This window comes from Paraburkholderia hayleyella, from assembly GCF_009455685.1.
GTDB classification, from domain to species: Bacteria; Pseudomonadota; Gammaproteobacteria; order Burkholderiales; family Burkholderiaceae; genus Paraburkholderia; species Paraburkholderia hayleyella.
This window is the reverse complement of sequence record NZ_QPES01000001.1, coordinates 57,672-519,044: the sequence shown is the minus strand read 5'-3', so window position 1 is coordinate 519,044 and position 461,373 is coordinate 57,672. Positions and strand designations below refer to the sequence as shown.

Below are 461,373 nucleotides of genomic sequence, written 5' to 3'. Positions count from 1 at the left end.
AAAGGAGCGAACGGTGTACCTTCTACTGCACGGCGGGCCAGTGTGTTCTTTAGCACGCGCAGGTACACCTGTTGCTCACGCGCTTTCGCGCGCAGCTTGGTCAGATCGCCAACCGCAATCCCACGATACTCAGCCAGCACGACGGTCTGAGCTTTCGCAACTTGCGCGGAAACCTCAGCGACGACGGCCTGCTTGCTTTCTTTGTTCAGTGGCACGGTTAACCTCCAGATTCGATAACACTCAGCATCCGCCTCATGTATCGCGTTCAACAACGGCGTCCGACCAGTCAGAAGTATTTCAACCGCTTCGCCCCAACATGACTGCAAGAGCACAACGGAATCACACTACAAAACCTTTTCGGGTTCGCCATCTGCGTTGGCTTTATATTAAGGAGCGCCATGATAAGTACATAAAGCCCCGCCAACGGTCTTTGACAACCGGCCGCAAGAAAACTTCACCCTGCGACCGCCCAAAGCTCTTACGTTTGCCCCGATTTTCATCGAGGCACTTATTTTTATGCAGCGATTGTCGTGTGATCAACACGCACACCAACACCCATCGTGCTCGAAAGCGCAACTTTGCGCAGGTAAACACCTTTGCTGGTTGCTGGTTTTGCTTTTTGCAGTGCGTCGATGAGTGCATTCAAATTACTGCGCAAGGCTGCTGCTTCGAACGATGCACGACCGATCGTCGCGTGAATAATACCGGCCTTGTCGACACGGAACTGAACCTGACCGGCCTTTGCATTCTTCACGGCAGTCGCCACATCGGGCGTTACAGTGCCAACCTTTGGATTCGGCATCAACCCGCGCGGGCCAAGGATTTGGCCAAGCGTGCCGACAATTCGCATTGTGTCCGGCGAGGCGATCACGATGTCAAAATCCAGTTTGCCAGCCTTAACCTGCTCAGCCAAATCTTCCATACCGACGACTTCAGCGCCTGCGGCACGCGCCTGCTCCGCCTTTTCGCCTTGAGCAAAAACTGCCACGCGGACGGACTTTCCTGTACCGGCAGGCAACACGACTGAACCGCGGACAACCTGATCCGATTTTTTCGCATCAATACCGAGTTGCACTGATACGTCGACGGATTCATTAAATTTCGCATTTGCGCACTCTTTAACGAGCGACAACGCGTCATCAACTGCGTACAATTTTTGACGATCAATCTTGCCTGCTAGCGCTTGCAGACGTTTTGAAAGCTTGGCCATTTATACGCCCTCCACGGTGATGCCCATCGAGCGGGCGCTGCCAGCGATAGTCCGAACTGCGGCATCCATATCAGCGGCAGTAAGATCGGGCATCTTTGTTTTTGCGATTTCTTCAGCCTGGGCACGGGTGATCTTGCCGACCTTATCGGTATGCGGCTTGCTCGAACCCTTATCAATCTTGGCGGCTTTCTTGATGAGAACTGTAGCCGGCGGCGTCTTCAGAACAAATGTGAAGCTTTTATCTGCGAACGCTGTAATGACTACAGGAATTGGCAAGCCCGGTTCCATCCCTTGAGTCTGCGCGTTAAACGCCTTGCAGAACTCCATGATGTTCAAACCACGCTGACCAAGCGCCGGACCAACCGGCGGGGATGGGTTGGCTTTACCTGCAGGGATCTGCAGTTTGATAAAGCCGATGATTTTCTTTGCCATGTTGACAACCTCTTAAGGACGATAGCGTCCGGTGAGTAATAACGCGCCTACATTCGGGATACTCCCAAGTAACGACGCTCCTCAACGATCATTACGCGGACCGTAAACGCGAAAAACGAAACGCGCTTATAGCGCGCTTCGCAAAACTAAGGCTAGATTTTTTCAACCTGCCCAAATTCCAACTCAACGGGTGTTGCTCTACCAAAAATAGTCACGGAAACTCGCACACGTGATTTTTCGTAATTCACTTCCTCGACGCTTCCATTGAAATCTGTGAAAGGACCGTCTTTGACACGAACCATCTCGCCAACTTCGAAAAGCGTCTTAGGGCGAGGTTTTTCAACGCCCTCTTGCATCTGCGACATTATTTTTTCGACTTCCCTCGGGGAAATCGGGCTTGGGCGATTGCGCGCACCACCGACAAACCCTGTAACCTTTGCTGTATTTTTGACGAGATGCCAAGTTTCATCGGTCATCTCCATCTCAACCAGTACATAACCTGGGAAAAAGCGGCGTTCCGTTACGGACTTATGGCCACCCTTGACTTCTACGACCTCTTCCGTCGGAACAAGAATCTGACCGAACTGATCCTGCATGCCAGCTCTATCTATGCGCTCTTGCAATGCGCGCTGCACACTTTTTTCCATGCCCGAATAGGCATGAACAACATACCAACGCTTTCCACCTGGAGATGCCGGCGTATCACTCATGTCACTTCCAACCCAGAATCACTGAGAAAATCGCCCACTCGATAGATTTATCGCCAATCCAGAGAAACACCGCCATGACAAAAACGAACCCGAATACCGCAAGAGTAGTTTGCATCGCCTCTTTACGAGTCGGCCAAACGACCTTCCGAACTTCCTTGTACGAATCCTTGCCAAAAGCAATGAAATCTTTACCGGGCGCAGAGAGAAGACCAACAGCTACTCCCGCAACAACACCTACAGCCAGAGCTGTGCCGCGGACATACCATTCTTGACCACCAAGCCAAAAAAAGCCCACGAACCCGGCCAGCACCAACAATACTGCAGCGATAAGCATTAACTTATCGCCAAAAGTATTTACAGTTTCGACGGAAGGATTCGCCATAACACCTTAACGAGCGCCACGCATGACGCGAGAATTGGCAGGGGCAGAGGGAATCGAACCCCCAACCTTCGGTTTTGGAGACCGACGCTCTGCCAGTTGAGCTATGCCCCTAAACTATTGTGGGGCCGACGATATCGCCAGCCCCTTAAATACACAACTACCAAGCAGTGCTGGCTTACTCGATGATTTTAGCGACGACACCTGCGCCGACGGTACGACCGCCTTCACGGATAGCGAAACGCAGACCTTCTTCCATGGCGATTGGCGCGATCAGCTTCACCGTGATCGACACGTTATCACCCGGCATCACCATTTCCTTGTCTTTCGGCAACTCGATCGAACCCGTCACATCCGTTGTACGGAAGTAGAACTGCGGGCGATAGTTGTTAAAGAACGGCGTATGGCGACCGCCTTCATCCTTGCTCAGCACATACACTTCTGCCGTGAAGTGCGTATGCGGCGTGATCGAACCCGGCTTGGCCAGAACCTGGCCACGCTCCACGTCTTCACGCTTCGTGCCACGCAGCAGGATACCCACGTTGTCGCCTGCCTGACCCTGGTCAAGCAGCTTGCGGAACATTTCCACACCCGTGCACGTCGTCTTGACCGTCGGCTTGATACCGATAATTTCGATTTCTTCGCCAACCTTCACCACACCGCGCTCGATACGCCCCGTTACCACTGTGCCGCGACCCGAGATCGAGAACACGTCTTCCACTGGCATCAGGAACGCCCCATCAACTGCGCGCTCTGGTGTCGGAATATAGGTATCCAGTGCATCAGCCAGGCTCAGGATCGCCACCTCACCCAGCTCGCCCTTGTCGCCTTCCAGCGCCAGCTTGGCCGAACCCTTGACGATTGGCGTATCGTCGCCCGGAAAGTCGTACTTGGACAGGAGCTCGCGCACTTCCATCTCGACCAGTTCCAGCAGCTCGGCGTCGTCCACCATGTCGCACTTGTTCAGGAACACGATGATGTACGGCACACCAACCTGGCGCGCCAGCAGGATGTGCTCACGCGTTTGCGGCATGGGGCCGTCTGCTGCCGAACACACCAGGATCGCGCCATCCATCTGCGCCGCACCCGTGATCATGTTCTTCACATAGTCAGCGTGCCCCGGGCAGTCAACGTGCGCGTAGTGACGGTTGGCCGTTTCGTATTCAACGTGCGCCGTGTTGATCGTAATGCCACGCGCCTTTTCTTCCGGCGCCGCATCGATCTGGTCATACGCTTTTGCTTCGCCGCCAAATTTCGCGGTCAGCACTGTCGTGATGGCCGCCGTCAGCGTCGTCTTGCCGTGGTCAACGTGACCGATCGTGCCGACGTTCACGTGCGGCTTGGTCCGTTCGAATTTACCTTTAGCCATTCTCGACTCCTAAGAGGATTTTTCCGTACGTTGCGTCGGGCGCAAATAATCACAGAAGAGTGTGGTGCCCATGGGCAGGATCGAACTGCCGACCTCTCCCTTACCAAGGGAGTGCTCTACCACTGAGCCACATGGGCGCTACATCGTTTTACTGGAGCGGGTGAAGGGAATCGAACCCTCGTCATAAGCTTGGAAGGCTTCTGCTCTACCATTGAGCTACACCCGCAAGGATCTACCGATTCCCGACAACTGCTTCACTTGCATTCTGGTGGAGGAGGTTGGATTCGAACCAACGTAGGCGTAAGCCAACAGATTTACAGTCTGCCCCCTTTAGCCACTCGGGCACCCCTCCGCAGAGAACTTCAAATTATGAAGAAACCAACGCTATACGTCAAGCCCCTAACACTTACCTTCACTCTTAAACATCAAATTATTTACAAATAAATCAACATTGTCCACCAAGCACAACGCCCCAGACACTATTGGTATCTGGGGCGTTGAGCAGAAAGGGGAGCCTGACGATTACCTACTTTCACACGGGAATCCGCACTATCATCGGCGTGGAGTCGTTTCACGGTCCTGTTCGGGATGGGAAGGGGTGGTACCGACACGCTATGGTCATCAGGCAAAAGGGGGAGCCGCAGCTGCATGCGCAGGAGCGGCAAACCGGGAAGAAGCAGTAAAAAATGGGGGTGTGAGCGTATGGCACACAGCAAATGACCCACGCATGTCAAACTCCGGTACAGGAGAAGACACACTGGTTATAGGATCAAGCCTTACGGGCAATTAGTATCAGTTAGCTTAACGCATTACTGCGCTTCCACACCTGACCTATCGACGTCCTGGTCTCGAACGACCCTTCAAGGGGCTTGAAGCCCCGGGGATATCTCATCTCAGGGCGAGTTTCCCGCTTAGATGCTTTCAGCGGTTATCTCTTCCGAACATAGCTACCCGGCGATGCCACTGGCGTGACAACCGGTACACCAGAGGTTCGTCCACTCCGGTCCTCTCGTACTAGGAGCAGGTCCCTTCAAATATCCAGCGCCCACGGCAGATAGGGACCAAACTGTCTCACGACGTTTTAAACCCAGCTCACGTACCTCTTTAAATGGCGAACAGCCATACCCTTGGGACCGGCTACAGCCCCAGGATGAGATGAGCCGACATCGAGGTGCCAAACACCGCCGTCGATATGAACTCTTGGGCGGTATCAGCCTGTTATCCCCAGAGTACCTTTTATCCGTTGAGCGATGGCCCTTCCATACAGAACCACCGGATCACTATGACCTGCTTTCGCACCTGCTCGACTTGTCGGTCTCGCAGTTAAGCACGCTTATGCCATTGCACTATCAGCACGATTTCCGACCGTACCTAGCGTACCTTCGTACTCCTCCGTTACACTTTGGGAGGAGACCGCCCCAGTCAAACTGCCTACCATGCACTGTTCCCGACCCGGATAACGGGCCAGGGTTAGAACCTCAAACAAGCCAGGGTGGTATTTCAAGGATGGCTCCACGCGAACTGGCGTCCACGCTTCAAAGCCTCCCACCTATCCTACACAGACCGGTTCAAAATCCAATGCAAAGCTACAGTAAAGGTTCATGGGGTCTTTCCGTCTAGCCGCGGGGAGATTGCATCATCACAAACACTTCAACTTCGCTGAGTCTCGGGAGGAGACAGTGTGGCCATCGTTACGCCATTCGTGCAGGTCGGAACTTACCCGACAAGGAATTTCGCTACCTTAGGACCGTTATAGTTACGGCCGCCGTTTACCGGGACTTCAGTCAGGAGCTTGCACCCCATCATTTAATCTTCCGGCACCGGGCAGGCGTCACACTCTATACGTCCACTTTCGTGTTTGCAGAGTGCTGTGTTTTTATTAAACAGTCGCAGCCACCAGTTTATTGCAACCCCTTCACCCTTCTGGCGCAGGCCAGTCAGGCTACCGGGGCGTACCTTATCCCGAAGTTACGGTACCAATTTGCCGAGTTCCTTCTCCCGAGTTCTCTCAAGCGCCTTAGAATACTCATCTCGCCCACCTGTGTCGGTTTGCGGTACGGTCACCATGAAACTGAAGCTTAGAAGCTTTTCCTGGAACCCCTTCCAGTTGCTTCGTCACCGGAGTGACTCGCCTCGCACCCTTGAATCCTGCGCCCGGATTTGCCAAAGCGCCTTCTCCAATGCAAGGACCGGGACTTCCAACACCCGGACAACCTTCCGCGATCCGTCCCTCCATCGCATTTCATGCTGGTGCAGGAATATTAACCTGCTTCCCATCAGCTACGCATTTCTGCCTCGCCTTAGGGGCCGACTCACCCTACGCCGATGAACGTTGCGTAGGAAACCTTGGGCTTACGGCGAGGGGGCTTTTCACCCCCTTTATCGCTACTCATGTCAGCATTCGCACTTCCGATACCTCCAGCGCACTTTACAGTGCACCTTCGCAGGCTTACGGAACGCTCTCCTACCATGCACATTACTGTGCATCCGCAGCTTCGGTATATTGCTTAGCCCCGTTACATCTTCCGCGCAGGACGACTCGATCAGTGAGCTATTACGCTTTCTTTAAAGGATGGCTGCTTCTAAGCCAACCTCCTGACTGTTTTTGCCTTCCCACTTCGTTTCCCACTTAGCAATATTTGGGGACCTTAGCTGGCGGTCTGGGTTGTTTCCCTCTTGACACCGGACGTTAGCACCCGATGTCTGTCTCCCGTGATTGCACTCTTCGGTATTCGGAGTTTGCTATGGCGAAGTAATCCGCAATGGACCCTTCAACCATGACAGTGCTCTACCCCGAAGGTGATACACGAGGCACTACCTAAATAGTTTTCGGAGAGAACCAGCTATTTCCAGGTTTGTTTAGCCTTTCACCCCTATCCACAGCTCATCCCCTAACTTTTCAACGTTAGTGGGTTCGGACCTCCAGTACGTGTTACCGCACCTTCATCCTGGCCATGGATAGATCACCTGGTTTCGGGTCTACACCCAGCGACTGGACGCCCTGTTCGGACTCGCTTTCGCTACGCCTGCCCTAATCGGTTAAGCTTGCCACTGAATGTAAGTCGCTGACCCATTATACAAAAGGTACGCAGTCACCCCTTGCAGGGCTCCTACTGTTTGTATGCATGCGGTTTCAGGATCTGTTTCACTCCCCTCCCGGGGTTCTTTTCGCCTTTCCCTCACGGTACTGGTTCACTATCGGTCGATCACGAGTATTTAGCCTTGGAGGATGGTCCCCCCATCTTCAGACAGGATTTCACGTGTCCCGCCCTACTTTCTGTACACTCAGTTCCACACGTCCGTTTTCGCCTACAGGGCTATCACCTGCTAGGGCCGCACTTTCCAGAGCGTTCGGCTAACGGTCATGCTAAAGAGTACTGGCTGCTCCCATTTCGCTCGCCACTACTTTGGGAATCTCGGTTGATTTCTTTTCCTGCGGTTACTTAGATGTTTCAGTTCACCGCGTTCGCTTCGCGCAGCCTATGTATTCAGCTGCGGATGACCCATTCGGGCCGGGTTTCCCCATTCGGACATCTCCGGATCTCAGCTCGTTTGCCAGCTCCCCGGAGCTTTTCGCAGGCTACCGCGTCCTTCATCGCCTGTGATCGCCAAGGCATCCACCACATGCACTTGTTCGCTTGACCCTATAACGAGTGTGTCTCGCACCCCCGCTACAGGTTGAGTTTTTGCGTTGTGCCGTATTCCAGGCCCATCTCTCGATGAACTTTTCATACTTTTGATACAATCACAACCCTGACCAGTCTATTCACGCCCATCTCGAGGCGCTTTTAACCGGTCTCTTTACTACTTCTTCCTGATTTTTAAAGAACGGGACAGCCGGCACTTTCATGCCGCCATGACTGGCGCAAACACCAATGCACAAACCCCGGAGACTTCCCGCTTGCGCGGTGCTCCAGATCCTGTGCAATGATGACTGGCGGGTGACTGGTGGAGGATGACGGGATCGAACCGACGACCCCCTGCTTGCAAAGCAGGTGCTCTCCCAGCTGAGCTAATCCCCCTGTACCCTGTATACCCTGTACAACCCCGGGGATTCCTGCACCCGCCACCACCGCAGACAAAGTTGGTGGGTCTGGATGGACTCGAACCATCGACCCCCGCCTTATCAAGACGGTGCTCTAACCAGCTGAGCTACAGACCCCTGAGTCTGTCCTGATTACAGCCGATAAGCGTGGGCACTTCATCTTGGCACGCAAGCTCCTGAAAGGAGGTGATCCAGCCGCACCTTCCGATACGGCTACCTTGTTACGACTTCACCCCAGTCATGAATCCTACCGTGGTGACCGTCCTCCTTGCGGTTAGACTAGCCACTTCTGGTAAAACCCACTCCCATGGTGTGACGGGCGGTGTGTACAAGACCCGGGAACGTATTCACCGCGGCATGCTGATCCGCGATTACTAGCGATTCCAGCTTCACGCAGTCGAGTTGCAGACTGCGATCCGGACTACGACCGGTTTTCTGGGATTGGCTCCCCCTTGCGGGTTGGCTGCCCTCTGTTCCGACCATTGTATGACGTGTGAAGCCCTACCCATAAGGGCCATGAGGACTTGACGTCATCCCCACCTTCCTCCGGTTTGTCACCGGCAGTCTCCCTGGAGTGCTCTTGCGTAGCAACTAGGGACAAGGGTTGCGCTCGTTGCGGGACTTAACCCAACATCTCACGACACGAGCTGACGACAGCCATGCAGCACCTGTGTTACGGCTCCCTTTCGGGCACTTCCACCTCTCGGCAGAATTCCGTACATGTCAAGGGTAGGTAAGGTTTTTCGCGTTGCATCGAATTAATCCACATCATCCACCGCTTGTGCGGGTCCCCGTCAATTCCTTTGAGTTTTAATCTTGCGACCGTACTCCCCAGGCGGTCAACTTCACGCGTTAGCTACGTTACTAAGGAAATAAATCCCCAACAACTAGTTGACATCGTTTAGGGCGTGGACTACCAGGGTATCTAATCCTGTTTGCTCCCCACGCTTTCGTGCATGAGCGTCAGTATTGGCCCAGGGGGCTGCCTTCGCCATCGGTATTCCTCCACATCTCTACGCATTTCACTGCTACACGTGGAATTCTACCCCCCTCTGCCATACTCTAGCCTGCCAGTCACAAATGCAGTTCCCAGGTTGAGCCCGGGGATTTCACATCTGTCTTAGCGAACCGCCTGCGCACGCTTTACGCCCAGTAATTCCGATTAACGCTTGCACCCTACGTATTACCGCGGCTGCTGGCACGTAGTTAGCCGGTGCTTATTCTTCCGGTACCGTCATCCCCCACCGTATTAGGGCAAAGGTTTTCTTTCCGGACAAAAGTGCTTTACAACCCGAAGGCCTTCTTCACACACGCGGCATTGCTGGATCAGGCTTGCGCCCATTGTCCAAAATTCCCCACTGCTGCCTCCCGTAGGAGTCTGGGCCGTGTCTCAGTCCCAGTGTGGCTGGTCGTCCTCTCAGACCAGCTACAGATCGTCGCCTTGGTAGGCCTTTACCCCACCAACTAGCTAATCTGCCATCGGCCGCCCCTGCAGCGCGAGGTCCGAAGATCCCCCGCTTTCCTCCTCAGAGCGCATGCGGTATTAATCCGGCTTTCGCCGGGCTATCCCCCACTCCAGGACACGTTCCGATGTATTACTCACCCGTTCGCCACTCGCCACCAGGATTGCTCCCGTGCTGCCGTTCGACTTGCATGTGTAAGGCATGCCGCCAGCGTTCAATCTGAGCCAGGATCAAACTCTTCAGTTCAAACCTGTTACTGTTTTCGGCCTCTTTCGAGGCCGGTCGCTCACTCAACGTATTGACAGGTATCTTGATTCAATACCTGACTTTACTGTGTGAGACTTGATTCTTTCGCTTTATCGGGACTCCCGCCCATCCTTACGGACTGGCAGAAACCCCTCGCGCCTCCATCAAGTACCCACACTTATCGGCTGTTAATTTTTAAAGATCATCTGCGAAACCCGCTGCCGCCACACCCGCACAGCACCTGCCAGTTCCACCGTGCCGCCCTGCAGCACAGAAACGAGATTATGGAGAATCCTTTTCGTTTCGTCAAGCAGTTTTTTGTTTTTGCTTAAAAACTGTTTGACAACGAACGCTGGTTTTTGCAGCGCCCCGCTAGAAAACGCGGGATTCGAATATTAGGGTAATACCAGATGAATAGCAAGTATGCGATTCAAATATTTTATCCGCCCACGTTATGAGCGATGGGCGCGGCAATTTCTTTCAAGTCGATCGCTTGCGCCATGGCTTCGTAGCCTGCATCGCCCGGGTGGATATGATCACCGCTATCGTAGGCACGACGTAATCGGCCCGGCTCGGCCGCATCGCGCAGCGCCAGATCAAAATCAATCACGCCATCAAATTCACGGCTGCTCCTGATCCACTGATTTACTGCAGTCCGGATACCTTCACGTGCTGGCGGCAAGGATGCCGGCGTCAGAGTCGCACCGATCAGACGAATGCCATGCCGCCGCGCAGTAGCAATAATTCTGCGATATCCCTCAATCAGACTGGCCGCCGTCACTCTCGTATGAGGAAAATCACAGTCCAAACCTGTATGGGGCGGCATGTCAGCAAAGTTGATATCGTTAATACCGATCAAAAGAATGACTGTCTTAACCGCTGGCCGCCCAAGTACGTCGGGGCCAAATCGGCGTTCCAGAGCATCGCCGTAGCACGGGGAGTCGCTAAGCAAACGGTTGCCGCTAATTCCCAGATTCACCACACCAATAGACCGATTGCCATCGCGCGCAAGACGGCGAGCCAAGGCATCAGGCCAGCGCCGATTCTGGTTCAGGCTCGAACGCATTCCATCAGTAATTGAATCGCCGATTGCAACGAAGCTTGTCGATGAGGCGGGTGCCGCCACCGATAACCCAGAGATCCATGCGTACTGGGTAAAGCGCGTTGCAAACGGCGCAGCCGCGGCATGCGAAACGTAATTACCCGGCAACGAAACGTAATTGATCTGACTGGAAACCCGGTGCCACGCACTTAAGCGCTGCTCGCTACCCATGTATGAGCTGATGGCATATGGCGCTCCACTGTCGATCTCGATCGATATCGGGTCACTATCCAACGCCCGTCCCGGCGGTACAACGACCGACGTCTGGCCAGCAAACGTCACGTGCGCTTCTTTTGCCTGCTGCACGGCAGCACCGCCTTGCGAAGGAGCAATGCTCAATGCCTGAATCACAAGAGGTGTAGTGGCGTAAGCATTGCTTATATGAAGCCGCGCCGATTTACCAGAAAGCATCGGATAAATAATTTGTCGCATAGTTCGCCCAGCCACCTTCGGAGCCCGATACAACGACGGCAGATCGGCGCGCTGCGGAATCGGCTGAAGTGCGGTCCCCCACGCGCTAACCCAGTGAACAGGCGCATCAGCCGCCAACGCCAGCGGCGAAACGCTCAATGCCTCCAAGAACACAAAGCCGCAAACCACGGCCAAGAAACGGATTGTCATAAATGCCAAACGAAATAATGGAATAGGCGGCATTGTGCATGATCGGCATCACGACATAGCCCTATCGCCCGGTTAACAAGCCCGTCCGCTCAGCTGATCACCTGTATAAACCCGATCAAAATTTTCCATATACCGACCGGACGGTTGAAATATACTTGTTATTTGTCATTGCCCCCCCTCTTATTCAGATACAAACCGCCGCCATCACCATCGCCATGTATACGCAATCTCTCGATATTCCCGGGCACACCGCTCCCGTAGATACGGCAAGCTATTCATCGGAACAAGCGCACTTTGACGCAGTGATGGCGGCAGATGGCAAGATCGAGCCACAAGACTGGATGCCCGATGCCTATCGCCAAACGCTTGTGCGTCAGATCTCGCAACATGCCCATTCGGAAATCGTCGGCATGCTGCCGGAAGGACACTGGATCACGCGCGCGCCCAGCCTGAAACGCAAAGTCATCCTGCTTGCCAAGGTTCAGGATGAGGGCGGACATGGCTTGTATCTCTATAGCGCAGCGGAGACGCTCGGCGTCTCCCGTGACCAGCTTATCGCTTCACTCCATGCTGGCCAGGCGAAATATTCCAGCATTTTCAATTACCCCACTCCGACCTGGGCCGACATCGGCGTGATTGGCTGGCTCGTCGATGGCGCGGCCATCATGAACCAGATTCCGTTATGCCGTTGCACTTACGGACCCTACGCCCGCGCGATGATTCGTATCTGCAAGGAAGAATCGTTTCACCAGCGCCAGGGTTTCGACGCGCTGCACACGATGATGCAAGGCACCCCGGCCCAGCGCGAACTCGTTCAGCACGCCGTAAACCGTTGGTGGTGGCCCGTACTGATGATGTTTGGTCCAAGCGATCAAGATTCGATCCACAGCAGCCAGTCGTCCCAATGGGGCATCAAGCGCATTTCCAATGACGACCTAAGGCAGAAATTCGTCGATGCCATCGTCGATCAGGCAAAAGTTCTAGGCGTCACCCTGCCTGACCCAGATCTCAAATGGAATGAGGCACGGAATCATCACGATTACGGCGCTATCAACTGGGAAGTGTTCTGGCGCGTCGTCAATGGTGACGGCCCGTGTAACCGGGAGCGTCTCGCCGCGCGAGTGAAAGCACACGACGCGGGCGCATGGGTTCGGGACGCCGCGCTCGCACATGCGGAAAAAATGCGCCAGCGCAAGGAGCATGCCGTGCTGAGCCAGCATCCAATCAATTGAGGAGGGCAACCATGAGCAAGGAATGGCCAATTTGGGAGGTCTTCGTGCGCAGCAAGCAAGGGCTCGACCATAAACATTGCGGCAGCCTGCACGCGGCGGATGCCACGATGGCTTTACGGATGGCGCGAGACATCTATACCCGTCGCCAGGAAGGCACGAGCCTGTGGGTCGTGCCTTCCTCCGCGATCACCGCCTCCGCCCCAGACGACAAAGCCGAACTGTTCGACCCCTCAGGCGACAAGATTTACCGTCATCCGACCTTCTATACGCTGCCTGACGAAATCAACCACATGTAAGCGCGTCATGACTATCACGCCGCAATACCTCGCTTACATCCTGCGTCTTGCTGACACCGCACTGATCCTCGGACAGCGTAATGCCGAGTGGTGCGGCCATGGTCCCATCCTCGAAGAAGACATCGCGCTGACCAACATCAGTCTCGATCTGATTGGCCAAGCTCGCTTGCTGTATTCCCATGCCGCCGCACTGGAAAAGGCATTAACCGGCCTTGAGCGAACCGAAGATGACTACGCGTACTTCCGCACCGAGCGCGAATTTGCCAACTACACGATTGTCGAGCTGCCGCATCACGGTCCGCTCCCCGCAAACGTTCACACCGAAAATGATTACGCTGTCACGATCGTGCGTAATTTTCTTTATTCAACATTAATGGCACACGTCTGGACGGCGCTTACCGCGTCGGCCGATGAGCAGCTCGCTGCGATCGCTGCCAAGTCGATCAAGGAAACCCGCTATCACGTCCATCATGCGCGCGAATGGCTGATCCGCTTTGGTGACGGCACAGAAGAATCACACCATCGCGCTCAAGCTGCGCTCAATTATCTGATGCCTTACACACGCGAATTCTTCAGTCCCGACACCGTCGAATCTACAATTGCCGCAGCAGGAATCGGCCCGCAAACCGCCACGCTCGAAGCCGCCTGGCAGCGTGACCTAAATGTTGCACTAGCAGAGGGACAGCTCCTCTTGCCGGAGAACGTACAACGTGTCACGCGCGGAAAGCATGGCGAACATTCGGAGCATATGAGGTTTGTGCTCGCAGAAATGCAAAGCGTCACACGGCAGCATCCAGGTGCGTACTGGTAGCCCGGCAAAGGAATTCCGATGACCATACCCGCCTCAACATACCGCCCCACCCCACCGTCAGCCAGCACAGCAACAACGACACTCGCAGATCGGGTGTGCGCGCACGTCTGGGCAGTGCTCGAGACGGTTCCAGACCCAGAAATACCCGTGGTTTCGCTACGTGAACTGGGAATCTTGCGCGACGTCCGGCGCGCCGCCGATGGTGCACTCGAAATCGTCATTACCCCCACCTACTCAGGCTGCCCGGCAATAGCGCAAATCGCCGAAGATATTGGCACTGCGCTGAACGCGGCTGATCTTCCGCCCTACCGGATCGTCACGGCACTCGCGCCCGCCTGGACCACTGACTGGATCACCCCCGAAGCACGCGCAAAGCTGCATGCCTACGGCATTGCACCGCCTGCTTGCAACGCAACAGACCCTACACAGCCTGAACACGTCCTGCACTTTGCTCCACGGACACAACCCATTGCGCCAGCGTGTCCACGCTGTGGCGCCATGCACACAGAACGCCTCACCCAGTTCGGCTCGACGGCCTGCAAGGCCTTGTATCGCTGCCTGGCTTGCCGCGAACCCTTCGACTATTTCAAACCCTACTGATATGGCCCGCCCGCACTTTAATCCGCTGCGTATTCGTGACATCCGGATTGAAACAACCGATGCGGTTTCAATCGCTTTCGACGTTCCGCCAGCGTTACGCGCGCAATATCACTTCACTCAAGGCCAATTCGTCACACTAAAAACCCAAATCGGCGGCGAAGAAATACGCCGCTCCTATTCCATCTGCGTAGGCGTCACAGATTACGAGCGTGATGGCGAATTACGCATCGGCATCAAACGCATGCGGGGTGGGCGGTTTTCAAACTTTGCTTTCGACACGCTGAAGCCCGGCTACACGCTCGACGTCATGACGCCGGATGGTCGATTTTTCACTCATCTGAATGCCATGCAGCGCAAGCAGTATGTGGCTTTTGCGGGTGGCTCCGGCATCACACCCGTGCTCTCCATCATCAAAACCACGCTGGAAGTCGAACCACGCAGCACGTTTACGCTGGTCTATGGCAACCGCAGTGTCGATGTCATCATGTTCGCTGAAGCGCTTGAGGACTTGAAAAATCGCTTCATGAGCCGCTTCGTGCTGTATCACGTGTTGTCGGACGAAGCTCAAGATGTCGCGCTATTTAACGGTGTACTCGACCAGCGCAAATGCGCTGACTTTCTCACGACACTCATCGCGCCTGACACCATCGATGAAGCCTTTGTCTGCGGGCCCGCTCCCATGATGGATGCAGCCGAAGCTGCCTTAAAAGCGGCCGGCGTGCCAGCCAACAAGATTCACATCGAACGTTTCGGCTCGCCGTTACCGCAAGCAGGCGCACCGTCCCTCGAAATTGATGACGCAATGCCCGCCGCCCAACTGGAAATTATCCTCGACGGCAAAAAGCGCAAGCTACGCTTGCCTTATAAGGGCTTAAGCGTGCTAGACGCAGGCTTGCACGCGGGCCTCGCGCTGCCGTATGCCTGCAAAGGTGGCGTGTGCTGCACCTGCCGCGCGCGCGTACTCGAAGGCGAAGTCAGAATGGACAAAAACTACACGCTCGAAGAACACGAGATTCACGCTGGATTTGTACTGACATGCCAGTGCCATCCCCTTAGCGAACGAATCGTCGTCAGCTACGACGAGCGCTAAACGGCAAGCTTATCTAGCGCACCGTCACCACGGTGCGCGATTATTCGCATTTACGTGCGCGGTTACCCAAGCGCTTACACTAGAGGGTGCTCGCGCCCAAGTTTAACCTTGGGCGCGAGCACCCATTCTGTTTTTTACTGATTTGTCCATGAACAGTCGATGACCCCGATCCATATCACCCACGGCGACACGGCCGCTGACAGTCTGCGTCGCGCATTGCAACTGGCGAACCGCGATGGAAAAATCGAAGTCATGCGTGACGATCTCGCCGTAGGCCCGCTCCGCGGCATTGACGACACCTCGGAGGCCAGAAGCGAATTCTGGCTACAAGTCATAGGCGATACAGCACATGATCTGGATCAGACCTTAAACGAGCAGGCTGCCATGCTGGAGCAGCTTGCCAGCAGCAGCGCCCCGATCGTGATGTGGCATGGACAAAGCACAGGCGATCAACTGGCGCTGTGCCGCCTCTGCTATCACTTGCGCAACAGCCCCCAACGACTGAACGAAGTCCGGCTATCCGCCAGCCATCTTGCATTCGATACGCACCGGGCCGACCAGGCAACGGCCATTGGCATGTTTGAACCCGAGATTTTAAGCACCCATATCGCTGATGCCGCGCCCATTTCGATACTGCGCATTAGCCGTCTTGCGCTTGAGTGGCAGGAAGTCAAACAGGCCAACGGCGAGACACGGCGCTGGCGCAACAATACGTTCACAAGCGGCAGCTTCGCTGAACTGGATACTTTTATTCTTGAGCGCACCGCCGAAACCTGGCAACGCGCCACCCCGATCGTGGCGGCACTCATGGCCGCCGACATGGGCTTTCTGGTCAGCGATCGCCTCGCATTCTGGCGTCTTCATGGCCTGGCCGCTCATGGCCGGATTCAATTACGGGGCGATCCCTATGACGCACAAACGCTGGAACTTTGCCTCGCTCCACAGCATCACGCCGCCCCACTCTCATCCTGTCTAAATTAACGCATCACATGGCCCGCACCCGAGCACCCGATCACGAAACCCAGCGCGACCAGATTCTCGAACTGGCCGCCGAAAAATTTGCCCTAACCAGCTACGCAAGTACCTCGATGATCAACCTGGCGACGGCGAGCGGCACTTCGAAAGCCCGCCTCTATCACTATTACGAGAGTAAAGAGGCCATTCTGTTTGACCTGCTAGACCGCTATACCAAACGCCTGATGCTGATCATCGCGGAGGTGGAGGGCGCCAGCCAGCGGCGCAAGCTCACCGAACGCGAGACCTTCGCCGAACTCATCCGGGCCTTTCTCTCCGAATACGAAACATCGCATAGCCGACACATTGCGCTACTCAATGACGTCAAGTATCTGGCACCGCCCCAACGCGAAATCATTCTCGAACGCCAGCGCGACGTCGTCGCAGCCTTTACCCGCCAACTCACACGCGCCTATCCCGAACGTGCCACCGGCGATAACCAGACAGCACTTACGATGATGGTCTTTGGCATGATCAACTGGACCTTCACCTGGCTCAAACCTGGCGGCCACATGGGTTACCGCGAATTCGCCGAACAGGTAATCGGCATGGTGGACCATGGATTGCAGCCCCTCTCCTGAATTCGCCCCTGATTTTGCGGCGCAACATGCATAAGCGACCTTAGTGGCCTCAAGGCCACATGCCCAAACCACAAAAAATTCTATTTTTTACTATAAAATCAAACAGATAAAAATAATTCCAAAAATTTGTAGAAACCGAATTCCAATTTAAATTGGGGTTTTCCCTAATTCTGGATAAGGGATCCGTTAGAATTGATCTTGCGGCGCATCATTGCGTCCAATTTCAGGAGAACCCCCATGAACTTGCCGACAACCCGAGTCGATGCGCCTACCGCGCAAGCTGAGCACCTGTTGCAGGCGGCGGGCTATTCGGCAGCACTCGTGCGGGAACTCACCTCAGGCGACCGCGATCGTCTTTTGAGTCACTTTCTGGCACTCGATGAGGACGACCGTTTGCTGCGTTTTGGCCAAATCGTGCCGGACCATGTGATAGAAAACTATGTGCGAATGATTGATTTCGCGCGCGATACGGTTTTCGGCGTTTTCGACAGCCAGTTGCAACTGGTCGGCGTCGGTCATCTAGCCTATGCTCCCGCCGAAGGTGACAAACGCACCGCCGAATTCGGTGTATCCGTGCTCGAAAGTGCGCGTGGCCAAGGCATCGGCTCGAAGCTGTTTGAACGCGCGGCAATCCGCAGCCGCAACACACACGTCAGCACACTGTACGTGCACTGTCTGTCACGCAACACGACGATGATGCATATCGCCCGCAAAGCTGGCATGAAAATCGAATACGCGCATGGCGAAGCCGATGCCTACCTCACCCTGCCGCCGGCTGACCAGTCGAGCATTCTGGCCGAAATGCTGCAGGAGCAAGCCGCCGTATTCGACTACGCGATGAAACGCCAGGCACGTCAGGCATCAAAGCTGATCGAATCGTTCATGCCACCCGGCATCGCCGCCTGACCCCTCTACTACCGGTATCCCTATGTACGCCCGAATCATTAACGAATCGGTAGCGCCGTGGTTTCCTTGATTGTTTCGAGTGAAAAGCTCGTCTTGACGTCGATGACCGAGGGGTGGTGCAGCAACTGATCCTGCACAAAACGTGAAAAATGCGCCATGTCCTCCACCCGGACGCGCAACAGATAATCCATTTCTCCCGTCATCGCGTGACAGGCCACCACTTCCGGCCAAGCCTGAACTGAAGCACGAAAAAATTCAGCATGCGTTGTTCGCACCCGTAGCGCCGCGCTGCTCTCCAGAGGCACGCCGCGCTTTTCCAGCCGCACATTCACGTAAGCGAGCAAATCAAGACCAAGCCGCTGTGCGTCGAGCAATGCGACATAGCCGCAAATCACCCCGCTCTCTTCAAGCCGCCGAATCCGCCGCAAACACGGGCTCGGAGAGAGATTGACGCGCTCGGCAATCTCCTGATTCGACAAGCGTCCGTTCTCCTGGAGGATTGCAAGAATTCTGCGGTCGATTGCATCCATGTCAATACCAGTCATTTTTCACCGCCATGAACAAATAACACGCTATAAACTAGCTCAGTTTTGCAATATCACGATTTATTTCGCAAGTTTTTGCTTCAACACGCCATTTACACTGAGCACTTGCATCATTGAACTGAATAACACCCTATAACGGAGACAAGCCATGCAAGTACCCACTTGGGATAATCCCATCGGCACCGACGGCTTTGAATTTATCGAATACACGGCCCCAGACCCTAAAGCGCTGGGCAAGTTATTCGAACAGATGGGCTTTAGCGCAATTGCCCGCCATCGGCACAAGGATGTGGTGCTGTATCGCCAGGGCGAAATCAATTTCATCGTGAACGCCGAACCCGATTCATTTGCGCAACGCTTTGCCCGCTTGCATGGCCCATCTATTTGCGCCATTGCGTTTCGCGTTCAGGATGCCGCTCAGGCCTATCAACATGCACTCGAACACGGCGCCTGGGGCTTCGACAATAAAACCGGCCCGATGGAACTCAACATTCCGGCGATCAAAGGGGTGGGAGATTCGCTGATTTATTTCGTCGATCGCTGGCGCGGTAAAAACGACGCAGCGCCCAACAGCATTGGCAACATCGGCATCTACGACGTCGATTTCGAACCCATTGCCGGCACCGATCCCAACCCAGTTGGCCATGGTCTCACCTACATTGACCATTTAACGCATAACGTACACCGTGGCCGGATGCAGGAATGGGCCGAATTTTATGAGCGCCTCTTCAATTTCCGGGAAGTGCGCTACTTCGATATCGAAGGCAAGGTAACGGGGGTGAAATCGAAAGCCATGACCTCGCCATGCGGCAAAATTCGCATCCCGATCAACGAGGAAGGCTCCGACACACCAGGCCAGATTCAGGAATATCTCGATGCTTACCATGGCGAAGGTATTCAGCACATCGCACTGGGCAGCGACGATATTTACCGAACCGTCGATGGATTACGTTCAGCGGATATCGCACTGCTTGACACGATCGACACTTACTATGAACTGGTCGATCAACGTGTGCCGAACCACGGCGAGCCGCTCGACGCGCTGCGTCAGCGCAAGATTCTGATCGACGGCAAGCGGGAGGATCTGTTGCTGCAAATTTTCACGGAGAACCAGATCGGTCCGATCTTCTTCGAGATTATTCAGCGCAAAGGTAATCAGGGATTTGGCGAAGGTAATTTCAAGGCGCTCTTTGAATCAATCGAACTAGACCAAATACGCCGGGGAGTGGTGCAAGACAAAACTTGAACACCATGTGGCCGGCACCATAAAAAATGGCGAGGATTTAAAAATCCTCGCCATTTTTGCCATGTCTTGAAAGAACCGGACAGAAGCCATCAGCCGCCAGCTCAATAGAAGCTTAACTCAACACAGTGCCAATGCAGCGCGCCATGAAGTCATGAAGTCATGACTTCATGAATACACAACGGTGTTGCTTGCCCGACGGCCACGGCGCGAACGCGCAGACGAGTGCGTCAAAGCGGCTTGCAACGAACATGTAACGGCATTAGCCAGCGCGCCCGCGCTGCTTGCATGAGTTCGTGCGTTCATTGCAAAGAACGCTGCGGACACCATGAGGAACTGCTGGATATTACTAGTACGCATATTTAACCCCTTGTATAGCTACCTGCTGCTGAGAAGTGTCACATAGCAATGAGTCATTCGCGTGACATTGCACAGGAGGGTGTTAGACAGACCTCTCAAGCACGGTTCCATTTAATTGCCACGAGGGTGTTACAAAACGTACTGACTACCCATCTGGCATACGTTCAGGATACGGTACCGATTGCGGCTCGATTGCACGTCATCTCACGCTGCATTGCAGCAAGATGGAGCGTCCACGGCGGGTTAATCCCAGTGCTACCATCAGCGAAAAGACGTCACGATGACGCGCACGGCCAACGCGTTCACAAGACGCCGCAACCGAAAGTTTTGGTGATCCCAAACTGGATGGAGGAGTACACATAATGAATGCCCCGCTAGACGCTGGCCAGCGGGCCTCACTCGAGGCCGCGCTATCTTCCGTCACCCTTGACGACAAATACACCGTTGAGCGCGGTCGCGCCTATATGAGCGGCATCCAGGCTCTTGTGCGCCTGCCCATGCTGCAACAGGAACGCGACCATGCGGCCGGGCTCAATACTGCCGGTTTCATCTCGGGCTATCGCGGCTCGCCGCTAGGCGGCCTCGATCTCTCGCTGTGGAAAGCCAAGGCCCATCTTGCAGCCCATCGGATCGTGTTCCAGCCAGGGATCAACGAAGATCTGGCGGCCACCGCAGTCTGGGGCTCGCAACAGGTGAACCTGTATCCCGGCGCACGCTATGACGGCGTCTTCTCGATGTGGTACGGCAAAGGCCCTGGCATAGACCGCTCAGGCGACGTATTCAAGCACGGCAATTCGGCTGGATCGTCGGCACATGGCGGCGTGCTGGTCCTCGCCGGTGACGACCACGCCGCGAAATCATCGACACTAGCGCATCAATCCGAACACGTGCTCAAGGCATGCGGGTTACCCGTGCTGTTTCCGTCGAACGTTCAGGAATATCTCGACTTCGGCCTGCACGGCTGGGCAATGAGCCGTTATTCGGGCCTTTGGGTCGCCATGAAGTGCGTGACCGATGTGGTTGAATCGTCCGCTTCAGTCGATATTGATCCGCATCGCCTGCGCATTGTTTTACCAACTGATTTTGCGTTACCCGAAGCAGGTCTGAATATTCGCTGGCCCGATCCGCCGCTCGTCCAGGAAGCACGCCTGCTCGATTACAAGTGGTATGCCGCGCTCGCCTATGTGCGGGCAAACAAGCTCGACCGGATAGAGATCGACTCAGCACAAGCCCGCTTCGGCATCATGACCGCGGGCAAAGCCTATCTTGACGTGCGCCAGGCGCTCACCGACCTCGGCCTGGATGACGCGACCTGCTCACGGATCGGTATCCGGTTATACAAAGTGGGCTGCGTCTGGCCGCTCGAAGCCCAGGGCGCACAAACCTTTGCCCGAGGGCTCGAAGAAATTCTGGTGATTGAAGAAAAGCGTCAGATACTCGAATACGCGATCAAGGAAGAACTCTATAACTGGCCGGATACGCAACGGCCCCGCATCTACGGCAAGTTCGACGAAAAAGACGGCTCAGGCGGCGAATGGTCTGTGCCAATGGGCAACTGGCTTTTGCCGGCTCACTACGAACTATCGCCAGCCATCATTGCTCGCGCGATCGCCATACGGCTCGACAAATTCGATTTACCTGCCGACATACGTGCAAGAATTGCCAGCCGTATCGCTATCATTGACGCGAAAGAACAAGCGCTGGCATTGCCGCACAGTGCCGCAGAACGTAAACCGTGGTTTTGCTCCGGCTGTCCGCATAACACCTCGACCAACGTCCCCGAAGGTTCGCGCGCGATGGCAGGCATCGGCTGCCATTACATGACGCTATGGATGGACCGGCAAACCAGTACCTTCAGCCAGATGGGCGGTGAAGGTGTCGCGTGGATCGGCCAGGCGCCGTTCACGGAAGACAAACATGTTTTCGCTAACCTCGGTGACGGCACGTATTTCCATTCCGGCTTGCTCGCCATTCGTGCCGCAATCGCCTCAAAAACGAATATCACCTACAAGATTCTCTATAACGACGCTGTCGCAATGACCGGTGGCCAGCCCGTGGATGGCGTGCTGACCGTGCCACAGATCTCACATCAACTCGCGGCTGAAGGCGCCGCGTGTATTGTGATCGTCACCGACGAACCCCAGAAGTATCACGGCACCACCCAGCTCCCGCCAGACGTGAGCATCCACCACCGTGACGAGCTCGATGCCATTCAGCGCAAACTGCGCGAAATCCCAGGCACCACGATCCTGATCTACGACCAAACCTGCGCCACCGAAAAGCGCCGCCGCCGCAAACGCGGCACGTACTCCGATCCCGCCAAACGCGTCGTTATCAACGAAGCCGTCTGCGAAGGCTGTGGCGATTGTTCCGTGCAATCAAACTGTCTGTCCGTCGAGCCGCTCGACACCGAGTACGGGACCAAACGGCAGATCAACCAGTCGAGCTGCAACAAAGACTTCTCTTGCCTGAAAGGCTTTTGCCCGAGCTTTGTTGCCGTTGAAGGCGGCCAGTTACGCAAGCCCAAACCCATCGCCGACATCGCCTATGACACGCTGCCCGCCCTGCCCGAGCCCAGTCTGCCTGCGATTGAACGCCCGTATGGCGTGCTGGTGACAGGTGTCGGTGGCACAGGTGTCGTGACCATCGGCGCACTGCTCGGGATGGCCGCGCACCTTGAACACAAGGGCGTCACGGTGCTCGATGTCACCGGCCTCGCACAAAAAGGCGGCGCGGTGATGAGTCACGTGCAGATTGCGAACCAGCCCAACGACATCCATGCGACGCGTATTGCAATGGGCGAAGCCAGTTTGGTCATCGGCTGCGATGCCATCGTGAGCGCAAGCGACGACTGCCTGTCGCGGATGCAAGTGGGTCAAACACGTGTCGTGTTGAATAGCGCATCCACCCCTACCTCTGAGTTCATCAAAAACCCGAACTGGCGCTTTCCAGGCGCAAACGCAGAAGCCGACGTGAAACGAGCCGCAGGCGAAGCCAACGTCGCCAGCGTCGACGCACGTTATTTCGCGCTCACACTGTTGGGTGATGCGATCTACACGAACCCCTTCGTGCTGGGCTACGCCTGGCAAAAAGGCTGGATTCCGCTAGCTTATGAATCGTTGCTGCGTGCGATCGAACTCAATGGCGTGCAAGTAGAGAAAAATCGCAGCGCCTTCGAATGGGGCCGTCGCACCGCACACGATCCAGATGCGGTTCAACGCGCCACGATAGCGGCGGCGGGCCATGCGGACGATAGCAACAGCGTTCATGTCATGAGCGCCACCGTTATCACACTGCACACGCCCAAAACGCTCGACACATTGATCGCCAAACGCGTCACTGCGCTGACGGCATACCAAAACGCCGCCTACGCGCAGCGCTACAGCATGCTAGTCGAGCACGTGCGCGCAGCAGAACGCAGGCTCACACCCGAGGCTAGCGTCATGCACGAACCGTTGGCTGAAGCGGTGTCGCGCAACCTGTACAAGCTGATGGCATACAAAGACGAGTACGAAGTCGCGCGGCTGCATGCCGACCCCGCCTTCATCGCAAAAATCAAAGCGCAGTTCGAAGGTGACTGGAAGCTGAAGTTTTATCTCGCCCCACCGCTGCTAGCGAAAAAAGATGCGCATGGGCATCTGGTGAAAAAACAATACGGGCCATGGATACTAAGCGTGTTCCGCGTGCTGGCAAAACTGAAATGTCTACGCGGCGGCCCGCTGGATATCTTCGGTAAAACAGCGGAGCGCCGCATCGAACGCGCCTTGATTGACGAATATGAAGCCCTCGTGCGAGAACTGACGCACGACCTGCGTGCTGAGCGCCTGGCGCTCGCGGTCGAGCTCGCCAGCCTGCCAGAGGAGATTCGCGGCTACGGCCACGTGAAGGACCACAATCTGCACGCGGTGCGGATCAAATGGCAAGCGCTACTGCAACGCTGGAGAACACCAGAAGGCGGGACACGCCACGCAGCCTAGGGCCAGTCCACACTGGTCCCAGCTCAATGCCATGGCACAGCAATAAAAAACGCCACGGAATCAGTTCAATTGAACTGACATCCCGTGGCGTTTTGCCTTGAACCCCGAAACGGCCAGGATCACCCCGCGCGAACGTTCGCCGCAGCCACCGCTGTCATATTGATGATGCGTCGCGCCGTCGCGGCGGGCGTCAGGATATGCACCGGCTTTTCTACGCCGAGCAGAAAGGGCCCGACCGTCACACCATCGCCGCCAATCATTTTCAGCAGGTTGTACGTTATGTTGGCCGCTTCGACATTCGGCATGATCAGCAAGTTGGCTTCGCCCGTCAGTGCCGACCCCGGGAACGCGGCCTTGCGCACCACTTCGGAAAGCGCCGCATCGCCATGCATTTCACCATCAACTTCCAGACCTGGCGCACGTTGCACAATCAGCTTGCGCGCTGCCGCCATTCGTTGCGACGATGCAGAAGGCGCACTGCCAAAGTTCGAATTTGAAAGCAATGCCACCTTTGGCGTGATGCCAAACTTCTCGATTTCACGCGCGGCAAGAATGGTCATGTCAGCTAGTTGCTCGGCGTCTGGCTGCTCATTCACGTAAGTATCGCAAATGAACAGGTTGCGTCCCGGCAGCATCAGCAGGTTCATGGCCGCCAGGCTCTGCGCGTTATCAGCCTTGCCCAGCACTTGCTCGATAAACTTCAGATGGCTGTGATACGTGTCGATCATGCCGCAAATCATGCCATCCGCATCGCCCAGGCGCACCAGGATCGCGCCAATCAGCGTATTGAACTTGCGCATCGCAGCTTTTGCCACCTCAGGCGTCACACCTTCGCGCGCACCAATCTCGTGATATTCCTGCCAGCACTTCTGATAACGCGGGTCATCTTCAGGATTGACGATTTCGAAATCTTCACCGCAACGCAGTTTCGAACCCATCTTCTTCAGACGCATTTCGACAACAGCTGGCCGGCCAATAATGATCGGCCGGGCGATTTTTTCCAGCAGCACGAACTGCGCGGCACGCAGCACGCGCTCATCCTCACCTTCAGCAAACACGATGCGCGCCGCCTGTGCCTTCGCCGCGGCAAACACCGGACGCATCACCATGCCCGAGCGATAAACGGTTGTACCCAGTTCTTCGCGGTAGGCATCCATGTCCAGAATTGGGCGCGTGGCCACGCCTGAATCCATCGCCGCCTGCGCCACTGCCGGTGCAATCTTGATGATGAGCCGTGGGTCGAACGGCTTCGGAATCAGATAATCCGGTCCGAACTCAAGCGAGTGGCCTTCATAGGCTTTTGCGACTTCATCGCCCTGGTCGGTTTCTTCAGCAAGCTCGGCGATGGCGCGAACGCAGGCTAGCTTCATTTCCTCGGTGATCGTCGTGGCGCCGACATCCAGCGCGCCGCGGAAGATAAACGGAAAACACAGCACGTTATTGACCTGATTCGGATAGTCCGATCGACCTGTGGCGATGATGCAGTCTGGACGCACTTTTTTCGCCTCTTCGGGGCGAATTTCCGGTTCGGGATTGGCCAGCGCGAGAATCAGCGGCTGCGTGCCCATTTCCTTGACCATCTCGGGCTTCAGCACGCCAGCGCTGGAACAGCCGAGAAACACATCGGCCCCCTGGATTGCATCTGCAAGCGTGCGGGCAGAGGTATTGGCGGCATAGCGCTCTTTCGACGGATCGAGATTGCCACGGCCTTCGTAAATCACGCCTTTTGAATCAGCGACCAGAACATTCTTCTTTGACAGACCGAGATTGACCAGCAAGTCGAGGCATGCAATCGCGGCAGCGCCTGCGCCGGAGCACACCAGTTTGACTTCATCGAGCTTTTTTCCGACGACTTTCAGGCCGTTGAGAATCGCGGCTGAAGCAATGATGGCCGTACCGTGCTGGTCATCGTGGAACACCGGAATCTTCATCCGCTCACGGAGTTTTTTCTCGATGTAAAAGCACTCGGGCGCCTTGATGTCTTCGAGATTGATACCGCCCAGCGTGGGCTCGAGCATCGCAATGGCTTCGACCAGCTTGTCCGGATCGGACTCAGCCAGCTCGATATCAAATACGTCAATGCCGGCGAACTTCTTAAACAGGCAACCCTTGCCTTCCATCACCGGCTTGGCGGCCAGCGGCCCGATATTGCCCAGCCCAAGCACTGCCGTACCATTTGTAATCACACCCACCAGGTTACCGCGCGAAGTGTACTTTTGCGCGTCAAGCGGATTGGCATAAATCGCCTCGCACGCCGCGGCAACACCCGGTGAATACGCAAGCGAAAGATCCAGCTGGTTCGACAGCGGTTTGGTTGGCGTGACGGAAATCTTGCCGGGTTTCGGATTCTGGTGATAGGCGAGAGCGCTTTGCTTCAGTTGTTCGTCCATTTTTTAGCCTGCGAGACGTAAGTAAATAAAGCCCGGCTCAAGGCTGGATGCGTTGCTTGCGGGATCGAAAGGGTAATCGACTGCGGCGGCTTCACGCATGCGCGGGTTGAGCGCGGCGGCGAGCCTGGGCGGCAAACATGACAGCACAGAGCTTTTTGCGGGGCGGCCAGTGTACACCCCATGGGGGACCTTTCGGGAGATCAGAATAACAAGTAGCACAGTCTCGATATAACCCCAGAGGTCTCTGGGCAGCCTCGTCGGCGCATGTCGAATCGGGTAAACTGCCGGGCTTGGCGGGCCTGGCTTTGGCTGGCTTGGCCGCGCTGGACCATGTTCTTCGACATACGGCTAGCGGGGCAAGCTCAACACCGGCCCAACACCGGGCTGCACGCCTTTTTCCGCTTTCATCCAAGGATTGCCCCATGACAGGCTTCGATCGCCAGACGATCTCCGACACCACGGCAAAAATGCTGCTTGAAGTACAAGCCGTGCATTTCAATGCGGACAAACCGTATATTTTCACCTCGGGCTGGGCTAGCCCTGTCTATATTGATTGCCGCAAGCTGATTTCGTACCCACGGGTGCGGCGTGGCCTGATGGAAATGGCCGAAACCACGATTTTGCGTGATGTCGGCTACGAACAAATTGATGCGGTCGCCGGTGGCGAAACGGCAGGTATTCCTTTCGCGGCATGGCTTTCCGACCGCCTGATGGTGCCCATGCAATACGTGCGCAAAAAACCCAAAGGGTTTGGCCGGAACGCACAAATCGAAGGGCTGCTGACAGAGGGGCAACGCGTCCTGCTGGTTGAAGACCTGACCACCGACAGTCGTAGCAAGATCAATTTCATCAATGCGTTACGTACAGCCGGAGCAACGGTCAACCACTGCTTCGTGCTATTTCACTACAACATCTTTAAAGAAAGCGTATCCGTGCTGAAAGACATCGATGTCGACCTGCACGCACTGGCAACGTGGTGGGATGTGCTGCGCGTCGCAAAGGCCTCGGGATATTTCGAAACCAGGACGCTCGATGAAGTAGAGAAGTTCCTGCACGCCCCCGCTGAATGGTCCGCCGCACACGGCGGCGCATCAGCACCCAAATAAACGGTTCAGGAACTGGCAAAAAGCCACCGCGAGCCACCGCATCATATAAGGCGGTGGCTTTTTTACGCCTTCATGAGGCTTGTGCTGGCACGGGCACTATTCACTTTCGCTAGACGAAGACAAATTAGCCAAGCCATTGCTTTGAGCGTACTGAAACAACTCTGAATCACGATCCAGCCCCAGCTTGCGCATGGCGGTATTTTTTTGCGTGCTGATGGTCTTGATACTCCGATTGAGCTGCTCAGATATCTCTTTAATCGTCATGCCGGAGACAAACAGCCGAACGACCTCAAGTTCGCGCTTCGACAGAATGACTTCGTCATTCTTGCCACCGGCATTCATGCGCAAAGCATCAAGCGCGGCTTTGACTGACGGACTCATATATTCAAGGCTGCGGCAGACATGCTGTACCGCCAATCCAATATGACTCAAATCGTCTGCTTTATTTACGACCGAAATCACACCCAGTTCGCTTAAGCGTTTAAGCAGCGCTGCATTTTCCAGCATGGTCAGCACCACGATGGGCAACAAGGGGAAATTTCGACGCAAATAACCGATTAGCGGCAAACCATCGCCGAATTGTCCGCCTGGCATCGCTAAATCGGTAACCAGCACGTCACACGGTACTGTCTGCAATATCTTGACCAGCTCGGTGGACTGACGCGCGCGCGCAACTACCTCGATTCCTGGGAATTTAAGCAATGCATGTTCGGCACCAAATAAAATCACCGGATGATCATCAGCTACTACGACCCTGACTGGATCTGGCATTGCGCTCCCTTCAACCGATAACCGATAACCGACGCCCTAATATTTCAGTCATGCAGCTATTCTAAGTTTTAAATGTGTTGATATTCCTGCAACTCAATCCATGCATGCTACTTTTTCGACTCTAGCCGAATTTCTCTTCAATCCAGGCTCTTAGCGCATGCAATGAATTTCTGTGTGCAAGCGCAATGTTAGACTCAATTCATTTTTCAGATAGCTTTTTGCGACAATTAGCATCAAACGACGGATTGTTCCACGTCCCTGAAAAGGAGAATTGGTACATGTTCATGCGCCTGTGCAGCCCAAGCACTCCGCCTGCTTCGCTCCGCTTTTATCTGCCATTTTCACGCCGCGCAATTGTTGTTTTCGCGCTCATTGGTTCGTTTGGTCCACAAGCATTAGCTGCCTCATTTACCGTCACGAGCAGCAGTCTGCAGATCGATCACGCAACAACATTCACGCCTGTTTCCAGCCAGATAACCTGCGCGGGCGGCAACCGCTCACCCCAGTTGTCATGGCGCAATGCGCCTGCAGGCACACGCAGTTTTGCAATTACCGTCTTCGATCCCGATGCGCCGGGCAGGGGCGTCTGGCACTGGGCGGTCGCTGAAATTCCCGCCACAGTTAGCCAACTGCCCGAAAATGCCAGCGCCTCTGGCCATCTACAACGACTGGGAGCAATGGAAGCTCGCAATGATTTTGGCACCGAGGGCTATAACGGCCTATGCCCACCACGAGGCCAGACACATCGGTACATCATCACTGTCTACGCCCTCGGCACAACTGGCCTGCATCTCGCACCAGGCAGACCCGCGCTGATGTTCGACCATGAACTGGGCCTTGCAACACTCGGCTCAGCCAGTCTCATCGTGCGTTATGGCCGCTAACCGGCCGCTAACCGTAAGACACATTCTCCGTAACGCCATCGGGTGGAGCGACATTTTACGATAATGTGCCAATTCAGGCGCTACTGCCCTATTCATTGCTCCTCGAGTCCAACGAGGTTTTAGAATGACGCCTCTGCATCCTGGAATGCCCTTTGCATTCCAGCCAAGCCAGTGAGATCAAAATGAGCACGAAAGTTTTTGTCGACGGACAGGAAGGCACTACCGGTCTGAAGATTTTTGAATATCTGTCATCCCGCACCGACGTCGAAATCTTGCGTATTGATGAAGCCAGGCGCAAAGACCTCGATGAACGGCGGCGCCTGATCAACACGTCCGATGTCACGTTTCTATGTCTGCCGGATACCGCCTCGCGTGAATCAGCCATGCTAGTCGAAAATTCGCGGACGATCCTGATCGATGCCAGTACAGCGTTTCGCACTAGCGCTGACTGGGCCTACGGCCTGCCCGAACTGGCCCCCAGCCAACGCGAACACATCCGCCATGCCAAGCGCATTGCCGTGCCCGGTTGCCATGCATCGGCCTTCGTGCTGGCCATGCGGCCGCTCGTCGAAGCGGCTGCGATTGATCCCGCATTCGCGGCGCACAGCTATTCGATCACGGGCTACAGCGGCGGCGGAAAAAAGATGATCGCCGACTACGAAGCCGGAGGTAATGCGCGGCTTGACAGTCCTCGCCCTTATGCTCTCGGCCTGACCCATAAACATTTGCCCGAAATGGCGGCACATACGGGCCTCACGCATCCACCGCTATTCACACCTATCGTCGGCAATTTTTACCAGGGACTTGCGGTCACCACATACTTTTCGCCCAGCCAGATGGCCCGGCCGATGACGCCGCAAGCCGTTCAGGCGCTGTTCGAGCATTACTACGCCAGGGAAGCATTTGTTCGTGTCGCACCATTCAACGCCGAGGCAAACCTCGATGATGGATTTTTCGACGTTCAGGCCAATAACGGCACTAATCGGGTCGACCTGTTTGTCTTCGGCAATGAAGAGCGCTTCGTCACGGTTGCCCGGCTCGACAACCTCGGTAAAGGTGCGTCGGGCGCGGCCATTCAATGCATGAACCTCAGCATCGGGGCCGCCGAAGACAGCGGTTTAGTGCACTAGCGCAGCAATACGCGCAGGATAAAAAAAGCCCGCCATGGTGGCGGGCTGAATCCATATCAGAGAAGACATGGAGGAGACAAGCCAGACTATAGCAAAGAATTTTGTGCGATGCAACATATCAAAATTGTCAGGCCTATTAATGCTGCATCAGCGCAATCATCGCGCCGAATCCTGCAAATATCCCACCCATCAACCGGCTGAATCATTTTTGCCATGCACCGGTTCTTCGCGCCGTATCGCCGTATTAATGCGTGTCCTACAACTGACATAAACCAGATATCAACTGGCCTCGATGACCGCGAGCGTTGTCACCAACACGCCAGAAATAAGCCGCTCATTATGAGTCGCAGTTAAAAACGCGACGCATCATTCCCGCTACGCTACTCAAACGCCCTCACGCGATGCGTACAATGCGTGTCTAACTTTCAACAGAGATATTTCTATGGCGATGAAAAAAACCGACCTTGAAAAAAACAAGGCACTCAAGCTAACGCACACGATGAAACAGGACAGCGCCGAACGCTACGGCAAAGCCGCCCTGCTCGCCAAACCCGATCGCCGCGAACAACGTCGGCTCGACCAGGCGCAAGGGCTAGTACCGTTCGCCTGCAAACTCAACGTCGATCTGGTCGAACAACTGAAAACACGCGCGGCCGTCCATCCGGATGGCATGACCGGTTTGCTGAGCGAAGTGCTGCATCGTGGGCTCGCAGCTAGCGAAACCGCTTAAGCCTCATAGTTCATTTTTAATTTTTATCTTCGCGCTACGTGCACCATGTAAAACGCCCGGCACTTCGCCGGGCGTTTTAATGGCCGGACAATCCTGATGCAATACGCTACTACTGCGGTGCACCTTTATCGTTTGTCCCCGCAGCCGAGGCCGCTTCTGACACGCTTGCGCGTTTGCCATGTGTTTTTAGATGCTTGTAATGATGTGCCGGTTTTGCAGCACTAGCAGCAGCCGGTGCCACGGTGCCTGAAGCTTGGGCAAAAACCTGAACCGATCCAAGCGCGAGCACGGCAGTAATAAGCGGAACGATGCTTTTCTTCATGTGTTGTTCTCCAGCTAGACGACATTTGTTAACGTGAATAAAACCGCGGCAACGGCAAGATCCGCTCACACCCAGCACTTTGCGGGCTTACCGCTGCGGCAGTATTGCCCAGCGTTTCGAGTTTGTCATCTGATGTAAAACGGGTTGTATTTTTCCAGAAACAACGTTCTTTCAACGCACTTTCTGCAACCAGCAATTAGCGCACAGAAACGTCTCCCGCCCATTTCCTGGCCATCACGTTGGCACACGCCAGATCATTAACTGGCGCGTGCTTCCGGCTGGGAAAATACGCGCTTACAACGCGTTGTCTTCCTCAATTGTCTTGCGCCCGTTGAACGGCTGCACCGGACGGTGATTATCCGAAAACTCCTTGCGAAATGCCTGAATCTGTTTAGCCGACATTTCGATCGGTTCTTCCAGCACCAGCCAATGAACGTTCTCGGTGCAAGGCGGTGTAGTCAGCGAGCCGGTATAAATCAGCCCCTTATGATCGGGCGGCAACAACTCGGCCGGATTAATCTGCACCGCAACGCCGCCCGCACCTTTAGCTGGCAACCGGTCGAAGAGCGAAGCCAGCGCCTTGTTTTCCTTGCCTTCACGGATGAATACGCCAATCACGGCAATCTTGCCATCCTGGCTTTTATTCACCAGATGAAGCTCCATCGGAAACCGCTTGCCATCTAGTTCATGCTCACTCGGTGTGTGAAAGTGAAACTGTGCAAGCGTATAACGTTCGCCTTTAATCTCGATGTGGTTATCGCCACCCGGCAGATCCACTTCAATCGTATGGCCGTTATTCACCATTTTTGCTTCACTGTCGCGGTATTCGAGCTTGAGATCAGTCGCCTTGACCCGTTTTGCCTTATCGCTTTTGAGAGAAACCGGAGACTGCTGCGAGCCGCCCTGACATAACTTGTTTTGCTCACCCAACTGCGACCATTCCTGTGGCCCAGTATTACCGCCATATGACCAATCACCATGTTCAAGCGCAAAAGCCCCTGCTCCAAAACTCATACCCAGAGCAGCCACAATTGCCACACGCGTGAACTTTTTCATCGTAAACATCCTCATCTTAAAATTGAAATTCCCTGTTTTTAAGCCCGGAATGTAAGGGCATTCATCCAAAGGTCATTCCAAAAAAGTTGAGGCGTCCACAATGTCGACACTAAACATTCGGCCAGATGCGCAAGACGATGACGCCCATCATCCCGGACAGGCAAAAGACAAATGTCGTGCTGCACAACCTTTGAACCACTTCGCCGAATGCCTCATGTCAAACGGCATGTCATTCGACATCTTCTTGATGGGTTTGATGATGTGATGGTCACGCTAGCGTCGTCATTCACCAAAACCTAATAGCCAAACCATCAGCAGTGCCAGCTATAACAATAGCGAGCAGATTGCGCCTCAGCATTTTTAAATCCATGGACAAGCTGCTGAAGGAGAAGAGCTACGCGATAAGCAACGACGTCAACTCCTTGAACAGTCAATAATTGCCTGCATAAATTTCATCCGTTTTTTTATCTGCCTCAGCACACCGAATCAGCACAAGAAAGATCGCCCGCTTCTAATTATGCAAATGACATAAAATCCGCCACTGCAACACATTAATCACAAAATTTGAAGAAATGACGAGATTTTTTTCCTGACTGCATAAATTATTTGCTCCTCACTTTCACTATAACGAACGCTGGCAGAAAAATTTCTACGCACCTCTTGGTTTCTGCAGATCTGTCTGCTAGCATGCGGCAACGCTCTGTAACAATTTTCTAATTCATTAAAATTCAAGGCGGCATCCGCGAAGAATTGATGATCATTCACCTTCCTGTCCCGCCAGATACTTCCATGCCCGCGGCATTAAGCCAAAGCTTCTTTTCCCGATTTTTATCAACCCGGCTTTCACGGCCCGACACCGACATAACAGATAGCGCCGTGGTTAACTCTTCTTTAATTTTTGTGCCTCTGCTTTTCTCCTTTCTGGATAAAATTTTTTCACGCCATGCTTCACATGGCTCGCGCGTTTTCTTTGCCTTTATTCACGACAAAAATTTACCCATTCGTAAGTCAGCAATGCATCTTCGTTCAGCTTTTTAACGCTTTTTTGAGTGCGTCATTTAGCGCAGCGGGTCTTGTTCTGACTAGCGCCCCATTGCAGTAACACAAAGTTGTTTATGCAGCACCTGTTCCACGCAAATTGGGCGATGCAACGCCTGGCGCAGCTCGTTCGCCAGGCCATTTATTCACTGTTGAAATTCAATCTCATCAAGGAGCAAAACATGGCAACTCAAGGCAATCTCATTCATCGACGTCTCACCGCAGTTGCGGCAGCATTCGCGCTCACGATGCTTGGCGCGACACCCGCATTCGCGCAAGGCGCTGCAGCGTCTGGCGCCGCAGCAGCTAGCGCCCCTGCAGCTAACGCAGTCGGCCAGCAAGCCGGCGTGGGCGAGGAAACCACGGCACACCTTGAAGCAACGGTTGTGGGTATCGATGCAATATCGAACAGCGTGACCGTGCGCGGACAACGCGGCAATCTGGTAATCATCCAGATCGCTCCAGAAGTCGGTAACGTTGGCAAGTTGCATATCGGTGACACCGTCAATATCGGATATCGCAATGCCTTGCTGATGCGCGCAGACAAGGTCAAGTCAAATGGCATCCGCGAACGGATCGACACGATGGTCACCACGCCGGCCTCAGACGGCATGACGGCCTCCGCACATAACGTGCAGATTCTGGCAACGATCCAGAAACTGGATCACAAACGTCGTCTGCTGACCCTACGCGGCGCGACGCGCACAGAGACATTCCATGTTCCTAACAATATTTCGCTCAAAGGTTTGAAGGTGGGCGATAGCGTTCAGGCAGAATTCGTCTCCGCCACGGCGATTCAGGTGATGCGTAACGGCGAGCCGGTGAAATAAGCTGTGTCGACCACGTAAAACTTAACGTGCCGCGCTGGCTAGCAGGCCAGACGCGGCACGCTTAATGACATCTTCATCGCTTAAAGCACAGCCTTTTGCGGCACAACGGCAGCATCACTCAAGTAACCAGCCCTCCCCGCTCTTAATGAGCACACCGTGCGCCCATCTGACACTATTCACGGCTGACCGATTGCGCTTCGTTTCGTGCGCGCTCGGACTGTCGCTGCAATGCAATGCGCATCTAGATTCTTCAGCCCGATCATCAGGCCCGTCACGCTACGCGCGGCGCTGGATAACCTGACGAATCGCCGCTATTGGGAATTCCAGTATGCGGATTACATCGCGCCTGGCGAACCGAAAACGCTTTCGTTGAATACACGAATGGAATTTTAAAGAGATTGAACCGCACCCCCAAATATGAGAATGATTATCATTTACAATGATGAGGTCATTCTTCATTCGGAGGTATCTATGCAGCAGTCTGACTTTAAGGTTCACGATATCAGCGCGTTTCCCAAGGTACGGTGTGAAGCCAGCCGGATTTATCCAGGCTATGGGCCTCAATGGCGTGATGAACTGGAAGCGCTTATAGCGCGGGATGAGCCGTTTTATCTGGTTTTCAGCGCTGGCGAATTCGATGAAACGCAGGAAGACATACGTCTGCGCACAATTTGGCTGAAAGAAAACAAGGACCGGTTCGCACGGGTGTGCAAAAGCATCGTGAACATTGAGCCCGATGACGCGAAGCGCGAAAAGCTCGCCAAACTTTCTGCCGGTGCGGAGAAGGCTTTTGGTATTCCAGGATTCGTCGTGCGTAGTGAGATCGAAGCTGCGGAGGCTGGGGTGAAATCGCTTTAGGTTGTGGGGCTGTGGGTGGTGGACTCGCCACTCATTGGCTTCACTGGAAGTTGATCGCGCCAGTGAGGTTGGGGTATTCCCCCCATTTCTAGCGGTCGTGAGAGGTAGAGGCTAAGCCGCTATGGCCGATCGTTGTTTCGGGGTTATGCCACCAAGTGCCATGTTCAGGCGCTCGTGATTGTAAGACCACAGCCCTATCGTGGCGTAGTCCTGGACTTCCGTGATGGTTTCGAACAGGTAGTGCGCTAGCCAATCGTATCGAACCGTCCTGCTGTACCGCTCGATGCAGGCGTTCTGCTGAGGCTTTCCAAGCTGAATGAATTGCAGCTTGATTCCTCGCTTTTGCGCCCAGTCGCTGACGTATTCGGGGCCGTTGTCGCAACGAATCGCCGTTGGACAGCCTCGCCACTCAATGATCTGATCCAAGGCGCGGATCACCCGGGGCGACGGCATCGAGAAGTCCACGTCGATGCACAATCCTTCGTTATTGAACTCGTCGATCACGTTGAACAGTCGGATACTACGGCCATCAGCCAGTTGATCGTGCATGAAATCCATCGACCCGCTTTCGTTCAAGGCTGACGGGACTGCCAATGGCTCAGGCTGCTCGCGCACCAACCGCTTGCGTGGCTTGATGCGCAGGTTCAGTCCCCCCCGGTATAGGCGATACACACGCTTATGGTTCCAGCCGAAGCCTTTGACGTTACGCAGATACAGAAAGCACAGGCCGAAGTCCCAATTGCGCTGCTTGTGCGTGAGCTTGACCAGCCAATCAGCGATGACGTCGTTCTGCGACGAATGCTTGGGCTCGATACCGATAGCAGGTCTCGCTCACGCCGAACACCGCACAAGCGGTCTTGATCGGCACGGCGAACTCTCTGACTGCACGCATGGCCATCTCACGTCGATGAGATGCCTCACCACTTTTTTTCGATGGCGTCCTTCAGGATGTCAGCCTTCAAGCGCTCCTCAGCATACATCTTCTTGAGCCTGGCGTTCTCGGCTTCGAGCTCCTTCATGCGCGTCATCAACGCCGCATCCATGCCACCGTACTTGGCGCGCCATTTGTAGAAGCTTGCGCTGCTCATGCCGTATTCCCGGCATAGCTCCGGCACCGGTGTGCCGGCTTCGGCCTGCTTCAAAATGGCGATGATCTGGCTATCTGTAAATCGGGAGGTCTTCATGCAGAATTTCCTAAACTTCCGTTACTGGAAAATTCTACTTCCCGCAACGCTTACTTTTCGGGGTGAATACCCGCCATTGTAGTGGTCAACTGATTCCGGACACCTGGTTAAGTTTTTCTTCCGCGACCGCCGGTGCAACACCGGCATTGAACTGATGCGGTCGAATCCAGTTGTATCGCTGCATCAAATAGAAGCTGATGTCTCGCTGGGCATCCGAGGATGTCGAGTAACCGGTGCTGGGTACCCATTCTGTTTTCAGGCTGCGAAACAACCGCTCCGTAGGCGCGTTATCCCCACAATTTCCGCGCCGACTCATGCTTTGTTGAATCCTGTAGCGCCATAGCCGCTGACGGAACTTCCTGCTGGCGTATTGCCCACCCTGATCGGAGTGAAAGAGCAAATTCGATGGGCGTCCGCGCTGCTCAAAGGCCATATCCAGCGCTTGCACAACCAAGTCGGCATCAGGGCGCACCGAAAATGCCCAGCCGACAATACGGCGCGTGAACAGGTCCAATACGACCGCCAAATAGTGCCACTGGCCCTGCGCCCACACATAGGTGATGTCGCCACACCAAACCTGGTTTTGCCCCGCGACATCGAACTGCCTGTTCAACACATTCGGAATATCAACACGCTCGATCGTAGCCCGGTTATAGGCATGGCCACCGGGCTGCTTGCAAATCAGTCCGAGCTCATCCATGAGCCGGCAGACCTTAAAGCGGCCAATCGTGGAACCGCGCTCGCGCATCATTTCCATAATGCTGCGGCTACCGGCGGAACTGCGGCTCTCGATGAACAGCTCGTGCACGCGACTACGCAAAGCCATACGCTGCGAATCAACACGCTCGCGCCGCTGCCGATACGCGTAATAGCAAGAACGCGGCACGTCGAACAGAGCACACAGCAAGGCGACGGATTCATTGCCGCCGATCTGATCGATTATTTCGTACGTTCGATCCCTTCCGACATGAGCAGCGCAGTAGCTTTTTTTAAAATGCTCTTCTCCCGCTCGAGTCGCTCGACCCGCGCCTCAAGCTCTTGAATCCGTTGTTGCTCCAGTGTCATCGCCGGGCTCTGTGGCGTGACGCCACGCCGCTCGTCATGCAGTTGCTGGACCCAGCGACGCAGGACCGATTCCGCGATGCCCACGGAACGACTCGCATCCGCGTGATTGTAGTTCTGGTCAAGAACCAGGGACGCAGCACTGCGCTTGAAATCAGGAGAAAACGATCGACGTTGCTTGCTCATCAGACACCTCGTTATGGCGAGCATTCTCGCCTAAATTGGTGTCCGGCTTCATTAGGCCACTACACCATCGCGCTCACCGTGGTCGACCTGGTCTCGCTTGACCCACTCGTGCAGTGTCTGCGGTATGCAGCCGATCATCGGCGCAATCAATTCGATCACCGCCCACATCGACGGATGTTCGCTACGCTGCTCACGCACCAGACGCACTGCACGCTCCCGGACTTCCGGGGAAAACCTGGTTACCTTCTTGTTCATGGCTCCATTCTCTCAAGAGTTGGAGCCTCCACAAAATCCGGGGCGGTTCAACTCGGCAAGTCCGTCTGCAAACGCGTGAATGCGCTTCCGGTCTCGTTCGACTATGTCAGGAATAGCAGCCATTACCCCCTGCGAGAACCATGCTGCCTCTTGCGTTCCTGCCTCTACGCAATCCTGCAGCCGCGGAACTATCTGGTCGCAACCTGTAACGCTCATAGCAGCGGCGCAAATTTTTGAAAATTTCGCGACAAACCGAATAGCCTCAGCCTCATGTGCTGTCTCCATCCTATCGCCATGCTCTAGCTCCACCGTCAATTTGAAGCTGCTCCACGCCTTTTTTAGCAACGACGGCTCTAGCACGTATGCAAAGTAAAACAAAACAGCAGCGCGATTCTGCTCCACCGGCGCCTGTGCCCTTCCGAATTTTAGTTTCTCCAACCAAGATGACCATACCGCCGCAATAAGGTTGGAAGATACGCTCTCGCGTTCTAAAAGAAGCTGGATGACCGACTGAATGTGGTTTGACATTTCCCCGAAATCTCGTTCTGGCCACCATACCGCTCTCGCTAACGTAGCAAACGTTTCTGTTCTTTCGAGAGCATCAGCCACTTTACCCAAGGAACCAAAACGAAGAGGTTCTCTGAGAATTGGTTCGAGAAACACATTGTTCGGCACTCTCACGGAGACATGCCATTTGCACAAAAGCGCATACATCCCGCTTACCTGTCGGAGGTCAAAGAAACCTCTTTCAAGCGCCCAACGCAACACATCTAGTGTACAAAAAGATTTCGTGGGTGCAGGCGACTCCTCAGCCATTGCGCGAACAACGAAATCGTCCGAGTAAAGCGCAAACCCAGCCTCGATTAGCGACTCACACTCAAAAACAAGGTGCTTTGGCTGCACCCTCCTAGGATTGACATCCAGCTCCACATGGGGTTGCTCGATTCTTTCCAGGTTACTTTGGATGAAAGCCAGCAGCCGCTTCGCGACCTCCCCGCCTCGAGGCGAGGCAAAGTGATTGCTAGACAGTTGCGAAAGGTAGGTGACCGTCCTACGGCTTATCGCGACCTTTGGCCATAGCTGAAAAATCGCATCCAGCATATCCAAATCCAGCAGCACCATCAGTGCGCTCAAATCGATTGCCGGGACCTTCCCTAGCTCATCGAACGCTAGCTCGATGGTTCCACCCAACATCATTCCCAGATGGAATTGCCTTAGCTCCCGGCCTGAGACTTTGCCGAGTTCCCATAATGAGAGCGGGTCCGGAACGTAATGTAATGCGTATCCAGGTCGCATGACGTAGGGAACAAGGATTTTTCCGTCCTTGAGTTGCCTCTCCAAGCGCAAGTATTCACGAGCCTTAGCCCGCCAGTCTCCCAGCACAGGCGCCAAGCTCGTCATTAGCGAGTCTGGTGAATCGCCATTCTCCGGCTGGATAAGCTTGAAATTCCTCGACTCCGGGAATCGCGACGAATATGCATTCGTTCGCGTCAGAAAATCTTGAAGCGAACCACCGGAGAACTCAATTCCACGGACAAACAACAAACTTGAGGCCAACGACAGGTACAGAGCCTCCTCCTCTTCGTCCTCTTGAGAGACACTGAGGGAAAATTCGTCGAGGAGCGCCCTCACCTCGTCTGGAGGAGCACTCGTCTCGGCCTTGATGAGGATGAGTAACCGCAGACACTCAATGCGCTCATCATGACCTTTAACATTCGCCAATAAGCGCTCCAGAACATCTATGGCTTTATCGAAATACGATAAACGGAAGCAAAGACCAAGATACGCGTGGAGCAACTCAAGAGTCACATCTTCAGACGACAACCCTTGTTCGTATTCAGAGAAAGCGGCAGCAACGCTCCCAGCGTTATCCAGCGCGATGGCCTTAATGGCGGTCAACTGGGGAGTCGCTCCAAATCTGGCTATAGCGAGATTTACTTCGGCCTGGGCTGCGTCCCAACGCTTCAGTGTAAAGTACGCTTGGATGATTTTACGCGTGTCGCCGAAGGTAATTTGTTGGCTTTCACGGAGGAAGGCGACCACTTCCAGAATAATCTCTGCTGTACTGCCGTCGTAGGAGCTCAGCACACCCAAGACATTACGCGCAATAAACCTCGAACCTCGATGCCGCTCCCAGACGTTGACGAGCACCGCCCCCCATTGAGCAGCGTCCTGCCCCTTTCGCCTGGAATCGATAGCTACGCGAAAGAAATCCACGTAATCAGCCCAATTGCTCCGTTCGCCAAGCGCCAAAAGGAACTTTTGACACTCAAGTGGCCTACCACACTGAGAGGCTGCCGATGCAGCCATACCAATGGCAACCGGTGCAACATTAGTCTCGACCTTAAGGCTTTCTAAGTTCGCGTCTGCGAACTCCCAGCAATCTTGGTTTTTCCCCGCTTGGTGATATAGCATCACCCGTCGGCCAATTACCGACGGTGACAATGGCAGACGGAGGTTTGGCACCAGAGCTTCTTTGAATCGCCCCAAGGAAACACACAGCGCCTCGAAAGCCTTCTGCATCCCTTCGCACCAGGGCAACGCTTGGGCCGCTTCGTCGAATAGGGAGTACAGTTCCCCCGCTCGATTCAGCATCATCGCAGTGCTGCCAGCCACGTCGGTCAGAAATTCCACACTCTGCGGCCAGCCTAGCTCGCGAAAAATACCGAGCGCGGCGCAGGCGTCCATCCAAACGGAATGCAGTAATGCAACGTCGACCCCAGCCGGCCCTGAAAGCGGCAACTCTCCGTCATCGGGAATCGGACCAATTGCCGCATACCACTGGCTTCGGGCCCTGGTTGTGAGAATCGCTGCACGGTCGCGCGGATTTAGATTTTCTTGCAACAACGCATCGGCACATACCGAATTAGCGTGTGAGAATTCCCTCCGAAACAAGAACCAGATCGCCCGCATAAGTGCACGCTCAATCGAGGGCAACTCTGAAAGTTGAGCGTCGACTCCGGATTCGTCATTTAACGAAATAAGAATTCTTGCCGCCAGTACTTTTGCCTCAATCGCAGTTCGACCGCTTAGTTGGGATAGCCAGGTCCGACATGCTTCCTCTTTGCGTTCATTTTCTTGCACAAACCTCATCTCAATAGCGGCAACCAAGTATACGTCCCGAGTTTGGACTAACCGTGCCGCCTCATCAAACTTGATTAATGCCTCGCGTCCTTTACCCTTCCGGTTCAACAATTTTCCCGCCAGATACGCATACTCCGCCCGCTCTGGGTCGCTCATCGCCTGAGCGTCAATCCGGTGATGTATTTCGCCAGCCCTGTCCCAATTACCGTTGCGCAGCGCCTCCGCTACATCAAGCAATGCGCTTACTGCGGTACCACTGGGAGGCGCCGGCCAAATTTCCGTCCGGTCAAGAAGAGCAGGGATAACTTCCGGACGTTCAGACAGTGCTGCGCCAAGCGCCTGCATCGCAACATCCGGAGAGTCGATGTCGGTTACCTCGACAACCAGAGAACTGAGGTCAACAGCCTGCCTGAAAAACCGGTTCCTAGCCTCTAGATGGGTCGAAATGTCTAACTGGTGAGTTAGCCGATTCGCTCTCGGCAAGTGCAGTGCATGTGTCGCCGGTAATTTCCTTCCAAGAGGTGTCCGGAAGAAATCCTTTGGCAAAGCCTCATTAATCCAGACATAGTAAGTTTCGCCAGCGAATGGTCTAGGCAAATCGTCTGGCACGACACAAACAACAAGAAGCGTCGGCTCCGACGTGTTCGCATACATGCGTAGTGCTGACGTAGCGAGGCGAAACGAAAGTGCTTCCTGGCTGTTCACCCAATGGGGTTTCGTCGTGCCTTTAAGTTGGACGCGAAACGTGTGCTTTACTTGAGTGCCAACCTTCATCTGGACTTGGTAGTCGAACCCAAAATCCGAATCCCCTGCTAACTCGGTCTCAATCCAGTCGGATGGCTTCGCGTTTGTAAAGATACCTTTTGCATACCTGCCAATTTCCTGTGATTGTCCCTCTTCAGGGTAATAGACATCGTTGCTATCGGCATCCGGCCCCATCGCATTCGTCTCTGTATTGGTTTTGGTTTAAAAGGTCGAACAGTTTTCGCTGAGGCCAGCCATCCCAGCAATGCCGAATGCCCGGCAGCCATGGCCAATAGTAAGTGACCGGTGAAACATTGAGTTTTGCAGAAGAACCCGCTCGACAATTCCCCTTTGCGGCACCACAGCCTGAAGCACTACCAATCTCACTTTTCCTCAAGCTGCTTATGCAGTTTTAAAATATCTATGAAGGTCAGCATCGGATGCCGGTTTTCGATAGTCCTGAGCGAGTATTCTACATACGGTGGTGGGCATAACTGCATCCAAGCGTCAAAACCTCAGTTGCCCTGGTCGGGCAATGCTGTGGTCTGAATGATACGTGGCCTGAGTAATCTTTCAAAATAGCAGCCTAGCCGGGGACGCTCACAGCTCGAGGCTGAGTGCGGCAGACGCCACGATGTCAAGCTCGACGTCAACGCTGCAGCGTGGTCTGGCGTTACCTCGCATCGTCTCTCCCATCTGCACGGTTACTTGGAGTTCCAAGTATTCCTATTGCCGCGTCGCTTTCGTTGTAACACGCTTGGCGCCCGCACCATCATTGGTGACACACTTCAAACGGGGAACAAGATGATCGAACCGATTACGGCAGGGCTTGTGGCGGGATTCGTGAGTGAAAAGGTTCGCGACAAGGTTGTAGACCTTGGCGTGGAGGCGCTTCAGAAATTCGGCATATCCCGTTGGAGCGCACATCGAGCGGAGCGCTTTCTCACTCAGTTGATGGAAGAGCTACGGAAGCAACAAGATATAAAGCACGATTCGGCAACGCTCGATGAGTTGCTTGGGAAAGTTGCAACGGGTGATAAAGAAACCTCCCTGCTTTTCGATGCATATCGAAGAGTAGCCCTTTGCGCAAGCAAAGACATCGGCCCAATGGTTATTGCCGTGCGTACCGCGAGCCTCCTGGCCAAGCACGCTGAAGCAAGCGACGACGATGAGCAGATTTTCATGGCCGCGGAATCGTTGAACGACCGCGATTTCATTGAGTTCATACGTTGGATTGATGGCAGAGTCGAGGAAGTGAGAACGCCAAAACACAAGAACCTTCAACCCCCAGTGGTGCCCGGACTAGACTTCATTACGCGCGTTACGGCTAGAGCAACGCGCGGCACATTCGACAACGATGGTGTGCCTATCAATCTGTTCACCGACGTTGGTGCGTTCGCACCCAAGCTTCAAACCTTGGGCATACTCGTATCATTCACTCGGCCCACGCCTGTACCGAGTACCCCACAGCGCGTAGAACACTTCGTCGGCGCAACGAGCGTCGCAAAGCCGCTGTATGCCGTCACAAAACGGGTATCTTCGATTAGGCCGTCAGAATCCTGAATGAGCGCTTTGAAATTGAAGCAGGCCCAGCTAATGAGTTGCAGCGCTCCTAGTAAAGCGACTGCCGCGCCGAACCAGGGTGTGGTGGTCTAATTTCCTCGGACAGGTCGATAGGGGGACAATTCTGAATCGACGAGGAAAAACAATAGATGACAAGAAGGCGCCGACAATTTGACGCCAGCTTCAACTAGAAGTGGTACGGATGGTACGAGACTAGGGGTTATCGGTCAGCGAAGTCAGCCGTTCGATAGACCTTGTTGAGACAGCCGTGCGGCGCTGGATGGCGCAGTACGATGCGGAACGTGCTGGCGGCCCCGGCGAGGGCAAGCCGCTGACAGTTGAACAGCAGCGCATCCGGCAACTTGAAGCTGAGAACCGGCAATTGCGAGAAGACAACGTGTTGCTAAAAAAAGCGTCGGCCTTCTTTGCTCGGGAACTGAAGTGACTTACCGCGTGGTAACGCACTTGCAACAGGAGGCCGTATCGGTCAGCCACGCCTACCGCGTTTTGCAGGTAAGCCGCTCTGGATACTATGCGCACCGGCGAGCGAAGCCGAGTGCAAAGAGTGTGCATGAACGGACCCACGTCAAGGCAGCATTCATCGCTAGCGGCGCGAGCTATGGCAGCCGGCGTGTGATGCATGCAGTGCGGGAGAAAGGGTTACGTCTTGGCCGTTACCGTGTGCGTACGCTGATGCGTGAAGCTGGCCTGCGCACAAGCTGGAAGCGCAAGTTCGTCTCGACGACCGACAGCAGGCATACGCTACCTGTGGCACGCAAATGTGCTCGAGCTGCAGTTTGACGTGGACGAGCCTAATCGTGTGTGGGTTTCGGACATCACGTATATCCGCACGGCGCAGGGCTGGCTGTATCTGGCGGTCGTGATGGACCTGTTCTCACGCAAGGTAGTCGGCTGGTCTATGACTCCCACCATGCCGGCCGGGCTGGTCATGTCGGCACTGGCCATGGCGCTGCAGCAGCATCGGCCAGCGCGGGGGGTGGTCCTGCATTCGGACAGGGGCGCCCAGGGCGGATTCAACCGGTCGTCGCAACACCAGATTGTTAAGCAGATTTTAGATACTCGTCCAGAGCTTCTGCCGGCGTCTTCCAGTCAAGTGTTTTCCGAGGCCTTGTGTTCAGTGTATGAGCAACGGCTTGGATCTCTCGTGCGCTCCACCGAGAGAGGTCTGTTTCCTTTGGAAAGTATTGTCGCAATAGGCCGTTCGTATTTTCGTTCGTGCCGCGTTGCCATGGACTGTGCGGATCCGCGAAGAATACCTGTACGCCAGACTCGATAGTGAAACGGGCATGATCGGACAGCTCCTTGCCACGATCCCAAGCCAATGATCGCCACAACAGGGCTGGCATGTCTGTCACTGTCTTCTTGAGTACGTTGGCCATCGTGACGGCTCCGTAGCCAGCCAGCGCAGGACCATTTTTCGTCCGGGGAGTCAATCCATAGCCTTTCTCCCGGGGCAGGTGTACGAGCATGGTGAAACGCGTTGATCTCTCCACCAGCGTGCCAATAGCGGATCGATTTAGGCCAATGAGTAGGTCTCCCTCCCAATGCCCGGGCACAGCGCGATCTTCCGCCTCTGCGGGGCGGCTGGAGATCATGACATCCTCGCTGACGTGCGCCCATGCTTTAGCTCGTGCCCTAGCCCGTGGCGCGCGTAGTGCTCGCTCGCTGCGCAGACAACCCACTAGCTCGCGCTTGAGCGCGCCACGCCCTTGAATGTAAAGCGCTTGATAAATGGCTTCGTGAGAAATGCGCATGGATTCATCGTCGGGGAAATCGATTCGGAGGCGGTTGGCGATCTGTTCAGGGGACCAACCATTGACCCACTTCCGGTCTCCTCGATGTGGTTTATTCCGCCCCTTGAACGGTGCCTGCTGGGGTCCAACAATCTCATGGCCGTCAACGTCACACACCTTGCCTTCCAGGCGTTCCTGCACATAGCGATGCAGTCGCGGGTTGGTCACCAGCTTCGCTGGTTTTGCTCGCTTGGCAAAGTGCTCTGCCTTCCATTGTGCGACCGAAGCCCGATACTCTAGGCGACCACCACGGGTCGCGGCATTACGCGTAAGCTCGCGCGAAATGGTTGATGGACTGCGTCCGATGCGGCGAGCAATTTCACGCACCCCTATGTCCAAAAGCGACGCTCAATCTCATGCCGAAGCGACGGCGCACCTGGCGAGTGCATCGCTCGTCGTCCGGTTATCTGATACACCCATTCTGCAATTCGTCCCACACAACACCTCCAAGATTAAAGGTGTTGCGACGACCGGTTGAATCCGCCCTGGCTGCCCCTGTCCGAATGCAGAACCAGTCCCGGCGCTGGCCGACGCTGCTGCAGCGCCATGGTCAGTGCCGACATGACCAGCCCGGCCGGCATGGTCGGCGCCATCGACCAGCCGACCACCTTGCGTGAGTACAGGTCCAACACGACCGCGAGATACAACCAGCCCTGTGCCGTGCGGATATACGTGATGTCTGAAACCCACGCGCGATTGGATCCGGCCACGTCAAACTGCCGGTCGAGCACGTTCTCTGCCACAGGTAGCGTATGCCTGCTGTCGGTCGTCGAGATGAACTTGCGCTTCCAGCTCGTGCGCAGGCCCGCTTCGCGCATCAGCGTACGTACCCGATAACGACCAATACGTAGCCCTTGCTCCCGTAGCGCATGCATCACACGCCGGCTGCCATAGCTCGCGCCGCTGGCTGCGAATGCTGCCTTGACGTGGGTCTGTTCCTGCAGGCTCCTTGTGCTCGGCTTTGCGCGCCGGTGTGCATAGTAGCCAGAGCGGCTCACCTGCAAAACGCGGCACGCGTCACTGACCGATACGGCCTCCTGTTGCAAATGAGTTACCACGCGGTAAATCACTTCAGTTCCCGGGCAAAGAAGGCCGACGCTTTTTTTAGCAGCGCGTTGTCCTCTCGCAATTGCCGGTTCTCAGCTTCAAGTTGCCGGATGCGCCGCTGTTCCGCCGTTAGCGGCTTGCCCTCGCCGGGGCCGCCAGCACGTTCCGCATCGTACTGGGCTACCCAGCGCCGCACGGCTGTCTCAACAAGGTCCATCGACCGGCAGACTTCGCCAATCGATAAGCCCTGGTCTCGAACCATCCGTACCACTTCCAGCTTGAAGCTGGCATCAAATTGTCGGCGCCTTCTTGTCATCTATCGTTTTTCCTCGTCGATTCCGGATTGTCTTCCTATCGACCTGTCCGAGGAAATTAGACCACTACATGCCATAGCATCGAGTGATTTCACATAGACATACCGAGCACAGTTTCCTGCATCGTAAGGTTGCGTTTCAATGAACTCGATTATTTCCGTGATCAACTTTAACTTTTTATCGCGTTGGTTCATGTCAGCACCTACACGGACATTTAATTGCTCTGCCGCCTAGTGTAGCCAGCCCTTGATCAAGGTCCGCTTTGCTCGGCGGATAGTGTGGCAAATCCAGAATCTCGCCATCAGTCATCTTGGGATGGACACGATTCACTGCTCCGGAATGATCATACGTCTCTTCCCAAACTAAAGAATGTAACCGGCCTCGTTCATGCCGATCATCCAGAAATGTTCTTTTCCTGATCGATTTTGTTCTCGCGCAGCAGGATGCGCTGCATGATGCCATAGACATCCTTCGTGTCTTCGATGTACCGCTTGTCGTCTTTACCGAGCCTGATTTCCATGAGTGGTGCAACCATAAGTTAAAACAAGCGGCTATCCCTCCTGCATCGCCCCTGAACGGCGGCAAGCCCGGATGCCGGCAGGACAGGAAGCGAAAAGAACCCGCGCATCAAGACAAAGCCTACCATCCGAACCACCGGCGAACCAGCTATGACGGCTTATCCTGCTGGCTAGCAATGACAGGGCAAGTCATTGCGACGGGAGGTGCCCATCGAGTTCCAGTCGGGTTATGCCGATAGGGACGACCATATCGCACTCAAGGGCAGTTGGACCCAGGGCGGACGCGAGCGAACCGTGCTGGTTACTACGGCAGCGCCACTACGCGTGCTGGATCTGACACACCCGCTGGCTGGTGCAGGACCGCACCACGGCACATAAGGCCACGGCGCGATGAAGGAGAGCAGTACCTCCGAATAAACGTACAAAGGGCTGGCCAGCAGCCCTTCGTTCCAGTCAGTTCAAATCGGCTTCACTTTCTCTTGATTGTTCACGATCACATCGGCGTGATTTTCGTACGAGAAGTTCGCTATCGAATCCTGAAGGTGAACATGTTCAACTTCATTGACGTCCATCTCGTAAGCAGCATTAATCAAAAATACACCAAGAGCCCGGATAACTTCCGCTTTCGCAAGAATCGAGATCTCGTCTAGCTTTAGCGATTTATCACTACCCTCAAGTGTTCCCCAAATCCTCAAGTCACCAAGTTCCGTCATAAATCGAATCCTTTGTCGCGCAAATAGTCCTTCTCTGTTCGCGTAAGACCAGAAACATCGCCGCGTGATCCATGACTTTGAGTGCCGTCTTTGTTGACAACGACCTCTTGTTTTCTGGATCTGCATTGGCAATGCGCATGAACTTGCTGGTTCGTGTTTGGCACGTGTGGCGGGTCAATTCTGATCCGACCATTGCCAACAGTGGTCCACTGTCCAGATCGAGCTAACCCCAGTGGATCGATCCAGCCAACCGGGCTCGGCGCATACGCATACAGGTTCACCCCACCGGCATACCCAATGGGATCCTTGCCAACAAACCTCCCCACCTCCGGATCGTAATACCGGTAGCGGTTGTAATGCAGCCCGGTTTCATGGTCATGGTACTGCCCCTGGAACCTGATCGGTGTGCGCAGTTCAGCACGTCCCTCTGACGCCTTGCGTATCGCCTCCTTCGCCACACCCCACGCGCGGTATTCCGCCGCCCACGCAATCTCGCTCCGTTCATCGGTCAGCTCCTGCGGCGTACCCAGGTGATCGCACTGGTACCACGCCAGGCTGTCAACGGACGGCGCCGGTGGCGGCGGGCTCCACAGCGGGTCCTCGTCCTGCCGGTAGTAGTCGCCGTACACCGGTTCATCGAGCAGCGCGATCGCCTCCTCACGCACCGCCTGCGCCACCGGCACAAAGCGGCCCGGCTCGTACACGTAGTGCGTGGTGCGCGCGCCCAGGCCATCTTCGTCAGCAATCCGGCTCTCCCACGCCAGCGTGTCGCCATCCCAGCCGTACAGCGTGAGGCCGCACTGCAGTTCGCGGTTGCGCTTCACGCGCTCGCTGCGGTTCCAGTGCGGCCCCGCCTCGCGGCGCGCCTGGTAGTGCGCCTGGCTGTGCTTCGAGAGTCTGCGGCCCAGCGCATCGTAGGTGTAGCTGACTTCGAGACGCCCGTCCCCGGCGTGCGTGAGCCGGTCGAACAGGTCCCAGGTGTAGCGGCAGGCCTCGCCGTTGCGCCAGCGCTGGGTCAGGTTGCCCCGCGCGTCGTACTGGTAGTGCGTGCCCGCGTACTGTTTTTGTCTTGCTCTTTTCTAATGCCAGCTTCTCCCGGGTGATCTTCTTCTCTTCCGCCCGGACCTGCTCAAGGATCTGATAGGTCGGCACATACTTGAGGCTCTTTTTCAGTTCATCCATCAGCCCCTCCTGTCTGAAACCCAGGTACGCCACGGGCGTGATAATCAGATGATCAAGCAGCTCAATATTCAAAATATGGCCCACCTGAATCAGGCGATCCGTCACATCCAGATCCGCCTCGGAAGGGTCCAGCCTGCCCGAAGGATGATTGTGAACCACAATCACCCGGGACGCGGTCTTCATCACCGCGATCCGGTAAACATTCATCGGCTCGACGTTCACCGCGCAGAACGTGCCCAGCGCGACCAGTTCAATATAGAGAATGTAACCGGCCCCATTCATGCCGATCATCCAAATCCGATATGGTTATCGGCGCATCCATGTGTTGTTACGCCGCGAAGGCTAGCAGGTCAGCCGCAATCGCGTCTATCGGCTCTATGCCGACGAGCAACTGCAGTTGCGTAGCAAGTTGCCCCGGCGGGGCAAGATGGTGGTCTCGCGCCGTGAGCGCTGCGTGCCCACGCGTCCGAATGAAGTGTGGAGCCTGGGGTTTGTGGCCGATCAACTGGCCAACGGTACACGTTTGCGCGTGCTGACCATTGTCGACGTTTTTACGCGAGAAGCCCTGGCCACAGAGGTCGGATAGCGCTTACGCGCCGAAGACGGCCAGACGAGAGATCGAGACTTGGTGCCAAGACTACAATGAAACTCGGCCTCACATGGCTCTGAACAATTTAACACCGGGCGAATTCGCCCGGAAATACAGCCTCCAACAGCAAGTCGGAGGCTCCTGACAGCTCGATCACTAACATTGATCGCTGTTCAAGAAACCCAAGCGGATCAAAAAAACACCCCAAAGATTGGATCGGCGTCCAACTTTCGGGGTGCCGTTCATAATCGCGGCCCCTTTTATAACTAGACTCGACTTGCGAAGTTCTTCAACACGTCTGCTATCTCCAGTGCCTCCGACTCAGACAATTCGACTGGATCACCTTCTTTTGTCACTGCTTTGATATGAATGGATGACTCTTGCTCGATCCATATCCGAAGCGCTCCATCGCTTGATTCAAAGTAATCTTTCTCTTTTCCGGCGTGCATTGCTATTCACCTGTAGTTGGGAAATGAGGATTGCCATCGTCTGGCGAAACAACCTTTACCTTCCCCGTTGAGTCATATGCATGCACATGGTCAACAGCGGCTTTGGGATCGTTGTAGGGCAATCCTGTTGTCTGATCTATATGACCACGGTCCAGTCGGAGACGTTCTTTCCCTGTACACGGACATTTCCATTTTATCGGCGCACCAGAAGCATCTTGCTTCGCCACGACGAGTCCCCTTTGATTCGCGAGATCTCGAATCTCAGTGCGCGTTTTGTCCGTTATATCCGCCGCGCTGATTGTCGCCGGAGTTGTCACGCTTAAACCAAGCGGATCGATCCAGCCAACCGGATTCGGCGCATATGCATACATATTGAGCCCACCGGCATACCCAATAGGATCCTTGCCAACAAACCTCCCCACCTCCGGATCGTAATACCGGTAGCGGTTGTAATGCAGCCCGGTCTCATGGTCATGGTACTGCCCCTGGAACCTGATCGGTGTGCGCAGTTCAGCACGTCCCTCTGACGCTTTCCGTATCGCCTCCTTCGCCACACCCCACGCGCGGTATTCCGCCGCCCACGCAATCTCGCCCTTTTCATCGGTCAGCTCCTGCGGCGTACCCAGGTGATCGCACTGGTACCACGCCAGGCTGTCGATGGGCGGTGCCGGGGGCGGCGGCAGCCACAGCGGGTCTTCGTCCTGCCGGTAGTAGTCGCCGTACACCGGTTCATCGAGCAGCGCAATCGCCTCCTCACGCACCGCCTGCGCCACCGGCACAAAGCGGCCCGGCTCGTACACGTAGTGCGTGGTGCGCGCGCCCAGACTATCTTCGTCAGCAATCCGGCTCTCCCACGCCAGCGTGTCGCCATCCCAGCCGTACAGCGTGAAGCCGCACTGCAGTTCGCGGTTGCGCTTCACCCGCTCACTGCGGTTCCAGTGCGGCCCCGCCTCGCGGCGCGCCTGGTAGTGCGCCTGGCTGTGCTTCGAGAGTCTGCGGCCCAGCGCATCGTAGGTGTAGCTGACTTCGAGACGCCCGTCCCCGGCGTGCGTGAGCCGGTCGAACAGGTCCCAGGTGTAGCGGCAGGCCTCGCCGTTGCGCCAGCGCTGGGTCAGGTTGCCTCGCGCGTCGTACTGGTAGTGCGTGCCCGCGTACTGTTTGAGCAGGTTGTCCAGCGCCTTCGGCCGTGGCAGGTGCTCGCGGTCGGTCTCGCGTTGCGCTTGCGGGTCGACCAGGTTGCTGGCTGGATCGAAGGCGAAGGTCTCGTGGCCCAGCCGGCTCTGCGCTTCCAGCAGGCGGCCCACCGGGTCGTAGCGGTACGCCAGCTGGCCGCGGCGCGTGTCGTTGATGTCCGTGAGCTGGCCGCTGGCGTCGTAGCGGTAGCGGCGCACCAGCAGCCGGTCGCCGCCTGGCGTCTGTCCGGGCGGGCCCTGTTTGCCTGGTTGCGCCTCGCGCGCCAGCACCTGCCCGCTCAGGCGCCCCAGCGCATCCCACTGCTGCGTCTGCAGCAGGCGGTTGCCCTGCAGGCGCGCGACCTCGCGGTGCAGGTCGTCGCGCTCATAGCTGGCCAGTTCGTGCCCGTCCAGCTGCAGCGCCAGCAGGTGGCCGCTGCCATAGGTCAGCCAGCTCACCCGGTGCCCGTCCGGACGCAGCGTGGCGATGCGCTGGTTCAGCACGTCGTACTCGTGCTGCCACACCGCCACCAGCGGCCTGCCCAGCTGGCGGTAGTGCTGGTGCTCGCGCACCAGGTTGCCAGCCGCGTCATGGAACCATTGCAGCCGGCTGCCGGCGTTGCTGGCCAGTGCCAGATGACCGTTGCCATCGTAGGCGAAGCGCTCGACCTGCCAGTCCTGTTCCTGCGGCGGGGTGTCGCCAGTTCGCAGCGCGGCGCGGCGCTCAGTCAGCCGTCCCATCGGGTCAAAGGCAAAGGCGGTGATGCGCTGGCCTTCGATGGCGCGCGCCAGCGTGCCCGTGGCGTCCCCGTATTCGTAGCGCGTGGTGGCACCATCGAAGAATATGGTGCGCCTCAAACCCGCGCCACGCTTGGCTGAGCGACCGTTTCGCACGCGGTTTGGTACGTGCATCATGTCTGTGCTACTTCAAGGGGGTGGTGCGTTTTGGACCAACACGAGTTTTCTACTGCAAACGGGACCGACGACGCCGCGACGGCCAACGTCGCAATTCAGCAATTGTCGGCGTCGACCTCGGCCGACACGAACGACGAACATCGCGTCATGGCCGATACCTGACTGCAACACGCGATCGTCGGAATTCAGCTAATGCACCTCAACGACGACGCGCGCCGCGAGGCGGCAAGGGGGCTTTTCTAGCCGCCCCCATCCTGACGGCCGCCGATGCGTTTCTCCCCGAGCGGGGGAGAAACGCGGAAGTGCACGTTGCCGACTTCCGGAGTTCAGCGTCTAGAAGCAACAAGGGCCGCTTACGCGGCCCCTGCTGCTTCACTGCTCCCTTCGGATGCGCTCATCAATCAGGCGCAAACTCACTGTGAAGGTCGACGGCGGTATCTTCATTAAGCTCCGTTTTAGCTCCGTCGTAACCTACAGCAGTAATAATGAACCGATCAACATTTTCGTCCACGACCCTTGACCCGTCGATTACAGCAAAGAGACCAAACAAGGCAACGCGCACCGATTCCGTGATCACCGCGTCTAGGAGACGTTGTTCATCGCTCGGCAATTGAGCACGCCACTCCGAAACCTTGATCAGCAGATCACGGGGTCGCCTCCCCGGAGGGGCAGTAAAAGTTCTCACAAGATCATTTGCCGCCTGCTCCTGCACATGCGTCCGGATCGCAGCAACGAATTGCTCTGCGTTCATGACTGAAGCCCCTTTCACGTGAATACTATTTCTCAAAAGCCTTTGGGTACATTCCCTTGTTGAGCGCGATGAGTCGTCGCAAGCACTCGTTAGAAGCACCCGTGTGCTGTCTCAGGTCTCTGATGTCGCTAGCTAACAAATCTCTCGCCGTTCCCGTATAGACGCCCTTACGCGTCGGAATTTGTTCATGTTCACTGGCGGGAACAGCTATGGCCGGACCAGTCTTGGGATCGTATCCAGCAACAACCTGTGCGGCCGGATGCTTTTGCATAGCGTGGTGAATGTCCAGATTGTCACCAGAAGCGGAACGCCTCTTGAGCTCGTCGTACTGGCCAACGTCGTATTTTGAGCACGGATCGCACGGGCAACGAGCGAGCCCTAACGGGTCGATCCAGCCTACCGGGTTAGGCGCGTACTGATAGACTTTTTCCCCAGACGCAAACGCCTATCCCGACGGCCGCAATCCCTTCTCCAGAAAGGCGCTCAGCCTTCCGCCTTCCTCACATCAGTAATTTTTCCCTAGACACGATTTCCCGATGACGCGATACCGCGACACGAGCGCAATCCCGAACTTTTTGTAATTTGTGCATCTTTCTATCCCAATTTCGAAGCCACTCTTACGACTCGATCAGATACGCTCGCATCGTGCGCCCAAACAGCCCATTCAGTACTATCAAATCCATCGAGCACCATCTCATATCCGCGAAAATCCTTCCTTTCCACCCGGTCGCGGGAAACCGGATTTTCAAGCCTGCCCGCAACGATTTGACAATCGATAGTCTGATCCAACGCACGAGCAAAGTCGTTCAACTCAGCCCAAGTCATGGCGATACCATTTTCTGAAGAACGTACCTCTTCTTCAAAAGAGACCATGGTTTGGCCACCTGGGGCACAACCGATCCCGTAAAAATCAAGCACATACCAAGTCCATTGACTACCGGGAACGACTGTCAGTAGTTCTTCGAGCGAGATCTTGGAGCCGTCTGACCGATTCATTGGAAACGAGCGCATTTGCATCATGGCATCTCCATCGGGACTGCGGGCCCGTGCTGTCGTGTTCCTCCCGTCGGATTGGGAAGCCAATTGTGCTGATGGGGGCACGGATGGTTTTGGGGGCGGCCGTGATCAGTGAAATCTATATCGCGTGTGGGAACAAGATTTTCGTTTGCATCGTAACCCCATTCTCGTGCCTGGTTGTACGCACCTCGACGTCCGTCCTTCCTACCCAATTGCGTGTGCGGTGCGTCAACGTCCGGCACCGGATTGCCGTGATTGTCGCGAGGTAGCGACCTGTCGGCCCAGAAAGTGCCAGGGCAAGGACATTTGCATGTCAGCCCAAGCGGGTCGATCCACTGCACCGGATTAGGCGCGTATTGATAGGCGTTCAGCCCGCCTTGCAGCCCGATCGGGTCTTTACTGATGAACCGCCCGGTGCTGGGATCGTAATACCTGTGCCGGTTATAATGCAGCCCGGTTTCATGGTCATGGTACTGCCCCTGGAACCTGATCGGTGTGCGCAGTTCAGCACGTCCCTCTGACGCTTTCCGTATCGCCTCCTTCGCCACACCCCACGCGCGATATTCCGCCGCCCACGCAATCTCGCTCCGTTCATCGGTCAGCTCCTGCGGCGTACCCAGGTGATCGCACTGGTACCACGCCAGGCTGTCGATGGGCGGTGCCGGGGGCGGCGGCAGCCACAGCGGGTCTTCGTCCTGCCGGTAGTAGTCGCTGTACACCGGTTCATCGAGCAGCGCGATCGCCTCCTCACGCACCGCCTGCGCCACCGGCACAAAGCGGCCCGGCTCGTACACGTAGTGCGTGGTGCGCGCGCCCAGGCCATCTTCGTCAGCAATCCGGCTCTCCCACGCCAGCGTGTCGCCATCCCAGCCGTACAGCGTGAAGCCGCACTGCAGTTCGCGGTTGCGCTTCACGCGCTCGCTGCGGTTCCAGTGCGGCCCCGCCTCGCGGCGCGCCTGGTAGTGCGCCTGGCTGTGCTTCGAGAGTCTGCGGCCCAGCGCATCGTAGGTGTAGCTGACTTCGAGGCGGGCGTCCCCGGCGTGCGTGAGCCGGTCGAACAGGTCCCAGGTGTAGCGGCTTGCCTCGCCGTTGCGCCAGCGCTGGGTCAGGTTGCCTCGCGCGTCGTACTGGTAGTGCGTGCCCGCGTACTGTTTGAGCAGGTTGTCCAGCGCCTTCGGCCGTGGCAGGTGCTCGCGGTCGGCCTCACGCTGCGCTTGCGGGTCGACCAGGTTGCTGGCCGGATCGAAGGCGAAGGTCTCGTGGCCCAGCCGGCTCTGCGCTTCCAGCAGGCGGCCCACCGGGTCGTAGCGGTACGCCAGCTGGCCGCGGCGCGTGTCGTTGATGTCCGTGAGCTGGCCGCTGGCGTCGTAGCGGTAGCGGCGCACCAGCAGCCGCTCGCCGCCTGGCGTCTGTCCGGGCGGGCCCTGTTTGCCTGGTTGCGCCTCGCGCGCCAGCACCTGCCCGCTCAGGCGCCCCAGCGCATCCCACTGCTGCGTCTGCAGCAGGCGGTTGCCCTGCAGGCGCGCGACCTCGCGGTGCAGGTCGTCGCGCTCATAGCTGGCCAGTTCGTGCCCGTCCAGCTGCAGCGCCAGCAGGTGGCCGCTGCCATAGGTCAGCCAGCTCACCCGGTGCCCGTCCGGACGCAGCGTGGCGATGCGCTGGTTCAGCACGTCGTACTCGTGCTGCCACACCGCCACCAGCGGCCTGCCCAGCTGGCGGTAGTGCTGGTGCTCGCGCACCAGGTTGCCGGCCGCGTCATGGAACCATTGCAGCCGGCTGCCGGCGTTGCTGGCCAGTGCCAGATGACCGTTGCCATCGTAGGCGAAGCGCTCGACCTGCCAGTCCTGTTCCTGCGGCGCGGTGTCGCCAGTTCGCAGCGCGGCACGGCGCTCAGTCAGCCGTCCCATCGGGTCAAAGGCAAAGGCGGTGATGCGCTGGCCTTCGATGGCACGCGCCAGCGTGCCCGTGGCGTCCCCGTATTCGTAGCGCGTGGTGGCACCATCGAAGCCCGTTTCGGCCAGCAGGCGGCCCACCGGATCGTAGGTGAATTCTGCATCGCGCCCGTTCTCGTTGCGCAGCGCCGTGAGCTGGCCCAGCCTGTCCCACTGGTAGCGCAGGCTCTGGCCAGCCGGGTCCACGCGTTTCGACAGCAGCCCGGCCCCGGTGTAGTGCCACCCGGTGCGCCGCTTTAGCGCATCCACGTGGGCCAGCAGCCGGCCTTCGGCATCGCGCTCGAAGTGCTCTGCGCTGCCGTCCGGATACAGGATGGCCACCAGCTGGCCCGATTCGTGGCGGTAGCGGGTGGCCTGGCCTGCGGCATCGGTGAACTGCATCAGCTGGCCACGGGCGTCGTAGACCCATTCGCTGGCCTTGCCGGAGCAGTCCACGTAGCGTGTGAGCTGGCCGCTGGCGTTGTACGCCAGCTGCTTTTGCCGGCCGCTGGCGTCGGTGATGGCGATCGGCATCCCCATCAGGTTGTACGTGTAGCCGGTCCGGTTGCCCAGCGGATCGACGGTTCCGGTCAGGCGGCCGCGGGTGTCGTAGTCGCGCTGCCAGAGCCCGCCTTCGGCGTCGCTGATCCTGATGAGCTGGTCCGCCATATCCCAGGCATAGTGAACACGTGTCCCGTCCGCGCGGATGTGCTCCAGCAGGTTGCTGTTTTCATCGTAGGCGTAGCGGTCTTCGCTGCCATCGGTGTGGATATGGTGGATGATGTTTTTCGCCTCGTCCCGGAAGAACCATTCCTGACGCCTGTCGGAATGAATGATGCGATACGTGTAGCCCAGGTGGTCGTAGTAGTGCCAGGTTTGCTGGCCGTGGGCATCGGTGACGCAGGTCAGCCGGATGTTCCCGTCCCACTCCAGACGGGTATCGAAGCTGCCGTCATCGGCCCACTCATGCACGGCGCGGGCGTCGGGACCCTGGCCCTGCCATTCGAGGTTCATGCCGCGCCCGGTGCGGTCGGTGTAGCGGGTGACCAGGTGCTGCTGGTACTGGTAGGTCCAGATGGCAGCGTTTTCATCCTGGGCCAGCGTGAGGTCACCCGCTTCGTCGTAGCGGTACAGGCTCAGGCGGCGCTGCGGGGCGTCCTCGCCCATCAGCCACAGGCCCGTGATGCGGCCATGGGTGTCAATGTCGGTGCCCAGGTGCAGGTGCGCCTGGCTGGGATCGTCCTGATAGGTGATCAGGTCAGAAAGCACAACACGCTCACCGGTACGGTGTTCGTAGCCCAGCAGCAGGCCGGCTCCCCCGCGCAGCCCGATACGCACCAGCAGGAAACGCCCGCCGTGACGTTCGTAGGTTTCGCGGCGCTCATGGCCACGGCAGAGAACCAGGCTGTGCTCGCTCACGCGCACCAGGGTGAGACCTTCAATACGGTCATCATGCAGCTCACCGACCCTGGGCAGCGGATAGTCGAAGCTGCGCCCATCGGCGGCATGAAAACGGATGCCATCGCCGTGCAGGTCGAAGCGCGTCGTGAATGGGGTAATCCAGCGCGCGCCGAATTCGGCCTCATCGTAGGCCTCCAGACTGGAGCGGTAGGTGCGCGTCCACTCGATGGGAAACGGACCCGGCAGGATAAAGTCGGTATGCGGGAGTATCTCGCTGCCCATGGCAAAGCTGATGCTGTTGCAGGTGGCCGGGCAGACTCCGCTTCTCTGCGGATTGGGGTCGTGCTTCGCCTTGCCTTCAGCGGAGCGTGGTTCAACAGGTTGTCCTGGGCGGCTGTTGTGGCTGGCGCTGGTCGTGTCGTGCCTGACGTTGGCGCCATGCTTGTGGCCAGCGCTGCTGCGAGCGGCAAGGGCAACAGACAGGCCCTGGATAATCCAGCCGATGCTCTGTTCCATGTTGGCATCGCTCAGGTTCCGGATCTGCTGTCCGAGTTTCGGAGAAAATCTGCGCAGATCTGCCGTGTGAGACAGTACCAGTTTGCCTATATTTTCTGGAATGAACCCGGCAGCCTTGTTGGCGCCTTTTTTGGCAACCCCCGCGTAAAAACTGGTGGCCGCTCCGTAGATATTGGAGAAGACGCCGCCCGGGTCGCGCCAGAGTTTGCCGGTGGCCTCGAAGACCTGCTTGTCAGCTTCCCTGAAATCGCCCGATGCGTCGAGCTGGCCCAGGACGAGGTTGTCGATGCCATCGGCCAGGTCGATGATGAGCCTTTCACCAAACTTCGCAGCCTCTTCAATGAACCCGGGCAGTTCTGCCTGGGCCTGGCTGACGAAATCTTCCAGTTCGCCCTTGATGGTGGCGTTGAGGTTGCTGGCCAGCAGCGTAATGAGCGCCTCGCCAATGAGCTGCCTGCCATTCTGGCGCAGCTCCTGGCGCACCAGCTGCAATGTGGGGCGCAGGCTGACGCGGGCCGCTGCTGTCCCTGGCAACGGCACCACGCCAATGAGGTTGATGCCAAGGCTTACCCAGTCGAACATGTGAGGAGCATCAGCCTTCCTCAGCGTAACGATGTCTTCGAACACGTCCGCCAGTGCCAGGATATTGCCCAGGACCGGCATGGCCCCCGCGACATTCCGGATCCGCTCCAGGGTGATCACGCCATCGCTGATCTCCATCAGCCATTTGTCAAATGCACTGACACTCAGCGCGACATCTGCGGGTTGAATCAGGTTCACCGGAACCACAGCAATCTGGCGTCCGTAGGACAAGTCTGCAGTCACGCTATCCATGAAGCTCCCCTTGAACAGGAAAAGACCCGCCTCCCATGGGCTGGGCGTAGTTATTGGAGAGCGCTCCTGAGCCATGACGCCGGGATTTGCCGTGGCATAGTGCTTCCACGGAAACCACTAACTGGATGGACGGGTCGGTGCATGTGAGTGTCACGATGCATCGGGCTTTTGCTGGCGCTGACCTGTGCTTCACAAAACTCTCTCCCTCTCTTGATTTTGAACCGCCCCGGGCCTCGTGGAGGCTGGCTGGTTTAAGTTAATGCGGGTTCAGCGGCAGCTGTTTCAAGTTGCCGATAGTAGTTTGCCCCAGCTTCGGCGGACGGGATATAGCCGAGGGGTTCCATCAATCGATAATGATTGAACCAGGCCACCCACTCCAGCGTTGCCAGTTCAACGGATTCCCGCGTTTTCCAGGTGCGGCGATGAATCAGTTCGGCCTTGTACAAGCCATTGATCGTCTCAGCCAGGGCGTTGTCGTAGCTGTCGCCCCGGCTGCCGACCGACCGCTCGATGCACGCTTCGACCAGCCGTTCGCTGTAGCGAATGCTGACGTATTGGGCGGATTCAACCGGTCGTTGCAACACCTTTAATCTTGGAGGTGTTGTGTGGGACGAATTGCAGAATGGGTGTATCAGATAACCGGACGACGAGCGATGCACTCGCCAGGTGCGCCGTCGCTTCGGCATGAGATTGAGCGTCGCTTTTGGAAACAGATCGCTACCGGCATCACAAGCGAGAAAGCGGCAGAGGTCGTTGGCGTATCTCAGGCGGTCGGATCACGCTGGTTCCGCTATCGTGGCGGTATGCCACTTTTCATGTCGAAGCCTATATCGGGTAGATACTTGTCGTTCGCCGAGCGTGAAGAGATCGGGTTACTCTCGGCCCAAAACATAGGGGTGCGTGAAATTGCTCGCCGCATCGGACGCAGTCCATCAACCATTTCGCGCGAGCTTACGCGTAATGCCGCGACCCGTGGTGGTCGCCTAGAGTATCGGGCTTCGGTCGCACAATGGAAGGCAGAGCACTTTGCCAAGCGAGCAAAACCAGCGAAGCTGGTGACCAACCCGCGACTGCATCGCTATGTGCAGGAACGCTTGGAAGGCAAGGTGTGTGACGTTGACGGCCATGAGATTGTTGGACCCCAGCAGGCACCGTTCAAGGGGCGGAATAAACCACATCGAGGAGACCGGAAGTGGGTCAATGGTTGGTCCCCTGAACAGATCGCCAACCGCCTCCGAATCGATTTCCCCGACGATGAATCCATGCGCATTTCTCACGAAGCCATTTATCAAGCGCTTTACATTCAAGGGCGTGGCGCGCTCAAGCGCGAGCTAGTGGGTTGTCTGCGCAGCGGGCGAGCACTACGCGCGCCACGGGCTAGGGCACGAGCTAAAGCATGGGCGCACGTCAGCGAGGATGTCATGATCTCCAGCCGCCCCGCAGAGGCGGAAGATCGCGCTGTGCCCGGGCATTGGGAGGGAGACCTACTCATTGGCCTAAATCGATCCGCTATTGGCACGCTGGTGGAGAGATCAACACGTTTCACCATGCTCGTACACCTGCCCCGGGAGAAAGGCTATGGATTGACTCCCCGGACGAAAAATGGTCCTGCGCTGGCTGGCTACGGAGCCGTCACGATGGCCAACGCACTCAAGAAGACAGTGACAGACATGCCAGCCCTGTTGTGGCGATCATTGACTTGGGATCGTGGCAAGGAGCTGTCCGATCATGCCCGTTTCACTATCGAGTCTGGCGTACAGGTATTCTTCGCGGATCCGCACAGTCCATGGCAACGCGGCACGAACGAAAATACGAACGGCCTATTGCGACAATACTTTCCAAAGGAAACAGACCTCTCTCGGTGGAGCGCACGAGAGATCCAAGCCGTTGCTCATACACTGAACACAAGGCCTCGGAAAACACTTGACTGGAAGACGCCGGCAGAAGCTCTGGACGAATATCTAAAATCTGCTTAACAATCTGGTGTTGCGACGACCGGTTGAATCCGCCCAGTATGCGAGTGACGAGGACCAGGCAGTGCTGAAGCAGCATCACGTGGTTTGCAGCATGAGTCGCAAGGGAAATTGCTGAGACAATTCAGTGATGGAGAGGTTCTTCCTGAGCCTGAAAATGAAGCGCGTGTGGCAGCGTCAGTACGCCAACCACGACGAGGCACGGCGTGACATCAGCCAGTACATCGTCGGCTTCTACAATGCCGTACACCTACATTCGACCTTGGGCTATCTGTCGCCGGCTGCCTACGAGGCGAAACCGACAGCGAAAGAACCTGTCTGCCTGCCCGAAATAACTTGACCACTACAGCCCCCCTACTCCACCGTCACCGACTTCGCCAGATTCCGCGGCTTATCCACATCCGTTCCTCTGGCACAAGCCGTGTGATAAGCCAGCAACTGCAACGGCACCACATGCAGTATCGGCGACAGCTTGCCATAATGTTCAGGCATCCGGATCACATGCAGCCCTTCGTCATTGACAATGCGCGTGTCCGAATCCGCAAACACATAAAGCTGGCCACCACGCGCCCGCACTTCCTGAATATTCGATTTCAGCTTCTCCAGCAACATATCGTTCGGCGCAATCGTCACTACCGGCATCGCTTCAGTCACCAGCGCCAGAGGCCCGTGCTTTAGCTCTCCCGCTGGATACGCCTCGGCATGGATATACGAAATCTCCTTGAGCTTGAGTGCGCCTTCCAGCGCAATCGGATAATGCAACCCGCGCCCCAGAAACAACGCATGCTCCTTACGCGAGAACTCCTCCGCCCAGGCAATGATCTGCGGCTCCAGCGCCAGCACGCTGTTCAACGCGGCAGGCAAATGCCGTAGCTGCCGAATCTCATCGGCTTCCTGTTCCGCACTCACGTGTCCGCGCAACTTGCCTAGCGTCATCGCCAGCACAAACAGCGCGACAAGCTGCGTTGTAAACGCCTTGGTCGAAGCCACGCCAATCTCCAGCCCCGCATGCGTCAAGAACGCCAGCTCGGTTTGCCGCACCATCGCGCTGGTACCAACGTTGCACACGGCTAGCGTATGCGGGTGCCCGAGCATCTGCGCATGTTTGAGCGCGGCAAGCGTATCGGCGGTTTCACCCGATTGAGAAATCACTACGACCAACGCCTTGGGGTTCGGCACGGATTCACGGTAGCGATATTCGCTGGCGATCTCGACTTGGGTCGGAATCTTGGCGATTGATTCAAGCCAGTACTTCGCGGTAAGCCCCGCGTAATAGCTCGTGCCGCACGCGAGAATCAATACACTGTCGATGCGGGCAAACACCTCAGCGGCACCCGCGCCAAATAGTGAGGCGTCGTAGCGATCAGCGGGGGGAATGGTGTCGGTGATGGCGCGCGGTTGCTCGAAAATTTCCTTCTGCATGAAGTGCCGGTAGGGCCCGAGTTCGACAGCGCCGCCATACGCGGCCACCTGCCGCACTTCACGCGGAATCTCATTGCCATCGCGGTCAGCAATGCGCACGTGTTCCAGCGTCAGCTCGCACACGTCACCTTCTTCAAGGAAGATAAAGCGCTCGGTACTGCCTGCGAGAGCCAGCGCGTCAGATGCCAGAAAATTTTCATGCGTGCCGAGACCCACCACAAGCGGCGAGCCTTGCCGCGCGCCGACAACCGTATGCGGTTGATCCTTATGCAGCACCGCGATGGCATACGCACCGTGCAATTGCTGCACAGCCTCGCGCACGGTGGCAAACAGGTCGCCACGATACAGGCTGTGAATCAGGTGTGCGATGACTTCGGTGTCGGTCTGCGAGACAAACGCATAGCCTTTGGCACGCAGCATCTCGCGCAACGCTTCGTAATTCTCGATGATGCCGTTGTGCACCAGCGCGAGCGCATCGCGGGAAAAAATCGGATGGGCGTTGTCCGTCACGGGTGCACCGTGTGTGGCCCAGCGAGTATGGGCGATGCCGCTCACGCCGCTTAACTGGGTCTCGCGCACCTGCTGTTCCAGATCGGCCACGCGCGCGACGCTGCGCGCGCGCTGTGGTTTGCCGTCAACCAGAACGGCCACACCGCATGAATCGTAGCCCCGGTATTCAAGACGTTTGAGCCCTTCCACCAGAATGGGAACGATATTCCGTTGCGCAACCGCGCCGACAATGCCGCACATAAATTCGTGATCCTTCGTGAGGAAAATATCGACGCATGCCGGACGCACGCGCCGCGCCTTTCAGCGTTTCGGTTTGTGTTTCACCGGACGCACGTAGCCAGTCTTGGTGATCTGGGTTTTGCCGTTCAGCACCAGGGCGTGATCTTCGACGTCCTTCCAGACGGTGGTGCCCGCGGCAATGGTCACGTTGCGCCCCACATGCACGGGCGCAACCAGTTGCGTGTCCGAGCCGACGAATACATCGTCGTCAATCACCGTGCGGTGTTTGTTCGCACCATCGTAATTGCAGGTGATCGTGCCCGCGCCAATATTGACCCGAGCGCCAATGTCGGCGTCACCGATATACGTCAGGTGATTGGCTTTGGTGCCATGGCCCAGCACGGCGTTTTTCACTTCGACAAAATTGCCGACATGGGTTTCGTCCTTGAGGGTCGCGCCGGGGCGCAGCCGGGCATACGGCCCAAGCACGGCGTTGGTGCCGATCTGCGCGCCATCAATGTGCGTAAAGGCATCCACCCGCGTACCGACGCCAATCACGGCATCCCGGATCACGCAGTTGGGGCCAATCGTCACGTCATCGCCAAGCGTGACGTCGCCTTCAAAAACGCAATTCACATCAATCGAAACATCCGCGCCACAACGTAACGAACCTCGCACGTCGAAGCGCGCGGGATCGGCAAGCGTCACGCCTGCAGCCAGCAGTGCCTCCGCGGCGCGGCGCTGATAAATCCGTTCGAGCTCCGCCAGTTGCTGCTTGCTGTTGACACCCAGCGTTTCCCACACGTCATCGGGTTGGGCGCTCACCACGTCGAAACCGGCGGCTGTCGCGCGCTCGACGACATCGGTCAGATAAAACTCGCCTTGGGCATTATCGTTTTTCAGTGAAGCGAGCCACATCGCCAACTGCGCGGTAGGGGCCACGACAATGCCCGTATTGATCTCCGCAATCCGGCGCTGCTCCGCGCTTGCGTCTTTTTCTTCGACAATGCACACGACGCTGCCCGTTTGATCGCGCACGATGCGGCCGTAGCCGGCGGGATCGTCAAGGGTCACGGTGAGTACGCCGTAGCAGCCTTCGGCGGCGCTATCGGTCAGACGTTTGAGGGTGCTGGCGCGCGTGAGGGGGACATCGCCATACAGCACGAGGGTGGGCTGCGCGTGATCGAGCAGCGGGAGTGCCTGCTGCACCGCGTGTCCGGTACCGAGCTGCTCCGCCTGAATGGCGAACTGCACGTCGGGGGCGGCAACCGCGTCCCGCACCGCTTGCGCGCCATGGCCAATCACCACGACGAGACACGACGGATTGAGCGTGCGAGCGGTATCGAGAACGTGGGCAAGAAGTGGCCGGCCAGCCAGAGGATGAAGCACCTTGGGCAGCGCCGAGCGCATACGTTTGCCGGTGCCTGCCGCCAAAATTACGATGTTCATGGCTGTGGCATAAAGCCTAGTTTGGAGCCGTCGATTCTAGCATGCGCGAGGCATGACGCGTGCTGCAAAGCCCTGAAAACAAGGGGTTTTGCAACACGCGCGGCGCTTACAGATCATCGAATGAAACGATGGAAACCGGTTGTGTGCCTGCCGCCATCCCGGCATTGGAGGCGGAGCTGGAACAGGGGTCTTCATCGAAAGCGATATCGCCATCGGGATCGGGCCGACCGGTGGCCTGCAATGCGGCAAACGGAAACAGCGTGGAGTCCATCAGATGCGAAGGCACGACTTTCGATAATGCGTTGAACATGTTCTCGATACGGCCTGGAAAACGCTTTTCCCAATCACGGACAAGCGCTTTCATTTCGGCGCGCTTGAGGTTGGGCTGACTGCCGCACAGGTTGCACGGGATGATGGGGAATTCGCGCAGCTCAGCGTAGCGCTCAAGGTCGGTTTCTTTCACGTAGGCCAGCGGCCGGATCACGATGTTCTTGCCATCGTCCGATTGCAGCTTGGGAGGCATGCCCTTGAGTTTGCCCCCGTAAAAGAGGTTGAGCAGCAACGTTTGCAAGATGTCGTCGCGGTGATGACCGAGCGCGATTTTGGTCGCGCCCAGTTCGCCCGCGACACGATACAGAATGCCGCGACGCAACCGCGAACACAGCGAGCAGGTGGTCTTGCCTTCGGGCACGAGCCGCTTGACTATGCTGTATGTGTCCTGATTCTCGATATGAAATGGGATCTCAAGCTGGGTCAGGTACTCAGGCAGGATGTGCTCAGGAAAACCGGGCTGCTTCTGGTCCAGATTGACGGCGACGATCTCGAAGTGAATCGGCGCACGCTCGCGCAGACGCAGCAGGATGTCGAGCATCGCATAACTGTCCTTGCCGCCCGACAGGCACACCATCACCTTGTCGCCTTCGCTAATCATGTTGTAGTCGCCAATCGCCTGGCCGACCTGACGCGTCAGGCGCTTGAACAGTTTGTTGTTCTCGTAGGCCGCTTTCTGCTCGCGGCGCGTCAGGGCGACTTTGCGCCCGGGGGAGGCATCCAGCGCCTGGGCGTCAGCGCTTTCGATATCGGGCTGAACAGGAAATGCAAAGGCAGGTGTTAACGTCGTCATGACTCAGTCCTCCTTGACACGAAACACTTCGACGCCAACCGCATCGCAATCGGGGTACACATCGGGCTTTTCGGTCGACACCCGGACCGCGCGCACTTGCGGATGCGCCAGCAGGGTCCTGACCAGGTCATCGCACAGCGTCTCCTGCAAATGGATGTGGCCTTGTCCGACACGGCGCGCGATGGTCGAACGCATAAAGTCGTAATCGACGACTTCGCTCAGGTGATCGCCGAGCGGTGTAGATAACGCCAGCGGCACAAACAGTTCGACATTGATGACCACCCGCTGCTCGCCGCGTTTTTCGAAATCGTGCACGCCAATATTGATGTGCACTTCGTAATTGCGCAGAAACAGCCGACGGCAATCAGCAAGCTGGGGATACGGCAAAGCAGCAAACATGAGGGTTCCAGTCGAAAAAAAACGGGCCAGCAAAAAAACGCGAAAAAAATAAAAACAGCGGTGCCTGGGGACAACGAGGGCCATCAGCCATCAGCCATCAGCCATCAGCCATCAGCCACCGGTCAAAAACATCACATCACGTTCCAGCGGCACGAGATGTTGGCCACCATCCACCACCAGGGTCGTGCCCGTCACGCCACCCGCGCCGGCCAGGTAGAGCGCCGCGGCCACCAGATCCTCTGCGCGCGAAGCCCGTCCCAGCGGCGTGACGCGGTGCGCGGCAGCAAAAGCGGCCTCCGTTTGCGCACCGGACGGCAACGTCAGGCCAGGAGCCAGGCCCACCACGCGCACCTTCGGCGCCAGCGCCTGCGCCAGTGCAACCGTTGCGGTTTGAAGCGCGGCTTTGGTCAGCGTGTATGACAAATAATCCGGATTCAGATTGAACAGCTTCTGGTCCAGCACATTGAGCACCACGCTGCGCTGGGTTTCGTCATCAATGGCCGCATCCGGCGTTGCATCGAACAACGCACGGGCCAGTACCAGCGGCGCGCCCAGATTGATCGCCATCATCTGCAGCAGGGGGGTATAGCGGATGTCGCGCGCGTTATCTTCGGTAAAACGCGAGGCGTTATTAATGAGGCACACCGGCCGCCCGAGCGCTGCGATGCAAGCAGGCACCAGTTGCGCAACTTCAGTTTCAAGCGCCAGATCGGCCTGCAACGTCACGGCCCGACGGCCCAACGCGACAATCTGCGCCACGAGCGTCTCGGCTTCGGCCCGCGAGCGGCCACAATGCACCGCGACATCCCAGCCCGCTTCGGCAAAACCCAGCGCCAGCGCGCGGCCAATACGCCGCGCCGCGCCGGTAATCAGCACAATACGCGCGGCGGCGCCCGTCGCAGAATGTGGGCCAGCGCTTGTGGCACGTGGAGGAGAGGCGGAAGAATGGCTCATTTACAATGCGCGGATGAATCCGAAAGAACACCAACCGGGTAGTTTACCCGCTCCTGCTCCGGAGGCGCTTGCGCAATCCGGGGCACTGTCGCAGCACATCCGCACGCTGATCGAAAAAGCGGGAGGCTGGCTGCGTTTCGATCGCTATATGGAACAGGCGTTGTACGCGCCCGGCCTGGGTTATTACAGCGGCGGATCGATCAAGTTCGGCCGTCGCAGCGAAGACGGCAGTGACTTCATCACGGCCCCCGAACTCTCACCGCTATTCGCCACCACGCTCGCGCAACCGGTCGCCCAGGCACTGGCACAAAGCCACACACGTAACCTGCTGGAGTTCGGCGCAGGCACCGGGCAACTGGCTGCGGGGCTGCTCAACGCACTCGCCGCCCATGCTGGTGAGGATCAGGCGAATCTTCCGTTCGACAGTTATTCGATTGTCGATTTGTCAGGTGAGCTGCGCGAGCGTCAACGCGCCACGATCGAAGCGCAAGCACCTGCGCTCGCCTCTCGTGTGCGCTGGCTCGACACGCTGCCGGAACGCTTCGAGGGCGTGGTGCTCGGCAATGAAGTACTCGATGCCATGCCGGTGCGACTCTTCGCGCAAACCGATGGCATCTGGCATGAGCGCGGTGTGACACTGGCTGACGATGGCACGCTGACGTTCTCCGACCGCGCGCTGGACGCATCCCGCACTCCGGATGCACCAGATGCGCCTCCCGGTCACGACAACGCAGCCCTGCTCGCGGAGATCGAAACCGACGGCACCTACCTCACCGAAACACACGATGCCGCACGGGCTTTCACGCATACCGTCTGCACCATGCTCACGCGAGGTGCGGCGTTTTTCTTCGATTACGGTTTTCCGCGCCATGAGTACTACCATCCGCAACGGGCGCAAGGCACGCTGATGTGCCATTACCGCCACCGGGCGCATGGCGATCCATTTGTTTACCCTGGCTTGCAGGACATCACCGCGCACATCGACTTCACGGGTATCGCGCTCGCAGGCACCGAGGCAGGGGCCGATCTGCTCGGCTATACCTCGCAAGCGCGTTTTTTGCTGAATGCGGGTATCACCGAGGCGCTCGCCACGATCGACCCCAACGATACGCGCCGCTATCTGCCCGCAGCCAATGCCCTGCAAAAGCTGCTGTCAGAAGCGGAGATGGGCGAGCTATTCAAAGTGATCGCATTTTCACGCGGCATCGACGGCATGGTCGACGCATTCGCCCGTGGCGATCGTTCCCACACCCTGTGATGAACCTCATGAGCCCCATGAGCCCCATGAACCTGATCGAGCCAATGCCATGCTCCGCTGGCTACTGACGACCTTTATCGCTGTCGCCATCCTCTCGAGCTGCTGGCCCTGGCTGCGGCGGCTGGGGATCGGCCGGATGCCGGGCGATGTCACGCTACGGCTGTTCGGACGCGACTATCCGTTTCCGTTTATGTCGACGCTTGTCATGTCGATGCTGCTTTCGTTCATCGCACGGCTGCTTTAACGCACGAGAAAGTGCCTGAGATCAATCCTGGGCGGCATCGTCCAGTGCCCGCGCGACGGCCTCGACCCGCGCCCGATGCACAGCCTCACGAATCAGCCCGGGTTGTGCCGCGCACGTTTGCGCCACCGCCCCGGCATCGACGGCACGCGCCGCGACCAGCGCCACCCGCAAACGCTCAGCCTGCGGATAGGTACCGCTCTCGAACCCCAACCGTCCTCGCGCGTCCGCCTCGCAAGCCTGCAAGGCTTCGGCAAAGCGCGCGGGCTTGCGCAACGCATCGCAACGCTCGAACAGCCGCACCAGCCCCGCCGCGCCGGTATCCGCCACGCGATGAATATTGCCGTGCTCACGTGCCACCAGCAGCGCCAGATCGCGGCACTCGTTCGGCACGCGCAAACGCTCGCACAAAGGCTTAAGCAAATCCACGCTGCGTCCTTCATGGCCCAGATGGCGCGGCAATATATCGGCAGGCGTCGTTGCCTTGCCTAGATCGTGAGTCAGCGCGGCAAAGCGCACGGGCAAGGCATAGCCCCGCGCCGCCGCATGATCGACCACCATCATCACGTGCACGCCGGTATCGACCTCGGGGTGAAAATCGGCGCGCTGCGGCACGCCAAAAAGCGCATCAACTTCAGGCAAGACCCGCGCCAACGCCCCGCACTCGCGCAACACCGCGAACATCCGCGAAGGCTTGGGCTCCATCAGCCCCCGCGCGATTTCCTGCCACACGCGCTCGGCCACGAGTGCATCGACTTCGCCTGCAGCCGTCATGCGCTGCATCAGCGCCATTGTTTCTGGCGCCACGCTGAAATCAGCAAAGCGTGCTGCAAAACGCGCGACACGCAAAATGCGCACCGGATCTTCGATAAATGCATCGCCGACATGGCGAAACACGCGCGCCGCCACATCCGCCTGACCGTTGAAAGGATCAATAACCGGGCCTGTCAGCACGCCATCGGGACGGACTTCGCGGGCCATCGCGTTGATGGTCAGATCACGCCGCGCCAGGTCCTGCTCGAGCGTCACATCCGGGGCATAGAAAAACTGGAAGCCGTGATAACCCGCTGCGGTCTTGCGCTCCGTGCGAGCCAGCGCGTATTCGGCGTGCGTCTGGGGATGCAGGAACACCGGGAAATCCTTGCCGACAGGCCGATACCCTTGCGCGGCCATCTGCTCGGGCGTCGCCCCCACCACCACGTAATCGAAATCTTTCACGGGCACGCCCAGCAATTCGTCTCGAATCGCGCCCCCCACCGCGTAAATATTCATACGCCGATAGCATCGCTGGAAAGGCGATGCTGTTCGTTTTGCGCCTCGCGGATCCATGTCGCAACGGCAGGTAGCGCGGTGACGCGTGCAGCGTAACTTGCCGCGACAGGAGATAGCGCAGGCTGCCAGGTATTGAAGCGCATCACCACGGGGGCATACATCGCGTCGGCAATGCAGAACTCACCATATAGGAACGGTCCGCCGTGGGCTTCGAGGCAAGTGCTCCAGAGGGTTTCGATGCGCGCGATATCCGCCAGCACGCCAGGCGTCACGCCCTGCCCCGGAAACGACCCGCGAATATCCATCCACATGTTCGCGCGCAGGTCCGTAAAACCCGAATGCATTTCGGCGCTAATGCTGCGCGCCTGGCTGCGCCGCAACGCATCACGCGGCCATAGCGCATGTTGTGGAAAATGCTCTGCGAGCGTCTCTGCAATCGCCAGTGAATCCCACACCCGCAATCCGCCCTCGCCGATCAGGCATGGCACCTTGCCAGACGGCGAATACGTGAGAATCTCCGCGGTCGAATCCGCTTCGTGCAATTCAATCGGGATTTCAGTGAAGGGAATGTCGAAATGCTTGAGCAGCAGCCATGCGCGCATCGACCATGACGAATAGTTTTTGTCACCGATCACTAGTTTCATGGCGAACCTCAGCAAGGAAAGGTTTGATGCCGCAGCCAAGCCAGGCCAGGCACAACGACAAACGCCACGGCCATGCCCCCGGACAGGGCATGGCCGTGGCGGCGGTAGAAACGTTACGGCGTGATGTAACCCAGACGCGCCTTCAGCGACTGCGGGCGTCCTTCGAACAGAACCCCGTAGTACACGGTGTTCGACAACACATTTTTGACGTAATCACGTGTTTCCTGGAACGGGATGGCTTCAGCGAAAATCGCACCCTCAACCGGACCGGGCAAGGTTTTGCGCCAGTTGCGCGGCCGTCCGGGGCCGGCGTTATAGCCGGCTGTCGCCAGCACGGCGGAACCGTCGAACTGGTTATAAACCATCGCCAGATAATTAGTGCCCAACAGGATATTGGTGTTGAGATCGTTCATCTGTGCCCGGGACACCGGCCCCAAACCGATCTTTTTGGCCACCAGTTGCGCCGTGCCAGGCATCAGTTGCATCAGGCCACTGGCACCGACTTCAGAGCGCGCATTCAGAATGAAGCGCGACTCCTGGCGAATCAAGCCATAAGCCCATTCGACATCAAGACCGTTGGACTGCGAATCGCGCTCGACGATATCGCGGAACGGCGACAGATAGCGCAGCGAGAAATCGTGTTCGGTTCTGGTTTTGTCCGCGGTATTGACTGCACGGTCTAAAAGCTGGATACGGCGGGCGTACTCGGCAGCGGCAATGAGTTCGCGGTCGCTCATGCCGCGCAGCGGCCAGTTCCATTCGCGGTTGCCTTCCAGGCGCAAATTGAGTTGATAAAACCGCTGCGACAGCGCAAACCCCGGTGTCATACCCGCTTGCTGGACTTCCGCATCGGTCACCGTGGTTTTAGGTGGAATGGTGATTTTCTGGCCGAGTTCTTCGGCTGCCAGTTGGCCGTAGAAGTTGTAGCCCGGCGCAATCTGGGCGAACTCCTGATTGGCTTGCGCACTGTCGCCGCCTTGTTTGAGCGCACGCGCATGCCAGTAAATCCATGCGGGCTGACTGCGCAGCGCCGCGGGCATCTGCTCAATCGACCAGCGCACCATCGCCCAGTCACCCGCCACCAGGGCCATCCGTGTCCGCCATTCGTAAGCAACGCTGGAAAGCGCGCCATTGGCCGACAGGCGATACCAGTCCACCGCCCCGGGCATCTGCTTGAGCGCCGCCTGATAAGCAATCGTGCCCCAGCCGGCGGCTTTTTCGGCTGCGCTCAGCGACGGTGCCAGTGGCGCAAACGTGGTAGCAGCCAACACCGGATCGTTGCGCGCCATGCGCGTGGTCGCTAACAGCGCCAACTGATGCGACTGGGTGTCGCTGCCAACCCCACGCGTCAGCGCCAGCGGTGGCGTGCCAAGCGCCTGGTTAAGCGCTGCCGGGTCCGGGCTCTGGCTGCCTAGCGCATCCACCAGCTTACGGCCCGTGGTGGTTTGGTTTTGCTCATAAGCGAGACGAACCTGCTGCCAGACATCGTCACTGGAAAACTGCCGTGCAGCCGCCAGCGCCGTTACCAGATCGACGCAGCCCTCACCGTACTTGCGCGGCTCGACCAGCAACGCGCGTGCGGCATCGGCGACGTTCTCGCCACGTGCGGCACGCGCTTCGAGCGCATAACATTTCACCTGGGTGTCATCGTCCAGCACAAAGCGGGCATACTGCGATTCGAAATTGCGCCAGTCATGCCGTGCGCCCAGTACCAGCAGATAATCGTTGCGCATACGGTCGGCGATCGCCTGGCCGTCGTACTTCTTCAGGAATGCGAGAATCAGGTCATCCGGCACATCTGTGCGCGCGCGCCCTTGCGTATCAAACAACTGCGGTTTGATCTGAAAATACTCAAGGTATGACGGAGCGGGATAATCGGCAATCGTGGCCGCCAGTTGGGCCGCCCGCGCGGGATCGTTTTTACGCGAGGCTTCGCGTAACTGGATGAAAGTCTGGTCATCGCTGGAGGGAACGAACAGCGGCGCCGGCTGTGCCACGGCCATGGGAATGCAGAGCCCGGCAAATACTGCCGCAGCTAGCGCCAGACCAGCCGCGCGATATACTCGGACAAGGCGTTTGGACATCTTTGTTTCTGGAGCACGAAGTGGCACAAAGCATAGCATGCAACCCCCTGGCCGAAGCGAAAAAGGCCTTGCGTCAAGCCCTGCTAAAAACCCGTCGGCAGATCGCATCGGACCCCGCGCGCAATGCTGCGCTGGGCCGTCATGTACTCGATGCTCTCAAGCGTCATGCGCCTGCCTGCGTGAGCGCTTACTGGCCGCTTGCCGGTGAGTTCAACATGCGTGGCGCACTAGCTATCTGGCTCGCCCATGGCGGGGGCCGGCAAATCGGCCTGCCGGTCATCGTGGCCCACGATGCGCCGCTCGAATTTCATCGCTGGAGCCCCGACATGACCATGCGGCCGGGCTTCCGCGACATCCCCGAACCCACGTCGGACGAGGTCGTGATTCCCGAGCTGCTCTTCGTGCCCTGCATCGGGTTTGATGACGCGGGCTACCGGCTCGGCTACGGTGGGGGTTTTTACGATCGCACCCTGGCCGCCTGGCCTCACGCAACCCGGCCCATGACGATAGGCATCGCTTACGAAGTCGGACACGTAGCCCAGTTGCCCCGACAACCGCACGACGTGCCGCTCGACGCAATCATCACCGAAACCGGCTGGCACACCCCGTCGGCCGCTCACCAGCAAGAAGCTGCCGATGGCCTGGGCGGCTTGAACCACAGCGCGGGTAAGCCGACGAAAGTTAAAGATTAAAAACCGCTAAATGACGCTGTATGACGTCGACGCTGCAAAACCCCAGACATGCGAAACGCCGCCGGAATTAGAGCAGTGGCTTTCGTGATCTGGGGCGGGTTTTATCTTTAGCCATCGGGTTCATGATTAAACTCAATGCAATAAACGACAAGCCGAGCAGCATCTCGTCACTCATCCTCCATTACGTGGTGGATGGCCACATATTTTGTGTCAGCCGGATATATTTCATGATGTCGGAATTTTTTACGTGATCGCTGATTGAATCAACCACGACGACGAAAACAACCAGCGCGGATAATTGCGCAAACTTGACCGTTTCGGCATTAAATTCGCTTTTCTTTACACCACACTTATATTGAGTTATCGCCCTTTCAAATAAACGCTTTTCTTTTATGGTGGAACAATTACAAGACGAAAATTGGTTACATGCCCTTCTGAAATTGGACCACATCGATGTATCGCACTTCAGAAATAACAACACTTCCCCGTCCCCGGAAATTAACCGGGAGTATTTGATCGGCGGCTCCACCGGGAGACGGAATGAATACTTCCGATTGATATCCATAATGATATTTTTTTGCCGAGTCTCCGCCTCAATGTGAAGCCTGGCGTAATTTAATGCCGAGCACCGCAAGCACTCATCGGCTAGCAGGTAATCAGAAGAACCAGAAGAATCAGATTCTGCCTGCGGGTTGACGTGCAGGGCATGCTCGACAAGAAGCATTTTTATCCGCGCCACGTTTTCAGCACCACCCAGAGCTGCCGTGATGACTCTGGAATTTTCACGCGCCTCCATGATTAATTCCGGTGCATTTTTTTCGAAATCCTTTTTAACTGAACCCGATTTCAGATGTTCGTCATACACCCTGGTTGAAATAGTTTCAGGAAATTCAAATTTACTGATTATTTCCTGCAACCTCATCAGGCTAGAGCGGGCTGGATCGACATTGCTTCCACTTTTCGCCGCAGTCAATGACGGCGCCTGGTTAATATTATTTTTCTTTAGAATAGAAGAAGCATCCTCCACTATCTCCCCGCCCTCGGGAAAAGTGGTCCCATGAAACATCTGCGGATATTTGATCGAATTGTCTACTACTGAATCACTGGAAATCTCGACACTTTTAGAGAAAGTCGCTGGCGGTTTATTTTCAGGCCACACCTCCATTTTTATCTGCGCCGGGCGTTTATTAACAAGGCCACTGAATAAATAATTTTTCATGGTTTCAAAGCAGGCAAATGATTAATGTGATACGCCCGCGACTTTAACCTGTCGACTAGCGCGCTTATCCGTCCGAGCCTCATCCGGGATGACTACATAAGCGGCTCTAAAGCGAGGCGGCAGCCCGCGCCGCCGAATCGTACAGTCCGGACGCGTGCCGCAGTATGTGCGCCGCAACCCCGATCTGCTCATTGGAAAGACCGCTTTCGCGCAACACGGCGATCAGGCAGCTTTCACGCACTTCACGATACTCGAGGCACAAAGCCTGTCCTGCATCCGTCGTCGAAAAAAACACTTCCTTGCCGATTTTTTCGCTTTTTACATACCCGCCTGTCACTAACTTCTTGAGCGCATAAGTAACGATGTGCGTGTCTTCGATGTTGAGCACGAAGCAGATGTCCGCCAACCGTTTGCGGCGCTCCCGATGCCCCACATGATGCAGCACGGAAATCTCGATCGGCGTCATGTCCTTACCGCCCGCAGCCAGCATGCAGCGCATCATCCAGCGGTTAAAAGCATTGCCCGCCATGATGAGGCCGTATTCCAGTTCGGACAGCTCTTCACTCGTATCCGAAACAAGATGTTCCGAAGCAACAAACCGGGTTAACGAACGCGTCATGCGACAGTTCTCCAGATCAGATTGACAGATGCCAGGCAGTGTACGACGCGCTCGACTCACTTTATTTCAGGAATCTTCCGGCAACAAACCACGAATGCTCCGCGGCACACCCTTAAATCGGCCGGAATACCGCATTCTCCGAACGGCCCTGGTGCATCGTACATACCTGGACGCTGCATCTTGCCGACCCGCTTGCCGCTTTTTCTGCCTTGACCTCCTCGTTCATTATGATCCAGCCACATATTTACCTCCTCGGAGATTCCGCACTGGTCTGCGACATACCCACACCCGCGACGCTTGAGCGTCAGCGGCAAATCTGGACCATGGCCCAGGCTGCCTATACCTGGCCGCATGTCCTCGACGTGGTACCGGGAATGAATAACCTGACGCTGATCTTCGATCCGCTGCAAGCCGACAGTGCCATGCTCGCCACTCAATTGCACACCGCCTGGCATGCCGCCGGCAAAGCGCCCAAGGCCGTGTCGGGGCGTGAAATCGAAGTTCCCGTGCACTACGGTGGCCCATTCGGCCCCGATCTGGAGGATATCGCCGAACACACCGGGCTCAGCGCCAGCGAAGTCATCGCGCGCCATACCCAGGTGGAATACACCGTCTTTTTCGTCGGTTTTCAGCCGGGCTTCGCTTATCTGGGCGGGCTGGATCCCATCCTGCACGCCCCCTTGCGCACCCAACCCCGGACCATGATCGCAGCGGGTTCGGTCGGTATCGGCGGGAAACAAACAGGCATCTATCCAGCGACCGCTTCTAGTCGCTGGCAGTTGATCGGTCACACTCCCCTCACGCTGTTCAACTCCTCCCTTACCCCCGCCGCGCGGCTCCAGTTTGGCGACCGTGTGCGCTTTACCTGCGCCGGAGCCACCCCATGATCGATGTGAAACGCGCAGGCATTCTGACTACGATCCAAGACCAGGGACGGCACGGCAAGCGTCATCAGGGCATAGCTCCTGGCGGCGCACTCGATATGCTGGCGCTTGAGGTGGGCAATCGTCTCGTCGGCAACCCGCCCACAGCAGCCGGGCTGGAAATCGTCATCGGCCCCGTTGTGCTGCGTTTTTTGCGCGCCACGCGCATTGCGTTAAGCGGTGCGGAGTTCGGCGCGACGCTCGATGGCCAGCCCGTGTTCACCTGGTGGAGCCAACCAGTGCGGGCAGGACAGGAACTGGTGTTGCCCGCAGCCCGCGACGGTGCGCGCTGCTATCTGTGCGTGGCGGGCGGAATCGACGTGTTGCCGGTGCTCGGCTCACGCAGCACCGATCTGACAGCGGGTTTTGGCGGTTTGGGCGGCCGGGCGCTACGTGATGGCGACCGGCTACCGGTCGGCGTGTCCACGTTGCAAGCGAGCGGTGGCGCCTTAAGCCCGGATGCCCCTGCCTTCGGCATCAAGGCCCCGGCCTGGTGCAGCTTCGCGCGTCAGCGAGAAACGTTGCGCCCGATCTGGTCAGCCGTGGCGGGCAGCACCTCAGCGCTGGAGATTCGCATACTGGCCTGTCCGGAATACCGCCACTTCGCGCGTGAAGCAAGGCAGGCATTGGGCACCACCGAATGGTGCGTGAACATCCATAGCAACCGCATGGGCTACCGCCTCGAAGGCAACGCGCTCCAGTATGACGCTCCGCGCGACCTTCTCGCGCACGCGGTGTTGCCCGGCACGATCCAGGTGCCACCGAATGGCCAACCCATCATCCTGATGAGCGATGCGCAAACCATGGGGGAATATCCAAAGATTGGCGTGGTGATTCGCGCGGACATCTGGAAGCTCGCCCAGGTGCGGCTCAACCAGACAATCCGCTTCGTCCTCACGACCTCCGGCGATGCGCTGGACGCATTACGCGACATGCAGCGTTATTTACGCCAGATCGACGCGACAATCGCCCATCAGACACAGCGCACCATGCCGTGCAAGGCGCGCGTGACATCCGATGCGCCTCAGTACCCTCGCCACACCCGCATGACAGGGCACTGAATCAAGCCTCCAGACTATCGGCCCATCACTTCGGATCAATCTGATCGAAGACGCAGGCCTGACGGCTTATCATCGGCAAATCGCCTTCTTTTTTGGCTCAAGCCACGTTTTGCGCCAACAGCACGGCGCGGTTCAGCCCCTCCTCATGCCATCCAACCATCCCACCTCTGGCATTGCGCCCGATACCTCCGCGCCCACACTGTTGACAGCAGCGCTCGAAGCCCACCGCAATGGCCAGCTCACCCAGGCGGAAACGCTTTATCAGCAGACTCTCGCCCAGGCACCGCAACAGGCTGACGCACTGCATTACTACGGCGTGCTGCAATATCAGCGCGGGGCGTATCAGGCTGCCGCCGCGCTGCTCGACCAGGCACTCGCCATTAATCCGCACGCCGCCGAATGCATCAACAACCGTGGCTTGATCGCAGCCGCGCTCGGCGACCCAAAGGCCGCTTTACAGGCTTATCAAACCGCAGCGATGCTGCGCCCCGACTACACCGACGCCTGGTTCAACCTGGCCCAGGCGCTCAGCCGCCTCAAACGCTTCGATGAAGCCCGCGCCTGCTACGACACGCTCCTGACGCTTGAACCCGGTTCCGCCGATGCCTGTTTCAGTTACGGCAACCTGCTGAACGCCGCAGGCGATGCAAGCGGTGCGATTGAGCGTTTCCGCCAGGCCCTCGCGCTGCAGCCCGATTTCACCCGGGCGCATGTCAATCTCGGCTCCGCGCTGGGCAACGGCGGCGCCTACCAGGAAGCCGAGCATCACTATCGTCAAGCCGTCGCGCTCGATCCCGCGCCCGCCCATCTGGTATGCCTGGGCGCGGCGCTCGGCATGCAAGGCCGTCACGACGAAGAAGAAGCGTTCTATCAGCAGGCGCTTGCGCTCGATCCCGAACAGGCCGACGCCCGGCAAAATCTCGCGTGGCTTTACCTGAAACGCGGCGACTACCTTCGTGGCTGGGCCGAGTACGCCAAACGCTGGCGGCCCGCCGATTACAGCGCCATCACAGCCGATGGCATCGCCAAATGGCAAGGCGAGCCGCTCGCGGGACGTCGTCTGTTAATCGTTGGGGAACAAGGTTTCGGCGATCATTTTCAGTTTTTGCGCTTCGCGCGCCAGCTTGAAGAACATGGCGCTCATGTCGAAGCCTGCGTCCGCGAGCCCCTGCTCGAGATCATCCAGCGCACGCCTGGCCTCAAGCGCGCCTGGAGCGGCCCGCCGCGCGGCCACTACGATTTCTGGGTGTCGATGATGGACCTGCCGTTCTATCTCGGCACCGAACTATCGAGCATTCCGGCTGACATCCCCTACCTGTTCACCGATCCGGAAAAAATCGCCGCCTGGCAGCCTCGGGTTGAAGCGGCCGCGCGGCACAAACGCGCCAGGGTTGGGCTGGCATGGCAGGGCAGCCCAGCCGGATTGCCCAGCCGGATGATGCCGTTCGCCACGCTCGCGCCGCTATGCGAAGACACCGATATCGCCTGGTTCTCGCTGCAAAAAGGTCCGGCCCGTCACCAAACCGATACCGTTCCCGCGTCTCTGCGCCCCATCGATTTCACCGACGATCTGCATAATTTCGCGGATACCGCCGCGTTAATCATGAATCTGGATCTGGTGCTGACCATCGATACCGGTATTGCGCATCTGGCCGGTGCGCTGGGCAAGCCCGTATGGATCATGCTGCCGGTCGGGGCAGACTGGCGCTGGCTCGACCAGCGCGAGGATTCGCCGTGGTATCCCACGGCGCGGCTCTTCCGTCAGCTCGCGCACGACGACTGGCCCGCCGTGATCGCGCGCGTGCGCGAAGCGTTACGTACAACCTTCCCTTAACGATCCCTTGAAGGTACTCAATCGCGCATCCTGTGTGGCCGCGTGACCGTGACCGCGCCCGCTCGCGTGGCCCATCCGGCCCATCCGGTTTTGTGCAACGCTCCTGGCACTCGCCTGGCACGGACATAGTGCTCACAACCTTGTCGCGTAACTTTCACGCCGCCTGCACCACGAAGCCATGCTGCCGCAGCACTTGCAGCACACCTTTGGGGCCACCCAGATGCAGCGCGCCAAGCGCCACGAAAACCGGTTTGTTCGGGCCAGCCAGCAGCAGCATCCGCGTCACAAAACGGCGATTACGCTCAAATACAATCTTGTTCTCGACGCCAGCGGCCAGTTTCCGGTTACGCGCCAGTTGCTCCAACTTCGCGGTATTCCAGGCCGCGATCGCGTCCGCATCTCCGACACGCCACAAGCGATGCAGCATCTTCACGCCGGCCACATTTTCGGCGGGCGTAAGCACCAGGTCTTGCGCCAGCATTTCGCGCTGTTGTGCCAACGTCAGCCCGGTAAAGGCGCGCATTTGCTCGGCCAGCGTTTCCAGCCCAATGATCTTGCCGTGCAGGCGCAGATAAACGTTTTGCAATTGCGCTTCAGTGCCGTACTCGGTTTGCAGGCCCGCACTCATCGAATCGTAAGTCTCGACCACCAGCGAGGCGAGCCACGGACGCATCCGGCGAATCGCTGCAAGCGCCGCCGGATTGTCGCGCAAACGCGCGGCCAGCTTGCGCCAGAGCGGCTCGGAAAGCAGTTCAGGCAAGCAGTCGCGCGGGCAGATACCGTACTTCGACACATCATCCTGGGACAACAGCAGATCGTCCGGCGACAGCTCTAGCGCCAGCGTGCCCGACGCCGCCAACGCGCCCAGAATGGGGCGGCGAAAAAGCTGTCGCGGGATGTAATCGGAAGGATTGGCGGCATGCAGCGTGCCGAGTATGTAGAGGGTGGTGGTGCCGCGTGTGGCGACGTAGAACGGCATGTGCGCGGGCTGCACGCGCACGGGGCCGCTGGCGCTGGTGCCCGGCGATGCAGGGGGCGGAGAATGAAACCCTGGCAGCGCGGCAGGCGGTGACGGCGGCGGTGGCGGACCTGCCAGGCCTGCGCGCCCCGTCACCGCCAGTACGCAGAACACGCTGGCCAGTATCAATAAGCGCCTGCGCCACGCAAGCACGATACGACGCGATAGCCTCGACGCCAGCCGTGCACCACGCCGCATGCCACTGGCCAGCAAGCCGCCCAAAGACAGGCGGCACGCAAGCAACCGCGCCGCCCGTGCTTCAGGCATCCCCGTCCTCCATCACCTCCTCGGCGCGATGGCACGACACCTGGCGGCCATCGACCTCGCGCAGCCGGGGTTCTTCGCTACGGCAGCGCTCGATCACATACGGACAGCGCTGGTGAAACGTGCATCCCGACGGCGGATTGAGCGGTGACGGCAACTCGCCTTGCAAACGAATCTGTATGCGCCGGTCCGCTTCGAAGATCGACGGCGTCGCCGACATCAGCGCGCGCGTATACGGATGACGAGGCCGGGCAAAGATCGTCTTGCGCTCGCCTAACTCCACCACGCTGCCGAAGTACATCACCATCACCTCATCGGCGATGTGTTCGACCACCGACAGATTGTGCGAGATAAACACGTAGCTGGTTTTGAACTGCTCTTGCAAATCCATGAACAGGTTCAGAATTTGTGCCTGAATCGATACATCGAGTGCGGACACGGGCTCGTCGGCGACGACGATATGCGGCTCGAGAATCATCGCCCGCGCAATCGCCACGCGTTGTCGCTGCCCACCCGAGAACATATGTGGATAGCGTTTTGCATGCTCAGGCCGCAGCCCCACCGTGCGCATGATCTGCGCGATGCGTTCGCTGCGCTCGCTAGCGCTGGCACCCGTGTTGATCGCCAGCGGTTCGGCCAGCGTTTGTTCGACCGTCTTGCGTGGGTTCAGCGAAGCAAAGGGATTCTGAAACACCATCTGCACGCGGCGGCGCAGCGCGGCAATGCGCTTCGGGTCCGCCCCCGCGACATCCGCACCATCAATCAGCAAGCGCCCGGCTGTCGGCGCTTCGATCATCGTCAGTTGACGCGCCAGCGTGGACTTGCCGCAGCCCGATTCGCCCACCACCGCGAGCGTCTTGCCACGCTCAAGCGAAAACGACACGCCATTGAGTGCCTTTACCGTGCCATGCCCGAACATGCCGCGCCGCACCGTGTAATGCTTGACCAGTTGTTCAGCGATCAACACGGGCGCTTCACCTGTCATCGCTTCGTGCGGAAGGTCAAGAACTGCGCTCATTGTGTGCCTCCGTGAACATGGGCCTCGCCGGGCAAATTAAGCGGCCTGATGCAACGCGCGAACGCCGCTTCATCCTGGCCCGCCGCCGATAGCGGTACCGGTACCGGTACCGCGGCCAATGCGGGCCGCGCCTTCAGGCAATCGTCCACGACGTACTTGCAGCGCGGCGCGAAGAGGCAGCCAGGCGGCCGGTCATCGCGCCCTGGCACCATCCCAGGCAAGGCCGCCAGCCGCCGTGCGCCCGTGTTGTGCTCGGGAATCGCCGCCAGCAATGCTTGCGTGTACGGATGATGCGGCGTGGCGAAAATCGCAGGCACGCGGTTCGTTTCGATGACTTCCCCGGCGTACATCACCGCGACGCGTTGCGCGACTTCCGAGACCACCGCCAGATCGTGCGAAATCAGCACCAGCGCCATGCCGCGCTCCTTTTGTAACGTCACCAGCAGCGCCATGATCTGCGCCTGGATCGTCACGTCGAGCGCCGTCGTCGGCTCATCCGCAATCAGCAGCTTCGGATTGCAGGCCACCGCCATGGCGATCATCACGCGCTGGTTCATGCCGCCCGACATCTGGTGCGGAAACGAATCGATCCGGTGCTTCGCATCGGGAATGCCAACCTGATCGAGCAGCTCCAGCGTGCGCCGGTGCAGCGCATCGCCGCGCAAGCCTTCATGCAGCTTCAATACTTCCTTGATCTGGTAGCCCACGGTGTAGCTCGGGTTCAGGCTGGTCAGCGCGTCCTGAAACACCATGGCGATATCTTTGCCGATGATCTTGCGCCGCGCCTTGGCCGAGGCTTTCAGCAAATTCTGGCCATTGAACGTGACTTCGTCGGCGCTCACCTTGCCCGGTGCATCGATCAGGCCCATCAGCGCCATCATCGTCACGCTTTTGCCTGAGCCTGATTCGCCGACCACGCCGACCACTTCGCCTGGCGCAACCTCAAGATTGATCCGGTCAACCGCGGGCAAACCGTCGAAACTTACCGCCAGATTGCGAATGGTCAATAACTGGCTGCCAGCCCCCTCGGGGGACAGCGAACGCCGCAAATGAGATGCGTTTGGGGAGGGTGCCATGTCAGGCCATCCGTTTCAGTTTGGGATCGAGCGCATCGCGCAAGCCGTCACCCAGCAGGTTGATCGCCAGCACCGAGATCAGGATGGACAAGCCGGGCATGGTCACGATCCACCAGGCGCTGTCGATGTAATCGCGTGCCGAGGCCAGCATCGCCCCCCATTCCGCAGCCGGTGGCTGCACGCCCAGGCCAAGAAAACCCAGCGCTGCCGCATCGAGAATCGCCGAAGAAAACCCCAGCGTGGCCTGCACGATCAATGGCGCGGTGCAGTTGGGCAATACCTGCGAGAACATCAGCCGCAACGTGCCTGCGCCCGCCACGCGCGATGCCATCACATACTCCTTTTGCAACTCGCCAAGCGCGGAGGCTCGCGTGAGCCGCACATAGCCTGGCAGCGCCACGATCGCAATGGCGAACATCGTATTGAGCAAACCCGGGCCGATGATCGCCACCACCGCGACCGCCAGCAGCAGCGACGGCAACGCCAACAGCACATCCATCACGCGCATGATCGGCGTGTCCGCCCACTTTTCGAAGAAGGCCGCGATGAGGCCCAGCACGATGCCCGGCAACAGCGCCAGCACCACCGAAACGAAACCAATCCAGAACGATAGCCGCGCGCCATACATCAGGCGCGAAAGAATATCGCGCCCGGCTTCGTCGGTGCCAAGGATGAATTGCCAGTTGCCCCCGTCCAGCCAGGCCGGCGGAATCTTGACGAAATCGCGGTATTGCTCGATGGGGCTATGCGGTGCAATGAGCGGCGCGCTCAGCGCGACGGCGACCAGCAGCAGCACGATCACGCCCGCCCCCACAGCGCCGCGGTTGCGCGAGAAATTGTTCCAGAACTCGCGGATGGCGAGCCCCCGGCCACTAACGGGCATGGATGTAGAAAGATTCACGGGTTACCTCGTATGCCGAATGCGCGGGTTCAGCACGCCATACAGCAAATCAACGACCAGGTTCACGACGATCACCAGCGTGGCGATCATCAGAATGCCGCCTTGTACCACGGGGTAATCACGGCGGCCAATCGCGTCGATCAGCCATTTGCCGATTCCGGGCCAGGAAAAGAGCGTCTCGGTCAGCACCGCGCCCGCGAGCAAGGTGCCGACTTGCAGCCCGATCACTGTCACCACAGGAATCAGCGCATTCCGTAACGCGTGCACCACCACCACACGAGCAGGTGACAGGCCCTTGGCCCGCGCCGTGCGAATGTAATCCTCGCGCAGGACTTCCAGCATGGCCGAACGGGTCATGCGCGCCACCACCGCCAGCGGAATCGTGCCCAGCACGATCGCGGGCAGGATCAGGTGGCTTAGCGCCGAGCGGAACGCGCCTTCTTCATGCGACATCAACGCGTCGATCAGCATGAAGCCCGTGGTGTGTGGAATATCGTATTCAACCGCGATGCGGCCTGATACCGGAGTCCAGCCCAGCTTCGCGGAGAACACCATGATGAGGATCAGCCCCCACCAGAAAATCGGCATCGAATATCCGGTGAGAGCCGTGCCCATCACGCTGTGATCGACCACCGTGCCACGTCGCAAGGCAGCGAACACCCCGGCCGGCACGCCGATCAGGAGCGCGAACAGCAGCGCGCACAGGGAGAGTTCAACGGTCGCGGGAAAGCGCGCGAGAAATTCGTCCATGACGGAGGTATTCGTGATGATCGACACGCCAAGGTTGCCTTGCAGCGCGTGGCCGACGTAATGCAGGTATTGCATGGGCAGCGGCTCGTCGAGCCCGAGGCGGTGCATCGCTTCGGCATGCATCGCCGGATCGACGCCGCGCTCGCCCATCATCACTTCGATGGGATCGCCCGGAATCAGGTGAATCAGTGCAAAGGCCAATATCGTGATGCCGATGAAGGTCGGGATCACCATGCCAATGCGGCGCAAAACGAAGCGGAACATCGTTCGCTCCCATGTCTCAAGAAGAAAAACGCAACCGGCGACTAGAGCTTGTGACCCTAGTCGCCGGGCTACTTCGCTTTATTTTTCAATGCAGCGAAATCAGGCTACAGCCCTTCATGCGCGCACTTTATTGCAGCCCAACGCCATCAAAACGCGCGTAGCCGAGCGGCTCAATGCGCATGTCGATGACTTTCTTGCTGACCGGCTGATACACGGTCGAGTGCGCAATCGGCGAGAACGGCAGTTGCTGCGCGAAGATCTGCTGCGCATCGACGTAGAACTTCGTGCGTTGCGCCTGATCGACGGTTTCCCGGCCCTTTTGCACCAGTGCATCGAACGGCTTGTAACACCACTTCGAGAAGTTGTTGCCGTTCATCGCATCGCAGCTCAGCAACGTACCCAGCCAGTTGTCCGGGTCGCCGTTATCGCCCGTCCAGCCAATCAGCATGGTGTCATCTTCGCCGGCATGAGCGCGTTTGATGTATTCGCCCCATTCGTAGGTAACGATCTTCGCGCGCACGCCGATTTTGGCCCAGTCCGCCTGAACCATTTCCGCCATCAAGCGCGCGTTCGGGTTATAGGCGCGTTGCACCGGCATCGCCCACAGCGAAATATCGAAACCATTCGGAAAGCCCGCCTTCGCCAGCAGCGCCTTGGCTTTCACCGGATCGTAGGCCGCGCTTTTCAGGTTTTTGTCGTAGGACCATTGTGTCGGCGGCATGGGGTTGGTCGCGGGCTGGCCCGCACCCTGATAGACCGAATCGATAATGGCTTTTTTGTTGATCGCCATATCCAGCGCCTGACGCACTTCGAGTTTGTCCACGGGCTTGTGCGCCACGTTGTACGACAGGTAACCGAGATTGAAACCCGGTTGCGACGGCATGGCGATGTTGGGCTCCGCCTTGAGTGGCGCGATGTCGGCAGGACGCGGATAGCTCATCACCTGGCATTCGTCGCGCTTGAGTTTTTGCACGCGCACGCCGGCATCCGGCGTAATCGAGAAAATCAGCTTCGACAGCTTGACTTCACCTCGCTTCCAATAATCGGGATTGCCATCGAAGCGGATCGTCGCGTCCTTGGTATAGCTGCGGAAAATAAACGGACCGGTGCCAATGGGCTTCTGGTTGATATCCGCGGCCTTGCCCGCTTTCATCAACTGGCTGGCATATTCAGCCGAAAGAATCGACGCGTATTCCATCGCCAGATTCTGGATGAAGGGGGCGTTGACTTCCTTGAGCGTGAACTTGATGGTGTACGGATCGACCTTCTCAACCTTGGTGATCAGCTTGTCGAGGCCCATGTCAGTGAAGTACGGAAACTGCGTGGGATACGCGCGGCGAAAGGCGTTGTTGCTGTCCAGCATGCGTTCGAACGAGAACACGACATCGTCCGCATTGAATTCCCGTGACGGTTTGAAGTACGTCGTCGTATGAAATTTCACGCCGTGGCGCAAATGGAAGGTATAGGTTTTGCCATCTGCGGAAATGTCCCATTTCTCAGCGAGGCCAGGTTCGACCTTCGTGCCGCCTCGCTCGAACTCAACCAGACGGTTATAGACGGTGAACGTATTGGCGGTGAAATCCGTGCCCGTGGTGTATTGCGCCGGATCGAAACCTGCCGGGCTACCCTCGGAACAGTAGACTAGCGTCTTGTTGGGAATCTGCGCCTGAGCCAGGCTGGCCGCAAACAGCGATGCGGCTGTTGCAGCGCCTAAAGCCGTGATCCTCATGGCGCGCAACCGGTTATTTTGTTTCATGTGTCCTCCTCCAGGTTCGGACTGGCTAACGCCAGCGTAGCGCGATATTACTTGAGCCAAAACGGCAACAACAAGCAGACGAAATTCGCTGCGGCTCTAACATGGGCAGCTATGAAAATAGGCAGGGAAGTGGCTTGGACCATCGTCTGAAATGCGCGACAGGAACACGTCGTGCGTCGTGCTCAAGGTATGCCACCCCAGGCTACGCCCAAGGCAGCATGACGCCACAACCTTTCGCCCCGGCTCAAGCCGTGGCCGCGCCCAGACGCTCGCAAATGGCGCGCGTTGCCGCAGCGCCATTCAGCGTGTAGAAATGCAAGCCCGGCACGCCCGCATCGATCAGGCGCTGGCACAAACCGGTCACGACATCGAGACCAAACGCGCGAATCGCATCGCGGTCATCGCCAAAGCCCTCTAGCCGCCGCGCCACCCAGCGTGGCACTTCCGCGCCGCACATTTCGGAAAAGCGCATGAGTTGCGAAAAATTGGTGATCGGCATAATGCCCGGCACGATCGGCACGTCGACGCCCAGCTTGCGGGCATCGTCGACAAAACGGAAATACGCGTCGGCATTAAAGAAGTACTGGGTAATCACGGAATTCGCGCCCGCTTTGACCTTGCGGGCAAAGTTCGCCATATCATCGCTGGGCGAACGCGCTTGCGGGTGGTATTCCGGATAGCCCGCGACTTCAATCCAGAACCAGTCGCCGAACTCCGTCCGGATAAAACTCACCAGCTCGGAGGCGTAACGCAGCTCACCGACCTCACCCATGCCCGAAGGCAGGTCACCGCGCAGCGCGACGATATGGCGAATGCCCTGCGTGCGGTACTCGTTAAGAATGGCGCGCAAGCTGTCTTTCGAAGAACCGATGCATGACAGGTGCGGTGCCGCCAGCAAGCCCTCGCGGGCCATTTCGACCACGGTGTCGAGCGTGCCTTGCTGGGTCGAGCCCCCTGCGCCAAACGTGACCGAAACAAACTTGGGGTTCAGACGCGCGAGTTGAGCGCGTGTCACGCGCAGCTTCTCGATGCCTTCTTGCGTTTTCGGCGGGAAAAATTCGAATGAAAGTTCGATCGGATTCATGAGTCAGTGGGCACGGTAGGCACAGTGTGCAAAAGAAAAACCGCCGGCGTCAGTTGATGCCGCGATTGCCGAGAATCAGCGCGGACAGCATCCACGAAACAATGCTGTACAGGATCGAACCGAAAAACGCGGACCAGAACCCTGAGACTTCGAAACCCTTGAGCAATGACGCACACAGCCAGAAACACAGCGCATTCACTACCAGAATGAAAAACCCAAGCGTGAGCACGGTCACCGGCAGCGTCAGGATAAGCAGCAGCGGACGCAAAAACGAATTGATCAGCCCCAGCACGATAGCGACGATCAACGCGGTCCCAAAGTTGCGGATGTGGATCGACGGCACGATGTATGTAATCGCCAGCAACGCCAGCGCATTGATCAGCCAGGTCAGCAAATAAGGCATATAAGGCATGCAAGCCTCCGATGAAAATAGACGTTTGGCACCAGGCGAACGCAGTCGAATAAAACCGCAGACCCAACCCCGCGCGACACCCGGGCCAGACAGTACAAACCAGACAGTACAAACCAGAACAGGCGCGCGCGGGTCTTACTTCATGACGTCATCGAAGGTTTAATAACGATAGTGGTTCGGCTTGAACGGACCATTGCGATCCACGCCGATATAGCCCGCCTGTTCTTCCGACAACACGGTCAGATTAGCGCCGATGCGTGCCAGATGCAGGCGCGCCACTTTCTCGTCCAGTTGCTTGGGCAGCACGTACACCTTGTTTTCGTACTGTTCGCCGCGCGTGAACAGCTCGATTTGCGCGAGCGTCTGGTTGGTGAACGAATTCGACATCACGAACGACGGGTGGCCCGTCGCGCAACCCAGGTTCACCAGGCGGCCCTCGGCCAGCAAGATCACGCGTTTGCCGTCCGGGAAAATAATGTGATCGACTTGCGGCTTGATGTTTTCCCACTGGTACTGGCGTGTCGAGGCGATATCAATTTCGGAATCGAAGTGACCGATATTGCAAACAATCGCGTTATGGCGCATCGCCTTCATGTGATCGTGGCCGATCACATGAAAGTTACCCGTTGCCGTCACAAAGATATCGGCCTTGTCGGCCGCATATTCCATCGTTACGACACGATAGCCTTCCATCGCGGCCTGCAAGGCGCAAATCGGATCGATCTCGGTCACCCACACCGTAGCGCCCAGGCCACGCAGCGATTGCGCGCACCCCTTGCCCACATCGCCATAGCCTGCCACCACGGCGATCTTGCCTGCGATCATCACGTCGGTGGCGCGCTTGATGCCATCCACCAGTGATTCGCGGCAGCCATACAGGTTGTCGAACTTCGATTTGGTTACGGAGTCGTTCACGTTGAAAGCCGGGAATGGCAGACGACCTTCTTTTTCCATCTGGTACAGACGGTGCACGCCCGTGGTGGTTTCTTCGGTAACGCCCTTGATGTGTGCCAGACGCGTCGAGTACCACACCGGATCTGCATCCAGATGGCTGGCGATCGATTTGTATAGCGCAACTTCTTCTTCGTTGGTGGGCTTGGCCAGCACGGAGCGATCTTTTTCCGCTTTCGCGCCGAGGATCAGCAGCAACGTGGCATCGCCGCCGTCGTCGAGGATCATGTTGGCGAATTCGCCATTCGGCCATTCGAAAATACGGTGCGAAAACTCCCAGTATTCGTCGAGCGATTCGCCCTTGAAGGCAAAAACCGGCGTGCCGCTTTGCGCGATGGCGGCGGCTGCGTGATCCTGAGTCGAGAAGATATTGCATGAAGCCCAGCGCACATCAGCGCCCAGCGCCGTGAGCGTTTCGATCAACACACCCGTCTGGATCGTCATGTGCAACGAACCCGCCACGCGCGCGCCCTTGAGCGGCTGCTGCGACTTGTATTCGTCACGCACCTGCATGAGGCCCGGCATTTCCGTTTCAGCAATATTGAGTTCTTTACGACCCCAGGCAGCCAACCCCATGTCGGCGACGACGAAATCTTGTGAACCTTGGGAAGATTGAGCTACGGCGTTCATCACGCCCTCCTTTGTAAACTAGGAATTTGACGTGAGCGCCGTTCGACAGGTAAAGCCAACGATGCATTCCGCATGCACACCAGCCCTTCCGATTGAATGCCTCCGAGCCTGGCGGGATGCCCCGTCGCAACGCTCCTCGGAGAAAAGAAGCGCGATTGTAGCAAATCAGGGGTGAAAACCGGGCCAGGCATTCAGCCCAGTATCAAACCTTTAAAAAAAACAGGCCGCCCGGTCAAAATACCGGACAGCCTGCCAGAACCATCGCAAAAAATGACTTCGTTTAGCGCATCGAGTCGTTCGCTTTTTTATTCATCCATTTATTTTCTGCTTATTTTTCTGCTTATTTCTGCTTATTCGCCCGCCTAAAACTCCGAGCGCATAAACTCCGCATAAATCAATCAATAGCTTCTTTGATTAATTTCACTGACTACCCGTAAATTCGATGCGCCGGTTAGCGAAACGGCCACCTTCCGTATCATTGCTCGCCACGGGATGGATCTGGCCGTAACCCACCGCATGCAGCGACCCGGCAGGCACGCCCTCACTCACGAGGAACGCCCGCACCGAAGCCGCACGCATTTGCGACAAACGCAGATTGTCCGCTGGCGTGCCCACGTTATCCGAATAGCCCGCCACGTTGAGCGTCACCCGCTTGCCGCTCGCCGCACAACGCTTGAGCGCCTGAGCAGACGCTTTAAGGTTAGCCACCGCGGATGCCGGAACGTGCGTGCTGCCAGACGAAAAATCAATCACCTGGATATTCAGCGTTTTGGCAAAACTAGCTGCATCGCATGGCCCATTTTCGGCCAGCAACGCCTTGACCTTGGCCTGAAATTGCCCAGAGGCATGCGCCACGGCTTGCTCAGCGCTAAATATAGTGATGTTATAGCGCCCACCCAGCTTCTCGCGCAGTCGCCCAACCCAGTTATCGCTGGCGCGTGTTGCGCTGCCACTCAGTTCTATCTGGTTACCCGCCAGCCACAGTTCCGCGCCGGGTTGCGTCATCAATGGCAAAAAGGCATCGAGATGAGCAAGCCAGTCCGATGACTCGATCGAGGGATTAACGTCGAAATCGCCTGAAAAATGCTGACCGAATTTTTTCGTCAGTTTTTTGGCTAGCGCAGCACGCTCGTCTTCGCTGCCCAGACGCGCAGTCAGCGAAGGCACGCCAGCAGCATCGACACTAAACACCAGCATCGAACGCTGCATCGGCACATTCGCGGCACCAGGCTGCGAAGCGCCAACCGCCCGGGCCGCATTGGCGGCAGGCGTAGCGCTAGCTGTACGGGTGGCATTGGCGCCAGACGTAGCGCTATCCGCACGAGCGGCATTGGCGCCAGACGTAGCGCTATCCGCACGGGCGGCATTGGCAGCGGGCGCAGCGCTATCCGCACGAGCGGCATTGGCAGCGGGCGTAGCGCTATCCGCACGAGCGGCATTGGCGCCAGACGTAGCGCTATCCGCACGAGCGGCATTGGCGCCAGACGTAGCGCTATCCGCACGGGTGGCATTGGCGCCAGACGTAGCGCCATCCGCACGGGCAGCATTGACGCCAGACGTAGCGCCAGGCGTAGCGCCGGCAACTTTCCCAGGGGCGAATGAGTCAGGCTGGGACCAGTTCATGGCAGCACCCGCCTCCGCGCCTCGGGAATTCCACGATGCAACTGCGGCGCCAGACTGCGAAGCGTCGGCAGCACGAGCAACGCTCCCAGTAGAGGTACCGCTGGTAGCGTTCCCGGTCCCGGCGGGGGCGACTGGAATAGCATGAAACGAAGTCATGGTGCTGTTCTGCCGCTCATCCTGAGACTTACGCACATAGAAAACCGCTGCTACGACGATGATGATGATTAACAGCCCCCACAACGCGGCTCGTGAAGACTCTTCCTTACCCGTCGCCCCATTAGTCGAAGCCGTCGATGATGCTCTTGCCGTACCCGCTTTCGGACCCACAACCGATACTTTATCCACGCCAGCCTTACCTGACGCACCCGGCTTACCTGACACGCCAGACGAAGTCTGCGCAAGGCTGGCGGCGGTAGCATTCAACTGCATGACGACGCTGCCATTCAAGCTCGCCACAGCGCCCAGTCCCAACGACACACACAAATCATCATTCATCTGCCTGCTGACATCGGGTGCCTGCTGCGCCAGCAGCATAGGCAACGCATCGCTCCCCGCATGAGCCTCAAGCAGAGAATGCTTCAGCACGCCCAGCACCATCGCGCCGAAAATGCCGACTAGCGCATACGTCGCCTGCGATGTCGCGCCGGTCTGCCTGGCGATGACTTCGCTCAGAGGGTCTACACGCATGGCTATCGCCTGCTCGATCAACTGTCTGCCAGCCAACGCCAACTGGTTCAGTCCCGCCGTATGCGCAATCAGTTGAGGCAGTTGCTCGCCGATTCGCGCATTGACTTGCGGCTCCAGCAAAAGCGCATACAGTGAGCGCGCACCTTCCGGCATCGCGCTCCGCTTCATCAACGCGGCGACCAGCGCGGGCAACGTGGCCATCATCACGGCATGAGTCGCCTGGGGGGGCTGCCCCAGCCCCTTGGCCAATAGCCGAACCACATCATCGGTCACCGCCGATCGAACCTGTTGAATCACGTAAACATTCATTAACCACTTTCCCCGAATAACGCGAGCCGCCCCTTGGCTTGCTCATTTTTGCGGCACGATTATAAGGTCGGAAAAATCTCAAAAATTTAATCTGACGAACGGTGGAGAAAATACTGAGCCAACCCTGGGAAAATTCCCAAACCCATAAAAACAACTCATATCAGTCTCATTATTTAAATCAGCTTTTTTTAATTCAATTCTCAATTTTTATTGAATTTTTCTTACAGCCGGTTTTCTGCTCAGGCCTTTATCCGCAAGGCTGAGCCCGCCCTCTACATGAAATGGGTGTCGCAAGCGGCAACGCGCACCTATGATGCAAAGGCCTTGCGCGCATCGCCTGGATCAGCGTTGTTTTAACGCACTGCGTTCATGCCAGCGACGACAGTCACGTACTCGGAGACAGCAAATGGAAACATTAAAACCCGGCCACACGCGCTCTACGCATGAAATCACCAATCAGGTGCCGCCGCTCGTTGATTACAACCTGTTCGCCAGCGATCCCGCGCTGAGTGCCGCGCTCGAGCGCAACGGCGCGGCCTGGCATCGGGCGGCGCTGCTACGCGACGGCGCCGCGCTGAGCAGCGCGCAAGTGCAGGCGCTCGCCGATCTGGCGAACCGCCATAGCCCCGAGCTTTTCACGCACAGCCCTCGGGGCGAACGAATCGACGCGCTGGAGTTCCACCCCGCCTGGCACACGCTGCTCACGTTGCTGCGGCGCCAGGACCTGCATGCGCTACCGTTTTCGCAGCCCCAGCCTGGCGCGATGAGCGCGCGTTGCGCAGGCTATTTTCTGCATGCGCAGCTCGAATCAGGCTCGCTTTGTCCGCTCACGATGACCTTCGCCAGCATCCCCGTCTTACAGCGCGAACCCGCGCTCTTCGACACGCTACGCGACAAGCTCTACAGCAGGGAACACGATGCGCGCGATCTGCCCTTGACGCACAAGCGCAGCGCGATGATCGGCATGGGCATGACCGAGAAACAGGGTGGCTCGGACGTGCGCAGCAACCAGACTCAGGCGTTTCCGACGCACGGCGGCGGGCGCGGGGCGCATTACCGGCTGGTGGGGCATAAATGGTTTTTCTCCGCGCCACAGTGCGATGCCCATCTGGTGCTAGCGCGCACCAGCGAACACGCAGGCTTGTCGTGCTTTTTCGTGCCACGTTTTGCACCCGACGGCAGCAAGAACGCGGTGCAGGTGCAACGCCTGAAAAACAAGCTCGGCAACCGCTCAAACGCCAGCAGCGAAGTCGAATTCGATCAGGCCTTCGGCATCCTGATTGGCGATGAGGGGCGCGGCATACCGACCATCATCGAAATGGCCAGCTACACGCGGCTCGACTGCGTGATTGGCAGCGCGGCACTCATGCGAGCGGCGCTGGTGCAGGCGATTCATCATGCGCGGCACCGCAGCGCCTTCGGCCGGCGCCTCATCGAACAGCCGTTGATGCGCAATGTGCTAGCCGATCTCGCGCTCGAAACCGAAGCGGCCACGGTGCTTTTCATGCGTCTGGCACGTGCTTTCGAAGAAACCGCCCACGCCGCGGAAGAACGCGGGTGGCAACGCATCGTCACCCCGGCGGCGAAATTCTGGGTGTGCAAACGTGCGCTCGAATTCACCGGAGAAGCGATGGAAGTCTGGGGGGGCAATGGCTATGTCGAAGACGGGCCCATGGCCCGGCTGTATCGGGAAGCACCGGTCAATTCGATCTGGGAAGGCTCGGGCAATGTGATGTGTCTCGATGTGCTGCGCGCCATCGAGCGCGAGCCGGATGCCGCGCATGCGCTGCTCGCGGCGTGGCAAGCCGTAGCGCACAACGAGCCCGCCTTGCAGGCAGCGCTGACACGGCTCACGGCCGCATTGGCAACCGATGCCGCCATGCGGGAAGCCTCGGCACGCCGGATCGCGCAGCAAATCGTCCTGCTGGCGCAGGCGACACTGCTGGTGCAATACGCGCCACCTGCGGTAGCCGACGCTTTCATCGCCACGCGGCTCGCCGATAACTGCGGCGACAACGGACGAATCTATGGCACGCTGCCTGCAACCTTCGATCACGCTGCGCTCATCGAACGGGCCTTCGCGGTCTGAGCGCGGAATTGACTCAACCTCGTGACTCAACCTCGTGACCCAACTTCGTGACCCAGCCTCGTGACCCAACTTCGGCTCAATATCAGCCCAGGCCAGACGGAAACCTGTCGCCCCACACCGGATGCTTTCATGCCCCCTGAAGCCGCAGCCTCACCTGAAGCATCCGCGCCCCTGGCTCCGGCCGCCACGGCTCATGCGCTGTTGCTGCGCCAGCGCGCGGCCTGGCAAGCTGCGCCCTATCCGTCCTGGGCGGATCGTGCCGCGCATCTGAAGGCCTTGCGCGAGATGCTGCTGAACCACCGCGTCGCACTAGCCGCAGCGATCCACGACGATTTCGGCAATCGCGCACAAGAAGAAACCCTTCTGGCCGAATTCTTGTTGCTCAAGGAAGAGATTGACAACGTGCTGCGCTGCGGCAAGCGCTGGATGAAGCCGCAACGGCGTCGCGCCAGCAAGTGGCTGCGGCCGGCGCGCGCGCAGGTCGTGCCTCAGCCGCTAGGCGTGATCGGCATCATCGCGCCGTGGAATTACCCGGTGCTGCTGGCCGCCAGTCCACTCATCAGCGCCCTCGCGGCGGGCAATCGCGCACTGCTCAAGATGTCGGAACTGACACCGCGTACTTCGACGTTATTCGCCGAGCTCATCGCGCAAACCTTCGCGCCCGAACAGGTCGCGGTCGTCAATGGCGATGCCGCCTTCGCCGCCGCCTTCAGCGCACTGCCTTTCGATCATTTGCTGTTCACCGGCTCCACGCACGTGGGCCGCGAAGTGATGCGCGCCGCCGCTGCGCATCTGACGCCCGTCACGCTGGAGTTAGGCGGCAAATCGCCCGTGCTTATCGGGCCCGGCGCGCGTTTCAGTTACGCGGTGGACAGCCTGCTCGCGGGCAAGACGCTCAATGCGGGACAAACCTGCGTGGCACCCGATTACGTGCTGTTGCCACGCGGCACCGAGCAGGCCTTCATCGAGCGGGCCCGCGCCCGCTTCGCGCAGATGTATCCCGCTTTCGCGCGCAATCCGGATTACACCTCGATCATCACGTCCCGGCATTTCGCCCGGCTGCAGCAACTCGCCGACGAGGCCCTCGCTGCTGGCGCACAGCTCCATCCGCTCGATCCGGCCGCCGCTGATCCGCTCACACGACGCTTTACGCCCTGCGTGGTGACGCAAGCGCCTGCGACAACCGCCTTGATGCAAGAAGAGATTTTTGGCCCGCTGTTGCCGCTCGTGCCTTATGACACGCTCGCGCAAGCCATCGCCTGGATCAATGCCAGGCCCCGCCCGTTAGCGCTGTATCTCTATGACGACGATCCGGCCACGATCGAGCGCGTCACGCGCGAAACCGTGGCTGGCGGCATGGCCATCAACGAAACGTTGATGCATCTGGCGTGCGAAAACCTGCCCTACGGGGGCGTGGGAGCCAGCGGAATGGGGGCGTATCACGGTTATGAAGGCTTCGTTACGTTTTCGCGGATGAAGCCGGTGCTGACGCAGGCGCGTTTCAATGGCCGCTGGCTGATCGCACCGCCTTATGGCAAGCGGATGAAAGCGCTGCTGCGTTTCATGTTGCGTTTTTAGGAGGCGAAGTTCTTTCCGCGTCAAGCGGATTAGCCGCATGGACCGGAACATCGGCCGGCGGCATGCTCCCCGCCTCAGGCATGCCGCTTTCCAGCCGGTGCAGCCACGCCAGCAACTCGGCCACCGCCTGATACAACTGGGGCGGAATCTGCGCATCCAGATCCACCTGCATCAGCAGCGAGACCATCTCGGGTGCTTCGTGAACATAGAGACCCGCTTCGCGGGCGCGCTGCACGATCATCTCCGCGACCATGCCATAGCCCTTCGCCACCACGCGCGGCGAGCTATCGCCACCCGCCGCATCGTAGGCCAGCGCCGCCGCGCCTTTGCGCCGGGCGCGTCTCATCGCACGTCCCAATCGACATCGTCAGCCTTGCCCGCCGCCTGCTGTGATGCGGGCTGTGCGGTGTGTCCTGAAGCCCGCGTGGCAGCCGTCGCGGCGGCCCGGGCATAGGCACTGGCGGCCTGAGCCGGATCGGTAGCCCCCGGTTCGGGCGTTTCATTCGTTTCAGATTCATGGAATGGCTGCCACAGGCTGGCTTCGTCCGCGACCGCGCGAATCGAGAGGCCGTGAAGCTGAATGCCCGCTGCGGCCAGACGCTGGCCAAAAGCTTCGCCCTGTTGTACCAGGCGCTCCGCGCCATCCGCATTGGCCTGCAAGCGCACCACCAGTTGCGCACCGGTCAAGGCAAGTTCCGCGTCCACCGTTCCCAGCACGGGGAGCGACAGCGTGACTCGGGTGCGCCACACACGCGCTTCATCCTGAGCCGGGGCCGCAGCAGACGAGTCTCGATGCCCCCGGCCGCGCCGTTCGGAATCGTCGCGCTCAATGGTCCAGTCGAATTTCGCGCCGGGCCAGGCTTCGCCGCTCCAGCGAAACTGCTCGCTCGCCAGCAGATCGAGCTGCTGGCGCACAAGCGAAGCGGTCGCGGGATGAATCACGGGAAGCAAGCCGGATTGGGCTGCCTGGGAACTTGAGGCGTCGCCCGCGTTAGCCAGCGACATCGCCGAAGTATCCGGCTCGCCGCCATAAAGACGTCGCACGGGGGTCGCTGGCGCGCTCAGGCTGGACAAACGCTCAGCCATCGCCTGGCTTGCTGCGGCCAGGCGTGCAGCGAGCGGTGTAACCGTAGTGCCCGTGCTCGTGCTCGTGCTCGTGCTCGTGTTCGTGCTCGTGTTCGTGCCTGCATTGGGTGCGCTTGCGGATGTGGCCATGCGAGCGCCCTCGGTCCAGCGCGAACTGGCGCGAAAAGAGGTGGATTCGGCAGAGGCATCGGCGAAAACATCAGCCAGCGCCGCGGACAGCGGCGACGGCGGCAACCCGCGTGGCGAGCTCACCAGGCGGTTTTGCGGCTCGTCCAGCAGCGCCTGCAATGAGCGCTGCCCGACCAGCCATTGCGCCAGATGCGCTTCATAAAACAGGCCGCATTGCGCCACGGTCTGCCGCAATGCGGCCGTCAACGCGACGGCGGCGGGGTTGGCGGGATTGGCAGAGTTAGTGGCAGGCGTATGCCCGGCGCTCGCAGCCGAAGTCAAAACCTGTTGTGCCCAGTTCGGGGCCAACATAGTGGCCCCAGGCGGGTACGGCCAGACGGGTGTCTGGCCCAGCACCGCCGGCGTGGCCGTACCACCTGAGCGCACAATCGCATCCAGCGTCCGCGCCATGGCAGACAGTGCGGTCTGCGCCGAAACCGCAGGCGGGCTGGCGGCATTCGTCCCCGCTCCGGAAGCAAACGCCTGTGTGGCTGCCGCTCCCGTATTCGACGCTGCGGTATGACCCGGCGCGACAGACAGCAAGCTGTCGACTCGATGCACCAGCAAGGCAGCTAAATCTGTGTCGAGCGGGTTCATGCGATGTTCTTCCTCACCCAGCGTGAGCCGAGCCCTCCGGCGCCAGCACCGGACCCGGCATCCGCCCGGCCCATCTAATGCGCGCCATAAAACGCTTTGAGCGCCAGCACAGGACGTCCGGAAAGCAGGACGGATAGCCGCGCCATATCAGGGTTGGCGAGATCACGAATCGCCGCGTCATCGGCGAGGATCTGACGAATCAGACAATATTTACGTGCCCGTCCCGCGTCATCAAGCGTGACGCCGACCTCTGTGCCGTCCAGCCGCTCGATCAGCGCGCGAAACTCATCCTGCAACAGCTCCAGATCCGCCCAGCGTGAACGGCGCGCCGCACTCAGCATCCGGCCAGACACCGCCGCAATCGCCTCGTAGCGCGCGAAATAGTCTGGGTCGGGTGTCATTTGACGGGTTCCGCCGTTACTGCTGCTGTTCCCGCACCTTGTGCCGCTTGCTGCGCCGCCATGCGCGCCACTTCAGGTCCGATGCCGATCCAGGCTGTTTCGAGTGTGGCAAGCAAAGCATCCACTTCGAGCAGCAGCGCTTCGCTTTGCTCAAGGCTGGCTTCGAGCAGACGCCGGGTCATATAGCTGTAGAGCGCATCGAGCCGCGCCGCGATAGCACCGCCCGCCTCAAGGTTGAGCGCTTGGTGCAAACCCAGCTCGATGATCCGGATGGCCTTGCTGATAGCCTCGCCGCGCTGCGCAATCTGGCCTTGCTGCAAATGCATCCGGGCAAGAGCGATGGACTGGCGTGCGCCCTGATACAGCATCACGATCAGGCGATGCGGGCTCGCGCCCATGACTCCAGTCTCGACGCCAATCTTGGCATAAGCATTGACTCCGGCGTTGCCTGGCGAAAACATCGGTACTCCTCCTGTGTGATGCAGCTAATGCGGCTGAATACGGCGCTCATAACTGGGCGCACGAGCGCCGCGTGACGCGAGCGGCTGCAACGTGAGTGCTACCCGGGTTATCGGATGAAGCAGACAAAGCTTTAGGATAAGAAGTCATTTTTACTGCATGCCACATGCGCTGCGGGACAGCTTCAATCCGCGCGTTTTTCTTTTATTCATTGCGGAAAACCACGGCTTCACCCGATGAGCGCGAACGCTAGCGCTACGCCGTCATGACAACGGCGCCCAGCAAGGGATGAGCAGCGGAATGCCACAAGAGAACACCACCGTGATGACCCCAATGCGATAACACAGGTGATATCGCGGATCACACCGCAGGTCATGAAACACGCCAACATGCCAACATGCAAATACACGAACGCTCAAACGTTCATTTGCATGATTTCGTTATAAGCGGAGACCAGTTTGTTACGCACCTGTAAGCCAAACTGAAAGCCGATACCCGCTTTTTGCATATCCACCATGACGTCATTGAGCGAGACATTCGGCGAACCCACTTCAAACGCCTTCGCTTCGCTCATCGCGTGTTTTTGGTCGCCGCTGATCTTGTCGAGCGACGCTTTCAGCAGCGAGGCAAACCCGCCGGACTGCGTTGCATCTGACGCTGTGCCCGCCCCTCCTGCCGCCTGCGCCGCCATCGCGCGAATCTGCTGCAAGCCAGACGACAGGCCATCAATCGGTACGCTCATGATCTCTCCAGTCAACGGCCGGCAAAGCTGCCAGCCGCAGAAAGCATAGCAATGCCGCTCCAGTCAAAGCCCCGAAAGTAGAGGGAAAACCGGCTTCTGTTCGACAGATCGGGGACGAGCGCGCTGCGGATAATCGCCAGCGTGGAAGTCTCTGTCCGCGCGAGCGCCGTACCGCTGTACTTGTCGCCTGTCATCAACACCACCCGCCCAACCAGGGTGAGCGGCACACGCCAGGCTTCCACCGCCGCACTCAAGGTATTCCGGAGAAACCCGCAGCATGGATTCATCAGCTAACCCGCTTGTCACCCCCGACGCCCGCATGGGCCTCGCCAATCCGTCCGCCAGCGGCGTGGCGGACTTGGGTGGGGCGTCTGGCGGAGGCTTCGCAGGCGGTTTTTCGCAACGGCTGTCATCGCTCACGCCGATGCGCGGCAATCCACGCACGCCGCTCATCATCGCCGCCGCGTTTTGCATCGCGGTTATCGTCGCGCTCGTGCTGTGGTCGCGCACGCCCAACTACAAGGTGCTGTACAGCAACGTCTCGGATGCCGATGGCGGAGCCATCGTCGCTGCGCTGCAACAGGCCAACCTGCCCTACAAGTTCAGCGATGCCGGCAGCGCCATCCTCGTGCCCGCCGATCAAGTGCATGAGATGCGTCTGCGCCTCGCCGCCCAGGGGTTGCCGAAAAACGGTTCGGTGGGCTTTGAGCTGATGGATAACCAGAAATTCGGTATCAGCCAGTTCGCCGAGCAAGTCAATTACCAGCGCGCCCTCGAAGGCGAGCTGCAACGCACCATCGAATCCATCTCCACCGTGCGTTCGGCGCGAGTCCATCTGGCGATCCCCAAGCCGTCCGTGTTCGTGCGCGAGCGCGAAGCGCCATCGGCTTCGGTGATGGTCAACCTGTATCCGGGGCGCACGCTCGACGAGGGCCAGGTGGTCGCGGTCACGCATATGGTGGCGGCGGCCGTGGCCAATCTGCCGGTGCGCAACGTCACGATCGTCGATCAGGACGGCAACCTGCTCACGCAAGCGGGCAACGCCAGCGGGCTTGACGCCAGCCAGCTGAAATACGTGCAGCAAATCGAGCGCAACACGCAGCAGCGCATCGACGCGATCCTCGCGCCGCTGTTCGGTGCAGGCAATGCGCGCTCGCAAGTCAGCGCCGACATCGATTTCTCCCGCATCGAACAAACCGCCGAAACCTATGCGCCAAATGGCAACCCGCAGCAAGCATCGGTGCGCAGCCTGCAAACCAGCGGCTCCACCGAACAGGCACGCGCCGGGGCCTCAGGCGTACCCGGCGCGCTGTCGAACCAGCCGCCGCAACCTGCGTCAGCGCCCATCGACGCCGCTACCGGCCCGAACGCGGCCTCGGCAGCGGCCATGATTCCCGTGAGCGAACGCAAGGACGCCACGACCAATTACGAACTCGATAAAACCGTGCGCCATATCGAACAGCCAATGGGTGGGATCAAGCGCCTGTCCGCTGCGGTGGTGGTGAACTATCAGCGCCACGTCGATGCAAAAGGCCATGCGACGCTGCAGCCCCTGTCGGCTGACAAGCTGGCACAAATCCAGCAACTGGTGAAAGACGCGATGGGCTACGACGCCAAACGGGGCGATTCGGTCAACGTGGTGAACAGTGCCTTCACCGCCGACACCGATAGCGGCATCGAGCTGCCGTGGTGGCGTCAGCCGGACATGCTCGGGCTGGCACGCCAGGTGGCCACCTACGCCGGGATCGGAGCCGTCGCCCTGTTTCTGTATTTCGTCGTGCTCAAGCCCGTGCTGCGCCGGACCTTTCCGCCTGGCGCGGCGCCCGCGGCCAACCCGGCGCTGGCCCAGGACGATACGTTGCAACTCGATGGCCTGCCGCCCAAACCGCCCGCGCTGGCGACGGCGGGCAACGAGGTGGACGACGGCATCAATAACTCGTTGCTGTCATTCGAAAGCGAGAAGCACAAGTTCGAGCGGAACCTGGAATACGCGCGCACCATCGCTCGCCAGGATCCGAAAATCGTAGCCACTGTCGTCAAAAACTGGGTGTCAGATGAACGCTGAAGGCGTGATGAAGAGCGCGCTCCTGCTGATTTCGCTCGGCGAGGAAGAGGCGGCCCAGGTTTTCCGGTTTCTCGCGCCGCGCGAAGTGCAAAAGATCGGCGTAGCGATGGCCGCGCTGAAAAACGTCACGCGCGAGCAGGTGGACGAGGTCTTGCACGAGTTCGTCAAGGAAGCGGAGCAGCACACTGCGCTGTCGCTCGATTCGAGCGACTACATCCGCACCGTGCTGACCAAGGCGCTAGGCGAGGACAAGGCAGGGGCGGTGATCGACCGCATCCTGCAAGGCAGCGACACCAGCGGCATCGAAGGGCTGAAGTGGATGGATTCGGCGGCAGTGGCCGAACTCATCAAGAATGAGCATCCGCAGATCATCGCCACGATCCTCGTGCACCTGGACCGCGATCAGGCATCGGAAATCGCCGCCTGTCTCGCCGAGCGTCTACGCAACGATGTGCTGCTGCGCATCGCCACGCTCGACGGGATTCAGCCCGCCGCACTGCGCGAACTCGATGACGTGCTGACGGGCTTGCTCTCGGGCAGCGATAACCTCAAGCGCAGCCCGATGGGCGGTATCCGCACGGCAGCGGAAATTCTCAACTTCATGCCCGGCAATCACGAAGAAAGCGTGCTGGAAAACGTGCGGCAGTACGACGCCGAACTGGCGCAAAAAATCATCGACCAGATGTTCGTCTTCGAGAACCTGCTGGATATCGAAGATCGCGGCATCCAGTTGCTGCTGAAAGAAATCGATTCGGAAGCGCTGATCGTCGCCCTCAAGGGTGCCCCGAGCGCATTGCGGCAGAAGTTTCTGTCCAACATGTCGCAACGCGCCGCCGAGCTGCTTACGGAAGATCTCGATACACGTGGCCCGGTACGGGTCTCGGATGTCGAAACCCAGCAGCGGCGCATTGTGCAGATTGCCCGGGATCTGGCCGAAAGCGGCCAGATCGTGATCGGCGGCAAGGCGGAAGACGCTTATGTCTGAGCGCGCGCCCAACGGTGAAGCCAGCCTCTCGGCGTATCAGCGCTGGGAAATGGCGTCGTTCGATCCCGCGCCACCGCCAGCGGTTGATCCGCGCGTGTTCGAAGCCGAGTTGCAACGGCAGCGCGACGAAGCGCATGCGCAAGGGCTGGCAGCGGGCCACGTCGCAGGCCAGGCACTGGGATATCAGGCAGGTTACGAACAGGGCGTGGCGCAAGGTTTTGCAGAAGGCCAGGCGCGCGCGCACGCGGAAGCGGCGCAACTGGCGACGCTGGCGCAGAACTTCAGCACCGCGCTTCTGACGTTGCAAGACGAGGTGGCCCGCACGCTGTGCGCGCTTTCGCTGGAGATCGCGCAGCAGGTGGTGCGTCAGCATGTGCAGCATGACCCCACGGCGCTGCTGGCGGCGGCGCGCGAAGTGCTGGCGGTGGAGCCTGCGCTCAGCGGCTCACCGTATCTGGCGGTGAATCCGGCTGAGCTGCCCGTGATCGAAGCGTATTTGCACGACGAGCTGCAAACACGCGGCTGGAGCGTGCGCACCGACGCCGCCATCGAGCGCGGCGGCTGCCGTGCCGGAGCGGCCAGCGGCGAAGTGGACGCAACGCTCGGCACGCGCTGGGAGCGCGTGACGGCGGCACTGGGAAAGGCGAGCCCATGGTGACGCTCGAGGACATTCAGAGCAGCGATATGACGCCCCTCGAGCGGGAGCTGGCGCTGGCTTCATTCGGCTTGCCTGAGGCCGAGATCAACACATTGAGCGCATCACCGGCAGCAATATCATCCTCGCCTGCGTCCAACTTTAACTTCGGCTCACCTGAGGCGAACGTTCCGCGCACAGACAATCCACACACCGAGGCATGGCTGGCCGATCTGCAAACATGGCGCACGCGCAGCGCACTAGCCCGCCCACTCCGTCCTTGCGGACGTCTGACACGCGCCGCAGGCCTCGTCCTCGAAGCCATCGGCTTGCGTCTCGCGGTCGGCTCGGAGGTCATGATCGAGCTGCCTCCTGGCAGCCTGCATGCCAGCGCTGAAGCGGAAGTCGTCGGCTTTGCCGGTGAACGTCTGTTCCTGATGCCTACAACCGAGGTCGCGGGCCTGCTGCCTGGCGCGCGAGTCTGGCCGCTCGAAAACGCGCCCATCGCCAACCTGCATGCCGGAGCCAAGCGCCTGCCGGTTGGCTGGGGGCTGCTAGGCCGGGTGCTGGATGCCTCCGGGCGGCCTCTCGACGGCCTCGGGCCACTCGCCACGCAACTCGATGCACCGCTTAGCGCGGCGTCGATGAACCCCCTGCACCGCGAGCCGATTCAGCACGTGCTGGATGTCGGCGTGCGCGCGATCAATGCGCTGCTCACGGTCGGACGTGGTCAACGCATGGGGCTGTTCGCGGGCTCCGGGGTCGGCAAATCGGTGCTGCTTGGCACGATGGCGCGCTACACCAGCGCTGAAGTTATCGTGATTGGCCTGATTGGCGAGCGTGGCCGCGAGGTGAAGGAATTCATCGAACAGATTCTCGGCGAGGAAGGACTCGCGCGCTCCGTCGTGGTAGCCGCGCCAGCTGATGTATCGCCCTTGCTGCGGATGCAAGGCGCGGCCTATGCCACCTCGCTCGCCGAATACTTCCGCGATCAGGGCAAGCACGTATTGTTGCTGATGGATTCGCTCACGCGTTACGCGATGGCGCAACGCGAGATCGCGCTCGCCGTGGGCGAGCCGCCCGCCACCAAGGGTTATCCGCCGTCGGTATTCGCGCGCCTGCCTGCGCTCGTCGAACGCACCGGTAACGGCTGTGCCGGGAGCGGCTCAATCACCGCGTTTTATACCGTGCTCACCGAAGGCGACGATCAGCAGGATCCGATTGCCGACGCAGCACGCGCGATTCTCGATGGCCATATCGTGCTGTCACGCGCCCTGGCTGAAGCTGGGCACTATCCGGCCATCGACATCGAAGCCTCCATCAGCCGCGCCATGACCGCGCTGATCGACGACGCTCACCTGGAAAAAACACGCCTGTTCAAACAAATGCTCTCGCGCTATCAGCGCAACCGTGACCTGATCAACGTGGGCGCTTACGCCAGTGGGCGCGATGCGTTACTGGATCGTGCCATCGCGCTCTACCCCCGGATCGAAGCATTTTTGCAGCAGGGTTTTCGTGAGAGCGCCGGGTTTGCTGCAAGCCTGGCCTCACTCGATGCGCTCTTCGCAACAGGAGGCTGACGATGGCCCCGCACAGTCCCATCAAGATGCTCATCGGCCTGGCCCAGGACGATGTCGACAACGCGGCGCAAAAACTCGGCCACGCACAACGCGAGCGCAGCGAGGCGCAAACGCAGCTCGATGCGCTGGTGCAATACCGCGACGAATATCACGCGCGCTTCACGGCGAGCGCGCAAGCGGGCATGCCTGCGGGCCAGATACGCAATTTTCAGGCATTCATCGACACACTCGATCAGGCCATCAGCCTGCAACGCTCGCAGTTAGCCGCCGCCTGCCAGCGCGTCACGCTGACACAACCGAAATGGCAGCACTGCAAGCAAAAATTGGGCTCCTATGAAGTGCTAGAGGCGCGTGGCGAAGCGGTACTTGCCATGCGCGAAACCCGCCGCGAACAACGCGATGCCGACGAATACGCCGCTCGCATCTTTCGTACCCGAACCGATGAGCGCTAAAGCTAAGGCTAGCGCTTGTATTTTCTTGCTGTTTCGATGACAGGACTCGTGATGTCACCTCTTTCACTTTTACATGGGCTCATGGATTCGACGAAATCGTCGGGCTCATCGGGAAAATCAGCCGATAGCAGCGCGACCTCGTTCGCCCAGACGCTGCAGCAAAACATCGATGCGCAATCGGGTGGCGTGCATGCCATCACGCCCGTCGACAACACGTCATCCGGCGCCAGCCGAACGGCTAGCGACAAAGGCAACGCCGCGGCGAAAAAAGCCGCTGCCGAGGCGAACGCGACCGCACAATCCGGCGCAGAGTCGGCGTCCGATAAACCCGTGACGCAGGGTTCGGACAACTCGGGCAAAGCAGACAAGGCAAACGCAGCGAACGGTTCCGGCGCGGCTGCGAACGCCAGTGAAAACACCGAAGCAACCGCTGCGGCAAAAGCCCAGGCCCAGGCCCGGGCAAACGCCGAAGCGCTCGCGCTCAGCGCCGACGACATTGCCCGCGCCCTGGCCGAGGCCGCAGCAGCCGTCACTGGCGATGGCACGGTGAAAGACGCCGATGCGGCAAGCAAGAACGGCACGGCATCATCGGCTGCGGTTTCCGCGGACCCGTGGCAAGCCGCACTGGCCGCGCTCGCCGCGAGCCAGCCTCCCGTTCCAGTCGCTACGCTGGTCCCACCGTCTGTTGCAAACGCAGCGGGCGCCATGACGAACGGCAGCGCCACCGATGCCACCTCGAACCTCAGCCAGAGCCTGGTGCCCGGCGGAATCACGCCAGGCGCTAGCAAAGCGCTGTCAGGCGCACGTTCCGCCACCGACGCACGGCACAACAGCACGGCGGCCCTCGCAAGCACGGACACGCTCACCCCAGCGGCGGCACCCACCCCGCATCACGATGAAGCCAGCCTGCTGCAACCCTCCGCGGCCACGGATGCGAATGCCATCGAAACCCTGGTGGCCACGCCATCAGGCGCAACCCATGCCTCCACGGCTGCTGCCGCATCTCCTGCCGCCGCAAGCGCCAGCAACACGACGATCGCGCCTCGAGTCGGCGCCCAAGGCTGGGACGAGGCCCTCAGCCAGAAAGTCGTGTTCCTCTCGAATACACGTCAGCAAAGCGCCGAGCTGACCTTGAACCCGCGTGATCTGGGCCCATTGCAAGTGACGCTTCAGGTCAGCGGCAATCACGCGCACGCGCTCTTCGTTTCGCAGCATCCGCAAGTGCGCGAAGCCATTGAAGCCGCCTTGCCGCGCCTGCGCGAAGCCATGGAAGCCGGTGGCTTAGGGCTGGGTAGCGCCAGCGTCAGCGATGGCTTCGCCCGACAAAACGGCCAGCAAGCCCATGAAGGCCAGAGCGGACAAGGCGGCGGTCGTCACGCCCGCGACACCGGATCGGAGGCGTTTGGCGAGCCCATTAACAGCGCTGTCACGACAGTGACGCGCCGCACTGCGGGACTCGTCGATACCTTTGCCTGAACCTGCGGGCAGGTTTTTCCGCGGCTGCCCGGTGTCAGTGCGCCTTGCCCGTGCCTTGCCCGTGCCTTGTCCAATAATGGGCGAACATTCGCGCAATACGTGCCAGACGAGCCGCTCAAGCAGCGAGATAGCCGCAAATCTGCCTTCTTTTCCACCCATCGCGCAGGTGCTGTTGCGCCAATAATTCACCCTATCCGCATTCCGACAAGCACGTCTCCATGGCCACCACCTCAGCAGACCAGTCCGCCGCTCCCGCGCCACCCAGGCGTCGCGCCCGGCTCTTTCTCGTGCTGCTGCTGATCGTCGTGCTGCTCGGCGCAGCAGGCGGCGGCGCGTGGTACTTCATGAACCTGCAACAAGCGGCCCCCGAAACCGCCGCCAAGGCACCGCCTCCCGTGCCGGTGTTCTTCCCGCTTGAGCCGATGACGGTCAACCTGCAATCCGACGATGGTCAACCGCACTATCTGCGCATTGGCCTGACGCTCAAGCTACGCGATGCACATACCCAAACCCAGCTCGCCGAGCGGATGCCTGAAATCCGCAGCCGCATCCTGCTTGCATTGTCGAACCAGCATCCCGATGGGCTCGCGCCGCTGGATGGCAAACGCGCGCTCGCCAAGGAGCTGGCCGCGTTAATCGCACAGCCCACCGAAGCCAGCGGCAAACCCGCCAACGTCGACGAAGTGCTATTCACCGAATTCGTCGTGCAATAACACGCACACCCAGTAACGGCAGCGCCGCAGCACGAACCATCAACCCCGCAAGGGATGCAAGGAGCCGGAGTGGGCCACGAAGAATTCATGTCCCAGGAAGAGGTCGATGCCCTGCTCAAAGGGGTGATCGGCGACAGCGAGACGCATCACACCGAGGCTGCTGAAAAGCCCGGCGTGCGCCCGTATAACCTGGCGACACAAGAGCGTATCGTGCGTGGGCGGATGCCGGGCCTTGAGATCATCAACGATCGCTTCGCCCGGCTCTTTCGCCTGGGCATCTTCAACTTCATGCGCCGCACCGCGGAGATTTCCGTAGGTGTGGTGAAGGTGCAAAAGTACAGTGAGTTCACCCGCAACCTGCCGATTCCAACCAATCTGAACCTGGTTCACGTCAAGCCATTGCGCGGCACATCGCTCTTCGTGTTCGATCCGGATCTCGTGTTTTTCGTGGTCGATAACCTGTTCGGCGGCGATGGACGGTTTCATACCCGCGTCGAAGGACGGGACTTCACGCTGACCGAGCAGCGCATCATCAGCAAGCTGCTGAATCTCGTGTTCGAGCATTACACCGCAGCCTGGAAAAGCGTGCGGCCGCTACAGTTCGAATTCATGCGCTCGGAGATGCATACGCAGTTCGCCAACGTCGCCACGCCCAATGAGATCGTGATCGTCACGCAGTTTTCGATCGAGTTCGGTTCAACCGGTGGCACGTTGCATATCTGCATGCCGTATTCGATGATCGAACCGATCCGCGATGTGCTGGCGTCGCCGCTTCAGGGCGAATCCGCCGATGTCGACCGGCGCTGGGTGCGGGTGCTGTCGCAGCAGGTGCAGACCGCCGAAGTCGAGCTCACCGCCGATCTGGCGCAAATCCCCGTGACGTTCGACCAGATTCTGAACATGCAAGTGGGCGATGTGCTGCCCGTCAACATTGCCGAACACATCGTGGCGAAAGTCGATGGCGTGCCCGTCATGGAATGCGGTTACGGCATTTTCAATGGCCAATACGCGTTGCGGGTCCAAAAGATGATTAGCGCAGCCGACACAATGAAGGAAGGTGGATATGAGTGAGATCAATACTGAACCAGGCATCGCCTTCCCACCACCCGAATTTCAGGCCGAAACCGAAACCGGCATGGCAGCGGCCACCCTGTCGGGCACGACGGCCGCTGAAACCGCGAGCGCCCCAGGCGCCGCCACCGACGACTGGGCCAGCGCGCTCGCCGAGCAAAACAATGGCGTCGAGGTCAACCCGTCCGCCGCAGGCGTGTTTCAGCCGCTATCGAAAGTAGCGAGTGCGTCCACGCGCAACGATATCGACATGATCCTGGACATCCCGGTCCAGATGACAGTCGAACTCGGGCGCACAAAGATCGCCATCCGCAACCTGTTGCAACTTGCGCAAGGCTCGGTGGTTGAGCTCGATGGGCTCGCGGGTGAGCCCATGGATGTGCTGGTCAACGGCTGTCTGATCGCGCAGGGCGAAGTGGTGGTCGTCAATGACAAATTCGGCATTCGCTTGACCGATATCATCACACCTTCCGAACGCATCCGAAAACTCAACCGATGACACTGCTCCCGACCTGTCTGCGCCGTCCCCTCCACCTTGCGCATCACGTCGTGCAAGGCTGGTTCCTGACGTTGCCCTTCGCCAGCGCAGCGTTAATCACGCTCGCGCCCGCCCATGCACGCGCCGCCGACATGGAGGCGATCAACCATCCGGCGCAAGTCGCTTCCGCCGTGGGTGCGGGCGCGGCGGTGCCCGGCGTGGGGCTGGGCTCGATCCTGCAGACCATCACCGCGCTCATCATCATGATCGGCGTGCTGTTCGGCGCCGCATGGCTGGCGCGGCGGCTGGGTTACAAACCGGTGCCGCGCGGCCGGGTGCTGAAAACGATTGCGCAAACCACACTCGGCGGCAAGGAGCGCGCGGTCGTGCTCGAGATCGGCGAGACGTGGCTCGTGCTGGGTGTTGCCCCCGGCAACGTGCGCCTGCTGCACACCATGCCCGCCGATCAGCCGGTAGCCGAGCCGCTGCCGGCAAGCGGCGCCAACGATCCTCTCAGCCGCGCCTATGGGCAACGCTTTCGTGATGCGCTCAAAGGCGAGATCGGCAAGCGCTTTCATTCGCGTTCCGGCGGAGACCAGTAAATGCAGCGGGCCCGCCGTTTTCTTGCGCTGTCGCGCCTGCTGCCAGTGCTTAGCCTTGCGGGCCTGGTGCTAGTCCTGGTGCTGGTCCTTGGCCTGACCCTGCCCGCGCTGGCCCATGCGCAGGCCGGTGGTTTGCCGGCCTTCAATGCCAGCCCGGGCCCGAATGGCAGCACCACCTATTCGCTGAGCGTGCAGACGATGCTGCTGCTCACGATGCTGTCGTTTCTGCCCGCGATGGTGCTCATGATGACCAGCTTCACGCGCATCATCATCGTGCTCTCACTGCTGCGTCAGGCGCTGGGCACGGCCACCACACCGCCCAACCAGGTACTCGTCGGACTCACGATGTTTTTGACGTTCTTCGTCATGTCGCCGGTGCTCAACAAGGCCTACACCGAAGGCTACAAACCGTTTTCCGAAGGCGCCTTGCCGATGGAGCAGGCGTTCGCGCGTGGCATCGCGCCCTTCAAGAGCTTCATGCTGCGGCAAACCCGCGAGACCGATCTGGCGCTGTTCGCGGGCATCGCGCATGCCGAGCCGATGCAAGGCCCCGAAGACGTACCGCTCTCGCTGCTGGTTCCGGCGTTTATCACGAGCGAGCTGAAAACCGGCTTCCAGATCGGTTTTACGATCTTCATTCCGTTTCTGATTATCGACATGGTGGTGGCCAGCGTCCTGATGTCGATGGGGATGATGATGGTGTCGCCCTCCACCATCGCCTTGCCGTTCAAGCTCATGCTGTTCGTGCTGGTAGATGGCTGGCAATTGCTCATCGGCTCGCTGGCGCAAAGCTTTGTCTGACGGCACATCCGCACGATGACACCCGAATCCGTCATGACCCTGGCCCACGAGGCGATGTATGTCGCCTTGTTGCTAGCCGCGCCGCTTTTGCTGGTCGCGCTGGTGGTCGGGCTCGTGGTGAGCCTCTTTCAGGCCGCAACGCAAATCAACGAAACCACGCTCTCGTTTATCCCGAAGCTACTGGCGCTCGCCGTCACCATGGTGCTGGCCGGGCCGTGGATGCTCTCGACCATGCTCGACTACATGCGCCATATGTTCACGAGCGTGCCCGGGTTCGCGCATTAAAGCGATGTTTTCGGTCACCTATGCCCAGCTCAATGCCTGGCTCAGCGCGTTTCTCTGGCCTTTCGTGCGCTTGCTGGCACTCGTCGCCACCGCACCGCTGCTTGGACACCGTTCCATCCCCGCACGCGTCAAGCTCGGGCTTGCGGCATTCGCCACGTTGATCGTCGCGCCCACGCTGGGGCCCATGCCCGACGTAACGGTTTTCTCCACGGCGGGGGTCTGGATTCTCGTCAACCAGGTCTTGCTGGGCGCAGCACTCGGTTTTGCCATGCACATCGTATTCGCGGCCATCGAAGCGGCTGGCGAAATCATCGGGTTGGGCATGGGTCTGGGCTTCGCCACGTTTTTCGATACCCAGGCGAATGGCTCAAGCGCGGTGCTCTCGCGCTATTTGCACACCATTGGGCTGCTCACGTTTTTAACGCTCGATGGACATTTGCAGCTCATTAGTGCGCTCATTGCTTCGTTTCAATCGGTGCCGGTATCCGCCAACCTGTTGGGCACGGCGGGTTGGCGCACGCTAGCCGCCGCAGGTGGGACGATTTTTTCAACGGGCTTGTTGCTGGCATTACCGGTGGTCACCGCATTGCTCATCGCCAACCTGGCGCTCGGCATTCTCAATCGTGCCGCGCCGCAAATCGGCATCTTTCAGATTGGCTTTCCTTTGACGATGCTCGTTGGGCTCCTGCTCATCCAGCTGATGACGCCCAATATGATTCCGTTTTTCGCCCGCATGTTTGAAAGCGGCATTGAGCATATGGGACGCATCGCGGCTAGCTTCAGCTGAAAAATCCGCACGCTGGACAGTATTTGAAATGAGCGCGTGAGCGCTTTTCTGTCGCAGGCGTGACGCACACGCCGTCCAACCAGGTTTAAACAGGCGAATGCCCTGGAAAGATCAGGAAAGATCAGAAAAGGCCAGGGCACCCTGCGCGAATTAATTTCCCATGTAATTGAACAGCGACATGCCCTGAATTTTCATAAAGCCTTGCTGCGCGGCCTGCAACGCGTATTGCGCCAGCGAGTATTGGCTGATCGTCGCCGTCAGGTTGGTGGTCGTGAGATCTGCGAGGCTGCTTTTAGTCTGCAAGACGCTGGCTTGCGTCACCGTCTGAAGCGCCTGCACTTCCTGCTCTCGGCCCCCCACCGAGGCCTGGACGGTCACCACGTTATTCATCGTGTTCTTCAGCTTGCCCATCGCGCTGCTTAACGCATTGGTCAGGTTCGCCACGGCTGCCGCACTGCCCGTCGGGGTTTGCAGCGCGGACACGATGTCATCGATATTGGCGAAGACATCCGTACCGGCCTGGGTGGCAGGCGTCACGGTAAAGCTGTCGCCCGCGGCAGGTGTGCCACTGATCGTCACGCTCTGGCCGCCCAGCGTGATGCCGGCGCTCGAGGTATAAGGCTGCGCTGCGCTAACAACACCCGTGCTTTGATCGGTCACCGTGTAAGTGATAGCGGGTGCGGTGCCCGCGAACGTAATCAGATAGGCATGCGCATTGGCGGGATCTCCCGCGTTGTTAGTGCTCACGCCGCCAATCGCACCATTGCCGGTATTGGCGGGATTGCCCGCCGGAATCGACGTGGTGCCCACCGCCGCGACGCCGCTAAACACTGTGACACCGTTATCGCTCGACGCGATCTGGCGGGTGTCAGATACCTGAATATCGCGCGAGCCCGTGTCGCCGGTATAAATCACCGCGCCGCTGGCATCGACGGAAAACGGCTGGGCCGTGGTTTTGAACCCCGCGAACAGGAAGTTGCCTTGAGGGTCCGTGGCATTGGCCAGCGTCATCAACTGGTTGCGCAGCCCCTGCAGCTCGGTTGCGATCGCACTGCGGTTGCCATCGTTGAGCGAACCATCTCCCGCCCGCACCAGTAGCGTGTTGATGTTTTGCAGCACGCTGCTGACTTCGCCGAGCGTGGTGTCTTCGCTTTGCAGCGAGGCGAGAACCGTGTCCTGGTTGCGCGAATACTGCGCCAGCGCCGCCCCCTGCATGCTGAGCTGTACCGCCTGCGCTGCCCCAAGCGGGTTATCCGAGGGCGTACTCAGGCTCACCCCCGTCGCAATCTGCTGATACAGCTGCCCTAAAACGCTTTGCTGCTCGCTCATCGAGTTCACGTTGAGCGAGAAAAATTCACTGGTCGACATACGCATGATTCAACGCCTCACTGAAAGATGCCGAGCAACGTCTGAAACAACGTGGAGGTGGTCTGAATCACCTTGCTGTTGGCCTGGTAAAGCTGCTGGTATTTCAACAGGTTCCCCGCTTCCTCATTCACGTTCACGCCCGATACCGATTGCTGGGCGCTGGTGATTTGCGTCACGAGCGAAGCCTGGGCCTTGCTGGTGCCTTGAATCAGGTTGGTCTGGTTGCCGATCCCATTGACGTAATTGGCATAGGCGCCCGTCAAGGTCGAGGTGCCACCGTTGAGCACAGTGGCATTGACCAGGTTCGACATGGCCTGGGCATTACGACCGTCGTTGCCGCCGCCCGTGTTCGCGCCAATCGAGAACGTATCGCCATTCGCCGGGCGCCCGCTCAACGTGAAGCTCACGCCATTCATCGAGCCTGCGGGTGCAGGAGTCGTCGCGCTATTGATCGTCAGTGCCGCGCCCGTGGCTGGGTTATAGGGCACAGGGGTGCTGCCGGTGGCGTCGATCGTGATGGTCGTAGGCGGGGTGCCCGCAATCGTCACCACCGAATTCGGCGGAAAACCGGTCATCTGCCCGGTCGCCGAATCGTAGGTCAGCTTGACCGGCGCCGAGGGGAGCGCATAACCCGCCGTCACACTGCCCGCCGTGATCGTGCCGCTGCCGCTATTGGTTGCGCCCGCGCTGGCGAGTACCGGCGAAGCCGCGGCAATGGCCGAGCCGTTCGTGGTGGCCAACCCAAAACCATTGAGTGCGCCGCGTGTCGGGGCAATGGTGAACGAATCTCCTGCGGCCATCGTGCCGCTCACGTTGAACTGCATCCCGCCGATGGGGTTGGTCAAATCGCTCGCGGTACCGATCACCTTGCCGCTGGCCTTGTCCGTGAGCGTGTATAACGCGCCGTCGTAAGACAACGTGTAATCGCTCGTCGGCGGCTGGGAAGGGTTGCTCAGGCTCGCGGCCAGCGTTGCCCCGCCGGTGTTTTTCTGGCTGGCATACACCAGCGGCTCGCCCACCGTGAACAACGCTCCACCCGGATTGCCCGACAAATCGATGCCCAATGCGTTTTGCGCATTGACCTGGGCCGCAAAACTCACGGCGATGGCACCCAGTTGCGCCTGCGCGGGATCGAGCGTTTCACGGCGAAACGCCAACAGCCCGCCAAGCGTGCCCCCCGTGACAAGCTTGTCGGGCAGCGTCTGCGGTGCGGGAGCGGGGTTGGCGCCTGCGAGGCCAAGATAGGTGACGGACAACTCGGTCGGATCAGACTCCGAGGTCGCCACCCCCAGGTTGAAGCTTTTTTCGTTGGCAACGAGCGTTTGCCCGTTGCTCATGAAAATGTTGTAGCTCGTGCCGCTTTGCACGACTTGCACACCCGTGAGCTGGCTCAGCTTCGACACCGCCAGATCGCGCTGGTCAAGCAGCTGGTTCGGCGGCTGGCCACCGGTGCTGCCAGCTGCGATCTGTTCGTTGAGTTTGGCGATTTGCGCGCTGTAGCTGTTGATCTGCGTGATCGTGTCACTCAACTGCGTGTTGACGGTCTGGCGTAACTGGCCGTATTGCTGACCCGCCGCATTGATCTGGTTGGCGAGTGTTTGTGCGTTGCTAATCGCCGTCTGACGCGCGGCCTGGCTGCCCGCATCGTTGGCCACGCCTTGCAGGCCCGTGAAATAACCCGTGATCGCGCTCGAGATCCCTGCGGTCGGACTGCCGACCAGATTATTCAGTTGAGCGATCAGCGCGTAGTAGGTCGACGATGCCCCACTATTCGTTTGCGCGAGGTTCAACTGATCGGTCAAATACTGGCTGTACTGGCGCTGCACCGTCGTGACCGAAACGCCCTGCGGCATATAACCCGAACCGCTATACAAGCCTGCCGTTTCCTGAAAGATCGGACGCTCCACCGAGTAACCCGGCGTTGCCGCATTGCTGATGTTCTGGCCGGTCGTCGTCAGGCCCCACTGGGCTGCGTTAAGACCACTAAGGGCAATATTGAACAGGTCGCCTGGCATGCTTCATCCTGATGGGCCGCCGCTCAAATCGGCCGCCATGTTGCGGGAACAGACGTGATATCGGCAGGCTGCCCAGAAAGTTAAGGGGTTGATAGACCGTTTTGTCCATCTGAAGCGAAAAAACCCGCGCAAAAAAACAGCGTCCATGCCTGCTTCGGCATGGACGCTGTCTTCGGCTCTGCAGTGATGGATTGCAGCTTCAGTTCAGCCGTTCACTGCTCACCATTCACCCACGCGGGGAACGGCAACAGACTCACCATTGATACGATGCACCGCCGCCAACCGACGAGCCCGACGCACTGAGGCCCGCGCCCACTTTCACCTTGATATTGGGGTTGACGCGCGCCGAGATCCCCAGCGCTCCGGCCTGGTAACCGCGGTAATTCGCGGTGCTCACGCCAACCGCGATGGTGCGTCCCAGATCGACATCGGGAATCATCGTCAGCGCGGTGGCCGCTGCCACGCCCGCGTAAGCGTGGCGCGCGACGCCCGCGAGCCCTTGCTGGTACTGCCGCAGATTGACAGCATCCGTAGGTTGCTGGGCATCGCCAACGTGCACGATGCGGCGTTCGTTACCCGCCGCGCCCACGGACACCGTATTGGCCTGATCCGCCACCGAACCATTGCCCAGCGCGACCGATCCGGCTTCTGTCGCCACAGCGGGCCTCTTGCCGATGGCGGCATCCACGGGCCCTTCCGCAATAGATGCGGAACCCGTGGTCATCGTGTTCTGCACCACACCCGTCAAGGTATCCACGCGTTGGTTCGTCCTGAAGAGTTGTCCGCCGGTCACCGCATCGGTGCTGTTAGCCGACAGTTCGCCGTCATCCAGATGTGTCAGCTTGACCTTCGAGCCGCCCGCATTGCCGAATGTGACCTTGTCATGCGCCGCTGAATCGTATTGCACGGCATTGAGGGCGCGCCCCCCGCCCGTGTTGACGGTTGTCTGCAACGTGGTGATGTCGCTGCTATTTTTGCTCACGCGTCCGTCGAGCTGGCTGAGCGCGTCACCCACGTTATTGAGCGTCGTACCGCCCAGCGTGAATACCGGCTTGCTGAACGTGCCATCGGGATTGACCGCCGCGCCACCGCCCATCATCGCAGCCATGCTGCTGGCATTGGCATACAGTTGCGCACCGTTGATCGCCTCATCGCTAGCCGCACTGACGCCGCCTGCGCGAACCCCGGCCAGCACGCGGCTTCCCGCCGTGCCCGCGAAATTGATACGCGTGCCATCCGCCGTCGCACCCACAGTGATATCGCGGCTCACCGGGTTTTGCGCCACGATCCCGAGACCCGCACCGTTGATCTGCGTTGCCAGCGAAGACACGCTGTTATCAAGCGCACCGAGCGCCCCGTCGACCGAGGTTTGCTGGCCACCCTGCACGGTGTAAGTCGGCGAGTGGAACGCGCCATTGGCATCGAAACCTGCCCCACCGCCCAACGAGGCCGCCACACCCTTGAGCTGACCGACGTTGGCCGCAGACGTATCCGCCTTGCCCGCCATCACGCCGGTTAGCTCACGCACGCCCGCGATACCGGAAAAATCCACCGCCTCGCCGTCCAGCGCGCCCGCCACGAAGAAGTTTCGGCTCACCGAATCTTGCTGAATCAGGCCATCCTTGCCCCTGCGGAGTTTGTCCACAGTCGAGTTGAGACGGCCAACGTCCTGGTTGGTGCTGAAGAGTTGCGCCCCATTGACCGCATCACTGCTGTCCGCCGCCAACTTGCCCGCCCCGAGATTGGTGATCACGGCGCCCGTCGCGCCACCGCCCAGCGTCAGCTTGTCGTGAGCGGAAGAGTCGTACACCACGGCATCCGGCTGGCTCGCTCCTGCCGCCGCGTTCAGCGCGGCGCCTATGTTGTTATACGTGCTACCCGCCACCGTATAGGCAGGCGCCTTGACGCTACCGCTCGCATCCAGCGCGGCCCCGCCGCCGAGCGCTGAAACCACGCCTTTGAACTGGTCAACGTTCACGGCATCATGGGCCTGCGTGCCCGCCGCCATGTTGATGATTTGCCGCTGTACGGTGGCGTTGCCAACGGAAACTACGCTCTCCCGGTCAGCCAGCGAATTCGTCCCGAGCGCAATTGCGTTTGCAGCTGACGTCAGAGCTTTCGTCCCTAACGCCAGTGAGTTGACGCCGTTCGCGGTAGACCCGGTGCCGATGGCCAGCGAGTTCGCGCCAACCGCATTGGCCAGCTTGCCGATCGCTACAGCGCCAACTGAGCCCAGACCCGTTGTCGCCATCATCCCGATTGCCGTTCCATCCTTATCGACCACGGTCGCATCTCGCCCAAGAGCGGTTCCGTTGTCCATGTTCACCGCAGCGCCAATCCCGACGGCCATGGAATACGAGCCTTTCACTGTAGATCTGGGCCCGATTGTCATCGAATTCGTGACGCCGGTTGTGATGTTGGTGGCCCCGCCATCAACATTCGTGCTCAACATCATGAAATCCGACAACGGTGGAGGCGATGCGGCCAGCATATGCGCGACAGGTGCACTTGCCGCCGGGCGCGAGAAGCCGGCCGTCGCCGCATCGGCCAGGGCTTTCGTGCTGTTCGCCACGGCAGGCGAATTGGTCACGGCGCTCTTCAGATTGCCTGTCACCGTGCTGGGCGCGGGGTTTTGAGCTGCGTGTTGAGCCGTGCGTTGAGCCGTGCGTTGAGCCGCATGTTGAACCGTATTGCCGGCTTCCGTCGGGTGATAGCCCGGCACATCGCTTTCGTTGCGGGTCTCGGTATAGCCGCCGGAGGAATCGTCGCTTACATCGCTCGCCCATGCATCGTTGGAAGCAACCCCAGCCATACCGGATGCAAGCGCTATGGACGTGGCAAGCGCCACGCGTTTTTTCCGGCTGTGACGATCGGCGTCTTTGTTTTTGTCTTTGCCAGGACTGCCCTCTGAACCCGCCTTGGCCAGTTCCGACGCGACAGCCCATGTCTGTGTTGCAGCGCTCCAGATCGTCCGGTAAATCCTGTTCACGTTATCGTCTCCAGAAAAAGTGAGAAGTGGTTCAAACCCATCCATCCCACTATCTCTGGCAGACCTCACCCGGCCCAATAGGACTTCTCCTAAGAACCCATGAAAAGATAAAATTAGCTTATTTCTTTAACCTCAAGCCGAAAGAGATCAGGCATTTCCAGGAAATTTCACGACACTATCCCTGAGACTTTACCTAAGAATTCAACTTAATAAATTCATCAGGAAAAGTTCTTAAAAAAAGTAATTAAATAACACCTGGCTGACACAGAAATATATATGTCGCATTTTTTACAGACATCATTCCTGCTTTATGGCATCAGGTCCACCATAGGCAATGACATCAATCCATTCCAAAATCCTCAAGCCCTGATAATTTAATCAAAATGAATAATAACGCTGGCGACCCGAGCACCTGGAAATATCGTTTTTCTTAATGAATTAATGGCATTATTTTCTGGCCAAAAATATAAAATTCTCACATCCGGAAACAGGCCTAAAACACATCTCTCTGGCTTCTGTACAAGATGCCTCGACACGGGGCGAGCCAACCCGATTGAAAGATAAATTTAGCCCAAACCCCTCAGTGCTCCGCCGTCAAAAAAGCGGCCCGGAGATGAACAACCCGCCCCAAACTCGTGCGGGTTTCACCCCAGCTTTTGCATGATCGAAATCAGTTTTCTGGCGTACTGCGGATCCGTGGCGTAACCCGCCCGCTGCATGCCATGCGCAAAACCATGTACGTCCTGGCCCGCGTCCAGCACCTGGGCGTAGCGCGGATTGTTCTTGAGCAAACTGGCGTAATCCGTCATGGCTTCGGCATATGAGCCATACGCACGGAATTTCTCCACCGTGCGGCGCGGCTGGCCGTTCACATATTCGGTCGTCGTCGTAGCGACAGTCGGCCCACTCCAGCCCTTACCTGCTTTAATGCCGAAAACGTTGTGGCTCGTCGAGCCATCGGTGCGCATGATTTCGCGCTTGCCCCAGCCTGATTCGAGCGCTGCCTGGCCGACGATAAAACGTGCGGGAATGCCCGTCGCGGCACTCGCGCTTTGTGCCGCACCCGCCAGCTTGTCCACGAAAGCCGTGACATGCGGTGCGGTATCGCCGCCAAGCGTGGCGCCAACGGCAGGGGTGAGCGCGCTATTGGCCGAATAACCTTTGCCCTGGACCATGCCCGATGCGCCCAATGCATTCGTTGCTGCCGCATTGCCATATGCCTTGGCGAGAGCATTCATCGCCGCGACGTTGCCTGCGTTGGTATCGCCCATCGCCCCATCGGCTCCAGCCGTGCCCATCGCACCGCCTGCATTGCGCATCAACTGTTTGAGCATCGCATCGGCCACGCCGACGCCTTTGGCCGACATCTGCTGCGCGAGCTGCTGATCCAGCATCGAGGTGTAGGCCGCGCTATCGCGCGAATCGAACGGGCCCTCCGATGGCGTTGCATCACGCATGCTCTTGAGCATCATCTGCACAAACACCGCATCGAACTGCTTCGCGGCAGCCTTGATTCCCGCTTGCGGTGACGCAACGGCTTGCGCGCGCATTTTGGCGAAACCTTGCACATCGAGTGCAAAACGCTGGCTTAGATCATTGGCAATTTGATTCGGATCGCTGCTCATCGCGTGCCTTCGTTAGATGATTTCGAGGTCGGCGCGCAAAGCGCCTGCGGCTTTCATCGCCTGCAAGATCGACATCAGGTCGGCAGGCGTCGCCCCCAATGCGTTCAGCGCCTTCACGACCTCAGCCAGATTGGCACCAGCTGTTACATACCTCAGCGCGCCGTTGTCCTGCTTCATCTGAATCTGCGATTGCTGCGCCACGACTGTTTGTCCGTTCGAGAATGCGCCGGGCTGGCTCACCACCGGTTGCGTATTGATCACCACCGAGAGATTGCCGTGTGCAACCGCACAGTTTTGTAGCGTCACCATCTGGTTCATCACGATCGAACCCGTGCGCGCATTCAGGATCACCTTGGCTGAGGCTTGGGCCGGCTTCACATCGAGGTTCTGCAGTTGCGCCATGAACGCCACCTGCTGCGCCGCATCGGCCGGGGCACGCAGCTGGATCGTGCGGCCATCGAGCGCATTCGCCGTGCCCTCGCCAAACGTGCGATTCACCGCACCCACAATGCGCTGTGTCGTGTCGTAATCCATCTCGTTGAGTTCGAGCTGCATCGTGCCGGCTTGCGTGACCATCGTGGGCACCGCGCGCTCGACAATCGCGCCGCCCGTAATACGTCCGGCGGCCAGTTGATTCACCTGCACCTTGCTGCCGTTGGCGCTCGCGCCCGCGCCGCCAACGGCCAGATTGCCCTGCGCCAGCGCATACACCTGGCCGTCGGCGCCCTTGAGCGGCGTCAGCAGCAGCGTGCCACCGCGCAGGCTCTTGGCATTGCCCAGCGACGAAGCCGTGACGTCAATAGCTTCGCCAGGGCGTGCGAACGGTGGCAGCTTCGCGGTAACCATCACCGCCGCGACGTTCTTCAGTTGCATGTTCGACATCGAACCGCCGCTCCCATTGGCACTGGCGTTATTAATCGAGATGCCGAGGTTCGCCAGCATGTTGGCGAGCGTTTGCGTCGTAAAGGGCGTTTGCATCGTCTGGTCACCCGTGCCGTCGAGACCGACGACCAGGCCATAACCGATCAGCGGGTTATCGCGCACGCCCTGAATCGACACGAGATCTTTCAGCCGCTCAGCCTGTGCACCGGTTAGCGGCGCGAACACCAGCGCCGCCGCGAGTGCGGCTTTAAAAAGCGGCGAGCGCAAACGCGCCCGCATCGGGCTTGGGATCACCATGGCGACACATTCAGAAAGAAACGCTGCAACCAGCCCATGTTCTGGCTCTCGTCGATGTAACCCTTGGCGGAATATTCGATCTTCGCGTCAGCAACCTGGGTCGAATACACCGAGTTGACCCCGGAGATGGTGTTCGGATTGACCACTCCGGAAAAACGCACGAATTCATTACCCTGATTAATCAGCATCTGCTTTTCACCGCTCACGACGAGGTTGCCATTCGGCAAGACATTCGTGACGGTGACGGTAATCGTGCCGTTAAATGTATTGGAGGCATTCGCGCCACCGTTCGCCTGGAACTTGTTCGCGCCGGTGGCATCGAGGTTGGCCCGGCTAAAAAAACCGGGCAGGAAACCCGCTGTCGGCACGGCCAGATTGGTGCTGCCCTGACGATTGGTATTGGCTCCCGACGATTTGGTCGCGTTGACGTTTTCCGCAATGACGATGGTCAGGATGTCGCCAATGTTGCGCGGGCGCTGGTCTTCGAACAACGGCCGCCCAGCGTAGCCCGGGTTGTAAATCGAGCCAGGCGTCTGGGCTTGTGGCGGAATGGGTGGCGCAGCGGTCATCGGCTGCTGGATGATCGGCTCTTTCGGCACGAGACCACAGCCGCCAAGCAGGCCCGCCAGCAGCACGGAAAGCGCCAGCCGCTGGACGAAATACGGCCTGATGCGCGCTGCCGTGGAATGAAAGTACGACATAAACCCTACCTGTGTGCTGATGCTTTTGCGTCTTTTGCGCTCGCAGCGGCGGTCCTTCGGGCTCGTACGCTGCTTGTGTTGGGGCATGCCCAAGCCCACCGCTCAAGCCTGCATCTGGGTCAGCGTTTGCAGCATCTGGCCTGATGTCGTCACCGCCTTGCTGTTGATCTCATACGCGCGCTGAGTCTGGATCATGTCCACCAGCGCCTGCACCACATTCACATTCGAGGCTTCGACATAGCCCTGATTCAGCGAACCCGCGCCATTCAAACCCGGCTGCGACACATTGGGAGGGCCCGAGGCGGTGGTTTCGACGAACAGGTTTTCACCCCGGGCTTCAAGACCCGCCGGATTGATAAACGTCGCCACCTGGAGCGAGCCAATCTGCACGCTATTGCTCGATCCCGCCTGCGTGACCGACACCACGCCATCGCTGCCAATCGTCAGCGACGTTGAATTTTGCGGCAGCGTAATCGCGGGCAGCACCTGGTAGCCGCTGGACGTGACCAGTTGTCCTTGCGCGTTCGTCTGAAACGAACCATCGCGCGTATAGGCATTGGTTCCATCGGGCATCAACACCTGAAAAAAACCCTGACCGTTGATCGCCACATCTTTTGAATTGCCGGTTTGCTGCAGGTTGCCCTGGGTATACAGCCGCTCCGTGGCCACTTGCTGCACCCCGGTGCCAACCTGAATACCGGAAGGCAAATCGGTTTGCTGGGTCGAATTCGCCCCCGGCTGGCGCGTGGTTTGATACAGCAAATCTTCGAACACCGCGCGTGATGCCTTGAAGCCATTCGTGCTGACGTTGGCCAGGTTGTTCGAGATCACGTCCATCTGCGCTTGCTGCGCATTCATCCCGGTGGCGGCGATATAGAGTGAGCGGTTCATGGTTTTCCTTGTCCTTCAGTCAGGCATCCAGAGGGTTCTGGCGGCATCCGCGGTTTAGTTGACGCTCAGCAGCCGGTTAGCCGCCTGGTCGTTCTGAGTGGCCGATTCAAGCAATTTGGTGTGCATCTGGAACTGGCGGGCATTGGCAATCATCGCAACCATGGCTGCCACCGAATTCACATTGCTGCCCTCAAGCGATTTCGGTACAAGCACAACGGCGGGGTCCGCTTCAGCGGGGTTGCCATCAGCAAGACGAAAGAGCCCATCGTCGCCGCGTTTGAGCTGTGCCGGCTCTGGATTCACCAGCTTGAGCTGATCGACGATGGCGATAGCCGTTGGCGGGTCGCCTGGCACAAGCGCAGACAACGTGCCATCACTGCCGATCGTCACTTGCGCACCTTGCGGCACGGCCAGTGGTCCACCCACGCCCAGCACCTGAAAGTTTGCCGCGGTCACCAGTTGGCCGTTTTGATCGACATGCAAGTTGCCTGCCCGGGTGTAGGCTTCGTTACCATTGGCATCCAGCACCGAGAGCCAGCCTCGCCCCTGTACCGCGACATCCAGCAGGTTGCCGGTCTGCTCGATTGGGCCGGAGGTGAAATCGGCGCCAGGCGTCGAGGCCAGCACAAAGGTACGGGTCGTGTCCGCTGCCGCGTCAGGTGAGCTGCCATCGCCAAAGCCCATCGGCACCGCACGAAATGCCGCGAGATGCGCGCGAAACCCGGTGGTCGACACATTCGCCAGGTTGTTCGCCACTACAGCTTGCTGCTCCAGCGCCTCGGAAGCCCCAGTCAGCGCGGTGTAGATCATCCGGTCCATGATGTCGCCGCTTACAGGTTGATCAGCGTGTTATCGACAGCCTGCTGCGTCTTGATTGTCTGCGCGTTCGCCTGGTAATTGCGTTGCGCCGTGATCAGATCGACGAGCTGGTTAGTCAGGACGACATTCGAGTTTTCCAGCGCGCCGCCCTGCAAGACCCCATGATTGGTGCTGCCCGGCGCGGAGATTTGCGGCACCCCCGACGCCGAGCTTTCGGCATACTGGTTGCCGCCGAGGTTCACGAGGCCGTTCTGGTTGTTGAAGTTAGCCAGCACGACCTGGCCTAACGCCGTCGTGCGGCCATTCGAATATTTGCCCATCACCACGCCATCGTCGCCGATGGCAAACCCGGTGAGCTGACCCGAGGCAAAGCCGTCCTGATCCTGGTTATTGGTTCCGTTCTTGCCACCAAATTGCGTGGTGCCTGTGATGTTCAGCTTCAGATCTTGCGGCGTCACCGAGCCATCGCTGTTTGGCACGGAAAAATCAAACGTCAACGCGTCCTTTGTCGGATTCCCGGAACTATCCGCCGTGCTGACAAGCCTGCCGGAAGTATCGAACTTGGCGCTACCGATCTTCGCCGTCGTGCCGCTTGCCGCACCCGCATAGACATCCCATGCGCCCGTCGCGGTCTTCACGAAGTACATGTTGACTTGCTGCGAGCCACCGAGCGTGTCATACACCTGCACCGTCGTCGGATAGTTGTAGCTCGTCGGATCAGTCGGGCTGAAAGTGGTGGTAGCGGGCAGATCGTCTTGCGCATTCAGGTTATAGACACCGGTAATCGTGCCTGTGGCGACAGGCGCGATATTCGCCGTGGGAATGTTCAGTGGCACCGTTTGCGCGGTGTTGATGACCCCGGCCGCATTCGCTGCATAGCCCATCAGTTGCAAACCCGAGCTATTGACGATGTAGCCGCTCTTGTCGAGCTTGAACGACCCATCGCGGCTATACGTCAACCCGCCGCTGCCTGACATCTGGAAAAAGCCATTGCCGTTGATCGCTACGTCCAGCGCCTGGTTGGTCGTGTTGATCGTGCCCTGTGTGAACTGCTGGTCGACCGACGCTAGCCGTGTGCCGAGACCGATCTGGGTATTCACGGTCGTCGCCACCGAATTGGCATAGACGTCGGCGAATTTCGCATCCCCTTGTTTAAAACCTGTGGTGTTGGCGTTAGCGATGTTATTGCCAATCACATCGAGATCGTTTGACGCACCGGCCAAACCACTCAAACCTTGCTGATAACCCATGATGATCTCCGTGTCAGGATCGTCGTCGCCGACGTTGATGCATGAATGCGTGACTGCATGACTGCATGACTGCATGACTGCATGACTGCCTAAAAAGCCCGGCGCTTAAAGAATCGCGGCGACGCCATTCAACCCGATCGTGCTGCCGTTCGACAGCACCAGCCCCGCAGTGCCATCGGCCTGCCGCACGACACCCAGCACCTGGGCTGCGGTCAGCGTGGTCGGCACGCCCGTCTTGCCACCAATCGTCGCGCTCGAGGTAATGGTGTAGTTGCCATCCGGCAGCGGATTGCCCGCATCATCGATCGGCGTCCAGGCCACGGGAACCGTACCGGCTTTCAGGTTGCCGAGATCGAGTGTCTTGACGATCTGGCCCGCTGAATTCCTGATTTCAATCTTGACGCTGGTTGCGTCACTGGCCAGTTGCACGCCAACAGGCGTGGCCTTGCCATCTGCCACGGCCATGGCGTTGCCCGGTGTCAACACAACGCTTTGCTTCAGCGCCGCCGCCTGGGTTTGCTGCCCCGCCGTGAGCTGCGTCGACAGCGAAGCCAGCGAAGCATTCAACTGGCCGATGCCGGTGACGGTGTTGATCTGAGCAATCTGCGAGGTCATCTGCGAGCTGTCCATCGGATTCGTCGGATCCTGATTTTTCATCTGCGCCATCAGCAGTTGCAAGAAAGTGTCTTGCAGATCAGCCGGCGAATTGCCCGCCAGCGTGTTGCTGCCCGCACGGGTACCGGTGCTTTTGTTCGTACCATTCATCGTGTCCAGCAACTGCTCCGACACGGCCGCGCCGTTGCCGCCGATGGTGGTTTGGGTTGTCAATTCAGTCTCCTCAAGGGCTGCGGGGCGGATGCAAGGCGTGGAAAAACAGGAAAAAGCCGGGACTCGGGAAGGCGGCGCTCAGGCACTCACTCAAGCGCCGGAAGTGCCGATCGTGAGGGTCTTCGCCATGAGCTGCTTAGCGGTGTTCAGCGTTTCGACGTTGGCCTGGTACGAGCGCGAGGCAGAGATCATGTTCACCATCTCCTGCACCGGATTAACGTTGGGTTGCGTCACATAGCCCTCGGCATTGGCTGCCGGATTGCCGGGCTCGTAGGAAGTCTTCATGGGTGACGGATCGTCGATCACGCGGCTGACACGCACACCACCGACCTGCTGTCCCGACTCGGTGTAGCCTCCGCCCGCAGGTTGCACCGCGAACACCACCTGCTTGGCCTTATAGGGTTTGCCGTCGGGGCCGGTGACGCTCTCGGCATTCGCCAGATTCGATGCCACCACGTTGAGCCGCTGCGATTGCGCCGTCAGTGCTGAACCTGCGACCTCGAAAATACTCGTCATCGTTGCCATGATTACCCGCTCCTTGTCCTGTGTTCACACCGTGCGCGCCCGACCGTGTGCGTCGCGCTATTAAGTGCCCGAGGTGATCGCCGCGAGCATCGTCTTGATCTGTTGCGAAACCACCGTCATGCCCGATTGATAGTGCAGCGCGTTATCGGCGAACTGCACGCGCTCGATATCGAGATCAACCGTGTTGCCGTCGAGCGCGGGTTGCACCGGCGTGCGATACAGCAACTTGCCGTAGTCGTCGCTGGCGCTGGCGGCAGCCCGCCCGTTCCCAGGCAAATGCCCCGGCGAAGTCGTCGCCAATACCACGCTCACCCCTGCCGCAGCCGCCTGGCCCGGCGCGCTCATCCCGCTCACGCTACTGTCTGCCGCTCCGGCGCGCTTGAGCGCGCCTGCCAGCGAAGCAGCGAAATCGACATCGCGCGCCTGGTAACCCGGCGTATCGGCATTAGCAATATTCGACGAGAGCAACGCCTGGCGATGTGCCCGAACGCCGAGCGCTTCACGGCCAAAGGCAAATTCAGCATCGAGTTTGTCCAGCATCAGCATCTCCATTCAGTCCAGTTGCAGGCGTGGCTTATGGCTCGCCCAGGCGCCACTCGAAACAGCAGCGCGCGAGGCTGGAAAAGCCTTTTCGCATGTACAGCATCTTATGAGCCGCGCTCGCCGTGCAATCGGATGAATAGCCGGGAAAGCGCGCCTCTATTCGACGTTTGCCCGCCCCCCTGGCCCTCTAGAATGCGATGCGTCCTCTTGCGTTCGATGGAGATCAACAATGGCCGCCCTGTCTGCTTTCGCTGCCGCGTGCCGCACGTCTTGCCAGACCGCGGCGCGTACGTTCGGCCGCATGGCACCTGGGCTTGGCATGGTGCTGTTGACGACCGCGTTAGTGGCACCGTTGAGTGTCCGCGCGCAAACGACAGAAGGCGCTGACGCGCCCATCGTGATTCCAGGTCCGGCTGAACGCGATCCCGCCGCACTCGCCCGGCTGGCCACGCGCATGACAGCAGCGACAGAAACAGAGGCACACGAGACGCGTGCCACCTCATCGAATAGCACCCCGCCCGTTCAGTTAACTCATCCCGAGCCGGCCCCCGAACGCTTTACTCAGGCCATGCAGGCCAGCGATGCCATCGTGATTCCAGGCCGAGGCGAGACGGCGGCAAACGGCTACGTCAATGTCAACGCCGTGACTTCTGTGGTGGTGAATTCAACCAATGACACGGCTGGCGTCAACGCACCGCCAAGCGCAAACACCCCTCCGGGCCTCGTCCGGCCCGGCGCGAGCACCTTGCAAAAAACCGCGAGCGCCCCGGCTGGCCATGCCCGTGCCTCATCCCCTTCGACCTCGCAAAACGCGCCCGTCGCCCAGTCCCTGCCACGCCCACCGCTTCGCACCGCGGCCGCGCCCATGCCCAGCAGCACGCCCGCAGGCCAGCAAGACAGCGAAGCCCTGCGCCAGATCGCACTCGCCTTTCTCCAGCAGCAAATCACGGGGCTCCCCGGCAAAGTCGAAATCAGCATCGCCAAAATCTTCCCGCGCGGCCTCGCCGCCTGCCCCGCGCCCGAGCCCTTCCTGCCCAACGGGGCCCGCGTCTGGGGCCGCACCACAGTGGGTATGCGCTGCGTCGGCGAGCGTCCGTGGACGCTCTATCTGCAAGCCCGTATCTCGATTCACGCCAGCTATTACCTGGCCGCCCGCGCCATCGCACCCGGCGAGTTGCTCAGCGCCACCGATCTCGTGGCGCGAGAAGGCGATCTCACCTTGCTGCCGCAAGCCGTCATCACCGAGCCCTCGCAAGCGATCGGTTCGGTCGCGCTGATGCGCATCGCCGCCGGGCTACCGCTGCGGCGGGACATGCTGAAGAGCGCCCTGGCGGTCTCCATCGGGCAATCGGTGCGGGTGGTCGCGCAAGGCACGGGCTTTGCGATCTCGGCGGAAGGCAATGCGCTGAACAATGCCACTCCAGGCCAACCTGTACGCGTAAAAACCGCGGCAGGGCAGATCATTACGGGCATCGTCAAAGACGGCTCGACAGTGGAGATCCGTCTGTGATGTTTTGGGCTAAAGTTTCGTTTCGTGACTGTCGTTATAAGAGTCATACCGTTCGGAAAGCCCATCGTGACTATCGATCCCACCTCCCACACACCCGCCCCAGCCAGTTCGGCGCTCACGCGCTCGCCCAGCAGCGAGACCGCGTCTGGCACGGCATCCCGCCAGACGGCACCGGCCGCCAGCCTGGGCACAGCCCGCGGCGACGCGCGCGTACAGCTGTCGGGACTCGCGGAAGAACTACTCAGCCTGGCGGCGTCAGGCGAAGCCGATATCGACATGGCTCAGGTCGAATCGGTCAAGCAATCGCTCAAGGACGGCACGTTCACGGCCGATGCCGGCAAGATCGCAGACGGCATGCTGGGCATGACCCGCGCGCTGCCGCAAGAGCCGCCCGGCAACACCTAGGCGCCATGGCGTGCGCTCACGCGCGCCGGGCCACAATCTGTTTCTGGAACCCACGGGCTCGCGTGTCATACGCGGGCCCGTGTTTTTTTGCGAGCGAACTGCGATGAAAGACGCCCTGCTAGCCACCGTTACCGATGAACATGCCGCCGTCCTGGCCTTTGCTGTCTTGCTCGCTCAGGAAGAGCACGCGCTCACGGCGCTATCGCCCGCCGAATCACTGCCGCCGCTCGTTGAACAAAAAACGGCCTTGATTGGCCAGCTCGCCCGGCTGGAACAAACCCGGGACGCGCAACTCTCCGCACTGGGTTTTGCGGCGGGACGTGAGGGCCTGGAACAGGCGGCCCGCGCCGATGCCAGGCTGGGTGCACTCTGGCCGCGAATGAAAGAAGCCATCGAACAGGCCCGCGGATTAAACCTTGTCAATGGCGCGCTGATCGCCACTCGCATGGACTACAACGCCCGCGCGCTAGCCGCGCTGCAAGTGGTCCGGCCCGAGCCCACGACGCTTTACGGCCCCGACGGCCGCATCCCGGCGAAATGACATCGCACTGACATCGCACGCCGAGCGAGCGTAAACCCGATTGATTGCCGCAAAACGGAACCTTTTCACGCGATTTGTTACAGCAGTCACGGAGCATGAGCACAACGCCTCACGCGCAGTGATCACTACATAGCCGCCCATGCCACTCAGCGCGTCAGCGGACAGATCAGGTGAAGAGAAATGAAAAGACGAAATTTTTTGGCGTGGGCGGGGTTATCAACGCTGGCGGCATGCGGCGGTGAAGTCGATACGCCCTCGACGAATGGCAATAGCGGCAACGGCAACAACGGTGGCAATAATGGCGGCAATAACGGTGGCAATAATGGCAATGGAGGCAATCCTCCGATAGTCACTTTTCCGGCCGTGAATTTCCTGACCACCGACACCAGCAAGATCGATTACCGTCCCGCCATCAATGCGACGGGTGAGGTTGTGATTTTCGAGCGCTCCGAGGCTAGCGGCGGGCCGACCCAGCTATACCAGCTCAACCACCTCGATGCAGCGGCTACGCCCGTGCGCTTTTTACTCGATGCCCACGCCCCGGATATGCAGCAAACGCGTCCGGCATGGTGCTGGCGCACCAACGAAGTAGCCTTCAGCGGCATGAAAAACGGCGATGCGATTCACGTCTGGATTGTCGATGCCAATGGCGTCACGACGCGTCAGCTCAACGGCACGGAAGGCTACGACTACCCACAATGGAGTCTCGATGGCAGTTTGCTGGTCGCGGAAAATAGCGGGCCCGCTGCCACGCACAAGCCCTGCAACACCGTTTTCGATCGCACCGGCGCGACAGCCGCGCTTGATATCAGCGGCACGAGTGCGAGCACAGGGGCTCCACTGTATGGCGGCATGCCGGCCATCGGGCCCAATGATTTGCCGCAAATTGTTTTTGCCGGACAGCCCATCGTGGATAACTGGTCAAGTCCCGGCAATCCGTCGAGCCATTACAACCAGGACGCAAACTACATTTTCATCAACAAGTATGAAAATGGCACTTACGTGAGCTCGCCACTCGAAACCGCAGCCTCGCTCAGCGCGTACTCTTCGGCGCACGAAGGCCGGGCTCCGGCCTGGTCGCCCGATGGCCGCACGATCGTTTTCGAATCGGGCCGAGGCGGCAAGGGCTATGCGCTCTATCTCTACAACATCGAAAAAGGCACCGTCACCCAGGTGACGGACCCCGCTCTCGGCGAAGCGCAACACGCGAAGTTTTTCCCGGATGGCAAACGGCTGATCTTCTGCATGGCACATCCGAATCACGCGCAAACCACCGGCATTGCCTGGGTAGATATCTCGATGCTGCTGTAAAACACCGTGCTGTCCCGAGCGGCTGCGCTCAGGCAGGCACTCAGGCAGCCACGCTCAAGCAGCCGCACTCACCCAGGCCACCTCGCGCAGCCGGGCGCGCAAACGCGCAACCGCCTGACTATGCAACTGGCACACGCGCGATTCGCTCACTTCCATCACCGCGCCAATTTCCCGCAGGTTCATACCGCGTTCGTAATAGAGCGACATCAGGAGCTTCTCGCGCTCCGGCAAGCGCTCGATCGCTTCCACCAGCGCCTCGCGCAAGCTCTCGTCGAGCAATGCCGAAAGCGGATCGGCCCGGTCCACGCAATGACGGTCCAAAAACGGCTCATCTTCAGCGGAGCGGTCGAAGTCCTCGTAATAGATCAACTGGCTGCCATGCAATTCCTGCAAAAGCGTCTGGTATTCATCCAGCGGCATCTTCAGGTGATCGGCGATTTCACTTTCGCTCGCGGCACGTCCCGCATGCTGTTCGACCTTTTGCACCGCCCGTTCGACTTCGCGCGAAGTGCGCCGCAAGCTGCGTGGCAGCCAATCGCTACTGCGCAACTCGTCGAGCATCGCGCCACGAATCCGCTGGCTGGCGTAAGTTTCGAACTGCGCGCCCTGGTCTTCCTTGTAACGGGTCGCCGCATCAAGCAACCCGATCATCCCCGCCTGAATCAGATCGTCCAGATCAACACTCGCCGGCATGCGCGCGACCAGTTGCAAGCCCAGCCGACGCACAAGGGGTGCGTACTGAGTTAGAACATCAGCCTGGGAAATTTTTCCCTGAGCGTTGTACATCGTGCTCCCCTTCCCCTGGTTCGTATGCCGCGCGGCCTCAGGCGTGCCGCGCGAGCGGTTGCCCAGCGTGCCGTGGCGGGCTCACGGCAATCTCTGCGTGATGCCTATGAGGCAAAAGTGACGTCTCGCGTTGCGGCCAGTGCATCAAGATGGCCGCCAGCTGACGCAGCGCAGCGGCGGCCAGCGTCGACGGAAACGCCTCCACAAGACAACGCGATAACGCCAGAGCCCGTGCGATCTGCGTATCGTTCATGATGTGGCCGGCATCTCCCAGCGCGATGCCGAGATAGCGGCCCGCCACAGCCGCGAGATTACGGAAAGCGGTTTGCGCGTTGCTTGCGCGCTGCACGTGATTGGCCAGCACCCGGAACTGGGCGAGCCCATGCACGTAGTGCAAACGCTTCAGGCAAGCATAGGTTTCGGTGATCTCAGCGGCTGTTACGCGTGTGACAAGCATCACGTCATGCGCTTGCAATGCCAGCCCGGACAGCGAGCCGTGCGCGTCGAGCCGGGCGTCAATCAGCACGATATCGGCCGCCCCATTCAGCAAGGCGTCGTAACGTGGCGCCATGGCTGCCGCAGATGCATCGGGCTCACCCGTCATGCCCCTCATGCCCGTCATGCAATGAGGCGCCGCCAGCACCGCAAAGCCCAGCGCATGGCGTGCCGCAGCCTGCTCCAAGGCGGCTTCGCCATTCAGCACGGCATTCGCCTGGCCCACACCGCGCAAGCCTCCAAGCATCGCGCTCACCGATAACCCGCCCACGCTCTCATCAAGCACCAGCACATCCTTGCCCTGGAGCGCGAGCGCCGCCGCCAGATTGACGACAACCGTCGTGCTCCCTGCACCCGCTGTTGCACTGACCACCGCGAGAACGCGCGAGCGGCTATGGGCCAGCATCCGGCGCAATCCTTCAGCCTGGTCCGCGACGTATTTATCCAAAGCGAACCTCGCGCAAATCGGCTCCTGCGCGCGCGGCAGGCTCGGAGAGCAACCCGGGAAAATCATCGTCCTCAGGAACGAACGGCGAGTGCGCACGCGGCACACAAAATGCACTTTTCAGCAAAAAGGAGCACGTTGCGACATACAGGTTTTCCGGTACTTTTTGTCCAGTCGAGACGTAATGCACCGGCAAGCGATAGCGAATCACGGTATCAAGCGCGCTGCCCAGATGCGTAGCTTCGTCGAGCTTCGTCAGAATGCAGCCTGCGAGCGGTTCGGTATCGTCCGTGCTCTGGTATGCCTGAACCACTTCATTGAGCGTGTCGCCATGGCTCGTCGCATTGAGCAAAAGCAAACGCTGCACGCGTCGTCCAGCGTTGCACAGCATGGCAATCTGCTCCGCAACCAGGCGGTCGCGCTGGCTCATGCCAATCGTGTCGATCAGCACGATGTGCTTGTTGCGCAACTCAGAGAGCGCGAGCTGTAAATCGGCGGTGTCTTTCACTGCATGGACGGCGACGCCCAGAATGCGTCCGTAGATGCGCAGCTGTTCGTGTCCGCCGATGCGGTAACTGTCCGTCGTCAGCAGCGCGACCTTGCTCGCGCCAAAACGCATCACGCAACGCGCGGCGAGTTTGGCCGTGGTGGTGGTCTTGCCCGCCCCCGTCGGCCCCATCAAGGCGAATACGCCGCCTTGTTCGAGAAGCGCGTCTTCGTTCGCCATCACCGGCAAATTGGTTTCAAGAACCGAATGCACCCAAGCCATCGCGGCGTCCAGGTGATCGACCTCGGGTAGCTTATCCACCAGCTTGCGCACCAGTTGTGCGGAAAACCCCGTGGCAAAAAGCTGCCGTGTCAGCGCAGCATGCATCGGGCTGCGGCGCTGACGCTCCGCCCATTGCAGACCAGCAAAATGCGTTTCCATCATCTCGCGCATCGACGCCAGCTCATGCATCACGGTGTCGTTCACCACTTGCTCCATGCGCGTCTTGATGGCTTCGCTCACCGCGGCAACTGACGGGCTGGCAGCAGAGGCATGCGCCGGGATACGGGGTTCAGAGCCGCCCGAGTCATCAGGCGTGGCGCGTTGGGCGGCACGCTGGGCCGCGCGCTGCGCAGCCTCACGGGCCCATCCGGGTGTCTCGCTTGCCGCAACCGACGATGCCACGCTGATGCGTTCGCCCGGTGCGCCCAAGCCTTTGCGGACGGCATCGGCCGGCGTGATCGACGAGGCGTGTTTGCCCACCACATGCGCAGGCTGCTCCGCAGGAGACGCTTGTGCGTAATCGCTCAACCAGGGGTTCGCTTCGGCCATCGTGCGAGCGCTCTGACCTGGCAGCGCAGCACGCGCTTGCGGCAGAGCATCGGCTGATGCTTCGCTGGCCAGTTCGGCACTCGCGCCAAACACCGAGGCGAACACATCGGGCATCCCGCTGGCATAAGGATTGGGGCGTGCGGCAGGCGCTGCGGCGGCGGTCTGCATAACAGGGGCTGGAGAGAACTGGGACGCCACCGCTGCCCCTGGTGGCGTGAGTGTCGCCAGATCACCCGCTGCCATTGCGGCGATCTCCACCGAGCCATCGTCACGCGTCCGGTTCGACAGCACGACGGCATCTGCGCCCAGTGCTTCGCGCACAAGCCGTAGAGCGTCACGGCTCGTCGCCCCGACAAATTTACGAATGTTCAAACTGGCCTCCCGATGCGGTTGAGCGGGCCGGCAAGATACCGCTTCCCATGAACCCGATTATTTCGCGGCATGCCTTTGGGCGATTGCCGGATCAGGATGGGGAAACGCGGGCAATTCGGGCAATTCAGCGCGTGTGCTCAGCCGCCGATCAAGGTCGAAATCTTGATCGAGCGCGTATCGGGCACCTCGGCATACGAGAGCACTTTCAGTTGCGGCAAACTACGCCGCAAGAAACGCGCGAGCATCGGGCGCAATGCATGCTGCACCAGCAATACCGGTGGCAAGCCCATGCCCTGCTGATACATCAATGCTTTTTGCGCTTCGTTCAGCAAGCTATGCGCAAGACCGGGTTCGAGGCCGGGGTGCGGCCCCGTCGATAGCGCTTGCGACAACACACGCTCCAGGTTCGAATCGAGCCCGATCACCTGCATCTCGCCGTTACCGGGAAACCATTGCTGTGTAATCGCTCGCCCCAGCGCCAGCCGGACAGCAGCGGTGAGTTCATGGGCATCGTTGAGTTTGGGTGCGTGTTCGGCCAGTGCTTCGAGAATCGAACGCATATCGCGGATCGGCACCCCTTCTTCGAGCAGGTTTTGCAGCACTTTTTGCAAGGTCGTCAGCGATAGCGCCTTCGGCACCAGTTCTTCCACCAGTGACGGGCTGTCTTTGGCCACCCGGTCTAGCAGCGACTGGACCTCGTGACGGCCGAGCAACTCCGAGGCATGCGTGACCACCAGATGATTCAGATGCGTGGCCACCACGGTGCTGGCATCGACCACGGTGTAGCCATACACCTGAGCCTCTTCGCGCCGCGAGATATCAATCCAGACCGCGGGCAGACCAAACGCTGGATCGGTCGTCATCGCCCCGGGCAGCGCCGCGCTGACCTGCCCGGGATTAATCGCCAGCCACTGCCCCGGAAACGCTTCGCCCGAACCTATCTCCACGCCTTTGAGCGCGATGCGGTAACCGTTGGGACGCAGCTCGAGATTGTCGCGGATATGAATCACGGGTGGCAGAAAACCGATCTCTTGCGCGAACTTCTTGCGAATGCCCTTGATCCGTTTCAGCAACTCGCCATCGGATTGTGCGTCCACCAGCTGGATCAAGCCGTAGCCTACTTCCAGCCCCAGCGGATCGATCATCGTCACGTCATCCCAGCTCGCTTCGTTGCGCTCTGCCGAATCGAGCACCGCAGGCGGAATCTCCGCGAGCGTGGGTTCGATGGCGCGCTGCGCGGCCTTGCGTTGCATCACCCGGCCTAGCTGGATCGCGCCGCCACCCAGCAGCAAAAACGCAAAATGCGGCATGCCCGGAATCAGGCCCATCAGCACCAGAATGCAGCCGGTAATCATCAGCACACGCGGATTGGTGAAAAGCTGGCCGGTGAGTTGCGTGCCGATATCTTCGTTGGTGGCCACGCGCGAGACGATCACCCCGGCCGCAGTCGAGATCACCAGCGATGGAATCTGCGCCACCAGCCCATCGCCGATCGTCAGCAGCGTGTAATTGCGGCCCGCTGCGGCGAAATCCATGTCGTGCTGCACCATGCCGACAATCAGCCCGCCGATGATATTGATCAGCATGATGAGCAGGCCCGCGATCGCATCGCCACGCACGAACTTGCTTGCACCATCCATCGAGCCGTAGAACTCGGCTTCCTGCGCCACTTCCAGACGCCGCTTGCGTGCCTGGTCTTCGTTGATCAGACCCGCGTTGAGATCCGCGTCGATGGCCATCTGCTTGCCGGGCATCGCGTCGAGCGTGAAGCGCGCGGACACTTCGGCGATCCGTCCGGCGCCCTTGGTAATGACCATGAAGTTGATCAGCATCAGGATCACAAACACCACGATCCCCACGGCGAAGTTGCCGCCCACCAGAAAGTGACCAAACGCCTCGATTACCTGACCCGCGGCGTCGGGCCCGGTATGGCCCTCAAGCAGCACGACACGCGTCGAGGCAACGTTGAGCGACAGGCGCAGCAAGGTCGAAAACAGCAACACACTGGGAAACGCGGCGAAATCGAGCGGCTTCATCGTGTACATGCTGACCAGCAGCACCATCACGGAAAGCGCGATGTTGAAGGTGAACAGCAAGTCCAGCAGAAATGGCGGCAACGGCAGGATCATCATGCCGAGGATCATGCAGATCAGCACCGGCCCCGCGAGGGCGCGCAAGCTGGCCCCACCTAACGCGTCGGGACGACGGGCGAAAAAGCCTGCACGCACGTTCATGCCGCTGAACTCCGGTTAGCGGATGCGGCTGCCTCGGTGGCGAGCGCCTCTTCCTCTTCCGTGCGCGCGTCTTCTTCTGTCACTCCGCCCTGATCCAGCTCGGCGGGAACGTCCAGATGCGTGGGAGCGCGTGGTGCGTCACCCCCTTCGGTATCGAAGCGGCGCAACTGATACACCCAGGCAAGCACCTCGGCCACCGCCCCATAGAGCGGGCCAGGAATCTCATGGCCAATGTCCACGTTGTGATAGAGCGCACGCGCGAGGGGGGGTGCTTCGAGCAACGGCACCTGATGTTCGACAGCGAGTTCGCGGATGCGCGCCGCGACCAGGTTCACGCCCTTGGCCACGACCTTCGGTGCGCGCATCTCGCCATCGGTGTACTGCAGCGCCACCGCGAAATGCGTCGGATTGGTCACCACCACATCGGCCTGCGGCACATGCGTCATCATCCGGCGCCGCGCCATCGCTCGCTGCTGCGCCCGGATACGGCCTTTCACATGCGGGTCGCCTTCGTTTTCGCGGTGCTCGCGTTTGACTTCTTCTTTTGTCATGCGCAGTTTCTTGCTGTGCTGCCAAAGCTGATACGGCACATCCAGCGCCGCGACGAAGAACATGCCCGCAACCGTCAACGCGCAGCACACAGCAATCAAATGGCCGGCATTCGCCAGTGCCATATCGACCGGCTGAGTCACCAGGCCGAGCAGGTCTTCCTTGCGCTGCCAGAGCGCCCAACTGCCAATACCGCCCACCACCAGCGTCTTGGCCAGCGACATACCCAGTTGCACGGGCCCGTTGATCGAAAACATGCGGCCCAGCCCCGCGATGGGATTGAGGCGGCTGAATTTCGGCTCGAGCGATTTGGCGGAAATCAGCCATCCGCCCAGCGCAATCGGAGCGAAAAGCGCCGCCGCGCCCGTCAAGGCGAGGACCGGCAACAACGCCAGCAACCCTTCGCGGCTGATCAGCGCGGCATCCGAGAGCATCCGGTGAGTATCAAATACAGTCGCGTGATTGAAGCTGAATGCCTGGCGCAGCATCAGTTGAAAATGCTCGCCGATAGGTACCGCCAGCGCCCACATGCCCAAAAAGCCCGCCGAGAGCAGCGCGAACGACGTCAGTTCGCGCGAGCGCACGACTTGGCCTTCCTCCCGGGCTTTCTCAAGACGCCGGGGGTGGCTGATTCGGTTTTTTCGAGGTCGCTGTCCTCTGCCACCAGGCTCTCCAGGCGCGCTCGGGAACCCGTTTAAAGGTTCCAGAAACACGATCGCGGCATGCCGCCAGTTTGAATAGCAGCGATTATTGCCGCGCCGTAGCGCCAGCCATTGACGGATCAGGACAGGAAAAAGGGGGTATTTCGGCGGATCACGCCGGGTTGAAGCGGCGGGGGAAGAGAATGGGGAAGAAGCAGAAGATGAGGATGATCCACGCCTGCGATCACAGGCGCGGATCATTCCGGCTATTTCAGCCGGTCATGCAGACATTAAAAATTAAAACGCGACATAGGGCCCTTTGCCATCCGGAGTGTCGCTCTGGTCCATACCGAAATAAACATGACGTCCGAAGAAAAACGGCAAGCCCAGAGCAAACCAATCCAGCTTGTCAGCACCCGACGGGCCCGCCAGGTTATTAAATGCGACGTTTGCCCCTTGTTTGAACAAGGTCGAAGCGCTGGCAACGTTAAAGCTCACATTGCCTGTCGTACCGTTCTGCCCCACAAGGGTGACGCTTCGGGTTTGTGGCTTCGCCGGGCAATAAAAATCAGCCTCCTTTCCGCTGCACTTCGTCAACGAATCGTCGGTAAAGAAATTGACATACGCACCACTATCAAAAAACGCGTTAACCTGCTTGCCGTTGAACAAGCTACCCGGCAAATTACCCACCCCATTGGTATAAAGCTGGGTTGTGGCATTCAACGCGTTATTCGGCTGAGTATTGATTCCGAACACTAATGTTCCAGTCACCGATGCCGCACCCCGGTTCGGAACCGGCGGCAACTGAAGAATCATGCCATTATTGTTCACCGCGAAATGCCGCACCGGATTGCTCAGTTGCTGCGCCAAGGGCACCGCTGCCTGGGCGCACTCGGCACCCTCATCGCAAGCGTAATACTCGCTGTCCGACTCGCTGAGACATTTTTCGCCGCAATCGTTGTACCTCGTACCCATACCCAGAATACCGTTCGCGCCCAGATCCTTGGCCGTTTTCACTGCTGGGCCATTCGCACAACCATTTTCCGGCACGCTGGACTCCGGCAAATCTCCCACCACCTGAATCGGAATGCCCGAGGCGGTCTCACCACCGATTTTCACGTCGACCGTGCGCACCGTACCCCACATGTAACCCGATGCAAAGTTCGCACATTGTGCTAACGGCCCTGCCTCCGATGTAGCGTGCGGCAGCGCAGCGCTCAACGATGAGTTCAGCGCTGACGACATAACCCGCAAACCGTCAGAGCCCGTGTCTAGAAGGATGTTGTCGATCGTTTGGCAATCGCTCGTTGAGCCTGACGCACAGACCGTCACGCTGACCATTGGCACGTTGATATTTTTGGCCGATCCCGCATTGACGGTGATCGGTACCGTATTCGACGCAGTTGCGGCGACAGGTTGCATCGTCGGCCCGGCGGGCAATGAATTAATGCCATCTTGGCTATCGCCAAGGCCTGTGCTCTCGCTACTGCCGCAAGCGGCGAGTGACAGCAGCGCCACACAGGAAAGCACCGATGCGAACTGTTTAAAATGTGTTGTGAATAACATGGCAGGTTTCCTTTACATCACTGAATAGCAGCACTACTAAAACCAGCAGGCAGCGCCTGGGGTACCCAGGCCTGCCCCGAAAAAGCACCCATATGGCCACCGGAGTGCACCACCAGCCCCTTCAGATCGACAAGCGCCGGCCCAAGCCCGCCGCCACGCTGTGCGCGCATGGCCTCGACCTCCGCGACATACTGCGGAAAATACTGGCCCAGCAAGCTACGCAAATCAGGCATCCTCGGCCCGCTCCAGCTCAGGCCAAACACCGTGCCCGAGGCGCTGATGTATTCGCGCACCACGGTGCCTGTCGCCAGCGTGGTCTCGCGCACGGTAAATGACGCGGCCGCCTGGGGTGCAGACGTCCCAGCGGCATGGGCGGCAACCGACGCCACGCGCTTCGCCGGGGACGGCAAATTAACACTGGTCGCACCAGCAGACAGTGCCATCGGACTACCGCCAAGCTCCGCCCAGACGGGCTGAATGAGCAAGAGCGCACTTGACACACCCAGCATCGCCCGTACGGCGATGCGACCGGAATAACTGAACATAACAAACCTCTTTCATTCGACTATGGCTCGGGCCGTCCCAATAAGGCAGCCTCAAACCGGATGATTCAAGCCAATGCAGCGCATCCCACCTTGCACGGATTCCGCCACATACAGGACATCTTATTTTTAAGATAATGAGCAATTCAGGAAAATAAGATCGCTCATACACTTACGCTTGGGACGCGCAGTATGCCTGATTATTTATCCGATCTGCTCCGGACACAGCATGCGCATCCGGACACCTCATTTGTGACGTTGGACATGATCGTTGCAGCCATGGTACGGCTCAGCACAAGCTGTAACCGGCGCAGAAAAATAGAGGGGATTTCGGCGGATAACGCCGGATGAAGATGGGGAAGATTGATGCTGATCCGCGCCTGTGACACCAGACGCGGATCATGACGGCTATTTCAGCCGCTCATGCAAACATCAAAAGTTAAAACGCGATATAGGGCCCTTTGCCATCCGGAGTGTCGCTCTGGTCCATACCGAAATAAACATGACGTCCGAAGAAAAACGGCAAGCCCATGACCAGCACATTTGGCCGGTCCTCCGAACCTGTAAAATTATTGAACACGGCGTTCGCCTCGTTTTTGACCAGATCGGAAACGCTGGCAATGTTAAAACTCGCATCGCTTTTCGCACCATTTAGCCCCACAAATGTGGCATTTCGGGTTTGCGCCTGCGCCGGACAATAAAAATTAGCGTACTTCCCGCTGCATTTTGACAACGATGCATCGGTAATATAATTCGCATTTGCACCGCTATCAAGATACGCGGTAACCTGCTTGCCGTTGAATATGCTGTTAGGCAGCTTGCCAGCATCGTTCGTATAAAGCGGCGTCGCTCCAGCCAGCATGTTATTGGGCTGGGTGTTGATTCCGAACACCAGCGTCCCCGTCACCGATGGCGCGCCCCGGTTCGGAACCGGTGGCAACTGAATAATCAGGCCGTTATTGTTCACCGCGAAATGCCGCACCGGATTGCTCAGTTGCTGCGCCAAAGGCATCGCTACCGCTACGCAATCAGCGCCCTTCTCACAAGCGTAATACAGACTGTCCGACTCGCTAAGACAGCTTTCGCCGCAATCCGAGTACGCCACGCCAACGCCCAATATACCGTTCGCACCGATATCTGCAACCGTGGTCACTGGAGACCCATTCGCGCAACCCACCGCTGGCACGCTGGACTCCGGCAAATCTCCCACCACCTGAATCGGAATGCCCGAGGCTGTCTCACCACCGATTTTCACGTCGACCGTACGCACCGTACCCCACATGTAACCCGATGAAAAATTCGCACATTCCGCTATCGGCCCTGCCTCCGATGTAGCGTGCGGCAACGCGGCGCTCAACGATGAATTCAGTGTCGACGACAGAACCCGCAAACCGTAGGAGCCACTGTCGAGGAGAATGTTGTCGATCGTTTGGCAATCGCTCGTTGAGCCTGGCGCACAGACCGTCACGCTAACCGTTGGCACGTTCATATTTTGGGCTGGGCCCGCATTGACGGTGATCGGTACCGTATTCGACGCAGTTGCGGCGACAGGTTGCATAGCCGGCCCGGCGGGCAATGAATTAATGCCATCTTGGCTATCGCCAAGGCCTGTGTTCTCGCTACTGCCGCAAGCGGCGAGCGACAGCAGCGCCACACAGGAAAGCACCGATGCGAACTGTTTAAAATGTGTTGTGAATAACATGGCAGGTTTCCTTTACATCACTGAATAGCAGCACTACTAAAACCAGCAGGCAGCGCCTGGGGTACCCAGGCCTGCCCCGAGAAAGCACCCATATGGCCACCGGAGTGCACCACCAGCCCCTTCAGATCGACAAGCGCCGGCCCAAGCCCGCCGCCACGCTGTGCGCGCATGGCCTCGACCTCCGCGACATACTGCGGAAAATACTGGCCCAGCAAGCTACGCAAATCAGGCATCCGCGGCCCACTCCAGCTCAGGCCAAACACCGTGTCCGAGGCGCCGATGTATTCGCGCACCACGGTGCCTGTCGCCAGCGTGGTCTCGCGCACGGTAAATGACGCGGCCGCCTGGGGTGCAGACGTCCCAGCGGCATGGGCGGCAACCGACGCCACGCGCTTCGCCGGGGACGGCAAATTAACACTGGTCGCACCAGCAGACAGTGCCATCGGACTACCGCCAAGCTCCGCCCAGACGGGCTGAATGAGCAAGAGCGCACTTGACACACCCAGCATCGCCCGTACGGCGATGCGACCGGAATAACTGAACATAACAAACCTCTTTCATTCGACTATGGCTCGGGCCGTCCCAATAAGGCAGCCTCAAACCGGATGATTCAAGCCAATGCAGCGCATCCCACCTTGCACGGATTCCGCCACACACAGGACATCTTATTTTTAAGATAAGAAGCGATTCAGGAAAATAAGATCGTTCATACACTTATGCTTGGGACTCGCAGTATGCCTGATTATTTATCCGATCTGTTCCGGACACAGCATGCGCATCCGGACACCTCATTTGTGACGTTGGGCATGATCGCTGCAGCCATGGTACGGCTCAGCACAAGCTGTAACCGGCGCAGAAGAAAGAGAGGGGATTTCGGCGGATAACGCCAGATTGAAGATGGGGAAGATTGATGCTGATCCGCGCCTGTGACACCAGACGCGGATCATGACGGCTATTTCAGCCGCTCATGCAAACATCAAAAGTTAAAACGCGATATACGGAGCATTACCGCCCGGAAGGTCGCTGCGGTCCATACCGTAATAGACATAACGCCCAAAGAAAAACGGCAAGCCCACCATCATCGCATTCGGCAAGGCCGCCTTGCCCGCCAGGTTATTAAAGACAACGTTCGAGCTGTTTTCAAACAAGACGGAAGCATTGGCAATGTTAAAGCTCACGTTGCTTTGCGTGCCGTTCTTCCCGACAAATGTAGCGTTTCGGGTTTGCGCCATCGAGGGACAATAAAACCCTGCGTACGGTTGTTGGCACAGCTGCAACGAAGCGTCTTCAAAGAAAAAACCATTCGAGCCGCTATCAACAAACACGGAAATCTGCTTGCCGTTGAACCGGCTGCCCGTCAAATTGCCAAACGGGTCGGTATATAACCGCGTTACTCCATTCAGCATGTTATTCGGCTGGGTGTTAATCCCGAACACTAACGTTCCAGCCACCGATGGCACACCCCGGTTCGGAACCGGCGGTAACTGAACGATCACACCGTTATTGTTCACCGCGAAACGCAACACTGGATTGGCTACTTGCTGCGCCAGTGGTACTCCTACAGGCGCGCAACTGCTTTCCGTCGAACAGGCGTAATACGAGCTGGCCAATACATTGAAACAACTTGGGCCGCAATCGTAGGGTGCCACACCCACGCCCAGAATGCCGTTTGCGCCAACTCCTTGAACCGTGCTAAACGAAGGACCATTCACGCAGCCATTCGCTGGCACGCTGGATTCCGGTAAATCGCCCGTTATCTGAACGGGAATACCCGAGGCGCTTTCGCCGCCGACTTTCACGTCAGCCGTGCGCACCGACCCCCAAGCGTAGCCCGTCGCAAAGGTCGCGCATTCCGCTAACGGCCCCATTGATGACGTTACACGTGGCAACGCGGCACTCAGCGATGGTGTCAACACCGACGACACAATCCGTAAACCGTAAGAGCCTGTATCGAGGACAACATTGTCGATTTTCTGACAATTGTTCGAGCCTGGCGCGCAGACTGTCACGCTGACTGTTGGAATATTGGTATTGTTGTTCACCCCCCCGTTAACGGTAATCGGCACCGTATTCGATGCAGTCGCAGCGATAGGCTGCATCGTCGGCCCGGCTGGCAACGAATCAATGCCATTGCCGCCACCGCTGCTGTTGTTGCTGTTACCGTCGCTGCCGCCGCAAGCGGCGAGTGACAACAGCGCCGCACAGGAGAGCACCGACGCGAGTTGTTTGAAATGTGTTGTGAATAGCATGGCAGATCTCCCCGGCGTCACTGGATAGCGGAACCGCTGAAGCCAGCAGGCAGCGCCTGTGGCAACCAGGCTCGCCCGGAGAAAGCGCCCATATGGCCACCGGAGTACACCACCAGACCCTTCAGATCAACAAGCGCTGGGCCGAGCCCGCCGCCGCGCTGCGCACGCACGGCCTCGACACCCGCGACATACTGCGGAAAGTACTGCCCCAGCAAGCTGCCAAGATCAGGCATGCGCGGCCCATTCCAGCTCAGGCCGAACACCTTGCCCGATGCGCTGAGGTATTCACGCACCACGGTACCTGTCGCCAGCGTGGTCTCGCGCACGGTAAATAACCCGGCTGCTTGTGGCGCAGACGCACCCGCGGTTTTTGCGGCAGCCGAAGCCGGACGCATCACCGAAGACGGCAAATTGTTGCTGATCGCACCAGCAGGCAGTGTCATAGGATTGCCGCCCAGCTCAGCCCAAGCGGGCTGGGCCAGCAACAACGTACAGGACATACTTAGCAGCGCTATCGCAGCGATGCGTCCGGAATAACTCGGCATGATCTAGCTCCCTCCAGTTAACTGTAATTTGCGCTGCCCCCCATTGGGCAGCGCAAATATGGATTAAGCCAGCGCAGCGCGTTTTACCTTGCACGGACAATTCCTGTACGCAGGGCATCTAATCTTTCAAATTAGGGCCATTTCGCGCAAATCTGATTCGCTTAACTGACGCTGGGGTCCGTAGTATGCCTGAGGATTACCCTGATCTTGCCAGCCATGCCATATACGTCCGATCAGCCCCGTTTAAATCACGTTCGTTTAAAAACCCAGGCTCGCCAGCAAATCATCGACTTGCTCCTGGTCTTGCACCACATCCATACGCCCTTCCGGATTAATCTGCGGGCCATTAAGCAACGCATCCCCCACCGTGCCGCCGCCCTCTGCGGCAAGCGCGGCCGCATTCGCGGCAAACTGCTCACGCCGGGCGGGCGCGATGTTTTCCACCAGCACACCAAGCAATTGCTGCTCGATGAGCGATACCACCTCCACGATCTTCTTGATCACTTGCCCCGTCAGATCCTGAAAGTCTTGCGCCAGCATGATCTCCAGCAGTTGCGTGTTGGTCGCGGCGGTCGCGTCCGGCAAGCTGCGCAGGAACGCCCGCGAATCATTGAGCAAGGCCCCAGCCTGCGCGGCATCGAGTGGCGCGCTATACCACTGCGTCCAGCGCGCATCGAGCGCACGGGCTTGCTCTTGTAACTGGTTTTGAATGGGCTGGGCGATCTCAATCGCATTCAGCACGCGCTCGGCGGCCTGCTCCGTCATCGACGCGACGTAGCGCAACCGGTCGCGTGCATCAGGCACGGCTTCGGCGGCTCGCTCAACGTGCTTGTCGAGCCCGAGCTCACGCATCGAGTCGCGCAGCGTACGCGTGAGTTGCCCGATACGGGCGAGCACCCGGTCGGTGGAGTTGCCGCTGTCGTTAGCGTGCTCGCTATCGTCGTGGCCAAGCTCAGCACAAGCCGCATTGAGAGCGGTATCGGGCATGGATGAAACAATCGGCTGCTCCACGTCAGCTCCCGGCTTTGGCCATTTTTTCGACAATCTTGTTCAGCTTTTCATCGAGTGTCGCTGCGGTAAAAGGCTTCACTACATAGCCATTGGCGCCAGCCTGAGCGGCTGCGATGATGTTTTCTTTTTTCGCTTCGGCGGTCACCATCAGCACGGGCAAGTGCATGAGTTTCGCATCTGCGCGAATAGCCTGAAGCATCGCCAGGCCATCGAGGTTTGGCATGTTCCAGTCTGAAATCACGAAGTCAAAGTCACCACTGCGCAAACGTGTCAGCGCCGCATGGCCATCTTCCGCTTCGTCGACATTGCTATAGCCTAGTTCCTTGAGCAGATTACGCACAATCCGGCGCATCGTCGGAAAGTCATCCACCACCAGAATCTTCATGCTCTTGTCCATCGTTTCTGTCCTCCCCTCATTCATTCCGTTGTTTTTGCCTGCACCGCGCCGAGCCTCACACCCGGTGCAACCGCTCGCCCAGCGCAGCGAGGCTTGCCAGCACGCGGCGGCTCATCTCGGGCAATGATGCAATCTCATCGGCTGCACCCAGCGAGATCGCTTCACGCGGCATGCCGAATACCACACAACTCGCTTCGTCCTGCGCCAGCGTATAAGCCCCTGCCTGGCGCATTTCCAGCAGGCCCGCCGCGCCATCGCGGCCCATCCCCGTGAGGATCACGCCCACGGCATTTTTCCCCGCATGTTGCGCCGCCGAGCGAAACAGCACGTCGACCGATGGACGATGACGGTTCACCGGCGCCGCATCCGACAAATGCGCAATGTAGTTGGCACCGCTACGCGCCAGCAGTAAATGCGCATGCCCCGGTGCGATATAGGCATGTCCGGGCAATACCCGCTCGCCATGCTCCGCTTCCTTCACCGTGATGCGACACAAGCCATTGAGGCGCGCCGCAAACGATTTAGTGAAGCCTGGCGGCATGTGCTGGGCAATCAGCACGGCGGGGGCATCGGGTGGTAGCGGCACCAGCACCTCCCGAATCGCCTCGGTGCCCCCTGTCGAGGCACCGACGATCACCAGCTTTTCTGTGCTCACCAGCGGATTGTTCAAGAGCGGCGCATGCGACTCAGCTCCAGCGTGCGGACGACGCGCAGCGTTGCCCGCGGCTGCGGCTATGGCGGCCTCACGCATCAGCGTTGACGCAGGGGTATGCCGTAACCGCGCACGCGAGGCCGCGCGAATCTTGTCGGCAAGCATATCGGCGTACTCCAGCATGCCATCACGAATGCCTGCTCGCGGCTTGGTGACGAAATCGACTGCCCCCAGTTCGAGCGCTCGCAGTGTAATTTCCGAACCCCGCTCAGTCAGCGACGACACCATTACCACCGGCATCGGCCGCAGGCGCATCAGTTTTTCCAGAAAATCGAGCCCGTCCATCCGGGGCATTTCGACATCGAGCGTCAAGACATCCGGCGCGTGCTGCTTGATCAGTTCGCGTGCGACAAGAGGATCCGGCGCGACGGCCACCACGGCCATGTCGGGCTGGGCGTTGATAATTTCAGTCATCAGGCTGCGAATCAGCGCTGAATCGTCGACACATAGCACTTTGATCTTCTGCACGGCACTCAAGCCTCCTCTGTATTTTTCGCGTGATGGGCAAGCGCAGACGCCGCTGAAGACGCCGCCTGCGTACTGCTTGCATTGCTTGCATTGCTTGCACTGCCTGCATCGCCTGCATTGCCCCAAAGCCCCTGACGCGGACGCACCACAGCGCTACCTGCGAGCGGTTCAGCAGTAAACAATTCAACCCGTTCGTGCGAATGCCCCAGCCGCTGTGCCCGCGCTTGTGCATCGGGACGAGCCAGTGCCTGTTCGCGTTCCGCCACACCGGCTTGCTGATTCAGCCGCAGTTTTTTCACCATCACCTGGCCGGTACGCGGCATAAACACGACTTTTCGGGGATGCGTGCCTTGCAAATCTTCTGCCAGAATCGGAATGTTTTCCAATGCCAGGTAACGCCGCACGAAATGCGAATTACGATCGCCGATGTTAAGTGTGGTCATGTTGCGCAGCACCGCGGCACCGCCAAACACCTTGGCCTCGAAACGCTCACGCCGCCCACCGGCCTTGATGAGTTCGTTAATGAGCATTTCCATCGCATACGCGCCGTAACGCATCGCTTCGGACGCGGCCTGGCCCACCTCCGTGCCATCGTCGGGCAGCATGAAATGGTTCATGCCGCCAATGCCTGCGGCGCGGTCCTGGATGCAAGCCGCCACGCACGATCCCAGCACGGTGACCAACACCATGTCCTCGCTGGTCGTATAGAACTCGTTAGGCAGCAGCTTCACACCAGGGCGCTGAAACTGGTTGTCGTAATAGAGATTGCTGGCAATGGGCAAGGCGCTGCTCATCCGCGCCCCCTGATGTCAACGCTAGCCGTATGTCTGGCAGCCTGTGCGCCCGTGTGGCGTGGTGCATGTTGCGCCGTATCCTGGGCACGCTCATAAACCGTCTGGCCGCGCAAACGAAACGCCTGCGTCACATAAGTGAAATTTTCCGAATGTCCCGCAAACAACAAACCACCTGGCTTGAGCAAAGGCTCGAAACGCTTGAGCACCTGGGCTTGTGTCGGTTTATCGAAATAGATCATCACGTTGCGGCAAAAAATTGCGTCGAATGCCTGGCGCAACGCGTAATCTGCATCCGTTAAATTCAGACGCTCAAAATGCACCATCGCGCGCACTTCCGGACGCACTTTCACCATGCCAGCCTGAGCGCCCGTGCCTTTGAAAAAGAACCGCTTGAGACGATCTTGCGACAAGTGCCGCACCTGATCGAAGGCATACACCCCAGCATCGGCTTTGGCTAGCACCTGGGTATCGACATCGGTCGCCAGCACGCGCGCCTCGCTTGCCGCCTGTTCACCCAGCGCTTCGATCAAGGTCATCGCTATCGAATACGGTTCTTCGCCCGTTGAAGCCGCCGAGCACCATACCGCAACCGGTTTCGACCGCGCGCTGACGAAACTCGCCAGAAGCGGAAAGTGATGGGCTTCACGGAAAAATGCCGTGAGGTTGGTGGTCAGCGCATTGGTGAAAGCCTCCCACTCGGCACAACCCACATCGGCTTCGAGCAAGTCGAGATACTGGCGAAAACTGTCGAGCCCATGCGCGCGCAAACGCCGGGCAAGACGGCTATAGGCCAGATCGCGCTTATGCTCGGACAGCGAGATACCCGCACTGCGATGGATCAGCGTACGGATGCGGGTGAAATCTGCCGCGGTGAATTCGAAGTCACGCTCCAGATCGCCCGGGCGACCAGGAGGGTGCTGCATGCGCGCGGCCATTCTCGTTTCCTTTGGGTCCACCGTGATACGTCCAGATACCCCCAGAGACAGGCCGCACCCCACCGTCCTGCCTCCGGCGCACACCGTTATTCAACAGAGAGCTCTTCGATCAAAGCCATTTCGCGGCTGGTCATTAGTTTCTCGATGTCCATCAGGATCAGCATGCGTCCTTCAACCGTGCCGAGCCCAGTGAGATATTCGATCGCCAGCGTTGCACCGAACTCGGGTGCAGGCATGATCTGCTCCGCACTCAACGTCAGCACGTCGGACACCCCATCGACAACCATGCCCACCACCCGATGCGCAACGTTGAGAATGATCACGACGGTTTGATGGTCGTATTCCACCCGGCCCAGATGAAACTTGATCCGCATATCGACGATCGGCACGATGATGCCGCGCAGGTTAATCACGCCCTTGATGAACTCCGGCGCGTTGGCGATCCGGGTCACGTTGTCGTAGCCGCGAATCTCCTGCACCTTCAGAATGTCGATACCGTATTCTTCGGCGCCCAGCGTGAATACCAGAAACTCCTGGCCTGCCGCTTCTGCTTGTTGCGCGGCATGCCGGCCTGTCTTGCCGTTTGAATGAATGGATTGCACTGCTGCCACGTTAGCCCCCGGCCGGTTGCGTGAAAGAAAAAAAGTTTGCCGTGTTCATGCCGTGCTCAGCGCCACGCTTACCGCACTGGCGGCCGTGTTAAATGTCGCACTATGCAAGGCACGCGTTTCGCGGTTCAGCCCAGCGACATCGACAATCAACGCCACGCTGCCATCACCGAGAATCGTCGCAGCGGACACGCCATGCACCTTGCGATAGTTCGTTTCAAGGTTTTTCACCACGACCTGCTGCTGCCCAACGAGTTCATCGACCAGCATGGCAAAGCGCCGCCCTTCCGCCTGAAGAATGGTGACAATGCCCTGAGTCGGTTCCGTCCGCGCGCCTTCCACCGCAAACACCTCATGCAACGGCACGAGCGGCAGATATTCGCCACGCACACGCACAACGCGCTGGCCATTGGCGACGGTGTAAATATCCTGTGCTTGCGGCTGCAACGACTCCATCACGAAGTTCAGCGGCAAGATGAAAATCTCCTGGCCAACCTTGACCGACATGCCATCGAGAATCGCCAGCGTCAGCGGCAGCACGATACGTGTCGTCGTGCCATGGCCTGAACGCGAAGCGATTTCGACATGCCCGCCCATCGCCTGGATATTGCGTTTGACCACATCCATGCCCACGCCACGCCCCGAGATATCGGTGACCTGCTCGGCAGTCGAAAACCCTGGCATGAAGATCAAACCCCAAACGTCGTCATCGCTCATCGTTTCGCTGAAGGTCATGCCCTGCTTGCGTGCCTTCGCCAGAATCCGTTCCCGGTTCAGGCCCGCACCATCGTCGCTGACTTCGATCACAATGTTGCCGCCGTGATGGGCCGCCGACAGCACAAGTTGTCCGGTCGAATCCTTGCCCGCCGCGAGCCGTGCCGAGACGGTTTCGATCCCATGATCCAGGCTGTTGCGCACAAGGTGGGTAAGCGGATCAATGATGCGTTCGATCAGGCTCTTGTCGAGCTCGGTTGCCTGACCAAACGTCACGAGTTCGACATCCTTGCCCAGCTTGGCGGCCAGATCCCTCACAAGACGCGGAAAGCGGCTGAAAACATAGTCCATCGGCATCATGCGAACCGACATCACCGCTTCTTGCAAATCGCGCGCATTACGTTCGAGTTGTGCCATGCCGTTAAAGAGCCGGTCGTGAAGCGTCGGGTCGAGTGCGCTGGCGGTCTGCGCCAGCATCGCCTGGGTGATCACCAGTTCGCCCACGAGATTGATCAGTTGATCGACCTTCTCCACACCTACGCGAATCGAGCTGCCTTCGGTGCCTGTATTCGTCGCTGGCCGGGCTTTGCGAGTGGCTTCGGCAGCGCCTGGCGTGGCAACAGCCTGCGCCACGCTAGCGCTAGCGGGTGCCACAGGTGCGACTGAAACGGGCACGGGTGCTTCAGCCGCAGCCGCAGCGGGAGCGGGAGCGGGAGCGGGAGCGGGCGTTGAAGCTGGAGCAGCCGGACTAACCGTTTGCGGCGGCTCACCATGGTCGATCACGATCTGCGCTTCGTCGATCACGAAACAGCACACCGCCACGATGTCGTCGGGAGCCACATCGGTTTCGAGCCAGAGCGTGAGATCGGCACCGGTACTCACCTGGCCTGCAACGCGGCCAAGATTGCCTAGCTCAGCGAGCAGAAGTGCCTGGTCGCTGAGCGCGACATCGCGCAGCGTGATTTTCAGATGAGCATTGCTGGAAGCACTGAGCAAAAGTGCCTTGCCCGGCCCTGACACCTCACCCTGCACAACTTCTAGCGCTTGCGTCAGGACATGTCCGGGCGGCCAGATGACCTCGTAGGCCGCCGCAATGGAAAGCGCAGTATCGCCGGTATGGCTCGCGCTAGCAGTGGCTTCGGCAGCTTCGGCCTCTTCTGTATTCAGTTGCTCTAGCCGTGCACAAATCGTCTGCGCGGCGATGGCGTCCGGCTCATTGCCATTGCGGTAATCGGCAAGCTGCGCGGACAGCACATCCTTCGTTTCCAGGAAGGTATCAATCATGTCGCGCCGTAATACGAGTTCATGATTTCGGGCACGATCCAGCAACGATTCAAGAATATGCGTGGTTTCAGTCAGCGCCGTAAAACCAAACGTCGCCGCACCGCCCTTGATGGAATGCGCCGCGCGAAAGATCGCGCCGAGGTCTTCTGCATCGGGCTCTTCAAGGTTCAGATCAAGCAAACACTGCTCCATCTGCGCGAGCAGTTCGTCGGCTTCATCGAAAAACGTTTGATAGAACTGGGTGATGTCGAGTGTCATGCCTGAAACGCCGCGAAAAATGCCAGGGGATTCGGCGCACGGCGTGCAATCGTCATGCCGCGCGACGTGTAAAACGCTCTCATGCCACCCCCGCAGGCACCAGGGCCGCCACCAGCTCGGCTAGCATGCCAGGGTCGAGCGGCTTTTCGATCCAGCCCGTCGCCCCAGCCTCCCGTGCGGCAGATTTGAATGGCGCGCTGGATTCAGTCGTCAGCACAAGAATGGGGGTCGTCTGATAATTCGGTATGCCACGCAATGTGACAATCAGGTCGAGACCACTTTTCCCTGGCATATGCTGATCCGTCAGGATCAGATCGAACGACTCCGTCAGCGCATGATCCAATCCGCTTTGACCATCCGTCGCCAGCGTCACCTGATACCCCGCTCCCGTTAGCGTCGCGGCCAAAATTTCTCGCATGGAGGCCGAATCGTCGATGGCCAGAATGTGCCTGATCATGAAAACCTCGTTGCACCTTGCCAAGGGTTATCTGTTGCGCCCGCTCCACCCCAGCGGTATCGCGCAGCATGGCCATGTTCGTGGAGTCATTGCACGGTGACAGGACGCGCTTTGGGTACCGCGCCGCTGGGCTGGGCAATCTTTTGCAAGAGCGGCCTGGCAGAGCCGGCCGCATCATCAGAAAGCGTGGTCGTCGTGGTGTCATCGCGCAACATCGCTTCTTCCGATTTACGGTTCAGCACAATGATGCTGATGCGCCGGTTTTCCGGGTCGAGCGGATTCGCCTTGTTCAGGTTCTGCGTTGAAGCCAGCCCCAACACTCGCAACACCTTGCTGTCATCCATGCCACCACTAATCAGGTCGCGCCGCGATGCATTCGCGCGATCGGCAGAGAGCTCCCAGTTACTGTATCCACGCTCGCCACCAGCGTATTGCACGGCATCAGTGTGGCCTTGCACGACGATGCGGTTGGGTACTTCATTGAGTGTTTCTCCGATGGCCTGCAGGATGTCGCGCATATAAGGCTGCACAACGGCCTGCGCTGTGGCGAACATCGGGCGCTTTTGCGAATCGACGATCTCGATGCGCAGCCCCATCAAGGTCGAATCAATGCGGATCTGCTGCTTGAACTGACGCAGCACCGGGTTAGCTTCGATAGCGGCCATCAGCTTGATCTGCAAGTCGTGCAGCCGGGCCTGCTCGCGCCGGTCCTGCAAGTTTTGCATCTGTTTGGCGGAGAACACATCATCCGGTGTCACGCTGTGCTCAGCCAGCCGCATCGTGCCATCGGTGTTGCGCGTGACGCCCTGGCGGTCAGTCGAAATATCACGGCCCCCGCCTTTCACCACGCTCGATTCTTCCGCACTGCGCTCCCCGCCCCACAACGACACCTTGAGCGGCTGGTTGAAATATTCGGCGATGCCCTTGAGTTGCACCGTCGTAGCCGAGCTCAGCAACCACATCAGAAGAAAGAACGCCATCATGGCGGTCATGAAGTCGGCATAGGCAAGCTTCCATGCCCCGCCGTGATGACCTTTTTTCGCGGGTGCGGAACGCTTCACGATGATGGTGCTGGCTTTGTCCCGGGTGCTCATCGTGCCAAGCTCCTCGCGCTTACTTGAAAGCAGGTCATTTCGCTTTTACCCGGCGCACATGCTCTTCGAGTTCGATAAACGACGGACGCTCGCTCGAAAACAGCACCTTGCGGCCAAACTCGACGGCAATTGCGGGCGCATAACCATTCAGGCTGGCAAGAATCGTCACCTTGATGCACTGGAACATCTTGGTCGATTCGGTCACGCGCTGTTCCGCGACACTCGCCAGCGGCCCAATCAGGCCATACGACAGCAAGATGCCAAGGAACGTACCCACCAGCGCCTGGGCAATCATCTCGCCCAGCACGGCAGGCGGCTTGTCGGCCGACGCCATCGTATGCACCACCCCCATCACGGCCGCGACAATCCCGAACGCAGGCATCGCATCTCCGACCTTCGCCAGTGCATGCGCGGGGGCTTCGCCTTCGGCATGATGGGTTTCGATTTCTTCATCCATCAGGCTTTCGATTTCGAACGCGTTCATGTTGCCGCCGACCATCAGGCGCAGATAGTCGGTCAGAAATTCGATGATGTGTTTATCCGCGAGGATCTTTGGGTATTGCGTGAAAATCGGGCTGTTCGCCGGATCGTCGATGTCGGCTTCGAGCGTCAGCGTGCCTTCTTTGCGCGCCTTCGTCAGCAGGACATACAGGAGCGCCATCAACTCCATGTAGACCTCTTTGTCGTACTTCGTGGCTTTGAACAGTGTCGGAATGACTTTCAACGTCGCCTTGATCGTGCGCATGCCATTGCCGAGAATAAATGCGCCCACCCCCGCACCGACAATCATCAGCACTTCCACTGGCTGGATCAGTGCGCCCAGGTGGCCGCCCGCCAGCGCATAACCGCCGAAGACGGACAACAGCGTGACGAGTGTTCCCACGAAGATCAGCACGGTACAGCCCTCTCAATGAAGCGACGTATTCGGTCGTTAATTGGTTTACGGCATCCGGTCTGAAAACTTTGATGCTAAATAAGAAGACTGCGTGCAAATGTCCGGCACGGCTCGATGGTGAGCGCGAATACAGGCCCCGCGAGAAATGAACAGAATGCGTCGGGCGGAATTCAGATGGGTTTAGTCAGCCAGGCCATCGCGCTGGCTGGCGAGCGTCAGCGAGGTATCAACCTGCCCTCTGGCGGCAAGCGACGACAAAATGACATGGTCATCGAAGCGGAAGCGGCACAGCACCTGGTTCGATGCCGCCAGCTTGGCCACTTGTGCGAGAGACAGATCCAGCAATACTTCAGCTAGCGGCTGGGCGAGGCCCATGCGCGTCATGGCCGCAGGCTTATCTTCGCGTAGCAGGCGTTGAGCGAGCAGGAGATAAGACAGGTTCATTTCCCTAATCTCATCCAGCATTTCGTTGGTGGCGCTCACAGTTTCCTCGAATCGGGCTGGCACATCGAATTGCCGTGGCGGCATGAAAGGATGATCCATGCGACGTCATGCCGAACACAGCAGCCGGTTTAGAGGCTTATCGTTATTGTCCCGAAAGAAAAAGTCAGCGAGTAGCGGACAGAAGCCCCATCTCACCGCAGAAAAACTATTCTTTTGATGTAGGTGTTTTTCTTACATGCAATTCGATCAGGTGACGCGAATGGCTTTGTATTGCACGCGGGAACACCGGCAAGCATTCGAATGTCAATATCTATACATCCCTGATTCAAACCGCTTACACACCGATATCGTGCGATAGTGAAAGCGGAAGCGCAGAAGCATCAGCTTCCGGAGAACCCTCAAACCGCATAATTAAGCTGACGTTGAAAGAGCAGGCTGCGAAAATGCATACCGCAGAAGCAAATGGATTCAACACCGGTAGCAATATCAAAAAAAAGCCGCCCTTATAGGCGGCTTCTTCATTGATAACCCGATTGCTGATATGCACAGCCGACGAAAAACCAACTCAATATATACCGGGCTTTAGTAAAAAGTCGAACTATGCCTTATCTATCAGAAAGCGCTCCCGATTCTTACCGCTAATCCATTTCGGTGGTTTACCGCGGCCGCTCCAAGTATTGCCGCTCTTGGGATCGAGGTACTTTGGTGGAAGCGGTTCCTTTCTGGGCGGGCGTCCACGCCGTGCGGCACCAGCAAAACCCAGATTTTGAGCAGTCAAACCGTATTCGTCTATCTTGCTGCGAATTTCCTCAATTACTTTATCGATTTCAGCTTGTCTGACCTGATCTGCCTGCGCTTGCAATTTGGCAATCTGCGCCTTCAATTCTGCATATTGTGCCATTTAAGAACCCCCTTTTTCTTGATAAACCGTGTGCAGATTAGCTGCAACAAATAAAAATCGCAATAAAAATAATATGAGACTCGCCTTGATTTCCGCATTCCACCATTAAACTCAACCATTCTCAAAAATGCGGAATGGGATAAAACCCAACATTTTGCAAAAATTTGCATAAATTAATCTATGATTGACAATTCTTGACACCCTATATCATCGTTTAGCCTAGCATTTCGCCCTCGAAAACAGTCGCTGCCCTGCCTATTCCGGTGGTAGCCATTCCGTCATTTCACTTCCAAGGACGACAATCACAATGCAATTATCAAAACGTCTCGCCGCCGAAATGTTCGGCACCTTCTGGCTCGTGCTCGGAGGCTGCGGCAGCGCAGTCCTTGCGGCCAGTTTCGCAGGCCCAGTGCATGGTTTGGGCATTGGTTTCGTCGGTGTTGCACTGGCTTTCGGCCTCACCGTGCTGACCATGGCATTTGCCATCGGCCATATTTCCGGCTGCCATCTGAACCCAGCAGTGAGCCTCGGGCTCACCGTTGCGGGCCGCTTTCCCGCGCGCGATCTCGTGCCGTACATCGTGGCTCAGATCGTAGGCGCGATCATCGGCGCGTTTGTGCTGTCATTGATCGCTTCAGGCAAACCCGGCTTTGACCTCGTCGCCAGCGGCTTCGCTACCAACGGTTATGGCGACCACTCGCCAGGCCACTATTCCCTGGCGGCTGCGTTTATCTGCGAAGTCGTCATGACCGCATTTTTTCTTTTTGTCATTCTCGGCGCGACCGACAAGCGTGCGGCAGCAGGCTTCGCTCCAATTGCAATTGGTCTGTGCCTGACGCTGATTCACCTGATTTCAATTCCAGTGACTAACACGTCGGTCAATCCAGCACGCTCGACAGGCCCAGCGTTATTCGTAGGCGGTGAGGCAATTGGCCAGTTATGGCTGTTCTGGCTCGCACCGTTCATCGGTGCAGCGATTGCTGGCATCGTGTATCCACTCGTCGCAGGAAACCGCAACGAGAGCTAAGGCTCATTGCTAGCCAAAATAAAAACCGGGCGCAGATCAGTTGATAAGGCGCCCGGTTTTTATTGCATGCACGGCACGCTGCGGTTACGTAACCGCTCAGGCGTTGGGCTTACGTCAGGTCATCCGTAAGCGCAAAGAGCTTGCGCAGATGATGGGCAACGCCAGCTTCGAAGTTATTGCCAATGCGTGGCACGCCGGGCAAACGCGCGATCAGGTCGGGGTTGGCATTGTTCATCATGAACGGATGGCCTGCGGTTTCGAGCAAGTCGATATCGTTCATGTTGTCGCCGAATGCCACGCAACGCGCCGTGCTAATACCCAACCGCTCCAGGACGAATTGCAGAGCTCGGCCTTTCGAAACATTCGAGGTCATCACTTCAAGACAGTCAGGCAACGAATACGTGACATACAACGCATCACCGAAGCTGCACGCCAGATTATGGGCGAGCTGTGCGAGATCAGCTGGCTCGCCGATATACAGGACCTTGGCAATGCCACGGCCATTGTGCTGCTGTAAATCCAGCACTTCGTAGCCAAAGCCAGAATCCTGATGCAGCAGTAGTAGCTCCGGCGCGTCACGGTCGATCAACCAGGCGTCATCGGCAAAAAGATTGACGATCACCCGGCCGTGTGCGCCTGTCAGTCGAGGCTGGACCAGTTGCCGCACCACGTCGGGTGGGAGATTGTCGGCATAGACCATCTTGTCGTCGGGGTCATGCACCCGTGCGCCATTTGACGTCACCAGATAAGGACGGATACCCAGCACATCACGGATTCCGGCCACATCGCGGTGATGCCGCCCTGTTGCAATGATGAAATGCAGGCCTTGCGCCTCAAGCCGCCGGACAGTGGCGATAGTAAACGGATCGACTTGGTGATCGCCATTGAGCAAAGTGCCGTCGAGATCGGTAGCGATGACTTTGTACATGATGGAGCCGCGAAACGGCATCGAAGGAAAAACGAAAAGAGGCGTCAAAAAAACGCCGAAGACCGCATTTTATCGTTGCTGACTGCGCGGCTGATTCTCTGTCCTGGCTAGGCGCACAGCTTCATGCTGCGCCAGTTGCAAGGCGCCCCGCACTGAATCGCCCAGCGGCTCGCGCAAGCGTTCCCGGTATGGAGACGGCACAAATTCATGCAATGCGGTAGCGAGCCCGCCGCACAGCGCGACCGGTAACGCTGGTTGCTCCAATGCGGAATCAAGTGCGGCAATCATCCTGGCAATTTCGACACCCGCTTCGTGCAGCAGCCAACCGGCATGCGGATGGCTCCGGTGAGCGATCACGGTTGGAGCAAGGCGGGCATAAGCCGTTTGGCTCGCACTGCACAGCCAGACAATGAGGCTATCGCGGTCATGTGCGCCGGTCTGTGCTAACAAGGCACGAGCAAATGCGTCGTTCGGCACCCTGCCATCAAGTGCCTGCTGAGCATGGGCAATAGCCCGCAAACCCAGCCACGCCCCGCTAGCCTCATCACCCGATGGAAAGCCGTAGCCGCCCACGATACGGCACATGCCGACCTGACCTGCCGCCGCGATGCTACCTGTGCCGAGCGCGACGATCACGCCTGGCGCCCCGCCGTGTGCTCCCAGCAAGGTTGTATAGGCATCGCTTTCGACGACAAGCCCCGCAAGATTCGGTGCATGCTGGCGAAATTGCGCCAGCCACTCCGGATTGTTTGCCCCAGCAAGCCCGCATCCAAGTACGCAGCGAGGCCATTCGGGCATGCCTCCGACGGCCGCGAACGCTTCGGTACAGCCGGCCTTGATGGCCTGCCACGCCGGCTCAATACCCAGACCGAGGCCCGAAGGACCGCTTTCAGCCTGGCTCAGACAGCGCCCTTGCGAATCGGCAAGCACTACACGCGTGCCCGAGCCGCCGCCATCAACGCCAAGGAAAAGGAAATCGGTATTCATCAATACAGGGAAAGCTCAGGATGGGGGCCAGCATGGCAGGTCCGGCGAATGATCGTAACTGGCCATTTGACCCAGGCCATTTGGTCAGGTGGCGCGGCGAGGCCGTTCCGCTATGCTGCGTTAACTTGTTCACACAACCCGACAGGAGCCTCAAGTGACACACCGTTGCAGCTGGGCGACAAGCGAAGCACTCGCACATTATCACGACACCGAATGGGGAAAGGCCTCATACGACGATCAACATCTGTTTGAAATGCTCACACTGGAAGGTGCGCAAGCCGGTTTGTCATGGTCAACGATTCTCAACAAGCGCAGCGGATACCGGCAAGCATTTGCCAACTTCGATATCAATACAGTCGCTCATTTCACTCCACAGCAAATTGACGCGCTGGTGCTGGATGCCCGCATCATCCGGCATCGAGGCAAAATTGAATCCGTCGTAACCAATGCACGAGCAGTACAACAGATTCAAATGAAGCACGGCTCGCTAGCTCATTTCGTCTGGACATTCGTCGAACAAAAGCCCGTAGTCAACCATTGGGCTTCTTACCAGCAGGCTCCCGCCTCGACAGAAATATCGGATGCGCTGAGCAAGGCATTCAAAACATATGGCTGCAAGTTTGTTGGCTCAACCATCTGCTATGCGTTTATGCAAGCCATCGGCATGGTGAACGACCATCAAACAGATTGCGAATTTCGCACGATAAAAGAGAAATAAAAATCATAAACATGTGCCAGGACGCTTATTCGTTTATCTTTTTTACAACACATTTTCAGGATATTCGGGGAAATCCTGAGCAGATTCCATCAATCATGCCGAATCCTTTGCCAGCAAGCTTTATAGCCAGATTTGGCATTACCTGAAGTCAATAAAACCGAGTGTCATGGCCAATCTACAATCCGGCCCCACTTATGTTTACGTATTTCATGGCTATAACAAATACAGATATAGCAGCAACTCAATGAAATATTTTCAGGACGCGTTTTTATTTTAAAAATGGATGCCTTTTATTTCGGTTTTATCCTGGTTTCATTGACGGGAATTCGTTCGATACTGTCGCTCATGCTCCAGCACAATCAGCAGCTGCGGCACAACATGTCAAAGAGAAAACCATGAAGAACCTGAATTTTCTATCGCATCAGGCGATATTCGACCACGCTGTCATGCATTTATTAGGTCAAGGACGTGCAGCCCTTCTTCCTCGTGGTGGCGGCGCTTATCGCGGATATTGCGGCGGCTGCCCGGTTGGCAGCTTTATCAAGCCCCGCGATTACATGACCGCTATGGAAGGCATTCCCGTGCGATTTTTAGGAAAAACCCCGGCTGATATGCCGGTCTATATGGATGTTGGTGTTGCCGCGCTAAAAAAAGCACTTTTACGGGCCCGCATCAATATTTACGACACGGCTACCATTGAACTACTCAGTTGTCTGCAGAACGTTCACGATGTTTTTGGCACGTGGGAATGGCATGAACGCCTCCAGTCAATTGCAAACCAGTTTGGTCTTTGTGCAGGAAGCATTCAAAACGCAGCATAAAAGATACGGGGTGGCTGAAAGCCTTGTCCGATCGATAACTCGATAAATAAACGATAGAAACACAAACAGCGGTGTGAACTTTATAAAGCTCACACCGCTGTTTGTGGTGCAAAAAAAACGTGCTTAGCCTAGTGCAGTTTTTTCGGCAGCATTTGGCTACGCAAGCGCTTGTGCAGGCGCTTCACTGCAGCGGCCTTCTTGCGCTTACGAGCCGTAGTCGGCTTTTCATACGACTGGCGCTCACGCAATTCAGCGATCAGGCCATTTTTTTCAATAGCGCGACGAAAGCGGCGGATCGCCACTTCGAACGGCTCGTTTTCCTTCAGAAGAATCGTGGTCATGTAATTCCTACAAATCGCTTGGTTCGGTTAATTGCGTGGCGGCAGTCCACTCACGCGCCGGCCCTCCGGTCATTTCAACCAGCAACACCAAGGATGAAACAAGAGGCAAAGCGGCTACGGAGTCCGGAAAAGAGAGGTGGAGGTTCACCGCGAAACGCAAGCGGCGCATTGCGCGCCGCTTAACGTCTGGTTGCCGCTCAACACCAGAAAGCATGATGAAACAGGCAAAGATCTCAATTCACTCCCGATGATATCAGAAAGGCGAGCCGCCAATCAAACATTTTATCGGCAACCCAGCGTTCGTCCTGCACTACGCGGTTGAATTCCCATCCCGGCAAACCCATACCCAGCACGCTACGCGCTGTGTTTAATCCGCTCACCATCCAGGCATCGAATCGGCATCTGGGCACCGCGTTTAGTTCGCCGCTCGCCTGATTCAATTCATTTGTCGCTGATTTTTGCAAGTGTCCCTAAAGTTTTCTTCGACTACCGCCGACAACCAGGAAAGGCAGGTAGCGCCACCCTTCCAACAGCGCGACGCCGAATTCGAACCAGCCGACACCCATGGCATGGCGATTTCCAAGTGAGGAAAAAATGCTAAATATCAACACCAACATCCTGTCCGAAACGACACAGAACAATCTGTCGGGTTCGAAAAACGCACTGTCACAGGCAATTAACCGCCTGTCGTCGGGCAAGCGTGTCACTTCTGCCGCCGATGACGCTGCGGGTCTGGCCATTGCCACATCGCAGACTGCATCGATTAACGCGCTCAACCAAGGTGTGGCCAACGCGAACAACGGCATTTCGATGGTGCAAACCACCAACGGCGCGCTGCAATCGGTGGTCGACAACTTGCAACGTATTCGCCAACTGGCCGTGGAAGCCGGTGACGGCTCGCTGGATTCGAATGCACGGGCTAACCTGCAAAGCGAAGTCAGCACACGTCTGGCTGAAATTACACGTGTCGCGGGACAAACGACCTTCAACGGTCAGCAAGTTCTGAATGGTATTGGCACACTCGGCTTCCAGATCGGCGCGTTTGCCAACCAGCAAATCACGGCAGACTTCGGTACCCAAAAATGGGATGCGACCAGCCTTTCCATCAACACGCTGTCCGTCAGCGATGCCGCATCTGCACAAAGCGCGATGAGCTCGATTGACGCGGTGCTGATCAAGGTGAACACGCTGCAAGCCCAACTGGGTGCAACGCAAAATACCTTCTCGGCGGCCATTGCCACGACCCAGGCGCAATCGACCAACATGTCTGCCGCCCGCTCGCAGATCATGGATGCCGACTTCGCCACGGAAACCGCTAACCTGAGCAAGGCGCAAGTGCTGCAACAAGCGGGTATCTCGGTGCTCGCCCAGGCGAACTCAAACCCGCAACAAGTGTTGAAGCTCCTGCAATAAGCCAGTCTGATTTGTCAGTCTCACGGACGGCGGCCATCTGGCCGCCGTGTTGCCAAAGCCGCCAGAAACAATCAACCCTCTCACGACGGCTTTGGCAACACGAATTCAACGCGCACATGCCGTGCCTGAAGGAGCTTCCAGAATGACGACAACCACGCCTTCTGCTGCCGATATCAGCAGCCTGCTTGCGCAGGCTGCGCAGTCGATTATCAGTGGCTCAACCAAATCGACGCTGGACGTCGACACGCTGGTTGCTTCGCTAGTCACGGCCCGAACAGCGGGGCAAAGCTCAATCATCTCGACCAAGCTGGCGAAAGACACGGCCACGCTATCCGCGATCGGCACATTAAAGTCAGCGCTGCTGGCACTGCAAACCGCAGTGGCCGGGCTATCAGATGGATCAACGCTCTCAAAGCTCAGTGCCACAGCAAGCGGCACCGGAATCACCGCCTCCACCACGAGTGGCGCGACGGCGGGCAATTACGCGATCGCTGTCACCTCGGTTGCTAGCGCCAACAAAATTTCTTCGCAGGCATTTGACAGCAGCACGCCTCTCGGCAGCGGTACGCTCACTGTCGCGCTCGGCGGCTCCGGCGGCAAATCGATGCAAGTCGAGGTCACCGCTCAAAGCACGCTCGCCAGCATCGCCGCTTCGATCAATGCCAGCGCGGACAATCCAGGGGTGACGGCATCCGTTGTCACCGCAGCCGACGGCCAGCATCTGGTCGTGACCTCGAATGCCACGGGCGCGGCGAACACGGTATCGCTCACAACCAGCGGCACGCTCAATGCAAATCTCGACTCGTCGACGTTTAGTACAGTCACCGCCGCCGGGGATGCGGTGTTAACAATTGATGGCAACCTGGTCAGAAGTGCCAGCAATTCGATTTCGGGTGTGTTGAGCGGCGTCACCATCAACCTCGATGCAACAGCCGCTACATCGCCCAACAATGTGCAAACGCTAACCCTCACGAACGATTCCGCTGCGGCGACTACCGCCATATCCGGTTTCGTCACGGCCTACAGCGCCTACGTGACGGCAGCAAAAGGGCTCTCGTCTTACACGCAGCAAGAGGGAAGTACTCAAAAGGTCGCTGGAACCCTGCTCGGCGATTCGATGCTCCAGGGGCTCAATGGAAGCCTGGCTAGCGCAATCAGCAACGGAGTGAGCGTTGGGGGGAAAACATACAGCCTCACGTCGATCGGCATTAACTTGCAAAGCGATGGCACGCTCAAACTCGATAATGACGCACTGAAAACCGCGCTGAGTTCAAACAGCGATGCCATCTCGGCGCTCTTTAACTCGACCAATGGCATTGGGAAAACGCTCAGTGCAGTCGTCACGCCGTATGTGACGCAAAACGGGATTCTCGACACCCGGACCCAAGCGTTAACCGCCGATCAGAAAGACCTTGCCGCACAGGCGCAAGACCTCACAGCCTTGCAGGCCACGCTGACGGATTCGTACAACAAGCAGTTCACTGCGCTCAATACCCTCATGGCCACGATGCAGAACAACCTGAGCTATCTGACGCAACTGTTTGGCGGCGCCAATTCCGCTGGCACACTCGCCACCAACAAGTAATCGCATTTGGCGGCGATCACCGGAAACAAGCTCATGATCCCTGACTCACTCGCACAGGCATTCGCACTCACTGAAGCGATCCAGACGGCGACAGCCGAAAATAACTGGGTCTGCGCAGCGGCTTTGGTCGAAGCACGCTCACCCTTGCTGATGTCATTGCAGCCAGCGCAAACGCCTGAAGCGCTGGAAATCATTCGTGCCATCCAGCGCATCGACGGCATGATCGCGCTACATGCACAAGAAGAAAAAGAAGCGATGATGGCGCGCCAGAACAGCGCGATGCAGAAGATCGAATCAGTGAGTCTGTACCAGACGACAGGCATGCTTTAAACGCGGGATGTACTCACCGGTCTGCTCACCGCGTGTCCGCATCCGCGTCCGCGTCCGCCACATATTGCTGCCACATGCCATGCAACGCGTCTTCCAGATTCCGGGCGAAGCGCGGCGCATCGCATAACGGGGACTGGACAAGCTGAGCGCGTAGCGTAGCGCGCATTGCCGTCAGACGTGACTGTCCATTCGGGCTCGTCAATGCAAGGGCTCGGGCGATGTAATCATCGTGATTCACAGCAATCCAGTCAGCGAGCCCGGCTGTATGCAACATGCTCTCGCAAATATGAGTTAAAAACCGGTCGCCTTTCATTGCCAGCACCGGCACACCCATCCATAACCCTTCTGCTGTTGTCGTGCCGCCTGGGTAAGGAAACGGACTCAATGCAACGTCGATCCGGTGATACGCCGCCAGATACTCCACGCGCGGCGATCCCCCTTCAAGAATCAGGCGCGCAGCCTCTACGCCATATTCCGCGAAGCGTGCGACAGTCCGGCGGCAAGCTTCTGCCGCCTCCAGTTGCTGCGCCTTGATAAACAAACGTGAAGATGGCGAAGCGAGCAAAATACGCGACCAGACACGAACCACCTCATCCGTAATCTTGGCCAGCTTGCCAAAAAAACCGAAGGTCACGTAACCGTTTTCACGCAGGGGCGATGATCCGACCGGAAGGTCCTCACGCGGTGGCGTAAAGCACAGGTAACTGTCAGGCAAACGCCAAGGCTTTTCGCTGAAATGCCCTTCCTCATCAGGTGGCAATACGTGTGGATCGCCCAGAATGTAATCCATCGTCTGAATGCCGGTCGTACCGAAGAATCCCAGCCAGCTCACCTGTACAGGTGCCGGCCGCCAGGCAAACAGCGGTAGACGGTTATGCACGATATGTCCCGACAGATCGACCAGGATATCGATGCGATCATCGTAAATACGGTGTGCGGCCTGCTCATCTGGCATACCCACGAGGCTATGCCAGGCTGCGAAATACGGCTTCAGACGCGTCGTGACATCGTCTTCGGCAACGATCGTGGTGTAAGCAACCAGCGTCACACGGTTCGCATCGAGATGCGCCAGCACGCTTTCGAGAAAAATCCCTGTTGGGTGCTGTCGCAAATCACCCGATACCAAGCCGATACGGAGCACATGTTCTGGCTGTTGCGCCTCATGCGCAGGGCGGACATGCGGCAAAGGCCGGGCGCGTGCCGCCATCCGCTCGCCAAAGCGACGCGCGTCGGCGAGCCGGTCCTCAGGCCGTGCGCCGACATGGCATGCCATGTCGAAAATCAGGCGGCTATGCGCGAGCTCCAGTTCATCATTCAGTGAGAGTGCGTAACGATAATGCGTGAGCGCGCCATCAACGTCGCCTATCGTGCTCAGGATATCGCCATGATTCAAATGAAACTGTGCGGCGTTGCTGTTGAGGGCGAGCGCTGTGCGGCTGCTCACTAAAGCTTCTTCAGCACGACGCTGCCTTAGCCGGACAATGGCTAACTGATGATGAGCCTCTGCAAGAGTGGCATCGAGTTCACACGCGTTCTGGTAGCACAGTACAGCGGCATCCAGCTTACCCCAGCCTTGATAAGCATCGCCAAGCTGGCTATAACCAGCAGCCGATAACGGCTGCAGCTCGATCATCCGCGACAACGCAGCAACAGCCAGTTCAAACTTTCCGCTCGCAATGAGCGCCAACCCGAGGCTGTTATGCATCGCAGCACTCGCCGGATTGAGCGCGGCCGCACAACGATAGTGCTCGATCGCCCCATCGGGCTGCCCCAGTTGCACCAGCACATTGCCCAGATTGTGATGCGCATCGGCATAGCCCGGCAGGCAGGCCAGCGCCCGGCGATACGCCTGCGCCGAAGCCTCCAGCTCGCCCAGATCCTTCAGCGCATTGCCCAGGTTGTTGTGTGCCTGCGCGTAATCCGGACGCAACGCCAGCGCCTGTGCGCAACTCTCCATCGCCTCACGCGGCTGCCGTGCCTCCCGCAGCGCATTGCCCAGGTTGTTATGCGCCTCCGGATAATCCGCCTGCAACGCCACCGCCTGGCGATAACTCCCTATCGCCTGCCCCAGTTCGCCGTGCTCGCGCAGCGCATTGCCCAGGTTGTTGTAGTAAATCGCACTGGCATGCCCTGCAATCGAGCGGCGCATCAGCGCAATGCCTTCTGCCGCTTCGCCTTTCTGGCATGTCAGCAGCCCCAGGAAATGCAGGGCATCCGGGTCCGACGGATTCATCTCAAGCAACTGCCAATAGAGCGCCTGCGCCACCTCCAGTTGCCCCGCCTGGTGCGCCGCCAGGGCCTGCTGCAACAGGGGCAGCGGTTCATGCATCGCGCTCATGACGCCAGCGCTGTTGACCGCGCGACATACTGCGACCACATGCCATGGAAGGCCTCTTCCAGATTCCGCGCAAAGCGTGGCGCATCGCACAGCGCCGAGCTCAGCACCTGCTCACGCAACCCCGCACGCAATGACACCAGCGCATCACGCTCCGCCCCGCTCGCCGCCCTTGTCGCCTTCACCACATATTCATCGTGATTCGCCGCAATCCATGAACCCTGCCCCGCTGCCTGCAGCACGCTCTCGCAGATGTGCGTGACAAAACGTTCTCCCTTTAACGCCAGTACCGGCACACCCATCCACAACCCCTCCGCTGTCGTCGTGCCCCCAGGATACGGAAACGGGCTCAGCATGATGTCCGCCCGCTGGTAAGCCGCCAGATATTCGTCGCGTGGCGAACCCGCTTCCAGCAGCAGCCTTGAGACACCGATGCCATGCACGGCAAACCGTTCTTCCGTCTTGCGCCGGGCGTGTTCCGTCGACAGTTCGAAGGCCTTCAGCAGCAGCTTGCTCTCCGGTACCGCATGCAGCACCCGCGACCATACACCGATCACCTCGTCCGTCACTTTCGACAGCTTGCCAAAACAGCCGAACGTTACGTAGCCATTGCCCTGTGCAGGCAATGCCCCCACTTCGATCGCGCTATCCGGTGCCGTAAAGCACAGGTAACTGTCCGGCAAGCGCCACGGCTTCTCGACAAAATGACTCGCTTCATCTTCCGGCAAGACATGTGCATCGCCCAGGATGTAATCCATGGCGTCCAGCCCTGTCGAAGCGAAAAACCCAAGCCAGCTCACTTGTACCGGAGCAGGCCGCCAGGCAAAAACTCCCAGTCGGTTACTCGATGTATGTCCGGAAAGATCAACCAGGATATCCATGCGATCTTCACGAATTTTCTGCGCGGCCGCCTCATCGGCCAGCCCCACTAACGAATGCCATGCAGAAAACCTCGGTTTCAGGCGCACGGTTAATGCATCTTCATTGGTGACCGTGACATAAGCATGGAGCGTTGCCCGCGCTGGATTGATATGAGCGAGAACGCTCTCAAGAAAAATACCCACTGGATGGCGCCGCAAATCACCCGAGACAAAGCCGATACGCAACGGCCGGCATTCAGTGTGTGCTTGTATGTGCGCCATTGGCCTGGCACGCCGTGCGACCCGCTCACCGAAATAGCGGGCATCGGCCAGATAGGCTTGCGACGTCAGCGAACCCTCACTAGCGAGGCAAAAGAGCAATGAGGTATGCATGAGATCCACGTCAGGATCACGCTCAATCGCATGGCGATAGCTACGAATCGCGCCCTGAATGTCACCCAGCTTACGCAAAATATCGCCCAGATTTGCGTGAACCAGCGCCACACCATCCTTGCGAATCAAGGCGATCCTGGCGTGATCGAGCGCTTCCTGAAGCCGTCCGCTTTTCAGCATGACAATGGCCAGGTTGTGATGAACATCTGCGTTATCCGGTTCAAGCCCTGCGGCTTCACGGTAGCTTTGAATCGCGGAATCGTAATCAGACATCCCGACGTATGCATTGCCGAGCGTGTTATAGGCCTGAACCAGCGATGGCTGCAGTGCCAATGCTTTCTGGCAGGCTTCGATCGCTTCACCAAATTTTTCCTGATTCCGCAAAATATTCGCCAGATTGCTGTGGGCTTCAGCAAAATCCGCGGCAAGTGCAATCGCCTGTTCGAACTGGACGGCAGCCGCATCGACCTGACCGGTTTCATGCAAAGCGGTACCCAGACTGTTACGGCAATTGGCATCCTTGGGGTCGAGCTCGATAGCACGCTGCAACGTTTCGATTGCGGCGGAAAACTTTCCGCTCGCAATGAGCGCCAACCCGAGACTGTTATGCATCGCGGCACTCGCCGGATTGAGCGCGGCCGCACAACGATAGTGCTCGATCGCCCCATCGGGCTGCCCCAGTTGCACCAGCACATTGCCCAGATTGTGATGCGCATCGGCATAGCCCGGCAGGCAGGCCAGCGCCCGGCGATACGCCTGCGCCGAAGCCTCCAGCTCGCCCAGATCCTTCAGCGCATTGCCCAGGTTGTTGTGCGCCTGCGCGTAATCCGGACGCAACGCCAGCGCCTGTGCGCAACTCTCCATCGCCTCACGCGGCTGCCGTGCCTCCCGCAGCGCATTGCCCAGGTTGTTATGCGCCTCCGGATAATTCGCCTGCAACGCCACCGCCTGGCGATAACTCCCTATCGCCTGCCCCAGTTCGCCGTGCTCGCGCAGCGCATTGCCCAGGTTGTTGTAGTAAATCGCACTGGCATGCCCTGCAATCGAGCGGCGCATCAGCGCAATGCCTTCTGCCGCTTCGCCTTTCTGGCATGTCAGCAGCCCCAGGAAATGCAGGGCATCCGGGTCCGACGGATTCATCTCAAGCAACTGCCAATAGAGCGCCTGCGCCACCTCCAGTTGCCCCGCCTGGTGCGCCGCCAGGGCCTGCTGCAACAGGGGCAGCGGTTCATGCATCGCGCTCATGACGCCAGCGCTGTTGACCGCGCGACATACTGCGACCACATGCCATGGAAGGCCTCTTCCAGATTCCGCGCAAAGCGTGGCGCATCGCACAGCGCCGAGCTCAGCACCTGCTCACGCAACCCCGCACGCAATGACACCAGCGCATCACGCTCCGCCCCGCTCGCCGCCCTTGTCGCCTTCACCACATATTCATCGTGATTCGCCGCAATCCATGAACCCTGCCCCGCTGCCTGCAGCACGCTCTCGCAGATGTGCGTGACAAAACGTTCTCCCTTTAACGCCAGTACCGGCACACCCATCCACAACCCCTCCGCTGTCGTCGTGCCCCCAGGATACGGAAACGGGCTCAGCATGATGTCCGCCCGCTGGTAAGCCGCCAGATATTCGTCGCGTGGCGAACCCGCTTCCAGCAGCAGCCTTGAGGCACCGACGCCATGCACGGCAAACCGTTCTTCCGTCTTGCGCCGGGCGTGTTCCGTCGACAGTTCGAAGGCCTTCAGCAGCAGCTTGCTCTCCGGTACCGCATGCAGCACCCGCGACCACACACCGATCACCTCGTCCGTCACTTTCGACAGCTTGCCAAAACAGCCGAACGTTACGTAGCCATTGCCCTGTGCAGGCAATGCCCCCACTTCGATCGCACTATCCGGTGCCGTAAAACACAGGTAACTGTCCGGCAAGCGCCACGGCTTCTCGACAAAATGACTCGCTTCATCTTCCGGCAAGACATGTGCATCGCCCAGGATGTAATCCATGGTGTCTAGCCCCGTGCTGGCGAAATAACCCGGCCAGCTCACCTGTACTGGGGCCGGCCGCCAGGCAAACAACGCCAGACGGTTATAGATCGTGTGCCCTGCCGCATCAATCAACAGATCAATTTGATCTTCCTGAATCCGATTTGCAGCAGCTTCATCGCTCATGCCTGCAAGGCAATGCCAACCGCTAAAACGAGCCTTGATGCGCTGGGTCAATGCATCCTCAAACGCACGCGTCGGATACGCCACCAGTTCGACCCGAGCCGGATCAATGTGAGCCAGGACGCTCTCGATGAAATAGCCCACTGGGTGCCGCTTCAAGTCGCCCGAGACCACGCCAACCCGTAACGGCCGCCCGGCTCGAGACGAGATGTCGACCTTCCATGTCGTGGCAGGTGTCGCCTGCTGCATGACTTGAGCCGCGAAACGACGTGCCTCGTCCAGATAGTGTTCCGGTGCAACGCTCCCCTGATAGTTCAGGGCGAAGAGCAAGTTACTGCGCGGCTCAAGAAAGTCTGGTCGTAACGCAATCGCCGTGCGATAAGCCTCGATGGCTGCATCAAGCTCATCCAGCTCCATCAACGCATTCGCCAGGTTGTTGTTGGCCTGTGCGTGATCCGGCCTAAGCTTGAGCGCGGTACAAAACGATTCAACCGCTGCCTCGTGCTGCTTGAGCGCACGTTGCGCGTTACCGAGGTTGTTATATGCGTCCGCGTAATCTGCCTGGAGGGCGATAGCCTGAATAAAACATTCCGCAGCAGCAGCCGGCCGGTTATGCGCCTGCATAACATTGCCCAGGTTGAAGTAATAGAACGCCTGGGGATTGCGCTCGATAGCCGCCATGATGAGTTCGGAAGCCGTCTCGTATTGCCCGAACTGGTGCGCAATCAACCCCAGCAAATGCAACGCGTCAGCGTGCTGAGGCTGGATTTCCAGCACCTGCCGGTACAGCGTTTCCGCTTCATCGAGGCGATCCGCCTGATGCAATGCCAGCGCATTCTGGAGCCACGTATCTACCGAAGCTTCGGCAACGGCGTTAACCGCAACATCGCCGTCATGTGACGGCGAAATATTCTGGGCGAAATCAGTCATGGAGTGGTGAGCTATACAAGATGATTGACTAGCGTCGCTCTGGATTAACGACTCGTTACGGGCTAGTTTGAGCGAACGGAATATCGTTTCCGTTCGCTCAAGGGTTTTTTACAACCTTATTCTGCTAGCGCGCGTACGTGCCCGATACGGAGATCAGGGAAGGAAAAGAGGCGTAATTCGGGGATTTCGAGGAAAGGGGGCAGTTCAGTCTGGCCACTTTTTCTTTCCTGTCATGTGCTGCAGCCGTCACGCAAAGACGAGGCATACCGGCTTCGGCACTTGCGCCACCTGCGTCGGCTGGTCGAGCAGGCCACTCACAGGATCAATACGCAGGCGCAGGATGTTGTCGCCCTTCTGGCTGAGCGCGTACAGATGCCCGCCGTCGGGTGCCATGGTCAATGCGCGTGGGAAACTCAAACCCTCATTCCAGTATTGCAACGGCGCTAACGCACCGCTCGTCGCATGGGTGAGGTATACCACCACGCTATCGGCCAGCGGATGCTCCGACTCCAGTTTGCGATTGGAGGCATACAGGTAGCGCCCTGAAGGGTGGATCACAAGCGCGGCTGCGTTCTTCTGTCCAGTGAACTCTTTCGGCACGGTCGACACCCGGTAGCGTTGCTCCAGAATCCTGCCGCCTATGGCGTCGTAACCATAGCAAGCCACCGATGCGCCGAGTTCATTCACCACATACAACAAGTGCCCGGACGGATGCAGCACCAGATGGCGTGGGCCGCTGCCAGGCGGAGTGGCGATGCGCGCCTGCACTTCGAGCTTGCCATCGGCTAGCTCAAACACGGTGAGGCGATTACTGCCAAGATCGGCCGCCAGTACTCGCGTCCCGGTGGGATCGAACAGCACCATATGCGGATGCGGCAATTCCTGTTGCGCCTTGTCGGGGGCGCAACTGATTTCCTTCCTGATGCCCGACACCTTGCCGAGCGTGCCATCCACATCGACAGGCAACACGTTATAGGCGCCGCCGCCATACAGTGCCACCACCAGATACCGTCCATCGGGGGATACGGCGAGATGTGCCGGCCCAGTTCCCGACAGCGACAACGGCTGCCGGTTGAGCAAAGTCAGGTGGCCATCGTTCGGATCAATGGCATAGGCTTCGGCCGAGCCGGTGGGCAATCCCTCGTAACGGTCGATCTCGTTGATCGCATACAGGAAACGCTGGCTCGGATGCAGCGCGAGAAACGACGGGTTCTCGCTGGCCACGGCTTGCACTTGCGTCCAGGTATCGTTCTTGAGCGCAAACACGTAAATGCCTTGTGAGGTGATGCTTCCAGGAACATTGTTGGTATAGGTGCCGACGTAAGCAAAACGCGGCGATGCGACAGGCAGAGCACGGCCAGCCGCATCCGGGCTGGTTCGCGCCGCAGTTTGCGCATTCGCAGGTAACCATGCCGTCAATGCACCTGCGGTGATTCCACCACCGATCCATTGCAGCACGGTCCGTCGTTTATGACAGGTATGAGGCGTCATGATATTTCCTTTGTCTGTGAGATCAAGGACGTACCGACATCGCATGGTGGAAGATATTGTTCGGGTCGTAGCGGCGCTTCACGTTTTGCAGGAAGTCGTAGAGCCCTTGATCGCCGTAATACAGTTGCGGCCAGAACGAATACGCCAGCATGTCGCAGTCCGGATAGCCGATGTAGCAGCCTTCGTAGCGCTCGCCAGGGTAGGGCGTGCCGGCATAACGTTCAGGCACGCCGGGGGTGCCGTAGACGTCACTATAGAAATCGTTGATCCAGCGCAGGTAATCGGCATCGTGTTTCGCATCAAGCCAGTAGGTCTGGTATTGCAACTTCATGACCGAGGCGCGCTGCGCCACCGCAGTGTCATTCAGTCGTTCGGGCCGGTTGGTGGCACCACCGTAGGAATCGACCTGTAGCAACGACTGGCTCAAATCGATGCCCGGTATCGTGCGCGTGAGGTGCGTATAGATGCGCTCCGCTTCGCGCGCGGTGAAATTACATTTCATGTGGGACGATTTGTACTTGCCACGCAGGTTAGTCCCCGAGCTATTGAGGTACTGGGTAGCGGTGAGCCAGTCGTAACGCATCACCGTGTGCGGCTTCGAACAGAGCAACTGGCCCGCACAGCAGTGCGGCGCAGGGCCAACGCCCGGCACGGAGCCTTTCAGCGGCACCGGCCCACAGACGTGAAAGCGGTCGAGAAAATCGTTCAGCACGCTCAGGTCGCGGCACGTACCGTCAGGGTTGCCGAATTGCGTGGTCATCACGATCTGCCCCGCCGAACGGTGGGTGAGATTGAGCAGCGAAAACATGCCCCAGGTGTCCCGTACCTGATCGTACTTTTCCCAGTAATCGCCGTAGATGGAGAGAAGCCTGGCGAATTTATCGGGTGTCATGCTGGCCCAATCGAATGCCACTGTGGCGAGCGCGACTTCGCTCGGCGCCGGCGGCAGGTTGTTGAACACATAGCTGGTGATCACGCCGAAGTTGCCGCCGCCCGCGCCGCGGCAAGCGCGAAACAGGTCGGGGTCATGGTTGGCATCGACGGTGCGCGGTACGACCTTGCCGCAATTGTCGACCGTCAGGATATCCACGGCCGACAGCCAGTCGACCGTCAACCCTTGCAAGCGCGCCAGCAAACCATACCCCCCGCGCACACATGTCCGCCCGCGCCGACCGAATAGCAGGAGCCACCGGGCAACGTGACGTTACTCCGCTTATAAAGTTCGAGGCACCCGTTCCAGTTCTGCGTGCCCGCCCCGATGCGATATCGCTTGCCGTCGTCGGTCTTGCCCGCCTGATTCAGCAAGCCCAAGTCGAGGATGACACCATCGGGATTATTGGAAACGAAATCCTCGTAGCAATGCCCACCACTACGCACGGTGGGGCGCAGACCTGCATCGACGATACGCTGCAACACTGCTGCTGCATCGTCGGGGTTTTCGGCAAGCTCGATGAGTACCGGAGTATCCGACTCGGTAGCCGGCCATCTCAGGTTAAAACCTTTTTTCAAGGTGTTGTAACGAGCATCCTGTCGTGTCACGCTGATCGTCATCTGCGCCCCCTATCAGGTAATCAGGTAGAGCGGTCCAAGACCATAGACCGCGAAACCTGATTACATCTTTTTTAAGAGGTGTAATGAAGTCACGGACTACCGCAACGAATAAAACCAGCGGTAAATCAGGAGAGCGCGTTTTGCACGTGAATCCCCGATCAATATGCAGCGCTCCCTACCCAAGCCATCGACTCGATCGTCTGCGACAGCTTGCTGTGTCAGGAATCGAATTTATATGGCGAAAAGCATTACACCGACACGGCAACGATGTTCAAAATTCGACGCCATGCCGACCATCATGAAAAATATCGTAGACCAGTGACCGTAGCCATCTATGACCTTCGTCACGATGGAACTGGGCGTGCCAGAGCTGAACAATATCAATCGGCATTATTTCAAATGGCAACGCGCATGAGCGAACATCTGTCCGGCCAGCGAGCGTTCTGGCGAGCCGGCCAGGTATGCAGGCGATCATATTTCCCGAAGCAACAATGCGATCAAGGCCAACCAGATGAGCGACGCGCATCGCCACGTTTCTTGTTTGGCCTTGAGCGGCAAAGATCGCCTCTAACGCGGCTTCAAACAAAACGTGGCTGCCCGCAGTTGGCGTGTAAATGAGATGGTCGGCAACAAAAAATTGCGCAGGCGTCAATGTCTCGCTTATGCCGGAATTAGCATTCCCCAGCAGGGCAACGTAATGTTCTTCAAACAAGCGTTGCTGGTGAAAATCGCCTTCCAGTCCGCTAAACATTCCAATCGCCAGATCAATCTGCCCACGCTTCATCATTTGCTGCGCCTCGTCGAGCGGCGGATCAATCGTGACGATCTTGACACCTGGAGCCACGCTACGGATTTTTGCCGCGACAGGCGGAAGGAATATCGCCTGTCCGAGGTCGCTGACATAAAGATAGAAAGTCCTCACGGCCGACGCAGGATCGAATGGCCGATGCGCCTGCATGGCAAGGCGAAATGAGCTAAGGCCCTCTGCCACCAAGGTTGCAATCTCGTTAGCCCTTGCCGTTGGCAACATACCTTCCCGGGTGCTGACGAACAGTTCATCCTCGAACAGCGTGCGCAAACGCTTCAAGGCGTTGCTAACGGACGGCTGCGTGAGATGCAACTCGGTAGCTGCACGCGTAGTGCTCTGACTCCGATAAAGCGCATCGAAGATCAGCAGGAGGTTCAGGTCGGTATTCCGCAACGATGAACCGGATTCCAGGTTTTTCATGGTTTGTCAGACAGAGGCCGCGAAGACGGGTTATTGGCAACGTGAATACGTCTATTCAGGACAGGAATTTAACGGCAAGCGGCGGTGCATCTATGCTAGATCCTGGGTGTCGCAGCGTACTCCTCAATGGGGTTATAGACTCCTAATAAATGCTGCGCAGCAGTATAGGCTCGTCCCAAGCGACAAGCCTTTTTTCTTTAACCTAACAATTACATGGATTTATCATGCAAGGCAAAATCGCATTAGAAGAACATTTCGCTATCCCCGACACGATCGGCGACTCTCAGGAATATTTTGGCGCAGATATCTGGCCTGAGCGGCGCAAACAGTTACTGGACATCCATGAGGAACGCCTGCGGCGCATGGATGCCTGTGGCATCGGCTACACCATTTTGTCGCTGAACGCACCCGCCGTGCAGGGTATTACCGATACCGCCAAAGCCATCGACGTCGCGCGACGAGCCAATGATTTTCTGGCCGAACAAGTCGCACGGCGTCCTGACCGTTTTGGGGCATTCGCCGCGCTGCCCATGCAGGATCCGGATGCCGCTACCCAGGAACTGAAACGCACCGTGACGGAGCTGGGTTTTGTTGGTGCTCTTGTCAATGGCTTTTCCAATGTGGGAAGCGAGACAAACGCGACCTACTACGACCTGCCGCAGTACACGCCGTTCTGGGCTGAAGCTTCCCGGCTGGATGTTCCGTTCTACCTGCATCCTCGAAATCCGCTCGTCAGCCAGCAGCTCATCTACGAAGGACATCCGTGGTTAATGGGACCGGCATGGGCCTTCTCACCTGAAACGGGCGTTCATGCATTGCGGTTGATCGGTAGCGGCCTGTTCGACCGCTTCCCCAATCTGAACGTGATCCTCGGCCACCTTGGAGAACTGATTCAAAGCAACATCTGGAGAACCTCGCACTGGGCCTCTGCTAACGGCAAAAACCCGCTGGGCGTCAAAGCGAAGCGGCCTTTTATCGACTATTTCCGCGAGAATTTTTACGTCACCACCAGCGGCAACTTCCGGACGATCACGATGCGCAACGCCATTGATGAAATAGGAAGTGACCGCGTGCTTTTCTCCGCTGATTACCCGTTCGAAGTGATGGAGGAAGCCAGTACGTGGTTCGATGCTGCCGAAATCGGTGAAAACGACCGGCAAAAGATCGGACGTGACAACGCCCGGCGTCTGTTCAAGCTGGCTTGATTGACGTAATCGCATTGCAACGGCCGGTTTGAACGCCGGCCCGACGCAGGAGTTGTGAAGGGGGAGTCAGATCATGACTCCCCTTATTTATTACGCGTGATCTGCTATCGAGGTCCTTGAGCTGGCACGCTTCCGATACTGACCCTACCCCAGAAAACAGTACCGCTGAAAAATAGAAAATCCGGCACGATTTTGACAGTTTGAAACGGAATACATGCCATGAAGACGAGCAAGCTCACGGAAGCACAGATCGCCTTTGCCTTGAAGCAAGCGGAGCTGGGTACGAAGGTCGAAGAGGTGTGCCGTAAGCTGGGAATCAGCGAGGCTGAGCTTCTACAACTGGAGGAAGAAGTACGGTGGCGTAGGGCCGTCCGAGCTTCGCAGAATGCGCCAGTTGGAAGAAGAGAACATGAAGCTCAAGCGCTTGGTTGCCGATCTGAGTCTGGACAAGGCCATGCTGCAGGATGGTCTGTCAAAAAAGCTCTGAAGCCTTCTCGCAAACGGACATTGATCGACGAGTTGCGTGATCGGTATCGGGCAAGCCTGACCAAAGTGTGCGCGCTATTTTGCATGTCGAGGTCACTTTACGGATACCAATCGGTGACTCGGGACTCGCCGGCATTGCTTGCGCGCATCAAGGAGATTGCCGCGACTCGCGTGCATTACGGCTATCGCCGTGTGCATGTGATGTTGCAGACCACAAACGGGTCTATCGACTCTATCAAGCCGAGAGCTTATCGCTGCGGCATAAGCGGCCAAAGCGAAACAAATCAGCGCGGTTGCGCCAACCCAAGAGCATCGTTACGACCATCAATGAGATATGGCGCATGGACTTCGTCTCCGACGCATTGTTTGACGGTAGACACTTACGTGTTCTGACAGTGGTCGACAACTACACGCGGGAGAGCTTGGCCATCGATGTCGGGCAGAGCTTGAAGGGGGAGGACGTGCCCCGGGTATTAGTACGAAGCTCCGTTAGAGTCCGAGGTTAATAATTCCTTCGCTTCGTGCGCCTTTGCGAACTGCATCGGCGCCAGGTAGCCGAGCGAGCTGTGAGGCCGCTCGGTGTTGTACTCGATACGCCAATCTTCAATCAAACGCCTGGCGTAGCTCATGGAGACGAACCAGTGCTCGTTCAGGCATTCGTCCCGGAATCGCCCGTTGAAGCTCTCGATGCAGGCGTTTTCCACCGGCTTGCCGGGCCGGATGAAGGACAGCGTAACGCCCACTTCGTAAGCCCATGCATCCAGCACCTTACCGGCGAACTCCGGACCGTTGTCCACCGTGATGGACTGGGGCAAGCCGCGCATCTCGCGTAACCGTTCAAGCACCTGCTTAACCCGTTGGCATCGGCAGCGGTTTGCGCTCGACAGCGGCAATGCGCTTGCAACGCCGCTTGCGCACGCTCAGCCCAGCCTTGCTATACAGCCGCCAGATGCGTTTATGGTTTGCCAGCCAGCCCTCGCGCTGCAACAGCACATGAATGGCCGATAACCGTAGCGACGCTTTTGCGCCGCGATGGCCATCATCCGGCTAGTCAGCGCCTCGTCTTCGACCCGGCGGCGCGACTCATACTGAAACAGCGAGCGAGAAATCCCTACCAGCCCGCAGGCTCGGGTGACACCCATGGCGCGTTCGGTCATCAATATCTGGACCGCTTTGACGAAAGTCTGCCGATCCTCTTGGAGCAGGCCAAAGTGCTCCAGCCGGACGCAATGAGTTGGTTTCAGGTCGGCGTGGCATACGCGCATCTTGGGCAGGCGGAACAGGCGATCGACGCCTTCCATCGGGCGGTCACCCTAGATCCCGAATATGCTGCGGCAATGTTCGAGCTCGGCGGAGTGCACTGGAACAGCGGCGACCATGCAAAAGCGAAGCAGACTTGGTCAGTGGCCTGTGAACGCTTTCCTGACCACGAGCTCGTCTCACAAGTGAAAGCACTTTTGCAGTGAGCAAACTCTATCGCTCGCGAACAGCGACGTTTTTGAAAACGGGATTCGCAACAGGATCTGGCGTTATGTAACGGAACACCGTGCCCCGGCGTGCGGACCAGTGTCAAAGCATCTGCATAGCGGTCGCTACATCGGATCGGCGTCGGGAACGCTCCTCCCGGCAAGCGCGGGAGCAATACTAGCCTCAGCACACAGGCTCATCCGGCACTGACGCCGACACACCACCATTTGTCAGGTTCAGAGACTCGCTGCCAACGGCCGTTTGGCTCCAGAAAGCGGTCATCTCTACATCCCACAGTCGTCATGTATTCACTACGCCACACCGCCATCAGTGAGATGATTGCGAATGGCATCGACAGCTTCGAGGTTGCCAAAATGGCTGGTACACCGACTGAAATGATCGACAAGCATTACGGGCACCTGCGACACGACCGCATGCGAGCCAAACTTGATGCTATTGCCATCCTGTCCTGACAACTGATACTCGACCGGAAAGTTCAACTCACGCGAAGGCTGAAGCTTGTTGCGTAAGTCGGCTCAAGGCAATGCCAAGCGCCCGGTCATCAAACAACCGATCCTTACGTTTGGCGGCATCCCCGCCAACCTTCCAGTTGCGCAAGCCTGCACGCAACGCTGGCACAGTCGGCTCGACGCCTTCATTTACGAGCAGCCAATCGACCGTGGCAAGCAGCTCCATCCCGAAAGGCGACTCGAACCCGTCGATCAACTCGGCCGTCGCTTCCAATGCGCGGCTATATTCCCTAGCTTCGGTCTTGATATACGCTTGCACCACATCTTTACGCGTATCGTCGAACCAGATCACGTCCAGCGGATCGGCATCGCTAATACGCTTGTCGGCATGCAGATAACTACCGTCCAGATTGTTCAGCAAGTGATCCAGTCGATTAGCATACGGGCCGTACTTGTGAGCCACGAATTGCAGGTTCAAGGGATTGTGGTCGGGATTGAAACGCTTGATCGCTCGTTCAAGAAACCATGCCAGCTTCTGGATTTCCAACAAGCTGCACTCCATTCCCAGCACCCAGTAGCGGCGCACCAGCTCGGCGATCAGTGCACGCGCAGGCGTCAACTTTTCCACGCCAGCGCGCTTCGCGACATTTTGGTATTGACTGGTCGGCTCGAATACTAGAATTTCGGCATCGACATCATGCAACGCCAGTTCGATCTGCGCCCGTACCTCGCCCCAATCCAGTCCACCATTACCGGCACCAAGCGGCGGTATAGCAATGGACTTCACCCGATTCTCGATGAGGAAGCGACGCAGATCTTGCAGCCCTTCTGCAATCCACTCGAGACGAGAAGGCGCACGCCAATGCTGCTTAGTCGGAAAATTGACGACCCAGCGCAGACCATCCAGCTCGTTCGCTTCTGTCACAAACATCCGGCCAGTACGGACCTCTCCCGCCTTGCAGGCAAGCGCATAACGCCGAAAGTTTTCGGCGAAACGCTCCTTGAACATCAGCGCGATCCCCTTGCCCATCACGCCAACGGTATTTACCGTGTTGACCAGCGCCTCGGCACGGGCCTCCAATAGGTTGCCTTGCGTATAAGTAATCATCAGAAGTACCAGTTTTGCCGAACATGTACCGGCAACTCCAAACGCCGCGCCAATAGGTCATTTTCGATACGCTGCCTGACCTCGTTCGTGTAGCACACCACACCACGCAGGCCGGACACCGGCAAATGCCGATGAATCAACGCCTCGGCCTGATAGCGTTCGAACTTGGCCGGGTCGTCAGGATCGCGGCGAAAGTCGCGCGCCTGAAGAGTCGGCCAGTCGATCTTGTCCAAGTCGGACAGGCCAGAGTAATAATTTGCCCATTCATAATACGCATGGCTATCCGTAAACAAATAAGCTAGCCCATGCGCAACAACGTGCCGCAAACTAGAAACCAAAATGACGATCTCTTCATTGGCGCGCTTCCGAATGCCGCCCCAGCCCGTGTTGATGTTACGCAGCATAGGCGAAAATGGCGTGAAGTAAAACGGAACGTAATCGCCAAGGAAGCCACCGGGCGGCAACAGAACCGGATGCGTCGCACGCTTGTCGATCAATTCCGGATTTCCTATGCTGACCCAGCCCGGTGCCTTCCGCGCACCGTTACCGCAGTGCAAGCCATTGTCGAGAATCCACGGCAGATTGTCGCGATGCACGATCCGCCAGATCAAGGCCTTTTCAGGGTTCAAAGCGGAATAGTGATGTGCCAATTCGTGGCATCCTGTTTGCTAATCAGTCCAGTCGGCAGCGGTCCGCATAGCGCCAACCGGGCATAAAGACAATTTTAGCATTTGGGCTTCGAGCTATCGGAGTCTCGCCTTCCGCCTTGCGAATCACACTGAACAAACCCCACCTTCAACCAGCGAGGGCCATAATGTAGTGGCCTAATGAAGCCGGACACCAATTTAGGCGAGAATGCTCGCCATAACGAGGTGTCTGATGAGCAAGCAACGTCGATCGTTTTCTCCTGATTTCAAGCGCAGTGCTGCGTCCCTGGTTCTTGACCAGAACTACAATCACGCGGATGCGAGTCGTTCCGTGGGCATCGCGGAATCGGTCCTGCGTCGCTGGGTCCAGCAACTGCATGACGAGCGGCGTGGCGTCACGCCACAGAGCCCGGCGATGACACTGGAGCAACAACGGATTCAAGAGCTTGAGGCGCGGGTCGAGCGACTCGAGCGGGAGAAGAGCATTTTAAAAAAAGCTACTGCGCTGCTCATGTCGGAAGGGATCGAACGTACGAAATAATCGATCAGATCGGTGGCAATGAATCCGTCGCCTTGCTGTGTGCTCTGTTCGACGTGCCGCGTTCTTGCTATTACGCGTATCGGCAGCGGCGCGAGCGTGTTGATTCGCAGCGTATGGCTTTGCGTAGTCGCGTGCACGAGCTGTTCATCGAGAGCCGCAGTTCCGCCGGTAGCCGCAGCATTATGGAAATGATGCGCGAGCGCGGTTCCACGATTGGCCGCTTTAAGGTCTGTCGGCTCATGGATGAGCTCGGACTGATTTGCAAGCAGCCCGGTGGCCATGCCTATAACCGGGCTACGATCGAGCGTGTTGATATTCCGAATGTGTTGAACAGGCAGTTCGATGTCGCGGGGCAAAACCAGGTTTGGTGTGGCGACATCACCTATGTGTGGGCGCAGGGCCAGTGGCACTATTTGGCGGTCGTATTGGACCTGTTCACGCGCCGTATTGTCGGCTGGGCATTTTCGGCGCGCCCTGATGCCGACTTGGTTGTGCAAGCGCTGGATATGGCCTTTGAGCAGCGCGGACGCCCATCGAATTTGCTCTTTCACTCCGATCAGGGTGGGCAATACGCCAGCAGGAAGTTCCGTCAGCGGCTATGGCGCTACAGGATTCAACAAAGCATGAGTCGGCGCGGAAATTGTGGGGATAACGCGCCTACGGAGCGGTTGTTTCGCAGCCTGAAAACAGAATGGGTACCCAGCACCGGTTACTCGACATCCTCGGATGCCCAGCGAGACATCAGCTTCTATTTGATGCAGCGATACAACTGGATTCGACCGCATCAGTTCAATGCCGGTGTTGCACCGGCGGTCGCGGAAGAAAAACTTAACCAGGTGTCCGGAATCAGTTGACCACTACACTTTCAGGGAGTCCGCCGAGTCGGGACACGCAGGCAGGGAACAAAAGCTGGGGACGCAGGCGGGACACTGAGGGGACATCCGGGACGTGAATCCGGCCTTTTCAGGGACAGTAAGTGCAGTTGCAAGCCTTACTGATTGGTGCGCCCGGCTGGGATCGAACCAGCAACCCCTGCCTTCGGAGGGCAGTACTCTATCCATTGAGCTACGGGCGCATTGACACGAAAGCGCTACAACCAGTACAGGAAGCAGAAAAAAAGAAACAGCGCTTTGAGAGAGCGCAAGAATACCCGGTTTCAGCGAGCCCGTCCACCACCCCAGCCCAGCCCACATCCTCCATCCGCACCGCCCTGGCGAACAGCCAGGCAACGCCCATCAAGATCCGGGTAAACGCCTTCTGAATAACCTTGCGCAGTACTCGCCGTGCTCGAAACTCGCGTCTATAATCGTCCCGACAGTCGGTTACAAAGCCGTGCCACCCGCGGCAAAAACCCCGAAAAACCCGCAAGCCGCACAAGTCATTGCTGTCGCGCTGTACCGCTCACCACAATACTCACGGGAGACGAGACAAGCATGAGCGAAGCTCCACACGAATTACCGATCAAAACCCCCGCGCAACTCGTCGCGGCCATCATCGCGGGCTTTGCGGTTCCTATCATCATCATTGTGCTGCTCGCGTACTACGTCGATAACTCGACACGCATCAGCGCTGGCACCGATGGCCTATCGAACACTGCAGTAACCCAGCGCATCGCACCTCTAGCCCGGGTCGAACTCCGGGATGCCAACGCACCGCGCGTCTATAAAACCGGTGAGCAGGTTTATCACGCGGTCTGTGCAACCTGTCACGCGGCAGGCACGGCGGGTGCGCCGAAATTCACCAGCGCAACTGACTGGGGCCCTCGCCTCACCCCAGGCTTCGATACGTTGTGGCATGCCGTCCTTGCAGGCAAGGGCGCAATGCCCGCTCGCGGTGGAACAAACCCCGACGACTACAGCGATTACGAAATCGGTTTGGCAGTGGCATATATGGCCAATAACGCAGGGGCGAAATTCGCAGACCCTCCCGTGCCTCCTGTAACCGCACAAGGCGCGCCCGATGCAGCCTCCACGGCTGCGGCAACTGCGGATGCAAGTGCATCGAGTGCCCAAGCGGCGGCCATGGCAGCGATCGCCAATGTTGCCCAGGCACCTGCGCCCGTTGCAGCGGCAACATCCAGCGCCGATGCCGCACAAGCAGGCAAGGCGTTGTATCAGCAAGTCTGCCAGGTGTGTCATGCCGCTGGCGTGCTGAATGCGCCGAAGTTTGGCGACAAGGCTGCATGGGCGCCGCGTCTGAAGGATCCCATGGATACGCTCTATAACTATGCGCTCCACGGCAAAGGCGCGATGCCGCCGAAGGGAGGCTCCAGCGCTTCCGATGCGGATGTCAAAGCAGCCGTCGATTACATGGTCAACGCAGCAAAGTAATATCTGACGCATCATTCTGATCGCCCGCTGCCATACATGTGTCATGTTCCATGTGTTGCAGCGGGTTTTTTGCGCGCATTCACCCGCGCTCACGGATCACGAATCAGTGTGTCGCGTGTTAATCGGCCGAGACTTGCTGCGAGACTTAAGCGCGCCACGTGCCAGTCTGCTTGCGCGGCAATCCGCTGCTGGCGGGCCTCGGTCAGCACGTCCTGTGCGCGCAGCAACGCTGTGATGCCCTCCACGCCTGCGCGATAACGCGCCTGAGCCGCGGTGAACGCTTGCCCGGCATGCTGCAACAAGGTATCAGCTTGCTGCAGCGTCTGGACACCGGCCTCCACCGCGCTATAGCTTTTCCAGACGTTCAATACGATCTGCTGTTCTGTTCCGGCCAACTCCGCTTTCTGCAAACGAACTTGCGCTTCTGCTTCGCGGATCCGGTAAGCCGAACTCCAGCCTTCAAAAAACGGAATATGAATCCGAAGGCCTATATAGCGGCTATGCGATGCGTTCCGCAAGCTACCGCTTTCACCTGCGCCAGCCATCGGATGATGGCTGTGGGTCAGCCCGCCCTGCAACCGAACGCTGGGCAGTGCCTGGGCTCGCACGCTGACAAGCGAAGCCTGAACCGCATCCAGTTCAGCACTCGCCGCCAGCAATTTTGGATGGTGTGTCCGAGCCGCTTCCAGCAGCGTACCAATGGCTTCCCGTTGCGATGACGACGACGACGGGGGCTGCGGCGCACCAGACATGCTCCTGAGTTGCAATGGTGTATCAGGGTCAACGCCGATGTCGATAGCCAGCGTGCCAAGCGCTTCTTCATGTGCCGTCTCGGCCTTGATTCGTCCAAGCCGCACCTGGCTTAACGATGTCCGCGCCTGAAGCGCATCCGCAATCGATGCCACGCCAGCGGCAAGACGCGCTTCAGCGGCAGCCAGGCTCTGCAGGGCATTCGTCTCGGCCTGACGCGCCGCACTCACTTGAGCCTGTGCGGTCAGCGCGGCGAAGTAATCACGCGCAGTGGCATACATCACATCGAGCGTGGCCGCATCCAGCGACTGATTCGCCGCGCTCAGCAAAGCCTTCGCTTTTTTCACTTCAGCCGAGCGCGCTCCGAAATCGAAAAGCACCCATTCCAGTGTCAACTCAGCGGCGCGGCTGATGCCGCTATACGAAGAATGCGGTTCCCATTTGCTCTCGGACGAGGTGCTGGTTTGACTCTTCGAGCCACTTAGAACAGCGGAGAGCGTTGGCAATCTCGCAGCCGTTGCCTGGCCGAGCCGGGCGGCTTGTATCTGAGCCTGGGCCCACGCGCGATGAGTTTGCGGGTGATGGCATAACGCCCGGTCCACGGCAGCATCAAGTGTCATCTCGCCGTCTGGTCTATCGAAGCGGCAAGGTGTGATGCCGTTTGCGTCTGGCTTCAGGGCGAAGAGCGGTGGCGCACTCAGCTCGCGGGAAGTGCCCAACGGATCAAACGTTTCCAGGGATGACCACGCATGTGCGGTGAGCGGCATCCATGACACAAGGCTCAACAGCCAAACCAGCAGCACGCGCTGGTGCCGTTTAGCGTTCATGCAAACTCTCGTCAACATGCGTGAGCAATGGGCTCATGAAGTATTCGATCAGGCGCCGCTTGCCGGTTTTGATTTCGACGCTCACCGCCATGCCCGGTGTTAGCGCAACTTCCTGTCCATCAATTTGCATCATCGATTGCGGTAGCTTCAGGCGTACTGCGTAAATCAGGCCGCGCTTTTCGTCCTCGATCGCATCGTGCGACACGCTAACCACTTTTGCCGCAAGCGTGCCGTAACGTGTATACAAAAACGTTTCGATCTTTGCGGCAGCGGTCTGCCCGACGCGGACAAAACCGATATCGCGGTTCTCCAGAAAGGCTTCGATTTCCGCGGGCTGCTCACGCGGCACCACCACCATGAGCGGTTGTGCCGCTGTCACCACCCCGCCTACGGTATGCACGGCAAGCTGTTGCACCGCGCCATCGACCGGGGCCTTCAGCGTCATGAAGCGATCGTGTGCATCCGCCTTGATGAACTCCTGGCGCAGTTCGGCCGCCTTTTGTGTTGCCATGTTGAGGTTATCGAGCATCGCCCGGCGCGTCGTCGCCGTCAGTTCGTCGCGCTGACGCCGGGCGCTTTCGATCGCTGCCCGGATTTCTCCCGTGCGGCTCTTTTGTGCGGCCAGCTCACCCTCCTGCTCTATTCGCGCCTGCTGCTTCTCCAGATACTCGTGACGAGACACATAGTTGTTGGCGGCTAACTGGTTCAAATCGCCCTCACGCGTTCGGGCGATCTTCAGCGTCTGTTGTAACCGGTAGATCATTGCGCCGACTGTCTGAAGCTCAGCGCGGTTACGGGCAATCTCCGCATCCAGACGCGCAAGCTTTGAACGAAACTCACCCAGCTCACCTTCAAGAAAGCGCTGCTCCTGCTCGATGCGTGCCGTATCAGGTACGAGATCAGCTGGAACATGATCGCCAACGCCCGGACCATCCAGCTGCGGTGTCACGCCTGTTTCAATGCCCATGAGTACCGCACGGGCACGAGTGGCAGCAAGCCAGCTTTCGGCCCAGTCATCACGCAAGCGCTTGCGTTCAGCGGCGGAAACGGTCGAATCCAGTTCGAGCAACACAGTCCCAGCCTTGACGAGTTGCCCATCACTGACGTGGATAGCCGTGACCTTTGCGGTTTCGATCGACTGAATGATTTTGGCGTGGCCATCTGGAACGATCTTGCCATCGGCCGTAGCCACGATGTCTATCTTGCCGAATATCGCCCAGAGCAAGGCGACGACCAGCAAAGCCAGCAAGACCGCTGCCGCCACCCGTGGCAGAGGCGATACGGGGGTACGCTGCAGCGCTAGCGCGGCGGGCAGAAACTCGGCTTCATCGGGTTTCCAGAGAACAGGATGCTTGTCACGCGAGCGCCATGCCTCCCGCAACACGTCCCGATACCGCCGGCACATAGCGCGCACGGCATCGAACCAAAGCAGCAGGCGCATCGTTCAGCCTCCTGTCTGCAAACTGCATAGCCGCGCATATGTGCCGCCCGCTGCGAGAAGCCGCTCGTGCGGCCCCTCTTCGATCAGCCTGCCACGCTCCATCACGATGATGCGATCAGCGTGCCGCACCGCCGACAAGCGATGCGCAATCACCAGTACCGTGCGGCCCTGGGTGATCAAGTGCATGTTGTCTTGAACCATGCGCTCGGATTCGTAATCGAGCGCGCTTGTCGCCTCATCAAAAATCAGAATGCGGGGATGACTCATCAAGGCACGCGCAATAGCAATCCGCTGCCGCTGCCCACCCGACAGCGTCGAGCCATGCTCGCCCACCAGCGTGTCGTACCCCTGCTGCAACTCCGCGATGAACTCATGCGCTCCTGCCTGCTTCGCGGCCTTGATCACGTCAGCGAGCGGTGCGCCCGGATCGGTCAATGCAATGTTGTCGCGGATGCTGCGATTGAACAGCACGTTTTCCTGCTGCACTACGCCAATCTGACGCCGTAGCGAAGCGGCATCAACGAGCGCGAGATCGTGGCCATCAACCATCACGCGCCCACGCTCTGGCACATACAAACGTTGTACGAGCCGCGCTAGCGTGCTTTTACCTGATCCGGACGGGCCCACAATGCCAAGCACTTCGCCCGCGCGCACGGAAAGACTGAGCCCACTCAGAACGTAAGGCCCTTCGGGCCGGTAACGGAACACGACGTCGTCAAGTTCGATGTGCCCCGTCACGGGCGGCAAAGCGATCTTGGCATCTTGCGTTTCTGTTGGCGCATTCAGAATGTCTCCGAGACGCGCGACTGAAATGCCGGTTTGCTGAAAATCGGTCCATAGTTGCGCGAGCCGCATGATCGGCCCCGACACCTGGCCCGACAACATGTTGAATGCGATCAGTTGTCCCACGGTGAGCTTGTTGTCGATCACCAGGCGCGCCCCGACCCACATCAGCGCAACCGTGACGAACTTGCTAATCAGGTTGACCCCACCATTAGCCCAGATCGCCACCGTTGCCGTGCGAAACGTCGCACGGATATAAGCCGCAAGCTGGTTCTCCCAACTGCGGATCCAATGCGGCTCGGCAGCCATGGACTTGACTGTATCGATACCGCTGATGGTTTCCACGAGGAACGCCTGGTTTTCCGCACCCCGGGCGAACTTTTCATCCAGCCGCCGACGCAACACGGGCGTGCAAACAAGCGAGAGCAGGACGTAACACGGCAACGAGACAATCACGATCAACGTCAGCCAACCGCTGTAATACAGCATCACACTGAGAAACACGAACGAAAACAGAAGGTCCATCAACAGCGTAATCGCGTTGCCGGTAAGGAACGCGCGAATGTTCTCCAGTTCACGCACCCGCGCGACCGAATCGCCCACACGCCGTGCCTGAAAGTACGCCACCGGCAACATCAGCAGATGGCGAAACAGTTGCGATCCGAGTTCGACGTCGATACGGCTTGTAGTGTGAGAGAACACATAAGTACGCAACGCGTTCAGCACGACATCGAACAGCATCACGAGACAAAGCCCGACCGCGATCACATCGAGCGTGGTTAGCCCTCGGTGCACCAGCACCTTGTCCATCACGACCTGAAAGAACAAAGGGGTGACGAGCGCGAGAACCTGGATAAAAAACGAAACGACCAGAACTTCAGTCAGAAGCCGTCGATACTTCATCAGCGCGGGAATGAACCAGCTGAAATCGAACTTCGCTAACGTCTTGCGCATCGACGCATGTGAAGCGAAGAGAATCAGGTTTCCTTGGCAGCGTTGCCAGAAGGTGTCGAAGGACAGGGCAATGAGTTCAGCTTTGCCGGAATGATGAATCATCACCGTCTCAGCCTCTTTCTCCAGACGCACGATGATGAAGAATGTGCCGTTTTCGTCGTCGACCGCAATCGCGGGTAGCGCGATACGATCCAGGCGAGTCATGCGCGTTTTGACGGTGCGAGCGTTCAGGCCAAGCGAACGGGCGGCAAGCAAAAGACTGGTTCGATCAAGAGGCGTGTCGTCAGTTTTGAATTCATGCTCAATCTGGCCGGGATCCACCGCGATGCCGTGAAAGCGCGCTATAGCGACCAGACAGGCAAGACCTGTATCTTCGCTGTGATGATCCTGGGCCTCTGCGTGCGGTGATTGCTGTGATTCGGCGGCTGAATGAATCGTGGGAAAAATGGTCTCTCGCGGGTTGCCGTTCGAGCGGCTCCCCGATGATATTTCGTTATGCATTTTTTGTTGTTAACCTAACTACGTGCTGCGTGATGGCTTGCGGCCGTACCCGGACAGGCACGAAGTGTGTCGTGCTTGTCCGGTATGGCGAGGTTGCGAATTGCTGGGCGGTATTTCAACAATCCGTTGCAATCAGCGGCGGTGCGAAGGAAGCGGATTCGCGCCGCGGCTCCCATGTGGTGATGGCCGGAGATTTGCCATAGGCCGCCAGCAGGCCCTGGTACATCATCTCGGCCTGGCGGTCGATCTCTAACGTGGCTGCGGATAGGGATTGCAGGGGTTGCAACGCGGACTGTTGCAGCGGCGTGCGTGCTTCGGCCTGGAGCGGTTTCCAGTTCTGCGAGGGCAGCGCGCCAAACTCTTCTTCACCTGCGCGCTTGAGCCCTGCCGCGTAGGCCTTGTCCAGCCAGTAACCCACCGGGTCAGACAGATGCCGGTTCTCGCCGGGCATGCTCATCAGGCTCTGCGCGCGCGGAGCCCGGCTGGCGCGTTGCGCGATGGTCTCCTTGTCCCAGACGGTGCCGTCGGCGAATCTCAGCGCCTCGACGCCCTTGACGTATTCGCTGCCGGATTTTGCCAGCTGGTCGACGAGTTTTAGCTCGTTGTGCGCACCTTTGAGGGTGATGAGCACATTCTCGCTGTTGTATTCCTCGCGGCTCAGGATGACGTCTTCGGGACGAATGTCGTCATCGAATTTCACCACGTCGATGTAGCGCTTGCTGAAGTCGTAGCCTTCGATGATCCTGTTGTGGCCCGAGTGTTTGCCGAAGCGGTAGGTGTCGCTGCCGTCGCCGCCGTAGAGCGTGTCGTTGCCTGTGCCGCCATCCATGAGATCGTCACCGTTGAAGCCCTGAATGAGGTCGTCGCCTGGCGTGCCTTTGAGCGTCATGAGCGCGACGTCCTCCTTGCTCCATGTCGTGCCGTTGGCGAACTTGAACTGCTCGATGGCGGCGAAGAATTTCTGTTCGTGTTGCCGGAACTGGTCGCGGATACGCAGCACGCTGTCCGAACCCCTGATCGTGATGAGCAGGTCGTCGCTACGGCCATCGCGTCTGACGGTTATGTCTTCGGGTTTGATATCTGCGTCGAAACGCACGACGTCTGTGTATTTGTCCTGGAAGTCACTGCTCTCCGCGATGGTGTCGTTGCCGGAGCGTCTGCCGAAGAGATAGGTGTCATTGCCATCGCCGCCGTAAAGCGTGTCGTTGCCTGCGCCGCCATCCATGAGGTCGTCGCCGTTGAAGCCCTGGATGAGGTCGTCACCTGGCGTGCCTTTGAGCGTCATGAGCGCGACGTCCTCCTTGCTCCATGTCGTGCCGTTGGCAAATTTGAACTGCTCGATGGCGGCGAAGAATTTCTGTTCGTGTTGCCGGAGCTGGTCCCGGATACGCAGCACGCTGTCCGAGCCCCTGATGGTGATGAGCAGATCATCACTACGACCATCGCGTCTGACGGCTATGTCTTCAGGTTTGATATCCGCATCGAAACGCACAACGTCTGTGTATTGGCCCTGGAAGTCGCTGCTCTCCGCGATGGTGTCATTGCCGGAGTGTTTGCCGAAGCGGTAGGTGTCGTTGCCATCACCACCGTAGAGTGTGTCGTTGCCTGCACCGCCATCCATGAGGTCGTCGCCGTTGAAGCCCTGAATGATGTCGTCGCCTGGCGTGCCTTTGAGCGTCATGAGCGCGACCTCTTCCTTGCTCCATGTCGTGCCGTTGGCGAACTTGAACTGCTCGATGGCGGCGAAGAACTTCTGTTCGTGTTGCCGGAGCTGGTCCCGGATACGCAGCACGCTGTCCGAACCCCTGATCGTGATGAGCAGGTCGTCGCTACGGCCATCGCGTTTGACGGTTACGTCTTCGGGTTTGATATCCGCATCGAAACGCACGACGTCTGTGTATTGGCCCTGGAAGTCGCTGCTCTCCGCGATGGTGTCGTTGCCGGAGTGTTTACCGAAGAGATAGATGTCGTTGCCGTCACCACCGTAGAGTGTGTCGTTGCCTGCACCGCCATCCATGAGGTCGTCGCCGTTGAAGCCCTGGATGATGTCGTCGCCTGGCGTGCCTTTGAGCGTCATGAGCGCGACATCTTCCTTGCTCCATGTCGTGCCGTTGGCGAACTTGAACTGCTCGATGGCGGCGAAGAACTTCTGTTCGTGTTGCCGGAGCTGGTCGCGGATACGGAGCACGTTTTCCGAGCCCCTGATCGTGATGAGCAGGTCGTCGCTGCGGCCATCGCGTTTGACGGTTATGTCTTCGGGTTTGATATCCGCATCGAAACGCACGACGTCTGTGTATTTGTCCTGGAAGTCACTGCTCTCCGCGATGGTGTCGTTGCCAGAGCGTCTGCCGAAGAGATAGGTGTCGTTGCCGTCGCCACCGTAGAGTGTGTCATTGCCTGCACCGCCATCCATGAGGTCGTCGCCGTTGAAGCCCTGGATGATGTCGTCGCCTGGCGTGCCTTTGAGGGTCATGAGCGCGACGTCCTCCTTGCTCCATGTCGTGCCGTTGGCGAACTTGAACTGCTCGATGGCGGCGAAGAATTTCTGTTCGTGTTGCCGGAGCTGGTCGCGGATACGCAGCACGTTTTCCGAACCCATGATCGTGATGAGCAGGTCGTCGCTACGGCCATCGCGTTTGACGGTTACGTCTTCGGGCTTGATATCCGCATCGAAACGCACGACGTCTGTGTATTTGTCCTGGAAGTCACTGCTCTCCGCGATGGTGTCGTTGCCGGAGTATTTGCCGAAGCAGTAGGTGTCGTTGCCGTCGCCACCGTAGAGCGTGTCGTTGCCTGCGCCGCCATCCATGAGGTCGTCGCCGTTGAAGCCCTGAATGATGTCGTCGCCTGGGGTGCCTTTGAGCGTCATGAGCGCGACGTCCTCCTTGCTCCATGTCGTGCCGTTGGCAAACTTGAACTGCTCGATGGCGGCGAAGAATTTCTGTTCGTGTTGCCGGAGCTGGTCCCGGATACGCAGCACGCTATCCGAGTCCCTGATGGTGATGAGCAGGTCATCACTACGGCCATCACGTCTGACGCTCACGTCTTCTGGTCTGACATCCGCATCGAAGCGCACCACGTCGGTGTAATCGCCGTAGACGTCGTACTCTTCGCTAACCGTATCGTTGCCCGAGTGCCGGCCGAACCAGTACGTGTCACTTCCATCGCCGCCGCGCAGCGTATCGTTGCCGCGGCCGCCTCTCAGGACATCATCGCCCGCGCCACCCAGGAGTTCGCTGGCTTCGTCCCGCGCCAGCAGAATGTCCGCACCGCGCCCCCCTTCCAGCCTGCCACTGCCGTAGAACACATCCATCGCCGTCAGCGCCTCACGCAGTGCCCCCGACTCATGCGTCATGACGTAGTCACGCAGCACCGAAGTCATGTCGAACCCCGCCGTGTGCCAGCCCGCGCCGTATTGCCGCGTGAGCTCCGTCATGAGCCGTGTCACCTCGACAGCACCGATCCGGCTTTCCGCGTTCTTTAGCAGCGTCACCATCGCGCTGAAATCCGCGCTGATCTTGCCGCTGGTGTCCAGCGTGTAGCGGATCGCGTCCAGACAGGGCTTCCATGTCGTTTGCGAGGCGGCGGCGTTGTAGACCGAATGCGTCAGCGTCTCCCAGGCCCGGGTGATATACCCGAAGCGGGTGCTGGTGAGTATCAGCACCTCGTTCTGGTTCGCCTCCAGCATCGTGCCGCTCAACTTCTCCAGCACCGCCAGCCGGCCCAGCCACTGCGCGCCGATGTCGCAGCCGGAGAGCGTGCGCCGGCCTTGTGTGACCCGTGCCTGTGTCGTCTCCATGCCCGAGGTGGCAACCCATGCATTGAGCAGGGGCTCGATGAGCGCGAGGAGCTGGGTGGGTGTGGTGGCGGCAGCGAGCTGCGCGAGAAGCGTGCGAAGCGCCGCGCCTTCCTTCGTGTCCATGCTGGCGGCCTGCCGCAGGTCGCGCACGTTGCCTACGCCCTGGATATTGGGCAGCGCCTGTACGTCCTCGCGTAGTGGAATGGGGGTGTCGAATTTCTGGTGCGCCTTGTCCTGGCCGAACCAGACTTCGAGCATTTCGTGTTCGGTTTTGATGCCATTCACAACGTGTACGAAGCTGCCTGTGCCGCGCACGATGTTGCCGTTTTCCAGCGTACGGACCGTGCTGTCCCGGCTTAAACGGATTTCGACGATGCCGAGTTGGGTGAGGGTGAGCAGTTCGCCGTCCTGGGTTGCGCCGTCGCGGTTGCCATCGCGCCAGATACGCAGGGAGGACCAGACCGAATCGTTGTGGTCGATGATGCCGTCTTTGTTGAAATCGAACTCGCGCAGCGCTTCAAAGCCGTTCGCGGCGAGCGTGCCATTGGCGAGTTGCGTGAAATTGCTGAAGAGTTCGGCGCCGGTGTCGATCAGGCCATTGTGGTTGCGGTCGAGGACGAGCAGGCCGTCGCCGGTGCTGATCCAGCCGGTGTGGGTGCGGCTGCCTTCGCCAGCGAAATCGAAGTGGGCTTCGGAGTGGTCCACGCCGGTGGTGTGGACGCCGTCGCCGTCCAGATCGAGGATTAGGGGGTCGATCATGCCGAGGCCGGGGGCGAGTGGTTTGAGGAAGTCGGTGATGTCCTGATAAAGCGGTGTGACTGCGAATGCTTTCCAGAGTGCCTGGCCCAGGTCGGTGCCGTATTTACCGCCCAAATAAGCGCCTGCCGCACCGCCCAAGCCAACTGCAAGTATTAAGAATGCACCGCCAAACGGAATACCAGCATAGATGGCAAGCGAGGCTCCAATTGTTACACCGATAGTCGCCCCAAGCTCCGCTCCCTGAATCGAACCAGCGATCCCTCCAATTACTCCGGCAACCTCGCTCCAGTCACGCGTACTCCGCCCCCTGTCCATAGCAAAGCTGAGCGTCATGATGTCCACCAGCTTGCTTGCCCGGCCTAACGTTGTACCCGCGGCAGCGGCCTGCGCCAGCGAAATCACTGACCGGCCGTACCTCGCATATCCGGCTTCACCACCACGGCTTAGTCTGGCCGCACTTTCCAGCATCGTGTTTGCTGTTGATTTAAGAAGCGCTTTTACCGCTGTCGACTGGACGCGAGTTGCCATTGCGTCAATCCGCTGCCCGTATTTCCCGGTTGTATCTGCCAGCTTTCGGCCTACCACCGCATAGTCAACATCAAGAACGGCCTCACCTTTGGCTAGCCGCTTCAGAACTTCGCCCGCACCACCGCTACCTGCGGTCCATATATCACCTATATTGTCATTCCGAATAAACTCGATCGCCGCTCTAATATCGTCATCGGAAATAAAAATCGGTGGGACAGGAAAAACAGGTGACTTATTAGATTCTCCCATCAAAATCTGCTCATCAGTCAACGCAGGCATAAAACCTTCCTTAAATAATACTCACTAGAGATAAAAAACCCACACGATGCCATGAACCAGAGAAAAAACATTCCTCCCGATGTAAATGCCAAGATTAGCCTTGAATGCAGCATTGCCGCAAAAATACCTGATTTTGGATCGCCCAAAGTATTTGCATCAAACGCCATTGCCAAAATCATAAAAAACATGATAAAACTAGCTTGCCGCATGTATCCGGTTATATTGCAACTCCTTTTTCTTATTTCACGGTTAACCGTACTAATAAGATAAAAAAATAGCCCTCCACTCCATGCAAGCCAAAAAGATAAGCCATAGCTCACTAGCAATGGAAATGGAAATGACGATCTCTCGGAAAAATCTTTGACTACAGGCAAAACAAGCCCAATTTCGGCAAGACTTTGGGCCAGACTGTTCTCGGGAATCTGATCGGGAAATAGTAAAGCCGGAGGAACAATTAAAAACACTCCAAACCAAACCATTCGCCGGAATGTTTGGGAATAGAACTCAACAGTCTTTTTATTTAACTCTTTTATAATGAAATTCATACTCTCAGTCTTTCATCCTGTCTCTATATTTTTGCTCAGTCCAAAAACAATACTGCCTAGTCAAATAGAAGTGTTTTTACATCCATCCATAAATTTTTCCGACATGATAAATACCTGCCAAGTTCGCAAATCAAGTCAAGCCATGTGCACAAAAACCTCAGATCTCAGCCCATATCTGGCATGAAAATTAAAACTCCATATTCACTCACGGGAAAACATTTAAACAAAGCCATCTCATAACTTTTGCCGATTCTATATCAGAAAATTATTTCAACCATGGAAACAATTAAAATTTGACAAATATTTACAAAATCCATTTATAAAATGGACTATATGAAATGCACTATCTATTGAATCAGTCATTTCATATCATGTTGCATTTGATTAACGGATTTCGACGATGCCGAGCTGCGTGAGGGTAAGCAGTTCGCCGTCCTGGGTTGCGCCGTCGCGGTTGCCATCGCGCCAGATACGCAGGGAGGACCAGACCGAATCGTTGTGGTCGATGATGCCGTCTTTGTTGAAATCGAACTCGCGCAGCGCTTCAAAGCCGTTCGCGGCGAGCGTGCCATTGGCGAGTTGCGTGAAATTGCTGAAGAGTTCGGCACCGGTGTCGATCAGGCCGTTGTGGTTGCGGTCGAGGACGAGCAAGCCGTCGCCGGTGCTGATCCAGCCGGTGTGGGTGCGGCTGCCTTCGCCGGCGAAATCGAAGTGGGCGTCGGAGTGGTCCACGCCGGTGGTGTGGACGCCGTCGCCGTCGAGATCGAGGATTAGGGAGGGCGATCATGTCGAGGCCGGGGGCGAGGTCTTTGAAAAATGCTTCAATGTCCGGCAGGGGATTTTGCCAAAGCAGAGCATTGCCGATTGTGGTGCCTGATAGTTGGCCTGCTTTACCACCAGCAAATCCGGCACCGGCGACCACAAGTCCGACAAGCACGGCAACACCATTTAATCCGAGTATTGGCAGAAGGACTCTCGCCATAGCAGAGGCAAACATGCTAGCGCGGCTTCCAGAGAACGCACCTCCCAAGACTGAGCCTATCGCCCCTGCAACTGGAACCCAGTTCCCAGTACGTTGCGCCTGGACAACCGCTCCCCCCAATGCGACTCCATCAACCAATGCTCCAACGCCCACAAAACCCTTTTCATACTGTGCGGCACGCGCTGCCGTAGCAATATTTTCCTCATATCTCGCGTAAGCTTGCGCGCACTCCTGCCTTAACAGTTCCATGTCGCCGGACACCGCCTTACTTGCTTCTTTAAAAAATATTCGCTCGTTCGCTGTTCCTCCCCCTCCCCCAAAATCATCAAATGATAAGCAAGATTCTTTGTTTGATCGGCCATGGTTCGGCCTAATATTTCATACTCTTTGGTTGATGCAGTTTTATTTTTTGCAAGCCATTAAAATTTTAGTCACTTTCTAATTTCTGAATTAAAAAAATAAAACTTGAGCATTAAAATCAGAAACATCCATGAAGCCAATTGAGCGCCAAAATAGCCTGGAGCACCTATAGAGATGCCGATTCTTCCAGATGAAAGAACTCCCAACAATCCTAACGTTGGAGGCGGAGAGGATATCGTCCATGCCCCAACAATAATCATGAGCAAGATAATTATCATCGATATTCTTTTTTTTGCCCCGCCATCGTGCAAAAAATCAACTAAAAAAGGCTCCGGATAATAACAAAAACACATCATTATTCCAGCAAATAAGCCTAGAACTGTGGCGCCCCCATAGCTAACAGCGACAACACAGGGGTAATGCCCATGCACCCCCAAGGCTCGTGCAATTGGAATATATCTGGCAATATTGCAAATACGGGACGCCACTCCACCATCCGTGTAATTTACAGCGGGGAAAAATAACCCTAACATAAATAATAAAAATGCCACCGAATATATTGAAATCCGCATAAACTTCACACTGAAAAATGGTCTTATTACGTAATTCAACTCGTATTTTTGCATAATTTAAATCCGCAATGTTTTTACGACTCCGGAGGTATTCGCAATTATAAAACTCCGCACATTAACCAAAACAATCCACAAAAAAATCTTGGCCCGCATTTAGCAAAAATTCAAGTTTTACATTTCAAAATCAAGCTAACAAAGCAGCAAGCCAAATGACTCAATTGGCACGTCTGCTCCAGGCGCATGCCGAACTGGAGGATTAATCCATATTTCGTCCCCTTTGTATTGCACTGGGAAGAATTTGTACTCAGCCGGAATTACGACTTGAATACCGTTGATACTACCTATTCCCGGCTGGGCAGTATGACTATCTATTTTATCTTTGCATCCGGCAAATATAAAAACTGTTGCCAAACCAATTGCCATTAAAAAATTCTTTATCTCAGAATAATTTTTATTGCCTATTTTTATCAAGGCTATATCTCCCTATAAATGTATTTTTTGCTGTAAATATATTTCATGGAAGAATTTACATGATTGCCATCTTTTTGCATGTCCGAAAATGTGGAAATGTATTTATGAATTTTCCGATAATCTTATTCAAGTTGCATAACAAAATTGAAAATATTTCGGCGAGTTGCCATTGCGTCAATCCGCTACCCGTATTTCCCGGTTGTATCTGCCAGCTTTCGGCCTACCGCCGCATAGTTAACATCAAGAGCGGCGGCCTCACCTTTGGCTAGCCGCGTCAGAACCTCGCCCGCACCACCACTACCTGCGGTCCATATATCACCTATGTTGTCATTCCGAATAAACTCGATCGCCGCTCTAATATCGTCATCGGAAATAAAAATCGGCGGAGCAGGAAAAACAGGCGACTTATTAGATTCCCCCATCAAAATATGCTCATCAGTCAACGCGGGCATAAAATCTTCCTTAAATAATACTCACTAGAGACAAAAAATCCATATGACGTCATAAATCCGAGAAAAAACATTCCTCCCGATGTAAATGCCAAGATTAGCCTTGAGCGCAGCATCATCGCAAAAATACCTGTCTTTGGATTGCCCAAAGTACTTGCATCAAATGCCATCTCCAAAAGTATAAAAAACATAATAAAGCTAGATCTTCGCATATGGCCGGTTATATTGAGATTCCTTGTCCTTATTTCGTGATTAACCGTGCTGATTAAATACAGAAATAACCCTCCACCCCATGCAAGCCAAAAAGATAAGCCATAGCTCACCAGCAATGGAAATGGAAATGATGACCTCTCTGAAAAATCTTTAACTACTGGCAAAAACAGCCCAATTTTTGCCAGATTCTGGGCCAGACTATTCTCGGGAATCTGATCTGGTAATAGCAAAGCTGGAGGAACAATTAAAAATACTGCAAGACAGGCCATTCGCCGGAATGTTTGGGCATAGAACTCAACAGTCTTTTTATTTAACTCTTTTATAATGAAATTCATACTCTCAGTCTTTCATCCTGTTTCTATATTTTTATCCAGTCCAAATACAACGCCGCCCGGCCAAATAGAAGTATTTTTACACCTATTTATAAATTTCTCCGACATTATAAATGCCTGCCAAGCACGTAAATCAAGTCAAACCATGCGCAAAAAAATCCCAGATCTCAGCCTACATCTAATAGGCTGATTTATTAGATTCTCCCATCAAAATCTGCTCATCAGTCAACGCGGGCATAAAACTTTCCTTAAATAATACTCACTAGAAACAAAAAATCCATATGACGTCATAAACCCGAGAAAAAACATTCCTCCAGATGTGAATGCCAAGATTAGCCTTGAGCGCAGCATCATCGCAAAAATACCTGATTTTGGATCATTTATGAGGCCATCCCAAAATGCCATTCCCAAAAGCATAAAAAACATAATAAAGCTAGATCTTCGCATATGGCCAGTTATATTGAGATTTCTTGTTCTTATTTCGTGATTAACCGTGCTGATTAAATACAGAAATAACCCTCCACCCCATGCAAGCCAAAAAGATAAGCCATAGCTCACCAGCAATGGAAATGGAAATGATGACCTCTCTGAAAAATCTTTAACTACTGGCAAAAAAAGCCCAATTTTTGCCAGATTCTGGGCCAGACTATTCTCGGGAATCTGATCTGGCAATAGCAAAGCTGGAGGAACAATTACAAATACTCCAAACCAGACCATTCGCCAGAAAGTTTGAGTGTAGAACTCAACAGTCTTTTTATTTAGCTCTTTTATAATGGAATTCATACTCTCAGTCTTTCATCCTGTCTCTATATTTTTGCCCAGTCCAAAAACAATACTGCCTAGTCAAATAGAAGTGTTTTTACATTCATCCATAAATTTTTCCGACATGATAAATACCTGCCAAGTTCGTAAATCAAGTCAAGCCATGTGCACAAAAATCTCAGATCTCAGCCCATATCTGGCAGGAAAATTAAAACTCCATATTCACTCACGGGAAAACATCTAAACAAAACCATCTCATAACTTTTGCCGAGTCTATATCAGCAAATTATTTCAATCATAGAAACAATTAAAATTTTACAAATCTTTACAAAATCAATTTATAAAATGGACCATATGAAATGCACTATCTATTGAATCAGTCATTTCATATCATGCTGTATTTGATTAACGGATTTCGACGATGCCGAGTTACGTGAGGGTAAGCAGTTCACCATCCTGAGTTGCGCCATCGCACCAGATACACAGGGAAAACCAGACCGAATCGTTGTGATCGATGACACCGTCTTTATTGGGGTAATCGAACTCGCGCAGCGCTTCAAAGCCGTTTGCGGCGAGAGCGTGCCATTGGCGAGTTGCGTGAAATTGCTGAAGAGTGCAGCGCTGGTGTCGATTAAGCCATTGCTGTTGCAACCGAGGGCGAAAAAACCACCGTGATTTTCCAAAGCAGGGCATTGACGGTTGCTATACCCATTAATACACCGGCCGTGCCACCGAAGAAAACTACAGCACCGCCTAAAAAAATGGCGCGTGCATCAGCCACTATTTCAACTCAAGGTTTCTGCAACAAAGCCTTCAAACTGGCCAGCCGGTCTTTCGGCGACATCGGCGCTTCTTCAGCCGTTGGAGGCGGGGCCTCGTCCAGCCCCATCTCTGGAATAAACCGCGACGGCTCGCACACCACCGTCTCACGCGCCCGCTTGCGTTTCTTGCACCAGTTCACGTGCAAACTGCGTTGCGCCCGTGTAATAGCGACATACATCAGCCGCCGTTCTTCTTCGATGCGGGCGTCATCAACGGGCTCGTCATCCGCACCGCCGCGATGCGGCATGATCCCTTCTTCGATACCGACCAGAAACACATGCGGATACTCCAGTCCTTTCGAAGCATGAACCGTCGAAAGGCGTACCGCGTCGGGATCTTCGTCCTTGCCTTCCAGCATCGACATCAATGCCACGGTCTGAATCAGGCCGAGCAGGTTCTTGCCGGTATCGGCGAGGCCATCGGCATTGTCGTATCCGGTAGCTTCGGTGCTGTCGCTATCGCTGTTTTCATCGGATGGCCCGGCTTCGGGTTTGGTCCCCTTGCGTTTGAGCCACTCCAGAAACTCCAGCACGTTTTGCCATTTCGATTGCGCCTGACGTTCATCGAATGCGTCGTACAGATACGCTTCGTAGTGAATCGCGTCCATCAGGTCATTCAGCACCGTGGTGGCGGGGTCTTTGTCGGCGCGATCGGTCAGGCGCTGCATGAAGTCGCAAAACACGCGAAGGGGTTCCACCTGGCGCGCAGAGAGCCGCGCTTCGATGCCGCCCATGTACACCGCTTCAAATAGCGAGACCTTGGCCTGCCCCGCAAATGAACCGAGTGCTTCCAGCGTGGTATTGCCGATCCCGCGCCGGGGCGTGGTGATGGCACGGATGAAGGCAGGGTCGTCGTCTGCGTTGGCGATCAGCCGCAAGTACGCGCAGATGTCTTTGATCTCCGCGCGGTCGAAAAACGATTGCCCGCCGGACAGCACATAGGGAATACGTTCGCGCCGCAGAACCTGTTCGAAGATGCGTGCCTGAAAATTGCCGCGATACAGGATCGCGTAATCACGAAACTGCGCGCGGCGCTCGAACTTGTGCGCGGACAGACGGAAAACAACGGATTCGGCTTCATGTTCTTCGTCGTTGCAGGGCGTGACGGTGATGCTGTCGCCCATGCCGTGTTCGGACCAGAGTTTCTTTTCGAATAACTTGGGGTTGTGCGCAATCACGTTATTCGCGGCACTCAGGATGCGCACGGTTGAGCGGTAGTTCTGTTCGAGTTTGACGACGTGCAGTTTGGGAAAATCCTTGCCGAGTTGCGCGAGGTTTTCGAGTGTTGCGCCGCGCCAGCCGTAGATGGCCTGGTCATCGTCGCCGACGGCGGTGAAGGCGGCACGGGGGCCTGCCAGCAGTTTCAGCAGTTCGTACTGGCAGGTATTGGTGTCCTGGTACTCATCGATTAGCAGGTAGCGCAGCCGGTTTTGCCAGCGTTCGCGCACGGTTTCGTTTTGCGCAAAGAGCTCGGCGGGAAGCCGGATCAGGTCATCAAAATCGACGGCTTGGTAGGCATGCAGCGTTGCTACGTAGTTGCGGTAGACAATCGCGGCCTGGTGTTCGTCCTCGTTGGCGGCGAGTCGCATGGCCTCGTCGGGCAGTACGAGCCCGTTTTTCCATAGCGAAATAATCGATTGAATCTTGCGGATCAGGCCTTTATCAGTGGTGCCGATTTGCTCCTGAATCATGCCGAAGCAGTCATCGGAATCCATGATCGAAAACTGGGGCTTGAGGCCGAGATGCTCTGCTTCCTGACGCAAGATCTGCACGCCAAGCGAGTGGAAGGTGCAAACCGTCAGCTGGTTTACAGGCACTTTGCGGCCTTCCTTGCCCGGCGTGGTGAGCGTTTTACCTTCGAGCAGTTTGCCGATGCGTTCGCGCATTTCCGCGGCGGCCTTGTTGGTGAAGGTCACGGCGGCGATATGGCGCGGCTCGAAACCGCGTGCCTCAATCAGGTGCGCAATCTTCTGTGTAATCACGCGGGTCTTGCCGCTGCCTGCGCCTGCTAGCACCAGGCAGGGACCATCGAGATAACGCACCGCTTCGTTTTGAGCGGCATTCAGGCCTGCGGACATCGTCTTGAGCGGAAAGGAGTGGAGATTGAGTGGGGATGCATGGCCCGCTTGCGGGGCCAGATACGAGGCACAAATGCGGCTTCCCATAGCTTGGGCAGCGGGCGATGTTAACACGGATGCGGTTACGTTTTGGCCTGTGCCGCAAGTTCGGAAGCGAGCTTCATGACACGCGCCATGACACAATGGCGCGCTTGTGCGGCGAGGCTGACAGGGCATGGGTGGCTCGCTACAGCGACATAAAACCACGCGCTCAAACTAATAGCGCATTCGAACTAGCGCACTCAAACAGAAAGGGAGGCGAAACATGCCGACACGGCTCAAGGTGGGGTTGCTGGGTTACGGTTTCGCGGGTGCGACTTTTCACGCACCGGTGCTGGAGCATAGTGGCCGCACCACGCTCGCGGCCATTGCCACGGGGCAGCCTGAGCGGGCTCTTGCGCGTTATCCGCACGCGCAAACCGTGCCGGATCTGGATGCCCTGCTGGCACTAGACGGAATCGAATGCGTGGTGATCGCCACGCCGAACGACACGCACTTCGCACTGGCGCAGCGTGTTCTTGCGGCGGGCAAGCATGTCGTGGTCGACAAGCCGGTCACGCTCACCGCGGCTGAGGCGCTCACGCTCGCCACCCTGGCTCAGCGGCGTGGCCTGCTGTTCGCGCCGTTCCATAACCGGCGCTGGGATGGCGACTTCATCGCGCTGCAAGCGTTACTGGCCACTGGTGCACTAGGGCGCCTCACGCATTTCGAAGCGCATTTCGATCGTTTCCGCCCGGTTATCCGTGCGCGCTGGCGTGAGGAAGCGGCGCGGGGCGGTGGCCTGCTCTTCGATCTGGGGCCGCATTTAATCGACCAGGCGCTGGTGCTATTTGGCGTGCCGCAAACGGTTTGTGCCTCGGTCAAGACACAGCGCGATCACGCCCAGGCACCGGATTATCTGCATCTGCAACTGGGTTATCCAGGCTTCGAAGTGCTGCTGCACGCCAGCGCGCTCACAGCGCTCATGGCGCCGCGTTTTACGTTGCACGGCACGCGGGGCAGCTATGTCAAATATGGTCTCGATACCCAGGAAGAGCAGTTGAAGGCGGGGCTGCATCCGGGCTCGGCAAGTTTTGGCGCAGGCAATCTGGCGGGACGATTGCGCGTACTCGAGGGCGATGAGGAAGTTGAACGCGAGTGGCCAAGCCAGCCGGGCGCTTATGCCGAGTTTTATCGTGCGCTGGCGGCAACGCTGCAAGATGGCGTGCCATTTCCGGTTAGCGCGCGCGATGCGGTCGATGTGATGACGCTCATCGAGCTGGCGCAACGTAGCGAAAACGAGGGGCGACGCCTGCCATTCGAGCGGCTTGAATGGACTGAAATGGACTGAATAAAAGCCTGCGGCAAGCTGTCTGCAAGACCACAGCCAGATCGTGCCTCATCGCGTGAAAGCACCATTTGACAAGCCTTTTGGGCTCGCGTACATTCGCCGCACGCGTCGGGAGAGCGTGCTGGCTGCAAGCATTTTTGCGTGCCACACCGCCGAAGGGGCACACCCAAAAACTCTCAGGCAAAAGGACCGGCCGCGTCGAGAAATCCCACTGATCGCCAGTTCTTCTGGCACGCGCTCATCCGCTCGCATCAGGTCCGGTTTTTCGCACTCTGGAGAGCGGCAGTAGCCACACGGTTGTTCCGGCAGGCTGCCCACCGAAGGGGCGCGCGTTTTACCGCATCGCGGTCGGCGCAATCTCTCAGGTATCGAGGACAGAGGGGCTCATGCAACGCCTCGCTTGCCCGGCCCCAAGTGCCGCGCAACGGCGCGAGCATGGCGCCTTGCTTGCCCCTTTCCCTGTTGCTGCGTGACGCCCGAGGCCCCGATGACCGAACTCAAACACACTCCCCTGCATGCCACGCATCGCGCGCTTAACGCGCGCATGGTCGATTTCGGCGGCTGGGACATGCCTGTCAATTACGGCTCGCAGATCGACGAACATCGCGCAGTGCGCACCGATGCAGGCATGTTCGATGTCTCGCACATGTGTGTGGTCGATTTCACTGGCACACGGGTGCGCGCTTTCTTCGAATATGCACTGGCCAATAACGTCGCCAAACTGCAAACGCCTGGGCGAGCGCTTTATTCGTGCATGCTCAACACGAATGGCGGCGTCATCGACGATCTGATCGTCTATTACTTCGACGAAAACCACTTCCGCGCGGTCGTCAATGCGGGCACGGCCGAAAAAGATCTGGCCTGGTTCAATCATCTGAATACCACCCACGGCTTCAATCTGACCATCACCGCGCGGCACGACCTGGCCATCATCGCGGTGCAAGGGCCTCATGCCCGCGACAAGGTCTGGCAAGCCATCCCCGACACGCGCGCGGCATCCGAAGTCCTCAAACCTTTTAACGCGGTACGCGTTCCCACGGCGTCGTTCGACGAACTGACACTCGCGCGCACGGGCTACACCGGCGAAGACGGCTTCGAGATCATCGTTGCCGCAACCAGGGCAGCTGCGCTGTGGCAGGCGCTGCAAGCACAGGGCGTCCGTCCGGCGGGTCTCGGCGCGCGCGACACGCTTCGCCTCGAAGCCGGGATGAATCTCTACGGCCAGGACATGGATGACAACGTGTCGCCGCTCGATGCCGGTCTCGCATGGACCGTCGATCTCACCTCGCCGCGCGACTTTATCGGCCGCCCCCGGCTGGAAGCCGATGGTGCCCGCGCGGCTTTTGTCGGCCTGATTCTGCAAAAAGAAAACGGCAAGGCGGCGGGGATACTGCGAGCGCATCAAAAAGTGCTGACGCCGCACGGCGAAGGCGAAATTACCAGCGGCACGTTCTCGCCCACGATGCAGGAATCTATCGCCTTTGCCCGCGTGCCTTTGCAGGTTCAGCCTGGCGACATGATCCAGGTGCAAATCCGCGATAAGGCCTTGCCTGCGCGCGTGGTTAAACTGCCGTTCGTGCGCCATGGCAAAGTACTCGCCGCCTGATTCAAACCTGGCGGGCTACGGCCAGCGCATCACATTACACACTCATCGAATAACCTTGCACAGGAGCAACACATGAGCATCCCGGCCAACCTGAAATACACCGAATCGCACGAATGGATTCGCACCGAAGCCGACGGCACGCTGACCATCGGCATTACCGATCACGCACAGGAAGCGCTGGGCGACATTGTCTTTTTTGAAGTCCAGGCGCTGGGCAAAACAGTTCAGGCGGGCGATACCGTCGCGGTCATCGAATCGGTCAAAGCCGCATCCGATATTTATGCGCCGGTCTCGGGCGAAATTTTCGAGGCCAATTCCGCCGTGGCGGATACGCCGGACAGCGTGAACAACACGCCCTACGAAAGCTGGCTATTCAAGATCAAGCCCGCCGCCGATGCCTCGCTTGAGCGCCTGATCGACGCCGAAGCCTATACCCGGGCCATCGGCGCGTAAGCCTGCATTGCTTTTTATTCAGCCGGCCTGTTTCAACTGTCTCTCGTCTCAACCATCAGGTGCGGCCAAGCCCCACGTTATGTGCGTCAGGTCTGCCGGACGTGCCGCACCGCCAGGAACACATCATGAAGCTCGAACACCCGGATCACCTGATGAATCACACGCCTGTCTCACTGGCCGCGCTCGAAGTGCACGACGCCTTCGCGGAGCGCCACATTGGCCCAGACGCAGCCGATCAGCAAGCGATGCTCGACACGCTGGGGTTTGCCTCGCGCGCCGCACTGATCGATGCGGTGATTCCGTCAAGCATTCGCCGCCATGAGGCACTGCCGCTCGGGCCGTTCACCCAGCCGAAGAGCGAAGCCGAAGCGCTCGCGGCCTTGCGCGAACTCGCGGGGCAAAACCAGGTGTTCCGTTCCTACATCGGCCAAGGCTATTACAACGCGCACACACCGGCCGTGATCTTGCGCAACGTGCTTGAAAACCCGGCCTGGTACACGGCCTACACGCCCTATCAGCCGGAAATTTCACAAGGCCGTCTCGAGGCCCTGCTGAACTTTCAGCAGATGGTTATCGACCTCACCGGTTTGTCGATTGCCAATGCCTCGCTACTCGACGAAGCCACCGCTGCCGCTGAAGCGATGACGCTGTTGCAGCGGGTCGGTCAGTCTCCATCAAATGTGTTCTACGTCGCTGACGACGTGCTGCCGCAAACCCTCGAAGTGCTGCAAACCCGTGCCCGCCCGGTCGGCATCGAGATCCAGACCGGCCCCGCCGAAGCGGCAGCCAGCGCCAATGCCTTCGGCGTGCTGTTGCAGTATCCCGGCGTCCTTGGCGATGTGCGCGATTACCGTGCGCTCTCTGACGCGATCCACGCGGCAGGCGGCCATGTGGTCGTCGCGGCCGACCTGCTTGCGCTCACGCTGCTCGCGCCGCCTGGCGAATGGGGTGCGGATGTGGCCATCGGCAACACCCAGCGCTTTGGCGTACCGGTGGGCTTCGGTGGCCCGCATGCAGCCTATATGGCGGTACGCGATGCCTTCAAGCGCCAGATGCCAGGCCGCCTCGTTGGCGTAACGCTCGATGCGCAAGGCAACCCGGCGCTGCGTCTCGCGCTGCAAACCCGCGAACAACACATTCGCCGCGAAAAAGCCACCTCGAACGTCTGCACCGCGCAAGCGCTGCTGGCGATCATGGCCAGCATGTACGCGGTCTATCACGGTCCGGCTGGCCTCAAAACCATCGCTCAGCGCGTCAACCGCCTCACCACGCTGCTCGCTGCCGGGGCCGTGCAGATGGGCTACACGCTCGTCAACGACACCTTCTTCGATACGCTGACGTTCGACACCGGCTCGCGCACCGAAGCGCTGCATACAGCGGCGCTCGCGCAGCGCATCAACTTGCGCCGCATCAGCAACACGCGGACAGGTTTGTCGCTGGACGAAACCACCACGCGCCACGATCTCGCCACATTACTGGCGGTGTTCGCCCAGGCGGCGGGCGTGGCGGAAGCGCCCTCCGTCGATGCGCTCGACGCCCAGTTCATCGCAACACCGGCAAACCGCAGCGTGCCTGCCGCGCTTGAGCGCCGCAGCGCGTATCTGACGCATCCGGTCTTCAATCGCCACCATTCGGAAACTGAAATGCTGCGCTATCTGCGCAGCCTCTCCGACAAAGATCTGGCGCTCGATCGTTCGATGATCCCGCTTGGCTCATGCACGATGAAGCTCAATGCGACAGCTGAAATGTTGCCGGTCACCTGGCCCGAGTTCGGCCAGATTCACCCATTTGCCCCGGCTGACCAGACACTCGGCTACCGCACGATGATCGACCAGCTCGAGCAGATGCTGGTTGCGGCCACGGGCTACGCCGCTGTTTCGTTACAGCCGAATGCGGGCTCGCAAGGCGAATATGCGGGTTTGCTCATCATTCACGCCTACCATGCAGCGCGCGGCGAAGGTCATCGTAACGTTTGCCTGATTCCGGCTTCGGCCCATGGCACTAACCCTGCGTCAGCGCAGATGGCCGGGATGCAGGTCGTCGTCGTGGCCTGCGATGCAAACGGCAATGTCGATCTTGCTGACCTGAAAACCAAAGCCGCGCAGCATGCCAGCAAGCTGGCGGCAATCATGATTACCTACCCCTCGACGCACGGCGTGTTCGAACAGAATGTGCGTGAGATTTGCGAGGTCGTGCATGCGTATGGCGGCCAGGTGTACGTCGATGGCGCGAACATGAACGCGATGGTGGGCCTCACCGCACCCGGACAATTCGGCGGCGATGTTTCGCATCTGAACCTGCACAAGACGTTTTGTATTCCGCACGGCGGTGGCGGCCCAGGCGTCGGCCCGGTGGCAGTCGGCGCGCACCTTGCGCAGTTTTTGCCCAACCAGGCCTCAAGCGGTTACGAGCGTGACCCGCACGGCATCGGCGCGGTATCAGCGGCGCCGTATGGATCGGCGTCGATCCTGCCGATCTCGTGGATGTATATCGCCATGATGGGCGCGAAAAACCTCACCGCCGCCACCGAGATCGCCATTCTCAACGCCAACTACGTCGCGCAAAAACTCGCGCCGCACTATCCGGTGCTGTACTCGGGGCCGGGTGGCCTGGTCGCGCATGAGTGCATTCTCGATTTGCGTCCGATCAAGGAAAGCAGTGGCATCAGCGTCGATGACGTCGCCAAGCGCCTGATGGATTACGGTTTTCACGCGCCGACGATGAGCTTTCCGGTGCCCGGCACATTGATGGTCGAGCCCACCGAATCCGAAGCGAAAGAAGAACTCGACCGTTTCATCGAAGCGATGATCGCTATCCGCGAAGAAATCCGCGCCATCGAAGCAGGCTTGGCCGATCGTGAAGACAACCCGCTCAAGCACGCGCCGCATACCGCTGCCGTGGTCACAGCCGATGTCTGGACACATGCGTACCGGCGCGAAACAGCCGCCTGGCCGCTGCCTGCGCTGGTCGCCAGAAAATACTGGCCCCCTGTCGGACGCGCGGACAACGTCTATGGCGACCGCAATCTCTTTTGCGCCTGCGTGCCGATAGCCGATTACACCTGACCCCGGCCGATCGTTGCGTCCGCCCGTTCCTCTTCACCGCAATGCCGGCGGCATTACGCTTCATGTGAACCTCGCGCCGCGGCTTCGGCGGCGCGAGATTCAGCATGCCAGCCGCGCAAACGGCTAACATCTGACACCCAATCAGCCCAACCGGGAAACAGCGCAAGGCGCGAAAGGTGCGAATGATGCGAAGCCGAATACCTCAACCCAACCGTCAACTGTGCCTGCCGCTGGCATGCGGACTCGCTGCGGTGGCATTGCTATGGCCCGCCGCACCTGTGGTGGCCGCCATGAATTTCTGCGCCGCACCCGCGTTGCAAACCAGCGAACGCACCAACGCCGATCCGGGAGTGAAAACGCTCATCAACAATGTGCAGGAGCACCTGAATGACGCGCCACGCGCCGTCGCCCGGCTCCATACGGAAGGCCTGCTGCCACATGAAGGCTTGTACGACCAGAGCGTTGAGGCGCAAAAAGATCTGGATTTGCTGCGCAATGCGGCCCTGGCCTGGCGCGCCACCAGCGACGAGCGCTACCTGAAGTTTGTCGATCGCTTGCTGTATGCATGGGTCACTACTTACCAACCTTCGTTCAATCCCATCGACGAAACCCATTTCGATAGCTTGATCCTCGCCTACGACATGACCGCGAGCGCGCTGCCGGTGAAAACCCGCAATGCGGCGATGGCGTTTCTCAACAAGTTCGCCAGTGGCTATATCACCCAGATCGACGCGCAACCGCGTCCGCTCCGCGGCACCTATCGCAACAACTGGCAGAGCCATCGCATCAAGCTGGTCTCGATGGCCGCGTTCACGCTTGATAACCGCAAGATGATCAATGCCGCGCAACGCCTCTTCGCCGAACACATCGGTGACAACATCGCGCCCGATGGCTCGACCATCGATTTCAACGAACGCGATGCGTTGCGCTATGTGACTTACGATCTTCAGCCGCTCGTCACCGCGGCGCTTGCCGCCCGCCGCCATAACCGCGTCTGGCTGCCATTGCGCACGCCAAGCGGCGCATCACTGGCGGGTGCGCTGAACTGGCTCACGCCTTACGCCATCGGCATGAAAACTCACGACGAATTCATCCACTCCACGACACCGCTGGACATGCAACGCCGCGAGGCGGGCTTGCCGGGTTACGTGGGGCCGTGGGATCCGAAGAATGCAACCGAACTGTTTCATCTGGCTGCGCGGCTAGATGGGCGCTACACGCCCATCGCACTGCACCTGGCAGCGACAGCGCCGGCATGGCTCGCCGTCTGTCTGCCGTTTGTCGCGCGTTAATCTTTTTTGTTTATTGGCAGGAACCGTTATGGCAGTCAGTGTGTTCGACCTTTTCAAAATCGGCATTGGTCCGTCGAGTTCGCATACGGTGGGCCCGATGCGCGCAGCGCTAATGTTTGCTCAGGGGCTTGAACGCGATGGGCTGCTGGCCGCTACCGTCAGCGTGAAAGTGGGCTTGTACGGCTCGCTGGGGGCGACCGGCAAAGGACATGGCACCGATCGCGGCATCATGCTCGGCTTGCTCGGTGAAGCGCCCGACACGGTTGATCCAGACACGATCAACGAACGCCTCGCTGTCATTCAAAGCAGCCGTTCGCTGGCCTTGCTCGGCACGCACGTCGTGCCCTTCTCGGTGAAAGAACACATCGCGTTCTATCGCCAGGCGCTGGCGGAACACCCCAACAGCATGAAACTGCATGCGTTCGATGCACGAGGCGAAACACTGCGTGTCACAACCTATCTGTCGGTCGGTGGCGGCTTCGTGGTCACGGCGGGCGCACCCAACACCAAAGTGCTCGATGCGCCCAACCAGTTGCCCTATCCGTTTTTCAGCGGTGACGAGTTGCTGGCGCTGTGTCATTCGACGAATAAAAGCATCGCGCAACTCATGTGGGAAAACGAGCGGGTCTGGCATACCGAAGAGCAAACCCGCGCCGGGCTGCTGCAGATCTGGGACGTGATGCAGTCATGCGTGGCGCGCGGCTGCGGCATCGGCAACCCAGATGCCGATGGCACGTTGCCAGGTCCGTTTCAGGTCAAACGCCGCGCGCCGCAGCTATATCGCGCGCTGCTCGGCAACCCGGAAGGCGCGTTGCGCGATCCGCTGTCGATGATCGACTGGATCAACCTGTATGCCATCGCCGTCAATGAAGAAAATGCAGCGGGCGGACGGGTTGTCACAGCGCCCACCAATGGCGCGGCGGGCATTATTCCAGCGGTATTGCATTACTACACGCGCTTCATGCCCGGTTCGACACCGCAAGGCGTCATCGACTTTCTGCTAACGGCGGCAGCGATCGGTATCCTGTACAAACTCAACGCGTCGATTTCCGGCGCGGAGGTTGGCTGCCAGGGCGAGGTCGGCGTGGCATGTTCGATGGCTGCGGGAGGGCTGGCTGCCGTAATGGGCGGCACCCCGAAACAAGTCGAGAATGCCGCCGAGATTGGCATGGAACACAACCTGGGGCTAACCTGCGATCCCGTCGGCGGCATGGTGCAGATTCCGTGCATCGAACGCAATGCGATGGCCTCGGTCAAGGCGGTCAACGCCGCGCGGATGGCGCTGCGCGGCGACGGCAGCCATTACGTCTCGCTCGATTCCGTCATCAAGACGATGCGGCAAACAGGCGCGGACATGAAAACCAAATACAAGGAAACCTCACGCGGCGGGCTCGCGGTGAATATCGTCGAATGTTGATAGCGAGCGACGCGGCGCTTGCTTGACACGTCATTGCCATGGCACAGGATGCGCTTTCCGCGTGCGCCATCCGGCGCAACCTCATAGCGCGAACCGCATGCCGTGACACGGCTGAGCCGCCAGCGTAAGCTGTCGCCACCCCGGTGGCCTGACAGGCTGGCGCATACGCTGCATGGGCCCACGGCCTCACCCAGCGCCCCCAAGCCAGCGCCAACCCCCATCACGGAGACCCTTTCGCCATGCCGCAAGCCCATGCTTCCACGTCCGCTCCCGCATCCGCCCCTGCCAGCACAACGGGAGCGCGTCTGCTAGTCGATGCGCTGCTGATGCATGGGGTCGAACGCGTGTTTTGTGTGCCCGGCGAAAGCTTTCTCGCGGTGCTCGATTCGCTGCATGACGAGACCCAGCGCATTCAGACGATCGTCTGCCGTCACGAAGCCGCTGCGGCAAACATGGCCGAAGCCACAGGCAAGCTAACCGGCCGTCCAGGCGTCGCCTTCGTCACACGCGGGCCAGGCGCCACCCATGCGTCGATTGGCGTGCATACGGCGTTTCAGGATTCCACCCCGATGATTTTGCTCATCGGCCAGTGCGCGCGGGAACATCTGGACCGGGAGGCTTTCCAGGAGATCGACTACCGCCGCATGTTTGGGCAGATGGCGAAATGGGTCGCGCAGATCGACGATCCGCGCCGTGTGCCGGAGTATCTCAGCCATGCGTTTCATGCAGCGACTTCGGGGCGGCCTGGGCCGGTCGTGCTATCGCTGCCGGAAGACATGCTGAGCGATCCGTGCCCCGCAGTGCCCAGCGCGCCGCCCTGGCAGCGCGTGGCGGCGGCACCAGGACGCGCCCAGATCGAACGGCTGCAACACCTGCTAGAACATGCACAACGGCCCATGGTGATCGCAGGCGGCAGCGGCTGGACCCCAGCCGCGTGCGCTGATCTGCAACGCTTCGTCGAAACCTGGCAGTTGCCGCTTGGGCTCGCGTTCCGCTTCCAGGACACGTTCGATAACGAGCATCCCTGTTACGCGGGTGATGTCGGCCTCGGCATCAATCCCGCGCTCGCACAGCGGATTCACGGCGCCGACCTGTTAATCGCGCTCGGCCCACGTCTGGGCGAAGCCACTACGGGGGGCTACACACTACTCGAAATTCCGGTGACCCGGCAGACGCTAGTTCATGTACATCAAGGCGCGGAGGAACTGGGGCGAGTCTACGCGGCCGATCTGCCGATCGTGTCGGGCATGCCTGAGATGGCAGAGCAACTTGCCGCCATGCGGCCTGCCGCACCGCCACTTTGGGCCGGCAGCGCCGCAGCGGCACACGAGGCCTATCTTGAGTGGCGCACACCACGGCCCATTCCGGGCGAGGTGCAGCTCGGCGAGATCATCCAGCAATTACGGGCGCAACTGCCAGCCGATGCCATCGTGACCAACGGCGCGGGCAATTACGCGAGCTGGCTGCACCGGCATTTTTCTTATCGTCATTTCCGCTCACAACTGGCGCCCACCAGCGGGGCCATGGGTTACGGCGTACCAGCCGCGCTCGCTGCCAAAGCGCAGTATCCGCAACGGATGGTCGTGGCACTAGCGGGGGACGGCTGCTTCATGATGGCCAGCCAGGAGCTGGCTACCGCCATGCAATACAAGCTGCAAGTGGTGTTTATCGTCGTCAATAACAGCCACTTTGGAACGATCCGGATGCATCAGGAACGGCACTATCCAGGACGCGTGCATGGCACCGGGCTAACCAACCCGGACTTTGCGGCATTTGCACGCGCATTCGGCGCTCACGGCGAAGTTGTCGAGCGCACGGCTGATTTTCTTCCAGCCTTTGAGCGGGCCGTGGCGGCCCAACGCGCGGCATTGATTGAAATTCGTCTGCCCCAGGAAGCCAGCACACCGGGAGCAACGCTTGAACAGATACGGGAACAGGGCCGCACAATGCGTAACGCGGAAAAACGTTAAGCCGGGAGAAATCACATGAATAGTCCACCCGGCATGATTCACGATAAAGGGATCATGCCGGGCATGTTTAAACAAAATTAAATAATCCTATGCGGCCAATGCAAGCAAACGCTGCCGTTCATGACTGCCATACTGGTAAGCGCAAATCGCAGTTGCGATTAAGCCAATGCCTGCTACTCCCCCGAACATTGAAATAACAGTAAGCACATTGGCAGCCCGGCCTGTCAAATCCCCGTCTTTTTGATTCAGCACCGTTATGATTCCGACACTGGCGGTAAACAAGATCGCACCCGAGATACCTGCTGCCCTGATACGGTTTACCGTATCAGGTGTAACCAGACTCACAGCTCTTCTCACTCCGGCAACAACTATTTGTCCAATTTGCAAAATATTCTGTTGCACGGTGTTCCACTGGCGCTGGGTATTAACTGCATTAATTTCAAGCACAAATCACCTCCATCAATTAAACATCGCCCCATACCCGGCGATTATCTCAACCGTCTTCGCCTGACGAACTCATCGAGATAAAACCTTCGCCTATAGACTCCTTTAAATTCCGCCTTCTGGGCACAGCAATGTCATTGCCATCACTCCCGGTTGCAACATCATTCACCTGAATAACCAATTGCCTATCATTCTGTGACTGATTTAATGTCTGCTCTTCAGGCTGCGGCAAATCAGGCTGATTAATATTATGTTTTCGCATCAAGCCATATAAAGCCAGACAGCCCCCCGATATAATCCAGCATGCTCCATCAAATCCCAGCTTATCCGTCACCTGAGATGCGATGCTATTTGTGTCATAACGATTTGAAGTCCGCCTCTCCAACGATGCCAAAAGCATGACGCTACCCAGCACAGCGATGCTCAGCCCCCCTCTTAACATCCATTTCGCGGCTTTAAGATCACCTGCGGGAGCCTGTGAAACCCTCGATGCCTGGCCGTTCGCAGGCCGATCCGGGACAGATTGCATTGAATGATTGCCACCGGCCCCAGAAATATTTAATTTGCCCATGCTGTTTCTCTCAGAAATTTATTCTCCGGCATCTTTTCATGTGCCAGTCCAAAAACCACCACAACCGTCGTGGGCCTCGAATCAGATAAAAGACCACACGACGCGACTAAATCCTATATCAAGACCCCATGAAATTATATTTACCCATATTTTCGCCATCCAGCTTCCATGAGCCTTTGTGTTTCGCCACTCTCCACATCTTTTATCTCTTTTGCTTCTTTTACTTCTTTTATCTCCTTTAATTCCTTTAGTTTTTCACCCTCATTTTTATCTGGATCGACATAAAGATGATGACCCGCGTAACTCATCATCATAAATCCAGCAAAAAAAACCACCGCGGAAATCTCTGACAACGGGGTATAGCTAACTGAATCAGTCAAACATGCGTCACTCGCACTACCTGAACTACCTGAACTACCTGAACTATCTGAATTCTCTCTGCTACCCGCTCTACATGCCAGACTAGCTGGACTAAATACTAAATAACCCGCTATGCCAAAACAAAATACACCCAGGCCAACTGCAAATATCTGCTTGTAATTTTTAGCCCTAGGCGCATCCGGATTGCTGCTCTTTATATTTCCAGAAATACCCTGTTTATCATTAACCTCTGACCCATTCCAGCAATTCTTCCACGCCTGCCAGGTAAAATTACCGCTTAAACCACAACCATTATTGGGCACTATACAATCCCTCGACAAAAACAAAAAATCAAAAACTCATGCCAGCATAATTTTTCCAGCATGCACCTGTCTCCTGGACAAACACCATGCTTCCTCCTGTTTTTACCGCTATTATTTATTAGATAAAACCTGAATCTTATTCATTAATCGAAAGCAATGGTCGCTCTTCCCGTGAATCCTTCCGACCCAGTGTGCTGCCCTGGTACACCCGGAAGAAGAGCACTATCTGACGTTTTTATTTTTGTTCGCTGATACCGGGCTATTACTGTCAGACTGAATTTCCATACTCATATAACGACTACCAGTACCATTAACCGCATTCATAAACCACGCCCTCTCATCATTATTTTAAAATAACCGGATTATTAAACTTAAAGCCCATCAATCTGAATACCGGATACGCAGCATACCGCTCTATAATTTATTCAATCTGACTGAATTAAAATATGCGCTTAATGCTCTAGGTAACATCGAGCCAAAAATCGTTCCATCCGGGAAAAGCAGCGAGGCGAACAGCGGAAATCTCGATACGTTAGCCACAAGGCCGTAAACACAAAAACCCTGTGAGTAGCACGAGGCCACTCACAGGGTTTTCAGTCAGAATCAGACATTAACTGCACAGCAGAAACAAAACGCTATGGCCTTAGCAGGCCGCTACACCCGCGATTTACTTGCCGCCTACGCTTTGCAATGTCGTCCACTTGCCATCCACAACCTTGTATAACGTAATGCCGCCGTGCTTCAAATCGCCCTTGGCGTCATACGACAGATGCGTCGAGGTCACCGAAGGCATATCCGTCTTCGCAAGGAAAGGCAGGTACTTCGCCGGATCAGTCGAATTCGCTTTCTTCATCGCGTCGAACAGCGCCATGGCACCGTCATACGAATAGGGCGAGTACGTCTGTACATCTTCGTTGAAACGCTTCTTGTACTTCGCCACGTAAGCCTTGCCGCCAGGCATCTCGTCGAGCGGCAAGCCCGCCAACGAGGCCACCGTGCCATTTGCCGCATCACCGGCGATCTTCAGGAAGGTCGGCGTCTTGACCATTTCACCGCCCATCAACGGCGCCTTCACGCCCAGTGTCTTCATCTGACGTACCATCGGCGCCGCTTGTGAATCAGCACCGCCGTAATAAATCAGGTCGGGGTTGGTGGCCTTGAGCTTGGTCAAAATTGCCTTGAAATCGACCGCTTTATCGTTCGTGAACTCTCGATCAACGATCGTGCCGCCCGCGGCCTTCGCCGCTTTCTCGAACTGGTCGGCCAGACCCTGGCCGTATGCCGTGCGGTCATCGACAATCGCTATCCGCTTCATACCGAGGTTTTTCACCGCGAAGGTGCCGGCAACCGAGCCTTGCTGCGTATCTGACGTCATCATGCGGAACGTCGTTTTAAAGCCCTGTTGCGTATATTCGGGCGCAGTCGCCATCGCCAGTTGCGGAATGCCCGCGTTGGCGTAAATACGCGAAGCCGGGATGGTCGTGCCAGAGTTGAAATGCCCAAGCATGCCCTTGATGCCGTCATCCACCAGCTTTTGCGCCACGGTCGTACCGGTGCGTGGGTCAGCCTGATCGTCCGCGGAATTCAGCACGAAGCGCACTGTCTTTCCGCCAATCACCGGCTTGGTGGCGTTCATGTCTTCGACAGCCAGCGTAATGCCGTTCTGAAAATCCTTGCCGTAGTGAGCCTGGGCACCTGTCAGCGGGCCAGCCACGCCAATCTTCACATCCTCCACCTGCTGCGCGTAAGCCGCGCCAGCCAGCGACAGCGTGGCCGCCAGCGTAGCGCCTGCGAGCTTTTTCATTGCGTGCTGCATGGTTTCTCTCCTTGATGCCAGTTAGATGGAGCGACTTCGGCGCTACCGTATCGCTTCCGTTGTTTTGAATGGACCGCTAAGGCAAGCTCAACCGATCGTCATCAAATTTGCATTACCCCCTGCTGCTGCCGTGTTCACGCTCACCGAACGCTCGGTCAACAAGCGTTCGAGCGCGTAATCTTCGGTTCCTTCTTCCAACGCCCGTGCAGCGATCCCCTGCACCGACACAATCGGCCCCGCGCGTTGCGCGACTTCCCGTGCCAGCGCCAGCAGCTCATCGCTGTCACCTTCGAACAGCACCGCATCGAATTCGGCATTGGTATTGATATCGGTACCGCTCTTCGTCGCCTTGCACACGCTCACATGGTGCTTGAGCGAAGCGGGCAAGGCCGCCACCAATTGCTCACCCGGCCCCCCCTCAAACAGCACGCGATTGCCCGTGGCAAGGGCGGCAGCCAGTTGCAGCCGCGCGCCCGTTGCGGTTGCGGGCACACATAAAATCGTGCCGCGTGCGCCAAGGGTATACGTGTTGCGTTCGCCTGTCGGGCCCGGCAACACCGCCGTTGCCCCGGCCAGACCCAATTCACGCCAGGTTTCACAACGCGCGGCGAGCGCCGGTTGATGTTCGGCGTTCAGCCAGTCGCGCAGCGCGATAAGTGCGGAAGACGGATTGTCGCTGTTTTCACCCGCGGCTGGTACGTCGCTAACCAGCATTTGCGTCAGTGAGGCGGGCAGACCCGCCGGACGTTTGGCCAGCAGGCGTTGCAGATACAGCGCGCCGCCCGCTTTCGGTCCGGTGCCTGACAAGCCCTCGCCGCCAAACGGTTGCACCCCGACCACCGCGCCGATCACGTTGCGGTTCACGTAGATGTTGCCCACGTGCGAACGGGCCACGACATGAGCGATGGTTTCGTCGATCCGCGTGTGAATGCCGAGCGTCAGTCCATAACCGGTTGCGCGAATCTGTTCGAGCAGCGTATCCAGTGCATGACGGCGATAACGCACCACATGCAGGACGGGACCAAAAACTTCGCGTTTGAGTTCATCAATGCTATCGAGCTCGATCAACGTTGGCGGCACAAAGGTGCCATGCGCGCAACGCGATGGCAGAGGCAACTGGGTCACTTTGTGACCTTTTTCGCGCATCGCGGCGATATGCGCATCAATACTGCGCTTGGCCTCGACGTCGATGACTGGCCCCACATCGACCGAAAGCCGGTCGGGGTTGCCAAGCGCCAGTTCGTTCATCGCGCCACGCAGCATTTCCAGCGTGCGCTCGGCCACATCGTCTTGCAGGCAGAGCACTCGCAATGCCGAACAACGTTGCCCCGCTGAATCAAATGACGATTGCAGCACGTCTGCCACAACCTGCTCGGCCAACGCCGATGAATCGACGATCATCGCGTTTTGCCCACCGGTTTCAGCGATCAGCGGGATCGGCTTGCCGTCCGCATCCAGCCGCATCGACAGGGTTTTGTTGATCAGCCGCGCGACTTCGGTCGAGCCCGTGAACATCACCGCGCGCGTGCGGGGATCGGCCACCAGCGCGGCACCCACCGTTTCGCCGTCACCGGGCAGCAGTTGCACCGCGCCGGGCGGTACGCCCGCTTCGCGCAGAATGCGGACCGCTTGCGCGGCGATCAGCGGCGTTTGCTCGGCGGGCTTGGCGAGCACCGTGTTACCGGCTGCCAGCGCCGCCGCGACCTGCCCCATGAAAATCGCCAGCGGGAAATTCCACGGGCTGATACACACCACAGGGCCCAGCGGACGATGGGTATCGTTCGAAAACTCCAGACGAATCTGCATCGCGTAGTAACGCAGGAAATCGACCGCTTCACGAATCTCGCCCACCGCGTTAGGCAGCGATTTGCCCGCTTCGCGCACGATCAGACCGATGAGGGGATGCATCTGCGCTTCGAGCAGATCGGCCGCTCGTGCAAGACAGTCGGCTCGCGCCTCGACGGGAGTCGCCTGCCAGATCGGCGCAGCGGCTAGCGCATGCGCTAGCGCGGCATTTACCTGCTCGGCTGTGGCGTCGGTCACGCTACCCACCAGATCGCGCTGATCCGCGGGGTTGCGCACGTCGCGTGCGCCGCCGTTGGCCAGCTCGTCGCTGCCATCGAGCATCGGTGCGGCGCGCCACGGATAATTCGCGGCCCCCAGCAAGGCTGATGAGAGCGAAGCCAGCCGATGTTCATTCGACAGATCGAGCCCCATCGAGTTAAGACGTGCGTCGCCGTAGAGGTGACGCGGCAACGGAATCTTCGCGTGAGGAGCGCCGAGCGGCACGATTTTCGACGCTTCATTCACCGGGTCGGCAATCAGATCGCTAATGGCCACGGCCGGGTCTGCGATGCGGTTGACGAACGACGTGTTCGCACCGTTTTCCAGCAGACGGCGCACGAGATATGCCAGCAGCGTTTCGTGCGTGCCGACCGGTGCATACACGCGGCATGGACGGTTGAGCTTGTCGCGGCCCGTGACCTCTTCGTAAAGCGGTTCGCCCATGCCGTGCAGGCACTGGAATTCGTATTGGCCAGGATAGTAGTTTTGCCCCGCGAGATGATAGATCGCCGCGAGCGTGTGGGCGTTATGCGTGGCGAACTGGGGATAGACGGCGTCCGGCGCCCCGAGCAGCTTTCTGGCGCAGGCCAGATACGACACATCGGTGTAAATCTTGCGCGTATAGACCGGATAACCTTCGAGGCCATCCACTTGCGCACGTTTAATTTCAGTGTCCCAGTAAGCGCCCTTCACGAGCCGCACCATGATCCGGTGACGGCTGCGACGTGCGAGGTCGAGCAGATAATCGATCACGAACGGACAACGTTTCTGATACGCCTGGACCACAAAACCGATGCCGTTCCAGCCTTCCAGCTCTGCGTCGAAACACAAGGCCTCCAGCAGATCGAGCGAAATTTCAAGCCGGTCCGCCTCTTCGGCATCGATGTTCAAACCAATGTCGTAGCGGCGCGCGAGAATGGCCAGCGCACGCACACGCGGCAACAACTCGTTCATCGTGCGTTCATGTTGCGCGCGTGAATAACGGGCATGCAGCGCCGACAGCTTGATCGAAATACCCGGGCCTTCATAGATGCCGCGTCCGCCCGCTGCCTTGCCAATCGCATGGATCGCCTGCTCGTAAGACGTGTAATAACGCTGCGCATCGGCTTCGGTCGTCGCGGCCTCGCCGAGCATGTCATACGAATAGCGGAATCCTCGCGCTTCATATTTGCGGCTGTTAGCGAGCGCTTCGGAAATGTTTTCGCCCGTGACGAACTGCTCGCCCATCAAACGCATCGCCATATCGACGCCCTTGCGGATCAACGGCTCGCCGCCTTTGCCAATCATCCGTGTCAGCGCCGACGACAGTCCAGCTTCGCTATTGGTCGTCACCAGCTTGCCGGTAATCATCAAGCCCCAGGTGGCGGCGTTGACAAACAGCGAGGGCGCCTGGCCCACGTGTGACTTCCAGTCGCCCTTGCTGATCTTGTCGCGGATCAGCGCATCGCGCGTGGCGCGATCAGGGATGCGCAGCAAGGCTTCGGCCAGGCACATCAACGCAACGCCTTCCTGGCTGGACAGTGAAAACGCCTGAATCAAGCCATCCACGCCGCCGCCCGTGCGCTTGCCGCGCAATGTTTCGACCAGCGCGCCCGCCATTTTTTGCACATCGTTTGCAATACCGGCAGGCAGACGCGCCTGACCCAACAGAAAAGGCACGCATTCGGGCTCTGGCCGGCGATACGCGGCCGTGATCGCGGCGCGCAACACAGATTGCGGCTGCACGTTTTGCGCGAATTCAAGGAAGGGATGGGGAGCGCTGTCTTCGTCGGCTTCGACCGTTGCGCTGTCGGCCAGATCCGCCATGCCCGCGTGACTCGACAGCTCAACGGGAAGCTGGCCGTGCTCGATTTTTTCAAGGTAGGCAAAAATCGCCTGTTTGATGAGCCAATGCGGAGTGCGCTCAATGCGGGTCGCGGCGTCTTTCAGCCGGGTACGCAGCAGATCGTCTACTTTGACGCCAAGAGTGGTGCTCGCCATATTTCCTTCTACCTTTTGTTCGCGCCAGCCAGGCCGCATCAGTCAGTAACTAAATTCTGGCGGATCGTACCTTTCTCAAAAAAAAGGTGCAACCAGCCAAAATAGCGGGTTGCACCATATTGGGCGCAATCAGGAGCAAGCGGGAGCACCAAGGTCCGCCCTGCGGGCGGTAGCGGGTTATGCCAGGTGTTTTCCCTGGCCGCTTGCCGAACCGGCTTGTTCGTTAAAGGATGTTATGAGCCGTGCATGTTGCCAAACGTTGCGTTATTTTTTTTGCAACCTTTTACGGCCAGATTCGATTGCATCCTGCAGCTCTTTATTAAATCTCGGTCCTTTTTTAGTCAGAAATCCGTTAAGACTGGCGATAATGGCAGGCGTAGCGGGTTTATTTTTGTCGAAATTCTGCGCATCCGGATCCGCACCATGTTTAAGCAAATAAATGGCGATATCCTGATTAGGGAAATTTCCATTTAATACTTTGAACAAGGCTGTTTCCCCATATATATCCCTGGCATTAACATCCGCACCCACCTCAACCAGAATTTTAACATTTTCAAAAATTCCCTGCTCCGCCGCGAGCAGCAAGGCTGTTCTTCCTTGCTCCCTATCTTTAATCTCAAGACTTCCAAGTTTAAAATCATACCAGAGTAAATCATTTAAAATATCAGTTGCTATGGTTAGCGGACTACTCGAAACCCGATGTAGCGCAGTAAATCCAAGTTCATCTGTCATATCAATATGAACCAGCGCACCCAACTCCGCAATCAGGCCCCTGACATCAGATATATTTTCCATCAGATGCGCCGGAGATTTCATCAAATCTCTTATTTTGTCATCGACTGCAAGAATAGCTTTGATACTTGAGATAAAACCATCTCTAAATTTTTCAGCTTTTTTAATATCAATTTGAACACCCTCGTCAATCGACATCTTTTCTATTAAAACAGCTTTCGCCTGGGGATCCTGTTCACGCGCCCCACATTCGGTTAAGCCTTGAGTGTCTTTATTCGCAAGCAGAAAATTTTTCCATTCTTCTTCAGCTATTTTCTGGTTTTTTTCAATTTCTTTCGAGTTTTCTTCAGCATCTTTTTGCCTGGCCACGGTTGCCTGTCGCTCAAATTCAGAATCTACTTTTTTCTTTTTTATTTCCGCTTTTTCTTTTATCGCATTAATTTTCATGGCGCAGAAATCGGATGCATATTGTTCACAATATTCTATATCGCGGCTGCTCATATTCAATAGGAACCTGCCATCCTTCAAACTGAACATTCCGTTCCCCGCAGACTTCATATAATACGGCCAGATTGTTTCCACTAATGCCTGGTCATTTTTTTCCAGCAAACCAGCCCATAAACAGAAGCGGTGCATTAATACGCTCACACGCGTCACGTCAATCCTGTCGCAGCCACTTACAAAATAACTGCCATAATCTTTTTGACCAAATTTATCAATTTCGGCCTGGCAATAGTTCTCAAAAGGATTAACTACCCGTGGCGCCGTCAAATATTGACGACGCTGTGTTAATTTTTGCGAATGTGAAAGCTCACGCCTGGCAGGAGACCGGTTAAAAATAATATCGATAAAACTACGACCGCCTGGACTATCTTCTTTTTTCTCCACTCCAGTATTGGATCCTCTATTAATCTCGAGATTTTTTTCGATGGGTACAGCGTCACTTTTACTTAAAACAGTATTCCCGGGGCAACTCCCATTTTTCACATTAATATTTAAAAAATTGAGGTCATGCCCATCATTATAATTCTCATCGGAATTCTTTCTTCTGGTTCTTGCAGGGCCTGGGGAAGCATGTGATGGAGTCGAACTTATGGAACTAACTTCATCACTACTTTCATTAAAGCTAATATCTTCATCACTAAAATCATCCCGCTCCAACAATGGCTGATTTATATTCTGACTGGCTCTCTGAATTTCATCCGGCTCGCCGCATGAACCAATAATCGGAACGCTATCCATCTGATTTCCAGGGTTCCGCGGAATTATTTCCCCGGCATTAGATTTACTATCTTTAATGTCAAGTTTAAATATACCTTTTGGCTCAATCTGCTCAACGTCTGTAGAATGATTATCGTTGTAATTCGTATTCTTGGTTCCTGAAACGCCAGTATTCTTATACATTGAGTCCCCCGGATAAAGAAATATCAGTAAAGTCGACTATAAAAAAATCACCTAGAATAACTGCCCGTTCACTTGAGTAACGCACCAGGCGGTTTCGTTCCATCTTTTCCTGAGATTGTCAGATATCCAGAGGATCCACCTCAAGATTCCAGCGCAGCACGCCTTTTTGCTGGCGCAGCGCAGGCTGCCATGCCCGCAGCGTGGCTTGCAATGCGGCCCTTGAGGCGCTCTCGATCAATAACTGCGCCCGATGCACATGCATGACCTTGACGATGGTCAATGGCACCGCGTCGTACACGGTGATTCGCTCAGCCGAGGGCAGTGCCTGCAACGCTGCCGCTGCGTGCTGCAAAAATGCCAGCGCGGCCTCCAGGGTGCGCCCTTCCGCACGCAGTAGCGCCTGATAGACGAACGGTGGCAAATGCGCATCGCGGCGTTCGGCCAGCGTTGCATTGGCAAAGCCTATGTAGTCATGGCGTGCTAGCGCTTGATACAGCGCATGACGCGGATAACGGGTTTGCACCAGCACTTCGCCCGGCAGCCCCGAACGTCCGGCCCGGCCACTCACCTGCATGAGTTGCGCAAACAAACGTTCGCTTGCGCGGAAATCATGTGAAAACAACGCGGTATCGGCATTCAGCACCCCCACCAGCGACACGCGCTGGAAATCGTGCCCCTTCGCAATCATTTGCGTGCCCACCAGGATATCGACCTCACCGGCATGGACATCCGCAAAAAGCGCCTGTGCGCTGCCTTTGCGACGCGTGCTATCGGCGTCGATACGTAGCACCCGCGCGCCGGGCACGGCGCTCGCCAATGCCTCTTCGATACGCTGGGTGCCGCGTCCGAGCGGCGCGATATCAACGTTCCCGCATTCAGGACAGGCAGGTGGAATACGTGCCTCCCAGCCGCAGTGGTGGCAGCGCAGCGCACGCTCAGGCTTGTGCAGCACCACATAAGCGCTGCAGCGGGGACAGCCCGCCACCCAGCCGCACGCGTCACATGCCAGTTGCGGGGCATAACCACGCCGGTTGAGAAAAACAAGGCTTTGCTCGCCGCGTTTGAGACAAGAGTTCAGCGCGGCAACCAGCGGTCCGGATAACCCCTCCACCGATCCGCGTCCCCGCCGACGCTCCTCCTCCAGATCGACCAGTTTCACGCTGGGCAACACCGCATCGGCCACGGCCCGGCGCGTCAGCGCGAGACGCTTGTAACGGCCTTGATCCGCCAGCCACCAGCTTTCCAGCGAAGGCGTGGCCGAGCCCAGCACCACCGGGATGCCCCGTTGCTTGGCGCGCCACACCGCCAGATCGCGCGCGGAATAACGCAGACCTTCTTGCTGTTTATAAGCCGGATCGTGCTCTTCATCGACCACGATCAGCGCCAGCGCAGGCAGCGATGCCAGTACAGCGAGGCGCGTGCCGAGGACGATACGGGCCTGGCCGAGATGGGCTGCCAGCCAGTTACGGGCGCGCTCGCCTTCGGCCAGGCCGCTATGAAGCGTGACGATCGCCTGAGCTTCGAATGCAGCAAAACGGGCACGAAACGCCGCTTCGAATTGCGGTGTGAGATTAATTTCAGGGACAAGAACCAGCGCCTGAGCGGCGGGTTGTGCGTCAAGCAAGGCGGCTAGCGCCCGAAGATAAACTTCGGTTTTGCCACTGCCCGTCACGCCATGCAGCAAGAAAGGGGCGAAATCGTGTGCCGAGCGGATTGCGTCGACGGCATCTTGCTGTTCAGCGGTGAGCGTGGGCAGCGCCGGCGCAACCGAAGCCGAAGCCGAAGCTAAAGCGCGACCGGCAATGGACGTGGCACACAGATCGACGGCTTCAAGCGCAACCCAGCCTCGGGCCTGCCATTCCATAAGAACCGCGCTCGCCTTCGGATGCAGGGTGCGCGCCTGCGCCACTGGCAGCAACGTGGTTTGAGCCAGCGCCTCGGCCAGACGACGCAGGGCATGCGCACGCGGCGGCAAGGCGGCAGGCAAGGCCGCGGCCCCGGCATCCAGCAAACGATAGCCTTCAGCGGGCGCCAGCAAGCGCTCCCAACGCGAGGCATCGCGCAACGCCTGAGGCAAGGCGGGCAAGGCAACCTCGCCGCGTCCGCGCTGATAATAATCCGCCGCAAACGCAACCAGCCCGAGCCATGCCTCCGATAAAGCGGGGCACGCATGACATAAACGTTCGACAGTCCGCAGCCGGTCTGGCGCAACGTCACTGTGAGTGGCCACTTCGACAATCAGCCCGACCACCTGGCGCTTGCCAAACGGAACTTCCACCAGCATGCCGGGCGCGGGAGCCAGTTCCACCCCGCAACGGTAATCGAAGAGGGTCGGCAGAGGATGATCCAGCGCGACACGAACGAAAACGAAACTCACGCCCGGATCTGCGCGGGTAAAAAGGGGAGGGAAAGTGCGGCTAATTGATGCAGCATCGGGATGCGCTGGTCACTAAAGTTAAAGTAAAACATGACTTTCGCCGCTAAATTTTGGATTCAGCGGAACAATCCTGCCGAGCCGCGCCGCCTGTGGATAACTTTGTTGAAAACTTTGCCCAAACTGCCCGCAAACCACGTAGTAGCGCCGTTCATGCGGAATAAGACCAAGCTCGGGCTCAAGCCCGAATGCCTTACCAGTCAAGGCATGAACCGGATATCGGCAAATTTTGCAAGTACGGATTAGCAGACGATGGCACTACTGCGATGCGGTAATCAAAATGTGCATAAGTCAAGTCTTGACAAGCGCCGAAGCACCCTCTGGCGAGGCTTATCCCGAATTAATGCGTTTGAAAGCACGATTTTTGCATGGAAGATTTGCCGCATGGCAACAACATGCTATGCCGCCGTCCCGGTCGCCGAAGTGGCCGCGGCGGCCCGTATCGTCCGGCTATGGCGATGCACTTCATCTACCAGCTCAGCGACATGCTCGGGCGGCGTAAATTGTGAAATACCGTGTCCCAGGTTAAAAACGTGGCCCGGATGGTTGCCATAACTGTCGAGTACCGCACGGGCTTCCATGCGAATCACAGCAGGCGGCGCGAAGAGCACCGATGGGTCGATATTGCCCTGAAGCGCCACGCGTCCAGCCACGCGCTCGCGGGCTTGCGCCAGGTTGACGGTCCAGTCGAGCCCCACGGCATCCACCCCGGTGGCAGCGATCGCCTCCAGCCATAGCCCGCCGCCTTTGGTAAAGGTAATGACCGGAATACGCTCGCCGAGATGCTCACGCTTAAGCTGACGCACCACTTGCTCGATGTAATGCAGCGAGAAGCGTTGATAAACCCCATCCGCGAGCGCGCCGCCCCAGGTATCGAAAATCATGACAGCCTGCGCACCTGCTTCGATCTGGGCATTCAGATAAGCCGCAACGGCTTGGGCATTAATTTCGAGAATGCGCTGCATCAGATCAGGACGGGCATACAGCATCGACTTGACGGTGCGAAAATCGTCCGAGCCCGCGCCCTCGACCATATAACACGCGAGTGTCCACGGGCTGCCCGAAAAACCGATCAACGGGACACGTTGGCGCCCCTGTGCATCCGTGAGCGCACGGCGGATCTCGCTCACGGCATCGGTAACATAACGCAGCGTTGCGTCGATATCAGGTACCGCCAGGCGTGCGACGTCGTCTTCGGTGCGCACCGGGCGGGCGAAGCGAGGCCCTTCGCCCGGCGCGAAATCAAGCCCAAGCCCCATCGCATCGGGAATCGTCAGAATGTCGGAAAAAAGAATCGCGGCATCCAGCGGAAAACGCTCAAGCGGCTGTAACGTGACTTCCGTCGCGTAGCCAGGATTTTTCGCCAGATTGAGGAAGCTGCCTGCACGGCTGCGCGTAGCGTTGTACTCCGGCAGATACCGGCCCGCCTGGCGCATCAGCCAGATCGGGGTGTAATCGGTTGGCTGGCGCATCAGTGCGCGCAAAAACGTATCGTTGAGAAGGTTATGGGCCACGTTGTAAGCACAAAAAGACAAAGCCGCATTTTACCGGACACATCCCCCAGCACTGTTCAAAACCCATCACTCGCTCAGGAGACACGATGAAAATATTCGCCCCGCTAATGGCTTTTGCCCTACTGATGCCAAGCGCCGGAAGCTACGCTGAGGCGGTGCCAGACCAAACGGTGCCGGCTTCAGGCTCGCCATCCCGGCTCGACGAGGTGATGGCGCGGGGCATCTTGCGTGCCTGTACCACCGGCGATTACAAGCCCTACTCGTATTACCGGCCAGATGGGCAGTTCGAAGGCATTGATATCGACCTGACCGAAGCATTCGCTCAATCGCTGGGTGTGAAAGCGGTCTTCGTCAAAACTTCATGGCCAAACCTGATGCGCGACTTCAATGCGCAATGCGATATCGGTGTGGGGGGAATCTCGACGACGCTAGAGCGCCAACGGCATGCGTTCTTCACCCAGCCCTATGTCATTGATGGCAAAACGCCGATCGTGCGCTGCAGTGAAATTAACCGTTATCAAACCCTTGCACAGATCGACCGGCCCGCTACACGGGTGATCGTCAATCCGGGGGGCACCAATGAGCGCTTCGCCCGGCAGCATCTGTCTCATGCCGCGCTCACGCTTTATCCGGACAACGTGACGATATTTAGCCAAATCCTGGCGGGCAAGGCGGACGTGATGGTGACCGATGCCGCCGAAACCCGTTTGCAACAAAAGCTCAATCCTGGCCTATGTGCAGTACATCCCGATGAGCCGTTTCAGTATGGTGAGAAAGCCTGGCTTATTCCGCGCGGGGATACCGTGTGGCAGCAATATGCCGATCAATGGCTACATCTGGCACGCGCCACAGGTGAATATCAAACGATCTCCGATAAATGGCTTAAATGATGCGGACGAAAACATGTGCAAAACAGGCCCGGGCAAACATTATTTGGGGCTTCGAAAAGAGGCTTTAGCTAGCTTGATGGCCCGTGGAGGGAAATCCCGAAACGCCTTTATTCACGGGCGTTACAACCTGAAACACTTTGTTACTCTGAGCGTCCGGCAATTCCACCACAATGCGTCTCTACGGTTTCAACACAGATGTGATTGAACGTTTGAGGCTAGACGAATCAGTCCATCCGGCACTCCGATATTTTGTATTCGGTATAACGCTGGCCGCCCTGCTACAAGGGACATCTTTGCTGGAGTCGTTGCTGGTTTTTGCAACGTGCTCTATCGCTGGTCTCCTCGCGCTAACCCCGTAGCGTGTGGTTTAAGCGGGCAACTAGCCCGCTTTTTTTCGTCCGCGTTTTTATCGTCCTGTCATCGATAACACCGTGACCGTGCCGTCTGATTAGACTGACTATCCCTCGTTATTTAGCATTTGCAGCGTTTGTATCATCTGCTCGCGCATCACAAACTTCTGCGCTTTTCCGGTTACGGTCATCGGCAGCTCATCGACAAAGCGAATGTGCTTCGGCACCTTGTAGTGCGCAATCTGATCGCGGCAAAACGCCCTGATTTCCTCGGCACTGGCCTGTTCGCCAGGGCGCAGCACAATCCACGCACACACCTCCTCGCCATACCGTGCATCTGGCACGCCAAACACTTGCACGCTCTGAATCTTCGGATGGCGAAACAGATACTCTTCGATCTCACGCGGATAAATATTTTCCCCGCCACGAATCAGCATGTCTTTCAGACGGCCCACGATATTGCAATAGCCTGCGGCGTCGATTGTCGCCAGATCTCCTGTATGCATCCAGCCATCAACAATGCTTTCGCGGGTTTTAGCCGCATCGCCCCAATAGCCTTGCATCACCGAATAGCCCTTCGTACATAACTCGCCCGTCACACCCACCGGAACGATCTGGCCAAGTTCATCAACGATCTTCACTTCAAGATGCGGCTGGATGCGTCCGACCGTTGTCGTTCGTTTGTCGAGCGGATCGGTCGTCGAACTCTGAAACGAGACTGGACTGGTTTCAGTCATGCCATACGCGATCGTAATTTCGGCCAGATGCATATTCGCTACAACACGCTTCATGGTTTCGATAGGACAGGGCGAGCCTGCCATGATGCCCGTCCGCAGCCGCGACAGATCGTAGGTGTCAAATTCAGGGTGATCCAGCTCCGCGATGAACATGGTCGGCACGCCGTGCAGTGCTGTACATTGCTCCTCCGATACGGCTGCGAGCGTAGCGGCAGGATCAAACGCCTCGCCAGGAAACACCATGTTCGCACCCACAGAGACGCAAGCCAGAACGGCCAGCACCATCCCGAAACAGTGATAAAGCGGCACGGGGATACAAAGCGCGTCCTGTTCGGTCAGGCGCATCGCCTGCGCAATGTAACGCGCGTTGTTGACGATATTCCGATGCGTCAGCGTGGCGCCTTTCGGGTTACCCGTGGTGCCACTCGTGAACTGGATATTGATCGGATCATCGCAATGCAGGGCCCTTCCGAGCGCATCGAGTTGCGCACTATCGAGATTCACTCGTCCCCGTTTGATCACTTCTGAAAACGGCAGCATGCCAGGCGTTGGCGTATCGTTCATACCACCCAGACCGCCCATCTGAATCACCAGGCGCAAATCGGGCAGGCGTGCGGCATGTAACTGGCCTGGCGCGCTGTTCGCCAGTTCAGGCGCAAGCGTTTGCAACATCTCCAGATACATCGATGATTTAAAGCGTTCCGCGGCAATGATCGCCTTGCAGCCGACCATTTTCAACGCGTATTCCAGCTCTGCCAAACGGTATGCCGGATTGATATTGACCATCACGGCGCCGATCCGCGCGGTAGCAAATTGCGTCAACAGCCATTCAACGCGATTGGGCGACCAGATTCCAACACGATCACCCTTCACAATACCGAGAGCCAGCAGCCCAGCCGCCAGAACGTCCACCTCATGCACAAACTCACCCCAGTTCCAGCGAATCTGCTGCTCGCGGAATACAACGGCCGGCCGCTCGGCAAAGCGTCCGGCTGTCGTGTGCAAAAACTCGCCCACCGTGGCATCGCTCAGCGCAATGTGAGTTGAACCGCGGACATAAGACAAACCATTCTTCGGCTCGATCAGCCCTGTGCTATCGCTAACGGACATCTGCATTGCCATGACATCGTCTCCACGAATGAATGCTGCTTTTTACTGGTCCAGCGCGATCAGCACGATTGCATGTCTCATGGCGCAAAGCCCGATTGTGATTTCCTTTCCGTAAACGTCAAGCATGGACAAAAAAAAAGCAGCCCGAAGGCTGCTTTTTCAACGCGATTTGTTTAATGGCCGCGCAACTTGCGCAGCCGCTGGATTGCAGCCAGCTGGGCAGTGGCATACGCGAGTTCTGCCTGAGCCGTCGCGTATTCGAGATCTGAACCTGTATTTTGCAAAGCCTCTTCAGCGCGCTTGCGTGCTGCTTCAGCCTTGGCTTCATCAAGATCCTTGCCACGAATAGCGGTATCGGCCAGAACCGTTACCACGCCGGGTTGGACCTCGAGAATGCCGCCGGCTACGAAGACAAATTCTTCTTCGCCGTTTTCGGTTTCAATACGCACCGCGCCCGGGCGAATGCGCGTAATGAGCGGCGTATGTCCCGGCAAGATACCCAGCTCGCCCGCTTCGCCAGGAAGCGCGACGAATTTCGCCTGGCCGGAGAAGATCTGCTCTTCTGCGCTGACGACGTCTACTTTAATCAATGCCATATCAACTCTCGTCTCATGCGAAGCAGTCGACGGAAGTCAGCGCTAAAGCACTCGCTTCCATCCCATGCACGGCTAGTTGAACGTGATGCATTTAGCGCGGATTGCAAACCCAAAAACAAAACCCGCGCGTTGCTACCCGTCCAACCCTTACTGGATCTTCTTGGCCTTTTCAAAGGCTTCGTCAATCGTGCCGACCATATAGAACGCCTGTTCCGGCAAATGATCGCATTCACCTTCAACGATCATCTTGAAACCGCGAATGGTTTCTTTCAGCGGCACATACTTGCCTGGCGAACCCGTAAACACTTCAGCGACGTGGAACGGCTGCGACAGGAAACGCTGGATTTTCCGTGCACGCGCCACCGACAGCTTGTCTTCCGGCGACAGTTCGTCCATCCCGAGAATCGCAATAATGTCGCGCAATTCTTTATAGCGCTGCAGCGTTTGCTGCACACCACGGGTGATCGAATAGTGCTCTTCGCCGATCACGTTCGGGTCAATCTGACGCGAAGTCGAATCGAGCGGATCGACAGCAGGGTAAATCCCCAGCGAAGCGATATCACGCGAAAGCACGACCGTTGCGTCAAGGTGGCCGAAGGTAGTCGCGGGAGACGGGTCAGTCAAATCGTCCGCCGGAACGTACACGGCTTGCACCGATGTAATCGAGCCGGTTTTGGTCGACGTAATACGCTCTTGCAACTTGCCCATTTCTTCAGCGAGTGTCGGCTGATAACCCACAGCAGACGGCATCCGGCCCAGCAGTGCGGATACTTCCGTGCCTGCCAGCGTGAAACGGTAGATGTTATCGACGAAGAACAGCACGTCGAGACCTTCGTCACGGAAATGCTCAGCCATTGTCAGGCCCGTCAGCGCAACACGCAGACGATTGCCCGGCGGCTCATTCATCTGGCCGTACACCAGCGCCACCTTGTCGAGCACGTTCGAATCTTTCATCTCGTGGTAGAAATCGTTCCCTTCACGGGTCCGCTCGCCCACGCCCGCGAACACGGAATAACCACCGTGTTCCTTGGCGATGTTGTTGATCAGCTCCATCATGTTGACGGTCTTGCCCACGCCTGCGCCACCGAACAGACCCACCTTGCCGCCCTTGGCAAATGGGCAGATCAGGTCAATCACCTTGATGCCGGTTTCGAGCAGCTCGGTTGACGGTGACAGCTCGTCGAATGCCGGAGCCTTCTGGTGAATCGAGCGAACCGTCTCGCTGTTAATCGGGCCTGCCTCGTCGATCGGGCGACCCAGCACGTCCATGATCCGGCCCAAGGTCGGTTTGCCCACGGGCACGCTGATTGGCTTGGCGGTGTTCTTCACCACGAGGCCACGGCGCAGGCCGTCCGACGCACCCAGGCAGATGGTGCGCACCACGCCATCGCCCAGTTGCTGCTGAACTTCGAGCGTTAGCTCGGACCCATCGAGAATCAGCGCGTCGTAAATTTTGGGCATGGTTTCACGCGGAAATTCCACGTCGATCACCGCGCCGATGCACTGTACGATCTTGCCTTCTACCAAAGCAGTTGTACTCATCGCTTTTCCTTTAGATACTCAATTCTTCACTCGCGCAAAGGCGCAGTTTCGAGGCATATGCCCACTTGTTCGCTTCAAGACGCTCAAACCGCAGCGGCGCCACCGACGATCTCTGACAGCTCTTTCGTAATCGCAGCCTGACGGCTCTTGTTGTACACGAGCTGCAGTTCGTTGATCACCGTTTTTGCATTGTCTGACGCCGCCTTCATCGCCACCATCCGGGCCGATTGCTCAGACGCCATGTTTTCCGCGACGGCCTGATACACCAGCGCTTCAACATAACGTACCAGCAGTTCGTCCACCACGGCTTGCGCATCGGGCTCGTAGATGTAATCCCACGAGGCGCTCGGCATCGCATCTGCTGTAGCGTCTTTGGCTTCGAATTCGTCTGCCGATAACGGCAATAGCTGCTGGATCACAGGCTCTTGCTTCATCGTGTTGATAAAGCGCGTGTACGCCAGATAAACCGCCGAAATCTTGCCTTCCGAATACAGGTCGAGCTGCACCTTAACCGCGCCAATCAGCTTTTCGAGGTGCGGTGTATCGCCCAGATGCGCGACATTCGACACGACTTTGGCGCGCAAACGGTTCAGAAAACCCAACCCCTTGCTACCGATTGCCGTCGCTTCAATGGTCTTGCCCTGCGCTTCAAGCTCTTTGAACTTCTGCAACGAGGCCCGCAGAATGTTCGTGTTCATGCCGCCGCACAAACCCTTGTCGGTCGTGACAAGAATGATCCCTGCCATTTTTGCGTCATCGTTCGATACCATGAACGGGTGACGATACTCAGGGTTGGCATGGCTCATGTGCGCAGCGATCTCGCGGACCTTGTCGGCATACGGGCGAGCAGCGCGCATACGCTCCTGAGCGCGGCGCATCTTCGATGCCGCCACCATCTCCATCGCTTTCGTGATCTTGCGCGTGTTTTGCACGCTCTTGATCTTGCCGCGAATTTCCTTCATTCCAGCCATTGCTTAGCTCCTTGATCGAAGCAGCGCGTCAGCATCTGCATGCCACTGCGCTACTTCAAGGCCCGTATCTCTCGCGGATCGATCAATAGGCCCCGGATTTCTTGAAGTCTTTGAGCGCTGCGTGGAGCAGTGCTTCATCGTCCTTCGACAAATCCTTGTTGTCTTCGATGCGCTTGATCAGATCAGCGTGGCTCGATTTCAGGAACTCGCGCAGGCCTTTTTCAAACGGCAACACGTCCTTCACTTCCAGATCATCGAGGTAACCGTTATTCGCGGCAAACAGCGCAATAGCCAGTTCCCACACCTGCAGCGGCTGATACTGCGGCTGCTTGAGCAGTTCGGTCACGCGACGCCCACGCTCCAGCTGCTTGCGGGTCGCTTCATCGAGATCCGAAGCAAACTGCGCAAAAGCAGCCAGCTCACGATACTGTGCGAGGTCGGTACGAATCCCGCCGGAAAGCTTCTTGACCACCTTGGTTTGCGCCGCGCCACCCACCCGCGACACCGAAACGCCCGCGTTAATAGCCGGACGAATGCCTGCGTTGAACAGGTCAGTTTCAAGGAAGATCTGGCCGTCGGTAATCGAAATCACGTTGGTCGGCACGAAGGCCGTCACGTCGCCAGCCTGGGTTTCGATGACAGGCAGTGCGGTTAGCGAACCGCTCTTGCCCTTCACTGCGCCGTTGGTGAACTTCTCGACATACTCCTCGGAAACGCGAGCCGCGCGTTCCAGCAAGCGTGAGTGGAGATAGAACACGTCACCGGGATACGCTTCGCGGCCCGGTGGGCGGCGCAACAGCAGCGAAATTTGACGGTATGCCCAAGCTTGCTTGGTCAAGTCGTCGTAAATGATCAGTGCGTCTTGACCACGATCGCGGAAATATTCGCCCATCGTGCAGCCGGCATACGGCGCGAGATATTGCATCGCGGCTGATTCCGAAGCCGAAGCAGCAACTACGATGGTGTATTCCATCGCGCCCGTTTCTTCGAGCTTGCGCACCACGTTCATGATCGACGATGCTTTCTGACCGATCGCAACGTAGATACAAAACAGGTTTTTGCCTTTCTGATTGATGATCGCGTCGACGGCAACAGCCGTTTTGCCGCATTGGCGGTCGCCAATGATCAATTCACGCTGACCACGGCCCACCGGCACCATCGCATCAATCGATTTCAAACCCGTTTGCACAGGCTCCGAAACCGATTTACGCCAAATCACGCCCGGTGCAATTTTTTCGATTGCGTCCGTCGCTTTCGCATTGATCGGCCCCTTGCCGTCGATCGGGTTGCCAAGCGCATCGACCACGCGGCCGATCAGCTCCGGACCCACCGGCACTTCCAGAATACGGCCCGTGGTCTTGACCACGTCGCCTTCTGAAATATGTTCGTACTCGCCCAAAATCACGGCGCCGACTGAGTCGCGCTCGAGGTTCAGCGCGAGACCAAAGGTATTGCCCGGAAATTCGAGCATTTCGCCCTGCATCACTTCCGACAGGCCGTGAATACGCACGATACCGTCGGTCACGGAGATCACGGTGCCCTGGTTGCGAACGTCTGCGCTCGCTTCAAGGCCCTGGATCCGGCTCTTGATCAGCTCGCTGATCTCAGAGGGATTGAGTTGCATTATTCGCTCCTGATAGTCAATTCTGTTGCTTGCCAGCCGCGTATGCGCTTCAGGCGGACAGTGCCGTCTGCATGCTAGCGAGCCGCGCGCGGACCGAGGTATCGAGCACTTCGTCGCCGACCGTGACGCGCACGCCACCGATCAGCGATGCGTCAACGACAACCGAGGGTTTTAGCTTGCGCTGAAACTTGCGTTCGAGGCTGGCGACAAGCTCGTTTAACTGCGTGCCTTCAAGCGGAAATGCGCTGACGATCAGCGCATCGGCCGCTCCTTCGCGGGTATTTTTCAATGCTTCGAACTGCATGCCGATTTCCGGCAGCAGTTGCAAACGATGGTTATCCACCAGCATTTGCACGAAATTTTTCGCCTGCGCATCGGCTTTCAGTGGCGAGTTCACTGCGGACAGCAGCAAATCGCACACTTGGGCACGGCTCACTTTCGGGCTTGAGGCGACCGACAGCACTTCGGGCAGACCCGCAACCTGAGCCAGCTCCTGCACGAGCGTGGACCAGGCGGCGATGTCTCCCGCTTCGGCTACGCCGAACAGCGCTTCTGCATAAGGGCGGGCGATGGTTGCAAGTTCGGCCATGATCAGAGCTCGGCTTTCAGTTGATTCAGCAGTTCGGCGTGAGCCGACTGGTCGACTTCGCGCTTCAGGATCTGCTCGGCGCCCTGGACTGCAAGTGCAGCCACCTGGCCACGCAGTACCTCGCGTGCTTTCACGACTTGCTGATCCGCGTCGGCCTTCGCCTGAGCGATGATGCGCGCGGCTTCCGCCTGCGCCTGGGCCTTGATTTCGTCTGCGACCGATACGGCGCGCTTTTCAGCTTCAGCGATACGCTGCTGGCCAGCATTGCGGGCCTCAGCCAGTTCCTGGTCGACGCGCTTGTGCGCGGCTTCGAGTTCCGATTTGCCCTTTTCGGCGGCCGCGAGGCCGTCAGCGATCTTTTTCGAGCGCTCGTCGAGGGCATTGATCAGCGGCGGCCACACGAACTTCATCGTGAACCACGCGAGGATCAGGAACACGACCATTTGCGCAAACAGGGTTGCGTTGAGATTCACGGTGTTTCCTTAAACGTTGCTAGTTCGGACAGTGAAACGGCAAGGCGCTCATCGATTCTGTATTCGATCAGCGCCCAGGCAGCCGTTTCGCCCTGCGCCATGGGGCCGGTAACGGCCCGGCGCAAACTTCCGAGAAACCTCTTAACCTGCCAGCTTCGACAGCAGCGGATTCGCAAACGCAAACAGCATTGCCACGCCAACGCCGATCAGAAACGCCGCGTCAATCAGACCAGCCAGCAGGAACATCTTGGTTTGCAGCGGGTTCATCAGTTCAGGCTGACGTGCACATGCTTCAATGTACTTGCCACCCATCAGGCCAATACCGATACAGGCGCCGATTGCACCCAGGCCAATAATGATGCCGATACCGATGGCGGTCAGACCCTGGATGTTGGCGATGAAAGCTTGCATGATCACTCCTTTGTGAAAAGTCTTTTGAAACCGGGATTTAAAAAAATACAGCGAAAGCAGTTTGTGTAATTCGTATTTGACGCGCCGTCATTAATGGCCGTCGTGTGCCTGGCCGATGTACACCAGCGTCAGCATCATGAAAATGAACGCCTGCAGCAAGACAATCAGGATGTGGAAGATAGCCCACACGCTGCCGGCAATCACATGGCCGAGGAAGCCAAGCACCGTCGTGTCCGCGCCGAAATTCCACAGGCTGCCAAGCAGGGCAATCAGCAGGAACAACAGCTCGCCCGCATACATGTTGCCGAACAGCCGCATGCCAAGCGAAACCGTCTTTGCGACGAACTCGATGATGTTGAGTGCCAGGTTCGGGATCCACAGCAATGGATGCGCGCCGAACGGTGCCGAGAGCAGCTCATGTGCGAAGCCGCCGGCACCTTTGATCTTGAAGTTGTAGTAAATCATCAGCACGAATACGCCAAGAGCAATGCCAAGCGTACCGTTGAGGTCCGCAGTCGGCACGATGCGCATGTGCGGGAACACCTCGGACAGGCCGAGCCAGCCAATCAGCCGCGTGGGCAGATCAACCGGGATGAAATCGAGGGAGTTCATCAGCGCGACCCAGATGAACACGGTCAGCGCGAGGGGAGCGATGTAGGAGCGGTTGCCGTGGATCATTGACTTCGATTGATCCTCAACCATTTCAACCAGCATTTCGATGGCGCACTGAAAACGCCCTGGAACACCCGAGGTCGCCTTGCGTGCCGCGCAGCGCAAAATGAAAATCGTGACTAGGCCACAGAGAATCGACCAGAACAGCGTGTCCAGATTCCAGACGCTGAGATCAACAATCGACGTCTGATGGGAGGTCGAAAAATTCTGCAAATGGTGCGCGATGTACCCGGACGGATCCAGAGCGCTCGTTCCTTCGCTAGCTGCCATATCGTAATGCCACCCAAATTGTCGGAAATCTTGCCAGGCCAGCGCGCCATGCGCCGACGTGTATTTTGTATACCGCTATGTCATCGCCAGGCCAGCGCGATCCAGTACGTTTTCAGGGCAATCAGGTACGTGACGAGCAACGGTACCCAACAGACCTCTTGAAACCCAAATGCAATGGCAACAAACATCGCAATCGTCACGCCCACCTTGAGCGCCTCGCCCATCACCCAACTCATCGCGGTGGCCGCGCCGCTCAACTTTGTCAGCCGCAGCGCAAATATCGCACCAGGCAACCAGCAAATTGCTCCGCCCAGAAATGCCGATAGCGCAGCCGCCCCCGGAGGCCGATAAAAAAGCCCCCATAACAGCGTTGCACCCAGGGATAAAACTATTTGCGCCGCCACGACCCGAAAAGGTGTGACCCTCGATGGACGGCCTACATCTGGACCAAAGAGTTTTTCTGCCTCAGCCCGTGTCAGCGGAACAATGTTGTCATCCTGCTGCTCGGCGTCCCATTCATTGGAGTCTTGCTCGCGCTTCAACCCCAGCGCCTGGTTCGATCTGCTCCCGGTCGCCATGGCACTTATGCTCCAAAATTCCACCACCCCGGAGCGCTAAATTCCGAAAGGAATGCCCCAGATATCTTACGCACCGCTTACGGAACGACGGAGCAATTAAATCCGGGCGATTGTAAGCGATAATTACAGGCAATTCAAGACTTTAGGCAGATTAGGCTGGTGCGCGAAGTGATCTGGCACTCTTTAGAGAATGTATTCGTTTTGAGGTCTATACCCAGCGTGGCTTCACGCGTTGAAAGCGCGTAAAAATCCGCTGAATTGAGTGAATATTGGGCAGAAATTTGCTCATAAAGACCGATTCAAACCGAAATCTTATCTGCCCCATAGCAATAGCCCAGAACCGGCTATACCCGCAATAGCCCAGAACGGCAGTGAGATCAGATGAAAGAGTGGCCAGATACCGCGTTGCTGCGCCAACCGTACAGCAATCAGGTTAGCGAGCGACCCTATCGCAATACCAAAACCGCCTACGCTGACACCGAACGCCAATGCCCGCCAGTCGTTTGAAAATTCCGCGAGGATGATCGCGGCGGGCACATTGCTAATGCCTTGCGAAAGGATTGCAGCTGCCGCATACACGCTTATGGGCGTGGTCAAGACCAGCCGCTCGATACTTGCATGAATCCAGGGCAATGCAACAACGCTGCGCAACACGATGAACATCAATGCAAAAATCAGCAGCAAGAACCCGTCTATCCTGAAAACAATTTCACGGCGCCAAAGAAGAAAACTAATCGCAATACCGGCAAGCCCAATACCCGGCTGACCTGCGTCCGCGAGCCAAATGAAGCCCACGAAGAGCAATGCGGTTACGCTCACCAGTATGCGATCGACCGAGCCGGGCGCGGTGTCTTGCGATAAATCAAGCGTCTTTGGGCTAAACAGGATGGCTGTTAGCGCGTAGAGCATGAACATCAAAACTGCGCATAGCGGCGCAAGCGTCCAAACAAAAACACCGAAGGACACGCCACTGCGTTGCCAGAGAAACAGGTTCTGTGGATTACCCAGCGGTGTCAGGACCGATCCGGCATTCACCGCCAACGCGACAACGACCACCAAACGTTTAAGCGGTAACGGCGTCAGACGGTGCAACGACAGCACGAGGGGAATCACGACAAACAGCGCGACATCGTTTGTCAGCAAGGTCGAGAGCCCGGCCGCGAGGCTCACCAGCAAGCATGCGAGCCCCCGTTCCGAGCGCACCCGATGGACCACACGATGTGCCATCCAGTTGAGAAACCCGGACGTTTCAACGGCTTTCGCCAGGATCAGCAACCCGCCAAGCGTCAGTACCGTCTGCCAGTCGACTAACGTTGGCAACGATGCCCAGCGTTGTGGATAAGCCATCTGCAAAACCACCAGCGCCGTGACCAAAATGGCCAGCAAAGGCTCTCTGGCAATCTGGCTCAATCCGTTCCGTAGCAAATTTCCTGCACGTTGCATGACACCCCGGGCATCTGCCACTGTCAGCTCGCGCTTGAAATCAAACGATCAAACTCAAACGGCCACGTTGCCGCGCAATCGCACGAGGATTCCTTCCAGGGCATCCAGATCGCCAAAATCAACAAGCACCTGCCCTCGTCCATGACGGCCTAACTTGATCTTCACGTTCGCAGCCAGCAAGTCGGATAACTCCTCCTCCAAACGCCGGGTATCCTGACCGCCATCCGGCTTCGCACGCGTTTTGACCGATGGGGCGGCTTTCGCCGTCGCCGTCACCAGTTTTTCCGTTTCGCGCACCGATAACCGTTTATTAATCACCTGATTAGCAAGCGTGATTTGCGTTGCCGCATCGACAGCGAGTAATGCCCTGGCGTGTCCCATATCCAGATCCCCCGCTAGCAGCATGGTTTGCACCGGCGTGGCCAGATTTAACAGGCGCAGCAGATTCGAAACTGCGCTACGCGAGCGGCCAACCGACTCAGCAGCCTGCTCATGCGTAAAGCTAAACTCGTCGAGCAGGCGCTGAATGCCTTGAGCCTCTTCGAGCGGATTCAGGTCTTCGCGCTGGATATTCTCGATCAGCGCCATCGCGGCAGCGATCTGGTCCGGCACGTCTTTTACCAGTACGGGCACATCGGTTAGGCCGGCCAGATGCGCCGCGCGAAAACGCCGCTCGCCTGCAATAATCTCGTATTTATCCGCCGAAACCGGACGGACCAAGATGGGTTGCATCACGCCTTGTGAGCGAATACTTGCAGCAAGTTCTTGCAACGCCCCCTCATCCATACGGGAACGGGGCTGATATTTCCCTGCCTGGAGTTTTTCTAGCGGAAGAACGTTCGGTGCACCCGCGATTTTCACCGCCTCGGTCATGTCCGTGCCACTGCCCAGCAGCGCTTCCAGCCCGCGACCCAATCCTTTTTTTCGTGCAACTGCATTCATTGTGTTTCCTCGGTCCGCCATGTCCGCGTCACGTTATTGCGCACGCAAACGTTCAATTAACTCCGCACCAAACTGTATGTAAGCCTGTGCCCCGCGTGATGCCCGATCAAATACCACGCCCGGCAAGCCGTAGCTGGGTGCTTCGGCAAGCCGCACATTGCGCGGGATCACGGCATCAAAAACTTTCTCGCCGAAATGCGCCTTTAGCTGCTCAGATACCTGTTGCTGCAATGTGATGCGCGGATCAAACATCACGCGAAGCAAACCAATGACAGTTAAGTCACGGTTCAAATTCGCGTGGACCTGCTTGATGGTATTGACCAAATCGGAGAGACCCTCAAGCGCGAAATACTCGCACTGCATCGGAATCACAACACCGCGTGCCGCGCAAAGCCCATTCAAGGTCAGCAATGAAAGTGCCGGGGGGCAATCAATCAAGATGAAATCGTAGTCTTCGGCCACAGGCACCAAGGCGTTCTTTAGCAGGCGCTCCCGGTTTGGCATGCTGACTAGCTCAACTTCAGCTCCTGCCAGCTCACGGTTAGCCGGCAACACATCGTAGGCCACCGCCTCCGGCCGCACCCGAGCCTCAGCAACCGATACACCATCAACAAGTACCTCATAGATCGTGTTCTCGCAGGCAGCCTTATCTATGCCGCTTCCCATCGTGGCATTCCCTTGCGGATCCAGATCCACAAGAAGAACACGCTGCCCCTGCGATGCGAGACTCGCGGCAAGATTGACTGTTGTCGTCGTCTTGCCGACGCCGCCCTTCTGGTTCGCAACACAGAAGATTTTTGCCATCGTGATATATCCCTTTTTGCTGCTTGCGGACAAGCCAAAACATGCACCTACCCTGGTTAATTGGTATCAGCAGGCTGGACGGATTCGTTAACTGTGACTTCGACCAGATGGCGTTCAGCGTCAAGCAGTGGTACATCAAGACGGATCACCTGCTGAACATGTGAACCTGCAGGCAACCGTCCGATTTCAGCATCCGGACGTACCCCTTTCATCGCCCACATCGTTCCGCGACTGGCGACCAGATGGCGAGCCAGCGTAACGAAATCCGCCAGCTCCGCAAAAGCACGGGAAACGATCACATCGAATTTCGCGGGAACCCCCATGCCGGGCTGCAATGTTTCTACTCTGCCGGTCACCACCGCAATATTGCTTAAACCCAATTCAGATTTGGCTTGCACCTGAAAAGCAGTTTTTTTATGAACAATGTCATTTAACGTTACATGCCAGTCAGGCAATGCAATAGCAAGCACAATACCCGGCACTCCCCCACCTGAGCCCACATCCAGGATGGCCGATGGCCCGCGCGTAGCCAAGTGCGGCACGATCGAAAGGGAATCGAGAATATGCTGGATCAGCATTTGCCGCGGGTCACGAATAGCCGTCAAGTTGTAGACGGTATTCCATTTGGCGAGCAAAGCGACGTAATCCAGAAGCTTCTGTTGCTGTATTTCACCAAGATCGAGATTCAGTTCAGCGGCACCGGCCATCAACAGCGTGGCGAGCATTGCCCGGCTTCCTGCTACATCAGTATGTTTATGCCCCGCCATCACACCGCCGACACATCATCGGGCCGGGCGATGCTGCGCCGCCCTAGCCCACGCTTCAGATGAACCATCAACAGTGAGATAGATGCAGGAGTAATGCCTGAGATCCGTGATGCTTGACCAATGGTCTCAGGGCGAAACTGCATTAACTTTTGGCGAGCCTCGAATGACAATCCTCGCACTTCTGCATAGTCCAACCCATCCGGAAGACGAGTGTTTTCATGTGACTCATTACGTTCGATCTCCCCTGCCTGCCGGTCGATATAACCCTGATACTTGATACCGATCTCAACCTGCTCCTTGATCTGAGCCAAAAGCACAGCATCATCAGACAAAGCAACTTCTGGTTCACATGCGCCATGAAGCAAACTACAAACGCCCTCGTAACGCACGCCCGGCCGGCGAAGCAGATCAGCAAGACTGTATTCATGGTCAATGGGCTTTCCAAGCAATGCAGTTGCTTCTTCAGCGGGCAATGTCCTGGGATTGACCCACGTTGTTCTCAGCCGCTCTGTTTCACGTGAAACGGCATCACGTTTTCGGTTAAAAGCACTCCAGCGGACATCATCCACAATGCCAAGTTCGCGGCCGATCTCGGTTAATCGCATATCAGCATTGTCTTCACGCAAGCTCAGTCGATACTCGGCTCGGCTGGTAAACATCCGATAAGGCTCGGATACTCCTTGTGTCACCAGATCATCAACCAGAACACCCAGATAGGCCTGATCTCGACGTGGGCACCAGGCAGCCCTTCCCTGAACCTGAAGCCCCGCATTCAAACCTGCCAACAATCCTTGAGCAGCAGCTTCTTCATAACCTGTGGTGCCATTGATCTGTCCCGCAAAAAATAAGCCATTGATCGCTTTTGTTTCCAGCGAGGCCTTAAGCCCTCGGGGATCGAAATAATCGTACTCAATCGCATAACCAGGGCGAAGGATATGGGCCGACTCCAAACCTCTCATTGAATGAACCAGCGCTAACTGGACATCGAACGGCAGGCTAGTCGAAATCCCATTGGGATAGAACTCGTTAGTCGTTAAGCCTTCGGGTTCCAGGAAAATCTGATGTGATTCTTTTGCTGCAAAACGATGAATCTTGTCTTCGATTGACGGGCAATAGCGAGGCCCTACTCCTTCTATCACCCCCGTGTACATCGGCGAGCGATCAAGGCCATTGCGAATAATGTCATGCGTTTGCGCATTCGTATGTGTCACCCAACATGGCACTTGCTGTGGATGTTGTTCGACTCGACCCATAAAGGAAAACACGGGAATAGGATCAAGATCACCCGGCTGTGCTTCGAGCCTGGAGAAATCAATAGAACGTCCATCAATACGTGGTGGCGTGCCTGTTTTTAAGCGCCCTTGTGGCAGTTTTAATTCTTTCAGTCGTGCGGACAGAGACACTGCGGCGGGGTCACCTGCTCGACCACCGGTATAGTGGTTTAAACCAACGTGGATCTTGCCATCGAGAAATGTCCCCGCTGTCAGTACAACCGCGCGCGAGCGAAAGCGAACCCCAACCTGAGTCACCGCCCCAACTACACGGTCACCCTCGACCATTAAATCTTCAACCGCTTGTTGAAATAGCCAGAGATTCGACTGATTTTCGAGCCGGTGCCGAATTGCCTGCTTATATAGCAAACGATCGGCCTGAGCTCGTGTTGCCCGGACGGCGGGACCTTTTGATGAATTCAAAATACGAAACTGAATACCACTTTCGTCGGTCGCTGCGGCCATTGCACCGCCCAATGCATCAACCTCTTTGACCAAATGGCCTTTGCCGATACCACCGATCGACGGATTACAGCTCATCTGGCCGAGCGTTTCAATGTTATGGGTTAGGAGTAACGTTTTATTGCCCATACGGGCCGAAGCGAGTGCGGCCTCCGTACCAGCATGGCCGCCACCAACAACAATCACGTCAAATTCTGTGGGATAAAGCATCGTGGATCTCGCGCACGTCTCACGCGAGCCTTTCTAAGGAAAATATATGGCGAATTATAACGGGTTCGCTTAAGGCCCCGAATCTCATCCATTCGGGTAACACAATAAAAACGGCGTGTTTCACGTGAAACACGCCGTCCATATTTATCGTTAAGCGGATACAGCTAACAAATTCACCTACTCGTCTTGCTTCTACTCCACCGCAATCTTCTTAACCAGGCCAAGGTAGGCTTCAATCACACGAGGAGTTTTTGCCAGATCATCGGCCGGCCCCTCTAACACAAGCTCACCGGTCTCCAAAACATAGCCATAGTCAGAAATCTGAAGCGCTGCCCGTGCATTTTGCTCAATCAGCAATATCGCTACGCCTGTACGCCGTAAGGCGCTAATGATATGAAAAAGCTCCTTCACAATGAGCGGAGCCAATCCGAGGCTGGGTTCATCAAGCATGAGCAGGTCCGGTTTACCCATCAATGCCCGCCCAAGCGCTAGCATCTGCCGCTCCCCACCAGACAATGTTCCAGCAAGCTGCTTATATCGCTCCCTTAAACGCGGAAAAAGTCCAAACACGGGCTCCAACTGATCCAGGTAATCATGTTCGCCCGCTCGTTTACGTCGATATGCACCCAGCGACAAATTATCCTCAACCGTCATTGTCGAAAATAACTCGCGCTTTTCTGGTACCAGGCACATGCCACGCGCGACTCGTTTCTCAACCGGCATCGCACTGACATCTTCACCACGATAAAAAACGGGCCCCTTGGCATACCCGGCCGCAGGTAGCGCACCCATGATCGTATTGAGCAATGTCGATTTACCCGCGCCATTGGGCCCTATCACTGAAACAATCTGCCCAGGCTTTACTTCAATTCCAACTTGGCGCAAAGCCTCTACCTTGCCATAGCGGACCGACAGGGCATTGACTCGCAAAATGGGGGCATGGGAATTCATGGAAACATCATGTTTCATCGCCATAGCCATAGCCATCGTCATCACCATCACTCCACCCCGCCGAGATAAGCTTCCAGCACAGCCGGGTCATTTTGCACATCACGCGGCAGCCCCTGCGCAATACATGTCCCAAATTCCATCACAACAAGGCGATCAGCAAGATTCATCACGAAATCCATGTCATGCTCAACCAGCAGAATGCTCATGCCATCGTCTTTAAGTTTGTGCAGCAATTCTGCCAGTTGCTGTTTCTCCTGATATCGCAAGCCTGCAGCTGGCTCATCCAGCAAAAGCAATGTGGGGTCGCAACACAAGGCTCGAGCAATTTCCAGAACTCGTTGCTGCCCTAGTGCCAGACTCCCCGCATCGTGATGTATATAGGCCGCCAGCCCAACCCGTTCAATCTGCCTGACAGCCTCAGCCATCAAACGAGCCTCCTCCCTACCGTTCAATTTGACAATGCTTCGCCATACTCCAGCCCATCCGCGCAAATGGGCGCCCAGCGCAACATTTTCGAGCACCGTCATACCCGGAAGCAACTTGACGTGCTGAAACGTACGGCCAATGCCCCGCCGCACAATGTCACGCGCGTGGAGTCCATCAATTCGCTCGCCCTGAAAAAATATCTCACCGCTTGTTACCGGTAATGTGCCGCTAACCAGGTTAAACGTCGTTGATTTTCCAGCGCCATTAGGGCCAATCAGTCCAAGAATCTGGCCCGCGCTGACTTCGAAACTCACATCGTTGACGGCGACCAAACCTCCAAACTGCTTTCTCGCCTTGTTCACGGACAAAAGTACCGTGCCCGCATCGGGCCTCGCTCGTTGCGGTAAGGGTAAAGGCGGTGGCACAACATGTTCCTCAGCACAAACAGGTAATGCCACCGGGGAAAACCGCGTAAATATTCGCGCGACATATGGCCAGACCCCTTGCCGTGAATATTGAAGCAACCCCACCATCAAAATACCGAACACAATGATTTCAAAGTTGCCGTTTTCACCCAGCAAGCGGGGCAATATCGTCTGAAGATAATCCTGCAAGAACGTGACAATTGCCGCGCCCAACACAGCGCCCCAAACATGTGAAATCCCACCTACCACCGCCATGAACAGGAACTCAATGCCATGGTTAAGCCCAAACGGTGTCGGGTTCACCGCTCGCTGCAAATGCGCGTAGAGAAAGCCGGAAACCGCAGCCAATACAGCGGCATAAACGAATATCACCACCCGCATCCAGGCCGTGTTCACCCCCATTGCCTCGGCCATCACCCCGCCCCCGCGCAACGCCCGGATTGCCCGTCCTGGCCGGCTATTCAGCAGGTTTTGCACCGATACAATCGCGGCCAGCACAACGATCCAGATCAGGTAGTAAATCTGTCGCCCTGACTCCAGCTGAAAACCCAGAACATTGAGTACGGGAATGCCATTAATGCCATCGTATTTCCCTAGCCAATCAAGATTGCCAAAGAGGAAAAATAACGCGAGCCCCCACGCAATCGTGCCCAGCGGCAAAAAATGTCCTGATAAGCGCATCGTCACCAGACCCAAAATCAAGGCAACCAGCGCAGTCAACAGCACACCCGCCACCAGTGCGAACCATGGCGACACAGCAAAACGCGTCGTCAGGTATGCCGTAGTGTAAGCACCAAGACCCACAAACGCGGCCTGCCCAAAACTTGTCATCCCGCCAATGCCAGTCAGCAGCACAAGCCCAATTGCCACGATCGAGTACAGCCCGATGTAGTTCAGTAGCGTGACCCAGTACTCCGGCATGCGCAGCGGCTGCGGCAGCACCGGCAAGGTGAACATCACGACTAGAAAGCACCAGAAGAAGCGGTTTTGCATCATGCGTTTCATCGGTTCACTCCTCGTCTTCTTCAACATGCGGGGTGACCAGGCTGCGCCATAGCAGCACAGGAATGATGAGCGTGAATACGATCACTTCCTTGTAGGCACTTGCCCAAAACGATGACCAGGATTCCAGCAAGCCCACCAGTACCGCTCCAGCCGCCGCGAGCGGATAGCTGACCAGCCCGCCGATGATTGCGCCGACAAACCCCTTGAGCCCGATTAAAAAGCCCGAGTCGTAGTAAATGGTCGTGAGTGGCGCGACAAGAATGCCGCACAATGCGCCCAGACCAGCGGCTAACGTGAACGCCAGACGCCCTGCCTGAGCGGTGCCAATGCCAACTAATTGAGCCCCCAGCCGGTTCACGGATGTTGCACGCAAAGCTTTGCCAGACATCGTCCGGCCAAAGTACAGGTACAACGCCACGATCAAGACGGCTGCCGTGCCGACAACCCATAGGCTTTGTCCAGAGATCAACAGACCGCCCAAGTTATAGGTGACCTCTGAAAACGGCGTGGTACGCGACCCCTCCGCACCGAACATCACCAGCCCAAGCCCAACCAGCACAAAATGCACCGCCACGGCGATGATCAGCAACAATAACGTGCTCGCCTCAGCGACAGGTTCATACGCCAAGCGGTACACAAACGGCCCCATTGGAATGATGATGAGTAGCGTCAACGCAATTTGCACGATCATCGGCAACGGCTGCATCAACATCATCCGTGTGAGCGCATAAACGGCCACGGGAAACAGCAGATATTTACCCGCTAATGCAGCCAAAGTCCGCCTGAGATGACGGCGCCGCTCCGCATGGCGCATTAGCCCGGCGCAGTCCGCGGCAAAACACGCCGCGCCGAATGCCAGCAAGAGCCAACAGGTAGCCGGAAAACTCCGGGTTTGCAGCGCCGCCAAGGTGAGTGCGCCATAGGCTACAAACTCCCCTTGCGGAATGAAGATCACCCGTGTGACAGAAAACACCAGCACCAGCGCTAGCGCCAGCAACGCGTAAATCGCACCGGTGGTTATGCCATCTTGAGCCAGGATCGCGGCGATTGATAAATCCATTGTTCGTCATCCTCGAACGTTTGCATCGAACCGGAGCGAACGCCGATGTATGCACCCAAAAAAAACGGCGCAGCCAGCGCACTGGCCACACCGCCGGATCACCACATACGGCATCGGATCAGTCGTTTTGCAATGTCCACTTACCATCGACAATCTGCACGATCACGCGTGCGCGTTTATCCAGACCGTTATGGTCCGCAGGAGTGGTATTCATGATGCCGTGTGCAAGCGGGACATCCTTGAGGTTCTCTAATGCCGCACGCAACGCTTCGCGGAAAGCCGGCGTCCCCGGCTGGGCTTTTTTCAACGCCACAGGGATAGCCTGCTGCAACATCTGTCCCGCATCCCATGCATGCGCGCCAAAGGTCGATACCGAACCTGCACCGTAAGCTTTTTCATAAGCGCTCTTGTACGCCTGTGAAGATTGTTTCGCCGGGTTCGAAGCAGGTAGCTGTTCCGTCACGAGGATAGGGCCCGCAGGCAATAACTCGCCGTCGCAATCTTTGCCGCATACGCGCAGAAAATCATTGTTCGCTACGCCGTGGGTCTGATAAATCTTGCCTTTGTAGCCGCGCGCCTTAAGCCCTTTCGCGGGCAACGCCGCCGGAGTGCCCGCGCCCGCGATCAGCACGGCATCCGGGTTGGCTGCCATGGTTTTCAGCACCTGCCCGATAACCGAAGCGTCCGTGCGGTTATAGCGCTCGTTTGCCACCAGCTTCAACTGATGTGCCTTCGCCGCTGTGCTGAACACCGTGTACCAGTTCTCGCCATAGGCATCCGAGAACCCGATGAACCCGACCGTCTTCACACCGTGTTTAGCCATGTATTCAGCGATGGCATCAGCCATCAGGCTGTCGTTTTGCGGCGCCTTGAAAGCCCATGCACGCTTCGCATCCATGGGCTCGACAATGGCGGCGGAGGCCGCCAATGAGATCATCGGTGTCCGGCTCCCGGCGACAGGCCCAAGCATCGCCAGCGTATTAGGCGTCATGGTCGAACCGATGATTGCATCCACGTGATCCTCGTCAATCAGCTTGCGGGTGTTTTGCACAGCACGGCTGGTATCCGATGCATCGTCAAGCACGATGTACTGCACGGTCTTGCCGCCAATCTCTTTGGGCAGTAGCGCAATAGTGTTCTTCTCAGGAATTCCAAGCGAGGCTGCGGCCCCCGTCGCCGACAGCGTGACTCCGATCTTGACCTGTGCCACCACCGCGCCTGCCATGCCTGTCAGCACCATCACAATGCCAGCCCGTATCCAATACTTCATGTTCATCGTCAGTCTCCATGCGCCCGCTTCGCGCATATTGCGTAGTGTGTTTTGGGTTTTGTATTTTCCGGCTCGACTGCCGGGGTGATTGGGTGTCATCGCCCTAACGGGTGACTGCATACAGCAAAAAAACATCTCGACTTGCATGCGCGCTGGCGATATAGCCCTCAGCGCGGCACTTAATGAACGGAATTAATACGTCAGTAAGCTAATCGTGATGATTGATGCAATCACCGACTATATGGTCGGCAATTACCGAGTTTAGCGGACGTAAAAAAATGCGCCAAGCATAAAAATAAAAGGCAAAGCGAATCTGCTAATCCAGTGAAAACATTCATAAAAGGCACAGATAGACAAAACAGACGGGCAAATAAAAAGCGCCACCAGACGTTAATCTGGTAGCGCTTTCCTGGGCACTGAGTGCCTCATTGTCTCCTCGTTCTCCACCTGCAAAATTCAGCGTGCATCAGAACTAGGCGAAGATTAAACAAGCGCTCAGAAGTGAACAACTAGCATTTACCCTAGGCATATCCCAGCTTAATGATTAACAGAAAAAACTGACCAGTAACATGATTGTTCTATTCACCAAAATATTTAATGCAGCATGGATAAAGCCATATAGCTTCGCCCATATGGATCGGATACCAGATTAATTATCCTGGCTGCGTAAAACCCTGGTCCGAGCCACGATCTCACCGACGATACCCCGTCGAAACACCAGGACACACACGATAAAAATCAGTCCAGTGACAATCGTGACTGACTCGCCGAATGTCCGAAACCAGCTGATACCTGTCACTGTTGCCAGCACGTTCCCCAGATCGCCCAGCCGGTCTTCCAGAACGACGATCAGCGCTGCCCCCAGCAAAGGGCCACAGAGCGTCCCCATGCCACCGATGAGCGTCATCAGTACAACAAGACCGGACATCGTCCAATAGGCATCGCCGAGCGTCTCAAACCCCAGCACCAGTACTTTCAGCGATCCTGCCAGCCCGCTCAGCCCCGCCGACAGCACAAACGCGAGCAATTTGAAGCGGGCCGCGTCATAACCTAGCGAGACCGCTCTTGGTTCATTTTCTTTAATGGCGACCAGCACCTGTCCAAATGGAGAATGAACGATGCGCACAATCAGCAAGAACACCAAGGCCATTACCGTCAACACAACGTAATAGAGCACGATATCTGATGACAGATCGAGCAGCCCAAACAAGCTGCCGCGCGGCACCCCTTGCAAGCCATCTTCGCCATGGGTAAACGGGGCCTGCAAGTAAATGAAATACATCATCTGCGCGAAAGCCAATGTCACCATCGCAAAGTAAATGCCCTGGCAGCGAATCGCAAAGAAACCAACAATCATGCCAAGTAGCATTGCGGCAACGGTTCCAGCGAGTACTCCAAGCTCCGGTGAAAAGCCCCATGTCTGAATGGTGTAGCCCGTCGCATATCCCGCGGTAGCGAGAAACATGGCGTGACCAAACGACAGCAACCCGGTATATCCCAGCAACAGGTTGAAGGCCGAGGCAAAGAGCGCGAAACACAGCATCTTCATCACGAAGAGTGGATAAGCCCCTATCCATGGCGCGAGAACCAGACCCAGCAGCAATAGCGTATAGAACGCTTTTTTTTGCATTATTTTTCCTTGCCAAAGATGCCTGCCGGCCGCACCAGCAATACCAGCGCCATGATGATGAAGACGACCGTCGCCGATGCCTCCGGATAAAAAACGCGCGTTAATCCTTCAATCACGCCTAGCATCAGTCCCGTCAAAATCGAACCGGGAATCGAGCCCATGCCGCCAATCACCACCACCGCAAATACCGTGATGATCACCGGTTGCCCCATCAACGGTGAAATCTGAATAACCGGAGCTGCCAGCACCCCCGCAAACGCAGCCAATGCAACGCCAAAGCCATAGGTCAGCGTAATCATTCGCGGCACGTTGATGCCAAATGCTTCCACAAGACGCGGGTTCTCGGTGCCTGCTCGCAAATACATTCCGAGCTGGGTTTTTTCGATCATGAACCACGTTGCAAAACACACCACCAGCGATACCACGACGACCCATGCACGATAGTTCGGCAAAAACATGAAGCCCAGATTGCTCACCCCCGATAGCGCCTGCGGTACGTCATAAGGCTGCCCGGAGGAACCATAGAACGTATGGAACACACCTTCGATCACCAGCGTCAGGCCAAATGTCAGCAGAAGCCCATATAGATGGTCGACGTGATAAATCCTGCGCAACAGGGTGCGCTCAATCAGGATGCCCAATAACCCCGCAAGGGCTGGAGCCAGTACCAGCATGATCCAGTAGGAGAGGCCAAGGTACGACAACCCCATCCATGTAAGCATCGCGCCAAGCATGAAAAGCGCGCCATGAGCAAAGTTGATGATATTGAGCAAGCCAAAAATCACCGCGAGGCCCAAACTCAACATCGCATAAAACGAGCCGTTCACGAGCCCGAGCAACAACTGGCTCAGCATCGCCGGCAATGGAACGCCCAGGATATCCATCGAACCTTCAACCCGTCATCTGTCGCCAGGAAAATACGTCATCGCAAAGTGGCAATCCGTTTGCCGCCTTGCATCCCGATTCACATACGTCACTTCCATAGTGCGCAGCGCGTTTCCTGCCGTGTTGTAAATGCCTGTTCACCAGGAATGGTGGCAATGATTTTGTAGTAATCCCACGGCTCTTTTGATTCGGCAGGTGTTTTAACCTGCATCAGGTACATGTCGTGAATCATGCTGCCATCCCGACGCACATAGCCTTTAGCAAAGAAGTCGTCGATCTTCTGCGCCTTAAGTTGCGTCATAACTTTGTCGGCATCTGTCGATCCCACTGCCTGCACCGCTTTCAGATAATTCATCGTGGCGGAATAATCAGCGGCCTGAAGACTGGAAGGCATTTTTCGCATCTTGTCGAAATAACGCTTCGACCATTTGCGCGTATTCGCATCCTTGTTCCAGTACCAGCTATCGGTCAGCACAAGCCCCTGGGTAGTTTCCAGCCCAAGGCTATGGATATCGTTGATAAACACCAGCAACGCCGCGATCTTCATCGAACGTGTGATACCGAATTCCCTGGCAGCCTTGATCGCGTTGATCGTATCGCCCCCCGCATTCGCCAGTCCCAGCACCTGGGCCTTCGAAGCCTGTGCCTGAAGCAAAAACGAAGAAAAATCGGATGCCGATAATGGATGCCGCACCGATCCAAGTACCTGACCGCCATTTTCTTTCACCACGTTGGCCGTATTTTTTTCGAGAGCTTTACCGAATGCGTAATCCGCCGTCAAAAAAAACCATGACTTGCCGCCCTGCTTCGTCACCGCCGACCCCGTGCCTTTAGCCAGCGCCGTAGTGTCATAGGCGTAATGCACGGTGTACGGCGTACATTGCTCATTGGTCAGCGAATCGGCCCCAGCACCAATGCTGAAATAAACCTTGTGCTTTTCACCCGCGACCTGATTCATCGCAAGCCCAGTTGCCGAATTCGTGCCGCCAATCAACATATCCACGCCATCGCGGTCGAACCACTCACGTGCCCGTGACGCCGCGATATCGGCCTTATTCTGATGATCGGCATACACCACCTGAATTGGCCGTCCATTCACCTTGCCGCCGAAATCAGCCACTGCCATGCGGATCGCCTCAAGACCACCCGGCCCATCAATATCCGCATACAGCCCAGACATGTCGGTAATAAAACCGATCTTGACGGTATCGTTTGCCGCCTGCACGCTGCCTATCGTCAATGCCATGCCTGCCGTAACAGCGAAGCAACGCGACATCAAACGCGTGAGTATTTTCAGTTTCATGTTTGTCTCCTGTTCTACTCGTGTTGTATTTATCCTTTGTTGTTATTTTCTGTATTAGATAAAACGCTTATAGGCCGAGCAATTCGTGTATTACCGCTGTCTTTCCCGGCAGCGCTGCCGCATTGAAATGTTCGACGATGCGGCCATGTTCCATGACATAGAAATGATCTGCGAGCGGCGCAGCGAAACGAAAGTTCTGCTCAACCATGACGATCGTGTAGCCCCTCGCCTTAAGTGTCACGATCATACGGGCCAGCGCCTGCACAATCACGGGAGCGAGCCCCTCGGAAATCTCATCGAGCAATAGCAAACTCGCTCCCGTACGCAAAATACGCGCCATGGCTAGCATTTGCTGCTCACCACCAGAGAGACGAGTACCTTGACTCATCTGATGCTCTTTAAGATTGGGAAACATCTGGTAAATCTCTTCGAGCGACATCGTATGCGCGACGTCTCCGACAGACGGCGGAAGCAGCATGTTTTCCACGCACGACAAACTCGAAAAAATCCCGCGTTCTTCAGGGCAATAGCCGACGCCGCAATGCGCAATACGATACGTCGGCATCCTGATGGTTTCGCTCATCCCAATGCGAACCGATCCTCTACGGCGGCCCGTCAGGCCCATGATGGCGCGCAAGGTAGTCGAGCGTCCTGCTCCGTTTCGGCCCAGCAACGTGACGACCTCACCATGCTGCACGCGCATATCAACGCCATGCAGAATATGCGACTCACCGTACCAGGCATGTAAATTTTCGATCTCTAGCGCGGCGCTCACGAATACGCTCCAGCAAGCGCCATATCTGCGCTCCCCATATAGGCTTGCATGACGAGCGGATTTTTCGAGACTTCGGCATAGCGCCCTTCCGCTAGCACTTCACCGCGTTGCAAGACCGTTATCGTGTCCGAGATGCCCGCGATAACGTTCATGTTGTGCTCGACCATGAGAATGGTTCGCCCACTAGAGACCTTTTGAATCAGCACGGTCACACGTTCAACATCCTCATGGCCCATCCCCTGGGTGGGCTCATCGAGCAACATTAATTCCGGCTCCATCGCCAGGGTCGTGGCGATCTCAAGCGCGCGTTTTCGGCCATACGAGAGTTCGGCAGCCGGCTTCGCAGCGAAATCCGCCAGGTCGACCTGAGTGAGCAGATCCAGCGCACGATCATTGAGTTGGCGCAGCGTGCGCTCGCTGCGCCAAAAATGAAATGCCGTACCGAGTTTTCGTTGTAGCCCAATGCGAACGTTTTGCAATGCCGTTAAATGCGGAAAAACGGCAGAAATCTGGAATGACCGGATAATCCCGCGCCGGGCGATTTGCGCAGGACGCTCATGTGTAATGTCGATACCGTTGAAAAAAATTTGCCCCGCTGAAGGCTCAAGAAATTTGGTAAGCAGATTAAAACAGGTGGTTTTTCCCGCGCCGTTGGGCCCAATCAATGCATGAATTGATCCTCGACGCACACGTAAATTGACCCCATCTACTGCGGTAAACCCTTTGAATTCTTTAGTCAGATCGCACGTTTCCAGAATCGTGTCGCCGAGAATCATGTTCCCTTCCATACGGAGTCAGGCGATGCAGAGGATCAGCGCCCGCGCGGCTTTTGACGGCGGCAGCAAAAGCTGCGCGCCCGTGCTAGTGGGACGCACATCCCGATGCTCCCCGCATCGCGTCACATAACATGAGCGCATTGTCGCGCTATTAGCGTATTGAATTCATTGGGATTTTCACTTAGATAATCTGAATATCGTCTAGCGCATCTATCTGGTGCAATGCGTTTACACGAATACCGCTTAATCCACCGTGCGCTGGCGGCGTGCCGCACGCAGTAACCCGGCCGCACGTTCAGCGATCATCAACGTGGGTGAATTCGTATTGCCTGAGGTAATCACCGGCATGACCGAGGCATCCACCACACGCAGCCCGGCTACACCGATCACGCGCAGATGCGAGTCAACCACCGCCAAAGGGTCACTCACCTGACCCATGCGGCACGTGCCCACAGGATGAAAAATAGTCGTGCCGATCTCGCTTGCGGCTTGCTGCAGTTCTGCTTCGGTCTGGTAAGCCATGCCAGGCCGTAACTCTTGTGGCTGATAGCGCGCTAGCGCGGGTGCCGCGATGATTCGGCGCGTCAGACGCAAGGCATTCGCTGCAACATGCCGGTCTTCGTCCGTTGCCAGATAGTTCGGAGCAATCAAGGGAGGTACATGAGGATCGCGTGATTCAATATGCACACTGCCACGCGAAGTGGGACGTAATGAACACACTGAGGCAGTAAATGCATTGACGCGATGCAAGGGCTCTCCGAAACGCTCCAGCGATAACGGCTGGACGTGGTACTCCAGATCGGGCCGTCCCTGAGCAGGATGGTCCGGATCAGAGCGCGCAAAGACGCCCAGTTGGGAGGGTGCCATCGACATCGCTCCACGCCGGAACAACGCATATTCCAGAGCAATACGTGTCTTGCCCCACCAGTGCGCCGAAGCTGTATTCAGGGTGGACACACCATTCACCCGATACGACATACGCAACTGCAAATGATCTTGAAGATTCTCACCTACACCGGGTAAATCCTGACGCACATCCAGACCCAGGTTGCGCAGGCGAGCTGCCGCACCAATGCCGGACAGCTCAAGTAATTGTGGTGAATTCACCGCACCCGCGCTGAGCACAACCTCGCAGCGTGCCCGTACGGTTTGTTCAACGCCATCGCAGCGATATGCAATGCCACGGCAACGCTGACCTTCAAACACAAGACGCTGCACATGAGCATGGGTCCATACGGTCAGGTTCGGGCGTCCAGAGGCGGGGCGTAAAAAAGCCCTGGCCGCACTCCACCGTATGCCACGCTTCTGGTTCACATCGAAGTAGCCGACCCCTGAGTTATCACCGCGATTGAAATCATCCGTCGCGCGCAGACCCATTTGCTGAGCCGCCTGGGCAAAAGCATCGAGGAGGGTCCACGAAAGACGCTGGCGCTCGACACGCCATGGCCCACCCGCGCCATGCCATGCATTCGCGCCACCGTAGTGATCTTCGCTGCGTTTAAATACCGGCAAAACCGCATCCCACGACCAGGCGCTATCCTGTGTCAGATTCGCCCATTCGTCGTAATCCTCACGCTGGCCGCGCATGTAAATCATGCCGTTGATCGACGAACTGCCACCCAGCACCCTGCCACGCGGATACGCTAACGAACGCCCATTCAGACCCGGTTCAGCGTGCGTTTGATAAAGCCAGTCTGTACGCGGATTACCGATGCAATACAAGTAACCTACCGGGATGTGGATCCATGGGTACGTGTCTTTGCCGCCCGCCTCGACCAGCAGCACCGACACCCCAGCGTCCTCGCTCAAACGGTTGGCCAGGACACACCCCGCCGTGCCCGCGCCCACGACGATGTAGTCGAATACCGCCCCCACCTGAGCCCGCGCCTTATCGTGTGTTCCGTGCATTCCGTGCATTCCGTGCATTTCGTGCGTGATCGGCTTCACCTGGGTGGCACCTGGGTAACTTGAATCAACTGGCAACGGGCATGGTGAACTCCGCCCCTTTGGCAATGCTGTCCGGCCAGCGCTGCATGATGCTCTTGTAGCGCGTATAAAAACGCACGCCTTCTTCGCCATACGCATGGTGATCACCAAAAAGCGAGCGCTTCCAGCCGCCAAACGAATGCCATGCCATAGGCACTGGAATCGGCACATTGATCCCCACCATGCCTACCTGAATCTGCCGTGAAAACGCGCGTGCCGCCCCGCCATCCGAGGTAAAGCACGACACACCGTTGGCAAATTCATGTGCGTTGATCAACGTCACCGCCGAAGCCAGATCAGGCACTCGCACAATGCACAGCACCGGCCCAAAAATTTCTTCCTGATAAATCGTCATCCCAGTCTGCACCTGATCGAACAGCGTGCCACCCAGAAAAAACCCGCGTTCGTGCCCTGCGACCTGATGCCCACGACCATCCACCACCAGCTTCGCGCCCGCGGCAATCCCGGCTTCGATATAGCCTTCTACTTTCTGCCGATGCCCAGCGCTCACCAGCGGCCCCATCTCAGCATCGGCATCCAGGCCATTACGAATCTTCAGTGCTTTTACTCTTGGCGCGAGACGCGCAATCAGTTCCTCAGCAACCGTACCCACCGCGACCGCCACGGAAATCGCCATGCAGCGCTCACCGGCAGATCCATAAGCGGCCCCCATCAAGGCATCGACTGCCTGATCCAGATCGGCATCGGGCATCACAACCAGATGATTCTTCGCACCGCCGAGCGCCTGAACACGTTTGCCGCGCTTCGTGCCCTCGGTGTAGATGTATTCCGCAATCGGTGTCGAACCGACAAACGACAGCGCGCTGACATCGGGATGGGCCAGCAACGCATCAACCGCGACCTTGTCGCCATGCACGACGTTGAAAACCCCATCGGGCAAACCCGCTTCCTTCAGCAGTTGCGCCAGACGAATCGCCACCGATGGGTCGCGCTCCGAGGGTTTCAGCACAAACGTATTGCCGCAGGCGATAGCGAGAGGAAACATCCAGCATGGCACCATCATCGGGAAATTAAAGGGCGTGACGCCCGCCACTACACCGAGCGGCTGACGCAAATTCCAGTTATCAATCCCCCGCCGATCTGGTCCGTGAAATCCGTTTTCAACAGATTCGGAATACCGCAGGCAAATTCGACAATCTCAATGCCGCGCATGACCTCGCCATGGGCATCCCCACGCACCTTGCCATGCTCGCGGGTAATCAGCTCCGCCAGTTCATCGTGATGCCGGTCCAGCAACTCCTTGAACTTGAACAGCACGCGGGCACGCTTGATCGGCGCTGTCTCGCTCCACGCGGCGAAAGCGGCTTTGGCCGCTGCCACCGCGGCATCCACCTCAGCAACGCTGGCCAGCGGGACGCGCGCCGTCACCTCGCCTAACGCAGGATTGAATACGTCGCCAAAGCGCCCACTGGCACCCGCTATAGCCTGGCCACCTATGACATGGGGCAAGGTCCGCACCTGGGTGGCGCCTTGATCGGTCTCGCTCATGATGTCTATCCTCTGTCGCTATTCAGTGTTCAGTGAATGGAATATTCGTGAAAGGGCGCACGGCACACGAAAAAAGCACCGCAACCATCCCGCTCGCCCAGCAGCGTAAGCGGCAATGCAGCAGAAAATCCAATGAGTTCGGCTCACATGCGATATAAGCCGGGCTAATATCAAGACATGGACCTGACTCTTCTCCGGGCATTTGTCACCGTCGCACGCGAAGGCAACCTGACGCGCGCCGCAGCCCAGCTACATCTGACCCAACCTGCCGTGAGCCTGCAAATCAAGCATTTGCAAAACGCGCTCGGCATGAGCCTTTTCACCCGCACGTCGCACGGCCTCGTGCTGACGCATGACGGCCAAACGCTCCTGCCTCATGTCGAACGTGCGTTAAGTGCAGTCGGAGAAGTTCAGCGCGCCGCTATCGCATTGCACCAAGAGGTGCGTGGGCGGCTGCGAATCGGCACGATCCTCGATCCGGCTTTTTTACGGTTGGGGGGATTTTTAAAACAGCTGGTTGAAACCTGGCCGCATGTTGAAACCGCCCTACAGCACGGCATGTCAGGTTGGGTGCTGGAACGGGTTCGCGCAGGCGAGCTGGATGTGGGCTATTACATCGGCCAGCCAGGGGAAGACGAAACACGCAACGCGACGCTGTTTTCCACGCTGACACTGACACACTTTCAATATCACGTGCTGGCTCCCGCAGGCTGGCGTGAACGAGTGAAGGGCGCGCGTGACTGGCGCGCGCTGGCGGAACTACCATGGATCTGGACGCCGCCGGCCTCGGCACATCACCGGCTGCTGTCACGGCGTTTTGCCGAGGCGGGCGCCACGCCCGTCAAAGTCGCCGAAGTCGATCAGGAACCGTCGATGCTGGATCTGCTCAAATCAGGCGTTGGCCTAACCCTGGTGCGCGATGCCACGGCTATCGCTGAAGCACATGCACACGCGCTCACCGTGGTGGAAGGTATCACCGTGCCAACCCAGCTCAGTTTTATCGCACTGGCGGAACGCAGCAACGAACCCGCCATCGCCGCCGCACTCAAACTGATCGAACAACAATGGCTGATCTGAACCCGGAATTCATCCTTCGCCCTTCATCCTTCAACAGGAAGTCATATGGCTCGCAATATCGAAATCAAAGCCCGTGCACAAAACCTCGAGCAACTTCGGGCACGTGCCGCTGAACTCTCGCCCGAGGCACCCCTTATCTTTCGTCAGCAGGATTTTTTCTATGATGTGCCACGTGGCCGGTTGAAGTTGCGCCAGTTCGACGATGGCACGCCGGCTGAACTGATTTTCTATCAGCGCGACGACTGCGAGAGCCCGAAGGCGTCGTACTACACCCGTAGCCCCGTCACCAATCCCGAAGCGATGCATGCGTTACTTGCCACCGCGCTGACCACGCGCGGCATTGTGACGAAGGAGCGTCAGGTGTATCTCACGGGACGCACGCGGATTCATCTGGATCGGGTAGATGGATTAGGCGACTTTGTCGAACTCGAAGTCGTACTGGCCCAGAACGACGATGAGGAAGAAGGCCAGGCGGAAGCCCGTGCCCTGTTCGACAAGCTCGGCGTGCATGAAACGGATCTTGTAGCGGTGGCATATGTCGATTTGCTCAATCAGGATGATCCTCCTGCCACATAACGTTCCCAGCACCGGCCGCCAGCGCCAGCGTCAATACAACCCTGAGCCGCTGGCCTCACAGGCTGACGGCCGCACCTGGCGTGAGATGCCCGAGCGGCAGTGGCCCATTGCGTTTGAAGGTGGTTAACACGATGTTCGAACGCACGCTGTCCACGCCAGGCACACGCATCAGTTTTTTCATCACGAACGAAGAAAGCGCATTCAGATCCGGCGCGACAATGCGCAGCAAATAATCCGCATCGCCCACCACCGCGTGACATTCGAGCACTTCGGGCAGCACTTCGATTTGCTGCTGGAACTGCTCGATGATCGAATCCCCGTGATGCTTGAGCTTGAGACTCGTAAACGCCGTCACGCCCAAGCCCAGCTTTTCAGGCCGTAGCATGACCCGATACCCTTCCACTACGCCCACCGCCTCCAGTCGCTGCAAACGTCGGCCGATTTGCGACGGCGACAGCGGCACTTGTTCGCCCAGTTGCTGATGGGTCGCGCGACCAAAGCGCTGAAGCAAGTCGAGAAGCGCGAGATCAAAGTGATCAAGTTCAAACATGATTTATTTCCGTATCAAATATGCTTTTAATGCGCAATTATCGCATTCCTGAGATGAAGCTCACGATCTTTGCGCCCTTCCCGCACGAGCCGCGACCTAAACTAGAGTCACTTTATTTAGCTCCATGCTCCTCAGAGCAGGCACCCATCATGCCCATGCACCGCACCGCGAAACTTCAGGAGCAGTTCGACGCAGGCGTTAAAACTCGCGCCGATTTCACCCTCGAACAGCCCATTGATCAATACACCAAGGTCGATTACGCCGTCTGGACGCAGCTATACACGCGCCAGACTACCTTGCTCAAGGGGCGCGCTTGCGATGCTTTTCTTGAGGGCGTGAGGCGGCTCGACCTATCACCCGAGTATGTGCCTTCATTCGCAGCAGTCAATGCACGCCTGATGCCTGCCACTGGCTGGGAAATTGTCGCTGTGCCCGGACTCGTACCGGATCACGTGTTCTTCGAACACTTGGCAAACCGGCGTTTTCCGGTTACATGGTGGATGCGCCGCCCAGACCAGCTCGATTACCTGCAAGAACCCGACTGTTTTCACGACCTGTTCGGCCATGTGCCTTTGCTGATTGATCCTGCCTTCGCTGACTACATGTACGCTTATGGCCGCGCTGCGCTTGCCGCAAGCATTGCCGATCCCAATGCACTGACCTTGCTGGCAAGGCTGTACTGGTACACGGTCGAATTCGGTCTGGTGCGCGATGCCACAAGCCCAAACGGCGTGAAGATCTACGGCGCGGGCATTGTGTCCAGTAAAAGTGAAACGCTCTACAGCCAGCAAAGCGCAGCGCCGAACCGGCTTGGCTTCAATCTCGAACGCGTGATGCAAACGCGTTACAGGATCGACACATTCCAAAAAACGTATTTCGTCATTAACGACTTTGACCAGTTATTCGATGTCGCTCAAACGGATTTCGCTCCGTTGCTTGCCAGGCTAGTCCACAGCACTTCGTTTGCCGCAGGCGATATTCAGCCAGGCGACCAGGTGCTGACGCAGGGCACCCGGGAAGGCTGGCCCGATGACGCAGATGTCTGATGAATTGATGCACCTGCATGCACGTGCAGATGACACGCCATACAGCAAGCACCGTACCTGCAACCTATTTTGTTTGAATCCCTTCGCCAACCAAGACAACACGATGATTCCGACCCTGACCCCCGAACAACGCACCCAACTGCTCGCCCCCTTGACGGAGTGGCAACTCATCCCCGGGCGTGATGCAATCCAGCGGCATCTACGTTTTGCCGATTTCAACGAAGCCTTTGGTTTCATGACGCGCGTTGCGATCAAGGCGCAGGAAATGAATCACCATCCCGAATGGTTCAACGTCTACAACACGCTCGACATCACACTTTCAACGCATGATGCCGATGGCCTGACTGAACGGGACATTCAACTGGCCAGCTTTATTGATGCGCTTTCAAGCGGTACATCGGGTACCTGAGATTCGTCGAATCCCGTTTTCATCGCAGACATACATTGAGATAAAAAGCTTTTGAATGCCATTCGATAATCAGGGCTTCATTTTTACAAGCAAAAATAAATAAAACCGTAAGCCTATGGCAGCCCGGTCAAAGCTTGCTGCGGCAGTTCAGCGTGACCTGTACAATCATCAGCGCATATGGCTTAGAGGGCGCGCTGAACTCCCGGCACAACATGAATTCGTCGCCGTGTAACGGTGAACAGGCACGCCAGAAATTGATCTCGATTTCCCGTTCGTTAGTTAAAGTACCGGACAGGGTTTCGTCATCAGTCAGTCACAGCGTGGCATGCTGTGCGCCGCGCGCCGGCAAACCACATGCCAGAACCGGCTAACCCATCGTACTTGAGCGAATTCCATGCGACTCCTCCTGATCGAAGACGACCGCCCCATCGCGCGCGGCATTCAAAGCAGCCTCGAACAAGTCGGCTTTACAGTAGATATGGTCCATGACGGTATTTTTGCAGAGCAGGCGCTCACGCAAAACCGTCACGAACTCATCATTCTGGATCTCGGTCTGCCTGGCATCGACGGCATGGCGCTGCTTTCGCGCTTCCGCCAGAGCAACCGTCATACACCGGTCATCATCCTTACCGCACGCGATGAACTAAACGACCGCGTTCAGGGCCTGAACTCCGGCGCTGACGACTATCTGCTAAAACCGTTCGAACCCGCTGAGCTCGAAGCCCGGATCCGCGCCATCATGCGCCGCAGCGGCCCGCACAGCGACACACCACGTCCGGAAGTCTCGTTGGGCGGCGTGCGTCTTTCGGGTGTCGATCGCCGTATCTTCAACGAAGACAAGGCGCTTGAACTGTCGCCGCGCGAATTCGCCGTGCTCGAAATGCTGATGCTTCGCCACGGCCGCGTTGTCAGCAAAGCGCAACTGCAAGACCACCTAACGCATTTCGGTGGCGATCTCGGTGATACCGCGATCGAAGTCTATATCCACCGCGTGCGAAAAAAACTCGAATCCTGCCGGATCGAAATCGTGACGGTCCGCGGCTTCGGCTACCTGCTCCAGGAAATTCGTCCCGCTATCTGAGTACTTCATGCGTTCGCTACCCGGATGCGCTGTTCAGCGCATCCGGGTGTTCTCATTGCTCAAAACGGTCTGTTCCCAGCGCAGTCCCCTATGGTCTATCCCGCTGCCAATAGCTTGCGTCGTACCCTGTTGCGACGCCTCGCCGCACCGCTTTCGCTGCTTGCCCTGATGAGCGGTTTGATCGCTTACTGGATTGCCTGGCAGTACACCCAGCATGTCGTGGACCGGTCACTCACTGATCTGGCCACAGCGGTTTCAAAACAGATCCAGATCGCGGGCCCTGATGCCCCACGCACCGTCCCCCCCCTCGCCCAGGCGATGTTTTCCGATCCCCAGGACGAACTGTCTTATCGCATCACGGATGGCAAAACAGAGATTGCAGGCGACCCAACCCTGCCCCTGCAAGGCAGTAACATGCGCCGCAAGCATTACGCCTTCGTTTTCGAAACAGAACATAACAATGCCCGGATGCGCATCGCCCAAGTACAGGTGAGCCAGTCCAATGGTCCACCCGTTCTGGTCGAAGTTGCACAACCGGTCGGACACCGTCTGCGCATTGCGGCTGAGTTTCTGATCGCCATCATGATGCCGCTCCTGCTCTTGCTACTGGCAGGCTGGGCAATCGTCTGGCGCGTGGTGAACCAGCAGCTCAATCCCCTCACCCGTCTCGCCGACCAGTTAAACCAGCAAACGCATACATCGCTAGAACCAGTCGACGAAACTCAAGTACCTATTGAAATCCGTCCCCTGACAGGTGCGCTCAATGCGCTATTAGGACGGCTTAAAACAGCGCTCGAAGCACAACGCAAATTCATCGCCGACGCCGCACACCAGTTGCGCACCCCCTTGACCGCCATCAAGCTGCACGCTGAACAGGCCGCCATCGCGCGCGAGCCGCAGCAGGTACTCACCGCCGTGCACGAACTGCGTGCAGCGGCCAACCGCGCGGTACGGCTCTCCAATCAGTTGCTATCCCTTGCTCGTGCCGAACCCAGCGAGCAGGTTGCACGCTTTGTCGCTATCGACATGGCAGCACTGGCGTTTGAGACCGGTGCGGAATGGGTTCCGCGGGCACTTGCTGCCCAGGTTGATCTAGGTTTTCAACGTCTCGACCCACCTCACGATAGCGTGCCGTTGATCGTACAGGGCAACCCTGTGCTGCTGCATGAGGTCATTGCAAACCTGCTGGATAACGCACTGAAATACGTCCCGCCCTCACGCGCCAAAGGTGGACGAATCACGTTGACCGTGGCACAAGTCATCATCGACGGCATCGCCATCGCGGAAACCGTCGTGGAAGATAACGGCAACGGCGTGCCCACAAATCAACAAGCTGGTCTGTTTGAACGATTCTTCCGCGGCGATGGGCAAAACGATGGCGGCTACGATAGTGGTGCTGGATTGGGGCTAGCTATCGTTCGGGACATTCTGGTGTTGCATCGTGGCAGCGTGCATTACGAAAATGCGCCACAAGGTGGTGCACGCTTTATTGTTCGTGTTCCACTCGTTACGCAACCGCATTCAACATAACAATGAATGACACGTTACTGGACACGAAATTATGTGCCAGATAACCCCTGTTTTTCAGGTTCTCTTTTTAACTTTAGTTTTTTTATCGGATTTCTTTTCTGATTTTTTTGGCTTTTTTGATTTTTCTGGGGCCGCCAGCATTGTGCCCCGGCATTCAGCTGCACCACAGCGGCATTCGTAATCGCGTCTGAGCTTTTTGGTCTGGCGCTCATCAATCACCAAGCCGTAATCGTAAAACAGTTCCGTGCCTGCAGGAATGTCTTGCAATGCATGGATATAAACCCGCCCGCTAATTTCCTCAGCTTCACAATTAGGCGCGCACGAATGGTTAATCCAGCGTGCGCTGTTGCCATTAATTTTTCCGTCGATCACTCCGCCGCCATCAAGCGCGAAATAAAACGTGTGATTAGGCTCATCAGGATTATGTGGATGACGCCGCAGCGCTTCTTTCCATGAAATCCGCTCACCTTTGTATTCGATCAAACGTTCACCCGCAGCAAGCAGCTCAAGGGCAAACACACCTTTACCGTGTACGCCTGAACGACGTACCCCGATCCTGCGTGAACTCATGAAAGATCCTTGTGATGAACGGCAACAGATCGCTTTGCCAAGACTCGCATAGCAGCAAACGTGACTTCACTTCATGCGATGCACCGCATCCTACACGCCTGGACTTGTCATATTCAACCATTAGCCTGGACGTGAACGGTGGGCATAAGTAAATTAGTTACCCGGCGTATCCAGACGGCTGGTCCATGATTCGACTTGTCTGCTCGCCAGACGCTTTGTTATCGTGGTGCGCCATGATGGTGTCAATGTCGCCAGATCCGCCATCTCAGCAAGCGCGGCCCAGTTTTCACGCTCCACGTACAACACGCGCAGCAAACGTTCAATAGACCAGTCCGGATGGGGCCGTGCAAGACGCTCAAGGAAATCGCCCGCACCTATCTCACCAGGCTCCAGCACGCGGTAATACCAACCCGTGCGGCGCGTATCCTGAACTTGCCGCGACATATCCGCTCGACCAAAGCGGACGTTGAGTTTCCAGCACGGCTGCCGCGGCTGGGATACCTGAATCAATGCGCCACCGATCCGGTACACATCACCTACGCAAACATCCGCTTCTGTCAGGCCGGAAGTACTGAGGTTTTCGCCAAACGCACCCGGTACCGCCAGCAGTTGTGCCAGACTCGCTTCACCTGCCTGCCAGCCTTCACGCCAGTACGCGTAATGCTCAAATGGATAGTGATGCAGCGCCTTTTCCATGCCACCGTGGTGTTTGGGATCAGCTTGCTGATCACCCTCGAGCCCGGTTTCACCGAGCCACAAGCGCTGATTAACGGCTTGCTTGTCAATCGCACTCAGCTTGCCAAACTCGCCGAGCAGCGCAATACGTCCCGTCAGCACGCTATGAATCTTCCACGACATACCGTTCATAACTTGACGGTTCCTTGCTGATCCAGCCATTCGCCAAACATCCGGCGCGCACCCGCTTCAAGCGCGGGGCCTAGTTGTGCCACTTGCGCCCTCAATTGCGGCACGCTCACACCGGCTTGTACGATTTCACTGGCATGGCCAATGAGCCATGGTTCAAAATGGTCCGTGCAGATTTCAGGGTGGCATTGCAAGCCGAGCACATGGCTATTCCAGGAGAAAGCCTGATTTGCACATGCAGGCGTCGAGGCAAGATGCGTGGCACCAGATGGCAAATCAAACGTATCGCCATGCCAGTGCAGCATTGACGTTTGGCTGCCATCAAGATGCCGCAGCGCGGAAGCCCGCCCTGCTTCGGTCAGGCTTAGTGGAGTCCAGCCGAGTTCTATCTGGTCTGCGGGATAAACCCTCGCCCCGAGCACCCTGGCAATAAGCTGGGCACCCAGACAGATACCCAGCGTAGGCAAGCCTGCTGCAATGCGCTTTTCGATCATCAAGGCCAAACGCTTGAGTGTCGGATAGTTCACATCGTCACAGGCGTTGATTGGGCCACCCAGCACCACCATCAATGTTTGCGCCAGCGGATCGGGAGCCTCAATCCGGCCGCAGCCCACATCCAGATAACGGACCGGCCAACCCCGCTCCCCCAACACTCGCTCGAAACTGCCCAAATCTTCGAAGTGGACATGGCGAATAGCCAAAGCTTCGTGATTCATCAGCAGTTCCCACTATTGAGGTTGACTAGAAATACGCCGCCTGAAGCATCGCAGCAAGACAAACCCCGGATGTAGCACACTCGGCTATCCGGGACCGGTCCGGCAGTTTAGCGGAGTCAACCTTGCTGCGCGAATATCTTCCACGTCTTTTTCTGCGTGGCGATATCAGCCGTAACGTGGAGAGCGCAATCCAGACGCAAATCACTGTCCGCCATGGCCGTGTCAAGCGCGGCACAGTGATGCGAGGCATTCTTCACGCTTTTGCCTGGCTCGAAATAGGTGCAACTCAGGCACATCCGGTGGAGTGGCATGACATCTTGCACTTCAAGCTGGCGGATCGTTTTGAGCAGCGTGCGATAAAGTAGCGACTGCTCTTTTTCCTGCAACGTCCCCACTGCCTTTGCCAGAAAATCCGGCCATTGCGCAGCGCGTTTAGCCGCCGTTTTACCGCGTGCCGTCAACCGTACCGCTAACGCCCGGCCGTCATCCAGCGCACGACGTTTTTCGACCAGCCCTTTGCCTTCCAGGGTAGTCACCGCATCGCTCGTCGTGGCGGCGGTCAACGCGGTTTCACGCGCAATTTCTCCGAGACGCATTGGGCTCTTGCGCTGCATCAGAAGCACAAGAATCTCGCCCTGGGTCGGCGTCAGGCTCGCACCCTCCGCCCATTCCCATGCCTGACTCCGCATGGCCGTACTTAATCGCAAGAGGCTATGGGTCACCCGCCCGCTAGCCTTATCACCATATACACCGTCGCTCATGATTTTTCGTGGGTTATTGGCAGCATGTTGCTGCGTTTTCAGTCTTCCGATGCAGATTGCGCGGTCGATCTGTGTGGGACAGCCCCGTTAAAACACCAACGGGCCGACTAACCATCTCAAAAATAACTGCTACGCATGCCTGTGCCGGCATGTCGGTACCCCCTCTCCAGTCCATCCTTGGCGGTTACTGCAATGTGTAATTGCCATCGCGTAACACGGCCCGGACGATATTCTATGCGAGAGCTGAGAATCGCACAGCTAAGTTATCCAGCGCAAGCTGTGGATAACAATGGGATAACCTGCCTGAAAGACAGTGTACGGATTCTGAACAAGAGGGGTTTTGCATGCCATGCCCGCAAAGTTATCCGCAGCTCCAGCATCCCGTCAGCGCTTTATCCATACGCTTGTCCGTTCGCTAAATCATTGACTTACCATGGCATTATTCAGTTGTCCACAAGCAAGACCAGAGCTTGTTAACTATTACTATGTTTGTATACAGAAAATCTGGAAAAGCTAATGTCCGATGTCGTTAGAAAACACCAGATAAGAAAAAACAGGCGGAAAACAACTACTGTCCCCGCCAGCGCAAGCATTGTTGCCGGGTTGTTTCATGGAGTGATTTCTCACGGGCGAACCCATCCCGTAACCAGGTCGAATCGTTGACTTGACTCCGTGCGATCGCACCAATTTCAGCCAACGCCTTGCCCGAACCCAATGTTTGCGCATGTGGCTCGATTAGATCGAGCGTTTCCAGAATGTCTTCGGAAATCGTTTTTCGTTCGCCCGTCTGAGGATTGATGCACGTACCCGCCAGACCGAAACGGCACGCTTCGAAACGGTTGAAGGTGTAAACCAGATAATCGTCTTCATGCGGCATAAATGGCTTGTTCAGCAATAAATGGCACGCCAGCGTCTGAATGTAGCAGGCTATAGCAGCCGCCCGTTCAACAGACAGCGGTGTATCCATCACGCGAATTTCGATCGTGCCAAACCCGGGTTTAGGACGAATATCCCAGTAAAAATCCTTCATGCTATTCACCACTCCGGTATTGACCATTTTTGAAAAATATTCTTCAAAACTGTCCCAGGTCAGTACAAATGGCGCGCGGCCTGACAAGGGAAAAGCAAATACTGAATTCAGCCGGGCCGAATGAAATCCCGTATCCACACCTTGAACAAATGGCGAAGAAGCTGATAAAGCGATGAAATGTGGAATAAAACGGGACATCGAATGCAGCAAATACAACGCACTATTCGAATCTGGACAGCCAATATGCACGTGCTGACCAAATACTGTGAACTGTTTCGCCAGATATCCGTAAAGCTCGGACAAGTACTGGAAACGGGGTGTATCGACAATCTGCCGCTCGCTCCATTGCTGGAACGCATGCGTGCCCCCGCCGCACAGGCCAACATTCAGCCGGTCAGCCGCGGCAACCAGTGTGTCGCGGATCCTGCGCAGATCCTCCACCGCCTGCTCATGCGAAGTGCAAATGCCCGTAGACAGCTCAATCATGCTTTCGGTGATTTCCGGTGTGATATTGCCGGGAATCGTTTCATCCTTGACCAGCCGCAATAGATCAGACGCGGCTTTAGTCAGATCGTAATCGTGGGTATTCACGATTTGCATCTCAAGTTCAATACCAAATGTAAATGGTTTCGAATCAATGAAGGGTTCGAGTGACATAGCGCCCCTTTTTAGTCAATTTGGCTCAAATCAGATGACATGCGTCAATATCGCGTTAATTGTTATTCACGCCGTTCACCCACTAATGCCAGGCTGCGATAAACCAGCCATGGGCTAAAAATTTGCAGCAGGACAATCGCGCACATGGCAATAGCTCGCAAAGTAGGATCAAATTCCGGATAAAGCGTATAGGTATCGTCAACCAGCAAATAAGCGAGAGCAGACATCGGCGATAGCGATAAGCCAAGCGCCACTCCCTGTTTCCAGTGCAAACCACTTGGTTTGGCGAATATCAGCACACCCACCAGCTTGGCCAGTAGCCGCGCGGCAATTAATCCCAGCGCAGCGATACCGCCCAGCGCGATGTATTTCCATTCGAACGTCGTCAGTGTCAACACAAACAGAATCACGGTCAGTAGCCAGCCCGCCGTGCCGAAATGCTGTGGCCAGAGCTGTGGACGCGGTTCAAGATTCTTCACGATGATGCCAGCCGCGAGCAGGCTCAGAATGGTCGAGAGCTTGAATAAATGCGCAATCGCAATCGCCAGCAAAACCAGCCCAAACAACGCAACGAACGAATGCTCGTTTTGCATGTTCATGCGGCGATAGAACAGGTTGCAGGCGCGCGCGAGACCATAGGCCACGACCAGCGACCCTGCCAGCAGATAAACCGGCTGCAGGATGGTCGCCAGCACATTGCCGTAGGTCTCCTGATGCAACCAGCCAGAAACCAGCTTCTCGATGACCACGGCATACATGCTGTTCAACGCAGTTAGCGTCATCAGGCGTTGCGTGACCTGGCCTTCCGCACGCAACTCCGAGCGCAGTTGAATCACCATCGCAGGTGACGTCGCCATGGCGATGGCCGACAACACGAGCGCGACCATGGGCGACACATGCAGAAACAGCAAAACCGGCAAGACGAACGCAAATGTGAGCGTAGCTTCGGCAAGACTTGACAGGATTAGCCATGGATTGCGGCGAATCCAGAGCAAATCCAGACGGCTACCCAGTTCAAACAGCAACAAACCCAGCGCGACGTCCAAAAGAAGCCGTGCAGCAGAGGCGGAATCGGCATTGATCACGCCCAACCCTGCCGATCCGGCAACCAGCCCGATAACCGCATAGCCCGTGATGCGTGGCAAGCGCCAGGCGCGGTGGCATAGCTCACCACATAAGCCTGCTGCAAGGAGTGCGAGACCTGCCCAGAAAATCACATCAGGCGTGAGTGGCCAGGCAGGAAAAAATGAGAACGCTGATTGCATCGTGATCGCTTCTCCTTTGCGGCAATGGCAAAAGGCACGAACTGGCTAAAAAGCCAGTGGCGGATGAAGGCGAGCCATATTCACCTGGACGGCTGCTTTCACGTTCATAGCGTCAGTGAAACAGCTTAACGGTGTCCGGTGACAGGCGGAAAACTGGACTCGGTGAAATCGGACATGAAGCTAGCCATGCCCAGCACGGAAATAAATGTTTCCGGTGACCGGAGTCGATTCAGGGAAAGTGACCGTGGTTTGCACTGATGCGACTGCCCATCAGGCGGTGGGATGGCATCAGAGATGAAGCTATTTTGCCATAGCTTTTTCATAATTGACAAAAAACACTCAAATTTGCTGATAAATCGGTAGAAATTGAAAGAATCTTGCTTCTAACAGGAAAAAGAAGCCGTTTTTGAAATCAACTGGGGGGAAACCTGCTACTTGAGGGATCACATTTTTGCAAGCCATCGGTAATTTTCAAGCATTTTTTTGCAAACAAGGCTTCGTTCAACCTCTGGTTTTTAGGTTTACTTGTTTACCCATATGTATACGTAGTAATAGTTAACAAAGGCGCTTCATTTCTGTGGATAACCTTTATTTTTTATTTAAAATCAATAAGTTGTGTGATCCATAACCCAGTGAGCGGAGGAGCCGGTTAGCGCGGGTTTCGTGGGGTAACTTTGGCGTGACTGAACGGAAACGAAAGTTATCCCGTTTACATCCACATCGAGTCCACACGAATTTTTCTATTTGTTCTGCGGGTTATCCCCAGTCTGCTGTGGGTAACTTTATGGGACCTTTCCCTGACGAAGCGCCCGTAAAAGAAAACGTGCCGGATCAATGGCATCGGCGAGTTCCCGCTCGACCGGGAGTGGTTCACCTTCGATTTGCGCTGCGATGAGCTCGGCGGCCAGCGCGGCCCAGATCAGGCCGCGCGAGCCAAACGCAAATGCGCCATATAAACCTCTGGCACGCGGCAAATCCGCCAGATGCGCGCCGTTCAGTTGCGACGCGTGTGCGAGCGCCAAGGTTTCATCGGCGAGATTGCCGCATAGGGGCAGCCGGTCGCTGGTGACGCAGCGAAACGCGACGCGCCCTCCGATTTCAGGTAAGCAAGCCGGTAAAGTCAGGCTGGGCAGCAGCCGTGAGAGGCGGGTGAGATTTTCGTGCTGGCTATCGGGCCGAAGTGCCGAATCGAAATCATCGATATCGTAGGTCGCACCGGTCAATGTGACGCCATGAGCGAGGGGCACCGCATAGCCGTTGCCGATCACCGGGATGCGCAGGTGTGGCAAGGTATCTGGTGCGATGCTAGCGGGTAGTAGCGTTAATTGTCCGCGCACGCTTTGGGTGGGTGCATAACGTAGTCCGGCGATCCGGGCTGCATCGTGTGCGTTGGCGACAATCACCACCGGCGCGCGAGCCACGATGTTTCCTGAAGCATCAAACACCTGCCATTGATCGCCCTCAGGGGCGATACGGCTGACATCAACGCCTAAATGCCGTTCAAGCTGTGTTCCGGCAGTGGCATATTGCGCTGAACAAAGGGACGTGGGATCAATCCAGCCTCCATGCCGAAAAAAACAGCCTCCTTGCATGACAGGCAAGCCTGCCAGGCATTGTGCTTCGCTTCGTGACATAGCGCTGGCATAAGCCGCTGGATAGCCCAGAGTCTTAAGCATTTCAGCTATGGCATTGGCTTCATCGGTGTTTTCGGCGAGCTGCAGTAAGCCGCCCGCATCGTGCACTAACGGCTGACCCGATGAGACGAGCGCTGCCCAGCGTTGCCGCGCATAGAGAAATCCTGCCCGGCTAAGACGGGCAGCGACGTTATCGTCGCGCGACAACATCGGATGAAATACACCAGCTGGATTGCCCGAGGCCTCTTGTGCGACCTCAGCATGCCGCTCTAGCGAGGTGATGCGCCAGCCTCTTGCGGCGAGCCGTTCGATGAGTGCGCAGCCTGCAAGCCCTGCACCGATCACGATGGCATGCCGTTCGGACACATTGAGCGGTGTGAGCGGGTCATGCCGCCGCACACGCCAGCGTGGCATGAACTGGCCGGTTAGCATGAGCCGGGCTTGAGTGGTTTGATTGGCGGACATGGCTGGACTTGCATCAGCGCAGACGAAACCACTTTGTGCCAGCGCTGAACGCAGCGCGGTTGCCTGAGCGGCATTGACCTGGGCTGCAAAAGTAGCGTTGTCGTCCGCGATGCGGCCCAGGGTTTTGCACAGTGCGAATGTTGTCCGGTCTTGCTTTGCCGATTCTGTGGGTGCGGTTTGCAAGGTCAGATACAGCGCATCGGCTCGCAATACCAGTGCTGACAATGAATCGGCGTTGGTGTTGCTGTTATCACGGCCGCTGAAAATTAGTGTCAACGTGACACGACCGCCTTCGAATTCGAGCCGATGCATGCCAGGAACGGGCATTGGCCATGCCTCGGCTAACGTTCGGGCGAGGGTGACATGGGCATGGGTATTGGCGAGCGCCGTGTCTGAATCCGAAACCTGATGCGAATCTATTGGTGCTGATAACGGGGCGCGCGTTGAAACGAAATGCAACCGTTCGCAGCGTGCAGGATCAGCCCGCCAGGCAGCCCAAGTCGCAAGGAAATTCATCATTACACCCGAAACGGTATCGGGGTTCGAGCCTAAATCGCTTTCGACAATGGTGAAGATGCGCCGGTGTTGCCACCGTTTGGGCAAGGCATTGCCGTCTAAAAATGGAGCGGTTTGTGGTCCAGCCATAGGCAGCGAGGAAGTATCCTGATGCGAATTCGATCACGCCAGCGTTGGCAAAAACCAACGTGAACCCCGGCCATATAAGGCTTGAGGCGAATATTCGAGGTGTTTTAGGAGATAAATGGCGTTTTTCAGAAACAGTTTCAGCCAGGAACGTAAAATTCTTCGAAACCCTTATCTCGTATAGGTTTGCGCTGAGCTATCATAGCAAGCGCCGTAAAGCCGGAGCCGCTCACAGTTATATTGCAGTATGCTCCGCCACGCGTTTAAGCGCGGTTGCCCGGGAGAGTCCCGAACCGTTAGCGCTCGACGGCGTAGTCTGCGCACGTATAATCGGCGCGTTCGCGCTGTCCGTGTCAACTCAAACCCAGAAAGGAACCTTATGAACAAACAGGAACTGATCGACGCCGTTGCAGCTCAGACTGGCGCCAGCAAAGCTCAAACCGGCGAAACATTGGACACGTTGCTTGAAGTGATCAAGAAGACAGTGTCGAAGGGTGACGCGGTCCAGTTGATTGGCTTCGGTAGCTTTGGTTCAGGCAAGCGCGCAGCGCGCACTGGCCGTAACCCGAAGACTGGCGAATCCATCAAGATTCCAGCTGCCAAGACTGTGAAATTTACGGCTGGCAAGGCGTTCAAGGACGCAGTCAACAAGCGTTAAGCATTTCGGTGCCCGATTGCTGACACCCGCCACAAGGCGGGTTTTTTTTGTCTGTGTTTTGCCTGTGCACGGAGGACGAGCTAGTGATCGTGGTGATGATCGTGGCCGTGGCCGTGATGGGGGTGGCTGTGATCGTGATCGTCTTCGGAAGCGAAATCCCATGCTGGAAAGGGATCCGTCCATTGTTGCCAGGCGTCGGAGCCCATGGCGTACTCGGCATCGCTGAGCAAACAGGCATCGAGCCGGGCCTGCCAGGCCGCGCGATTAATACCGAGACCGGTCATGACTAGCGCCTGGCGGCGATCACCAATCGTGTGATCGGTCAGATCGCCATGCCAGTCAGCCATGATTTCTGCCATGAGTTCCGGGTCGTCGTCCGGCCATTCGCTGCGTGGCTGAACCACCCACCACATGCCCGCTGGGCCGTGACGGCATACGCCACCCGCTTGCGACAGCGAACCTGCTGTGTCATTACGCGTTGCCAGCCAGAAAAACCCTTTGCTGCGCAGCACGCCTGTCCATTCCTCGTGTAATAACGCCCAGAGCCGCTCCGGATGGAATGGCCGGCGAGCGCGGTAAACAAAATGATCGGCGTTGAATTCGTCTGCCATGGCAACGTCATGGCCACTCTGTACGGCAACCCAGGCTGGGCCATCGGCCGTTGCGTCGTAATCGAAGCGCTCTGTATTGATGACCTGATCGGGCGGTACCGCCCCAAATTGACTGGTAATTTGCACAGCACGTGGATTAAGCCGCGAGAGAACATGTTGCAACTGCACAAGCGCTTCAGCACTTACCTGATCCGTTTTATTGATCACCAGAACGTCGCAAAACTCAATCTGTTCGATGAGCAATTCAACCAGCGTGCGATCGTCTTCCCCGGTGAGGGCAAGGCCGTGTTCCGCCAGTGTGTCGGCGCAGGCGTAATCATCCAGAAAACGCAACGCGTCAACGACCGTCACCATAGTGTCGAGCCGGATGAGATCAGCGAGGGGGGGATCGTTATTGTCCGCGCTGAGCACTTCGGCTATTGCCAGGGGTTCGTCGACGCTTGCGGCTTCGATCAGGATGGCATCGAAGCGCTGTTGTGCGAGTAAACGTCGAATATCGTCGGCCAGGTTATTGCGTGACGTGCAGCAAAGGCAGCCATCCGGCATTTCATCGAGTGCTGCTCCGGGGGCTCGATCAGCCGGGTCATGGACGATGACTGCGAGACGCAGATTCGCGCGGTTGGCCAGAAGGTGGTTCAGGAGCGTGGTTTTGCCCGCGCCCAGAAAACCGGAAAGCACGGTGACGGGCAGTGGCGGCTGGTTCATCGCTGTGTCGAAAAATCGCAAAGAGGAAGGAGGGGGCGAGAGCCGCGTATTCAGGCTTTCAGACAGGCAGCCGTAGAAAGCCGATATTGTGCATCAAATGACTATCGCCAAAATGCCGCAGCCGATACCAAAAAATCAGCGGGATAAATCGGTTAAACCTGCTTTAACGCGTGATGGCCAGGAAATTCCATTTTTGCAAAATACCGGCGATCTGCTTTGCATATTTATCTCGCAGCGCAGGTGTTTCGGAATGGTAGGCGCCAACGGCTTCCCAGGTATTGCCATAGCGATTCATTTTCTGGCGCAAATGCCATGCGGCGATGTAGACATTCTTGCAGGGCTCCATTAGTGTGCCTGTCGATATCCCATACTGAGACAGCCTCGGTAGATGGATCGAATTGATTTGCATCACGCCGTAGTCCGTTGAGCCATTGGCATTCTTGTGCAGGGCGCTGGGGCGGTTGCGTGATTCTTGCCAGGCGATGGCGCGCAAGATCAAAGGATTGACGTTTTGATAACTGGCGGCTTCATCGAAACAGTCGGCGCGTACTGACCCAGCGGTAATGAGCGTGATGAACCCGGTGGCAACAGTAAGCAGAACGCGCTTCATGGATGAGGTATTCCTGTCTTGAGAAAAAAATAAACAATAAGAATTCGCGCGAAAAACCGTATTACCGCTGCTTGTCAATTACCGCTGCGAACCGCCTCGTATCATACCGGTGGCTTGGGCCTCGTCAAGCTGGCCAGACGACACAAAATTGCGCAATCCGAAATGGTTTTAAAACGGGTCAAGGCGTTGATGAATAAGGCCATCAAGCTCCATCTGAAAGACCCGGTGCGGTGGGAAATCTCATAAAAGGCGTTGTTTTTTTTGACAGATTTACGAAGAAAAGCTGGTATTGTTCAGTGTTTTTTTCGATAGTGGATGGCATGCTTTTTGTCTGCTGCTTACAAAACCCTGAAGGCGTTGAGGAGTGGCGAGGCGACTGGCCGGAGATCGTATCGTGTCCGTATGCTTGCGCGGGACTGACCGGCAGCGTTTGCCGTTAGCATCAACATCACAACCCATGAGAACAAACTGTATGGCATTGCGTCGCATTGCAACGGCGCTGCTGGTTGCCGGATTACTCACCGCGCAGGCGGCTTACGCCCAGGTGACACTGAATTTCGTTAACGCCGATATTGATCAGGTTGCCAAGGCGATTGGCGTTGCAACGGGTAAGACGATCATTGTCGATCCGCGGGTGAAGGGTCAGCTGAACCTGGTCTCCGAACACCCCGTGCCCGAAGAACAGGCACTCAAAATTCTTCAGTCTGCATTGCGCATGCAGGGCTTTGCGCTAGTTCAAGACTACGGTTTGTTAAAAGTCGTTCCGGAAGCCGATGCAAAACTTCAGGGGGTGCCCACCGCCGTCGGCAATAAACCTGTTGCCAGTGGCGATCAGGTTGTCACGCAAATCTTCCAGCTGAAAAACGAATCGGCCAACAACCTCTTGCCGGTGTTGCGCCCGCTGATCTCGCCGAACAATACCGTAGCGGCCTATCCGGCGAACAACACGATTGTCGTTACCGATTACGCCGATAACGTGCGGCGCATTGCGCGGATCATCGCGGGCGTGGATACGGTGGCGGGGCAGCAAGTCGAAGTTTTACCGCTGAAAAATGCCAATGCGATCGACGTGGCCGGGCAACTGTCCAAAATGCTCGATCCCGGTGCGATTGGCAACACCGATGCAACGCTCAAGGTGTCGGTCACCGCTGACGCACGCACCAACTCACTGTTATTGCGTGCTTCGAGCGCCGGACGGCTGGCCGCGGCCAAAATGCTGGCAAAGCAGCTTGACGCACCCACCGCGAAGCTGGGCAACATGCACGTCGTGACGTTGCGCAATGCCGATGCCGTGCGTCTGGCCAAAACGTTGCGCGGCATGCTGGGTAAAGGCAGCGGAAACGATAGCAGTGGTTCTGGCAATGCCAATACGTTCAATCAGAACAACAGCAGTGGCAGCAGTGGCAATGGCAATGGCAATTCCACAGGTACGCCAGGGATGCCGCCATTGCCATCGGGTGGTTTGGGTAGTGGCTCGTCCAGCAATCCGATGGCGGGCGGCGGCAATAATGACAACGCGGGGTTTCTTGGCAGCAAGGACAACAACGATAACGACAATCAGCCAGGCGGCATGATTCAGGCGGATCCGGCCACGAACTCGCTCATCATCACCGCGTCGGATCCGGTTTATCGTAACCTGCGCGCGGTGATCGACCAGCTCGATGCCCGCCGGCCGCAGGTGTATATCGAAGCGCTGATTGTCGAGCTCTCCGCGACAACGAGCGCGAACCTCGGTATTCAGTGGCAAGGCGCGCTGCTTTCTCAAGGCGGCAATAACGCGCTCTTCGGTGGTTCGAATTTCGGTGCGAATGGCAGCCAGAGCATCGTCAACCTCACCGCCACGGGTAACGTCATCGCCCAAAATCCCGCCGTGGGGCTCGCGGCAGCGGGCAACCTGCTCAATAACGGCCTGAATGTCGGGCTGTTGCACAAGTTTGGCAATGTGTTCGGGCTGGGCGGCTTGCTGCAGGCCCTGTCGCAATCGAGCGATGCGAACATCCTGTCGACACCTAACCTGATTACGCTCGATAACGAAGAAGCGAAAATCGTCGTTGGACAGAATGTGCCGGTCGTCACGGGTTCCTATGCGACGCCTACCGCTAATTCAGCGACGTCCGTCACCGCGTTTAATACATTTGACCGGCAAGACGTCGGCGTGACGCTGCACATCAAGCCACAAATCACCGAAGGCGGCGTGCTGAAGCTCCAGCTTTATCAGGAAGACTCCTCCGTGTTGCCCAATACGGCAGCCAATCCGGGCGGCGTCACGATCAACAAGCGCTCGATCCAGTCCACCGTGCTGGCCGACGATGGCGAAATCGTCGTGCTCGGTGGCCTGATGCAGGACCAGTACACGAATGGCGCGTCCAAAGTCCCGCTACTGGGCGATATTCCCTGGCTTGGCCAATTGTTCCGCTCGGAAAACAAGAACCGCACGAAAACCAATCTGATGGTGTTCCTGCGGCCGGTGATCGTGCGCGACCAGGCGACAAGTTCGGCCATCGCTACCAGCCGCTACGATTATCTGCGCGATGCGCAAAACGACTATCAGACCGATAACCGCCTGATTCGTGACAAGAACATTCCGCAATTGCCGCCGATGCCGCCCGGCCCGAGCCAAGGCGCAGTACCCGCAGAAAACCTGTTCGACCTCAACCGGATGACACGCCAGCCGGCACCGCAGCTCTCCCCGACGCCGGCGGCGCTGCCCAATGACGGGCAAGGCACGACGGCGGCGCCTGGAGAGCATCCTTGAGTACGTCGTCGCCCTCTTCTGCTGCGGGCGCCGTATCCGGGGCGTCCGCATCTGTATCCGCATCCCTGGCAGAGGGTGGGCGCGAGGCTCCCTCGCCGCTCGCCGCGCGGCTGGTGCCTTATGGTTTTGCCAAGAGCGGCCAGATTCTTGTCGCGCAGCAGCGCGCGGAGGGCCTGGAAGTCTGGATTAGCGAGCGCACCAGCGATGCCGCGCTTGCCGAAGTCGCGCGCAACTTCGGTGTGTTATCGGTGCTACGCGTGCCTGCCGCCGATCTCGCCCAGGCGATCAATCAGGCGTATGCGCGCCAGGACGGCAGTGCCGCGCAGGTAGTGGGCGAAGTCGAAGGCGAGGTGGACCTGTCGCGCCTGATGCAAGATATCCCCGAAGTCGAAGATCTGCTCGAATCCGAAGACGACGCGCCGATTATCCGCATGATCAATGCGCTGTTGACCCAGGCGGCGCGCGAACAGGCGTCCGATATTCACATCGAGCCTTTTGAAAATGCCTCGGTTGTACGGTTTCGCGTGGATGGCACGTTGCGCGACGTGGTGCGACCCAAGAAGGCTTTGCACGGGGCATTGATTTCGCGCATCAAGATCATGGCGCAACTTGATATTGCCGAAAAACGTTTGCCCCAGGATGGCCGGATTACTTTGCGTGTGGGCGGCCGTCCGGTGGATGTGCGGGTCTCGACGTTGCCTACGGGCCATGGTGAGCGCGCGGTGTTGCGGCTGCTCGAAAAAGACGCGGCGCGGCTCAACCTCGAAGCGCTGGGGATGGCGGCTGACACGCTGGTCAAATTCGACAAACTGATTGGCCGCCCGCACGGCATCGTGCTCGTTACGGGCCCGACGGGCTCGGGCAAAACCACGACCTTGTATGCGGCGATGTCGCGGCTCGAAACCGCGACGACCAACATCATCACGGTCGAAGACCCGATCGAATATGACTTGTCCGGTATCGGCCAGACACAAGTCAACGAGCGCATCGGCATGACTTTCGCGCGGGCGTTGCGCTCGATTCTGCGGCAAGACCCGGACGTCATCATGATTGGTGAAATCCGCGATCTCGAAACCGCGCAAATCGCGGTGCAGGCTTCGCTCACGGGCCACCTGGTGCTGGCCACGCTGCATACCAACGATGCCGCTTCCGCCGTGACCCGTCTCACCGACATGGGCGTTGAGCCCTATCTGCTGGCGTCCTCGTTGCTTGGCGTGCTGGCGCAGCGGCTGGTGCGCCGCTTGTGTCCGGTATGCAAGGAAGCGCGTACAGAATCCGGCGAAGACGGCGTGGAGCGGGTTCAGTGGCATCCGGTCGGCTGTGAGCGTTGCGGCCACTCTGGCTATGCCGGGCGGCGCGGGGTCTATGAGCTGCTGTTGCTGGACGACACGATTCGCGCACTGATTCACCGTAATGCGGCGGATTCCGAAATTCTCACGGCAGGCCGCGAGCAAGGCATGCGCACACTGCGTGAGGATGGTGAACGCTGGCTCGAATCAGGCCTGACGTCGCTAGAAGAAGTCATTCGCGTGACGGGAGTCTGAACGGATGCCTGCATTCCGTTACGAAGCGATTGATGCGGCGGGCAAAGCGCAAAAAGGCGTGCTCGATGCCGACAGCGCTCGCAGCGCCCGGACCCAGCTTCGTACCCAGGGCCTGACGCCCCTCGTCGTCGAACCCGCTGCCACGCGCATGCGCGGCGAACGCAGTCAGCACTTGTCGCTGGGGCGGCGTTTGTCGCAGCGCGAGCAGGCCATCATGACGCGGCAAATTGCCAGTTTACTGATTGCCGGCTTGCCGCTCGACGAGACGCTGGCGGTTCTCACCGAGCAATCCGAGCGTGATTACATCCGCGAGCTGATGGCCTCGATTCGCGCTGAAGTGTTGGGTGGCCATTCGTTTGCGAACGCGCTGGCCCAGCATCCGCGAGATTTTCCCGGGATTTACCGCGCGCTGGTCGCGGCAGGCGAACACACCGGCAAGCTGGGGCTGGTGCTGTCGCGTCTTGCTGATTACATCGAGCAGCGCAATGCGCTCAAGCAAAAAATCGTGCTGGCGTTTACGTATCCGGCGATCGTTACGTTGATCGCGTTTGGCATTGTCACGTTTTTGCTGAGCTATGTCGTGCCGCAGGTGGTCAATGTGTTCGCCAGCACGAAACAACAATTACCGTTTCTGACGGTCATGATGATGGCGCTCTCAGGTTTCGTGCGGCATTGGTGGTGGGCGATGCTGCTGGGGCTAGCGCTGGTGGTTTATGTGGCCCGTGCGTTGCTGGCGCAATCGGGTCCGCGCTTCGCGTTCGATCGCTGGCTGCTAGGCGCACCGTTGCTGGGCAAGCTGGTGCGGGGTTATAACACGGTGCGTTTTGCTAGCACGCTGGCCATTTTGACGGCCGCTGGCGTGCCGATTTTGCGTGCCTTGCAGGCCGCGAGCGAAACCCTGAGCAACCGGGCAATGCGCAGCAATATCGACGATGCCATTGTGCGCGTGCGTGAAGGCACATCGTTGTCGCGGGCGTTAGGCAATACGAAGACGTTTCCGCCAGTGCTCGTGCATCTGATCCGTTCGGGTGAAGCCACGGGCGATGTGACCACGATGCTCGATCGTGCCGCCGAAGGTGAGGCACGTGAACTGGAGCGGCGCACGATGTTTCTGACGAGCCTGCTTGAGCCGCTGTTGATCCTGGCGATGGGAGGGGTGGTGCTGGTGATCGTGCTGGCGGTGATGCTGCCGATCATCGAGTTGAACAATATGGTGCAGTGAGTGGTGCAGTGAGCGCTGCCCGCTACGCTGTAATGCACGCAGTAATGGGTGAGGCGATGCAGTAAGGGCCGTACCGCTTTAACTGCTTAACGCACTAACGCACGTAGATTGTCGGGCCGGGTGCGTTGGCGGGCAGGAAGACTTCGGAGCGTGTGCCGTTGCGGTCGATGATGATCGAGCGAGGGCGGATTTCGGAGAGCCTGGCGCCTTGCATGATCGTGCTGCCCAGCGCAACCGCCCGCGAGGGTTCGCCGCCAGTGCTGATGATGGCCGCTGCGCCGTCGCGCAGCGACAGCACGCCGAACAGGCGCACATCCTGGTTGATGCTGCGCGTAAGCTGACCGCCAAAGAGCGTGGCGGCCTGTTCGACCGAAACAGCCGGACGGGCGGCCGCAGCAGGCAGTGGCGCGCTGGAATGCGAGGCGAGTGTGATGGCCCAGTATGTCAGCGTGGCGCAGAAAACCGCGAACAGCGTGAGCGAAAGGAGTCGGATCTGAAGAGCATTCATGCGCGACATTGTACGGAGTATTGTGGAAATTGCGGCAGCCCCGCCTGCGTCGTCTTGCCCCGGCCGGACTGTTTTGCGATGCCATTAGAATGACCCGCCCGGACACTGCGGCCCGATTTACTTGCCGGGTGCCCGGCTTACATGACCGACCCCATTTTTTAAAAGAGGTAGCTAACTATGCAATTGTGGACCAATCGCCGTGCTGAAATCGCGGGAGTGCGCACCCGCCGTCAACGAGGGTTCACGCTGATCGAAATCATGGTCGTGATTGCGATTCTCGGTATTTTGGCCGCGCTGATCGTGCCGAAGATCATGAGCCGCCCCGATGAGGCGCGCCGCGTTGCCGCCAAGCAGGACATCGGCACGATGATGCAGGCACTCAAGCTGTATCGTCTCGACAACGGCCGCTATCCGACCCAGGATCAGGGCCTGCGTGCACTGATCGAAAAACCCGGCACCGACCCAGTGCCCAACAACTGGAAAGACGGTGGCTATCTTGAGCGCTTGCCCAACGATCCATGGGGCAATACCTATCAGTATCTGAACCCCGGCGTACATGGCGAGGTCGACGTTTTTAGCTATGGCGCCGATGGCAAGGCCGGCGGCGAAGGCAATGACGCCGACGTGGGCTCGTGGCAATAGCCCTTGTCCGCCGCGGTTTGTCTCCGCGGAAAGCCCGCCGTTTCCATCACGGAGCGGCGGGCTTTACGTTGCTTGAAATGCTGGTGGTCCTTGTGATCGCTGGCGTGTTGCTCGGGCTGGCGTCGCTGACGCTCAGCCGTAACCCTCGTACCGATCTCAACGAAGAAGCGCAACGTCTGGCGCTGTTGTTCGAATCAGCGGGCGACGAGGCTCAGGTGCGTGCGCGCCCAGTGGCCTGGCAGCCCGTGGAAGGGGGGTTTCGTTTCGATATCCGGACGAGCGATGGCTGGCGCCCATTGCGCGACGATCTTCTGGCGCCGCGCCGCTGGGAAGGTGGTGTGACGAGCGTGGCGATCAACTATCCAGGCTCCGGCGCCATCGTCCAGCGTGTGGTGTTCGGTACCGAAAGCATTGATGTTCCGGTGGAGGTCACGCTGTACGCCGCCGCAGGGCGCGCGACCATCGTCGGTACGGGAAACGGCCGGTATGAGGTGCGCTGACATGCGGCGTTCAACGGCCTGCTGCTCTCCTGTCACACAGCGGCGCATCCGCACCTGTTCCGTGCCTGCGCCTGCGTTATTACGCGGCTTCACGATGATTGAAGTGCTGGTTGCGCTTGCGATCGTCGCCGTTGCGCTGGCTGCCTCGTTGCGCGCCGTGGGCAGTCTCGCCAGCGCCCAGACTGAACTGCATCAACGGTTGCTGGCGGGCTGGAGCGCGGACAACGCGCTGGTTCAGATGCGGCTCACACAGAACTGGCCTGAGCTGGGCGAGCAAAGCTTCGATTGCTCGCAGGGCAATTTGACGCTGATGTGTACGGCGCGTGTCAGCGCCACGCCGAATCCGGTTTTTCGCCGCGTCGAGATGTCGGTGACGATGCCGGGGCGTAGCGGCAATCTCGCTCAACTGATAGCGGTGGTACCCAATGAGACCAACCGCTCGCTTTGATCCGGGAGGCCGCGCCAGTTTGCCGCTGCCGTCGCTGCGCCTCGTGCGCGGCTTCACGCTGATCGAACTGCTGGTGGCGATTGCCATTCTCGCGGTGGTGGCCGTGCTGTCGTGGCGCGGGCTGGACCAGATCATCCGCGGGCGGCAAATCATCACGCATGCCATGGAAGATGAGCGCGTCTTTGCCCAGTTATTCGATCAGATGCGAATCGATGTCCGCAAGGCGAGTTCCGATGACGAAGCGGGTCAGGCTGCGGTATCGCTCAGCGGTAATGTCGTACAGATCGTGCGTGAACTGGACGTGCCGGGTGTCGCACCGCGCTTGCAGGTAGTGCGTTACCGCATGGCGCAAGGCCGCATCGTGCGTTATGCATCACCGCCTCTCGCCAATGTCGGCGAATTGCGGCGTGCGCTCGGCGGTGGCGAGAATGACGCCTGGAGTGCGGTGCCGTTGATGGGCGGCATCGGGGCCATTGCGGTGCAGGTGTACGTGCCGAAAAAAGGCTGGACAGCGCAGATGCAAGTCGTCGAAAACGCGCGCACGGCGAACAACCGCAATCTCAGGCTGCCCCAGGTGGGTAATGCGCCCTTGCCGCGTTCGGTGACGGGGCTTGAGGTCAGTATCAGCGCGCCGTCACTGAAGCATCCGGTGACACGGCGCTTTCTGGTGGGGGAATGATGACGCCTCCCGGATGGTCGTACGCGAGGCGCCAGACGCGGCCGGAGGCGCTGGGTCTTATCCCGCGGCAGCGGCAGCATGGCGTGGCGATCATCAGCGCGCTGCTGGTGGTGGCGTTATCGGCCATTCTCGTGTCGGGGATGTTGTGGCGGCAGCAGGTCCAGATTCGCCGCATCGAAAACCAGCGGCTGATGGCGCAGGCGAACTGGGTCGCGCGCGGTGCGCTCGACTGGACGCGCCTGATTTTGCGCTCGGAAGGCGATACCTCCGCGGGCATCACGTATCTCGGGGGGTATGGGGCGTGCCGATTGCGAAAACCCGGCTATCGGATTTTCTCGGGCAACTCGGTGATGTGCGCGCCGAAGAAGGCGCCGCCACCTATCTGTCAGGCTCGATTGAAGATGCACAGGCCAGGTTTAATCTGCGCAATCTGGTGTCGAATGCCGGGCCTGGCCTGTTGCAACTTAATCTGGAACAGGTTCAGGCATTCCAGCGTTTGCTGGCGCTGGTCGGCATTGATGGCCAACTGGCGAAAAAAACCGCGCTGCATTTGCGCGCAGGGCTGGCGCAATCAGAGACGCGTTTTCAGACGCAAACGTCCGCATCGGGCAGCCCGTCTTCGATGACACCGCCGCTGGAAGGTGGCGTGATCGGGGGCAGTAACTTTACCGATCAACCGGGCCTTGAAAATAGCGATGACAACGCCAGCGTTGCACCGTTGCAAATGACGAGCGCCGCTTCGTTACTCGACGTGCCTGGCTTCACCGCGGATAACGTGGCGCGCCTGGCGCCCTTCGTCACGGTGCTGCCCACCGTGACAGCGCTCAATATGAATACCGCCCCGGCCGAGGTGATCGCTGCCGTGGTGCCGGGCATGAACCTGTCGAGCGCCCAGGCCTTTGTCGCGCGCCGTGAGACGGTGTTTTTCCATAACGTCAGCGATGTGCAACTGGCGTTACGGGGCGCGGGCGTACAACAGCCTGGCGCTGCGCTTAACCAGCTTGACGTCAACACGAGTTATTTTTTCATCCACGGCGATGTGCAGCATGAACGCGCGCAGGTGAGCCGCACGACGCTGCTATACCGTGACGCGCAAACCCATACCACTCGCATCGTCTGGGTGCGCGATCGACCCTGACCGTTCTGAATAACGCTTTATCTGCAGAGGGTGACCTTTGAGTACGCTGATCGTTCTACTGCCGCCGCGTGATCTGGCGGTACCGTTGCCGGAATGGCAATTGCCAGACCTGCCCTTCCTGTTGCTCGACAAGGCAGGCCGTACCCAGCGCACAGGACGCTCGTCGCTGGCGCTGCTGCCGCGCGCTTCGGAGACGATCCTGATGGTTGCCGCACGCGACCTGCTGATGCTGGCAGCGACCGTACCGCCACTCAAGGGGCCGCGTCTGCGCCAGGCTTTGCCGAACATTGTCGAAGATCAATTGATCCAGGATCCGCAGACTTGTCATATCGCGCTCGATCCCGAACCGCTCGGCGGCGGACGAAGATTGCTGGCGGTGATCGACCGGGGCTGGTTCCGCTTTATTTGCGAAAGCTTTGCCGCAGCGGGCCAGCGCAATGTGCGAGCGGTGCCGGTCATGCGCTGTTTGCCCCAGGCCGCGCTGGTGAAGGCCGAGGCGGCAGCACCGGCGCTTACCCAAACCGGGGCCTCAGGTGATGGAGCCCATGTCGGGGCTGACGAGGCTGAGACCACAAGCGCCTCTGCCGTGGCGATGCCCGTCGTTGCCGCGGTGCTCGGTACCGTGGCTCCGACCGCGCCCGCCTTGCTCGGCGAGCGGGTGTCCGAGCCCACGGACCGTGTGCCGCACGTCGAACTGGCCATTGTGCGTGGGCTCTACGGCGAGGGCCTGGCGTTGCCTGCCGCCGCCGTTGCGCCGACTCTGCGCACGCTGGCGGGCGATGCACCGGTCAAGCTTTACACGCTTAGCGGCTTGCCTGGCCGCGAGCCGCATCTCGGCTCGGCGACCCTGCCTGATGTAGCGAAGCTTTTTCCAGGCGCACAGCCGCTCACGTTCGAAACGCTCGCGCGACGTGCCTGCGATTGCCGCTTCGATCTGTGCCAGTTCGAGTTCTCTGTGCAGCCGTGGCGTCTCGACCGCGCGTTGCTGCGCCGTTTGCGCGTGCCCCTCTGGCTGGCGGTGGCAAGCATCGTGATAGCGTTGATCGGCGCGAATGTGCAGTGGCTGATGCTGGCGCGTCAGCGCGATGCGATTCGTGCGCAAATGACGGCGCTGCTATTCAATGCGTTTCCAAAAACGACCGTGGTGCTCGATGCGCCTGATCAAATGTCGCGTCAACTGCAGCAATTGCGGGTCGCGGCGGGCGAGCTCTCGCCCGATGATTTTCTGTCGCTGGCGGAAGGCCTCGCACGCTCGCTAGGGAGCGTGCCGGTCAATGGCATCGCCGCGCTGGATTATCACGATCGCCGCCTTGAGGTGATGTTCAAGCAGGAGGTCAAAGTCGACCCCGATCTGGGCAAGCGCCTGGCGCGCAATGGCCTGGCGGGTGCGATAGATAGCAGCACGGGTAAATGGACCATCAGGAACGCCCAATGAAAACTGAACTGCTTGAAACCTGGTCCGGCTTTTGGGAAGCCCGCACATCGCGCGAGAAAGTACTGCTGACATGGGGCGGTATGGCGCTTGCCGTGGTGCTGGCGTGGTTGATGCTTTGGGCTCCGGCGCAAGAAGGCCGGACACGTTTGCGTGCAACCTTGCCGGGTTTGCAACGCCAACTGGCGCAGATGACCGCGCAGGCCAACGATGCGCGAGCGCTATCGGCGGCGAGCCAGAGCATCGCGCCGACCGGCGGCGCACTCAAGGAGGCATTGACGGCTTCGCTCAGCGAGCATGGTTTTGCGCCGACACAAATCCAGCTGCTGGGCAGCGGGGTGCAGATCCAGATGAAAAACGCCTCGTTTCCGGCCTGGACAAGCTGGCTCGATGAGGTGCGCCGCCAGTTCAAGGTACAGGTCCTGGAAGCGCATTTCACCGCGCTCAAGGATGATGGCCAGGTGGATCTGAGCGTCGTGTTGCAACCTTCTACTTCTACTTCTACTGCTGCCGCTGCCCGTTGAGGGCGCGGCTCACAGGATCTCGCATGATTAACAGGATGCGGCGTGTACGCGCCGCTCTACCGTGGGTGCTGGTGGGCGTGCTATCGAGCGCCACCGTGATGCTGACGCTGTTGCCTGCAGCGTGGATCACACCGCTCCTGGCCCGGGCAACCCAGGGCCACGTCAATCTGGCGGACCCTTCCGGATCGTTATGGCACGGCTCGGCCACGCTGATGCTGGCCGCAGGCCATGACACTCGCAATGCCACGCTACTGCCGGGGCGTATCGAATGGCGCACGGCGTTTTGGCCTCTGTTGACGGGCCATGTCCGGATGCGGATGTGGCAAACCGAGGCGATGCCTGATGCCGTGATGCTCGAGGCGCAAGTGCGCGGCGCGACGCTGAGCGCAGGTGCGATGGCTGTGCCCGCCTCGCTGCTGACAGGGCTGGGCGCACCATTTAATACACTCGATTTGCAAGGCGATGTGCGTCTGAGCTGGACGGCCTGGCGCAGCATCGGTCAGAAAGCTTTCGGCCAGCTTGTCGTGACGCTCAACGAGATGAGTTCCCGGGTATCGCGGGTGAAGCCGCTGGGCTCGTACCGGGTGGTGCTTCAAGTGGAAGGGGCCGGTGCGACACTCGATCTTTCGACGCTCAAGGGGGCATTGATCCTGGACGGTCATGGCACGCTGCGCGCGGGTGCGACTTCGTTTCAGGGAACCGCGAGTGCTGCGCCCGAAGCCCGCGAGAATCTCGCGGGTTTGCTCAACTTGCTGGGGCGCTCAACCGGGCCGAATTCAGTTGCATTGACGTTTGTGCGCTAGACGGCGCGGGCGTTGCTTTCGGGGTCGGCGCGGACTCTGTTACTTCGCCCATGCCTATGCCCCCGTTCTCGCTCTCATCCGTTTTCTGCTCCATTTGCGCGCTAGTCCAGCCCCCGCCCAACGCCTTCACCAGACCCACCGACGACACCATGCGCTGCCCTGCCAGGCTCGCCAGCTTCTGGGCTGTGCTGAACGCGGTGGTTTGCGCGTTGAGCACGCTCAGATAATCCGCGGTGCCTGCTTTGTACTGGTTGGTGACGATGGCCAACGCCTGTTGCGCGGATTCGACCGCCTGCTGTTGCACCACGACTTCGCGCTCAAGAATGCGTTGCGATGCGAGGTTGTCCTCCACGTCCTGAAACGCGGCCAGCACGGTTTGCCGGTACAGCGCGACTTCCTGATCGTAGGCGGCACGCGCCGCTTCGGTTTGTGCCTGGCGTAGCCCCGCGTCGAAGAGCGTGGCGGCAAGTTGCGGCCCAACGGTCCAAAAACGTGCCGGCGCAGTGAAGAGCTGTGACAGCACCGAGTTTTGGAAACCCCCGCTGGCCGACAGCGTTAGCGAAGGGAAAAACGCGGCGATGGCGATGCCGATCTGTTCGTTGGCCGCTGCTGCCTTACGTTCCGCCGAAGCGATATCGGGCCGCCGTTCCAGCAGCGCTGAAGGCATTTCAGGCGGAATGGCTGGCGGCGTTGCATCGAGCGGTGCGCTTGCGAGCGAGAACGTTGAGGCGGGCTCGCCCACCAGCACTGCAATCGCGTGCTCGTTTTGCGCGCGGGCAACGCCGTTATCAATGGCCGCGGCCTGTGCCGATTGCAACTGCGTTTGCGCCTGAATCACATCCGCGCGGGCCGCTACGCCTTGTGCATAGCGGTTTTGCGTGAGGGCTAGCGAGCGTTGGTAAGCCTCTACGGTGTCGTCGAGTAATTTTTGTGTCGCATCGAGCGCGCGGAGCGTGAAATAGGTTTGCGCGAGCGTGGCCTGGGCCGAGAGCCGTGCGTTCGCCAGATCGGCGGCCGCGCCTTGTTGCCCCGCCTGCTGCGCGGCGACGGAGCGGCTGACCTTGCCCCACAAGTCGGGCTCCCAGGTGGCATCGAGCGTGACGTTGGCGCTGTTGGCCAGGGCGCTGCGGTTTGAACTCGAAAGCGAATTGCTGCTACTGCGCGAGCGTGAACCCGCCGCGGACGCGCCAATCACGGGGAAATACGCCGCCCGCGCTGCGCCCACTAACGCGCGGGCCTGGCGATAAGCCGCGGCGAATTGCGCAATGGTCTGGTTGGCGAGGTTGAGCCGGTCTTCGAGCGCATCGAGCTGCGGGTCCTGATAGATGTGCCACCAGGCGCCACGGTCGAACTGATCGGCGGGTTGGGCGAGCTTCCAGCCGTCTGCGGCCTCCTTGTAGGCTGCCGGAACCGCTGTGGCGGGCCGCTTGTAGTCAGGCCCGAGCGCGCAACCCGTGAGCAGCGCGGCCAGCACAACAGCCAGGGTCAGGGGGCGCAACGGTGGAGGCAAACAAGGAAAAGGAGCAGACGGAGCAGACGGCATGCAATAAATTCCTGTTGATTCTGGAGCTGGATTTAGGGTTTAGGGGCTCTGGCATGGTAGCTCACTTGAGCGAGATTTCCTCCTCGGACCAATGCCGCTGTATTACCTGCAATGCCGAAGCGTTTACCGATGATTACCCGTGATGGCGGCAGGCGCAGACGAGCCTTGTTTCCGCGAGCGGGTCAGGCCGTGGCAGGATGCCGCAAGATGTAAAAAAAGCGCCTGCTGAACGCCGCGCTCTTCATAATTCATGCCTTCGCGCATTTCATTCAATCAATCAAGCATTCAAAAATTCAAAAGGGACAACCATGGCCGCAACGGTTTCCACTGACGCCGCATTTGATGAACCTGCTGCTTCGGCGCCCGCACCTGCACCGCTCAGTGGTGGTGCGCTAGCGCTGCTGACGGTAGGTTTGGCATTGGGGACCTTCATGGAAGTGCTCGATACCTCGATCGCCAATGTCGCGGTGCCGACTATTTCAGGCAGCCTCGGCGTTGCAACGAGCGAAGGCACGTGGGTGATTTCGTCGTATTCGGTGGCCTCGGCGATTGCCGTGCCGTTGACGGGCTGGCTGGCGCGGCGGGTGGGCGAGGTACGGCTGTTTACGCTGTCGGTGGTGCTGTTCACGATTGCCTCGGCACTGTGCGGTTTCGCGCAGAATTTCGAATCGCTGATTGCCTTTCGCCTGGTGCAGGGGCTGGTATCGGGCCCGATGGTGCCGCTTTCGCAAACGATCCTGATGCGCTCCTATCCCCCGGAAAAACGCGGGCTCGCGCTGGGTTTGTGGGCGATGACGGTAATCGTCGCTCCCATTTTCGGCCCCGTGATGGGCGGCTGGATCACCGATAACTACACCTGGCCCTGGATTTTCTATATCAACGTGCCGATTGGCCTGCTGTCCGCTGCCAGTGCGTACTTTCTGCTGCGCGGGCGCGAAACCAGAACATCGCGGCAACGTATTGACGTCATCGGCCTTGCACTGCTGGTGATCGGCGTGTCGTGCCTGCAAATGATGCTCGACCTCGGCAAGGATCGGGACTGGTTCAGTTCCCGTTTTATCGTCGCGCTGGCGCTGATCGCGGTTGTGGCGCTCGCATTCATGCTGGTGTGGGAAATGACGGAGAAAGATCCGGTGATCGATCTCTCGCTCTTCAAGAACCGTAATTTCGCCCTGGGCACGACCATCACGGCGTTTGGCTTTATGGCGTTTTTTGGCTCGGTGGTGATTTTTCCGTTGTGGCTGCAAACCGTGATGGGTTATACCGCAGGTCTCGCCGGGCTGGCGACGGCGCCCATTGGCTTGCTGGCGCTGGTCCTGGCGCCGCTGATCGGGCGCAACATGCAGCATCTGAACTTGCGCGTGGTGGCGAGTTTTTCGTTTATCGTGTTCGCGTTTGTTTCGTTCTGGAACTCGACATTCACGCTGGATGTGCCCTTCGATCACGTGATCTGGCCACGCATCGTGCAAGGCATTGGGGTCGCGTGTTTTTTCGTGCCCATGACCACGATTACGCTTTCGAGTATTTCCGATGATCGTCTGGCGAGCGCCTCGGGCCTGTCGAATTTCTTGCGCACGTTGTCAGGCGCGATTGGTACCGCTACGAGCACCACGTACTGGGAAAATCACGCGATTTACCATCATGCGGTGCTGGCTGAAGCGGTCAGCGATCATTCGCAAAACACGACGGCCTATAGCAACGCGCTGGCGAGCCTTGGTCTTTCGGATCTGGGGGTGAGCGCACAGTTGAACCAGATCGTGACGCAGCAGGCGTACATGATGGCGACCAACGATTTTTTCCGGATTTCATGCCTGGGCTTTTTATTGCTCGCGGTGCTGGTGTGGCTGACGAAGCCACCGAAGGGCGTTGTGGCTTCGCTGGGACATTGAGCTTCGGGCCCGTTGGGCGGTGCCTCGATGACCCCAGCGAGCGTTACCCGGCTGCGCTGTGCGCGACGTCACCGCTGCGCACGAACGCCTTGAAAGCCGCACTGGCCTGCCAGGGGTTGGGTTTGCAGCCGAGCATGCTGTCGCAGCGTGCGGTGAAATCCAGTGTGGCGGTGCCGTCCAGGTTGCGGGTCCGGGTGATCTGGTAGGCGAGCGTGCGTTTGCCGCTATCAGGGCTGGCTGTTTGGATCAGCGAATCATTAGCGGTTTCGATGGCGTAGCGGGAGTGGTTCGTGACCCAGGTTCGCGCCCGTTGCCACCAGAGCTCGCATTCGGCCTGACTGGTGCAGGTGAGCGGTGCGCTGGCGATCTGCATGACATCGGGATCGACCTGGCCGCGGGTGGAACAGCTTGCCGCAAGAACGCACAGTAGCGGTAAAAGATACCTTTTCATGATTTCAGTGCCTCCTGTTGTGATGGTTGGACTGCCGTTGTGCCGACGTTGTTTCATGGATCAGGCTTACCCTGTCACGGGTTCTCCTTGATTGTGTGAAGCAGAATGCTCGTGTCAGGATCGAGCTGAACCGTGTCAGGATGCGTTGCATTGCGCCGCCACTGGAGTACACGGGTTCACAAACAGACGCATTCACGAAATTTTTACGCGAAATACGCTCCATGATGTTCAGCAAAGCGTTTAACCGTTGCAGGGTGATGTGTGCGGTAGTCGTGCTGGCTGTGCCGTGCGCGCACGCGGGTTCGGCCTCTCCTGCCGCGGTGGTGCGGCCGGCCTTGCCAGGCCCGCTGGCGCGCGCGGATGTGCCGCGTCTGACGCTGAATGACGATAGCTGGCTGCCTGAGGCCACGCTCAACGCGCAAGTCATCCGGATTCCCGTGGATGAGCCGGGCTCGCTCACGCTGGAGGCCACGCTCTACAAGCCGGAGGGTCCGGGCCCCTTTCCCCTGATGGTGTTTAACCACGGCAAGATCGCGGGGGACCCGCGTTTGCAGCCGCGCAGCGAGCCGCTGACTTTCGCCCGAGAATTCGTGCGTCGTGGTTACGTGGTGATCGCGCCGAACCGGCGTGGTTTTGCGCATTCCGATGGCGTGTATCAGCAAGATGGCTGTGATGTCGAGCGCAATGGCCTGAGCCAGGCCGCCGATGTCGCCGCCACTGTACGGTTCATGGCGCAGCAGCCTTATGTCGATGCGCAGCATATCGCGGTTGCCGGTACGTCGCATGGGGGGCTGGCAACCATCGCCTATGGTAGCGAAGCCGCGCCGGGCGTGCGAGCACTGCTCAATTTCGCGGGGGGGCTGCGGCAGGATGCCTGCACGGGCTGGCAAGACAACCTGACGCGCGCGTTCGGCCGCTATGGCGAAGCCGTGCCCGTGCCCTCGCTGTGGTTGTATGGCGATAACGATTCGGTCTGGTCTGCCGAGCTTGTCGCACGGATGTACAGCGCTTTTATCGGGCATGGCGCCCAGGCCATCCGGATCGATATCGGTCATTACAAAGACGATGCTCATCGCTTGGCCGGGGAGCGCGATGGCTTGCGCCTCTGGTGGTTACCGGTTGAAGCCTTTCTGGCGCAAAGCGGCATGCCTACGCGTGTGCTGTATCACGTGGCTGATCCGGCGTTGCCACCGCCCAGCGGTTATGCCGCGCTCGATGCGGTCAATGCCGTACCGTTTCTCGATGAGGCGGGCCGTAACGGGTATCGCAACTTTTTGCGCCAGTATCCGAGCCGTGCGTTTGCCGTGTCCGATGCCGGTGCATGGTCGTGGGCAGAGGGCGGCGATGATCCGATGTCGGTCGCTATTACCCGCTGCGAGCAGCAAAACGCAGGGTCGTGCCGCTTGTATGCGGTCAACGATGCCGTGGTCTGGAATCACGCGACGGTGGCGCAGGCCGCCAGTGCGAAGGCCGCTGCCACTCATGCGGGTAGTCGGCGCCCGGACGAAAGCTTAAACAGCCCGGACAGCCCAAACGTCAGGCACACATTCGCCAGCCGCGAATAAAACACGCATGGCGCAGGCCGGACGATTCGGCCGACGTGTTTGCCGCTTGCCGTCTCGCATTGTTCCCCGCCTTGCCCCTCCCTCACGTTTTTCTCCTTGCTGCCTTCGACGCGTGAATCACACGTGCGCGTTGTCTGTACGTCGCATTTTTTTCACATTGGGCCGATGACTTTGCCGTCGTTATCGACGGGCTTTTCCGGGCTTCTGGCGTGAATGGATTCGTGCTGTCGTGAACAGCCGCGAAGGCCCAGGCCGCGCATCTCGCCGCCTATTTTTGCGCTAGTGCATCGTGTGCGGTAAAGCGCTACTCTGCGAGCCGCCGTAGCCGGAACAACACGAGATCCCCCACGCATTGCCATGCTCATGCATCGTCTTTAGGAGCCGCTTTGAATCGCCCGCCCCTCATTCATGGCGCTGACCATGACGACTGGGTTGCCCGCAGCCGGCGTGCTGTGTGGCATCCGTGTACACAGATGAAGCATCACGAACGCTTGCCACTGATTCCGGTTGCGCGCGGTGCGGGACCGTGGCTCTACGATCAGTCGGGCCGGCGTTATCTGGATGGGATCAGTTCGTGGTGGGTCAACCTGTTTGGCCATGCCAACCCGCGTATCAACGCTGCGCTGAAAGACCAGCTTGATACGCTGGAACACGCCATGCTCGCGGGCTGTACACATCGAAGTGCCATCGAACTGGCTGAGCGTCTTTCCGCGCTCACGCAGCACACGCTCGGCCATGCGTTTTTTGCTTCCGATGGCGCCTCCGCTGTCGAGATCGCATTGAAGATGAGCTTCCACACCTGGCGTAATCGCGGCCACGCTGGCAAACGCGAGTTCATCTGTGTCGCGCACGGTTATCACGGCGAGACACTGGGTGCGTTAGGCGTCACCGATGTGGCCTTGTTCAAAGATGCTTACGATCCGCTGATCCGTCAGGCGCATGTTGTGGCTTCACCTGATGCACGGCAGGCCCAGGAGGGGGAGGATGCGGCTGCCGTGGCGGCGCGTGCGCTCGAGGACGTGCGGGTGTTGCTCGAAGCACGCAGCAACAGCATCGCCGCGCTGATTGTCGAGCCGCTGGTGCAGTGTGCGGCGGGCATGGCGATGCATCACCCTTCGTACCTTACCGGGCTGAGAGCGCTGTGCGATCGCTACGAGGTGCATCTGATCGCGGATGAAATCGCGGTGGGCTGCGGCCGCACCGGTACCTTCTTTGCCTGCGAACAGGCGGGCATCTGGCCAGATTTGCTGTGCCTGTCGAAGGGTATTAGCGGCGGGTATCTGCCGCTGTCGCTGGTGTTGTCGCGCGACGATATCTTTGCCGCGTTTTATGACGACGATACGACCCGCGGCTTTTTGCATTCGCATTCGTACACGGGCAATCCGCTGGCCTGCCGCGCCGCGCTGGCCACCCTCGATCTGTTCGCCAGCGACAACGTGCTAGCCGTCAACGCGGAAAAATCAGCGCTTCTGCGCACCGCACTCGCACCGCTCGCGGTGCATCCGCAGGTACGCAACCTGCGTCAGTGCGGCACGATTTTCGCGTTCGATGCGGTACTCGACGATGCCCGCCACGCGCGCACGTTCTCGCGCCGCTTCTTCGAACACGCGTTGTCGCGCGAACTCCTGTTGCGCCCCATTGGCACGACCGTGTATCTGATGCCGCCTTACATCCTTGAACCCGATGAACTCACGTGGCTGGCTGCGCGAACGCACGAGAGTCTCGATGCCACGCTTCTGGAACATTGCTAATGCATCTGCTCGATACGCTTGAACACAACTTGCAAGTCCTCGACGCACAGGGTTTGCGTCGCCGCCGCCGTGTGGCACAGACACCATGTGCGGCGCATATGACGGTGGATGGCCGTGAAGTGACGGGTTTTGCCAGCAATGATTACCTTGGCCTCGCGGCGCACCCGTTGCTCGCGCAGGCCTTGTCTGAAGGCGTGCGGCGCTATGGCGCGGGCAGCGGTGGTTCACATTTGCTCGGAGGCCATTCACAAGCTCATGCGCAGCTCGAAGACGATCTGGCGAGTTTCGCTGGAGGGTTTGTCGATGCACCGCGTGCGCTGTATTTCAGCACCGGTTATATGGCGAACCTGGCGACACTCACGGCACTCGCGGGACGTGGCGCCGCGATTTTTTCCGATGCGCTGAATCACGCATCGTTGATCGACGGTGCGCGTTTATCCCGTGCCGATGTGCAAATCTATCCGCATGCCGATCTGACGGCTCTGGGTGCATTGCTTGAAGCTTCATCGGCTACGCCCAAGCTGATTGTTTCGGACACGGTGTTTAGCATGGATGGCGACGTTGCACCGCTGGCCGCGCTCCTCGGGCTGGCGGAAAAACACGGTGCCTGGCTCGTGCTGGACGACGCACACGGCTTTGGCGTACTCGGGCCACAAGGGCGTGGTGCGCTGGCGCAGGCGGCGTTGCGCTCGCCGCATCTGGTGTTGATCGGTACGCTAGGCAAGGCTGCTGGCGTGTCGGGTGCGTTTGTCATCGCGCACCAGACAGTGATCGAATGGCTTGTACAACGGGCCCGGACCTACATCTTCACTACGGCTTCGGTGCCCGCCGTGACGCACGCGGTTTCGGCCAGCCTGCGCTTGATCGGTGGCGCGGAAGGCGACCAGCGCCGCGCGCATTTGCAAACACTGATCGAGCGCACGCGTGCCATGTTGCGCACGACGCCCTGGCAGCCCGTCGATTCGCATACCGCTGTGCAGCCGCTCATTATCGGCAGTAATGAGGCCACGCTCGAAGTGGCCGGCGCGCTTGACCAGGCGGGCTTGTGGGTGCCGGCTATTCGGCCTCCGACTGTTCCTGTCGGCACCTCGCGGCTGCGGATCTCGCTCTCGGCGGGGCATTCGCATGAGGATCTCGACCGGCTGGAGGCGGCGCTGGGTCACGTTTCGCTCAGCCGGAGGGCCGCATGAGCGGCGCGGTGGCGGGCGTGTGTTCGGTTTTTGTTACCGGTACCGATACCGAGATCGGCAAGACGCTGGTGAGCGCCGCGTTGCTGCATGGCTTGAATGCGCTGGGTTTGCGCACGGCGGCGCTGAAGCCGGTTGCAGCTGGCGCGCATGAAATCGATGGCATCTGGCACAACGACGATGCCGATCAGCTCGATGCGGCGGCCAGCGTGGTGCTGCCGCCTGCCATGCGCACGCCGTTTCTGCTGCGCGCCGCGATTGCCCCGCATCTGGCCGCAGCCCAGGAAGGGGTGACGCTCGAGATCGCGCCGATTCTCGCGTGTCACGCCATGGCACGGCAGCGGGCCGATGTGGTGGTGGTCGAAGGCGTCGGTGGTTTTCGTGTGCCGCTGACGGAAACGCTCGATACCGCAGACCTGGCTTGCGCGCTGAATCTGCCCGTGGTGCTAGTCGTCGGCATGCGGCTGGGCTGCATCAGCCATGCGCTGCTGAGTGCCGAAGCCATCGCGGCACGCGGGTTGCGGCTGGTGGGTTGGGTGGCGAACCAGATCGACCCAGCGATGCCGTTCGCCGCCGAGAACGTCGCGGCGCTCAGCATGCGGCTGGAGCGCCAGTACCACGCGCCGCTGCTTGGCCATGTGCCGCACCTGACACCCAGCGCGCCGCAACAGGCCGCGCGTCATCTCGACGCCGCGCGGCTCTTGCATGCGCTTCAATCACAAGGAGCCACGCCCTCATGACTACGTCTTCACTTTCCACACCAGCGATTCCGGCTAATGAAGCGACTCATACCCAGGTTCAGCAAACTCAAACTCAAGTGTCCACTCAGGCCGAAGCCCGCTGGCGGGTGGCCGATTTAATCGCACTGTACGAGCTGCCCTTCAACGATTTACTGTTTCGTGCGCAACAGGTACATCGCACGCATTTCGAGGCGAATACGGTCCAGCTTTCGACGTTGCTCTCGATCAAAACAGGCGGCTGCGAAGAGGATTGTTCGTACTGTCCGCAATCGGTGCATCACGACACGGGGCTCAAGGCGGACAAGCTGATGCCAGTCGATGATGTGCTGGCTGCCGCACGGGTGGCACGGCAGCAGGGTGCGACGCGATTTTGCATGGGCGCGGCCTGGCGCAATCCGAAAGACCGGCATCTTGAGCCGATCAAGGAGATGATTCGCGGTGTGAAAGCGTTGGGGCTGGAAACCTGCGTCACGCTGGGTATGCTTGAGGCGCATCAGGCACAAGGCTTGCGCGAAGCCGGACTCGATTACTACAACCACAATCTGGATACTTCGCCCGAGTTCTATGGCCAGATCATTACAACGCGGACCTACCAGGACCGTCTCGATACGCTGGAGCGTGTGCGCGATGCGGGCATTAACGTGTGCTGCGGCGGGATTGTCGGGCTAGGCGAATCGCGCCGGGAGCGCGCGGGCCTGATCGCGCAACTGGCCAATATGGATCCCTACCCTGAGTCTGTGCCGATCAATAACCTGGTGCAGGTGGAAGGCACGCCGCTTACCGGGACCGAAGCGCTTGATCCGTTTGAATTCGTGCGCACGATCGCGGTGGCGCGTATCACGATGCCGCGTGCGATGGTGCGCCTGTCAGCGGGCCGTGAGCAGATGGATGAAGCGTTGCAAGCGCTGTGCCTGCTGGCGGGGGCGAATTCGTTTTTCTATGGCGATCAGCTGCTGACCACGTCTAACCCGCAAGCCCAGACCGATCGCCAACTGCTTGAACGGCTGGGCATGAAGGCGGAAAGCGCCGCGCCCGCCTCAGCGGCAGAGCCCGCTGCGGCGCGGACGGTGTGAGCGCCAGCGCGGCACCTGGCCAGCGCGAAGGCCTCGAAGATCGCCTCCAAGACCTGTTTACTTCCGCTCGACGACGATCTGATCGAACGTCCCGCCATCGGAGAAATGGGTTTTCTGCGCCTGTTGCCAACTGCCGAACATCTGCTCCACGGTGAAGGTTCTGAGCGGTTTGAATTCGTTGGCGTGCTGCGCCAGCACGGCGGGGTCGCGCGGCCGTAAATGGTGACGTGCGATGATTTCCTGCGCGGGGCTGGTGTACAGATAGTCGAGATAAGCCTGAGCCGCCTGGCGCGTACCGCGCTTGTCCACCACCTTGTCCACGATCGCCACGGGCGGCTCGGCCAGCAGGCTCACCGAGGGATACACAGCATCGAAATCCTTCGCCCCCACACCCCTGTCGATTAACGCCACTTCGTTTTCGAAGGTCACCAGCACGTCGCCGATTCCGCGTTGCGTGAACGTGGTGGTCGCGCCGCGGCCACCGCTATCCAGCACGGGCACGTTACGCACGATGGCCTTCACGAACTCGAGCGCCTGGGGATCGGTGCCGCCTTGCTGCCTGCGATAGCCCCATGCAGCCAGATACGCATAGCGGCCATTGCCCGACGTCTTCGGATTGGCTATCACGACTTGTACGCCAGGCTTGGCGAGATCGCTCCAGTCAGTGATGTGTTTGGGATTGCCATGGCGCACGAGGAACACCATGGTCGTGGTGTAAGGCGCGCTGCGATAGGGCAGCCGGGCGCGCCAGTTAACTGGCAGCAGGTGGCCGCGTTCGGCGAGCAGGTCGATATCATTGGGCTGGTTCATCGTCACGACATCCGCCTGCAAGCCTTGCAGCACGGCTAGCGCTTGGGCACTGGAGGCGCCATGCGACTGGCGCAGCGTGATGCGTTTGCCCGTTTGCTTCTGATAGGCCGCGCTGAAGCTGGCGTTGATGTCTTTGTAGAGCTCGCGTGTCACGTCGTATGACACGTTGAGCAGCGAGGTATCAGCCAGAGCCGCCGGGATATTGCCTGCTGTCAGCGTCAGGGTTATCAGGCTGCTCAGACATGCCGTGAGCCAGCGTGATGCGCGTGGGATGTCTGTCATGGAGTCTCCGCGTATGAATGTTGAGTCTTGTGATTGAGCCGGGCGCGTGGCCTATCGACTGTGTCGCGGATTCTAGCGAAATGTTCGCAGCCCGTCCTTGGGCTGGATTTCAGTTGAGCGTTGGCTGCGTCAGGGCATCGAGCAGATTCAACGCCACAGGGGGGTGACGCCGTTGCTGCGCGGCGCAATGCACGAGGGTGTCGATATAGCGCCTCGCGCGCGGCCATGGCCCGAAACCGGCTGCGGTGTTGATATGCCCCGCATCCCCCAGGTTGACGAACGCACTGCCTAAATGCCGGGCCAACTCGCGCGAGCCTTCCAGCGTCATCCACGGATCGGTTTCGCTGCCGATCAGAATCGATGGCACGCGCAGGCGGCGCGGGTCGAAGGCCTTGGCCGTGGCGAATTTGGCGGGGCTTGCGGGCGCGACTAACAGCACGCCGACAATCTCCGCGCTCGCTGCGGTAGGCGTTTGCAGCAGCGCGTGAGCGCTAGCGAGGCAGCCAAAGCTGTGCGCCGCCAGTACAAACGGCCCACGTTCACGAGCGAGCCGCGCATGCAACGCCTGTGACCAGCGCGTGAGGTCAGGCGCATCCCAGTCGTCCTGTTCGACGCGCAATGAACGGACGAATTGCCGTTCCAGCCAGGTTTGCCAGTGCGCGTCTTCGCTGCCGTGCAAGCCCGCCATCGTCACGAGCCGTGGTGGCCATAAGGTTGGGTTGCATGAAACCATGATCCTCCTCATCGTTCGCCCTTCGCCCTTCGCCGTGCATGGCGGTAGCGCGATGAGCCCGATTGTGGCGTGGATGAGCGGCGCGGCGAACAAATTTTTCGTGCTTTGCTTATCTCCTGGCATGGGGGCTCAACCGCTCCATCCGGCGAAACCGTAAAATGAGCCCCGCCCATGAATGCAGAAGACGTCATGGCTGTTACGCTTGCTTTGCGCCACATGCGCTCGCGCTATTTCATCTGGCTTTTGCCGTGAGCCGCCGCGTCTATGCGCGGGTGTTCTACGGCGTCGAGCACGGTTGTCCGGAAGGCCGCAGTTCGAAGACATGGGTCGATTTCGGTTTGTCAGACCATCAGATAGCGCTAGCCGTCATGCCGCGCGATACCACCGCTGCCTGGCAGCGCCCTTCAGGTTTTCCGTTCCTCATGCGCCCATGAATCTTCTTTTTTATATGTCGGACCCTAGCGCTGCCGAGTGGCTGCACGATCTTGCATGTGCGCTGCCGCAAGCGAGCCTGCGCGAATGGCAGCCCGGTGACGATGGCCCAGCGGATTTCATCCTGGTCTGGCATCCGCCGCGCGAACTGCTTGGCCCGCGTGCGAATCTGCGTGCGGTGTTCAATTTGGGCGCAGGGGTCGATGCGATTCTGGCGCTTGAGCATGAATTTCCCGGTGTGCTGCCACCCGATGTGCCGCTCGTGCGTCTTGAAGACGGCGGCATGGCGCAGCAGATGATCGAATACGTCACCTATGCCGTGCTGCGTTATTTGCGGCGTTTTGATGATTACGCGCAGCTGCAGGCCCAGCATCGCTGGCAGGAACTTGAGCCGCATCCGCGTGAATCGTTCACTGTCGGGGTGCTTGGCTTGGGCGTGCTGGGGGCGCAGGTGGCGCAAGCGCTCGCGGCGCTCGGCTTGCCGGTGCGAGGCTTCAGCCGTCATCCGAAGCAGCTCGATGGTGTCGCCACTTATGCCGGTGAGACACAGTTCGATGCATTTCTGGAAGGGGTGCAGGTTCTGGTGAATCTGCTACCGCATACACCCGATACCCGTGGCGTATTGAATGCGCACACGTTTTCGCGGCTCGCGCGCGGCGCACGCCTGATCAACGTCGCGCGTGGTGCGCATCTGGTGGAGGACGATTTGCTTGCCGCGCTCGCCGATGGCCAGCTTGCTGCTGCCACACTCGATGTTTTCAGCCAGGAGCCGTTACCGCAGATGCATCCGTTCTGGGGCGATCCACGCATCACGATCACGCCTCATTGCTCGGCTCAAACCCAGCGCAAGGAAGGAATCGCACAGATCGTGCAGAAGATGACAGCGTTGATGCGAGGCGAAGCGATCAGCGGCATCGTGGAGCGCCAGCGCGGCTATTGAGCGTGGCGCTCACACCTTTCTTAAACAGGCCGCTTGCATGCGGCAGGAGTTCAACATGACGTTGCCTCACGCAGTCAAGATCGTCGAAGTCGGCCCGCGCGACGGGCTGCAAAACGAAAAGGAATTTGTTCCGACTGAAGTCAAGATCGAGCTCATTAACCGGCTCAGCGCTGCCGGCTTTCGCAATATCGAAGCCGCTTCGTTTGTTTCGCCGAAATGGGTGCCGCAAATGGCCGATGGCGCTGAAGTCATGGCCGAGATCGAGCGCGCGGCGGGCACGGTGTACTCGGTGCTGACCCCTAACCTGCGGGGCTTTGAAAGTGCGCAGGCCGCGAGTGCGGATGAGGTCGTGATTTTCGGCTCGGCCAGTGAAGCGTTTTCGCAGAAGAACATCAATTGCAGCATCGCGCAGAGCATCGAGCGTTTCGCTCCCGTGGTGCAGGCTGCGCAGGCGACCGGTTTGCGCGTGCGCGGCAGTGTGTCGTGTGCGCTCGGCTGTCCGTATCAGGGCGAGGTCCCCGTGGCTGCGGTGGTGGACGTGGTCGAACGCTTTGCTGCGCTGGGCTGCGATGAGATCGACATTGCCGACACCATCGGTGTTGGCACGCCCGGCCGGACCCAGGCCGTATTTCATGCGGTATCTCAAGTGTTTCCGCGTGAGCGGTTGTCGGGACATTTCCACGATACCTATGGTCAGGCGCTGGTGAATATCTACGCGGCGCTGCAAGCCGGTATCGAAATTTTTCATGCCTCGGTGGCGGGTCTCGGTGGCTGCCCCTACGCTAAAGGGGCGACCGGCAACGTTGCCACCGAAGACGTGCTGTATCTGATGCACGGGTTGGGCATTACCACGGGCGTGGATTTGAACGCTGTCGTCGCGGCGGGCGATTTTATTTCGACGGCGATTGGCCGGCCTAATGTGTCACGCGCGGGCAAAGCGCTGCTGGCGCGGGTTCGCAACGAAGCCGGGGCGAATCCGTAACGTGTCATGCGTAATGCGCAATGCCTGGCGTCAGACAAGGCGGGTACAGCGGAGTCTGTGGGGCGTGACGACGCTTCTTTAAAATGGAAACCATCACATCATGAATCTGCACTCTCTTTCGCCGGATGCGGCATCTTCATCCGATTCTTGCAACGCGCTACCCGAGGCGGCGCAGCGTGTGGCGCGTTTGCTGCGCGAGCGCGGCCACAGCGGACATATTGTGCTGCTCGCCGAGACGGGCAGAACTTCAGCCGAAGCCGCAGCGGGGCTTGGCTGCGCTGTGGCGCAGATCGCCAAGTCGATCCTCTTTCGTCGCCTGGACGACGATGCGCCGGTTCTGGTCGTGGCGAGCGGCGCTAATCGCGTCGACGAGAAAAAGGTCGCCGCACAAGTGGGTCCAATTGGGCGGGCCGATGCGAAGTTTGTCCGCGAAAAGACGGGTTATGCGATTGGCGGAGTGTGTCCGATTGGCCATGCGGTGGCGCCCGTGACGCTGATCGATGCGGATTTGCTCGCGCTCGATAGCCTCTGGGCGGCAGCGGGGCATCCGCATGCGGTGTTTAACCTGTCGCCGGAGGAATTGCTGGCGCTGACGGGGGCCGCGGCGAGCGAGGTGGCGTTACGTGAGCCTGGTGAGTGAGCTTGGTAAGTGAGCCTGGTAAGTGAGGGCCTGTCGCGCGCTGCTGCTACCGCTTCATGGGCGCCGCGAGGGAGTGCTAGATGACGAGCCTCCTTACGGCGGTTACAATCGCGGCCTTTACGGCATGAAATTGAGATGTATTCAAACTTGAATACGCCGTCGTATAACCGAATTCGTACGAGTAATCATTCCGTGCAGATCATTGTTCCGATGTCCGGATTCGGCGAGCGCTTTCGCCGTGCTGGATATTCCGTTCCAAAGCCCTTGATCGAGATCGAGGGAAAGCCGATTGTCGCGCATGTCATTGATATGTTCCCGGGCGAACAAGATTTTGTGTTCATCTGCAATCAGGATCACCTCGATAACCCTGCGTATCGCATGGAGTCGATTCTGCGGCAGTATTGCCCAACCGGACGGATTGTCGGCATCGAGCCGCACAAGCTCGGCCCTGTTCATGCGGTTCGCCAAATAGAGCATTTGATTGATCTTCAGCGGCCGGTGATCGTCAATTATTGCGACTTTACGTGCTATTGGAATTGGCCGGATTTCAAGCGCTTTGTTTCTGCAACAGCCTGTGCTGGTGCAATTCCCGCTTATAAAGGTTTTCACCCGCACACATTGGGTAGCACCAATTACGCGTATATGCGCGAAAGCGGCGGCTGGGTTCAGGATATTCAGGAAAAACAACCCTATACAAATAACCGGATGGAAGAATACGCGTCGAGCGGCACGTATTACTTTGCCTCCGGACAAATCATGAGCGACGCGTTTCGCGCGACGATGGAGCAGGGGCTTCATGTCAATGGCGAGTATTACGTCAGCCTTGGCTATAAACCGCTTCTCGCGGCGAACCTCCCGGTCGCGGTCTATCCACTTCAGCATTTCATGCAGTGGGGCACGCCTGGCGATGTCGCCGAGTACAACGGCTGGTCGGCCGCATTCCGGCGCCTCATCGCACCGGAGGCCACGCCACAGACGCCCGCAGGCTCGCTCGTCATTCCGATGGCCGGTCTCGGCCAGCGCTTCACGAACGAAGGCTATACCGTCACGAAACCGCTGATTCCTGTCTCGGGCAAGCCGATGGTCGCCCAGGCGACGCACGATCTGCCGGCTTCGCAAGCACAGGCCTTCGTGCTGCGCGCGGATATGCCGGGTCATGAGGCAATTGCCGCTGAATTGCAGCGGCTCTATCCGCACGCGGTAATCGAAATCATTCCCGGCGTGACCGACGGCCAGGCATGCACGGCACGGCTCGGTCTGGATGCGCTTGAACGTGTGCATGGCGAGGTGGCTGGCCCGGTGACGTTCGGCGCGTGCGACAACGGTGCGCTTTATGATGCCGCCGTCTTCCGGCAGCTTGCCGACAACCCTGAAATCGACGTCGTGGTGTGGGGCGTGCGCGGCCATGCAAACGCGGTCCGTCAGCCGCAGATGTTCGGCTGGATTGAGGCGCTCGATGGCGAGATTCGCCGGATTTCGGTCAAGACGCCGCTAGCGTCACCGCAGACCGATCCGATCATCCTCGGCACGTTTACGTTCCGGCGCGCGGAGGATTTCCGCCGTGTCGTTGAACGGTTGATTGCGCGCGATGGCCGTGTGAATGGCGAGTTTTACCTCGACTCGTGCATCAACGATGCGATTGAACTGGGTTTGCGCTGTCAACTGTTCGAAGTGGACAGCTTCCTTTCGTGGGGCACGCCGAACGATCTGCGGACGTTCGAATACTGGCAGTCGTGTTTTCACAAATGGGCGGGCCATCCGTATCGGCTGGAGCACGACGGACGCGTCGCGCGCGAAGCGCTCGCCGCGCTCGAACAAGCGTACAGGCCCAGCGTTCCCGAATTGCCTGATGCACGGACATGATCAAACGTGAGCTGGGTATTTTCCTGGTGGTTGGCACGCTGACTGTGCTGGTCGATTTTCTGAGCTACCGCGGGTTGGTGCACTTCGGTTTCTTCAATGTCGATTTCGCCAAGGGCATTGGCTTTCTCACTGGCACGGCGTTCGCTTACTTCGCCAACCGCTTGTGGACTTTCGGCCACAAGACGCATGTACCCGGCACGGCATGGCGCTTCATGCTGCTCTACGCCGCCACGCTCGCGGCGAATGTCGGTGTGAACGCGGCCGTGCTTCATCTTGCCGTGTCATTCACGTTTGCTCTTCAACTGGCGTTTCTTGTGGCGACCGGCGTGTCCGCCGTACTTAATTTCCTCGGAATGAAATGGTTCGTTTTTCGTAGCCATCCAACGACGGAGTTGTAATGAAGTTTTCGCTGGTGATTCCCTGCTACAACGAGGCCGCCAACTTGCCGTTATTGCTGGAGCGATGCAAGGATTTGCCAAGATGTTCCGGCGGCGAAGTCGTGCTCGTCGATAACGGCTCGACCGACGACACGCCGCGCGTACTGCAGGCGTTGTTGCCGGGTTATCCGGGATGCCGCAGCGTTCGCGTCGAAAACAATCAGGGCTACGGCTTCGGCATTCTGGCGGGGCTTCGCGCGGCGCAAGGCGAACTGCTCGGCTGGACGCATGCCGATATGCAGACCGATCCGCTGGACGTATTGCGCGGCCTCGCGCTCTTCGAGCAGCACGGGCCGGATGTTTTCGTGAAGGGCCGCCGCTACGGCCGCCCACTCGGCGATGTGGCGTTCACCGTCGGGATGAGTGTCTTCGAGACGGTGCTGCTCGGTCAGCCGTTGTGGGACATCAATGCACAGCCCACGATGTTCTCGCGCACTTTTTTTCTGACGTGGCAGGATCCGCCGCACGATTTTTCGCTCGATCTTTACGCGTATTACCAGGCTCGCCGCCAGAAGCTGGAGGTGCATCGGTTTCCGGTGAACTTTGGTGAGCGCGCCCATGGTACGTCGCACTGGAACGTGAACTGGGCGGCCAAGCGCAAGTTCATCCGTCGCACCATCGATTTCAGCCTTCAACTTAAAAAAGCGCTCAAGCCATGAAGCTTATTTTTCATCGCCGCAATACGATCGCTGATCTCAGCGCGACGCCGCTGCAGTACGGAGTGGAAGTTGATATCCGCAGCCAGGGCGACACGCTGACCATTCATCACGACCCGTTCGCCGCCGGTGAATCGTTCGACGACTGGCTTGCCGGGTACCGGCATGGCACGCTGATTCTCAACGTCAAGGAAGAGGGGCTGGAAGCGCGTCTGATCGAGAGGATGAACGCAGCGGGAATTGACGATTATTTTTTTCTCGACCAATCATTTCCATTCCTTGTGAAGTGGGCGAAAGCGGGCGAGCGGCGTTGCGCTGTGCGCGTGTCCGAGTTCGAAACAATCGATACAGCATTGACGCTGGCGGGCAGAATCGACTGGGTGTGGGTCGATTGCTTCACGCGTTTTCCGCTCAACGGCGAGGACGCCGCGCGTCTTCAGGCGGCGGGCTTCAAACTGTGTCTGGTGTCGCCCGAGTTGCAGGGCCGTGATGCCGGGCGTGAAATTCCGGAACTGATTCAAACCTTGGCGTCGTTCGGCATTGCTGCTGATGCGGTTTGTACGAAGCGGCCAGATTTGTGGGAAGGCGCTACCGACCGCCAATGAAAAAATTCTTTTTCAATCCCGTTTTCCTGCTGGGACTGGCCCTGAGAGTGGGCCTCATCGCCGTTGTGGTGCCGGATGCGGTCGGCAACTGGTATGTCCCGTTCCTGAGCGCGAGCGTGGGTTCGCTGAGCCTGGATCCATGGGCCGTCTGGTTGCATCAGGGGGGTACGCCTGCCGCGTTTCCCTATGGTTACGCGATGTGGCTGTTCTTCCTGCCGTTGAGCCTGGTTTGCAAGGCGCTCGGCGCGCCGCTCGCCTATGGTTATGGCATGAGTCTTGTCGTTGCCGACATCGCGCTCCTGCAACTGCTCTCGAAGATGCTGCCCGGGCGCGACAGGCTATTGATCGCAGTCTACTGGTGGTCGCCCATCGTGATCGTGGCGAGCTACGTGCTGGGCTTCAACGATCTGGTGCCCGTCGTACTGCTTGTGTTTTCGCTGTATTACGTCAAACAGACGCGGCCGTTGCGCGCGGGTCTTGTCTGCATGGCGGCGGTTTCCGCGAAGCTGAGCATGATGCTCGCGCTACCGTTCTTCCTGATCTATCTGCTGCACAATCGCGCGCTGCGCCAGCATTTGCCGATGTTTATCCGCGGCCTCGTGATCGGTGCGATTCTGCTGCTGTTGCCGTTCGCGGTGTTGACGCCGTCGGGGGGCGGCATGCTGCTCAGCAATCCGGAACTCGGCAAGGTGTACCGGCTAGCGATCGATTTCGGCAATGGCGTGCACATTTATATCGTGCCGCTTGTTTATCTGTTTGTGCTCTATGCCACCTGGCGCGTGCGGCGGCTCAACTTCGAACTGTTTAACGTGATGCTCGGCCTCGCGTTCCTGCTCGTTGTACTGTTCACGCCGGCATCGCCTGGATGGTTCATCTGGGCAATGCCGCTGCTTGTCGCATACCAGGCGCGCAGCGATCGCATTGCGATTGGTCTGGTCGCGCTTTTTTCCGTGCTGTACGTGGTGAGTAGTTTGCTGCTTGCCGGGCCCGGCGGGATTTTCAGCGAGCAGCTTCACTCGTTTGAAATGCTCATGCTGCCGCCGCAACTCGCCGACAAATTCGCCTCGCTCGTTCATACCGTGATGGTCGCGGCGGGCATCATCCTCGCCGTGCGGATCTGGCGCGAGGCGGTTAGTCGCAACGACTTCTTCCGGCTTAGCCGCCAGCCGTTCGTGCTTGGCGTGGCGGGCGATTCCGGTGCGGGCAAGGATGCGTTCTCCGATGCAGTCAAAGGGTTGTTTGGCGCGCATTCGGTTGCGACCCTGTCGGGCGACGACTATCACTTATGGGATCGTCAGAAGCCGATGTGGCAGGTCATGACGCACCTGAACCCGATGGCAAACGATCTCGAAGGCTTCGCGCATGATCTCGTTGCATTGAGCGATGGGCGCGACATCCAGTCGCGTCATTACGATCACTCGACAGGCCGCATGAGCCGGCCGTTCAAGATTCGCAGCAACGACATCATTATTGCCAGCGGATTGCATGCGCTCTACATGCCGATTCTCCGCGAGTGCTACAACCTGAGCGTTTATCTCGACATTGACGAAGGTTTGCGGCGGCACTTCAAGCTCCAGCGCGATGTGCATCAACGCGGCCACACGGTCGAACGCGTGCTGGCCTCGTTCGAGCGTCGTGAGCCGGATTCCGTGCGCTTTATTCGCCCGCAGGCCGCTTACGCCGATCTCGTGCTGTCGCTGCAGCCGATCCATCCGCAGCTGTTGACGGAAGTGAACGGCAAGGTGCCGCCGCTGCGTTTCAAGCTCGTCACGCGCTCCCGTCACGGGTTCAACGAGTTGTCGCTGACCCGTGTGCTCATCGGTGTGTGCGGGCTGCACGTCGATATGGTTTCAAACAAGGACGCTTCGGAAGTGGCGCTGACGATTGAAGGCGAAACTTCCGCGGCGGACATTGCGCTCGCGGCGCAACTGATTTGCCCGCGTATTTTTGAGTTCCTCGATCTCCGGCCCAAATGGCAAGACGGTGTCATGGGATTAATGCAACTGATCACCTTGTCCCACATCAATCAGGCGCTCACGAAACGATTCATATGGTGAAAATTTACGTACCCGAGCGGTTTGGCCACCTGCCCGATGCGATTCTCTTCGATACGGACAACACGCTATACCCTTACGATCCGGCTCATGCCGCCGCGCAAGGCGCGGTGCGGGACAAGGTGGTCGCTACGTTCTCGATCACGCCTGCCGAATTCGACCGGGTGTTCCGCGAAGCACGTGAGCAGGTGAAAGCGCGGCTCAAGCACACCGCGTCGTCGCATAGCCGCTTGCTCTATCTGCAACGGATGCTGGAAATCATGGGGCTCGGCTCGCAAGTCCTGCTTGCGCTGGATTTCGAACAAACCTACTGGCGCACGTTTTTGAGCAATGCCGTGTTGTTCGACGAGGTCAAGGAACTACTCGATGACCTGCGCCTGCTCGGTATTCCGACTGCGATCGTGACCGACCTGACTGCGCAGATCCAGTTTCGCAAGGTCGTCTACTTTGGTCTGGACCATTATTTTGACTACATCGTGACGAGCGAGGAGGCCGGCTATGACAAGCCCCACGCGGCGCCGTTCGAGATCGCGCTGGACAAGATGCGACCGAAGGGCAACCACATCTGGATGATCGGCGACAACCCGATCAACGATATTCGCGGGAGCCGCGAAAAGATCAATGCCACAACCTTGCAGAAGATCCACGAAGGCACGCCACTTGGCACTGGCGAGAATGCGCCTGACGCATCGTTTACCGAATTTGGCCAGCTTCGTCGCTTGATTGCTCGCCTGGGAGAGAGGACGTGAACGCAGTTACAGATATGCTCGGGAATTCAGTGATCCGATATTGTGCCCAGATCGGACGCGACCCAATGCTCGTGCAGGGCGCGGGCGGCAATGTGTCGTGGAAGGATGGCGATACGATGTGGGTCAAGGCATCCGGCACGTGGTTAGCCGACGCGGAACAGGACGCCATTTTTGTTCCCGTCGATCAACCTGCGCTGCGTGGCGCGCTCGAACGCGGCGATTTTTCTGTGATGCCGCAAGTGCGAGGCGAATCGGCACTTAAGCCTTCCATCGAAACCTTGCTGCATGTGTTGATGCCGCAACGTGTCGTCGCGCATTTGCATGCCATCGAAATACTTGTACATCTGGTTCGTGAGGACTGTGAGGCTACGTTCCGGACAGCGTTGGCCGATACGGTGTCCTGGGTTGCGGTTGACTATCACAAGCCAGGCGCGCCTCTCGCACAGGCGGCAAGCCTGGCGCTCGCCGCCGAGCCTTCGGCAAACGTGATCTTGATGAAGAATCACGGTGTGGTGATCGGCGCGGACGATGTGGCTGAAATGGAGCACATACTGGACGCGCTTATGGCTCGCCTTGCGAGCAGGCCGGTTGAGCGGCAAGAGCTTGCGAACAACGGAAAGGCCATCCCGCAGGGATACTTGCCCGTTGAAGACGTGCAATTACATCAACTCGCGTGCGATCCCCGCCTGTACGAGCGGCTCCGTTCCGACTGGGCGCTTTATCCGGATCATGTTGTGTTCCTTGGTGCCAGCGCGCACCTGTTTGAAAGCGCTGACGCGTTGCATGCAGGGAAACTGTCCTGGGATGAAATGCCTGAAGTGGTGTTTATTCGACATGACGGCGTATACGTGAAACCCGGATTTAACCGCGCGAAGCAGGCGCAATTGCGCTGCTATTACGATGTCATCGTCCGCCAGGGCCCGGACGCACGGATTAAACCGCTCAATGACAACGAAATTGCGGCGCTATTGAATTGGGACGCTGAGCAATATCGAATGAAAATTGCGAAATAAAAATTTTAACGGTCGGATTTATATTTTTTGAGGTTGATGTGGGAATTCATAAAATTGAGCGCGTGGCCAATAATCGTTTATGGCTAATTGCGCAAATCTCCATTATTAGCCTGCTATTGGTGTTATATGGCTGGACCGTATTTGAGCCATTTGCGGGCGATGCGCTCATGCACATGATGGACGATACGAAAATAAAAAATATCCACGATTTTCTCCGGCCTCTTTATAGTTCATCTAATCCCGCTTACATAGAGCATTATCGTCTGCCGATATTTCATCGGCCAGTATTTAACGAATGGTACATTTACGCGGTTAAGCATATTTTCGGCGTGAAAAGTATCTGGTTGCGAGCCGTGACCCTTTTGCTCCTGATAATTAGTACATGGAGTTTTCTCGGGATAATGCGGCGCATGGGCTTTCATCCGCTTGCCGCGACCGTGGGTGCGGCGTGGTTTGCTTTTGCTCCGGCTTTGTTTTTTGGACTCTACGAATATGGAATTTCATTTAGCGAGCTTCTGGTATTTTTTGGAATTTTATCGTTGAGTTCATTGCAGGCCTATATCGGCCATAAAGAAGGGCTGCGCGGTGCAACGTACTTGAGTCTGACTCTGCTTTTTACCTTTTTAATTGTTTTCACTAAGGAAAGCGCAGCTTTATGGCCGTTCCTGATGATCGGCGCGATTTTGCTTTTCGAAGGGTTCAGGCACGGTGATACTGCGATCGAGAGCCAGCTGGATATGGGGTTCGTCCAGCAACATCTCGGCTATTTACGCAAAAACTGGCTGCTCGCCGCGTGCCTTCCTCTGATTACCGTTGCCTATTTTGTGACGAGATACATCAAACTTGGTGGCTTGACCCAGATCGCCGCCAATATTGAGCAACCGGTTGCGCTGGGTGATTCGCTGATCAAGCTCTACACCTATGTTTTGATGGCACTTGAAGTACCGGGTGGCGCACTGCCTAATTATCTGAGCATCTCAATTCAGAATATGCCGGTAGGCGAAATTGCAATTCGTCTAGTCCTTTTTCTAAGCGCGGTTACAGCACTATGGGCTATGGGGCGACGCTCAAAATCAATGACGATTTTCAGTATTGTCGCGTCATTGCTGATGTTTCTTCCGATTATCAAGGTTTCACGTAATTCGCCGTACTACGGTGATTTGATGACGATTCCTGTTGCGCTTGCGATTGGTTTTGGTTTTGATGCAATTAGTCGAAAATGGAATGGCAAGCCATTCCGGGTTTGGGCTCTTGCAGTTACAGCGCTGACAGTATTAGCCGCTTTACTTTTTGAATATGGAAATGTCAGGAATATGGATCTATGGCTCGCGCGCGCCCAGGGTTTTGGCCGGGCAGAAGTTGCGGATTTTTCAGCTGCTGAAGGTTCTGATAAAGCGGATCAATTCGTTGGCACCAGCGGTATGTACTATCCCGAATCGCGCTGGGCGCTGAGTCATGGCGGAGTGGGATGGGGTTTATACGCAAATTTCAATGTGGATAAAACTCGTCTGATACCAAAAAGTGATGAGATTAAACGGCATGCTAATGCGATGTTTATCGACTTCATGCCTGATTATCCGTTGCACCGTGTCGCTCCGTATCCGCTCTCCGCTCGCGGGAAGATGATCTTCGCCTATTTCCCCGAAGGCTTTGCGCGTGTGCCGCTCGCGCCATCAGGTGATCGGGTTGCACTTAATGGAGCGAAAGTCGTTCGCCTTAGTTGCCAGAATGCTTTTGTAAAACCCTTCGATTTAATATTTTTGAGTCCCGGTATTAATGAATTGCACCGTAATGTTGTAGAGGAAATCAATCTCGGCGCCAACCCGAAGTCACAAGTCATCGAATTTGTCGTTCCAGGTAGCGCTACCTCCGTGCGCTTGCCGACAGACACCGTAGCGTGTGCTTCTCCAAGCCTGGAAGGCTATGTCGCTACCAGCGTGAAGCCACTTCATTTTTCAAAAGTGCTGAATCGTTCCGCCGATTTCTCGACACCCTCCGATTGGCGCGGTGCATTTCAAGCTGCCAAAGAGGGCGGTGTAATTGTGGGCCCGGGTGCCGAAAATACAAACGTATTGACGCAGCTAGTCGCCGTGGTGCCCTCAACGCGTTACAAGCTTGTCGCTCGCGCAGCGGCCGGAGTTGGGCCGATGGCTGTTGGCCGGTTGCAGATAAACTGGGTCGACAAGAATAAAGATTTTCTTTCTACGTCGAGCCGGACGATTAGCGTAGACGCAACCGCGCGTGACTATGAGGTCGAAGTCACTTCACCGGCTGATGTGACGATGGCGCGTCTTTATGTGTCTCCCCATGGCCCCCATGATGTCCTCCGATTCGAGTCAATGCGCTTGCTCGGTGCCGAGGCGAGTGACTGAGCTGTTAAACGCGCGAAAAAGGAACCCTACGCCATCACATCCTGGTCGAGTTGCGCCAGGAGCGCCTCGCATACCGCGCGCAACGTGGCATTCGCTTGCTGTTGCGCTGCTTCATCGCCCGCATGCAGCGCGGCACGTGCCGCGATGATCGCATCCACCAGAACATCCAGCTGCATGGCCGACGCAGCGCCCTGATTCCGGTGCAGCCATTCGCGCAGGGTTTGGGGCTCGGCACCGTTATCCAGTATTTCGCACAAGGCCGCGTAGTCGTCTCGTAACGTATCGCGCAGTAGCGTCAGCATGGGTGCTGCGCTCTCCTTCGAGCCGCCAAACGCCGCATAGATATGCGCCAGATCTTTTTGCACCGACAGCGCGGGGGTGGCGCCTGCATCCGCATTTACAGTGGCCTCGGGAACATCTGCGTTGACTTCCACATCAGCTGGCGCAGCGCTCTCGGCCGGTTCGGCATGCTGGGCCTGGGCCGGAATCTCTCCTTGTCCGGCGACGGGTTCAGCGGGCAGCAAACGTATCAGACATGCGTCGAGTTCGGCAATGCTGACGGGTTTGATCAGGCACTCGTTCATGCCGGCGCGCAGCGCGAGCTGGATATCGTCTGCCCCGGTGCTGGCGGTGATCCCCACGATGACCAGGCGCCCGCCGTGCGTCAACTCATGGCGGCGAATCTCGGTTGCCAGCTCATAGCCGTCCATGCGCGGCATATGGCAATCCGTGAGCAAAAGCACATACGGGTTTTGCTCCAGGAGTGCCAGTGCCTCCACGCCGTCTTCGGCCACGTCGAAGTCATAGCCGAGATGCGCCATCTGGTGGCCGATCAGTTCGCGGTTAATCGGATGATCTTCCGCGATCAAGATGCGCCCGACGTGCCGTACCGATGATGACGTGGCCTTGCCGGGTAATGCGGCAGGCCCCGGTAGCATGCCCGCTACTGTGCCCTGCCCGCCTTCGAATACATGCAGGCAGGCGGTTTTCAGTGCCTGCCACGACAAGGGATTAGCGCTGATGGTCACGCGGGGCTGGTTCTCGTCGAAGCCAAAGATCGCTGCCTCGACCGAGCGCTCCAGATAGATCGTGGGCGTTGAATCATCGGGCAGTATCGTATCGGTAATGATCAATTCGGCTTCGGCATCCTGGTTCTTGCACGTGACCATGCTCAGTGCATGAACGTAGTCGTGCACGATGTTCGAGAGCGGACGGTCCGCGACCTGGATTTGCACACGCCGTCCACTCAGTTGCGGAATATCGTACTTCGCTGCTACCACGGGCAAGTCGATATGGACATTCACGCGTGTGCCATAGCCGACTTCGCTGAGGATCGTGATGCTGCCGCCCATCAGGAGCGCGAGCTGTTTGCAGATGCTGAGTCCCAGACCGGTACCGCCGTATTTGCGGTTGGTTTCGCTCTCGGCCTGGACGAAGGGGTCGTAGATATGTTCGAGTTGCTCGGGGGTCATGCCGATGCCGGTATCTTCGACACGCAACAGGAAATGTGTGCTGCTTTCCTGGTTGTCTGCTGTCAGCAGGCGCAAGTTGACTGAACCCTCGCTCGTGAATTTGATGGCGTTGCCGACGAGATTAAAGATGATCTGGCGAAGCCGGACCCCGTCGGCCACGCACGTGGCGGCGACTTTCGCATCCACCGATACATTCAGCGCCAGTGATTTGGCATACGCCTTGACCGCCAGCAGGCCGACTGCCTGATCGATCATCTGGCGCAGGTCGACCACGGTGGGTTCGATGGTCATTTTTCCGGCTTCGATCTTCGAGTAGTCGAGGATGTCGTCGAGAATCGCCAGCAAGGTGCTGGCGGAGTCTTGCATCATGTCGGCCAGCGCGATCTGCTTTTTATCTTGCAGGGTGGGCCGCAGAATTTCGATCAGCCCGAGCACGCCGCTCATCGGTGTGCGAATTTCGTGGCTCATCGTCGCCATGAACTTGTCCTTGGCGAGCGATGCGTTATGTGCGGCATCGCGGGCCTGGCGCAAGGCGTCTTCGCGTTCGCGGTCACGGGTGGTGTCGATCCAGTAGCCGTTCCATAACACGCTGCCGTCTGGCTCGCGGCGAGGGATGGCGCTGCCCTGGATCCACAAGGCGATGCCGCCGCGCCGGACGCGGAACGTCACGTCGGCCCGGTCGAGCGCGAGTGTTGAGCGCTCCATTTCCTGCATCAGCGCGATATGGTCGTTCTTGTCGACGACTTCGAGGGCCGCATTGGAATGGGACATGATGGCTTCGGCGGACACACCAAAGAGGTCGATCACGTTCGAGCTAACGAAGGGAAAGGACAGCTCGCCTTCCACTGTGCGTCGTGCCTGGAACACGACAGCAGGCAGACGCGCGGTGATTTCGCGCAAGCGTCGCTCGGAGGCGACCACTTTTTCCTGTGATTCACGGATTTCGGTCAGGTCGACGTGGGTGCCGACAATACCGATTGCCGGGCCACCGGGCATGTCCCTGACCGGCACAAACCAGTAGCGGCCGATGCGGTTTTTATCGCCATCGAAGTATTCCAGTTCGGCTTCATGGCGCAGGCCGGTAATCAAGGCACGCAGGCTATGCTCGTGAATTGCCTTGCGATACGGCGTATCGACGATGCCGAGTTCTAGCGTGGTTTTACCCATTACATCGGTACGAGTGACATTGAAGGCGCGTTCGTAGGCATTGTTGATTTCGACAAAGCGTGTATTGGCATCCTTGTAAATCACGGGATAAGGCACGGCGTCCATCACGGTTTCCAGCACCTTGAGCTGCTTGCGGGATTCTTTTTCGGCGCGAATGCGCGCGGCTATTTCGCGCCGGTTAATGAAATTCGCCCGTAGTAAAACTGCGATCACGATCAGAATGGCCAATGCCAGCGGGCCTAGCCGAATAAAAATATCTGGCCATGCAACACCGAAATCGAAGCGCGTATCCAGCCATTTATTGCGGATGCGGCGTACTTCGGTTTCAGGCATCGCGCGCAGCGCGCGGTTGATGAGCGGTAGCAGTTCGTCGAAACGGGGAGTAACACCCAGTGTGAGGGGTTGCACACGGTTTAATGGCGTACCGATTTTCAGCTTGCCGATGTAGTGCTGCTGAATCAACGAATCGAGCACGACCAGGTTACCGGCAAACGCATCGGCTTTGCCGTCGGCGACCATCTTCAGACCTTCTTCTTCGTTGCTGACCGACACGATATGCGCTCGCGGCAGGATGACCTCGGCAGGGACATCGCCAATCCGGCCATCTTCAACGGCCAGGCGCCGATGCTGCAAATCGGCGAGCGAGGCATGCGAGGGTTCGGACTGGCGCTGCACAATGACCAGCGGATAAGCGTCTAGTGGCCGAGATAACAGCATGGTGTCGTAACGGTTGTCGCCAGGCGTGATCCCGGCGACGATATCCACCCGTCCTTGTGCGACCGCGATGCCGATATTGCGCCAGTCGTTAATCGGCACGCGTTCGAATTTGAGCCCTAATGTGCTTGAGAGGTAATCGACGTAATCACTCAGGACGCCGCTCATCCGGCCATTATTGTTGAGATAGGACAGCGGAGCCCAGTCGGCGGCAAAGCCCAGCCGCAGCACGGGCAATGAATACAGATATTCCTGTTCTTTCGGACTTAAATCGAAAACGAGGTCGGGTGAAGCAGTACTGCTGCGGCGGTAATAGTTATTTAGCCAGCGCGAATTAATGGAGCGTCGTTCGATGGGCGAAAGCCGTACCAAACGTTCGTCCAGCGCCTGAATCAAGCCAGCATTTTTCTTTGGCGCGGCAAAATGCAATTCGACTCCGCTGCCAGGTAAATCTCTCAGTATCGAGATGTTCGTGACCTCTGAGCGCGCCAGTTGATAGTCGACAACGCTGCCGGTTCCGAGATAAACATCAATCTTGTTTTTCTGAAGATATTCGATCGCCTGACCAAACCGGATCTTGATGATTTTTGCGTGAGGATAGCGTTGCTCGAAAATCTTTTCGTAATTTGAACCTTCGTAAATACCGATACGTGCGCCTTCCAGATTGCCCGCGTTCCTGAATTTTTCATTGGCGGTTTTTCCAACTAATACCGCCTGGTCTTTCAGGTAGGGCGTGGAAAAATCCATGCAACGTTCGCGTGCCTCGGTCCGGGCAATGGTGGTGATCAGGTCGACCTCGCCGTTGCAGGCAGCCTGCACGAGGTCCGCGATATTCTCGTACTGGCGCACCTTGATGTGTACGTTGTCGGGGCCGATCAGTGCGCGCAGCAAATCAGGGCTAAGCCCTTCGAGCGTGCCGTTTTTGTTGAGCGATTCAAGAGGGGCGCGGCCCTGGCTGCTGGTGCCGATGACAATTTGAGCATGTGTTTTCAGCCAGTCACCGGTAGGTGGGGCGGTGTCTTGTGCTAATGCGGGCGCGGCGATCAGGAGCCAGAGCAGCCCCATGAGCCAGAACAGCCCCATAAGCAGCCCATCGGCATGAAGATGGGCCCAAACAGTTTTAGCTGATCTAGCTGACATAGTGTTCAAGCCGGTAATCGAAGGAATGAAAGAATGGCCCGGGATACTGAAGCCATTTTTTTCTTGGGCTGGAGTGAACGCCGCCGCGTAAAACACTAAATTATATCCGCACTGGCGTAACCTGCTTATTTTTATCCGGGTACAATTAAAAATTCTTCTTTAGACGTTTCATCCCTCATGTTTACTTTTTTTACGCTTTGCCATGTATTCGAGGGGGGGCGCTGCATTGCCTCAGGCACCGTGCAGGAAGTCGCACTCGCGCTGAAAGCCGCCGAGCCGCACGGCTACGACAAAGGCAAACACAAACACAGGATGAATCCGCTGGTGCTGGACGCGGTGACCAGCCAGTTGCTCGAACTTGATTTGCGCGGCAGCGTCGATGAGGTTCGGGCCCGCTTCGCAGCCTCGCCCTCGGGGAAGGGCTGGCGGTGCACGATGAGGCTGATGCTACCGTGAGCGATCCCGGGCCACGAGGGCGTGGGCGTCCGAAGCTGGGCGTGGTGGCGCGCGAGGTGACCTTGTTGCCGCGTCACTGGGATTGGCTGGGCAGCCAGCCGGGCGGGGCATCGGTGGCCTTGCGACGGCTGGTGGAGGCCGCGCGGCGGGCGAATCAGGCAACCGATACCAAGCGTCAGGCGCAGGAATCGGCCTACCGTTTTATTACTGCGCTGGCGGGGGACTTGCCGGATTATGAGGAAGCGGTGCGCATGCTGTTCGCGCAAAATCGCGCAGGCTTTGACATGGCGAGCGCCGCATGGCCCGCTGATGTGCGCAATCATGCGAGGAAGCTGGCGGCTGTGGTATTTGATGGGATGTGTTGAGGAGTTGAGGAGGCGGTGGGGTGAGGCGGAGCAAAAAACGAGGGCAAAAAAATACCGCTCACACCGGGGAGTACGAGCGGCACGTCGGAATAGACCGAACTGATCGGTGCCTCAAAGGAGAGGAGGGGGAAGGCACACGACACTTGGAAGTGTACTTAGTCCATCTCGGCAGTTACATCAGACAAATCCCAAAGAAGATGGGATTTTGCGTATTGTGTTCAGTATTATTTCGCCCGGCGGCTTTTCTGCTGCCATTGATGGCTGTCATCGTGAGGTGAGCGGCTTGTCAGCTTACAGGGCTCTTCCGTACACTCGCGCGTGTTTCCAGGGCTGGGTTCCGGCGCGCTGTGTTCTGTCGCTCTTGCGCTATGCCTTTCCCGCATTTTCAGCTTCATTCAGTTTTATTCAGTTGCATTCACCCGCACCTTCGATCCCGGAGCCTTTGCGCATGGCCCATTCTTACTTTCCTCGCTGGCGCGTGTCATCCAGCGTTACCGGCAACCGCATTATCGGTCCAGACGAACGCCTGCCATGGCCTCAGATGTGGGCCATGGGCGTGCAACATGTGGTGGCGATGTTCGGTTCGACGGTGCTGGCACCGCTGCTGATGGGCTTCGATCCCAATCTTTGCATTTTCATGTCAGGTATTGGCACGCTGCTGTTTTTCGTGCTGGTGGGTGGGCGCGTGCCCAGCTATCTCGGTTCCAGCTTTGCTTTTATCGGGCTGGTGATCGCTGTCACCGGTTACAGCGGGCGGGGCCCTAACCTCAATCTCGCGGTGGCCCTGGGTGGAATCATCGCGTGTGGCTTGGTGTATGCGCTGATCGGTCTGGTGGTGGCGGCGGTCGGCACGCGCTGGATCGAAACGCTGATGCCGCCCGTGGTGACGGGCGCGATTGTCGCGGTGATTGGGCTCAATCTTGCGCCGCTTGCCGTGAAAAGCGTGAGCGCCAGCGCATTTGATTCGTGGATGGCACTGGCTACCGTGCTGTGCGTGGGTGCGGTGGCGGTGTTCGCGCGCGGCATGTGGCAACGCCTGCTGATCCTGCTCGGCTTGCTGGCGGCGTATCTGCTTTATGTGATCGTGACCAGCGGCCTGGGTTGGGGCCGCCCGATTGATTTTTCGATCGTCAGTCATGCGGCCTGGTTTGGGCTGCCGCGTTTTACCGCGCCTGTCTTCGAGCTGCATGCCATGACGTTGCTCGTGCCTGTAGCGATTATTCTGGTTGCAGAAAATCTCGGACATATCAAGGCAGTGAGCGCCATGACCGGACGCAATCTGGATGGCTATGTCGGCCGCGCGTTTATCGGCGATGGCCTGGCGACGATCGTATCCGGTTTCGCTGGCGGCACCGGCGTGACGACCTATGCGGAAAATATCGGCGTAATGGCGGTGACGCGAATCTATTCGACGCTGGTGTTCGTATTTGCCGCGCTCATCGCGCTGGTGCTGGGGTTTTCACCGAAGTTCGGCGCGGTGATCCAGACGATTCCCCAGCCGGTGCTGGGAGGCGTGTCGATCGTGGTGTTTGGGCTGATTGCCGTTACTGGCGCACGCATCTGGGTGGTGAACAAGGTGGACTTTGCCGATAACCGGAACCTGATTGTGGCTGCGGTCACGCTGGTGCTCGGCGCGGGGGATTTTTCGCTGAAGCTGGGGAGCCTGGCGCTCGGTGGAATTGGCACGGCGACATTTAGCGCGATCATCCTGTACGCGCTGTTGCGACGGCAGCCGGGGCGCACCACCGTGGTTTGATGAGGACGGTGGTGACGGCTGTGGCCTGTCGCCTGTCGTTTGTCGCAATGCCAGGTTGGCGATCGATATCGCCGGTATCCGGATCTAGCTTCTGAACCGTCCGCGGCTGGTTAGCGCGGTTTCGGACAGATCGACTTCGCGCATCAGCTTGTTCAGCGTTTCGTCATTGATCTGCTGCGTGCTGCGCAGCGACAGCAAGGTAGCACGCTCGGCGCGCATGGCGGCCAGCTTCATCTGCCGCTCGAGGGCATCGGCGCGGCGGGCGCGTTCGGCGGGCTCTTTCTCGTCGGTTAAGGTCGCCAGCCGGCGCCGGTACAAGTCCATCACGCGGGCCGTGATATCGGTGGCGTAAGCCGACGCGGCTTCATCCAGTCCTGCGGTTACGGTGTTATGCATGTCGTCGATTGCGCGGATCGCGGCTTGCGCGGCCTGGGTGCGCGCCAGGCGTTCTTCAGTGGCATGGGGGTCATGGCCGCTGTGACGCCAGCCGCGCAGCAGCAGTGGTAACGCGATCACTGCCACCAGCAGCGACACCAGAATCACTCCCGACGCGATGAAAATGGCGACGTTGCGCCCTGGGAGCGGCATGCCATTCGATAACACCATGGGCAGCGACAGCACACCCGCGAGCGTGACCGCGCCGCGCACGCCTGCCACGGTGGTGATGGCGACTGTCCGCAAGCCGGGCACGGCATTCGATACGCCTTGTTTCACTGCATTGCGGCTGGCCACCCAGCGCAATAGCCAGACCCACACAAAACGCAGTGCATAGAGCGCGATAGCGACTGCGGCGACGTAGCCGAGCAGCAGCCAGACGAGTTTGTCGTTCGTTTCGTGTGCTTCGAGCAGCGCTCTGCCAAGGATGTGTGGAAACTGCAGCCCCAGCAGGATAAAAACCATACCGTTGAAAACGAACTCGATCATGGTCCATGTACTGTTGGTGCGCATGCGTGCGGCGACTGGGCCGACATGTATCACGCTGAGGTGGTTCATCATCATGCCGGCGGAGACCGCCGCAAGAACGCCAGACCACCCGGCATGTTCGGCGAAAAGATACGATGCGAAAGGAATGAGCAGCGTCATCACGACGCCGGGCGCGGGGTCGCCTTCTTCAGTGAACGCGGCCATGCGCACGGAAACCATGCTGAAAATCCAGCTTACGGCTGCGCCCGTGACTAGCCCGCCTGCGGCGATGACGATGAAGCTCACCGATGCGTCGCGCAACGAAAACACGCCCGTGAGTGCCGCGGCAATAGCGAACTTCAATGCGACGAGACCGGAGGCGTCATTCATCAGTGCTTCGCCTTCGAGAATATGCATCAGTTGCGCGGGAATCTGGTCTTTGCCTGCGATGCCTGAGAGCGCCACGGCATCGGTTGGCGAGAGCACCGCGGCCAGTGCGAACGCAATCGGCAACGAGATTACGGGGACGAGCGCGTGAATGAAGTAGCCCACTGCCAGCACCGTCATGAAGACCAGGCCAAGGGCGAGCATCAGGATGGCGCGGCGCTGCAGGAAAAACTCGCGCTTGGGAATGCGCCAGCCATCGGCGAATAGCAGCGGTGGAATAAAAAGCAACATGAAGAGTTCGGGATCGAACGAGACATGTAGCCCGAACACGGGCCAGGCCAGAACAGCACCGAAGGTGATCTGCACGAGCGGCAGGGGGACCTTGAATGGCAGGAGTCTCAGGCAGGCGCCAGAGAGCGCGACGGCGAGTAGCAAAATCAGAACGGTAAAAACGATTTCCATAAGATGAGCGCATGTGAGGCGTACCGGGGGGACACCACGCGATATTTTTATCACTCGCTTGGGCGTTGTGAGGCACGAAGGCTTGAGTTTAGCCTGATGACGGGTTGGACGTAGGTTACGTCTGGCTTGCATGGCCCGGTGCGATGATGTCGCCTGGCTTTCCTTCTCACCCCCTTTTTTAGCTCACGCCATGTCTAAACCACCCGTGCCTGTGTTACTCGAGGTCATCGCCACCACGCTCTCCGACGCAAGACTCGCCGAGCAGGCCGGTGCGGACCGGCTTGAGCTTGTCACGGGTATGGCCGAAGGAGGACTCACACCGAGCCTCGGTCTGATCGAGGCGGTGCTCGACGCGGTGCGCATTCCGGTGCATGTGATCGTGCGCCCGCATAGCCGGTCGTTTGTCTATGACGAAGACGATGAGGCCGTGATGCTGCGTGACGTCCGGACCTTGGTGAGAGCGGGGGTGCACGGCATCGTCATCGGCATGCTGACGGCCAGCGGCGAGATTGATCATGCTGGTCTGGCTCGTGCGGTTGAGGCCGCTGACGGACGGCCGCTGACGTTTCACCGCGCGTTCGATGCCGTGCGCGACCAGCATGCGGCGCTGGATGCGCTGCTGACTTATCCCACCGTCACCAGCGTGCTGACCTCGGGAGGCGAGCCATCCGTGCTAGCGGCACAAGCCACGATTGGCGCGCTTGTACGACAAGCACGGGGATCACACTGCCACGTGCTGGCCGGTGCCGGGCTGACGGTGGACGCCGTTGCCGGATTCGTCAGAAAGACGGGCGTTACCGCGGTTCATTTTGGCAGTGGCGTGCGTGTGGGCGGAAACGGCCTGGCACCGGTGGATGCGGCTCAGGTGGCACGCGTGAAAGCCTTGCTCGACGACGTCTGAATCAACGTCTGGCGGGCTGCGACAAGCTTGAAGTGGGGGCGGATGGCGTTGAAATGCGCCATAGGCTTTCAAACATTGCAGCCTGAAAAGCTGCGAATTCGACGCTTTCAATACAAAGCGCATAGTGTTCGCGTCGTGATGAGATGTAGGCCACCTTGTCGTCGTAGACATACGTTGTCATGCCTAGATCGAGTGAATCTGGCGCATAGCGCAGCAGACGTCGTTCGGTGCGTGAGGTGGGCCAGAGCGGACCGGCTTCGCGGCTGGTGGAGCGCACCACATGCAGGCTGAGCCCGGCTTTGATTCGTGCCTGAATGTAGCGCTGCATGACTTCCAGCCCCGGCGTTTCAAGCAGTTCGGCCATGGCCAGAATGCCGCATAGCTTGCCGCTGCGGCACGAGAGCGTTTCGTAAAGCACCTCGGTAATGCCTTCGACGCCTTCGAAGTAACGCACGCGTGGTTTGTTGCCCGTACGCTGATGCAGCGAACGCAACTGCGGCACGAGCCCTTCGGCGATACGTCGCTGTTCTTCTGTACGACGCAGGATGACAAAAGGATCTTGCGCTTGCACATAAACCCGCGTGCCGCGCTGAATCCGGGAGATGAGTCCATCGGTGATAAGACGGTCCATGACTTCATAAGCATTGGTGCGGCTGATGCCAGAGCGCCGGGAAATTTCCGCGACGGGCGCCTCTCCAATTTCTAGTGCCGCGACATAAAAGCGTGCCCGGTTTCCATCAAGTCCTAATTGACCAAGCATGCTTTCGATGGCTGGATCCATTGTTATCCTCACTTTCTAAAGCTATTTTGTTCGGATTCATAATACAAAGAAATATCTTAAGGATCAGTATGTTGTCATGATTTGGTGTCTTTTTGACCCTTTGATGTTGACGTTTTATTCAGAGAACCTCAATGTTTCGAACCGTATTGTAAATGCATGACAAGTATATTTTGCATACCGAATACAAAGATAATTCTGAGAGACGCAATACATGACATTGCATGCCGAGTCTGTAGTTGATCCTGTTCGCCATGGAATTTCTCCAGAAGACAGAAAAGTCATTCTGGCATCCTCACTTGGCACTATCTTTGAGTGGTACGACTTCTATCTTTATGGCTCGCTTGCCGTGGTGATCTCTCACCAGTTTTTTGCGGGCGTCAACGAAACTACGGGCTTTGTATTCGCTTTGCTGGCTTTTGCTGCGGGTTTTATCGTGCGGCCCTTTGGCGCCGTTTTCTTTGGCCGGCTAGGCGACATGATTGGGCGCAAGTACACGTTTCTGGTGACGATGCTACTCATGGGGCTTTCGACCTTGGCCGTGGGCCTCTTGCCGAACTATGCGTCGATTGGCGTGGCCGCACCTGTCTTGCTGATCACCGCGCGGCTGCTGCAAGGACTCGCGTTAGGCGGCGAATACGGTGGAGCCGCGGTTTATGTCGCGGAACATGCTCCGGCTTCGCAGCGCGGCTATTACACGAGCTGGATTCAAACCACCGCCACGGTTGGCTTGCTGCTGTCGCTGGTGGTCATTCTGGGTTGCCGCTGGCTGACTGGCGAGGCCTTTGATACCTGGGGCTGGCGTATTCCGTTTTGGGTTTCGGTTGGGATGCTGGCGGTGTCGATGTGGATTCGTCTGTCGATGCATGAATCGCCGGCATTCGTGCGCATGAAGGCGGAAGGCAAGCTGTCGAAGGCGCCGTTGCGCGAAGTGTTTGGTCAGCGCCGCAACCTGGGCCGGTTGCTCGTCGCATTGTTCGGTATGGTCGCGGGTATGACGGTGGTCTGGTACACCGGGCAGTTTTATGTGCTCTATTTCATGACGCAATCATTGCGGCTCGATCCGGCGACCGCCAATCTTCTGCTCGGCGCTGCGCTATTGCTCGGTAGTCCATTTTTTATTTTCTTTGGTGCGTTATCGGACCGGATCGGCCGCAAGCCGGTGATGCTGGCCGGCATGCTGATTGCCGCCATCATGTTGATGCCGCTATTCAAGGGGCTGACGCAGGCGATTAATCCACAGATCGCCATGGCGGCGCGTACGGCAGCGGTGGTGGTCGCAGCCGATCCCGAACAATGCCATGTGCAGTTCGATCTCTTGGGGCGGCGCAAAAACATCAGTGCCTGCGACCAGACCAAGGCGTTTCTCGCCAAGGCCGGGGTGCCTTACCGCAATCAGGCGCTCGCGGCGGGCGATACCGCTTACACGCTAGTGGGCTCGATCCGGGTTGATGGCTTCGATGCCGGGCGTTTGAAAGCCGTATTGGCGGACGCGCGTTATCCCGCGCAGGCCGATCCCGCGCAGATCAATTACCCGATGGCGCTTGCACTGCTTTTCGCGCTCATGGTTCTGGTCACGATGGTCTATAGCCCGCTGGCTGCTGCACTAGTTGAAATGTTTCCTACCCGTATTCGCTATACCGCGTTGTCGGTGCCATACCACGTGGGCGTGGGCTGGATCGGCGGGCTCTTGCCGACGATCTCGTTTAGCCTCGTGGCGGCCACTGGGGATATGTATTTCGGCCTTTGGTATCCCATTTCGATTGCAGCATTCGGCTTTATCGTTGGTCTGATCTTCATGCGCGAAACCCGCGGTGTTGATATCAACCAGGGCTGATGTCCTACGGAGCTACATAGCATGTCCATTGAACCAACATCAATGCCCGGCCGCTCGCCAGTACGCGTGGCGGTAGTGCAGGCCGCGCCGGTTGCCTTCGATCTGGAGCGCACGCTGGTCAAAACACGCACGCTGGTCCAGGAGGCGGTGGCCGGCGGCGCGCAGCTTGTGCTGTTTCCCGAAGCGTTTATCACGGCTTATCCGCGCGGGATGGATTTTTTCACCGTGGTGGGTTCGCGTGGCGCGGCGGGCCGCGAATGGTATCGCCGTTACTGGGCGAGTTCAATTGACGTGCCAGGCCCTGCAACCCAGATGCTAGGCGAACTGGCTCGTGAACATGCGATCCATCTGGTGTTGGGTGTGATCGAGCGCGAAGGTGGCACGCTGTATTGCACCGCGTTGATCTTCGCGCCAGACGGCCAGTTGTTGGGCAAGCATCGCAAGCTGATGCCAACGGGTTTGGAGCGGCTGGTGTGGGGCTATGGCGATGGTTCGACGATTCCGGTGGTGCAAACGCCGTTTGGGCGGGTCGGCACGGCGATCTGCTGGGAAAACTACATGCCGCTTTATCGCACTGCGCTGTATGGCAAGGGCATCGAGTTGTATTGCGCACCCACGGCGGATTCCCGCGATGGCTGGCTCGCCAGCATGCAGCACATCGCGCTGGAAGGCCGTTGCTTTGTGTTGTCGTGCAACCAGTTTGCGCGGCGCAGTGATTACCCCACCGATTACCCTGCATTCGATGGCGCTCCACCGGACGAGGTGGTGTCGCGCGGCGGTAGCTGCATCGTGAGCCCGATGGGCGAATTTCTCGCGGGGCCGTGTTTTGACCGCGAACAGGTGTTGGTGGCGGATCTGGATATGGATGACATCGTGCGCTCCAGATTTGATTTCGACCCGGTGGGCCACTATGCGCGGCCGGATGTGCTGCAAATGCGTGTCGATGAGCGGCCCAAGCGTGCGGTGAGCTGGCAGCAAGGCGAACCGCTCGACAGTACGCCTGAGGATAACGATACCGAGGCGTTACCGCGAGATTCGCGTCACGTTTATTGAACAGACAGTTTGCGTAAATTTTAGGCCTTTGTCAGGGCGGAGGCATTGACTGCAGCGCCTGGCATGCCAGACATCACACCGGCCTCACCTTGTTTTTTGTTTCGTTTCGCTCCCTTCTGGCCGGGGAAGGAACATTGTTTTTCATGGTTTCTGTTTCTCTCAACGTCGCGCATGCCGTTTTCCCGTCCTCCCGGGCGCGCGACGTTTTTTGATGGGCGGCTTGGACAGCGCCCTCTTTTTTTTCGTCTTGGGCTGTTTCTGTTGTTTTTGTTGTTTCCGCTTTTTTCCCCTGCTTTTTTCTCTTTCTTCCTTCTTCTTTTCCTTTGCCGTGAAATGCCGGTGATGGTGACGTGTAACCGTTACTGAACGGATTTATTTTGGGCAACGGTTATTGCAGCAGCGCGACTACCTCGTCGAGCGCTGGCGCGTGCGCTCCCGCCTTGCGGCATGCCGCCGCCCCGGCCGCCAGCGCAAATGCCAGGTGCTCAGCCCCTGTGCGCTGCGGTGCAGTCATCAGGCTGAACAGCAAGCAGCCAATCGATGCATCGCCTGCACCTACCGTATCTACGACATCAACGCGTGGCGGTATGGCGTCGAAGCGTTGTTCGCCAGCGAAGAGCGTGGCGCTGTCCGCTCCACGCGTCACGAATACTGTTGCCTGCGGATTGAGCGCGCGCAGTTGCGCCAGCGCGCTGGTTTCGTCTGCACCGGCAAAAAGGTGATGCAGGTCTTCATCGGATACCTTGACCAGATCCGCCAGTTGCATCATGCGTTGCAGGATCGGGCCGTAATCACGCTCCATCAGGTTGCGATAGTTCGGATCGAAGCTGATGTTCACACCGTGCGCGCGCAGTTCAGTTGCCAGCGCCACGAGCGTCGCGCCAAGCGGTTGGCGCACAAGGCTGATGCAGCCGAAATGAGCCCATTTCAGCTGCGACATCCAGCCGGCAGGAAGGCAAGCAGGATCGAAGGCGAGATCGGCACTGTTTTCACCCATGAAAAAGTATGCCGGTGGCTGTGTTTGATGCACGACAGCCAGCAACGGCGGGCGTGCTACGCGTTGCATGAAGCGCATGTCCAGACCCGCTGCCACACTGGCTTGCCAGAGTTCGTCGGAAAAACAGTCGAGCCCTAGCGAACCTGCACAGGCGCTTGGCAGGCCGAGCCGCGCTACGGCACGCGCGACATTCCAGCCGGCGCCACCCGGACGCGATAACCATTGTGCTGAGCCCGCGCGAACCAGGTCAGTGAGGATGTCGCCGGCTGAAACGAAAGAAGGAAAGGTCATGGGTGCAGTCATAGGCTCAGGACGCTGAAAGGACTGCGGGCGCGTTTGGCAAGGCATGGGCAAGGACTTCGTAGCATGCGCCCATCGTGTGATAGTCGGTTTTGCCGGCCGGGCTTTTTTCATCGTTGTATTTGCGGTTGTCGCACGTCAGGATGCGATACCACGCACCGTAACGGTGATCGACAAAATGCATCCAGCTATAGCGCCAGATGGCGTCGTACCAGTCCCAAAAGCGCTCGTCGCCAGTGCGCTGGCCCAGTAGCGCTGCGGTGGCGAAGGTTTCCGCCTGAACCCAGAAATACTTGTCGTGATCGCATACGGTGCCATCTGGCCCGAAGCCGTAATAGAGGCCGCCGTGATCGTGATCCCATGAGCGATCCAGTGCTGCATCGAAGAGCTCGATGGCGCGAGGCAGAAGCCACGGTAACGGACGATGCCGCTCCAGAATCAGCAGCAGTTTGGCCCATTCGGTTTGATGGCCTGGCTGAAAGCCCCATGGGCGAAAGATGTTCGAACTGTCGTTTTCGTTGTAGTGCCAGTCTACGGACCAGTCTGGATGGAAGTGTTCCCAGACCAGCTCTTGCGAAAGCCTGGCCTGACGCTGCGTGATGTTGCTGGCGACGCGTTCCGCACGATCCAGATAAACCAGATGGCCGGTGGCCTCATAGGCGGCGAGCAGTGCCTCTGTGGTGTGCATGTTCGCGTTTTGCCCACGATACGAACTGATGCGCCAGTCGGGGGTCGCCTCGTCGGCGTAGAGCCCCGCCGCGGCATCCCAGAAACGGTGTTCCATGAGTTCGAACGTGGCGCCGATCATGGGCCGGGCTTCTTCGATGCCCGCCATGGCCGCATGGGCATAGGCCAGCAGCACGAACGCGAGGCCATAGCAGTGGCGTGTGCCATCGAGCGTGCGCTTGCGGCCGTCGCGCCATTCGAGTTCCCAGTCATAGCCACCGTGCTGCGCATCCCAGTGCACATCGCGTAAAAATTTCAGGCCGTGGCGTGCGTAGCCGAGATGTTGTGTCTCGCCGAACTGGCGATAGGCCATGGCGTAGTTAAAGACATAGCGGCAACTGCTGACCAGATGGCGTGTGGTGGCGTCGTAGACCGAGCCGTCATCGCGCAGGAAATGATGAAACCCACCGCTCGGATCGAATACGTTGGGGGCGTAAAACTTCAGCGTGTCCTGCACATGCGCGAGCAGGAAGGCGTGTTCGCGGAAGCTGGCGACGGGCGGAGCAGATGCTGCCGCAGGAGAGGCGGGAGGCATGCTGGCAGGAGCGTTCATAGTGGTTTCACTAGATGCGGGAATAAGTCCTGGATTGAACGGGCGAGTGACTCCGGCGTTCGGTTGAAGGACGCGGCGGGTTCAGGACACTGCGGGACCAGATTGATTCATGGTGGCTCCAGAGGCGGGTGCGCGGCATGGACGGAAAACTGAAGGCACGCGCTGGATTCAGCGAGTTCTGATGATGGCGATATCTGACGGCCTGCGCAAGCCGTGCAGGTGGCATAGCGGCAAGTTCCGAATGAGCCTTGAACGCACGCTTAGCCCCGTCTGGTGCAGCCTGTCGTGTCGCTTCACGTGTTCCTGGTTCGCTCCGGTACGGTTGTTGCTGGCCATTTGGCCAGGGCGACAGCAGAGGTGTTTGGGCGTGAAATAGCACAAAGCCGCACGAAGGCGGCTTTGGGTTGGGTCCAAGCTTGAGGGAGTGTACCGATGAATTTTTCTGTGAACGTGAATGAGGGGCTAGCGCTGTACGCCGGTAGAGGGATGGGGTGGCATGGTGCTGGGTGTTTCGCTGCCGCTATCCCGCGCGCCCCAGCGTTGTGCCAGCGCCGCGCACACCATCAACTGAATCTGATGGAACAGCATCAGCGGCAAGACCACCGCGCCAACCGAAGGCGCGGCAAAGATAACCTTGGCCATCGGCACGCCCGCCGCGAGGCTTTTTTTCGAGCCGCAAAAGATAATCGTGATCTGGTCTGCGCGGTTAAAACCAAGCCGTTTGCTGACCAGGATGGTCACGCCCAGCGCGATGGCCAGCAGCACGGCACACACTACCACCAGGCCCGCCAGTGCCGAAAGCGGAATGGTATGCCACAAGCCCTCGTTGACGGCTTCACTGAACGCGCCGTATACCACCAGCAGGATCGAGCCCTGATCGACAAACTTCAGCATCCCGCGATGACGCTCGATCCATTTGCCGATCACGGGCCGCAGCAGTTGCCCCGCAATAAACGGCACCAGCAATTGCAGCACGATGCTGCCTACTGTATGCCAGCCCGAACTGCTGCTCGCGGCCTGGTTGGTGACGATGAGACCGACCAGCGCGGGGGTGATGAAGATGCCAAGCAGGCTGGAGGCCGATGCGCTGCACACCGCTGCAGGCACATTGCCTTTCGCAATCGAAGTGAACGCGATGGACGACTGAACCGTCGATGGCAATGTGCAGAGGAAGAGGATGCCTGCATAGAGCGCGGGCGTGACCAATGGCGAAAGAAGCGGCTTGAGCGCGAGGCCAAGCAGCGGAAAAAGCGCGAACGTGCTCAGGAGGACGACGAGATGCAGCCGCCAGTGCGTCGCCCCCGCGATCACCGCTTCCCGCGATAGCTTGGCGCCGTGCAGGAAAAACAGCAGGCCGACTGCGATATTCGTCAGCCAGTTAAACGCTACAGCGGGCTGGCCATGCACGGGCATGAGGCTGGCGCAGATCACGGTGCCGATCAGGCATAGCGTGAAATTATCGGGAAGCAGTTTAGGGCGATTCATGTGGGTAATCCCTGGAACAATACAGGCGGAGCCTGGCGGCATGTCGCGTGGCATGGCACGCCGGAGCGGGTGTAACGCCGCACCGGCGCACGGTCCTTGGGCGGAACGGGCCTATTGTCGAAGGGCATTATAGAAAAGGCAAATTCATTTAATTGTGCAATTGATGATTTTTTCTTCTTAATCCCGGGGCGCGTCTGGCGGGCTGTGGCGCGCTCCCGGTGTGTGCAGCGCTCTATTCGTCCAGCACTTCATGTACACCTTCCGCGCCGCGTCGCCAGTAAGCCGCGGCCCTGATCCGGGATTTGTCGATGTTGCGTTCACCGCATAAGTACTGCCGCACGGCGCGCATCGCGGAGGCTTCGCCTGCGGCCCAGACGTATCCTTCGCCGGTCGGCAGGGGGGCGGCCTGCAAGGCTGTGATGAACGGATTCACTGTGTCTTCGGGTTCATGGCGGTCAAGCCAGATGGTTTGCAACTGCGCTTGCGTCTTAAATACGATTTGGCTGGCTGGATCATCGACGATGATGAAGGTGCAGGCGCGTGTGCCTGCGGGCAACTCTTCCAGACGGCGGGCGATGGCGGGTAAGGCGGTTTCGTCGCCAATGAGCCAGTGCCAGTCGAACGCAGCAGGAATCACCATCGAACCACGCGGGCCGGCAATCCCAAGGTGCTGACCGGCTGTGGCTTGCGTGGCCCAGGTAGTGGCAGGCCCCGCTTCGTGCAAGGCGAATTCGATATCGAGTTCGAGCGCCTCGCGGTTATACCGGCGCGGCGTGAAATCGCGCATCACGGGCCGCGGCTGGCCTTCGTCGAAAACCAGGCCGTTCGGTCCAATGCGTGGCAGCGCGACGGGACCGGCCCCATCTGGAGGAAAAAACATTTTGATGTGATCGTCGAACGAGGCAGATTCGAAATCGTGCAGATCTTCGCCACCGAAGGTAATGCACAAAAGTTTCGGCGTGACAGGCACCACGCGTTTGACTTGCACAAGGCGCGTCTTGAGCGTGTGCCGTATACGTGTGACAGAAAGAGGATTCAGTTCAGACATGGCCAGGTTCTCGCTGATGAGGGCAGATGAGTTTGGATGCCGCTTTGTTAGAGCGGCCCGGTTTTCGGCGGTTGGGCAATCTCTGCCGCCGCGCGTTCAAGAATGGCCGCGATGCGGCGCTGTTCGGCATGCGTTGCGCTATCCGCTGCAAGCATGGAGTGCTTTAAGCGGCGTCGGGCATGGATAAGTTCAGGTAACCAGAAGGGTTCGCCAGCGGCATCGTCAGCACGGGGGCCGGTGGCATCGGGGTGCCCCGCGAAAGCCTGGCGCACCTGATCCATGCGCTGTGCAATCGCACTCAGCTTGGCCAGCATGAAATCGACCCGGGCACGGTTTTGTTCGAGAAGCTGGCGGCCCGGTTCGGCGAGCGCGTACTGCTTGCGGTTGCCATCGAGCGCGACGGTGATCAGGTCACGCTCTTCCAGGTAGGTCAGTGCGGGATACACCATGCCGGGGCTGGGGACATAAAAGCCGTTGGAGCGCTGTTCCAGTTGGCGTATCAGCTCGTAACCGTGGGCGGGACGGGTTTCTAGCAAGGCTAAAAGCAGCAGTTGCAAATCGTCCGAACTGAATTTTCGGCCGCGCGGCAAACGGTCTTCACGATCATCAAAGCCGTCGAAGGAGCCAAAACCACGGCCGCCGCCTCGATGGCCTTGACCGCCACGGCCACCGCTACGGCCAATGGCCCAGTGCAGCATGGTGAGAGGACTGTGTGCCGCAAATGCTAGCCGCTGGCGTGAGGAAAAATCTTTGGATCTCATGGATCGCTGCCTTGAAAAAAGGATGGTTCGGGATTGGAATCAGCGTAATGAATCAGCATTATCAGAGCGACCATACATCTTAAGATATATATCTTAAGATGTATGGTCAAGAAAATTAGGGTGATGGACTCTGTACTTACCCTTCGTTGCACCTCTGTTCGGGGTCGCGCGCTGGGCCAGCGAAGCAGCTCAAACGGTTCAAACTGTTCGCCGCCGCCCTGGGTTTAGTCGGGTCTCTCAAACGCGGCATGCGTCAGATGCGTTACTCTGCGCCCGCCGCCTGGCAATCTGCTGCATTTGTTTCATCGGAATTTGATCTCATGACCTCTTTTGCCACGATTACCTGGCCTGAAGCCGATGGCCCACGTCTTGCCCGCTGGCGCACTGAATCGTCTGTGCCGCCGCCTAAACGCGTGGTGCTAGCCGATGACCAGACCACGGCGGATAACGCTTATCGTCTCGCCTGTGAAGGAACCGCCTTGTTGTGGCGCGGGGACTTCCAGAACGCCCGCCAGTTGCTTCAGGCGATGACGCGGCGGCTTGAACGCAAGCCGCGCAAGCCAGGCATCTCGCCGCTCGATGCGTTCAACTTGCATCGTCAGACGCAATCGCAGCGCGCTCGCACGCTGGGCATGCTGCTGATTCCACTCGATGGCGGTTACACGATTCCATTGCGTCGCGCGCCAGAGATCCGTCAGGCCTGCACCGAAGCCTATGGCCCGGCCGATGGCGAAGCCTCGGTGGCTTCATTGCGCGAACTGCTGGGTTTGATTGGCGCGCATGAGTGGCGCAAGAAAGGCGTCGAAATTCCGTTGCTGGCGGCGCGCATTCATCCACATTACGGCGTGTTTTCGCCGGTGCGCGGTGAATACGTCGATCTGGTCGCGCGCACGCCGTTGCCCGCGGCCGCACACGAACTGGCATTCGAGATTGGCACGGGAACGGGGGTGCTGGCGGCGCTGCTGGCGCAACGGGGCGTCAGGAAAATCGTGGCCACGGATCTCGACCCGCGTGCATTGGCATGCGCGCGCGAGAACCTGACGCGCCTCGGTTATGCCGGCCAGGTTGAGGTTTTGCAGGCGAATCTGTTTCCGCCAGGCCGTGCCCCGCTGGTGGTGTGCAATCCGCCGTGGCTGCCCGCGCGGCCAGCGTCCGCGCTCGAACATGCCGTGTATGACCCCGATAGCCGCATGTTGCTGGGTTTTCTCAACGGCCTGGCCGCGCACCTGACGCGTGGCGGTGAGGGCTGGCTGATCCTGTCTGATTTTGCGGAGCATCTGGGCTTGCGCACGCGCTCGATGTTATTGGCGGCGATCGAGCAGGCAGGGTTGGTCGTGGCGGGGCGCGAGGAGATTAAGCCACGGCATCCGAAAGCCGCGGACGTGGCTGATCCGTTACATGCCGCACGGGCGGCGGAAATCACTTCGCTTTGGCGTCTGGTCGCACGTTAACGGTTGAGGTTTTGTCCGGTTTCGTCCAGTTAGCCCCAGGCCGCAAGTCCAGGCCTTGTCAGCCAGGGGTGCACGCAGCGAGATAAGCTCGCGCACCCTGCCCTGCTACGTGGCCACTGGCAAAACACGCGGTAAGCAGATACCCGCCAGTTGGAGCTTCCCAATCGAGCATTTCGCCCGCACAGAATGCCCCTGGTATCTGCCGGAGCATGAGCTGGGCATCGAGGGCTTCGAACGGAATGCCGCCAGCCGTGCTGATCGCTTCGGCCACGGGCCGGGGACGGCTCAAGCGCAGCGGCAGCGCCTTGATGGCATGGGCAAGCTGGCTGGGATCGGTAAAGGTGTCTTTGCTCAGGCATTCATGCAGCAGTGCCAGTTTTACCCCGGCGAGGCCCACGCGGCTTTGCAGGTGGCTTGAGAGCGAGCGCGAACCGCGCGGCCGTGTGACTTCCTCGATGACGCGTGCAAGCGTGTGTCCGGGTGTGAGATCAAGGTGGATGACGGTGTTGCCTGCGATAGCGATGCGCTCGCGGAGCGTCGACGATAGGGCATAGACCAGGCTGCCTTCGATCCCCTGTCCAGTTACGACGAATTCGCCCTGGCGGGTATGGGGCGTACCGTCCGCGCCAGATAAAGTAATGGACACGGGCTTGACGGGCTGCCCCGCGAAACGCTCCCGGAAGTAAGTGCTCCAGCTCACCTCGAAGCCGCAGTTCGCGGGCCGAAGCGGCGCGAGCGCAATGTCGCGCGACTGCATCAACGGCACCCATGCTGCATCCGAACCCAGTTGCGGCCAGCTCGCGCCACCCAGCGCGAAAACCACGGCATCGACGCTGACTACGCGTTCGCCCTCGGGGGTGGCAAACCGGAGTTCATGCGTCAGCCCATTGCCGGTATGCCTGGCATGTTGTTGTCCGGCCTCCTGCGTGAAATCCCAGCCAAGCCACTTATGTCGCATGTGAAACCGCACGCCGGTTTCTTTCAGTCGATGCAGCCACGCGCGTAGCATGGGCGCGGCTTTCATGTCAGAGGGAAACACGCGTCCAGAACTGCCGATAAAGGTTTTGACGCCCAGTGCCTGGAGCCAGGCGCGCAATGCGTCGGGGCCGAAGGCCGCAAGTAGCGGTGCGAGTTGTGCCTCGCGCTCGCCGTAGCGGCTCAGGAACGGTGTCAAAGGCTCTGAATGCGTGATGTTCATTCCACCCTTGCCTGCCATCAGAAACTTGCGCCCTACCGAGGGCATGGCGTCATAGACCTCGACGTGTATGCCCGGTGCAACCAGTGCTTCGGCGGCCATCAGTCCAGCGGGGCCGCCGCCGATGACGGCGACGCGGGAAAATTCAGGCGATGCAGGCATGAGTGGAATGAAAGATGAAAGTGAGCGTGAACGTGAACGTTGGAAGGGGGCGGCGTTGTCCTGAGGGCGATTCATGGCACAGAACACGTGGCGCACCCGCAGCCCGATACGCAGCCCGCCAGCGGGAAAGCAGCGGGAAAGCAGCGGGAAAGACAAAGGGCGCCATTCTCACATACGGGCGCACGCGGCTTTCGGTATTCGGTAAACTGGCGGCCACTTTCTTTTTTGCCGTTGTCCGCGGTGGGGTGCGAACCCATACGCTGGCGGCGAGCCCTTGCGCAATGTCCACCCTGCCCCGCCCGTCCCATCCATCCCACGAAATCCGTCCCGGGCAATCGCTTGAGCTACTCAAGGAACTCCATATCCTGACGCGCGACGGCAAGCTGAATCAGGACAGCCGCCGCAAGCTCAAGCAGGTCTACCACCTGTTCCAGTTCATCGAGCCTTTGCTAAGCGCCTTGAAGACCACAAAAAGCGACTTGACGCTGGTCGATCACGGTGCGGGTAAATCGTATCTGGGCTTTATCCTGTACGACCTGTTTTTCAAGGCACAGCGCGACCAGTCGCATATCTATGGGATCGAGACGCGCGAAGAACTGGTGGCGCGCTCCACCGCGCTGGCGGCGCGGCTGGGGTTTGCGGGCATGTCGTTTCTGAATCTGTCGGTGGCGGATTCGATCAGCTCCGAGCGCTTGCCCGCCACGATCGATATCGTGACCGCGTTGCACGCGTGCAATACCGCTACCGATGACGCCATCCGCTTCGCGCTGCAAAAACACGCGCACTACATCGTCGTGGTGCCGTGCTGCCAGGCCGAAGTCGCGGGGGTGCTGCGCCGAAGCAAAAGCCAGTCGCTTGGACAGGCACTGACGGAAATCTGGCGTCATCCGCTGCATACACGCGAATTCGGCAGCCACATCACTAACGTGCTGCGCTGCCTGCAACTGGAAGCGCATGGCTATCAGGTCAGCGTGACTGAACTGGTGGGCTGGGAGCATTCGATGAAGAACGAACTCATCATTGCCCAGTACAAGGATTTGCCCCGCCGCCGTCCAGCGGAAAGACTCAACGAGATTATCGAAACGCTCGGGTTGCATGATCTGCGCGAACGGTTTTTTATTCCTGAAAGTGCCTGAATGTGAGCGTGGGGGTACCTCCACGTGGCACGCGCCATGTGCCACGCGTCAGTCTGCTTCCGATTCCGATTCCGATTCCGATTCCGTTTGAGGCTGATTCATCCACGCTTGCCAGCCATGCAGCCCAAGACGTCGTAACGTCTCCTGATTGCGTTCGTAAATTTGCGAGGCATCGGGAAAAGCAGCCACGGCACGCTCGATGCTCGCCTCGCGCAGCAGATGCAGCATCGGATACGGCGCGCGGTTGGTGTAGTTCTCGATATCGTCGGGCAGACTGTCTTCAAACTGGTAGTGCGGATGAAAACTGGCGATCTGCAAAAGGCCTTCAACCCGCATCTGCCGCAGCAGCCGTTGCGCAAAAAACAAACAGTCGTTGTATTCGATGAAATCCGCCAGCGCATGCGGAATGATCAGCAGCGTGGTGTCGATATCAGCGGGGTCGGCATCGCGCAGCGTCTGAAGCTCGCTTTCGAGATCGAGCAAGACGCCTTCCATGGTGCCGGCTTCGCTGATCGCGTAACGGATTTGCTGTTTGACATGAACCGCCTTGGCGAAGGGGCACAGGTTGAGCCCGATTACCGCGCGTGTCAGCCAGTGGCGGGTGGTGGCCAGGATGGTGTCGTGGGTGTCGTTGATATCGTGGGGAGCAGTCGGTTGCGGCATGGCGGGGTGAGTCGTTCGAAAGAAACCGTGAGGCGGCATTTTACGGATGTGGCTGGCGCTGCCAGGACCATTCATTCGTTATGGCTGATGGTTCATGGTTCATGGCGCGCGGGCACAGGCCTGCGCAATCAACTGGGCCGCCACTTGCGGTGCGGCACGAATCGGCCCGCATCCTGGGCCATAGGTTTGACTCGCGGCATAGACTCCTTCGATCAGCAAGGCTAGCGCGTTGGCCAGGGCCGCGGGATCATCCGCGCCTGCTGCGGTGGTCAATTCAAGCAGGCGGGTCATCAATTGCATTTTGTTGCGCATCACGCACAAACGCGCCGGATGCCCGACATCGGGGAATTCAGCCGCGACATTCACGAATGGACAGCCCCGGTAATCATCTGCCGAGGCGCGTTGTGCCAGATCCGTGAAGTACTGGTTGAGTTGTTTGACGGGCTCGCCAGGATGCTGCGCAAGACTGGCTTCGAAGCGAGCGAAGAAACGCGCATCCGCACGTGCCAGATAGGCGACGACGAGATCGTCTTTCGATGCAAAACGCCGGTACAGGCTCATCTTGTTGACCCCCGCTTGCCCAACCACCGCATCGACACCGACCGCACGCACGCCTTCGCGGTAAAACAGCTCGTCGGCGGCACGCAGCAGGTGTTCCTCTGCGTCGGCGCCGCGCATCTGTGGCCTGGGATGATTGGCCGCTGCCGTGGTTTTGTCTCTTTTGTGTTCTGACATGAATGACGGCTCCGTCAACGATGAAGGGTGAAGTGCCAAGCCGAAAGCTGAAATCCGAAGCTTGACATGTTACCGACCGGTCACTAGTATCGCAACACGCTTGTGACAGAGCGGTCACATTGGATGTTGTGATTCAGGGTTGAGATCAGGTAATTAGGTAATCAGGTAGTCAGGTAATCGCGGACAGGAGCTCGCATGAACTGGGTGGCGAAATTAATCGGCGGACGCTTCCATTATGGCTGGGTCACGGTGGCCGTCGTTTTTCTCGTGCTGCTGGCCGCAGCGGGTACGCGGGCTACGCCCAGCGTGATGATGCTGCCGCTAGAGCATCAGTTTGGCTGGGGGCGTGCGACGATTTCGCTAGCGATTTCCGTGAATATCGCGCTATACGGCCTGATGGGGCCGTTTGCCGCCGCGGCGATGCAGCGTTTTGGCGTGCGCCCGACCGTCCTTGCGGCATTAGGGACGATGGCCGCAGGGGTGGCGCTGTCATCGCTGATGACGCAGCCGTGGCAGATGGTGCTGATCTGGGGCGTGATGGTGGGCGGCGCAACGGGGGTGGCCGCGCTGTCGTTATCCGCGACGATTGTGAACCGCTGGTTCACCACGCATCGAGGCCTTGTGATGGGGATTCTCACCGCAAGCTCAGCGACCGGCCAGTTGGTCTTCTTGCCACTGCTGGCGGCGATTGCCCAGCACCATGGCTGGCGTCCGGTGGTCTGGACGGTGGCCGCCGCAGCGGTGGTGGTATTACCGCTGGTAGCGTTTTTGCTGCCCGAGCGGCCTGCCAGTGTCGCGCAGCGTCCCTACGGCGAGCCGGCTGACGCCCCGCCTTCGCCCCCTGCAAAAAAGCAGAATCCATTAGCCATTGCTTTTGGCACGTTGGGAATGGCTAGCCGTACGCGGGATTTCTGGCTGCTTTTCATGAGCTTTTTTATTTGCGGCGCAAGCACGAATGGCTATGTCGGCACGCATCTGATTGCGATGTGCGGCGACTATGGCATGAGCGAAGTGCAAGGCGCGTCATTGCTGGCCGCGATGGGTATTTTCGATCTCTTCGGCACAACGTTGTCGGGCTGGCTCTCGGACCGGTTTAATAGCCGCGTGCTGCTGTTCTGGTATTACGGCTTGCGGGGTTTGTCGCTGATGTATCTGCCGCACGCGTTTGGCATCGACTTTTTCGGGCTGCCACTCTTTGCCGTGTTTTATGGACTCGACTGGATCGCAACCGTGCCGCCCACTGTGCGTCTGGCCACCGATGTCTATGGCAAGGAAGCGGCCCCGGTCGTATTCGGCTGGATCGTTGCCGGGCATCAATTAGGCGCGGCATTCGCGGCACTTGGCGCGGGCATGCTGCGGGCGAGTTTGGGCACTTATACGGTAGCGTCGATGATCTCGGGAGGCATGTGCCTTGTGGCCGCGGTGATCGTGCTGCGCATTAACCGGGGTGAGCGGACGGTGGCTGCGGGGGCGGCTGGGGTGTCTTAACGGTTGTGGTTGCGGTTGTCATTGGCCAGTAGTGCTTTGAGGAATTCACGCGCTTTTAGCAAAATGCCTTCCCAATGCGCTTCGGTTAGGTAAACAGGTTGGGTGGCGGGGTAAATTTCGAAATAAAGCTTGTTGTCTGCTTCTACGAAAATTCTTAAAAAGGGGAAGAGTTCGATGTCTTCCATGCTTTGGTTTTCTTCCAGCAGGTAAACCAGTAGATAAGGATAGACAGAGTTGGCGTGTTCCACCTGTTTGAATTCAAGTTTGTACAATTGAAGCCTCGTTTTGTGAAAATGGGTGGTGAGTTTAAGTGTTTTGCTGTGGTTGTTTGTTTAGCCGGTTTCTATGGTTAAAACGTGTGCCTGGTATTCTTTTGATTTTTTTAAAATTCTATCCCACATGTCTTCGTTTAGAGTGATAGAGATACTTTCTGGATAGAGGGTAAACAGTAAATTTTTATCCTCTTCCACGGAAATTCGTAAAAATTTATTAAATAGAGATGGATGATCGGCTTGCCAGTTTTCTAGTAAGTAGGTGAACAAATATGTGTAGCGTGTAGTGATATCGCCTATCTTTTCAAATACAAGATTTTTCATGATTTTTGCTTTTCCGCGCCTCTAAATCCAATAAAATTTCCATCGCCTGATGCATGACTAAGGCTTATCTTCAAATTTATCAGGCGGAGGTAAATCTGATTCTCCATAAAAGCGTCTTAAATCTGCTCCGCCAATCCATTTTCCTGCTTCCATGATCATTAAATTTTCTCCTGGGAGCGGATATTTTTTTAAGGGTTCTCCATCCATTCTGTCTATGGAAAAACCATCTACATAATAATTTTCCTCAGTCGATAAAATCAAGGCGCTAATTATTACTGGAATATTTTCATCAATGCTAACAAGAATGCGCGCCAAGGCTCCAGACCATTTTCCATGTTTTTCTATGTTTTCTTCATGGCATATGGCAAGATAATACGGTGTGTCAATTTCCTTGACTTGGCATGTTTTAATTTGGTCTCTCCATTGTCTGGTCCATTTTCCATATAGTGGTTCGTTTACTTCAAGCAAAAAATCGAGCAGTTTGTATTCGTGTGGTGCGAGAGGGCGTGGCATTTTTGCTATTTTTAATGCTTTTTCTGGTCGGGTTGAACTCATCTGTATTTCTTGAATAGGCTTGAGTTGGACATAAGCACGGATGTAACAGATTCTGAGTCAATAAAAATCACTACCATAAACATCCGGTTTGAAAAATACATTGAATGGGTAATTTTTTCGGGTGAATTCGTATATTTCTGGGGAGCCGTGAATTGTTGATAATTCCGATCTCCGGTCGGCATATATTATCCAGTCATCTGAATCTGGCAGAACCACATAACGTTCTGCAATACAAATAACTGCATCGCCAGGACTGTTTCCGGGATCGGCATCAAGGAATTTTTGATAATCACTTCCATCATGATGGTTATTGAATTTCATGGCGGGATATTTGCCAAAAAGTTTGAAATAAATATTTATTGGATCTGGCTTTGTGAGTAAGAATGAAAATTCTTTTGAATTGGAGAATTCTGTTAAACTTTTGACAAAATTATAATATTCAGGAGTTCCAGCATCGATCGGATCAAAGTATAAAAATTTCTGCTCGGGTGGCGCTTCCATAATTTTTCTGATGCCTGACTCTGCACGCGAAAGCAAGGTGTTAAATTCACTTGTATTGTTAATAAATTTTAATTTATTCATAATTTGATAACATTTAAATGCCGGACTAGTTGTTTATACTAACCGCCATCGCGGCGCAAGAGGATTTTCTTTATAGGCATACCTTAGATCTGCGCCTCCAACACGCATCCCAGCTTCCATCACCATTAATCCATTACCCGGTATGGGGTAATTTATTAATTTCTCGCCATCCAGCCGGTCTATCGAGAAAATATCAACATAGTAATTATCCTGTGTTTTTACGACTATTGCGTAAATTAGTACGGGAATACGTCCATCTACACTAATTAGCTCGCGCCCTAATGTTAAAGTTTTTTGCCCTGATTTTTCTATTTCATCGTCATGACATACTGCCAAAAAATAGGGTGTGTCAATTTCCCGGACCTGGCATGTTTTAATTTGATCTCTCCATTGCCTGGTCCATTTTCCATATAGTGGTTCGTTTACTTCAAGCAAAAAATCGAGCAGTTTATATTCGTGTGGTGCGAGAGGGCGTGACATTTACTATTTTTAATGCTTTTTCTGGTTTGGTTGAACTCGCTGGTATTTCTTGAGTAGGCTTGGGCCGGATATAAGCACGGATGTAACAGATTCTGAGTCAATAAAAATCACTACCATAAACATCCGGTTTGAAAAATACATTGAATGGGTAGTTTTTCCGGGTGAATTCGTATATTTCTGGGGAGCCATAAATTGTTGAGATTTCAGAATCTCTGTCGGCGTATATTATCCAGTCATTTGAGTCTGGTAGAACTGCATAAAGCTCTCCAACGCAAATAAGTGCATCGTCAAGGCTACCTCCTGGATCAGCACTAATAAATCTAAGATAGTCATTTTCGTTGTGGCTGGCATCAAACTTCATTGCAGGATATTTGTTAAAATTTTTATAAAAAATATCTATTTGTTCAGGTTTTGCGAGTAAAAATGAAAATCCGGATGAATTGGAAAATTTTGTTAAATTTCTAATAAAATAAAAATATTCTGGTGTTCCAGTATCGATGGCATCAAAGTATAAAAATTTCTGTTCTGGGAGGGGCTCAATAATTTTTATGATACCCGATTGCGCGCGTGACAGCAAAGAATTAAATTCATTTTTGTCTTCGATAAATCGAATGTTGAACATGTTATCTCAACCTTGTTTTTAACGCGCTCGATACAGATTTGATTCGGCCATGGTTAAAAACAGTTTCATGGATTTTATGATGATTGTCCCCGTGTGTAAAAATAAGGATTAAAAGCATCTTCACCTTAATAAATTATGGAGGTCGGTTCTATGTGCTAATAAAAATAGTGTTTTTATTTCGTGCATAAAAATTTATGGCCATTCTTCATTTTTTGAAATAATTTCAAAATGATAGGAGCGAGCTTTTTCCAATATTTCATTCCATTGATCAGCGCTGAGGCGAAGAGAATTTTTTCTGGCCTCAATTGTTATGTAAAGATTTTTGTCTTTTTCGGTAGCGATTTCCAAAAATGGATCTCGTTGGTACTTTCCCGTCTGACCGGATGTGTAAACATAATAATATGGATGAGCTGCTCGAACATCTCCAACATATTCAAATACTAGTTTAAACATTTAACTTCTCCTAAATCCAATCCATTCTCCAGATTTTGACCAGCTAGCCGCAAATTACTCATCCTTCAGGTGATCGCCTCTTTTTTCTTCCGTTCTCATACCCATTTCTGGAATATCCTGGGTCTGATTATTTTAAATCTTAATATTGCTATTTAAATTAATCGCCATGGCGGAGAGTGAGGTGTTTCCTCAAATACACACCGTAGATCTGCGCCGCCAATGCGAATCCCTGCCTCCATAATCATTAATTTATCGTCTTGATTTGGGTAATTTATTAATGGCTCTCCGTCCATCCTGTCTATCGAAAATATATCAACATGGTAGTTGTCTGGTGTTTTTAATATTACTGCATAAATCAGAACGGGAGCGTGGCCATCGATGCCGATCAAATCCCGTCCTAAAGTTAATGTTTCTTGCCCTATTTTTTCTATTTCATCTGTATGGCAGACTGCTAAAAAATACGGATCACCAATTTCCTTGACCTGGCATGTTTTAATTTGATCTCTCCATTGCCTGGTCCATTTTCCATATAGTGGTTCGTTTACTTCAAGCAAAAAATCGAGCAGTTTGTATTCGTGTGGTGCGAGAGGGCGTGGCATTTTTGCTATTTTTAATGCTTTTTCTGGTCGGGTTGAACTCATCTGTATTTCTTGAATAGGCTTGAGTTGGACATAAGCACGGATGTAACAGATTCTGAGTCAATAAAAATCACTACCATAAACATCCGGTTTGAAAAATACATTAAATGGGTAATTTTTTCGGGTGAATTCGTATATTTCTGGGGAGCCGGAGAGGGTTGATAGTTCATGGCTTCTGTCTGCATATTAATCATCAATCCATCGCCTGATGCTGACTAATACTTATCTTCAAATTTCTCGGATGGAGGTAAATCTGATTCTCCATAAAAGCGTCTTAAATCTGCTCCGCCAATCCATTTTCCTGCTTCCATGATCATTAAATCTTCTCCTGGGAGTGGATATTTTTTTAAGGGTTCTCCATCCATTCTGTCTATGGAAAAACCATCTACATAATAATTTTCCTCAGTCGATAAAATCAAGGCGCTAATTATTACTGGAATATTTTCATCAATGCTAACAAGAATGCGCGCCAAGGCTCCAGACCATTTTCCATGTTTTTCTATGTTTTCTTCATGACATATGGCAAGATAGTACGGCGTGTCAATTTCTCGAACTTTGCATATTTTAATTTGCTCCTTCCATAGTTTTGTCCATCGGCCATAGATTGACTCATTGATGGTGAGTAAGTAATCAAGAAGGTTATATTCCTGGCAATCGAGGAGACGGCTCATATTTTATATTCGGTTGTTTTCTAATTGGTGGCCGGATAGACCCGACGCGAATTTCGGTTGGAGAAAGCCTGAAAGTGTTATATTCAATTCGAATATTGTTAACAAATATCACGAAACTCTTTCCCTCACCGTCAAATTTTAAAAGATGCCCTTTTTCAGCCAAATCTTTTTCAATTGCGTCCATCACGGGCTTGCGGGGAATATTTCTGGCGTCCAGATGCCGGAATGTGTGAGAAAGCTGATTGTCATTTCGCCCCCAGTTTATCGTTGACTGGTCGAGCATGGCAGGCGTGCACTGCTCCCCCTCAACCTCAACCTTGACCTCCCCCGGCGCAGCCCGGCCAGGTAACCCCGCATGAACCCATACACCCTCGGCGCCAGCTTCAGCACGGGATGCGGCAGCAGCATGCATTCGACACAAACCGGCTCCAGCCCCGCTTCCTGCGGCGGACCAGCCCCGGCCGCCGCGCCCCCCGTCGCCGCGTGCAACGACCGCGCATCCGCCACCGGCCCCCATCCCGCCTGAGGCCCCGCAGGCACCACCCCCGCCTCGTAGTTATCCAGCCAGCCATCCGTCTCGGCCTGCGACAGCGCCACCGGCGCGCCACGGCCCACACGCACCGTCGCGTGACGCTCGGTCACCCGCCCATCGGCGGCGTAGCGGTAAGTCACCTCAAGCTTGCGCCACGTCTGCACGCCCTGCGCCACGTAGCGTTCGCTGTAGCCGAATTGCACCAGCCGGCCCCGCAGGTCATAGACCGGCGTGACCGAAAAGTCCCCCGCGCTGATCCAGTTCACCCGGTGCGCATCGTCACGCCCGATCTCCAGCACGGCGTTGTCCGGCCCGCCCGCCAGCAGCCGCAGGTTGCCGTTCATGTCCCAGCGCAAGTCCCAGCGGCCAGTCGGCACGCCCTGTTCGTAGCGTGTCATGGACACCGGCTGGTTCAGCCGGTCATAGGCCATGCCATAGGTCTGCGCCGTGCCGCTCGCCGTCGCCGCGAAGCCGCTTGCGCCGGTTGGATCTGTCGTCGGCTGCTCCGAGACGCCCGTCAGGCTGCCGCTGTCGTCATAGACCAGCGCGCGGATCATCCCCGGCTCAGCCACGGCGGCAGGCCGCAGCCCCAGCGCATCGGCATAGCGCACGCGGGTTGTCGTGGTGCCGGACGTGTCGTGGCGCACCACCTGGACGGGCCGGTTCGCGCTGTCGTAGGTGTAGTCGATGCGGCGGCCCTCGCCTGTGCTGCGTGAGCCCAGGTTGCCGGCCGCGTCCCAGGTGAGGCGCGCCTCGCGGCTGCCGTCCGGGCGCAGCACGCCGCCTGCCGCGCTGAAGTCGAGCGTCGTGCTGCCCTGGCTGCGGGTGACGGTCGTGCGGCCCTCGCCATACGCGAACTGCACATTGCGCGTGCTGTCCGGATGGCTGACCGCGATGGCCCGGCCTTCTGCGTCATAGGTCCAGGTGGCCGTGCGCGAGCCGGTTTCGTCGATGACGCCGGTCAGCGCGCTGACGAAGCGCGGATCGTCGTAGACGTAGCGGCGGATCGTGCCGTCAGGCCAGGTCACGGCATTCAGGTTGCCGTTGCTGTCATAGCCATAGCGCGTGATGCCGCCGTCGGGGCGGGTCATCTGCACCAGACGCTGCTGGGCGTCATAGGCGAGCCTGAACGAGGCGGCGAAGCGGCGCTGCAACTGGTAGTGGTCGATCCCGGTCAGCAGCCCGGGGACGGGCGCGATGTTGCCGGGGGTCTGGGCATCGCTGTAGCTGAGTTCGGTGATGACCGCGTTGACGGTGCGCACTGAGCGCAGCACGCCATGGGGGGAATAGGTTTCGGTATTGCCGGTGCGGGCGTTGGTCAGCGTCCAGTCGTTGCCGCTGCGCGCGAGCAGCCAGCCTGTGCCACGGGTGAGACGCCAGAGGCCAGCGGACGGGCTGAACGTGACCGGCATGCCGTTATCGCGCCATGCGGTGATGCGCGGTGCAGCGGAGGAGGAGGCGGCCAGGTCGAGGCGGCGCTGCCAGTTATGCGACCAGCCCGCGCCGAATGCGCTGCCTGCGCCGCTGGACGAGGTGCCGGGCCGCAGGGCGGCGGAGCGGTATTGGCGCTGGAACACGACGGGCGGTTCATCGCCGGTGGCGTAATCGGTTTCTTCGAGGGTGGTGACGCCGGTGCCGGGATAGACCGGATCGGCGATGGGGCAACTGGTTTCAGGCAGGACGGGGCTGGGGGTGCGGCAGTAGCGGTGGATGGCGGCGAGGTCGTTGAGGCAGGCGTAGTGGCCCATGCCGCCGGGGGTGTTGCTGGCGACATCGCTGGGACAGGAGGCGGTACCGGGACGCGCGCCGGACTGCGCGTAGAGGTCGAAGCAGTCGGCCTGGACGGGGGTGACGCTGAGGAGCAGGGCAAACGCCAGCAGCAGTTGTGCGAGTAGGGGAAGAGAAAAAGTAAAAGAGAACGGGTTTGAAGCAGCGGAAACAAAATGCGACCGGCGGCGACTCACGACAAGCTCTCCCAGCGACAGCGGACGCTTTGCCTCGGCCCGTTGTTAGTGATGCGGAATAAACCATCAAACCGCAGGATCACGAAATGTAGCTTGGTTTTAGCGCAAAAATTCCTCCTGATACTGCTAATTACGCAGGCGATATAAATCGCAAAAAGGTTAAAAAATAAAAATCGACGCGTTCTCTTTCCAATTTGCTTTCCCCTCACACCTGGCCCGATGTCCGGTTATGCTATGTGCCCCCGGGTGTTAAGCCGTGAGCCCTTCGATAGACGCATTTCGACCGAGAGACCTCAATGACCAATAAATCTGCTCCGACCGCTGTGCCTGTCCATGAACTGATCGCGGGCCGCTGGAGTCCGCGTGCCTATTCCAGTGAGCCTGTTAGCCGCGAGCATCTGCACGCGGTGCTCGAAGCCGCGCGTTGGGCGCCTTCGTCGTACAACGCGCAGCCATGGCGTTTTATCGTCTTCGATCGCAGCGCTGACGAAGTCGCTTTTAAACAGGCGTTCGCCACGCTTGTGCCGTTCAATCAGGACTGGAACGCGCCTGTTCCCGTGCTGATCGCTGTGACTACGCATACGCTGACAAACAAGGGCGAAGTGAACCGGAGCGCTGCTTATGACGCGGGTGCTGCTGCCATGTCGCTGGTTTTGCAGGCGCACGCGCTGGGCCTGGCGGCGCACCAGATGGGTGGGTTTGATGCTGCGGCATTTCGCACGGTGTTCTCGCTTCCAGCGGATGTCGATGTGCTGGCGATGATTTCGTTAGGCCACTATGGCGACGTCGAGAAGCTGGATCCGGTTTTGCGCGAGCGCGAAAAATCGGTACGCACCCGTTTCCCGCTGGGTGAGGTCGCATACCAAAGCGCCTGGAAAAAGGCGTTTTAAGCGCAACGTAAAGCCATTGAATAGGCTTTAAAGCGTGCGCATGAATAGGTGAGGGGCAAAAACGCGTGGTGTAGTCGATTCCACGCGTTTTTTATTTTGCAGGCCATTGAGTCTCTTTTTGCAAAATGGATCTCCCCAATGGCACCGCCGCCAAATTGAAGCAGACGGTGTTTCTGTGTTACAAAGCCGCTCTTATTTCTATCTCTATCCGCATTAGCCAGACGCGGTAATTCTTTTCTTTTTTGTCATGCCATGACCTATTGCGCGATTGATTTCGGCACATCCAATTCGGCTGTCGCGGTGCCGGTGGGCGAGGTGTCACAGCTGGTTCTCGCTCCCGTGGAAGACGCGTACACGACGCTGCCCACTGCGGTTTTTTTTAACACGGACGAACACACTCAGGCATTTGGGCGTGCCGCGCTGGAAGCTTATATCGATGGTTTCGACGGGCGTCTGATGCGTTCGATGAAGAGCATCCTGGGCTCGGCGCTGGCTGACAACATGACCGATCTTGGCGATGGTTCGGCGATCAAATACACGGATGTCATCGCGCTTTTTATTGGTCATCTGAAGCGCCAGGCTGAAGCTTGCACCGGTATGCCGATTGAGCGCGCGGTGCTGGGCCGCCCGGTCTTTTTTGTCGATGACGATCCGCGGGCCGATCATCTCGCGCAGCAGCAGCTTGAAGCGGCGGCGCAGGCGGTGGGGTTGCATGAGATTCACTTTCAGTACGAGCCGATTGCCGCCGCGTTCGATTACGAGTCGAAACTGACTCAGGAAGAGCTGGTGCTGGTGGCGGATATCGGTGGCGGCACGTCGGATTTCTCACTGGTGCGAGTCGGCCCAGAGCGGATGAAACGTGTCGAGCGGAAAGACGATGTGCTAGCGCACCACGGGGTTCACGTCGCGGGAACGGATTTCGACCGGCGTGTCGAGCTGAACACGATTTTGCGTGAAGTGGGTTATCAGGCGCTGGATCCCGAGGGCCGTGAAGTACCGAACCGGGTTTATTTCGACCTTGCGACATGGCACCTGATCAATACGGTGTACGCGCCGAAGCGGGTGAGCGAACTGACGTTGATGAGGCATCTTTTCACCAATGTGCGCCATCACGATCGGCTCATGCGCATTGTCGACCAGCGTCTTGGGCATGCACTCGCCGCCCGTGCGGAAGAAGCCAAGATCGGCATTGCCGCAGGCGGCGAAACGACGATTGATCTGGCGTTGCTCGAAGATGACTTGTGCTTGCCGTTTGATGAGGCGCAACTGATTTTGGCGGGACAGGACGAAACCCAGCGCATTGTGCAAGCCGCGCGCGACACAGTGCAGAGGGCGGGAGTGAGTACGGCGGACGTGAATGCGATCTACTTCACAGGCGGCTCAACCGGGCTTGCTTTCCTGTCAGGGGCGCTGGCGGCGGCATTGCCGCAGGCGCAGCCGGTTTTTGGCGACCGTTTGGCCAGCGTGGCGACAGGCCTCGGCATACACGCCAAACGGATATTCCAGTGATTTTAAACGGTCATTAATTTGTTAAAAATAGTTATTGCTGGCTTCAGTAGGCAGGCGCATATAGGAAATAATGCATTTCGCATGACCGTGTTATTTTAATGTAATTAAAAAGTATGGGAAAAATAAAAAAAGCCGCGCCACAAAATGTGGAGCGGCTTTTTTATAACCGGATACTAATACCTCGCCAAAGCGAGGCATCAGGCACCCAGAAAAGGAAGCGCCTGCTTACACCGGCTTGATGTTTGCAGCTTGCTTGCCTTTCGGGCCCGTCTTAACTTCAAACGTAACCTTTTGATTTTCTTGCAGTGTCTTGAAGCCTTCTGCGCGGATTTCAGAGAAATGCGCGAACAGATCTTCGCCACCGCCGTCAGGCGTGATAAAGCCAAAGCCCTTTGCGTCATTGAACCACTTGACGGTACCGGTTTCCATGTTACTTGTTCCTAAATAATGGTGAATAAGGCCGAAGCCCGTGGGTGCATGAAAATCAAGGAAGGGGTAATAGGACCAACCGGAGTACCGTTGATGGGCGAACTACGAAAGACCAATTCACTCGCCGCTTGAAATCCTGCCCGGACTTTATACGGGGATTTCGAGAGAAGGTCAACAGTATCTGCAAATCTTTACAAGGTTTTCCTGTAACAAGTCATTTCTTCTTACAAATCTTTCGTCTAGAGGATTTTTTTACCAGGGAGAACCCGTAATTTAGCTACATTTGCTTGAAGCAGTCGTTAAACTACGCGCCGCGTGGCGGTTGTGCCCTGTCCGGATTTCTCTCCCCTGTTCTGAACTCCCGTCCATGCTGCCCGTCATCAGTCCTTTTGCGCCATGAGGCGACGTAGCACGGTGACGACATGTTTTTGATACAGGAGAAGAAGTGAAAAGTTCTATTCAACGGAACATCGGGCCGTTTGCGCTGATGTTGACCGGGCTCGGTTCGATCATTGGATCGGGCTGGCTGTTTGGCGCCTGGAAGGCGGCGAAAATCGCCGGGCCTGCCGCAATTTGCGCCTGGGTGATCGGTGCTGTGGTGATCTTGTCGATCGCGCTGGCCTATGCCGAACTGGGCGCGATGTTCCCCGAATCGGGCGGTATGGTGCGCTACGCACGCTATTCACACGGCGCGTTGGTGGGCTTTATCAGCGCGTGGGCCAACTGGATTGCGATTGTTTCGGTGATTCCGATCGAGGCCGAAGCGTCGATCCAATACATGAGCACCTGGCCCTACGACTGGGCGCGTGAGCTCTTTATCGATGGCTCGCTCACCACGCCCGGGCTCTTGTTATCGGCGGCGCTGGTGGTGATTTATTTCCTGCTGAACTACTGGGGTGTGAAGCTCTTCGCCCGCGCCAACAGCTTGATCACGGTGTTCAAGTTCCTGATTCCGGGGGCGACGATCGCGGGTCTGATGCTGACGGGCTTTCATCACGAGAACTTCGGCGAAGCGGCCACCTTCGCGCCTTATGGCTGGTCGTCGGTGCTGACCGCCGTGGCAACCAGCGGTATCGTATTCGCCTTCAATGGCTTCCAGAGCCCGATCAACCTCGCGGGCGAGGCGCGTAATCCAGGCAAAAGCGTCCCGATTGCCGTGATTGGTTCGATCCTGATTGCGCTGGTGATCTACGTCTTGCTGCAAGTCGCCTACATCGGCGCGGTCAACCCTGCCGACGTGGTGAATGGCTGGAGCCACTTCAATTTCGCCTCACCGTTCGCCGAGCTGGCAATTGCCTTGAATTTGAACTGGCTCGCTATCTTGCTGTACATCGACGCGTTCGTGAGTCCAAGCGGCACGGGTACGACGTACATGGCGACGACGACCCGCATGATCTACGCGATGGAGCGCAATAACACGATGCCCAGGATGTTCGGCAACGTGCATCCGTTTTATGGTGTGCCGCGTCAGGCGATGTGGTTCAACTTGCTGGTTTCGTTTGTCTTCCTGTTCTTTTTCCGGGGCTGGAGTTCGCTCGCAGCGGTGATTTCGGTGGCAACCGTGATCTCTTACCTCACCGGCCCCATTAGTCTGATGGCGCTGCGCCGTGCCGCAACGGATATCGAGCGTCCGCTGCGCATTCCGGGTATGTCGCTGATCGCGCCGTTTGCTTTTGTCTGCGCGTCGCTGGTGCTGTATTGGGCCCGATGGCCGCTGACTGGCGAAATCATCTTGCTGATGATTGTTGCGCTGCCCGTGTATTTCTATTTCCAGGCGAAATCCGGGTTCGAAGGCTGGAGCCGTGATCTGAAAGCCGCATGGTGGCTGGTGGCCTATTTGCCGACGATGGCGTTGCTGTCACTCACCGGTAGCAAGGAGTTTGGCGGCCGGGGCATCTTGCCGTACGGCTGGGACATGTTGCTCGTGATTGTCTGCTCGCTGGTCTTTTACTACTGGGGCGTGCACACCGGCTATCGCACCGGGTATCTCGATGAGCGTGAATCGCAAGCCGATATTCTCAACGGGCAAGGCGTCTAGACATCCAGCTGTCCAGCTGTATAAGCCATGGCCTCGATGTGGGCGGCATGGTTGGCATGAAAGTGTGAAAAACCCGTCTGAATTTATGTTCAGACGGGTTTTTTCATGGGCGCAAGGTGCGCTACAGCGTCAAGCCGAGCCAAAGATGTAATGGGTCATCGCCAGCGAGCGCTGGAACGTGCCCAGCGACTGGATCGTCAGCGTGTAATCGTCGTCGGCGGCGCCGAGTGTGGCAAACACCGGCAGCAGATGTTCATCGGTGGGATGCATCAGCGCCGCGTGAGGCGCCTGGCGGCGATAGTCGAGTAGCGCATCGATATCATGTGCTGCCAGGCGGCTCTCGAACCAGTCGGTGAATTCTGTGACCAGCGGATCGGCGTCGTCGCGGTGAGCAGAAAAATCAGCGGTGTACAGGTTGTGCGTGATTTGGCCCGAACCGATCACCATGACACCGTCTTTCCGGAGCGCACGCAGCGCGCGGCCGATGCGAAAGTGGTGTTCCGCTCCCTGGCGTGGCTGAATCGATAGTTGGGCCACCGGCACATCTGCGTGAGGAAACATCAGAAGCAACGGCACCCACGCGCCGTGATCCAGGCCATGAGGCTGCGTGTGGGTCAGGATGCCGCTGTCGCTAAGCAGCGCCGCTGCGCGACGTGCGACTTCGGGTGCACCAGGCGCGGGGTACTGGATCTCATACAACTGGCGTGGAAATCCGCTGAAATCGTGAATCGTTTCCGGATGCGTCGAGATGCTGGCCACGGGTTCTGTCGTGCCCCAATGTGCTGAGAGCATCAGGATCGCCTCGGGGCGAGGCAGGCTGGCTGCGAGGGTAGCGAACTCGGCGGAGGGCAGCGAGGGGTCGATAGGAAGCGTCGGCGCGCCATGCGAGAGAAACAGGGACGGTAGGGAGATCATGACAGACCGGGCCGCATTGGGCGGCAGGTGGGTTGCAATCCGTCAAATATAAGGACGCACGGGCGCGAGATAAACAGCAAAAATGGAATTGTCTATGCCATGTCCGTCGGGAATGCCCCGAGCGGCGCGCGCAGGATGAACCCGGTCAGCCGTCAGTCAGGTAACGGGGACGGGGACGGGGGCGTAGGGTGCAGCCCGGGCCAGGCTGGCGCGAGGGCGGGGCCGAGCGCAAAGAGATCCAGCACCCGGTGGACGGTGTGCTCGACCATCTCTTCAAGGGAGGAGGGATGGTTATAAAAAGCGGGCAGCGGTGGAAAGACGATGCCGCCCATTTCGGTCACGGCGGTCATGTTGCGCAGATGCGCGAGATTAAACGGAGTTTCACGCACCAGAAGCACGAGACGCCGCCGTTCCTTGAGCGTGACATCGGCGCTGCGTGTCACCAGATTGTCGGACAGACCATGGGCGATGCTGGCGAGGGTTTTCATCGAGCAGGGCGCGACGATCATGCCCTCGGTAGCCAATGAGCCGGACGCGATGCTCGCGCCGACGTCACGCACCGAATGAACCACATTCGCCAGGGCGTGGACCTCAGCCCGGGAGAGCGCCAGCTCATGCTGGATATTGAGCCAGCCGGCAGCGGAAACGAGCAGATGGCTTTCGATGCCGCCCAGCTGGCGCAGCGTTTTGAGCATCTGAACGCCGTAGATCGCGCCTGTTGCACCTGTGATGGCGACAATGAGCCGGCGTGGCGCGGCGATGGCAGCGGTCATCGAGTCTCTCGGCTCGGCCGAAAAAAGAAAAAAGAAGGGAAATTACGCGGCAGTGAACAGCTGCTGCAGCTCGCCGGATTCATACATCTCCATCATGATGTCCGAGCCGCCAATGAATTCGCCGTTGACATACAACTGGGGGATGGTCGGCCAGTTGGAGAAGGTTTTGATGCCTGAGCGAATTTCTTCGTCTTCGAGGACATTGACGGTTTTGATTTGTGTGACGCCGCAGGCTTTCAGGATCTGGATGGCGCGGCCGGAAAAACCGCACATCGGAAACTGTGCGCTGCCTTTCATGAAGAGCACGACGGCGTTTTCGTCGACGATTTGCTTGATGCGTTGTTGCGTGTCCATGACTGACCTTGCGCTTTTCTGAAGTAGGGGGAAATAGGGCGAATAGAGCGAAATGATAGCGGATTTCGATGCTAACCACGCTGATTAGACCGAACTGCTGTCTGAATCAAGCCATTTTGCCGCCGCTAATGCGCTCGATGCCTGCCAGATCGCGCACGGAGTGCACGTTGGCAAAATGCTGGGCAGCAAGCCGCGACCGGACGGCCGCGGCCTGGTCGTAGCCGTGTTCGATCCAGAGCGTGCCGTGAGGCACAAGCCATCCGGTGGCGCCATCAATGATCTGGCGGATCGCACTCAGGCCATCGGCTTCATCGGTCAAGGCCGCACGTGGTTCGAAGCGTAGATCGCCCGAGGCCAGGTGGGGATCGCCGGACGCGATATAAGGCGGGTTGCTGACGATGAGATCGAATTGCAATCCGTCATCGAGTGCGGCATACCAGTCGCCCTGGCGTAGTTGCAAGGGGCCGCCAGGGCGCGCTGCGTCAAGCAGGCGGGCGGCATTGCGGGTGGCGACCGCGAGCGCATCAGGCGAGCGCTCAACGGCCCAGACCCGCGCCTCAGGCCGCATGGCGGCCAGCGCGATGGCAATCGCGCCAGTGCCGGTGCCCAGATCGAGGACGCGTGGATGTGCCACTTCGGCGAGCACCGTCAGCGCGGTATCGACTAGCAACTCGGTTTCAGGGCGCGGAATCAGCACCGCTGGCGTGACTTCGAATTCCAGTCCGAAGAACTCCCGGGCACCGATCAGCTGCGCCACGGGTACGCCCGCCTGGCGGCGTGCTTCGAGCGCGCGGTAACGGCTAACGGCGGCAGGCTCGAGCGGCTCGTGATCGCGCGTGATGAGCTGGGTGCGATGCCAGCCGAGCGCCGCGCTCAGCAGAATGCGCGCTTCAGGCAGCGGGAGCGCGGTGGCGCGTAAAAGCGAGGCAACGGTATCCATGCAATCCATGCGAGCGGTTTGGCATTAATCCGTATCGCCGAGCGATGCGAGCAGTTCAGCCTGATGTTCGCTGACGAGCGCGGCGATGAGCTCATTCAGATCGCCATCCATGATGGCTTCGAGGCGATACAGCGTCAGGTTGATCCGGTGATCGGTCATGCGTCCCTGAGGGAAGTTATACGTGCGAATCCGCTCGGAGCGGTCGCCCGAACCGATCAGGCTTTTGCGCGTGGCGGCTTCTTTGGTGTGCTGCTCATGCTCTTGCTTGTCCTTGATCCGGGCGGCCAGTACTTTCAGTGCCCGATCCTTGTTTTTGTGTTGCGAGCGGTCGTCCTGACATTCGACGACGATGCCTGTCGGCAAATGCGTGACGCGGACCGCAGAATCCGTCTTGTTGATGTGCTGCCCGCCCGCCCCCGAGGCGCGAAAGGTATCGATGCGCAAATCAGCCGGATTAATTTCGACTTCGCCGATTTCGTCGGCTTCCGGCATTACCGCGACGGTACAGGCCGAGGTATGGATACGGCCCTGGGTTTCGGTGGCGGGCACGCGCTGCACGCGATGGCCACCTGACTCGAATTTCAGTTTCGAATAAGCCGCCTCGCCCGCTATGCGCACGATGACTTCCTTGTAACCGCCCAGATCGGATTCGCTCGCGGACATCATTTCGACCTGCCAGCGGTTGCGTTCCGCGTAACGCAGATACATGCGCAGCAAGTCGCCCGCGAACAGTGCGGATTCGTCGCCACCGGTGCCCGCGCGGATTTCGACGAAGATGTTGCGCTCATCATTCGGGTCTTTGGGCAGCAGCATGGTTTGGAGCTCGCTGGCGAGCCGCTCCATGCGTTCGCGTGCCGCGCGGAGTTCCTCGTCAGCGAACTCGCGCATCGATGCATCGGACAGCAGTTCTTGTGCCGTGGCGGCATCGCCTGCCGCCTGCCGCCAGAGCGCGTAATGTTCGACGACGGGGCCGAGTTCCGCGTGCTCACGGGTGAGCTTGCGGTACTGGTCACGATTGGCGGTGATGTCCTGGCGGCTTAACAGGTCATTGAGTTCGGCCAGCCGGGTAGTGAGCTGGTCGAGCTTGCTTTGCATGCTCGTTTTCATGGGGAAACGGAGCGGACTCCGGAAAGGACAGCAGATCAAGGGGGCAACACGTGACCGCCTGGGCGGTGCGACGCGGCTGCGTCAAATGCGGAAAGGGGGTGGGCGCCCAGCGCCCGGAGCGCCACTAATGCCCGGATGATCCGGCGTGGCTGTAGAAGCCGCTCATCAGTTCGATCAGCGTGTCGCGCTTGTCGTTGCTGGCGCGGTTGAGCGCATGTGTGGGGCCGTGGATCAGCTTGTTGGTCAGGGCTTGGGAGAGCGTTTCGAGCACCACGGCAGGGTCGTCGCCGCGCGCGAGCATTTTTTGCGCCCGTTCGAGCTCGGCGCGACGCAAGGTGTCGGCTTGCGTATGCATATGGCGGATAACCGGCACGATGCTGCGCGAGTCGAGCCATTGCATGAAGTTTTGCACGCGGGTTTCGATGATGGCTTCGGCCTGGGCGACGGCGGCCTGGCGGGAGGCATTGCCCTCGCGGACAATCGCGCCGAGATCATCGACGGTATACAGAAAGACGTCTTCGAGCAGAGCGGCTTCGGGCTCGATATCGCGTGGCACGGCCAGATCGACCATGAAAATCGGCCGGTGGCGGCGCGCCTTGACGGCTCGTTCGACGGCTCCCAAGCCAATAATGGGCAGCGTTGACGCCGTACACGACACGATGATGTCGAATTCATTCATGCGTGAAGGCAGCTCGGAGAGCGGAATGGCATGGCCGTTAAAGCGCTCGGCGAGCCGCGTGCCGCGTTCGGCGGTGCGGTTGGCCACCACTAGCTCGCGCGGCTGCTGCGCGGCGAAATGCGTGGCGCATAGTTCGATCATTTCGCCCGCGCCGATGAACAGCACGCGCTGGCTCGAGATATCTTCGAAAATACGCTGCGCGAGGCGTACCGCCGCCGCCGCCATCGAAACCGATTGCGCGCCGATTTCGGTGGTGCTGCGGACCTCTTTAGCGACCGCGAACGTACGCTGAAACAGCTGGTTCAGGTATGTTCCGAGCGCGCCCGCTTCGGACGCCGTGCGCACCGCGTCTTTCATTTGCCCGACGATCTGGGTTTCGCCTAGCACCATCGAATCGAGCCCCGAGGCTACGCGAAATGCATGCCGCACCGCTTCTGATTGCGGTAGCGAATAGACATGAGGGGCGAGTTCGCTAACCGGCAGGTTGTGATATTTGGACAGCCAGTGGATCGCGCCTTCGCGCGCCGCTTGATCGTCGGTGGCGCAGTAGAGCTCGGTGCGGTTGCAGGTAGAGAGGATCGCGGCTTCCGGCGTGGCCTTTGCCGCGCGGCCCAGCCAGATATCCTTGAAGGTGGCGAGGGCGGGTTTGATTTGTTCGAGCGGAAACGCCACACGCTCGCGCAAGGCGACAGGCGCTGTGTGGTGATTGATTCCGATCGTTAGAAGCTGCATGGTGGGGGCTATGGTTATAGCCGGATATTATAGCGTTTCTACAATTCTTTCATCCGGCTCGGGTAACGGGGCACGGGTTGCGCCGTCGGGCGGGACCTCGTTCAACTGATAGCCATAGCCGTAGAGCGGCACGAGGCTGTAGCCGTATTCAGGGCGTAACTGAAGCTTGGTTCGTACCCGTGACGCATGAGTGTCGAGGGTGCGCGATTTAACGTCGCGGCGGCGCGCCCAGACCGTTTCAAGAATGTGCGCCCGCGAGACTGGCCGCGACAGGTTGACGAACAGCAAAAGCGCAAAGCGGAATTCTTTGGGCGTGAGCGTCGCGCACTGGTTGCGAAATCGCACTTCGCTATGCGTGGTATCAAAAAAATAGTCGCCAAAGTTGTTGCGTGTCCGGTTGGGTGGGCGGCACACGCCTGCCCGGCGAAACACCGCGTCGACTCGCGCGAGCATTTCGGGGCCACGCACGGGCTTGGACAGGCAATCGTCGGCACCTGCTTGCAGCGCGCCGACGATCTCGCTTTCACGCGGGGCGACCATCATCACAATGGCCGGCAAACCAGGCAAAATGCTGCGGGCGAGGGCAATGACATCTTCAGCAGGACGATCGCCTGCCCACGTGGCCGTGAGCAGAAGATCGAAAAATTCGTCGGCGGCGCACGCGAGAAACGGCGCGCTGGCCATGAAATGCTGACACGCATGACCACCAGCAAACAGCAGCCGGGAGACAATTTCCGCGCGGGAGAGGTCCGGCTCAACAAGGGCGATTCGCATGGCTGGCGGATCGGCACGACGGACGATGGGCATGCTTGCCTTACCTGATCCTGCCCTCTACACTCGACCGCCAGGCAGAACAACGCCGTGCTGATTTTTTGATTAAGAGGCAAGAATGCTAGCCATCCGATTTATTGGCGACTATGAGATAACTCTGAATTTTACCGGGGTTGTCCACTAATGGGCTGGGCCGGTCTTGTCGTGCTAGGCCTCGCGGTGGGGTTAATGGGGTGGTGGTTGCATCCGCTGCGCCGCATGAGCCGCGTGCCATGCTGGATGGCGCTGCTAGTCGGCGTGTTGGGTACGGTGCTGGCTAATATGACCGGTAACCTCACCGGCTTCTTTCATGATGGCAGCATGCTCGAATGGCCGGTTTGCACCGCCGTCGCACTGATTGCCGTTGCGATGACGGTGGGTATGTTGCGCCGTCGCTGAATCTATCAACAGGTGAACTCCATGAATGCCCGACTCCCCGAAGCCTCTCCTATCCCTGAGCGCCTCGCGCGCCTGCGTCACGCCATGGCGCAAGAAGGGCTCGATGCCTATCTGGTGCCCTCTGCAGATCCTCATTTGTCTGAATATCTGCCCGAGCGCTGGCAGGCACGGGAATGGCTTTCCGGTTTTACGGGCTCAGCCGGAACGCTCGTGGTTACCCGCAGCGCTGCCGGATTGTGGGCGGACAGCCGTTACTGGGAACAGGCCGCCGCACAATTAGCGGGCAGCGGTATTGAGCTGATGAAGATGACAGCGGGGCAGCAATCCCAGCCGCATTTCGACTGGTTGGCGCACAACGTCGCAGCGGGCGGCACGGTGGGCGTGGACGGTGCGGTGCTCGGTGTGGCGGCGGCCCGTGCGCTGGACGTTGCGCTTACAGCGCAAGGTGTCCGCTTGCGAACCGACGCCGACCTGTTCGACGCCATCTGGCCGCAGCGCCCCGCCTTGCCTGCCGATGCTGTCTATGAACACGTCACGCCTCACGTCAGTGTGAGCCGGGCAGAAAAACTTGCTCAGGTCCGGCAGGCCATGCAGGAAAAAGGCGCGCAATGGCATTTCATTTCGACGCTCGATGATCTGGCATGGCTACTCAACCTGCGCGGCGCCGATGTCACGTACAACCCCGTGTTTGTCGCGCATGCGCTGATTGGGCCCGATGATGTTTCCCTCTTCGTCGCGCCTGGCAAGGTGTCATCCGCGCTGGCCGAAGCGCTGGCGCGCGATGGCGTTCGTGTCGAGCCTTACGCGCAGGCGCAAGCCGCGCTTGCCGCGCTCCCCACGGGGGCCACGCTGCTGGTCGATCCGCGCCGGGTCACGTTTGGTCTGCTGCAAGCGGTGCCGTCTGGGGTACGCCTGATTGAGGCCGTCAATCCCTCGACGTTTTTCAAGTCGCGTAAAACCGCCGCTGATGCCGAACACATTCGGGCGACGATGGAACAGGATGGTGCTGCACTGGCCGAATTTTTCGCGTGGTTCGAAGGCGCGCTGGGCCGCGAAACGATCACCGAGCTCACGATTGACGAGCGCTTGAGTGCCGCTCGTGCCCGCCGCCCTGGTTTTGTGACGCTGAGCTTTGCCACCATCGCTGGGTTTAATGCGAATGGTGCGATGCCGCATTACCGTGCCACGCCGCAAGCGCATGCGGTCATCGAAGGCGATGGCCTGCTGCTGATTGATTCAGGCGGCCAGTACCTGAGCGGGACGACAGACATTACGCGCGTCGTACCCATCGGCACGATTACCGAGGCCCATCGACGCGACTTCACCACCGTGCTGAAAGGCACGATCGCGCTGTCCCGGGCGCAGTTTCCGCGCGGTATTCGCTCGCCGATGCTGGATGCTATTGCCCGTGCGCCAATCTGGGAGGCCGGCGCGGATTATGGTCATGGCACGGGGCACGGCGTAGGCTATTTCCTGAACGTTCATGAAGGACCGCAGGTGATTTCGCATTACGCGCCAGCAGAAGCCTGGACGGCGATGGAAGAAGGCATGATTACCTCGGTTGAGCCCGGTTTGTACCGTCCCGGCAAATGGGGCATCCGGATCGAAAACCTGGTGCTGAACTGCGCAGCGGAAAAAACCGAATTCGGCGATTTTCTCAAGTTTGAAACGCTGACGCTGTGCCCAATCGACACCCGCTGCATTGCCTTGCCACTCATGCGCGAGGATGAGCGTGCATGGCTCAATGCGTACCATGCCACTGTGCGTGCGCGAGTTAGCCCGCATGTATCGGGCGAGGCCAAGGCATGGCTTGAGGCACGCACGCAGCCGGTATAGATGGAGGGGGAAAAACAAAAAACCGGCTGCGGCGCTGCAAGTAACCGCCATTCGGTGGCTACTTGCAACTTGAGTGGCTGGTTTAACGGCTGATGGGCTTGTAACGCAGGCGCGTTGGCCGTGCTGCTTCTTCGCCCAGGCGGTTGCGCTTGTCCGCTTCGTATTCCTGGTAGTTGCCGTCAAAGAACGTGACTTGCGAATCGCCCTCGAATGCCAGGATATGCGTGGCGATCCGGTCAAGGAACCAGCGATCGTGTGAAATCACCATCACCGAGCCTGCGAACTCGAGCAAGGCATCTTCAAGGGCGCGCAGTGTTTCGACATCGAGATCGTTTGACGGCTCGTCAAGCAGCAGCACGTTGCCGCCCGCGATCAGCGTTTTTGCCAGATGCAACCGGCCACGCTCGCCCCCCGACAAATTGCCCACATTTTTTTGCTGATCGCCGCCCTTGAAGTTGAAGCGGCCGATATAGGCGCGCGACGAAGTTTCATATTTGCCCACCGTCAGCATATCGGCGCCGCCCGAAATTTCCTCGAAAACCGTTTTTGCACCATCGAGCGCATCGCGGCTCTGGTCCACATAGGCCAGCTTGACCGTTGGCCCTTGTACGATCTCGCCCGAATCCGGTTGCTCCTTGCCCGTTAGCATGCGAAACAGCGTCGATTTACCCGCGCCGTTAGGCCCAATAATGCCGACGATCGCGCCAGCGGGAATCTTGAAGCTCAGGTTATCGATCAGCAGGCGGTCGCCATATGACTTGCTGACGTTTTTGAACTCGATCACTTCATTGCCCAGGCGGTCACCCACCGGGATGAATATTTCCGAAGTCTCATTGCGCTTTTGGTAATCCTGACTGCTGAGCTCCTCGAAGCGCGCAATCCGCGCTTTTGATTTCGCCTGACGGCCCTTGGGATTTTGCCGCACCCATTCCAGTTCTTTCTTGATGGCTTTTTGCCGGGCGGATTCGGATGCTTCTTCCTGCTTCAGGCGCTCTTCTTTCTGGTCCAGCCAACTGCTGTAATTGCCCTTCCATGGAATGCCATGGCCACGATCCAGCTCCAGAATCCATTCAGCCGCGTTATCGAGGAAGTAGCGATCGTGCGTGACGGCCACCACCGTACCTGGAAAACGCGTCAGAAACTGCTCGAGCCAGTCGACCGATTCAGCGTCGAGGTGGTTGGTCGGCTCGTCGAGCAGCAACATGTCTGGTTTTTCCAGCAATAGTTTGCATAACGCCACACGGCGTTTTTCGCCCCCTGACAAATGTTCGATTTTGGCATCCCAAGGTGGCAGACGCAGCGCATCGGCCGCGACTTCGAGCTGTTGCTCAGGGCTGCCGCCATCCGCCGTTGCGAGAATTGCTTCATATTTGGCCTGCTCGGCCGCGAGCGCATCGAAATCGGCATCGGGTTCGGCATAGGCCGCGTAGATTTCGTCGAGCTTTTTTTGCGCTGAGAAAACATCGCCGAGCCCTTCTTCAACAGTTTCACGCACGGTCTTGTGCGGATCGAGCTGAGGCTCCTGGGGCAGATAGCCGATATTGAGGTTGGGCATCGGCGTGGCTTCGCCTTCGATATCCCGGTCAACGCCCGCCATAATGCGGATCAACGTTGATTTGCCCGAGCCATTCAGGCCGAGTACGCCGATCTTCGCGCCAGGGAAAAAAGACAGCGAAATATCTTTCAGAATTTGACGTTTGGGCGGCACGATTTTGCCGACCCGGTTCATGGTGAAGACGTATTGGGCCATTTGTCTGAGATCAGAATCGTTGAGACGCCGCCAGTAATAGAGATAGAGCGCAGCGGCGCTTGAGTGTGAAAGAAAAGGATGGATGCGGCGGACGTGCGGCCGATGCGTGACAAAACAGCAAAAAGGCCGCGGACGCTCACCGGCAAGAGGCGCCATTGTACTTCGAGGGGCCGCGGGCGAAACAATCTTCGCTTCTTGCTGGGTGACGAACGTGACGAATGAAACGGTGGGGGCTACCGTTGTGGCGTTTCTGGAGAAGGACGAACCTGTATTTCAGTTTGGTTATACCGGTTCTGTAGCCGCAGTACGTTCCGGCCTCATAAGCGTCATACATAATAAGTGCCGTTGATTCCGACTAGCAGATTACTCTGCTGATAATATCCATCAGTTGTCCAATATTTTGGCTGGGAGCTCGAATGCTGCGTTCGTTCTATATGGTTTCGTTATTGTCAGCTTGTGTAGTGTCGTTTTCTGCTTGTGCTTTCGACCCTGTTGATACAGTCGCATCGTTTCCCCGGATTGTCGCGCATCGCGGTGGTACGGGCGATGCACCCGAAAATACGCTCGAAGCGATTCGTCTTTCGCTCGAGAATCATGCCGATGCTTTATGGCTCACCGTGCAGTTAAGCCGTGATGGTATTCCGGTGCTGTACCGTCCCGCAGACTTGTCGGCATTGACCAATGCGCGCGGCCCGGTAGCGGACCGCACGGCTGCTGAGCTGGCTCAGGTGAATGCCGGCTGGACGTTCAAGCAAACCGATGCGCAAGGCGTCGAGCAGTATCCGTATCGACAGCATCCGGTGGGAATTCCGACGTTGCGCGAGGCCTTGCAAGCCATCCCCGCCGATATGCCCGTCGTGCTTGATATGAAAGCATTGCCCGCGGCTCCTCAGACGCAAGCCGTGGCCCAGGTGCTGAGCGACATGCAGGCATGGCCGCGCGTGACGATTTATTCGACCGAGGCAGATTATCAAAGTAGTTTCGCCACCTATACCCAGGCCCGGATGTTCGAATCACGCGATGCGACGCGCGGCCGGTTATTAAAAGTGTTGTTGAACGAAGGCTGTCTCGATGTGCCTGCAGAGGGCGCATCCGTTGCGTTTGAATTGCATCGTCCGCTTACGGTGATAGAGAAGTTCACGCTCGGCGAAGGTCGCACGGAAGTGCATGCAACGCTTTGGACGCCTGCGACGCTTGCGTGCTTTAAGCGTTCTCCCAAGGTCAAGGTAATGGCGATTGGCGTGAATAACGCGCAAGACTATCGTGCGGCAGCCTGTTTGGGGATTGACTCAGTGCTGGCGGACTCGCCGAGCAAGATGTCCGTGGTGCGGCAGCAGATGCAGGCTGGGCCGGAGTGCGAGAAGGAGACGCAAAATAAGCAGTAGGGGGCAATGCAGCGGCTAAGGTATCAGTGTGGTTTTAGCCGCTGGAATTTTTGATTTGTGGCCAGTCATTGAGATGGGCTGGATTCGAAGAAATCGTGTTTGGTCAGGGTTTTATTGTGTATTGCGTCAATGAATGAGCGGTAATTGATTTGGACAACAGGGCATAAATCTGCCGCATATGATGTGCCAGAATATGCGGTTCAAGTGCCAATGAAACCGAGGGGACGTCGGCTGCAAGAGTGTGCCAGCACTACTGACGAGGCTTGGCTTAAGGAACGCAACGTTGCTTGATATCCGGGCCGTGAGCAAGAACTTGGTGGAGCGGAGGAGGATCGAACTCCCGACCTTCGCATTGCGAACGCCTGAACTCGACATCTGGCCGGATTGCTGTAGCCTATATACACCAACGGTTTATAGGCGATCTTGGCTCTGATGGAATGCGGCGATTGGCTTTTTTGTCCCAATCCTGTCCCACTGGCGGCCGGAGCCGGTGAGAAAAGACAGGAAAAATGGCTAACTTCCGTAAGCGCGGCGAACTGCAATGGCAGGCACGGATTCGCCGCAAGGGCTACCCCGATCAAGTCAAGACCTTTAACACCCGTGCTGAGGCCGAGGAATGGGCCAGGGCCATCGAGCACCAGATCGACCGAGGCGCGTTCGTTAGCCGGGCCGAGGCTGAGGCGACGACGCTCTATGAGGCGCTGGGGCGGTATGAGCGCGAAGTAACGGTTCACAAGAGCGGCAAGGAAGCGGAGAAGTCCGTTCTGCGTATCTGGAAGGGCACCGAGCTTGCCTTGCGAACCATGCCGGCGATTCGCAGTACCGACGTCGCTAAGCTGCGCGACGAATGGCTGAAGACTCTGAAGCCGGCCACCGTGCTGATGCGGTTGCAACTGTTATCCCATCTCTTCAACATTGCCCGCAAAGAATGGGGCATGGAAAGCCTGTCGAATCCGTTGGAACTGGTGCGCAAACCGCAGCCCAACAATGCACGCACGCGGCGAATCGTGGCGCTCAAGCCAGCCGATACATCAGCGGCTGGCGGCGAAGAAGCGGCGGCGGATCAGGAGTCCCGGGGAACGCCTGACGACGAGTTGGAGCGCGTGATTGCAGCTACCGGCTCCAATATCCTCCCAGCCATCATTCGGTTGGCTGTGGAAACCGCCATGCGCCGAGGCGAAATCGTCAGCCTGCAGCTGGGAGCATATCGACCTTCAAGACCGTGTGGCGCACCTACCCAAGACGAAAAATGGGGACTCGCGCGACGTGCCGCTTTCTTCAAAGGCGGTGGCCGTGCTTGAAGACCTGATGCCAGAAGAAGATGAGAAGGAAAACGGTGAGGCCGAGGAAGACGATGGCCGCGTGTTCAAGATTCGCAGCGATGCAGTGACACGTGCTTTCGAGCGTGCCGTGGAACGCGCCAGGAAAAGTTACGAAGTCGAATGCAAGGAAATGAGAGTACGGCCAGACCCCAAGTACCTGACCGATCTACGCTTCCACGATCTTCGGCACGAGGCTACTTCGCGTCTGGCAGAGATTTTCCCCATGCATGAACTGACCAAAATTACCGGCCACAAAGACCCCCGCATGCTGATGCGGTATTACCACCCTCGGGCAAAGGACTTGGCCAAGCGGTTGGCGTAGCCCCGATCATATGCAGAAACATTGATTTTTTGTCGGTTTTCACATATAAGCGGGGGATGGGTGCTCTTGACCGATACTTGGATGAACAACTCTCCCGCGGTCGGGCTTACTTCAGCCGGGAGGAAGGGTTGCAGGCGCTCGGCCTAAGCCCTGAAGCTTTTTCGGCAGCCGCTACCCGGCTGACCAAGAAGCAACGGCTCGCCAGCCCTCGGCGAGGCTTCTTCCTGATCCTTCGGCCGGAGGATCAGACGGCCGGCGCACCCGATCCTGCGCGTTGGATCGACCCGCTGATGAAGTACCTGGGGATCGACTACCGAATCTCGTTGCTTCGTGCGGCAGCCTTTCACGGTTCCTCGCATCAGGCGGCGATGGTCTTCCAAGTGATTGCGCCTCAACAGCTCCGGGATTTCGACATCGGCCGCCACCGCCTCCAGTTCGTCTATCAGGCCCCAGCCGCATTCGCCGAAATCAACCAGCCGGACTGGCTCGGGCAGATCAAGAGCGAAGCCGGCTTCGCCAAGATTGCCGGCGTGGAACTGACCCTGCTCGACGCCGCGCGCTACTTCCACAAGGCCGCAGGCATCAGCGGTGTGGCGCAGATCGTGAAAGACCTCGGCGCAAAAGCCGATCCGCGCAAACTGGCTAAGGCTGCCGCGCACTACGAAAACGCCTCGGTGCGTCGTCTTGGTTATCTGCTCGATCAGACTAACCACGCCCGTCAGGCCAGCGTTTTGGAACCCTTCGCTCGTCAAGCCAAATCCATGAAGCCGCTCGACCCTTCTGTCAAACCGCTCCTGGAATCAATGGCCGAACTCCACGAGAAAGACGCCAAGTGGAAGCTCGTTATCAATGAATCCGTGGAGACCGACTTTTGATCCCCAACGCCTATATCCAAGCCTGGAGCGCAACAGCGCCCTGGCCCGATCCACGCCAAGTCGAACAAGATCTCATCATCTGCCGCGTCTTGTGCGACCTGTTCAATGCGCCCGCTTTGAAGGGCAAGATTGCGTTTCGCGGCGGCACCGCCATCAATAAACTGCTGTTCGCGCAGCCTCTGCGCTATTCCGAAGACATCGACTTGGTGCAGACCCAGGCGGAACCCATCGGCACAACGGTCGATGCGATTCGCAATACCTTGTCATGGCTGGGCAAATGCAACCGCGAGCAGGCAGGGCATTCAATGCATCTGGTCTTCAAGTTCACGCCAGAAGCCGACGCGCAGGCAATGTTGAAACTCAAGGTCGAGATCAACACGCGCGAACACGACAGCTTTTTCGGCCTCAAGTCGTACCCCTTCGCTGTGGACAACGACTGGTATCGGGGTGAGGCCGAGATTGTCTCCTTTGAGCCTGAAGAACTGTTCGGCACCAAGCTGCGTGCCTTACTCCAACGCCGCAAGAACCGCGACCTGTTCGACCTGCATCACGGGCTCGATCAGCTTGCGCTGAACGCGGACAAGCTCATCGCCTGCTTCGATCACTATCTGGCGCTGGAAGGAAAACCGATCAGCCGTGCAGTGGCAGAACAGCGCATGCTGGAAAAGCTGACACGCAGCCTCACTGAAGATATCGCACCACTATTGCCTGCAGGCATTCGGTTTGGCGATGACGATGCGCTGCGCGCTTTTGAACGTGTGTGGACGGAACTGATCGTTCGCATCAAAGGGGATACTTGGAAGCTGACGGACAAGGCCGTTGAAGAGTTGCGACAGAAGAGGTATCCGGGGCTGTTGCACGGGTAACCGAAAATACTTGTGCGCAGATAACAAGATTCACTTGTGGAAGTAGAGAAAGAAAGACGGAGATGCGATGAGCAACAACAACCCAATCGGCTCAACTTGGAAAAAGTGGGACTTGCATGTCCACACACCATCGTCGGTCGTCCACAACTACCCCGGAACGGATGACGAAGCCTGGGATGCCTTTCTGCTCGACCTTGAGGCCCTGTCGCCTGAATTCAAGGTCATCGGCATCAACGACTACATCTTCATCGACGGCTACGAGCGCGTGCGCAAAGCAAAGTTCGAGCAAGGCCGACTGAAAAATATCGACCTGATCTTGCCGGTGATCGAGCTGCGTCTGGACAAGTTTGCTGGGGTGGTCAAGAAGGACAAGGACGGCACCTATTCCCAGTCCGGATGGAACCGCATCAACCTGCACATCGTTTTCGACGCGCTGGACCCCGAAGTCATTCGGCAGCAATTCCTTGGCGCGCTCGCCCCCAGCTACGACCTGATCCCGGACTCCTCGGATTGGAAGGGCAAGTGGAAGAGCGTCATCACCCGAGATAGCCTCGCCGAGCTCGGGACAATGATTATCAACTCGGTGCCGGCCGACAAGAAAGCCGACTATGCATCGCCGCTCCAAGAAGGTTTCAACAATTTGTGCGTGAGCCTGGAGAAGGTCATTGAAGCCCTCGACAAGCATTGCCTGGCCGGGAAATATTTGATCGCCGTCGGCAAGACCGAATGGGATAACCTCAAATGGGACGATCAGTCGATCGCAGAAAAGCGCAACATCATCAACAAGGCCGATCTGGTGTTCACGGCTTCGGCCAATCCTGCCGCCTACGACGCCGCAAGGAAAAAACTTACCGAGTCCAACGTCAGGAACACCTTGCTCGACTGCTCGGACGCCCATGCCCTGAGCAGTTCCGTAGACAAGGATCGTGTGGGCAATTGCTTCACATGGATCAAGGCCGATCCAACCTTTGACGGCCTGGTGCAGGCCATCACCGAATTCGAAGACCGGGTGTTCATCGGTGACACGCCGCCCAAGCGGCTGCTTGTCGAGGCCAACCGCACGAAATACGCGTCCAGGATTCGGGTCAACCGCAAGCCGGGTTCCTCGCTCACCGACACTTGGTTTGATATTGATATGCCGTTGAGCCACGACTTGGTTGCCATCATCGGCAACAAGGGCAGCGGGAAGAGCGCCATGGCCGACATCGCAGCGTTGGCGGGCGACACCAAAAACTTCAAGAGCTTCTCGTTTCTGAACGACAAGCGCTTCAGAAACCCACGAAACAAGCTCGCGCCTCACTTCATCGGCGCGCTTGGCTGGCACGATGGCACAGAGTCAGAGCGGCATCTTGACCAAGACCCGCCCGACACTAGCGTGGAGCGGGTCAAATATCTGCCGCAAAGCTACCTTGAGACGCTATGCAACGAGCTTGGCGATGGCGGTTCGGCGACGTTTGATACCGAGCTGCGCAAGATCATATACACGCACGTCCCGGAAGAGGCCCGCCTTGGCTACAACTCCATGGACGAGCTACTCAATTTCAAGGTCGCAGAGATCGACAGTGCGCGCGAGCAAGTGCTCAAAGAAATCTCGAAGGCAAACGTCGACATATTGCAAACCGAACGCCGCCTCACGCCAGAGTTCAAACAGTCCCTCCAAGAGCAGCTCGACGCCAAGATCGCCGAGTTGACAGCTCTCGAAGGAGCAAAGCCCGCGCAAGTAGAAGACCCAACAGCATCGGACGCCGCCAAGGAAGAGTCCCAGGTTGCGACGGAGAAAATTCAGGGCCTGGAGGACGAACTCAAAAAACTGCGTGACGAGGAAAAGCAGCTCCGAGATAAGAAGGCCACGGAAGCGAAGCGACAAGCCGTCCTGAGCCGGATTACCCAAGCCATCGCCAACCACAAGAAAGCCCATGACCAGTTCGTCGCCGAGTTGACCCCGATGCTGGTAGAGGTTGGCGGGGACTTGAAGGTGGCCGAATTGGTGGATTTGAAGATCGACACCACGAAAATCGAGGCGCTCAGTAAGGCGACGAAGGATTCGATCACTACCATTGACGCGGCGCTCGCCAACCGAGACCCAGCGGGAATCAACAAGCGGCGCGAAGTGGCCGAGGCTGCCGTGACTGACATCAAGAGCAAGCTCGGCGAGAAGCAGCGTTTGTTCGTCATCTTCAAAGAGCAAGTTGCCAAATGGGAGCGAGCCAAGGAAGAGCTCGTGGGCAACAAAGACAAGGCCCAATCTATTGAATGGTTCAAGGCAGAAATCGAATCGCTAGTCACCCTTCCGGCCAAACTTATGGAGTTGAGGGCAAGCCGCGTGGATTTGGCCAAGAAAGTCCACGAGCAGATCGTCAAAACGGTTGAGGAATACCGCCGGCTGTATGAGCCCGTGCAGGAATTCGTCAAGTCAGCCGCCCAGATGGACATGCATCTACCCCTGGATTTCGATGTGCGCATCGAAGAGTCCAACTTTCAAGAGCAGTTTTTCCCGCGAATCAACCGCCAATCTCGTGGCAGCTTCTCTGGCGTGGACGAAAGCAACCAGCTCATGCGTGGGCTGTTGAAGGAGGCCAATTTTGGGGACGTGGACTCCACCCTGAAATTTCTCGACACCATCGACGACATGCTCCACTTCGACCGCCGAGAATCAGGCGGTGGCCGCGAAACGAAGATCGCAGACCAGCTCCGGCGTGGTGGCGAGCCTCAAGACATCTTCGACTACCTCTTCGGCATGAGCTACCTCGCGCCGAGATATTCGCTGACGTTCGACCAGCAGGAAATCAGCCAACTTTCACCCGGCGAGCGTGGACTGCTTCTGCTTGTCTTTTACCTCCTGGTGGACAAGGACGACATCCCTATCATCATCGACCAACCGGAAGAGAACCTCGACAACCAGACGATCTTCAAGGTGCTCGTGAAATGCATCAAAGCGGCTAAGCAACGCCGCCAGGTCATCATGGTGACTCACAACCCCAACCTCGCCGTCGTGTGCGACGCCGAGCAAATCATCTGCGCCACATGCGACAAGGTGACGAACACCTTTAACTACATCTCAGGGGGTATCGAGTCGCCCGTGATCAAGGCGAGGGTCGTTGAAATTCTCGAAGGCACAGAACCCGCCTTCAAGAATCGAAAACAAAAGTACGGCCTTTAAAATCCGTTGCGCTTGATATGCGCAGGTTTGTTTAGAACGCGAAGGGGGTCACGATGACCATGCCCAGCGCGAGAAAGTAGCCTTTGGACAACTCTGCTGGCCGCAACGGATTGGCCGCGACTTCAGCAATAGCCACGAAATATAGGGCAGCCTGAGCGAACTTGATTGCGTGCGCATAGGCACCAAAGATTGCCGCTGACATCGCAAAGCCAATCACAACCGATGCAGCGACCGATCCAAACGCAGCGGCTCTGCCGGCGACATGCTCTATCAGGGCTGTTGTGCGCCGCATCGTCCAGCGAATGGTTAGCCATGCCGTCAGTCCTCTTGCCAGCCACAGGCATATCGCCATCAACAACAATGAATTGAACGCGATGTGCTCCTGTAGCAGCTCGCTTCCCCACTCCGCTTTGTCGAAATACCGATACCCCGCAACCTGAACAAAGCCGCAGATCAGCCCAACCATGCCAAAGAACGGGCCATCCTTTTTCAGATCGGCTGCCACTCGGAGCCAGGGCTGTAGTCTCGCCTTCTGTGCTGTCATGTGAACCCCATATCAATCGCGCAGCTCATTCGATGTTCCACCTCTCAAGGCTGGCACGAATGGCGTTGCTGACCTTCTCCGTATGCGCGTCAATGATCTGTCGAAGCTGCTCGATAGATTCCGTCGTGACCGAATCGCGGCGGCCTTCGTGCATAGCCTTGGCGACTTGGTTCAAGTTGCGACCGATGGCGAGCAACTGATAGTTCGACTCGCCCAGCGCCTCGATTTCCTTCATGCCGAATTGCGGTTCGTGTGTGAGGCCGGTGCGGATGGCGTCGATGATCCAGCGCCGCTGTGAACACCGCTCAAGATTCGAGCGTTCCAGAACGGCTGCTTTCTCCGATTGGGTCATCAGGATTTCAAACCTCACCTTGGGTTCGCCGTTGGGTGCTGCATTGGTCTGCTGATAGGTCTTCGGCGGCGGAAATTTTTCTGCCTTCGCTAACTGCTGCTCGATCGCCTCTTTGAGTGCCTCGCCGGGGGTTTTGCCAAGGCCGGCGCAGTAATCCACCCAGAGGGCTTTCAGGTCTGCCCCCAGGTGGACGTTCATGGCACGGCTTGCTTTCTTCATAGCGACTCCAAAGGTCACGCAACAGGGTGAAGGGGACAAAAATTACGCTGTGCGCACACTTTGCCGGCGATTAGCCTATCCTGCACTAGTCCTCATACTTTTGCGTTTTTGGTCATGACCAAATAAATCCGTGCATCAATGGATCGTCTGCAAAATTTGGTCATGACCAAATTTCAGGCATGCTGCACCTGCCGTTCAAGCATTCGAGTGCATGATGTGGTGACAGGCATCGAACGCGGCGCAGTTGCTTGTCGCCATAGACTAAACAGCGCCAAAATGAGAAAATATGACATGCCAAAGCATGGTGTTTTGGCATCCAGCAGTAAGCAAAACGAACGCTGATTTTTATGCCCCAAGAACGCTTCGGCGTACCGGGTGCGGCCCCGAGAAGAACGGGCCTGACAGGTGGGAATAGCAGCTCGCAAGAGCCACCGGACAAGCAGCGGAAAGACGCGCCGCATAGACCACACCCCAAGGACGCCATAGCGTACCGGGTACGGGCCTTGAGCAAGCCCTGACAGTCGGGAATAGCAGCTCGCAAGAGCCGACAGGCTGGCCGGAAAGACGGCCCAGCGTTCGCCCTCAACCTTTGGAGTGGCGAACACATGATTTCCTATATTCACTTTCCCCTCATCGCGCTTTGCGTGTTCATATTGACTGCAATATGGCGCTTGTGGGTCTGCATTGATCGGCTCGGTTTCATGCGTGAGGTATCACGCCGGGCACCCTCGATGTTTCAAGGCCATTTGCTGGCCGCCGTGCTTGCCATCGTGCCGTTTCTCATCGCAACGGTAAGCTGGTTCGGCATCACCCTTCCCGAACAAACTGCCCCGATGAATGCCTACCTTGCGGCATTCATGTCTGCGGCATGTCTCGGCTGCTGCTTGCTGCTTCTCAAAAACAGCATGGAATATCTGGCGTTCTCTTGGGCCGGTTCGCGCGTGGATGCCTTACGTGTCGTCGCAATGCTGCGCATCATCGACGCGGCAGAATTGGCCTATGCGCTGCAATACGTCCAGGAGCAAGAAACCAAAAATGGCCCGGTGATCGACGCCCAAACTGTGCGCGAGGTGAGCAAATGAAAAAGTCATCTATCGTGCTTTTCGCGCTCATGGTGTTGGCTGGCTGCAAAGAAGATCAGCCCGTTGAAGCCGTTCAAACCGTCGATTGGTACAAGGTACACGACGCGGAACGCATCGAAATGGTTAAGAAATGCAAGAACAGTCCGGGTGAAATTGCCGGTACTCCGAATTGCATAAACGCCAACTCGGCACACGATCAAACAATCTTCGGTAGCCAAAATTTCAACATTAAGGCCACCCCTCCAAAATTCACAAGGTAGGTGGATGCCATGAACGAGCTGACATTATTCACCTTCATTGGTGAAACGATCACGAACGCCACCAATGCGTTTATGGTGCCAGCAGCTAACGACTTAATGTTCAAGCTGCAAATGGCTGTTCTGGCCGGCGTCACGCTATACATCGTCATGTCGGGCTATGCAGTTGCAACGGGTTCAATGGAATCGCCGTTTTGGACGGTCATGAAGCAATGGGCAAAGATTATGTTTATTGTCTATTTCGCCTTCACGGCAGACGGGTATCACGAGCAAGTTGTGGGCACGCTGAACGGTATTGAAACTGGCCTCTCAGATGTTCTGAAAATCAGTTCACCGGGTGCGCCCCCTTCCACCATCTATCAAACACTTGATGAGGTCGTGAACAAGGGTGCTCAACTGGCCTCTATCGCCTTGCAGCAAGCAAGCGATGCAGGATGGAGCATCGGCGCGGCAGCATCGTGGTTCATTACTGGTATCTTCATTTCCATCGGAACCTTGATATTTGCCATCATTGGCGGTGTGAATATCATTGTGGCGAAATTCTCTCTTGCGGTGATGTTCGCGCTTGGCCCATTTTTCATTGCGTGCGCCATGTTCCCGATGACGTCGCAATTTTTCGACAGGTGGGTAGGTCAGGTGATGAATTACATTTTCACGATTGTGATTCTTGCCCTCATCATGTCTTTCGGCATCGTTGCGTTTAATGGCTTTATCGGCGGCATTGATTTGTCAGGTGAAGGCGTACAAAACCCCTACATCGCTGGCCTTCAAGTTTTTGGGCTGACGCTGATTTTGAGTTGGATTGCCATGCAAGCAGGCAACATGGCATCTGGATTGGCTGGAGGCGTTTCCACCTCTGCGCTGTCACTGCGTCAAATCGCTTCGGGTGCAATGTCTCCAGCCCGCGCCGTGGGTGCTGCTCATAACGCGGTCAATCCCACATCAACCCGCCTTGACCCTCGCATCGGCCACCAGACGACAGCGCGTCGAGCCGAACACCTTGCTATGGGTCGCAGCGTATGGGCGCGCAATCCCGCGTATCGGGAAGCCATCAAAGAACGGTTGGCATCGGCATGGGCCAAACAACCGGGTGGCGATGTGAAGGGGAAATAAGCCATGTTCAGCCAACAGGAACACGAAGCCCTCATGCGGCTTATGACACATGCAACGGGGTGCATGCCGGACAGCCAGCGCATAGCGCATTGGTTGCAAGCGTGGGAACGCGCCGATAACCCGCGCACGATCAGTCCGCATGTGCCAGGACTGGCTTCTTCTCATGCTGCCGATGTGGCAACAGTAGCCGATGCCGCAAGACGTGACGGGACAAGACCCACAACGTTGGGCCGCAATGAATACGGCTACTCCATGCAGAACATCGCGCGGGCCTACCCATTGCCGGCGGCGGAAACGGATAGCTGGCAACGGTAGGAGTAGTAATAGCCTTACTACTACTCCTACGCTACTCCAAGCCTTGCTCCGCGCTTCGCTTGGGCACCCCCTTCGGGTGCATCCCGCGTCCGATCTTGCCGGACGGGCTGCGGGGGCAGGTGCGGCGGGCGTTGCCCTTGACCTACCCCTGGCCGATAGGCTGCGTGGCTTTCAATGGCGTCAAGGGTGAAGGCTGCGCCCGGCATCCTCACCCGGTCGCCGGCAAGCCGGCGCTGCGGCTTCCGGTGCCGCCCTTGACACCATTTCCAGCCGGGATTGGGTTGGGCTTGGCAACGTATCAGGAGTGTTGAATCATGGTTTTAAACGCGCGGATTTCTTTCCGGGTTGAAGCGGAGCTGCATGCCCAATTCATGAAAATCGCTGCCATGCAGCAGCGCCCGGCTGCGCAGGTACTGCGCGAATTTATGCGGGCTTATGTCAACGAAGCGCGCGAGCGTCAGAACGCCCCAGCCAATGATGCGATTTCAGCCGATGAACGTCGTCGCCGTGAAAACGCTGTCAACTTCGCTTGCGCGTCCGTCGTCCTTGAAGGTTTCAAGCTATCCGAAGAAGAGGAAGCCCACGCGCGCCGTTTTGTCAGCGGTGAAATCCAACTCGCCGAATTTGTCCGTGGAGCAGTGATGACTGAAATAGAGGAAAGCAGCGGTAGCGTCTACACGGCTTTGGGCATGGCTGATGCCGAAGGAATGCTTGCCAAAGCGCAGCTTGCAACGAAGATCGGCGAAATCATCAAGAGCCGTAAATGGAGCCAGCAGCAGGCCGCCGGCGTTCTCGGCATCCCGCAATCGAAGCTATCCAAGATGCTGCGCGGAAGCTTTCGTCAAATCAGCGAAGCCGCGATGCTTGCCTGCCTTCACCAGCTCGAACGGTACGAACCAAAAACGCCGTAAACGACGAGGGCCAAGCAATCGCTTGGCCCTCTGAATTGGGTGGTGGAGAAGAGGAGGATCGAATTCCCGACCTCGTCATTGCGAACGACGCGCTCTCCCAGCTGAGCTACTTCCCCATCAGGGTCAATTTTACCAGCTTGGTGGCAAAAATGGATGTGCGCGATGGCATTGCTGCCTTGGGTCCGTTTGAGCATTCAACGAGCGGAAGCCGGGTCAAGGGGTTGGTGCGGCCCGCAGCGCAGCGAGGACACGGCCCCTTGACCCGGATGGAGCGCCACACGCTCGCGTCTGGGGGAGGACAAGGAAGCGAAGCGCCCCGCCGGATGCCCCCTGACGACAGAGGGCGACTCGTTCCCCTCGCTGGCGAGGGGCGGAGGGGAGTGGATTGGGCGTTCGCCAAAATGACGGCTTATCCACGGCGTTCCGGGCTCCAGCTACTTGTTGAATATTTGTTTTCTACTTGAAAAACTACTTGCTGGCAGCGCGATCAGCGAAAAAATCGTTACAGGTCATCAGCTTACGTTTCTGGCAGGTGCTTCCCATATCGGCGTTTCAGCGTGCCCGTATCGGTGTTTCAGCGTAGCGGTATCGGCATTTCAGCGTGGATAACTTCGGCGGGATACTTGGAACACCTTGCCAGACAAGGGATGGCGTCGTTTGACGCTGTTATCGGCGTTTCAGCGTGGACAAGTCGCGCCATCCACAGGCTTGCCCACAGAGCGTTGGTGACACGTCTTCAACCTGGCCAGCTTGTACGTGTCACCAACGTCACTGCCTACCAGCCCGTTGTGTCGATAGCGATCTCCGGGGCCAGCCAGGATACGTCGGATAGGGTGTCCAATGCTTGCTCGATGGTGCGGAACCTTACGAGGTGGTCGTTGTGCGTGATGGGGTGCAAGCATCGGTTCTGACGCGCGTACAACGCGAAGCCCGTGGTGTTGCTTGCAACAAGTACCGCCTGTACACGATTCGCCCCGGGTGTGTCGCAAGCCTTGCGGAAATGCTCGAAGATCCACGCACGGCCTTTACGCCCCTGCGGCTGTGACGTGTCATAGAAGGCATCAAAGGTGGTGCCGGGGTGAATTGCCGGCTCGGCGGCATGGTCGATTGTGTTCTGCATCATGTTGAAGCTCCTGAGATGGTTTTAGGGAAGGGCATTGACATGGGAAGGGCTGGGAAACAGCCGTAGGCCATCGTGTTCGGATGAAAGCCGCGCTGCTGGATACAGGGCATGCACGTCATGCAGGCAGCGATGAAACTCCGCGCGGAAATGCGCCATCCCCTGTGGTGTGGCGGCGTAGCCAACGCCAAACTGAAACCGCAAGGAGATCCATGGAATCAAGGTTGGTCGACGCAGGATGAACATGCGCCACGTCAGCCACAGATACAGATCTATCGTCAGCGGCGAACGTAGGCGGTGCAACACGCGAAGATCGAATGGCACGGCATAGTCCATGCATTCGCGGTAGAACGCCTCTGACAGCGTGATCGTGCTTTCCCAAAGCGACCTCTCGTGCGGCTTCTTCGGGTTCCAGAGCAATATGCCGTCGTCCGACAGAGCAACATTTTTGTAGGCGAAGTCCTGACCTTGGTGCGCCTTCAGCGAAATGAAGGTGCTGAACAGTTTCGTGGCCTGCACTTTCAGTCGGGATGTATCGCCACGTAGGCCGCCGCTGGTTGACAGTCCGAGCTTGTCGGCGAACTCGTTGAGGCTGCGGCCAAGCAAGAGCTCACGCGATCCGGTGAGTTTCGCCTCCCGCGTCAACCATGCAGAAATGAGCCGAGGCAGCTTGCCGTAGGGAAGACCGATGTCGGGGTCCACCAGCATGGTGATGGACGCGAGGCCGTTGTCGCGCTTGTAGTGCGCGCCATCGACCTTCTTGTGCGGCATGGACGCCCAGATCATCGCGCGCGCCATGTAGCCGATCTGGCCTGCCGCTGCCGCATCCTGTTCCTGAATGGCAAGGGCCGTGGCAAGAAGGTCAGCAACCTTGGCCGAACTTGCCCTGACTGCTTTCGTGGAATGGACGTGAGTTTGTGTGGTGGTGAGCGTTTTATTGGGCTGCGGCGGTGTCGGTAATTCTGGCTGGACAATGTCGGCGGCCGAACGGAACCCAGGCATGCGCAGTGAGCCCTGTATGGATGATTGGCGGGTCTCCATGACTCACCCTCCATCCGCATGCATGGGCTGCTGCATCACATGTTGCGCAGCCTGCTGCCGTGCCAATTGCTCAACCTTCGTGGGCCTGCCTCGTCGCGGCTTCAGATGACTTGGATGGCTTGGATCAGCCAAGAATTGCCGGTCGATGAAATCGGCAACGTCCACCAGTCGGAAAACGCGCTTGCGGCCAATCTTGAATGAAGGGATGCGATAGCAGCCCCGACTGACCAAGTTGCGAATGGTCTGTGGCTGCTCGCTGGTGATTTCGCTGACCTGCTCAACGCTGAGCGTTGGCGGATAGCTCTTGCAGAGAAAATCGAGTGTACTGACGGGAAAAACGGCCATTGCCGCACCTCTTGCGTAGAAGGCGGTCGTCCCGAGGGACGACGCCAATACGCGAGTTGCGGTGAGGCTCTATAAGACGTCGCTGGAAACAGCACTTCCTGACAACGCCCGCAAGACCGGGGCCTGATTTCGGGAGCCTAAGGGCAGCCTGCCTTGTCACGGGCAGGAATCAGTGGGGTCACTCGCATGCCCCCACACTCCAAGGCTCTTTGCCGGACGCTACCCCGGCGCTGTGTCGCATGTTCACTTTTGCCGATCCCCTATCTCACCTTTGGGGTGGCTCAACTGCCGCGTTAGCGTCCAGTAGTCCCGGAGTGGTTGCATACGCGGCAGATTTGCTTTCTCGGACACCCTCACCAGCGCTCGGGCAGCATGGGCGTTTACACGCCTGTCCTGAAAGCGCCGGGACCCTATTCAATCCCAGCCTCCCACTCGTTTCGGATTACATTCGAGGATGACGACCTCGAAGAGCTTCGAGCCGAAGCCCGATGTACCGGATCATAAGTCACGCTACTGATGGCTGCCAAGCATCATGTGAGTGCGTGCCTGCCCGGTGGTGATCTTTCGCCTTGTTCGATAGTGCCGCCACAACCCCTTGTGGGCCTGTCCCAAATCTGTCCCACTACGAGCTGATTTTTTCCGGGATTGAGCGGCATAACCGGATGTCCCGGCAGCTACCGAAATGTGCGCCGTGGCGAGTGCTTGTCGGTCAGGTCAAAGCTCGCAAGCTCAATAAAATCAACACTGTAGAAACGAAAAAAGCCTTGGAATACGTTGTGTTTCCAAGGCTTTCACGAGTGGTGTTTTTGGTGGAGCGGAGGAGGATCGAACTCCCGACCTTCGCATTGCGAACGCGACGCTCTCCCAGCTGAGCTACCGCCCCACAAACAAAAAAACAGCGAATTAATTCTAGCATGCTGATTTCCTCACCTGAAAACCAGCGAAAACCAAGCACAAAACGCCCAGGCAAGACAGAAATACAGCCTCTATTTCGTCCCCGTCCCCGTCCCCGTCCCCGTCCCCGTCATCACCCAGTCAACCACAACACGGATATCTGCATCGCTCATCGAAGGATGCGCGGGCATTGGAATTACTCCCCACGCTCCCGCTCCCCCACGTTTAATTTTTTGCGATAGCTTCGTGCTTGCTTGCGGATCGTTTTTGTATTTCTCTGCAATCTGCTGAAACGAGGGGCCGACGAGCTTGCGGCTCACCGCGTGGCAACCCATGCATGCGTTTGCACTGGCTATCTTCTGGCCAGGTGGCATGTCCGCTCCCTGGGCGTTGCCCGCCAGAATCAATGCCGTCGTAATCGACGCCCATACCGGGTATTTCAGCTTCATACGATTAATCCTCTACCTATTGCTGAATTGCGCTCGCGCTGCCTGGTTGAACCGGCTTTGAACTGGTCACAGGAGCCGGCGCCTGCTGTTCCAGTGGGCGTGCATTGACCGAAGCTTCCGGTACGGCGTTTACAGTGACTTCGTCCGCTGCGGGTGTTGTGGCCATGGGCGTGCCTGCTGGCGTGGAGGTCGTGGTGGTTTTGTCGCTGCCATTGGGCGCCTGAATGTACTGGAATACCTTCACAACCTGGGTCACGCCCGGCACGCGGCTGGCCACATCGGCGCCGCGATTGCCTTCATCCACGGTGACGAGGCCCATCAAATACGCTGCGCCACGTTCACAAACAATTTTGTAGTTATTTGTTGTGATGTTCTTTTCTGCGATCAGCGCGGTTTTGATCCGCCCTTCCAGGTATGTATCGTTGGTGCGTGACGAAAATGAACTGACTGGTGCAACAGCCAGTTCATTAACAATCGCGTTCACGTTGTTAATCACGCGCACCAGGCTTTCCGCTTTTTGCCGGGTGGCTTCATCGGGGACTTCGCCCGTCAGCAGGGCGCGCCGGTTAAATACTGCGACGTTGATATGTGCGGTGTCAGGCAGGTTCGAGCTCAGCGTTGAGATGGCTTTGAGCTGGATTTCCCGGTCTTCGGTCTGGGCGCCGAGCGTGCGCCGGTCGGTCGCCACCAGCGCGCCGCCACCTGCCGCAGCGCCTGCCACAGCCAGCACGCAACCTTGCAAGGTCATGGCGAAGCCGGTCGCTAGCCCGACTATCAGCGTGGTTCTGGCGATTGTTGCCTTGAAGCGGTATCGGCTCATCAAACTCGCCTTCCTTTATAGTCAGTCGTTGCCTAGCAACATGGCATCAATCCCGTCGCACAGGCAATGGAGGGTTAGCAGGTGCACTTCCTGGATGCGCGCGGCGCGCCCAGAGGGGGTGCAGATTTGAATGTCTGTATTGGCCAGCATATTGCTTACGTTTCCGCCTTCGTTGCCGGTTAGCGCAATCACGGTCATTTCGCGTTCGTGAGCGGCTTCGATGGCGGCGAGCACGTTGGCGGAGTTGCCCGAGGTGCTGATGGCGAGCAGCACGTCGCCCGTTTGTCCCAGCGCCCTGACCTGTTTCGAGAAAACCTGTTCGAAGGTGTAATCGTTGGCGATGGCGGTGAGAAGAGCGGTGTCAGCCGTTAGCGCGATCGCAGGCAAGCCTGGCCGTTCACGTTCGTAGCGGCCAATCAGTTCGGCTGCAAACTGTTGGGCCGCAGCCGCTGAGCTGCCGTTGCCGCAGGCAAGAATGCGGTTGCCGTTGGCCAGCGCGGCAAACAGGGTGTCGATGGCCGCTGCAATCGGCATCGACAGGGTTTCAAGGGCTTCGAGGATGGTGGCCGCGCTGTCGCGGAATTGCTGCTGAATGCGTTCGACGGGCATCGAGTCTCTGTCTGTACTGCGTGTGAGCCGCATCGTGGGCGGCATTGAAGGTGACTGTTACACGGTGTTGTGGCCAGGTTGGTGCAACGCGTGTCCGCAAGTTTAGCGTAACTTGGCGCCGTGCTTTGCCTGCTTTAGGCGTCGTCGGCGCGAAACGCGTCCCGCAGCCATACCAACCGCCCGGCTTCAAAGGCGATGACGTCGAAGCGGCACGCGGGCGCGGCGCCAGAGCGTGAGGCCAGATATTGCAGGGCGGTGCGCACGAGCCGCTGTTGCTTGATGCCGCTGATGCTAGCCGCTGCCCCGCCATGCTGACGTTTTGCCCGTGCGCGGACTTCGACAAAAATCAGGGTGCCGCTGGCGTCTTCCATCACCAGGTCGATTTCGCCACCCCGGTAGACGACATTGCGTGCAATGAGCGCCATCCGTTGCCGCTGCAAGAATGTCAACGCATGTTGCTCAAAGGCGCTTCCGATGCGCCTGGCACGGGTGTTGCCCAATGGAGGGCTGGCATGTGTCCGGCATTCAGGATGAGGTCTGGCTGCGTGGCACAATGGCGGCCCTGTCCTGTCTGTCTGCGTTTTCTGTTTCATGACTCCTCTTCTCGAACTCGCATTGGGGCAGCAATATCCTGCCGCTGCGTTATATGTCGTGGCAACGCCAATCGGTAATATTGCCGACATCACCTTGCGTGCACTACATGTGCTGGGTTTGGTTGACCGCATCGCCGCTGAGGACACGCGTAATACTGGGCAACTGCTTGCCCGCTATGGCATTACGAAGCCGTTGCTGGCGCTGCATCAGCACAACGAGCGCGTTGTTGCGGCGCGTGTCATCGAGCACCTTCAGGCTGGCGAACGCATGGCTTATGTGTCTGACGCGGGCACACCGGGGATCTCGGACCCAGGCGCGAAGCTGGTTGATGCGGTGCGCGCGGCGGGGTTAGCGGTGATTCCCTTGCCGGGTGCGAGTGCGCTGGCAACGGCGCTAAGCGCTGCAGGCGACTGGGTGGCGACTTTTTCGTTCATCGGGTTTTTACCTCCAAAGGCGAAGCAGCGTGCGGCTGCGTTGCAAGCGCTTGCAACGCAGCCGTCTGCGCTGGTGTTTTATGAAGCGCCGCACCGGATTGTCGAAACAGTGGCCGCGCTCGCCGATGGACTGGGTGGGACACGCCGCTTGCTGATCGCACGCGAATTAACGAAGTTACATGAGGCTTTGCATGTCTGCACCCTGGCCGATGGGCCAGCGTGGCTGGCAGCCGATGCAAACCGTCAGCGCGGCGAGTTTGTGCTGGTGGTGGAGGGGGCGCCCGCGCAAGAGGTGGCGGGTGAGAGCGAACACGATGTGTTGCTTGGAATCTTGCTAAAGGAGTTGTCTGTGAGCGCTGCGGCGAAAGTCGCGGCGGCGATCACAGGCGGCTCGCGCAACGCGCTCTATGCGCGCGCGCTAGCGTTGCAGCAAGACTGACGGGGTACAGGCGTGTGGCCTGTACCGTCGGTTTGCGTGTTACCTGCGGCCCGCGTTGATGGCAAGCGTGTCGTTGCGAGCAGCTTTGGCTTGCTGGCGTGTCAAGCCCTCGAGCCGTACCTTGGCTGTGCCGACCTGTCGCAACCCCAGCACAGTGGCTGCGGCATAGGACAGGTCGATGATGCGGCCGCCAACATAAGGCCCCCGATCGTTGATGCGTACCACCACGGCGCGTTGGGTCGACGGATTGGTGACGCGGACATATGAACCGAGCGGTAACGTGCGATGGGCGGCCGTGAGCGCATGCATGTCATAACGCTCACCGTTGGCGGTACGGCGCCCGTGAAACGGCTTGCCATACCATGACGCGCGGCCAGTCTGGCGGAACTCGATGGGGTCGGTATCGACCAGCGGTTCAGCTTGGGCGAGCGACTTCGTCTGAGCGGATGCGCTGGTGTCCGGGCTCATGCTTGCCGTATCGTTTTCCAGTGCGCCATTGAGACCGTTGAAGGTCGGCAGCTCGTCAAACATGGAGCGCTGGCCATGATGTGTGGCGTTACTGGCCGCTGTGGTTTGGGCCTGTGTTGTGCTGATGCCATCTGAAACGGCTCCCGTATGATTGGCTACAGGAGGCAGCGAGCAGCCTGCCAGCACAAAAAGTGCACAAAAATTCCCGAGGTGTCGGGACAGTCTGGTCTTCATAAAGCGAGTCATTGTCGTAGCAAGCCACATCACGCGATAACTGCGTGTTGCATGCGACTTGGGCGGCAATAGGTGAGCTTGCTGTGCATGGCACAACATCTTGTGTCACCCGGAACGGCCTGAGGGCCGAAACCGCACGGTTAGTTTTCACGTCTGGCGCAACCTGTCCCTAGTAGCTGGACCAGACCCCACATGCCGCCATCGAACGTGGCAAATCACAACACATTCTTGCGCCTGTCCGGTAGCAACAGGCGGGAACGGCGGCGTAGGCCTCTCCAGCAATATGGCACTCAGGCCGAAACAGGCGCGCGGCACCTGGCTGGATGAGACGTGTGCATCGAATGGCTTCGACGCGGGATTTGCTGCCAATGAAGCCGACAGCCTTACTTTGGATGGCGATCGACACCCTGTTTGGATAATGGTGTTTCGCCTTGTGACAGCGTATGGTTTCCATGCGCAGTGGCTGCATTATACGCAAAACTTTTTTTTGGCACGAAAAGCATTGAAAACAATGACTAATTTTTATTTTCTGAACACTCCTGACGGCCGGCTGAACGGCTAGTAGAGGGCGCCTGGCGCTTTCGGGCACCCTGCTGGGCAGGAGGGAAAGCGGATCGTCGCTATTGCCAAAACGCTTATGATAGAAAACTCCTCGCATTCTGGTCAGGCCCAATGAAAATCACTTTAATTCCCGTCACGCCATTCCAGCAAAACAGCTCGCTGCTTGTTTGCGAAGCCACAGGGCGTGCCGCCGCTGTTGATCCCGGCGGGGATCTCGAGCTCATTCATGCAGAAATCGCGCGGCAAAAAGTCTCGCTTGAAAAAGTATTTCTGACGCATGGCCATGTGGACCATTGCGCGGGTGCCAAGGCGCTTGCATCGCATTATGGTGTGCCGGTGGAAGGCCCGCATCAGGATGAGCGCTTCTGGCTCGAGATGCTGCCGGAACAGAGCCGCCGTATGGGTTTTCCTGTGGCAGAGGCATTTGAGCCGGACCGCTGGCTTGATGATGGCGATACGGTGCGGTTCGGCGATGAAATGCTAGAGGTCTATCACTGTCCGGGCCATACGCCTGGGCATGTTGTTTTCTTCAGCCGCCCGCACCGGCTGGCGCTGGTGGGGGATGTGTTATTTGCGGGTTCGATTGGCCGTACCGATTTCCCGCGTGGCAATCATGCTGATCTGATCCGTTCAATCCGCGAAAAACTCTGGCCGTTGGGTGACGATGTTACGTTCGTTCCGGGCCACGGGCCGACTTCGACCTTCGGCGCTGAGCGCCGCTCCAATCCGTATGTTGCCGATGGAGTGGGCGCATGAGCGATGAAATCTACGTCAGCACTGATGTCGAAGCCGATGGTCCTATTCCTGGGCCGCATTCGATGCTGAGTTTCGCATCGGCGGCATACACCGAAGACAAGCAGCTTGTAGCCACGTTCTCGGCCAATCTTCATTTGCTTGAAGGTGCGGCGCCGCATCCGGTGCAGGCGGCGTGGTGGAAAACCCAGCCGGATGCCTGGGCGGCGTGCCGGCTTGATTTGCAGCAGCCCGATGTAGCGCTCATGGCGTATGTCGAATGGGTTGAGGCACTGCCTGGCAAGCCTGTTTTCGTGGCGATGCCCGCGGGCTTTGATTTCACGTTCATGTTCTGGTACATGATGCGTTTTACTGGGCGCTGTCCGTTTTCGTGGTCTGCGCTCGATATCAAAACACTGGCATTCGCCATGACTGGGCTGCCGTATCGCAAATGCATCAAGCCACGTTTACCCAAACACTGGTTCGATGACCATCCGCATACGCATGTCGCGCTCGACGACGCGATCGAGCAAGGCGCACTTTTTTGTAACATGCTGGCAGAGTTGCGTGCCGGGCAAAATACGCTGGGCGTCGAAGCAGGAAAAATCGCTGGAACGGGGCCAAAGTCTGGGTAAATTCTCCTTGTGCCCCGCCCCGCGTGTGCTGCGCGCAATCAGTGCCGGTATATCGTTGGCCGCTGGCGTTTTAATGGACCGCTGGCGGATGCTGAGGCGCCGATTCACCTGTGTTGCTGGCCATCCAGAGCAAGGTCAGCCGGTGAGCGCCCAGTTTGTGCTGGAGTCCCGCGCGATCAAAGCGCGCCAGCAATTGCGCAAGGTCATGGTGCAACGGGTCGGTGGGCGCTTTTAGCGTGATCTCCACATTCAGGCCGGTACTCAAATAGTGAAGCGTGATCGCGGCAGGCTGAACGCCATAGCTGGCTAACGCGGCATTGACTTCGGCGACGATGCGCTCGCGCGGAGGCAAATTAACCGGGGTCTGGCTGGTCATGTCATTTTCCGGATCGACGTGAATAAGCGCGTCGAGTACCCGGTGGTCAGCCAGCACACGGGCGCGGGCTGACTCCGCAATGTAATGCCCTTCCGATACTGAGATAAGCGGGTCAACCAGAATATGGGCGTCTACCAGCGCGAGATCTCCCATCTTGCGAGTGCGAAGGTCGTGTACGTCGCGCACACCGGGCGTTGCTAACAACCTGGCGCGAACGTCGGCGGTGGCCAGATCGTCTAGCGCGCGATCCGACAAATCCTGTAGCGCGTCCCAGCCAAACGTCCAGCCCATGCGAGCGACCATAAAGCCCACGATGGCGGCCGCGATTGGGTCGAGCAGCCGGATTCCGGCCAGGCTGCCAATGATCCCGAGGGCAACCACGAGTGACGATGCCGCATCCGAGCGTGCATGCCACGCATTAGCGACCAGCATGGCCGAGCGCACACGCTGCGCTTCTCGCAACATGTAACGAAACAGGGCTTCCTTGGAGAAAAGAACAAGGATGGCAACTGCGAGGGCGCTCATATGAACGGCGGGAATATCCTGCAGATTGGCGAGCCGTGTACCTGCTCGCCATAACATGCCGATGCCGACTGCAATCAGAAGCGCACCGAGGAAGAGCGATGCGACTGTTTCATAGCGACTATGTCCGTAATTATGGTCGGCGTCGGGTTTCGTATCGCTATGGCGATTTGCGGCTAGCACGACAAAATCAGAAACGAGATCGGCTAGAGAATGAAAGCCATCTGCAACCAGAGCTTGAGAATGGGCTATCACGCCAATTGTAATTTGCAGCGTCACCAGTATCGTATTGAGCACGATACTGACAAACGTGCTTTTGCGAGCAACCTGATGTTTTTCCGAAAATTGGGTGGCGAGAGCGGAAGGCATGTGATACAGGCGGGGGTTTCAATCAGAGGATTCTACCTGCTGCTTCAAGCCAAAGCCGGAAAATCGCCAGATTTTTCTTTTAAATCAGGCGCTTATCTAAACGTGAAGCATTCGCATTCAGCCTGTCAAAAAAACAGTTAAAAGCGATTTTCGTATACCGGAACGTGTTTCATATGGGAATTCAGTTCCAAATATAAAGGAACGAAAAAAAGCCGCACAACCATAAAATGTGCGGCTTTTTTTCTTGCTGCCTAAAAAACAGGCGGTAAATATCGTGGCTACGATATTACGGCTGAATCAGGAAGCGGGCGCGATCTTGGCCTGCGATCCAGCGTGGTGGCTTGCCACGACCAGACCAGGTGCTGCCACTAATTGGATCGCGGTACTTCGGTGCGACACCCGCACGTGGCCGGCCGACCTTTTGACCTTTAACGCGGCCACCACCTAGTTCTGCCAGCGTAATGCCATAATCGGCCATTTTTTGACGGATTTCGTTCAGCACGTGCGCATATTCGAGCGACTTGGCTTCTTCGATCTGCTGCTCCAGCTTTTCTCGTTGAGCGAGAAGTTCTCTATAAGAGGACATAGGTTGTTCCCTTGGTGGTTTAGATTAGATAAATGACTGCTAGTCTGAAGCCAGCTTGCCCTTTGAAAATGTTCATGCCTCGGAATTTGAAGGCGAGATTAACACAGAATAGAAACCAGAGAAAAGGCACCAGAAGAAAATTAATAAAAAAACTTACGGTATTTTTGGAAAATCGGACATTTCTGCACTTTTGGAAGTGACGAAATTTTGAATTTTTATGAAAAATCGTCATCGCCCAGGGTGGCATCGCATAATTAATTATCAAATGATGAAAATTAATTCATGTATCAGGCGGAAACATCTCATCCGGTGAAAGCTTGGGCTCCGTAACATAAAGAAACAGATATTGGCGCGCCTGGAGATTGGTGTTTTCCCTAAAGCGCGCTCAAACCAGCTTAATTCGGTACTTCTTCAAGATGATTGATGAGTGCGCTCTGCAAAGCCGCAGTATCAAGTTTCGGGCTATCGAATACCAGGCGTCTGCGTGTGCTGCCGGTTTTCAGATCTGCACCATAACGGTCGAGGCCGAGTAATTCCAGATTGTCATGGCGTTTAGGATGTGTTTTGAAGAAGGTAATGAGTTCAGCCTCTTCATCGTAGGCTAGCGGCTCTAGTGGATCGAGTTCATCGCCTTTAACCCAGCCCATCGTGCCGAACCCGCCGATATAACGCATCCGCTCAAGTGCCATCGTCCAGAACGTGAAATCGCCCAGGTCCAGATAACGTTGCCCTTCCGGGTGATAGCGCAAATAACGTTGAACCAGGCCTGGCGGTGTTTCTAGCTTTTCAAAGAGCCCCAGCAGGGTTACGCGTTCGGCATTGAGCACATCACCTTGCGGCGCGTGCACTACCAGAAAGCCCGCGTGCGGGTCGGACTGCAGGTTGCGTGTGTGTTCCGCGAGCTGACTGACCAAAATCGTCGGGCGATGCCGGTGGTCGAGTACGAACGGCAGTACAGAGGGATACGGAAAGCCCGTCGGCTGGCGTGTTTGCGTGGCCAGTGTGCCAATTGTGGCTTGATGAAGCAGATGAAGTGGAGCGTGGGCAGGAATATTCAAAATCAGCACCTTGGATCGGGTTGAAAGGAAAACAAACAACATCCTTACGGAAATATATCAGGGAGCGATATCCATCGTTCAACTGCCGAGGCCGGGTTGCTCAAGCCGTCTTCGTTAAAATCGACGTTTTACGCCGTGCGGACGCCCTATCCGCATCTGCCCGGTTCTTTTCTGTTGCATTTCGGTATTTCGGTATTTCGTCTGTCTTGGTTCGTCTTCATTTGTTTCTCATTGCGCCTTATCCTGGGATTTCCGTGTCCGATCAGCCATCCAGTTTCACCGCATCCCCCGCCAATGATTGCAAGGTGCCGGGGGCGGTTCGTCAGCGCGCCCGTTTTGCCACGATGGCCCTGTTTTTCACCGCTGGGATGATGTATGCATCCTGGGGCGTGCATGTGCCAACAGTGCGCGACCGTTTTCAGTTAAATCCGGCCATGCTTTCGGTCGCGTTGCTCGCGGTTGCCGTGGGTTCGATCGTCGCCATGCTGACAAGCGGCACCTGGATTGCGCGGGTTGGCACGCGCCGCGCCTGCCTGGGAGGTGGGCTCACGATGTCGGTGTGCGCGGCGCTGATCCTCGTCGTGCCGATGTACTGGATGCTGCTTGTCGTGCTGGCGGTGTTCGGCATGGGCATGGCGACGCTCGATGTAGCGATGAATGCAGAAGCGAGCGCTGTCGAAAGCGCATTGGGGCGGCCCATCATGTCCGCGTTGCACGGCATGTTCAGCGTGGGCGGAATGGCCGGTGCGGCGGTGGGTGGCGTGTTGCTGTCGCACGGCATGACGCCTGCTGTGCATCTTGTGCTGGCGGCGGTGTTGAGTGCGCTGGTGCTATTGCTGGCCTGTCAGGCTGTTTTGCCTCATGTGGCCCCGGCGGCGCCGACGGATGCCAGTGCGCTTCGGCCGGACCGCTGGCGCTCTTTCGCGCTGTGGGCGCTAGGAGGCATTGCACTGGTTGCACTGATTGCCGAAGGTGCGATGTACGACTGGGCGACCGTGTATATGCGCGACATCGTCGGCACGAGTGCGGCGACGGCGAGCGTCGCGTATGCCGCATTTTCTGGTGGAATGGCGGCCGCGCGTTTTGCGGGCGATGCGGTACGGGCGCATTTTGGTGCGCCGCAACTGGTGCTGGCGAGCGGGTTGCTCGCCTGCGCCGGAATGATCGGAGCGCTGCTGCTGCCGTATCCCGTGACGGCGATGGCGGGTTTCACGCTCATGGGCGTCGGGTTGGCGAACATGATGCCGGTATTGTTTGCGGCGGCGGCACGTGTCGAAGGCATTCACGCGGCGGAGGGGCTGGCTCATGTTGCCGGGCTGGCTTATTTCGGCTTGCTGCTGGGGCCTGTTGTGATCGGTGGCGTGACGCAGATGACGAATTTGCCCGTGGGGCTTTCTGTTGTGGCGCTATGCGCCGCGCTGGTGGCCTTTGCTGGGCCGAAGGTCATGCGGCGCTTGCGGATATAACGTCACGATGCGGGGGGATTGAGGGGTATTGGCTTGGCCGATTATGGATTTTGCGATGCATGGCGTTACGTTACGTCATATGCGGATTGGGAGATATTTTTCGGAACGTTCTGAGTTCGGTATAGGTTCCGATACATCTGTTTTTTTATTCGGAGGTTGATTTTATTGGTTTTGGACGATGTTTGATTTGAGCGTTTATGGTTGGCACGAGGTTTGCAGTGGGTTTCTCGCTTATTTTAATTACGAGGAGCCGGGCCATGAACCACCATTTCAAGCAGACGGCGATTGCAATGTGCATTTCGTCGCTCATTATTTTGACCGGATGCGGAAGCACAACGGTGAAACCGGGACTGGGTACGCCAGCGCGGGCACCGACGCCGACGCCAACGCCAACGCCAACGCCGACACCGACACCGACACCGACACCGACACCGACACCGACACCGACACCGACACCGACACCGACACCGACACCGACACCGACACCGACACCGACACCGACGCCAACGCCAACGCCAACACCAACGCCGACACCAACGCCAACGCCGACACCAACACCAACACCAACGCCAACGCCAACGCCAACGCCAACGCCAACGCCAACGCCAACACCAACGCCAACACCAACGCCAACACCAACGCCAACACCAACGCCAACGCCAACGCCAACGCCAACGCCAACGCCAACGCCAACGCCAACGCCGACACCAACGCCGACACCGACACCGACACCGACACCGACGCCAACGCCGACGCCAACGCCAACGCCAAACCCAGTCCCGAACTCATTAGGTCAGGTGATTCAGGGCCTAGGTAACGTTGTCACGACGACGGGTGAGACCGCTTCCGCACTCGGTGGGCAGATTGGCCTTACACCGATCCCAGGAGGCAATCCTGCGACGAGTGCCGCTCTCGGCAATGTCGTATCAAATCTCGGAAATGGCGTCACGGGGTTAGGAAACGGGGTGACCAATGGGCTTGGCCAGCTCGGGCAATCCACCGATCCGTTAGGCACGACGCTTGCCAGCAGCGGCAATCTGGTTAACAGCGCGGGGCAGGCGGTCAACAGCGCCGGACAATTCGTTACGAGCCTCGGCTCCGGCCCCACAGCAGTGCTGAATCCTGTGGCAGCCCCGGTAGGCGGACTGGTGTCCGGTGTGGGGGGCGTCGTGAGCGGACTTGGAACACAGTTGGGTTCGACGCTATCGGGTGGGCCGATTCAGCAAATCACCCAAACGGTTAGCAGCGCGATCACGCCAGTTACCACGCTGGTTGGAGGGACAACGCAAACCGTTGGCGATACAACCGGGCTTGGCAAACCGCTCGATCGTCTGCTTGACACACTGGGTAATGAGGTTATCCGCATCGGCAATACGATTGGTAGCACGACAGGTAATCCGGTGGGGCAGGATCTCGGGAAGGTCGTGGTCAAACTGGGCGACACGGTGAATTCTGCTGGCGGAACGCTCACGGCGGGCGGCACGGCGCCAGGCAATCCGCTCGCGCCTTTGACCGGCATTCTCACTTCGCTGCCTGGACCCTTGAGTGGCGGCTCCGGTGCTCAGCCTGGTGGCATTGGCAATCTGCTTGCGCCTGTCACGGGAACGCTGACATCGGTGACCTCTTCGTTGACGGGGGCACTGAATACTCCAGCAGGCGGCAGCAGCGGTGGAGCAGGCGGCAGCAGCGGTGGTGCGGGTGGCGCCGGTGGCTTGCTTGCGCCGGTCACGGGCGTGCTCAATCCGCTGACGGGTAGCCTGACGCCTGCTATCTCGGGAGCGGGCAGCGGCAGCGCGACAGTGAATCCGGGTGCCGGAGGTAGCGCGCCAGCATCGGTTGCTGGCACATCCGGAGCGTCCGGTGCCGCAGGCAGTGCCAACCTGCTCGCACCTGTCACCGGTTTGCTGAACTCGCTAACAGGTAACTTGCTGGGTGCGCCGTCCGTCGTGAATGGCTCGCCAGCCGGGGCTGCGACTTCGGCCGTCAAAAAATAGCGGTTTTGCTCACGGCTTGAAACGCAAGCGGCTCAATATAAACAAATCAAGGTAAATAAGCAGGATAAATGAGCGCAGCGCGGAAAGTAGAAGTAAAAACAGCGGGCCCGTAAATCACACGGTCCGCTGTTTGGTTGGTGCACGCGCGAGAGGTATGACGCAGCTGGTTCAGACTTCATTCCAGGTGGTGTACTGCTGGGAAAAATCGTTAGGTTCCAGGAAGTTGATGAAGGTCATGGTGACTGACACATCAAGCCCTTCGACGTAATGCCACCAGCCGATGGGCAAAAACAGCAATTCTCCTGGCTCAAGCGTGCAATCGATGATTTGCGCATGCCGCATCTCAGGAAAACGGGCGAAATCGATTGCGCTGCCGTCCACCTGAGAATAGCAATGCAGCAAGTTGTACATATAAGGCGTGTCGCACAGCGGCACGAGCGTGATGCGTTTGCGGCCAATAACCTGTGCCATGAAGTTATTGGTCAGATCGTGATGAAACGGGGTTCGGGTGCCTGCCGGACCAAACCAGAAAAAACCGGTATCGGGCGAGTTTGCATCGAGATATTCGCCGATCGGCGGTGCATCGGGCCACAACGCAGCGAGCGCCTGACGGTTGTGCGATGTGTTATTGGCCGTCATATAAAAATTGTTCGTCGGGCTGCTTCGTTCGACCAGATCGACATAGTCGCCAAAGCGCATCGTCCGTTTCAGGCGGGGTTGATTGATTTCGTAATGGGTGTCGGTTTCCCGGTCAAACTGCACTTCAATTTCACAATCGCCGCATTGCGCGCGAAAGTAATCCAGATTCCATTTTTTGCGCGCCATCCAGCCATCGAGCATTCCACTAATAATGACCGGCCGGTTTTGCTGGTAATACTCTTCGAAAAACGCTGTGCGTGAGAGTTTTTCGCGGCGCTCGACCATGCCGGAATGCGCGCGGGCGCGTTGCTGGGAGCGATAGACCGACAAGATCCAGTCGCGCTTGCGCAGACGGTTACGCAAACGGGTGCCGCCTTGCAGATAAGGGCTGGCGAGCGCGGTATGGATTTCGCGTTCGGCCTCTTGCGCATTAAAGCCCTGCGCGACAAGCATTGCCTGAATACTCTCCGGGGCCGCGTCAAACAGCAGGTTCTCAGCGATCCAGCGTTGCCATTCGTGGTCGATGGAGCGTGTCACGGTGTTTTCCCCCAGGTTGTTATGTGCTTTTTATATGGTTGTTACGTATCAGCTGTATTAGCTATATCAGCAGCGAGTCTCTCGCGTTGTTGAAAAAAAGCACGCGTAGCGGGAAGCTCGCGTGCCCTGGTGCGGTGCCAGACACTATGCATCGGATAAACGGCAATGAGCCTGTGATCCTTTGCACAGTGTTCAGGATGCTTACATCTTGACGATGTCGAGCACAGATTTTTTGCCGCCCTTGTAGTTATAGAGCGAAATCACACCGTGCTTGAGATCGCCCTTGGCATCGAATGTCGTCTCGCCAATCACGCCCTTGTATTGAGTTTTGGGCATGGCGGCGAGGATTTTGGCCGGATCCGTTGAGTTGGCGCGCTTCATCGCGTCGACGATGATATAGACCGCATCATACGTAAACGGTGCGTAGATCTGGATGGGCTGGCCGAAACGTTTTTCGTACTTCGTCTCAAAGGCTTTGCCACCGTCCATTTTTTCCAGCGCCATGCCGGCCTGTGAGCAAACGATGTTGTCGGTGGCATCTCCAGCCAGATCAGACAGCTTGTCGGTACAGACGCCATCGCCGGATAACATGCGAGCGCGCAAACCTAGCTGTTTGGCCTGTTTGGCAAATGGGCCGCCGGTGGCATCCATGCCGCCGTACATGATCGCGTCAGGGTTTTCGCCTTTGATTTTGGTCAGGATCGCGCGAAAATCGACCGCTTTATCGTTGGTCGCATCATGCGAGAGCACCTTCATGCCAAGGGATTTCGCGGTTTTTTCGAACTCGTTTGCCAGCCCTTGGCCATATGCCGTTGAGTCATCGACGATGGCGACGCTCTTGAGCTTCATCGTCTTGAAGGCGTAGTTGGCTAGCGCGGGGCCTTGTTGCGCATCGGTTGCGACAACGCGATAAGTGGTTTTGAAGCCTTGCTGGGTATAAGCCGGGTTGGTGGACGACGGTGAAATCTGCACGATACCGGCATCGCTATAAATCTTTGAGGCGGGAATTGAAGTACCCGAGTTCAAGTGTCCGACAACCGCGACAACTTTGTCGTCCACGAGCTTTTGCGCGACTTGGGTGGCTGTGCGTGGATCAGCGGCATCGTCTTGCGGGTCGATTTGCAACGTGATTTTCTGACCGTCGATGGTCAAGCCTTTCGCGTTGATTTCTTCGATGGCCAGACGTGCACCGTTTTCATTATCTTTGCCCAAATGGGCAATGCCCCCCGTCAGCGGAGCAACGTGACCGATTTTGACGACTACGTCGGCGAATGCCGTGGTCGCCAGTGTGGCGCTCAGCATGACCGCAGCACTAACAGGCAACAGTTTTTGAATCTTGGTGTTCATATTGAGTCTCCAGTTTCGGTCCCAGAAACGGCGTTGCCGTCCTGGGCTGGCACGTACCCAATACGTGCTGCCCAATCCCGTGGACGACTACGCCGGATGTATCGCTGATGCCTTCTTCGGTACTTCAGTACGTTAGTCCGCAAGTAATAAAACGGAGCCAAACCGTACTTGCGCGCAAGTGTAGGGGGATCAAATTAATTCGTGGGATTTTTTTGAGAAAACTCGGATGTAGCTGATTGCTTTTCTTTGGAAGTGTTGAGAGTAGTGCGGGTAATGTTTCAGTAAATATTTGATATATATGATTTTTCATGGCGCGTACTAATGTTGGTGCAAGCGGTATTAACGCGGTTTAAGTGGGACGTACACAACGTATTAATGCGCGCCTTGAGTCAAAAATAATAACGATGCGAAGACGGGCTTGAGCAGACCGGATTACGCCTCACCCTGGTGATTCAGGGCTCCGATTTTTGCTGCGATAACACGCCATTCGGCATCGAGCTGATTGACCAGAAGCGCTGCAGGTATATTCAGCGGCCGCTTTTGGCCAAGCGGTACCCCCTGCCCTGACCAGAGCGAAAGGTAGTCACCGTTATCGGTTCTTCCGGCTGTCTGGCGTAATTCCTGGGTGAGCGCATTTTGAACGGGATACGGGGCGATGTGTCCAGGTTGCCCGGCCAATTGTTGCATCAGCGGGTTGCGGATACCTCTGGCGTGGCGGCCGGTGATGGCTGGCGTCACGCGCGTGGCGGTGTCGGAGGCGGTGCGGAGGCGGGCTTTCCATGCCGCAGGGATCGTGCTCTCGGCGCAATTCAGAAACGCGGTGCCCATCTGCGCCGCTTGCGCGCCCAGGGCGAGTGCGGCAACGATGCCCCGGCCATCCATGATGCCGCCAGCCGCGAGTACGGGCAGGCCGATGGCATCGACAAGCTGCGGCACGAGCGCCATGGTGCCGATCAGCGCGTCTTCGGCTTCGCCGATAAAAGTGCCGCGATGTGCGCCCGCCTCCGCTCCTTGTGCCGCGATCGCATCGGCCCCTGCTGCCTGCCAGGCAAGGCCTTCAGCGACATGCGTGGCGGTGCCGATGACATAACTGCCTGCCGCCTGCAGACGGGCCACGTCATGTCGTGGCAGTACGCCAAAGGTGAAGCTGACGACCGGCACGCGCAATTCAACCAGCATCTTCAGTTGCGCCTGGAAATCGGGTGCGTATTGTTCTAGCGGATGACCAGGGGGCAAGCCGAGGGCGGCGCGTAACGGGTCAATCGCGGCAAGGGCATGGCGCACGGTGGAGTCATCGGGTGCGGCGGGATCGAGAACGAACAGGTTGACGCCAAAAGGGCGTGGGGTGAGCGCACGGATGGCGGCGACTTCCGTGGCGAGTTTTTCAGGCGAAAAAGGTGCGGCTGCGAGAAAGCCTAGTGCGCCGGTGTTCGACACCGCGGCGACCATGGCCGGTGACGTCGGCCCTCCGGCCATGGGTGCCTGAACGACCGGCACGCTGAGATTGAAGCGTTGGGCAAATGGCGAGACAAAGTGGTGTTCGGACATGAGCGGTTCCCTTTTTGTACCAGGGCTGATTGAGCTGCGAGCGGTGTGGCATGACCCGTTCCACTGAACGCGAACGAGATGCCCGTGAATGAGCCGGTTGCTAGCGTCGGCGATTGGGGTTCTGGCGTCAATCGGCCGTCTGGCCAGATGCACGGTTCCGGCGTTTGATGGCACACTGGCCGGCCATTAGAGGTTCAATTCTGGTCATGGCCGCGGATAGCACGGCATTTTCCCGTATTGATCGGCTGCCTCTGCATTTTATTCAAGGAGAGCAATGTGAGCGTGACATCCCGATGGATCGATATCCCGGCTGGCAATGACAATTTTGGCGGCTACCTGGCGCTGCCAAAAAGTGGCAAGGGGCCAGCGGTCGTGATTATTCAGGAAATTTTTGGCGTCAACAGCCATATCCGCAATGTGGCGGACCAATACGCCCAGGATGGTTACATCGCGCTGGCACCGGACATTTTCTGGCGCACCCAGCCGCGTGTTGAGCTGGCCTACGCTGGAGCGGACCGCGACAAAGGTATCGAACTTCTGCAAAAAACCGATGTGAACCTGGCTGTGGCCGATGTCGGCGCAGCGGTGGCGGTGTTGCGCGCGATGCCCGAAGTGAGCGGCAAAATCGCGGCTATTGGTTATTGCTTTGGTGGCCGGCTGGCTTATCTAGCCGCCGCGCAAGGGTTGCTGGACGGCGCGGTGGCTTATTACGGCGGCGGTATCCAGAACCAGCTCGACGTTGCCGCGAAAATCACGGTACCCATCCAGTTTCATTACGCTGAACTCGATACGGGAATCCCGCTGTCTGCTGTGAGCCAGGTGAAAGAGTGTTTCACGGGCCATCGCGCCGCTGAATTTCATCTCTATCCCAATGCGGACCATGGCTTTAACTGCACGGACCGCGCGTCTTATAACCAGCATGCAGCAGCCTTGGCGCATGGCCGCACGCTGACCTTTCTGGGTGAGCAGATGTAGGTCCGCCTGTCTTTTGCGCTAGCCTGGCCCCAGCGTTATTCACCATTCAGTCACTTATCTAGCAAGAGGCGTTTCCGTCGTGCAATCCGATTACCTCGCCTGCGATGCCATGCGCCTCGCTGAGCTTATCCAGAAGCGTGAAGTGAGCGCCCGCGAACTGCTCGATACCGCCATCGCGCGGGCCGAGGCAACCAATCCCGCGATTAACGCACTGGTGCTTAAGGATTACGACGCAGCCCGCAAACGAGCCGCTTTGTCCGACGAAAATGGCGGTGGCAGTGGGCCGTTGGCAGGCGTGCCGTATCTGGTCAAGGATCTGGGGGCGGCGGTGGCGGGGCTGCGGATGTCGATGGGTAGCCGCTACTACCGTCATTTCGTTCCGTCCGAAGATTCGCCTGTGATTGCACTGACAAAGGCCGCTGGGCTCAATATCTTCGGCAAAACCAGCACGTCTGAACTGGGCCAGATGCCCTATACCGAACCCGAGCTATTCGGTCCATGCCGTAACCCCTGGAATCTCGATCACACGCCAGGCGGCTCAAGTGGTGGCACGGCTGCCGCCGTTGCAGCAGGGGTCGTGCCGTTGGCACATGCATCCGATGGCGGTGGCTCCATTCGTATTCCTGCTTCATGTTGCGGGCTTTTTGGCTTCAAGCCATCACGTGGCAGGCAACCGCCGTCTGCTCCCTCATCGGTGCCAGGCGGGCTGAGCGTGGATCACGCCATTTCGCGCAGTGTGCGCGATAGCGCACTGCTGCTTGATTTGACCTCGGGGCAGGCGAACCTGGCGCCGGGTTCGCCTGGCACTTTTCTGGCAGCCGCTGGCGAGCCCTGTCAGCCCTTGCATATCGCTTACGTGACAGACCCGATGTTCGCAACCGCGCTATCGGGTGACACGCTTGCCGCACTGGAGGATGCCGCGCAACTCGCGGCTTCGTTTGGGCATCATGTCGAGCCCGTTTCACTGGGCATTGATTTCGCTCAGGTGCGGCACGCGTTTTTAATGTTGTGGTCGATTGACGCTGAAAATTTCGTATTGAAGGCACAGCGCCTGACGGGCAGCAAACCTGTGCGGGCTGAGTTCGAGATCGAGACCTGGACGATGGCGCATATCGGACGCAAGCTGGGCGAACGCAGTCTGGCGAGCGCGCTGGAGGAGCAGCAACGTGTGTCGACGCGGCTAACTGATTTGCTGACACGCTACGACGTGATCCTGTGCGCAACGCTAGCGGCTCCGCCGATCAAGATCGGTGAAATGCGCTCCAGCCTGATGGAGCGTGTGCAAATGCGCATGGTCAGCACTTTTCCGCTCGAAGCATTCATGAAAAAGCTGCTGGACGAGGCCGCCAACAAGGCATTTTCCTGGGCGGGCTGCACGGAGGTGTTCAACCTGAGCGGGCAACCCGCGATGTCGGTGCCGCTTTACTGGAATGCACGCAATTTACCGGTGGGCGTGCAGTTTGCCGGACGTCATGGGGATGAGGCGACGCTCTTCAGGCTGGCTGCGCAACTTGAAGCGGCACGCCCATGGTTTGACCGGCGCCCGCCGCTGGCGCTTGCCCGTGCCTGATTGAGTCTGATTGAGCCTGATCCGTACGGTAGGGCATGCGACACGGACGCACGAAACATGCATGCTGTCCGTGTCTGAGCCGCAGAGCCCGGTTATACCCGTTTGCGCTGAGCTTCCAGAGCGGCGTGACGTTGCGACGGAATCCATGCGATCGCCACAAATGACAACGCTAGCCCGCTCATGACGTAATAGGTGGGTGCCAGTGGCGAGCCGGTATGCTTGAGCAGCCACGTCACGATGAATGGCCCGAACCCGCCAAACAGCATGACCGCGATGTTGTACGCAAGCGAAAGGCCTGTGGAGCGCACATGGGCGGGAAACAGTTCAGCGATCATCGCACCAAAGGGCCCGTAATAGCCCGAGAGCGTGACCGACAAGATGGCTTGCACAATGATTAACCGCATGATGCTGGGTTCTGCGGCAAGCCACGCGAACAGCGGATAGATCAGCACGAGCGAGATTCCCAGCGACCACAGCGACAAGCCTTTGCGTCCAATCTTGTCTGACCACGCACCGGTGATCGGCGATAGCACGGTGAGTAGCAGGTTGCCGACAATCAGCGCATAGAACGACTCCGCGTAGGGCAGTTTGAGTTGCTTGACGGCGAAGGTCGGCAGATAGCTGATAAAGACGTAGACGGTCGCGGTCAGTGCAATGACGGCGCCCAGGCCGCAAACGATCTCCCGGGTATGGTTTTTGAAGACATCGCGCAGTGTGACGCGCGGCGCTGTTTGTTTTGCGTGCAAAAAAACTTCTGAATCTGTCAGATGGCGGCGGATATAAAAACCGACAGGGCCAATTACCAGCCCGAGAATAAACGGCACGCGCCAACCCCATGAGTGCAGCGCTTCTTGTGACAGGCCTCGTGAAATAGCTGCGCCGACCAGCGCGCCGATCAGCAGCGCTGCCGCCTGGCTGGCCATTTGCCAACTGCCGTAATAGCCACGGCGGGAGGGCGGTGCGGCTTCGATGAGCAATGCCGTTGAGCTGCCGAACTCTCCGCCGGCCGAAAACCCCTGCAGTAACCGGCCCACCACGATGATGATGGGCGCGCCAATGCCGATTGCTGAATAGGGTGGCGCAATGGCAAGCAGCAAGATGCCGAGCGTCATCAGCGCTATCACCATGGTGAGTGCGGCCTTGCGTCCTGCGCGATCGGCGTATAGCCCCAGCACGATGCCGCCAATTGGCCGCATGAAAAAAGCTACGCCGAAACTTGCCGTGGCGAGGAGCAACGACGAGTATTCATCATGGGTAGGAAAGAACAGTTCGGCGATCACCACCGTCATGAAGCCGAACACGGTGAAGTCATACCATTCGAGTGCGTTGCCGACGACCGCAGCGGCGATCGCCCGGTTGTTGAGGCTCTTTGATGCCGGTGCCATCTATATCTCCAACATGTGGAATAGCGTGGTAACGCGTCTCAGGCGGTTCGCCCAGACGGAGCAAGTCGATGTAAAACGCATGGCGAGTGTAGAGAGCCGTGCCATGTCTTTCAAGCACAAACAAAAAAGCGCTTGTCGCAGATCGCGGCAAGCGCCTTGCAGGAGCAGACATGGGCTGTCTGCAATTAATCGAATGGTCTAGCGCTCTGTGCGCAGATTATCTTGAAAATGATGCCAGCCAATATTCAGGGTTCTCAGGTTCTTTTGCTATAGGCGTTGCACCACGCCTTGCTGGCCACCAGTTTGTTGCCGAACATCGGGCAATGGGCCCACGGCTCAGTAGTTTTGCCCTGATAAAAACTGCAATTGCCGCAGTCCTGGCCTGCGGCATATTTCACGTATTTCTTTTTGTCGACGGTGGTGGCGTCCGGGGCATAACCGAGTGCGAGCGCAACGGGGTCGTTTTCCGCGATTTTTACCGGGGCTGCCGCGGTGACGGTGGAGGGTGCGGCGAGCGCCTGGCGTGAAAGGGCGAAGCTTGAAGCAGCCCCCAGACTAGTGAGCAAAAAGGTGCGACGGGAGGTTTTCATGGGGAGGGACTCCGTTTTTATTGGATGTGGTGCCGTTCAGCCGACGGCGGCCCCCAGAATAGCAACGCCTCTCCTGATCAACGCGTCGTGGTTCATATAGTTGAGATAAGGCATGCGGCACGCCTGCCCGCGATCATCCACGCTTAGCGTCCCGCTAGCTCGCAGACGCGCTGCGCGATGGCCAGCGAGGCCGTTAGCCCAGGCGACTCGATGCCATACAGATTGACGAGGCCGCGCACGCCATGGGCAGCGGGGCCCTGAATGACGAAATCGGCGGCTGCTTCGCCCGGACCTGACAGCTTGGGGCGAATACCCGAGTAGGCCGGTTGTAGCGCGCCATCGGGCAACGCTGGCCAGTAGGCGCGAATCGCACTGTAAAAAGATGCGGCACGTTCCGGGTTGACGTCGTAATGGATGGCTTCAATCCATTCGACATCGGGGCCGAAGCGCGCCTGGCCGCTTTGATCGAGTGTCAGATGGACACCCAGCCCCGCCTCGTTCGGCATGGGATAAATCAGTCGGCTAAATGGCGCGCGGCCTGACATGCCGAAGTAATTGCCGCGTGCCAGATAAAGCGGTGGAACGTGGCGCGGATCGAGCCCGTGGATCCGGCGCGCGAGCGCATTGGCATGCAAGCCTGCGCTGTTGATCACGCACGATGCACGAATGGCCGCAGGCGCCGCGCCACCGAGGTGCACGTTAAAGCTGTTCTGGTTAACGGTGACGGCTTCGACCGGGGCATGAAACACGCAAGCCGCGCCATCGCGTTCGGCGTCGGCTTGCAGTGCCAGCATCAACTGATGACTATCGACGATGCCCGTTTGCGGTGAAAACACCGCATCGACGCAGGCGAGTTCGGGTTCAAGCGTCTGAGCTTCGGCGGGCTTGAGCCGGATCAGGTCGAGTACGCCATTTTCCTTGCCGCGCGCGATGATGCGCTCAAGCTGCGGAATCTGGCTGGTCGCAGTGGCGACCAGCAGCTTGCCGCAGCGTTGATGAGGGATGCCGCGCATGGCGCAATAGTCATAAAGCAGTTCACGTCCTTGCACGCATAACGCTGCCTTGAGTGAGCCACGCGGGTAATACAGGCCCGCGTGAATCACTTCGCTGTTACGTGAGCTGGTTTCCACGCCGATCGCTGCGGTCGCTTCGAGCACGATGACTTCCCGTCCTCGCGCCGCCAGCGCGCGCGCTACCGCGAGGCCAATGACCCCCGCGCCAATCACGATGCATTCAATGTGGTCCATGTTTTCTGCCGCAGTGCCTTGCACGGCGTGGGGTTCGTAGGTTCGTGTGCTGGCGGACATGGGCGGCAAGCTGGCAAAGCTGTACCGCCCATGGTCGTAGATGGCGTTGAACGTGTGCGCCGCGCGCCAGTGTACGCCGTCAGGTGTGCAACAGCTCAAAAGCCGATGGACTTGCGCCGTGCGCCTGAATCAAGGCGGATATCGTCAGCGCTGATCTCGTCACGGTGGTCGATGCATGCTGCGCCAAAGCCATTCAGGATGGCACGGCGCATCGTGCGCGGCGATGCCTGGACCAGTACATCAAGGACGCTGTCGCCGAGCTGGGCGGAAAAACGCAGGCCCCAGCCATGTGCCAGACGGATTTCGGCGTAGATCGCCTGGGCGATGCGGCGTGCACCGTCGCGGTCCGGCGGCGGAATCTCATACACATTCATCCGGTTGAGAATCGGCTCGGGAATGGCTTGCGCGTCATTTGCCGTTGCAATCCAGATTACGTGGCTCGCGTTCACCGGAATTTCGGCAAATTCATCGACGAAAGTCTGCGCAGTATCGTGTTCGAACAGTGCATACAGCGCGCCGAGCGGATCGTACTGAGTGTCACCGCCCGCCTTGTCGATTTCATCGACCACCAACACCGGATTGGCGTAGCTGCCGTTCACCAGGGCGTCGAACACCTTGCCCGGCTTGGCGTTTTTCCATTGCGAAGAGGCTCCCGACAAGATCCAGCCCGCCGTCAGCGAACTCATTGCGACATAGTGATAGGACGTGCCCAGCAGGCGTGCCAGGTGTTTGGCGAAATGCGTCTTGCCGATGCCTGGATCGCCGAGCAGCAGGATGGGCATCAATTCGAGCCGGTCTTCCGTTTCGAGGCAGAGCGCGAGTTGCCGCCGCACGTCGTTCAGGGGTTCCGCGAAGTTTGGCAATGCGTCGATCAGTTCGTCGAGCGACGGCATGCGGTTGGGTTTCACGCAAAAGCGCAGGTTGCCGACCTTCAGCATTTTTTCGTAGGTGGCACGTAGCGCCTCGCTGGCGCTTTCGGTGAGACTGCTGAGTGCGGCCTCGACCTGTTCAAGGTCGTAAATCTGGCCGAATGATGCGACGGCGAGTTCGGGTCTGATGATGGCTGTGCTCATGGCTAACCTCGTCATGCGGGTGCTGCGACGTCCGCCGGACGGCGCTCTGGTTTCAGTGTATCGGGGCCGTATGAGCATGCAAGCCAGCAGCGTCATGGGCTTGCTGCTAACACCAGAGGGCGGCGCCAAAGCGCATGATGAACCTTGCATGCCCAGCGCCGGTCAGAAGGCCTGACACCCATCCAGCGTAAGATAGGGGCACTTTTGATTTGCCGAATCATGTTTTGGGGAGCCAGGGTTTATGTGGATGATGCGTATTGCGCCGGTGTTGCTGGCATGGCCCTTGCTAGTTCAGGCGCAGCCGGATGCCGAGCCCGCTGTGCCCACCGAGCCCGCTGTGGTCGCATGGCAATTGCAGGTGATGCGCGATGGCCAGCAGATTGACGCGTTTGAGGGAACCACGACCGTGGGTCAGGCGCGTACCGATACCCATCATCATGTCGTACAGCATGCGGTGGGCTGCAAGGCCCAGCCAGGCGGCGATATCGACCTGATGCGCACGCTGACGGTGTCGCCCACGCAGGCGGATGCAGCCGTCGTGACGCTCGCCATCGACGCCCAGGAAACCCTCGAAGAACCCGGTGTGAACCAGACCGAAAGCGGCTGTCTTTTACCGCCGCAGCCACGCCGGATCGCCGCGAGTCATCCGGGGCTGAGCGTGCCCGCGGGTCAGTGGAGCACATGGACGCTCGTGGAGCATGACCCTGTGCTGCTATACCGGGTGCGTGCAGGGCTGACCAACCGGTGAAATCACCTTAAGAAGCGGACGACGCAGTATGCGTAACCCTGAAGAACTCGTTTTACATGAGCATCGTGAGCCCTCATCGCTTGAGGCCAAAGATTTCCTTGCCGTGAGCTGGAATTTGCACAAAGGCCGTACGCCGCTGGGTTTTCAGGCCTGGCAGGCGATGCAGCGCTGGGTGCAGTCCACGCATGCCGACGCGTATTTTCTGCAAGAGGCGATGGCGCGCAGAATGCCGCAACCGTTGCTGTCGACGGGGTTTGGCGCCCCCCTGGCGGACCCGCTCGATGATGTCTGGCATTGCCAGGCTACCGAGATCGCACGCGCGCTTGAGCTGCAAATTGCGCTGGGCCCGAACGTCTTCAAGCCGTCCTGGCGGCATGGCAATGCGATTTTGTCGCCGCATCCGCTGGATCTGGGCGGCCGCTGGGATATTTCCGCGCATCGCTTTGAGCGGCGAGGTTTGCTGGTGGCCCATGCCACGTTTGCAGGGCATTCCGTGACGCTGCTATGCGCACATTTGGCGCTGACGCGCGCGGCGCGCTTGCGCCAGATGCACTGGATTGCCCACTGGATTCAAAAGGAAGCGCCCACTGGCCCGCTGGTTCTGGCGGGGGATTTCAACGACTGGCGCAACGATTCCGTGCCGCTTTTTGCCGAGCACGGCTTACACGAGGTTGCCACGTTGCTGGGTGAGCCTGCCCGCACTTATCCGGCGTTCTCCCCGGCGCTCGCGCTCGACAAAATGTTTGTGCGAGACATGAAACCCATCGAATGGATTCAGCCGGCGCAGGAAACCGCATGGCTGTCGGATCATTTGCCCTATATCGCGCGCCTGCAGGTGGGTTAGCCGCGAGGCATCCGGCTGGCCGATAGCCGAAGCGCGCGTCTGGCGGCTTTGTTTAACCGCTTTTTGAGCCTCCCGTTCAATGGCGCCAATGGCCCTGTTTGGCTGCTTCGCTAGCAGGGTCAATCGGGTGCGGGCGCTAACCTTTCGGTATGATCGCAGAGCCCATGATGGACTGTACCTGGGGTGTTGCGCCCGGCGCGGCGGCGGTGAATGACGTCACGCGGTAAAATGCCGGATTCCGCTTAATCCCCCCTGATACAAGGCTGGCTGCGCGGGTGGCGCAGCGCCTTTGCCGTGCCGGCTGGTTCGTCTGGCCGCCTTTGATTTCGCCCTATCCAAGAAGCCATGAGTAACCTGAATCCACAAACCGTTTTGAGCGTCCATCACTGGACTGACACGCTTTTCAGCTTCACTTGCACGCGCGATACCGGGTTTCGTTTTGAAAACGGCCAGTTCACGATGGTGGGCCTCGAAGTCGATGGTAAACCGCTGATTCGCGCGTACAGCATGGCCAGCGCCAATTACGAAGAGAACCTTGAATTTCTCAGCATCAAGGTGCAAGACGGCCCGCTGACTTCGCGGTTGCAACATCTGAAGGTGGGCGATCAGGTGCTGATCGGCAAAAAGCCGACGGGCACGCTGATGGCCGATAACCTGCTGCCTGGCAAGACGCTCTGGCTGCTTTCCACAGGCACGGGGCTTGCGCCTTTCATGTCGATCATCAAGGATCCGGACGTATACGACCGCTACGAGCGCGTGGTGCTGACGCATACTTGCCGCTTTGTCGATGAACTCGCCTACAAGGAATACATCACCGATCATCTGCCCGCGCATGAACATCTGGGTGAGCTGGTGCAAGAAAAGCTGGTGTATTACCCCACCGTCACGCGCGAAGCGTTTCAGAATCGTGGCCGGATCACCGAGCTGATCGAAACAGAAAAGCTGTTTGCCGACCTTGGCGTGCCGGGTTTCTCGCTGGAAAACGATCGGGTGATGCTGTGCGGCAGCCCGCACATGTTGCGCGATACGCGTGAATTGCTGGACGGTCTGGGCTTTCAGGAAGGCAGCAACAATGCGCCAGGACATTATGTGGTGGAGAAGGCGTTCGTCGGGTAAGTTTGCTGGTTAATGCATGGTTAGCTGGCTCATGCCTAAATGACTAGACGGGCCGGCTGATCTAACTGACTGGTGGCGAATACCCCGTGCTGGGCGGCAGCCGTTTTAACGGTTGCCGCCCATTTGCTTTTTGCTGGAGCGCTTTTTGCTGGAGCGCTTTTTGCTGGAGCGGTGATGGGCTGACTAAAAAACAAGAGGCAAAACAAGAGGCAGCCTGGGCGTATTTCATCGGGTCTTGCTGGGGCTCGTCGGGGCTCGTCAGGACTCGTCAGAACATTACCCAGATTTGAGGCTTACACCTCATGCAAAAATTATTTGATGTCCGTCCCGACGAAAAATAAAGACGCTGGATGGAACTCAATCGTTCCAGATGTCACTCATCCAGAAAGCATCGCCCGCTAAGCGGCTTAGCGGGCATGCCGCGAGCATTTCGAGATCCCAGCGCGGCGCCTGACCCATTCCCGGTTGTAGGGTTCGGGCGCTTCGTGGATTTCATCTGCCTGATCCGCCTGATCGTTAAATGGAAATCTAGCCACGCCGTATCGCTGTCGATGCCCGGTTGCCGCATCTTTCGTGAAATGCGCGTGTTCCAAAGCCAGAGGTCCGCATGTTTTCCGTTGTCCCGGCGCGTCTGACGCGTTCCCGCCTGCCTTGTCCGGCCAAACAGCCATGAGCCCTGCGATGGTGTTGACCGACGCTGCAATTTCCTCGTCTTCCGTTGTCCGGCACGCGTCTGGGTTGTCTGCCGCGTCTTGTTCGAGAACCGGTGGTGCAGTTGCGCTCGCTATGCGGCATGCAGGCGATTCTCCGGATGAACTGGCACGTCTGAATGCGCGGGTGCAGGAACTGGAGGCGCAACTGGTGCGCGCGAACGAAGCCGTGCGTCATCACCTCGCGCGCGAGCTGCATGACAACGTCGGGGCGGAACTGACGGCGGCGCGGTTTGCGCTGGCGGGTATCGAGACCTGGCTGCCCGCGGCTGCACCGCCGCAGTGTGCTGCGGCGCTGGATGCGGCAAAGCATGCGCTTGATGCCGTTTGCGAAGCCACGCGCAATACGCTCGCCGATTTGCATGCCCCCGTGCTGGACGACGGCATTGTGCAGGCGTTGTCGCACTGGACTCGCGGCTTCGCTAGCCGCACGGGCTTGCAGGCGCATTTCGCCTGCCCGGCCGATGCGCGTCTGCTGCAACTTTCCGATGATGCCGCCCTGGCGATTTTCCGTGTCGTGCAAGAAGCGCTGAATAACGCAGCCAAGCACTCACGGGCATTCAATGTCGATATCCGTATCGAAACCAGCCCGCGGCATTTGACCTTGCTGATCCGTGACGATGGCATCGGTTTGCCGCCCCATGCGTTGCAGGCGGCGCGCAAAGGCCGTTCCGGCAGGCAGGGCTCTTTGGGCAGTTACGGTCTGATGGGTATGCATGCGCGCTGCGCTGCGCTGGGAGGCACGCTGCGTATGCGCCTCAGCCGCCCGGATGTGGTCGATATCGACGAAGCCGTGGGGGCGCAGATTCACGCACGTTTTGCCTGGCGGACGTTGCTTGCTGCCCCCGTGTCGCCGCGCCGCGCGAAGGCAGTGTCATGAGCCTGAATATTTTGCTGATCGACGATCACGCTGTGGTACGCCAGGGTGTGCGGCAATTGCTGCTGGACCGTGGTGTGGCGAGTGCGGTGCAGGAGGCGCAAACGGGCGCGGACGCGCTTGAACAGGTGGCACAGCAACCTTTCGATGTGATCGTGCTGGATATCGCCTTGCCTGACATGAATGGCGTCGAAGTGCTCAAGGCGTTGAAGCGTCTGGTCCCCCGGGTGCCGGTGCTGATGTTTTCGATGTACCGCGAGGACCAGTACGCCGTGCGGGCGCTCAAGGCCGGCGCGGCGGGCTATTTGTCGAAAACCGCCGATACTGCGCAGATGATCTATGCGATTCAGCAAGTGGCGGCGGGACGCAAGTACGTCAGCCTGGCGATGGCTGAAGTGCTGGCTAATTACGTGTCATTCGATGGTGAGCCGCAGCCCCATGAAAAACTCTCCGACCGCGAATACCAGACGCTGTGCATGCTGGCCTCGGGCAAACGGTTGACCGATGTCGCACAGGCGCTGTCGTTATCTGTGAAAACAGTCAGCGTGTATCGCACACGGCTGCTCGAAAAAATGAAACTGCGCAATAACGCGGAGCTGACGTTCTATGTCATCAGTAACCGTCTCCTCGATCTGAATCCGGCTATGACCGGATGATTGCCGTTTTGCGTCGGACAAGGCGCCATCCCACGTACTAAATACGTGAGAGGGCGCCTTGTGCATTGCATCAAGTCCCCCGTTTTACATCCGTTAGAATTCGGAACCTTCCGCCATCCATCCGGCGCGCGGTGCGCGTCTTCAGGAGCTTTTGTCCCATGTCCCTCTTTCGCAAGAAAAACGTCGAGCAAATGATCTCCGGCGCACAAAGCGCAGGACTCAGAAAGACGCTCGGCGCGCTGGATCTGACGCTGCTTGGCGTTGGCGCCATTATTGGCACCGGGATTTTCGTGCTGACTGGCACGGGTGCGGTCCAGGCGGGTCCGGCCTTGATGTTTTCGTTCCTGATCGCCGCTGTGGCCTGTGGTTTTGCGGCGCTCGCCTACGCGGAGTTCGCTTCGACCATTCCTGTTGCGGGTTCGATCTATACCTACTCGTATGCGACGCTGGGCGAACTCGCGGCGTGGATTATCGGCTGGGACCTGATGCTCGAGTACGGTCTGGCGACATCGGCGGTATCGGTGGGCTGGTCCGGTTATCTGCAATCGTTGTTAGCGGGCTTTGGCGTCACGCTGCCGATGGCCTTGAGCGCTGCACCCGGCGCGCTGCCGGGGCATGTCACGTTTTTTAACCTGCCTGCCTTTCTGGTGATGATGGCGGTGACGGCGCTGCTCTCCGTGGGCGTGCGCGAATCTGCCCGGATCAACAACATCATGGTGACGATCAAGGTGGCCGTTGTACTGCTGGTGATTGCGGTCGGCATGTTTCATGTCACGCCCGCGAACTGGCATCCGTTCATGCCCAACGGCTGGCATGGTGTGTTTGGTGCGGCGGCCGTGATGTTCTTTGCGTTTATTGGCTTTGATTCGGTGTCAGCGGCAGCCGAAGAAGTCAAAAACCCCAAACGCGATTTGCCGATTGGGCTGATTGCCTCGCTGGGCGTGTGTGCCGTGCTGTATGTGGCGGTCGCGGCGGTCGTGACGGGCATCGTGCCCTCCGCTGAGTTCGCGCATATTTCGCATCCGGTGTCGTATGCCTTGCAGGTTGCGGGCCAGCCGTGGGTGGCGGGTTTTATCGACCTCGGCGCGGTGCTGGGCATGCTGACCGTGATCCTGGTGATGGCCTATGGCCAGACACGCATCATCTTCGCCATGTCGCGCGATGGCCTGTTGCCTGCGGTGTTGTCGCAGGTGCATCCGCGTTTTGCCACGCCATTTTTGACGACCTGGATAGTAGGCCTCTTTTTTGGTCTGATCGGCGCGCTCGTGCCACTGAGTGTGTTGGCCGAGCTGATCAACATCGGCACGCTGGCGGCGTTTTCGATGGTCTCGGTGGCGGTGCTGATCTTGCGCCGCACACATCCTGAATTGCCACGTGCGTTCCGCTGCCCAGGCGTGCCGCTGGTGCCGTTGCTGGCCGTGGCTTCCTGCCTGTTCCTGATGCTGAATCTGCGAATCGTGACATGGATTGCCTTTGGCATCTGGTTGCTGGTGGGCATGGCGATTTATTTTGGCTACTCGCGCCAGCGCTCGAAGTTAGGGCGCGAGATTCAGGAGCATTAAATTTAAACGCGGGGTTCGAAGTATTTAAAGTAAATAAAGCGTTTGAAGCACAACGGCATCTCCGGTGTTTTCCGGCGGTGCCGTTTTTTATTTGTGGTTGATTTGTCGTTGAATTGTTGTAGCTTGTTGTAGCCTCCACTGTTTTTTCAGATGAGTGAATACGCAGTTGAGCGACCATATGGCCCGGTTTCACTGCAATGCTTGTGGTGGATATGCCTAACTGAAGAGGATGAAGAGGAGCCCATCATGGATAGCGTCGATCTCGAAGTGCTGAAAACCAGTGTGCGCTGGCTGGAGCAAGGGCATCGTGCGCTGCTCGTGACGGTCGTGAAAACATGGGGTTCATCGCCGCGTCCAGAAGGCGCGATGCTGGTGGTGCGTGGCGATGGCCGGGTGGTGGGATCGGTCTCGGGCGGTTGCATCGAAGACGATCTGATCGAGCGGGTGCGGCGTCATGGCATCGAACCCACGTGTCCGCAGGTGCTGAAGTACGGCATCACGGCCGAAGAAGCGCATCGTTTCGGCTTGCCATGTGGCGGCACGATTCAACTGGTGCTGGAGCCGCTCAAGGCAGAGAGCCGCCTCGCCGAACTGTGCCAGGCAGTGCAGGAGGGTCAACTGATGGCGCGCACGCTCGATATGGCGAGCGGCGAGGCGCAATTAGGGCCCGCCATGACAACGGCGGGGCTGGTTTTCGATGATGAGCGCCTGGTGACGATTCATGGTCCACGTTACCGGATGCTGGTGATCGGCGCGGGGCAACTATCGCGCTACCTGTGCCAGATTGCGGTGGGGCTCGACTATCAGGTGACGGTGTGCGATCCGCGCGATGAATATATCGATGCATGGGATCTCCCCGGCACGACGATCATCCGCACGATGCCCGACGATGCCGTGCTGGAGATGAAACTCGACACGCGCTGCGCGGTCATCGCGCTGACGCACGATCCTAAGCTGGACGATCTGGCGCTACTGGAGGCGTTGAAGACCCCGGCGTTTTACGTGGGCGCGCTGGGTTCACGGCGCAACAATGCGGCGCGGCGTGAGCGGCTGAAACTGTTTGATCTGAACGATGGCGAACTGGCGCGGTTGCACGGGCCTGCGGGGATTTATATCGGTAGCCGCACGCCACCTGAAATCGCGGTGTCGATTCTTGCGGAAGTGACGGCGGCGAAAAATGACGTAGTGCTACCGAGACTGCTTCGAATCGAAGGCGCTAAGGCCGCGCGTGACAAAGCTGCTAGCGAAGCGGCTTGCATGCCGGTAACGCGGGCGATTTCGGTGTAAATGGCCGGCATGCTGAAGCGGCCATGCGCGATGAGGCGGAAAAACCCCCGAAGAGAGAACGCATTGCACTGCGTTTAGAATTTTCTCTCTTCGGTGATGGAAAAAATTACGTCTGGCATCGATTAAACGTAACTCTTGTATTGCGGAGGTGTTTTTTTAGGGTTTTCTTTTGTGTCGTCAGTATTGCTGCTGCCAATGCAGGGGCTTATGCAGCAAATCAGAAAAGAAAGAAATATAATCGCTGCGGAAATGCTGAAACCATAGGTGGCTATCTGCTTCTGATCCGATGAATCAGGGTTGTTTTTCAAATTCGATACTAGAGTGATTCCTGTGCCGAAGATACCTCCAATGCCCATTAAAAAAATGAATAGAGCCGCTTTGTTACAGCGTTGGAATGTTGGGGGAGCTACCGATGTGTTGTCAGGATTGAGCGGTGTTAGTTCATTTAACAATGCAACAGTGGCCGCGCTGTATGCTTTACGGGGTGTCGGGCTATTTGCGCTATTCGGCGAAGCTATAACCATTGCCACCTTATGTGACAAATTACCGGCGGGGGGAGGGGTGTTGTAATCTGGGCTTTGAGGAATGTGACTTGGAGTGCTGGATGTTTTAATTGGGGGCATATTATTTAATGACATTTTAAATTGCCATATAAAGTTAAAAAATAATGAATTAATTAAAAATAAACCATTCTCGTCAAGACACCATTTAAATTGCTCGATGCACACGAAAATGTAACGAGATACGTGGATGCCGATATTTGCCGTTAACAGACAAATTGGGCGCCATCTTAGTAACAGGCCGGCGCCGCCGCGTTCCATTTTTTCTTGAAAATGATTGGATTTTTTCCGACAAGCGCGGGTAAGCGAGCGACCTGAGCCGCTGCTATTGCCCAGGATTCTCCATACTCAGGGCATGGCTAGACCGGCCACAGTGGCCCTTCCTGCATCGCGCCGACTTGCTCACGCAATTCCAGAATGCGGTCTTCCCAATAACGCTGCGTGTTGAACCACGGGAACGCCACCGGAAAAGCCGGATCATCCCAGCGGCGTGCTAGCCATGCCGAATAGTGAATCAGCCGCAGCGTGCGTAATGCTTCAACCAGATGCAGTTCGCGCGGCTCGAAATCGCAGAAGTCTTCATAACCCGCCAGCAGATCGGTCAGCGCGCGTGAAGCCTCGGCCCGCCCACCCGGCAACAGCAGCCAGAGGTCCTGGATAGCAGGCCCCATCCGGCTGTCGTCAAAATCGACGAAATGCGGCCCGGCATCGGTCCACAGCACGTTGCTCGGGTGGCAATCACCATGCATGCGGATAGCGCGGATAGCCCCGGCGCGCTCGAACGCCTGTTCGACGCCTTCCAGCGCGAGCTGGGCCACGGCTTCCCATGCGGGGCGCACGTCGTCGGGGACAAACCGCTGCGATAGCAGAAAATCACGCGGTTCATAGCCAAAGGTTTGAAGGTTCAGGGTGGGGCGCGCCACGTAATCCCGTGTTTGGCCGATGGCATGAATGCGTCCGATGAAGCGCCCGAGCCATTCCAGCGTGTCGCGCCGGTCGAGGTCCGGCGCACGGCCGCCCCGGCGCTCGAAGATTGAGAAGCGAAAGCCTTCCGCTGTATGTAGCGTCTGGCCGTTGATCGACTGCGCTGCGACGACGGGAATCTCGCGCTCGGCCAGTTCCGCGACAAATGCATGTTCTTCGAGAATGGCTGCATCGCTCCAGCGTTCAGGGCGGTAAAACTTGACCACCACGGGCGGGCCGTCTTCGACGCCGATCTGGTAGACGCGGTTTTCGTAGCTGTTGAGCGGCAGCATGCGGCCATCGGTGCGCACGCCGGAACTGGCTAGCACGCTGTCAACGGCATCCAGCATGCGTTCGGGCGTGAGCCGGGCGAAAGGAATGGCGCTGTCAGCGGCGTCGTCGGGCGGCGGGGGGGAGGTATTTTCAGTCATGCTGCGCATTGTGCGCCGCGCCGTGAACAAAGACGAGTGTGGCGCTCGGGCCTCTCCGGGGAGGGCACCTGGTGTCTTAGTGCATCTGGGTGCTGGCCGGGCGGACTAGCTCGCCGGTGTCGATCAGGTCAGCCAGAAAAAACGGCTCGGTATTGAGCGGCGTCGAGGCGCCGGGCTCACCGGCGTACCACGCCACCATCGCCATGTCGCCGAGAAGACGCATGACAATGCCACGCGCGCCAGCCGGCACGGCGATATGCACGGAACGGACGATAGAACCGACTTGCATGATATTTCCCTGTTTTCCCGTTAGCCGTAACGGCTCCGGACGTTAATCAAAACTGCTGGTACGCAGCATGTCTGGCATGGTCGTGAGTAAAGGCCAGGCGGGGGACGGACAGCGGGTGTTGCTGGGATCTCATCATAAACCGGGCCGTGTGCCGGGCTTAAGCTTCAGCAACTAGCGGGGTAAGAATGTGTGGGCCGAATGTCACATCAAGGCTCGGATGAAAGCCGTTTGTGGGAGTAGGACATCTGTATTTAAATACTCACCGGATTCACAAGGCATAGCGTCTGCTTGTTATTCAAAAGGGTTTCGATGCGTTGTACCGAGGCTGATGAGTCGTGTTTTACCGTCCTTGCGGTCGGTTATTTTCTATACTTGAAGGCATGCACCGCGGCTGTACTGTATTCGAGAATTCCAATATCGGCCGTACCGCTGCAGGTGCACTAATGAAAATGCGCGATAACAACGCGCGAGATACTGAGAGACTCGACATGACCACTTATTTCACAATTGGCGATTTCATCCTGATCATTCCGATGGCGTTGGCCGGTGCGCTGTTTGTCGGCGCGTTGCCGTGCCGTTCGGAGTTCCGGCACAACGTGTTGCGAGTGCTCGGTGCATTGCTGGGGGCCGCGTGCGCATTTGCACTCGTCGAAAGCTTGCCGGTGCTGATATAGCGGCCTTCGCCATGGACGATATGATCTGGCTCGCCTAAACTGCGCCGTTTTGACTGATGGGTGAGGCGAGTCATGATGAAAGTGCTTTCTTTCGCATTAATTGCGGTCGGTGTGGTGCTGCTGTATTTCGGCGGCCAGTCGTTCCAGTCGTTTAGCAGCGATGTGTCGAGGGTGGTAAATGGCACGCCTACGGATCGCACCATGCTGTTGCTCGGGGCGGGCGCGGTGGCAACGCTGCTTGGGCTGACAGGGCTCGCCTGGCCACGCAGGCGCTAGACTGGCCGCGTGCGCGAGCGCACACGGCACCTCAGGATCAGAGTTTTACTTCCGCCAGTGATGCGGAGCGCGAACCAGGCAGCGGCGCGTTACTCGCGCCGTGGTAAGTGAAAACCAGCGAGAACTTCACCTCGTCCGACAGATTTTTTCCTGCTGAATGCAAGGTCTTGCAATGGAAAAACACGACATCACCCATATGAAGTTCTGGCGAGACGGCCGTCTGAATTAGGGCTTGGTTGTCTGGCAGATCGGAGCGGAAAAACTTTGCTTCATCGAAACAACTGGCGGTGAGCGCGGCATCGTGCGATTGCGGCACGAACCATAGGCCCCCGTTATTGACAGTTTCAGGCCCGAGCGCGAGCCATACCGACACAAGATCATCGCGTTCGAACGACCAGTAGCGCATGTCGCGGTGCCAGCCGGTGAGGCTGCCATAGGCGGGATGCTTGGTCATCATGCAATTGTGATGCGCCCGCGACAAATACGGCTGCTCACCAAAATACAGTGTCATCCAGCTTTTTATTTCAGGTGCGCAGGCCCATTCGTGAAAACCTGGATGGCGCGCATAGGCGTCGAGCAGACGTCGCACGGTATGGCCACCTGGCGCGTATTTCGATTCAGGCGCACCTGGATAGCGCAGATCGGCCTCGAATTCGAGCGGTGCCACCGCTAGCTGCAACTGCTGCTGCGCAATTTGCTTGAGCGCGCGACAGCGCTCGGGCGAAACCAGCCCCGGTACGACGACAAAACCTTGCTCGCGCAAAGTTTGAACTTGTTCTTTCTTCGAATGGACTGACATGAGGTGTTCCATTACGGCTTGACGGGCAGATGCGCGATTGTAAAGCGCAGGTTATCTCTTTGCTGGCGTGGGCCCTGAGCGTGGATAAAGGGGCATATGGAAGGCAGTAAAAACTGACTTCCGGGCAACATGATTCACGTGTAGTCTGCAAAATCATTGTGAAACTGTTAATTCCTGCCGCTGATTTTTCTATTTATGAATACGCCTCCTTATTCCCGCTTCCCTCGCTCCTTCCGTTTCTCCCGCTCCACGATCAAGATGCGTTCAACACGCAGCCCTGCCGTTCGCGCCTTGCGTCATCACGTGGCCCGCACCCATGCGCTTGCCGCGCAACGGCGTGATGTCCATGGGAAGGAAGGGGGTGTGCATGCATGGTTTCGGCGGTTTTTCTCGCTGTTGAGGCTGCCGGGCGGCTCGCGCCGGTTTTCGCTGCGTACCTTGTTGCGCCGGCCTTTGCCGCTGGTGTCGACGGGCCTGGCGATGGCGCCATTCAGCGCTCTCGTAGTGCAACCCGTTCATCCGCCTCTTACGGGCCGGCGGCCACGCCGCATGACGCGCGCCAGTGCCGATGCAGACTGGTTCGTTTTTTCTGGCCGCTAAGCCACGCCCACACGTCAATCGACGCCTTCAATTCAACGTCAATTCAACGTCAATTCAACGTCAATTCAACGCATTCGCCACCGCAGGCGGTTAAGTCGTCAGGAAACTGTTGTTGCAACGAGGCTTGGCGTGCCTTGTCGATGCGCCGTTGCAGCGTTTCGCGTGTGGTACGTGTTTGCAAGTGCCAGGCCGCTTCGCGCAGTAACACATGGCAAAAGGCATAACACGTCGCCGAGCGCTGCTCGATGATGCCATGGGCGATGAGGACATCCAGCGCGTGAGCAAGTGCAGACGATGAACGCTCGCTTATGGTGGCCAGCAATGCCACGGAAAATTCCATCCCAATGACGGCCGCACACAGTGCGATCACTTTGGCGTCGCCAGTGGCGTCGAGCCGCGTCACGAGCAGATCGTGCAAGCGCGCCGGAACACGGCTTGGGTTGATATCGGTGGGCCCGGCAGGATGGGCGAGCGTATCGCGGGTGCAGGCTTCGAGAAAGAGCGGTACGCCTGATGCGGTACGAAGAATACGTGCGCGGCTTGTTTGATCGAGCCGGCGGTCTTGAGCCCAGTAATCGATGAGCGCTTCTCTTGCCGCGGGCGCGAGCGGGCCTAGCCGCTGCCGCGTGACTCGCGTCAGGTTGCAGTGGGGCAAACGAAAAGGCTTGCGCGCGCTCAAGACAATAAAACGCTGGGGCAGCGGGGTATTGAGCAGGCTCGAGACGAGCGCCAGTGTTAGCGGATCGGCCCATTGCAGATCGTCGATCCAGAGCAGTCCGCCGGGTGGCACGGCACGCGCAATCCCCCAGCGCAGATAGCGCAGAGCGATCGCATGAGCTTCGTGCTTGAGCGTGATGCGGGTTGTGGTAGCGGGTGGGCGAGGTGCGCGGTCGGGTGTTTGGGCTATATGCGCCCTCTGGGCTGCATAGGCGAGTTGTGCTTCGAGCACGGCCAGCGCGCGAGGGGCATGCGAGGCCGCGAGCGCGGCCGGTTCTCCGTGCCAGCCCGCATGATGGCCCGGCGTTCGCAAGCGGCGCATGAACGGATGCAGGGCGCTATCGGTGCCATCGGGTTCGCAGGCCACATCGATGCCGGGCAAGCGCAGCGCGGCGCGGTAGTCCGAGATCAGCCTGGTCTTGCCGATTCCGGCTTCGCCCGTGAGAAGCACGGCACGACCGCGAGTGCGGGCCTGGTTCAGTGTCTTGAGGGCGCGTGTGCGGCCCACGAGCGGGCAGCGCCGCGCGTGAGCACGATACGCGCCGGATACGGCATAGACGCGCCACCCCACAACGGCAGTAGCCGAAATGTTGCACGGCATGCAGATGAAAGCATCTTCGAGTAAATGGCGAACGGCGTCACTGACCACCAGACACCCCGCCTCGGCTTGCACGGCGAGCTGGCTGGCGATGCGCGTCGCTATACCGGCACAGTCTGGCACGCCCTCGGCTGCAAGGGAGACCACTTGCGCGGAATGCAGCCCAATCCGGAGGGCGATATCGGGATGCGGGCGCACCGTGCGCAGTATGTCGAGCGCGACGTTGGCAGCCCGTTGCGCCGCATGTTCGAGCGCGCCAGGAAAGCCGAAGTACGCCAGCAGATTGCCGCCCGGCTCGCGGCAGACGTAACCGCCCGCTCGCCGCAATAACGCCGCGCACTGGTCGCGCAAGGGTTCTAGCCGGGTGAGCAAATCTTCGGGGTCACTCAGGAGGCCGGATTGCAGATCGCAGCACAACACGCTGAGCTGGCGCTGGAGGTACGGCGTTTCCGCCATGGGGGGGGCGGTTTGCGCGGCCTGTGCCGGAGGTATGACGCGGCGGCGCGCCACGAGCGCGCAGGTTTCCGCAGCGGGTTGCAGATCCAGCCCGTTCGCCAGCGCTTCAGTGCAACGGGCGAGTGCGATCTGCGCTTCGGCATGCTGGCCGCTATTCATCAAGATGCCGATGAGCAATTGCCAGGCGCTTTCATCGCAGGGGGTGAGCGTGGTCAGATATCGCGCATGGATTGTGGCTTCCTGCCATGCACCTTGTTGGGCGTGACCTCGTGCCAGGGCGCGCAATATTTCTTCGGCGCGGCATGCGAACGACTGGCGCTGGGTCTGGATCCAATGCTCCAGCAAAGGCGCGTCAGTGACGTCGAGTCCATGCAGGAACGGGCCGCGGTAAAGGCTCGCAGCGTGGCACAAGGCACCTAGCTGCATGCGGGACAGCGGTTGGGTGACACCCTCGACGGTATGCAGACCCATGGCTGCGCGCTGCAGAAACTCGCGCACATCGCAATGGATGGGCCGTTGGGGATTGAGGCGGAGCGTGTCGCGGTTCGCGTCGAACAGCGGGTCGTCGAGTACGCCGCGCAAATGGGACAGCATGCGTTTGAGCCGGTCGCGGCCGCTTTGCGTGCTGGCAGCGGGCCAGAACAGGTCAGCCAGTCTGTCGCGGGTATGAAAGCCGGGTTCGAGGATCAGCCATGCCAGCAGCGAACGCGCCTTGTTGTACTTCAGTGTGAGGGGCGTGTCCGCGCGTTGAAGATGCAACGGCCCAAGCAAGGAGAACGATAACGGTGCGCGCATGATTTCCTGGACGGCTTGGTGGCGTGCCAGGCAGCGTCCGCTGAGAGAAGCGATGACGGCCGTTAGAGCCCTCTGCGTGAAGACATGGGCTGCCTGGCCGGGTCAGGTTGAATGCATGGAGGCGCGATCATAAAGGAGCAGATTTGCAGGCTGGAAGCTTGTAAAAGCTATTTTTACTGCCCGGCTTGCAGGGAAATTCAATACGCATGATGAGCTGCTTTTCGGGCAACAAAAAACCCGCCAGACAGAAGTCAGGCGGGTTTTCAGGAAAGTTAACCGGAAAAGAAACCGTTTAATCGATTCGGATTCAGGTTCCGGTTTAGCGTGCCAGATGCATTCAGGCGACGGCCGCGACGGGTTCCGTGCCAGCGGCTTCGGCCAGCGCGAGGGCTTTGTCGGTAGCTTCCCATGAAAATTCCGGCTCTTCGCGGCCGAAGTGGCCGTAGGCAGCGGTTTTTTCGTAGATCGGACGCAGCAGGTCGAGCATCTGGATGATGCCTTTGGGTCGCAGGTCGAAGTGCTCTTGCACCAGACGCGTGATGGTCGCATCCGATACCCGGCCCGTGCCAAACGTGTTCACCATGACCGAGGTGGGCTCGGCCACGCCAATGGCATACGACACCTGAATCAGGCAGCGCGAAGCCAGCCCCCCTGCGACGATATTCTTCGCCACATAGCGGCCGGCGTAGGCCGCTGAGCGGTCAACCTTCGACGGGTCTTTGCCCGAGAACGCGCCGCCACCGTGCGGTGCGGCACCGCCGTAGGTATCGACGATGATCTTGCGCCCCGTGAGGCCGCAATCGCCTTGCGGGCCGCCAATCACGAAACGGCCAGTGGGGTTCACGAGGAACTTGATATCGCCCTTGAGCAATTCGGCAGGCAGGGTTGGCTTGATGACTTCTTCGATGACAGCTTCGCGCAGCATCGACAGTTCGATATCGGGTGCGTGCTGGGTGGACAGCACGACGGTGTCGATGGAGTGCGGCTTGCCATCGACGTAGCGCACGGTGACCTGTGATTTTGCATCCGGGCGCAGCCAGGGCAGGCGGCCATCGCGGCGCAGGTTAGCCTGGCGCTCGACCAGACGGTGCGACAGGTGGATCGGCAAGGGCATGAGTTCGGAGGTTTCGTCGCAGGCATAGCCGAACATCAGGCCCTGATCGCCCGCACCCTGATCGAGATTGTTGTCATGCGCGCGGTCGACGCCCTGGGCAATATCCGGTGACTGTTTGTCATAGGCGACAAGCACGGCGCAACCACGGTAATCAATGCCGTAATCGGTGTTGTCGTAGCCGATGCGCTTGATGGTTTCGCGGGCGATCTGAATGTAATCGACGTTGGCCGTCGTGGTGATTTCACCTGCTAAAACGACAAGGCCCGTGTTGCACAGTGTTTCGGCTGCGACACGGGAATATTTGTCTTGCGTCAGGATGGCATCGAGGATGGCGTCGGAGATTTGATCCGCGACTTTATCGGGATGGCCTTCTGAAACAGATTCAGAAGTGAAGAGGAAATTATTAGCCACTTTTGAAACTCCTGCGTGGTTACGGTTAGGGTTCACGTAGCCAGCTTCGGAGAATTGAAGCGGCGACGCTTTAGCGGAAAACTTGGCTGATGTGTGACGCCAGGCTGCTGTGAGTCACATACTGGCTGGCTTCGCCCCGCAAGTTGTCTATTAACTCGGCGAAGCCATTATTATAGCGAACTCTTTAATCGGCCGCCGAATACCCCCGCGCGTCGTATTTTTACTATTTTGATATTGACCAGACGCAATAGAGTTCGGTCTTTTGCACGGAGGCGCTGCATGCTGAGCCGTTTAGGCGCGAAACTGGCCATTGGGCTGTTGAAGTTATTTGCGCTGCTGCCTTATGGGTTTGTCGCGCGGCTAGGAGATGGGCTGGGCTGGTTGTTGTACCAGATTCCCAGCCGGCGCAAACGGATCGTTCATATCAACTTGTCGTTGTGCTTTCCGCAATGGAGTAGCGAGCAGCGTGAAATCATTGCGCAAAAACATTTTCGTCATGCGATCCGCAGTTATCTCGAACGTAGCGTGCAATGGTTCGGCTCAGCGGAAAAACTCGAAAAACTGATTCAGGTCGAGAGCGCGATTGATCTCACCGATCCTGATTTGCCGCCCACGCTGTTTCTGGGGTTTCATTTCGTTGGTATCGAAGCGGGTTCGATTTTTCTGAATTACTCGCTTCAGCGTACCTGTGGCTCGCTTTATCAGCCGATGTCGAACCCCGAGCTGGAAGCTGTTGCCAAGGCGGCACGTGGGCGCTTCGATGCCGAAATGGTAAGCCGCGCTGACGCCGCGCGCGTGGTGTTGCGCTGGCTGCGTGAACGCAAGCCGGTGATGCTGGGCGCTGATATGGATTACGGCATGCGTAATTCGACGTTCGTGCCGTTTTTTGGCGTGCCGACCTGCACGCTGACCGCTGTCGGACGGCTGGCGAAAGTCGGGCGGGCCCAGGTGGTGCCATTTATCGGCGAGGTGCTGCCCAATTACAAAGGCTATCGGCTCAAGGTGTTCAAGCCTTGGGAAAACTATCCAACGGGCGATGACGATACGGATGCCCGCCGCATGAACGCCTTTCTTGAACAGCAGATTCCGTTGATGCCAGAGCAGTATTACTGGGTGCACAAGCGCTTCAAGACGCGCCCGCCCGGTGAGCCGAGCGTTTATTGACGACGCGAAGGGTGCTGGCGGACGTGTTCATGACGCGGCTTTGGCTGCACGCTTGAGGGCGCCGTTCCGAACGGTGGCGGGAATGGTCCGGCTGGGGCGGGCGTCGAATCTTCATCGAGTCCCATTACAATGGCGCGATGAAACTGAAATTCACCAAAATGCATGGCGCGGGCAACGATTTCATTGTGCTCGACGGCTATACCCAGCCCCTCGTCCTGACCCCGGAAACAGTGCGTGCACTGGCCGACAGGCACCGCGGTGTCGGCGCGGACCAGTTATTGCTGGTTGAGCCGTCCGGTATCGCGGGCGTTGATTTCCGCTATCGCATCTTCAATGCCGATGGCGGCGAGGTCGAGCATTGCGGCAATGGTGCGCGTTGCTTCGTCAAATTTGTCCACGATAAAGGGCTGACTACGAACCGCAGCATTCGGGTTCAGGTGCAAAACGGGCTGCTTACGCTGACGTTGCAAGCCAATGGCGAAGTGCTCGTGGATATGGGGCACCCCGTGTTCGAGCCGGAGCGCGTGCCGTTCGATACCCGCGGGCTCACGCCGCGCCGGGAAGGCCGCGAGGCGCTGTGGCCGCTGGAAATCAACGGTTTGACGCGCTGGGTGTCGGTGGTGTCGATGGGCAATCCGCATGCGGTGCAGGTTGTCGCCGACGTGGAGGCTTTTCCTGTCGCGCTTGAGGGGCCGCTGGTCGAACATCATTCGCGCTTTCCCCAGCGCGTCAACGCAGGCTTCATGCAGATTGTCGGGCGTCATGCGCTCAAGCTGCGCGTCTACGAACGCGGCGCGGGCGAGACGCTGGCCTGTGGCACGGGGGCTTGTGCTGCGGTGGCGGCAGGCCTGCGCCGGGGGCTGCTCGATTCGCCGGTCGAGGTGCAAACGCATGGCGGGGTGCTCACCATTGCCTGGGATGCCGCCGATGAGCATGCGACCTTACTGATGGCGGGGCCCGCCGCGACTGTTTTCGAAGGCGAAATCGAGCTCGCTGACTAATCGGCTAATCTCTTCTTCATTGCTGCGCCCATGGCCTGGGCGCGCGTCAATTTGCCTTAACGGGCCCATGAGCGGAAACCATGAACGATCGAGAAATCGCTGCATACCTGCTTGCCACGCCTGACTTCTTTGTCGAGCATGCCGAGGTGCTGGCTGCTGTCCGGCTGGCGAATCCTCATGGCAAGGCTGCTGTGTCGTTGCAGGAGCGGCAAATAGAAATACTGCGCGAAAAAAACAAGATGCTGGAACGGCGTTTGGCGGAACTGCTGCGCTACGGCCATGAAAACGACAGCATGGCTACGCATTTTTGTCACTGGACCGCGCGGGTGGCTGCGGAGCGCGATCCTCATGCGCTACCGCAGGTGATCGCTGCGGGGCTGCGTGAAGTGTTCGAGGTGCCGCAGGCGGCATTGCGCGTCTGGGGCGTCGCGGAGCCTTATAGGCAAGCGGATTTCACCCGCCAGGCGGGTGAAGAAATGCGTCTCTTCGCCAATAGCCTCGTGGTGCCCTATTGCGGCGCGAATAGCGGCTTTGAAGCAGCCCAGTGGCTTTTGCCTTCCGCTACGGCTGCAGCGGCTAGCCTGGAAGGCGAGGCTTCAGCCGCTGCCGCTGCCGCTGCCGCTGGCACGGCGTCCGTGCCTGATGACAGCGAGAAGACCGAGTCGATCGTGTTGCTGGCCCTGCGCGATCCGCAAGCGGGGGCGGACGCCCCCGCTTTTGGCTTGCTGGTGATGGGCTCGCCCGACCCGCGGCGCTTCCACGCAGGGATGGCCACCGATTTTCTGACGCAGATTGGCACGCTCGCCAGCGCTGCGCTGAGCCGTCTGTTGCCACGCTGAACACTTCACCCAAGGCCCGTGCCGTGACTGACGCCGAGCAGATTGCCGCTTACCTGTCGCTTCTTGAGCACGAGCGGCGGCTGTCGGCGCACACCCTGCGCAGCTATACCCACGAACTCGAAGAACTCAAGCGGCTGGCTGCGAACCGTCCGCTTGTCAGCCTGAGCGCAAGTGATATTCGCGGTGCGGTGGTACGCGCCCATGGCGCAGGTTTATCGGCACGTGCGCTGGCGCACCGGCTTTCTGCATGGCGTGCGTTTTACCGCTGGTTCGCTACGCGGGTGGCGCTGCCGTCGAACCCGGTGGGCGCCGTGCGGGCACCGAAGCAGCTCAAACCCTTGCCCAAGGCGCTGGCCGTTGATGATGCCCATACCTTGATGGAAGCCCCCGTCATGCCCGGCGCAGTGGGTTTGCGCGATCACGCGATTCTCGAACTGTTTTATTCATCGGGTTTGCGTCTGGCGGAGCTGACTGCGCTGGATGTCCAGTACGCTGACCATGACGGCTACCGCTCCAGTAGCTGGCTTAATCTGGAGGCGGCGGAAGTGAAGGTGTTGGGCAAGGGCCGCCGGGAACGCATCGTACCGGTAGGTGCGAAAGCGCTCGACGCGCTGCGGGCCTGGCTCGTTGCGCGGCCGCAATTGCTGCGTGACGATCCCGACCCCTTGTTTCTTTCGACGCGTGGCAAGCGGATGCCGATGAACAGCGTGCGTGACCGGGTGAAACTTGCGGCGCTTGTCGCCGGCATTCCGGCCAATGTGCATCCGCACGTGCTGCGCCATTCGTTTGCCACGCACATGCTGCAATCGAGCGGTGATTTGCGCGCGGTACAGGAGTTGCTCGGCCACTCCAGTATCGCGTCGACCCAGGTGTATACGGCGCTCGATTTTCAGCATCTGGCACGCGTTTACGACGCGGCGCATCCCCGCGCCAAAAAACGTGACTGAACACGCGGCTGACTCACCCGGAGACCCCGGAGACTTTTGAACCGATGTTGATGCCGCGCTGTGCGGTCCCCTTGTCTTGCTTACTGGCTGGAACCTTCACGAAGTCATGAATATCGTCACGCTGAAACCATCGAAAGAAAAATCGCTGTTACGCCGCCATCCATGGATTTACGAAAACGCGATCGAGCGAGTGGAAGGTAAACCGGCCTCTGGCGCGACGGTGCTGGTGCGTGCGCATGATGGCCGTTTTCTGGCACGCGCGGCATGGAGCCCGCAGTCACAGATTCGCGCGCGAGTGTGGAGTTTCGACGAAACCGAACCGGTCGATCATGCGTTTTTCAAGCGACGTATCCAGCGCGCGCTGGCGCATCGCCAGGCGATGGTGCATGACACGGATGCGTTGCCACAGGGACTTCCTTCGGTCGTCCCACAGGGACTCCCTTCGGTCGTGCGTCTGGTTTTTGGCGAGGCCGACGGCTTGCCAGGCCTGATCGTCGATTACTACACCGCCGTCATGGCGCCACACTACGGCCAACTGGTCTGCCAGTTCATGGCGGCCGGCGTCGAGGCGTGGAAAGGCGCCATTGTGGCGGCGCTGGTGGCCGTGACGGGCTGCCCGAATGTCTATGAACGCTCCGATGTGGCGATTCGCGCGAAAGAAGGGCTGGAGCAAACCACTGGGGTACTGGCGGGCGAGATGCCCCCTGAGACGCTCATCGTTAGCGAAAACGGTGTGCGGTATCACGTCGACGTGTTGCATGGCCACAAGACCGGGTTTTATGTGGATCAACGCGATAATCGGGCGTTGGTGCGGCAGATGGCCGCTGGGCGTGACGTGCTGAACTGCTTTTGCTATACCGGTGGTTTCTCGCTGGCCGCGCTCGCGGGCGGGGCCCGGCGGGTGGTGTCGGTGGATTCATCGGGCGAGGCGCTGGCGTTAGCCGCGCGCAACGTGAGCGCGAATGGCTTTGATGAGGCGCGCGCGACCTGGCTCGATGCCGACGCCTTCAAAATGCTGCGCCACCTGCACGATGAAGGTGAGCGCTTCGACCTGGTCGTTCTGGACCCGCCGAAATTCGCACCCTCGCGCGAGCATGTGGACCGGGCCGCACGCGCGTACAAGGACATCAATCTGACCGGTTTGCGGCTGTTGCGTCCGGGCGGGCTGCTGTTTACTTACTCGTGTTCGGGGGCGATTGATGCCGCGCTGTTCCAGAAGATCGTGGCGGGCGCGGCGGCCGATGCCCGTGTGGATACCCGCATCCTGAAGCGACTCGGAGCGGGGGTGGACCATCCGCTGCTGAGCGCTTTTCCGGAAGGCGAGTACCTGAAAGGCTTATTGCTGCAAGTTGTATGAGCGCGCATAGTTTCGCGTGGCATGACGTGGCGTTGTGGGGTCATATCCCGCGACGACGGCGTCATTGGACAGGTATGTTTCAATATCGAACCGGTTCGCGCGGCGTTTGTCTTGATTGCCGTGCTTTCTGATTCAGGCACATAAAACAGGCTCAACATGATTCCAGTTACCATCCTGACCGGCTTTCTCGGTAGCGGTAAAACCACACTGCTCAAGCGCATCCTGAGCGAGAAGCACGGCATGAAAATCGCCGTCATCGAGAATGAATTCGGCGAAGAGAACATCGACAACGAAATTCTCGTGCAAGACACCAATGAGCAAATCATCCAGATGAGCAACGGCTGTATTTGCTGCACGATTCGCGGCGATCTGGCCCGTGTGCTGGGCGATCTGGCTGAGAAAAAGCGCGCGGGCGAGCTGGATTTCGAGCGTGTCGTGATCGAAACCACGGGCCTGGCCAATCCTGGCCCGGTGGCGCAGACGTTTTTCATGGATAACGAAATCGCTGACGCTTTTTTGCTCGACGCCATCATCACTCTGGTGGACGCGAAGCATGCGAACCAGCAGCTTGATGAACACGAGGTCGTGCAGCGCCAGATAGGCTTTGCCGATCGGCTGTTCATCACGAAGGCGGACCTGGTGGACGAACCGACGTTATCGGGCCTGCGTCACCGCCTGATGCACATGAACCCGAAGGCCGCTATCCGGACAGTGAATTTCGGCGAAGTCGACCTCAAGGAAATTTTTGATCTGCGAGGGTTTAATCTCAACGCCAAGCTGGAAATCGACCCGGCGTTTCTTGCCGAGGATGATCACGCGCATCATGACCACGGCCATGACCATGACCATGACCACGATCATGCCAGTTGCGGCCATGACCACGGTGATCACACTGATTGCGGTCATGACGCTCATCATCACCATGTGCATCACGACGACAAGATCAAATCGTTTGTCTTTCGCAGTGACCGGCCATTCGATCCGAACAAGCTGGAAGATTTTCTGGGCGGTATCTTGCAAATTTATGGTGAGCGGCTGTTGCGCTACAAAGGCGTGCTTGCGATGAAAGGCGTTGACCGCAAGGTGGTGTTCCAGGGCGTGCATCAGATGATGGGCAGCGATCTGGCATCCAAATGGCAACCCATTGAGAAAAAATCCAGCAAGATGGTTTTTATCGGTATCGACCTGCCGCAAGACCTGATTACCGACGGACTAAATGCCTGCCTTGTCTGATTGCCCCATGCAGGCGGCCCGGTGGACGGTATAGCTGGCGCTTTGCCGGTTTGCCGCCACGGAAATCCCCGTAGTTCAGGAATACCCGGATATTCATCGCTTTTTGAGAGTTGACAGGCTATATTTTCGGGATATTGCTGGCGGGATCAGGAACTCCCCCCTGATTGCGATGCAACAGAGTGATTCAGTTACAATACGGCCCGCTGGAAAAGGACGAGAAAAGGGCGACGATTTAAGGATGACGATCTGCCCGGTATGTGCTGGGCAGGCGCCGGCCATTCCACAGCCGGTTTGGGGGGAGATCCCGCAGCACCTGAAGATCGGTTTCCAGAGGGATTCGCGGCCCCGCATCTGCGCCGCTTGCGACATGACCCTAGCGTCGTGTTCGCGGGGCGATTCAGCGCTAAAGGCGCGCTGTTGCGGGCAATATGTATGAGTTTTGCCTCACATTAAGAAGCAAGCCAGATGACGACGAAACGACTCTTGACCGAAGACGAAATCCTTAAGATGGATGACAAGGATTATATGAACGCGGATCAGCTTGCTTTCTTCAAAAGCAAGCTTGAGCAGTTGCAGGCAGAAATTGTCCGCAATGCGGGCCAGACAACTGAGAATCTGCGCGAAACGGTCATCGTGCCCGATCCTGCCGACCGCGCGACGATCGAAGAAGAACACGCGCTTGAGTTGCGCACGCGCGACCGTGAACGCAAGCTCCTGAAGAAAGTACAGCAATCGCTGGCACGGATTGATTCGGGCGATTACGGCTGGTGCGAGGAGACAGGCGAGCCGATCGGCATTCCGCGTTTGCTGGCACGGCCCACGGCGACGCTGTCGCTCGAAGCGCAGGAGCGTCGGGAACTGCGGCAAAAACTGTTCGGTGATTGATCAGGGATGGCGGCGCGTGAGCTCGCGCTTTTCATCTTTTCATCAGATGGATGCAACAAATCAAAGCGCACGATAAAACGTGCGCTTTTTTTATGGCGCCGGGTGCTGAGAAGGGCCTGCGAAGGCATCTGGCACAGGCTTCAATGGGCAGATTATCTGCACGGGCTGTTTTTCGTCCGTACTATGACGTTAGCTCTTGATATGACAGGGCGCGCCCTAAACTGCCGCAGGTCGTGTCCTGTGCTGCCGCTCATCTGAGCGCGCCGGGCATCCTGATTCGAGTGATGGGCCCCGGGCGCCATCATGTTTTACCTGTTTTGCAAAAGGAACCCATATGGAGCAATTTCACGGCACGACGATCGTTTCTGTGCGACGTGGCGACAAGGTCGCGCTAGGCGGTGACGGTCAGGTCACGCTGGGCAATATCGTGATGAAAGGCGGGGCGAAAAAAGTTCGGCGTATTTTTAACGGTCAGGTGCTGGTGGGGTTTGCGGGCGGCACGGCCGACGCGTTTTCGCTGCTCGACCGTTTTGAAGCGAAGCTCGAAAAGCATCAGGGCAATCTCACTCGCGCCGCGGTCGAACTGGCCAAGGACTGGCGTACCGATCGCATGCTGCGGCGGCTTGAAGCCATGCTGATTACCGCCGATGCGCACACCACGCTGGTCATCACGGGCAATGGCGATGTGCTCGATCCAGAAGGCGGCATTTGCGCCATTGGTTCAGGCGGCGCCTATGCCCAGGCAGCAGCGAAGGCGCTGGCTGACAATACCGCGCTATCGCCCCGCGAAATCGTCGAAAAATCGCTCGAAATTGCTGGCGACATGTGCATTTACACCAATCACAACCGCGTTATCGAGACCATCGAGTAAGGAGCCAGGATGAGCACCATGACCCCCGCCGAGATCGTCTCCGAACTCGACAAACACATCATTGGGCAAAAGCGGGCAAAGAAAGCCGTGGCGGTGGCGTTGCGCAACCGCTGGCGGCGCCAGCAGGTTGGCGAGCCGTTGCGTCAGGAAATCACGCCGAAGAACATTCTGATGATTGGCCCGACGGGCGTGGGCAAAACCGAAATTGCCCGGCGTCTGGCCAAGCTGGCGGATGCGCCGTTTATCAAGATTGAAGCGACTAAATTTACCGAAGTGGGTTATGTCGGGCGCGATGTCGATAGCATCGTGCGCGATCTGATCGAGATTTCGGTCAAGCAAACCCGCGAAGCCGAAATGCGCAAGGTTCGCAGCAAGGCGGAAGATCAGGCGGAAGACCGCGTGCTCGATATCATGCTGCCCACCGCGCGTCCGGCGGGTTTTGCGGCGGATGCGGGCGACGTGCCCGAAGAAAGCAGCAGTACGCGCCAGACCTTGCGCAAGCGTTTGCGCGAAGGCTTGCTGGATGACCGCGATATCGAACTCGATGTCGAGTTGCCACAAGTCGGCATGGACATCATGGGGCCGCCGGGCATGGAAGACATGACCGAGCAGATTCGCTCGATGTTTGCCAATATCGGCGGCGGCAAGAAGGCGCTGCGCAAGATGAAGGTCAAGGAAGCGCTCAAGCTGCTGACCGACGAAGAAGCCGCCAGGATGCTGAATGACGAAGAGGTCAAGGCCCGCGCGGTGCAAAACGTCGAACAGAACGGCATCGTGTTTCTGGACGAAATCGACAAGATCGCATCGCGCAGCGAAGGTGGTGGTGGCGGTGAGGTGTCACGTCAGGGCGTGCAGCGTGACCTGCTGCCACTGGTCGAAGGCACCACCATCAACACCAAATACGGCATGGTTAAAACCGATCACATTCTGTTTATTGCCAGCGGCGCTTTTCATCTGGCCAAGCCTAGTGATCTGATCCCCGAGCTGCAAGGACGCTTTCCGATTCGCGTCGAGCTGGATTCGCTTTCGGTCAAAGATTTCGAAGCGATTCTGGTTGCTACCGATGCCAGCCTCGTCAAGCAATATCAGGCGCTTCTCGAAACCGAAGACGTCCATCTCGATTTCGCGGATGACGGCATTCGACGGCTGGCGGAAATCGCTTTTTCAGTTAACGAGAAAACCGAGAATATCGGAGCGAGGCGGTTGTATACCGTGATCGAAAAGCTGCTTGAAGAGGTGTCGTTTGCGGCGGATAAACACGCGGGCCAAACGGTGAGCATTGATGCCGCCTATGTCGATCAGGCGCTCAACGAAGTCGCGGATAACGAAGATCTTTCGCGCTACGTGCTGTAGCGCAGCCGTCGCCACGCGGTGGAGACGGGCGGGCAGGGCCAGTGTGGGCCCTGCCGCATTGATTTTTGCCATGATGGCGGGCGTTGTTGCCGCTTCGGCTGCTTCTGCTTTTTCCGCCAGGCGGTTGTTGTTCGGTGTTCGACGTTCGACGTTCGGCGTTCGAATTACTGCCTGACTGGCCGTTTAGCCAGTTTGCGTTGCAGTGTTCGCCGATGCATGTTCAGCGCGCGTGCGGTGGCCGACACATTACCCGCATGTTCTGTTAGCACGCGCTGGATATGCTCCCATTCAAGCCGTGCCACCGAGAGCGGAACCGGATGCTCCAGCGCTTCTTCCGCCTGAAGTTCGCTGGCTTCGCTTTGTAGCGCCGCCAAGATGGTTTCGACATTGGCCGGCTTCGCCAGATAGTTGTCCGCGCCATCTTTTACTGCTTGCACTGCGGTGGCAATGCTGGCGTAACCCGTCAACACCAGCATGCGGGCTTCCGGCTGTGCCTTGCGTAACGGGGCAATCAGCGTGAGGCCGGAATCGTTGCCCAGATGCAGATCGATGGTGATTTGGCCAAATGTTTGCTGATCCGCCAGGAGCAGCGCTTCTCTGGCGTCGTGCGCCTGCGACACGGTATAACCGCGCCGCGTCAGGCCACGCGCCAGAATGCCGGAAAAGACCTCGTCGTCGTCGATCACCAGAAAATTCATTTTGTTCATGCGTGCTTCTCCATATGGGAAGGGATGCTGCGTTCCCTAACCGGTTGTTCGTGTGTTGCCGCGAGTGCGGCCGGCAAGCGCAGCAGCGCTCGTGTGCCGCGCGCTTGGCCTTCGTGAATATCGCTTAATTCAATTGAGCCGCCGAGCTGGAGCGCTGCTGAAAACGCCAGATACAAGCCCACGCCATGGCCGCCTTGCGTGCTATCCACGGGTGCGACACCCAGCGCGCCACGCAGCGCTGGCGGTATGCCGGGCCCCGCATCGCAAACCTCGAAGTCAATAGATTCAATGGGTTCGCTGAATGTCGTTGGCGCGATGCTGAGCGTCACATGATTGGGGCTGGCACGCGCTGCATTGTCGAGCAGGATCGTCAGAATCTGGCTGATGGCGAGCGTGTCGTCCAGGTGGATATCGGCGGGCGCGACGCTCAGACACTCGAATTTGACATGAGGATGGCGCAGACGCCATTGATGCACGAAGGGTTTCAGCCAGCTCCCCAGCGTTTGCTGTTCGCCTGAGGTTGAGGCGTGGCTGCGCAGGCGCGCCAGCGCCGAGGTGCAGAGCGTCATTTGCTGTTCGAGCAAATCGAGATCAGCCGTATAGGGTTTGAGCCCGGGATCGGTACGCGCCGCATCGCGTAGTTCTTCGGTCAGCATCGAAATGGTGGATAGCGGCGTGCCGATTTCGTGTGCCACGGTGGCGGCCTGCACGCCTAGTGCAACCGCACGCTCATCGCGTAGCAGACGCTGGCGTGCATTGCCCAGCGCCGCATCGCGCTGGCGCAGCGCACCTGACATGCGTGCCACGAACCACGCGATCAAGCCGACGCTCACCATGAAGTTGATCCACATGCCCGCGCGATAGTAGCCGAACAGGTTTTCCGGGTAATCCAGCTCAAGCGGGAGGGAGTTGAAGCTCAGCACCGCGTAGCAGGCCATGGCGAAGGCGGCGAGCCATGCCATCAGATACCACGGCAGCACGGCGGCGGCGATGGCGAGCGAAGGGAGATAAAGCGAGACAAACGGATTGGTGGTGCCGCCCGAGAGAAACAGCAGCGCCGATAGCGCGCTCAGATCGGCCCCGAGCTGGCCAAAGAGTTCGAAGTTCGATTCGGGCCGCTGCTGCATCACCCGCAGCCAGGTGAAGCCGTTGAAGAGCACTTCAAGGCCGACGACGAGCAGCATCGCGGGCTGTGGCAGATGCGCGCCAATGAATATCTCGACGAACGCGATGGTGGCGAGCTGGCCGATGATGGCGAGGTTGCGTAGCCAGAACAGATGGCCCAGGTTCACCCGGCCGGTATTGGTTATACGGTGCATCACAGCAGTTTACCTGTTTGGCCGGGGTGGCCCGGGCTTCTTCGGATCTACGGGATGAGGTGAAGTCATACGTTGTTATGATCGGGCGTTAGAGTCGCAGTATCAGTATCTTCGCGGGCATCTTATATTCATACGAATCCCATGCATATTCCCGATCCCAATCATCCGGGCTGGCCCGCGTTCCTTGCTTTTTTGCAGCACGCGAGCGATGCGCAGCAACGCGGGCAGCCCGAGATTTGTACGATCTGGCTTCAGGCGGCGAGCTATCTTCATCCTGTCGACGAAGACGCACTCATGGCGCTCGCGTATGAGCTCGCCGGGCTCGGGCGTCTGGACGATGCACTCGCGCTCGCCCAGTGTCATGCCAGTCTGCGGCCAGACAGCGCCGCCCCCAGTTTTTCCCATGGTTATATGCTGCAACGGTTGCAGCGGCACGAGGAAGCGCAGGTGCCTTATCTGCGCGCTTTCGCTCTCGATCCCGATTACCCCAAGCTGCGCAACAACATGGCTTCGGCGCTGCATTTGTCGGGTGCCGATCCCGCCGCCAAATTCGCGTTGCTGGAAAGCGCGGCCCTTGCTGATCCACTCGACTCTGATGTCTGGACCAACCTGATTTGTGCCCGGCGCGATAACCTGGATCTTGCAGGTGCGCTGGCGGCAGGTGAGCGGGCGCTCGAACTGGCACCCGATCATGTTCTGGCGCTCAACAACTATTCGCTGGTGCTCAAGGAAGCACAGCGTTGGGATGAAGCGGAGCATTACATCCAGAAAGCCGTGGAGCTGGCGCCCGGAAATTCGGTGTTACTGGCTAACCTGGCCATCTTGCAACTGCTTCGCGGCCGCTATGAGCAGGGTTGGCGCACGAATGAGGCGCGCTGGAGTGGGGCGCTGGAACTGAAAGGGAACCGGCCGGCGATGCCCGGCCCCCAGTGGCAGGGTGAATCGCTGGCGGGTAAGACCTTGCTGGTCTGGGGCGAGCAGGGGGCCGGCGATCTGCTGCAGTTTTGCCGCTATATCCCGCTTCTGGCGGAACGTGTGCATCGGGAAGGCGGACATATTGCCTGGAATACGTTTGTCTTCATGGGCGCGCTGCTGGAGCGCAGCATGGGCGCCTGCGTCGATGCGTATACGACCGACCCTCGTGTCGAGGCCTTGCCGCCCTTCGATTACGAGTTGCCGTTGCTGAGTGCGCCGTTGATGCTGGGCACCGATGAGACCAGCATCCCGGCTGATGTGCCTTATCTCACGGCGCAGCCTGAGGCGGTCGCGGCGTGGCGGCAGCGGCTGGCGGGCGAGACACGCCTGAAAGTCGGGCTGGCATGGACCGGCAGCTCCACACACCAGCGCAATCCCTTCCGGATGGTGGGCTGGGAGCGCTATGCCGCGTATTTCGGAGGGCTTGAGCAGGTCGCGTTTTATTCACTGCAGCCGGGTGCTGAGGCCGATGTCGCCGCGGCGCGCGAAGCGGGGCTGGATCTCACCGATTTCAGCGTTGAGTGGACCACTTTCGACGACACCGCAGCGTTTGTGAGCGCGCTGGATCTGGTGATTACGGTTTGTACGTCGGTGGCGCATCTGAGTGGTGCGCTGGCCCAGCGCACCTGGGTGCTGCTCGACACCAATCCGCATTGGACGTGGTTGCTCGACCGTAGCGATAGCCCCTGGTATCCCACTGCCCGGCTGTACAGGCAAAAAGAATTCGTTCAGTGGGAACCGGTCTTCGAGGAGGCCACCCGCGACCTGAAAGCGTTAGCCCAGCAACATGGGCAAGGCTAGCGTCCGGGGCCGGTTTGTGTTGCCGGGGCCTTGAGCCTCACGCCAAGACACGTTGGACATAAGCAGCCCACATCGGCTTCGGCTTGCAAACGGTCTGGCGGAAGCACGGGGAGCGCCTGGCACCAGCAGGTGAATAGCCGTGAAGCTGTTGCAGCCGTAGCAGCGGATGCCGGATGCTGAGGCAATGCGCCGCAGTCAAAACGTACACCGCAATGCGCGCAGCGCACGCCTGGGCCGAGAGAAGGGGGCATCGCGTCCTGAGGGTTGGCGGGTATCAAGGGATATCAAACGGTATCAAACAATATTAAGCGGTAAGCGGTACCGGGTAGCTGAAATGAGCGGCACGGTGCCAGGGCTCGGCACCTGCTGCGGCATCATGCCACGCGCTGTTGACAGCGCTGCGCCGAACCCTTCGATCGCTTGCTGCTCCTGTACAATCCGCCCTTGTTTTAACTGTCCGTGCCTGAGTCAGCCGCTATGTCCGAGCTTCCCGCCCTATCGCAAATTGCGCCCACCCTGAAGGCTGAAATACTGGCCGAAGCGCTGCCCTATATCCGGCAATACCACGGTAAAACCGTGGTGATCAAATACGGCGGCAATGCCATGACTGAAGAGCGTCTGAAGCAAGGCTTCGCGCGCGATGTCATCTTGCTCAAGCTGGTTGGCATCAACCCGGTCATTGTGCATGGCGGCGGGCCGCAGATCGACCAGGCGCTCAAGAAAATCGGCAAGCAAGGCACCTTCGTGCAAGGCATGCGCATCACCGACGAAGAAACCATGGAAGTCGTCGAGTGGGTGCTGGGCGGTGAGGTGCAGCAAGATATTGTCACGTTGATCAATCATTTTGGTGGCCAGGCGGTGGGCCTGACGGGCAAGGATGGCGGGCTGATCCATGCGCGCAAGCTGATGCTGCCGGACCGCGAGCACCCCGGCCAGTACATCGACATCGGTCAGGTGGGCGAGGTTGATTCGATCAATCCAGCGGTGGTCAAGGCGTTGCAGGACGATGCGTTTATTCCCGTGATCTCGCCGATCGGTTTTGGCATGGATGGCCTGTCGTACAACATCAATGCCGATCTTGTCGCAGGCAAGCTGGCCGTGGTGCTGAACGCCGAGAAGCTCGTGATGATGACCAACATCCCCGGCGTGATGGACAAGGCGGGCAATCTGTTGACCGATCTGTCCGCACGCGAAATCGACGCGTTATTTGCCGATGGCACGATCTCCGGCGGCATGCTGCCCAAGATATCGTCCGCGCTCGATGCCGCGAAAAGCGGCGTGCGCTCGGTACACATCATTGATGGCCGGATTGAGCATTCCGTGCTGCTCGAAATTCTCACCGAGCAACCATTCGGCACGATGATCCGCTCCCATTGAATTCCCTCGCTGCCTTGCCCCAGCCGCGGCGGCGCGCACGCCCGCGTCGTCGTCCCCCGGGCGCGGCGCATCAGCCTGTCTGGCTGTTCGATCTGGACAACACGTTGCATCACGCCTCGCACGCCATTTTTCCGGCGATCAATCAGGCGATGACGCAATACATCATGGATAGTCTGCAGATCGAACGCTCCGCTGCCGACCATTTGCGCACCCACTACACCCAGCGTTATGGCGCGACATTGATTGGCCTTGCGCGCCATCATCCGGTTGATCCTCACGATTTCCTGCGCCAGGTTCATACGTTTGCCGATTTGCGTTCGATGCTGCGCAGCGAACGCGGCCTTGCGCGCTTGCTGGCCGCGCTGCCTGGCCGCAAGATCGTGCTGACCAATGCCCCGGAAGCCTATGCGCGCGATGTGCTGGCTGAACTCGGAATTGCGCGTTTGTTCGAGCGCGTGATTGCGATCGAGCACATGCAAGGCCGTGGCCGCTGGCGTGCCAAGCCGGATCTGGCGATGCTGCGCCACGCGCTGCGCGAAGCGCGCGTGCCCATGGCCGATGCCGTGCTGGTTGAGGACACGCGAGGGCATCTGAAACGTTACCGGCGGCTCGGGCTTCGCACCGTCTGGATTGTGGGCCACCTGCCGTTCCATTCACGCGCTGCTGGCGTGGCGGCGCGTTTGCCGGGCACGGGGCGGCCTCATTATGTTGACCGCCGGATTCACTCGTTAAAATCGCTTAGAGCCTGATTTTCTGACACGCTGACTTTGCCCACGGTGATGGAAAGGATGCCGCATGTCGCCACCCCGCCAACCTAACGCCGCCGTTGCCACTGCTAACGCGAGTTCCCCATCCAGCGCTGCTGGCGGGATACGGGGGAAACGCCCCAAACCCGGTGAGCGCCGCGTCCAGATTCTCCAGACGCTTGCGGCGATGCTCGAAGCACCCGGCAATGAAAAAATCACCACGGCGGCGCTCGCGGCGCAACTGGGTGTTTCAGAAGCCGCGTTGTACCGGCATTTCGCCAGCAAGGCGCAGATGTTCGAAGGACTGATCGAATTTATCGAGCAGACGATCTTCGGCCTGATCAACCAGATCACCACGAACGAAACCAGCGGCGTGCTACAGGCCCGGACGATTGCACGGATGCTGCTGGATTTCGCTGAAAAAAATCCAGGCATGACACGCGTGCTGACCTGCGAGGCGCTGGTGGGCGAGCATGCGCGCTTGAGCGCACGCGTGAACCAGTTGCTGCTACGCGTCGAAGCTTCGCTCAAGCAGTGTTTGCGGCTTGAGCGGCTGGCGCTGGACGAAGCTCCTACGGCCAGGGTTGGCGACGCCATGCCCGCGACGAAGGAGGTTCCGCTGCCCGCGCATTACAATGCGGCGTTGCGTGCGAACCTGTTACTCAGTTATATCCTGGGTCGCTGGCATCGTTATGCGCGCAGCGGCTTTGCACGTTTGCCTGCGGAGCAGGCCGACGCCCAGATCAGGTTGATTCTTCAGTAACGCGTTTGCTGGAATCGGGCGGAGATGCGGCATGGCCGATGCAACGTTGTCCGTCCGTTGTGCGTCATTTAAAGCCGAAATTCAACCGTTATTCTTCAGGAGTCTATAAGTTATGAACCGTCCTGTTTTATCTGATTTCCCCCGCGTCTGAATGCCCTCTCCGCTCATTGGGGCTGGCTAGCTGTGCGGGGTCTTGCCGCTATTGTGTTTGGCATACTGGCTTTCAGTTGGCCTGGCTTGACGCTGGCAACGCTAGCGCTGCTCTGGGGTGCCTATGCGATCGTTGATGGCGCTTTCGCACTGGTGTACGGCGTGCGCGGCAGTGGCGGCACGCGGCGCTGGACCTACGCGATCGTCGGTGTGCTGGGTGTGCTGGCGGGGCTGATCGCGCTCTTCTGGCCAGGCGAAACGGCGCTCATTCTCGTGATGATCATTGGTGCCTGGGCACTTGCCGTGGGCATATTCGAAATCATCTATGCGTTCCAGTACCGTGAGGCGAATGCGCATCCATGGCTGATTGGCCTCTCGGGGCTGCTGTCCGCCGTGATCGGTTTCTTTATCCTGATGTATCCCGGTGCGGGCGCGTTGTCGCTGATCTGGCTGATTGGCACTTATGCGATTTTTTACGGTGTGTTGATGATTTGCGCCGCGATCCAGTTGCGCCGTTTTCGCCAGCGTGCTGCGGCTGAACGCAGTGCCTGATTGACACGACTGACTAAAGGCTGATTAAAGCAGCCTGGGCGCGGCAGCTTGCTGCTGTCGCGCCATGCGGTTACAGCACATGTTTACTTTCCGCTATACTCGGCGGCAGTTTTGAGCGTGACAACGAAAGTCGCCCGCAAAACCTCTTTGTTCCTTGTTGTAACTGGCGCGCCGATTTGCTGACTTGCTTGCGGGCGCGCGAACCTGCCTCGATCAATCCTGGGTTCAATACAAATGCGGCTAAAGAGGTTGTCAGCCGCGCAACGTTTCTTCATGCGCCTGGCCGATACCATTTAGCCGCCCTGTCAGAAGGCGGAATCAATGGAATCAGTCGGATCAGTCGGTATCGTTATTCCCCAGAAAATGCATTTCCCCGAGCCGCTCGTGATGCAAAACGGCAGTGCGCTCGCGGGCTATGACCTGATGGTCGAAACCTATGGCACCCTCAACGCCGCGCGCAGTAATGCCGTGCTGGTGTGCCATGCGCTGAATGCCTCGCATCACGTGGCCGGTCTGTATGCGGGTGAGCCTAAGGAAGTGGGTTGGTGGGACAACATGGTCGGGCCGGGCAAGCCGCTTGATACCCACCGCTTCTTCGTGATCGGCGTGAATAACCTGGGGTCGTGTTTTGGTTCGACGGGCCCGATGAGTCTCAACCCGGAAACGGGCCGGCCTTATGGCGCGCGCTTTCCGGTGGTGACCGTCGAAGACTGGGTGAATGCCCAGGCGCGCGTGGCCGACGCGTTCGGCATCGAATGCTTTGCCGCGGTGATGGGCGGAAGCCTGGGCGGCATGCAGGCGCTGGCGTGGAGCATGATGTACCCGGCGCGCGTGGCGCATTGCATCGTGGTGGCATCCACGCCGAAGCTGTCCGCACAGAACATTGCTTTTAACGAAGTGGCGCGCTCCGCGATCCTGTCGGATCCGGATTTTCACGGTGGCGATTACTACGCTCATGGCGTCAAGCCCAAACGCGGGCTGCGCGTCGCGCGGATGATTGGCCACATCACGTATCTGTCCGATGACGATATGGCCGCGAAGTTTGGCCGTGCATTGCGCCGTGCCGAAGGCGCGCTCGATGATTACAACTTCAATTTCGATGTGGAATTCGAAGTGGAGTCGTACCTGCGCTACCAGGGCGACAAGTTCGCGGATTACTTCGACGCCAATACTTATTTGCTGATTACCCGTGCACTCGATTACTTCGATCCGGCGAAAGCCTTCGCTGGCGATCTGACGGCGGCGCTGGCGCACACCACGGCGAAATATCTGGTGGCCAGTTTTTCAACCGACTGGCGTTTTGCCCCGTCGCGCTCGCGCGAACTGGCGAAGGCGCTGCTCGACCACAAGCGCCAGGTGACCTACGCCGAGATCGACGCGCCGCACGGCCATGATGCCTTTTTGCTCGACGATCCGCGCTATCACAACCTGATGCGTGCCTATTACGAACGCATTGCCGTGGAGGTCAACGCATGAACCAGCATGCCTTCGATGATCTGGCTAACCGTCCTGACTTTCGCGCGATCGCCCGCTGGGTGGAGCCGCGCGCCACGGTGCTCGACCTGGGCTGCGGCGATGGCTCGCTGCTGGCGTTGCTGATGGAAGAGCTCGAAGTTACCGGCTATGGCATCGAAATCAATGATGCGGGCGTGCTAGCCTCGACGCGCAACGGCGTGAATGTGATTCAGCAAAATCTCGAAGACGGCTTGCGTCTTTTCGAAGATGCCAGTTTTGATTTCGCCATCCTGTCGCAGACGCTGCAAACCATTCATCAGACGGCCGCGATCTTGCGCGAAACGGTACGCGTGGGCAAGGAATGCATCGTCTCATTTCCGAATTTCGGTTACTGGGCGCATCGTTTGTCGGTGTTGCGTGGGCGTATGCCGGTGTCGCCGTCGTTGCCTTATCAGTGGCACAACACGCCGAACGTACGGGTCCTGACGATTCGTGATTTTGAAGCGCTAGCGCCTGAAGTCGGTATCGAAATACTCGATCGTGCCGTATTGCACGATGGCCAGACCGTGCGCTGGGGCGCCAATTGGCGTGGTAGTCTCGCCGTTTATCGCGTTAAAAAAAGCTAGTCCTGAACGGCTCTTTCCGCATGACACAACCACTTCACGAAAGCTCCGCCTTAAGCGCACACGAAGCCCATGCCGGTTGGCGCGCATTCCTTAATAAAAACATGCTGATCTGCGTTTTTCTCGGCTTTACGTCGGGATTGCCGCTGTTCACGCTGGTGTATCTGGTGCAAGCCTGGTTGCGCTCCGAAGGCGTCAACCTCAAGGAGATTGGGCTTTTTGCGCTGATCCAGTTTCCGTACACATGGAAGTTCATCTGGGCGCCGCTGATGGATCGCTATGTGCCGCGCTTGCCAGGCTGGCGGCCTGGACGGCGGCGTGGCTGGATGCTGGTGACGCAGATTTTGGTGATGGGTGCGATTGCGTCGCTCGGGTTTGTCTCGCCGCGCGATTCGATTTGGACCGTGGCCGCGCTGACTGCGCTGGTGGCGTTTTTTGGCGCGAGCCAGGACATCGTGATCGACGCCTACCGGCGTGAACTGCTTACCGATACCCAGCAGGGGCTTGGCAATGCCGTCCACGTCAATGCCTACAAGATCGCGGCGCTGGTGCCGGGGTCGCTGGCGCTGATTCTCTCGGATCACCTGCCGTGGTCGACGGTGTTTGTCGTGACGGCGCTTTTCATGCTGCCTGGCATGGCCATGACGCTGCTGGTGCGCGAGCCCGAGGTGCAGGGCTCGCCGCCGAAAAACCTGCGTGAGGCCATCGTGTTGCCGTTTCAGGAATTTATCCAGCGCGATGGCTGGCGTGGTGCGCTCTTCGTCCTGGCCTTTATCTTTTTGTACAAGCTCGGCGACACCATGGCGACGACGCTTTCGACATCGTTCTTTCTCGACATCGGCTTTTCGCGCACCCAGATCGGTGTGATTGCGAAAACCACGGCGTTTGCCGCGAGTCTCGCGGGTGGCGTGATTGGCGGCATCTGGATGATGCGCATCGGGATTGGCCGTGGGCTGTGGGTGTTCGGCGTGCTGCAGATGGTGTCGACACTGGGCTTTGCATGGCTGGCCCATCTCGGGCCCGCATCGCCGGGGCTGGCCGTGCTCTACGATGTCGCGGTGATGTCCAGTGAGGCGGCGACACGCCTGTTGTCGCTTGTGGGCATTCACTGGGCGGTACAGTTCGATCCGCGCTCGGTCGCGCTGGCATTGGTTTATGGCTTCGAAACCTTCACCACCGGGCTGACGATGGCGGCGTTTGTCGCGTATATCGCCAGTACGACGGACCCGCGCTATACCGCGACGCAGTTCGCGCTGTTCACTAGCCTGGCTTCGGTGCCCCGCACCTTGGCATCCGCTGCCAGCGGCTATGTGGTGGCGCAAATCGGCTGGTTCGATTACTTCATTGTCTGTACGGCGCTGGCGCTACCAGGGATGATTTTGCTGTTCTGGATTGCGCCATGGAAGAGACAGCGCCGCTCGCCGGAGGCTGCCTGACGTTGCTGAAGTGGCCTCGGCGGCCTTAGTCTGCCGGATACCCTCTAACGCGCGAGCGGGAAATCGTAATCGACAATCAGCGGCGCATGATCGCTGAAGCGGATCTCACGAAAGACGCTCGTCGCCCGGGCTGTGGCCGCGATGCCCGGCGTGGCGATTTGATAGTCGATGCGCCAGCCGACATTCTTCGCATAGGCCTGGCCCCGGTTGCTCCACCATGTGTATTGCTCGGGGCGCGTGTCTAGCGTGCGGAACACGTCGACATAACCGGCCTCGTCAAACAGCGTGGTGAGCCAGGCGCGCTCTTCAGGCAGGCAGCCGGAATTTTTCTGGTTGCTCTTCCAGTTCTTGATGTCGATTTCCTTGTGCACGATATTGACGTCGCCGCACAGCACGACTTCGCGCTCACGGCCCAGTTCGACCAGATGCGGCATGAACGCAGCCATGAAGCGGTATTTCGCCTGCTGCCGCTCGTCGCCACTCGAACCCGATGGCACATACACCGACACCACGGACAACCTGCCGAAGCGCAATTCGACATAGCGTCCTTCGGCATCGAACTCTTCGCTACCAAAACCAATGATTACCTCATCGGGTTGATGACGCGTGTACACCCCCGCGCCGCTATAGCCCTTCTTGAGCGCATGCTGGAAATAGCCGGCGAAACCATGTGGCGCGAGAAATTCCGGGGTCATGTCATCTTGCGAGCATTTGATTTCCTGTACGCAGACGAAATCGGCGTTTTGCTGGCCGAACCATTCGAAGAAGCCTTTTTTAGCCGCGGAGCGGATGCCGTTCAGATTGGCGGTGATGACACGCAGCATGTGTTTGCCTTGTTGCAGATGAGAGAAAACCTTGGAGCCCCAGCTTCAGCGGCGTGGCGTGCACACGCTGCGGCTGGGGTGTTGCGGCCGCTATTCGATTTTCAGGCCTTTGAGTTCAATTTTGGCTGGAGGGAATTCGGGCTTGAGCGCGCTCAGCGTGCGCAACAGCAGCTCAGCGATCATCATGTTGCGATGGGTTTTTGAATCCGCTGGAATCACGTACCACGGTGCGTCAGGCGTAGAGGTAGCGGCCAGGGCATCCTCGTAGGCGCGCTGGTAATGCTCCCAATGCTTGCGCGCTTCGAGATCGGCGAGATCAAATTTCCAGTGCTTGTCGGGATCGTCGACGCGCGCCTGCAGACGCTTGCGCTGTTCGTCCTTTGAAATGTGCAGCATGCATTTGATGAACGTCGTGCCACTGTCAACCAGCAGCGCCTCGAACTGGCGAATCTGCTGATAGCGGCGCTCACGCTCGGCTGTACCGATCTGCTCAAGCACGACCGGCACGAGGACATCTTCGTAATGACTGCGGTTGAAGACAGTGAGCTCGCCTGGCGCCGGCACCTGCTGATGCACGCGCCAGAGAAAATCATGCGCGGCCTCGATGGGTGTCGGGACCTTGAACGGCACGATCCGCAATCCGAGCGGATCGACCTCATGGAACACCGCGCGGATCGTGCCATCCTTGCCGCTGGTGTCCATGCCCTGGAGTACCAGCAAGACGCGTTGCTGACGCTGCGCGTGCAGCCGCTCCTGAAGCGCGTCGAGCTTGAGCCCGATGCTGGCCAGCCGGTCGCGGTCGGCCTCCTTGCTGCCCGCCGAGAAGGGCTTGGCCCCAGGGTCATGCTGCGTGAGCGAAAACTTCTCCGCCTTGTTGCCTTCAACGAAAAACGGCACACGAAAATCATCCAGCGCGGGTTGTTTCGACATGCGTGACTCCAGTGTCTTAAAAGACGGGGCGCGGGTGGAGCGCGATATCCCGTGCGGGTTCAGGCCAGTTTTTTGCGCAGCAAATCGTTGACTTGCTGCGGATTGGCCCGGCCTTTGGTGGCCTTCATCGCCTGGCCGATCAGCGCGTTGAAGGCCTTTTCCTTGCCCGCGCGGAATTCTTCGACCGATTTCTGATTGGCAGCGAGTACCTCATCGATGATCGCTTCCAGCGCGCCCGTATCTGAAATCTGCTTCAAGCCTTTCGCTTCGATGATGCGATCGGCAGCGGCTTCGTCGGTGGCTTTTTCGTCCCAGATCGTGATGAAGATGTCCTTGGCGATCTTGTGTGAAATCGTGCCGTCGGCCACGCGTTGCAGCAGCAGCGCGAGTTGCGCCGCGCTGACCGGGCTGGCGCTGATGTCGAGCGCGTCGCGGTGCAACTGCGAGGCGACTTCGCCCGCGACCCAGTTCGCCGCGGCTTTGGCCTGCGCCGCGCCCGCCTTGGCTACGACGGCTTCGTAGTACGCCGCCAGCGCCTTGCTGGCGGTCAGCACGCCTGCATCGTAGGCCGTGAGGCCGTATTGCGCGACGAGGCGTGTCTGGATCGCAGCGGGCAGTTCGGGCATCTCGCGCTTGACGCGCTCGATCCACGCGGCGTCGATCATCAGCGGCATCAGGTCCGGATCGGGGAAGTAGCGGTAATCGTGCGCATCTTCCTTGCTGCGCATCGAGCGTGTTTCGCGCTTGTCGGGGTCGTACAGGCGGGTTTCCTGCACCACGGTGCCGCCGTCTTCGATCAGTTCGATCTGGCGGCGCACTTCGTATTGAATCGCTTCTTCGAGAAAGCGGAATGAGTTGAGGTTCTTGATCTCAGCGCGCGTGCCGAATTTGGCCTGGCCGACGGGGCGCACGGAAACGTTGGCATCGCAGCGGAATGAGCCTTCCTGCATGTTGCCGTCGCAAATGCCAAGCCACACCACCAGCCCATGCAAGGCCTTGGCATAGGCCACGGCCTCGGCGGCGCTGCGCATTTCGGGCTCGGTGACGATTTCGAGCAACGGAGTGCCCGCGCGGTTCAGGTCGATACCGGTCATGCCCGCGAAATCTTCGTGCAGTGATTTACCGGCGTCTTCCTCGAGATGGGCGCGGGTCAGATTCACGGTTTTTTCGTAGGCGGCGGTGCCGGTTTTATCGTTGGCGGGAACCTGGATCGTGACCTGACCGCCTTGCACCACCGGAATTTCGTATTGGCTGATCTGATAGCCCTTGGGCAGATCGGGATAAAAGTAATTTTTGCGCGCGAAGATGCTGCGCGGCGCGACCGTGGCGCCGGTGGCCAGACCAAAGCGGATCGCGCGCTCCACGGCGCCGCGATTCATCACGGGCAACGTGCCAGGCAGTGCCAGATCGACAGGGCAGGCCTGGGTATTGGGTTGCGCGCCGAACTGGGTTGGCGCGCCCGAGAAAATCTTCGAGACGGTCGATAACTGCGCGTGTGTCTCAAGGCCGATGACGACTTCCCACTGCATTATTTTTCCTCCCGCGCGACGGTTGCCGCTGGCGTTTGCCGATGCCAATGCGTGGCGCGCTGGAAGGCATCCGCCACCTGAAGCATGCGCGCTTCACTGAAATAGTTGCCGATGATTTGCAGGCCCACGGGCCGCTGCGCATGGGCGCCGCTGCCGAAGCCGCAGGGCACGCTCATGCCCGGCAGGCCCGCGAGACTGACCGACAGCGTGTAGATATCCGCCAGATACATCTGCAGCGGGTCGTCGCCCTTGGCACCGAGATCCCACGCTACGGAAGGCGCGACCGGCCCCATGATGACGTCGCACTGGGCGAACGCCTGCTGGAAATCCTGGGCGATGATGCGACGGATTTTTTGTGCCTGAAGGTAGTAGGCATCGTAATAGCCGTGCGACAGCACATAGGTGCCGACCAGAATGCGGCGCTTGACCTCGGCGCCAAAGCCTTCGGCGCGGGATTTCTGGTACATGTCGGCGAGATCGCTGTACTGCGCGGCGCGATGGCCGTAGCGCACGCCGTCGAAGCGCGAGAGGTTCGACGATGCCTCAGCGGGAGCGATGACGTAATAGACCGGGATCGACAGCTCGGTTTTGGGCAGCGAGACTTCGACGAGCGTTGCGCCGAGCGTCTCGTACTGCTTGAGCGCGGTGTCGAGGGTGGCGCGCACGTCGGCGGCGAGGCCGGGGCCGAAATATTCACGCGGCAAGCCGATGCGCAGGCCCGCGAGCGGCTGGCTGGCGGCTGGCTGGCTGGCGGACCAGGCGGCGCCGAGATGGCGCGTGTAGTCTTCATCGGCGCGGGTGAGGCTGGTCGAATCGCGTTCGTCGAAACCGGCCATGGCATTGAGCAGCAGTGCGCAATCAGCGGCGCTTTGCGCCATGGGGCCGCCCTGATCGAGCGACGAGGCAAACGCGATCATGCCGTAGCGCGAGACGCGGCCATAGGTGGGCTTGATGCCGGTAATGCCCGAGAACGATGCGGGCTGGCGGATCGAGCCGCCTGTGTCGGTGCCCGTCGCGGCAGGCGCGAGGCGCGCGGCGACCGCTGCCGCCGAGCCACCTGATGAGCCGCCGGGTACGGCGAGTGGATCCCAGGGGTTGCGCACCGGCCCGAAGTACGAGTTTTCGTTGGACGAGCCCATGGCGAACTCGTCCATGTTGGTCTTGCCGACGCAGACCATGCCCGCGCGCTGCAGGCGTTCCACGACGGTGGCATCGAACGGGCTGGTATAGCCCGCGAGCATCTTTGAGCCTGCCGTGGCCTGCCAGCCGCGCGTCACGAACACATCCTTGTGAGCGATGGGCACGCCGCACAGCGAGCCGGCGGTGCCGTTGGCAAGCTGCTGGTCGGCCGCTTTTGCCTGGGCGAGCGTCAGGTCTGCATCGACCTGAATGAACGCATTCAGGTGGCTGGCCGCGTCGATGCGCTGGAGATAATGCTGCGCAAGTTCGACAGCGGAGCATTCCTTGGCCGCGAGTGCGGCACGTAGCTCGGTCAAGCTTTTTTCGTGCATTGTGGGAGGTTCCTGAAGAGCGCGGCGGCGTCTCGCGCTGCCGTTAAAAAAAGAGATAAGCCAGCCTGTATTGCCTGTATTGCCTGTAGTGCTTGCATTGCCTGTAAGGCAAGGAAGCCAGGATCACGGTGGCTTGAAGGCCTTGACATACCGAATTGGCGTACAGGATGTATGCGGCGTAACGCCACATTTTCCTGAAGGTTTTATTCGATCACCCGGGGCACCAGATAGAGACCGTCCTCTACAGCGGGCGCGGGTTGCTGGAACGCGGCGCGGTCGATGGTTTCGCTCACGGTGTCTTCGCGCAGGCGCAAGGCAACGTCCTCGATCTGCTCGATGGGGTGGGCTAGCGGAGCGATGCCGGTAGTGTCCACTGCCTGCATCTGCTCAACGAGGCTGAAGAAGCCATTGAGCTGGGCGAGCAGTGGGCCGGTTTCGGCCTCGGGGAGTTCGAGCCGCGCAAGCTGGGCGATGCGTTTCACATCGGTTGGGGTCAAAGACATGCAGTCACCGGGAAAAGTAGTGCGCGGCTGTGAAAAACCTGACAGCGGCAGCGTGTTGCGCGAGTGGGGCAGACGGGGTGCAGACCCATGAAAAAGGGGCCAGCGAAGGCGAAAAGTGCCGTCCGTTTCCTTCAAATCAGGCGAAATTATAAGGTATCATTACGCGTTCGACCCAAAACCCGGACCGGCTTGCTGGGGTCTTTCAGAAATACCTGAACCCTGCTTGAACCATTTCGCTGCAAATCGCTCAGAGCCTGCTGCGTTCCGTATGTGACTGACTCCATATGTGGTCTTTTGTTTTTGTATTTACCCAGACGGTGTGCAGTTAAAAAACGTGTAATTGCGTGTAATTGGTGTGGGGTGCGTGCGTAGTTGGTCTGAAGCATGGCCTGAAGCGGGCGCTGTATGTCACTCAGGCTAGCCAGATGGCCCAGGCCCTTTGTTCCGGCTCCCGGTAGATTCCCTCGCAGCTTCAAGTTTTCTGTGGCGTCGTTTCTGACTTTCGCCCGGCTGAGGCTGTTATTTTTTCCGCTGCCGCCCGGTGCCTTCATGGCACCGCCCGGCCCCAAGCGAGACAGGATTTTGAATGTTCGGCTTTTTGCGCAGCTACTTTTCCAACGATCTGGCGATTGACCTCGGTACCGCTAACACGCTGATCTACATGCGTGGCAAAGGTATCGTCCTCGATGAACCTTCGGTTGTTTCCATTCGCCAGGAAGGCGGCCCGAATGGCAAGAAAACCATTCAGGCAGTCGGCAAGGAAGCCAAGCAGATGCTTGGCAAGGTGCCCGGCAATATCGAGGCGATCCGGCCCATGAAAGACGGCGTGATCGCCGATTTCACCGTCACCGAGCAGATGATCAAGCAGTTCATCAAAACCGCTCACGAATCCCGCATGTTCTCCCCTTCGCCGCGCATCATTATTTGCGTGCCGTGCGGTTCGACCCAGGTCGAGCGCCGCGCGATCAAGGAAGCCGCGCATGGCGCGGGCGCCTCCCAGGTCTATCTGATCGAAGAACCCATGGCTGCCGCGATCGGTGCGGGCTTGCCCGTATCCGAGGCGACCGGCTCGATGGTGGTCGATATCGGCGGCGGCACGACGGAAGTCGGCGTGATCTCGCTGGGCGGCATTGTTTATAAGGGTTCGGTGCGTGTCGGCGGTGACAAGTTCGATGAAGCCATCGTCAATTACATCCGTCGCAACTACGGCATGCTGATCGGCGAGCAAACCGCCGAAGCCATCAAGAAAGAAATCGGCTCCGCGTTTCCAGGCTCCGAAGTCAAGGAAATGGAAGTGAAGGGCCGTAACCTGTCGGAAGGTATTCCGCGCAGTTTCACCATTTCCAGCAACGAAATTCTCGAAGCCCTGACCGATCCGCTCAACCAGATCGTGTCGTCCGTGAAAATCGCGCTTGAGCAAACACCGCCTGAACTCGGTGCCGACATCGCCGAGCGCGGGATGATGCTGACGGGCGGCGGCGCGTTGCTGCGCGATCTCGACCGTCTGCTCGCGGAAGAAACCGGTTTGCCAGTGCTGGTGGCCGAAGATCCGCTGACATGTGTTGTGCGCGGCTCTGGAATGGCGCTCGAACGCATGGACAAGCTCGGCAGCATTTTTTCTTACGAATAAACGGGTTTTCCTACATGCCAGCGTCGCGGACCTACCGGCTGATTCCCCTGGCCGTCGCGCGCTGAATGCGGCGTTTCGCGCCGCATCATCCAACCGTTCACGCCCCCGGCGCCGACCATGGATTACAGTCCGCCGCCCTTATTCAAACAAGGCCCGTCCGCCATTGTGCGGCTGATCTTCTTCGTGCTTCTGGCGCTCGTGCTGCTGGTGTCCGACGCACGCTTCAAGACACTGGAGATCATGCGCGGCATTATCGGCGCAAGCCTTTATCCGTTGCAGCGGGCGGCGCTGGTGCCGCGAGACATGTTCATGGGCGCCGCTGATCTGGCCGTGACAAGCGCCACCTTGCGCAACGCCAACGACACGCTGCGCGCCAAAAATCTCCAGCTCTCGCTACAAGCTCATGACGCCACGCAAGTCGAAGCTGAAAACGCTCATTTGCGCGATTTGTTGCAGTTGTCGCAGCGCACCACCACGCAGGCGATTCCCGCTGAAATCCAGTACGACACGCGCGACCCTTTTACGCAGAAGGTCGTGATTGGCCGTGGCTCGCGGCAAGGCATCAAGGAAGGCTCGCCGGTGGTCAACGAAGATGGCGTGATTGGCCAGGTGACGCGGGTGTTTCCGCTTCAGGCTGAAGTGACCTTGCTGACTGACAAGGATCAGGCCGTACCTGTGCAGATTGTCCGCACAGGGCTGCGCAGCGTGATTTACGGCACACCCAAGGGCGATTCGCTCGATTTGCGTTTTGTGCCGACCAGCGCGGATGTGCTGGCGGGCGATGAGCTGATTACAAGCGGTCTCGATGGCATTTATCCACCGGGGTTGCCGGTGGCGAAGGTGGTGCGCGTGGACAAGCAGGCCGATACCGCCTTTGCGCGGGTGGTTTGTGTCCCCGTGGCGCCCGTGCGCGGTGCGCGTCAGTTGCTGGTGCTGCATTACGAGAACGACGTACCGCCGCGTCCTGAGGCGGCGGAGGCCGCAAATGCAGATAAGGATGCCAAAGCGGAAAAAACCGCCCAAACGCCGAACAAGGCGGAGCCGGTTGCGGACCAGCCGATTAGCAAGGTGGCGAAGGCGCTGGCGGGCTCGCAGGCCGCGATCGAGAGGAAGCCCACGCCTGCCGTGCCTGCCACAGATAAAACCGCTCAAGCCGCTCAAGCCGCCGCCCCGAAAGCCCCGGCAGCCGGAGCGAAGCCGCGGGGAGCCCAGCCATGACTCGCCCGCAATACATCCTGCAACCGGTCAATCCGTACTTCATTGCGTTCAGCCTGGCGGCGGCGTTTCTGTTGAACCTGATGCCGTGGGGCCGTCTGGTTGGCATACCGGATTTTGTCGCGCTCGTGTTGCTATTCTGGAACGTGCATCAGCCGCGCAAGGTTGGGATGGGGCTGGCGTTTCTGCTGGGCTTGTTGATGGACGTCCACAATGCCAGCCTGCTCGGCGAACATGCGCTGGCCTATACGCTGCTGTCTTACGGCGCGATCATGATTCACCGCCGCGTGTTGTGGATTCCGCTGCCATTGCAGATCTTCGCCGTGATGCCGCTGCTCGTCATCGCGCAACTCGTGCCCTTCATGATTCGTTTGCTGACCGGTGCGGCATTCCCTGGCTGGGGGTATCTGATCGACGGGTTCGTCGAAGCCGCGTTGTGGCCGCTGGCTTGCCATCTGCTGCTGATGCCGCAGCGCCGCCCCGCCGATCCGGACGATACCCGCCCGATTTAGCCTCCATTCAGATCAGATTCAGCCCTGAACCCCGTTCTCGTTCTTCCAGGCACCGGAAACTCTCTTGACAGCGTCTACACCTCCCCGGACCTTTAAGCAGCCCGGCTTGCCTGCATGCCGGGCAAGTGCGGCGGCATTGTGTTCCATTTATCCGCATGACTGAGTTCAAGGACACCCAGCAACAGCTTTCGAAGTTTCGCCTGCGTGTGGCGGCTGCGGGCCTGTTCGTGTTCGTCTGTTTTGGGCTGATTGCCCTACGCTTTTTTTACCTGCAGGTCTGGCACTACAACAAGTACGCCTTGCAGGCGAATGAGAATCGCATTTCGGTTGCGCCGATTGTTCCCAACCGCGGCATTATCGTTGACCGCAATGGGGTGGTGCTGGCTAAAAATTATTCAGCCTATACGCTCGAAATCACGCCGTCGAAGCTTAACGATTCACTTGATAACGTGATCGACCATCTTTCGAGTGTGATCTCGATTGATGTCCGCGATCGGCGGCGCTTTCGCAAGCTGCAGGAAGATTCGAAAAACTTCGAGAGCTTGCCCATCCGCACCCGCTTGACCGATGAGGAAGTGGCACGCTTTACGGCGCAGCGCTTCCGTTTTCCTGGTGTCGAAGTGCGGGCGCGGCTCTTTCGCCAGTATCCGATGGGGACCACCGCCGCGCACGTGATTGGCTATATCGGCCGGATTTCGCAACGCGACCAGCAGCGCATCGACGACGCGAGCGATCATAACGATGCCGATTCCGAGCATTACGACCCTCGTCTCGATGTCAACAATTACAAGGGCACCGATTACATAGGCAAGATCGGTGTCGAGCAGAGCTATGAAACCGAACTGCATGGCCTGACCGGCTTCGAGGAGGTCGAGGTCACCGCCGGGGGGCGTCCGGTGCGGACGCTGTCACGCACCCTGGCAACGCCAGGCAACAACCTTGTGCTGTCGCTCGATATCGGCTTGCAGCAGGTGGCCGAGCAGGCGTTTGCCGGGCGGCGTGGGGCATTGGTGGCGATCGAGCCCGCCACGGGCGACGTCCTGGCGTTTGTCTCGGCACCGAGCTTCGATCCCAATTCGTTTGTCGATGGCATCGACCAGCAGACATGGGATGAACTGAATAATTCGCCCGATCACCCGCTGCTGAACCGGCCCCTGCATGGTACTTATCCGCCGGGTTCGACCTATAAACCGTTTATGGCGCTCGCTGCGCTGAAGCTGCACAAGCGCACACCGGGCTGGGGTTTTCAGGATCCGGGCTCGTATACGCTGGGGGGGCATACGTTCCGCAATGACGTGCCGCAAGGGCAGGGTTGGGTCGATATGAACCGCGCCATCATGGTGTCCAACGACACGTATTTCTACATGCTGGCGCACGATCTGGGCGTCAATGCCATTGCCAACTTTATGAAACCCTGGGGCTTTGGTCAGTTGACGGGCATTGATATCTCGGGCGAGGCACGCGGCATCCTGCCTTCCACTGAATGGAAGCGCAAGGCATACCGTAAGCCGGAGCAGCAACGCTGGTTCGAAGGCGAAACCATCAGCCTGGGAATCGGCCAGGGCTATAACTCCTTCACGATTCTGCAACTCGCGCATGCCACCGCGACGCTTGCCAATAACGGCGTGCTGATGAAGCCTCACCTGGTCAAGGAAGTCGAGAACCCGCTGACGCGCGACACGCATCTGACTGTGCCGAAAGAAAGCGGACGCATCGACATATCGCAGGAAGATATCGACGTGGTCAAGCGGGGCATGGAGAACGTCAACATGAATCCGTCGGGAACGGGCTACAAGGTATTCGCCAATGCGCCTTACACCTCGGCGGGCAAGACGGGGACGGCGCAGGTGTTTTCCCTGCAAGGTGGCAAATATCATGGCCACGCGATCGCCGAGCATTTGCGCGATCACGCGTTGTTCATCGCTTTTGCGCCCGTGGAAAAGCCAAAAATTGCCGTCGCGCTGATCGTCGAAAACGGCGGCTGGGGGGCTCAGGCAGCAGGCCCTGTGGCGCGCCGGGTGCTCGATTTTTATCTGGTGGATCGCTTAAAGCCGGGCGCGGAAGCTGCCGCGGTTGCCGCGGCTGCATCGGCGACCGTGGCTGTGTCCATGCCGGTGACGGGAAATGTAGCGGCCTTGCCCGCCAGCGGTGTGGCGACATCGGTTGCCGCCGGTTTCAAGGCTTTGCCATTGCCTCAGGCGCCCGCCGTGCGGTACGTGATTGATGGCGCGCCAGCGTCGGCTCCCGCGCCGGCTTCCGTAGCGGTTCCGGTTCCGGCTTCGGCTCCTGCTCCTGCATCCACTTCTACTTCTGCCTCCGCGCCTGCCCCTGCCCACGTCCCCGCTTCCGCTTCCGCTTCCGCGCCTCAAGCCGTATCGGCCAGCGTGAGAAAAATGAGGCTGCGCAAGTCAGGTCTTGATCCATCGCATCCTGCTCGCGCGTCGGCGGGTGCCGCAGCCAGCGGCGCGGCCACCGAATAAGGAAAACGCATGCAATTCGACAAGCGTGCCTGGTTCGCCCGCATCGTGCGGATGTTCGCAGGCTTTGACCGGCCACTCGCGCTGATCGTTTTTTTGCTTCTGTCGGTCGGTATCGTCACGCTGTATAGCGCGAGTCTGAATGTGCCTGGGCGTGTCGAAGACCAGTTGCGCAACATCATGCTGACGTTCGTGCTGATGTGGGCGCTGGCCAACGTGCCCTCCACCACATTGATGCGTTTCGCGGTGCCGCTGTATACCTTCGGCATTGCGTTGCTGGTCGCGGTGGCGCTTTTCGGCCTGACGCGCAAGGGCGCGAAGCGCTGGATCAACGTGGGCGTGGTCATACAGCCATCCGAAATCATGAAGATCGCTACGCCGCTGATGTTGGCCTGGTATTACCAGCGGCGCGAGGGCGTGATGCGCTGGTACGACTATGCGGTGGGCTTTGTGATTCTCGGCTTGCCTGTCAGCCTGATTGCGAAACAGCCCGATCTGGGCACGGCGGTGCTGGTATTTGCAGCAGGGTTTTTTGTTATTTATTTCGCCGGGCTGAGCTTCCGCCTGATTGTTCCGGTGCTGCTTGCGGGCGTGCTCGCCGTGGGGTCAGTCGCCGTGTTTCAGGACAAGATCTGCCAGCCGGATGTGACCTGGCCGATGATGCATGACTATCAGAAGCATCGCGTCTGTACCTTGCTGGATCCGACTTCCGATCCGCTCGGCAAGGGTTTCCATACGATTCAGGCCGTGATTGCGATTGGCTCGGGCGGTACGCTGGGCAAGGGCTGGCTGAAGGGAACCCAGGCTCACCTCGAGTTCATTCCCGAGAAACATACTGATTTTATTTTCGCGGTGTACGCCGAAGAGTTCGGTCTTGCGGGCGGTCTTGTGCTGTTGGTGCTGTATATGGCGCTGATTGCGCGTGGGCTGTTTATAGCAGCGAACGGCACTACGCTCTTTGGCCGTTTGCTGGCGGGGGCGCTGACGATGGCGTTTTTTACGTATGCCTTCGTCAACATTGGCATGGTGAGCGGGATCCTGCCTGTGGTGGGTGTACCGTTGCCCTTCATGAGTTATGGGGGCACCGCGCTCACCACGCTGGGGGTGGCGGTGGGGCTCATCATGAATGTCGCGCGGCAAAAACGCCTGATGCAAAGCTAGTGCGGAGCGTGTTTCCCACCGCTTCCGCCGCATAGCCATGATGCCCAGCGCACGCCTTTAGCGCACCACATCAGCCCAGCAATTGGGCGTTTCGTAAAGGCGCACATGTTGCAAGCGCAGGTTCACGCCGTAGTGGGCGTCATACACCTGCGCCAGGATATCGAAGGCGATAGCCGCAAGGTTTTCGACGGTGGGAATGCGATCGAGCACCACCGTTTTGTGGCCGGGCATCGAATCCAGAAAGCCGCGCACGTGAGCGTCGCCTTCGTAGACGATAAAGGCGTGATCCCACAGGTTCACCAGGTGTTCGAGTGCGAGCGCCTTGACGTCGGCGAAATCCATCACCATGCCCCGATCGGGCGCGCCTTCGGTTTCCACCAGATCGCCTAGCAAGGTAATTTCAAGCACATAGCGATGGCCGTGCAGGTTGCGGCACTGGCTACGGTGATCGGGGATGCGGTGGCCCGCATCGAATTCGAGTTTTCGGGTAATGGTTAGCACGGTCAATCAGGGAATGTTCAGGTATTTATGGGTTTGCATCGACAGGCGCCATTGCGGATGACGCTTGCACCAATCGATGGCGAGTTGGGTGTTGAGGTCGCGCGAAGGGCCATCCATGGGCTGGACGAGGTAGTACTCGAAATCGAGTTGGGCGTAATCAGTGAGACGTTGATTGTCTTGCGGAATCACGACTTTTAGTTCATTGCCGCGTGTCACGACGAGCGGTGCATCGGCCTTCGGGCTGACGCAGATCCAGTCGATGGAATCCGGCACCGGCAACGAGCCATTGGTTTCGATGGCGATTTCGAAGTGCGCGGCGTGGAGCGCGTCGATCAGCGCGGCATCGAGTTGCAGCATGGGCTCGCCGCCGGTGCAGACGACAAAGCGATGGCCTTCTCCTGCTGGCCAAAGCGAGGCGATCAGCGCGACGAGATCGGCTGCGCTACGGTATTTGCCGCCGTTTTCGCCGTCGGTGCCGACAAAATCGGTATCGCAAAAGCGGCAGATGGCCTGCTCACGGTCTTCCTCGCGGCCTGACCACAGGTTGCAGCCCGCAAAGCGGCAAAACACAGCCGGACGGCCCGCATTCGCGCCTTCGCCTTGCAATGTGTAGAAAATTTCCTTGACTGCGTAAGTCATGCTGCGGTTTGTCCGATGCTTCGAGAAAGTGTTTGTGAAACCGGTATGGCGTCCGGCTGCTTGTGGGTTAATCCGGCTTGCTGACGGGCTCGCCGCGCAGCCAGGCCTCATGGCCGCGCTGGCGCAACTGGCAGGCCGGACAGGTGCCGCAGCCATAACCCCATGCGTGCAATGTGGTGCGCTCGCCGAGGTAGCAGGTGTGTGTGTCGACACGAATCAGTTCGACCAGGGCATCGCCTCCCAACGTATGCGCGAGCTGCCATGTGTCGGCTTTGTCGAGCCACATCAGCGGCGTATCCAGCACGAAGCGGCGATCCATACCCAGATTGAGTGCGACTTGCAGCGCCTTCATGGTGTCGTCGCGGCAGTCGGGATAGCCGGAAAAATCGGTTTCGCACATGCCGCCCACCAGGACGCGCAAACCACGCCGATAGGCCACAGCCGCGGCCAGCGTCATGAACATCAGGTTACGGCCAGGCACGAAGGTATTGGGCAAGCCATGGGCTGCCGTCTCGATTTCGATGGCGCGTGTCATCGCGGTGTCGCTGATCGCGCCGAGTACCGACAGGTCGATCAGATGATCGTCGCCGAGACGCGGAGCCCAGTGCGGAAACGCTTGCGCGATGGCCGTGCGAAAACGGCCACGGCAGTCGAGTTCGACGCGATGCCGCTGGCCGTAATCGAAACCGAGGGTTTCGACGGTTTGATAGCGCTCGAGCGCCCAGGCAAGGCACGTGGCCGAATCCTGGCCGCCAGAAAACAGCACTAGCGCGCTATTTTTCACATCATTGGGGGGCACAGAAAAACTCCGTGGATATCAGCTGGCAGATAGGGCATGCGTGGGTGCGGTGTGCGGGTGACGCGCATCGTGCACGACCGTTCATGCTGAAAATGGGGAAATGAAAAAAGGACTTGTCTGGCATATCTGCAAGTCCTTGAATTAAGCCCTTGAAAAACCCTTTAAGCCCTTGAGTTTGCGGCGATTTTATCACGCAGTGCGCGATCGCATTGCACTGCATCAAACCGTATGCAGGGGTATCGCACTGTACCAGGCGATACGCCAGCACTGGTCCTACCTGCCGTGAATGGGCCTGCCTACAATTTTTTGCACGTTGCCGGACAACGGCGGACGCACTGAACGAAGCAAAAAAAGCAGACAGGAGACTCAGATGAGCAGCCCACAAACAGCTCCCCCCACGCCCCCCGTACAACCCACGCAAACAGCACAACCCGGTACGAACGTAGAGACGCTCATCGAATTTTCAGCGGCATTCAATCGCCACGATGCCAAGGCGCTGATGCATTTGATGACCCCCGATTGTGTCTTCGAGGCGGCCGGCGGCAAGGAAACTTACGGCGCGCGTTTTGTAGGCCAGGCTGCGGTACGTGAGGCGTTTGATGCGGTGTTTAGAAATTTTCCCGATGCGCACTGGGGCGATAGCTGCCATTACACGATGGGTGAACGCGGCGTGTCCGAATGGCTCTTTACGGGAACGCATCGGGATGGCAGACGGATCGAAGCGCAAGGTTGCGACCTGTTCGTTTTCCGTGATGGGCTCATTGCCGTCAAGCGTGCCTTCCGCAAGGATCGTCCGCCGCAAAACGTCTGAGTCTGATTGTCTGGGATTAACGAGGAGCCGCACATGACATACAGCTCGGTCGGGGCAGTCACGCATGGCGTGATGGCGGGTGGCGCTAGCGATACACCCTACGATCCGGTCTACGACCCTCTGGTTTCGCCAGGACCGGGGCAGGGCCGGCAATATGCGCCGACTTACTGGGTAGCGACAGCCGGAGTGCCGCCGGCGGACGATGGCCCGGTGACACAGGATCTCGATGTGGATGTCGCCATCATCGGCGGGGGCTATACCGGACTGGCCGCGGCGTTGTGCCTGGCCCGCGAGCATGGCATCAAGGCTGTCGTGCTGGAAGCCAACAGGACGAGCTGGGGCTGTAGCAGCCGCAATGGCGGCCAGGGCCAAAACGCGGTGGGACGGCTTTCGCGCTCGCAATGGATTGCGCGCTGGGGCAAGGACGTCGCGTTGCAAATGCATGACGAAATCCAGCAAGGCTTCGATCACTTCAAGACGCTGGTGGCCGAGATTGATTGTGAGCCGCAGCCGGGCGGCCATTTTCTGATTGCCCACCGGCCACGCGTCATGGCCCGGCTCGCGGCGGAAGCGAAAGTCTGGAAGGATGTGTTTGGCTACCCCTCCGAGTTGCTGAGTCAGGAGACACTGCGCCGCGAGTACGTCAACGATTGCGAAGCAGCCGGTGCGCTGCATGAGCTCGAAGGCATCGGCATTCATGCGTTAAAACTGGCTTTTGGTTATTTGAAGCTGGCGCGGCAAGCGGGTGCCCGGGTGTACACCTGCAGCCCGGTGAGTGGATGGGAAACCGTGAACGGTGTGCATCATTTGCATACGCCGGGCGGCACGGTACGGGCCCGTTCGGTGGGCATTGCGAGCGGCGCGTATACCTCGCAGACACTGCATCCGTCATTGCGTAGCCGCATCATGCCGATTCTGTCGAACTCGCTGGTGACGCGTCCGCTCAACGAGCAGGAACGCCTTGCCTGTAATTTCCGCACGACGCAGGTACTCACCGATACCCGCACGCTGCGTTTTTATTACCGCTTCCTCCCCGATCAGCGTCTGCAAATTGGCAGCCGTAGCGCCATTACGGGGCAGGACGCATCCCATCCACGTCACCTGGAGATGCTCAAGGAGGGCATGGCGCGCAAGTTTCCTGCGTTGCGCGGCATTGCGATTGATTACTCCTGGTGGGGCTGGGTCGATGTCAGCCACGACATGATGCCGCGTATCTGTCAGCCGGACGCATCGCAGTCTGTTTATTACGCGCTGGGCTACGGCGGCAATGGCGTGTCGTATTCGCAGCAGGCTGGCCGAAGGCTCGCCGAACAGATCGCGGGCAAGCGCTCCGCTGCGCTCTCGCTGCCGATCTTTACTTCTGCGTTGCCAGGCCATTTGTTTGCGCCTTTCCGCCGTGTCGGACAACGGCTGCTCTATCAGTCGTATTTCAGGCGCGACGAGAAGCCCTGAGCGTGACCCACCGGTGGCGATGGCGCGAGACAGCCAGGCCGGACAACTGCGCGGTCACCATCCTGCTTCTGCCCCGTGCGGGTCTGCACACGTCATTCATTAAAAGCAAAAAAGACCCCTGCGCTGAGGTGTGCGGGCAACTGCCTTGCCAGGGTTGAGACCAGGGAGCGTTCCAGACACAGGTGGCACGCGCGGTGTTCAGATAATCCAGATGTGGAGACGACATGCAACCCTCGATGGATAAAAGTGAACTGAAGTGCGGGCTCAAGCAGCGCCACATGACGATGATCGCGCTCGGTGGGGTGATCGGCGCGGGGCTTTTTGTCGGCAGTGGCGTGGTGATTCAGCAGGCAGGACCCGCGGCGGTGCTGTCGTTTCTCATGACTGGCGCGCTGGTCGTGCTGGTCATGCGGATGCTGGGTGAGATGGCCTGCGCGATGCCTGCCGTGGGCTCGTTCTATGAATATGCCCGGTTAGCGTTTGCGGGCGCGCATGGGCCGGGCCGGCTAGCGGGCTTTTTAACCGGCTGGATGTACTGGTATTTCTGGGTGATCGTCGTCGCGGTCGAAGCTGTGGCGGGCGCGAAGCTGGTGCAGTTCTGGTTGCCGGAGGCCCCTGCCTGGGCCATCAGCCTCACGTTGCTCGTCATGTTGAGCGCGACGAACTTGCTATCGGTCGGCAGTTACGGTGAATTCGAATTCTGGTTTTCATCGGTCAAGGTGACGGCGATCATCGTGTTTCTGTTTCTCGGTGGGTTGTATGTGCTGGGTTGGTGGCCCGCGTCGATGCATACCACTGCTGTCTTGCCTACGCTGCTCGATCATGGCGGACTCATGCCCAACGGCATCGGCCCGGTGATGAGCGGGGCGGTTGCTGCAACGGGCTTTTACTTCGGCGCGGAGATTGTCACCATCGCGGCGGCGGAAGCCCATGAGCCTGCGAAAGCGGTAGCGAAGGCGACGAACTCGGTGATTACGCGTGTGCTGGTGTTTTACGTGGGCTCGGTGTTGCTCGTCGTGTTGCTGGTGCCGTGGAATTCACCACAGATGGCAACGCCCTATGTCAGCGCGCTCGAAGCGATGAACCTGCCTGCCGCCGCCGCGGTGATGAACGCTATCGTGCTGACAGCGGTGCTGTCAGCGTTGAATTCCGGGCTGTACGCGGCATCGCGGATGATGTTTGCCTTGACGCGTCATGGCGATGCGCCTGCTGTGTTCGCCAGCGTCAACCGGCATGGCGTGCCGGTCCGTGCGATCTTGCTGGGCACGGTGTTTGGCTATGTCTCGGTTGTCATGTCGTACATCTCGCCCGATACCGTGTTTGCCTTTCTGGTCAATTCATATGGCACCGTGGCGCTCTTCGTCTATCTGTTGATCGCGCTTTCGCAACTGCGTTTGCGCAAGAAGCTCGAGCGTGAGGCCGCAGGCAGGCTCAAGGTCCGGATGTGGTGTTTTCCGTATCTGACCTGGCTGGCCATTCTTGGCATGATCAGCATCCTCGTGGCGATGGCGTTTATTCCTGGGCAGCGCAAGCCGCTGTGGCTGGGTCTCGTGAGCTTCGGCGTGCTGCTGGCCGCTTATGCATGGCGCCGCCTGTATGGCAAGCCTGGGCGCGGGCATTCAGCAACGGTGGAAATCGAAGCGTGTACGGTGGACCCGGTGCATGGTAATTTCCGCCGTGCGCTTGAAAAGACGCATTGACCGGACGCCAGGTAGCGACGCACAACGAGCGACGGCAGAAAAACAAGGCAGACAAAAAGCGCGACGAGACATGCCAGGCGCGGCCCGCGCCATCATCGCCTGGCGGGCAACCGGAGATCGAACTGCAAGCATGGCGGGTTGCCGCAAATCCCGCTATGCGGACAAGGAACATTCATGAAACATGGCGTGCGCGAGCAAAACGAAAAGCTCGAGATAAAAACAACAACCTGTTATATGTGCGCGTGCCGTTGCGGTATCCGCGTGCATCTGCGTGATGGCGAGGTGCGTTATATCGACGGCAATCCAGAGCATCCGCTGAATCAGGGCGTGATCTGCGCGAAGGGTTCGGCGGGCATCATGAAGCAGTATTCGCCCGCGCGCCTGACGCAGCCGCTGATGCGCAAGCCTGGCAGCGAGCGAGGCGATGCGCAGTTCGAACCTGTATCGTGGGAAACCGCATTCGCGGTGCTGGAGAAGCGTCTGGCCCATCTGCGGGCAACCGATCCAAAAAAGTTCGCGCTCTTCACGGGCCGCGACCAGATGCAGGCGCTGACCGGGCTCTTTGCCAAACAGTTTGGAACGCCCAACTACGCAGCGCATGGCGGGTTTTGTTCGGTCAACATGGCCGCGGGGATGATCTACACGATGGGTGGCTCATTCTGGGAGTTCGGTGGCCCGGATCTCGAGCGTGCCAAGTTGTTCTTCATGATCGGCACGGCCGAAGATCACCATTCCAATCCGCTCAAGATCGCCTTGTCTAAATTCAAGCGCGCCGGAGGACGTTTCATTGCGATTAATCCGGTACGCACCGGTTACGCCGCGATTGCCGATGAATGGGTGCCCATTCGTCCTGGCACCGATGGTGCGCTGTTCATGGCCTGGATTCGGGAACTGATCGAAATCGATGCGTTCGATCACGCGTTTGTTGCGCGTTTTACGAATGCGGGTGAGCTGATTGATCTGCGCGAAGACAGCGATACTTTCGGCTTGTTTGTCCGCGATGCCGTGGCGCCCGAGAAAAATGCGCTGTATCCACAAAACCGTCTTTGGTGGGACCGTGTTCGGAACCGCGCGGTGCTGCATCACACGGAGGGCGTAGAGCCCGCGCTCGACGGGCGTTACCAGCTTGACGATGGCACACCGGTCGCGCCCTCGTTTGCCTTGCTGCGCGAGCAGGTCGCGCACTGTACCCCCGAGTGGGCCGCCGAGATTACCGGCATCGCAGCGGACAAAATCCGGCAACTGGCGCATGAGATGGCGGCGATGGCGCGGGACCATCGCATCGTCTTGCCGATTCCGTGGACGGATTCATGGGGCAAGACGCATGAATCCGTGGAAGGCAATCCGGTCGCCTTTCATGCGATGCGCGGGCTGGCTGCGCACTCGAACGGGTTTCAGACAATCCGCGCCCTGGCGGTGCTGATGTCGCTGCTCGGCACGATTGACCGGCCGGGTGGTTTTCGTCACAAGGCACCGTATCCCCGCGCTGTCCCGCCCTCGGCCAAACCGCCGAACCATCCCAGCGCGGTTCAGCCCAATACGCCGCTAGCAACGGGTCCGCTAGGCTGGCCAGCAGGCCCCGAAGATTTGTTCATCGATGATCAGGGCGCGCCCGTGCGGATCGACAAGGCATTTTCATGGGAGTACCCGCTGGCCGTGCATGGGCTGATGCATTCGGTCATTACCAACGCATGGCGTGGCGACCCGTATCCCATCGACACGCTCCTGATTTTCATGGCCAACATGGCGTGGAACTCGTCGATGAATACCGCGCAAGTGCGCACGATGCTGGCCGACAAGCGTGAGGATGGCGACTACAAAATTCCATTTCTGGTGGTTTGCGATGCGTTTGAATCGGAGATGACCGCGTTCGCGGATTTGATCTTGCCCGACACCACGTATCTGGAGCGCCATGACGCGATGTCGATGCTGGATCGTCCGATTTCCGAGTTCGATGGGCCGATGGATTCGGTGCGTGTACCAGTGTTGCCGCCAACGGGACAATGCAAGCCGTTTCAGGAAGTGCTGGTTGAGCTGGCTAGCCGGCTCCGGTTGCCCGCGTTCACGACGGCGCAGGGTGAGCGCAAGTTTCGTGACTATCCCGACTTCATTGTTAATTTCCAGACGGCACCGGATTCGGGAACGGGTTTCCTCATGGGCTGGCGCGGCAAGGATGGCACGAAGAAGGTTGTGGGTGAGCCCAATCCCGGCCAATGGGAGCAGTACGCGAAGAACAACTGTGTCTTCCATTACCCGTTGCCCGACGCGCTGCAATACATGCGCAACTGCAATGGCCCGTACATGGAGTGGGCGGTGGCTAACGGCATGCGCAAGTTTGGCGAGCCGGTTGTGATCCAGCTGTATTCCGATGTGCTGCAAAAATTCCGTCTCGCCGCTCAAGGGCGAACGCAAGGCCGGCAACCGCCTGAACATTTGCGCGAACGCATTGCGCGCTACTTCGATCCATTGCCATTCTGGTATCCGCCGCTCGAGTGCGAAGTGACCGATGCACAGCGCTATCCGCTCGCCGCGATCACGCAGCGGCCGATGGCGATGTATCACTCATGGGATTCGCAAAACGCGTGGCTGCGGCAAATTCATGGCGAAAACTATCTGTTCGTCAATCCTGCGCTGGCGGCAACACAGGGCATCGCGGATGGCGCCTGGATTTATGCGGAGTCGACCTGGGGCCGGGTGCGCTGCATGGCGCGCTATAGCGAGGCCGTTGAACCGGGCACGGTGTGGACGTGGAATGCCATCGGCAAGGCGGCGGGGGCATGGAATCTTGGGCCGCGTGCGAGTGAATCACAACGCGGCTTTCTGCTGAATCACGTGATCACCGATGAGCTTCCGGATGCGGCGCGGCCGGGAATGCATCTGTCGAATTCCGATCCGGTGACCGGGCAGGCTGGCTGGTATGACGTGCGCGTGCGGATTTATCCGGCTGAGGACAACGCCACGACGACCTTGCCGCAGTTCGCACCGATGCAGCCTTTTCCCGGCTCGTCGCGGGTGGTGCAGCGGGTGCAGGCGTATTTTGCCGGCAGCGGAGAATTCGCTGCGCGCCTGCGCCGCGCGTTCAAAGGTGATTAAACGCTAACTCAAGGTAATGAAAAATTGATCAAACACCGATCCATAACCCGGAGCCCACGATGAGCCAGATGGCCCTCGTTATCGACCTGAATGTTTGTGTGGGTTGCCACGCTTGCGTGACCAGTTGCAAGGAATGGAACACATCAGGTGCCGCAGGCAGTCTCGCTGACCTGAACCCTTATGACGAAGATTCGTCGGGGACGTTTTTCAATCGCGTGCAAACCTATGAGGCGGGTGAATTTCCGCTGACAGAAACCGTGCATTTTCCGAAGTCGTGCTTGCATTGCGAAGACCCGCCCTGCGTTCCGGTTTGCCCGACCGGCGCGAGCTATAAGCGCAAGGCAGATGGCATCGTGCTGGTCGATTACGACAAGTGCATCGGCTGCAAGTATTGCGCGTGGGCGTGTCCATATGGCGCGCGTGAGCTTGACGAAGGGCGCAAGGAAATGACGAAGTGCACCCTGTGCTCCGATCGTGTCGACAACGAGGCTTTGCCGGAGCGTGAGCGTCAGCCTGCCTGTGTTCTCGCGTGCCCGACGTCGGCGCGAATCTTTGGTGACATCCACGATCCTGAATCGGCCGCGGCCCAGGCGATTGCCGCACGCGGTGGCTATGCGCTGATGCCCGAGTGGAATACGCGGCCATCGAATCACTATCTGCCACGTGTTCCGACGCCACCTTCTGCCACTACGTCGTCGTGCGGCTGCGGCAAGGGGTCGACGTGCGCTAGCGCGGCGGCGCGTTCGTCTGAGCCTGCGCTTGACGCACAACGGGCTTCTGGCGAAATCAACCTGGTGGCCCTGGCCAAACGCCGCTGACGCAGTACACGCAAGCGTAGTCATCAATACATCAAATACATCAATCCTCCTGGAGACCGCATGCGGCCTGCTTTTTCCGTCGTTTTTCTCACTACGCTGTCAGGTGCCGCACAAGGCTTGCTCATCGCGCTTGTGCTGGTTGAGGCGTTTTCGTTGATGACGGCCTTCGATGTGCCCACCGCGTTCTATCTGGCTGGTTCAGCTTCCGCGCTGACGCTGGGCCTGCTTGGGCTGCTCGCCTCGTTCTTTCATCTCGGGCATCCAGAGCGGGCCTGGCGTGCGGTGGCGATGTGGCGTACCTCGTGGCTCTCGCGTGAATGTCTCGCGCTGCCGCTGTTTCTTGCGCTGACGTGCGCTTATGGCGTGGCGCACTGGCTGAACTGGCATGGGACTTTGCTGGTCGGTGCGTGTGGTGTGCTGGCAAGCCTCGCCTTGTTTGTTTGCAGCGCGATGATTTATGCGTGTCTGCGGTTCTTGCAGGAGTGGGCGAGCCCGCTCACGCTGATGAACTTTGTGTTGCAAGGATGCGCCTCGGGTTGCACGCTGGCAGCCGCCTGCGCAGCGTTGTTTGCACCGTCGCTGACGCGAGGGCTGGCACTGGGCGCTTGCGTTTTGACACTCGCTGCCTGCGCCGGACGGATTGCCGCGCTGGTGCGTAATGCCAGGCTGCGGCCCAAATCGACGTTGCAAAGCGCAACCGGAATAAAGAGCGGGAAGATCGTACAGACCTCACGCGGCTTTACCGCAGGGTCGTTCAATACCCGTGAATTTTTCCATGGCCAGACGCCCCAGATGCTACAGGTCGTCAAGTTTGGCTTTTTGGGGGCAGCGTTTGCGTTGCCGTTCGCGTTGACCGGCGCGAGCGCGATGGCTGCGTGTTCGGCAATGGCGCCTCTGCTGTTGTGTACGGCATGCGTGATTCAGTACGCGGGGCTTGTGGCGGAACGCTGGTTCTTCTTTGCCGAAGCACAGCATCCGCAGAATGTTTATTACCAGCGGGTGTCTTGAGCGAGGCTCGCTCATTGATGATGAGACTAACTGGACGATGAACTCAGGATTGTGGCACTTGCGGCTTCGCGCTTCGCGGCAGCTTGCGCCTGAACGGTCGTGACCGCGATGACGTAGTAAATGTCTTCGGTGCTACAGCCGCGCGAGAGATCGTTGGCAGGTTGACGCAAGCCCTGGAGCAAAGGCCCGATGGCTCTTGCCTGACCGATGCGCTCGGCTAGCTTGTAACCGATGTTGCCCGCTTCCAGGCTGGGAAAAACCAGAACGTTGGCGTGGCCTTCGACTTGTGAATGCCTGATCTTGCGCGTAGCGATCTCGGCGACGATAGCGGCATCGAGCTGAACATCGCCATCAATGGCGAGTTCAGGTCGTAATGCGCGGACGCGGCGGGTGGCTTCGATTACCTTGTCGACTACTCTATGTGTGGCGCTGCCGCTGGTTGAAAACGACAGCATCGCTACGCGAGGCTCTTCCATCAGCAAGCTGCGGGCGCTATCCGCAGCGGCCAGCGCGATATTCGAGAGCGCGATGGCATCGGGATCGACCACCAGTGCGCAGTCGGTAAAGATCAAACCGCCCTTGAGTGTATGAAAAGGTTCACACAGCATCATCAGAAAGAAACTCGATACCTGCGTGAATGAAGCCTGCACACCGATGAACCGGATCGCGCTACGCACCACATCGGCCGTGGTGTAAACCGCGCCCGCCACCGAGCCATCCGCATGCCCGAGCCGGACCATGAGATTGGCGAAGCAAAGGGGATCGAGAATCGCCGCCTGGGCGGCCGCGAGGGTCATGCCTTTGTGGTGACGTAAGGCAAAGAGCGCTGCAGCGAACGCGTGCCTGAGCGCCGATGTGGCCGGATCAACGAGTTTGAGCGTCGACCCGTCGATGCCTTCACGCAATGCCGCAGCGCGCACGCGTTCCGTATTGCCCACTAGCACGATGCGCGCAATACCTGTTAGCGCCGCCTGTTGAGCGGCGCGTAATACGCGTGGATCTTCGGCCTCGCTGAGCACGATGCGCATCGGCGAGCGGCAGGCACATTCGACGATGCGGTTCAGCGCTTTCATATTGAACGTTCGGCGTTAGCGGGGCCAACTGCGGATGCGGATGTACGGCTCAGGTGTAGTCCTTGTATTTGTCGAGGTAGCGAACAGGCCTGGACAGTGCATCGCGGCGAAAAGGATCACCGAGTTCGCGGGTGCACATGATCTCGATGATGGTTGTTTTGCCGAAATTCATTTGCCTGTCGATCGCGCGTTTGAGTGCGGGGCCGACATCCTCAAGGCGGTCCACGACGATCCCCTCCGCGCCCATCGCCTGGGCGATCGCAGAAAAGTTCTGGTTGTCGAGTTCGTCAGCGACGAAGCGGCGGTTGTAGAAATCAACCTGATTCTTTTTTTCCGCGCCCCACTGGCGGTTATGGAACACGACGGCTGTCACAGGAATACGATGCCGCACGCAGGTCATCGTTTCCATCAGGCTCATGCTCCATGCGCCATCGCCCGCATAAGAGATGGCTGGGCGGTGCGGTGCGGCGACCTTCGCGCCGATGATGGTGGGAAAAGCGTAGCCACAGTTGCCCCAGCTCATCGCCGCGAAGAAACTGCGCGGCTTGTTAAAGCGCAGGTAGCTATTAGCGACGGAGTTGATATTGCCGATATCCGTCGAAACCATGGCATCTTCGGGCATGGCTTTTTCGAGTTCGCGCAGCACCTGGCGCGGATGCAGATACCGCCCGCCGCCCGGTGTCCGTTCATGTTTCTGCTCCTCGATCATGTCGAGGCTGTAGCCATCGCGTTCGTGGGTCCATTCGTCGAGTTCTTTTTCCCACATCGCTTTTTCGCTGGCGATCTGGTCTGCACGTGCCGTGCGCGTGGCCTCACAGGCTAGCGTGCGTTTAGCCAGGCGCTGTACGAGCGCCTGTGCCGCGGCCTTGGCATCCCCGCAGATTCCCACCGAAATTTTCTTCACCAGCCCGAGCATCTTGTGGTCGGCATCGATCTGGATGATCTTCGCCTCCTTGGGCCAGTAGTCCATGCCGTGCTGTGGCAAGGTGCCGAAAGGCCCCAGGCGGGAGCCGAGCGCGATCACGACATCGGCGCGTGAGAGCAGCTTCATCGCAGCCTTGGAGCCTTGATAACCGAGTGGGCCGCACCACAGCGGGTGGCTGGCGGGAAAGGAATCGTTATGCAGATAACTGTTGACCACCGGTGCACCTAGCCGCTCGGCGAGTGCCTGGCATTCGGCGAGCGCATCGGCCATGACGACGCCGCCTCCTGAAATGATCACGGGAAAGCGCGCCTGGGCGATCAGGTCAGCCGCTTCATTGAGGCTGTGTTCGCCGCCGGGACCGCGATCGAGCCGATGCGGCTGCGGAATCTCCACCTTGATCTGACCGTAAAAATAATCGCGTGGGATGTTCAACTGGGTCGGCCCCATCTCGGACATCGCGCGATCAAAGCAGCGGCCCGTGAATTCTGCAATGCGCGCGGGATGCGTGACATGGCCCTGGTACTGGGTGAACTCCTGGAACATGGGCAGTTGCTTCGCTTCCTGGAAGCCGCCCAGGCCGATGCCCATCGTGCCCGCCTCGGGCGTGACGATGACCACCGGGCTATGCGCCCAATAGGCGGCGGCAATGGCGGTGACGCAGTTGCTAATGCCGGGCCCGTTTTGCCCGATGACCACGCCATGACGACCCGATACGCGCGCATAGCCGTCGGCCATGTGTCCTGCGCCTTGCTCATGAACGACCGGGATCAGGCGGATGCCAGCAGGCGCGAAGATATCCATCGCATCCATGAAGGCCGAGCCCATGATGCCGAAGATGTCGGTGACATGGTTAGCCGCGAGCGTTTCGACGAACGCTTCGGAAGGGGTCATGTCCTGGGGGCCGCTCATGTGGGTTTGAGCCTGTCTAGCGGCGGCATCGTGGGGGGAATGATCGCTCATACGTGTCTCCTTTCTCATGGGAGAGGCCGTTAAGACACCGTATGGTGTGAGCGGCGCTCTGCAGCAATACGTTAGTGACTGCTGCTGAGCTGCGGTAGCGCCAGTACGCGGCTTTCGCCTGGGCCAGCCTGGGTCTGCCAGAACCTTTTGTTGCCGGACGTTGATGAAGGTTTAAGACCTGGCCAGATGAGCCGTGGTTTGATCTGCCGGAGCTTGCTGGCGCACGAGTTGTGCGAGCGCCCGCAAGCCCGGCTCGATCTTGTCCACGCGAATGGCCGAGAACCCCATGCGAAAGCAGCGTTGTCCATCCGCTTCATTCATGAAAAAGACACCGCCTGGCTCGATCAGAATGCTGAGCGTTTGTGCTTGCGCAGCGAGGCGTGTTGCATCGAGCCAGGGCGGACCCTCGACCCAGCACGAGGCGCCTCCGGTGACCGGTGCATAACGCGCTTCTGGCAGATAGGTGTCTAGTGCGGCCATCAATATCCGGGCTCGCTCGCGGTACGCATGAGACAGCCGCCGTAACAGCGTGTCATGGTGTCCGAGCCCGAGGAAGGTAGCGAAGGTCCGCTGAATGTAGGCAACGGGATGGCGCACCATTAGACGCCGTAACGCACGCAGTTCACGGATCAGTTCGCGTGGCCCGACGACGTAACCTAGCCGCAATCCCGGCGCGAAAGTCTTGGAGAGGCTGCCGACATAAATCACGCGATCAGCGGTATCGAGACTTTTTAATGCAGGATGAGGCAAGCCGGAGAAGGTGTTTTCGCTCTCGTAGTCATCTTCGATGATGACGAAGTCATGCTTCTGCGCCAGCGCGAGTAACGCGTGCCTGCGCTCGATGGGCAACGTCACCGTAGTCGGACATTGATGGCTAGGCGTCACGTAAACGTAGTCGCATTGCGTTAGCAAATCCTCGCTGGCCTTGAGGTTCATGCCGCTGCCGTCGACCGGCAACGGCACCAGTCGCGCATGGCGTTGCTCGAAGATATTGCGCGCGTCAGGGTAGCCTGGGTTTTCGATGCCGATGCGCGTCTCCTTGCCGCTGAGCAGATCAGCGATCAGATACAGCGCTTGCTGGCAGCCGTTGGTGATGATGATCTCGTCAGGCATGGCGAAGACGCCGCGCCGTGGCAGCACGCGTGTGCGAATCTGCTGAATCAGTAGCGCATCGTCGCGTTCGACCAGATCGGGCGCCCAATGGCCTACCTCGATGACCGACAGCGCTTTCATGCCGCATTCACGCCAGTCGTTCGTCGGGAATAGCGTCTGATCGAACTGACCGTAGATAAACGGATATTCGTAGTTTTGCCAGTTTTCCGGCTTGATGATGTTGCGTTGCATGGAGGGAGGGCGAGCCACACGGTGTGACCAGTTGGGCCGGACGACCGGGCCATGATCGTGTTGTACGGCCTTGCGTGGCGTGGTGAAACTGCGTTGGGCTTCCAGCAGTACGGGATTCACAAAGTGTCCGCTGCGCTGGCGCGAAATCAGATAGCCCTCTTCGACGAGCTGCTGGTAGGCGAGGACAACGGTATTGCGTGCGACGTTCAGTTGTTCGGCAAGATCACGGCTTGATGGCAGCGCGATGTCAGGTAACAGTTGACCATCGAGAATCGCCGCCACCAGCATCTGGCGAATCTGCCCTTGCAAACCGATATTCGATTCGGATGAGCGCTGGAACTGCTGACTCCATAGCGCGGTCAAGGTGTGGCTCGGCATGTTGCCTCCTGCTGGATCGACTGTGCAGTGAGATGCGGGTAGATGCGAACGCAAGGGTGC

Annotated in this window: 391 protein-coding genes, 9 tRNA genes, 3 rRNA genes, 19 pseudogenes and 3 riboswitches (1 of these 425 cut by a window edge); of the genes and pseudogenes, 177 read left to right on the top strand and 245 right to left on the bottom strand. The window is 58.1% G+C overall.

The window, feature by feature from the left end:
- From rplJ to GH657_RS02300, 16 genes are all read right to left on the bottom strand, one after another.
- On the bottom strand, positions 1-215 hold the 5' portion of the coding sequence (gene rplJ / locus GH657_RS02375; RefSeq protein WP_153099204.1) for a 50S ribosomal protein L10. 292 nt of this gene lie to the left of the window's left edge; only the first 215 of its 507 coding nucleotides appear in the window; it begins with the start codon at positions 213-215; its stop codon lies off the left edge, out of view.
- A gap of 299 nt (positions 216-514) precedes the next feature.
- Complete coding sequence (gene rplA / locus GH657_RS02370; RefSeq protein ID WP_153099203.1) at positions 515-1,210, bottom strand: 50S ribosomal protein L1; 696 nt, start codon at positions 1,208-1,210, stop codon at positions 515-517.
- Complete coding sequence (rplK, locus tag GH657_RS02365) at positions 1,211-1,642, bottom strand: 50S ribosomal protein L11 (protein ID WP_153099202.1); 432 nt, start codon at positions 1,640-1,642, stop codon at positions 1,211-1,213.
- Positions 1,643-1,794: 152 nt separating this feature from the next.
- On the bottom strand, positions 1,795-2,352 hold the full coding sequence (nusG, locus tag GH657_RS02360; protein ID WP_153099201.1) for a transcription termination/antitermination protein NusG: 558 nt from the start codon (positions 2,350-2,352) through the stop codon (positions 1,795-1,797).
- Between the two features lies 1 nt (position 2,353).
- Complete coding sequence (secE, locus tag GH657_RS02355) at positions 2,354-2,734, bottom strand: preprotein translocase subunit SecE (RefSeq protein ID WP_153099200.1); 381 nt, start codon at positions 2,732-2,734, stop codon at positions 2,354-2,356.
- 35 nt (positions 2,735-2,769) lie between these two features.
- Positions 2,770-2,845: transfer RNA gene (locus tag GH657_RS02350), tRNA-Trp, on the bottom strand.
- A gap of 64 nt (positions 2,846-2,909) precedes the next feature.
- Positions 2,910-4,100, bottom strand: coding sequence for an elongation factor Tu (gene tuf, locus GH657_RS02345; RefSeq protein WP_153099199.1), 1,191 nt, complete (start codon positions 4,098-4,100; stop codon positions 2,910-2,912).
- Positions 4,101-4,162: 62 nt separating this feature from the next.
- Positions 4,163-4,237: transfer RNA gene (locus GH657_RS02340), tRNA-Thr, on the bottom strand.
- Positions 4,238-4,252: 15 nt separating this feature from the next.
- Positions 4,253-4,326 (bottom strand) — tRNA-Gly (locus GH657_RS02335).
- Positions 4,327-4,366: 40 nt separating this feature from the next.
- Positions 4,367-4,452: transfer RNA gene (locus GH657_RS02330), tRNA-Tyr, on the bottom strand.
- A 161-nt stretch (positions 4,453-4,613) separates the two neighbouring features.
- Positions 4,614-4,726: ribosomal RNA gene (rrf, locus tag GH657_RS02325) — 5S ribosomal RNA — on the bottom strand.
- Between the two features lie 139 nt (positions 4,727-4,865).
- Positions 4,866-7,744 (bottom strand): 23S ribosomal RNA (locus GH657_RS02320).
- Between the two features lie 302 nt (positions 7,745-8,046).
- Positions 8,047-8,122 (bottom strand) — tRNA-Ala (locus GH657_RS02315).
- Between the two features lie 63 nt (positions 8,123-8,185).
- Positions 8,186-8,262: transfer RNA gene (locus GH657_RS02310), tRNA-Ile, on the bottom strand.
- Between the two features lie 62 nt (positions 8,263-8,324).
- Positions 8,325-9,854, bottom strand: a 16S ribosomal RNA gene (locus tag GH657_RS02305).
- The 16S, 23S and 5S rRNA genes sit together here with 5 tRNA genes alongside, the layout of an rRNA operon.
- Positions 9,855-10,293: 439 nt before the next feature.
- Entirely contained in the window at positions 10,294-11,577 is a 1,284-nt protein-coding gene (locus GH657_RS02300) for an SGNH/GDSL hydrolase family protein (protein ID WP_153101601.1), read from the bottom strand.
- A gap of 215 nt (positions 11,578-11,792) precedes the next feature.
- Here GH657_RS02300 and paaA point away from each other — a divergent pair, with 215 nt between their 5' ends.
- The 8 genes from paaA to GH657_RS02260 all read left to right on the top strand — a co-directional run bounded on the left by paaA (position 11,793) and on the right by GH657_RS02260 (position 18,107).
- Positions 11,793-12,809 carry a 1,2-phenylacetyl-CoA epoxidase subunit PaaA gene (gene paaA, locus GH657_RS02295; RefSeq protein WP_153099198.1) on the top strand — a complete coding sequence of 339 codons (1,017 nt, stop codon included), beginning with the start codon at positions 11,793-11,795 and terminating at the stop codon, positions 12,807-12,809.
- Between the two features lie 11 nt (positions 12,810-12,820).
- Positions 12,821-13,105, top strand: a complete 285-nt coding sequence (gene paaB / locus GH657_RS02290; RefSeq protein WP_153099197.1) for a 1,2-phenylacetyl-CoA epoxidase subunit PaaB — start codon at positions 12,821-12,823, stop codon at positions 13,103-13,105.
- Positions 13,106-13,112: 7 nt separating this feature from the next.
- Positions 13,113-13,916 carry a 1,2-phenylacetyl-CoA epoxidase subunit PaaC gene (gene paaC / locus GH657_RS02285; protein ID WP_153099196.1) on the top strand — a complete coding sequence of 268 codons (804 nt, stop codon included), beginning with the start codon at positions 13,113-13,115 and terminating at the stop codon, positions 13,914-13,916.
- 18 nt (positions 13,917-13,934) lie between these two features.
- Complete coding sequence (gene paaD / locus GH657_RS02280; protein ID WP_153099195.1) at positions 13,935-14,516, top strand: 1,2-phenylacetyl-CoA epoxidase subunit PaaD; 582 nt, start codon at positions 13,935-13,937, stop codon at positions 14,514-14,516.
- Position 14,517: 1 nt separating this feature from the next.
- Complete coding sequence (gene paaE, locus GH657_RS02275; protein WP_153099194.1) at positions 14,518-15,606, top strand: 1,2-phenylacetyl-CoA epoxidase subunit PaaE; 1,089 nt, start codon at positions 14,518-14,520, stop codon at positions 15,604-15,606.
- 159 nt (positions 15,607-15,765) lie between these two features.
- On the top strand, positions 15,766-16,587 hold the full coding sequence (locus GH657_RS02270) for a DUF1835 domain-containing protein (RefSeq protein ID WP_153099193.1): 822 nt from the start codon (positions 15,766-15,768) through the stop codon (positions 16,585-16,587).
- An 8-nt stretch (positions 16,588-16,595) separates the two neighbouring features.
- A complete protein-coding gene (locus tag GH657_RS02265) occupies positions 16,596-17,201 on the top strand; it encodes a TetR/AcrR family transcriptional regulator (RefSeq protein WP_153099192.1) in 606 nt (201 codons plus the stop codon).
- Between the two features lie 237 nt (positions 17,202-17,438).
- Positions 17,439-18,107: a GNAT family N-acetyltransferase gene (locus GH657_RS02260; protein ID WP_153099191.1), complete on the top strand. Its 669-nt coding sequence runs from the start codon at positions 17,439-17,441 to the stop codon at positions 18,105-18,107.
- A gap of 38 nt (positions 18,108-18,145) precedes the next feature.
- Here GH657_RS02260 and GH657_RS02255 read toward each other — a convergent pair whose 3' ends face one another.
- Positions 18,146-18,652 (bottom strand): Lrp/AsnC family transcriptional regulator, encoded by a 507-nt coding sequence (locus tag GH657_RS02255; RefSeq protein WP_153099190.1) that lies wholly within the window; start codon positions 18,650-18,652, stop codon positions 18,146-18,148.
- A 148-nt stretch (positions 18,653-18,800) separates the two neighbouring features.
- On the opposite strand from GH657_RS02255, the gene hppD reads away from it, so the two are divergent.
- Positions 18,801-19,898, top strand: coding sequence for a 4-hydroxyphenylpyruvate dioxygenase (gene hppD / locus GH657_RS02250; RefSeq protein WP_153099189.1), 1,098 nt, complete (start codon positions 18,801-18,803; stop codon positions 19,896-19,898).
- A 719-nt stretch (positions 19,899-20,617) separates the two neighbouring features.
- Positions 20,618-24,232, top strand: coding sequence for an indolepyruvate ferredoxin oxidoreductase family protein (locus GH657_RS02245; RefSeq protein WP_153099188.1), 3,615 nt, complete (start codon positions 20,618-20,620; stop codon positions 24,230-24,232).
- A 119-nt stretch (positions 24,233-24,351) separates the two neighbouring features.
- On the opposite strand, the gene GH657_RS02240 is transcribed toward GH657_RS02245, so the two are convergent.
- On the bottom strand, positions 24,352-26,622 hold the full coding sequence (locus GH657_RS02240) for an NADP-dependent malic enzyme (protein WP_153099187.1): 2,271 nt from the start codon (positions 26,620-26,622) through the stop codon (positions 24,352-24,354).
- A 422-nt stretch (positions 26,623-27,044) separates the two neighbouring features.
- Here GH657_RS02240 and GH657_RS02235 point away from each other — a divergent pair, with 422 nt between their 5' ends.
- Positions 27,045-27,728, top strand: coding sequence for an orotate phosphoribosyltransferase (locus GH657_RS02235; protein WP_153099186.1), 684 nt, complete (start codon positions 27,045-27,047; stop codon positions 27,726-27,728).
- Positions 27,729-27,824: 96 nt separating this feature from the next.
- Here GH657_RS02235 and GH657_RS02230 read toward each other — a convergent pair whose 3' ends face one another.
- The gene (locus GH657_RS02230) at positions 27,825-28,499 is read right to left on the bottom strand and encodes a response regulator (RefSeq protein WP_153099185.1); all 675 of its coding nucleotides are present in this window, start codon (positions 28,497-28,499) and stop codon (positions 27,825-27,827) included.
- A gap of 284 nt (positions 28,500-28,783) precedes the next feature.
- Here GH657_RS02230 and GH657_RS02225 point away from each other — a divergent pair, with 284 nt between their 5' ends.
- The 3 genes from GH657_RS02225 to GH657_RS02215 all read left to right on the top strand — a co-directional run bounded on the left by GH657_RS02225 (position 28,784) and on the right by GH657_RS02215 (position 31,243).
- On the top strand, positions 28,784-29,383 hold the full coding sequence (locus GH657_RS02225) for a YbhB/YbcL family Raf kinase inhibitor-like protein (RefSeq protein ID WP_153101600.1): 600 nt from the start codon (positions 28,784-28,786) through the stop codon (positions 29,381-29,383).
- A gap of 182 nt (positions 29,384-29,565) precedes the next feature.
- Positions 29,566-30,513 (top strand): N-acetyl-gamma-glutamyl-phosphate reductase, encoded by a 948-nt coding sequence (gene argC / locus GH657_RS02220; RefSeq protein ID WP_153099184.1) that lies wholly within the window; start codon positions 29,566-29,568, stop codon positions 30,511-30,513.
- A 442-nt stretch (positions 30,514-30,955) separates the two neighbouring features.
- On the top strand, positions 30,956-31,243 hold the full coding sequence (locus tag GH657_RS02215) for a hypothetical protein (protein ID WP_153099183.1): 288 nt from the start codon (positions 30,956-30,958) through the stop codon (positions 31,241-31,243).
- A gap of 109 nt (positions 31,244-31,352) precedes the next feature.
- On the opposite strand, the gene GH657_RS02210 is transcribed toward GH657_RS02215, so the two are convergent.
- Both GH657_RS02210 and GH657_RS02205 read right to left on the bottom strand, forming a co-directional pair.
- The gene (locus tag GH657_RS02210; protein WP_153099182.1) at positions 31,353-31,565 is read right to left on the bottom strand and encodes a hypothetical protein; all 213 of its coding nucleotides are present in this window, start codon (positions 31,563-31,565) and stop codon (positions 31,353-31,355) included.
- 294 nt (positions 31,566-31,859) lie between these two features.
- Positions 31,860-32,621, bottom strand: a complete 762-nt coding sequence (locus tag GH657_RS02205; protein WP_174769853.1) for a carbonic anhydrase — start codon at positions 32,619-32,621, stop codon at positions 31,860-31,862.
- A gap of 753 nt (positions 32,622-33,374) precedes the next feature.
- On the opposite strand from GH657_RS02205, the gene GH657_RS02200 reads away from it, so the two are divergent.
- The 3 genes from GH657_RS02200 (at position 33,375) to GH657_RS02190 (ending at position 35,347) form a co-directional block, all read left to right on the top strand.
- A complete protein-coding gene (locus GH657_RS02200; RefSeq protein WP_153099180.1) occupies positions 33,375-33,659 on the top strand; it encodes a hypothetical protein in 285 nt (94 codons plus the stop codon).
- A gap of 182 nt (positions 33,660-33,841) precedes the next feature.
- Entirely contained in the window at positions 33,842-34,489 is a 648-nt protein-coding gene (locus tag GH657_RS02195; RefSeq protein WP_153099179.1) for a hypothetical protein, read from the top strand.
- 417 nt (positions 34,490-34,906) lie between these two features.
- The gene (locus GH657_RS02190) at positions 34,907-35,347 is read left to right on the top strand and encodes a hypothetical protein (RefSeq protein WP_153099178.1); all 441 of its coding nucleotides are present in this window, start codon (positions 34,907-34,909) and stop codon (positions 35,345-35,347) included.
- 111 nt (positions 35,348-35,458) lie between these two features.
- Here the strand turns inward: GH657_RS02190 and GH657_RS02185 are convergent.
- The 4 genes and pseudogenes from GH657_RS02185 to GH657_RS02170 form a co-directional block, all read right to left on the bottom strand.
- Positions 35,459-36,531: pseudogene (locus tag GH657_RS02185) on the bottom strand (IS3 family transposase).
- 85 nt (positions 36,532-36,616) lie between these two features.
- Positions 36,617-37,779, bottom strand: a protein-coding gene (locus GH657_RS02180; RefSeq protein WP_153099177.1) for an IS3 family transposase whose coding sequence is annotated in 2 segments (ribosomal slippage) — positions 36,617-37,515 and positions 37,515-37,779 — 1,164 coding nt in all. Because the reading frame shifts where the segments join, the coding sequence is not laid out codon by codon here.
- A gap of 54 nt (positions 37,780-37,833) precedes the next feature.
- Positions 37,834-38,034, bottom strand: a pseudogene (locus GH657_RS02175) (transposase); the annotation flags it as partial.
- A gap of 12 nt (positions 38,035-38,046) precedes the next feature.
- Positions 38,047-42,057 (bottom strand): DUF4365 domain-containing protein, encoded by a 4,011-nt coding sequence (locus GH657_RS02170; protein WP_153099176.1) that lies wholly within the window; start codon positions 42,055-42,057, stop codon positions 38,047-38,049.
- 609 nt (positions 42,058-42,666) lie between these two features.
- Here GH657_RS02170 and GH657_RS02165 point away from each other — a divergent pair.
- The 4 genes and pseudogenes from GH657_RS02165 to GH657_RS18500 all read left to right on the top strand — a co-directional run.
- Positions 42,667-43,425 (top strand): hypothetical protein, encoded by a 759-nt coding sequence (locus GH657_RS02165; RefSeq protein ID WP_153099175.1) that lies wholly within the window; start codon positions 42,667-42,669, stop codon positions 43,423-43,425.
- A gap of 229 nt (positions 43,426-43,654) precedes the next feature.
- Positions 43,655-43,870 (top strand): annotated as a pseudogene (locus GH657_RS02160) (transposase); the annotation flags it as partial.
- Entirely contained in the window at positions 43,867-44,226 is a 360-nt protein-coding gene (locus GH657_RS02155; protein ID WP_174769851.1) for an IS3 family transposase, read from the top strand. The pseudogene GH657_RS02160 and the gene GH657_RS02155, both read left to right, overlap by 4 nt.
- A pseudogene (locus GH657_RS18500) lies at positions 44,123-44,440 on the top strand (DDE-type integrase/transposase/recombinase); the annotation flags it as partial. The gene GH657_RS02155 and the pseudogene GH657_RS18500, both read left to right, overlap by 104 nt.
- Positions 44,441-44,486: 46 nt before the next feature.
- Here the strand turns inward: GH657_RS18500 and GH657_RS02145 are convergent.
- The 3 genes and pseudogenes from GH657_RS02145 to GH657_RS18355 form a co-directional block, all read right to left on the bottom strand.
- Positions 44,487-45,655: pseudogene (locus tag GH657_RS02145) on the bottom strand (IS30 family transposase).
- Between the two features lie 69 nt (positions 45,656-45,724).
- A pseudogene (locus GH657_RS02140) lies at positions 45,725-46,602 on the bottom strand (IS3 family transposase); the annotation flags it as partial.
- Positions 46,603-46,994: 392 nt separating this feature from the next.
- Positions 46,995-47,120, bottom strand: coding sequence for a hypothetical protein (locus GH657_RS18355; protein WP_281349351.1), 126 nt, complete (start codon positions 47,118-47,120; stop codon positions 46,995-46,997).
- A gap of 202 nt (positions 47,121-47,322) precedes the next feature.
- Here GH657_RS18355 and GH657_RS18195 point away from each other — a divergent pair, with 202 nt between their 5' ends.
- Positions 47,323-47,496 carry a hypothetical protein gene (locus GH657_RS18195; protein WP_246173974.1) on the top strand — a complete coding sequence of 58 codons (174 nt, stop codon included), beginning with the start codon at positions 47,323-47,325 and terminating at the stop codon, positions 47,494-47,496.
- A gap of 80 nt (positions 47,497-47,576) precedes the next feature.
- On the opposite strand, the gene GH657_RS02125 is transcribed toward GH657_RS18195, so the two are convergent.
- The 3 genes from GH657_RS02125 to GH657_RS18190 are packed head-to-tail and all read right to left on the bottom strand — an operon-like array spanning position 47,577 to position 49,295.
- Positions 47,577-47,831, bottom strand: coding sequence for an Imm32 family immunity protein (locus tag GH657_RS02125; RefSeq protein ID WP_153099170.1), 255 nt, complete (start codon positions 47,829-47,831; stop codon positions 47,577-47,579).
- Complete coding sequence (locus GH657_RS02120; protein ID WP_246173973.1) at positions 47,828-48,655, bottom strand: RHS repeat-associated core domain-containing protein; 828 nt, start codon at positions 48,653-48,655, stop codon at positions 47,828-47,830. The genes GH657_RS02125 and GH657_RS02120 overlap by 4 nt, the downstream gene beginning before the upstream one ends.
- Positions 48,570-49,295, bottom strand: a complete 726-nt coding sequence (locus GH657_RS18190) for a JAB domain-containing protein (RefSeq protein ID WP_246173972.1) — start codon at positions 49,293-49,295, stop codon at positions 48,570-48,572. The genes GH657_RS02120 and GH657_RS18190 overlap by 86 nt, the downstream gene beginning before the upstream one ends.
- Before the next feature lie 10 nt (positions 49,296-49,305).
- Between GH657_RS18190 and GH657_RS02110 the strand changes: the two are divergent.
- Positions 49,306-49,747: pseudogene (locus tag GH657_RS02110) on the top strand (IS3 family transposase); the annotation flags it as partial.
- A gap of 306 nt (positions 49,748-50,053) precedes the next feature.
- Here GH657_RS02110 and GH657_RS02105 read toward each other — a convergent pair.
- On the bottom strand, positions 50,054-52,081 hold the full coding sequence (locus tag GH657_RS02105; RefSeq protein ID WP_246173971.1) for an RHS repeat-associated core domain-containing protein: 2,028 nt from the start codon (positions 52,079-52,081) through the stop codon (positions 50,054-50,056).
- 454 nt (positions 52,082-52,535) lie between these two features.
- Complete coding sequence (locus GH657_RS02100; protein ID WP_153099166.1) at positions 52,536-52,889, bottom strand: hypothetical protein; 354 nt, start codon at positions 52,887-52,889, stop codon at positions 52,536-52,538.
- A gap of 187 nt (positions 52,890-53,076) precedes the next feature.
- Here GH657_RS02100 and GH657_RS02095 point away from each other — a divergent pair, with 187 nt between their 5' ends.
- A complete protein-coding gene (locus tag GH657_RS02095) occupies positions 53,077-53,238 on the top strand; it encodes a hypothetical protein (RefSeq protein WP_153099165.1) in 162 nt (53 codons plus the stop codon).
- A 245-nt stretch (positions 53,239-53,483) separates the two neighbouring features.
- Here GH657_RS02095 and GH657_RS02090 read toward each other — a convergent pair whose 3' ends face one another.
- The 3 genes and pseudogenes from GH657_RS02090 to GH657_RS02080 form a co-directional block, all read right to left on the bottom strand.
- Complete coding sequence (locus tag GH657_RS02090) at positions 53,484-53,909, bottom strand: hypothetical protein (protein WP_153099164.1); 426 nt, start codon at positions 53,907-53,909, stop codon at positions 53,484-53,486.
- Positions 53,906-58,588: an RHS repeat-associated core domain-containing protein gene (locus GH657_RS02085; protein WP_174769850.1), complete on the bottom strand. Its 4,683-nt coding sequence runs from the start codon at positions 58,586-58,588 to the stop codon at positions 53,906-53,908. Before GH657_RS02085 ends, GH657_RS02090 begins: the two co-directional genes overlap by 4 nt.
- A 251-nt stretch (positions 58,589-58,839) precedes the next feature.
- Positions 58,840-59,148: pseudogene (locus GH657_RS02080) on the bottom strand (integrase core domain-containing protein); the annotation flags it as partial.
- A gap of 66 nt (positions 59,149-59,214) precedes the next feature.
- Between GH657_RS02080 and GH657_RS02075 the strand changes: the two are divergent.
- Both GH657_RS02075 and GH657_RS02070 read left to right on the top strand, forming a co-directional pair.
- Positions 59,215-60,564: an IS30 family transposase gene (locus GH657_RS02075; protein ID WP_153101598.1), complete on the top strand. Its 1,350-nt coding sequence runs from the start codon at positions 59,215-59,217 to the stop codon at positions 60,562-60,564.
- A gap of 31 nt (positions 60,565-60,595) precedes the next feature.
- Positions 60,596-60,901, top strand: a pseudogene (locus tag GH657_RS02070) (integrase core domain-containing protein); the annotation flags it as partial.
- Between the two features lie 14 nt (positions 60,902-60,915).
- Here GH657_RS02070 and glmS read toward each other — a convergent pair.
- The 5 genes from glmS to GH657_RS02045 form a co-directional block, all read right to left on the bottom strand.
- Entirely contained in the window at positions 60,916-62,733 is a 1,818-nt protein-coding gene (gene glmS / locus GH657_RS02065; RefSeq protein ID WP_153101597.1) for a glutamine--fructose-6-phosphate transaminase (isomerizing), read from the bottom strand.
- Positions 62,734-62,793: 60 nt separating this feature from the next.
- Positions 62,794-64,161, bottom strand: a complete 1,368-nt coding sequence (glmU, locus tag GH657_RS02060) for a bifunctional UDP-N-acetylglucosamine diphosphorylase/glucosamine-1-phosphate N-acetyltransferase GlmU (RefSeq protein WP_153099161.1) — start codon at positions 64,159-64,161, stop codon at positions 62,794-62,796.
- Between the two features lie 106 nt (positions 64,162-64,267).
- A complete protein-coding gene (ttcA, locus tag GH657_RS02055; protein WP_425495746.1) occupies positions 64,268-65,239 on the bottom strand; it encodes a tRNA 2-thiocytidine(32) synthetase TtcA in 972 nt (323 codons plus the stop codon).
- 48 nt (positions 65,240-65,287) lie between these two features.
- Positions 65,288-65,683 carry a dihydroneopterin aldolase gene (locus GH657_RS02050; RefSeq protein WP_153099159.1) on the bottom strand — a complete coding sequence of 132 codons (396 nt, stop codon included), beginning with the start codon at positions 65,681-65,683 and terminating at the stop codon, positions 65,288-65,290.
- A 111-nt stretch (positions 65,684-65,794) separates the two neighbouring features.
- Positions 65,795-66,637, bottom strand: a complete 843-nt coding sequence (locus GH657_RS02045) for an SDR family oxidoreductase (RefSeq protein WP_153099158.1) — start codon at positions 66,635-66,637, stop codon at positions 65,795-65,797.
- A gap of 13 nt (positions 66,638-66,650) precedes the next feature.
- Between GH657_RS02045 and GH657_RS02040 the strand changes: the two genes are divergently transcribed.
- Together GH657_RS02040 and GH657_RS02035 are read left to right on the top strand one after the other, a co-directional pair.
- Complete coding sequence (locus GH657_RS02040; protein ID WP_153099157.1) at positions 66,651-67,895, top strand: class I SAM-dependent methyltransferase; 1,245 nt, start codon at positions 66,651-66,653, stop codon at positions 67,893-67,895.
- Between the two features lie 49 nt (positions 67,896-67,944).
- Entirely contained in the window at positions 67,945-68,139 is a 195-nt protein-coding gene (locus GH657_RS02035; RefSeq protein WP_153099156.1) for a DUF2905 domain-containing protein, read from the top strand.
- Between the two features lie 21 nt (positions 68,140-68,160).
- Here GH657_RS02035 and GH657_RS02030 read toward each other — a convergent pair whose 3' ends face one another.
- The 3 genes from GH657_RS02030 to GH657_RS02020 all read right to left on the bottom strand — a co-directional run bounded on the left by GH657_RS02030 (position 68,161) and on the right by GH657_RS02020 (position 72,136).
- Positions 68,161-69,408: a multifunctional CCA addition/repair protein gene (locus GH657_RS02030; RefSeq protein WP_153099155.1), complete on the bottom strand. Its 1,248-nt coding sequence runs from the start codon at positions 69,406-69,408 to the stop codon at positions 68,161-68,163.
- Positions 69,405-70,052, bottom strand: coding sequence for a glutathione S-transferase family protein (locus GH657_RS02025; RefSeq protein WP_153099154.1), 648 nt, complete (start codon positions 70,050-70,052; stop codon positions 69,405-69,407). The genes GH657_RS02030 and GH657_RS02025 overlap by 4 nt, the downstream gene beginning before the upstream one ends.
- Before the next feature lie 113 nt (positions 70,053-70,165).
- The gene (locus GH657_RS02020) at positions 70,166-72,136 is read right to left on the bottom strand and encodes a lytic transglycosylase domain-containing protein (RefSeq protein WP_153099153.1); all 1,971 of its coding nucleotides are present in this window, start codon (positions 72,134-72,136) and stop codon (positions 70,166-70,168) included.
- A gap of 20 nt (positions 72,137-72,156) precedes the next feature.
- On the opposite strand from GH657_RS02020, the gene GH657_RS02015 reads away from it, so the two are divergent.
- Positions 72,157-72,828: a 5-formyltetrahydrofolate cyclo-ligase gene (locus tag GH657_RS02015; RefSeq protein WP_246173970.1), complete on the top strand. Its 672-nt coding sequence runs from the start codon at positions 72,157-72,159 to the stop codon at positions 72,826-72,828.
- Positions 72,829-73,009: 181 nt separating this feature from the next.
- On the opposite strand, the gene GH657_RS02010 is transcribed toward GH657_RS02015, so the two are convergent.
- Together GH657_RS02010 and GH657_RS02005 are read right to left on the bottom strand one after the other, a co-directional pair.
- Complete coding sequence (locus GH657_RS02010; RefSeq protein WP_153099152.1) at positions 73,010-74,047, bottom strand: hypothetical protein; 1,038 nt, start codon at positions 74,045-74,047, stop codon at positions 73,010-73,012.
- A gap of 106 nt (positions 74,048-74,153) precedes the next feature.
- The gene (locus GH657_RS02005) at positions 74,154-74,666 is read right to left on the bottom strand and encodes a winged helix DNA-binding protein (RefSeq protein WP_153099151.1); all 513 of its coding nucleotides are present in this window, start codon (positions 74,664-74,666) and stop codon (positions 74,154-74,156) included.
- A 227-nt stretch (positions 74,667-74,893) separates the two neighbouring features.
- Here GH657_RS02005 and pxpB point away from each other — a divergent pair, with 227 nt between their 5' ends.
- From pxpB to GH657_RS01990, 3 genes are all read left to right on the top strand, one after another.
- A complete protein-coding gene (gene pxpB / locus GH657_RS02000; protein WP_153099150.1) occupies positions 74,894-75,553 on the top strand; it encodes a 5-oxoprolinase subunit PxpB in 660 nt (219 codons plus the stop codon).
- The gene (locus GH657_RS01995) at positions 75,550-76,650 is read left to right on the top strand and encodes a 5-oxoprolinase subunit C family protein (RefSeq protein ID WP_153099149.1); all 1,101 of its coding nucleotides are present in this window, start codon (positions 75,550-75,552) and stop codon (positions 76,648-76,650) included. Before pxpB ends, GH657_RS01995 begins: the two co-directional genes overlap by 4 nt.
- 145 nt (positions 76,651-76,795) lie before the next feature.
- Complete coding sequence (locus GH657_RS01990; protein ID WP_153099148.1) at positions 76,796-78,484, top strand: tetratricopeptide repeat protein; 1,689 nt, start codon at positions 76,796-76,798, stop codon at positions 78,482-78,484.
- Between the two features lie 154 nt (positions 78,485-78,638).
- Here GH657_RS01990 and GH657_RS01985 read toward each other — a convergent pair whose 3' ends face one another.
- The 10 genes from GH657_RS01985 to GH657_RS01940 all read right to left on the bottom strand — a co-directional run bounded on the left by GH657_RS01985 (position 78,639) and on the right by GH657_RS01940 (position 91,227).
- On the bottom strand, positions 78,639-79,769 hold the full coding sequence (locus GH657_RS01985; protein WP_153099147.1) for a TraB/GumN family protein: 1,131 nt from the start codon (positions 79,767-79,769) through the stop codon (positions 78,639-78,641).
- Positions 79,762-80,751, bottom strand: coding sequence for a peptide ABC transporter ATP-binding protein (locus GH657_RS01980; RefSeq protein ID WP_153101595.1), 990 nt, complete (start codon positions 80,749-80,751; stop codon positions 79,762-79,764). Before GH657_RS01980 ends, GH657_RS01985 begins: the two co-directional genes overlap by 8 nt.
- 29 nt (positions 80,752-80,780) lie before the next feature.
- Positions 80,781-81,860, bottom strand: coding sequence for an ABC transporter ATP-binding protein (locus tag GH657_RS01975; protein WP_246173969.1), 1,080 nt, complete (start codon positions 81,858-81,860; stop codon positions 80,781-80,783).
- Position 81,861: 1 nt separating this feature from the next.
- The gene (locus GH657_RS01970; protein WP_153101593.1) at positions 81,862-82,743 is read right to left on the bottom strand and encodes an ABC transporter permease subunit; all 882 of its coding nucleotides are present in this window, start codon (positions 82,741-82,743) and stop codon (positions 81,862-81,864) included.
- Between the two features lie 21 nt (positions 82,744-82,764).
- Positions 82,765-83,775 carry an ABC transporter permease subunit gene (locus GH657_RS01965; RefSeq protein ID WP_153099146.1) on the bottom strand — a complete coding sequence of 337 codons (1,011 nt, stop codon included), beginning with the start codon at positions 83,773-83,775 and terminating at the stop codon, positions 82,765-82,767.
- 127 nt (positions 83,776-83,902) lie between these two features.
- Entirely contained in the window at positions 83,903-85,531 is a 1,629-nt protein-coding gene (locus tag GH657_RS01960; protein WP_153099145.1) for an ABC transporter substrate-binding protein, read from the bottom strand.
- Between the two features lie 244 nt (positions 85,532-85,775).
- Entirely contained in the window at positions 85,776-86,615 is an 840-nt protein-coding gene (gene metF, locus GH657_RS01955; protein WP_153099144.1) for a methylenetetrahydrofolate reductase [NAD(P)H], read from the bottom strand.
- Between the two features lie 49 nt (positions 86,616-86,664).
- Positions 86,665-87,018, bottom strand: coding sequence for a phage holin family protein (locus GH657_RS01950; protein ID WP_153101592.1), 354 nt, complete (start codon positions 87,016-87,018; stop codon positions 86,665-86,667).
- Between the two features lie 168 nt (positions 87,019-87,186).
- Positions 87,187-88,608, bottom strand: coding sequence for an adenosylhomocysteinase (gene ahcY / locus GH657_RS01945; protein WP_153099143.1), 1,422 nt, complete (start codon positions 88,606-88,608; stop codon positions 87,187-87,189).
- A gap of 26 nt (positions 88,609-88,634) precedes the next feature.
- Positions 88,635-88,752: riboswitch (S-adenosyl-L-homocysteine riboswitch) on the bottom strand.
- Between the two features lie 276 nt (positions 88,753-89,028).
- Positions 89,029-91,227, bottom strand: a complete 2,199-nt coding sequence (locus tag GH657_RS01940) for an OmpA family protein (RefSeq protein WP_174769848.1) — start codon at positions 91,225-91,227, stop codon at positions 89,029-89,031.
- A gap of 406 nt (positions 91,228-91,633) precedes the next feature.
- On the opposite strand from GH657_RS01940, the gene GH657_RS01935 reads away from it, so the two are divergent.
- Together GH657_RS01935 and GH657_RS01930 are read left to right on the top strand one after the other, a co-directional pair.
- Positions 91,634-93,316, top strand: a complete 1,683-nt coding sequence (locus tag GH657_RS01935) for an isovaleryl-CoA dehydrogenase (protein ID WP_153099141.1) — start codon at positions 91,634-91,636, stop codon at positions 93,314-93,316.
- Positions 93,317-93,445: 129 nt separating this feature from the next.
- A complete protein-coding gene (locus tag GH657_RS01930) occupies positions 93,446-94,894 on the top strand; it encodes a coniferyl aldehyde dehydrogenase (protein WP_153099140.1) in 1,449 nt (482 codons plus the stop codon).
- Here the strand turns inward: GH657_RS01930 and GH657_RS01925 are convergent.
- From GH657_RS01925 to GH657_RS01900, 6 genes are all read right to left on the bottom strand, one after another.
- A complete protein-coding gene (locus GH657_RS01925; protein ID WP_153099139.1) occupies positions 94,878-95,240 on the bottom strand; it encodes an EscU/YscU/HrcU family type III secretion system export apparatus switch protein in 363 nt (120 codons plus the stop codon). The two genes, GH657_RS01930 and GH657_RS01925, sit on opposite strands and share 17 nt — an antisense overlap.
- The gene (gene fliK / locus GH657_RS01920; RefSeq protein WP_153099138.1) at positions 95,237-96,745 is read right to left on the bottom strand and encodes a flagellar hook-length control protein FliK; all 1,509 of its coding nucleotides are present in this window, start codon (positions 96,743-96,745) and stop codon (positions 95,237-95,239) included. The genes GH657_RS01925 and fliK overlap by 4 nt, the downstream gene beginning before the upstream one ends.
- A gap of 74 nt (positions 96,746-96,819) precedes the next feature.
- Positions 96,820-97,146 (bottom strand): flagellar protein FliT, encoded by a 327-nt coding sequence (locus GH657_RS01915; protein ID WP_153099137.1) that lies wholly within the window; start codon positions 97,144-97,146, stop codon positions 96,820-96,822.
- Positions 97,143-97,607 carry a flagellar export chaperone FliS gene (gene fliS, locus GH657_RS01910; RefSeq protein ID WP_153099136.1) on the bottom strand — a complete coding sequence of 155 codons (465 nt, stop codon included), beginning with the start codon at positions 97,605-97,607 and terminating at the stop codon, positions 97,143-97,145. Before fliS ends, GH657_RS01915 begins: the two co-directional genes overlap by 4 nt.
- A 413-nt stretch (positions 97,608-98,020) precedes the next feature.
- The gene (fliE, locus tag GH657_RS01905; protein ID WP_153099135.1) at positions 98,021-98,347 is read right to left on the bottom strand and encodes a flagellar hook-basal body complex protein FliE; all 327 of its coding nucleotides are present in this window, start codon (positions 98,345-98,347) and stop codon (positions 98,021-98,023) included.
- Positions 98,348-98,358: 11 nt separating this feature from the next.
- A complete protein-coding gene (locus tag GH657_RS01900; protein ID WP_220094826.1) occupies positions 98,359-98,634 on the bottom strand; it encodes a hypothetical protein in 276 nt (91 codons plus the stop codon).
- Here GH657_RS01900 and fliF point away from each other — a divergent pair.
- From fliF to fliR, 13 genes are all read left to right on the top strand, one after another.
- On the top strand, positions 98,625-100,412 hold the full coding sequence (gene fliF / locus GH657_RS01895; protein ID WP_153099133.1) for a flagellar basal-body MS-ring/collar protein FliF: 1,788 nt from the start codon (positions 98,625-98,627) through the stop codon (positions 100,410-100,412). The genes GH657_RS01900 and fliF overlap by 10 nt on opposite strands.
- Entirely contained in the window at positions 100,402-101,397 is a 996-nt protein-coding gene (gene fliG / locus GH657_RS01890; RefSeq protein ID WP_153099132.1) for a flagellar motor switch protein FliG, read from the top strand. The genes fliF and fliG overlap by 11 nt, the downstream gene beginning before the upstream one ends.
- Positions 101,390-102,055 (top strand): flagellar assembly protein FliH, encoded by a 666-nt coding sequence (gene fliH / locus GH657_RS01885; protein ID WP_153099131.1) that lies wholly within the window; start codon positions 101,390-101,392, stop codon positions 102,053-102,055. Before fliG ends, fliH begins: the two co-directional genes overlap by 8 nt.
- On the top strand, positions 102,049-103,611 hold the full coding sequence (gene fliI / locus GH657_RS01880) for a flagellar protein export ATPase FliI (protein WP_153099130.1): 1,563 nt from the start codon (positions 102,049-102,051) through the stop codon (positions 103,609-103,611). The genes fliH and fliI overlap by 7 nt, the downstream gene beginning before the upstream one ends.
- 2 nt (positions 103,612-103,613) lie before the next feature.
- On the top strand, positions 103,614-104,063 hold the full coding sequence (fliJ, locus tag GH657_RS01875; protein WP_153099129.1) for a flagellar export protein FliJ: 450 nt from the start codon (positions 103,614-103,616) through the stop codon (positions 104,061-104,063).
- Between the two features lie 51 nt (positions 104,064-104,114).
- Positions 104,115-105,539 carry a flagellar hook-length control protein FliK gene (locus GH657_RS01870; protein ID WP_174769847.1) on the top strand — a complete coding sequence of 475 codons (1,425 nt, stop codon included), beginning with the start codon at positions 104,115-104,117 and terminating at the stop codon, positions 105,537-105,539.
- A gap of 218 nt (positions 105,540-105,757) precedes the next feature.
- The gene (fliL, locus tag GH657_RS01865; RefSeq protein WP_153099127.1) at positions 105,758-106,252 is read left to right on the top strand and encodes a flagellar basal body-associated protein FliL; all 495 of its coding nucleotides are present in this window, start codon (positions 105,758-105,760) and stop codon (positions 106,250-106,252) included.
- A 69-nt stretch (positions 106,253-106,321) separates the two neighbouring features.
- Complete coding sequence (gene fliM / locus GH657_RS01860) at positions 106,322-107,323, top strand: flagellar motor switch protein FliM (RefSeq protein ID WP_153099126.1); 1,002 nt, start codon at positions 106,322-106,324, stop codon at positions 107,321-107,323.
- Positions 107,316-107,822, top strand: a complete 507-nt coding sequence (fliN, locus tag GH657_RS01855; RefSeq protein WP_425495723.1) for a flagellar motor switch protein FliN — start codon at positions 107,316-107,318, stop codon at positions 107,820-107,822. The genes fliM and fliN overlap by 8 nt, the downstream gene beginning before the upstream one ends.
- Complete coding sequence (fliO, locus tag GH657_RS01850) at positions 107,819-108,403, top strand: flagellar biosynthetic protein FliO (protein WP_153099125.1); 585 nt, start codon at positions 107,819-107,821, stop codon at positions 108,401-108,403. The genes fliN and fliO overlap by 4 nt, the downstream gene beginning before the upstream one ends.
- Positions 108,404-109,204: a flagellar type III secretion system pore protein FliP gene (gene fliP / locus GH657_RS01845; protein ID WP_153099124.1), complete on the top strand. Its 801-nt coding sequence runs from the start codon at positions 108,404-108,406 to the stop codon at positions 109,202-109,204.
- A gap of 15 nt (positions 109,205-109,219) precedes the next feature.
- The gene (gene fliQ, locus GH657_RS01840; RefSeq protein WP_153099123.1) at positions 109,220-109,489 is read left to right on the top strand and encodes a flagellar biosynthesis protein FliQ; all 270 of its coding nucleotides are present in this window, start codon (positions 109,220-109,222) and stop codon (positions 109,487-109,489) included.
- Positions 109,490-109,493: 4 nt separating this feature from the next.
- Positions 109,494-110,276, top strand: a complete 783-nt coding sequence (fliR, locus tag GH657_RS01835) for a flagellar biosynthetic protein FliR (protein ID WP_153099122.1) — start codon at positions 109,494-109,496, stop codon at positions 110,274-110,276.
- A 150-nt stretch (positions 110,277-110,426) separates the two neighbouring features.
- Here fliR and flgL read toward each other — a convergent pair whose 3' ends face one another.
- The 12 genes and pseudogenes from flgL to GH657_RS01775 form a co-directional block, all read right to left on the bottom strand.
- Positions 110,427-111,650, bottom strand: coding sequence for a flagellar hook-associated protein FlgL (gene flgL, locus GH657_RS01830; RefSeq protein ID WP_153099121.1), 1,224 nt, complete (start codon positions 111,648-111,650; stop codon positions 110,427-110,429).
- Positions 111,651-111,661: 11 nt separating this feature from the next.
- The gene (flgK, locus tag GH657_RS01825; protein ID WP_153099120.1) at positions 111,662-113,659 is read right to left on the bottom strand and encodes a flagellar hook-associated protein FlgK; all 1,998 of its coding nucleotides are present in this window, start codon (positions 113,657-113,659) and stop codon (positions 111,662-111,664) included.
- A gap of 253 nt (positions 113,660-113,912) precedes the next feature.
- Complete coding sequence (locus GH657_RS01820; protein WP_174769846.1) at positions 113,913-116,648, bottom strand: YadA-like family protein; 2,736 nt, start codon at positions 116,646-116,648, stop codon at positions 113,913-113,915.
- Positions 116,649-117,292: 644 nt separating this feature from the next.
- On the bottom strand, positions 117,293-118,273 hold the full coding sequence (flgJ, locus tag GH657_RS01815) for a flagellar assembly peptidoglycan hydrolase FlgJ (RefSeq protein WP_153099118.1): 981 nt from the start codon (positions 118,271-118,273) through the stop codon (positions 117,293-117,295).
- A gap of 12 nt (positions 118,274-118,285) precedes the next feature.
- Positions 118,286-119,401, bottom strand: a pseudogene (locus GH657_RS01810) (flagellar basal body P-ring protein FlgI); the annotation flags it as partial.
- Positions 119,402-119,445: 44 nt separating this feature from the next.
- A complete protein-coding gene (flgH, locus tag GH657_RS01805) occupies positions 119,446-120,153 on the bottom strand; it encodes a flagellar basal body L-ring protein FlgH (RefSeq protein ID WP_153099116.1) in 708 nt (235 codons plus the stop codon).
- Positions 120,154-120,255: 102 nt separating this feature from the next.
- Complete coding sequence (gene flgG, locus GH657_RS01800; protein ID WP_153099115.1) at positions 120,256-121,044, bottom strand: flagellar basal-body rod protein FlgG; 789 nt, start codon at positions 121,042-121,044, stop codon at positions 120,256-120,258.
- Between the two features lie 54 nt (positions 121,045-121,098).
- Positions 121,099-121,863 (bottom strand): flagellar basal body rod protein FlgF, encoded by a 765-nt coding sequence (locus GH657_RS01795; protein ID WP_153099114.1) that lies wholly within the window; start codon positions 121,861-121,863, stop codon positions 121,099-121,101.
- Between the two features lie 11 nt (positions 121,864-121,874).
- Positions 121,875-123,113, bottom strand: a complete 1,239-nt coding sequence (gene flgE / locus GH657_RS01790) for a flagellar hook protein FlgE (RefSeq protein ID WP_153101590.1) — start codon at positions 123,111-123,113, stop codon at positions 121,875-121,877.
- Positions 123,114-123,218: 105 nt separating this feature from the next.
- Complete coding sequence (locus GH657_RS01785) at positions 123,219-123,941, bottom strand: flagellar hook assembly protein FlgD (RefSeq protein WP_153099113.1); 723 nt, start codon at positions 123,939-123,941, stop codon at positions 123,219-123,221.
- A gap of 90 nt (positions 123,942-124,031) precedes the next feature.
- On the bottom strand, positions 124,032-124,466 hold the full coding sequence (gene flgC, locus GH657_RS01780) for a flagellar basal body rod protein FlgC (protein WP_153099112.1): 435 nt from the start codon (positions 124,464-124,466) through the stop codon (positions 124,032-124,034).
- A gap of 60 nt (positions 124,467-124,526) precedes the next feature.
- Positions 124,527-125,006: a flagellar basal body protein gene (locus GH657_RS01775; protein WP_153099111.1), complete on the bottom strand. Its 480-nt coding sequence runs from the start codon at positions 125,004-125,006 to the stop codon at positions 124,527-124,529.
- A 232-nt stretch (positions 125,007-125,238) separates the two neighbouring features.
- Between GH657_RS01775 and flgA the strand changes: the two genes are divergently transcribed.
- The 4 genes from flgA to GH657_RS01755 all read left to right on the top strand — a co-directional run bounded on the left by flgA (position 125,239) and on the right by GH657_RS01755 (position 128,776).
- Positions 125,239-126,519: a flagellar basal body P-ring formation chaperone FlgA gene (flgA, locus tag GH657_RS01770; RefSeq protein WP_153099110.1), complete on the top strand. Its 1,281-nt coding sequence runs from the start codon at positions 125,239-125,241 to the stop codon at positions 126,517-126,519.
- Positions 126,520-126,585: 66 nt separating this feature from the next.
- Complete coding sequence (gene flgM, locus GH657_RS01765) at positions 126,586-126,924, top strand: flagellar biosynthesis anti-sigma factor FlgM (RefSeq protein WP_153099109.1); 339 nt, start codon at positions 126,586-126,588, stop codon at positions 126,922-126,924.
- A 103-nt stretch (positions 126,925-127,027) separates the two neighbouring features.
- Positions 127,028-127,465, top strand: coding sequence for a flagella synthesis protein FlgN (locus tag GH657_RS01760; protein WP_153099108.1), 438 nt, complete (start codon positions 127,028-127,030; stop codon positions 127,463-127,465).
- Positions 127,466-127,645: 180 nt separating this feature from the next.
- Positions 127,646-128,776, top strand: a complete 1,131-nt coding sequence (locus tag GH657_RS01755) for a TolB family protein (protein WP_153099107.1) — start codon at positions 127,646-127,648, stop codon at positions 128,774-128,776.
- A 54-nt stretch (positions 128,777-128,830) separates the two neighbouring features.
- On the opposite strand, the gene GH657_RS01750 is transcribed toward GH657_RS01755, so the two are convergent.
- The 23 genes and pseudogenes from GH657_RS01750 to GH657_RS01640 all read right to left on the bottom strand — a co-directional run bounded on the left by GH657_RS01750 (position 128,831) and on the right by GH657_RS01640 (position 153,192).
- Positions 128,831-129,562 carry an RNA polymerase sigma factor FliA gene (locus tag GH657_RS01750; protein ID WP_153099106.1) on the bottom strand — a complete coding sequence of 244 codons (732 nt, stop codon included), beginning with the start codon at positions 129,560-129,562 and terminating at the stop codon, positions 128,831-128,833.
- A gap of 37 nt (positions 129,563-129,599) precedes the next feature.
- Complete coding sequence (locus tag GH657_RS01745; protein WP_153099105.1) at positions 129,600-130,505, bottom strand: P-loop NTPase; 906 nt, start codon at positions 130,503-130,505, stop codon at positions 129,600-129,602.
- Positions 130,498-132,192 (bottom strand): flagellar biosynthesis GTPase FlhF, encoded by a 1,695-nt coding sequence (flhF, locus tag GH657_RS01740; protein WP_153099104.1) that lies wholly within the window; start codon positions 132,190-132,192, stop codon positions 130,498-130,500. The genes GH657_RS01745 and flhF overlap by 8 nt, the downstream gene beginning before the upstream one ends.
- Positions 132,193-132,329: 137 nt before the next feature.
- Positions 132,330-134,426 (bottom strand): flagellar biosynthesis protein FlhA, encoded by a 2,097-nt coding sequence (gene flhA / locus GH657_RS01735; RefSeq protein ID WP_153099103.1) that lies wholly within the window; start codon positions 134,424-134,426, stop codon positions 132,330-132,332.
- A pseudogene (gene flhB, locus GH657_RS01730) lies at positions 134,423-135,639 on the bottom strand (flagellar biosynthesis protein FlhB). Before flhB ends, flhA begins: the two are co-directional and overlap by 4 nt.
- A 274-nt stretch (positions 135,640-135,913) precedes the next feature.
- Positions 135,914-137,182 carry a DUF3443 domain-containing protein gene (locus GH657_RS01725; protein WP_153099102.1) on the bottom strand — a complete coding sequence of 423 codons (1,269 nt, stop codon included), beginning with the start codon at positions 137,180-137,182 and terminating at the stop codon, positions 135,914-135,916.
- Between the two features lie 17 nt (positions 137,183-137,199).
- Positions 137,200-137,727 (bottom strand): DUF2844 domain-containing protein, encoded by a 528-nt coding sequence (locus GH657_RS01720; RefSeq protein ID WP_153099101.1) that lies wholly within the window; start codon positions 137,725-137,727, stop codon positions 137,200-137,202.
- Positions 137,728-138,163: 436 nt separating this feature from the next.
- Positions 138,164-139,426 (bottom strand): DUF3443 family protein, encoded by a 1,263-nt coding sequence (locus GH657_RS01715; RefSeq protein WP_153099100.1) that lies wholly within the window; start codon positions 139,424-139,426, stop codon positions 138,164-138,166.
- Positions 139,427-139,443: 17 nt separating this feature from the next.
- Positions 139,444-139,971: a DUF2844 domain-containing protein gene (locus GH657_RS01710; RefSeq protein WP_153099099.1), complete on the bottom strand. Its 528-nt coding sequence runs from the start codon at positions 139,969-139,971 to the stop codon at positions 139,444-139,446.
- A gap of 438 nt (positions 139,972-140,409) precedes the next feature.
- Positions 140,410-141,675, bottom strand: coding sequence for a DUF3443 domain-containing protein (locus tag GH657_RS01705; RefSeq protein WP_153099098.1), 1,266 nt, complete (start codon positions 141,673-141,675; stop codon positions 140,410-140,412).
- Between the two features lie 17 nt (positions 141,676-141,692).
- Positions 141,693-142,220 (bottom strand): DUF2844 domain-containing protein, encoded by a 528-nt coding sequence (locus GH657_RS01700; protein WP_153099097.1) that lies wholly within the window; start codon positions 142,218-142,220, stop codon positions 141,693-141,695.
- A 258-nt stretch (positions 142,221-142,478) separates the two neighbouring features.
- Positions 142,479-143,207: a protein phosphatase CheZ gene (gene cheZ / locus GH657_RS01695; RefSeq protein ID WP_153099096.1), complete on the bottom strand. Its 729-nt coding sequence runs from the start codon at positions 143,205-143,207 to the stop codon at positions 142,479-142,481.
- A 25-nt stretch (positions 143,208-143,232) separates the two neighbouring features.
- Positions 143,233-143,628, bottom strand: a complete 396-nt coding sequence (gene cheY / locus GH657_RS01690; RefSeq protein ID WP_153099095.1) for a chemotaxis response regulator CheY — start codon at positions 143,626-143,628, stop codon at positions 143,233-143,235.
- Between the two features lie 55 nt (positions 143,629-143,683).
- A complete protein-coding gene (locus tag GH657_RS01685; protein ID WP_153099094.1) occupies positions 143,684-144,817 on the bottom strand; it encodes a protein-glutamate methylesterase/protein-glutamine glutaminase in 1,134 nt (377 codons plus the stop codon).
- Complete coding sequence (gene cheD / locus GH657_RS01680) at positions 144,814-145,602, bottom strand: chemoreceptor glutamine deamidase CheD (RefSeq protein ID WP_153099093.1); 789 nt, start codon at positions 145,600-145,602, stop codon at positions 144,814-144,816. The genes GH657_RS01685 and cheD overlap by 4 nt, the downstream gene beginning before the upstream one ends.
- Positions 145,599-146,525: a CheR family methyltransferase gene (locus GH657_RS01675; RefSeq protein ID WP_246173966.1), complete on the bottom strand. Its 927-nt coding sequence runs from the start codon at positions 146,523-146,525 to the stop codon at positions 145,599-145,601. Before GH657_RS01675 ends, cheD begins: the two co-directional genes overlap by 4 nt.
- 98 nt (positions 146,526-146,623) lie before the next feature.
- On the bottom strand, positions 146,624-147,148 hold the full coding sequence (gene cheW / locus GH657_RS01670) for a chemotaxis protein CheW (protein ID WP_153099091.1): 525 nt from the start codon (positions 147,146-147,148) through the stop codon (positions 146,624-146,626).
- Between the two features lie 45 nt (positions 147,149-147,193).
- On the bottom strand, positions 147,194-149,401 hold the full coding sequence (gene cheA, locus GH657_RS01665; RefSeq protein ID WP_153099090.1) for a chemotaxis protein CheA: 2,208 nt from the start codon (positions 149,399-149,401) through the stop codon (positions 147,194-147,196).
- Positions 149,402-149,480: 79 nt separating this feature from the next.
- Positions 149,481-149,858 (bottom strand): response regulator, encoded by a 378-nt coding sequence (locus GH657_RS01660; protein WP_153099089.1) that lies wholly within the window; start codon positions 149,856-149,858, stop codon positions 149,481-149,483.
- 86 nt (positions 149,859-149,944) lie between these two features.
- Positions 149,945-150,952, bottom strand: coding sequence for a flagellar motor protein MotB (gene motB, locus GH657_RS01655; RefSeq protein WP_153099088.1), 1,008 nt, complete (start codon positions 150,950-150,952; stop codon positions 149,945-149,947).
- 34 nt (positions 150,953-150,986) lie between these two features.
- Positions 150,987-151,847, bottom strand: a complete 861-nt coding sequence (gene motA / locus GH657_RS01650; protein WP_153099087.1) for a flagellar motor stator protein MotA — start codon at positions 151,845-151,847, stop codon at positions 150,987-150,989.
- Positions 151,848-152,027: 180 nt separating this feature from the next.
- Entirely contained in the window at positions 152,028-152,330 is a 303-nt protein-coding gene (flhD, locus tag GH657_RS01645) for a flagellar transcriptional regulator FlhD (protein WP_153101589.1), read from the bottom strand.
- A 559-nt stretch (positions 152,331-152,889) separates the two neighbouring features.
- Positions 152,890-153,192, bottom strand: a complete 303-nt coding sequence (locus tag GH657_RS01640) for an H-NS histone family protein (protein ID WP_153099086.1) — start codon at positions 153,190-153,192, stop codon at positions 152,890-152,892.
- A 307-nt stretch (positions 153,193-153,499) separates the two neighbouring features.
- Here GH657_RS01640 and aqpZ point away from each other — a divergent pair, with 307 nt between their 5' ends.
- Entirely contained in the window at positions 153,500-154,219 is a 720-nt protein-coding gene (gene aqpZ / locus GH657_RS01635) for an aquaporin Z (RefSeq protein WP_153099085.1), read from the top strand.
- Between the two features lie 109 nt (positions 154,220-154,328).
- Here the strand turns inward: aqpZ and GH657_RS01630 are convergent, their stop codons facing one another.
- Together GH657_RS01630 and GH657_RS01625 are read right to left on the bottom strand one after the other, a co-directional pair.
- Complete coding sequence (locus GH657_RS01630; protein WP_153099084.1) at positions 154,329-155,147, bottom strand: Cof-type HAD-IIB family hydrolase; 819 nt, start codon at positions 155,145-155,147, stop codon at positions 154,329-154,331.
- A 69-nt stretch (positions 155,148-155,216) separates the two neighbouring features.
- Positions 155,217-156,134: a glucosamine kinase nucleotide-binding domain-containing protein gene (locus GH657_RS01625; RefSeq protein WP_153099083.1), complete on the bottom strand. Its 918-nt coding sequence runs from the start codon at positions 156,132-156,134 to the stop codon at positions 155,217-155,219.
- Between the two features lie 154 nt (positions 156,135-156,288).
- On the opposite strand from GH657_RS01625, the gene GH657_RS01620 reads away from it, so the two are divergent.
- Together GH657_RS01620 and GH657_RS01615 are read left to right on the top strand one after the other, a co-directional pair.
- The gene (locus GH657_RS01620; RefSeq protein WP_153099082.1) at positions 156,289-156,852 is read left to right on the top strand and encodes a DNA-3-methyladenine glycosylase I; all 564 of its coding nucleotides are present in this window, start codon (positions 156,289-156,291) and stop codon (positions 156,850-156,852) included.
- 395 nt (positions 156,853-157,247) lie between these two features.
- Positions 157,248-157,673 carry a hypothetical protein gene (locus GH657_RS01615; protein WP_153099081.1) on the top strand — a complete coding sequence of 142 codons (426 nt, stop codon included), beginning with the start codon at positions 157,248-157,250 and terminating at the stop codon, positions 157,671-157,673.
- A gap of 128 nt (positions 157,674-157,801) precedes the next feature.
- On the opposite strand, the gene rpsU is transcribed toward GH657_RS01615, so the two are convergent.
- Positions 157,802-158,014, bottom strand: coding sequence for a 30S ribosomal protein S21 (gene rpsU, locus GH657_RS01610; protein ID WP_006050883.1), 213 nt, complete (start codon positions 158,012-158,014; stop codon positions 157,802-157,804).
- A 594-nt stretch (positions 158,015-158,608) separates the two neighbouring features.
- Here rpsU and GH657_RS01605 point away from each other — a divergent pair.
- From GH657_RS01605 to GH657_RS01595, 3 genes are all read left to right on the top strand, one after another.
- Positions 158,609-159,427: a flagellin domain-containing protein gene (locus GH657_RS01605; RefSeq protein WP_153099080.1), complete on the top strand. Its 819-nt coding sequence runs from the start codon at positions 158,609-158,611 to the stop codon at positions 159,425-159,427.
- Between the two features lie 142 nt (positions 159,428-159,569).
- Positions 159,570-161,012: a flagellar filament capping protein FliD gene (fliD, locus tag GH657_RS01600; protein WP_153099079.1), complete on the top strand. Its 1,443-nt coding sequence runs from the start codon at positions 159,570-159,572 to the stop codon at positions 161,010-161,012.
- 33 nt (positions 161,013-161,045) lie between these two features.
- Positions 161,046-161,342, top strand: coding sequence for a flagellar protein FliT (locus GH657_RS01595; protein WP_246173964.1), 297 nt, complete (start codon positions 161,046-161,048; stop codon positions 161,340-161,342).
- Between the two features lie 25 nt (positions 161,343-161,367).
- On the opposite strand, the gene GH657_RS01590 is transcribed toward GH657_RS01595, so the two are convergent.
- The 6 genes and pseudogenes from GH657_RS01590 to GH657_RS01565 form a co-directional block, all read right to left on the bottom strand.
- Entirely contained in the window at positions 161,368-163,680 is a 2,313-nt protein-coding gene (locus GH657_RS01590) for a tetratricopeptide repeat protein (RefSeq protein ID WP_343031258.1), read from the bottom strand.
- Positions 163,677-166,175, bottom strand: a complete 2,499-nt coding sequence (locus GH657_RS01585) for a tetratricopeptide repeat protein (RefSeq protein ID WP_425495722.1) — start codon at positions 166,173-166,175, stop codon at positions 163,677-163,679. Before GH657_RS01585 ends, GH657_RS01590 begins: the two co-directional genes overlap by 4 nt.
- Complete coding sequence (locus GH657_RS01580; protein ID WP_153099078.1) at positions 166,172-168,022, bottom strand: O-linked N-acetylglucosamine transferase, SPINDLY family protein; 1,851 nt, start codon at positions 168,020-168,022, stop codon at positions 166,172-166,174. The genes GH657_RS01585 and GH657_RS01580 overlap by 4 nt, the downstream gene beginning before the upstream one ends.
- A 246-nt stretch (positions 168,023-168,268) precedes the next feature.
- Positions 168,269-169,513 carry a lactonase family protein gene (locus GH657_RS01575; protein WP_153099077.1) on the bottom strand — a complete coding sequence of 415 codons (1,245 nt, stop codon included), beginning with the start codon at positions 169,511-169,513 and terminating at the stop codon, positions 168,269-168,271.
- A gap of 22 nt (positions 169,514-169,535) precedes the next feature.
- Positions 169,536-171,064: pseudogene (locus GH657_RS01570) on the bottom strand (FAD-binding oxidoreductase).
- Between the two features lie 271 nt (positions 171,065-171,335).
- Complete coding sequence (locus tag GH657_RS01565) at positions 171,336-172,292, bottom strand: LysR family transcriptional regulator (protein WP_246173958.1); 957 nt, start codon at positions 172,290-172,292, stop codon at positions 171,336-171,338.
- 224 nt (positions 172,293-172,516) lie between these two features.
- On the opposite strand from GH657_RS01565, the gene GH657_RS01560 reads away from it, so the two are divergent.
- Together GH657_RS01560 and GH657_RS18495 are read left to right on the top strand one after the other, a co-directional pair.
- Positions 172,517-173,497: an amidohydrolase family protein gene (locus tag GH657_RS01560; protein ID WP_153099076.1), complete on the top strand. Its 981-nt coding sequence runs from the start codon at positions 172,517-172,519 to the stop codon at positions 173,495-173,497.
- Positions 173,498-173,716: 219 nt separating this feature from the next.
- Entirely contained in the window at positions 173,717-174,376 is a 660-nt protein-coding gene (locus tag GH657_RS18495; protein WP_153099075.1) for a transposase, read from the top strand.
- Positions 174,377-174,456: 80 nt separating this feature from the next.
- On the opposite strand, the gene GH657_RS01550 is transcribed toward GH657_RS18495, so the two are convergent.
- Positions 174,457-174,876, bottom strand: coding sequence for an integrase core domain-containing protein (locus GH657_RS01550; protein ID WP_153099074.1), 420 nt, complete (start codon positions 174,874-174,876; stop codon positions 174,457-174,459).
- 129 nt (positions 174,877-175,005) lie between these two features.
- Here GH657_RS01550 and GH657_RS01545 point away from each other — a divergent pair, with 129 nt between their 5' ends.
- Both GH657_RS01545 and GH657_RS01540 read left to right on the top strand, forming a co-directional pair.
- Positions 175,006-175,449: a tetratricopeptide repeat protein gene (locus GH657_RS01545; RefSeq protein ID WP_246173956.1), complete on the top strand. Its 444-nt coding sequence runs from the start codon at positions 175,006-175,008 to the stop codon at positions 175,447-175,449.
- 303 nt (positions 175,450-175,752) lie between these two features.
- Positions 175,753-175,923: a site-specific integrase gene (locus tag GH657_RS01540; protein WP_246173954.1), complete on the top strand. Its 171-nt coding sequence runs from the start codon at positions 175,753-175,755 to the stop codon at positions 175,921-175,923.
- Between the two features lie 28 nt (positions 175,924-175,951).
- On the opposite strand, the gene darG is transcribed toward GH657_RS01540, so the two are convergent.
- Entirely contained in the window at positions 175,952-177,028 is a 1,077-nt protein-coding gene (darG, locus tag GH657_RS01535; protein ID WP_153099073.1) for a type II toxin-antitoxin system antitoxin DNA ADP-ribosyl glycohydrolase DarG, read from the bottom strand.
- Complete coding sequence (darT, locus tag GH657_RS01530) at positions 177,028-177,678, bottom strand: type II toxin-antitoxin system toxin DNA ADP-ribosyl transferase DarT (RefSeq protein WP_153099072.1); 651 nt, start codon at positions 177,676-177,678, stop codon at positions 177,028-177,030. Before darT ends, darG begins: the two co-directional genes overlap by 1 nt.
- A 229-nt stretch (positions 177,679-177,907) precedes the next feature.
- Here darT and GH657_RS01525 point away from each other — a divergent pair.
- A protein-coding gene (locus tag GH657_RS01525) for an IS3 family transposase (protein WP_153099071.1) occupies positions 177,908-179,070 on the top strand; the annotation gives its coding sequence in 2 pieces (ribosomal slippage) (positions 177,908-178,172 and positions 178,172-179,070; 1,164 coding nt in all).
- A gap of 145 nt (positions 179,071-179,215) precedes the next feature.
- Here GH657_RS01525 and GH657_RS01520 read toward each other — a convergent pair.
- Positions 179,216-179,291: transfer RNA gene (locus tag GH657_RS01520), tRNA-Arg, on the bottom strand.
- Between the two features lie 358 nt (positions 179,292-179,649).
- Between GH657_RS01520 and GH657_RS01515 the strand changes: the two genes are divergently transcribed.
- Positions 179,650-180,546: a c-type cytochrome gene (locus GH657_RS01515; RefSeq protein WP_153099070.1), complete on the top strand. Its 897-nt coding sequence runs from the start codon at positions 179,650-179,652 to the stop codon at positions 180,544-180,546.
- Between the two features lie 89 nt (positions 180,547-180,635).
- On the opposite strand, the gene GH657_RS01510 is transcribed toward GH657_RS01515, so the two are convergent.
- The 13 genes from GH657_RS01510 to GH657_RS01450 all read right to left on the bottom strand — a co-directional run bounded on the left by GH657_RS01510 (position 180,636) and on the right by GH657_RS01450 (position 198,752).
- On the bottom strand, positions 180,636-182,123 hold the full coding sequence (locus tag GH657_RS01510; protein WP_174769843.1) for a TolC family protein: 1,488 nt from the start codon (positions 182,121-182,123) through the stop codon (positions 180,636-180,638).
- Positions 182,113-183,564, bottom strand: coding sequence for an HlyD family type I secretion periplasmic adaptor subunit (locus GH657_RS01505; protein WP_153099068.1), 1,452 nt, complete (start codon positions 183,562-183,564; stop codon positions 182,113-182,115). The genes GH657_RS01510 and GH657_RS01505 overlap by 11 nt, the downstream gene beginning before the upstream one ends.
- A gap of 3 nt (positions 183,565-183,567) precedes the next feature.
- Positions 183,568-185,802: a type I secretion system permease/ATPase gene (locus GH657_RS01500; protein ID WP_153099067.1), complete on the bottom strand. Its 2,235-nt coding sequence runs from the start codon at positions 185,800-185,802 to the stop codon at positions 183,568-183,570.
- Positions 185,803-185,917: 115 nt separating this feature from the next.
- The gene (locus tag GH657_RS01495) at positions 185,918-190,888 is read right to left on the bottom strand and encodes a calcium-binding protein (protein ID WP_153099066.1); all 4,971 of its coding nucleotides are present in this window, start codon (positions 190,886-190,888) and stop codon (positions 185,918-185,920) included.
- 266 nt (positions 190,889-191,154) lie between these two features.
- A complete protein-coding gene (locus tag GH657_RS01490; protein ID WP_153099065.1) occupies positions 191,155-191,712 on the bottom strand; it encodes a hypothetical protein in 558 nt (185 codons plus the stop codon).
- A gap of 384 nt (positions 191,713-192,096) precedes the next feature.
- The gene (locus GH657_RS01485) at positions 192,097-192,444 is read right to left on the bottom strand and encodes a hypothetical protein (RefSeq protein ID WP_153099064.1); all 348 of its coding nucleotides are present in this window, start codon (positions 192,442-192,444) and stop codon (positions 192,097-192,099) included.
- 681 nt (positions 192,445-193,125) lie between these two features.
- Positions 193,126-193,680: a hypothetical protein gene (locus tag GH657_RS01480; RefSeq protein WP_153099063.1), complete on the bottom strand. Its 555-nt coding sequence runs from the start codon at positions 193,678-193,680 to the stop codon at positions 193,126-193,128.
- Positions 193,681-193,815: 135 nt separating this feature from the next.
- A complete protein-coding gene (locus GH657_RS01475) occupies positions 193,816-194,097 on the bottom strand; it encodes a hypothetical protein (protein WP_153099062.1) in 282 nt (93 codons plus the stop codon).
- A 182-nt stretch (positions 194,098-194,279) separates the two neighbouring features.
- A complete protein-coding gene (locus GH657_RS01470) occupies positions 194,280-194,549 on the bottom strand; it encodes a hypothetical protein (protein ID WP_153099061.1) in 270 nt (89 codons plus the stop codon).
- Entirely contained in the window at positions 194,537-195,094 is a 558-nt protein-coding gene (locus tag GH657_RS01465) for a hypothetical protein (RefSeq protein WP_153099060.1), read from the bottom strand. The genes GH657_RS01470 and GH657_RS01465 overlap by 13 nt, the downstream gene beginning before the upstream one ends.
- A 222-nt stretch (positions 195,095-195,316) precedes the next feature.
- Positions 195,317-195,874, bottom strand: a complete 558-nt coding sequence (locus tag GH657_RS01460; RefSeq protein WP_153099059.1) for a hypothetical protein — start codon at positions 195,872-195,874, stop codon at positions 195,317-195,319.
- A 610-nt stretch (positions 195,875-196,484) separates the two neighbouring features.
- Positions 196,485-196,634, bottom strand: a complete 150-nt coding sequence (locus GH657_RS01455) for a hypothetical protein (protein ID WP_153099058.1) — start codon at positions 196,632-196,634, stop codon at positions 196,485-196,487.
- Positions 196,635-196,643: 9 nt separating this feature from the next.
- Entirely contained in the window at positions 196,644-198,752 is a 2,109-nt protein-coding gene (locus tag GH657_RS01450) for a UvrD-helicase domain-containing protein (protein WP_153101584.1), read from the bottom strand.
- A 304-nt stretch (positions 198,753-199,056) separates the two neighbouring features.
- Here GH657_RS01450 and GH657_RS01445 point away from each other — a divergent pair, with 304 nt between their 5' ends.
- From GH657_RS01445 to GH657_RS01415, 7 genes are all read left to right on the top strand, one after another.
- The gene (locus tag GH657_RS01445; protein ID WP_153099057.1) at positions 199,057-200,121 is read left to right on the top strand and encodes an oxidoreductase; all 1,065 of its coding nucleotides are present in this window, start codon (positions 199,057-199,059) and stop codon (positions 200,119-200,121) included.
- Positions 200,122-200,220: 99 nt separating this feature from the next.
- Positions 200,221-200,324, top strand: a riboswitch (glycine riboswitch).
- Positions 200,325-200,383: 59 nt separating this feature from the next.
- A riboswitch (glycine riboswitch) is annotated at positions 200,384-200,509 on the top strand.
- 99 nt (positions 200,510-200,608) lie between these two features.
- Complete coding sequence (gcvT, locus tag GH657_RS01440; RefSeq protein ID WP_153099056.1) at positions 200,609-201,727, top strand: glycine cleavage system aminomethyltransferase GcvT; 1,119 nt, start codon at positions 200,609-200,611, stop codon at positions 201,725-201,727.
- A 72-nt stretch (positions 201,728-201,799) separates the two neighbouring features.
- Positions 201,800-202,180: a glycine cleavage system protein GcvH gene (gene gcvH / locus GH657_RS01435; RefSeq protein ID WP_153099055.1), complete on the top strand. Its 381-nt coding sequence runs from the start codon at positions 201,800-201,802 to the stop codon at positions 202,178-202,180.
- Between the two features lie 125 nt (positions 202,181-202,305).
- Positions 202,306-205,245 carry an aminomethyl-transferring glycine dehydrogenase gene (gene gcvP / locus GH657_RS01430; RefSeq protein WP_153099054.1) on the top strand — a complete coding sequence of 980 codons (2,940 nt, stop codon included), beginning with the start codon at positions 202,306-202,308 and terminating at the stop codon, positions 205,243-205,245.
- Positions 205,246-205,427: 182 nt separating this feature from the next.
- Complete coding sequence (locus GH657_RS01425; RefSeq protein WP_153099053.1) at positions 205,428-206,537, top strand: alginate lyase family protein; 1,110 nt, start codon at positions 205,428-205,430, stop codon at positions 206,535-206,537.
- A 28-nt stretch (positions 206,538-206,565) separates the two neighbouring features.
- Positions 206,566-207,954: an L-serine ammonia-lyase gene (locus GH657_RS01420; protein ID WP_153099052.1), complete on the top strand. Its 1,389-nt coding sequence runs from the start codon at positions 206,566-206,568 to the stop codon at positions 207,952-207,954.
- Between the two features lie 239 nt (positions 207,955-208,193).
- Positions 208,194-209,924: a thiamine pyrophosphate-binding protein gene (locus tag GH657_RS01415; protein WP_153099051.1), complete on the top strand. Its 1,731-nt coding sequence runs from the start codon at positions 208,194-208,196 to the stop codon at positions 209,922-209,924.
- Positions 209,925-210,011: 87 nt separating this feature from the next.
- Here the strand turns inward: GH657_RS01415 and GH657_RS01410 are convergent, their stop codons facing one another.
- The 8 genes from GH657_RS01410 to hemE all read right to left on the bottom strand — a co-directional run bounded on the left by GH657_RS01410 (position 210,012) and on the right by hemE (position 223,566).
- The gene (locus tag GH657_RS01410; RefSeq protein ID WP_153099050.1) at positions 210,012-210,371 is read right to left on the bottom strand and encodes a hypothetical protein; all 360 of its coding nucleotides are present in this window, start codon (positions 210,369-210,371) and stop codon (positions 210,012-210,014) included.
- A gap of 46 nt (positions 210,372-210,417) precedes the next feature.
- Complete coding sequence (locus GH657_RS01405) at positions 210,418-210,939, bottom strand: hypothetical protein (RefSeq protein ID WP_153099049.1); 522 nt, start codon at positions 210,937-210,939, stop codon at positions 210,418-210,420.
- 140 nt (positions 210,940-211,079) lie between these two features.
- The gene (locus GH657_RS01400; RefSeq protein WP_153099048.1) at positions 211,080-211,622 is read right to left on the bottom strand and encodes a hypothetical protein; all 543 of its coding nucleotides are present in this window, start codon (positions 211,620-211,622) and stop codon (positions 211,080-211,082) included.
- Positions 211,623-212,289: 667 nt separating this feature from the next.
- Positions 212,290-213,438 (bottom strand): branched-chain amino acid ABC transporter substrate-binding protein, encoded by a 1,149-nt coding sequence (locus GH657_RS01395; protein ID WP_153099047.1) that lies wholly within the window; start codon positions 213,436-213,438, stop codon positions 212,290-212,292.
- An 87-nt stretch (positions 213,439-213,525) separates the two neighbouring features.
- Positions 213,526-217,482, bottom strand: a complete 3,957-nt coding sequence (gene putA, locus GH657_RS01390) for a trifunctional transcriptional regulator/proline dehydrogenase/L-glutamate gamma-semialdehyde dehydrogenase (RefSeq protein WP_153099046.1) — start codon at positions 217,480-217,482, stop codon at positions 213,526-213,528.
- A 264-nt stretch (positions 217,483-217,746) separates the two neighbouring features.
- Positions 217,747-219,618, bottom strand: coding sequence for an ankyrin repeat domain-containing protein (locus GH657_RS18100; RefSeq protein WP_153099045.1), 1,872 nt, complete (start codon positions 219,616-219,618; stop codon positions 217,747-217,749).
- Positions 219,619-219,736: 118 nt separating this feature from the next.
- Positions 219,737-221,995 (bottom strand): primosomal protein N', encoded by a 2,259-nt coding sequence (locus GH657_RS01380; RefSeq protein ID WP_153099044.1) that lies wholly within the window; start codon positions 221,993-221,995, stop codon positions 219,737-219,739.
- A gap of 455 nt (positions 221,996-222,450) precedes the next feature.
- Entirely contained in the window at positions 222,451-223,566 is a 1,116-nt protein-coding gene (hemE, locus tag GH657_RS01375) for a uroporphyrinogen decarboxylase (RefSeq protein ID WP_153099043.1), read from the bottom strand.
- An 86-nt stretch (positions 223,567-223,652) separates the two neighbouring features.
- Here hemE and GH657_RS01370 point away from each other — a divergent pair, with 86 nt between their 5' ends.
- The gene (locus GH657_RS01370) at positions 223,653-224,456 is read left to right on the top strand and encodes a transporter substrate-binding domain-containing protein (protein ID WP_153099042.1); all 804 of its coding nucleotides are present in this window, start codon (positions 223,653-223,655) and stop codon (positions 224,454-224,456) included.
- Between the two features lie 457 nt (positions 224,457-224,913).
- Here GH657_RS01370 and GH657_RS01365 read toward each other — a convergent pair whose 3' ends face one another.
- The 26 genes and pseudogenes from GH657_RS01365 to GH657_RS01240 all read right to left on the bottom strand — a co-directional run bounded on the left by GH657_RS01365 (position 224,914) and on the right by GH657_RS01240 (position 254,279).
- Positions 224,914-226,659 carry an AMP-binding protein gene (locus GH657_RS01365; protein ID WP_246174102.1) on the bottom strand — a complete coding sequence of 582 codons (1,746 nt, stop codon included), beginning with the start codon at positions 226,657-226,659 and terminating at the stop codon, positions 224,914-224,916.
- A gap of 167 nt (positions 226,660-226,826) precedes the next feature.
- On the bottom strand, positions 226,827-227,249 hold the full coding sequence (locus GH657_RS01360) for a F0F1 ATP synthase subunit epsilon (protein ID WP_153099040.1): 423 nt from the start codon (positions 227,247-227,249) through the stop codon (positions 226,827-226,829).
- Between the two features lie 147 nt (positions 227,250-227,396).
- Positions 227,397-228,791 (bottom strand): F0F1 ATP synthase subunit beta, encoded by a 1,395-nt coding sequence (atpD, locus tag GH657_RS01355; RefSeq protein WP_153099039.1) that lies wholly within the window; start codon positions 228,789-228,791, stop codon positions 227,397-227,399.
- Between the two features lie 83 nt (positions 228,792-228,874).
- The gene (atpG, locus tag GH657_RS01350) at positions 228,875-229,762 is read right to left on the bottom strand and encodes a F0F1 ATP synthase subunit gamma (protein ID WP_153099038.1); all 888 of its coding nucleotides are present in this window, start codon (positions 229,760-229,762) and stop codon (positions 228,875-228,877) included.
- A gap of 82 nt (positions 229,763-229,844) precedes the next feature.
- Positions 229,845-231,386, bottom strand: coding sequence for a F0F1 ATP synthase subunit alpha (gene atpA, locus GH657_RS01345; RefSeq protein ID WP_153099037.1), 1,542 nt, complete (start codon positions 231,384-231,386; stop codon positions 229,845-229,847).
- A 49-nt stretch (positions 231,387-231,435) separates the two neighbouring features.
- Entirely contained in the window at positions 231,436-231,975 is a 540-nt protein-coding gene (locus tag GH657_RS01340) for a F0F1 ATP synthase subunit delta (RefSeq protein ID WP_153099036.1), read from the bottom strand.
- A gap of 2 nt (positions 231,976-231,977) precedes the next feature.
- Entirely contained in the window at positions 231,978-232,448 is a 471-nt protein-coding gene (locus GH657_RS01335) for a F0F1 ATP synthase subunit B (RefSeq protein ID WP_153099035.1), read from the bottom strand.
- Between the two features lie 141 nt (positions 232,449-232,589).
- A complete protein-coding gene (gene atpE, locus GH657_RS01330; protein WP_007180033.1) occupies positions 232,590-232,859 on the bottom strand; it encodes a F0F1 ATP synthase subunit C in 270 nt (89 codons plus the stop codon).
- 90 nt (positions 232,860-232,949) lie between these two features.
- On the bottom strand, positions 232,950-233,801 hold the full coding sequence (gene atpB / locus GH657_RS01325; RefSeq protein WP_153099034.1) for a F0F1 ATP synthase subunit A: 852 nt from the start codon (positions 233,799-233,801) through the stop codon (positions 232,950-232,952).
- A gap of 80 nt (positions 233,802-233,881) precedes the next feature.
- On the bottom strand, positions 233,882-234,379 hold the full coding sequence (locus tag GH657_RS01320) for an ATP synthase subunit I (RefSeq protein WP_153099033.1): 498 nt from the start codon (positions 234,377-234,379) through the stop codon (positions 233,882-233,884).
- 312 nt (positions 234,380-234,691) lie between these two features.
- Entirely contained in the window at positions 234,692-235,822 is a 1,131-nt protein-coding gene (locus tag GH657_RS01315; protein ID WP_153099032.1) for an SLC13 family permease, read from the bottom strand.
- A 54-nt stretch (positions 235,823-235,876) separates the two neighbouring features.
- Positions 235,877-236,764: a ParB/RepB/Spo0J family partition protein gene (locus tag GH657_RS01310; RefSeq protein ID WP_153099031.1), complete on the bottom strand. Its 888-nt coding sequence runs from the start codon at positions 236,762-236,764 to the stop codon at positions 235,877-235,879.
- Positions 236,765-236,797: 33 nt separating this feature from the next.
- Positions 236,798-237,568, bottom strand: coding sequence for a ParA family protein (locus GH657_RS01305; RefSeq protein WP_153099030.1), 771 nt, complete (start codon positions 237,566-237,568; stop codon positions 236,798-236,800).
- Between the two features lie 56 nt (positions 237,569-237,624).
- Positions 237,625-238,293, bottom strand: coding sequence for a 16S rRNA (guanine(527)-N(7))-methyltransferase RsmG (gene rsmG, locus GH657_RS01300; protein ID WP_174769842.1), 669 nt, complete (start codon positions 238,291-238,293; stop codon positions 237,625-237,627).
- Between the two features lie 41 nt (positions 238,294-238,334).
- Positions 238,335-240,278, bottom strand: a complete 1,944-nt coding sequence (gene mnmG, locus GH657_RS01295) for a tRNA uridine-5-carboxymethylaminomethyl(34) synthesis enzyme MnmG (protein ID WP_153099028.1) — start codon at positions 240,276-240,278, stop codon at positions 238,335-238,337.
- A 192-nt stretch (positions 240,279-240,470) separates the two neighbouring features.
- A complete protein-coding gene (locus GH657_RS01290; protein WP_153101583.1) occupies positions 240,471-241,229 on the bottom strand; it encodes an ABC transporter ATP-binding protein in 759 nt (252 codons plus the stop codon).
- A 47-nt stretch (positions 241,230-241,276) separates the two neighbouring features.
- Positions 241,277-243,085, bottom strand: a complete 1,809-nt coding sequence (locus GH657_RS01285; RefSeq protein ID WP_153099027.1) for a branched-chain amino acid ABC transporter ATP-binding protein/permease — start codon at positions 243,083-243,085, stop codon at positions 241,277-241,279.
- 4 nt (positions 243,086-243,089) lie between these two features.
- The gene (locus tag GH657_RS01280) at positions 243,090-244,145 is read right to left on the bottom strand and encodes a branched-chain amino acid ABC transporter permease (RefSeq protein ID WP_153099026.1); all 1,056 of its coding nucleotides are present in this window, start codon (positions 244,143-244,145) and stop codon (positions 243,090-243,092) included.
- 118 nt (positions 244,146-244,263) lie between these two features.
- On the bottom strand, positions 244,264-245,421 hold the full coding sequence (locus GH657_RS01275) for an ABC transporter substrate-binding protein (RefSeq protein ID WP_153099025.1): 1,158 nt from the start codon (positions 245,419-245,421) through the stop codon (positions 244,264-244,266).
- A 643-nt stretch (positions 245,422-246,064) separates the two neighbouring features.
- On the bottom strand, positions 246,065-247,045 hold the full coding sequence (locus GH657_RS01270) for a branched-chain amino acid ABC transporter permease (RefSeq protein WP_153099024.1): 981 nt from the start codon (positions 247,043-247,045) through the stop codon (positions 246,065-246,067).
- A complete protein-coding gene (locus GH657_RS01265; RefSeq protein ID WP_153099023.1) occupies positions 247,045-247,929 on the bottom strand; it encodes a branched-chain amino acid ABC transporter permease in 885 nt (294 codons plus the stop codon). The genes GH657_RS01270 and GH657_RS01265 overlap by 1 nt, the downstream gene beginning before the upstream one ends.
- 89 nt (positions 247,930-248,018) lie before the next feature.
- Positions 248,019-249,233 carry an ABC transporter substrate-binding protein gene (locus tag GH657_RS01260; protein ID WP_153099022.1) on the bottom strand — a complete coding sequence of 405 codons (1,215 nt, stop codon included), beginning with the start codon at positions 249,231-249,233 and terminating at the stop codon, positions 248,019-248,021.
- 67 nt (positions 249,234-249,300) lie between these two features.
- Positions 249,301-250,008: an ABC transporter ATP-binding protein gene (locus tag GH657_RS01255; RefSeq protein WP_174769841.1), complete on the bottom strand. Its 708-nt coding sequence runs from the start codon at positions 250,006-250,008 to the stop codon at positions 249,301-249,303.
- A complete protein-coding gene (locus GH657_RS01250; protein WP_153099021.1) occupies positions 250,005-250,784 on the bottom strand; it encodes an ABC transporter ATP-binding protein in 780 nt (259 codons plus the stop codon). The genes GH657_RS01255 and GH657_RS01250 overlap by 4 nt, the downstream gene beginning before the upstream one ends.
- 243 nt (positions 250,785-251,027) lie before the next feature.
- Entirely contained in the window at positions 251,028-252,692 is a 1,665-nt protein-coding gene (locus tag GH657_RS01245) for a GMC family oxidoreductase (protein ID WP_153099020.1), read from the bottom strand.
- Between the two features lie 64 nt (positions 252,693-252,756).
- Positions 252,757-254,279 (bottom strand): annotated as a pseudogene (locus GH657_RS01240) (CoA-acylating methylmalonate-semialdehyde dehydrogenase).
- Between the two features lie 177 nt (positions 254,280-254,456).
- Between GH657_RS01240 and GH657_RS01235 the strand changes: the two are divergent.
- Both GH657_RS01235 and GH657_RS01230 read left to right on the top strand, forming a co-directional pair.
- Positions 254,457-255,356 carry a LysR family transcriptional regulator gene (locus GH657_RS01235; protein WP_153099019.1) on the top strand — a complete coding sequence of 300 codons (900 nt, stop codon included), beginning with the start codon at positions 254,457-254,459 and terminating at the stop codon, positions 255,354-255,356.
- A 45-nt stretch (positions 255,357-255,401) separates the two neighbouring features.
- Positions 255,402-255,932, top strand: coding sequence for a class IV adenylate cyclase (locus tag GH657_RS01230; protein WP_153099018.1), 531 nt, complete (start codon positions 255,402-255,404; stop codon positions 255,930-255,932).
- Between the two features lie 55 nt (positions 255,933-255,987).
- Here the strand turns inward: GH657_RS01230 and GH657_RS01225 are convergent, their stop codons facing one another.
- Positions 255,988-256,482 carry an Lrp/AsnC family transcriptional regulator gene (locus GH657_RS01225; protein ID WP_153099017.1) on the bottom strand — a complete coding sequence of 165 codons (495 nt, stop codon included), beginning with the start codon at positions 256,480-256,482 and terminating at the stop codon, positions 255,988-255,990.
- A 149-nt stretch (positions 256,483-256,631) separates the two neighbouring features.
- Here GH657_RS01225 and phhA point away from each other — a divergent pair, with 149 nt between their 5' ends.
- Positions 256,632-257,528, top strand: coding sequence for a phenylalanine 4-monooxygenase (gene phhA, locus GH657_RS01220; RefSeq protein WP_220094825.1), 897 nt, complete (start codon positions 256,632-256,634; stop codon positions 257,526-257,528).
- 73 nt (positions 257,529-257,601) lie between these two features.
- Entirely contained in the window at positions 257,602-257,937 is a 336-nt protein-coding gene (locus GH657_RS01215; RefSeq protein WP_425495745.1) for a 4a-hydroxytetrahydrobiopterin dehydratase, read from the top strand.
- 157 nt (positions 257,938-258,094) lie between these two features.
- Here the strand turns inward: GH657_RS01215 and GH657_RS01210 are convergent.
- Positions 258,095-258,232 (bottom strand): annotated as a pseudogene (locus tag GH657_RS01210) (DUF3717 domain-containing protein); the annotation flags it as partial.
- 99 nt (positions 258,233-258,331) lie between these two features.
- On the opposite strand from GH657_RS01210, the gene GH657_RS01205 reads away from it, so the two are divergent.
- Together GH657_RS01205 and GH657_RS01200 are read left to right on the top strand one after the other, a co-directional pair.
- The gene (locus GH657_RS01205; RefSeq protein ID WP_153099015.1) at positions 258,332-259,018 is read left to right on the top strand and encodes a response regulator; all 687 of its coding nucleotides are present in this window, start codon (positions 258,332-258,334) and stop codon (positions 259,016-259,018) included.
- 90 nt (positions 259,019-259,108) lie between these two features.
- Positions 259,109-260,548 (top strand): sensor histidine kinase, encoded by a 1,440-nt coding sequence (locus tag GH657_RS01200; protein WP_153099014.1) that lies wholly within the window; start codon positions 259,109-259,111, stop codon positions 260,546-260,548.
- Between the two features lie 54 nt (positions 260,549-260,602).
- Here GH657_RS01200 and GH657_RS01195 read toward each other — a convergent pair whose 3' ends face one another.
- The 7 genes from GH657_RS01195 to mnmC all read right to left on the bottom strand — a co-directional run bounded on the left by GH657_RS01195 (position 260,603) and on the right by mnmC (position 269,155).
- Positions 260,603-261,118 carry an SET domain-containing protein gene (locus GH657_RS01195; RefSeq protein WP_153099013.1) on the bottom strand — a complete coding sequence of 172 codons (516 nt, stop codon included), beginning with the start codon at positions 261,116-261,118 and terminating at the stop codon, positions 260,603-260,605.
- A 153-nt stretch (positions 261,119-261,271) separates the two neighbouring features.
- Positions 261,272-261,985, bottom strand: a complete 714-nt coding sequence (locus GH657_RS01190) for an MOSC domain-containing protein (protein ID WP_153099012.1) — start codon at positions 261,983-261,985, stop codon at positions 261,272-261,274.
- Complete coding sequence (locus tag GH657_RS01185) at positions 261,982-262,698, bottom strand: glutamine amidotransferase (protein WP_153099011.1); 717 nt, start codon at positions 262,696-262,698, stop codon at positions 261,982-261,984. The genes GH657_RS01190 and GH657_RS01185 overlap by 4 nt, the downstream gene beginning before the upstream one ends.
- Positions 262,699-262,814: 116 nt before the next feature.
- A complete protein-coding gene (locus GH657_RS01180) occupies positions 262,815-263,459 on the bottom strand; it encodes a MarR family winged helix-turn-helix transcriptional regulator (RefSeq protein WP_153099010.1) in 645 nt (214 codons plus the stop codon).
- A 568-nt stretch (positions 263,460-264,027) separates the two neighbouring features.
- Complete coding sequence (locus GH657_RS01175; protein ID WP_153099009.1) at positions 264,028-265,146, bottom strand: YbdK family carboxylate-amine ligase; 1,119 nt, start codon at positions 265,144-265,146, stop codon at positions 264,028-264,030.
- 62 nt (positions 265,147-265,208) lie between these two features.
- Positions 265,209-266,411, bottom strand: coding sequence for a cation:proton antiporter (locus GH657_RS01170; protein WP_153099008.1), 1,203 nt, complete (start codon positions 266,409-266,411; stop codon positions 265,209-265,211).
- Positions 266,412-267,193: 782 nt separating this feature from the next.
- Entirely contained in the window at positions 267,194-269,155 is a 1,962-nt protein-coding gene (gene mnmC / locus GH657_RS01165; protein ID WP_153099007.1) for a bifunctional tRNA (5-methylaminomethyl-2-thiouridine)(34)-methyltransferase MnmC2/FAD-dependent 5-carboxymethylaminomethyl-2-thiouridine(34) oxidoreductase MnmC1, read from the bottom strand.
- A gap of 376 nt (positions 269,156-269,531) precedes the next feature.
- Here mnmC and GH657_RS01160 point away from each other — a divergent pair, with 376 nt between their 5' ends.
- The gene (locus tag GH657_RS01160) at positions 269,532-269,810 is read left to right on the top strand and encodes an HU family DNA-binding protein (protein WP_153099006.1); all 279 of its coding nucleotides are present in this window, start codon (positions 269,532-269,534) and stop codon (positions 269,808-269,810) included.
- An 80-nt stretch (positions 269,811-269,890) separates the two neighbouring features.
- On the opposite strand, the gene GH657_RS01155 is transcribed toward GH657_RS01160, so the two are convergent.
- Both GH657_RS01155 and GH657_RS01150 read right to left on the bottom strand, forming a co-directional pair.
- Positions 269,891-271,126, bottom strand: coding sequence for a GTP-binding protein (locus GH657_RS01155; RefSeq protein WP_153099005.1), 1,236 nt, complete (start codon positions 271,124-271,126; stop codon positions 269,891-269,893).
- A gap of 163 nt (positions 271,127-271,289) precedes the next feature.
- Positions 271,290-271,736 carry a lytic transglycosylase domain-containing protein gene (locus GH657_RS01150; RefSeq protein ID WP_153099004.1) on the bottom strand — a complete coding sequence of 149 codons (447 nt, stop codon included), beginning with the start codon at positions 271,734-271,736 and terminating at the stop codon, positions 271,290-271,292.
- Positions 271,737-272,208: 472 nt separating this feature from the next.
- On the opposite strand from GH657_RS01150, the gene gspD reads away from it, so the two are divergent.
- From gspD to gspF, 3 genes are read left to right on the top strand one after another with little or no spacing between them, the layout of a single operon-like run.
- Positions 272,209-274,491 (top strand): type II secretion system secretin GspD, encoded by a 2,283-nt coding sequence (gene gspD, locus GH657_RS01145; protein ID WP_153099003.1) that lies wholly within the window; start codon positions 272,209-272,211, stop codon positions 274,489-274,491.
- On the top strand, positions 274,488-276,035 hold the full coding sequence (gene gspE, locus GH657_RS01140; protein ID WP_153099002.1) for a type II secretion system ATPase GspE: 1,548 nt from the start codon (positions 274,488-274,490) through the stop codon (positions 276,033-276,035). The genes gspD and gspE overlap by 4 nt, the downstream gene beginning before the upstream one ends.
- 4 nt (positions 276,036-276,039) lie before the next feature.
- Positions 276,040-277,257, top strand: coding sequence for a type II secretion system inner membrane protein GspF (gene gspF, locus GH657_RS01135; protein WP_153099001.1), 1,218 nt, complete (start codon positions 276,040-276,042; stop codon positions 277,255-277,257).
- Positions 277,258-277,351: 94 nt separating this feature from the next.
- Here gspF and GH657_RS01130 read toward each other — a convergent pair whose 3' ends face one another.
- On the bottom strand, positions 277,352-277,765 hold the full coding sequence (locus GH657_RS01130; protein ID WP_153099000.1) for a type II secretion system protein N: 414 nt from the start codon (positions 277,763-277,765) through the stop codon (positions 277,352-277,354).
- 177 nt (positions 277,766-277,942) lie between these two features.
- Between GH657_RS01130 and gspG the strand changes: the two genes are divergently transcribed.
- The 8 genes and pseudogenes from gspG (at position 277,943) to GH657_RS01090 (ending at position 283,931) form a co-directional block, all read left to right on the top strand.
- Positions 277,943-278,407, top strand: a complete 465-nt coding sequence (gspG, locus tag GH657_RS01125; protein WP_153098999.1) for a type II secretion system major pseudopilin GspG — start codon at positions 277,943-277,945, stop codon at positions 278,405-278,407.
- A gap of 17 nt (positions 278,408-278,424) precedes the next feature.
- Positions 278,425-278,907: a GspH/FimT family pseudopilin gene (locus tag GH657_RS01120; RefSeq protein WP_246173953.1), complete on the top strand. Its 483-nt coding sequence runs from the start codon at positions 278,425-278,427 to the stop codon at positions 278,905-278,907.
- 1 nt (position 278,908) lies between these two features.
- Positions 278,909-279,355, top strand: coding sequence for a type II secretion system minor pseudopilin GspI (gene gspI, locus GH657_RS01115; protein ID WP_153098997.1), 447 nt, complete (start codon positions 278,909-278,911; stop codon positions 279,353-279,355).
- Positions 279,333-280,034, top strand: a complete 702-nt coding sequence (locus GH657_RS01110) for a PulJ/GspJ family protein (protein ID WP_153098996.1) — start codon at positions 279,333-279,335, stop codon at positions 280,032-280,034. The genes gspI and GH657_RS01110 overlap by 23 nt, the downstream gene beginning before the upstream one ends.
- Positions 280,031-281,172: pseudogene (gene gspK, locus GH657_RS01105) on the top strand (type II secretion system minor pseudopilin GspK). Before GH657_RS01110 ends, gspK begins: the two are co-directional and overlap by 4 nt.
- A gap of 37 nt (positions 281,173-281,209) precedes the next feature.
- Positions 281,210-282,607, top strand: coding sequence for a type II secretion system protein GspL (gene gspL / locus GH657_RS01100; protein WP_153098995.1), 1,398 nt, complete (start codon positions 281,210-281,212; stop codon positions 282,605-282,607).
- Complete coding sequence (locus GH657_RS01095; protein WP_153098994.1) at positions 282,604-283,128, top strand: type II secretion system protein M; 525 nt, start codon at positions 282,604-282,606, stop codon at positions 283,126-283,128. Before gspL ends, GH657_RS01095 begins: the two co-directional genes overlap by 4 nt.
- A 23-nt stretch (positions 283,129-283,151) precedes the next feature.
- Complete coding sequence (locus GH657_RS01090) at positions 283,152-283,931, top strand: type II secretion system protein N (protein ID WP_153098993.1); 780 nt, start codon at positions 283,152-283,154, stop codon at positions 283,929-283,931.
- Here the strand turns inward: GH657_RS01090 and GH657_RS01085 are convergent.
- Complete coding sequence (locus GH657_RS01085) at positions 283,873-285,474, bottom strand: efflux transporter outer membrane subunit (RefSeq protein WP_153098992.1); 1,602 nt, start codon at positions 285,472-285,474, stop codon at positions 283,873-283,875. The two genes, GH657_RS01090 and GH657_RS01085, sit on opposite strands and share 59 nt — an antisense overlap.
- Before the next feature lie 308 nt (positions 285,475-285,782).
- Here GH657_RS01085 and GH657_RS01080 point away from each other — a divergent pair, with 308 nt between their 5' ends.
- Positions 285,783-287,363, top strand: coding sequence for a DHA2 family efflux MFS transporter permease subunit (locus GH657_RS01080; protein ID WP_153098991.1), 1,581 nt, complete (start codon positions 285,783-285,785; stop codon positions 287,361-287,363).
- A 70-nt stretch (positions 287,364-287,433) separates the two neighbouring features.
- Here GH657_RS01080 and GH657_RS01075 read toward each other — a convergent pair.
- A pseudogene (locus GH657_RS01075) lies at positions 287,434-287,814 on the bottom strand (hypothetical protein); the annotation flags it as partial.
- A gap of 221 nt (positions 287,815-288,035) precedes the next feature.
- Here GH657_RS01075 and GH657_RS01070 point away from each other — a divergent pair.
- From GH657_RS01070 to bioB, 5 genes are all read left to right on the top strand, one after another.
- Positions 288,036-289,379 (top strand): dienelactone hydrolase family protein, encoded by a 1,344-nt coding sequence (locus tag GH657_RS01070; protein WP_153098990.1) that lies wholly within the window; start codon positions 288,036-288,038, stop codon positions 289,377-289,379.
- A 386-nt stretch (positions 289,380-289,765) separates the two neighbouring features.
- Complete coding sequence (bioA, locus tag GH657_RS01065; protein WP_425495721.1) at positions 289,766-291,130, top strand: adenosylmethionine--8-amino-7-oxononanoate transaminase; 1,365 nt, start codon at positions 289,766-289,768, stop codon at positions 291,128-291,130.
- Entirely contained in the window at positions 291,130-292,320 is a 1,191-nt protein-coding gene (gene bioF / locus GH657_RS01060; RefSeq protein ID WP_153098989.1) for an 8-amino-7-oxononanoate synthase, read from the top strand. The genes bioA and bioF overlap by 1 nt, the downstream gene beginning before the upstream one ends.
- Positions 292,317-293,057 carry a dethiobiotin synthase gene (bioD, locus tag GH657_RS01055; protein WP_153098988.1) on the top strand — a complete coding sequence of 247 codons (741 nt, stop codon included), beginning with the start codon at positions 292,317-292,319 and terminating at the stop codon, positions 293,055-293,057. The genes bioF and bioD overlap by 4 nt, the downstream gene beginning before the upstream one ends.
- Positions 293,054-294,130, top strand: coding sequence for a biotin synthase BioB (gene bioB, locus GH657_RS01050; RefSeq protein WP_153098987.1), 1,077 nt, complete (start codon positions 293,054-293,056; stop codon positions 294,128-294,130). The genes bioD and bioB overlap by 4 nt, the downstream gene beginning before the upstream one ends.
- A gap of 57 nt (positions 294,131-294,187) precedes the next feature.
- Here bioB and GH657_RS01045 read toward each other — a convergent pair whose 3' ends face one another.
- Both GH657_RS01045 and GH657_RS01040 read right to left on the bottom strand, forming a co-directional pair.
- Positions 294,188-295,222, bottom strand: coding sequence for a sulfate ABC transporter substrate-binding protein (locus GH657_RS01045; protein WP_153098986.1), 1,035 nt, complete (start codon positions 295,220-295,222; stop codon positions 294,188-294,190).
- 109 nt (positions 295,223-295,331) lie between these two features.
- Positions 295,332-295,955 carry an RBBP9/YdeN family alpha/beta hydrolase gene (locus GH657_RS01040; RefSeq protein WP_153098985.1) on the bottom strand — a complete coding sequence of 208 codons (624 nt, stop codon included), beginning with the start codon at positions 295,953-295,955 and terminating at the stop codon, positions 295,332-295,334.
- Here GH657_RS01040 and GH657_RS18095 point away from each other — a divergent pair.
- From GH657_RS18095 to GH657_RS00975, 13 genes are all read left to right on the top strand, one after another.
- Positions 295,954-296,112 (top strand): hypothetical protein, encoded by a 159-nt coding sequence (locus tag GH657_RS18095; protein WP_153098984.1) that lies wholly within the window; start codon positions 295,954-295,956, stop codon positions 296,110-296,112. The genes GH657_RS01040 and GH657_RS18095 overlap by 2 nt on opposite strands.
- A gap of 1 nt (position 296,113) precedes the next feature.
- Entirely contained in the window at positions 296,114-296,389 is a 276-nt protein-coding gene (locus GH657_RS18490) for a hypothetical protein (RefSeq protein WP_153098983.1), read from the top strand.
- Positions 296,386-297,327, top strand: a complete 942-nt coding sequence (locus GH657_RS01025; protein ID WP_153098982.1) for a 2-hydroxyacid dehydrogenase — start codon at positions 296,386-296,388, stop codon at positions 297,325-297,327. Before GH657_RS18490 ends, GH657_RS01025 begins: the two co-directional genes overlap by 4 nt.
- Before the next feature lie 55 nt (positions 297,328-297,382).
- Complete coding sequence (locus GH657_RS01020) at positions 297,383-298,309, top strand: hydroxymethylglutaryl-CoA lyase (protein WP_153098981.1); 927 nt, start codon at positions 297,383-297,385, stop codon at positions 298,307-298,309.
- 100 nt (positions 298,310-298,409) lie between these two features.
- Positions 298,410-298,949 carry a YbaK/EbsC family protein gene (locus GH657_RS01015; protein ID WP_153098980.1) on the top strand — a complete coding sequence of 180 codons (540 nt, stop codon included), beginning with the start codon at positions 298,410-298,412 and terminating at the stop codon, positions 298,947-298,949.
- Between the two features lie 192 nt (positions 298,950-299,141).
- Positions 299,142-300,812 carry a sugar phosphate nucleotidyltransferase gene (locus GH657_RS01010; RefSeq protein ID WP_153098979.1) on the top strand — a complete coding sequence of 557 codons (1,671 nt, stop codon included), beginning with the start codon at positions 299,142-299,144 and terminating at the stop codon, positions 300,810-300,812.
- The gene (locus GH657_RS01005; protein WP_153098978.1) at positions 300,809-301,210 is read left to right on the top strand and encodes a GtrA family protein; all 402 of its coding nucleotides are present in this window, start codon (positions 300,809-300,811) and stop codon (positions 301,208-301,210) included. The genes GH657_RS01010 and GH657_RS01005 overlap by 4 nt, the downstream gene beginning before the upstream one ends.
- Positions 301,210-301,908: a glycosyltransferase family 2 protein gene (locus tag GH657_RS01000; protein ID WP_153098977.1), complete on the top strand. Its 699-nt coding sequence runs from the start codon at positions 301,210-301,212 to the stop codon at positions 301,906-301,908. The genes GH657_RS01005 and GH657_RS01000 overlap by 1 nt, the downstream gene beginning before the upstream one ends.
- Positions 301,905-302,510 carry a phosphatidylinositol-specific phospholipase C/glycerophosphodiester phosphodiesterase family protein gene (locus tag GH657_RS00995; protein ID WP_153098976.1) on the top strand — a complete coding sequence of 202 codons (606 nt, stop codon included), beginning with the start codon at positions 301,905-301,907 and terminating at the stop codon, positions 302,508-302,510. Before GH657_RS01000 ends, GH657_RS00995 begins: the two co-directional genes overlap by 4 nt.
- Entirely contained in the window at positions 302,507-304,567 is a 2,061-nt protein-coding gene (locus tag GH657_RS00990) for a uridine kinase (RefSeq protein WP_153098975.1), read from the top strand. Before GH657_RS00995 ends, GH657_RS00990 begins: the two co-directional genes overlap by 4 nt.
- Positions 304,561-305,313 carry an HAD family hydrolase gene (locus tag GH657_RS00985; RefSeq protein ID WP_153098974.1) on the top strand — a complete coding sequence of 251 codons (753 nt, stop codon included), beginning with the start codon at positions 304,561-304,563 and terminating at the stop codon, positions 305,311-305,313. Before GH657_RS00990 ends, GH657_RS00985 begins: the two co-directional genes overlap by 7 nt.
- The gene (locus GH657_RS00980) at positions 305,310-306,326 is read left to right on the top strand and encodes a class II aldolase/adducin family protein (RefSeq protein ID WP_153098973.1); all 1,017 of its coding nucleotides are present in this window, start codon (positions 305,310-305,312) and stop codon (positions 306,324-306,326) included. The genes GH657_RS00985 and GH657_RS00980 overlap by 4 nt, the downstream gene beginning before the upstream one ends.
- A 38-nt stretch (positions 306,327-306,364) precedes the next feature.
- On the top strand, positions 306,365-308,698 hold the full coding sequence (locus GH657_RS00975) for a hypothetical protein (RefSeq protein ID WP_153098972.1): 2,334 nt from the start codon (positions 306,365-306,367) through the stop codon (positions 308,696-308,698).
- Between the two features lie 26 nt (positions 308,699-308,724).
- Here the strand turns inward: GH657_RS00975 and GH657_RS00970 are convergent, their stop codons facing one another.
- The gene (locus GH657_RS00970; RefSeq protein WP_174769840.1) at positions 308,725-313,134 is read right to left on the bottom strand and encodes a transporter substrate-binding domain-containing protein; all 4,410 of its coding nucleotides are present in this window, start codon (positions 313,132-313,134) and stop codon (positions 308,725-308,727) included.
- Between the two features lie 234 nt (positions 313,135-313,368).
- Between GH657_RS00970 and GH657_RS00965 the strand changes: the two are divergent.
- Both GH657_RS00965 and GH657_RS00960 read left to right on the top strand, forming a co-directional pair.
- Positions 313,369-314,012: pseudogene (locus GH657_RS00965) on the top strand (DUF2239 family protein).
- A 448-nt stretch (positions 314,013-314,460) separates the two neighbouring features.
- Positions 314,461-315,768, top strand: coding sequence for a solute carrier family 23 protein (locus GH657_RS00960; RefSeq protein WP_153098970.1), 1,308 nt, complete (start codon positions 314,461-314,463; stop codon positions 315,766-315,768).
- Positions 315,769-315,852: 84 nt separating this feature from the next.
- On the opposite strand, the gene GH657_RS00955 is transcribed toward GH657_RS00960, so the two are convergent.
- Entirely contained in the window at positions 315,853-317,520 is a 1,668-nt protein-coding gene (locus GH657_RS00955) for a Na+/H+ antiporter (protein WP_153098969.1), read from the bottom strand.
- A 205-nt stretch (positions 317,521-317,725) separates the two neighbouring features.
- On the opposite strand from GH657_RS00955, the gene GH657_RS00950 reads away from it, so the two are divergent.
- Entirely contained in the window at positions 317,726-318,421 is a 696-nt protein-coding gene (locus GH657_RS00950) for a copper homeostasis protein CutC (RefSeq protein ID WP_153101578.1), read from the top strand.
- A 1-nt stretch (position 318,422) separates the two neighbouring features.
- On the opposite strand, the gene GH657_RS00945 is transcribed toward GH657_RS00950, so the two are convergent.
- On the bottom strand, positions 318,423-319,202 hold the full coding sequence (locus tag GH657_RS00945) for a TrmB family transcriptional regulator (RefSeq protein WP_246173952.1): 780 nt from the start codon (positions 319,200-319,202) through the stop codon (positions 318,423-318,425).
- A gap of 211 nt (positions 319,203-319,413) precedes the next feature.
- On the opposite strand from GH657_RS00945, the gene GH657_RS00940 reads away from it, so the two are divergent.
- Together GH657_RS00940 and GH657_RS00935 are read left to right on the top strand one after the other, a co-directional pair.
- Positions 319,414-321,036 carry an MFS transporter gene (locus GH657_RS00940; RefSeq protein ID WP_153098968.1) on the top strand — a complete coding sequence of 541 codons (1,623 nt, stop codon included), beginning with the start codon at positions 319,414-319,416 and terminating at the stop codon, positions 321,034-321,036.
- 21 nt (positions 321,037-321,057) lie between these two features.
- Complete coding sequence (locus tag GH657_RS00935) at positions 321,058-322,089, top strand: nitrilase-related carbon-nitrogen hydrolase (protein ID WP_153098967.1); 1,032 nt, start codon at positions 321,058-321,060, stop codon at positions 322,087-322,089.
- 73 nt (positions 322,090-322,162) lie between these two features.
- On the opposite strand, the gene GH657_RS00930 is transcribed toward GH657_RS00935, so the two are convergent.
- From GH657_RS00930 to GH657_RS00905, 6 genes are all read right to left on the bottom strand, one after another.
- On the bottom strand, positions 322,163-322,474 hold the full coding sequence (locus GH657_RS00930) for a hypothetical protein (RefSeq protein WP_153098966.1): 312 nt from the start codon (positions 322,472-322,474) through the stop codon (positions 322,163-322,165).
- Between the two features lie 3 nt (positions 322,475-322,477).
- Positions 322,478-323,377 carry a carbohydrate kinase family protein gene (locus tag GH657_RS00925; RefSeq protein WP_425495720.1) on the bottom strand — a complete coding sequence of 300 codons (900 nt, stop codon included), beginning with the start codon at positions 323,375-323,377 and terminating at the stop codon, positions 322,478-322,480.
- Between the two features lie 16 nt (positions 323,378-323,393).
- Entirely contained in the window at positions 323,394-324,665 is a 1,272-nt protein-coding gene (locus GH657_RS00920; RefSeq protein ID WP_153098964.1) for an AGE family epimerase/isomerase, read from the bottom strand.
- A 462-nt stretch (positions 324,666-325,127) separates the two neighbouring features.
- Positions 325,128-326,150, bottom strand: coding sequence for a bile acid:sodium symporter family protein (locus GH657_RS00915; protein WP_153098963.1), 1,023 nt, complete (start codon positions 326,148-326,150; stop codon positions 325,128-325,130).
- 232 nt (positions 326,151-326,382) lie between these two features.
- Entirely contained in the window at positions 326,383-327,198 is an 816-nt protein-coding gene (locus tag GH657_RS00910; RefSeq protein WP_153098962.1) for a siderophore-interacting protein, read from the bottom strand.
- A 47-nt stretch (positions 327,199-327,245) separates the two neighbouring features.
- Positions 327,246-327,959, bottom strand: a complete 714-nt coding sequence (locus GH657_RS00905) for a PadR family transcriptional regulator (protein ID WP_153098961.1) — start codon at positions 327,957-327,959, stop codon at positions 327,246-327,248.
- A gap of 320 nt (positions 327,960-328,279) precedes the next feature.
- Here GH657_RS00905 and GH657_RS00900 point away from each other — a divergent pair, with 320 nt between their 5' ends.
- Positions 328,280-329,410, top strand: coding sequence for a methyltransferase (locus GH657_RS00900; RefSeq protein WP_153098960.1), 1,131 nt, complete (start codon positions 328,280-328,282; stop codon positions 329,408-329,410).
- A gap of 58 nt (positions 329,411-329,468) precedes the next feature.
- Here GH657_RS00900 and GH657_RS00895 read toward each other — a convergent pair whose 3' ends face one another.
- Positions 329,469-330,767, bottom strand: coding sequence for a TIGR03862 family flavoprotein (locus GH657_RS00895; protein WP_153098959.1), 1,299 nt, complete (start codon positions 330,765-330,767; stop codon positions 329,469-329,471).
- A 281-nt stretch (positions 330,768-331,048) separates the two neighbouring features.
- Here GH657_RS00895 and GH657_RS00890 point away from each other — a divergent pair, with 281 nt between their 5' ends.
- Positions 331,049-331,903: a class I SAM-dependent methyltransferase gene (locus tag GH657_RS00890; RefSeq protein ID WP_153098958.1), complete on the top strand. Its 855-nt coding sequence runs from the start codon at positions 331,049-331,051 to the stop codon at positions 331,901-331,903.
- 48 nt (positions 331,904-331,951) lie between these two features.
- Here the strand turns inward: GH657_RS00890 and GH657_RS00885 are convergent, their stop codons facing one another.
- Together GH657_RS00885 and GH657_RS00880 are read right to left on the bottom strand one after the other, a co-directional pair.
- Complete coding sequence (locus GH657_RS00885) at positions 331,952-332,566, bottom strand: DUF1415 domain-containing protein (protein WP_153098957.1); 615 nt, start codon at positions 332,564-332,566, stop codon at positions 331,952-331,954.
- 99 nt (positions 332,567-332,665) lie between these two features.
- The gene (locus GH657_RS00880; RefSeq protein WP_246174097.1) at positions 332,666-333,244 is read right to left on the bottom strand and encodes a TetR/AcrR family transcriptional regulator; all 579 of its coding nucleotides are present in this window, start codon (positions 333,242-333,244) and stop codon (positions 332,666-332,668) included.
- A 252-nt stretch (positions 333,245-333,496) separates the two neighbouring features.
- Here GH657_RS00880 and GH657_RS00875 point away from each other — a divergent pair, with 252 nt between their 5' ends.
- Positions 333,497-334,789 carry an MFS transporter gene (locus GH657_RS00875; protein ID WP_153098955.1) on the top strand — a complete coding sequence of 431 codons (1,293 nt, stop codon included), beginning with the start codon at positions 333,497-333,499 and terminating at the stop codon, positions 334,787-334,789.
- Here GH657_RS00875 and GH657_RS00870 read toward each other — a convergent pair.
- From GH657_RS00870 to GH657_RS18350, 10 genes are all read right to left on the bottom strand, one after another.
- A complete protein-coding gene (locus GH657_RS00870; protein WP_153098954.1) occupies positions 334,786-335,061 on the bottom strand; it encodes a hypothetical protein in 276 nt (91 codons plus the stop codon). The genes GH657_RS00875 and GH657_RS00870 overlap by 4 nt on opposite strands.
- Positions 335,062-335,121: 60 nt before the next feature.
- On the bottom strand, positions 335,122-335,385 hold the full coding sequence (locus tag GH657_RS00865) for a hypothetical protein (protein ID WP_153098953.1): 264 nt from the start codon (positions 335,383-335,385) through the stop codon (positions 335,122-335,124).
- Between the two features lie 57 nt (positions 335,386-335,442).
- The gene (locus GH657_RS00860) at positions 335,443-335,940 is read right to left on the bottom strand and encodes a hypothetical protein (RefSeq protein WP_153098952.1); all 498 of its coding nucleotides are present in this window, start codon (positions 335,938-335,940) and stop codon (positions 335,443-335,445) included.
- Positions 335,941-335,997: 57 nt separating this feature from the next.
- Positions 335,998-336,522, bottom strand: a complete 525-nt coding sequence (locus tag GH657_RS00855) for a hypothetical protein (RefSeq protein WP_153098951.1) — start codon at positions 336,520-336,522, stop codon at positions 335,998-336,000.
- Between the two features lie 33 nt (positions 336,523-336,555).
- Positions 336,556-337,002 (bottom strand): hypothetical protein, encoded by a 447-nt coding sequence (locus tag GH657_RS00850; RefSeq protein WP_153098950.1) that lies wholly within the window; start codon positions 337,000-337,002, stop codon positions 336,556-336,558.
- A gap of 97 nt (positions 337,003-337,099) precedes the next feature.
- Entirely contained in the window at positions 337,100-337,624 is a 525-nt protein-coding gene (locus GH657_RS00845) for a hypothetical protein (RefSeq protein WP_153098949.1), read from the bottom strand.
- Positions 337,625-337,816: 192 nt separating this feature from the next.
- Positions 337,817-338,077, bottom strand: a complete 261-nt coding sequence (locus GH657_RS00840) for a hypothetical protein (protein ID WP_153098948.1) — start codon at positions 338,075-338,077, stop codon at positions 337,817-337,819.
- A gap of 152 nt (positions 338,078-338,229) precedes the next feature.
- Positions 338,230-338,718 carry a hypothetical protein gene (locus tag GH657_RS00835; protein WP_153098947.1) on the bottom strand — a complete coding sequence of 163 codons (489 nt, stop codon included), beginning with the start codon at positions 338,716-338,718 and terminating at the stop codon, positions 338,230-338,232.
- A 212-nt stretch (positions 338,719-338,930) separates the two neighbouring features.
- A complete protein-coding gene (locus GH657_RS00830; protein WP_153098946.1) occupies positions 338,931-339,386 on the bottom strand; it encodes a hypothetical protein in 456 nt (151 codons plus the stop codon).
- A gap of 261 nt (positions 339,387-339,647) precedes the next feature.
- Positions 339,648-341,882 carry a DUF6531 domain-containing protein gene (locus tag GH657_RS18350; RefSeq protein WP_153098945.1) on the bottom strand — a complete coding sequence of 745 codons (2,235 nt, stop codon included), beginning with the start codon at positions 341,880-341,882 and terminating at the stop codon, positions 339,648-339,650.
- A 296-nt stretch (positions 341,883-342,178) separates the two neighbouring features.
- On the opposite strand from GH657_RS18350, the gene GH657_RS00820 reads away from it, so the two are divergent.
- Both GH657_RS00820 and GH657_RS00815 read left to right on the top strand, forming a co-directional pair.
- On the top strand, positions 342,179-342,772 hold the full coding sequence (locus GH657_RS00820; protein ID WP_153098944.1) for a nitroreductase family protein: 594 nt from the start codon (positions 342,179-342,181) through the stop codon (positions 342,770-342,772).
- A 252-nt stretch (positions 342,773-343,024) separates the two neighbouring features.
- Complete coding sequence (locus tag GH657_RS00815; protein ID WP_153098942.1) at positions 343,025-344,281, top strand: Hsp70 family protein; 1,257 nt, start codon at positions 343,025-343,027, stop codon at positions 344,279-344,281.
- Positions 344,282-344,506: 225 nt separating this feature from the next.
- Here GH657_RS00815 and GH657_RS00810 read toward each other — a convergent pair whose 3' ends face one another.
- Entirely contained in the window at positions 344,507-344,710 is a 204-nt protein-coding gene (locus GH657_RS00810; RefSeq protein ID WP_153098941.1) for a cold-shock protein, read from the bottom strand.
- A 445-nt stretch (positions 344,711-345,155) separates the two neighbouring features.
- Between GH657_RS00810 and GH657_RS00805 the strand changes: the two genes are divergently transcribed.
- The gene (locus GH657_RS00805; RefSeq protein WP_153098940.1) at positions 345,156-346,748 is read left to right on the top strand and encodes an APC family permease; all 1,593 of its coding nucleotides are present in this window, start codon (positions 345,156-345,158) and stop codon (positions 346,746-346,748) included.
- Positions 346,749-346,877: 129 nt separating this feature from the next.
- On the opposite strand, the gene GH657_RS00800 is transcribed toward GH657_RS00805, so the two are convergent.
- The 7 genes from GH657_RS00800 to GH657_RS00770 form a co-directional block, all read right to left on the bottom strand.
- The gene (locus GH657_RS00800) at positions 346,878-347,663 is read right to left on the bottom strand and encodes a DODA-type extradiol aromatic ring-opening family dioxygenase (protein ID WP_153098938.1); all 786 of its coding nucleotides are present in this window, start codon (positions 347,661-347,663) and stop codon (positions 346,878-346,880) included.
- A 152-nt stretch (positions 347,664-347,815) separates the two neighbouring features.
- Positions 347,816-348,436 carry a UbiX family flavin prenyltransferase gene (locus GH657_RS00795; protein ID WP_153098937.1) on the bottom strand — a complete coding sequence of 207 codons (621 nt, stop codon included), beginning with the start codon at positions 348,434-348,436 and terminating at the stop codon, positions 347,816-347,818.
- Positions 348,437-348,478: 42 nt separating this feature from the next.
- Entirely contained in the window at positions 348,479-348,790 is a 312-nt protein-coding gene (grxD, locus tag GH657_RS00790; protein WP_153098936.1) for a Grx4 family monothiol glutaredoxin, read from the bottom strand.
- A gap of 106 nt (positions 348,791-348,896) precedes the next feature.
- Positions 348,897-349,739: a peptide chain release factor N(5)-glutamine methyltransferase gene (gene prmC, locus GH657_RS00785; protein WP_153098934.1), complete on the bottom strand. Its 843-nt coding sequence runs from the start codon at positions 349,737-349,739 to the stop codon at positions 348,897-348,899.
- Positions 349,740-349,754: 15 nt separating this feature from the next.
- On the bottom strand, positions 349,755-350,837 hold the full coding sequence (gene prfA, locus GH657_RS00780) for a peptide chain release factor 1 (RefSeq protein WP_153098933.1): 1,083 nt from the start codon (positions 350,835-350,837) through the stop codon (positions 349,755-349,757).
- Between the two features lie 124 nt (positions 350,838-350,961).
- Positions 350,962-352,248: a glutamyl-tRNA reductase gene (gene hemA / locus GH657_RS00775; RefSeq protein ID WP_153098931.1), complete on the bottom strand. Its 1,287-nt coding sequence runs from the start codon at positions 352,246-352,248 to the stop codon at positions 350,962-350,964.
- Positions 352,249-352,275: 27 nt separating this feature from the next.
- Positions 352,276-353,022 carry a response regulator transcription factor gene (locus tag GH657_RS00770; protein ID WP_153101576.1) on the bottom strand — a complete coding sequence of 249 codons (747 nt, stop codon included), beginning with the start codon at positions 353,020-353,022 and terminating at the stop codon, positions 352,276-352,278.
- Between the two features lie 180 nt (positions 353,023-353,202).
- On the opposite strand from GH657_RS00770, the gene GH657_RS00765 reads away from it, so the two are divergent.
- Together GH657_RS00765 and GH657_RS00760 are read left to right on the top strand one after the other, a co-directional pair.
- Positions 353,203-353,457, top strand: a complete 255-nt coding sequence (locus tag GH657_RS00765) for a hypothetical protein (protein WP_153098930.1) — start codon at positions 353,203-353,205, stop codon at positions 353,455-353,457.
- A gap of 21 nt (positions 353,458-353,478) precedes the next feature.
- Complete coding sequence (locus GH657_RS00760; RefSeq protein WP_153098929.1) at positions 353,479-355,293, top strand: aminopeptidase P family protein; 1,815 nt, start codon at positions 353,479-353,481, stop codon at positions 355,291-355,293.
- Between the two features lie 82 nt (positions 355,294-355,375).
- Here the strand turns inward: GH657_RS00760 and ettA are convergent, their stop codons facing one another.
- Entirely contained in the window at positions 355,376-357,043 is a 1,668-nt protein-coding gene (gene ettA, locus GH657_RS00755; RefSeq protein WP_153098927.1) for an energy-dependent translational throttle protein EttA, read from the bottom strand.
- A 416-nt stretch (positions 357,044-357,459) separates the two neighbouring features.
- Between ettA and GH657_RS00750 the strand changes: the two genes are divergently transcribed.
- From GH657_RS00750 to GH657_RS00730, 5 genes and pseudogenes are all read left to right on the top strand, one after another.
- The gene (locus tag GH657_RS00750) at positions 357,460-358,428 is read left to right on the top strand and encodes a glycerophosphodiester phosphodiesterase family protein (protein ID WP_153098926.1); all 969 of its coding nucleotides are present in this window, start codon (positions 357,460-357,462) and stop codon (positions 358,426-358,428) included.
- Positions 358,429-358,937: 509 nt separating this feature from the next.
- Positions 358,938-360,072: pseudogene (locus GH657_RS00745) on the top strand (tyrosine-type recombinase/integrase).
- A gap of 77 nt (positions 360,073-360,149) precedes the next feature.
- Complete coding sequence (locus GH657_RS00740; RefSeq protein WP_174769839.1) at positions 360,150-360,947, top strand: type IV toxin-antitoxin system AbiEi family antitoxin domain-containing protein; 798 nt, start codon at positions 360,150-360,152, stop codon at positions 360,945-360,947.
- Positions 360,944-361,813: a nucleotidyl transferase AbiEii/AbiGii toxin family protein gene (locus tag GH657_RS00735; RefSeq protein ID WP_153098922.1), complete on the top strand. Its 870-nt coding sequence runs from the start codon at positions 360,944-360,946 to the stop codon at positions 361,811-361,813. The genes GH657_RS00740 and GH657_RS00735 overlap by 4 nt, the downstream gene beginning before the upstream one ends.
- Positions 361,814-361,880: 67 nt before the next feature.
- Positions 361,881-364,973, top strand: coding sequence for a TrlF family AAA-like ATPase (locus GH657_RS00730; RefSeq protein WP_153098920.1), 3,093 nt, complete (start codon positions 361,881-361,883; stop codon positions 364,971-364,973).
- Positions 364,974-365,004: 31 nt separating this feature from the next.
- On the opposite strand, the gene GH657_RS00725 is transcribed toward GH657_RS00730, so the two are convergent.
- Positions 365,005-365,517 carry a hypothetical protein gene (locus tag GH657_RS00725; RefSeq protein ID WP_153098918.1) on the bottom strand — a complete coding sequence of 171 codons (513 nt, stop codon included), beginning with the start codon at positions 365,515-365,517 and terminating at the stop codon, positions 365,005-365,007.
- 25 nt (positions 365,518-365,542) lie between these two features.
- Complete coding sequence (locus GH657_RS00720; RefSeq protein WP_153098916.1) at positions 365,543-366,088, bottom strand: plasmid mobilization relaxosome protein MobC; 546 nt, start codon at positions 366,086-366,088, stop codon at positions 365,543-365,545.
- Between the two features lie 605 nt (positions 366,089-366,693).
- Between GH657_RS00720 and GH657_RS00715 the strand changes: the two genes are divergently transcribed.
- The 5 genes from GH657_RS00715 to GH657_RS18155 all read left to right on the top strand — a co-directional run bounded on the left by GH657_RS00715 (position 366,694) and on the right by GH657_RS18155 (position 369,766).
- A complete protein-coding gene (locus GH657_RS00715; RefSeq protein WP_153098914.1) occupies positions 366,694-367,170 on the top strand; it encodes a hypothetical protein in 477 nt (158 codons plus the stop codon).
- A complete protein-coding gene (locus GH657_RS00710; RefSeq protein WP_153098913.1) occupies positions 367,167-367,430 on the top strand; it encodes an EexN family lipoprotein in 264 nt (87 codons plus the stop codon). Before GH657_RS00715 ends, GH657_RS00710 begins: the two co-directional genes overlap by 4 nt.
- Positions 367,431-367,439: 9 nt before the next feature.
- Positions 367,440-368,540: a TrbL/VirB6 family protein gene (locus tag GH657_RS00705; protein WP_153098911.1), complete on the top strand. Its 1,101-nt coding sequence runs from the start codon at positions 367,440-367,442 to the stop codon at positions 368,538-368,540.
- Positions 368,541-368,543: 3 nt separating this feature from the next.
- Entirely contained in the window at positions 368,544-368,855 is a 312-nt protein-coding gene (locus GH657_RS00700; RefSeq protein ID WP_153098910.1) for a hypothetical protein, read from the top strand.
- A 314-nt stretch (positions 368,856-369,169) separates the two neighbouring features.
- Complete coding sequence (locus tag GH657_RS18155; RefSeq protein ID WP_246173951.1) at positions 369,170-369,766, top strand: XRE family transcriptional regulator; 597 nt, start codon at positions 369,170-369,172, stop codon at positions 369,764-369,766.
- A gap of 40 nt (positions 369,767-369,806) precedes the next feature.
- On the opposite strand, the gene GH657_RS00685 is transcribed toward GH657_RS18155, so the two are convergent.
- The 9 genes from GH657_RS00685 to GH657_RS00645 form a co-directional block, all read right to left on the bottom strand.
- Positions 369,807-369,882, bottom strand: a tRNA-Ala gene (locus GH657_RS00685).
- A gap of 659 nt (positions 369,883-370,541) precedes the next feature.
- Positions 370,542-370,889, bottom strand: a complete 348-nt coding sequence (locus GH657_RS00680; RefSeq protein WP_153098908.1) for a hypothetical protein — start codon at positions 370,887-370,889, stop codon at positions 370,542-370,544.
- A 21-nt stretch (positions 370,890-370,910) separates the two neighbouring features.
- Entirely contained in the window at positions 370,911-371,927 is a 1,017-nt protein-coding gene (locus GH657_RS00675; RefSeq protein ID WP_246173949.1) for a replication protein RepA, read from the bottom strand.
- A gap of 3 nt (positions 371,928-371,930) precedes the next feature.
- Complete coding sequence (locus GH657_RS00670; RefSeq protein WP_153098906.1) at positions 371,931-372,272, bottom strand: helix-turn-helix domain-containing protein; 342 nt, start codon at positions 372,270-372,272, stop codon at positions 371,931-371,933.
- Positions 372,273-373,079: 807 nt separating this feature from the next.
- Positions 373,080-373,155 (bottom strand) — tRNA-Ala (locus GH657_RS00665).
- A 103-nt stretch (positions 373,156-373,258) separates the two neighbouring features.
- Entirely contained in the window at positions 373,259-373,615 is a 357-nt protein-coding gene (locus GH657_RS00660) for a c-type cytochrome (protein ID WP_153098904.1), read from the bottom strand.
- Positions 373,616-373,631: 16 nt separating this feature from the next.
- Positions 373,632-374,435, bottom strand: coding sequence for a BON domain-containing protein (locus GH657_RS00655; protein ID WP_153098902.1), 804 nt, complete (start codon positions 374,433-374,435; stop codon positions 373,632-373,634).
- Between the two features lie 21 nt (positions 374,436-374,456).
- A complete protein-coding gene (locus tag GH657_RS00650) occupies positions 374,457-375,044 on the bottom strand; it encodes a phosphoheptose isomerase (RefSeq protein WP_153098900.1) in 588 nt (195 codons plus the stop codon).
- A gap of 134 nt (positions 375,045-375,178) precedes the next feature.
- Positions 375,179-375,637, bottom strand: a complete 459-nt coding sequence (locus GH657_RS00645) for a YraN family protein (protein ID WP_153098898.1) — start codon at positions 375,635-375,637, stop codon at positions 375,179-375,181.
- Here GH657_RS00645 and rsmI point away from each other — a divergent pair.
- A complete protein-coding gene (rsmI, locus tag GH657_RS00640) occupies positions 375,636-376,511 on the top strand; it encodes a 16S rRNA (cytidine(1402)-2'-O)-methyltransferase (RefSeq protein WP_153098896.1) in 876 nt (291 codons plus the stop codon). The genes GH657_RS00645 and rsmI overlap by 2 nt on opposite strands.
- A gap of 39 nt (positions 376,512-376,550) precedes the next feature.
- Here the strand turns inward: rsmI and GH657_RS00635 are convergent, their stop codons facing one another.
- Positions 376,551-377,213, bottom strand: coding sequence for a septal ring lytic transglycosylase RlpA family protein (locus GH657_RS00635; protein ID WP_174769838.1), 663 nt, complete (start codon positions 377,211-377,213; stop codon positions 376,551-376,553).
- 283 nt (positions 377,214-377,496) lie between these two features.
- On the opposite strand from GH657_RS00635, the gene GH657_RS00630 reads away from it, so the two are divergent.
- The 3 genes from GH657_RS00630 to GH657_RS00620 all read left to right on the top strand — a co-directional run bounded on the left by GH657_RS00630 (position 377,497) and on the right by GH657_RS00620 (position 379,141).
- Positions 377,497-377,775 (top strand): hypothetical protein, encoded by a 279-nt coding sequence (locus GH657_RS00630; RefSeq protein ID WP_153098895.1) that lies wholly within the window; start codon positions 377,497-377,499, stop codon positions 377,773-377,775.
- Between the two features lie 110 nt (positions 377,776-377,885).
- Entirely contained in the window at positions 377,886-378,530 is a 645-nt protein-coding gene (locus GH657_RS00625; protein ID WP_153098893.1) for an MBL fold metallo-hydrolase, read from the top strand.
- A complete protein-coding gene (locus tag GH657_RS00620) occupies positions 378,527-379,141 on the top strand; it encodes a 3'-5' exonuclease family protein (protein ID WP_153098891.1) in 615 nt (204 codons plus the stop codon). The genes GH657_RS00625 and GH657_RS00620 overlap by 4 nt, the downstream gene beginning before the upstream one ends.
- Positions 379,142-379,211: 70 nt before the next feature.
- On the opposite strand, the gene GH657_RS00615 is transcribed toward GH657_RS00620, so the two are convergent.
- From GH657_RS00615 to GH657_RS00605, 3 genes are all read right to left on the bottom strand, one after another.
- Positions 379,212-380,408 (bottom strand): cation diffusion facilitator family transporter, encoded by a 1,197-nt coding sequence (locus GH657_RS00615; RefSeq protein WP_153098889.1) that lies wholly within the window; start codon positions 380,406-380,408, stop codon positions 379,212-379,214.
- Positions 380,409-380,694: 286 nt separating this feature from the next.
- Positions 380,695-380,994: an H-NS histone family protein gene (locus GH657_RS00610; RefSeq protein ID WP_153098887.1), complete on the bottom strand. Its 300-nt coding sequence runs from the start codon at positions 380,992-380,994 to the stop codon at positions 380,695-380,697.
- Between the two features lie 395 nt (positions 380,995-381,389).
- On the bottom strand, positions 381,390-382,052 hold the full coding sequence (locus tag GH657_RS00605) for a HugZ family pyridoxamine 5'-phosphate oxidase (protein ID WP_153098886.1): 663 nt from the start codon (positions 382,050-382,052) through the stop codon (positions 381,390-381,392).
- Between the two features lie 119 nt (positions 382,053-382,171).
- Between GH657_RS00605 and GH657_RS00600 the strand changes: the two genes are divergently transcribed.
- Both GH657_RS00600 and GH657_RS00595 read left to right on the top strand, forming a co-directional pair.
- The gene (locus GH657_RS00600; RefSeq protein ID WP_343031277.1) at positions 382,172-383,518 is read left to right on the top strand and encodes an MFS transporter; all 1,347 of its coding nucleotides are present in this window, start codon (positions 382,172-382,174) and stop codon (positions 383,516-383,518) included.
- Positions 383,519-384,204: 686 nt separating this feature from the next.
- A pseudogene (locus GH657_RS00595) lies at positions 384,205-385,512 on the top strand (collagen-like triple helix repeat-containing protein); the annotation flags it as partial.
- 168 nt (positions 385,513-385,680) lie between these two features.
- Here GH657_RS00595 and GH657_RS00590 read toward each other — a convergent pair.
- From GH657_RS00590 to GH657_RS00580, 3 genes are all read right to left on the bottom strand, one after another.
- Positions 385,681-386,688 (bottom strand): cupin-like domain-containing protein, encoded by a 1,008-nt coding sequence (locus GH657_RS00590; protein ID WP_246173943.1) that lies wholly within the window; start codon positions 386,686-386,688, stop codon positions 385,681-385,683.
- Between the two features lie 201 nt (positions 386,689-386,889).
- Positions 386,890-388,035, bottom strand: a complete 1,146-nt coding sequence (locus tag GH657_RS00585) for a branched-chain amino acid ABC transporter substrate-binding protein (RefSeq protein ID WP_153098884.1) — start codon at positions 388,033-388,035, stop codon at positions 386,890-386,892.
- 432 nt (positions 388,036-388,467) lie between these two features.
- Positions 388,468-389,583: an NAD(P)H-dependent flavin oxidoreductase gene (locus tag GH657_RS00580; protein WP_153098882.1), complete on the bottom strand. Its 1,116-nt coding sequence runs from the start codon at positions 389,581-389,583 to the stop codon at positions 388,468-388,470.
- A gap of 276 nt (positions 389,584-389,859) precedes the next feature.
- Here GH657_RS00580 and GH657_RS00575 point away from each other — a divergent pair, with 276 nt between their 5' ends.
- Together GH657_RS00575 and GH657_RS00570 are read left to right on the top strand one after the other, a co-directional pair.
- Complete coding sequence (locus GH657_RS00575) at positions 389,860-390,558, top strand: dienelactone hydrolase family protein (protein ID WP_153098881.1); 699 nt, start codon at positions 389,860-389,862, stop codon at positions 390,556-390,558.
- A 79-nt stretch (positions 390,559-390,637) separates the two neighbouring features.
- Positions 390,638-392,128, top strand: coding sequence for an amidase (locus tag GH657_RS00570; RefSeq protein WP_174769837.1), 1,491 nt, complete (start codon positions 390,638-390,640; stop codon positions 392,126-392,128).
- A gap of 92 nt (positions 392,129-392,220) precedes the next feature.
- Here the strand turns inward: GH657_RS00570 and GH657_RS00565 are convergent, their stop codons facing one another.
- From GH657_RS00565 to GH657_RS00550, 4 genes are all read right to left on the bottom strand, one after another.
- Complete coding sequence (locus tag GH657_RS00565; protein ID WP_153098879.1) at positions 392,221-393,513, bottom strand: MFS transporter; 1,293 nt, start codon at positions 393,511-393,513, stop codon at positions 392,221-392,223.
- Positions 393,514-393,767: 254 nt separating this feature from the next.
- Positions 393,768-394,103, bottom strand: coding sequence for a high-potential iron-sulfur protein (locus tag GH657_RS00560; RefSeq protein ID WP_153098877.1), 336 nt, complete (start codon positions 394,101-394,103; stop codon positions 393,768-393,770).
- Positions 394,104-394,246: 143 nt separating this feature from the next.
- Positions 394,247-395,350 carry an NAD(P)/FAD-dependent oxidoreductase gene (locus GH657_RS00555; RefSeq protein ID WP_153098875.1) on the bottom strand — a complete coding sequence of 368 codons (1,104 nt, stop codon included), beginning with the start codon at positions 395,348-395,350 and terminating at the stop codon, positions 394,247-394,249.
- Between the two features lie 155 nt (positions 395,351-395,505).
- Entirely contained in the window at positions 395,506-396,483 is a 978-nt protein-coding gene (locus GH657_RS00550) for an AAA family ATPase (protein WP_153098874.1), read from the bottom strand.
- A 241-nt stretch (positions 396,484-396,724) separates the two neighbouring features.
- Between GH657_RS00550 and GH657_RS00545 the strand changes: the two genes are divergently transcribed.
- From GH657_RS00545 to GH657_RS00515, 7 genes are all read left to right on the top strand, one after another.
- Positions 396,725-397,231: a hypothetical protein gene (locus GH657_RS00545; protein ID WP_153098871.1), complete on the top strand. Its 507-nt coding sequence runs from the start codon at positions 396,725-396,727 to the stop codon at positions 397,229-397,231.
- 28 nt (positions 397,232-397,259) lie between these two features.
- Complete coding sequence (locus tag GH657_RS00540; RefSeq protein WP_153098870.1) at positions 397,260-398,075, top strand: endonuclease/exonuclease/phosphatase family protein; 816 nt, start codon at positions 397,260-397,262, stop codon at positions 398,073-398,075.
- Positions 398,076-398,420: 345 nt separating this feature from the next.
- The gene (locus GH657_RS00535; RefSeq protein ID WP_153098869.1) at positions 398,421-399,191 is read left to right on the top strand and encodes a ferredoxin--NADP reductase; all 771 of its coding nucleotides are present in this window, start codon (positions 398,421-398,423) and stop codon (positions 399,189-399,191) included.
- Between the two features lie 786 nt (positions 399,192-399,977).
- On the top strand, positions 399,978-400,781 hold the full coding sequence (locus GH657_RS00530) for a sensor histidine kinase (protein WP_246173941.1): 804 nt from the start codon (positions 399,978-399,980) through the stop codon (positions 400,779-400,781).
- The gene (gene rqpR, locus GH657_RS00525) at positions 400,778-401,434 is read left to right on the top strand and encodes a response regulator transcription factor RqpR (RefSeq protein WP_153098867.1); all 657 of its coding nucleotides are present in this window, start codon (positions 400,778-400,780) and stop codon (positions 401,432-401,434) included. The genes GH657_RS00530 and rqpR overlap by 4 nt, the downstream gene beginning before the upstream one ends.
- Before the next feature lie 158 nt (positions 401,435-401,592).
- Positions 401,593-402,996 (top strand): branched-chain amino acid transporter BcaP, encoded by a 1,404-nt coding sequence (gene bcaP / locus GH657_RS00520; RefSeq protein WP_153098865.1) that lies wholly within the window; start codon positions 401,593-401,595, stop codon positions 402,994-402,996.
- A 246-nt stretch (positions 402,997-403,242) separates the two neighbouring features.
- The gene (locus GH657_RS00515; protein ID WP_153098862.1) at positions 403,243-404,283 is read left to right on the top strand and encodes an XdhC family protein; all 1,041 of its coding nucleotides are present in this window, start codon (positions 403,243-403,245) and stop codon (positions 404,281-404,283) included.
- A 122-nt stretch (positions 404,284-404,405) separates the two neighbouring features.
- Here GH657_RS00515 and GH657_RS00510 read toward each other — a convergent pair whose 3' ends face one another.
- The 3 genes from GH657_RS00510 to GH657_RS00500 all read right to left on the bottom strand — a co-directional run bounded on the left by GH657_RS00510 (position 404,406) and on the right by GH657_RS00500 (position 406,526).
- Complete coding sequence (locus GH657_RS00510; RefSeq protein ID WP_153098861.1) at positions 404,406-405,104, bottom strand: hypothetical protein; 699 nt, start codon at positions 405,102-405,104, stop codon at positions 404,406-404,408.
- Between the two features lie 98 nt (positions 405,105-405,202).
- The gene (locus GH657_RS00505) at positions 405,203-406,246 is read right to left on the bottom strand and encodes a serine/threonine protein kinase (protein WP_153098859.1); all 1,044 of its coding nucleotides are present in this window, start codon (positions 406,244-406,246) and stop codon (positions 405,203-405,205) included.
- A gap of 67 nt (positions 406,247-406,313) precedes the next feature.
- Complete coding sequence (locus GH657_RS00500; protein WP_153098857.1) at positions 406,314-406,526, bottom strand: hypothetical protein; 213 nt, start codon at positions 406,524-406,526, stop codon at positions 406,314-406,316.
- Between the two features lie 488 nt (positions 406,527-407,014).
- Between GH657_RS00500 and GH657_RS00495 the strand changes: the two genes are divergently transcribed.
- Complete coding sequence (locus GH657_RS00495) at positions 407,015-407,200, top strand: hypothetical protein (protein WP_153098856.1); 186 nt, start codon at positions 407,015-407,017, stop codon at positions 407,198-407,200.
- Positions 407,201-407,272: 72 nt separating this feature from the next.
- The gene (locus GH657_RS00490) at positions 407,273-407,476 is read left to right on the top strand and encodes a DUF3185 family protein (RefSeq protein WP_153098855.1); all 204 of its coding nucleotides are present in this window, start codon (positions 407,273-407,275) and stop codon (positions 407,474-407,476) included.
- A 37-nt stretch (positions 407,477-407,513) separates the two neighbouring features.
- Here the strand turns inward: GH657_RS00490 and GH657_RS00485 are convergent, their stop codons facing one another.
- On the bottom strand, positions 407,514-408,275 hold the full coding sequence (locus tag GH657_RS00485; protein WP_153098854.1) for a phytanoyl-CoA dioxygenase family protein: 762 nt from the start codon (positions 408,273-408,275) through the stop codon (positions 407,514-407,516).
- Between the two features lie 258 nt (positions 408,276-408,533).
- Here GH657_RS00485 and GH657_RS00480 point away from each other — a divergent pair, with 258 nt between their 5' ends.
- Positions 408,534-408,875: a hypothetical protein gene (locus tag GH657_RS00480; protein ID WP_153098853.1), complete on the top strand. Its 342-nt coding sequence runs from the start codon at positions 408,534-408,536 to the stop codon at positions 408,873-408,875.
- 49 nt (positions 408,876-408,924) lie between these two features.
- On the opposite strand, the gene GH657_RS00475 is transcribed toward GH657_RS00480, so the two are convergent.
- Positions 408,925-411,441 carry an ATP-binding protein gene (locus GH657_RS00475; protein WP_153098852.1) on the bottom strand — a complete coding sequence of 839 codons (2,517 nt, stop codon included), beginning with the start codon at positions 411,439-411,441 and terminating at the stop codon, positions 408,925-408,927.
- Between the two features lie 337 nt (positions 411,442-411,778).
- A complete protein-coding gene (gene metK, locus GH657_RS00470) occupies positions 411,779-412,966 on the bottom strand; it encodes a methionine adenosyltransferase (protein ID WP_153098851.1) in 1,188 nt (395 codons plus the stop codon).
- 234 nt (positions 412,967-413,200) lie between these two features.
- Here metK and GH657_RS00465 point away from each other — a divergent pair, with 234 nt between their 5' ends.
- From GH657_RS00465 to hslU, 9 genes are all read left to right on the top strand, one after another.
- Complete coding sequence (locus GH657_RS00465) at positions 413,201-414,130, top strand: lipid A biosynthesis lauroyl acyltransferase (protein WP_281349349.1); 930 nt, start codon at positions 413,201-413,203, stop codon at positions 414,128-414,130.
- Between the two features lie 137 nt (positions 414,131-414,267).
- Positions 414,268-415,131: a diaminopimelate epimerase gene (gene dapF / locus GH657_RS00460; protein WP_153098849.1), complete on the top strand. Its 864-nt coding sequence runs from the start codon at positions 414,268-414,270 to the stop codon at positions 415,129-415,131.
- Positions 415,132-415,211: 80 nt separating this feature from the next.
- On the top strand, positions 415,212-415,970 hold the full coding sequence (locus GH657_RS00455; RefSeq protein WP_153098848.1) for a DUF484 family protein: 759 nt from the start codon (positions 415,212-415,214) through the stop codon (positions 415,968-415,970).
- Positions 415,971-415,993: 23 nt separating this feature from the next.
- Positions 415,994-416,917: a tyrosine recombinase XerC gene (locus tag GH657_RS00450; protein ID WP_153098847.1), complete on the top strand. Its 924-nt coding sequence runs from the start codon at positions 415,994-415,996 to the stop codon at positions 416,915-416,917.
- Between the two features lie 106 nt (positions 416,918-417,023).
- Positions 417,024-418,274 (top strand): class I SAM-dependent rRNA methyltransferase, encoded by a 1,251-nt coding sequence (locus tag GH657_RS00445; protein ID WP_153098846.1) that lies wholly within the window; start codon positions 417,024-417,026, stop codon positions 418,272-418,274.
- A 156-nt stretch (positions 418,275-418,430) separates the two neighbouring features.
- Positions 418,431-419,507: a CobW family GTP-binding protein gene (locus GH657_RS00440; protein ID WP_153098845.1), complete on the top strand. Its 1,077-nt coding sequence runs from the start codon at positions 418,431-418,433 to the stop codon at positions 419,505-419,507.
- A 465-nt stretch (positions 419,508-419,972) separates the two neighbouring features.
- Complete coding sequence (gene dksA / locus GH657_RS00435; protein ID WP_153098844.1) at positions 419,973-420,392, top strand: RNA polymerase-binding protein DksA; 420 nt, start codon at positions 419,973-419,975, stop codon at positions 420,390-420,392.
- A 334-nt stretch (positions 420,393-420,726) separates the two neighbouring features.
- A complete protein-coding gene (gene hslV / locus GH657_RS00430; RefSeq protein ID WP_153098843.1) occupies positions 420,727-421,263 on the top strand; it encodes an ATP-dependent protease subunit HslV in 537 nt (178 codons plus the stop codon).
- Between the two features lie 9 nt (positions 421,264-421,272).
- Positions 421,273-422,616 carry an ATP-dependent protease ATPase subunit HslU gene (hslU, locus tag GH657_RS00425; protein WP_153098842.1) on the top strand — a complete coding sequence of 448 codons (1,344 nt, stop codon included), beginning with the start codon at positions 421,273-421,275 and terminating at the stop codon, positions 422,614-422,616.
- 164 nt (positions 422,617-422,780) lie between these two features.
- Here hslU and GH657_RS00420 read toward each other — a convergent pair whose 3' ends face one another.
- Both GH657_RS00420 and GH657_RS00415 read right to left on the bottom strand, forming a co-directional pair.
- Positions 422,781-423,323, bottom strand: a complete 543-nt coding sequence (locus GH657_RS00420) for a response regulator transcription factor (RefSeq protein ID WP_153098841.1) — start codon at positions 423,321-423,323, stop codon at positions 422,781-422,783.
- Positions 423,320-424,642 (bottom strand): ATP-binding protein, encoded by a 1,323-nt coding sequence (locus GH657_RS00415; RefSeq protein ID WP_153098840.1) that lies wholly within the window; start codon positions 424,640-424,642, stop codon positions 423,320-423,322. The genes GH657_RS00420 and GH657_RS00415 overlap by 4 nt, the downstream gene beginning before the upstream one ends.
- 141 nt (positions 424,643-424,783) lie before the next feature.
- On the opposite strand from GH657_RS00415, the gene GH657_RS00410 reads away from it, so the two are divergent.
- From GH657_RS00410 to GH657_RS00375, 8 genes are all read left to right on the top strand, one after another.
- Entirely contained in the window at positions 424,784-426,418 is a 1,635-nt protein-coding gene (locus GH657_RS00410; RefSeq protein ID WP_153098839.1) for a hypothetical protein, read from the top strand.
- Between the two features lie 477 nt (positions 426,419-426,895).
- Complete coding sequence (argB, locus tag GH657_RS00405) at positions 426,896-427,795, top strand: acetylglutamate kinase (protein WP_153098838.1); 900 nt, start codon at positions 426,896-426,898, stop codon at positions 427,793-427,795.
- Complete coding sequence (locus GH657_RS00400; RefSeq protein ID WP_425495719.1) at positions 427,792-428,544, top strand: pyrimidine 5'-nucleotidase; 753 nt, start codon at positions 427,792-427,794, stop codon at positions 428,542-428,544. The genes argB and GH657_RS00400 overlap by 4 nt, the downstream gene beginning before the upstream one ends.
- Positions 428,545-428,590: 46 nt before the next feature.
- Positions 428,591-429,304, top strand: coding sequence for a nucleoid occlusion factor SlmA (slmA, locus tag GH657_RS00395; protein WP_153098836.1), 714 nt, complete (start codon positions 428,591-428,593; stop codon positions 429,302-429,304).
- A gap of 183 nt (positions 429,305-429,487) precedes the next feature.
- Positions 429,488-430,006 (top strand): HdeD family acid-resistance protein, encoded by a 519-nt coding sequence (locus GH657_RS00390; RefSeq protein WP_220094824.1) that lies wholly within the window; start codon positions 429,488-429,490, stop codon positions 430,004-430,006.
- Positions 430,007-430,327: 321 nt separating this feature from the next.
- Positions 430,328-431,482, top strand: a complete 1,155-nt coding sequence (gene metX / locus GH657_RS00385) for a homoserine O-succinyltransferase MetX (protein WP_153098834.1) — start codon at positions 430,328-430,330, stop codon at positions 431,480-431,482.
- The gene (metW, locus tag GH657_RS00380; RefSeq protein ID WP_153098833.1) at positions 431,479-432,087 is read left to right on the top strand and encodes a methionine biosynthesis protein MetW; all 609 of its coding nucleotides are present in this window, start codon (positions 431,479-431,481) and stop codon (positions 432,085-432,087) included. The genes metX and metW overlap by 4 nt, the downstream gene beginning before the upstream one ends.
- 20 nt (positions 432,088-432,107) lie before the next feature.
- On the top strand, positions 432,108-433,520 hold the full coding sequence (locus tag GH657_RS00375; RefSeq protein WP_153098832.1) for an AmpG family muropeptide MFS transporter: 1,413 nt from the start codon (positions 432,108-432,110) through the stop codon (positions 433,518-433,520).
- 44 nt (positions 433,521-433,564) lie between these two features.
- Here the strand turns inward: GH657_RS00375 and GH657_RS00370 are convergent, their stop codons facing one another.
- The 5 genes from GH657_RS00370 to gatC form a co-directional block, all read right to left on the bottom strand.
- Entirely contained in the window at positions 433,565-434,344 is a 780-nt protein-coding gene (locus tag GH657_RS00370; RefSeq protein ID WP_153098831.1) for an exodeoxyribonuclease III, read from the bottom strand.
- A gap of 90 nt (positions 434,345-434,434) precedes the next feature.
- Positions 434,435-435,274: a PPK2 family polyphosphate kinase gene (locus GH657_RS00365; RefSeq protein WP_153098830.1), complete on the bottom strand. Its 840-nt coding sequence runs from the start codon at positions 435,272-435,274 to the stop codon at positions 434,435-434,437.
- Positions 435,275-435,333: 59 nt separating this feature from the next.
- A complete protein-coding gene (gene gatB, locus GH657_RS00360) occupies positions 435,334-436,806 on the bottom strand; it encodes an Asp-tRNA(Asn)/Glu-tRNA(Gln) amidotransferase subunit GatB (protein ID WP_153101568.1) in 1,473 nt (490 codons plus the stop codon).
- The gene (gatA, locus tag GH657_RS00355) at positions 436,803-438,314 is read right to left on the bottom strand and encodes an Asp-tRNA(Asn)/Glu-tRNA(Gln) amidotransferase subunit GatA (RefSeq protein ID WP_153098829.1); all 1,512 of its coding nucleotides are present in this window, start codon (positions 438,312-438,314) and stop codon (positions 436,803-436,805) included. The genes gatB and gatA overlap by 4 nt, the downstream gene beginning before the upstream one ends.
- A gap of 203 nt (positions 438,315-438,517) precedes the next feature.
- Entirely contained in the window at positions 438,518-438,817 is a 300-nt protein-coding gene (gatC, locus tag GH657_RS00350) for an Asp-tRNA(Asn)/Glu-tRNA(Gln) amidotransferase subunit GatC (protein ID WP_153098828.1), read from the bottom strand.
- Between the two features lie 586 nt (positions 438,818-439,403).
- Between gatC and GH657_RS00340 the strand changes: the two genes are divergently transcribed.
- The 5 genes from GH657_RS00340 to rodA all read left to right on the top strand — a co-directional run bounded on the left by GH657_RS00340 (position 439,404) and on the right by rodA (position 445,812).
- Positions 439,404-440,447 (top strand): rod shape-determining protein, encoded by a 1,044-nt coding sequence (locus GH657_RS00340; RefSeq protein WP_004189550.1) that lies wholly within the window; start codon positions 439,404-439,406, stop codon positions 440,445-440,447.
- A gap of 117 nt (positions 440,448-440,564) precedes the next feature.
- Positions 440,565-441,665 (top strand): rod shape-determining protein MreC, encoded by a 1,101-nt coding sequence (gene mreC / locus GH657_RS00335; protein ID WP_153098826.1) that lies wholly within the window; start codon positions 440,565-440,567, stop codon positions 441,663-441,665.
- Positions 441,662-442,174, top strand: a complete 513-nt coding sequence (gene mreD / locus GH657_RS00330; protein ID WP_153098825.1) for a rod shape-determining protein MreD — start codon at positions 441,662-441,664, stop codon at positions 442,172-442,174. Before mreC ends, mreD begins: the two co-directional genes overlap by 4 nt.
- Positions 442,175-442,329: 155 nt before the next feature.
- Positions 442,330-444,654: a penicillin-binding protein 2 gene (gene mrdA, locus GH657_RS00325; protein WP_153098824.1), complete on the top strand. Its 2,325-nt coding sequence runs from the start codon at positions 442,330-442,332 to the stop codon at positions 444,652-444,654.
- A 9-nt stretch (positions 444,655-444,663) separates the two neighbouring features.
- Positions 444,664-445,812: a rod shape-determining protein RodA gene (gene rodA, locus GH657_RS00320; RefSeq protein WP_153098823.1), complete on the top strand. Its 1,149-nt coding sequence runs from the start codon at positions 444,664-444,666 to the stop codon at positions 445,810-445,812.
- Positions 445,813-445,869: 57 nt separating this feature from the next.
- On the opposite strand, the gene GH657_RS00315 is transcribed toward rodA, so the two are convergent.
- The 3 genes from GH657_RS00315 to queC all read right to left on the bottom strand — a co-directional run bounded on the left by GH657_RS00315 (position 445,870) and on the right by queC (position 447,751).
- A complete protein-coding gene (locus GH657_RS00315; RefSeq protein WP_153098822.1) occupies positions 445,870-446,313 on the bottom strand; it encodes a 6-pyruvoyl trahydropterin synthase family protein in 444 nt (147 codons plus the stop codon).
- Between the two features lie 6 nt (positions 446,314-446,319).
- Positions 446,320-446,952: a 7-carboxy-7-deazaguanine synthase gene (gene queE, locus GH657_RS00310; protein ID WP_153098821.1), complete on the bottom strand. Its 633-nt coding sequence runs from the start codon at positions 446,950-446,952 to the stop codon at positions 446,320-446,322.
- A 67-nt stretch (positions 446,953-447,019) separates the two neighbouring features.
- Positions 447,020-447,751, bottom strand: a complete 732-nt coding sequence (queC, locus tag GH657_RS00305) for a 7-cyano-7-deazaguanine synthase QueC (protein ID WP_153098820.1) — start codon at positions 447,749-447,751, stop codon at positions 447,020-447,022.
- 370 nt (positions 447,752-448,121) lie between these two features.
- On the opposite strand from queC, the gene GH657_RS00300 reads away from it, so the two are divergent.
- From GH657_RS00300 to GH657_RS00275, 6 genes are all read left to right on the top strand, one after another.
- Positions 448,122-448,562, top strand: a complete 441-nt coding sequence (locus tag GH657_RS00300; protein WP_153098819.1) for a nuclear transport factor 2 family protein — start codon at positions 448,122-448,124, stop codon at positions 448,560-448,562.
- Positions 448,563-448,634: 72 nt separating this feature from the next.
- Positions 448,635-450,014 (top strand): NAD(P)/FAD-dependent oxidoreductase, encoded by a 1,380-nt coding sequence (locus GH657_RS00295; protein ID WP_246174092.1) that lies wholly within the window; start codon positions 448,635-448,637, stop codon positions 450,012-450,014.
- A gap of 224 nt (positions 450,015-450,238) precedes the next feature.
- Positions 450,239-451,714 (top strand): amino acid permease, encoded by a 1,476-nt coding sequence (locus GH657_RS00290; RefSeq protein ID WP_153098817.1) that lies wholly within the window; start codon positions 450,239-450,241, stop codon positions 451,712-451,714.
- Between the two features lie 174 nt (positions 451,715-451,888).
- On the top strand, positions 451,889-454,807 hold the full coding sequence (locus tag GH657_RS00285; RefSeq protein ID WP_153098816.1) for a molybdopterin oxidoreductase family protein: 2,919 nt from the start codon (positions 451,889-451,891) through the stop codon (positions 454,805-454,807).
- A 59-nt stretch (positions 454,808-454,866) separates the two neighbouring features.
- Complete coding sequence (locus GH657_RS00280; RefSeq protein ID WP_153098815.1) at positions 454,867-455,625, top strand: 4Fe-4S dicluster domain-containing protein; 759 nt, start codon at positions 454,867-454,869, stop codon at positions 455,623-455,625.
- 60 nt (positions 455,626-455,685) lie between these two features.
- Positions 455,686-456,633: a dimethyl sulfoxide reductase anchor subunit family protein gene (locus GH657_RS00275; protein ID WP_153098814.1), complete on the top strand. Its 948-nt coding sequence runs from the start codon at positions 455,686-455,688 to the stop codon at positions 456,631-456,633.
- A gap of 26 nt (positions 456,634-456,659) precedes the next feature.
- On the opposite strand, the gene pta is transcribed toward GH657_RS00275, so the two are convergent.
- The 3 genes from pta to pdxR form a co-directional block, all read right to left on the bottom strand.
- A complete protein-coding gene (gene pta / locus GH657_RS00270) occupies positions 456,660-457,706 on the bottom strand; it encodes a phosphate acetyltransferase (RefSeq protein WP_153098813.1) in 1,047 nt (348 codons plus the stop codon).
- Positions 457,707-457,755: 49 nt separating this feature from the next.
- Complete coding sequence (xsc, locus tag GH657_RS00265; RefSeq protein ID WP_174769836.1) at positions 457,756-459,591, bottom strand: sulfoacetaldehyde acetyltransferase; 1,836 nt, start codon at positions 459,589-459,591, stop codon at positions 457,756-457,758.
- A 171-nt stretch (positions 459,592-459,762) separates the two neighbouring features.
- A complete protein-coding gene (gene pdxR / locus GH657_RS00260; protein ID WP_153098812.1) occupies positions 459,763-461,313 on the bottom strand; it encodes a MocR-like pyridoxine biosynthesis transcription factor PdxR in 1,551 nt (516 codons plus the stop codon).
- Between the last annotated feature and the right edge of the window lie 60 nt (positions 461,314-461,373).

Coding starts and splice junctions, on each gene's coding strand:
- rplA (WP_153099203.1), bottom strand. CDS start 1,210: ATGGCCAAGCTTTCAAAACGTCTGCAAGCGCTAGCAGGCAAGATTGAT.
- rplK (WP_153099202.1), bottom strand. CDS start 1,642: ATGGCAAAGAAAATCATCGGCTTTATCAAACTGCAGATCCCTGCAGGT.
- nusG (WP_153099201.1), bottom strand. CDS start 2,352: ATGAGTGATACGCCGGCATCTCCAGGTGGAAAGCGTTGGTATGTTGTT.
- secE (WP_153099200.1), bottom strand. CDS start 2,734: ATGGCGAATCCTTCCGTCGAAACTGTAAATACTTTTGGCGATAAGTTA.
- tuf (WP_153099199.1), bottom strand. CDS start 4,100: ATGGCTAAAGGTAAATTCGAACGGACCAAGCCGCACGTGAACGTCGGC.
- GH657_RS02300 (WP_153101601.1), bottom strand. CDS start 11,577: ATGACAATCCGTTTCTTGGCCGTGGTTTGCGGCTTTGTGTTCTTGGAG.
- paaA (WP_153099198.1), top strand. CDS start 11,793: ATGTATACGCAATCTCTCGATATTCCCGGGCACACCGCTCCCGTAGAT.
- paaB (WP_153099197.1), top strand. CDS start 12,821: ATGAGCAAGGAATGGCCAATTTGGGAGGTCTTCGTGCGCAGCAAGCAA.
- paaC (WP_153099196.1), top strand. CDS start 13,113: ATGACTATCACGCCGCAATACCTCGCTTACATCCTGCGTCTTGCTGAC.
- paaD (WP_153099195.1), top strand. CDS start 13,935: ATGACCATACCCGCCTCAACATACCGCCCCACCCCACCGTCAGCCAGC.
- paaE (WP_153099194.1), top strand. CDS start 14,518: ATGGCCCGCCCGCACTTTAATCCGCTGCGTATTCGTGACATCCGGATT.
- GH657_RS02270 (WP_153099193.1), top strand. CDS start 15,766: ATGACCCCGATCCATATCACCCACGGCGACACGGCCGCTGACAGTCTG.
- GH657_RS02265 (WP_153099192.1), top strand. CDS start 16,596: ATGGCCCGCACCCGAGCACCCGATCACGAAACCCAGCGCGACCAGATT.
- GH657_RS02260 (WP_153099191.1), top strand. CDS start 17,439: ATGAACTTGCCGACAACCCGAGTCGATGCGCCTACCGCGCAAGCTGAG.
- GH657_RS02255 (WP_153099190.1), bottom strand. CDS start 18,652: ATGACTGGTATTGACATGGATGCAATCGACCGCAGAATTCTTGCAATC.
- hppD (WP_153099189.1), top strand. CDS start 18,801: ATGCAAGTACCCACTTGGGATAATCCCATCGGCACCGACGGCTTTGAA.
- GH657_RS02245 (WP_153099188.1), top strand. CDS start 20,618: ATGAATGCCCCGCTAGACGCTGGCCAGCGGGCCTCACTCGAGGCCGCG.
- GH657_RS02240 (WP_153099187.1), bottom strand. CDS start 26,622: ATGGACGAACAACTGAAGCAAAGCGCTCTCGCCTATCACCAGAATCCG.
- GH657_RS02235 (WP_153099186.1), top strand. CDS start 27,045: ATGACAGGCTTCGATCGCCAGACGATCTCCGACACCACGGCAAAAATG.
- GH657_RS02230 (WP_153099185.1), bottom strand. CDS start 28,499: ATGCCAGATCCAGTCAGGGTCGTAGTAGCTGATGATCATCCGGTGATT.
- GH657_RS02225 (WP_153101600.1), top strand. CDS start 28,784: ATGCGCCTGTGCAGCCCAAGCACTCCGCCTGCTTCGCTCCGCTTTTAT.
- argC (WP_153099184.1), top strand. CDS start 29,566: ATGAGCACGAAAGTTTTTGTCGACGGACAGGAAGGCACTACCGGTCTG.
- GH657_RS02215 (WP_153099183.1), top strand. CDS start 30,956: ATGGCGATGAAAAAAACCGACCTTGAAAAAAACAAGGCACTCAAGCTA.
- GH657_RS02210 (WP_153099182.1), bottom strand. CDS start 31,565: ATGAAGAAAAGCATCGTTCCGCTTATTACTGCCGTGCTCGCGCTTGGA.
- GH657_RS02205 (WP_174769853.1), bottom strand. CDS start 32,621: ATGAAAAAGTTCACGCGTGTGGCAATTGTGGCTGCTCTGGGTATGAGT.
- GH657_RS02200 (WP_153099180.1), top strand. CDS start 33,375: ATGATCATTCACCTTCCTGTCCCGCCAGATACTTCCATGCCCGCGGCA.
- GH657_RS02195 (WP_153099179.1), top strand. CDS start 33,842: ATGGCAACTCAAGGCAATCTCATTCATCGACGTCTCACCGCAGTTGCG.
- GH657_RS02190 (WP_153099178.1), top strand. CDS start 34,907: ATGAGAATGATTATCATTTACAATGATGAGGTCATTCTTCATTCGGAG.
- GH657_RS02170 (WP_153099176.1), bottom strand. CDS start 42,057: ATGGGGCCGGATGCCGATAGCAACGATGTCTATTACCCTGAAGAGGGA.
- GH657_RS02165 (WP_153099175.1), top strand. CDS start 42,667: ATGATCGAACCGATTACGGCAGGGCTTGTGGCGGGATTCGTGAGTGAA.
- GH657_RS18355 (WP_281349351.1), bottom strand. CDS start 47,120: ATGGAAATCAGGCTCGGTAAAGACGACAAGCGGTACATCGAAGACACG.
- GH657_RS02125 (WP_153099170.1), bottom strand. CDS start 47,831: ATGACGGAACTTGGTGACTTGAGGATTTGGGGAACACTTGAGGGTAGT.
- GH657_RS18190 (WP_246173972.1), bottom strand. CDS start 49,295: ATGAATGGGGCCGGTTACATTCTCTATATTGAACTGGTCGCGCTGGGC.
- GH657_RS02100 (WP_153099166.1), bottom strand. CDS start 52,889: ATGAACGCAGAGCAATTCGTTGCTGCGATCCGGACGCATGTGCAGGAG.
- GH657_RS02095 (WP_153099165.1), top strand. CDS start 53,077: ATGTTCACTGGCGGGAACAGCTATGGCCGGACCAGTCTTGGGATCGTA.
- GH657_RS02090 (WP_153099164.1), bottom strand. CDS start 53,909: ATGATGCAAATGCGCTCGTTTCCAATGAATCGGTCAGACGGCTCCAAG.
- GH657_RS02085 (WP_174769850.1), bottom strand. CDS start 58,588: ATGGATAGCGTGACTGCAGACTTGTCCTACGGACGCCAGATTGCTGTG.
- glmS (WP_153101597.1), bottom strand. CDS start 62,733: ATGTGCGGCATTGTCGGCGCGGTTGCGCAACGGAATATCGTTCCCATT.
- glmU (WP_153099161.1), bottom strand. CDS start 64,161: ATGAACATCGTAATTTTGGCGGCAGGCACCGGCAAACGTATGCGCTCG.
- GH657_RS02050 (WP_153099159.1), bottom strand. CDS start 65,683: ATGTTTGCTGCTTTGCCGTATCCCCAGCTTGCTGATTGCCGTCGGCTG.
- GH657_RS02045 (WP_153099158.1), bottom strand. CDS start 66,637: ATGAGCCATTCTTCCGCCTCTCCTCCACGTGCCACAAGCGCTGGCCCA.
- GH657_RS02040 (WP_153099157.1), top strand. CDS start 66,651: ATGAATCCGAAAGAACACCAACCGGGTAGTTTACCCGCTCCTGCTCCG.
- GH657_RS02035 (WP_153099156.1), top strand. CDS start 67,945: ATGCTCCGCTGGCTACTGACGACCTTTATCGCTGTCGCCATCCTCTCG.
- GH657_RS02030 (WP_153099155.1), bottom strand. CDS start 69,408: ATGAATATTTACGCGGTGGGGGGCGCGATTCGAGACGAATTGCTGGGC.
- GH657_RS02025 (WP_153099154.1), bottom strand. CDS start 70,052: ATGAAACTAGTGATCGGTGACAAAAACTATTCGTCATGGTCGATGCGC.
- GH657_RS02020 (WP_153099153.1), bottom strand. CDS start 72,136: ATGTCCAAACGCCTTGTCCGAGTATATCGCGCGGCTGGTCTGGCGCTA.
- GH657_RS02010 (WP_153099152.1), bottom strand. CDS start 74,047: ATGAAAAATTATTTATTCAGTGGCCTTGTTAATAAACGCCCGGCGCAG.
- GH657_RS02005 (WP_153099151.1), bottom strand. CDS start 74,666: ATGACGCGTTCGTTAACCCGGTTTGTTGCTTCGGAACATCTTGTTTCG.
- pxpB (WP_153099150.1), top strand. CDS start 74,894: ATGATCCAGCCACATATTTACCTCCTCGGAGATTCCGCACTGGTCTGC.
- GH657_RS01995 (WP_153099149.1), top strand. CDS start 75,550: ATGATCGATGTGAAACGCGCAGGCATTCTGACTACGATCCAAGACCAG.
- GH657_RS01990 (WP_153099148.1), top strand. CDS start 76,796: ATGCCATCCAACCATCCCACCTCTGGCATTGCGCCCGATACCTCCGCG.
- GH657_RS01985 (WP_153099147.1), bottom strand. CDS start 79,769: ATGCCTGAAGCACGGGCGGCGCGGTTGCTTGCGTGCCGCCTGTCTTTG.
- GH657_RS01980 (WP_153101595.1), bottom strand. CDS start 80,751: ATGACAGGTGAAGCGCCCGTGTTGATCGCTGAACAACTGGTCAAGCAT.
- GH657_RS01975 (WP_246173969.1), bottom strand. CDS start 81,860: ATGGCACCCTCCCCAAACGCATCTCATTTGCGGCGTTCGCTGTCCCCC.
- GH657_RS01970 (WP_153101593.1), bottom strand. CDS start 82,743: ATGCCCGTTAGTGGCCGGGGGCTCGCCATCCGCGAGTTCTGGAACAAT.
- GH657_RS01965 (WP_153099146.1), bottom strand. CDS start 83,775: ATGTTCCGCTTCGTTTTGCGCCGCATTGGCATGGTGATCCCGACCTTC.
- GH657_RS01960 (WP_153099145.1), bottom strand. CDS start 85,531: ATGAAACAAAATAACCGGTTGCGCGCCATGAGGATCACGGCTTTAGGC.
- metF (WP_153099144.1), bottom strand. CDS start 86,615: ATGAATCCGATCGAACTTTCATTCGAATTTTTCCCGCCGAAAACGCAA.
- GH657_RS01950 (WP_153101592.1), bottom strand. CDS start 87,018: ATGCCTTATTTGCTGACCTGGCTGATCAATGCGCTGGCGTTGCTGGCG.
- ahcY (WP_153099143.1), bottom strand. CDS start 88,608: ATGAACGCCGTAGCTCAATCTTCCCAAGGTTCACAAGATTTCGTCGTC.
- GH657_RS01940 (WP_174769848.1), bottom strand. CDS start 91,227: ATGAATGTTTACGTGATTCAACAGGTTCGATCGGCGGTGACCGATGAT.
- GH657_RS01935 (WP_153099141.1), top strand. CDS start 91,634: ATGGAAACATTAAAACCCGGCCACACGCGCTCTACGCATGAAATCACC.
- GH657_RS01930 (WP_153099140.1), top strand. CDS start 93,446: ATGCCCCCTGAAGCCGCAGCCTCACCTGAAGCATCCGCGCCCCTGGCT.
- GH657_RS01925 (WP_153099139.1), bottom strand. CDS start 95,240: ATGAGACGCGCCCGGCGCAAAGGCGCGGCGGCGCTGGCCTACGATGCG.
- fliK (WP_153099138.1), bottom strand. CDS start 96,745: ATGAACCCGCTCGACACAGATTTAGCTGCCTTGCTGGTGCATCGAGTC.
- GH657_RS01915 (WP_153099137.1), bottom strand. CDS start 97,146: ATGACACCCGACCCAGACTATTTCGCGCGCTACGAGGCGATTGCGGCG.
- fliS (WP_153099136.1), bottom strand. CDS start 97,607: ATGTTTTCGCCAGGCAACGCCGGAGTCAATGCTTATGCCAAGATTGGC.
- fliE (WP_153099135.1), bottom strand. CDS start 98,347: ATGAGCGTACCGATTGATGGCCTGTCGTCTGGCTTGCAGCAGATTCGC.
- fliF (WP_153099133.1), top strand. CDS start 98,625: ATGGATTCATCAGCTAACCCGCTTGTCACCCCCGACGCCCGCATGGGC.
- GH657_RS01900 (WP_220094826.1), bottom strand. CDS start 98,634: ATGAATCCATGCTGCGGGTTTCTCCGGAATACCTTGAGTGCGGCGGTG.
- fliG (WP_153099132.1), top strand. CDS start 100,402: ATGAACGCTGAAGGCGTGATGAAGAGCGCGCTCCTGCTGATTTCGCTC.
- fliH (WP_153099131.1), top strand. CDS start 101,390: ATGTCTGAGCGCGCGCCCAACGGTGAAGCCAGCCTCTCGGCGTATCAG.
- fliI (WP_153099130.1), top strand. CDS start 102,049: ATGGTGACGCTCGAGGACATTCAGAGCAGCGATATGACGCCCCTCGAG.
- fliJ (WP_153099129.1), top strand. CDS start 103,614: ATGGCCCCGCACAGTCCCATCAAGATGCTCATCGGCCTGGCCCAGGAC.
- GH657_RS01870 (WP_174769847.1), top strand. CDS start 104,115: ATGTCACCTCTTTCACTTTTACATGGGCTCATGGATTCGACGAAATCG.
- fliL (WP_153099127.1), top strand. CDS start 105,758: ATGGCCACCACCTCAGCAGACCAGTCCGCCGCTCCCGCGCCACCCAGG.
- fliN (WP_425495723.1), top strand. CDS start 107,316: ATGAGTGAGATCAATACTGAACCAGGCATCGCCTTCCCACCACCCGAA.
- fliO (WP_153099125.1), top strand. CDS start 107,819: ATGACACTGCTCCCGACCTGTCTGCGCCGTCCCCTCCACCTTGCGCAT.
- fliP (WP_153099124.1), top strand. CDS start 108,404: ATGCAGCGGGCCCGCCGTTTTCTTGCGCTGTCGCGCCTGCTGCCAGTG.
- fliQ (WP_153099123.1), top strand. CDS start 109,220: ATGACACCCGAATCCGTCATGACCCTGGCCCACGAGGCGATGTATGTC.
- fliR (WP_153099122.1), top strand. CDS start 109,494: ATGTTTTCGGTCACCTATGCCCAGCTCAATGCCTGGCTCAGCGCGTTT.
- flgL (WP_153099121.1), bottom strand. CDS start 111,650: ATGCGTATGTCGACCAGTGAATTTTTCTCGCTCAACGTGAACTCGATG.
- flgK (WP_153099120.1), bottom strand. CDS start 113,659: ATGCCAGGCGACCTGTTCAATATTGCCCTTAGTGGTCTTAACGCAGCC.
- flgJ (WP_153099118.1), bottom strand. CDS start 118,273: ATGAGCAGCGATCCGAATCAAATTGCCAATGATCTAAGCCAGCGTTTT.
- flgH (WP_153099116.1), bottom strand. CDS start 120,153: ATGTCGTACTTTCATTCCACGGCAGCGCGCATCAGGCCGTATTTCGTC.
- flgG (WP_153099115.1), bottom strand. CDS start 121,044: ATGAACCGCTCACTCTATATCGCCGCCACCGGGATGAATGCGCAGCAA.
- GH657_RS01795 (WP_153099114.1), bottom strand. CDS start 121,863: ATGGACCGGATGATCTACACCGCGCTGACTGGGGCTTCCGAGGCGCTG.
- flgE (WP_153101590.1), bottom strand. CDS start 123,113: ATGGGTTATCAGCAAGGTTTGAGTGGTTTGGCCGGTGCGTCAAACGAT.
- flgC (WP_153099112.1), bottom strand. CDS start 124,466: ATGGCAACGATGACGAGTATTTTCGAGGTCGCAGGTTCAGCACTGACG.
- GH657_RS01775 (WP_153099111.1), bottom strand. CDS start 125,006: ATGCTGGACAAACTCGATGCTGAATTTGCCTTTGGCCGTGAAGCGCTC.
- flgA (WP_153099110.1), top strand. CDS start 125,239: ATGGCCGCCCTGTCTGCTTTCGCTGCCGCGTGCCGCACGTCTTGCCAG.
- GH657_RS01760 (WP_153099108.1), top strand. CDS start 127,028: ATGAAAGACGCCCTGCTAGCCACCGTTACCGATGAACATGCCGCCGTC.
- GH657_RS01755 (WP_153099107.1), top strand. CDS start 127,646: ATGAAAAGACGAAATTTTTTGGCGTGGGCGGGGTTATCAACGCTGGCG.
- GH657_RS01750 (WP_153099106.1), bottom strand. CDS start 129,562: ATGTACAACGCTCAGGGAAAAATTTCCCAGGCTGATGTTCTAACTCAG.
- flhA (WP_153099103.1), bottom strand. CDS start 134,426: ATGAACGTGCGTGCAGGCTTTTTCGCCCGTCGTCCCGACGCGTTAGGT.
- GH657_RS01725 (WP_153099102.1), bottom strand. CDS start 137,182: ATGTTATTCACAACACATTTTAAACAGTTCGCATCGGTGCTTTCCTGT.
- GH657_RS01720 (WP_153099101.1), bottom strand. CDS start 137,727: ATGTTCAGTTATTCCGGTCGCATCGCCGTACGGGCGATGCTGGGTGTG.
- GH657_RS01715 (WP_153099100.1), bottom strand. CDS start 139,426: ATGTTATTCACAACACATTTTAAACAGTTCGCATCGGTGCTTTCCTGT.
- GH657_RS01710 (WP_153099099.1), bottom strand. CDS start 139,971: ATGTTCAGTTATTCCGGTCGCATCGCCGTACGGGCGATGCTGGGTGTG.
- GH657_RS01705 (WP_153099098.1), bottom strand. CDS start 141,675: ATGCTATTCACAACACATTTCAAACAACTCGCGTCGGTGCTCTCCTGT.
- GH657_RS01700 (WP_153099097.1), bottom strand. CDS start 142,220: ATGCCGAGTTATTCCGGACGCATCGCTGCGATAGCGCTGCTAAGTATG.
- cheZ (WP_153099096.1), bottom strand. CDS start 143,207: ATGCCCGATACCGCTCTCAATGCGGCTTGTGCTGAGCTTGGCCACGAC.
- cheY (WP_153099095.1), bottom strand. CDS start 143,628: ATGGACAAGAGCATGAAGATTCTGGTGGTGGATGACTTTCCGACGATG.
- cheD (WP_153099093.1), bottom strand. CDS start 145,602: ATGAGCAGCGCCTTGCCCATTGCCAGCAATCTCTATTACGACAACCAG.
- GH657_RS01675 (WP_246173966.1), bottom strand. CDS start 146,525: ATGCAGCACCCTCCTGGTCGCCCGGGCGATCTGGAGCGTGACTTCGAA.
- cheA (WP_153099090.1), bottom strand. CDS start 149,401: ATGACACTCGACATCACCCAGTTCTATCAAACGTTTTTCGATGAAGCC.
- GH657_RS01660 (WP_153099089.1), bottom strand. CDS start 149,858: ATGATCAGGCACATTCTGGCCATCGACGATTCGGCCTCCATGCGAGAA.
- motB (WP_153099088.1), bottom strand. CDS start 150,952: ATGAGCACCCGGGACAAAGCCAGCACCATCATCGTGAAGCGTTCCGCA.
- GH657_RS01640 (WP_153099086.1), bottom strand. CDS start 153,192: ATGGCACAATATGCAGAATTGAAGGCGCAGATTGCCAAATTGCAAGCG.
- aqpZ (WP_153099085.1), top strand. CDS start 153,500: ATGCAATTATCAAAACGTCTCGCCGCCGAAATGTTCGGCACCTTCTGG.
- GH657_RS01630 (WP_153099084.1), bottom strand. CDS start 155,147: ATGTACAAAGTCATCGCTACCGATCTCGACGGCACTTTGCTCAATGGC.
- GH657_RS01625 (WP_153099083.1), bottom strand. CDS start 156,134: ATGAATACCGATTTCCTTTTCCTTGGCGTTGATGGCGGCGGCTCGGGC.
- GH657_RS01615 (WP_153099081.1), top strand. CDS start 157,248: ATGAAGAACCTGAATTTTCTATCGCATCAGGCGATATTCGACCACGCT.
- rpsU (WP_006050883.1), bottom strand. CDS start 158,014: ATGACCACGATTCTTCTGAAGGAAAACGAGCCGTTCGAAGTGGCGATC.
- GH657_RS01605 (WP_153099080.1), top strand. CDS start 158,609: ATGCTAAATATCAACACCAACATCCTGTCCGAAACGACACAGAACAAT.
- fliD (WP_153099079.1), top strand. CDS start 159,570: ATGACGACAACCACGCCTTCTGCTGCCGATATCAGCAGCCTGCTTGCG.
- GH657_RS01595 (WP_246173964.1), top strand. CDS start 161,046: ATGATCCCTGACTCACTCGCACAGGCATTCGCACTCACTGAAGCGATC.
- GH657_RS01590 (WP_343031258.1), bottom strand. CDS start 163,680: ATGAGCGCGATGCATGAACCGCTGCCCCTGTTGCAGCAGGCCCTGGCG.
- GH657_RS01585 (WP_425495722.1), bottom strand. CDS start 166,175: ATGAGCGCGATGCATGAACCGCTGCCCCTGTTGCAGCAGGCCCTGGCG.
- GH657_RS01580 (WP_153099078.1), bottom strand. CDS start 168,022: ATGACTGATTTCGCCCAGAATATTTCGCCGTCACATGACGGCGATGTT.
- GH657_RS01575 (WP_153099077.1), bottom strand. CDS start 169,513: ATGACGCCTCATACCTGTCATAAACGACGGACCGTGCTGCAATGGATC.
- GH657_RS01565 (WP_246173958.1), bottom strand. CDS start 172,292: ATGAAAAACCTGGAATCCGGTTCATCGTTGCGGAATACCGACCTGAAC.
- GH657_RS01560 (WP_153099076.1), top strand. CDS start 172,517: ATGCAAGGCAAAATCGCATTAGAAGAACATTTCGCTATCCCCGACACG.
- GH657_RS18495 (WP_153099075.1), top strand. CDS start 173,717: ATGAAGACGAGCAAGCTCACGGAAGCACAGATCGCCTTTGCCTTGAAG.
- GH657_RS01540 (WP_246173954.1), top strand. CDS start 175,753: ATGTATTCACTACGCCACACCGCCATCAGTGAGATGATTGCGAATGGC.
- darG (WP_153099073.1), bottom strand. CDS start 177,028: ATGATTACTTATACGCAAGGCAACCTATTGGAGGCCCGTGCCGAGGCG.
- GH657_RS01515 (WP_153099070.1), top strand. CDS start 179,650: ATGAGCGAAGCTCCACACGAATTACCGATCAAAACCCCCGCGCAACTC.
- GH657_RS01510 (WP_174769843.1), bottom strand. CDS start 182,123: ATGAACGCTAAACGGCACCAGCGCGTGCTGCTGGTTTGGCTGTTGAGC.
- GH657_RS01505 (WP_153099068.1), bottom strand. CDS start 183,564: ATGCGCCTGCTGCTTTGGTTCGATGCCGTGCGCGCTATGTGCCGGCGG.
- GH657_RS01500 (WP_153099067.1), bottom strand. CDS start 185,802: ATGCATAACGAAATATCATCGGGGAGCCGCTCGAACGGCAACCCGCGA.
- GH657_RS01495 (WP_153099066.1), bottom strand. CDS start 190,888: ATGGCAACTCGCGTCCAGTCGACAGCGGTAAAAGCGCTTCTTAAATCA.
- GH657_RS01490 (WP_153099065.1), bottom strand. CDS start 191,712: ATGAATTTCATTATAAAAGAGTTAAATAAAAAGACTGTTGAGTTCTAT.
- GH657_RS01480 (WP_153099063.1), bottom strand. CDS start 193,680: ATGCAAAAATACGAGTTGAATTACGTAATAAGACCATTTTTCAGTGTG.
- GH657_RS01470 (WP_153099061.1), bottom strand. CDS start 194,549: ATGCCCGCGTTGACTGATGAGCATATTTTGATGGGGGAATCTAATAAG.
- GH657_RS01465 (WP_153099060.1), bottom strand. CDS start 195,094: ATGAATTTCATTATAAAAGAGTTAAATAAAAAGACTGTTGAGTTCTAT.
- GH657_RS01460 (WP_153099059.1), bottom strand. CDS start 195,874: ATGAATTCCATTATAAAAGAGCTAAATAAAAAGACTGTTGAGTTCTAC.
- GH657_RS01450 (WP_153101584.1), bottom strand. CDS start 198,752: ATGTCCGCAGGCCTGAATGCCGCTCAAAACGAAGCGGTGCGTTATCTC.
- GH657_RS01445 (WP_153099057.1), top strand. CDS start 199,057: ATGCCGACACGGCTCAAGGTGGGGTTGCTGGGTTACGGTTTCGCGGGT.
- gcvT (WP_153099056.1), top strand. CDS start 200,609: ATGACCGAACTCAAACACACTCCCCTGCATGCCACGCATCGCGCGCTT.
- gcvH (WP_153099055.1), top strand. CDS start 201,800: ATGAGCATCCCGGCCAACCTGAAATACACCGAATCGCACGAATGGATT.
- gcvP (WP_153099054.1), top strand. CDS start 202,306: ATGAAGCTCGAACACCCGGATCACCTGATGAATCACACGCCTGTCTCA.
- GH657_RS01425 (WP_153099053.1), top strand. CDS start 205,428: ATGATGCGAAGCCGAATACCTCAACCCAACCGTCAACTGTGCCTGCCG.
- GH657_RS01420 (WP_153099052.1), top strand. CDS start 206,566: ATGGCAGTCAGTGTGTTCGACCTTTTCAAAATCGGCATTGGTCCGTCG.
- GH657_RS01415 (WP_153099051.1), top strand. CDS start 208,194: ATGCCGCAAGCCCATGCTTCCACGTCCGCTCCCGCATCCGCCCCTGCC.
- GH657_RS01405 (WP_153099049.1), bottom strand. CDS start 210,939: ATGGGCAAATTAAATATTTCTGGGGCCGGTGGCAATCATTCAATGCAA.
- GH657_RS01395 (WP_153099047.1), bottom strand. CDS start 213,438: ATGCAGCACGCAATGAAAAAGCTCGCAGGCGCTACGCTGGCGGCCACG.
- putA (WP_153099046.1), bottom strand. CDS start 217,482: ATGGCGAGCACCACTCTTGGCGTCAAAGTAGACGATCTGCTGCGTACC.
- GH657_RS18100 (WP_153099045.1), bottom strand. CDS start 219,618: ATGTATAAGAATACTGGCGTTTCAGGAACCAAGAATACGAATTACAAC.
- GH657_RS01370 (WP_153099042.1), top strand. CDS start 223,653: ATGAAAATATTCGCCCCGCTAATGGCTTTTGCCCTACTGATGCCAAGC.
- GH657_RS01365 (WP_246174102.1), bottom strand. CDS start 226,659: ATGCAGATGTCCGTTAGCGATAGCACAGGGCTGATCGAGCCGAAGAAT.
- GH657_RS01360 (WP_153099040.1), bottom strand. CDS start 227,249: ATGGCATTGATTAAAGTAGACGTCGTCAGCGCAGAAGAGCAGATCTTC.
- atpD (WP_153099039.1), bottom strand. CDS start 228,791: ATGAGTACAACTGCTTTGGTAGAAGGCAAGATCGTACAGTGCATCGGC.
- atpG (WP_153099038.1), bottom strand. CDS start 229,762: ATGGCTGGAATGAAGGAAATTCGCGGCAAGATCAAGAGCGTGCAAAAC.
- atpA (WP_153099037.1), bottom strand. CDS start 231,386: ATGCAACTCAATCCCTCTGAGATCAGCGAGCTGATCAAGAGCCGGATC.
- GH657_RS01340 (WP_153099036.1), bottom strand. CDS start 231,975: ATGGCCGAACTTGCAACCATCGCCCGCCCTTATGCAGAAGCGCTGTTC.
- atpE (WP_007180033.1), bottom strand. CDS start 232,859: ATGCAAGCTTTCATCGCCAACATCCAGGGTCTGACCGCCATCGGTATC.
- atpB (WP_153099034.1), bottom strand. CDS start 233,801: ATGGCAGCTAGCGAAGGAACGAGCGCTCTGGATCCGTCCGGGTACATC.
- GH657_RS01320 (WP_153099033.1), bottom strand. CDS start 234,379: ATGGCGACCGGGAGCAGATCGAACCAGGCGCTGGGGTTGAAGCGCGAG.
- GH657_RS01315 (WP_153099032.1), bottom strand. CDS start 235,822: ATGCAACGTGCAGGAAATTTGCTACGGAACGGATTGAGCCAGATTGCC.
- GH657_RS01310 (WP_153099031.1), bottom strand. CDS start 236,764: ATGAATGCAGTTGCACGAAAAAAAGGATTGGGTCGCGGGCTGGAAGCG.
- GH657_RS01305 (WP_153099030.1), bottom strand. CDS start 237,568: ATGGCAAAAATCTTCTGTGTTGCGAACCAGAAGGGCGGCGTCGGCAAG.
- rsmG (WP_174769842.1), bottom strand. CDS start 238,293: ATGCTCGCCACGCTGTTGATGGCCGGTGCCGCTGAACTGAATCTCGAT.
- mnmG (WP_153099028.1), bottom strand. CDS start 240,278: ATGCTTTATCCCACAGAATTTGACGTGATTGTTGTTGGTGGCGGCCAT.
- GH657_RS01290 (WP_153101583.1), bottom strand. CDS start 241,229: ATGAATTCCCATGCCCCCATTTTGCGAGTCAATGCCCTGTCGGTCCGC.
- GH657_RS01285 (WP_153099027.1), bottom strand. CDS start 243,085: ATGAAACGCATGATGCAAAACCGCTTCTTCTGGTGCTTTCTAGTCGTG.
- GH657_RS01280 (WP_153099026.1), bottom strand. CDS start 244,145: ATGGATTTATCAATCGCCGCGATCCTGGCTCAAGATGGCATAACCACC.
- GH657_RS01275 (WP_153099025.1), bottom strand. CDS start 245,421: ATGAACATGAAGTATTGGATACGGGCTGGCATTGTGATGGTGCTGACA.
- GH657_RS01270 (WP_153099024.1), bottom strand. CDS start 247,045: ATGCAAAAAAAAGCGTTCTATACGCTATTGCTGCTGGGTCTGGTTCTC.
- GH657_RS01265 (WP_153099023.1), bottom strand. CDS start 247,929: ATGGATATCCTGGGCGTTCCATTGCCGGCGATGCTGAGCCAGTTGTTG.
- GH657_RS01260 (WP_153099022.1), bottom strand. CDS start 249,233: ATGAAACTGAAAATACTCACGCGTTTGATGTCGCGTTGCTTCGCTGTT.
- GH657_RS01250 (WP_153099021.1), bottom strand. CDS start 250,784: ATGATTCTCGGCGACACGATTCTGGAAACGTGCGATCTGACTAAAGAA.
- GH657_RS01245 (WP_153099020.1), bottom strand. CDS start 252,692: ATGCACGGAACACACGATAAGGCGCGGGCTCAGGTGGGGGCGGTATTC.
- GH657_RS01235 (WP_153099019.1), top strand. CDS start 254,457: ATGGACCTGACTCTTCTCCGGGCATTTGTCACCGTCGCACGCGAAGGC.
- GH657_RS01230 (WP_153099018.1), top strand. CDS start 255,402: ATGGCTCGCAATATCGAAATCAAAGCCCGTGCACAAAACCTCGAGCAA.
- GH657_RS01225 (WP_153099017.1), bottom strand. CDS start 256,482: ATGTTTGAACTTGATCACTTTGATCTCGCGCTTCTCGACTTGCTTCAG.
- phhA (WP_220094825.1), top strand. CDS start 256,632: ATGCCCATGCACCGCACCGCGAAACTTCAGGAGCAGTTCGACGCAGGC.
- GH657_RS01205 (WP_153099015.1), top strand. CDS start 258,332: ATGCGACTCCTCCTGATCGAAGACGACCGCCCCATCGCGCGCGGCATT.
- GH657_RS01200 (WP_153099014.1), top strand. CDS start 259,109: ATGGTCTATCCCGCTGCCAATAGCTTGCGTCGTACCCTGTTGCGACGC.
- GH657_RS01195 (WP_153099013.1), bottom strand. CDS start 261,118: ATGAGTTCACGCAGGATCGGGGTACGTCGTTCAGGCGTACACGGTAAA.
- GH657_RS01190 (WP_153099012.1), bottom strand. CDS start 261,985: ATGAACGGTATGTCGTGGAAGATTCATAGCGTGCTGACGGGACGTATT.
- GH657_RS01185 (WP_153099011.1), bottom strand. CDS start 262,698: ATGAATCACGAAGCTTTGGCTATTCGCCATGTCCACTTCGAAGATTTG.
- GH657_RS01180 (WP_153099010.1), bottom strand. CDS start 263,459: ATGAGCGACGGTGTATATGGTGATAAGGCTAGCGGGCGGGTGACCCAT.
- GH657_RS01175 (WP_153099009.1), bottom strand. CDS start 265,146: ATGTCACTCGAACCCTTCATTGATTCGAAACCATTTACATTTGGTATT.
- GH657_RS01170 (WP_153099008.1), bottom strand. CDS start 266,411: ATGCAATCAGCGTTCTCATTTTTTCCTGCCTGGCCACTCACGCCTGAT.
- mnmC (WP_153099007.1), bottom strand. CDS start 269,155: ATGGCTGGACCACAAACCGCTCCATTTTTAGACGGCAATGCCTTGCCC.
- GH657_RS01160 (WP_153099006.1), top strand. CDS start 269,532: ATGAACAAACAGGAACTGATCGACGCCGTTGCAGCTCAGACTGGCGCC.
- GH657_RS01155 (WP_153099005.1), bottom strand. CDS start 271,126: ATGAACCAGCCGCCACTGCCCGTCACCGTGCTTTCCGGTTTTCTGGGC.
- GH657_RS01150 (WP_153099004.1), bottom strand. CDS start 271,736: ATGAAGCGCGTTCTGCTTACTGTTGCCACCGGGTTCATCACGCTCATT.
- gspD (WP_153099003.1), top strand. CDS start 272,209: ATGGCATTGCGTCGCATTGCAACGGCGCTGCTGGTTGCCGGATTACTC.
- gspF (WP_153099001.1), top strand. CDS start 276,040: ATGCCTGCATTCCGTTACGAAGCGATTGATGCGGCGGGCAAAGCGCAA.
- GH657_RS01130 (WP_153099000.1), bottom strand. CDS start 277,765: ATGAATGCTCTTCAGATCCGACTCCTTTCGCTCACGCTGTTCGCGGTT.
- gspG (WP_153098999.1), top strand. CDS start 277,943: ATGCAATTGTGGACCAATCGCCGTGCTGAAATCGCGGGAGTGCGCACC.
- gspI (WP_153098997.1), top strand. CDS start 278,909: ATGCGGCGTTCAACGGCCTGCTGCTCTCCTGTCACACAGCGGCGCATC.
- GH657_RS01110 (WP_153098996.1), top strand. CDS start 279,333: ATGAGACCAACCGCTCGCTTTGATCCGGGAGGCCGCGCCAGTTTGCCG.
- GH657_RS01095 (WP_153098994.1), top strand. CDS start 282,604: ATGAAAACTGAACTGCTTGAAACCTGGTCCGGCTTTTGGGAAGCCCGC.
- GH657_RS01090 (WP_153098993.1), top strand. CDS start 283,152: ATGATTAACAGGATGCGGCGTGTACGCGCCGCTCTACCGTGGGTGCTG.
- GH657_RS01085 (WP_153098992.1), bottom strand. CDS start 285,474: ATGCCGTCTGCTCCGTCTGCTCCTTTTCCTTGTTTGCCTCCACCGTTG.
- GH657_RS01080 (WP_153098991.1), top strand. CDS start 285,783: ATGGCCGCAACGGTTTCCACTGACGCCGCATTTGATGAACCTGCTGCT.
- GH657_RS01070 (WP_153098990.1), top strand. CDS start 288,036: ATGATGTTCAGCAAAGCGTTTAACCGTTGCAGGGTGATGTGTGCGGTA.
- bioF (WP_153098989.1), top strand. CDS start 291,130: ATGCATCTGCTCGATACGCTTGAACACAACTTGCAAGTCCTCGACGCA.
- bioD (WP_153098988.1), top strand. CDS start 292,317: ATGAGCGGCGCGGTGGCGGGCGTGTGTTCGGTTTTTGTTACCGGTACC.
- bioB (WP_153098987.1), top strand. CDS start 293,054: ATGACTACGTCTTCACTTTCCACACCAGCGATTCCGGCTAATGAAGCG.
- GH657_RS01045 (WP_153098986.1), bottom strand. CDS start 295,222: ATGACAGACATCCCACGCGCATCACGCTGGCTCACGGCATGTCTGAGC.
- GH657_RS18095 (WP_153098984.1), top strand. CDS start 295,954: ATGATCCTCCTCATCGTTCGCCCTTCGCCCTTCGCCGTGCATGGCGGT.
- GH657_RS01040 (WP_153098985.1), bottom strand. CDS start 295,955: ATGGTTTCATGCAACCCAACCTTATGGCCACCACGGCTCGTGACGATG.
- GH657_RS18490 (WP_153098983.1), top strand. CDS start 296,114: ATGAGCCCCGCCCATGAATGCAGAAGACGTCATGGCTGTTACGCTTGC.
- GH657_RS01025 (WP_153098982.1), top strand. CDS start 296,386: ATGAATCTTCTTTTTTATATGTCGGACCCTAGCGCTGCCGAGTGGCTG.
- GH657_RS01020 (WP_153098981.1), top strand. CDS start 297,383: ATGACGTTGCCTCACGCAGTCAAGATCGTCGAAGTCGGCCCGCGCGAC.
- GH657_RS01015 (WP_153098980.1), top strand. CDS start 298,410: ATGAATCTGCACTCTCTTTCGCCGGATGCGGCATCTTCATCCGATTCT.
- GH657_RS01005 (WP_153098978.1), top strand. CDS start 300,809: ATGATCAAACGTGAGCTGGGTATTTTCCTGGTGGTTGGCACGCTGACT.
- GH657_RS01000 (WP_153098977.1), top strand. CDS start 301,210: ATGAAGTTTTCGCTGGTGATTCCCTGCTACAACGAGGCCGCCAACTTG.
- GH657_RS00995 (WP_153098976.1), top strand. CDS start 301,905: ATGAAGCTTATTTTTCATCGCCGCAATACGATCGCTGATCTCAGCGCG.
- GH657_RS00990 (WP_153098975.1), top strand. CDS start 302,507: ATGAAAAAATTCTTTTTCAATCCCGTTTTCCTGCTGGGACTGGCCCTG.
- GH657_RS00985 (WP_153098974.1), top strand. CDS start 304,561: ATGGTGAAAATTTACGTACCCGAGCGGTTTGGCCACCTGCCCGATGCG.
- GH657_RS00970 (WP_174769840.1), bottom strand. CDS start 313,134: ATGGGGCTGTTCTGGCTCATGGGGCTGCTCTGGCTCCTGATCGCCGCG.
- GH657_RS00960 (WP_153098970.1), top strand. CDS start 314,461: ATGGCCCATTCTTACTTTCCTCGCTGGCGCGTGTCATCCAGCGTTACC.
- GH657_RS00955 (WP_153098969.1), bottom strand. CDS start 317,520: ATGGAAATCGTTTTTACCGTTCTGATTTTGCTACTCGCCGTCGCGCTC.
- GH657_RS00945 (WP_246173952.1), bottom strand. CDS start 319,202: ATGGATCCAGCCATCGAAAGCATGCTTGGTCAATTAGGACTTGATGGA.
- GH657_RS00940 (WP_153098968.1), top strand. CDS start 319,414: ATGACATTGCATGCCGAGTCTGTAGTTGATCCTGTTCGCCATGGAATT.
- GH657_RS00935 (WP_153098967.1), top strand. CDS start 321,058: ATGTCCATTGAACCAACATCAATGCCCGGCCGCTCGCCAGTACGCGTG.
- GH657_RS00925 (WP_425495720.1), bottom strand. CDS start 323,377: ATGACCTTTCCTTCTTTCGTTTCAGCCGGCGACATCCTCACTGACCTG.
- GH657_RS00920 (WP_153098964.1), bottom strand. CDS start 324,665: ATGAACGCTCCTGCCAGCATGCCTCCCGCCTCTCCTGCGGCAGCATCT.
- GH657_RS00915 (WP_153098963.1), bottom strand. CDS start 326,150: ATGAATCGCCCTAAACTGCTTCCCGATAATTTCACGCTATGCCTGATC.
- GH657_RS00910 (WP_153098962.1), bottom strand. CDS start 327,198: ATGTCTGAACTGAATCCTCTTTCTGTCACACGTATACGGCACACGCTC.
- GH657_RS00905 (WP_153098961.1), bottom strand. CDS start 327,959: ATGAGATCCAAAGATTTTTCCTCACGCCAGCGGCTAGCATTTGCGGCA.
- GH657_RS00900 (WP_153098960.1), top strand. CDS start 328,280: ATGACCTCTTTTGCCACGATTACCTGGCCTGAAGCCGATGGCCCACGT.
- GH657_RS00895 (WP_153098959.1), bottom strand. CDS start 330,767: ATGCCTGCATCGCCTGAATTTTCCCGCGTCGCCGTCATCGGCGGCGGC.
- GH657_RS00890 (WP_153098958.1), top strand. CDS start 331,049: ATGTCCACCCTGCCCCGCCCGTCCCATCCATCCCACGAAATCCGTCCC.
- GH657_RS00885 (WP_153098957.1), bottom strand. CDS start 332,566: ATGCCGCAACCGACTGCTCCCCACGATATCAACGACACCCACGACACC.
- GH657_RS00880 (WP_246174097.1), bottom strand. CDS start 333,244: ATGCGCGGCGCCGACGCAGAGGAACACCTGCTGCGTGCCGCCGACGAG.
- GH657_RS00875 (WP_153098955.1), top strand. CDS start 333,497: ATGAACTGGGTGGCGAAATTAATCGGCGGACGCTTCCATTATGGCTGG.
- GH657_RS00865 (WP_153098953.1), bottom strand. CDS start 335,385: ATGAAAAATCTTGTATTTGAAAAGATAGGCGATATCACTACACGCTAC.
- GH657_RS00860 (WP_153098952.1), bottom strand. CDS start 335,940: ATGAGTTCAACCCGACCAGAAAAAGCATTAAAAATAGCAAAAATGCCA.
- GH657_RS00855 (WP_153098951.1), bottom strand. CDS start 336,522: ATGAATAAATTAAAATTTATTAACAATACAAGTGAATTTAACACCTTG.
- GH657_RS00850 (WP_153098950.1), bottom strand. CDS start 337,002: ATGTCACGCCCTCTCGCACCACACGAATATAAACTGCTCGATTTTTTG.
- GH657_RS00845 (WP_153098949.1), bottom strand. CDS start 337,624: ATGTTCAACATTCGATTTATCGAAGACAAAAATGAATTTAATTCTTTG.
- GH657_RS00840 (WP_153098948.1), bottom strand. CDS start 338,077: ATGTTTAAACTAGTATTTGAATATGTTGGAGATGTTCGAGCAGCTCAT.
- GH657_RS00835 (WP_153098947.1), bottom strand. CDS start 338,718: ATGAGTTCAACCCGACCAGAAAAAGCATTAAAAATAGCAAAAATGCCA.
- GH657_RS00830 (WP_153098946.1), bottom strand. CDS start 339,386: ATGAGCCGTCTCCTCGATTGCCAGGAATATAACCTTCTTGATTACTTA.
- GH657_RS00820 (WP_153098944.1), top strand. CDS start 342,179: ATGACCAATAAATCTGCTCCGACCGCTGTGCCTGTCCATGAACTGATC.
- GH657_RS00815 (WP_153098942.1), top strand. CDS start 343,025: ATGACCTATTGCGCGATTGATTTCGGCACATCCAATTCGGCTGTCGCG.
- GH657_RS00810 (WP_153098941.1), bottom strand. CDS start 344,710: ATGGAAACCGGTACCGTCAAGTGGTTCAATGACGCAAAGGGCTTTGGC.
- GH657_RS00800 (WP_153098938.1), bottom strand. CDS start 347,663: ATGATCTCCCTACCGTCCCTGTTTCTCTCGCATGGCGCGCCGACGCTT.
- GH657_RS00795 (WP_153098937.1), bottom strand. CDS start 348,436: ATGACCGCTGCCATCGCCGCGCCACGCCGGCTCATTGTCGCCATCACA.
- grxD (WP_153098936.1), bottom strand. CDS start 348,790: ATGGACACGCAACAACGCATCAAGCAAATCGTCGACGAAAACGCCGTC.
- prmC (WP_153098934.1), bottom strand. CDS start 349,739: ATGGATTGCATGGATACCGTTGCCTCGCTTTTACGCGCCACCGCGCTC.
- prfA (WP_153098933.1), bottom strand. CDS start 350,837: ATGAAAACGAGCATGCAAAGCAAGCTCGACCAGCTCACTACCCGGCTG.
- hemA (WP_153098931.1), bottom strand. CDS start 352,248: ATGCAGCTTCTAACGATCGGAATCAATCACCACACAGCGCCTGTCGCC.
- GH657_RS00770 (WP_153101576.1), bottom strand. CDS start 353,022: ATGCGAATCGCCCTTGTTGAGCCGGACCTCTCCCGCGCGGAAATTGTC.
- GH657_RS00765 (WP_153098930.1), top strand. CDS start 353,203: ATGGGCTGGGCCGGTCTTGTCGTGCTAGGCCTCGCGGTGGGGTTAATG.
- GH657_RS00760 (WP_153098929.1), top strand. CDS start 353,479: ATGAATGCCCGACTCCCCGAAGCCTCTCCTATCCCTGAGCGCCTCGCG.
- ettA (WP_153098927.1), bottom strand. CDS start 357,043: ATGGCCCAATACGTCTTCACCATGAACCGGGTCGGCAAAATCGTGCCG.
- GH657_RS00750 (WP_153098926.1), top strand. CDS start 357,460: ATGCTGCGTTCGTTCTATATGGTTTCGTTATTGTCAGCTTGTGTAGTG.
- GH657_RS00730 (WP_153098920.1), top strand. CDS start 361,881: ATGAGCAACAACAACCCAATCGGCTCAACTTGGAAAAAGTGGGACTTG.
- GH657_RS00725 (WP_153098918.1), bottom strand. CDS start 365,517: ATGACAGCACAGAAGGCGAGACTACAGCCCTGGCTCCGAGTGGCAGCC.
- GH657_RS00720 (WP_153098916.1), bottom strand. CDS start 366,088: ATGAAGAAAGCAAGCCGTGCCATGAACGTCCACCTGGGGGCAGACCTG.
- GH657_RS00715 (WP_153098914.1), top strand. CDS start 366,694: ATGATTTCCTATATTCACTTTCCCCTCATCGCGCTTTGCGTGTTCATA.
- GH657_RS00710 (WP_153098913.1), top strand. CDS start 367,167: ATGAAAAAGTCATCTATCGTGCTTTTCGCGCTCATGGTGTTGGCTGGC.
- GH657_RS00705 (WP_153098911.1), top strand. CDS start 367,440: ATGAACGAGCTGACATTATTCACCTTCATTGGTGAAACGATCACGAAC.
- GH657_RS00700 (WP_153098910.1), top strand. CDS start 368,544: ATGTTCAGCCAACAGGAACACGAAGCCCTCATGCGGCTTATGACACAT.
- GH657_RS18155 (WP_246173951.1), top strand. CDS start 369,170: ATGGTTTTAAACGCGCGGATTTCTTTCCGGGTTGAAGCGGAGCTGCAT.
- GH657_RS00680 (WP_153098908.1), bottom strand. CDS start 370,889: ATGATGCAGAACACAATCGACCATGCCGCCGAGCCGGCAATTCACCCC.
- GH657_RS00675 (WP_246173949.1), bottom strand. CDS start 371,927: ATGGAGACCCGCCAATCATCCATACAGGGCTCACTGCGCATGCCTGGG.
- GH657_RS00670 (WP_153098906.1), bottom strand. CDS start 372,272: ATGGCCGTTTTTCCCGTCAGTACACTCGATTTTCTCTGCAAGAGCTAT.
- GH657_RS00660 (WP_153098904.1), bottom strand. CDS start 373,615: ATGAAGCTGAAATACCCGGTATGGGCGTCGATTACGACGGCATTGATT.
- GH657_RS00655 (WP_153098902.1), bottom strand. CDS start 374,435: ATGAGCCGATACCGCTTCAAGGCAACAATCGCCAGAACCACGCTGATA.
- GH657_RS00650 (WP_153098900.1), bottom strand. CDS start 375,044: ATGCCCGTCGAACGCATTCAGCAGCAATTCCGCGACAGCGCGGCCACC.
- rsmI (WP_153098896.1), top strand. CDS start 375,636: ATGACTCCTCTTCTCGAACTCGCATTGGGGCAGCAATATCCTGCCGCT.
- GH657_RS00645 (WP_153098898.1), bottom strand. CDS start 375,637: ATGAAACAGAAAACGCAGACAGACAGGACAGGGCCGCCATTGTGCCAC.
- GH657_RS00635 (WP_174769838.1), bottom strand. CDS start 377,213: ATGAAGACCAGACTGTCCCGACACCTCGGGAATTTTTGTGCACTTTTT.
- GH657_RS00630 (WP_153098895.1), top strand. CDS start 377,497: ATGGCACTCAGGCCGAAACAGGCGCGCGGCACCTGGCTGGATGAGACG.
- GH657_RS00625 (WP_153098893.1), top strand. CDS start 377,886: ATGAAAATCACTTTAATTCCCGTCACGCCATTCCAGCAAAACAGCTCG.
- GH657_RS00620 (WP_153098891.1), top strand. CDS start 378,527: ATGAGCGATGAAATCTACGTCAGCACTGATGTCGAAGCCGATGGTCCT.
- GH657_RS00615 (WP_153098889.1), bottom strand. CDS start 380,408: ATGCCTTCCGCTCTCGCCACCCAATTTTCGGAAAAACATCAGGTTGCT.
- GH657_RS00610 (WP_153098887.1), bottom strand. CDS start 380,994: ATGTCCTCTTATAGAGAACTTCTCGCTCAACGAGAAAAGCTGGAGCAG.
- GH657_RS00585 (WP_153098884.1), bottom strand. CDS start 388,035: ATGAACACCAAGATTCAAAAACTGTTGCCTGTTAGTGCTGCGGTCATG.
- GH657_RS00580 (WP_153098882.1), bottom strand. CDS start 389,583: ATGTCCGAACACCACTTTGTCTCGCCATTTGCCCAACGCTTCAATCTC.
- GH657_RS00565 (WP_153098879.1), bottom strand. CDS start 393,513: ATGGCACCGGCATCAAAGAGCCTCAACAACCGGGCGATCGCCGCTGCG.
- GH657_RS00560 (WP_153098877.1), bottom strand. CDS start 394,103: ATGAAAACCTCCCGTCGCACCTTTTTGCTCACTAGTCTGGGGGCTGCT.
- GH657_RS00555 (WP_153098875.1), bottom strand. CDS start 395,350: ATGGACCACATTGAATGCATCGTGATTGGCGCGGGGGTCATTGGCCTC.
- GH657_RS00550 (WP_153098874.1), bottom strand. CDS start 396,483: ATGAGCACAGCCATCATCAGACCCGAACTCGCCGTCGCATCATTCGGC.
- GH657_RS00545 (WP_153098871.1), top strand. CDS start 396,725: ATGTGGATGATGCGTATTGCGCCGGTGTTGCTGGCATGGCCCTTGCTA.
- GH657_RS00540 (WP_153098870.1), top strand. CDS start 397,260: ATGCGTAACCCTGAAGAACTCGTTTTACATGAGCATCGTGAGCCCTCA.
- GH657_RS00535 (WP_153098869.1), top strand. CDS start 398,421: ATGAGTAACCTGAATCCACAAACCGTTTTGAGCGTCCATCACTGGACT.
- GH657_RS00530 (WP_246173941.1), top strand. CDS start 399,978: ATGCGGCATGCAGGCGATTCTCCGGATGAACTGGCACGTCTGAATGCG.
- rqpR (WP_153098867.1), top strand. CDS start 400,778: ATGAGCCTGAATATTTTGCTGATCGACGATCACGCTGTGGTACGCCAG.
- bcaP (WP_153098865.1), top strand. CDS start 401,593: ATGTCCCTCTTTCGCAAGAAAAACGTCGAGCAAATGATCTCCGGCGCA.
- GH657_RS00515 (WP_153098862.1), top strand. CDS start 403,243: ATGGATAGCGTCGATCTCGAAGTGCTGAAAACCAGTGTGCGCTGGCTG.
- GH657_RS00510 (WP_153098861.1), bottom strand. CDS start 405,104: ATGGAACGCGGCGGCGCCGGCCTGTTACTAAGATGGCGCCCAATTTGT.
- GH657_RS00505 (WP_153098859.1), bottom strand. CDS start 406,246: ATGCGCAGCATGACTGAAAATACCTCCCCCCCGCCGCCCGACGACGCC.
- GH657_RS00500 (WP_153098857.1), bottom strand. CDS start 406,526: ATGCAAGTCGGTTCTATCGTCCGTTCCGTGCATATCGCCGTGCCGGCT.
- GH657_RS00495 (WP_153098856.1), top strand. CDS start 407,015: ATGACCACTTATTTCACAATTGGCGATTTCATCCTGATCATTCCGATG.
- GH657_RS00490 (WP_153098855.1), top strand. CDS start 407,273: ATGATGAAAGTGCTTTCTTTCGCATTAATTGCGGTCGGTGTGGTGCTG.
- GH657_RS00485 (WP_153098854.1), bottom strand. CDS start 408,275: ATGTCAGTCCATTCGAAGAAAGAACAAGTTCAAACTTTGCGCGAGCAA.
- GH657_RS00480 (WP_153098853.1), top strand. CDS start 408,534: ATGCGTTCAACACGCAGCCCTGCCGTTCGCGCCTTGCGTCATCACGTG.
- GH657_RS00475 (WP_153098852.1), bottom strand. CDS start 411,441: ATGCGCGCACCGTTATCGTTCTCCTTGCTTGGGCCGTTGCATCTTCAA.
- dapF (WP_153098849.1), top strand. CDS start 414,268: ATGAAACTGAAATTCACCAAAATGCATGGCGCGGGCAACGATTTCATT.
- GH657_RS00455 (WP_153098848.1), top strand. CDS start 415,212: ATGAACGATCGAGAAATCGCTGCATACCTGCTTGCCACGCCTGACTTC.
- GH657_RS00445 (WP_153098846.1), top strand. CDS start 417,024: ATGAATATCGTCACGCTGAAACCATCGAAAGAAAAATCGCTGTTACGC.
- GH657_RS00440 (WP_153098845.1), top strand. CDS start 418,431: ATGATTCCAGTTACCATCCTGACCGGCTTTCTCGGTAGCGGTAAAACC.
- dksA (WP_153098844.1), top strand. CDS start 419,973: ATGACGACGAAACGACTCTTGACCGAAGACGAAATCCTTAAGATGGAT.
- hslV (WP_153098843.1), top strand. CDS start 420,727: ATGGAGCAATTTCACGGCACGACGATCGTTTCTGTGCGACGTGGCGAC.
- hslU (WP_153098842.1), top strand. CDS start 421,273: ATGAGCACCATGACCCCCGCCGAGATCGTCTCCGAACTCGACAAACAC.
- GH657_RS00420 (WP_153098841.1), bottom strand. CDS start 423,323: ATGAACAAAATGAATTTTCTGGTGATCGACGACGACGAGGTCTTTTCC.
- GH657_RS00415 (WP_153098840.1), bottom strand. CDS start 424,642: ATGCACCGTATAACCAATACCGGCCGGGTGAACCTGGGCCATCTGTTC.
- GH657_RS00410 (WP_153098839.1), top strand. CDS start 424,784: ATGCATATTCCCGATCCCAATCATCCGGGCTGGCCCGCGTTCCTTGCT.
- argB (WP_153098838.1), top strand. CDS start 426,896: ATGTCCGAGCTTCCCGCCCTATCGCAAATTGCGCCCACCCTGAAGGCT.
- slmA (WP_153098836.1), top strand. CDS start 428,591: ATGTCGCCACCCCGCCAACCTAACGCCGCCGTTGCCACTGCTAACGCG.
- metX (WP_153098834.1), top strand. CDS start 430,328: ATGGAATCAGTCGGATCAGTCGGTATCGTTATTCCCCAGAAAATGCAT.
- metW (WP_153098833.1), top strand. CDS start 431,479: ATGAACCAGCATGCCTTCGATGATCTGGCTAACCGTCCTGACTTTCGC.
- GH657_RS00375 (WP_153098832.1), top strand. CDS start 432,108: ATGACACAACCACTTCACGAAAGCTCCGCCTTAAGCGCACACGAAGCC.
- GH657_RS00370 (WP_153098831.1), bottom strand. CDS start 434,344: ATGCTGCGTGTCATCACCGCCAATCTGAACGGCATCCGCTCCGCGGCT.
- GH657_RS00365 (WP_153098830.1), bottom strand. CDS start 435,274: ATGTCGAAACAACCCGCGCTGGATGATTTTCGTGTGCCGTTTTTCGTT.
- gatA (WP_153098829.1), bottom strand. CDS start 438,314: ATGCACGAAAAAAGCTTGACCGAGCTACGTGCCGCACTCGCGGCCAAG.
- gatC (WP_153098828.1), bottom strand. CDS start 438,817: ATGTCTTTGACCCCAACCGATGTGAAACGCATCGCCCAGCTTGCGCGG.
- GH657_RS00340 (WP_004189550.1), top strand. CDS start 439,404: ATGTTCGGCTTTTTGCGCAGCTACTTTTCCAACGATCTGGCGATTGAC.
- mreC (WP_153098826.1), top strand. CDS start 440,565: ATGGATTACAGTCCGCCGCCCTTATTCAAACAAGGCCCGTCCGCCATT.
- mreD (WP_153098825.1), top strand. CDS start 441,662: ATGACTCGCCCGCAATACATCCTGCAACCGGTCAATCCGTACTTCATT.
- mrdA (WP_153098824.1), top strand. CDS start 442,330: ATGACTGAGTTCAAGGACACCCAGCAACAGCTTTCGAAGTTTCGCCTG.
- rodA (WP_153098823.1), top strand. CDS start 444,664: ATGCAATTCGACAAGCGTGCCTGGTTCGCCCGCATCGTGCGGATGTTC.
- queE (WP_153098821.1), bottom strand. CDS start 446,952: ATGACTTACGCAGTCAAGGAAATTTTCTACACATTGCAAGGCGAAGGC.
- GH657_RS00300 (WP_153098819.1), top strand. CDS start 448,122: ATGAGCAGCCCACAAACAGCTCCCCCCACGCCCCCCGTACAACCCACG.
- GH657_RS00295 (WP_246174092.1), top strand. CDS start 448,635: ATGGCGGGTGGCGCTAGCGATACACCCTACGATCCGGTCTACGACCCT.
- GH657_RS00290 (WP_153098817.1), top strand. CDS start 450,239: ATGCAACCCTCGATGGATAAAAGTGAACTGAAGTGCGGGCTCAAGCAG.
- GH657_RS00285 (WP_153098816.1), top strand. CDS start 451,889: ATGAAACATGGCGTGCGCGAGCAAAACGAAAAGCTCGAGATAAAAACA.
- GH657_RS00280 (WP_153098815.1), top strand. CDS start 454,867: ATGAGCCAGATGGCCCTCGTTATCGACCTGAATGTTTGTGTGGGTTGC.
- GH657_RS00275 (WP_153098814.1), top strand. CDS start 455,686: ATGCGGCCTGCTTTTTCCGTCGTTTTTCTCACTACGCTGTCAGGTGCC.
- pta (WP_153098813.1), bottom strand. CDS start 457,706: ATGAAAGCGCTGAACCGCATCGTCGAATGTGCCTGCCGCTCGCCGATG.
- xsc (WP_174769836.1), bottom strand. CDS start 459,591: ATGAGCGATCATTCCCCCCACGATGCCGCCGCTAGACAGGCTCAAACC.
- pdxR (WP_153098812.1), bottom strand. CDS start 461,313: ATGCCGAGCCACACCTTGACCGCGCTATGGAGTCAGCAGTTCCAGCGC.